The organism is Amphritea japonica ATCC BAA-1530 (assembly GCF_016592435.1).
GTDB lineage: Bacteria > Pseudomonadota > Gammaproteobacteria > Pseudomonadales > Balneatricaceae > Amphritea > Amphritea japonica.
The window spans coordinates 3,223,830-3,685,202 of record NZ_AP014545.1 but is presented as its reverse complement, the minus strand read 5'-3'; the positions used below and the strand labels follow the sequence as shown (position 1 = coordinate 3,685,202).

The following is a 461,373-nucleotide window of genomic DNA, read 5'->3' as shown; positions in this document are numbered from 1 at the left end:
GCCTTTCTTCCCGCGTCCAGCGAGCGAATACGCTGACCTGCTGATCAAGCGAATTGAAGAGTTTGATAGCCAGGTATACCTGGTAAATACAGGCTGGACCGGTGGTGCTTACGGTACTGGTTCTCGTTTTAATATCCCGACGACTCGTGGCATCATTGCGGCTATTCAGGATGGTGCACTGATCGATGTTCCGACTCAGCACCTGGCGGGTATCAACCTGACTGTTCCGACATCTGTACCGGGTGTTGATTCTGCGTTGCTGAATCCACGTGATACATGGGCAGATAAAGGTGCATACGATGCGACTGCGAATGACCTGATTGGTCAGTTCACTACTAACTTTACGAAGTTTGAAGGTGTAGCAGAAGCGATCATCGCTGCAGGTCCACAAGCTTAAAGACGACTTGCACAAAAAAAAGGCTCCCTCGGGAGCCTTTTTTTGTTTAGATCAGTTGCTAGAACGTCGCAAAGAACACGACTTGCTAGTGGCTAGAAAAAACGTTCAACCCACCCGATTAGAGTAAGCTTACTTTACACCTTGTAAGGTATTGCTTTAAGGGCAAAAAAGCCCAGAATTCCTCCATAACCGCTCTTCCTAGCCACTAGCAAGCGGCGAAGCCGCGTCTAGCAAGTCATGCTTTTTGTGACGTCTAGCTACTAAATTCCTGGCTACTTAAACGTAAGAGAGAACCCCGCATTCGCGAGATAAGCGGCTTCGTGCTCCAGATCTGTTTGGGTCAGGGGTTGATGGCTGAGCCAGTTGTCAGGAAAGCGGAGAGAGAGTTCATTTTTGTCGGCGCTCAGATAAAACGCGGGCAGGCGTTCGCGACTGCGGTTACGGTGTAGAACAAAGGCGAGTCTGAGGAGTATGGTCAGGCGACTGAAGTGCTTGCTTTCTCGTGCGGGCATCTGCTCAAAGCCTGCAAGGGAAAACTTGCGTCGGTGGTCCCGAACCATCGCTGCCAGCTGAACCTGTTGTCGTTTCGTAAAGCCTGGCAGGTCTGAATTGAGCAGTAGATAGGCGCTGTGTTTGTGGTATTGGCTATGGGCGATTGTCAGGCCGCATTCGCAACAGCGGGCGGCCCAGCTGAGCATGTTATGGTATTCGTTATCCTCAAGGTGCCAGTTATCCCGCACCTGGGTCAGAGCTATGAGAGCGGTTTGCTCAATCCGCCCCGCCTGCTCCTGATCGACATGGTAGCGCTGTATCATCGCGTTGATACTGCGTTCCCGCACATCTTCATGGCGTAGGCGTCCTGCCATATCGTAGAGCAAACCTTCTCGCAGGGCCCCTTCTGATAAGCTCATCTCTTTAATGCCCAGAGACTCAAATGCGGCGGATAAAATAGCGATGCCCGCAGGAAATACGGCGCGACGCTGTTCTTTCAGGCCTTCAATGTCGATCTCGTCCACATGGTTGTAACTAAGAATTTTTTCTTTCAGCTGTTGTAAGGCTGATGCGGTAATTTTGTCAGTGGAATAGCCCAGTGCAATACAGGCATTGCGCACCGCTTTTATAGTGCCGGAAGAGCCAACGCAATCCTCCCAGCCCTGTTGGCGATACTTGCGTTTAATGCTGAGCAGTTCCCGCAGTGCGCCAAAAACCGCCAGCTGAAAGCTTTTCTCACTAATAACTCCGTCGGCAAAGTAGCGCTTATTGAAACTAACACAGCCCATCTCAAGGCTTTCCAGTTCAAGGGGTTCAAAGCGTTCGCCGATGACAAACTCGGTGCTGCCGCCGCCAATGTCGATCACCAGCCTGCGGCCATGGTTACCGGCCAGGGTGTGGGAAACCCCAAGATAGATTAGCCGTGCTTCCTCAATTCCGGCAATCACTTCAATGGAGCAGCCCATCAGTTTTTCGGCGTCTTGGATAAATTCATCACTGTTGACCGCTTCCCGCAGTGCGTTGGTGCCTACAATTCTGATCTGTTGTTCTGGTATATCCCGCACCCGTTGGGCGAACCGTTCCAGGCAGTCAAGCCCTCGTTGCCGGGCTTCCGGGGTTAACATCCGGTTTTCATCAAGGCCCGCAGCCAGTTGAACTTTGTCGGACAACAGATCGATGGGTTGAAGTTCCCCCTGGACCAGTTTGGCAACGACAATATGAAAGCTGTTAGAGCCCAGGTCGATAGCCGCTAACAGGGAGGATTCTGAAGGGTTAAAACTGGCAGTTTCTTGATTCATATAGATAGGGTTCAAGGTGTTGTTTGGGTTAGCTTACCAGATAATGATGACTGATTAGAGTATAGCCTTGTGATAGCTAGCTGTAACTTACAGTGGCTTTCAGCGCTATTCGCATCACTGCCGCGGCATTATCGAATGCGTATAAATGTTGTTCAATGCGCCCGAGTATTCACAACCGTTTAAAGACAGTGGTATGATCGGTGGATATTATATTTGAGTGAATCTCACGGTAGAGGCTTTGTATGAGTGAAAATATTGTTAACGTGACTGATACCTCCTTCGAAGACGATGTATTGAAAGCGGAAGGGCCGGTACTGGTTGATTACTGGGCAGAGTGGTGTGGTCCTTGTAAAATGATTGCGCCGGTTCTGGAAGAGATCGCTAAAGATTACGATGGTAAGCTGAAAGTCTGTAAGCTGAATATCGATGAGAATAATGAAACGCCACCAAAGTTTGGTATCCGCGGTATTCCAACGCTGATGTTGTTTAAAGATGGCGCGGTTGAAGCGACCAAAGTCGGGGCGTTGTCTAAGTCTCAGTTGGCTGCATTTATCGAAGATAGTATCTAAAAGATACTAAAATTATAGGGAGTGACCGAGATCATGGTTTGCTCCCTGATTTACTGGACTCTTTTTGATCAACGCATTATAGTGTCTTCTCCAAATATTTATTTCTGTGCCAGAAACCTGGTTTCTTTATTCAAATCAATCTGACCTGAACGGTGCTAGCTGTTCCGCTCAAGGCCTTGACCTGTCTTCCTACACATATACCTATGAATCTTACTGAACTTAAAAAGAAAAGCGTTCCCGAACTGCTAAAAATAGCAAAAGAGATGGGGCTTGATAACCTCGGTCGTTCCCGTAAACAAGATGTGATTTTTTCGATCCTTAAGCGTCATGCTAAAGGTGGCGAAGACATATATGGTGATGGCGTATTGGAAATCCTGCAGGATGGCTTTGGCTTCCTGCGGTCAGCGGAAGGCTCATACCTTGCGGGCCCTGATGATATCTACGTATCACCGAGCCAGATTCGCCGGTTTAATCTGCGTACCGGTGACACTATCTCCGGTAAGATTCGACCGCCGAAAGACAGCGAACGCTATTTCGCGTTGTTAAAAGTTGATCAGATCAACTTTGATAAGCCGGAAAATGCTAAGAATAAGATTCTATTTGAAAACCTGACGCCGCTGTTTGCGCAGGATCGATTGAAAATGGAACAGGGTAACGGTAGTACAGAAGATTTGACTGCCCGTGTTATCGATCTGGTTTGCCCGATGGGTAAAGGCCAGCGTGCATTGTTGGTGTCGCCGCCTAAAGCGGGTAAGACGCTGATGTTGCAGAATATCGCTAACTCGATTACCCGTAATAACCCAGAAGTTCATCTTATCGTACTGCTGATTGATGAGCGTCCTGAGGAAGTTACCGAAATGCAGCGGACAGTCCGTGGTGAAGTGGTAGCGTCGACCTTCGATGAACCGCCTTCACGTCACGTCCAGGTTGCTGAAATGGTGCTGGAGAAGGCTAAGCGTCTGACCGAGCATAAGAAGGATGTAGTGATCCTGCTAGACTCTATTACGCGTCTGGCCCGAGCTTACAACACCGTGATTCCATCATCCGGTAAAGTACTTACTGGTGGTGTAGATGCGCACGCATTGGAGCGCCCTAAGCGTTTCTTCGGTGCTGCGCGTAACATCGAAGAGGGTGGTAGCCTGACTATCATCGCTACGGCATTGGTTGATACCGGTTCGAAGATGGATGAAGTTATCTTCGAAGAATTTAAAGGTACCGGTAACTCTGAAGTACATCTGGACCGTAAAGTAGCGGAGAAGCGGGTTTACCCAGCCTTCAATATCCGTCGCTCAGGTACGCGTCGTGAAGATCTGCTGACTTCGGAAGAGGAGCTGCAGCGGATGTGGATTCTGCGTAAGCTGCTGGATCCTATGGAAGATTCTGCTGCTATCGAGTTTGTACTTGATAAGCTGAAAGACTTCAAAACGAACGACGAATTCTTCCTCTCTATGCGTCGTTCCTGATTCATATCTCTGTTCTGAAAGGGTAAGCTTACGGCTTGCCCTTTTTTATTGCTGAAAACTATGTCAAATCTGAAATATAAAGACCTGCGCGACTTTATCAACAGCCTGGAGCAGAAGGGTGAGTTGGTACGTATTACGACGGAAGTTGATCCCGATCTGGAAATGACTGAGATCTGCGATCGCACGTTACGCGCGGAAGGCCCTGCGCTGCTGTTTGAAAATCCTAAAGGCTATGACTATCCCGTACTGGCTAACCTGTTTGGGACTCCTAAGCGCGTGGCGCTGGGGATGGGACAGGAAGATGTTTCCAGCCTGAGAGAAGTGGGCAAGTTATTGGCGATGTTGAAAGAGCCAGAGCCGCCCAAAGGGATGAAAGACGCCTGGGAAAAGCTGCCGATCTTCAAGCAGGTGCTGAATATGGGGCCGAAGAAGGTCCGTAATGCGGCCTGTCAGACTCATGTTATTGAAGGGGACGCTGTTGATCTGGGGACTATTCCGGTACAGCGTTGCTGGCCCGGGGATGCTGGCCCGCTCGTTACCTGGCCGCTGGTGATCACCAAAGGGCCTTACAAAGAACGTCAGAATCTGGGCATCTACCGGCAGCAGGTGATCGGTAAAAATAAGCTGATCATGCGCTGGTTGTCCCATCGGGGTGGAGCGTTGGATTTCCGTGAGTGGAAAGAGCAGCATCCAGGGGAAAATTTCCCGGTAGCCGTTGCGCTAGGGGCCGATCCTGCGACGATTTTAGGTGCGGTGACGCCGGTACCGGATACCTTGTCAGAATATGCGTTTGCCGGCTTGCTGCGCGGTGGTAAAACTGAAATTACCAAATGCATTGGCAGCGACCTGCAAGTGCCTGCCAGTGCAGAGTTCATCCTCGAGGGTTATATCGACCCTGAAGAGATGGCCGATGAAGGTCCTTTTGGTGACCATACCGGATACTACAATGAGGTGGATAGCTTTCCGGTGTTTACCGTTGAGCGTATTACTCACAGGCCTGACCCTATCTATCACAGCACTTATACCGGCCGTCCACCGGATGAGCCTGCGGTACTGGGTGTGGCGCTGAATGAGGTGTTTGTCCCCATTTTGCAGAAGCAGTTTCCTGAAATTACCGATTTTTACCTGCCACCGGAAGGCTGTTCTTACCGAATGGCGGTCGTGACCATGAAGAAGCAGTATCCGGGTCACGCTAAGCGGGTGATGTTGGGCGTCTGGTCCTTCCTGCGGCAGTTTATGTATACCAAATTTGTCATTGTTTGTGATGATGATATTAATGCCCGGGACTGGAATGACGTTATCTGGGCGATCACTACACGGATGGACCCGATTCGGGATACCACCATGATCGACAACACTCCGATCGACTATCTGGATTTTGCTTCACCGGTCTCCGGACTGGGCTCGAAGATGGGAATGGATGCCACCAACAAGTGGCCCGGTGAGACAGAGCGTGAGTGGGGCGAACCGATTGTGATGACTCCTGAAGTGAAGCAACGGGTAGACGACATCTGGGATCAATTAGGTATACCGCTTGAGTGATCGTTTTACTATCACCGTTAACGATACCCATGAAGTTAGTGCAGAGCCGGGTTTACCGGTACTGGATAGCTTACGAAATGCCGGCTATACGATGCGTTTCAGTTGTCGTAACGGGGTCTGTGAAATTTGTAAAACAACACTGCTACGTGGCAGTGTACAGCAGCGCTACCCTGAGCTGGCGCTGCAGTTAGAAGAGGGGCAGACGCCAGCGCAAATATTTGCCTGTACCGCCGTCCCTTGCAGTGATATTCGGGTGAGAATAAAAGGGTTATTACGCCCTGGAGAGATACAAGTGAAAGAACTGGTTTGTGATATTGCGTCGGTAGAGTCGCTAAATGAAGAAGTGTACCGGGTGCGCCTGCATCTGCCGGTTACCGGTCGTCAGGCAACAGAGTTTCATGCGGGACAGTATCTTGAACTGATTCTACCCGATGCGCGTCGCGCCGCTTTTTCTATCGGCAGTGCACCGGACTTCAGTAGCGATATCGAACTACATATCCGTTGTACGCCGGAAGGTGAGTTGTCGATGGCGATCATGGATCACCTGAAGAATAACTCCAGCGTGAAGATCGAACTGCCAAAAGGTGACTGTTATCTGGAAGCCAGTCAGCTGGCCGCCGATAAAGTAATCGTTCTGGCCGCTGCCAGTACTGGCTTTTCGCAGATTAAGAGCATCGCAGAACACCTGTTGGCGAATCAGGTTACAAACCCGATTCATATCTACTGGGGCGCCCGGGTAGAAGCGGATTTCTATCTGGAGAAACTGCCTTTGCAGTGGGCTGCTGAACATACTAATGTTCACGTTCATCTGGTTGTTAGCGAGCCAGACAATAGCCCCGGTTGGTCCGGTCGCAGCGCGTTACTGCCGGATGCCATCGTGGCTGATTTTGACAACTTTGAGAATGTTGAGATCTTCACCAGTGGCTCACCGGGCATGGTTTATGCGCTGGCCGACGCGTGTGAGGCCAAAGGTTTGCAGGACGAACAGATTCATTCTGACGTCTTTGCTTACGCGCCCCGGAAGAAGTAAGCGTCTTTAGAACGCAACGAAGAGCGCGTTGCTTGCTAGATGTCGCTGCGCGACTTGCTCGACGGGCTTCGCCCTTGCTAGAAAGAGCATAGAAAAAAGAGAGCCGATGGCTCTCTTTTTTGTTGTAGGAGCTGTGCCCCCACGGCGATGTAGCATGAGTAACTCAGAGGTTAATTTTTCTGCACAATTAAGTAGGTGTGTAACTCGGGGGATTGGTCGTAATCCAGATGCCTGATTGTGCAGTTTAATCCGGCAAACAGCTCAAGAAATCCTGCCACGTCTAAGAACGAAGACCGCAACGAAGAGCACGTTGCTTGCTAGACGGGCTGCGCCCTTGCTAGAAAAATCGGTCGTTACACTGCTAGAAAATCAATGACTCTGACCCCATTGATCTATGGCACGTAATTGCGCCAGCAATTTAAGTGACAGATTTGCAGGTCCATTGCTGGCCCTTGTTAAATTCATCCGAACTTGACCATGCAAGATGGGCCTTGTTTATGCTCATTAAACCTTATTTTGATAGGTTTCTGAATATGTTCAGGTCTATCTGAGAATACTCCATTAAGTCGGATACCATATAGCTCTACTTGCATGCCGATTGTCTTCTCATTTTTCTCTAATGGCGCGATAGATACAGATTCCTTTATTTGGAAGTCCTCTTGTATTTCCATTGCCACTTCTAAATGCAGGTAGTGCTTAATAGAGGTTTCTGAATACACTAGCTTTGCTAATTCTTCTTTGTCTATTGCCGAGTCATATCTGAAGAATTCAGCTAAACCCAAGTAGGTTTTTAAGAACCAACGATTGAAACGATCGTAATTGATACTTTTTGTGTGCAGACTGAACTTTCTTGCGTTTGATTTTCTTCTCTTGATAGATAGCTCTAAGCAATACCTCAGAGATTCTCCATAATGAATCGCTTCAGCATCATATATGGAAAGCCTTTCATTATGCCTCTTGCACAGGCAATTTCTAGTTAGAGAAGCCTTTGAAATCTCTTTACTAGCTCCACCAAGAAAAGGAGCATTTTCAACGAAAAGCATCTTATCGCTGAAAAGTCCCTTTGAGATATAGTGCTCGCTAGATTGCTTATTACAACAGGGAGATACGTTTTTCGCCCAACACTTCATGTTCTTCCCTAGAATTTAACAGCTAGTTATAGAGCCCCTTGGCACTATAATTCCTAAGATTTAATTAGCTAAAGATTACTTTGGTTTTATATATCAGCAGGATAGCTAACATGAAGAGAGTTGTTCTACAGTGTTGTAGTGAACTCTAGAGGCAGCTTCCCTGCTTTTATCTATTTTCTAGCATAAGTCTCAGGTTCAATTAAATCAAAGGGTTAATTCTGACCGTAATAAGAACGCCCAAAAACAAAAAAGAGAGCCTAGGCTCTCTTCTCTTTACGCTTTTTCTAGCCACGAGCAAGTCGCGAAGCGACGTCTAGCAAGCAGCGCTTTTTGCTGCGTTCTAGCGACTATAATGCTGCGATCTTGGTCCCTTTGCTAGGCAACGGCAGAGCAGGCAAACCGCCCCCGATAACCCCCAGATGCCTTTCCATCAGGGCGCGCATTTTATCGGTTTCGCCGAGGTTGTTTAGCAGTCGTGCCAGTTCGCTCAGTGTCTCGGCTCTGGGGCTTTGCTCCAGGCTTTGTTCGAAGTAGGTGATGGCTTTGCCCCAGTGCTCGTTGCGCTGTGACAGGCGGCCCAGTGTGAGTAGCAGGTCGGGGTTGAGTGGGTAGTCTTTTAACCAGCTACGGGCGGTATCCAGTTGTTTCTTAGGATTGCCTCCTTCAATGCGGCCATAGAGGTTCACTAGTTCGTCATCCCACTGGCTTTTGATCAGGCCTTTCAGTACGGGCTCAGCTTTGGCTTCCGCGCCGATGTCGACCAGCAGAGTGGTGTAGTGGCGGGCAAGGACGTTGTCGTTGGTTAGCTGGGATGGCATGTTATGCCAGGTTTCACCCAGTGCTTTACGTTTGTCTTCAGCCGCCGTGCCGTCGGGTAGAGCGATGCTCTGCTCCAGGAGCTTTTGAAAACATAGCTGTTCAGTTTTGGTGAGTTTCTCAGGCTTCAGAGCTTTCTGCTTACGCAGTTCAGGAATCAGTGCCTTCAATGCTTGCCAGTCTTCCAGCTGGATATATGCTTTGCGGAGCAGTTTGAGCACATAGGAGTGCTTAGGTGAGCGCTTTCGCAGATTTAGCAGAGTGGCCAGGCAGGGTTCGAGCTGTCCGCGGGAAAGTTGTGTCTCTGCGTGGAAAATGCCGATGGCTGTCTCGGCTTCAGGGGCTGAGGCTCTGGCTTTCTGTAACAGTTCATCGCAGACATCGTCGTCGCCCTGCTCCTGTGCTGCACGGGCGGCAGCCAGATAATTAATCAGTGGCAGATCAGCGTTATCGGCTGACAGAGTCAGCAAGCGCTGAGCCTTCCACCAGTTGCCCTCTGACAGAGCGATTAAACCTTTAAGGGTTTTGTTATGGGCGATCCGGCTTTTGCGGCTGCCGCTCCAGAGTCTTAGCGTTGTGCCTGACTTAAGCGAGCGACTGAGCAGGTTTAAGCCCCAGTGAAGGGCAAAGAACAGCGCGACGGCTATTACCATAAATACCCATAGGCTCATTTCTATCGTGGTCTGGCCATAGGCAAGCAGAGTATAGCCTGAGTCCTGGATCATCTTCTGGCCGAGCCAGGTGCCGGCAAACATAATGACCAGCAGCAGGATAAATATGCGTTTCATCAGGCAGCTCCCTCTTTCAGCGTACGCATCTGTTTGAGGTAGCTTTTCAGGGTGGCCAGAGAACCAGAAATATTCGGCATCTGTGGGGCAACCTGAACCTGTTCAAGATCTTTCAGGGCTTTCAGCAAGGCCTGGGTGTTACTGTGATTTTGCTCAAAGTAAGTGCCTACCCACTGTTGCGCTTTCGTCAGGCTGTTAAGGTAGCTCTTTGGCTTGTGCTGAAGCAGAGAAAGTTGTGCCTGTTCAAGCATCAGGTGCAGATTTTGCTGCAGGTAGTAGCTTTGCTGGGGGGAGAGCAGAGGCTCTACCGGTTCGCTGCGATCCTGGATAACGACCAGTTGATCGAACTTGCTGGCGACAGTAGCCCAGGCCTGCTTCATATCCGCACCCCAGGTAGAAGCGAACTCGTCGCTGGTTACTTCGTTCACCAGTTCTGGCAATTTATGCTGCTCGGTTAGCGGTACAACCTGAAGCTGATCGACCTGAGCGTTGAGTGCGCCCAGTCGTAGGAAAACTCCCTCGGTATCCAGCTCGGGTACGGCTTCAAGGGCGGCGATATCCGCTGCGACAGCTTTACGTATTGCGTAGATGGTGACATCGTCGGTTTCGCTCAGGATCTTGTCGGCAGAGCGTAACAACTGTAATGCGCCTTTAGGTGTCTGTTCCATCAGTACCCGTTGATTGGCGAGCCGCAGCAGGTATTCAACTTCTGCCAGTAACCAGTCTTCACGGGTATTTTTCTGTTCGGCGGTGACCTGCTGGATACTGCGTGTCAGACGATTTTGCAGTTCAGCAATGTTGCTTTGCTCTTTAGCAGCCTTGCCTTCCAGGGTTGATAGTTTCTGAGTCAGTGAGCTGATCTGCTGTTTCAGCTGTTGCTGACCGCCTTCCATCGAACTATTCAGTTTAGTTGCAGCTTCTTGTTGACGTTGTTCCATGACAGAACCAGCCTGAAGCTGGAGCCAATACAGGTAACCCACACCGGCCAGTGCAATCAATGCCAGCAGAAGTGCGATTCTGCCAGCCCAGCTCGGCTTTTGTTTAGGCGGCTGTGTGTCTGGCTGTTCGGGTTCTTTAGGGGGAGATTTTTTCTGTTTGCTAGCCGTTTTTTCTTTTGTTGTCGGCTTCTCTACCGGCTTTTTAGCCGATTTTTCTTCGGTATTGGCGGGGGAGCTCTCCTTTTCGATCAGTTCTCCCTCAATCACTTCATCTTGTTTATCGGAAGTGGCTGGATTGTTATTCCCGCTTTTTTTCATGTTCTGTCATCCATATCGATAGTCGATAAAACTGTTTCTGCCATCGCCTGATTGTCCGGCCCGCTGGCGGTAATAACTCGAGTATAGCCTAACTCGGCTGCAATTCGTGCGACTCGCTCACTGGGTACAACCAATGTTGTATGCAGAAGCGGCTTAAAACTGTGCTCTGTCATCAGTTGCGTCAGATTATTGAGCGCTTCTCCGCTGGTAATTAATACGGCGGCAAGGGGGGCGGCTCGGGCGCTACTGTTGTTGGTATTACTGATAATACTGCTGATCTGTTCAGAGGTATAGTGTGGTGCAGTGCGACGGTAAAGGTCGGCGTACTCAACTATTGCGCCGCGCTGACTCAGCTGCTCAGCGAGGGTTTCCCGGCCACCTTTGCCGCGCATGATCAGAATCTTATCAGTCGCAATCTGCTGTAATTGAGGGAGGGAGAGAAGCGCTTCAGAATCATAGCCGTTCGAGGGTTGAGTGGCGGTGATGCCAAGGCTATTGAGTTGCGCCGCTGTCTGACGGCCAATTGCCAGCCATTCGATACCGATGGGTAATTGTGGCCAGTACTGGTCTATCAGGTCGATGCCACAGGTGACGGCATTAGCACTGATAAAAATAACTTTGTGATATAGATCGAGATCCATCACTTTGCTTTTTAGCAGGTTAAAGTCAGGATCCGATGCGTCTACCGGTGTGATCTCCAGTAGGGGTAATAGCACCGGCTCAAGGCCTGAACCTTCCAGTAATGCTGCTTGCCCGGCCGCCTGATGTGCAGGCCGGGTGACCAGTATCCGGGGTTTAGGCATTCTGCTGATAAACGGCCGCCAGAATTTTTGCAGCGCCGGCATCCAGCAGGCGTTCAGCCAGCTCGATACCCATCGCTTCAGCATTATCCGGGCTGTTACGCAGTTCGTCCCGCAGAATCTCGGTGCCATCGGTACTGGCAACCAGTCCGCGTAGGTAGAGTTCATCGCCGGCATCGTTAAGGGTGGCGAAGCAGGCGATAGGCACCTGACAGCCGCCTTCTAAACGACGATTCATCGCCCGTTCGGCAATAACCCGGTAAGCGGTTTCCGGGTCGTGTAGCGGTTTTAGCAGTTCAAGAGTGGCCACGTCATTCAGGCGGCATTCGATACCGACAGCACCCTGTCCACCGGCGGGCAGGCTTTCTTCCGGAGTGATTTCGCTGGCGATGCGATCATGCATTTTAAGGCGCATAAGGCCAGCGGTCGCGAGAATGATCGCGTCGTACTGACCCTCATCCAGTTTACGCAACCGGGTATTGACGTTGCCGCGCAGGGTCTTGATCTGGAGATCGGGACGCTTTGCCCGTATCTGTGCTTCCCGGCGCAGAGAGGATGTCCCGACGACAGCTCCCTGGGGGAGATCATCCAACACTTTGTAATTGTTGGAAACAAAGGCATCGGTAGGTTTTTCCCGTGGGCAGATAACGGCCAGTCCGAGTCCTTCTGGAAACTCCATCGGTACATCTTTCATTGAATGTACGGCGATATCGGCTTCATTTGCCAGCATCGCAACTTCCAGTTCTTTTACAAATAACCCCTTGCCGCCAATCTTTGAAAGTGGCGAGTCCAGCAGTACGTCACCTTTGGTGGTCATGCCCAACAGTTCGACTTTTATGCCGGGATGAAACTTTTCTAACTCAGCTTTAACATACTCAGCCTGCCAGAGGGCAAGAGGACTTTCACGGGTGGCAATACGGACTACTTTATCGGTCATACGGGATCCTGGAGGGCGGTTGCCCGGTCAGCTATGCAAAATAATTATCGATTTTAACAGATAAGTAGCCAGTGAGCAGCTGATCAGACATGCGGTAGGGGGGTGGGTTACTGTATAATGCCCGCCATTGATTCAGGACAAGATCCGGCAGCCAAGTGTGCGGATGAAAGATTTGAGGTTTCAGCATGAGTGAAGAACAAACCAACCAGCAATGGGGCGGCCGTTTTAATGAGCCTACAGATGCCTTTGTTGCACGTTTTACGGCATCAGTTCAGTTTGATCAGCGGATGTATAAGCAGGACATTGAGGGCTCAGTTGCTCATGCGAAGATGCTGACTAAAGTCGGCGTTCTGACTGAAGCTGAGTGCGCAGATATTCTGCAGGGACTGAGTGAAATTCAGTCCGATATTGAAAGTGGCAACTTTGAATGGTCGATTGAGCTGGAAGATGTTCATATGAATATCGAGGCAGCCCTGACTAAAAAAATTGGTGTTACGGGTAAAAAACTGCATACAGGTCGTTCACGTAATGATCAGGTGGCGACTGATATTCGTCTTTATGTACGTGAAGAGGTTGACCATGTTCTGGCTGAGATTATCCGGCTGCAACAGGGAATCATTGGCCTGGCTCGTCAGGAAGCGGATACCGTGATGCCGGGCTTTACTCACCTGCAAACGGCACAACCGGTTACTTTTGGTCATCATTTGATGGCCTGGTTTGAGATGTTGAGTCGCGACTATGAGCGTTTTGCTGATTGCCGTAAGCGGGTTAATATTTTGCCGCTAGGTGCTGCTGCATTAGCAGGAACAACTTATCCAATTGACCGTCAAATGACCACCGAGTTACTGGGCTTTACTGCGCCGACTGAAAATTCACTGGATTCTGTATCGGACCGTGATTTTGCGATTGAGTTTTGTGCCGCGTCCAGCATTATGATGATGCATATGACTCGTTACTCGGAAGAGCTAGTCATGTGGGCTTCAGCGCAATTCAACTTTATCAACCTGCCAGATCGTTTCTGTACCGGCTCTTCTATTATGCCGCAGAAGAAGAATCCGGATGTGCCTGAACTGGTGCGGGGCAAGAGTGGTCGGGTCTATGGTCATCTGATGTCATTGCTGACGCTGATGAAGTCTCAGCCACTGGCTTACAACAAGGATAACCAGGAAGATAAAGAGCCGCTTTTTGATGCGATCGATACGATTAAAGGTTGCCTGCGTGCGTTTGCTGACATGGTGCCGGCGATTGAAGCTAAGCGTGAGAACATGCGTGAAGCAGCACTGCGTGGCTTTTCGACTGCAACTGACCTGGCTGACTACGTCGTACGTAAAGGGATTCCATTCCGTGACGCCCATGAGATCGTAGGTAAAGCGGTGGCTTATGGTATCGAGCAGAATAAAGATCTGGGTGAGATGACGCTGGAAGAGCTACAACAGTTCTCCGATCAGATTACTGCGGACGTGTTTGATGTCCTGACCCTGGATGGCTCTGTTAGTGCCCGAGACCATATCGGTGGTACGGCGCCAAATCAGGTACGCAAAGCCTGTGACCGTGCTGAACGCATGTTGTCAGCACGTAGCTAAAAGGCTAACAGTTACGGCTATTCGTTAAATGGCCGGATATAAAAAAACCCGCAAACTGCGGGTTTTTTTTGATTCATTTTTTCTTGCGTAGTGGCTGTTAGTTGAGGGTAATATCAACCATCAGATCGCTAGCGATGTCTTCCAGTGATTGCTGCAGATCATCCAGGTCAACATTGGCTGGTACGGTCAGATCCGCTTCGGCCTTGAACAGTTCTTCGGCGGACATCGATCCGCTGACCAGTTCCGTGGATAGTCGCTCCACATTGATGTTGAAACGACTCAATGCATGCGAAATATCCCGCACAATGCCAGGCTTATCGTGGCCGATCAGTTCCAGCGAAATACTGCTACCCTGAGCCCCAGCTGCCTGTTCCTGGCTGCTTTCTACAGTAACTTTAAGGCCCTGAGATTCAAGTGCCTGCAAAGCATTTTGCAGTGATTCAGATTGTTCTGTTGCGACAGAGACAATGAGTATACCGGCAAACTTACCGGCCAGACGCGACATGTTGCTTTCCAGCCAGTTGCCTCCGTGGGTCGCGATTGTTTGGGACAGCTGTTCAACCAGACCGGGCTTATCCGGGGCGATCACTGTGAGTACGAGAGATGTCATTATTGCCTGCTCCTCTATAGAATGTCCGTGCTGGTATCACTGTCCCCGTTGATGCCAGCTAAATAGGATTATACACATAGATGAATGAGATTCTCACGGCATTGTGGCCGATTTTTGCCCTTGTTTGTGTTGGGCATGCTATTCGACGTGGCGGGTTTCCCGGCGACGGGTTCTGGGAGCCGGCAGAAAAGCTGATCTATTTTTTATTATTTCCAGTGTTGCTTATCTACAAATTGAGCCTTGCTGATGTCGGTGCCGTGCCGATTGGCGAAGTTGCGCTAGCAGTGATTCTGTTATTGGCGGCAGGGACCAGCCTGTTAGTGGCGGTGCAGTGGATAAAACCGTTAGAGAATAGCAGCTTTACCTCGGTGTATCAGGGAGGCATGCGTTTTAACACCTATGTCGGCCTGGCGGCGAGCGCTGCGTTGTTTGGTGATGAAGGGTTAGCGGTTGCTGCGGTAGTGATGGCCGTTATGGTGCCTCTGCTAAACCTGCTTTGTGTACTGGTGTTTAGCTTCTATACCCGCAAAGAAGCCGGATTGCTGAGTGTGCTATTGGCTTTAGTCAAAAATCCTCTGATTATCGCCTGTGTGGTGGGGATCTCTCTGAATATCTCGGGAGTAGGGCTCCCCTGGGCGCTGGCGTCGGTTGCCGGGTTGTTGAGCGGTGTTGCATTGCCGCTGGGCTTGTTGGCGGTGGGTGCAGGACTAAACCTTTCTGCATTACGAAAAACGGGTGGCTCCGTGATCTATAGCAGCGCGGTCAAACTGCTACTGTTTCCCTGTTTGATGCTGCTGATTTGTGGGCTATTTGTTGAGTCGCTGTTGGTCGCGCAAGTGTTGTTGATGTTTAGTGCGTTACCTACGGCATCGACAGCCTATGTGCTGGCACGGCAGTTAGGCGGAGACGCTCAACTAATGGCCGCAATTATTACGGGTCAAATTCTGATCTCCATGGCGACGATGCCGTTTGTTTTGGCGTTTTTCCCTGCTTTTTTGTAAGTTTTTTCCGATTAAGGGGAACTTTTTATGGGAAATCACGGTCTTTTGTTAAAGTTTTAACGTATTTGTCGATAAAGTGCTTATAAGTTGCGGAAAATGCTTGCAAATTTTTTGCGTTATGGAAGACTTGTCGGCGCTTTTTAGTAACCTAATTAACCCGTAGTATTTGAGCAGAGAAAATGAAAAAAGGACCGGATCTAGTTGTTGTTCTGATCGCCGTATTTGTACTGGGCACTGTCTTTACCGGTGTAAGCAATGCGGATATTGAATTCGTATCTCTCGTAGGGGATGTTTTTAAAGGTTAAGTCTTTACTTGAAGGCCTGGTTACCGACGCGCGTTGTAGAAGCTCTTTTCGGTTGCGACACCTTCAAGAGGAATGTCCCAACTCTCGGTTTTTAACCGGTCTGCTTTTTGTAAATCATGTGCCAGCCCGATCAGACGGGTGCCTCTCTCTTTACGCCAGCTCTGCTTAAATGCAAAGGTCCGGTCGTAGTAGCCGCCGCCCATCCCCAGTCGTCCGCCCTCTTCATCAAACGCCACCAGTGGTAACAGAACCAGGTCCAGTGCCCAGGCCGGACGTCGTGGTGCTTTGATCAGCGGGGGTTCTTTAATGCCATAAATATTATTAACCAGAACGGTCTCTTTGTTATACGCAATAAACCAGAGACGGTTATGGCGGACAGGATGAAGTACCGGCAGATAACACTGCTTGCCAAATTTTCGGCAGTAGTGGATGACCTCTTCTGGACTAATCTCGCCATCGCTTGGCAGATACAGAGCAATATTCTGACTACGACGGAACTGAGTGAGTCGGCGTATAGTTGCGAGTAAGCCTCGTGCATGCTGACGTTGCTGTACCGGCTTAAGAGAACGGCGGGCTTTGCGCATTTGACGGCGCAGATTTTTTTTAAAATCGGTAGCTTGAGTCATAGGAAGGACATAGAAGAAAAGATAAAAGACTCCCCAAGGTTGCGGCGCTGATATCGGCCCTGAACCCGAAGGTTCAAGGTGGTAGCCTCCGGAGTAAATTAGGCTTTCCGTCTGGCGGACATGCACATCATTAAACCAGGAAACTTCCAAAAGTGTGATTATCGGCTCAAGGGACTAACCAGACTACCAATAACCTCAGGGAGCTGTTGCCATTATACTGGTCAAAAATCGAAAGTCAGCCTTGAATTAAAACTTAACTGTGCTATTTGATAAATTGAGGAAGATAATTAACCACTTGAAAAGTAATGATTAATTATAATTGATGAAAATTTTTCAAGCATAATCAGCGATAAGGTCAGCCCGATAGTCTACTGAGGCTGCTTTTTTGCATCGGCTATTTAGCGCTGGGTAGGGTCGCTTCAATTAACTTGCTCAGTTCTCCCAGGCGTCCCGAAATTGTCTGTTGTTCAGATGTTTGCTTATTATGTAGTTCATAAGCGATGTTCAGCGCTGCCATTACAGCAACTTTCTCTGTTCCTATGATTCGGCCGCTGGCTTTGATCTCTAGCATTTTCTGATCTAAATACGCCGCTGCTTTAAGTAGCTCAGGCTCTGCTTCAGGGGGGCAGGCAACGACGTAATCTTTACCCATCAGCGAAACGGATATATTGCGGGGGGCGTTACTCATGCCTGCTGCTCCAGTGTTTTAAGACGGCTGATCATCGCTTCAATCTTCTGGTCAGTTTTACCAGTAATCTGTAAGCGTTGATTACGCTCTTCACGCAGCTCGGCAATGTGGCGATGCAACGCCTGGTTTTCCTGCGTCAGTTGCTGGCAGTGCAGGATGAGCTCGTTGATCTGTCTTTCCAGTGTTTCTAAAGCGTGCGCAGACATAGCATTCAGGCCTTGTTATCAGAGTCAGTATAATAAGCGGAAAATGGCTGGTAATCGAGTGCTGTTTCGTGGTGCACCTCTGGTTGAAGTGCTAGGATATAAATCCAGAAAAGTTAAGCTTATACAGAGTACCCCCTTCATGTCTGAAACCCAGTCTCCAGAAGACTTTATCCCTGAATATTATGAGATCTGCGATATGTTAGTTGCAGAGGATAGCATGACAAGCAGTGCTGCAGAATTACACGGCTTGTTATCTGGTTATTTGTCAGCGGGCGCGCGGTTCAGCCATGAAGCCTGGTTGAAACTGTCTGCTGAACTGACCGATATATCCGATTTTCGTCATGAATCCTCTAAGTTGGCGCTAACCGATCTCTACGATGGCGTGCTCGCTCAACTTGAACAGGTCGATTTCGGTTTTCAACTGTTGCTGCCTGATGACGACCTGACTATTGCTGAGCGGGCTGAGGCTCTGGGAAGTTGGTGTCAGGGATTCCTGACCGGATTCGGTCTGCAGGGCGGGCATACCAATGAGTCGCTGAGCGATGAGTTGAAGGAAGCGTTGGGTGATATGGAACAGATTGCCCAGATAGAGCTTGAGCCGGATGCTGACGAGGATAATGAGTCTGACCTGATGGAGCTTCAAGAATATATTCGGGTATCGTCAATGATGATTTTTACTGAGTGTAATCCGCAGCCTCCGCAACAAGGCGCTGCATCGGATACGACTTTACATTGAGCAGGGAGTAATTTCGCATATGCGCATCAGTCAATCGAGTTTTGCCGTTCGTCGTCAGCAGCTGATGGCACAGATGAGCCCCGGCAGCGTCGCCGTTATCCCTTCTGCGAAAGAGATCGCTCGAAACCGGGATGTAGAATATCCATTTCGACAGGACAGTGGTTTCTATTACCTTACCGGTTTTAATGAGCCGGATGCGTTATTGCTGCTGATTCCAGACCGAAATGAAGGGCAGGTTGTAATGTTCTGCCGGGATCGCGATCCTGAGATGGAGATCTGGAACGGTTATCGTGCCGGGCCTGAAGGGGTCTGCAATCAGTATGGTATGGATCAGGCGTATGCTGTTGCTGAAATCGACGAGCGAGTGCCACAGCTTTTGCAAGGCTGTGACCGGCTTTATTACTCTATCGGCACAGATCAGGTGTTGGACGAAAAAGTACGTGACTGGCTGAACAGTATCCGCAAACAAGCTCGTATGGGGGCTGTAGCGCCGGGTGAAATTGTGATGCTGGATCACCTGCTGCACGAGATGCGTTTATTTAAAGCGGAAGATGAAGTCGAGGTGATGCGCGAAGCGGGTCGAATCTCCGCGGAAGCCCATGTTCGGGCGATGCAGCAATGTAAACCCGGCCTTACTGAGTATCAGTTGGAAGCAGAAATTACCCATCATTTTGCTATGAATGGTTGTCGACAACCGGCCTATTCCTCCATCGTGGGTGGCGGTGATAATGCCTGCGTTTTGCATTACACCGAAAATTGGGATGTGCTGAAGCAGGGAGACCTGGTACTGATCGATGCGGGTTGTGAGCTTGATTATTACGCGGGAGATATCACCCGGACCTTTCCCGTTTCTGGAAAATTCAGTGTTGAGCAGAAAGCAGTTTACGAATTAGTACTGGAAGCGCAGAGGGCTTGTATCGAAGCGATTCGTCCAGGGGTTCCCTGGATCAGAATTCATGATCTGTCGGTCGAAGTTTTAACCAAGGGGCTGGTGAAGCTGGGGTTACTCAAAGGCGATGTTGAAGGCTTGATTGAAACGGGGGCGTACAAAGCATTCTATATGCACCGAATCGGTCACTGGCTGGGCATGGATGTACACGATGTGGGTGATTATAAAGTTGACGGGGACTGGCGGCCATTGCAAGCGGGCATGGTGATGACAGTAGAACCGGGTATCTATATCTCACCGCAGAATGAGCTAGTGGACGAGAAGTGGCGTGGCATAGGTATACGCATTGAAGATGATATTCTGGTGACCGAGGAAGGCTGCGAGAATTTAAGTGCGGCGGTCCCCACCGCTGTCGCTGACATAGAAGCCCTGATGGCCAATTAAGCCGTGATAGAGATGAGTATTTTTATGCACCCGAAATCGTTATGAAGTCGCACTACGATATCCTGATTATTGGCGGAGGTATGGTCGGCGCGAGCCTGGCTGCAGCGTTGATACCTGCGGGTAAACGGCTAGGGTTGTCTATCGCTGTGGTCGAAGCGTTCCCTCTGCCTGATGAAGGCTGCCTGGACTATCAGCCCAGTTATGATGCCCGTGCAACGGCACTGGCCTATGGCAGTCGGTTGATCTACGAACAGATTGGTATCTGGGAGCAACTGCGGGAACACCTGTGCCCGATTACCGATATTCATGTGTCAGACAAAGGCCGTTTTGGTGCGGCGCGACTCAATGCGAAGGATGAACAGGTGGCTGCGTTGGGTTATGTGGTTGAAAATCACTGGCTGGGTCGGGTATTACTCAAGCGTCTGGCGCAGGAAGATGCCGGACATATCGATTTTATCTGTCCGGCTGAGGTCAGTGCAGTGCGGTACCAGGATGACTGGATGGAGGTCTCGCTCGCGTCACAGGGACTTGAACATCAGTTGACCGCTGAACTGGTGGTGATGGCTGACGGTGGACGATCAGATTTGCGCGAGCAGCTGGGTATAGGTTATCAACAGCAGAGTTATCAACAGCATGCTGTGGTCACTAATATCAGCCCGGAAGCTGACCACCGCAATGTCGCTTATGAGCGCTTTACCGATACCGGGCCAATGGCCTTGTTACCTTTAGAAGACTTGCCTTCAGAGGCCCAGGATCAAGCAAATGTGAGTCACCGCTTCGGATTAGTATGGACTGTCCCGGATGATCAGATCGAAGATGTGCTGGCGCTTTCTGATGAACAGTTTATCGCCCGGATCCATGAGCGGTTTGGCTACCGAGCGGGGCAGTTTGTTAAAGTGGGTGAGCGTTTTAGTTATCCCCTTAAGCTCAGTGTGGCCGATGAACAGGTCAGACGGGGGCTGGTGGTATTGGGCAATGCTGCTCATGCGCTGCATCCGATAGCCGGACAAGGCTATAATCTGGCATTGCGCGGTGTTGTTGCATTGGCTGCAGAGCTTATTCAGGCGCGTGAAGCCGGTGTGAATCTGGGTGAGATGGCGCATCTCGCCCGGTTTGCCGAACAGGTGCGTGTTGATCAGCAGAAGACGATTGGTTTTAGTGATAAAACGATGAAACTGTTTTCAAATGCTAATCCCTTACTGGCGCTGGGACGTAGTGCCGGATTGCAGTTACTGGATGTGTGTCCTTTGGCGAAAACGGTATTTGCCCGCAGTGCGATGGGGCTGGATCAGCCTACGCCGGATTTGCGTTAATGAACACTATAGTTGTATTACATTCATCCCCCCTCAGAGGAATCCAATGACACAACCGATCGAAACAGACCTGGTAATCGTTGGTGCTGGGATGGTTGGGCTGACGTTGGCAGCCCTGTTGGCTGACAGTGGCCTGAAAATAAGAATACTTGAAAGCCGGGAGATCGAGCCGCAGCAAGCGTTAGCGTGGGAGTTGTCTCAGCGTGAAAAGGGGTATGACCCCCGGGTGAGTGCTCTGACCGTCGCGTCGCAACAGGTGTTATCGGTTGCCGGTGTCTGGGGGAAGATTCAGCAGATGCGTCTGATGCCTTATCGGGCGATGGATGTCTGGGACGGCGAAGGCACGGGTCAGATCCGTTTTGACTGCACTGAATTACATGAACCCTGTTTGGGGCATATCGTTGAAAATCGGGTGACTCAGGCGGCATTGACTCAACAAATCGCAGAGCAGAACAATGTTGAATTTAGCACCGGCGTAGAAATTGTTGAGATGACGGAGGCGGATGCTGACAGTCAGCGGGTGCTGACATTGAATAACGGCGAACAGTGTCGGGTTCGATGTGTCGTTGCGGCTGATGGTGCTCTGTCGAGCACTCGACGTTTAGCTGGCATCGGTATGTGGGAGTGGGATTATGGTCATCATGCCATTGTTACCACGGTGACGACGGATAAACCCAATCGGGCAACCTGTTGGCAGCGCTTTACCGATGATGGTCCGCTGGCTTTTCTGCCGCTGCCTGAGGATGGTCTGAGCTCTATTGTCTGGTCAACCTCACCGGATCACGCTAAGGCGCTGATGGCTCTTGATGAAACAGAGTTCTGTCAGGCGCTTGAGCAGGCGTTTGAGTCTCGTTTAGGTAAAGTTCTGCATGCGGATCAGCGTTTCGTCTTTCCGCTACGGCAACGGCATGCCCGGCAATATGTGAAAGCAGGCTTTGCCGCGATTGGTGATGCCGCGCACACGATTCACCCTTTAGCCGGGCAGGGTGTAAATCTGGGATTGATGGATGCCGCAGCGCTGGCTGAAACGCTTCTGGATAGTCTTGAGAAAGGCGTGCAATGGAATTCAGAGTTTCAGCTACGTCATTTTCAGCGGGCGCGGCAAAGTGAAAATTTACAGATGGCCGCGACCATGGAAGGCTTTAAGCAGCTATTTAATTCCACCGAACCACTGGCAAGATTGTTGCGCAATAGCGGTATGAATCTGATGAATCGTTTTTCGCCGGTTAAAAATCATCTGGTGCAGCAGGCGATGGGGCTGAGTGGAAATCTGCCGCGGCTGGCGCGCCGACCGATTAAAGATTAGTGTGAGCCATCGACTGGCTTTTGAGGTTAGAACTAATGTCTCAGGGGAAATCGCTGGGCAAAATTTGCACTGACCGGTGAATCTATATACATTGTCTGCCCTTTTCAGTTTCGGCCTGCAGGACCGGTACGGAAAGAAAATAATTAACAGTGCCAGGACAGAGTGATCGCTGATTGCTCAGGATGAAAGAGTTACAGACTATGGGACAGAAAACCGCACTACACGAAAAGCACCAGCAGATGAACGGTAAGCTGGTTGATTTTGGCGGCTGGGAAATGCCTATTAATTATGGGTCTCAGGTTGATGAACATCATAAGGTGCGTACCGATGCAGGTATGTTTGATGTTTCTCATATGACGGTAGTCGATGTTACCGGCGCGGATGCTAAAGAGTATCTACGGTACCTGCTGGCGAATGACGTTGCCCGGTTACAGCAACAGGGGAAAGCGCTTTACAGCGGTATGCTGAATGAAACCGGTGGAGTCGTAGATGACCTGATCGTGTACCTGATGACTGAACCTGATGTCGCCGGTGAATGGTTCCGCGTTGTTGTTAACTGCGCAACCCGGGAGAAAGACCTTCGCTGGATGGCGGACCATACGGCGAAGTTTGATGATGTAGCGCTGACTGAGCGCCCAGAGTTGTCAATCGTAGCGATTCAGGGGCCAAATGCCCTGGCCAAAGCTGAGTCGGTACTAACCGAGTCCCGGGTTAAGTTGATTGAAAGCCTGAAACCCTTTCAGGGTGTTGAGTCTGAAGGCTGGTTTTTTGCCAGAACAGGCTATACTGGCGAAGATGGACTTGAGGTGATGGTGCCGGAAGAGTATGTTGCTGATTTCTGGCAGGCGCTCTCCGATGCGGGTGTTGCGCCATGTGGTTTGGGTTCGCGGGATACGTTGCGTCTAGAGGCCGGCATGAATCTCTATGGTGCTGATATGGATGAGAAAGTCTCGCCATTGGCTGCTAATATGGGATGGACTATCGCATGGGAACCTGCAGAGCGTAACTTTGTTGGCCGTAAGGCGCTTGAAGAACAGCGTCAGGCTGGTACTCAAGAGAAGATGATCGGTCTTGTGCTGGAGGCTCGTGGGGTGCTGCGAAGTCATCAGAAAGTGATAATAAATGGCGAGGAAGCGGGTGAAATTACCAGCGGTACTTTCTCTCCAACACTGGGCTGCTCTATAGCGATGGCCCGGGTATCAGCCGATGTTGCTGGTACATGTCATGTAGATATACGTGGCAAACTAATCGAAGTAAAAGTGGTTAAACCGTCATTCGTACGAAATGGCGAGAAAGTGTTTTCATAAACTCTCACTGTAGGAAAGAGAATAATGAGCGATATCCCAAGTGATCTGAAATATGTTGCCAGCCATGAATGGATCCGTGATGAAGGTGATGGCGTGGTTACCATAGGTGTTACCGACCATGCCCAGGATCTTCTGGGTGATGTAGTGTTTGTTGAGCTCCCTGATGTGGGCGCCGACTTCGCTGTAGGTGATGATATTGGCGTGGTGGAGTCTGTAAAAGCGGCTTCTGATATCTACGCGCCTCTCAGTGGTCAGATCGTTGCTGTTAATGAAGAGTTGGAAGATTCTCCTGAATTGGTAAACAGCGATCCGTATGGTGATGGCTGGTTTATCAAGATTCGTTTGTCAGACGAATCTGAAACAACTGATCTGCTGGATGCTGATGGCTACGCGGAACTTTGTGAAGCGGAAAGCTAATTAAGAAAAGCTTTACCTGCTAAGCCCTGCCTTTGGTGGGGCTTTCTGTTTTCTGGACTGGCACTATACTGTGGTCTGGTTTATGAATTTTAAATTGTAACTCTGAAGGTAATTCTCCTTGCAACAACTACGTTTGAATGCCGGCGCTGATAAGCGTCTCCGCGGTGGACATGTCTGGATCTACAGTAACGAAGTCAATACCAAGCTGACCCCGCTGAAGCAGTTTGCCCCCGGTGAGCAGGTGGTGGTGGAGAGTGCTAATGGTAAACCTTTAGGGTTGGCCTACGTAAACCCTAATACGCTTATCTGTGGGCGCCTTGTCAGCCGGGACATCAAGATCCCGCTGGATCGTTCTCTGATCGTTCATCGATTGAATATCGCTCTGTCTCTGCGCGAAGCTTGTTTTGATAAGCCCTGCTACCGGTTGATTTTCGGTGATAGCGATGGTTTGTCCGGACTGGTGATTGACCGGTTCTTTGATATCTTTGTGGTACAGATCTCCACCGCAGGAATGGGATTGTTCAAAGAGGATATTGTTGCTGCACTGGAAAAGGTATTCAAACCACAGGGTATTCTGTTTCGAAATGATGGCAAGATGCGTCAGACAGAGGGGCTGGAAAGTTACTCTGAGGTTGCCTTTGGTGATGTCCCTGAGCTAGTGCCTTTTGAAGAGAATGGGGTACCTTTCCTCGCGCCGGTACATACGGGGCAGAAGACGGGTTGGTTTTATGATCATCGGGACAACCGGGCCCGGATGCAGCAGCATGTGAAGGGTAAACGGGTACTGGATCTGTTTAGTTATATCGGCGGCTGGGGGGTGCAGGCGCTGGCAGCAGGTGCAGATCATGTGACCTGCCTTGATGCTTCTGAGTTTGCTCTGGATGTGGCGGATCAGAACGCTGCTCTGAATAACGGAGCAGAACGTTTCACCACACTTAAAGGCGATGCGTTTGAGGGCTGTAAAATGCTGCTGGAAGAGGGAGAGAAGTTTGATGTCGTAATTCTGGACCCGCCAGGCTTTATCCAGAAGCGTAAGGATATTCGTAATGGTGAGCAGGCCTATAAGCGGATTAATCAGCTGGCGATGCGATTGGTGGAAAAGAACGGCATACTCATCTCTGCGTCCTGCTCAATGCACCTGCAACGGGAGCGGCTGGTAGATATTATCCGTTCAGAAAGCCGTACGGTTGAGCGCCAGGCACAGATCTTTGATCAGGGCCATCAGGGGGGAGATCATCCGGTGCATCCGGCGATTCCAGAGACCGATTATCTGAAATCCTATTTTGTACGATTATTGCCGGTCTCCTAAAACGGCAGAAACACGGGGGAAGGGGGATGGAGTATAAATTACTGGGCGGCAGTGATCTGAATGTTAGCCGTATCTGTCTGGGTACGATGACCTTCGGACAGCAGAATAGCGAAGCTGAAGCTCATGAACAGCTGGATTATGCCGTGTCTCAGGGGATCAACTTTATTGATACAGCAGAGATGTATCCCGTTCCCCCCATGGCTGAAACTCAGGGACGTACGGAAGAGTATATTGGTAGCTGGTTAAAGTCCCGGGGCAACCGGGAACAGCTGGTCATTGCCACGAAAGTGGCTGGCCCTGCCGAGATGGCCAGGCATATTCGGCCGGACGTACGCCTTAACAGAGCTAATATCAGAGCGGCGATCACTGCTAGTCTGCAGCGTTTACAGACCGATTATATCGATCTCTATCAACTACACTGGCCGGAACGGGCCACTAATTTTTTTGGTCAGCTGAATTATCAACATCAGCCGGAGACGGACGGAACACCTATTCTGGAAACGCTTGAAGCGCTTAAAGAGCTGGTTGATGAAGGGTTGATTCGTTATGTGGGGCTCTCTAATGAAGTGCCCTGGGGGGTGATGAAGTTTCTCAGTTATGCTGAGACGTTGGGTCTGCCCCGGGTGGTGTCGGTCCAGAACCCTTATAACCTGCTAAATCGTAAAGATGAGGTGGGATTGACCGAAGTGCTGATGCGGGAACAGGTTGCGCTGCTACCTTATTCACCACTGGCGTTCGGGACGTTGAGCGGTAAATATCTGGATGGCAGTGCGGGGCCGCAGGCGCGGATAAATCAGTTTCCGCGGTTCTCACGTTACCTGACCGAGGCGGGGCTGCAAGCGACCGCTGCGTATGTTCAGCTGGCACGTGATCATGGTCTTGATCCGGCGCAGATGGCATTGGCGTTTGTAAATGGTCAGCCATTTGTTGGCAGTAATATTATCGGCGCAACTTCGATGGAGCAGCTGAAGAGCAATATTGACTCGATCAATCTTACGTTGCCAGCAGAGGTGTTGGCTGAGATTGAGGTGATAGGCACTGCTTTTTCAAATCCTTGCCCGTAATCGTTCTGGACATAAAAAATGCGCCCATCGGCGCATTTTTTATGTCTGGGGAAAGGATATGTATGAAGTCAGGCGACTCTGCAATGTTTCAACTGCTGATTGAGTGCGGCCATGACTTGGCCGCGCTTAACGACTCCCACCAGAATGCCCTGTTTAACCACGGGGTATATCTTCGGCTTATTCGTTGCCATTATCTGGGCTAACTCTAAAACAGTAGAGGCTGGGCTCACTGTTAACGGGTCAGGCTGCATCATATTTTTTACCAGGACATGACTGTCACAGTGATAGCTGTCTCCCAGTAGATAAGGGATGCAGTCGTGCTCTGACAGAAAGCCGATGACACGTTTATTGCTGTCGACCACTGGCAGCCCAAGCATATTACTGGCCATCAGGTGATCTACCGCTTGCGGCAGAGACATCTCTTCGCTTAGCGGAATAAGATGCTCCGACATGATCTCTTGAATTAACATCATCGCCTTAGCCTCCCGTTTGTTATGAATGTGACTTTTAAGACGTTATTTGTCTTTATCTACTGTCAGTCTTGCAGTAAAACGGCAATTTGACCAATAACCTCTGACTATTTAGTTAATAGCCAGAGGTTAATAGGTATAAAAAAACGCCCCGCTTTGAAGGGCGGAGCGTTGTCGAAGCAGGGAGTCTATTAGTCTTATCTAAGGCTGATGATTGGCCAGCTATTGTCGTCTGCTGCTTGCTTCAGGCGTTCGTCCGGGTCAACGGCGACGGGGTTGGTAACCCGGTCCAGTAGTGGTTTATCGTTGATCGAGTCGCTGTAAAAATAGCTGTTGTCCAATGAGTGTTGGGTCTGCGCAAGCCAGGTGTTGAGTCGCTCAACTTTACCGGACTGAAAACAGGGAGTGCCTGCGACTTTGCCTGTGTAGCGACCATCAATCTGTTCGGGTTCGGTTGCCAGCGTATCATCAACGCCTAACGCCTCCGCGATGGGGCCGGTTACAAAGCGATTGGTCGCGGTGATAATAAGCAGATAATCCCCCTGATCCCGGTGCTTCTGTAGCAGTGTAACTGCCTTTGGTAACATCATTGGCGCCACTTTAGTGGTCATGAATTCCTGGTGCAGTTCGCGGAGTATGTGTGGTTCGTTGTCAGCCAGCGGCTTCAGGGCAAACTCAAGAAACTCATAGATATCCAGAGAACCGGCTTTGTATTGCTGATAAAAGTAGTCGTTTGATTGACGATAAAATTCGCTATCCACGATCCCTTTTTCGCAAAGAAATTCGCCCCATGCGTGATCGCTATCACCGTTAAGCAGGGTGTTATCCAGATCGAAAATTGCCAGACTCAATGTGTCATCTCCAACGCTACCAAAAGAGCGCTTAGGATAGAGGGTCGCCGGAGAGGAGGCAATTGTTTCTCCGTGCTATTTGCTGAACTACCTGAAATTATGGAACAATAGCTGAAAAGGTTTTCTAAGGACTTCACCGTGATAGATTCAGACGGGTTCAGGCCGAATGTCGGTATCATTCTGGCTAACTCGATGGGTCAGGTGCTGTGGGCAAGACGTATTGGCCAGAATGCATGGCAATTCCCCCAAGGGGGAATTAACGAATCAGAATCGCCTGAAGAGGCGATGTATCGGGAACTAAAAGAAGAGATAGGCCTCTCACCAGATGATGTTGAGGTTATCGCCGTGACCCGAGGCTGGCTGCGTTACCGACTACCCAAACGAATGATTAGGCACCATTCCCATCCTGTATGTGTAGGACAGAAACAAAAGTGGTATCTGCTGCGAATGTTAAGTGACGACAGCGCGGTAGAGATTGATTCAACTGACTCTCCAGAGTTCGATGGCTGGCGCTGGGTAAGCTATTGGTATCCTCTGGGGCAGGTTGTAGCGTTTAAACGGGATGTTTATCGCAAGGCGATGCGTGAATTGTCGCCGAAGCTGACACGACTAGTCCTTGGAGGCTGGTTTATAAAGGAGTAAGCATTGCATGCTGGAAACGCTGCGTAAAATTGTTCAGGAGGTTAACTCCGCACCGGACTTAGAGTCGGTGCTGGATGTTATTGTCCGACGGGTGCAGCGTGCAATCCGCACAGATGTGTGTTCAATCTATCTGCTTGATCAGGCTCGTGAACGCTATGTGTTGATGGCGACTCAGGGCTTGAATCGAAAATCAGTAGGGCAGGTATCCCTATCGCTTGATGAAGGTATTGTCGGCATGGTGGGTCAGCGTGCTGAACCTATCAATCTTGAGAATGCCGCAGCCCACAGCGCATTTACTTATCTTAAAGGCACCGGTGAAAGGAAGTTTCATGCTTTTCTTGGGGTGCCGATTATCCACCATCGGGTTTTGCTTGGGGTGTTGGTAGTTCAGCAGAAGTTGATTCGTAAGTTTGATGAAGCCGAAGAAGCTTTTATGGTGACTATCTCGGCTCAATTGGCTGGGGTGATCGCTCACGCAGAGGCGACCGGTTCAATAAATCGCATATCGGAACAGGACAAAACCGAGTCGGATCGTAAGTTCGAAGGGGTCTCAGGTTGCATCGGTGTTGCGATTGGACCTGCCGTGGTAATGACGCCGCTGGCCGATCTGGATGGCGTGCCGGATCGGCGGGTCGACGATGTAAAGGCCGAAGTTTCTAAATTTAAGAGTGCTCTGTCGCAGGTTCGCCGTGATATTAAAAAAGTAGGGCGTAGCTTAGCGAAACGCTTGCGTAGTGAAGAGCGAGAGCTGTTCGATGTCTATATCCGCATGTTGGATGATAATGCGCTGGGCGGTGAAGTAATCGCGCGTATCAAAGAAGGTAGCTGGGCTCAGGGTGCGTTGAAACAAGTCATCGGAGAACATGTGAAGCAGTTTTCTCTGATGGATGATCCCTATTTGCGGGAGCGGGCAACCGACATCAAAGACCTGGGGCGCCGGATGTTGACCTGTTTGCAGGAGTCCGGTCCTGCGCTGTCAGAAATTGAGTTTCCTGAAAATACAATTCTGGTCGCCGATGAGCTGACACCGGCCATGTTGGGAGAAGTGCCCACCGAGAAACTGATTGGTCTGTTGTCGGTGAACGGTTCCGGTAACTCCCATGCGGCTATTCTGGCGCGCTCTATGGGCATTCCGACGGTCATGGGGGTGGTTGATCTGCCCTATACCCGCATCGAAGGTTTGAACATTATTCTGGATGGCTACTCCGGCCGGGTTTTCGTCAATCCATCGGAAGATCTGTCCCAGTGCTATCAGGATATCCTTCGCGAAGAAAATGAGGTTAATGCCGGGCTTGAAGGGTTAAAAGACCTGCCTGCAGAAACCACTGATGGATATCGGATGCCTCTGTGGGTGAATACGGGCCTGATTACCGATGTTGCCCGTTCGCTGGAACGGGGGGCGGAAGGTATCGGTCTCTACCGTACCGAAATTCCCTTTATGATCAGGGACTTTTTTCCCAGTGAACAGGACCAGACAGATACATACCGAAAGCAGCTTGAGGCTTTTGCGCCTCGTCCAGTGACCATGCGAACCCTCGATATTGGTGGAGACAAGCCGTTACCTTATTTCCCCATTGTGGAGGATAACCCTTTCCTGGGTTGGCGAGGTATTCGGGTAACGCTGGATCATCCGGAAATCTTTATTGTTCAGATCAGGGCTATGTTACGAGCTGCTGAAGGGTTGGATAATCTGCGCATAATGCTGCCAATGGTTACCAATGTGCAGGAAGTGGATGAGTCAAAAAGGCTGATTGAACAGGCGGTGGAAGAGCTGCGTGAAGAGGGATATACCATTAATCAGCCGCTTATCGGGGTGATGATTGAAGTACCTGCCGCGGTGTATCAGGTGCGTCGTTTTGCCCGCCGGGTTGATTTTATCTCTGTCGGTTCTAACGATCTGACTCAATACTTGCTGGCTGTAGACCGTAATAACCCACGGGTGGCGGGCCTCTATGTCTCTTACCATCCTGCAGTGCTGAAAGCACTGCAGTTTATTGCGTTGGAGGCCCATAAAGAGAATGTGTCGGTGAGTATTTGCGGTGAAATGGCGTCGGACCCTGGCGGTGCTATCTTATTGATGGCGATGGGTTACGATGTGCTCTCAATGAACGCGACCAATTTGCCGAAAGTAAAATTCGCGTTGCGTGGTATCAGTTTTGAACAGGCGAGAGAGCTGCTGAGTCAGATTATTGTGATGGACAATGTGGATAAGATTCATATGAAGTTGCGCCAGACACTACAGGAGCTAGGTCTGGGTCAGCTCACCCGTCCAACTATTCCTGACTGATTACTTCCTTGAACTGTAATCGGATGCTGTTGCGTTCGGTTGCACCTCCTAGCTCGTAGTTCTGCTCGACAATTTCTGCTTCCCCATTGTGTTTAATTAGCAGTGCTGTGGTTGCCCGGGTTCCGTAGTTTTCCGAACGTATAAAGCTGGCGGAGAGCATTCGTTCAAAATCGAGGGTGATGCCGGTATCTGGCAGTCGAGAGTCGGGAAAAGTATCAGTGTTAGCCATTAATTGAATCAGCTTGTCGCTGCTCAGTTCGCCGCTGTCAATGCAGTCTTTCAGGGCTGTTTTGCGGGCTTCAAGCTTGGGCCAGGGAGTGTCGAACACGGCATTGCTAAGGCCATGAATGCCCGCCGGTACGGGTTGCAAAGCATGGCTGCGATTGGATAAATAGCAAAGCTGTTCGCCATCGTCAATTAGCTGATTAAAGCCGTCAAATCGATCGGGTGATAGTGAATTGATAAACGTTTCGCAGCTCTGTTCGCTAAGGAGAAAGTCTAGCGGTAGGTTGCCTCTGGTGCGATCGCCCTGTTTGGGTTGTCGGCCGTCTCTATGGTTCGTTAATGCTGAGAAACGCCCCTGGTTAGTCAGCCCCAGCCAGGTCCCTCCCTGCTCCAGGTCCTTACCCGCTACCAGGCTGCTCTGTTCAGGCCAGTACTGCATCGGACGTGTTGGCCGGGCATAGAACTCGTCCCGGTTTGCTGTCAGAATCAGTCTGTAGTCTGGATGGTAGTTATAGGCGAATAGAATCAGGCACACAGTGGTCTCTCAGCTGGTATCATATCGGCTTTATTTAAAACCAAAAACGTTAATATATCTATTGTAGGATCGCGGCTTACGCCGTTTTCTAGCTAAAAAGGATGACAGGTCAGATGTGGGTGCATGAGATTGATCCGATAGCGGTGGCGCTGGGGCCACTGAAAATTCACTGGTATGGACTGATGTATCTGGTTGGTTTTGCCTCTGCCTGGTATCTGGGTGTGAAGCGGGCGCGGCGTCAGGGCTCTGGCTGGACCGAAGATCAGGTGTCGGACCTGATCTTCTGGGGTGCTGTCGGTGTGGTATTAGGTGGTCGGTTTGGTTATGTCTTGTTTTATAATTTTGGTCAGTTCCTTGATGATCCGTTATGGCTGTTTGCTGTCTGGGAAGGTGGAATGTCGTTCCATGGAGGGTTGCTGGGTGTAATAGCTGCGATCGGCTACTTCTCCCATAAGTATCAGAAGAGTTATTTTGATATCGGTGATTTTGTTGCGCCACTGATTCCTATCGGGCTGGGAGCGGGTCGGGTCGGTAATTTCATTGGTGGTGAGCTCTGGGGGCGTCCTACTGATCAGAGTTGGGGGGTTATCTTTCCCCGTGCCGGCGATATGTTGGCACGTCATCCGTCACAACTGTATGAGTTTGCCCTTGAAGGGGTCGTGCTGTTTACGGTTCTTTGGTTCTATTCATCAAAACCCCGGCCGAAGATGGCGGTGTCAGCTTTGTTTCTGATTCTTTATGGTCTCTTTCGTTCGAGTGTGGAGTTCTTCCGTCAGCCGGATGTCCAGCTGGGTTTTGTCGCGCTGGACTGGATGACGATGGGGCAGTTGCTATCGTTACCGATGATTGTGCTGGGTGGTGTACTGCTGGTGGTGGCTTATCGAAGAGAGACCGGTGAGACGCTGGCTTGAGTGGGTGTATACCAGTTAACAGAGCTGAAGAGGGATAGAATTGAAGATATAAGGTCTGTCGAAAGACTAGCCCCGACGGATCAGCGCTAGCTTAAGTAAAGCGGCAACCGACATCGCGTCAGTGATTTTGCCGCTAATAGCCATCTCAATGGCTTCTGTTGTTTTTACCTTTATCAGTTCGATATCTTCGGTGTCTTCGAGCTGTTGCTTGCCCTGGCGAAGGCCGGTTGCCAGAAAAATAAAGGCGATCTCATCGGTGACAGAGTTGGAGGTTCTTAGCTCCATAAAGGGCTGCCAATGCTCTGCGGTTAAGCCGGTCTCTTCGCGTAGTTCCCGTTTGGCGGCTTCGAGTGGCGGCTCTTCTAATGGGCCACCGCCTTCGGGTATCTCTATCGTCGTTTCATTGTTGGGGTAACGGCTCTGTCGGACCAGCCAGGTATTGTCATCATCGTCTATCGCGATAATGCCGATAGCATGTGACTTAAAGTGAACCACGCCATAAATTCCTTCGGTTCCGTTGGGACGGATGACCTCTTCATGCTGCACTTGTATCCAGGGATTATCGTATACGATGTCCCGTTTTTTTTGCTGCCATCCACCAATTTTAGTTTTTGTCATTATGGTTTCTGTTGAAAGTAAGAGGAAAGATCGGGCTTGTTGTAAAGCCCGTTCAGCCGCTGGGTGCTAAGTTTATACCGAAAAAGGGTATTGGATCGGGTCGTGAAATTGATAGCCTTCCACTTCAAAGTCATCAGTGCTGACCCAGGTTTCCAGATCTTCCAGTGTTTTTATGGCTGGATTAATCTTCAGAACAGGTAGTGGCAGAGGTTCGCGGGTGAGCTGGACATCCCGCATCAGTTCAACCTGATCCTCATAAATGTGTGCGTTAACGATTTTATGGTATGCCTTGCCAGGCTTCTTGCCGGTGATCTGGGCAATGATTGCCAGTAGGAAATATACCTGCACCATATTAAAAGTAAGGCCCAGCGGGACATCACAACTCCGTTGTGTGCTGTTTAAGTAGAGCGTGTCACCCAGTAGAGAAAAGTGATGGCTGTACATGCACGGGCGTAGGCAACCCATATGAAAGGCACCGGGGTGATAAAAGGTGTAAATTTCCCCACGATCATCGATACCGTTGGTTAGATCGTCGATAATTTTACGCAACAGGTCAATGCTGCCGCCGTCTGGCTTAGGAAAGTTTCGGCCCACCTTGCCGTAGATAAAGCCGCAATCATCGTCGCCTTTGCGGTAGGGGTTGGCGAGCCAGGCTTCATTATCATTGGCATTGGCGTCCCAGGTTTTTGTACCGATTTTCCTAAAGTCAGCAGCGTTATCGTAACCGCGCAGATAACCGAGTATCTCGGCTATAGCTGATTTATAGAAACTCTTGCGGGTTGTGACTAGTGGGAATTCTCCTGCCGCTACATCGTAGGTCAGGTCGGCATTAATAACGGTCAGGCAGCGCTTTCCGGTGCGTTCATTTTCCACCCAGACGCCTTCATCAATTATTCGCTGGCAAAGATCGAGGTATTGTCTCATTGGTTTGTTATGAACCCTGTGGTTAAATTCAGGCTAACCATGTTACCAAAGCTGTCTGTAAAGAAAAGAACTGCAGAGCGGTATCAGCATTAGGAGAAGATATGAAGCTGTCGATTATCGTAGCCCAGGCACAGAACCGGGTAATCGGTATCAATAACAACCTGCCATGGCACTTGCCGGAAGATCTGCGTTACTTTAAGCAGGTAACAATGGGAAAGCCTATTATCATGGGCCGCAAGACATTTGAGTCGATCGGTCGGCCATTGCCGGGTCGCACCAATATTGTCGTCAGTCGGGATGCTGAATATCAACCTGATAATGTTAAGGTGGTAAATAGTCTCGAAGCTGCGCGTGATCTGGCTGAGAGCGTCTGTACCGTTAATGGGTGTGATGAAGCGATGGTTATTGGTGGGGCGCAGATCTACGAGCAAGCGTTAGCGCTGGCGGATCGGCTTTATCTGACTCAGGTGCACGCGGATGTTAACGGCGATGCATGGTTTCCTGTATTTCATCCCGGTGACTGGGCTGAGATAGGCCGTCAGGATTTTGCCGCTGACGGGCCTAATCCCTATGACTATAGCTTTATCGTATTGAAGCGGATCTCCTGAAGGGAAAATTATGATTGAGCCGGTATTGTCTATTCTTGCAGATGGGAAATTTCATTCAGGACAGGCGCTAGGTAAAGCGCTGGGGGTTAGCCGCAGTGCGATCTGGAAACAGATAAAAGTTATCGAAGAGTCAGGCCTTGAGGTGTATAGCGTTAAAGGACGCGGCTACCGTATCCCTGGCGGTCTGGATCTGTTGGATAGAGAGCTGATTGAAGAGGCGCTTGATCCCGCGGTCAGCAGTCAATTGAAACATATCGCGTTGAATCTGATTATTCCTTCTACCAATGCGATGGCGATGGATGCTGTCTATCAGAATGGCCATGGATCACTCTATCTGGCGGAACAGCAGACTGCTGGACGGGGGCGGCGTGGACGAAACTGGGCCAGTCCGTTTGCCAGCAATCTCTATTTCTCCCTGACCTGGCAGTTTAATAACGGTGCGGCAGCGCTGGAGGGGCTGAGCCTGGCGGTCGGTATCGCATTGATTCGCGGGTTGAAACAGTTGGGTGTTGATGGTGTTCAGGTTAAGTGGCCGAATGATCTGTTGTGGCGGGGTAAGAAGTTGGCAGGGGTGTTGCTTGAGATGAGCGGCGATGCTGCCGGTGAATGCTTTGTTGTCATTGGTGTGGGGCTCAATGTGCGGATGCCGGAAACGGCGGCAGAGGAAATTGATCAACCCTGGACGGATTTGCAGCAGGCGCTGGGTGTTGCCCCTTCGCGTAACACCCTGTTGGCCGCATTGATGAATCAATTAGTACCGGTGCTGGAACAGTTTTCCAGTGAAGGCTTTATGCCTTTCAAAGAAGAGTGGCAGGGGGCGAATGCTCACCGGAATCAGGAGGTCAGTCTGCATATCGGTAATCGTCGGGAGCAAGGTGTCTGTCGAGGCGTTGATCGTGCGGGCGCGCTGTTGCTGGAGGCTGAAGGTGAGCTGCAAGCTTTCCATGGTGGAGAAGTGAGCGTGCGGCTGGCATGAAAATATTGGATCTGGATGCGGGTAATACCTTTGTTAAGTGGCGACTCGCTGGTACCGCACTGCGTGGCCGGGTATCGCATCATCAATTATGCAAAGTGGTCTGGCCAGATGGAGTAAGTCGTGTGCGGGTTGCATCGGTTGCTGGTGAGCAGGTTAACCAGAAGATTAGTGACTTTGTGATGCGGCAGTGGCAGTTAAAGGCAGAGTTTGCCAAGACGTTAGTGAAAGCCGCGGGCGTAACGAATAGCTATAGTGATCCATCCCGAATGGGAGTAGATCGTTGGTTGGCGATGCTGAGTGCCTGGGATCGTGCGCGAGCAGCCTGTTGGGTGGTTGATTGTGGTAGCGCGATTACGGTGGAACAGATTGATCCGCGCGGGAAGCACGTAGGTGGGTATATTATCCCCGGGATACAGCTAATTAGTCATAACTTACTGACTAATACCGCAGAGGTGCGAGTTGATCACTCGATAGAAGGATTTAATTCTGCCCCCGGCGTGAATACGTCAGAGGCTGTTCAGCACGGTATTAATTTGCTGTTGGAAGCACTTGCGGAGAAGGTGATGCGTGAGTCGGGCGGGCAACCAGTATATGTTACCGGCGGTGATGGGGAGTTGTTTTGTTCCCTGGCGAACGGTGCTATCTGGTGCCCTGATCTGGTGATGGATGGATTGCCGCTGGCGATTGGAGGCTGATGATGCGCTGGATCTTTATCCTGATGTTACTTGGAAATGTGCTTTATTTTGGTTGGCAGATGCGCCAGCCTGCATCAGAAACAGTACAGGCGCCGCTAGTCGGAGTGGCGCATATTCGAATGCTGGATGAAGTTGATCGCTCGTTACTACTGCCTAGGACGCTAGTCAGCGTGCCCCAGGAGTCATCTGATGAAGTGCTTTTGCCACCGTCGGTGGTTCCGGAGAATAAAACAACAGGTCTGTCATCAGAGTCTGATGTGAACCTTACAGTAAAAAAATGTCAGGTACTTAGTGGTCTCGGAGACTCGGTTGTTGCACATGATTTGCAGAGTCGGCTTGCACTGCAGGGAGTGGCGTCCTCGGTGCTACCGGTGGAGGTTGAGCGGGTACTGTCTTATGAGCTGGTGCTGGAACAGCCTGAGTCAGAAGTCGATCGACGCGGCATGGTGGAGAATCTTGAGGCATTGAGCATGGTCGTTGAAGAGGCCAGGTTGGGCAACGCAGCCGTCTATATAATAGGTCGCTATGATAGTCAGGCAGCGCTGAATCAGGCACGAGATGCGTTGATAGGGGCGTTTGAGCCCGTTTTATATCAGGTGATAAGCAAAGAGAAGCAGTTTGAGCTCTGGTTGTCGTCTGATGCATCAGAAGAAACTGTTAATAAAATCAATGAGCTACAAGGTTTTTTTAGTTCTACGATAAAAATTGAAAAAAACTATGTAAAGGGGTTGCAAGCGTAGAGGCGCGTGATTAATATATGCGCCACTTCGCGACTGATGCCGGTATAGCTCAGTTGGTAGAGCAACTGACTTGTAATCAGTAGGTCCCGAGTTCGACTCTTGGTGCCGGCACCATTTTTCTAGTGGCGAAGTATTGGTAGGGTGGGGTTCCCGAGTGGCCAAAGGGATCAGACTGTAAATCTGACGCGCGAGCTTCGGTGGTTCGAATCCACCTCCCACCACCAATTACTAATATGCGGGTATGGTACAATGGTAGAACCTCAGCCTTCCAAGCTGATGATGCGGGTTCGATTCCCGCTACCCGCTCCAGTTTGATGTGCTCATGTGGCTCAGGGGTAGAGCACACCCTTGGTAAGGGTGAGGTCGGCGGTTCAAATCCGCCCATGAGCTCCATTTATGTATTACGAGGGTAGATATAGCGATATGTCTGCCCTTTGTTGTATGTGGCAACGTGGTTAACCACACTTACTTTTTTTGCAGGGTAAATGGCAATGGCTAAAGAACAATTTGAACGTAATAAACCGCACGTTAACGTTGGTACAATCGGCCACGTTGACCACGGTAAAACAACTCTGACGGCAGCGCTGACACGTGTTTGTGCTGAAGTTTTCGGTGGTACTGCGGTAGCATTCGACGGTATCGACAACGCACCAGAAGAGCGTGAGCGTGGTATCACTATCGCAACGTCTCACGTTGAGTATGACTCTACTGAGCGTCATTACGCACACGTTGACTGCCCAGGACACGCTGACTATGTGAAGAACATGATCACCGGTGCTGCACAGATGGACGGCGCTATTCTGGTATGTGGCGCGACTGATGGCCCTATGCCACAGACTCGTGAGCACATCCTGTTGTCTCGTCAGGTTGGCGTACCATACATCGTTGTATTCCTGAACAAAGCTGACCTGCTGGCTGAAGATTGTGGCGGCGTTGACTCTGAAGAATACGAAGAGATGCTGGAGCTGGTTGAAATGGAGCTGCGTGAGCTGCTGGACCAGTACGAATTCCCAGGTGATGACACGCCAATTATTGCAGGTTCTGCATTGATGGCGCTGAATGGCCAGGACGATAACGAGCTGGGTACTACTGCTGTTAAGAAGCTGGTAGAAGCGTTGGATTCTTATATCCCACAGCCAGAGCGTGCAATCGATCAGCCATTCCTGATGCCTATCGAGGACGTATTCTCTATCTCCGGTCGTGGTACCGTAGTAACGGGTCGTGTAGAGCGTGGTATCGTTAAGACTGGCGAAGAGATCGAAATCGTTGGTATTAAAGATACTACCACTACTACTTGTACTGGTGTTGAGATGTTCCGTAAGCTGCTTGACGAAGGTCGTGCAGGCGAGAACGTTGGTGCGCTGTTGCGTGGTACTAAGCGTGAAGACGTTGAGCGTGGTCAGGTTCTGGCTAAGCCGGGTTCTATCACTCCTCATACTCGTTTCGAAGGTGAAGTATACGTACTGTCCAAAGATGAGGGTGGTCGTCACACTCCATTCTTCAAGGGCTACCGTCCACAGTTCTACTTCCGTACAACTGACATCACCGGTGCTTGTGAGCTTCCAGAAGGCGTTGAGATGGTAATGCCAGGTGATAACATCAAGATGGATGTTACCCTGATCAACCCAATCGCGATGGAAGAAGGTCTGCGTTTTGCGATCCGTGAAGGCGGTCGTACTGTTGGTGCAGGCGTTGTGTCTAAAATCATCGAGTAATCGTTGATTTTTAGCAACTTAGTTGTTGCTACCTGACGGGGACGTGTGTAATATATGCGTCCCTAGTTAGCACTAGGCCAGTGGCTCAATTGGCAGAGCAGCGGTCTCCAAAACCGCAGGTTGGGGGTTCGAGTCCCTCCTGGCCTGCCAACTCTAATCGGAGTTGGCATCTAACAAAGTTATAGCAAATTATCGATAACAGAGGCCCATCGTGAATTCTAAAGTGACTTCCGAAGGTTCAAAGCTGGATGGCCTGAAATGGGTCGTAGTGGTAGCGCTTGTTGCTGCTGGAGTAGTGGGTAATTCTGTTTATTCAGAAGAGTCTCTATTGTATCGGGTAATTGCGTTGCTGGTTATAGCTGGTGTCGCTGGCTTTGTTGCCCTGCAAACTGCAAAAGGGGCAGCTTTCTTTACTTTGTTTAAAGAAGCTAAGGCTGAGATCCGTAAGGTGGTTTGGCCGACACGACAGGAAACAACGCAGACTACATTGATTGTTACGGTTGTAGTGCTGGTTGTAGGTTTACTTTTATGGGGTCTTGACTCGCTTTTGAGTTGGGGTGTCTCCGGCGTAATCGGATAAGAGGAAAGAGGCATGGCTATGCGTTGGTATGTTGTACATGCGTACTCCGGTTACGAGAAGCGTGTAATGAATACTCTACTGGAACGGGTTGAGCTGCATAATATGCAGGACAGCTTTGGTGATATCTTAGTTCCAACTGAAGAAGTAGTAGAGATTCGCGAAGGTAAGAAGCGCAAGTCTGAGCGGAAGTTCTATCCTGGCTATGTTCTGGTGCAGATGGATATGAATGACGATACGTGGCACATGGTTAAAGATACGCCGCGTGTGATGGGCTTTATCGGCGGTACAGCTGATAAGCCGGCGCCGATTACAGAAAAAGAAGCGGAAGCTATTCTGCAGCGGGTTGAGAGTGGCGTTGATCAGCCGCGTCCTAAGACCTTGTTTGAGCCAGGCGAGATGGTTCGCGTTGTAGATGGCCCGTTTGCTGACTTCAACGGTGTCGTTGAAGAAGTGAATTACGAGAAGAACAGGCTGCATGTTGCAGTGTTGATCTTCGGTCGTTCGACTCCGGTCGAGCTGGAGTTTGGTCAGGTCGAAAAGGCCTGATAGCAGTATTATCGGAACAAACCTCGGCTCTTATTTGAGAGCTGGGGTTTTTCCGTCTTTGAATCGGGGAGCCGAAAGGCGCTACTACCCACTAGGAGTAAAACATGGCTAAGAAGATCGAAGCTTATATTAAGCTACAGGTTGCTGCCGGTCAGGCAAATCCAAGTCCACCAGTTGGTCCAGCACTGGGTCAGCATGGTGTGAACATCATGGAATTCTGTAAAGCGTTCAACGCTGCGACGCAGAGTTTAGAGAGCGGCATGCCGACTCCTGTTGTGATTACTGTTTATGCAGATCGCAGCTTTACTTTCATTACTAAAACTCCTCCAGCGTCAATTCTGCTGAAGAAGGCTGCAGGCCTGAAGAGTGGTTCTGGTCGTCCAAATACTGACAAGGTGGGTACAGTTACCCGTGCTCAGTTGGAAGAGATCGCTACTACTAAAATGGCTGACCTGACGGCTGCTGATATGGATGCTGCTGTTCGCACCATCGCAGGTAGTGCACGTAGCATGGGTATTATTGCTGAGGGAGTTGAGTAATGGCTAAGTTGTCAAAGCGCCAAAAGGCGATTGCTGAAAAAGTTGAGATTGGCAAGCAGTACGCAATTGAAGATGCTGTAAGCCTGCTTACTGAGCTTTCTACTGTAGATTTTAAAGAGTCTGTAGATGTTGCAGTGAATCTGGGTATTGATCCACGTAAATCTGACCAGAACGTTCGTGGCTCAAGTGTTCTGCCAAGCGGTACTGGTAAAGATGTTCGTGTTGCAGTGTTTGCACAGGGCGAGAACGCTGAGAAAGCTAAAGCTGCTGGCGCTGATGTTGTTGGTTTTGAAGATCTGGCTGAGCAGATCAAAGGCGGCGACCTGAACTTTGACGTTGTTATCGCGACTCCGGATGCGATGCGCGTTGTTGGTCAGCTGGGTCAGGTTCTGGGTCCTCGTGGACTGATGCCTAACCCTAAGGTTGGCACTGTAACGCCAGACGTTACTACTGCAGTAAACAATGCTAAAGCTGGTCAGGTTCGTTTCCGTACTGATAAGAACGGCATCATCCACGCTGGTGTTGGTAAAGTTGGCTTCGAAGCTGATGCTATCAAAGCAAACCTGGATGCATTGGTTGGCGAGCTGAAGAAGCTGAAGCCGGCATCTGCTAAAGGTGTTTATCTGAAGAAAATTACCCTGTCCACCACTATGGGGCCAGGCCTGGTAATCGATCAAAGCTCTTTAACTGCTTAATCGATTGTCAAAAAAATTGAGGGTCTCTGCGGTATTGCTGCAGAGGTCGTCAAAGACCGCAGGTGAGGATGGCGAAGCCGGACTCTTAATCAATCAGCCTGCGCAGACGGTGTGATCCCCTTAACCGGATCAATTTAACCACCGTACTCGGCGCTTCAGTGATTAATGCTGGAGTGATTGGTAAACAGTCGATAAGACTAAACCCAGGAGTAATTCGTGGCATTAGGACTCGAAGATAAAAAAGCGATTGTCGCTGAAGTCCAGGAAGCTGCTAAGGGCGCTCTCTCTGCTGTAGTTGCAGATTCTCGCGGTGTTGCCGTTGAGGATATGACTGTACTGCGTAAGCAGGCACGTGAAGCGGGCGTATGGCTAAAAGTCGTACGTAACACGCTGGCACGTCGTGCAGTAGAAGGCTCTGATTACGAATGCATCACTGATGCATTTGTAGGTCCGACTCTGATTGCATTTTCTACCGAGCACCCAGGTGCTGGTGCGCGAATCCTTAAGGATTTCGCAAAGGGAAATGACAAGCTAGAAGTTAAGACCGCTGCTTTCGAAGGACAGGTTGTTGACGTTGCAATGCTGGCATCACTGCCAACTTACGACGAAGCAATCGCCAAGCTGATGGGCTGCATGAAAGAAGCAGCTGCAGGCAAGCTGGTTCGCACTATTGCGGCCATTCGCGATCAGAAAGAACAAGAAGCTGCCTAAGTTTATTAGCAGCTTAAGAAACGAGTTAAGAGCCTCTGGCTCATATATTTAGGAATTGAACCATGTCCGTATCTAAAGAAGATATCTTGAATGCAATCGCAGAAATGTCTGTAGTAGATGTTGTTGCGCTTGTTGAAGCAATGGAAGAGAAGTTTGGCGTTTCTGCTGCAGCTGTTGCTGTTGCTGGCGGTGCTGGCGGCGACGCTGGTGCAGCTGCTGAAGAGCAGACTGAATTTGACGTTATCCTGGCTTCTATTGGCGATAAGAAAGTTAACGTAATCAAAGCTGTTCGTGCAGCAACTGGTCTTGGCTTGAAAGAAGCTAAAGGCATGGTTGACGGCGCTCCTGCACCTGTTAAAGAAGGTGTTACTAAGGAAGAAGCAGAAGAGCTTAAAGCTGCTCTGGAAGAAGCTGGCGCAACTGTTGAAGTTAAGTAAACAGCGTTATGCTTTGTATCAGACTATTTAAGTAGCTGATACATATACGGCTGGTGGCAAAATGCCACCGGCCTTTTTCCGTTATTAGTATCAGTAAATAATAACGGTTCACAAGCCGAGAAATTCCTTCGGTTTGGTTGAATTTTTCAGGTGCAGATGCTGGGGAACTTAGATGGCTTACTCATATACTGAAAAGAAACGCATCCGTAAAGACTTCGGAAAGCTGCCGGAAGCGATGGATGTGCCATATCTGTTGGCAATCCAGTTGGATTCTTATTTGAAATTCCTGCAACAGGATGCTGACTCTGCAGAGCGCAAAGATGTCGGACTGCATGCGGCTTTCAGTTCCGTATTTCCGATTGTTTCCTATTCCGGAAACGCTGCATTGGAATATGTAGGTTACCGTCTGGGCGAGCCTGTTTTTGACGTTAAAGAATGCCAGATGCGCGGCATTACATATGCTGCTCCACTACGCGTAAAAGTACGCCTAGTAATCTACGATCGTGATTCATCGAATAAAGCGATCAAAGATATTAAAGAACAAGAAGTATACATGGGCGAAATGCCGCTGATGACCGACAACGGTACATTCGTTGTTAACGGTACTGAGCGAGTAATCGTATCTCAGCTGCATCGTTCGCCAGGTGTATTCTTCGACCATGACAAGGGCAAAACTCACTCTTCTGGTAAGTTGTTGTATTCTGCTCGTGTTATTCCTTACCGTGGTTCTTGGTTGGACTTCGAGTTTGATCCTAAAGATAGCCTGTTTGTTCGTATCGACCGTCGTCGTAAACTGCCGGCAACTATTCTGCTGCGCGCGCTGGGCTATACCACTGAAGAGATCCTCGATACCTTCTTTGATAATACAGAGTGGTCTCTGACTGCCGATAAAGTGTTGATGACACTGGTGCCATCACGTTTGCGTGGTGAGACTGCAACATTTGATATCAAAGATGGCAGCGGTAACATTGTTGTTGAATCTGGGCGCCGTATTACGCCGCGCCATATTCGTCAGCTAGAGAAAGAAAAATTACAGCAGCTGGATGTCCCATCTGAATACCTGATCGGTAATGTCATCGCGAAAGATATTATTGATCCTGCGACTGGCGAAGTGCTGTGTGAAGGCAACAGTGAGATCACTGAAGAGTTGCTGGAACAGATGCGCGGTGCTGGTGTTGCTGGCCTTGAAACGCTTTACACCAATGAGTTGGATTGTGGTCCGTTTATCTCTGATACTCTGCGTATCGATACTACCCGCAGCCAACTGGAAGCGCTGGTAGAGATCTACCGTATGATGCGTCCTGGTGAGCCACCAACCAAAGAATCTGCTGAGAACCTGTTCGAAAACCTGTTCTTCAGTGAAGAGCGTTATGACCTGTCAGCGGTTGGTCGGATGAAGTTCAACCGTCGTTTGACCCGCGCTGATGAAACCGGCTCAGGTATTCTCGATAAAGACGATATTCTGGCGGTGATGAAAACCCTGATCGACATTCGTAACGGTAAAGGCGTTGTGGATGATATTGATCACCTGGGTAACCGTCGTATCCGTTCTGTTGGTGAGATGGCAGAGAATCAGTTCCGTGTCGGACTGGTGCGTGTTGAGCGTGCTGTTCGTGAGCGTCTGAGCATGGCTGAATCTGATAACCTGATGCCTCAGGATCTGATTAATGCTAAGCCGGTCGCTGCTGCAGTTAAGGAGTTCTTCGGATCTTCTCAGCTGTCTCAGTTTATGGATCAGAACAACCCGTTGTCAGAAGTTACCCACAAGCGCCGTGTATCAGCGTTAGGGCCTGGCGGTCTGACCCGTGAACGAGCTGGTTTTGAGGTTCGTGACGTACACCCGACCCACTATGGTCGTGTATGCCCAATCGAGACACCTGAAGGACCAAACATCGGTCTGATCAACTCGCTGGCGACTTATGCCCGCACTAACGATTACGGCTTCCTGGAAAGTCCGTACCGGAAAGTGGTTGATGGTAAAGTAACGGATGAAGTTGAATACTTGTCTGCGATTGAAGAAGGTCGACATGTTATCGCCCAGGCATCTGCCGGAATGGACGATAGCAACAATCTGACCGATGAATTGGTTGCCGTTCGTCACCAAAATGAATTTACCGTAATGCCTCCGGAAAAAGTAACCTACATGGATGTATCTCCACGTCAGGTTGTATCCGTAGCAGCGGCATTGATTCCATTCCTGGAGCACGATGATGCTAACCGGGCATTGATGGGATCGAACATGCAGCGTCAGGCTGTACCAACACTGCGTGCTGATAAGCCGTTAGTAGGTACTGGCATGGAGCGTTATGTAGCCCGTGATTCCGGTGTATGTGTGACGGCTGAGCGTGGCGGTGTTATCGAGTCTGTTGATGCGGCGCGTATCGTCGTCCGCGTGAGCGACGAAGAAACACTGGCGGGTGAAGCAGGTGTAGATATCTACAACCTGACTAAGTACACCCGTTCAAACCAGAATACCTGTATCAACCAGCGTTCTATCGTCCGTCAGGGCGAGACTGTGCAGCGCGGTGATATCATGGCTGACGGTCCTTCCGTTGACTTGGGTGAGCTGGCTCTGGGGCAGAATATGCGTATCGCATTTATGCCTTGGAATGGTTACAACTTTGAGGATTCCATCCTGATCTCTGAGCGTGTTGTTCAGGAAGATCGTTTTACCACTATCCACATTCAGGAGCTTACCTGTGTGGCGCGTGATACTAAGCTGGGTTCAGAAGAGATTACATCCGATATTCCAAATGTTGGTGAGTCTGCACTGGGTAAGCTGGATGAAGCCGGTATTGTACACATCGGTGCTGAAGTAGGCCCGGGCGATATTCTGGTTGGTAAAGTGACGCCTAAAGGTGAAACTCAACTGACGCCGGAAGAGAAGCTTCTGCGTGCAATCTTCGGTGAGAAAGCCTCCGACGTGAAGGATACTTCACTGCGCGTAAAGACTGGTACTATCGGTAAGGTTATCGATGTACAGGTATTTACCCGTGACGGCGTGCCTAAAGATGAGCGTGCTGTATCGATTGAAGAATCTGAACTGAAACGCATTCGTAAAGATCTTAATGAAGAGTTACGCATTGTTGATCAGGCAACCTTTGAGCGTCTTGAGCGTGCACTTTGCGGTCTGAAAGCGGAAGGTGGTGCAAACTTCAAGAAGGGTGAGGAGATCACCTCTGAAGCTCTGGCTGAACTGAAGAAGTCTGACTGGTTCAAGATCCGTGTTGCTGATGAAGCAACTCAGGAAATGCTGGAGAAGGCTCAGGAGCAGCTGGAAGAGCGCCGCGTTGAGCTGGATGCGAAGTTTGAAGATAAGAAAAACAAGCTGCAGACAGGTGATGACCTGGCGCCAGGCGTACTGAAAATTGTCAAGGTTTACGTTGCTACTAAGCGTCGCGTACAGCCAGGTGACAAGATGGCAGGACGTCACGGTAACAAGGGTGTTATCTCGGTTATCATGCCTGTTGAAGATATGCCATACGATGAGAACGGTGAGCCGGTCGATATCGTATTGAACCCGCTGGGTGTACCGTCTCGTATGAACGTAGGACAGGTACTTGAGACCCACATGGGTATGGCAGCTAAAGGTCTGGGTGTGAAGATTAATGCGATGCTACAAGCAGAGCGTGATCGTCTCGAGACCGTTAAAGAGTTACGTGAATTCCTTGACCGTATCTACAACAGCGAGCTGGGTGGATACAAGTCGGGCCGTCATGAAGATATAAGCAGCTTTAGCGACGACGAAGTACTGGAACTGGCGAAAAACCTGAAAGGCGGTGTTCCGCTGGCAACGGCTGTATTCGACGGTGCGAAAGAAGTTGAAGTTAAAGAGCTGCTGCGCATGGCAGACCTCAGCGATACTGGACAGTTCACACTGTTTGATGGTCGTAGTGGAGATCAGTTTAGCCGTCCGGTAACCGTTGGTTACATGTACATGCTGAAATTGAACCACTTGGTTGATGACAAGATGCACGCGCGTTCTACCGGTTCTTATAGCCTGGTTACTCAGCAGCCGCTGGGTGGTAAGGCGCAGTTCGGTGGTCAGCGATTCGGTGAGATGGAGGTATGGGCACTTGAAGCTTACGGTGCTGCCTACACCCTGCAGGAGATGCTGACGGTTAAGTCTGATGATGTGAATGGCCGTACCAAGATGTATAAGAACATCGTGGATGGTGATCACAGAATGGAGCCGGGCATGCCAGAATCGTTCAACGTGTTGGTGAAAGAGATCCGCTCGCTGGGTATCGACATCGAGCTGGAATCCGACTAACCATTTAACAGATAGTTTACTGCGCAGCTGATTTAACCGCTGTGCAGTCAACTCCCCCGAGGAGCTGAATGAAATGAAAGATTTACTTAATCTGTTGAAATCCCAGGGACAGAACGACGAGTTTGACTCGATCCGTATCGGTCTGGCATCACCTGAGATGATCCGGTCTTGGTCTTTTGGCGAAGTTAAAAAGCCAGAAACCATTAACTACCGTACCTTTAAGCCGGAACGTGATGGTCTGTTCTGTGCCAAGATTTTCGGTCCTGTTAAGGATTACGAATGTCTGTGTGGTAAGTATAAGCGTCTGAAGCACCGTGGTGTTATCTGTGAGAAGTGTGGTGTAGAAGTTGCACTGGCTAAAGTTCGTCGTGAACGTATGGGTCACATTGAACTGGCTTCTCCTGTAGCCCACATCTGGTTTCTGAAATCACTTCCATCCCGTATCGGTTTGATGCTGGATATGACTCTGCGTGACATTGAGCGGGTCCTGTATTTCGAATCTTTTGTTGTTATCGATCCAGGTATGACCACGCTTGAGCGCGGCCAGCTGATGAACGATGAGCAGTACTTCGAAGCACTGGAAGAGTTTGGTGACGACTTTGATGCCCGTATGGGTGCCGAAGCTGTTCAAGAGCTGTTGAAGTCTATCGATCTTGCAGAAGAGATCGAAGTCATGCGCGAAGAGCTGCCAGCGACAAACTCTGAAACTAAGATTAAGAAGCTGTCTAAGCGTCTGAAACTGCTGGAAGGCTTTCATACCTCAGGCAATAAGCCAGAGTGGATGATTCTTCAGGTTCTGCCGGTTCTACCGCCAGATCTGCGTCCTCTGGTACCGCTTGATGGCGGTCGCTTCGCGACTTCTGATCTGAACGATCTGTATCGTCGTGTAATCAACCGTAACAACCGCTTGAAGCGACTGTTGGATCTGAGTGCACCAGATATCATCGTACGTAACGAAAAACGTATGTTGCAGGAATCTGTTGATGCGCTGTTGGATAACGGTCGTCGCGGTCGTGCAATTACCGGTTCTAACAAGCGTCCTCTAAAGTCCCTGGCTGATATGATCAAGGGTAAGCAGGGTCGTTTCCGTCAGAACCTGCTGGGTAAGCGTGTTGACTACTCAGGCCGTTCAGTAATCGTAGTTGGACCATACCTGCGTCTGCATCAGTGTGGTCTTCCTAAGAAGATGGCACTGGAACTGTTCAAACCATTTATCTTTTCTAAGCTGGAATTGCGTGGTCACGCGACGACGATTAAAGCAGCTAAGAAGATGGTAGAGCGCGAAGAAGCGTTGGTTTGGGATATTCTGGATGAGGTTATCCGTGAGCATCCGATCATGCTTAACCGGGCACCTACTCTTCACCGTCTTGGTATCCAGGCATTTGAGCCGGTACTGATCGAAGGTAAAGCGATTCAGCTACACCCATTGGTGTGTGCTGCATACAACGCTGACTTTGACGGTGACCAGATGGCGGTACACGTACCGCTGACAATCGAAGCGCAGCTGGAAGCACGCGCGCTGATGATGTCAACCAACAACGTATTGTCGCCTGCCAACGGTGAACCAATCATCGTACCGTCTCAGGACGTAGTACTGGGTCTCTACTGGATGACCCGTGATCGCGTTAATGCTCAGGGTGAAGGCACTGTCTTCGCTGATATTCAGGAAGTTCAGCGCGCCTACGGTGCCAAGCAGGTTGATCTGCAGGCACGGGTTAAGGTTCGTATTAATGAAACTATCCGTGATATCGAGGGTAACGAAGAGCAGCGTACGACGATTCAGGATACAACCGTTGGTCGTGCAATACTGTTTAATATCGTGCCAACAGGTCTGCCATTTGAGTTGGTAAACCAGGCGATGACGAAAAAAGCGATCTCTCGTCTGATTAACACGGCTTATCGTATCGTCGGTCTGAAAGATACGGTTATCTTTGCTGACCAGGTTATGTACATGGGCTTCCGTCAGGCAACTGTTTCCGGTTCTTCTATCGGTGTTAACGATTTTGTTATCCCGGATGAGAAAGTCGAGATCATTACTTCTGCAGATACAGAAGTAAAAGAGATCGAGATGCAGTTCGCAGACGGCCTGGTTACCCAGGGTGAGAAATACAACAAGGTTATCGACATCTGGTCTCGCGCCAACGAAATTCTGGCGAAGAAGATGATGGATAACCTGAAGCGTGAAGAAGTTGTTAACCGTGAGGGTGAAGTCGAAATTCAGGACTCGTTCAACTCGGTTTACATGATGGCCGATTCCGGTGCGCGAGGTAGTGCTGCTCAGATCCGTCAGCTGGCGGGTATGCGTGGTCTGATGGCGAAGCCGGATGGCTCTATCATCGAAACGCCTATCACCGCTAACTTCCGTGAAGGCTTGAACGTACTACAGTACTTTATCTCGACTCACGGTGCTCGTAAGGGTCTGGCAGATACCGCACTGAAAACAGCGAACTCCGGTTATCTGACGCGTCGTCTGGTAGACGTGGCGCAGGATCTGGTAATCACTGAAGAAGATTGTGGTACCGAAGAAGGTCTGATCATGACGCCGTTGATCGAGGGTGGCGACGTTGTTGTTGGCCTGGGCGATCGTGTTCTGGGTCGTACTGTTGCACATGATGTGATGGATCCAAGCGGCAAAGACGTGCTGATCGAAGCCGGTACTCTGATGGATGAGGCTTGGGTTAAGCGTCTTGACGATGAAGAGCGTTACTCTTCTATTGACGAGATCATTGTTCGCAGTGCGATTACTTGTGAAACTGCATTTGGACTTTGTTCTAAATGTTACGGTCGTGATCTGGGTCGTGGACATCGGGTTAACCCGGGTGAGGCAGTCGGTGTTATCGCTGCGCAGTCAATCGGTGAGCCGGGAACTCAGCTTACCATGCGTACGTTCCACATCGGTGGTGCCGCATCACGAGCAGCTGCAGTTGATAGTGTTCAGGTGAAAAACTCCGGTACAATTCGGATGCACAACCTGAAGGCTGTAGAGAAGGCTAACGGCTCTCTGGTAACGACATCTCGTTCAGGTGAGCTGGGTGTGACCGATGAGCACGGACGTGAGCGTGAGCGTTATAAGCTGCCTTACGGTTCTGTGATTAAGGTTAAGGACGGTTCCACCGTTGAAGCCGGTGCCATTGTTGCGAACTGGGATCCGCATACCCACCCAATCATCTCTGAGGTTGCGGGTAAGATCGAATTCGTTGGTATCGATGACGGTGTTACCGTTAAACAGCAGACGGATGAATTGACGGGTCTGTCGACTATTGAAATCCTGGATCCGACTGTGCGTCCTGCAGCGGGTAAGGATATTCGTCCTATGATTCGTCTGGTTGATGCGGCTAATGGCGGTGACTTGTTCCATCCGGGAACCGATCAGCCAGCACAGTACCTGTTGCCTGCTAAGGCGATTCTGAACCTGAGCAATGGTGCAGAGGTCGGTGTTGGTGATGTATTGGCTCGTATCCCTCAGGAAGGCTCTGTGAACAAAGACATCACCGGTGGTCTGCCACGGGTTGCTGACTTGTTTGAGGCGCGTAAGCCTAAAGAGTCGTCTATCCTGGCGGAGATCTCCGGCACGATTACCTTTGGTAAAGAGACTAAGGGTAAGAAGCGTCTGGTAATCTCGCCTCAGAATGCTGATCCGATTGAGATCATGATTCCTAAGTGGCGTAACCTGAACGTATTTGAAGGTGAAACGGTAGAGAAAGGTGAAGTAATCTCTGACGGTCCTTCAAATTCGCACGATATTCTGCGTATCAAAGGCGTGGCTGAACTGGCGAAATATATCACCTCTGAAATTCAGGACGTATACCGTCTCCAGGGTGTTGGTATTAACGATAAGCACATTGAAGTTATTGTTCGTCAGATGCTGCGTAAAGTTGATATCACTAATGGTGGCGATAGTTCATTCATCAACGGTGAGCAGGTTGAGTATCACAAGGTTGTTGAAGAGAACAAGCGTCTGGAAGCTGAAGGTAAGATGCTGGCTAAGTATGATCGTGTACTGCTGGGTATTACCAAGGCATCGCTGGCAACAGAGTCATTTATTTCAGCGGCTTCTTTCCAGGAAACAACCCGCGTACTGACCGAAGGTGCGGTATGTGGCAAGAAAGACTACCTGCGTGGTCTGAAAGAAAACGTTGTTGTGGGACGTCTGATTCCGGCTGGTACCGGTCTGGCGTATCACAAAGAGCGTAAGCGTAAGGCTCAGAAAGTTGATGAAAACGTTACTGTAAGTGCAGAAGACGTTCAATTGGCGCTGACCGAAGCGTTGAATCAGGCAGCGATGCCTGATTCAGAATAAATCTGGTCGAATATTGACCTGATGGGCCGAGATTGAGTACAATCTCGGCCCTTTCGTACAGGAGTGAAATAAATCCTGTTTTTTTGGTGCTTAAATAAAGCGTGGAGTTTGCTTAATGGCAACTATTAACCAGTTGGTACGACAGCCGCGCAAGCGCAAAGCGACCAAGAGTGATGTACCTGCACTGCAGGCTTGTCCTCAACGTCGTGGCGTTTGTACCCGCGTCTATACTACAACCCCTAAGAAACCGAACTCAGCATTACGTAAAGTATGTCGTGTTCGTCTTACTAACGGATTTGAGGTTACTTCCTACATCGGTGGTGAAGGTCATAACCTGCAGGAGCACTCTGTTGTTCTGATCCGTGGTGGTCGTGTAAAAGACTTGCCGGGTGTTCGTTACCACACAGTACGTGGCGCACTGGATACCAGTGGCGTTAACGACCGTAAACAGGGTCGTTCTAAGTACGGTACCAAGCGTCCTAAGTCTTAATAGTTTACGGGACAGCGACAGAAGTCAGGCTACGGTTGTGCAAACAGCCGGCTATACAACTAGAGCTAGACCGCAAGCAATAAGAGTAAGGTCAGGTATCAATTCCTGAAATAACCTGAAGACCTAGATTAAGGGGCTTATCATGCCAAGAAGAAGAGTTGCGGCAAAACGTGAAATCCTGCCGGATCCTAAGTTCGGTAACATTACACTGGCAAAATTTACTAACCACCTGATGATCAGTGGTAAGAAATCTGTTGCTGAGAAGATCGTTTACGGCGCGCTGGATACAATTGCCCAGCGTACTGACGAAGATCCAATTGAAGCATTTAACAAAGCTTTAGAAGCTATCCAGCCTATGGTTGAGGTTAAATCTCGCCGTGTAGGTGGTGCTACTTACCAGGTGCCTGTAGAAGTGCGCCCATCTCGTCGTGTAGCGCTGGCTATGCGTTGGTTGGTAGATTCTGCTCGTAAGCGTGGTGAAAAATCCATGGCGCTGCGTCTGGCCGGTGAAATCGGTGATGCTGTTGAAGGTCGTGGTGCAGCTGTGAAGAAGCGTGAAGACGTTCATCGCATGGCTGAAGCGAACAAAGCATTCGCTCACTACCGCTTCTAAGCTTTTTTATAAAGTTCCGAGGATTGAGTTTTGGCTCGTACAACGCCTATTAATCGATACCGAAATATCGGTATTGTTGCCCATGTGGATGCAGGTAAAACCACGACGACTGAACGCGTTTTGTTCTACACCGGTATGTCTCATAAGATCGGTGAAGTGCATGATGGCGCAGCGACCATGGACTGGATGGAGCAGGAACAGGAGCGTGGTATCACTATCACCTCCGCTGCGACCACCTGTTTTTGGAGTGGCATGAGCCAACAGTTTGAACAGCACCGGATCAACATCATTGATACCCCCGGGCACGTGGACTTCACTATTGAAGTTGAGCGTTCTCTGCGGGTACTTGATGGAGCGGTTGTGGTGTTGTGTGCGTCTTCCGGTGTTCAGCCTCAAACTGAGACCGTGTGGCGTCAGGCAAACAAGTATGAAGTGCCGCGCATGGTGTTCGTCAATAAGATGGACCGTGCCGGTGCTGATTTCTTCATGGTCATTGACCAGTTGAAGGAACGCTTGGGTGCACATGCTGTGCCGATCAATTTCCCGATCGGTGCGGAAGAAGGGTTTAGGGGTGTCGTTGATCTGATCCGTATGAAAGCCATTATGTGGAATGAAACGGATCAGGGGATGACTTACGAGCTGGAAGATATTCCAGCCGAGTTGCAGGAGCAAGCTGACGAACTGCGTGAGCAGATGGTCGAAGCAGCTGCTGATGCTTCCGATGAGCTAATGGATAAATACCTTGAAGAGGGTGATTTGTCTGTTGATGAGATCAAGGCAGGCTTGCGTCGCCGTACCCTTGATAATGACCTTGTTCTGATGCAGGCAGGTTCTGCCTTTAAGAACAAAGGTGTTCAGGCGGTCCTGGATGCTGTGATCGAGTATATGCCATCGCCAATTGAAGTTAAGGCGATTGAGGGTGTGCTGGATGATGATGAGACCGTGGCAGTTCGTGAAGCTGATGATAGTGCTCCGTTTGCGGCATTGGCGTTTAAAATTGCGACTGACCCATTTGTCGGTACCCTGACGTTTGTACGGGTGTACTCCGGCGTGCTGGCTTCCGGTGACAGTGTTATTAACACTGTCAAAGGTAAGAAGCAGCGCGTTGGGCGAATGGTTCAGATGCATGCAAATAACCGGGATGAGATTAGTGAGGTTCGCGCAGGCGATATCGCGGCTCTGATCGGTATGAAAGATGTAACTACCGGAGATACTCTGAGCACACCTGATCATAAGATCATTCTGGAGCGCATGGAGTTTCCTGAGCCGGTAATCTCGGTAGCAGTTGAGCCCCGATCTCAAGCAGATCAGGAAAAGATGGGTATCGCATTGGGCAAGCTTGCTCAAGAAGATCCTTCTTTCAGGGTTGAGACTGACGAAGAGACCGGCCAGACTATTATTTCCGGTATGGGCGAATTGCACCTGGATATTCTGGTGGATCGTATGAAACGTGAATTTAGCGTAGCAGCGAACATCGGTAAGCCGCAGGTAGCCTATCGCGAAAAAATCCGCCAACCTGTCGATGCAAACCATAAGTTTATTCGTCAGTCTGGTGGTCGTGGTCAGTATGGCCATGTTGTCATCGAGTTCAGTCCATCTGATGAGGAAGGGCTTGAATTCATCAATGAGATTGTGGGTGGTGCGATTCCTAAAGAATACATCCCTGCGATTGAAAAAGGCGTATTTGAGCAGATGAAGAACGGTGTAATAGCCGGCTATCCGCTTATTGGCCTGAAGGCACGTCTTTATGACGGCTCCTTCCATGATGTTGACTCCAACGAGATGGCATTTAAAATTGCCGCATCTCAGGCGCTTAAAAAGTATGCACAGGAAGCAAATCCCTGTCTGCTTGAGCCGATGATGAAAGTAGAAGTTGTAACCCCTGAGGATTACATGGGTGACGTGATGGGTGACCTGAATCGTCGTCGAGGTATCGTACAGGGCATGGAAGACAGTAGTGCTGGCAAGATAATCAATGCTCAGGTTCCGCTGGGCGAGATGTTTGGCTATGCTACTGACCTGCGCTCTGCTACTCAAGGTCGTGCAACCTACTCAATGGAATTCTTTGATTACGCAGAAGCATCAAATAGAGTTGCTGAAGCAGTAATTAATGCAAGATAATTTGCCCAATATATTAATGAGGTATTAATCGTGGCTAAAGAACAGTTTGAACGTAATAAACCGCACGTTAACGTTGGTACAATCGGCCACGTTGACCACGGTAAAACAACTCTGACGGCAGCACTGACACGTGTTTGTGCTGAAGTTTTCGGTGGTACTGCGGTAGCATTCGACGGTATCGACAACGCACCAGAAGAGCGTGAGCGTGGTATCACTATCGCAACGTCTCACGTTGAGTATGACTCTACTGAGCGTCATTACGCACACGTTGACTGCCCAGGACACGCTGACTATGTGAAGAACATGATCACCGGTGCTGCACAGATGGACGGCGCTATTCTGGTATGTGGCGCGACTGATGGTCCTATGCCACAGACTCGTGAGCACATCCTGTTGTCTCGTCAGGTTGGCGTACCTTACATCGTTGTATTCCTGAACAAAGCTGACCTGCTGGCTGAAGATTGTGGCGGCGTTGACTCTGAAGAATACGAAGAGATGCTGGAACTGGTTGAAATGGAGTTGCGTGAGCTACTGGACCAGTACGAATTCCCAGGTGATGACACGCCAATTATTGCAGGTTCTGCATTGATGGCGCTGAATGGCCAGGACGATAACGAGCTGGGTACTACTGCTGTTAAGAAGCTGGTAGAAGCGTTGGATTCTTATATCCCACAGCCAGAGCGTGCAATCGATCAGCCATTCCTGATGCCTATCGAGGACGTATTCTCTATCTCCGGTCGTGGTACTGTAGTAACGGGTCGTGTAGAGCGTGGTATCGTTAAGACTGGCGAAGAGATCGAAATCGTTGGTATTAAAGATACTACCACTACTACTTGTACTGGTGTTGAGATGTTCCGTAAGCTGCTTGACGAAGGTCGTGCAGGCGAGAACGTTGGTGCGCTGTTGCGTGGTACTAAGCGTGAAGACGTTGAGCGTGGTCAGGTTCTGGCTAAGCCGGGTTCTATCACTCCTCATACTCGTTTCGAAGGTGAAGTATACGTACTGTCCAAAGATGAGGGTGGTCGTCACACTCCATTCTTCAAGGGCTACCGTCCACAGTTCTACTTCCGTACAACTGACATCACCGGTGCTTGTGAGCTTCCAGAAGGCGTTGAGATGGTAATGCCAGGTGATAACATCAAGATGGATGTTACCCTGATCAACCCAATCGCGATGGAAGAAGGTCTGCGTTTTGCGATCCGTGAAGGCGGTCGTACTGTTGGTGCAGGCGTTGTATCTAAAATCATCGAATAATCTTCGATGATGTTAAAAAAGGCTCCTTCGGGGGCCTTTTTTTGTTTGTGGGCGGCGGGTGTTGGCAGGTAGCAATAGGATTGTGTCGATATTGCGCAGTTTGGCCTGCTACGATATGCCCGGGTTTTGCTCTTGAGTTTGCGGTCATGCTGAGCGGGGAGTAGAGGTTTTTGCCTGTTTTAAACCCTCCATTAAGGCTCTTTATGTGTTTTGTGCTGCGTTGGCTTCACTAGGTATAAGTTTCTGAAAAGCAGGCTGTTTAATTCGTGACCGATACAGGCTTGACTTGGGGGTATAGGGTAAGTAGAATGCGCTACCCCGTTAAATGGGGTTAGGTGGCGAAAGCCGAATTTAATATTCTAGGAATTGTATTCAAATGCAAAACCAGAAAATCAGAATCCGTCTAAAGGCTTTTGATCATCGCCTGATTGACTCTTCCGCTCAGGAGATCGTTGAGACTGCTAAGCGGACAGGTGCTCAGGTGCATGGTCCGATCCCACTTCCTACTCGCAAAGAACGTTTTACAGTTCTGGTCTCTCCTCACGTGAATAAAGACGCACGTGATCAGTATGAGATCCGTACTCATAAACGTGTTCTAGATATCGTTGAGCCAACAGAAAAAACTGTTGATGCTTTGATGAAGCTAGATCTTGCAGCGGGTGTTGAAGTGCAAATTAGCCTAGGCTAATTTAGACGACTGCGTAGATTAGATAATCTACGTGTGGAATGCCTTTTAGGCAGCCATAGCGGGTTTTAGCCCCGTACACAACTGGCAATGTGAGGTTTATAAAATGTCTGTATCTTTAATCGGACGTAAAGCAGGTATGACTCGTGTCTTCACAGAAGACGGCGTGTCAGTGCCAGTCACTGTCATCGAGGTGGAACCGAACCGCGTAACACAGGTTAAGACCGAAGAAACTGATGGTTATACTGCTGTGCAGGTAACTGTAGGTTCTCGTCGTGCTAGCCGCGTTACTAAGGCCGCTGCAGGTCACTTTGCGAAAGCAGAGACCGAAGCAGGTCGTGGTTTGTGGGAGTTCCGTCTGTCAGGTGACGAAGAAGTAAATGTTGGTGATCAACTGACTGTTGAACGCTTTGAAGCGGGTCAGAAAATTGATGTAACCGGTCAATCCAAAGGTAAAGGTTTTCAGGGCGGAATTAAGCGCTGGAACTTCTCCATGCAGGATGCGACTCACGGTAACTCACTTTCTCATCGTGCTCCTGGTTCTATTGGTCAGTGTCAGACTCCTGGTCGTGTGTGGAAAGGTAAGAAGATGGCAGGGCATATGGGTGCTGAACGTGTAACCGTTCAATCCCTGGAAGTTGTTCGCATCGATACCGAGCGCAATCTGCTGTTAGTAAAGGGTGCTGTACCTGGAGCTACCGGTGGCGACGTAATCGTAAAATCAGCTGTTAAAGCTGGTGCCTGAGGGGGTTTGAAATGAATCTGAATCTTGCAGGAGCTGGAGGAAGCGTAGAAGTTTCCGATCTGGCATTTGGTAAAGAATTCAATGAATCACTGGTTCATCAGGTTGTTACGGCATACCTGGCCGGTGGTCGTCAAGGCACCAAGGCTCAGAAGAACCGCGCCGCTGTAAGCGGTGGTGGTGCTAAGCCATGGCGTCAAAAAGGTACTGGCCGTGCACGTGCTGGTACTATTCGTAGTCCTCTGTGGCGTACTGGTGGCGTAACATTCGCTGCTCAGCCACGTGACCATGCTCAAAAAGTTAACAAGAAAATGTATCGCGCTGCGATGCGTTGCATCTTGTCTGAGCTGGTACGTCAGGAGCGTCTGGTTGTTGTTGAAAACTTCCAGGTTGACGCACCTAAGACTAAGCAGTTTGTTGCCAAGCTAAATGAGCTTGAGCTGGCAAACGCGCTGGTTGTGACAGAAGACGTAGAGCAGAATCTGTATCTGGCTGCACGCAACGTACCACACGTTGATGTACGTGATGCTGCCGGTATCGACCCTGTTAGCCTTGTTGGCTTTGAGAAGGTTGTAGTGACCGTTGCTGCTCTCAAGAAGATTGAGGAGGCGTTGTCATGAACGAAGGACGCATCTATCAAGTGCTGCTAGGGCCGCACATCTCTGAGAAAGCAACTATCGTTGCTGAAGGTTCTCAGCAGGTAGTATTCCGCGTTGCAACTGATGCGACTAAGCCTGAGATCAAAAAGGCTGTCGAGCAGTTGTTTGACGTTAAAGTAACAGGCGTGAACGTCGTCAACGTTAAGGGCAAAACCAAGCGCACACAGCGCGGTATGGGTAAGCGCTCTGACGTACGCAAGGCATATGTTTGCCTGGCAGACGGACACGACATCGACTTCATCGATGGCGAATAAGAGGGGTTACAAGAATGGCTATAATCAAATCTAAACCGACCTCTGCTGGACGCCGTCACGTAGTTCGGGTGACTAATCCTGATCTGCATAAGGGTAAGCCACACGCTGCTCTGGTCGAGAAGAAAAGCAAAACCGGTGGTCGTAACACCTATGGTCGCATTACGACTCGTCACATTGGTGGCGGTCATAAGCAACATTACCGTGTTATCGATTTCCGTCGCAACAAGCTAGATATCCCTGCTACCGTTGAGCGTCTGGAATATGATCCAAACCGCTCTGCACACATCGCGCTGCTGATGTATGCTGACGGTGAGCGTCGCTACATTATCGCCCCTAAGGGTGTTAAAGCTGGTGATACTCTGATATCTGGTCAGGCTGCTGACATTAAACCAGGTAACTGCCTGCCACTGCGTAACATTCCTGTTGGTAGCGTCATCCACTGTATCGAAATGAAGCCAGGTAAGGGTGCTCAAATTGCACGTTCTGCTGGTACTTCCGCTCAGTTGGTTGCACGTGAAGGTGCTCACGCAACACTACGTCTTCGTTCCGGCGAAATGCGTAAAGTGTTGGTTGATTGCTGCGCAACACTAGGTGAAGTTGGTAACTCCGAGCATTCCCTGCGTCGTCTGGGTAAAGCTGGTGCTACTCGCTGGCGTGGTGTTCGTCCTACCGTTCGTGGTGTAGCGATGAACCCGGTTGACCATCCACATGGTGGTGGTGAAGGTCGTACGTCTGGTGGTCGTCATCCTGTGACGCCATGGGGTGTTCCGACTAAAGGTAAGAAAACTCGTAAGAATAAGCGTACCGATAAGATGATCGTACGCCGTCGTCAAGCGAAATAATCAGAGGATACAGCTGTGCCACGTTCACTGAAGAAAGGTCCTTTTATCGACCTTCACCTGTTGAAAAAGGTAGAAGCTGCAGTTGAGGCCAATGATCGTCGTCCGATCAAAACTTGGTCTCGTCGTTCTACAGTTTTTCCAAACTTTGTAGGACTAACGATTGCAGTTCATAATGGCCGTCAGCACGTTCCGGTGTTCATCACCGAAGATATGGTTGGTCATAAATTAGGCGAGTTTTCTGCTACCCGTACGTATAAGGGTCATGCAGCAGACAAGAAAGCTAAACGCTAATCGGGAGTTAAGAAAATGGAAGTAGCCGCTAAGCACAAAGGCGCCCATATCTCCGCTCAGAAAGCGCGTTTGGTTGCCGATCAAATCCGCGGAATGGCGGTGGGTGAAGCCCTGAATATTCTGGCTTTCAGCCCTCAAAAAGGTGCGGTCCTTGTTAAGAAGGTACTCGAGTCTGCTATTGCTAACGCAGAGCATAACGAAGGTGCTGATATTGATGAGCTGCGCGTTTCTGAAGTCTTCGTCGATGAAGGCATGACAATGAAGCGCATTAGACCGCGTGCGAAGGGTCGCGCTGACCGTATTTTGAAGCGCACCTCCCACATCACCGTTAAGGTAGCTGACTGCTAGGAGATACCACGATGGGTCAGAAGGTACATCCAACAGGTATTCGTCTTGGGATTGTTAAAGATCACACTTCGGTGTGGTATGCAGACAAGAACGAATACGCAAGTAAGCTGCTGAACGATCTTAAGGTACGTGAGTACCTTGAAGGTCAGTTGAAAGCAGCGTCTGTGAGCCGCATCGAAATCGAGCGTCCTGCACAGAATGCAAAAATCACCATTTACACTGCCCGTCCAGGCATTGTAATTGGTAAAAAAGGTGAAGATGTAGAAAAACTGCGTAACGCTATCTCTAAAATGATGGGTGTTCCGGTTCACATCAACATCGAAGAAATCCGTAAGCCAGATCTGGATGCTAAACTGGTTGCTCAAAGCGTAGCGAGTCAGCTGGAACGTCGTGTGATGTTCCGCCGTGCTATGAAGCGTTCTGTACAGAATGCTATGCGCCAGGGTGCTCAGGGTATCAAGATTCAGGTAGGTGGCCGTTTGGGCGGTGCAGAGATTGCACGTTCAGAATGGTACCGCGAAGGTCGTGTGCCATTGCACACCCTGCGTGCTGATATCGATTACGGTACTTATGAGGCGCATACCACTTATGGTGTGCTTGGTATTAAAGTCTGGATCTTCAAAGGTGAGATTCTGGGTGGTATTGAAGAAGTACGCGCTCAGAAGAATGCTCAACCTAAGAAGAAAGGTTCAAAGTAGGGGTAATTATCAATGCTGCAACCTAAGAGACTTAAGTTCCGTAAAGTAATGAAGGGCCGCAATCGCGGACTTGCAGAGCGCGGTAGTGCTGTTAGTTTTGGTGAAATTGCACTGAAAGCTACTGGCCGTGGCCGTATCACTGCTCGTCAGATCGAGGCTGCTCGTCGTACCATGACTCGTCACGTAAAGCGTGGTGGTAAAATCTGGATTCGCGTGTTCCCGGACAAGCCGATTACAGGTAAGCCACTTGAAGTACGTATGGGTAAGGGTAAAGGTAGTGTTGAATACTGGGTTGCCCAGATCAAGCCAGGCAAAGTGCTGTTCGAAATGAGCGGTGTGCCTGATGAGCTGGCAATTGAGGCATTCAACTTGGCATCGGCTAAATTGCCGGTTGCTACCACCATTGTTAAACGGACGGTGATGTGATGAATGCAACTGAACTGCGTGGACAGTCCGCTGAAGAGCTACAGCAAACGCTGATAGGTCTTCTGAAGGATCAGTTCAATCTGCGTATGCAGAAAGCGACTGGTCAGCTGGCTCAGAACCACATGTTGGGTCAGGTACGTCGCGATATCGCGCGTGTTAAGACCATACTGAATGAGAAAGCAGGTAACTAATGATGGCTGCAGAAAAACGTACACGTACTGTGACCGGTAAGGTAGTTAGCAACAAAGCTGACAAAACCATTACCGTTCTGGTTGAGCGTAAAGAGAAGCACCCGATCTACGGGAAATTCGTAACTCGCTCCACTAAGCTGCATGCGCATGACGAACAGAATGAATGTCAGATGGGTGATACGGTAATTATCGCTGAATCCCGTCCGCTTTCAAAAAGTAAGTCTTGGACGCTAGTTAAGATTGAAGAACAGGCAGTAAAGGTGTAATATAACGCACCTTTGCTTCTGGCAGGCTATTTTTTGGGCCCGAAAGAGCAAAGAAAATAGTCTGAATTTTGGAGTAGAGACCCATGATTCAAACAGAATCTATGCTTGATGTTGCTGATAACAGTGGCGCCAAGCGAGTACAGTGTATCAAGGTCCTGGGTGGCTCACACCGTCGTTATGCCGGTGTAGGTGACATCATCAAAGTTACTGTTAAGGAAGCAATTCCTCGCGGTAAGGTGAAAAAAGGTCAGGTCCTAAACGCTGTTGTGGTACGTACCCGTAAAGGTGTTCGTCGCCCGGACGGTTCAGTTATCCGCTTTGATACAAACTCAGCGGTATTATTGAACGCCAGTGACGCTCCGTTAGGAACACGTATCTTTGGCCCAGTAACTCGTGAACTTCGTAATGAGAAGTTTATGAAAATCATTTCCCTGGCGCCTGAAGTGCTATAAAAAATCTCGACTTTCGCAAGTCAGGATTTATGCAAAAACGCTAAGCTCGAAAGGGCTTGGCGTTTTTAAGCATGAGAGGGTAGTAGGAAAGGATGGATATATAATGCGTAAAATTATTCGTGACGACGAAGTTATCGTCATCGCAGGAAGAGACAAAGGTAAGCGCGGTAAAGTTCTGCGCGTACTGACTGACGGTCGTCTGATCGTTTCTGGCATCAACATGGTTAAGAAACACACCAAGCCAAACCCAATGCTGGGTAAGGCTGGCGGTATCGTAGAGAAAGAGGCAGCGATTGCAGTATCTAATATCGCTATCTTTAACTCTGCTGCCGGTAAAGGTGACCGTGTTGGCTTCAAAGTTCTGGAAGATGGCAACAAAGTCCGGATCTTCAAATCCAACGGCGAAGTAATCGCTAAGTAATAGGAGTTGATGCCATGTCTAGACTAAAAAGCCTTTATAATGAATCCGTTAAGCAGCAGCTGAAAGATGAGCTGGAATGCCCTAACGTGATGGCTGTTCCTCGCCTGACCAAAATTACCCTGAATATGGGTGTTGGTGAAGCGTTGGGTGATAAAAAGCAGCTGGAAAATGCTGTTGCAGAGATGCAGCAGATTGCAGGTCAAAAGCCTGTTGTTACCCTGGCCCGCAAATCTATTGCAGGCTTCAAGGTACGTGAAAACTGGCCTATCGGTTGCAAGGTAACACTGCGCGGTGAGCGTATGTGGGAATTCCTTGACCGCTTGGTAGATATCTCGATTCCTCGTATTCGTGACTTCCGTGGTCTAAACCCTAAGTCTTTTGACGGTCGTGGGAACTACAGCATGGGTGTTAAAGAGCAGATTATCTTCCCTGAAATCGAATACGATAAGGTTGATAAGCTGCGTGGTATGGATATTACCATCACCACTACTGCTCGCACTAACGACGAAGGTCGTGCCCTGCTGGCAGCCCTAAACTTCCCATTCAAAAAGTAAGGGTAGAATAATGGCTAAGGAATGTATGAAAGCGCGCGAAGTTAGACGCGCAAAAGTAGTTGCTAAGTATGCTGAAAAGCGTGCTGCTCTTAAGGCAATTGTTAAAAGCCCTGCTTCTTCTGAAGATGAAGTTTGGGAAGCACAGGTAGCTCTTCAGAAGCTGCCGCGCGACGCTAACCCGGTTCGCCAGGTACGTCGTTGTCAGGTTACTGGTCGTCCACACGCCGTTTACCGCAAGTTCGGTCTGAGCCGAATTAAATTGCGTGAAGCAGCTATGCGTGGTGATGTTCCGGGCCTGAAAAAAGCAAGCTGGTAAGCATAATGGTCTGGGCAGGGTGATTCGCACCCTGCTACCGCATTACGCTGCACAAAGGAAATTAAACCATGAGTATGCAAGACACTCTTGCGGATATGCTTACGCGTATTCGTAATGGTCATATGGCTGAAAAAACAGCTGTAACTATGCCTGCTTCCAAAATGAAAGCTTCTGTAGCTGCCGTTTTGAAAGAGGAAGGTTACATTGCTGACTTCGCTGTTGAAGGCGAAGGTAAGCCAGTTATGACTGTTGAATTGAAATACTTCGAAGGCAAGCCGGTTATTGAGTCTATCCAGCGTGTTAGCCGTCCATCCGTACGTGTATACCGCGGCGCTTCCGAGCTGCCTAAAGTATCTGGCGGTCTGGGTGTTGCTATCATCTCCACCTCTAAGGGTGTGATGACTGACCGTGCTGCTCGTGCTGCCGGTATCGGCGGCGAAGTCATCTGTACGGTATTCTAGGAGCTAGAACTATGTCTCGAGTTGCTAAAAGTCCAGTTGTCCTACCGGCAGGTGTAGAAGCTAAAATTGATGGTCAGACGATCACTGTAAAGGGTAAGAACGGTACTCTTGATCTGTCTGTACACCAGTCTGTAGAAGTAACCAGTGAAGAAAACGTAGTCAAGTTTGCCCCACGTGATGGCGGCAAATCAGCCAATGCGCTGGCGGGTACTACTCGTTCTCTGGTTAATAACATGGTTGTAGGCGTGAACGCTGGTTTCGAAAAGAAACTGCTGCTTCAGGGTGTTGGTTATCGTGCTGCTGTTAAAGGCAATACGCTTAATCTGACTCTGGGTTTTTCACACCCAATCGATTACGAACTTCCTGAAGGCGTTAAAGCTGCAATGGAAGGCCAGACTACTATCGTGCTGAATGCAGCCGATAAGCAAGCTCTAGGCCAGGCCGCAGCAGAGATTCGCGCATTCCGTCCACCAGAGCCTTATAAGGGTAAAGGTGTTCGTTACGCTGACGAATATGTTCGCCGTAAAGAAGCTAAGAAGAAGTAAGGTAGGGTCATGAACGATAAGAAAACATCTCGTATTCGCCGTGCCCGCCGTGCTCGTTTTAAGATGCGTGAGCTGGGTGCAGTCCGTCTGTGCGTAACCCGTACTCCTCGCCATATCTATGCACAGGTAATCTCTGCTGATGGTGGCCAGGTTCTTGCTGCAGCTTCGACTGTAGAGAAGGATCTGCGTAGTGATGCAACCGGAAATTCCGATGCAGCTACTAAGGTTGGCACATTGATCGCTGAGCGTGCGAAAGACGCTGGCGTGACTAAGGTTGCTTTCGACCGTTCAGGGTTTCGATACCATGGACGTGTTAAAGCATTGGCAGATGCAGCCCGTGAAGGCGGCCTGGAATTCTAAGGGGTTTGACAATGGCAAATCACGATCAGAAAGACGGTGACCTGCAAGAGAAACTTGTACAGGTTAACCGTGTTGCCAAAGTAGTTAAGGGTGGTCGTATTTTCGGTTTCACCGCCTTAACTGTTGTTGGTGACGGTAATGGCCGCGTAGGCTTCGGACGTGGTAAAGCACGCGAAGTTCCTGTGGCTATCCAAAAAGCAATGGAACAAGCGCGTCGTAATATGGTCAGTGTTGATCTGAACGGCACAACTCTGCAATACCCTATTAAAGCCCGTCACGGTGCTTCTAAGGTATACATGCAGCCTGCATCTGAAGGTACTGGTGTAATCGCGGGTGGCGCGATGCGTGCTGTACTTGAACTTGCAGGTGTTCACAACGTACTGGCTAAGTGCTACGGCTCTACAAATCCAGTAAACGTTGTTCGCGCAACTATCAATGGTCTGGCTGGCATGACATCTCCTGAAGATGTTGCTGCTAAGCGTGGTAAGGCCGTTGAAGACATCCTAGGGTAATTAACGATGGCATCTACTCTCAAGGTTACACTTGTACGCAGCACCATCGGTATCCTGCCTAAGCACAAATTGTGCGTTAAGGGTCTTGGACTGCGTCGTATCGGTCATTCTGTTGAAGTGGAAGATACACCTTCCGTTCGCGGTATGATTAACAAAGTAAACTACATGGTTCGTGTAGAAGGCGAATAAGGAGTCTGTTATGCGTCTGAATACACTGAGTCCTGCCGAAGGTTCTAAGCACGCTCCTAAGCGTGTGGGCCGCGGTATTGGTTCCGGCCTGGGTAAAACCGGCGGTCGTGGTCATAAGGGTCAGAAATCCCGCTCCGGCGGATCTGTGAGACCAGGTTTTGAAGGTGGTCAAATGCCACTGCAGCGTCGTCTGCCTAAGTTCGGCTTTACCTCTCGTCAGGCTGCATTCGTTGCAGAAATTCGCCTGAATGAGTTGGCTAAAGTTGACGGCGATGTCGTTGATCTGGAAGCACTGAAGAAAGCCGATATCATCAAAGACAGCATCAAGCGTGCGCGCGTGATTTTGTCTGGTGAGATCAACAAAGCAGTTACCGTTAAAGGTCTTAAAGTGACCAAAGGCGCGTTGGCTGCAATTGAAGCTGCAGGCGGAAAAGTCGAGGAATAAATGGCTAAGAAAGGACCAGTACCAGCAGGAAATCAAAACGGCTTAGGCGAGCTTAAGTCACGCCTGCTGTTTGTTTTGATTGCGATCGTTGTATACCGTATCGGTGCACATATTCCGGTACCTGGTATCAATCCTGATCGTCTGGCTCAACTCTTTGACCAGAATCAGGGCACAATCCTGAGCATGTTTAACATGTTCTCAGGTGGTGCGTTGGAGCGGATGAGTATTCTTGCTCTGGGTATCATGCCGTACATCTCTGCATCTATTATTATGCAGCTGATGACGGTAGTTAGCCCTACTCTGGAACAGCTTAAGAAAGAGGGTGAAGCTGGTCGTCGTAAGATCAATCAGTATACTCGCTATGGTACTGTTATTCTGGCGACTGTTCAGTCGTTTGGTATGGCAGTTGGCCTGGCTAATCAGGGTGTTGCATTTAATGCCGGTCCTAACTTCTACTTTGTAGCGGTTGTGACGTTGGTTGCGGGTGCGGTCTTCTTGATGTGGCTGGGTGAGCAGGTAACTGAGCGTGGTATCGGTAACGGTATTTCGATATTGATCTTTGCTGGTATTGTGGCCGGTCTGCCTGGTGCAGTCGGTCAGTCCTTTGAAGCAGCGCGTCAGGGGGATTTGAATATCCTGGCGTTGCTGGCCATAGCTGTGCTGGCGGTTGCCACTGTCGGTTTTGTAGTGTTTATGGAGCGCGGCCAACGTCGCATTACCATTAACTATGCAAAGCGCCAACAGGGGCGTCGTATGTATGCTGCACAGACAAGTCACTTGCCGTTGAAGGTCAACATGGCTGGCGTAATCCCGCCGATCTTCGCTTCAAGCATTCTGCTGTTCCCTGCTTCGCTTGGCCAATGGTTTGGTCAAACCGAAGGTATGGAACTGCTTCAGGATATCGCTCTTGCGCTGGGCCCGGGTCAGCCGCTGTATATCCTGCTGTTTTCTGTATGCATCATCTTCTTCTGTTATTTCTATACCGCGATTGTTTTCAATCCAAAGGAAGTAGCGGATAACCTGAAGAAGTCTGGTGCATTCATCCCGGGTATTCGCCCAGGGGAGCAATCTGCTAAGTACATCGATAACGTACTGGGCCGCCTGACACTGTTTGGCGCTCTGTACATCACTGCGGTATCTCTGATGCCTCAGTTCCTGGTAGTTGCCTGGAATGTACCTTTCTACTTCGGTGGAACGTCGTTGCTGATCGTAGTTGTTGTTGTGATGGATTTCATGGCACAAGTACAGTCGCACCTGATGTCCCATCAGTATGAATCCCTGATGAAGAAGTCGAATCTTAAAGGTGGTGGTGCTGGCCTGCTGCGCTAGCCCCTGCTATTTGGAGTTGATCATGAAAGTACGTGCATCTGTTAAGAAGATCTGCCGTAACTGCAAGATCGTACGTCGTAACGGTACTCTGCGGGTAATCTGCAAAGTTGAACCACGACACAAGCAGCGCCAGGGTTAATTAACGCCTGGTCTGGGGTGGAAGGTAAGAGTCCTTGATTTATTTTTGATCAAGGTGTAGAATCTCGCGCCTTCCATTAATAGAAGAATTTGCAGTACCTGTGAAAAGCACAGGCTACATGCTAATAAGTTGGAGTAAATTGAATGGCCCGTATAGCTGGCGTCAATATTCCTGACAATAAGCATGCGGTAATTTCATTGACTTACATCTTCGGAATTGGCCGCACTACAGCGAAAGATCTCTGCGCTGCTTGTGGGATTACAGAATCCACTAAAATTGCAGAATTGTCAGAGAGTCAACTGGATAACGTTCGTGGCGAAGTTGCCAAGTTAACAGTTGAAGGTGATCTTCGCCGTGAAGTATCCATGAACATCAAGCGCTTGATGGATCTGGGCTGTTATCGTGGTCTGCGGCATCGCCGTAGTCTGCCTCTTCGAGGTCAGCGCACTAAGACTAACGCGCGTACTCGTAAGGGTCCACGAAAGCCAATCCGTAAGTAATGGTAAGCGATAGGAATTTCCAGTATGGCTAAGCCAGGTAATCGCACACGTAAAAAGGTTAAAAAGCAGGTTGTTGACGGATTCGCTCACATCCACGCTTCATTTAACAACACGATCATTACTATTACTGATCGTCAGGGCAATACCCTGAGTTGGGCAACCGCAGGCGGCTCCGGCTTCCGTGGTTCTCGTAAGAGTACACCCTTCGCGGCACAGGTTGCTGCGGAACGTGCAGGTGTAGCTGCTCAAGAGTATGGTCTAAAGAATCTAGACGTTTTTGTTAAGGGCCCAGGCCCAGGCCGTGAATCCGCAGTGCGTGCATTAAACGCTTGTGGTTACAAGGTTAACAACATCACGGATGTGACACCGATACCACACAACGGTTGTCGTCCACCGAAGAAACGTCGCGTTTAAGCCGGAGACAGTAATATTATGGCTCGTTATTTAGGACCAACATGTAAGCTGTCTCGCCGTGAAGGTACTGACCTTTTCCTGAAGAGCGGTGTTCGTGCTCTGGACAGTAAGTGTAAAGCTGAAAATGTTCCAGGTGTACATGGCGCTCGTCGTGGTCGGTTATCTGATTACGGTTTACAGCTTCGTGAGAAACAGAAAGTTCGTCGTACATACGGCGTGCTTGAAAAGCAATTCCGCAGCTACTACAAGGAAGCTGCCCGTCGCAATGGCGCGACTGGTACTAACCTTCTTCAGCTGTTGGAAGGGCGTTTAGACAATGTCGTCTATCGTATGGGCTTTGGATCTACTCGTGCTGAAGCACGTCAGGTAGTTTCTCATCGTCAGATTACGGTTAATGGTCAGTCTGTTAACGTACCGTCTTACCAAGTTAAGACTGGTGACGTTGTTGCAGTACGTGAAAAGTCTAAAACTCAGTTGCGTATTAAACACGCACTTGAGTTGGCTTCTCAGCGTACAGCTATTGAGTGGGTAGATGTTGATGCTGCGAAAATGGAAGGTACTTTCAAGTCCCTGCCAGAGCGTAGTGAACTGTCTGCTGACATCAATGAACAGCTGATTGTTGAACTGTACTCTAAGTAAAATATTGACTTCTTAATTGGTGGAACTATGCAGCGTTCAGTAAACGAGTTTCTAAGCCCACGTCACATCGACGTACAGGAAATTAGCTCTACTCGTGCAAAAGTTACTTTAGAACCACTGGAGCGCGGTTTTGGCCATACGCTGGGCAATGCACTGCGCCGTATCCTTCTCTCTTCAATGCCAGGCTGTGCCGTCACTGAAGTAGAGATCGAGGGCGTGTTGCATGAGTACAGCACCATCGAAGGTGTGCAGGAGGACGTAATTGAAATCCTGCTTAACCTGAAAGGTGTTGCAGTTACTCTGCACAATGGCGACGAAGTAACCCTGACTCTGTCTAAGAGCGAAGCTGGTCCTGTTACTGCAGCTGATATTCAGCTGAACCAGGATGTAGAGATCGCTAACCCAGAGCATGTCATCGCTCATTTGAGTGAAGGTGGAAGCCTAAACATGCAACTTAAGATCGTTCGTGGTCGTGGCTATGTGCCAGCCGACCTGCGCGTATCTGAAGAAGACGAGTCTCGGACCATCGGTCGCTTGCTGCTTGATGCTACTTACAGCCCAGTTCGCCTGGTGTCTTATGTAGTGGAAAGCGCGCGTGTTGAACAGCGTACTGACCTAGACAAGCTGGTTATAGACATTGAATCCAATGGTACTATCGATCCAGAAGAATGCATTCGTCGCGCTGCTACTATTTTGCAGCAGCAACTGGCTGTATTCGTAGATCTGGAAGGTGGTAAGGATCAGGTTAACGATGAGCCGGAAGAGCCAGAGATCGATCCGATCCTGCTTCGTCCGGTAGATGATCTGGAGCTGACTGTACGTTCCGCCAACTGTCTGAAGGCAGAGCAGATCTACTATATCGGTGACCTGATTCAGCGTACCGAAGTAGAACTGCTTAAGACTCCGAACTTGGGTAAGAAATCGCTGACCGAGATCAAGGACGTTCTTGCGTCCAAAGGTCTGTCGCTGGGTATGCGCCTTGAAAATTGGCCACCAGCGAGCATCAGAAACGACGATAAAGTCGCTTCCTGATCCGCGGTTTTAAACCTAACAGTTTGGCAAGGATAAAAAGATGCGTCATCGTAAATCAGGTCGTCACTTTAATCGTACAAGTGCGCACCGTAAAGCAATGTTCAAGAACATGGCTGTAAGCCTGTTCGAACATGAGCTCATCAGGACCACGCTGCCTAAAGCTAAAGAGCTGCGTCGTGTTGCTGAGCCACTGATCACATTGGCAAAAGAAGACTCGGTTGCTAACCGTCGTCTGGCATTTGCTCGTACCCGCAGCAAAGAAGCTGTCGGTAAACTGTTTAACGAACTGGGTCCTCGCTACGAAGGTCGTCCAGGCGGATACATTCGCATTCTTAAATGTGGATTCCGTACTGGTGACAAAGCGCCGATGGCTTACGTTGAGCTAGTTGACCGTCCAGCAGATGCTGTAGCGGTAGAAGATTCTGAAGATTAAGTTTTAATTTTCATTTCTAATAAAACCCGGCCTTGGCCGGGTTTTTTTTGCCCAAAAAAAGGCAGATTGGAAGGTCCTCAGTACTGTTTGTTAAACGGCAGTGCGGCCTTTTGATGCTCAAAGCGGCTTTCATATGTTGTAAGAAGGGGCTAGCTTGTGTCGAGTGGCTACTTCAGAGAGTTAATTCAAAGCGTTGTGGCTTAACCAGTGATTTATTTATCTAATGCCAGGTTGATACTTCAGTGCTTATAAAACAGATGTAACTAGCATTGGGCTCATAGCCATAGGTGGAATTGCCGGTTTTTAAGGGTCAGAGGGGGATCTAACTAGTTTTTGAGTGACGAAAGCATGTATTGGGAGTATTTATTAATATCATAAATTACCCACTTTGGTGTATCTCTATGCAGACACTTATCTAAATGGCACTATAATCCGCGCTTACATAATTTTGTGTTGGAAGTAGAAATATGGGGCTAGTTAGCTGCGAAGTTTGCGAGGTAGTGCTAAGGGATCAGCCAATTTCCGTACCGACAGGATATATACCAAGAAATCAAAACTTTAACGAAACAATCTATACTTGTAGCAAGTGTAGAGTCGATGTTCGGCTTACTTCGGTTCCGCATCGCTGGAGTATGCTTGGAATACCTCGCTAATACCTTAAATGAAAAGGCCGACGCTAACCTGTCGGCTTTTCATAGAGAGCTTGTTAGCTAGTTCGTCGCTTTTTCTAACATCGGTTTCAAAAACTCTCCGGTGTAAGAGCCCTTAATCTCTGCAACAGTTTCCGGGGTGCCTGTGGCGATAATCTCACCGCCCCTTACGCCGCCCTCAGGCCCCAGATCGATGATCCAGTCGGCAGTTTTGATTACGTCTAGGTTATGCTCGATGACGACGATAGTGTTGCCATGATCGCGCAGGCGGTAGAGTACATTCAGCAGTTGTTGAATATCGTAGAAGTGCAGGCCGGTGGTAGGTTCATCGAGAATGTAGAGGGTTTTACCGGTATCTCGTTTACTCAGCTCTTTGGCGAGTTTCACTCGTTGCGCTTCACCACCGGACAGTGTGGTAGCGGCCTGCCCCAGGCGAATATAGGATAGGCCTACATCGATCAGTGTTTGCAGGCGACGAGAAAGCGCAGGGATAGCTTCAAAGAACTCGCGGCCATCTTCAACGGTCATCGCCAGTACGTCGTGAATACTCTTACCTTTGTATTTAACTTCGAGTGTCTCTCGGTTATACCGCTTGCCTTTACATACATCGCAAGGAACGTAGATATCTGGCAGGAAGTGCATCTCGACCTTGATCACACCGTCGCCCTGGCACGCTTCGCAACGTCCACCTTTGACGTTAAAGCTGAAACGCCCTGGCTTATAACCCCTTGAGCGGGCTTCTTGTGTGCCGGCGAAGAGTTCCCTGATTGGCGTAAAGATGCCTGTATAGGTCGCGGGATTGGATCTTGGGGTGCGGCCGATAGGACTCTGATCGATATCGATCACCTTATCTAACTGCTCCATCCCTTTTAGTTCTCTGTAAGGCGCTGCCGTGAGGGTAGTGGCGTTGTTTAATTCGGTGGCCGCAATTGGATACAGGGTACTGTTGATCAGTGTTGACTTGCCCGAACCGGATACGCCGGTTACACAGGTAAGGAGGCCCAGAGGTATGTCCAGATCTACATCATTGAGGTTGTTCCCTGACGCGCCATGTAGCTGCAGCCAGCGCCCATCTTGCTGATGGCGTTCGCCAGGAACTGCAATCTGGCGACGGCCTGACAGGTAATCGGCTGTAATGGAGTCTTTTGACTGCATTAGTTCTGCCGGGGTGCCCTGAGCGATAATCTCGCCTCCGTGAACGCCGGCCCCGGGGCCTACATCGATAACATAGTCGGCCAGGCGGATCGCATCTTCGTCATGCTCGACGACGATGACGGTGTTGCCCAGGTCACGCAGATGGATCAGGGTTTTAAGCAGGCGATCATTGTCTCGTTGATGCAGGCCGATAGACGGCTCATCAAGGATATACATAACGCCTACCAGACCAGCACCGATCTGACTGGCTAAACGAATGCGCTGTGCCTCACCACCGGATAGCGTATCGGCGCTGCGCTCTAGTGACAGGTAGTCCAGGCCGACATTGACGAGAAACTCCAGTCGCAGGCGGATCTCCTTAAGAATCTTATCGGCAATCTCACCCTGTTTGCCGGTCAGTTTCAGATTATCAAAGTAGTCACAGCTATCTCCGATGGAGAGTTTGACTATCTCAGGCAGGGTCTGCTCATCAATATACACATGGCGTGCATCTCGTCGCAGACGGCTACCGTCGCAGCCAGGGCATTCCTGCATGTTGATATATTTTGATAAATCCTCACGAACCATATCGGATTCGGTTTCCCGATAGCGTCGTGACAGGTTGTTCAGTACGCCTTCAAAGGGGTGAGATTTGCTGATGACATCACCGCGATCATTAAGGTAACGAAAAGCAATATCCTCTGTACCGCTGCCTTCCAGAATCACTTTCTGTTGTTTTTCGTTCAGATCTTTGAAAGGGGTGTCGATGTTAAAGCCATAATGTTCAGATACGGCTTTCAGCTGCTGAAAATAATAAAGTGCCCGGCGGTCCCAGCCACGAATTGCGCCTTCAGACAGGGTCAGGCTAGCGTCACTGACTACTTTGTTTGGGTCAAAGAACTGCTTTACACCCAATCCGTCACAGGATGAGCAAGCTCCATGAGGGTTGTTAAACGAGAACATCCGGGGTTCCAGTTCCTGAATGCTATGGCCGCATTTGGGGCAGGCAAAACGGGCTGAAAAAACCAGTTCCTCACCATCGCCATCCATATAGCTGATAGTGGCAATACCATCAGTCATGTTCAGGGCGGTTTCAAAAGATTCCGCTAGGCGAATCTGTAGGTCGTCGCGTACTTTGAATCGGTCAACCACCGCTTCAATATTATGTTTTTTGTTCTTATCCAGTTCTGGAATGCTATCGATGTCGCAGACGATCCCGTTCACGCGAGCGCGGACGAAGCCTTGTGCCTGTAATTCGTTGATAGTATGTAAATGCTCACCTTTACGGCCCTGAATAACAGGCGCCAGTAACATCAGCTTCGTGCCTTCAGGTAGCGCTATAACCTGATCAACCATCTGGCTGATAGTTTGTGCAGCCAATGGAAGGTCATGATCCGGGCAGCGAGGTTCTCCCGCCCGGGCAAACAGCAAGCGGAGGTAGTCATATATTTCAGTAATTGTACCGACGGTAGAGCGAGGGTTGTGTGATGTGGATTTTTGCTCAATAGATATTGCCGGTGACAGACCTTCAATATGATCGACATCGGGCTTTTCCATCATCGACAGAAACTGACGGGCATAGGTCGAGAGAGATTCTACATAGCGTCGTTGACCTTCAGCATAGAGCGTGTCAAATGCCAGCGAAGATTTGCCTGAGCCGGACAAGCCTGTGATAACAACGAGTTTATCCCGTGGGATATCCAGGTCGATATTCTTGAGGTTGTGGGTTCTAGCGCCCCGAACCAGTATCTTGTCCATGCTGTTTCCGTGTGTGAAGTAAAGGGGTCAAGTATAAAGAGTTATGCGCGCCGCCAACACCTGATCTGAAGATATTTTACGCTGATAGCAGTAATATTTATGATATGCTTTAGCCCAATGCATTAGCTGTAATAATTGTGCAGCAACGGTTGCAACTAGTTAAAGAAAATTGGAGAGATCAATGGCACGCGGTGTTAACAAAGTCATCCTGATTGGTAATCTGGGCAACGACCCTGAAACTAAATATATGCCTAGTGGTAATGCGGTGACTAATATCACAGTCGCGACCTCGGAGTCATGGAAGGATAAGCAAACCGGTCAGCAGCAGGAACGTACTGAGTGGCACCGGGTGGTGTTTTTTAACCGCTTGGCTGAGATTGCAGGCGAATACCTGCGCAAGGGGTCTAAAGTTTATCTGGAAGGGTCTTTGCGGACTCGGAAATGGCAGGATCAGCAAGGGCAGGATCGCTATACTACAGAGATTGTTGCCAGTGAGATGCAGATGCTGGACAGTCGCGGTGAAGGGGGCGGTGGATATCAGCAGCCTCAGGCCGGTGGTTATCAGCAAGCCCCGCAGCAAGCGCCTCAGCAGCAGGCCCCGCAGCAGAATTATCAAAAGCCACAACAACAGCAACCACAGCAGTCATATCAGAAACCACAGCAGAACACTGCGCCGCAGCCTGCCCCTGGTCTTGATGACTTTGATGATGATATCCCGTTCTGAGGCACACCTTAGATTGGATATGTAAAAATACATATAAGCCCCTGATAATAGGGGCTTTTTTTGTTTTAGGTGTTAGGTGTTGTCAGTGATATAAAATAAATAAATGGCCGTCTTAGGTTGGTTCATGAGTTCATCAGGGTAAGCGTTTAGTGTGATGCAGTGGTAAGGGGCGCCAAGCGTTACTCTGTTCTTTGCTAGTCAGCACGAGTGGTCAATATGGGTAGTGTTAGTTTCTACAAGGCAAGCTTCCGCAGTAATCTATATTGCATATAATGTATTATGAAAAATATAACAGCATTTGATTTAAAGTCGTTGAGTCTTTATTTAGGCATTGCTCAAAAAACAACCGGGCATTATAACGTATACATCTAAGTATAATGGCGTATTTATCATTACATAAAGTGAGAGAATCATAAGGGATTTTCGGGTATGTGAATGCTAACTATCATGGACAGAGCAGTTAGGTTGATTCAAACAAGCGATCCTTAATATCGTTGGAGTTAATAGATTCTATGGCCCATCACAATTTAGCTTGTCCGTTCTGTCAGGAGGCTAAGTCTCAAGTACAAGCCATGGGGGAGGGCTCTCATCAGGTTTGCTGTAATCACTGTATGGCTATGGGGCCTGCTGCAGAGAGCGCAGAGCTTGCTTTGAAACAGTGGGAAACCTTCTATCAGGAAGTAAGCTTATCAAAGCTGGTAATTGAAGAGTCGCCGGATATCATCCTGATTAAAGATTGGGATGGTCGATTCTTGCTGGGCAACAGAGCGTTGGCTAATCTATATGGTACTACGCCCAGTGAGTTGATCGGTCATGATGACGGGTATTTCAATCCTAACCAGAAACAAGTTGATTTCTATCTTGAGAGTGTTCGTGAGGTTATTCGGTCAGGTAAGGTTCAACAGATTGAGGAATCATCAACCGATCACGAAACCGGTGAAACTAAACATTACCTTTCAGTAAAAAAACCTTTCGTTGGCCCCTCAGGGGAGCCCAGAATCTTAGTTATTGCCAATGATATTACCGAACTGAAACTGGCCTATCAGAAGCTGGAAGAGCGGGAAAACCGATACGCTTACGCGATGAATATTGCCGGTGAGGGGATCTGGGACTGGGATCTCCAGAATAACACTGTGACTCATAATAAGCGTTGGTGTGAAATTCTCGGGCTTGATGATGAGAGTTTACAGCATCCAGTTGAAGACTTTATTGCCTTGTTGCATGAAGAAGATCGTGATGCAGTATCTGACGCACTGAATCTGATGCTGTCGGATAAAACCGGTGGGGAAAATTATAACCATGAGCATCGTATGCGTCGTGCCAACGGTGATGTTTTTTGGGTCCTTGATCGCGGTGATATAGTTGAGCGTGATAGTAATGGCAACCCGCTAAGGGTTGTGGGTGCGATACGCGATATTGATGAGCGTAAGCAGTTTGAGCTTAATATTAGTGAAGCAAAACAGGACTTGTCCGTACTGAATGCGCAGTTGGAAACAACCGTTAAAGAACGTACCGCAGAACTGTACAGAAACGAACAGCGATTTGCTGTTGCGATGCGCAGTGCCAACGATGGTCTGTGGGACTGGGACCTGAGGACTGATCGGGTATATTACTCGCCACGCTGGAAAAGTATGCTCGGATATTCCGCAGATGAGTTAGAGCCTTCTCTTGAAACCTGGGCTTCGATGGTTCACTCCGACGATAAAGAGAATGTCTTGCAAAAAGTGCAGAACTACTTGTCTGGAGAGGAAGAAGAGTTCGAAGTTGAAATGCGTATGCGGCATAAGAGTGGTGGCTATGTCTTTATACGCTCCCGCGCATTTAAGATACTTTCTAAATCCACAGGAGAAGCGACTCGCCTAATTGGAACTCACGTTGATATTTCAGATAAAAAACGATCAGAAATCTTTGATCAACGTACGACTAATGTTCTTGAGATGATCGCTAAAGGTAATCCAGCCTCGGAAATTTATGATGAGATAGCGCACCTTTATGAAAGCCGGCATCCTGGGTTGCGCTGTTCAATGCTTGAGCTTGAAGGTGATACGTTGCTTCACGGCGGGGCTCCCAGTTTGCCGAAAGCTTATTGCGACGCGGTAAATGGGCTAAAAAATGGTCCCGAAGTTGGCTCTTGTGGGGCGTCTACTTACACCGGGCAACGGGTTATTGTAGAAAATATTAGCACTGACCCCAAATGGGCGGACCTCAAAGCGTTTGCGTTACCTCATGGTATGCGTTGTTGCTGGTCTGAGCCTATCATCAACTCTACCGGCACTGTCTTAGGTGCTTTTGGCATGTACTATAATCACCCGGCATTACCTAATGATGAAGAGTCTGAAGCCCTTACCTCCGCAGCAAGGCTGGCGGGCATTATTATGGAGAGAGAGCATAACCACAGACGCATGCGGGAACTAGCCTATAAAGATACGGTGACCGGGTTGTCGAGTAGAGGTTATTTCTATTTAACGCTGGAAGAGCTGCTAAAGCTGTCTGAGCGCAACCAGAACCAGTTTAGTCTGCTTTATTTGGATCTGGATGATTTTAAAAATGTAAATGACAGTCTGGGCCATGATACGGGAGATCTGTTGCTTAAGGAGGTCGCTGAGCGACTTAAAGAAGCGTGTCGGGAAGCTGACTTTATCGCGCGTCTTGGAGGTGATGAATTCTGCATTATTATTCATGATGTCGATGAAAGTTATCATTCGGTCAAGATCGCGGAGCGTTGTTTAAGCTTTATATCGCAGCCGATCATGCTGGCAGGCAGAAAGCTTGTTCCTACCTGTAGTATAGGCATTGCCCACTACCCGGCGGATGGAGACAGCCTGAATACGTTAATAAAAGCGGCGGATACCGCGTTGTATGAAGCGAAAGATCTTGGTAAAAACCGATATTCTTTTTATGAATCTGAATTTACTGAAAAAGCGGAGTACCGGTTCCAGGTTGAACAGCATCTGAGGGAAGCCGTTGAACAGCGGCAAATAACGCTGGTTTATCAGCCTCAGATTGATATCGCCTCGGGAGAAATTATCGGCGTTGAAGCGTTGTCGCGTTGGTATCACCCGCAGCTAGGGCACGTATCCCCTATAGATTTTATTAAAATTGCTGAACAGATAGGTTTGATCAAGCCACTTACTGAATGGATATTGCAGACGGTGTGCGATCAAATGGCTGTATGGAACAGCGAAGGTTTCTCCGATATTCATACGGCGGTAAATATCTCCCCCGACCACTTCTTAGATAAAGGTCTTGTCTCCTTAATAACTGAGACGCTAGAAACGAAAGGTATTGCTTTCGATAAACTAGAGTTGGAGGTGACCGAGAGTACCGTACAGACTAATGCGCAAAATTTGTCAGCATTTGAACGGTTAAAAGATCTAGGTATTTCGGTGGCAATTGATGATTTTGGCACAGGTTATTCATCATTTTCATCTTTGAAACATATGAATGTGGATATTTTGAAGATCGATAAAAGCTTTATTGATGATATTTTAACTGACGAAAAAACCCAGGTTTTGGTCGGCTCGATGATAAAAATGGGGCATAACTTAGGTTACAAAATTATCGCCGAAGGTATTGAATCACATGCGCAATTACAGTTATTACAACGATTACAATGCGATATAGGCCAGGGGTATCTATTTAGTAAGCCGGTAACGGCTAAAGAGATATCCACAATCCTCGGGTCAAGCTATTGAGTTCGTGAAGCTGGCGGATAAGCTGCTTAGCGGGCGTCCATAACCCTTAATTTAGCGGCAATGAAATCCATGTGTGAGACATGCGTCAAATCAGCAATTCGCCGAATTAAATGTTCCTCGTAATGGTGCAGTTCACCATCGGCATAGGCGACCCGCCAAAGATTCTCAATCAGAGTCACCTTTTCCTGAGGGGTGCAGCTATCGTTAATTTGAGATGTGAAGCGAAAATAATCAGTCGCTTCCTGCTGCGCTTTTTCTGCTTGATTGAGTAGTTCCTCAGTTGTTGCCTGGTCGAGTGAAAAACTCTTTTTAATAATCGCGATAAGTGTTTTTTGCTCTTCAGGTTTGCGCTCATAATCCGACAGAAGGACTTCAATCATCAGGGCTGCTGATGCCACAGAAAGCAGTGCCTGTGAGTTATTGTTTGGATTGCTGTCAGGGGGCAGAAAGGCACCCAGAAAAGATTTTAGTTTTGTCATCATGATTTCTTCCCCATTACAGCAAGTAGACAATCGGTTGTGGCGCTGAGTTCACTGGAAGGTATTACTATCTTTGCAATGTCTGACTTTACCCTGTCGGGAGAGTCAAAAGAAGGCATTGTTATAGCAATATGTTGTGCATTTTAGTTTCGCTGTCGGCTTGATATGGTATCGTTGATTTAGCAGCGAAATAGTTGGAGCTTTAACTTAATGACACAGGATTTTTTGACCACCCCGGCAAAGATATTAATTACCGGCGCTGATGGTCAGATTGGCTATTATTTGAATCAGATAGCTCAGGATGAGCCGTTCTTTTCTGTCGTGGCGCTTACCGATGCTGAGCTGGATATCAGTAGCCGGGATCAGGTTCAGCAACAATTGGATAGGCACCTGCCAGATTATGTTATCAATACCACCGGTTTTAATGCGGTTGATCAGGTTGAGGTTGAGTCAGATCGCTGTCTCGCGCTGAACCGAGATGCCGTTGAAAACTTAGCAAACGCCTGTGGCGACTTGGCTATCCCGCTACTTCATCTTTCTTCTGATTATGTGTTCGATGGCCACTATGAAAGTGGATACACCGAAGCTGACCAGGCCAGTCCGCTGGGGTTGTATGGAGAGAGTAAGTGGCAGGGAGAGGAGTTATTACGGGGGGCGTTACCGCAGCACGTGATTCTCAGAGTTAGCTGGGTCTTCAGTACTATTGGTGACAACTTTATGCGCCGGGCCCTGTTGCAGGCAAAAGGACAGGAAGAGATCTTTGCAGCGGATGATCGTAGGGGGTGTCCAACCTCTGCCAGTGATATTGCCCGGGTTATCGTAGCCATTTTAAAACAGCTTCATAATGGCGCGGAAAACTGGGGGACTTACCATTACTGTTGTGCTGAAATTACAACGCGTTACGGTTTTACCGAAGCGGTGCTGGCTGCGGCTGGGCAGTATGAAAAGCTAAAAGCGGAGAAGTTAGTGCCGATTAGCTCTTCACAGCTGGGTAGCGATGCCGAACGTCCGGCCTCATCAGTACTGGTTTGTAATAAGCTGCTAAATGATTTTGGTATCCATCAGCTTCCCTGGCGAAGTCAGCTCGTCGCGATGATACGTGATTATTACCAGAACGAAGAGCTGAGTAAGGCCTAGGTTTACTGTCAGAGTAACCAGGGCTGGGGGTTGTGACTCAGCGCGACCCAGACAATATAACCAACACAGAGCAGTGCCATAATAAAAGCCAGAGTGCGAATGTTTCTGGTTTTTCCTCTCTTCAGGGCGATGGTGCCTAAAACAATATACGCAATTAACGCTATCAGCTTTGCCGTTAGCCAGCTTTCACTAAAGGGGTATTGGTTAATGGTGAAAGCAAGTGCGATAGCACTGGCTAGAAGCAGTGTGTCGATAATATGGGGAGCAATCCTGACCCAGCGCTGTTGCAGTTTCTCCGATGAAGAGAGCATCCAGAATCCCCTAAGCGTGAAAAATAGAATGCTTAAAACTGCAAAAGTGATATGTGTATGTTTTAGGGCTAAATACATGCGTGTGAGCTCGCTTAAAATAGAGTTAATAACTGATTAAAATAGTCGGGTATATTTTTGCCTATAAGATCGTGAGATACTAGCCCTGATATGAAAACAAATCAGAGTAATAGCGTAGAAAGTTCACTAGTTGACCGATTTGGTCGGCGGGTTGAGTATGTGCGCTTGTCCGTTACTGACCGTTGTGATTTTCGCTGTGTTTATTGCATGGCTGAAGAGATGCAGTTTCTGCCGCGTAGTGAAGTATTATCGTTGGAAGAGATATATAACGTAGCCAAAGCCTTTGTTGAATTAGGTGTGAATAAAATCCGTCTTACCGGTGGTGAGCCGTTAGTAAGGAAGGGTATTTTAACGCTGGTGGAACAGTTGGGGCAGCTGCCAGCGGAGCTATTGATTACGACGAATGGCTCACAACTCCCGAGGATGGCTGCCGAACTCAAGCGCCTGGGTGTTGATCGGTTAAATATTAGTCTCGATAGCTTGCAGGAAGATAAGTTTAAGCGCCTGACTCGAACAGGGCGTTTGTCACAGGTACTGGAAGGTATTGATGCAGCGATTGCGGCGGGCTTTAAGGGTATTAAGCTGAATGCTGTTGTGCTGAAAGGCCGAAACGACACTGAGGTGCTTGATCTGATCGCTTTTGCTCGTGAAAAAGAGGTCGATATTACGTTTATTGAAGAGATGCCCCTGGGGGTTATTACTGAGCATGATCGGGCTGAGGTGTATTGCTCCAGCGATGAATTGAAAGAACAGATTAATCCTGTATATCCGTTGCTGGATTCGGATGCTAAAACGGGAGGGCCTTCCCGTTACTATCGGATGACAGATAGCCGTAGCCGGGTTGGTTTTATCTCCCCTCATAGTCATAACTTCTGCAGTGAGTGCAATCGGGTCAGAATGACTGTTGAAGGGCGTTTATTGCTTTGTCTGGGCAATGAGCACTCGATGGACCTGCGTCAGATCTTACGGGATTTTCCCGGTGATTCTGAGGTGCTTAAGCGGCACCTTATTAGCGCGATGGATCTGAAGCCAGAAGAGCATCACTTTGATCTGAGCGATGAGGCGCCTCAGCTTGTGCGGTTTATGAATATGACCGGCGGTTAATACAGAGGACATGAGATCCCGGATCTTGCTTCGAATGCGAGCTTTTTGAATGCTGCTCTTTTTATTATCTATAGAGGGCAGGCTGAAGGGATTCGGCAGCTTCAGGTCATTTTATCTAAAGAATGCATAATCTCCGCTGAAATTATTCCCATCTCCCTGTAAAATATCCGGCTTAAATATTCGCAGTGCCTCAGGAGGCAGAATGGTAGCCAGCCAGTCAAACGATCCATTTCAGAACATTCGCCCCTATCATGATAGTGAAGTAAGCGATGTGCTGAGTCGGCTGATCCATGATGATGAGTTTATCTCTGCCATTACGCAATACCAATTTCCTCGTATGGCAGGGATTTTTGGCTGGTTGTTAAAGCCTGCTGTGCGGATTTTTCTGGCACAGAAGGCTGGCGATATTGAAAGTATTCAGGACTTTCAGAATCTGGTTAGTGGTTATATGGCCAAGATGATCGCACGTACAACGACGCGTTTGAGTTGTACTGGGTTTGAGAATCTTGAGGCGGATGAGGCTTACCTGTTTGTCTCTAATCACCGGGATATCGCTATGGACCCCGCCTTTGTTAACTGGGTCTTGTTTCAGAATGGTTTTGATACGGTGAGGATCGCTATCGGCGATAATCTGTTGCGTAAGTCTTATGTTTCCGACCTGATGCGATTAAATAAAAGCTTTATCGTTAACCGCTCTGCCAAAGGGCGTGCAGTGCTAACGGCGCTAGGGCAGCTTTCCTCCTATATTGATCACTCCTTGGTGCAGGATGAGGCGAGCGTCTGGATAGCTCAGCGTGAAGGGCGGGCAAAGGACGGAAATGATTTTACCGATCCAGCCATTCTGAAAATGTTTTATATGTCGCACCGTAAGCAGCGCAGCTTTGCTGAGTTTCTTGAGCGGGTCAAAATAGTACCGGTGTCTATCTCATATGAGTATGACCCTTGTGATCGGGCAAAAGCTGAAGAGCTGGATGCCAAGCAGCAGGGTGGCGAATATCAAAAGTCGCAGTTTGAAGATATAGAAAGTATTGTAGCGGGGATTACCGGTAACAAAGGCCACGTCCATGTGTCTTTTGGTAATGTGATTACCGGTATTGATTCTCCGGATGAGCTGGCAGCAGAGATTGATCGACAGATAATTGAAAATTACTACCTGCATCCTTCTAATCTTCAGGCGGCGGGGAGTGAGAGTGATCAGGTAGATGATGAGTCACGGGCGCTGTTTTCTGCTCGTATGGATGGAATGAATACTTCTGCAGCTGAGATACTAAAACAGATGTATGCCAATCCGGTGCTTAATAAAAAGACGCAGCAGGAGGTTGTATGAGCCGCTTGACCCATCTGGATGAGAATGGCCACGCTAACATGGTGGATGTTTCAGAAAAGACTGTAACCACCCGAGAGGCAACGGCTCAGGCCGTTGTTACTATGACGACTGAAACCCTGGAAATGATCACGGTGGGGAGTCATAAAAAGGGCGATGTTCTGGCGGTGGCTCGCATTGCCGGGATTCAGGCAGCAAAACGTTGTTCCGACCTGATTCCGCTGTGCCATCCTCTGATGTTGAGTAAGGTTTCCGTGGAATTGTTGCCTCAGCCAGATTCTGATTCGGTTTTGATTTTGGCGACTTGTAAGCTGGCAGGTCAGACCGGTGTCGAGATGGAAGCGCTTACTGCGGCGTCTGTGGCGGCGCTAACTATCTATGATATGTGTAAGGCGGTCGATAAAGGTATAGTTATTTCCGACGTTAAGTTGTTAGAAAAGAAGGGTGGGAAAAGCGGTCACTGGAAGGTGAACACTTGAAACCATCCGCAGAAATTGATGTGAACGTCGTAAAGGATAGTGACCAGACGATGACCAGAAAACCTACTCTGTTTTTATACTTGCGCGCGACGCTCTTTTATATCGGCTTTTATCCGGTGACTCTTGTATTCGCTGCGTTCTGTTTGCTGGTGGGGTGGATGTTGCCATTCGGTCCGCGTTTTAAATTGTTTACCCTGATGAACTATTTCTCGATGTTTTGGTTACGTCTCTGCTGTGGCGTAAAATATCGGGTTGAAGGCCGGGAAAATCTGCCGCAGGATAGTGCTTATGTGGTTGTTGCTAATCACTCCAGTGAGTGGGAAACGTTATTCCTGCAAACCCTGATACGCCCACAGAGCGCGGTATTGAAACAAGAGTTGTTGAAGATTCCGTTCTTTGGCTGGGCACTGGGTATGCTAAAGCCTATCGCATTAGATCGTAGCAAGCGTCGAGGCGCATTAAAGCAGCTGCTTACGCAGGGTAAGGCGCGTCTTGAAGAAGGTATTAATGTTGTTATTTTTCCCCAGGGTACCCGTGTAGAGACGGGTAAGCTGGGGAAATTTAATAAAGGCGGTGCAATGCTGGCGGCCAGTGGTCAGGTGCCTGTTGTGCCTTTAGCGCATGATGCCGGTTTGTTCTGGCCAGGTAAGAGCTATGTAAAGTATCCGGGAACGGTAACTGTGCGCGTTGGTGTTGCGGTGGCTGTGGCTGACCGTAGTGTCGATGAAATACATACTGACTCTATCGGCTGGCTGGAAGCTCAGATGCGTGACATGAGAGTTGTTGATGAGTAAGTAGTGTAATGAATAATAAAAAACCCGCCTAGTGGCGGGTTTTTTTATAGATCGGCAGAATCAGCTATCGAACTTCTGGAAAACCAGTGTCGAGTTAGTGCCACCAAAACCGAAGCTGTTAGACATGACGCGTTGTAGATCAACATTGTCTTTACGCTCAGTGACTACAGGCAGCCCTTCAGCTGCAGGGTCAAGCTCATCAATGTTGGCGGAAGCGCAGATGAAGTTGTTCTCCATCATCAGCAAGCTGTAGATAGCTTCCTGTACGCCGGTTGCGCCCAGAGAGTGGCCGGTGAGTGATTTGGTTGAGCTGACAGAAGGCATTTCTGCACCGAAGGTTTCTTTCATCGCCTTCAGTTCCTGAATGTCGCCTGCAGGTGTAGAGGTGCCGTGTGAATTGATGTAGTCGATGCTACCCTCTACGGTGCTCATCGCCTGTTGCATGCAACGCATTGCGCCTTCACCAGAAGGGGCTACCATGTCGTAACCGTCAGAGGTTGCGCCGTAACCGACTAGTTCGCCGTAAATCTTCGCGCCGCGTGCTTTAGCGTGTTCCAGTTCTTCCAGAACTAACATGCCGCCGCCGCCAGCGATAACAAAGCCATCGCGATTGGCATCATATGCGCGTGATGCTTTTTCAGGCGTGTCATTATACTTGCTGGACAGAGCGCCCATGGCGTCAAACATCATGCTCAGAGACCAGTGTAGTTCTTCACCACCACCGGCAAATACGATGTCCTGCTTGTTCAGCTGAATCTGTTCCATCGCGTTGCCAATACAGTGTGCGCTGGTGGCGCAGGCAGAGGTGATAGAATAGTTAACGCCTTTGATCTTAAATGGAGTGGCCAGACAGGCTGATACTGTGGAACCCATAGTACGAGTCACTCGGTATGGGCCTACACGACGAACACCTTTAGTGCGCAGAATATCGGCAGCTTCAACGATATCAGCAGAAGATGCGCCGCCAGAGCCGGCAACCAGGCCGGTCCGTACATTGGATACCTGCTCTTCAGTCAGGTTGGCATCCTTAATGGCCTGATCCATCGAGAGATAAGCGTATGCTGCTGCATCGCCCATAAAACGAACCAGCTTACGGTCGATCAGATCTGTATAGTCCAGATCAATACTGCCTGCTACATGGCTGCGAAAGCCCATCTCTTTGTACTCTTCCTGAAATTTGATGCCAGAACGGCCTTCTTTCAGTGAGTCAAGGACGGTTTCTTTATCAGTACCCAGACAAGATACGATACCCATTCCGGTAACAACGACACGTCTCATAGGATGCCTCTTTAAATTCAGTAAAAACGTTGTAATTATAGATCTGCAGCTGAGTTAAAGCCCGACATAGCGGGCTTTGTAATATCAGAAGCTATCAGTAGATACGAACAGACCAACACGCAGATCTTTAGCGGTGTAAATCTCGCGACCGTCAACGGAAACTGAACCATCAGCGATGCCCATAACCAGTTTGCGTTCGATAACCCGAGATAGGTCGATGCGGTAAGTGACTTTCTTTGCCGTTGGCAGGATCTGCCCGGTGAATTTTACTTCGCCTGATCCCAGTGCGCGTCCACGGCCTTTATTGCCGCGCCAGCCCAGATAGAAGCCAACAATTTGCCACATAGCGTCAAGTCCCAAGCAGCCAGGCATAACTGGATCGGTTGGGAAGTGGCAGTCGAAGAACCAAAGGTCCGGATGGATATCCAGCTCAGCTTCGATATAGCCTTTGCCATATTTGCCGCCTTCACCGGTGATCATAGTGACGCGGTCCATCATGAGCATATTGCCGACAGGCAGTCGTGCATTGCCCTCGCCGAACATTTCGCCGTTACCGCACTGAAGAAGTTCTTCTCGATTGAATGAGGAAGGATTTGTCATTTGAGCTGAGTACCCGCTTTTTTTTTAGCCAAAATATCGGGGAATTATACCGGGTTAGTGGTCCGGGATCACGACCTGTATCACCAAAAAAGAAAAATTAAGGCAGATAAGCACGAAATGTCGCTGTTTAGGAGAGGGAGATGGGCGTAATTCGTGGCTTGAACGTTACAAAAGGTATGATTTACCCGTTGTTTGAAGAGAAAGAGTCAAGAGTGCTTTTGTTAGGCTTTGCAGAAGCGGATTGTTAGTCCGAAAGCCCCGAGCCGAGGCGCAGTTTAACTACTGCGCTTAACGGCCAGGTCGGCTAGTTGGATCATAGTGTCTTTAAATGAGCTGTCTGGTAGGGCGTCCAGTGCTTTGATCGCTTTGTCAGCTTCGGCGCAGGCTGTCTCGCGGGAATAGTCGATAGAGCCGGTGGCATGAACGATATCCATGACAGGCTGAAGATCGTCCAGTCCGCCTTTTCGGATTGCCTGGCGGATCAGTTGGCGTTGCTCCTCAGTGCCTTCGCGCATGGCGTGGATCAGCGGCAATGTTGCTTTTCCTTCTGCCAGATCGTCACCCACGTTCTTGCCCATCTCTTCAGCACTGCTGAGGTAATCCATTACATCATCAATAATCTGGAAGGCGATGCCAATATGGCGCCCATAAAGACGGAGTGCTTCCTGCTGGGCTTTATCCGCGCCTGCCAAGAGTGCGCCTGACTCAGTCGCAGCTTCAAATAACATGGCAGTTTTGCCCAGGATTACCTGCATATATGAGTCTTCTGAAGTGTCCGGATTGCGGGCATTCAGTAGTTGTAATACTTCGCCTTCGGCGATGATGTTGGTGGCATTGGATATGACCTCCATGATCTCCATATTGCGGATCTCAACCATCACCTGGAATGATCGGGAGTATAGGAAATCACCAACCAGCACGCTGGGGGCGTTACCCCATTTTGCATTAGCAGTATCATTGCCGCGACGCAGTTCTGAGTTATCAACGACGTCATCATGAAGCAGTGTAGCTGTATGAATGAACTCAATTACTGCGGCAAGTGGAACGTGATTGTCGCCCTTGTAGCCCGCAGCATTAGCAGCCAGTAGGACCAGCAAAGGTCTGATGCGTTTGCCGCCACTTTCTACAATATAGTGTCCGATCTTTTCGACTAACGGAACGCCTGAGTGTAAGTGATTGACAATATAATCGTTTACCGCTTCAAACTGCGGTTCAATAATGGGATTTAACTGATGTGGCAGCATAGGAACGGATACTAAGCTCTTAATATGTATGGGGGCATGCTAGGGGGTGCGTATCCGGGTGTCAAGAAAGTCTGGCTATTATCTATATTTATGCTTGAGTCTGGAGAGGTGTTTATATATAATCTCGCGCCCTAACCTATCCAAATTCGCTCCCTACCATATGGTTCAACCATTTAAAGTAGGCGTCTTATTTAGTAGCAGGGTGGGTTTTAAACTGGAGATTAAAATGTACGCAGTAATTGTGAGCGGCGGTAAACAGTACCGAGTTCAGGAAGGTCATACTCTTAAACTGGAAAAGTTGGCTGTAGAAGCGGGTTCAAATGTTGAATTTGATCGTGTTCTTTTAGTAGCTAACGGCGACGATGTTAAAATCGGCGCGCCAGTTGTTGACGGTGCTAAGGTTACAGCTGAGGTTGTTAGCCACGGTCGCGCAAAGAAAGTTCATATCATGAAGTTTAAGCGTCGTAAGCATCACATGAAGCAGATGGGTCACCGTCAGCACTTCACAGAAGTAAAAATCACAGGCATCAGCGCCTAAGACTGTTTGGTAGGAGATGACAAATGGCTCATAAGAAAGCAGCAGGTAGTACGCGTAACGGTCGCGATTCCGAGTCGAAACGCTTAGGTGTTAAGCGCTTCGGCGGTCAGGCAGTTATTGCAGGTAATATCCTGGTTCGTCAGCGCGGAACTAAGTTCCACGCAGGTGAAAACGTAGGTATCGGCAAAGATCACACTTTGTTTGCTAAGGCAGACGGTGTTGTTAAATTTGTTGTAAAAGGCCCGCAAAAGCGTAAATACATCACTGTAGAAACCGCTTAATTCGGCTTTATGCTTAAAAAAGCTCCGCGGTTGCGGGGCTTTTTTTGTTTCTGGTAGCTGATTAAGCTTGTTGTTGAAAGTCTATCCTGTATGAAGAGGAATGCTTTCAACAGCCGGTTTGAATGGCATTATGTTTAGCACCTGGATCCAGAGTGTCTGGAGGTGAATAGTGAAATTTGTAGATGAAGCGACAATAACCGTCGAAGCAGGCAAGGGGGGTAATGGTACCCTGAGTTTCCGTCGCGAGAAGTATGTGGCCCGTGGTGGCCCGGATGGTGGCGATGGTGGTGATGGTGGTTCGGTGTTTGTGGAGGCTGATGAGTCTCTCAATACGTTGATTGATTTTCGCTTTCAGCCACGACATAAGGCTGATAACGGTAAAGGCGGTCAGAGCCGTAACTGCACGGGCGCTAAAGGCGAAGATCTGGTCATGAAGGTGCCGGTAGGTACTACGGTGTTTGATGTTGATACTGATGAAGTGTTAGCGGATTTGACTGAGATTGGTCAGGTTGAAAAGATTGCTCAGGGTGGTTTCCATGGTTTGGGTAATACGCGTTTTAAAAGTAGTGTAAACCGCGCGCCTCGCCAGACGACTAATGGTAGTCTGGGTGAGACTCGTAACGTCAAGCTTGAGCTGAAGGTTTTGGCTGATGTTGGTTTGCTGGGGTTGCCGAATGCGGGTAAGTCTACTTTCATTCGCTCAGTATCAGCAGCGACTCCGAAAGTGGCTAATTATCCGTTTACCACTTTAGTGCCAAATTTGGGTGTGGTGAGTACTGAAAAGCATCGTAGCTTTGTTATTGCTGATATCCCCGGGATTATTGAGGGAGCTGCTGAAGGTGCGGGCTTGGGTATTCAGTTCCTCAAGCATCTGGCGCGAAACCGTATTTTGCTGCATCTTGTGGATATGGCGCCGTGGGATGGAGTGACGCCAGCTGAGTCTGCGCAGGTTATTGTGCGTGAGCTGGAAAAATTTAGCCCTACCCTGGCGGCTCAGCCGCGCTGGCTGGTATTGAATAAGCTGGATATGGTGCCTGAAGATGAGCAAGAGGAGCGCTGTCAGTCGGTGATCGATGCGCTGGGTTGGGAAGGTCCTGTTTATCGGATCTCTGCGATCAATAAAATGGGTACCAAGCCGTTAGTGCAGGATATTCAAAAGCTTCTCGATCAGCTGTCTGAGCAGTTGTTGGAAGATCCTGAGCGATTAGAGCAGGAAGCTGCCACGCGTCGTTTGATTGATCGTGAAGGGCGAGAGCGTATCGAGCAGATGCGTGAAGAGGTTCGCGCTAAGCGTCGTGGAGATGATGATTTTGATGACTTCGACGATGATGACTATGACGTTGAAGTGGAGTATGTGAAAACTTAGAGGTTGTTCTTGCTACCGGAACAGTCTGTGGCGAGATCTGTATCTCGCTTTCCTGTTGTAGGTTAATTTTTTCAGTAAAAGTCACTCAGGTAGTGTGGGCTGGCTTTTTAAGAGAGTGGTTACCAGTGAGTCAGGCGCGAAATAAACTTAAGACTTCCCGTCGCTGGGTTGTAAAGATAGGTAGTGCGTTACTTACAAATGATGGCGAGGGGCTGGATCTTGCGGCTATTGGTCGCTGGGTGGATCAGCTGGATCAGCTGCGCCGGGATGGTGTAGAGGTTGTGTTGGTTTCCTCAGGCTCTATTGCTGAGGGGATTGTGCGATTAGGTTGGTCGAAGCGTCCTCATGAGGTTTATAAGTTGCAAGCTGCTGCCGCAGTAGGGCAGATGGGGCTGGTGCAAGCTTACGAAACCAATTTTAAGCGGCATAATACCCACACAGCTCAGATTCTGTTAACCCACGAAGATCACTCTGATCGCAAGCGCTACCTGAATGCGCAGGCGACGTTAAAAACGCTGCTGTCTGTAGGTGTTGTTCCGGTTGTAAATGAGAATGACACGGTGGTGACCAAAGAGATTCGTTTCGGTGATAACGATACTCTGGGTGCATTGGTAGCGAACCTAGTCGAGGCTGATGCGCTGATTCTGCTAACCGATCAAGATGGCCTGTTTACTGCGGATCCACGTTCTAATCCTGAAGCAACGCTTATCTCTGAGGCGATGGCGGGCGATAGTTCCTTGGAGGCGATGGCGGGTGGTGGTGGTCTTCTGGGGCAAGGTGGTATGGCGACGAAAGTGCGTGCTGCGAAATTAGCGGCGCGCTCTGGCGCGGTGACGTTGATTGCCAGTGGCAGGGAAGATGATGTGTTGCTGAAGCTACGCGATGGTGCTGAGCTAGGAACGATGTTGGTGCCAGAGAAGTCGCCTATGGCGGCGAGAAAGCAGTGGATTGCCGGGCATTTACAGGCGCGGGGTACGCTGGTTTTGGATGCCGGTGCTGTGGCGGCGCTGGTTGAGCGGGGTAAGAGTTTGCTGCCTACCGGAGTGCGTGCAGTAACCGGTTCGTTTTCTCGTGGTGAAATGGTGGTGCTCTCAGATGAGCATGGCAAGGTGATTGGTCGGGGGTTGGTGAATTACGGTATCGAGGATGCACAAAAAATCATCGGTCAGCCTAGTTCGCGTATCGAGGCTTTGCTGGGGTTTGTGGGTGAGGAGGAGTTGGTGCACCGGGATAATTTAGTGCTGGCGTAACGGTGTTTGATCTTTAGTCGCTTATTCAAAGAGCAAAAAAAAACCGGCATAGCCGGTTTTTTTATTGCGGGTTGCGTCTCAGGGAGATTATGCAGCCAGCTTTTTGATCTCAGCGTTCATGCGGCTCTTCTTACGAGCAACCTGATTCTTGTTGTATATGCCTTTAGTGACAGCTCCGTCCATTACAGGCTGTGCTGCAACGAAAGCTGCTGTTGCTGCTGCGTGGTCGCCAGACTCAATAGCAGTCGCTACTTTCTTAACGTAGGTGCGAACCATGGAACGCAGACTCGCGTTATTTTGACGGCGCTTCTCGGCTTGGCGAGCGCGTTTACGGGATCCTGCGGAATTTGCCACAATCCGACTCCTCTAAACAATTAAAAGTTGATCGACGAAAATTAGTCGATATTGAGATGATCAGAAAGTTTGTTATAAAGCGTCTGATCATCGAAAATTAAGACGCGAGATTATTCATGTTTGTAGCTTGGGTGTCAATAGATAATTATGAATAAATCTATATAAAGTGCCCGGAATTATGGGTGTTTAGCTTAGTTGGAGAAGCATTTTCATGACGTAATGGGTATCATCGTCTGCAAATCATCGGGGTGATAGGAAAGCAGGGCATTGGACAAAAAAGAATCACAGCCGGAGGGCTCTCAGGAAGAGGGCGCTAAGGTGGCGGAACAGAATACTCCGAAAGGGCGTAGTTTATTACGTTCCAGTGCGTTGGTAGGCATTATGACGATGCTCTCAAGGGTCCTGGGGCTGGCACGTGATGTGGTGGTCGCTAACTATTTTGGTGCCGGCAGTAGTGCGGATGCTTTCTTTGTTGCCTTTAAAATACCGAATTTTCTGCGCCGTTTGTTTGCTGAAGGAGCCTTTTCTCAGGCTTTTGTGCCGGTGCTGTCTGAGTATCGCAGTTTGAAAGATTTGTCTGCCGTCAAAGGATTGGTTGATAGGGTTGCGGGAAGTCTCGGCTTGGTGCTGGTTTTTATTACCGCGCTGGGGGTGTTAGGTGCACCGGTATTGGCAGCGATCTTTGCGCCCGGTTTTTATATGAACGACCCGTTGCGGTATAGCCTGGCGGTTGAGATGTTGCGCTTTACCTTTCCCTACTTGTTGCTCATCTCCCTGACCGCTTTTGCCGGTAGTATCCTGAACAGTTATGAGCGTTTTGCCGTGCCGGCGTTTACTCCGGTGCTACTGAATTTGTCACTGATCGGTGCTGCTATCTGGATGCAGCCGCTGTTTGATCAGCCAGTGATGGCGCTGGCGCTGGGTGTACTCATTGCCGGTTCTGTGCAGTTGTTGTTTCAGATTCCGTTCCTCTGGCGAATTCAGTTGCTCCCGTCGCCTAAGCTGGGTTTCGATCATGAGGGCGTTAAGCGCATCATGACGCTGATGGTGCCAGCACTGTTTGGTGTTTCTGTTAGCCAGATTAATTTGTTGTTGGATACTTTGCTGGCATCTTTCCTCCAGACGGGCAGTGTCTCCTGGCTTTACTATTCAGACCGTTTGGCTGAGCTGCCACTAGGGGTCTTTGGTATCGCAATCGCGACCGTCATTCTGCCAAGTCTGTCCCGCAAGCATGCTGAGAAAAGTACCGATCACTTTTCCCGAACGCTTAACTGGGCGATGCGGATGGTCTTGCTTATTGGTATGCCGGCGGCGATGGCGCTATTAGTGCTGGCTGAGCCTCTGATAGCAACATTGTTCCATTACGGCGAGATGGCTGATCGGGATGTGATGATGGCGGCGATGAGTTTGCGTGCGTACGCCTGTGGTTTGATGGCCTTTATGTTGATTAAAGTATTGGCCCCTGGTTACTTTTCCCGCCAGGATACTAAAACGCCTGTCAGGATCGGTATCTATGCGATGGTCGTGAATATGGTTTTGAATTTACTATTGATTGGTCCGCTTGATCATGTGGGTTTGGCGTTGGCGACCACGCTTTCGGCCTTTTTAAATGCAGGTTTATTGCTGCATGGGTTGATAAAAGAAGGGGTGTTTAGCTGGCAGGCAGGTTGGTTGAAATGGCTGGTGAGGCTGGTGGTTGCCAACGCTGCGATGATCGCTTTTTTGTTGTTGTTTGCGGGTAATCCAGAGCAGTGGCTGGCGTTTGATCTGTGGCAGCGGATATCACAGATGGCGGTGTTAGTTGCTGGTGGAGGGTTTATCTATCTGCTGGTATTGCTGTTGTTGGGGATGCGGTTGCGGGATCTGCGCCATTAATCGGCCGATATCCCCGTTGATTGATAGCGAATATCGGTCTAACTGGGGTATAATTTCGCGCTTATTTTTATTTGCTGATGAGATCGGGGTGACATGGAGCTAATTCGGGGTTTGCATAATCTGCGCGACAAGCACAAAGGCTGTGTCGCAACGATCGGCAACTTTGATGGTGTGCATCTGGGTCATCAGCAGGTGCTGGCACAGGTTCTTCGGAAAGGAGAGGAGCTTGGTTTGCCAGCGGTGGTGATTATTTTTGAGCCTCAGCCCAGAGAGTTTTTTTCGGGTAGTCAGGCTCCGCCCCGCCTAACGCGCTTTGATGAAAAAGTGCGACAGTTGAAAGCCCGGGGCGTCGATAGAGTGTTGTGTCTCACCTTTAATGAGCGATTGCGCACCATGAGTGCTGATCAGTTTGTCGATGAATTATTGTTAAAGGGTCTGGCAGTACAGCATTTTGTGGTAGGGGATGATTTCCGCTTTGGCTGTGATCGCAGTGGTGATTATAACATGCTGCGTCAGAGTGGTGCTCGCTACGGTTTCAGTGTGGTGAATACTGAAACATTTGATGTTGCGGGTGAACGGGTCAGCAGTACCCGCATCAGAGCGGCTTTGCAGTACAATGATCTGACGCTGGCGCAAACGCTGTTAGGCCGCCCTTATTCGGTTACTGGCCGGGTTATGCATGGCCAGAAGTTGGGAAGAACGATAGGTGTGCCGACCGCGAATGTGCGAATGCACCGTTTTCACTGTCCGCTTGAGGGTGTCTATGCGGTAACAGTTACCGGTAAGGGGCTGGTGGCAGAAGGTGTTGCTAATGTAGGCATGCGCCCGACGGTAAATGGCAAACACCCGGTATTGGAAGCACACTTGTTTGACCTTGATTGCGATCTCTATGGTCAGCTACTGACTGTAGAATTTAAAGCCTTTATTCGTCCGGAACAAAAGTTTGATGGACTGGACAGTTTAAAGCAGCAGATTGATAACGATATTAAACAGGTCAGAAGCTACTTTCTGACAGGCGCCTTATAAGGCCAAATTAGACGATCCAGAAGCGATACGACAATGACCGATTATAAACCGACCCTGAACTTACCTAATACTAAGTTCCCGATGCGCGGCAATCTGGCTCAGAAAGAGCCTCAGATGCTAAAACAATGGCAGAAGATGGATCTGTACCAGAAAATTCGTGAAGTCAGTGCGGGTCGCAAAAAGTTTATTCTGCACGATGGCCCTCCCTACGCGAATGGTGATATCCATATCGGGCATGCGGTTAATAAAATTCTGAAGGACATTATCGTCAAATCCCGTACATTGGCGGGCTTTGATGCTCCTTACGTTCCGGGTTGGGACTGTCACGGCTTGCCGATCGAGCACAATGTTGAAAAGAAAGCCGGTAAAGCGGGCGTTAAAGTCTCTTACGGCGATTTTCGCAAGAAGTGCCGTGAATATGCGGCGCGCCAGGTGGCTGGCCAGAAGAAAGACTTTATCCGCTTGGGCGTGTTGGGTGACTGGGAAAATCCATACCTGACTATGAACTTCGATACTGAAGCGAATATCATTCGGGCATTGGGGCGTATTGCTGAAAACGGCCATCTGGTTAAAGGTTACAAGCCGGTGTACTGGAGTGTGGTTGGTGGTTCTGCACTGGCAGAAGCCGAAGTGGAGTATCAGGATAAATTCTCACTGGCGATCGATGTGCGTTTTGCGCCGGTAGATCAGTCTGCTTTCCTGAGTTGTTTTGATGAACTCTCAGGTGAAGGCGAAGCGTCTGTTGTTATCTGGACTACAACGCCCTGGACACTGCCAGCGAACCAGGCGGTCTCGTTGAATGCTGAACTGGATTACGTACTGGTTCAGGCTGGAAATGAGCGTCTGTTACTGGTTGAGGCGTTGGTTGAAGATGCGATGCAGCGTTATGGCATCGAAGAGTACAGTGTCGTTGGCCGTTGTACGGGTGCCGCGCTTGAAAATCAGCAGCTGCATCATCCGTTCTACGATAAGCAGGTGCCGGTAATTCTGGGTGATCACGTTACTACCGAGGCGGGTACCGGCGCGGTACATACGGCTCCCGACCATGGTGTGGAAGATTTTAACGTTGGTCGTGCATACGGTATAGGCACGCTGAATCTGGTTGGCCCTAATGGTGTTTTTACGGCCAATGCCGGTGAGTTTGAAGGACAGCATGTTTATAAAGTTGAAGATGCTATTGTGGCCGCTTTGGAAGCGAATAATCGTCTGATTCTGAAGAATAAATTCAGTCACAGCTATCCTCACTGCTGGCGGACTAAAACGCCACTGATCTACCGTGCGACACCGCAATGGTTTATCAGCATGGAAGAGAAGGGCCTGAAGCAAGATGCGCTGGATGCGATCAAGCAGGTTGAATGGTTCCCAGGCTGGGGCCAGAACCGGATCGAGTCTATGGTCGAGCAGAGTCCTGACTGGTGTGTTTCCCGTCAGCGTACCTGGGGCGTACCTATAGCGTTGTTCGTCAATAAAACAACCGCTGAACTGCATCCGGATACGGCTAATTTGATTGAGCAGGTTGCGCTGAGGGTAGAGCAGTCCGGTATCGATGCCTGGTTTGATCTGGATGCTGCCGAGTTATTAGGTGAGGAAGCTGATCAGTATGAGAAAGTACTGGATACGCTGGATGTATGGTTTGATTCCGGTGTGACTCATCACTCTGTTCTGAAACCGACAGAAGGGCTGGAGTTCCCCGCCGATCTTTATCTTGAAGGTTCCGATCAGCATCGGGGCTGGTTCCAGTCGTCTCTGAAAACCAGTATCGCTATCAATGGCTGTGCACCTTATAAGCAGGTGCTGACCCATGGCTTCACTGTGGATGGTGATGGCCGGAAGATGTCAAAATCTGTTGGTAACGTGGTATCGCCACAGGAAGTGATGAATAAATATGGCGCGGATATTTTGCGTCTGTGGGTCGCATCAACAGATTTCAGTTCGGAGATGACGGTTTCTGATGAGATCCTGAAACGTACTGCTGACGCATATCGCCGGATTCGTAATACCGCGCGCTTCCTGCTGTCTAATCTGGAAGGCTTTAATCCTGAAACAGATATGGTTGCACCTGAGGATATGGTCGCGCTGGATCGTTGGGCGGTAGATCGTGCGGCCTGCCTGCAGGATGAGCTGGAAGGTCATTACGATCAGTACCAGATGCTGCAGGTCTATCAGAAGATATCGCACTTCTGTTCGCTGGATCTGGGTGGTTTCTATCTGGATATCATCAAAGATCGTCAGTATACCGCTAAGTCCGATTCCGTGGCGCGCCGTTCTTGTCAGACAGCCCTGTATCATATTGTTGAAGCGATGGTGCGCTGGGTTGCGCCTATTCTTAGCTTTACTGCAGACGAAATCTGGAAAGAGTTGCCGGGCGAACGTGCTGATTCAGTTCAGTTGGTCACCTGGTACCGTGGCTTGTCAAAGTTGGATGATGCTGCTGTGTTGGGACGGGATTACTGGCAGCAAGTGCTGAATGTGAAAACGGTAGTCAACAAAGAACTGGAAAACCAACGTGCCGCCGGTCATATCGGCGGTAGTCTGGAAGCTGAAGTAACTCTGTTCTGTGCACCTGAGCTTCAGGTTCAATTAGAGCAGCTGGCGGATGAGCTACGCTTTGTTTTGATTACCTCCCGGGCGCAAGTGAAACCGGCATCTGAAGCTGAAAATGCGGTTGAAACAGAGCTGGAGGGGCTGAGCGTAACTGTTACTAAGAGCGAACACGCGAAGTGTGGTCGCTGCTGGCATCATCGTGAAGACGTGGGTAATCATCCAGAACACGAAGAGCTGTGTGATCGCTGCGTAGACAACGTTGCCGGTGACGGTGAGCAACGTAGCTTTGCATAAGGCTGAACTATGACAACGCAGCGTACAGCGTTAAGCTGGCTCTGGTTGGTGGCGGTGGTTTTGGTACTGGATTTGTTCACTAAGTATCAGGCGTCCAGCCTGCTGCCCTATGGTGTGGCGCACCCTCAATTGCCTGTGTTTGATCTGACTCTGCTGCATAATACCGGGGCCGCGTTCAGCTTTCTGGCTAAAGCCGGAGGCTGGCAGCGCTGGTTCTTTGCGGTAATAGCGGTTGTCGTTAGCATTGTACTGTTAGTGTGGATGGCGCGCACTCCGCGTCAGCAGCGTTGGCTGGGTGCAGGTCTGGCGTTGTTGCTCGGAGGGGCTCTGGGCAATCTTTATGATCGGGTCGTACAAGGGTATGTCATCGACTTTATTTCGTTGCACTACGATGGGTATTATTTTCCCGCATTTAATCTTGCTGATACGGCGATCACTATCGGAGCGGCGATGCTGATTATCGATATGATATGGTTTTCTGACAGCAATAATAATTCAAGTTAAAGGTCTGATACTATGTCGCAACTGACAATCGCTCCAGATGCTAAAGTAACGCTACATTTTGCAATTAAGCTGGAAGATGGACAGGTGGTTGATTCCAACTTTGAAGGCAAACCGGCGACTTTTGTTGTCGGTGATGGCCAATTGCTGGAGGGCTTTGAGAAAACCCTGATGGGTATGAAGTCTGGCGATGAAGCGGTGATTGATATTCAGCCGGAACAAGGTTTTGGCATGTCTAATCCCAGTAATATGCAGCGGCTTCCCCGGAAGCAGTTTGGTGATATGGTGTTGGAGCCGGGTTTGGTCGTCTCTTTTGCCGATGCCTCTGATGGTGAACTGCCTGGTGTTGTTGCTGAATTTGATGACAAGATGGTGACGGTCGATTTTAATCATCCGTTGGCGGGCAAGAATATTAAATTCGAAGTCAAAATACTCTCGGTTGAGTAAATACTATTCTGCCTTTAACGCGGCTTTATCAGCAGGTTTTTGATTCAGATCATGATCTTAGGGCACAGGATGAGCCGAATGTATCTGGAAAATTGTTACAGCACTGACTAATATAGTTGTGCTTGGCGCTAGAGGCGCTGCTAACTAAACAACAAGGATGTTGTGATGTGTATACAGGGACTGGTTTCTCTTGTTTTTCCGTTCGTCTGTGAGCAACGGAGCTTTAAGCGCTCCTTCTGTGATAGCTCTGTCGTAAATAAACTCCCTCAACAAGGCGCTAGCCTGATTGAAGTGCTGGTCACTCTGGTGCTGGTAGCTGTTGGTTTGTCCGGCATGATGATCATGCAGGTCCGCGGGTTAGAACAGAATCAAAGTGCGTACCTGCAAACCCAGGCGATAGCGATGGCGGCTGATCTGGCAGACCGGATACGTCTTAATAAGCAAGCTGCCCTAAATGACCTCTATCAGCTCTCTGCAACTGATACCGCGGCAGACTTCGTTAACCCTCCGATAACTCCCGTTGGAAAAAAACTTGCCTATAACGATCTTAACTCCTGCTTAGACTGGATTGAAAGCAGCCTTCCCCGGGGTGATGCGGTAATTACGCGTAATCAACAGGTGATCAGTATCACAGTTAGCTGGGGTGGGCAGGATGGAAAGCCGGCTTCCAGTTATATACATGAGGTGGAGTTGATATGACGCCTCTTTTCCTTCCCCATAAGGGCCAGTCTGGCTTTTCTCTCATTGAACTGATGATCGCATCAGTGATCGGTTTACTGCTGACCTCTGCAATGCTGATAGCTTATGTCACTTCTGCCCGCACCTATCAGCTTCAGGATGCGATGTCAGAAGTCCAGGAAAATGGACGTTTTGCTATCCATGCGTTATTGCGAGACTTACGTCAAAGTGGTGTTGGCATCTCCGGAAATCCGATTATTGAAGGGGTATTCAATACCGCTGTGGATATTACGGAGTTTGAAGCGATACATTCTGATCTGGTGATCAATCAGGGAAGTGTACGTAGTGACATAGTATATCTGCCCGGCCTGGGCATTGATGGTTTTGCCTACTATGTGGGCGCCACCGGTGTTGGTCGTATAGCGCTTTACCGTAATCGTGATGCTTTGGTAGAGGGGGTGACTGAGATGGTAGTCGAATACGGTGTCGACGCTGATGCAGACAAACTTGTGGATAACTATAAAGTGCTTGCCAGCCTATCGGCTGTCGACAGGGATAACATAATTAGTGCGCGTGTATATCTATTGATAAGCAGTTCTGGAACGGGCGTTGTCGATCAGGCACAGCAACTGGCCGCCCCATTTGACGTAGTCGATACATCCGATCGCCGTCTTTATCAGATGTTTGCCGCAACAGCCTTAATCAGAAATGCGCTGGTAGTGAAAGGAATTGATGGATGAATAAGCTATGAAAGGGGGAGTGAATCTGCAGCAGGGCGCCACCTTAGTGGTGGCATTGGTTTTATTACTGGTTATGGCTTTGATGGCCTCTACCTCTTTACAGAGTAATGTATTGCAATTGAGGATGGCGGCCAATATGCAGGACGAGGCTGTCGCTTTTGAAGCTACAGAAACAGCTTTGCTCTATTCTGAAAAGTGGTTGTCAGAGCAAGACGAGATGCCAAACTTGATCCATTACGATGACTGGCGCTCAACGAGCCGCGAATTAGTGTTTGATAGTTCAAAGGGCTCTGCTCTGAAAGATGAATTGTTGCAGCCCGGTTCGGTCGATGATTGGGAAACTAAAGCCCATTTACTGTCGGTATTTGATGTAAATGCACGTCTGTCAGCGACGGTCGCCAGGCCCCTGCGGGTGTCGCTGGAATTCAGAGAGTATGACGCGGATAACAAGGCCATTAAAGGCTCCTATCTTGGCGCATCAGGCTCAGGATTATTTCGTCAGTTGAGCCGGAATACAGGGGCGACAGGGAACAGTGAAGTCGTTCTTATAAGTGAATATCGTAAGCGATTTGAGTATTGATAATGACTATAACAAGGATGTTTAAAGCGTTGCCACTGTTGCTGTTGTTCACCTGGCAGGCAGAGGCTGCTGAATACAATTTAGCTCAGGTTCCTATTGGTGTTACTGAAGCTGTTGAGCCTAATGTGATGCTGCTGCTTGATACGTCGGGCAGTATGGGGCGTGCGCCCGTCAGCGGCGGAGCATCAAAGATGGAGCAAGCTAAGTCTGCCGCTGAAACCGTGATTCAGTCTGGTCAGGGGATGAGGATTGGGTTGGCGCGCCTGAATGGCAATGACGGAGGGCAGATAGATCAAGCGTGTGGCGCCAGTCAGACAGACCTGTTAACCACATTAAACGGCTATAGCGCTGGTGGTAATACCCCGGTTGCAGAGGCGCATTATGAGGTTAGCCGTTATTTCAGAGGAATGAGGGGGCATTTTTCGCATACCGGAAGCAACTACCGATCGCCGATCACCCATCAATGCCAGAAAAATTTTACTATTGTGCTGTCAGATGGCCAGCCAACGCAGGACGGGAATTTTAGTAGCCTGAATGATGTTGATGCGGGCAGTAATTTGCCTGATTGGGACAGGTCTGATGATGATAATTACTCGTATGTTTTTAGAGGGAATACGTACTCATACGCCCGATATTTTCTGGATGATTTAGCCAGGTTCACCTGGGAAACGGATCTGAGTAGCCAGGAAGGTGTTCAGAATATGCATACCTATACAATTGGCTTTGATATTGACTTTCCCATGTTGAAAGAGGCGGCAGTAAAAGGGCATGGCGAATACTTTCTAGCGGGCAATGAAACTGAACTGCTGACTTCGTTAAACCGCATCTTTGCTGACATCAGTCGAAAATCGTTCACCGAAACCCGCCTGAGTGCGAATAGCGGTTACGTGAGTGCGGGCTTGAATCTTTATCAGGCCAGTTATAACACTTCAGACTGGACGGGAGAGTTGAGTGCTTATCGGGCGATGTTTGACGCTTCAACCGGCCATCTTGGTTTTAACCAAATGCCGTCATGGCAGGCCTCCTTGTCTATTCCTGAACCGTCTGCCAGGCGGATGTATACGAATAGGGGAGGGGTGGGCATTCCTTTTCGGGTAGATAAGTTGAATGCATCTGATAAACGGTTATTGGGCGTCTCTTCGGCGGACGAGTTGATTCGCTATACCCGCGGTGAATCAGTGGTGGGTTTGCGGGGTAGAAATACTCTTCTGGGTGATATCGTTCATTCAAATCCGATCTATATCGGGGCATCGAGAGGGTTTAATAGCAGCGCCTCTTATCGAGCCTTTAAAGCCGCCACTAAGACACGGGAACCGATGATTTATGTGGGCGCCAATGATGGCATGCTTCATGGTTTCAGAGCATCTGATGGGAAAGAGCTTCTGGCCTATATCCCATCGGTTTTGCTACCAAAGCTCAAGTATCTAGCTGCTGAGGAGTATCAGCATCGTTACTATGTGGACGGGTCCCCGATGGTGAATGATGCCTTTATCGACGGTGATTGGCGAACGATGCTGGCGGGTGGTTTGAATGGCGGAGGTCAGGGAGTCTATGTTCTGGATATTACTGATCCTGATGATTTTACTGAGGCTAGGGCAGACCAGTTATTTGCCTGGGAGTTTACCGATAGCGATGATGCGGATATGGGCTACAGCTATTCGCAACCGATTATTGTCAAACTTAAAGATGGCCACTGGTATGCGGTTTTTGGTAACGGTTATAACAGTACTGAGCCGGATGGGCGTACGAGCAACACCGGCGATGCGGTGATCTATCTGATTGATCTGGCGACCGGACTACAGATGATGAAGCTTTCAACCGATACGGGGATTGATGAGGCACCTGCTGGATTAAACAGGCCGAACGGAATGGCGACTCTATCGCCTGTCTCGGATGACGGTGAAACAGTGGATGTTATTTATGGTGGTGATCTGTATGGCAATGTGTGGAAATTTGATCTGAGCAGTGCGGATTCAGCGCAGTGGGGCCTGGCATACAAGCTGTTTCAGGCGTGTCGCTATTCAACCGGAAGCCAGTTCTGTAGCGCGAGTGATATACAAGCGATTACAGCGGGTATTGCCGTGTCTGAAGACAAAAAAGGCCGCAATATGCTGTTTTTTGGTACGGGAAAAGATTTTGAATCATCAGATAAAACGGATAGAGGTTTGCAGACGTTGTACGGGGTGATTGATAAAGGAAGGATTATCACTGGAGGGCGATCAGCGTTACTAGAACAGCGGATTTATCAACAAGGAACGTTTGATATTGGTGGCGTTAACCGGGAACTCCGACTAACGACGAATAACTTGCTGCAAGAGAGTCAGGCTGGCTGGTTTATGGATCTTCAGAACCCTGATGCCAGCGGGAACGGCGTTACTCTTGGGGAACGAGTGCTTGTAGAGCCTCAGCTGACCGGGTTAAAAGTTACGTTTGCGACAAAACGATATACTGCAGATCCCTGTCGGGCAGGCGGGGAAAGTAGTGAGTTATCGCTGGATAAATTTTCAGGTAGTCGCCTGAGCTATGTTACGGCGGATAATAACCGGGATGGCAGGTTTGATGATCAGGATAAAGTCACCGATAGTAATGGCGGAAAAGTTGTTGCTTCAGGCGAAACGCTGGGGAATGGCGCAGGTAGTACAGTGATCGTGGGCGATGATTATAACTTTCGGATCGGTGCGGATGATCAGTCTGATCCAAAAAAAGCTTTACCTGACGGTATCCAGCGAGACCCGGATTCAAGTGGCCGCACCAGTTGGCGTTATCTGGAGCGTGACTGATGGTTTATGCTCAGAAGCGCAAATCATGGGGCTTTACGCTTATTGAACTGATGATCGCTGTTGCTATTGTGGGTTTGTTAGCTGCCATCGCCTACCCTTCATACGTGCAATATATACAGCGTAGCTGGCGTGAATCCGCTCGCTTATGTTTGTTGGATATGAGCCAGCAGCTGGAACGACGCTTTGCGGCTGATTTGAGTTATGGGCCGGTTTTGGATGCAAATGGAACAGATTTTATCTTTACATCTGCTTGTGCCATCGACGGCGATATGGGCAGTCGTTATTGGTTTCATGGTGCGGTGAATAATGGATTTATTCTATTGGCTGCACCTAAAGGTGGGCAGAGTAATGATGCATGCGGACAGCTAGGGATTAATCAGTCAGGTATAAAAACAGCGCTGGGCGGTACTGCTTCGATTGGCGATTGCTGGTAAACCATGGACGGAGAGGGCAAGAAGATGAAGTACAGTAAGGAAAAAGGATTTTCTCTGATAGAACTGATGATTGTCCTGAGTATATTGGTTATTTTACTGACTATTGGCGTCCCTTCGCTGGTGGGTTTTGTTCGTTCACAAAAGCTGGAGTCTGCTGTTCAGTTATTTAAAGATGGTTATAGTCAGGCGCGATATGAGGCGGTAAGCCGACAGGAAACTATCCATATATGCCCTCTCAATAATGTGACAAACCGGTGTGGTAATAACTGGGATAGAGGGATGCTTACGTTTAACGATTTAAATGGAGATAGTCAGTTTGATCCGGCGGTAGATCGTCTTTTACGTCAGAGTGCGTTTCCTGAGGGGGTTGGAATCGTTTGGAATCAAATTGGTTTTCTTAAAATAGGTGCTTCAGGAGGGATTAATAAGAATGGCACTTTTATTATTCAGGTCAGAGGTGACAGCTATAGTAAGCGGCTTGTTATATCTCCCACAGGGCGCATAAGAATCGGCTGAGATCGTTTTGAGTTATTAAAAACAGGACTCAAATCAGTTACACAACTATTTGAATTGCTTTACTCTTATTCCTTTATCTTACAACTGGTTAACTAATTAGTAACTGTTTTGGGTACTTATCAGGTACGCTTATGCGTCTTGGTGTCTAAAATATAAACAGTAGTGCAAGCAAACGGATTTGCTTCAGTGACGCTATTCATAGATGAATGAGTAGAGGTGGTTCTTTTGCGTATGAATAAACAGCGTGGATTCACGTTGATTGAGTTGATGGTTGTCTTGGCTGTTGCCGGAATTCTGGCTGGGGTTGTTGCGCCGGGATTCCAGGAAATGATTAGAAATAATCGTATTACTGCAGATGTAAATCATTTTGTTGCCGCGAGTCATGCCGCCCGCAGTGAAGCGTTAAAAACAGGAGTTCCCGTTATTCTGCAACCAATCGCTAACAATTGGAATAATGGTTGGACAGTTGATGAAACTGTGTCTGGAGGAGTTAATCTTATGACTTTTAATAAGAGCTCTGATATAGCAATTAACTCTGCGCTTGCAAATATTCGTTACAACTCCCGAGGAATGACAACAACGGGAAATGGAGTGTTGCAGTTTTGTGATTCAAGAGTAGGTGAAACTGGGCGACAAATTACTATCAGTTTAACAGGAAGAGTAAATACAGATGAATTTGCCTGCCCATAAAGTGAAAGGCTTCACCGTAGAGCGAGGTTTTAGCCTGCTCGAGGTGTTGATTGCGCTGGTAGTTTTTTCAATTAGTCTTCTCGGGCTGGCCTTGATGCAAAATACCAGCATGCAGGGTCTTGCCGGCTCATCACAACTGTCAGATGCTGTGTTTCTGGCTGAGGATATGGCAGACAGGATTAGGGCAAATCGAAGGCATGCGATTGATGGTACTACCTATGACAGTGTGGCTAATGATGCTGATAAAGATTGCAGTACAGGCTGTACCCCTGCTGAGATTGCCGGCAAAGACTTGACTGACTGGCTGGCCGCAGTAGATCAATTAACCAATGGCGTGGGCACTATTGCCAGAAATGGCGATGCATTCAATATTACAGTGAGCTGGAGTGAAAAGAGTCCGGATGCTAATGACGCTGACGGTGATGGCTCTGATGATACGGTTGCTAAAACTTATGCGATACGGATAGAACCTTAGGACAGTGTTATGAAAGGTATTCAAAGAACTCATTTTTCAAGAGACTATCAGCAAGGTCTGTCATTGATCGAGTTAATGGTAGCGATGGCGATGGGATTGATCTTGATGGCAGGGTTGATAGCAGTGGTCGTCTCGAGTCAGGTTGCCAATCGTGCGGTATCAAATATAGGTGCGATGCAAGAGGGCGGTCGTTTTGCTACTGACTTTCTGGCCCAGAGTATCACCATGGCTGACCATTGGGGTGGCGTTGAAGTTAAAGAAGTTAATACGGCCCCAGGCCTGATTACCGCTGTCGGAAATTGCGACGGTGCCTGGGTAACTGACTTAGATGCAAGTGTTCGTGGCTATGAAGGCGCAGCGGCTATTGCTGGAGTTGCAGGCTTTCCTTCCGGCTGCATTGCTGCAGGACAGTATTTGGCGGGCACAGATTTATTGACGCTTAAGTATTCTGGAACCAGTGGTATGGCCGATGATCACTCGGCAGGCGATGATAATGGCCGCTTGTATGTTCGTTCAAGGACGGGCTCTGGAGCGACAATGTTTGTGGGTAGCAGCGATGTCTCAGGGACGTATCCGATTGTAGATGGTTGGGTTATCTACCCCTTTGTGATTGAGACTTTCTTTATCAGCCCCTGTAGTAATATCAATGGAGCCTGTGATGATGGTATTCCCACACTTGTGAGGCAAACCATCCATAAAAACTCGCAGAACGCGACTCAGCTTACCTTAGAGCCGCTCATTGAGAATGTTGAAACGCTACAATTTCAGTATGGTAGCGACAGTGATAACGATGGCAATGTGGACCGTTTTGATTCAGCTGACACTGTTCCTGACTGGACCGAGGTGCAAACGGTACGCTTCTCTCTGTTGACTCGCTCCCCAGATGTAGAGGCGAACTATACTGACAGTAAAAGCTATATCCATGATGGGTATATGGTGAGTGGAGCGGCTAGCACAGTTATTGCAGCAGCGGATCAGGCATTTCATCGTAAACAGTATTCCCGAGTTATTCAGATTCGTAACCGGAGTCGAGAATGAATATTAATAGTGATTTCATAAATAATTATAATCGTCAGAGCGGTTATATACTGGTCACAGGCTTGTTGTTTCTATTGGTGATAACCCTTGTTGGTGTGACTTCCATGAACCTGAGTACAGTGGATTATAAGATCAGCAGTAATACGGCGTTTCATGTGGATGCATTTGAAAATGCCGAAAGTGCTCGCCAAACGGCAGGCTCGGATTTGTTATTTGAATATATAAAAAACCGGGGCTGGACGGGAATCGGCTTTGTAATTCCGACAGGTGTTGTTGTTGATGATGATACTCGAGACCTGTTTATGGGTAATGAAGAAACGGTAGCAGAGCTTAGAGATGGGATATATGGCGATATCTCTGTTCTGAGGACAGATCTTCAGTTTGCGTTGGATGGTAATGGTGACGGAGACACAAATGATGGCGTCGATGCTGTGGCTAATATTATGGTGATTAAAACCGACACCAGAGCAGCGGAAGGTTCTAATACAGCTCAGCTTTCAGGGTATGAAGGAGATGGAAAAGGCGCTGCAGGCGGCGGTTTCTATAATTTCTTCATGTTGATGAGTCAAGGAACGTCAGCCGCTAATGCGGCCGCTACAACCTCAACGGATTATCGCTATGTTAACTAAACAGGACAGGAGGGTATCAATGAATATTCTCAGTAAAATTAGAATCTCAATTTTTGCTGGTGGGCTGGTAGTCCTGGCCACGTTGTCAGCATCTGTATCGGCGGTTGATACCTCGTTAAATTATACCGGTATTCCACCGTTTTTGGCGGCGGAGACTGGCCAGCCTAATATTGTTATCGCCATGGATATTTCTGGTTCTATGAAAGCGGTAGCCTACGCGGATACGGGCGCAGGTAACTGGAAATCTGGCTTGCATGACGATTTTAATCCGGCTAAGCGTTACTACGGTTATTTCGATAGTGAGAAAAAATATAGATACAACCTTGTTTCAGGTGTATTTCTTGCTTCTGGTGATCTCACCGGAGCAGGGAATATTCAAGGAACATTACTTGCAGATGAATGGAACGGTAACTTCCTGAACTGGATGGCGATGCGCCGCATCGATGTTATCCGTAAGGTAATGGTTGGTGGTAAAGTTGAAAGTAGAGATTCTGCATCTCTTAATGTCATTGACGGACAACCGCGTTATGTACTGCTTGGCCAGCATGAACCTTATGATTACAGTTTCAGAAAAGCCTACACCGGCTCTTCTGCGTTTACGCCTACAGCCTTTGCTAATAGCACAGAGTTTTTGATAAACGAAGGGATGATAGATGTTAGTAATGGCGCTTCAGCGAGCGCTGTCCCACTTGGGGACCATATGGAACTTGGTCAGGTCACGATGGACTGGACTAATGGAGATTCTTGGAAGTCTGTTTCGTATACGAACACTTATACAAACCCTATAGTTGTTGCGCTGGCGGTTTCCTACAACGGAGGAGACCCTGTTGAGTCACGTGTTAAATCAGTGACCGCTAGTGGCTTTAAAATAAGAATGCAGGAGCATGATTATAAGGATGGCAATCATACAACGGAGGATATTGTCTATCTGGTTGCAGAGAAAGGGCAGCACACACTGACCTTGTCGGATAGTTCTACGGTGAATGTATTTGCTGGTGAGAGGTCTACAGATAAAACTTGGAATGATGGAGATAGTTTTATAACTGAAAGCTTGACCGGTTTTGCATCTACTCCCAGAGTGTTTACAGGTATATCCTCAAATAATTCATCCCGTCCAGTTCATACTCGGGTGAAAAATATCTCGGCCTCTTCTTTTAAGATGATTTTGCAAAATGAGGAAGATTACACAAATGATCATCCAAGCAATGAAGATATTCACTATATTGCGATTGATAATGTTGCTGCCGGCTCGACGCTAGATACAGGAGTTATCTTAAATGTAAGCAGCATAGGCTCTGTCAGGGAAAGCTGGAAAGATGTCGATCTGAGTGCTAATGGCTTTTCCAGTGTGCCTTTTTTTGGCGCCGCGATGCAAACGACTAATGATCCCGACCCTGCCAATGTTCGATACGGGGATAGCAATCCCACGGCGTCAATTATTGATATACAGATCGATGAAGAACAATCTGCTAATAATGAGCGGAGCCATAGTAATGAAACCGTCGGTTATATAGCTGCAACGGGTGCTCAAGGGTTTCGTATCAGAGTAGCGATTGATTCAGAGCCGACAGGGGTTATTCAGGATAATGCACAGACTATGCGTTTTGGCTTGGCAGTGTATAACTATGACCATACAACAAAAACCCCGACTAACCTGTACAACGGCAATAGTGTCCATGGCAGCACTTTCTGGCCTTGCTATCCGGATACATCTAAGCCTGTATCGTTGCGTACGACATATGATACTTGTATCCGTACAGATATACGCTACACCGACGAAGACCCCGACGGTTTATATGGAGACGAAGCAAATATAGTTGAGGTTATCGAGGATCATCCTCTGATATGGGGAACCACCCCTATTGCTGAAACGCTATATGATATATGGGGATATTATGGTCAGGGGAACATCTCTACCAGTGCTCCTGCTAGGCCTGGAAATACTGCTTATTACGATCCAAAAAGCACAAAGCCAGCGTATGAAGTGAATTCAGATTGGGATCCTTATTATTTTGCTGACTATGGAAGAAAGCTAAATTGTGCTAAATCTTTCGTGTTGCATTTTAATGATGGTGCGCCCTATACCGATTGGAATGGTAGCGGAGTCCATCCGGTTATTGAAACCGATGGTGTTGGCGCTATAGGGCAAAATCAAGCACTCGATGATGTCGCCTGGAATATGCGAAAGTATGATTGTCGTGATGAAGCTGGCATGAGCACTCATCAGGAAATTGTTTCTTATTATGTTTATGCGGCTTTGGGTGAGGGAGAGTTGAACAATACCAGTACGACTCTAATGCGAGAAGCTGCGGCAAATGGTGGTTTTTACGATGAGGGTGTTGGTGCTGCCAATGCCAGTGGTGTTAAGCCCGGTGAAGATGATCATATCCCCACACCGAAGCATCCGGTAGATTTTAAATCCTACTTCCAGCAAATTTTGGATGATCCAACCTTTAAATGTGATGTAAATGAGTGGGATCAGGATGGCGATTGTAATCCTGATACCTTTTATATGGCGGATGATGGTGAAGCTTTAGTAAGTCAGTTAAACGCGGCGCTAGCTTCGATTTTACGTCGGTCATCTTCCGGTGGTGCAGCTTCCGTTGTTGCGTCTTCAACTTCAGGTGAAGGTGCGATATATACCGCTTTATTTCAAAACTCGCGTATTAAAGGTAATGAGGAAGTTGCCTGGGTGGGTAATGTATACGCCATGATGGTCGACAACGCAGGCTACATGCGTGTCGACGGTAATGGTGACAGAACTCTGGGTGGCTTTGCCGATGACCCTATTGTTGATATGTGCTTTGATGAAGCTGATCAGTTAGTTCGGGTTAAACTTTCTACTAGTAAGGCTCTGCGCCCAACCAGTGTTCAGTCTGCAAATTGTGAAATAGGCACTGGAGCGGGGCAGTTTGGAGAGACCTTGCAGAGTTTAGAAGATAATAATAAGTATCTATGGCAGGGTGCAACCTGGCTTAATACGATGACTGACTCGAATACGCAAGTGCAGAGAAATTATACTAACTTGTCACAGCAGCGCCATATTATCACCGGCATCGATAGCGACAGAACAACAGACAATCTGATGATTCATAACGCTGAAGCGGTTGATTTTATACCCGCCAGCTTTAGTGATGATGAAAAACGGAACTTGTTAGGCGTTACTGCTGCTGAAGTCACAGATCTGGTGAACTGGGTGAGAGGTGAAAATGTTTCTGGTTATCGTAGTCGAGCCTTCGATGGTGATACTCTGCGTTTAGGGGATGTTATTTATTCGGTGCCTACTGTTGTTGGTGCGCCAGCGGAAGCTATCGATCTGCTGTATAACGATTCAAGTTATCTGGCGTATAAACGGAAATGGAAAAATCGTCGAAATGTACTGTATGTAGGTGGTAACGATGGAATGTTACATGCGTTTAATGCTGGATGGTTTAATTCGGCAACTAAAAAGTTCTATAAAGGACCGCCAACACCTAGCAGTACGGCAGGGAATGATAGTACGTTCGAATTGGGCTCTGAGATGTGGGCTTATATTCCACAAGCGATGTTGCCGCACCTGAAATATCTTGCTGCGCCCAGTTATGGTGCTGTAGGAGGAAATCATATTTATGGAGTAGATCTTACGCCTAGGGTTTTTGATGCGCAGATATTCACACCCGATAGTACCCATACAAGTGGTTGGGGCACTGTTTTAGTTGGCGGAATGCGTTTGGGTGGTGGTGGTGTTGAAGTCGATCACGATAATGACTCAACGACTCCGGATCGCCGAATTACCTCGTCATACTTTGTCTTTGATGTGACAGACCCTGAGTCCGCACCCAAGCTAATGTTAGAGTTTACCGATGCTGATTTAGGATTTACGTTGTCTCGTCCAAGTCCTCTAAGGGTTAAATACAGTTCAGCAAATGATAAATGGTATTTGATGCTTTCATCAGGGCCTACTAATAATCCGGCTGGTTTTTTAGATGTAAAGAGCACCAGTCGAGGTGCATTGTATTTACTCGATCTGGACTACACAGATAACCTCATTTCACTAGAAACTGATTTTGGTACCGGTGGCAAATTGGCATTGGCGGATGCAACTTATAACAGCAGTACTATAGATAACAGTACGAGCTTTATTAGTGAGCCCGTTGTTGTGGACTATGATCTTGATGCGGCAGCCGATGCTGTATACTTTGGTACGGTAACAGGCGACCCAAGTGGTTGGGGCGGAGATCTGTTCCGGATTCAGATTGAAGATTCTGGAGGCTATCTTCCAGTAACTTCCTGGGCTACCTCTTTGCTTACGCCGATTGGTAAGCCAGTATCTTCTAAACCCGGTGTGGGTTTGGATTATCGTGAAAATCGTTGGGTCTATACAGGAACGGGTCGTTTTTATACCCGCGAGGATACTCAGGATACAACGGTTCATACCTATTACGGTATTAAAGAGCCAAGAGTCACTGGTACAGGAAACACAAGTGGAAACCTGACCTGGGCGGTGTCTGATGACCTTGTGGATGTCTCTAATGCCAAGGTGCAGGCGAGTAACGGCTCATTAACAGGGGTAAGCGGGGTTAGCGGCCTTACCAGTGGGGATAATCAGAAAAAGTTAGAAGCTATACTGGCGCAGTATAAATCGGATACCGCTTCGCTAGGCTACTATCATGGTTGGAAGAAAGACTTAGGAGCTGGTAATAAAATTATTGGTTCGCCCGCATTATTAGGCGGAACACTTACCTATACGGGCTATGAGCCGATTCCAGATGCTTGTGAATATAAGGGTACTTCTCGCTTGTATGTTCTTAATTATATTACCGGCACTGCAAACGCATCACCGATAATAGGAACTTATGATGAGAGTGGTACTGCATATGTTGCGACGGTTATTGAGGTAGGTAGCGCGCCGGCAGTAACACCAAGTTTACATCGGGGTAGTGGTTATACTGATGCCGATGGTGATGGTACTAGTGCTTTTGTAAATACTGCAGATGGTAAAACTATTAGAATTGAGCAGGATAATGAAGGCTCTATCTATAGTGGTGAAATGAGCTGGCGCAAGCTGTTTGGTGAATAATTAATATGAAAAAAAATGCCGGATTTACTTTGTTAGAATTGATGATCACTGTGGCTATCATTGGCATAATTGCTTCTATAGCCTATCCATCATATTTAGCTCAGCTGCAAAATACGAGGCGTTCAGATGGACAGGCTGCGCTGATGAGCTTAGCCGCACAGCAGGAGCGCTTTTTCTATGATAATCGTAGTTATGCTGGCTCGATAGGTGCTGGTGCTGCTCAGTTAAACACATCAAACCAGTCTCCTGAAGGATACTATAATCTTTCAATTACCAGTGGTGCAGATTGCGCAATGCCGAATTGCTTTATCGGGGTTGCATCTGCGACAGGCGCACAGGCTGGTGATCTGGATTTACTTATTGATTCACGGGGTAATCGTAAGTTGGATGCTGATGGTGATAGCTTTCCAGATGCAGCAGAAGAAGACTGGTAGAGATCATTCAATTTTCAAATAAAACGCGCCCCCGGCGCGTTTTTTTATATACTCTTTCCTCTTAGTACAAACAATAAGGCTCTTCTATGTCTGATTACCTGATTATTGGTGCAGGTGTGATCGGTATGCTCACGGCCAGAGAGCTGGCGCAGTCGGGTGCGAGTGTTACGCTGGTGGATATGAATAATTGTGCGCAGGAAGCATCCTGGGCCGGAGGTGGTATTGTTTCGCCTCTCTATCCCTGGCGTTATTCAGACCCGGTAACGGCTCTGGCAACCTGGTCGCAGACCAGTTATATCCATCTGGCTCAGCAGCTGCTGGATGAGACGGGATTAGACCCTGAGCTTCGTCAGAAAGGCATGTTTATGGTCGATGTTGAGGATGCTGAGAAAGCCCTGGCCTGGGGGCGGCAGTATCAGAAGCCGATGGAGCGGGTTAGTAACGAATTTCTGTATCAGAAAGAGCCTAATTTATCGTCAGGTTGTAGCTCTGCTTTATGGATGCCCGAAGTTGCCAGTATTCGCAACCCTCGGCTGGGACGATCTCTACGGCGTAGTATGGAGATCACGGAAAATATTAATCTGATAGAACAGAGCCGGATTGAGGGGTTAATTGTTAAGGATAGATCCGTAACTGGCGTACGATTGGCTGATCAGATGCTATCGGGGAACAAAGTTATTCTCGCGACAGGCGCCTGGAGTGGTGAATTACTAGCGCCGTTGGGGCTTGAGTTACCCGTTGAGCCGGTTAAAGGTCAGATGATGGTGTTTAAGGCACCGGTGGGTTTGATTAATCGGGTGGTGCTCATGGAAGGGCGTTACTTAATACCTCGTAATGATGGCCGGATATTGGTGGGGAGTACGCTGGAGCGGGTAGGTTTTGATAAGCAAACGACTGAAGAGGCTAAAGCGTCTCTTTATCAAACGGCGATTAGTATCTGTCCTACCCTGGACGGTTATGAGCTTGAGCATCACTGGGCGGGGCTAAGGCCTGGTTCCCCCGAAGGGATTCCCTATATCGGCGCTGTGCCGGGGTATGACAATCTGTATATCAATGCGGGCCATTATCGTAATGGTTTAGTCCTGGCGCCCGCTTCGACAAGATTACTGGCTGATGTGTTGCTGGACCGTCAGCCGGTGATCGATCCTGCACCCTATCAACTGGAAGGACGGGTATAGTTCATCAGGTAGAGCGCATAAGGTTTCTTATTCGGTTTGAGTATCAGATATAAAAAAGGCCTCAGATGAGGCCTTTTTTAATCGTATATCGTTGGTATCGGTTGGCGTTTATGTTCAGTTCGCTTATAAATCGCGATTAGCTTTTCTTCTACTTCTGGGCTGATGGCCTTTCCTTCTAAGAAGTCATCAATCTGATCGTAGGTTAGACCTAGTGCAGCTTCATCTGCTTTTTGCGGTTCATCACACTCAAGATCAGCAGTGGGTGTTTTGTGTATGAGTTGCCCGGGTGCGCCCAGAGCTTCAGCCACTGTCCTGATCTGCCGTTTACTCAGGCCAAATAGTGGTGCCAGATCACAGGCGCCATCGCCATGCTTAGTGTAGAAACCTGTGATGTTCTCTGCGGAATGATCAGTACCTAATACCAATCCGCCTAACAATCCGGCAATCTCATATTGAATCGTCATGCGGATACGAGCTTTTACATTGCCCTTGGAAAAATCGATATTTGCCGGGCTTCCTGCATCCACACCAGCAGCATCTAAAGCCTTCAGTGTTGCCGAATGTACCCCATCGGCACCCGGTTGAACGTTTGCGGTCACACATGTTGTTGGTGATATAAAGTTAACGGCGACTTGTGCATCGGCTTCGTCTTGCTGGGTGTCGTAGGGTAGTCGTACAGCGATAAAACGATAACTGGCAGTACGGTACTCTTGATTTAGCTGTTCTACTGCGAGTTGAGCCAATCGTCCGCAGGTTGTTGAATCAACACCGCCACTGATACCGAGGACAAGATTTTGGCTGCCACTGGCCAGTAGAGTTGTTTTAATAAAGTCTATTCGACGCTCGATTTCGATTGAGCTGTTGATCTCCGGTGAAACTTGCATTGCAGCAATAATTGAAGCTCTGTCCATTATCTACTCTCGTGATGTGTGGCTTGATCTGGTTGTTATTCTAAGTGAAGTTTACAGAGGCTGTGAAGTGCTTTTCTGTAATCGTCGAGCTGCATACTATGTGTGAGCAAAATTGAATAATAAAAAAGGCGCCAGTTGGCGCCTTGCAGGGATGTGGTGCGATATTCAGAGGTGTATATTATTACTCTGTATCGTCGTTATCAAAAATGCCAAATGTGAGTCGGCTAAACCATGAGCGGTCTTGTGCTGGTTGTTTGGCTTGGGCGGATTTGACAACAGGGCGGGTTGTTTCACTACTGCCTAACAGGCCGAAAGTGGCTGTGCTCAACAGTGACTCTTTTTTAGCGAGACTAATATTAGACTGATACCCTGGGAAGTTGGCATCCAATACCGCTTGCGAATCGGCTGCCAGGTCGGTCATGCCTAGTTCTGTATAAGCCAGAACCATTACTGATAAGGCATCGGGCAGTGCAGGCGTTTCCTGATAGTTTTCTACGACATAACGACCCCGGTTTGCTGCTGCGATCCAGGCTTCACGTGTTACATAATAGCGGGCAACATGTACTTCGTGAGTCGCCAGGCGATTTTTCAGATAGGTCATCCGTTTTTGGGCATCGGGTGCGTACTGGCTGTTCGGAAAACGGGAAACCAGTTGCTGGAAGCTTTGGAATGATTCCAGCGCACTGCCAGGGTCTCGTTGGGTCTCATCGATTGGCAGGTATTTTTCAAAGAAGGTACGATCCTGCTCAAAAGAGGTCAGGCCTTTCAGGTAGTACGCGTAATCCAGGTTTGCATGGTTTGGATTAAGGCGGATAAAGCGATCGGCGGTTGCCCGTGCAGCTTCCGGCTCGTAGTTTTTGTGATAAGCAAAAATTAACTCAAGCTGGGCCTGATCTGAGAAGCGGCCGAAAGGATAGCGCGCTTCCAGTAGTTGTAGCTTCTCAATTGCCAGTGGAAAATTTTCTCCTTCCAGCATGTCAAGGGCACTCTGATACAGCTCCTGTTCGGGGACATCCGGAGTTTCTTTTTCATCACCGCCAAACCATGAGCAGCCAGAAGCTATCAGAGTAATAGAAATAATAGCGAGCAGTTTTGTCAGGCGCATAACGATATATCCTGCTATAAGTGAGAGTTTACCCTTGGATAACAGCGGCTCCTGTTAGTTTCGGGTATACTGTGCAAAATTAATTCGGCCTATTTAAACATAACCTAAAGGCAAGCCAAAGCATCTCTGCGTTTTCCTTGTGATAAAGCCGATATTTTCTTCATTTTTTCCGAGACTTAGATAAATCATGACTGAGCAGGTTCAACTTAGCGCAACGGTATCCGATGACCTTATTGGTAAACGACTGGATCAGGCCGTCGCCACTCTTTTTCCCGATTACTCCCGATCCCGGCTACAAGGCTGGATTAAGGACGGTAGTATCACCGTAAATGGTGAGGTTAAGCGTCAGCGGGATAAATTAATGGGTGGCGAGTTATTGGTCATCGCAGCTGAGCTGGACGTTATCGACCAGTACAAGGCGGTCGAAATGCCGTTGGATATCGTCTATGAAGACGATGATATTATGATTATTAATAAGCCTACTAACTTGGTAGTGCACCCCGCTGCTGGTCACTGGGACGATACGCTGCTGAATGGTCTGCTGCATTATTGCCCTGATATTGCTCAGGTTCCCCGGGCGGGCATCGTTCATCGGCTGGACATGGACACTACAGGCTTGATGGTCGTGGCCAAAACGATACAGGCGCAGACAGAGTTAGTTGCACAGTTACAGGATCGATCAATGGGCCGCGAATACGAAGCGGTTGTCAACGGTGTTATGACCGGTGGTGGTACGGTTGATGAAACCCTGGGCAGGCACTCTCGAAACCGACAGAAAATGGCAGTGACGGGGATGGGTAAGGAAGCAGTGACTCATTACCGGGTATTGGGTAAGTTTCGTGCGCATACCCATATACGGCTGAAGCTGGAAACTGGGCGAACGCATCAGATTCGGGTGCATATGTCATATATTAATTACCCGTTGGTAGGAGATCAGCTGTATGGGGGACGGTTCCGTTTACCTAAGGGTATAAGCCCTCAGTTGCAGGGGCGTTTGAAGCGCTTTACACGCCAGGCTCTCCATGCAAAGCGTTTAGAGCTATTTCACCCCGTAACAGGTGAACTGATGGCTTGGGAAATTGATCTGCCTGATGATCTGCAAAATTTGATCGATAGTCTGAAGAAAGATGCGGACTATCACGAGATCGATCTGTGAAACTGATCGCTGCCGATTGGTCTGCACCGGAGAATATCCATGCAGTAACAACTACTCGGCAAGGCGGTCACAGCCTTGGGCCTTATGCGGGTCTTAATCTGGGGGATCATGTTGATGATTTCCCTGCGTCTGTAATCAAAAATCGCAGGCAGTTAGTACAAGAACTGGATTTAATTAAACAGCCACAATGGCTGAGTCAGGTGCATGGTACAGAGGTAATTAAAGCCTCGGATGATGGTAAGGTCATACAGGCCGATGCCTGCTGGAGCGACGCTGCTGGTCAGCCATGCATTGTTATGACGGCAGATTGTTTACCGGTCTTTTTTACAGATCAGCAAGGCAGTCGAGTGGCGGTAGCGCATGCTGGATGGCGAGGCCTTGTTGATGGTGTGCTTGAACAAACTCTGAGTGTTTTTCCTGATCCATCGAAAGTTATTGTTTGGATGGGGCCTGCGATCGGTCAGCCCGCATTTGAAGTGGGTGGTGAGGTCAGAGAGCGGTTTTGTGATCTGCATGATACTTCTGCAGAGGCTTTTGCTCCTTCGGCAAACCCGGGAAAGTGGCTGGCAGATATTTACATGCTTGCCAGGCTGAGGCTTAACCGAAGGGGAGTCTCGCAGGTGAGTGGCGGTAACTATTGCACGTTCACTCAATCGGAGCTTTTCTATTCTTATCGGCGCGATGGCATAACCGGACGGATGGCCAGCGTTATCTGGATTGACTGATCTGAATCAATAAATGCTGGCGAGAGCACCTTGATTGATTTTGATTACCATATAATAATGGTTCTCATTAACCTTTGGGGTGATCTGATGACGCTAACTAAGTTAAGTCACAAACAGAAAGCAAAAATTAAGGCGTTAACCGGTCCTGAACCGTTACGTCAGCGACTTGTTGCATTAGGCGTTTTGCGTGGTTTACAGGTCTCAGTTGCAGCAACTTCTTTGCTGGGAAACCCTCGTACTTATTTTATCGGCAAGCAGCAAATTTGCCTGCGAAATGAAGAAGCCGGTCATATTCAGGTTGAGGTGCAGGCCTAATGTCCGAGAGTCGTCCTTCCTATACTATCGCGTTAATTGGCAACCCAAATTGTGGGAAAACTTCACTTTTTAATCAGCTTACCGGTGCGCGCCAGCGTACGGGAAATATGGCTGGCGTTACCGTTACCAGTAGACAAGGACAACGAGAATGGGAAGGGGTTGATTTTAATTTTGTCGATCTGCCAGGCATTTATTCGCTGGCAAATAGCCGGGTGGAAGAGACGGTTGCTCGTGATTACTTGAATGAGACTCCTCCTGATTTAATTCTTAATGTGGTGGATGCAAATAACCTTGCACGAAACTTTGCGCTGACAACTCAGTTGATGGAACAGGGTTTACCCGTTGTCATCGCATTGAATATGCTGGATGAATTAGAAAAGCAGGGGCATACCGTTGATCTGGATGAATTGAGTCGAGGGCTGGCTAAGCCTGTCATCGGTAGTGATGGTAGAAGTAATTCTCATATCCCGGCATTACTAAATCTGTTGTTGGCTAATGTAGACCGACAGTCTGAGGTGTTGGAGATTACTTATGAGCCGCATCTGGAAGAGGCGGTTGTCTCGCTTGAGGCTATAGGGCTGGAACGCTGGCAAGCATTGCGTTGGCTTGAATCAGCTGGTGAGGGAGTTACGTTACACAACCATGAGCAGGCTCGAATAAGTAATCAGGCGCTGAAATTATTGGCTAGCCGTCATGATGAGTCTCCGGCTGAAATGGTGGCAGAAGGTCGCTATGGCTATATTCATGGGTTACTGCATAAAAGTAGCAGTGAGCATCAGGACCAGTCTGCTGCGGATCACTGGCTTGATCGCATTGCCCTGAATCGCTGGCTGGGAATGCCGGTCTTTGTCATGTTGTTGTGGTTGATGTTTGAAGCGACCTTCACCCTGGGTAGTTACCCGGCAGACTGGATTGATACTGCTGTTAGCTGGGTTGGGGGGCAGGTAGGCGAATGGATGCCTGAATCTCTGTTAAAAGATCTACTGGTGGAAGGCCTTATCGCCGGAGTTGGTGGGGTGCTGGTTTTTTTACCAAATGTGGTTTTGTTGTTCTTTTTTATCGCGTTGCTGGAGCAGAGTGGGTATATGGCCCGGGCTGCGTTTTTGATGGATAACCTCATGAGTAAAATTGGCTTGCATGGTAAAGCGTTTGTGCCTTTAGTTATGGGGTTTGGTTGTAATGTTCCTGCAATAATGTCGGCCAGAACAATTGAAGAGCCCAGAGCCCGATTGATTACAATTCTTATCAATCCTTTTATGAGTTGCTCTGCACGACTACCGGTATATGTATTGTTGGCGGGTATTTTCTTTGCTGAAAGCGCGGGCACCGTGCTGTTTGCTATGTATATGCTGGGGATCATAGTGGCTTTTAGTGTAGCCGCTATATTAGCGCGGACTATCCCTGCGCAGCATGACGAAACCTTTATTATGGAACTGCCGCCCTGGCGCTTTCCTTCAAGTCGTTCAATGTTATTGCATGTTTGGGATAAAGCGGGTGACTTCCTGCATAAAATTGGTGGTGTTATTTTGGTCGGCTCGATACTTATCTGGCTGTTGCAGAGCTTTCCCAGGCAAGGGGTCCCATGGTTAGAACAATTAGGACATTTTGTTGCGCCAGTGTTTTCTCCAATGGGTTTTGGCTGGCAAGAAACTGTTGCTTTGCTATCGGGCTTTATCGCTAAAGAGGTTATTGCTGCTTCCTTAGTAGTGGTTTATCACACTGACATGAACGATATGGCAGGATTACAGTCTGCAATGGGTGAAAATCTTGCGCCGGCTTCAGGGCTGGCCTTGATGGTCTTTACTCTGCTGTATATGCCGTGCCTTGCAACCATTGCGACCATTCGTAGAGAAACCGGAAGTTGGCGCTGGGCAGGTACCTCAATAATGATGGGGTTAATTCTGGCCTGGTTCGGTTCATGGCTGGTTTATAACCTTGCATCAATCTGGATGTAGGGGATGATTATCTATGACTCAGTTTGATTGGTTGGTTTTAGCAGCTGTAGTGATGTTGCTGGCGTTGTGGTTCGGCCGTTATATCTATCACGCGTTTAATAAGAAATGTAGTAGCAGTGGCTGCAGTAATTGTAGTGGTTGTAAGCAAAGTGACCGCTATTCCTCTAAATAAAACCTTTATCATTATTATTCCTTGTATATAAGAGCTTTCTTATGTACCCCTTGAAAACCTCCTGTACTACCTATATTTAATAGATAGAGTAAAGAAGCCTGCCGTCCGCTTTGATGAAAGCTTAAAACCGGCGGGGTGACACTGATTAGGAGGGGAATATGCAACCCGAACGTTTTACCAGTAAATTACAATCTGCTCTGGCGGATGCGCAATCTTTGGCTGTAGGTAAAGACCATAACTATATCGAGCCCGTACACCTATTGCTGGCGTTAATTGATCAGCAGGGTGGTTCGGTAAAGCCTTTACTGGCTCAGGCCGGAGTTAATGTTAATCAGTTGCGCTCATCCGTGCAGCAGCTATTTTCTGAGCTGCCACAGATTGCGAACAGTGATGGTGAAATTCGCTTCTCACCCAATATGGGCAAGCTTTTCAATCAGACGGATAAACTCGCTCAGCAACGAGGTGATCAGTACATCGCGAGTGAGCTTTTTGTGCTGGCGATGCTGGATGATAAAAGCGGTGTTGGCAAACTGTTAAAACAAAGCGGTGCGACTAAAGTAGCTCTGGAGCAGGCAGTAATGCAGATGCGAGGTGGTGAGGCAGTGAATGATCAAAATTCAGAAGAGAACCGTCAAGCGTTGGATAAATTCACTGTTGATCTGACTGAGCAGGCGGAGTCTGGAAAGCTTGATCCAGTTATTGGTCGGGATGATGAGATCCGCAGAACAATTCAGGTATTGCAACGTCGTACTAAAAATAACCCGGTATTAATAGGTGAACCGGGGGTTGGTAAAACCGCGATTGTAGAAGGTTTAGCGCAACGGATTATCAACGGCGAAGTGCCCGAAGGGCTGAAGAACAAAAAGGTGTTATCTCTCGATATGGGGGCATTGATTGCCGGTGCTAAATTCCGTGGTGAATTTGAAGAACGCTTGAAAGCCGTATTGAATGAGCTTTCTAAACAGGACGGCCAGGTTATTCTGTTTATTGATGAGCTGCATACTATGGTCGGTGCCGGTAAGGGCGAGGGTTCAATGGATGCTGGAAATATGCTTAAGCCAGCTCTGGCCCGTGGCGAGCTTCATTGTGTGGGTGCTACAACGTTGGATGAGTATCGCCAATATGTTGAAAAAGATGCCGCACTGGAGCGCCGTTTTCAGAAAGTGCTGGTGGATGAGCCTAGTGAAGAGGATACCGTTGCAATCTTACGGGGCCTGAAAGAGCGTTATGAAATCCATCATGGTGTCGATATCAGTGATTCTGCGATTATTGCTGCTGCTAAGCTATCGCAACGTTACATCACCGATCGTCAGTTGCCCGATAAAGCGATCGATCTTATCGATGAGGCGGGGAGTCGCATCCGTATGGAGATAGACTCTAAACCTGAGAGTATGGATCGTTTGGAGCGTCGTTTAATACAGCTAAAAATGGAGCGTGAAGCGCTTAAAAAAGAAAAGGATCAGGCTGCGATCAAACGTCTGGACGAGCTACAGACAAATATCTCTCTTATCGAGAAAGAGTATTCTGATCTGGAAGAGATCTGGAAAGCTGAGAAAGTTGCTCTTCAGGGGTCGCAGCAAATTAAAGAAAAGCTTGAACAAGCGCGTACCGAACTTGATCAGGCAACCCGATCGGGTGAGCTAAGCCGGATGTCTGAACTGCAATATGGTGTGATTCCTGAGCTTGAAAAAGAGCTTCAGGCTGCCGCAGATGTGGAGGACCAGCCTCAGCAAAATCAACTGTTGCGTAACCGGGTTGGTGAAGAGGAAGTTGCCGAAGTGGTGTCCAAATGGACTGGAATTCCTGTTTCTAAAATGCTGGAGGGTGAGCGGGAAAAGCTCCTGCGGATGGAAGATGCGCTGCACAAACAGGTTATTGGACAGCAGGAAGCAGTATTGGCGGTTTCCAATGCCGTACGTCGTTCTCGCGCCGGACTGTCTGATCCAAACCGGCCGAATGGCTCCTTCCTATTTCTTGGACCAACCGGTGTCGGTAAAACAGAACTCTGTAAAGCTTTAGCGGGTTTCCTCTTTGATACAGAGGAAGCGATGGTTCGAATCGATATGTCTGAATTTATGGAGAAGCATTCTGTTGCCAGGCTAATTGGTGCGCCTCCGGGTTATGTAGGTTATGAAGAGGGCGGTTATCTGACTGAAGCAGTTCGTCGCAAGCCGTATTCTGTATTACTTTTAGATGAAGTGGAAAAAGCGCATCCGGATGTCTTTAATATCTTGCTACAGGTGCTTGAGGACGGCCGTTTGACCGATGGTCAGGGCCGTACCGTAGATTTTCGAAATACGATTGTGGTGATGACATCGAATCTGGGTTCAGATCTGATTCAAAACTTTAGTGATGATGAGGATTACACGCTGATGCAGTCTGCCGTGATGGAAGTGGTAGGTAATCATTTTCGTCCAGAGGTCATTAACCGGATTGATGAAGTGGTCGTATTTCATAGTCTGCGCAAAGAGCAGATTCGTGGTATTGCGGAAATACAGCTGAATCGTTTGCGCAAGCGTCTTGTTGAGCGTGAGTTACGCTTAACACTGACGTCGACTGCGATGGATAAATTGGTAGATGTTGGGTTTGAGCCTGTATACGGTGCCCGACCACTTAAGCGTGCCATTCAGCAGTGGATAGAAAATCCTTTGGCGCAAGAACTGCTGGCAGGAAAATATTCATCAGGAGAAGAAATTGGAGTAGATGTCGAGGCTGGAGAATTTGTTTTTCGCTAAGTAATAGCTTGGTTACAAAATAGGTAATAGTGGGCGGGTGCTTGGAGTGCTTGCTTGAATAAATGCGGGTTTATATAGCACAGGTCAATTGATGCTTATTAGCTACAGTTTTTAACTGCCGACTATTGGAAAATAGAGACGCTCTCTGCAATAGTTTTAATGAGGCTAATAAAAATAAGGGAGTGTTGATATGAAAATAATCATTATGGTTGTTTTAAGTATGGTGGCAATGATTGCCCAGTCAGAAGAGAAAAGCTCGATGCATGATTGGCGGCATGACGGCTCGCCGGCCGAAAAAGTAAGTAATCTTGTGCAGCTGGTGCCCGGAACGTCTCACTGGATGGCAGAGATGGGGGCTCGCTACCAAAATTTGTATTGGGCAGCAAAGCAGGAAAAATGGGACTTTGCGCATTACCAGCTAGAAGAGATGGAGTCCTTGGTTCATATTGTCTCCCGAGCCAGGCCAGGCAGGGCAGAAACAGCCGCTGTTTTTTTGGATAAGGCTATTGAGCCTGTTGAGCATGCGTTAGCTGATGAAGACTGGAGGAAGTTCGAAAAAGCCTTTTCAGTTTTGCGGGCTGAGTGTATGGCTTGTCATGCCAAAAATGATCATAGCTTCATTGTGCTTCCAGAAAAGCCAATCTGGGCATCTAGTCCTGTTTTGAATATGACTAAGTAAATAGAGATAAAACCGCCGTCAGGCGGTTTTATTGGTTATGGAAGATGAACAGTGCAATGAATTCTCTTACGAAGTAGGTTTTCACAGTACCTGTAAAGAAGGCTCCTTCTAGCTTCTAGTCAGTCGCGCAGCGGCGTTCTCGCTACTTGTGGTTAGAAGCTTCAGTGTTTTTAATAAAAATGACACTTTTTCCCTCTCCGATGTTGACTCCTCAGCCCATGAATGTAGAATGCGCTTCCTCGCTTGAGACAGCCACTGGAAACGGTCGCTGACGCAGGTTGAGCTGTTTAGTTTAACTGATTGAAAAACAGTGTTTTTTAGTTGGATTAAACGGAACAGGGAGAAGATCGGATGGTTTGATAATTTGTTAAAAATTATGAAACAAAATGGTTGACTTCATCAGGGTGTTGAGTAGAATACGCACCTCGCTTGAGACGACTCACCGGAAACGGTTGAGAGTTAATAGCAACGCTCTTTAACAGTTTGATCAGATAATTCGTGTGGGCGTTTGTTGAGATGAAGCAAAAAGCTTTATCAAAGCAAACGACCAACGTGAATACATTTATTTGTTTTTATGTGAAATTGTTTAATGCTTTGAGCTAGATTTACAGAATGTCTTTTTCCGACATTCTTGATTTAAACTGAAGAGTTTGATCATGGCTCAGATTGAACGCTGGCGGCAGGCCTAACACATGCAAGTCGAGCGGTAACATTTCTAGCTTGCTAGAAGATGACGAGCGGCGGACGGGTGAGTAACGCGTAGAAATCTACCTAGTAGTGGGGGATAGCCCAGAGAAATTTGGATTAATACCGCATACGCCCTACGGGGGAAAGGAGGGGACCTTCGGGCCTTTCGCTATTAGATGAGTCTGCGTCGGATTAGCTTGTTGGTGAGGTAATGGCTCACCAAGGCGACGATCCGTAGCTGGTCTGAGAGGATGATCAGCCACACTGGAACTGAGACACGGTCCAGACTCCTACGGGAGGCAGCAGTGGGGAATATTGCACAATGGGCGAAAGCCTGATGCAGCCATGCCGCGTGTGTGAAGAAGGCCTTAGGGTTGTAAAGCACTTTCAGCAGTGAGGAAAGGTTGGTAGTTAATAACTGCTAGCTGTGACGTTAACTGCAGAAGAAGGACCGGCTAACTCCGTGCCAGCAGCCGCGGTAATACGGAGGGTCCGAGCGTTAATCGGAATTACTGGGCGTAAAGCGCGCGTAGGCGGTTTGTTAAGTCAGATGTGAAAGCCCCGGGCTCAACCTGGGAACTGCACCTGATACTGGCAAACTAGAGTACAGAAGAGGGTGGTGGAATTTCCTGTGTAGCGGTGAAATGCGTAGATATAGGAAGGAACACCAGTGGCGAAGGCGACCACCTGGTCTGATACTGACGCTGAGGTGCGAAAGCGTGGGGAGCAAACAGGATTAGATACCCTGGTAGTCCACGCCGTAAACGATGTCTACTAGCCGTTGGGAAACTTGATTTCTTAGTGGCGCAGCTAACGCAATAAGTAGACCGCCTGGGGAGTACGGCCGCAAGGTTAAAACTCAAATGAATTGACGGGGGCCCGCACAAGCGGTGGAGCATGTGGTTTAATTCGACGCAACGCGAAGAACCTTACCTACTCTTGAAATCCAGAGAATTCGCTAGAGATAGCTTAGTGCCTTCGGGAACTCTGTGACAGGTGCTGCATGGCTGTCGTCAGCTCGTGTTGTGAAATGTTGGGTTAAGTCCCGTAACGAGCGCAACCCTTGTCCTTATTTGCCAGCACGTAATGGTGGGAACTCTAAGGAGACTGCCGGTGACAAACCGGAGGAAGGTGGGGACGACGTCAAGTCATCATGGCCCTTACGAGTAGGGCTACACACGTGCTACAATGGCCGGTACAGAGGGCCGCAAACCTGCGAGGGGGAGCAAATCTCAGAAAACCGGTCGTAGTCCGGATTGGAGTCTGCAACTCGACTCCATGAAGTCGGAATCGCTAGTAATCGCGAATCAGAATGTCGCGGTGAATACGTTCCCGGGCCTTGTACACACCGCCCGTCACACCATGGGAGTGGATTGCACCAGAAGTAGCTAGCTTAACCTTCGGGAGGGCGGTTACCACGGTGTGGTTCATGACTGGGGTGAAGTCGTAACAAGGTAGCCCTAGGGGAACCTGGGGCTGGATCACCTCCTTAAACGATAGCGGATTCTTAGCAAGCGTTCACACGAATTATCTGATCACTGATAGAGAGAGCAACTAGCAGCCGAGAGGCTGTTTTTTATGCGATAGGCTTGTAGCTCAGCTGGTTAGAGCGCACCCCTGATAAGGGTGAGGTCGGTGGTTCAAGTCCACTCAGGCCTACCAATCTTCCGTCATACTCACGAGTAGAACGAAAGATGGTACTAATCATTGGGGCTATAGCTCAGCTGGGAGAGCGCCTGCTTTGCACGCAGGAGGTCTGCGGTTCGATCCCGCATAGCTCCACCATTTACTGAACTTTAAATGGTCTCTAAAGTTTTAAAACATACACATCATCTGATGTTTATTTTTTAAAGCTTTTAGCTTTAAACGCTCTTTAACAATTGAATCCTGTAACAAAACGAGAAAGAAAATGTACAAGCGCTTATCCGGCGTAATGTATCGTTATTTCAGCAGTCATCGAAAGATGACAAATGAAGTTTAATCAGTGACTTTGACAGACCCTTTTGGGTTATATGGTCAAGTGACTAAGCGTGCACGGTGGATGCCTTGGCAGTCAGAGGCGATGAAGGACGTGGTAACCTGCGATAAGGTTCGGGGAGGCGGTAAACGGCCTTTGATCCGGACATTTCCGAATGGGGAAACCCACCCAGTATAAGCTGGGTATCTCTTGAGTGAATACATAGCTCTTGAGAAGCGAACCCGGGGAACTGAAACATCTAAGTACCCGGAGGAAAAGAAATCAACCGAGATTCCCCTAGTAGCGGCGAGCGAACGGGGACCAGCCCTTAAGCTGTGTTGTAGTTAAAAGAACGCTCTGGAAAGTGCGGCCATAGTGGGTGATAGCCCCGTATTTGAAAACTTATACACAGTGAAATCGAGTAGGACGGGACACGTGATATCCTGTCTGAACATGGGGGGACCATCCTCCAAGGCTAAATACTCCTGACTGACCGATAGTGAACCAGTACCGTGAGGGAAAGGCGAAAAGAACCCCTGTGAGGGGAGTGAAATAGAACCTGAAACCGTGTACGTACAAGCAGTGGGAGCGGTCCTTGAGACCGTGACTGCGTACCTTTTGTATAATGGGTCAGCGACTTAATTTTAGTAGCAAGGTTAACCGTATAGGGGAGCCGTAGGGAAACCGAGTCTTAATAGGGCGTTCAGTTGCTAGGATTAGACCCGAAACCGAGCGATCTATCCATGGGCAGGTTGAAGGTTGAGTAACATCAACTGGAGGACCGAACCGACTGTCGTTGAAAAGCCAGCGGATGACTTGTGGATCGGAGTGAAAGGCTAATCAAGCTCGGAGATAGCTGGTTCTCCTCGAAAGCTATTTAGGTAGCGCCTCATATCTCACCTACGGGGGTAGAGCACTGTTTCGGCTAGGGGGTCATCCCGACTTACCAACCCGATGCAAACTCCGAATACCGTAGAGTGCAATTATGGGAGACACACGGCGGGTGCTAACGTCCGTCGTGAAAAGGGAAACAACCCAGACCGTCAGCTAAGGTCCCAAAGTTATGGTTAAGTGGGAAACGATGTGGGAAGGCTTAGACAGCTAGGAGGTTGGCTTAGAAGCAGCCACCCTTTAAAGAAAGCGTAATAGCTCACTAGTCGAGTCGGCCTGCGCGGAAGATATAACGGGGCTCAAACCATACACCGAAGCTACGGATGCTATTTATAGCATGGTAGAGGAGCGTTCTGTAAGCCGTTGAAGGGAAAGCTGTAAGGCATCCTGGAGGTATCAGAAGTGCGAATGCTGACATGAGTAACGATAAGGGGGGTGAAAAACCCCCCCGCCGGAAGACCAAGGGTTCCTATCCAATGCTAATCAGGGTAGGGTGAGTCGACCCCTAAGGCGAGGCTGAAGAGCGTAGTCGATGGGAAACAGGTTAATATTCCTGTACTTTTTGTTATTGCGATGGAGTGACGGAGAAGGCTAGGCCAGCACGGCGTTGGTTGTCCGTGTTTAAGGTTGTAGGTTTAGGACTTAGGAAAATCCGGGTCCTTATAAGACTGAGAATTGATGACGAACCCTCTTTTGGGTGAAGTGGTTGATGCCATGCTTCCAGGAAAAACTTCTAAGCTTCAGATAACAAGAAATCGTACCCCAAACCGACACAGGTGGTCAGGTAGAGAATACCAAGGCGCTTGAGAGAACTCGGGTGAAGGAACTAGGCAAAATGGTACCGTAACTTCGGGAGAAGGTACGCCGGTGCTGGTGATGGGACTTGCTCCCTAAGCTAGCGCTGGTCGAAGATACTAGGTGGCTGCGACTGTTTATTAAAAACACAGCACTCTGCAAACACGAAAGTGGACGTATAGGGTGTGACGCCTGCCCGGTGCTTGAAGGTTAATTGATGGGGTTAGCTTCGGCGAAGCTCTTGATCGAAGCCCAAGTAAACGGCGGCCGTAACTATAACGGTCCTAAGGTAGCGAAATTCCTTGTCGGGTAAGTTCCGACCTGCACGAATGGCGTAACGATGGCCACACTGTCTCCACCCGAGACTCAGTGAAATTGAAATTGCGGTTAAGATGCCGTATATCCGCGGCTAGACGGAAAGACCCCGTGAACCTTTACTATAGCTTCGCAGTGGACTTTGATATTACTTGTGTAGGATAGCTGGGAGGCTTTGAAATCTGGACGCCAGTTCAGATGGAGCCAATCTTGAAATACCAGCCTGGTACTATTGAGGTTCTAACTCAGGTCCCTTATCGGGATCGAGGACATTGTGTGGTGGGTAGTTTGACTGGGGCGGTCTCCTCCTAAAGAGTAACGGAGGAGTACGAAGGTGCGCTCAGCATGGTCGGAAATCATGCATCGAGTATAAAGGCATAAGCGCGCTTGACTGCGAGACTGACACGTCGAGCAGGTACGAAAGTAGGTCTTAGTGATCCGGTGGTTCTGTATGGAAGGGCCATCGCTCAACGGATAAAAGGTACTCCGGGGATAACAGGCTGATACCGCCCAAGAGTTCACATCGACGGCGGTGTTTGGCACCTCGATGTCGGCTCATCACATCCTGGGGCTGAAGCCGGTCCCAAGGGTATGGCTGTTCGCCATTTAAAGTGGTACGCGAGCTGGGTTTAGAACGTCGTGAGACAGTTCGGTCCCTATCTGCCGTGGACGTTTGAGATTTGAGAAGAGTTGCTCCTAGTACGAGAGGACCGGAGTGAACGAACCTCTGGTGTTCGGGTTGTCATGCCAATGGCATTGCCCGGTAGCTACGTTCGGACAGGATAACCGCTGAAAGCATCTAAGCGGGAAGCCCCCTTCAAGATGAGATCTCACTGGGACCTTGAGTCCCCTGAAGAGCCGTTCAAGACCAGGACGTTGATAGGCTGGGTGTGTAAGCGTTGTGAGGCGTTGAGCTAACCAGTACTAATTGCTCGTGAGGCTTGACCATATAACGCCAAAAGCGTTTGGGTCATCTGATTGAAAGACGATATATGCAAGACGGATAAGAGTTTGTACATACTCTCCGACTGATTACAGGATTCAAATGACGCTTGAACAGCAATGTTCAATCGTTAGAGCAACCAGTTTTGCTTGGCGACCATAGCGAGATGGAACCACCCGATCCCTTACCGAACTCGGAAGTGAAACGTCTTAGCGCCAATGGTAGTGTAGGGTTTCCTTATGCGAGAGTAGGTCATCGCCAAGCTTCAAATAAGAGACAGCCCCGATCATTAGTTTGGTCGGGGCTTTTTCGTGTCTGGGATTTAGAAAACAGGCGCTAGACGCGACTGCGTCGCTTGCTCGGACGGCGCTACGCGCCTGCTAGTGGCTGGAATAAGCGTAAGAGTAAAGGTCTTCTTAGTTGTCGTCGGTTCTGGGATTTTTATGCAGATAGAAAGAATGGGTGGCGAGCTGAGATAGACAAAGCGGGCTAGATGAACTAGAATGTCGCCGATTTAGATGTGCTGAATGCATATAAAGAATTCTATCCAAAAAAGCGAGGTGAACATTTTGTTCTACCTCGCTTTTTTGCAACTTACAGTTTATTAATTCTGTTTAGATTTTCGCACTAAGCGGGGAGGTTAATTTTGACAAGACCAGCCATTCTGGCCCTTGAGGACGGCAGTATCTTCCGGGGAGTAGCGATTGGCGCGGATGGCCAGTCCAACGGAGAAGTTGTATTTAATACTTCGATGACTGGCTATCAGGAGATTCTGACGGATCCATCTTATTGCCGTCAGATTGTGACCCTGACCTATCCACACATCGGTAACGTGGGAACGAATAAAGAAGATGAAGAGTCTTCTAATACATGGGTTGCAGGTCTTGTAATCCGGGATCTTCCGCTAGTCGCAAGTAGTTGGCGTAATGAGCAAAGCCTGGATGATTATCTGAAAGAAAAGAATATCGTTGGTATCGCTGATATCGATACCCGCAGGTTGACCCGGATTCTTCGTGAGAAGGGGTCACTGAACGGCTGTATCATGGCTGGCGACATTGATGAAGACAGTGCTTTGGCCGCGGCTAAAGCTTTCGCTGGTCTGAAAGGTATGGATCTGGCGAAAGAGGTTACCACTTCTGAGCAATATCAGTGGACATCAACTACCTGGGATCGTGTCGAAGGTCATCAGGAAATTGATGAAGTAGAGTTGCCTCATCACGTCGTTGCGTATGACTTTGGTGTTAAACGAAATATTCTGCGAATGCTGGTTGAACGTGGTTGTCGTTTGACTGTTGTACCTGCTAAAACACCGGCGGCTGAAGTACTGGCATTGAATCCCGATGGCGTGTTTCTTTCAAACGGTCCGGGTGATCCGGAGCCATGCGATTATGCAATTACAGCTATTCAGGAAATCTGTAAGTCTGATCTTCCTGTCTTTGGTATTTGTCTGGGTCATCAGCTGCTAGCGCTGGCTTCCGGTGCGCAAACTATGAAGATGAAGTTTGGTCATCATGGTGCCAATCACCCTGTTCAGGACTTGAATAGTAAGCAGGTTATGATTACGAGTCAGAATCATGGCTTTGCGGTTGATGAGGGATCAATGCCAGAGAATCTGCGGGCAACTCATAAGTCGCTGTTTGACGGTTCGCTGCAAGGGATTGAACGTACGGACCGGGCTGCATTTAGTTTTCAGGGGCATCCTGAAGCAAGCCCAGGGCCACGCGATGTTGCGCCATTATTTGATCGCTTTATCCGCGATATTGAAGCGCGCAAGGCTTGAAAAGCCAGAGTTAAGACTATACGTATTGCCCGGTGAGAAACTCCCGGGCAGTGTTTAACGAATCATATTTTCGATCGGTTATTTACACATGCCAAAACGTACGGACATACAAAGTATTCTGATCCTCGGTGCGGGTCCTATCGTTATCGGTCAGGCCTGTGAGTTTGATTACTCCGGTGCCCAGGCCTGTAAAGCTCTGCGAGAAGAGGGCTATCGCGTTATTCTGGTTAACTCGAATCCTGCGACCATTATGACCGATCCAGCGATGGCTGATGCCACCTATATCGAGCCTATTCAGTGGAAAACAGTCGCTAAGATTATTGAACAAGAACGTCCGGATGCCTTGCTGCCGACGATGGGTGGCCAGACTGCTCTGAACTGCGCGTTAGATCTAGAGCGTGAAGGTGTTCTGGAGCAGTTTGGTGTCGAGATGATCGGCGCGAATGCTGACACAATAGATAAAGCGGAAGATCGTGATCGCTTTGATAAAGCGATGAAGTCTATCGGCCTGGAATGCCCGCGTGCAGCGATTGCTCACAGTATGGAAGAGGCACTGCAAGTGCAGTCTCAGTTAGGCTTTCCGTCGATTATCCGGCCGTCATTTACAATGGGTGGCACCGGCGGCGGTATCGCTTATAACAAAGAAGAGTTTATCGAGATCTGTGAACGTGGATTGGATCTGTCTCCAACCAGTGAGCTTTTGATCGACGAATCCCTGATCGGCTGGAAAGAGTACGAGATGGAAGTGGTTCGTGATAAAAGCGATAACTGCATCATCATCTGTTCTATTGAAAACTTTGATGCGATGGGAGTGCATACGGGCGATTCTATTACCGTTGCGCCTGCACAGACTCTGACTGATAAAGAGTATCAGTGGATGCGTGATGCGTCTCTGGCAGTGCTGCGTGAAATCGGTGTTGAAACCGGCGGCTCAAATGTGCAGTTCGGTCAGTGCCCTAACACGGGGCGTTTTGTCATTATCGAGATGAATCCGCGGGTATCTCGTTCATCTGCGTTAGCCTCAAAGGCGACAGGTTTTCCAATTGCTAAAGTAGCTGCAAAGCTGGCAGTTGGTTATACCCTGGATGAACTACAAAATGATATTACTGGTGGTGCGACTCCAGCATCATTTGAGCCAGCTATCGATTATGTTGTAACGAAGATTCCACGCTTTACGTTTGAAAAGTTTCCACAGGCTAATGATCGCCTGACTACTCAGATGAAGTCTGTTGGTGAGGTAATGGCGATCGGTCGTACTCAGCAGGAGTCTTTGCAGAAAGCGTTACGTGGCCTTGAAGTCGGTGCAACGGGTCTTGATCCTATTGTTGATCTGGATAGCGAAGATGCTCGTGCTGAGATTGTGCGTGAGATGAAGCAGCCTGGCGCTGAGCGGATCTGGTATGTAGGTGATGCTTTCCGCCTTGGTATGTCTGTTGACGAGCTTTATGAGCTGTCTGGTATCGATCACTGGTATCTGGTTCAGATTGAAGATCTTATTAAGGACGAGCAGCGCATTTCTGAAATGTCTTTGTCTGAGCTGGATAAAGACAAGCTCTTCCGTTTGAAGCGTAAAGGTTTTGCTGATGCGCGTCTGGCTACACTGCTGGGTGTGTCTGAAAAGCAGGTTCGTAAGCGTCGTCACTCAATGGATATTCGCCCGGTATACAAGCGTGTTGATACTTGTGCTGCTGAATTTTCTACTGATACTGCTTACATGTACTCCACCTATGAAGAAGAGTGTGAGTCTAAACCATCTGGCCGTGAGAAAATCATGGTTATTGGTGGTGGCCCTAACCGTATCGGACAGGGTATTGAGTTTGATTATTGCTGCGTACATGCAGCACTGGCTGCTCGTGAAGATGGTTTTGAAACTATCATGGTTAATTGTAACCCTGAAACTGTTTCAACTGACTACGATACCTCTGATCGTCTCTATTTCGAGCCGATTACGCTGGAAGATGTACTGGAAATTGTTCATGTTGAACAGCCTAAGGGTGTTATTGTTCAGTACGGTGGTCAGACACCTCTGAAACTGGCTCTGGCATTAGAGCAAGCGGGCGTTCCTATTATCGGAACTTCTCCTGAAGCGATCGACCGTGCGGAAGACCGTGAACAGTTCCAGCAGTTGCTGAAGCGTCTGGGCCTGAAGCAGCCAGAAAACGCTACTGTACGCTCACTGGAAGAGGCGATTATCGAAGCTGAAAAGCTGGGGTATCCGCTAGTTGTACGCCCATCCTATGTGTTAGGTGGTCGGGCGATGGAAATCGTTTATAAGGAATCTGAGCTGCGTCAGTACATGACGACGGCTGTGCAGGTCTCACATGATGCCCCTGTATTGCTGGATCATTTCCTGAATGCTGCGATTGAAGTCGATATTGACGCCGTTTCCGATGGTGAAACGGTTGTTATTGGTGCAATTATGCAGCACATCGAGCAGGCAGGTGTTCATTCCGGTGACTCAGCATGTTCTTTTCCTCCATACAGCCTTGCAGACGATCTGCAGGATGAGATGCGTGAGATGGTGCGTAAAATGGCACTGGAGCTGGGTGTAGTAGGTCTGATGAATACTCAGTTGGCTTATCAGGACGGCGAAGTTTACGTTATTGAAGTAAATCCACGTGCCTCCCGTACTGTACCTTTTGTGTCTAAGTGTATCGGTGTTTCCCTGGCTAAGATTGGCGCCCAGGTGATGACGGGTAAAACGCTGCAAGAGATCGGGTTCACAGAAGAGATTGTGCCGACTCTCTACAATGTTAAAGAAGCGGTCTTCCCATTCAATAAGTTCCAGGGCGTAGACCCTATTCTTTCACCGGAAATGAAATCGACCGGTGAAGTAATGGGTGTTGGTGAAACCTTTGGTGAAGCCTTTATGAAAGCGCAGTTGGGGGCAGGCGAGAAAATGCCCGATACCGGTAAAGCTTTCGTCTCTGTGCGCGAAGTGGATAAGCACCATATACTGCCGGTTGCCCGTGACTTGGTTGGTCTCGGCTTTACGCTGGTTGCGACTCGGGGTACTGCTGCGTTACTTGAAGCCGAAGGTCTTGAAGTTCAGGTAGTTAACAAGGTGATGGAAGGTCGTCCGAATATCGTTGATATGCTGAAGAATGATGAAATCGTCTATGTTATCAATACAACTGAAGGCCGTAAGGCGATTGCGGATTCAGCCGAGATACGTCGTTCAGCTTTGCAGCATAAAGTACCATACAGTACTACGCTGGCAGGTGCAGAAGCGATGACTAAGGCAATGCAGTATGGTGAAGAGAAAGTTGTACGCCGTCTGCAAGATCTGCACTGAGGAATAAAGAATATGCAAAAGTTCCCAATGACTGTTCTGGGTGAAAAAACACTGCGTGAGGAGCTGGACGACCTTAAAACCGTTCAGCGTCCGATCGTTATTGCATCTATTGCTGAAGCCCGTGAACATGGCGACTTGAAAGAGAATGCTGAATATCATGCTGCTCGTGAACAGCAGGGTTTTATCGAAGGCCGAATTCAGGAGCTTGAAGGTAAGTTGGGCTCTGTTCAGGTAATCGATGTCACACAGATTCCACATACGGGTAAAGTTATTTTTGGTACGACGGTTGAGATTATTAACCTTGAAACTGATGCGACTGTTCGTTATCAGATTGTGGGTGATGATGAAGCGGATATTAAAAATGGCAAGATATCTATCAGTTCGCCGATCGCCCGAGCCTTAATTGGCAAGGAAGAGGGTGACGTTGCGGTGGTACAGACACCTAATGGTGGTGTTGAGTATGAGGTTGATCAGGTATTTCATATCTGACCCTGTTGGATTTAAAAAAACCGCCAATCGGCGGTTTTTTTGTTTGTGTTTGTGATTAATGCCCTGAGATGGGCTAGCGAAGCAGATTGGACAGTTTAGGGTCTGGGGTTTTCGCAGCGCGATAGAACAGTGCAACGTTACCAATTTCCTGAACAATAAGGGCTTCAACGATTTTAGCCATTTCAGTAATCAGCTGCTTCTTAGCATCGCGATCACCGACGGCGAATTTTACTTTGATCAGTTCGTGGTCTTCCAGTGCCCGGTCAGCTTCCAGTAGAATGTTTTCGCTGAGGCCGTTTCCGGCAACGGTGATAATCGGATTCAGCTTGTGGCCGATGGTCCGGAACTGCTTCTTTTGCGTAGAGGTTAAGCTCATACTAAAATACTTGCCTTTGAATAATATTGGAGCGGCAGATCCGCTCAGAATCATAATTGATAGATTTTACCTGAGTTGTGGTGCAGAAAGTAGGCATTACCTCAAATTTGAATGGGGTCATGGGTGGCAAGATCAAAAAGCAGCGGTCGTTGGCTGCAGGAACACTTCGACGATCAGTATGTCAGAAAGGCGAAAGAGTTGGGTTATCGTTCCCGTGCCAGCTTTAAGCTGCAGGAGCTTAACGAAAAAGATAAGCTTATACGTCCTGGTATGACGTTGGTAGATTTGGGAGCCGCCCCCGGTGGTTGGTCTCAGGTGGCGGCTGAACTGGTTGGAGATGAAGGAAGGGTTGTCTCGTCTGATATTCTGGAAATGGACCCTTTACCCGGTGTTCAGTTTATTCAGGGTGACTTTACTGAGGAGACGGTGCTGAATGAAATACTCGAAACGCTAGGTAATGAGCTGGCAGACCTTGTAATTTCTGATATGGCCCCCAATATGAGTGGTATGAATGCTGTTGATCAGCCGGCTGCTATGTATCTGGTTGAATTGGCGTTGGATATGGCTCGTCAGGTACTGCGTCCGGGAGGAGACTTTGTTGCTAAGGTGTTCCAGGGTGAAGGTTTTGATGAATATATGAACGATATGCGTAGTAGCTTTACTAAAGTGTATAGCCGTAAACCCGACTCGTCTCGGGCTCGTTCGCGAGAGGTCTATCTTATTGGGCGAAATTTTCGTCCTTGATATAGTTATTATGGTTTAAGTAATGTACTTTTGTTTGTTTTCCGACGGACATTAATTTTGAGAGAACAGAGGGTTTTCCTTTGAACGATATGGCAAAAAATTTAGTACTGTGGCTGGTCATCGCGGCAGTGCTGTTGACCGTTTTTAATAACTTTAATAGTGAAAGCACCTCGCAAACGCTTACTTACTCTGAGTTTATCAGTGCAGTAAAAGAGGATCAGGTTCGCCGGGTTGTTATTGAGGGTTACACCATTGAGGGTGAGCGGATAAATGGAGAGCACTTTGAAACAGTGCGTCCGGCGCTACAAGATCCTAAATTGGTTGATGATCTGTATAACCATAACGTTCAGATCGAGGGTAAACAGCCTGAGAAGCAGAGCGTCTGGACGCAGTTGTTGGTCGCTAGTTTTCCAATTCTGATTATTCTCGCGATCTTTATGTTCTTCATGCGCCAGATGCAGGGCGGTGGCGGAGGAAAAGGCGGGCCGATGTCATTCGGTAAGTCTAAAGCGCGTATGATGAGCGAGGATCAGATTAAAACCACCTTTGACGATGTAGCCGGTGTTGAGGAAGCAAAAGAAGAGGTCAAAGAGCTGGTCGACTACCTCCGCGATCCTGGAAAGTTTCAGCGGCTGGGGGGGCATATTCCTCGTGGTGTCCTGATGTCAGGTAATCCTGGTACCGGTAAAACGCTGCTTGCGAAAGCTATTGCTGGTGAAGCAAAAGTACCTTTCTTTACAATCTCGGGTTCTGACTTTGTAGAGATGTTTGTTGGTGTTGGTGCTTCCCGTGTTCGTGACATGTTTGAACAGGCAAAGAAAAATGCGCCTTGTATTATCTTTATCGATGAGATCGATGCGGTCGGTCGTCATCGTGGCGTAGGCATGGGTGGCGGTAATGATGAGCGTGAGCAAACGCTTAACCAGTTGTTGGTTGAGATGGATGGCTTTGAAGGGACCGAAGGCGTGATCGTGATTGCTGCGACGAACCGTCCTGATGTACTTGATCCGGCATTGCTGCGTCCTGGGCGTTTTGATCGTCAGGTACATGTTGGTCTGCCTGATATTCGCGGCCGCGAAAAAATTCTTAAAGTACATATGCGTAAAGTGCCATTGGGTGACGATGTAAAACCTGATCTTATTGCGCGTGGTACCCCAGGCTTCTCAGGTGCCGATTTGGCAAACCTGGTAAACGAAGCCGCTCTCTTTGCTGCACGAGCTAGTAAGCGCACTGTCGGTATGGAGCAGTTTGAGCGAGCTAAAGATAAGATCATGATGGGCGCAGAGCGTAAATCGATGGTCATGTCTTATGAAGAGCGGTTGAATACGGCGTACCATGAATCAGGTCATGCCATCGTTGGCCGTCTGATGCCAGAGCATGATCCAGTCTATAAAGTTTCAATTATTCCTCGCGGGCGCGCACTGGGTGTGACGATGTTCCTGCCTGAAGAGGATCGATACAGCCACAGTCGTAAAATGCTTATCTCTAATATTTGCAGCCTCTATGGTGGCCGAATTGCGGAGGAGATGACGCTGGGTAAAGATGGTGTTACGACCGGAGCGTCTAATGATATCCAGCGTGCTACCAGTCTGGCGCGAAATATGGTGGCGCGGTGGGGATTATCTGAAGAGATGGGTCCACTGCTGTACGATGACGAAGAGCAGGATCCATTCAACCGTGGATATGGGCAGGGTGCTAAGCCTATGTCGGAAGATATTCAGCGGAAGATTGATGCGGAAACCCGTAAAATTATTGATCAGTGTTACTCAAATGCGGCTCAGATGCTGGAAGATAACCGGGATATCCTGGAGACGATGACTCAGGCGCTGATGAAGTATGAAACCATTGATAGTGGTCAGATTGATGAGTTGATGGATCGTAAACCTGTCACAGCGCCGGAAGGGTGGCAGGAATCTGACTCCAGAGCGGCTCGGGATGAGGCTGCTAAAGCAAAGGATGAGGAGGAAGATGATTTTGAGCTGGATGATGCAGAAGTCAGCGATGATGATTCCGATGAGTCTGCTCCTGGTTCAGATAAGCCGGATCAGAATCTGCATTAATCCGCATTGTTAATGCCATAAGGCCGGTCCCTGACCGGCCTTTTTTAATAGTAAAGGCCTACAGGAAGTGAAGTGACAAACTTTTCTGCTTACCGATTTGGTGCTCGTACCCTGGATCTGAGTCGCCCTCAAGTGATGGGGATTGTAAATGTTACGCCCGATTCCTTTTCTGATGGCGGTTCTCTGTATGAATCGCGGAAACTATGCGTTGATCAGGCAGTCTCAAGAGCACGGCAGATGGTTAAAGATGGCGCTGCTTTTATCGACGTAGGTGGTGAATCTACCCGCCCGGGGGCGACGCCGGTTTCTCTTCAGGAAGAGATGGATCGGGTGCTGCCCGTAATAGAACGGATCAACGCTGAGATTGACGTGATTGTCTCGGTTGATACCAGTGCGCCAGAACTGATTTCTGAGGTTGGTCGGCTTGGAGTAGGGTTGATCAATGATGTTCGTGCGCTCGGGCGTGAGGGAGCCTTAGAGGCTGCCGCAGCGACTGGATTGCCTGTCTGTGTTATGCATATGCAGGGTAGTCCGGCGACCATGCAGGATGCTCCTGAATATGAAGATGTATTGGATGATGTTAGTTATTTTCTCAATCAGCGGGTGAGTGCGTGTAACAAAGCCGGTATCAGTAATGATCGGATTATCCTGGATCCGGGGTTTGGTTTTGGTAAAACGGTAGAGCATAATTTGCGATTATTGAATAACCTGAGTCAATTGCATGAGATGGGGCTGCCTTTACTGGTGGGGACATCTCGCAAAACAATGATAGATCATGTGCTGGATCGTCCGGTTGATCAGCGATTAGCCGGTGGTTTAGCGACCGTTGCCATAGGTGTGCAGCAGGGTGCGAAGATCTTCAGAGTGCATGATGTAAGAGAGACAGTGGATGTTGTGCGGATGACTGAGGCCGTGTTGAACGAATCCGTACTTAATGAGGATAGCTAATGACTAAGCGATATTTTGGTACCGACGGTATTCGCGGTAAAGTGGGCACCGCACCGATAACACCTGACTTTATGCTTAAGCTGGGCTGGGCAGCAGGAAAGGTATTTGCCCGGGAAGGTCGAAGCAAAATTATTATTGGTAAAGATACCCGGATTTCTGGCTACATGTTTGAATCAGCTCTTGAGGCAGGGCTTTCTGCTGCGGGAGTTGATGTATTGCTGCTGGGGCCTATGCCAACCCCGGCTATTGCTTATCTGACCCGGACGTTTCGCTGTAACGCTGGAATAGTTATTAGTGCATCCCATAATCCTTATTACGACAATGGGATTAAGTTTTTCTCTGAACAAGGGACTAAGCTGCCAGATGATATAGAGCATGCTATTGAAGCGCAGATGGATATGGCAATGACGACGGTTGAAGCGGCTCAGCTGGGTAAGGCTCGGCGTATTGAAGATGCAGCCGGACGTTATATTGAATTCTGTAAAGGTACAGTGGCAGGTGATTTGCAGCTCAAAGGACTGAAAATTGCAGTCGATTGTGCCAATGGGGCGACTTACCATATCGCGCCGAAAGTGTTTCGCGAGTTGGGTGCCGAAGTAATAGAGATAGCTTCATCACCTGACGGAATTAACATCAATGAGGATTGCGGCGCCACCTCTACCCGCTTGCTTGAGAGGGTTGTAGTTGCTGAGCAGGCTGATCTGGGTATTGCGTTGGATGGCGATGGTGACCGTCTGATTATGGTGGACCATAAGGGCGCGCCAGTTGATGGCGACGAGCTGCTGTTTATTATTGCGATGGAGATGAAGCGTAAGAACCAGCTTAAAGGGGGTGTCGTGGGCACGCTGATGAGCAACTTCGGTCTGGAGCAAGGGCTTAAGCAGGCTGAGATTCCTTTTGTGCGGGCTCAAGTGGGTGATCGCTATGTAATGACTGAGTTGGCAGAGAGAGAGTGGTTTTTGGGAGGGGAGTCTTCCGGGCACCTTATCTGCCGTCATCTGATCTCTACTGGCGACGGTATTGTTGCAGCGTTGCAGGTTCTGCGCGCGATGGCGGATACCGGAGCTTCGTTGCATGTACTGAAGTCAGCCATGGGTAAGATGCCTCAAACGATGATTAATGTGCGTCTTAGCGAGAAAGTTGATGTGATCTCATTGCCTGCGGTACAGGCAGCGGTGGTGGATATAGAATCACGACTTGGCGATCGTGGCCGGGTTTTACTGAGGCCTTCAGGCACAGAGCCACTGGTTCGCGTGATGATTGAAGGTGATGATGCGGTATGGGTTGAAAGCTTGTGCAAAGAGCTTGCTGAAGTTGTTCGAAAAGCACTTTGATAAATTTTGATTGCTGAGCTCTATCAGCTTGTAAATAATCAGGAAACTGGGTACTATGTGCGCCGCTTTGCACAGAGGGAAGCTCATGCGTAAGACGATTGTTGCTGGAAACTGGAAAATGAACGGTACCAGAGAGTCTATTAAGACTTTGCTGGACGCCATCACTGATCGTGCGATGAAAATCGATGGTCTGGTGACGCTGGTTTGTCCGCCTGCAGTGTATCTTTCACAGGTGGTAGATCAGATAGCTGATGCCCCTGTTGCAGTGGGTGCGCAGAATGTATCAGAGCAATCAAAGGGCGCGTATACCGGTGAGTGGTCGCTGGAAATGTTGCAGGATCTTGGTTGTAAGTATGTGATTCTGGGGCACTCTGAGCGACGAAGTCTCTTTGGTGAAAGTGATGAGTTGGTGGCTGAAAAGGTTGCTGCAACACTTGAAGCTGGTTTGGTTCCGGTGCTTTGCGTTGGAGAAACATTAGGCCAGCGAGAAGCCGGGGATGCCTTGGTAGTAGTTAATTCGCAGATCTCTGCGACACTGCAGCGGATCGGTATTGAAGGTTTCGCTTCGGTGGTAGTAGCGTATGAGCCTGTTTGGGCCATAGGTACCGGGTTGACGGCTACGCCAGGAGATGCGCAGGAAGTACATGCTGCGATCCGCGCTCAGCTAGCGGAAAAAGATGCAATAATAGCTGATAATCTGTCGATTCTATATGGCGGTAGTATGAATGCTGCAAATGCAGCAGAGCTTTTAGCTCAACAGGATATTGATGGCGGCCTGATTGGCGGCGCATCACTGAAAGCTGATGAATTCCTGACGATCTGCGCTGCGGCAGCAGAGAGTCGTAAGTAAGTGGAAAAATAGATGGAAACTCTGGTTCTTGCTGTACATGTTCTGCTAGCTGCAGCCATTATTGCTTTGGTGCTGTTGCAGCAGGGTAAAGGTGCTGAAGCAGGCGCGTCTTTTGGTGCGGGTGCTTCACAGACTGTTTTTGGTAGTAAGGGGACGGGGTCGTTTCTGAGTCGAATGACTGCGGTTATGGCGACGGGTCTGTTTGTGACCAGTTTTATCCTGGCGGTGTATGCCAAAGAGCAGGCGTCGTCAGTGACTGAAGCGGGTGTTCCTGCTGCAGAGCTTATTGAAAGCGCTGCGCAACAGGCTGAGACACTGCCTGTGCTTGAAGAGCAGAAAGTGCCAGCAGGTGATGCGGACGTACCGCCTGCAGAGTAATACCTCGTAACAAATGCCGAAGTGGTGGAATTGGTAGACACGCCATCTTGAGGGGGTGGTGGCCTAATGGTCGTGCGGGTTCAAGTCCCGCCTTCGGCACCATATTTTGAGAAAGCGCCTATGGCGCTTTCTTTTTTTGGGTTTTGAGTGCCCTGAGTCTGTTGGAACCTGCATCGGATATTGCTTTGTAGTTGCGAGCCAGGGTCTGGAGGCGGTGATCAGTGAATGCTGAAAGCTATCCTTGAACTACTCAGTGTGTGAGAGTATAATTCTCGCCGATTTCTGATGCGGGGTGGAGCAGCCTGGTAGCTCGTCGGGCTCATAACCCGAAGGTCGTCAGTTCAAATCTGGCCCCCGCTACCATTTTTTAAGATGTAATCAGAAAGAAGAGTTTCTCTAACGGACTCTTGAGGGTTAATCAGATGAATGTTTATCTGGCTACCTTTTCCCATTGGGGAAGAGCGGCAGTGAATGTTGATTCCCATTAGCAATTTCAGAATATTTTTTTCTTTGAGAAATATCTGAAATTGTCGATCAAGCAGTACGTTGATTGGCCCCTTTTTAGGGGCTTTTTCGTACTTGCGGCCTACGGGTCGTGTGTTGAATGGGTCTTTGACCCATTTTTTGTTTGCATTTCAAAGTGCATATAGAGGTTTTTGCGTGTCAGCAAAGTTGAGTGTGTTACAGGAACTGATTGAGCCATCTGTGGTGGCTCTCGGTTATCAGTTATGGGGTTTCGAAATGATATCCCAAGGACGTCATAGCATGTTGAGGATCTATATTGATGCCGAAGCAGGTATTGATGTAGAAGATTGTGCCAAGGTAAGCCGTCAGGTGAGCGGTATTTTGGATGTAGAGGATCCGATCAGCGGTGAATATACATTAGAAGTCTCCTCTCCAGGTATGGATCGTCCGCTGTTTACACTGGAACAGTACAGCGCTTATGTCGGGCACGTACTGCAGTTAAAGCTGCGTATGCCGTTTGATGGACGCCGTAATTTTAAGGGGCTCCTCAGTGGTATTGAAAATGAAGATATCGTGTTGGTTGTCGATCAGGAAGAATACCTGTTACCGATAGATCACATTGAGAAAGCAAATATAGTTCCTCAGTTCTGAGATATTAGACAAGAATTGAATTTTGAGGTCGGGGCAGTTGTATGAATAAAGAAATTCTACTGGTTGCAGAAGCAGTATCTAACGAAAAAGATGTCTCTAAAGAGATTATTTTTGAAGCGATTGAGTTGGCGTTGGCAACTGCAACCAAGAAACGTTATGACGAAGAAGCGGATATTCGCGTTGTAATTGACCGCACCAGCGGAGGTTATCAAACGTTTCGTCGCTGGACTGTAGTGAGCAACGAAGGTGTGCCGATGCTAGGCACCGAGTTGAACATGGAAGAGGTTGAGGAGATTGATAAAAGTCTTCAGCCTGGTGATATCCACGAGGAAGAAGTGGAATCTGTAAAGTTTGGTCGTATCGCTGCCCAGACCGCCAAGCAAGTTATTGTTCAGAAAGTGCGTGAAGCTGAACGCGCTAAAGTGGTCGCTTTGTATAGTGGTCGCCTGGGTGAGTTGATTTCTGGCACAGTCAAGAAAGTAACACGGGACAATATTATTATGGACCTGGGTAATAACGCTGAAGCGGTATTACCACGGGACCAGTTGTTGCCGCGTGAAACATATCGGATGGGTGATCGTGTTCGTGCTGTATTGAACGAGATCCGCACCGAAGGACGTGGGCCGCAGTTGGCGATGAGCCGCAGTTGTCCCGAGATGTTGATTGAACTGTTCCGCATCGAAGTGCCAGAAATATCGGAAGAAGTTATCGAAATTCGTGCGGCTTCTCGTGATCCGGGTTCTCGCGCTAAGATCGCTGTAAAAACGAATGATGGTCGAATTGATCCAGTTGGTGCTTGCGTTGGTATGCGTGGTGCCCGGGTTCAGGCGGTGTCTAATGAGTTGAGCGGTGAGCGTGTTGATATCATTCTTTGGGATGATAACCCAGCTCAGTTGGTGCTTAACGCAATGTCTCCGGCTGAAGTCGCTTCTATTGTAGTGGATGAAGATTCCCGCTCTATGGATGTTGCTGTTGCTGAAGAGAATCTGGCAATGGCTATCGGTCGCGGTGGACAGAACGTTCGTCTGGCATCTGAATTGACCGACTGGAAACTCAATGTCATGACCGAAGATGAAGCGGCTGAGAAGCAGCAGTCTGAGGCTGGCTCTATTCTGGAAATTTTCGTTAAACACCTTGATGTGGATGATGATATTGCAGAAGTACTGGTAGATGAAGGCTTTACCTCTCTTGAAGAGGTGGCTTATGTGCCAGCAGAAGAGATGCTCGAAATTGATGGTTTCGATGAAGATATTGTTGATGAGCTGCGCACCCGCGCTAAGGATGCTCTACTGAATCTGGCGATCGCAAGCGAGGAGGTTCTTGATAATGCCGAACCTGCTCAGGATTTGCTGGAAATGGAAGGTATGGAGCGTCACCTGGCTTTTGTTTTGGCCAGTAAAGGTATCGTAACCATGGAAGATCTGGCTGAGCAAGCGGTTGAAGACCTGCTTGATATTGAAGAGCTGGATAAAGAGAAGGCTGCAGCGCTGATCATGACTGCGCGCGCCCCATGGTTTGCGGACGAAGAATAAGTCAACGGAGGAGATAAACCCAGATGGCAGAAGTCACAGTAAAACAGCTTGCCGAAGTAGTTGGCGTTCCCGTTGATCGTTTGCTTACGCAGATGAAACAAGCAGGTATTGCAGGCAAAAATGAAGTTGCTTCCGTAACGGAAGATGAGCGTCAGAAACTGCTTAATCACTTGAAACGCAGCCACGGTGAAAAATCCGATGGCGAGCCGAAGAAAATTACATTAAAGCGTAAGACGACAAGTCAGCTTAAAGTATCGGGCGCGGCTGGTAAGAAAACTATCAATGTAGAAGTGCGGAAGAAACGTACTTATGTGAAGCGCTCTGACGTTGAAGAGACGCCGGTTCAGGAGGCGAAAGGTTCTAGTCTTCAAACTGAATTGAAGGATCAGGCGCGTCGCGATACTGAGTTACAGGCAGCGCAGGAAAAGCAGCGTGAAGATGCGCGTCTGAAAGCTGAAGCTGAAGCGAAAGCAAAAGCTAACCGGGCTGCGGCACCAGCTGCTACGCCTAAAAAGCCAGCGGCTGCGCCTAAGAAGCCAGCAGCAGCTAAACCTGCGGCTGCAGGGGCTGCCAAAACTGCAGGAGCTCCTGCTCCAGCGGCGGCAACGCCTAAGCCTGATCGCAAGAAAAATTTCCGTAGCCAGGATAAGCCTGCAGCGGGTCGCAGAGGCAATGATAAGCGCTTGTCACGCAAGCCGGGCGGTCGCGACGGTAATCGTCGTGGTAAGCCGGTTCAGCGTGGTATGACCAGCTCTAACGTTCAGGCGTTTGAGAAACCTACAGCTCCAGTGATTCATGAAGTAGGTATTCCTGAGTCTATTACGGTTGCAGAACTGGCTAAGAAGATGTCAGTGAAAGCGGCTGATCTGATCAAGGTAATGTTTAAGATGGGCGCGATGGCGACTATCAACTCTGTGATCGATCAGGATACTGCAACGCTGGTCGTTGAAGAGATGGGTCATACGGCTGTTCCGATGGCAGAGAATACCGTAGAAGATCAGCTTAACCAAACATCTGGCGCCGCTGAAGAGATCGCTGGTGAACAGGTTGAACGAGCTCCGGTTGTGACTGTAATGGGCCACGTAGACCACGGTAAAACATCGTTGCTGGATTATATTCGTGAAACCCGCGTTGCGGCAGGCGAGTCCGGTGGTATTACCCAGCATATTGGTGCCTACCACGTTGAAACCGGTCATGGCATGGTGAGCTTCCTGGATACGCCTGGACACGCTGCCTTTACCGCTATGCGTGCCCGTGGTGCCCAGTTAACCGATATCGTAATCCTTGTTGTTGCAGCAGATGATGGTGTAATGCCACAGACTGAAGAAGCGGTTGATCACGCTAAAGCAGCAGGTGTTCCGCTGGTTATAGCAGTTAACAAGATTGATAAAGAAGATGCAGACCCGGATCGTGTTAAAAACGAACTGGCTCAGCGCGATGTTATCCCTGAGGATTGGGGTGGCGATGTTCAGTTTGTAAACGTGTCAGCTAAGACCGGTGAAGGTATCGATCAGCTTTTAGATGCGGTTCTGTTGCAATCTGAACTGCTTGAGCTGACAGCCATTCCTGAGGCTTCTGGTCGTGGTGTTGTGGTTGAATCCCGTCTGGACAAAGGTCGTGGCCCTGTTGCGACTCTGCTGGTACAGAACGGTACCCTGAATCAGGGTGATATCGTTCTGGCAGGCCTGCAGTATGGTCGTGTACGGGCGATGCTGGATGAGAATGGTAAGCCGGTAAAAGCGGCAGGCCCTTCTATTCCTGTCGAGATTCTCGGTTTGGATGGCACACCGGGTGCTGGTGAAGAGTTCACCGTTGTTTCTAACGAGAAGAAAGCGCGTGAAGTCGCATTGTTCCGTCAGGGCAAATACCGTGAAGTTAAACTGCAGCGTCAACAGCAGGCTAAGCTTGAGAACCTGTTTGAAAATATGCAGGCAGGTGATGTTAAGACTCTTAATATCATTCTGAAAGCGGATGTACGTGGTTCACTTGAAGCATTGAATGCCTCTTTGATGGATCTGAGCACCGATGAAGTTAAGGTTAATATCGTATCCGGCGGTGTCGGTGGTATAGCTGAAACTGATGCAAACCTGGCGCTGGCGTCCAGTGCGATCATGATCGGCTTTAACGTGCGTGCGGATGCTCAGGCTCGCGCCATTGTTGAGCGTGAAGAGATTGAGCTGCGCTACTACAGTGTTATCTACGACATCATTGATGACGTTAAGCAGGCAATGACAGGTCTGCTGTCACCTGAGTTCAAGGAAGAGATCGTGGGTATTGCCGAAGTACGTGATGTCTTCCGTGCACCTAAGATCGGTGCTGTTGCCGGCTGTATGGTTACTGAAGGTTCAGTCTTCCGTAACAAGCGTATCCGGGTACTGCGTGAGAACGTGGTTATCTATGAAGGTGAGCTGGAATCTCTGCGTCGCTTTAAAGATAACGTGGCTGATGTTCGTCAGGGCATGGAGTGCGGTATCGGCGTTAAGAACTACAATGATGTGAAGGTCGGCGATCAGATCGAAGTCTTCGACACTGTTGAAGTTCAGCGTACTTTGTAAAGGTGTATTGACGCTACCATGGCAAGAGAATTTAGTCGTACACAGCGGATATCTGACCAGGTCCAGAAGGACCTGGCTCAGTTGATTCAGCGAGAAATTAAAGACCCGCGCCTGGGGATGGTAACTATCAGCTATGTGAAGATCGCCAAAGATCTTGGCTATGCTGATATTTACATCACCGTGATGGCGATGGGTGGAAAAGATGAAGCCACTGCAGTGAAAGAATCGCTTAAGGTTCTTAACAATGCGGCGGGTTTCCTGCGTGGACAGTTGTCCAGCAAGATCAAACTGCGGGTGATGCCGCAACTGCGTTTCCACTTTGATGAGAGTGTTGACCGTGGTCGACGTCTGAACGACCTGATTATTCAGGCGTCTCAGGCCGATGGCCGTAACAACAATTCTGAAGACGGAGAATAACCTTTGGCTAGGCGGGCAAAAGGCCGGCCGGTGAATGGTATTTTTCTGCTCGATAAACCGGGCGGGATTTCGTCAAACCGGGCGCTACAAATTGTAAAACGTGTCTATGGTGCGGCTAAGGCTGGCCATACCGGCGCGTTGGATCCACTGGCAACCGGGATGTTGCCGCTTTGCTTTGGTGAAGCGACTAAGTTTTCCCAGTTTCTTCTGGATGCTGATAAGCGTTATATCACCACCGCTAAACTGGGTCAGCGAACAGATACCAGCGATGCAGATGGTGTTGTTGTTGAGGAGCGGCCATTGCCGGATAACCTCAGTAGTGAGCAGATCGATACGTTACTGCAAAGTGACTTTACCGGCCTGATTACTCAGGTGCCTTCGATGTTTTCAGCCTTGAAACATAATGGTCAGCCGCTTTATAAGCTGGCTCGTCAGGGTATTGAGGTTGAAGTAAAGAGTCGACAGATTACGGTGCATAGCATCGAAGTGCTGGATTTTCGAGGCGATGAAGTTGATCTGGATATTCGCTGCAGTAAAGGCACCTATATTCGCTCAATCGTACAGGATATGGGTGAAATACTCGGCTGTGGTGCGCATGTAAAGATGTTGCGTCGGCTCGATTCTGGCCCTTATAAGGCTGAGAATATGATGCCGCTAGCTGATTTAGAACAGCTAGTTGCGGATATGGCTACGGATGCGTCAGCAGAACAGATACAAACGCATCTGGATGGGTTATTATTGCCACCCTGGAGTCCGGTTGAAGATGCCCCTGAGGTATTGCTATCGGATGTTCAGACCGATGCTCTTTGTAAAGGGCAGCGAGTCGTGCTGGAAGATATTGCAGCACAACCACTGGTGCGCATCCGCGATGCCGCGAGTGAGAAGTTTCTGGGTATTGGTGAAATCGATGCCGCTGGGCAGTTATTGCCGCGTCGGTTAATGAGTACTCAGGATCTGTAATTGAATTTGCCGGTGTGGCTTAGGCGGCACTGGCAATCTGACGTTGCACTGACAATATGCTCGGTACAACGCGACTATTAATCCACCACAACGTGGTGTGCATATTATTATTGGAGTTTTAAAAATGGCATTATCTGTTGAAAAGAAAGCTGAGATCGTAGCTGAATACGCACGTGCTGAAGGCGACACTGGTTCTCCTGAAGTACAAGTAGCTTTGTTGACTAACAACATTGTTGGTCTGCAGTCTCACTTTAAAGGTCACATCCATGACCACCATTCTCGTCGCGGTCTGATCCGCATGGTAAACCAGCGTCGTAAGCTGCTGGACTACCTGAAGAAGAAAGATGTTACTCGTTACGCTGATCTGATCAAGCGTCTGGGTCTGCGTCGCTAAGATAATGTTCCGGGGTCATCATTGATGACCCCGGTGCTTTTTAAAATCTGCAAAAGCGGATTTTGACCATGAGTCTGTAACGCGTTGACACCAACCAGCCTGTACTCTGGTGCGTTCTTTAATTGAAAAGAACTCAGCAGAGTACTGGCTAAAAGAGGCCGGTGTAACGTTGCACAGACATTTTTTTATTTTGCATAAAGGTAAGGAATAGAATCGTGCCACAAGCAATTACTAAAACGTTCCAGTACGGTAAGCATGAAGTTACCCTGGAAACAGGTCGCATTGCCCGTCAGGCAAGCGGAGCCGTATTGGTTACTATGGGCGGTGTACAGGTTCTGTGTACAGTCGTTGGTGCTAAATCTGCTCGCGAAGGTCAGGACTTCTTCCCTCTGGCTGTTCACTATCAGGAAAAATATTACGCTGTTGGCCGTATCCCTGGTGGTTTCTTTAAGCGTGAAGCGCGTCCTTCTGAGAAAGAGACTCTGACGTCTCGTCTGATCGACCGTCCTATCCGTCCATTGTTCCCGAAAGGTTACATGAATGAAGTACAGGTAATCTGTACGGTTGTCTCTGCGGATAAAGTTAACGATCCAGATATCGCGGCACTGTTGGGTACTTCAGCAGCGCTGGCGATCTCCGGTATTCCATTCCAGGGTCCTATTGGTGGTGCTCGGGTTGGCTATACTGAAGACGCGGGTTACTCTCTGAACCCAACTTACGAAGAACTGCAAAGCTCCATGCTGGACATGGTTGTTGCCGGTACTTCAGATGCGGTTCTGATGGTTGAATCTGAAGCACAGGAATTGTCTGAAGATGAGATGCTGGGTGCTGTTGTTTTCGGTCATCAGCAGATGCAAGTTGCTATCAATGCGATTAACGAGCTGGTTGCTGAAGCCGGTAAGCCACGTTGGGAATACACGCCTGAAGCTAAGAATGAAGCACTGATCGAACAGGTTCGGGCTTCTGTTGGCGAAGATATCAATGCTGCTTACCAGACCGCTGACAAGATGCAGCGTCAGACAGCACTGTCTGATGCCCGCGCTAAAGTTGTTGCGGCACTTTGCGGTGAAGAAGGTCAGCCTTCTGCCGGTGAAGTAGGCGATATCTTTAAGTCGCTTGAGAAAGAGATTGTTCGTGGTCGTATCATCGATGGTCAGCCACGTATCGATGGTCGTGACAGCAAGACTGTTCGCGGTATCGAAGTTGAGATCGATGTACTGAGCGGAACTCATGGTTCTTCTCTGTTTACCCGTGGTGAAACACAGTCAGTCGTTACTTGTACCCTGGGTACTGCACGTGATCAGCAGATCATTGATGCGATTGAAGGCGAACGTCGCGATCCGTTCATGCTTCACTACAACTTCCCTCCATACTCTGTAGGTGAAGCAGGGCGTATCGGTTTTACCGGTCGTCGTGAAGTAGGTCATGGCCGTCTGGCACGTCGTGGTGTTGCTGCGGTGCTGCCGTCGCAGGAAGAATTCCCATACACTATCCGTCTGGTATCTGAGATCACTGAATCTAACGGTTCAAGCTCTATGGCGTCTGTATGTGGTGCATCTCTGTCGATGATGGATGCTGGTGTACCGCTTAAAGCGCCTGTTGCGGGTATTGCAATGGGTCTGGTTAAAGACGGCGAACGTTTTGCTGTATTGACCGATATCCTGGGTGATGAAGATCACCTTGGTGACATGGACTTTAAGGTTGCTGGTACCGATGCGGGTGTTACCGCACTGCAGATGGATATCAAGATCACCGGTATTACCGAAGAGATCATGGATATTGCTCTGGAGCAGGCTTATGAAGCGCGTGCTCACATCCTGAAAGAGATGGCTAAGGTTATCGGTTATGCTCGTCCTGAGCTGCCAGATAATGCGCCTGCGATGACTCTGCTCGAGATCAACCCTGAGAAGATTCGTGACGTTATTGGTAAGGGTGGTGCAACTATCCGTGCTCTGACTGAAGAGACCGGCGCAACTATCGATATTGAAGATAACGGTACTGTTCGCATCTATGCAGCTGATAAAGCGGCAGCTAAGGCGGCGGTTGATAAAGTTAAAGAGATCACTGCTGAAGCTGAAGTTGGCCAGGTATACGAAGGTAAGGTTGTTCGTCTGGAAGAGTTCGGTGCCTTTGTTAACATCCTGCCAGGTAAAGATGGTTTGGTGCATATCTCTCAAATCGCTAACAAGCGTATTGAGAAAGTTACTGACTATATCAAGATGGATGATGTTATTAAGGTTAAGGTACTGGACGTGGATCCTCGCGGTCGTATCAAACTGACAATGCGTGATCTGGAAGCTGACGAGTCTGTAGAGTAAACTCGTTTTGGTTCATTGAAAAAGCCCCGCTGATGCGGGGCTTTTTTGTGACTGCGGGTTGTGTTGAAACATGAAATGAGAGGCAGGACTGATGTTAAAGAGCGTATTGATAGGTGGGTTGGTATTATTTCTGACCGGCTGTAGCGGTGATGAGGTCGGTGATGTGTCCCTGGGTATGTTAACGACTAAGGATATTAAACTGAATGTTCTGGTCGACCCGAAAATTCCAGGTGTTACCTGTCATGTGGCCAGTATCGAAGCGGATCTGGACTTTTCTGACCCCAGCGACTCCTCAATTGCTTGCCGTCAGACCGGCATAATCTCTCCGGATATGATCGCGTCGATAGACCGCTCGAAAGATGGAGAGGTGGTCTTTAGGAAGTCTAAAAGTGTTTTCTTTAAAACGATGAAAATCAGGCGTATTTTAGATCCTGAGTCCCAGACACTGATGTACTTGTCTTATTCGACCAAAGAGATCAATGGAAGTTATAAACACAGTCTTTCCACTGTTCCATTATGGGGCACCTCGGCGTACCAGAAGGTATTTTCCCCCACTAATTAAACGACTGCTTTATACAGTTCCAGCCCTGCGACTGAAGGTTGATCTGCAGAGCTGTCACTGTGGGCCAGTGCGCGTAGCAGGCGCCCGGTTATACAGTTAAAGCATTGTGGGCCGTTTCGGCTGCAAAGTGAGTTTGCACAAGCGTTGAGCAGTAGTTCATGGGCTGCCTGCTGCTGCCTGTTATGATCATTTGAAAGCATCTCTTCATGGGTCACAATGCCCTGTTCTAATAATTCGATCACGGCACTGCCATGCCACTCGGCAATCAGGCTGTCAGACACGCCGCTGTGTAATTTTATAACTGGTTCCCTGCGTTCTAACCAGGCATCGATTCTGAGTGACCCCATTGTTTCATTCCTTAATATTTAATGATAATGATTCTCATTATGATTAAATGGCGTGTGAATGCAACTATTATCTGAAGAGCTGTAGCTAGATGTGACTTCGTCACTTGCCGGAACGGCGCTTCACACATGCTACTGGTTAGAAAAAGCATTTATAAAAGCATCGGAAAGTGATTCTCTGAGGTGGGGTTTCCAATCCCGCATACTAGCTGCTCATTTATAACTCGATATTCTGAGTCCTAGCAATGATGGGGCTTAGGAAGGTTGTCCCAATGTTATGCACAGGCTTATGCCGGCTAATCTGGGGATAAGAGCCGTAGTTGTTAGATGTGACTTCGTCACTTGCTAGACAGTGCTTTGCTCCTTGTTAGTGGCTAGAAAAAACCTTCTTCACCAAGGTGCATATGAACCTGAGGTGGCGGAGGAGGTCTTAACAAAGAACGGGAGATGTCTATGAACGGGTTTATCCGCACCTTTGTGGTGTTATTTGTGGGTCTTGGGCTAAGCTTCAGTGCGAACGCGGGGAAACTACAAACTTCGCTACCTGCACCTGAGTTTACGCAGGCTGGTACAGACAGTTGGTTGAATAGCCCGCCGCTATCCTTAAAAGAGTTACGGGGTACAGTGGTGATGCTGGACTTCTGGACGTTTGATTGCTGGAATTGTTATCGCTCTTTTCCATGGATGGGTGAGCTTGAGCAGAAGCTGGCTGATGAGGCGTTTACGGTAATTGGTATACACACGCCGGAATTCGCACATGAGCGTGTCAGGGCTAATGTAGAGGCCAAGATCGATGAATTTAAGCTGCATCACCCGGTGATGATGGATAACGACTTCACCTACTGGCAGATGATGGGCAATAAATACTGGCCGACCTTTTATCTGATCGATAAGCAGGGCCTGGTCCGATCGATTTATATAGGCGAGACGCATGCAGGATCAGAGCAGGCAAGGGCGATCGAGCGAGATATTCGCGGGCTGCTGCGTGAGTAGCTTGAAAGGACCTTCTTATCTAGAGTGTGACAACCTGCATGAAAAGCTTGGTTCGGTGCATGAAAAGTTGTTACCAGAGTATTAGGTTTTTATCGTTAGTTGTTATGTGATTGTTGTAGCTTAAGCATGGAGAGGAAGTTATGCCTAGAAGACTAACTCAAACAAAACCCCATACACATCAAACGCTTAAAAATATGAGTTATGAAAGTATGGTCATTAGCTGGCTTATGTATGATGGCTGGCAGGTGTTCACTCCTGTTCTGGATAATGGTCATCAAACCGACATCCTTATTTCTGATGGGCCTAGCTATTTTAGAATCCAAATAAAAACGGTCGAAGCTTCAGGTGAAGATCACGTTGTCGACAATAAGTGGGAAGAGAGTAATGTCGATTATGTGATCTATTTTGCTAGAAACTCGACATGGGGAGTAATTGCTCCAGCATTTTCAGATAAAAAAAGGCCTTTGAATCATGATGAGCATATTCGTTTTGAGGCAAATAGCCGGACGCAATTTTTAAAGGTTCTTCATACAATAGACTGAGCGGTTATAAAAAAGCCGTAGGTGATAACTCTACGGCTTTTATCTTTTGCTCTTTCTAGCAGGAAAACGCAGTTTTCCGCTCTAGCCACTCGCAAGGCGCGAAGCGCTGTCTAGCTAGCCGCGCAGCGGCGGTCTAGCCCTGCTCCGCAGGGCCTTCCCGCATCACACAATAAAGACGAAACCCATAAACCGTGTACAGGCAGTTGAGAAAGCCGAATACGATGTCTAACAGGCTGCGGAATAATAACGACTCTATACCCATGCTCTGCAAGAGTGCTTCAAGTAGCAGGTTGCTACCCAGTAGTATGACAAAGAGTACCGCCAGACCGTTGACGAGTGGCCAGAAGTATTCCGAAGTATCGTCCCAGCTGTTTTTAAGCGCGTCAGTCGGATTGTTCTTTTCTATTACACTGTGATATTCGGAAAAGGCAAAGCGAATTAGTACATAGATACCGGGAATAAAGAACAGAAACAGGCCGATGACTATGCCAAACGCCCCCAGCATTTTGGTAATCAGTAGTGGCCACCAACGGCTGAGGCCTGCTTTCAGGGCCTCGATGGTGTTGATAGGTTGATCATTGACCACTGATTCGAGGTAGGCGATGGTGGCGCCAACATAGATAGGCAGAAAGATCAGGCTGGCAAGATAAAACATCATAAATGAGTTATTTATCTGCGGGTTTTCAGGATCTATTGATTGTGTCGCGCTCATGCTGATGATTGTAATCAGGATGATGAACGGCAATTGAATCCGCATAATCGGAATCAGGTTGGCGCGGAAAAAGAACCATGTTTGTTTCAAATATAAAGGGACCATAAAGGCTCCGTAAAAATAGTGTTATTGCGGCTGGGCCAGCAGTACTAATTTAAAGCTGCCATTGGCGGCAATGGTTTCAATGCTGTCAAACAGGTTAAGGGCTTTACGTTCCAGTGGTATGTGTAGATTAACCACAAAACAGGCGATCCCATTAGCCTGGAGCCTGCGTCGGGCTGCATTCAGAAATCGATCGGTCATATCCCCTTCGACACTGAAGCCCTGATGAAATGGCGGGTTACAGACAATGAGTGAGAATTTTTCACGTATGCCTTCGGCGCAGTCCGCGGCGATGACGTCCGCTTCCACTCCCTGTTGCGCCAGATTTTCCTTGCACAGTCGCAATGCTGCAGAATTATTATCAGTCGCGGTTATTTTTGCATCCAGGGTTGAGCAGTTAAGTGACAGATAGCCGTATCCACAGCCCAGATCCAGCACGGATTCTGGAGGCGTGGGTAAACGCTCCAGAAATAGCTCCAGCTCCTCAATAAGGTAAGCACTGCCTTTGTCTATTTTGTTCCAGCCGTAGACCCCAGGTTTACTGATATAGCTGAAGTTGCTATCGGTCGCGACTTCCCGAAGCTCGGTATAATTCTGGTCTTCCAAAAAATCAGTATCGGCCTTTCCCGGGGAACTGAGAATGCCCATCCAGGTGTTTTTGTCGGCCTTTACTAACTCAATCTGTCCGGCAAAGAGTTTTTTAGCTTTATCCAGATAGGTTTTAATGCCTTCGTTTTTAAGACCGGAAATACAGAGTTGGCCGCCAGGTTTGAGAATACGGATCGCCTGATTGATAACGTGATGTACCACAGGTTTCTCTTTTGATATTCGATAGAGCATCTTATCGACACTGTGATCGTTGTAGTGGCTAAAATCAAAATCGGAGAAAGTGGCTTGCCAGCTGGCATCCTTCAGTTGTTGGCACAGATCAAAGCGATTGGTGATCACCATAACGTCGGGGTTTACCTGGCTTGTCTGGTTGAGTAAATTCTCATCGGCAATCCAGAGAGCGGTTCCAGACGCATTGTCCAGTTCAGGTTTCAATAATGTAAACGCAATATCACTCATTTGACTGAAGCGACCTCCTGCTCGGTCAGAAACCGGAATTCACCAGGTTCCAGTGTTTCGTCCAGGGCGATTTCACCCACCTGATGTCTGTGTAGCCCAATTACCCTATTCCCCAGTGCAGCAAACATACGCTTAACCTGGTGATAGCGGCCCTCTTGCAGCGTAACGCGGGCGCTTGTTTCTGACAAAATTTCAAGCTCAGCGGGGAGTGTAGGCTTCTCTTCATTACGTAGCTCGATGCCGTTGGCAAACTGCTCTGGATAATCATCGGTGATCGGTTCTGCGGTGGTGACAAAATACACTTTATCGCAACGATGCTTCGGTGAAGTTACCCGATGAGACCACTGGCCATCATTGGTGATAAGTACCAATCCCGTGGTGTCGATATCGAGTCGGCCAGCGGGGTGCAGGTCGCGAATGCTTTCAAGTTCAAGCAGGTCGATCACGGTTGGGTGCTCGCTGTCTTCCGTTGCGCAGATTGTACCTTGTGGCTTATTCAGCATTAGATATTTTGGGCCGGGCGCCATTATTTCACGTCCCTCCAGCAGTACCTGGTCATCGGCAAGCACTTTGTAGCCATGGTCTTGAATGACCTGCTTGTTTACCTCGACATTTTTGCATTTAATCTGTCGCTTAATAAGACTGCGGGGTAAGCCGGTTGCCTGACTCAGATATTTATCCAGTCGCATTGAAATTCATCTGCCTGTTGTGAAAAAGAGCTAGTATACCGTTACCGGCTGGAATGCAATAGAGTCGGTAATCAGCTAATATAACGCCGCGAATATAATCGCTCCCTGTAATTAACTGTGTGACTGCCTGTGAAGCTTTTTGTAGATAACCTGACGAACGTTGATTTCTCTTACCTGCATCCTCAGAGAGGCCTGCTGGGAGAGTCCTGGTTGGTTCAGCTGGTGCTGGATGGCAGTTTGAATGATCAGGGCATGATTTGTGATTTCGGTATTGTTAAAAAAGCGGTGAAGCAGTGGTTTGATGACTGCATTGATCATGCGTTGGTGGTGCCGACAGGCATGGCTGATTTGCAGATCGATCATCAGAGTGCTGAGACAACGGTTAATTGGCGCTATCCTGACGGGGGGGAGTTTTTTTGTCGCTCCCCTGAACAGGCAATTGTGCTGGTGGAGCTGGAGCAGGTTACTGAAACCAGCCTGGCCGCCTGGTGTAAGGATCGACTGCTGGAGCTATTTCCTGAAGAAGTGAAAGGGCTGGAGATAAGCTTTGTGCCTGAAGCGATTAGTGGTGCATTCTATCATTATAGCCACGGGCTACAGCAGCATGACGGCAACTGCCAGAGGATTGCGCATGGCCATCGTTCACGGATAGAGGTGTTTCTCGATGGGGTTCGGGATACGGGGGTTGAGCAGCAGTGGGCCGAAACCTTTCATGATATCTATATTGGTACGCGTAATCATTTAATCGCTGAGCCATCCGCAGAACATCATTATCAGTATGATGCGCCGCAGGGGCAGTTTGAAATCCGGCTGCCGTCAGAGTATTGCTATCTGGTCGAAACGGAAACCACGGTTGAACAGATAGCCTGTCATTTGGCCGAGCAGGTAAAAGCGGCGTATCCCGGGCGTGACGTGATGGTGAGGGCTTTTGAAGGTGTCGGTAAAGGCGCGATTGTTACTGCCTGATGTGTATTAAGCTTACAGGCATAAAAAAGCCCCGACTTAACAGTCGGGGCTTTTTTGTTTCAATGGTTTAGCTACGCTCGATTGCCAGCGCAGTACCCATGCCACCACCGATACATAGAGTAGCCAGACCTTTCTTAGCGTCGCGACGTGCCATCTCGTGCAGTAGTGAAACGAAGATACGACAACCTGAAGCACCAATTGGGTGACCCATAGCGATAGCGCCGCCGTTAACGTTAACGATGTCGGTATCCCAGCCAAGGTCTTTGTTTACAGACATTGCCTGAGCGGCGAATGCTTCGTTGGCTTCAACCAGCTCCAGATCAGAAACCGACCAGCCAGCTTTATCCAGTGCCTTTTGAGTGGCACAGATAGGGCCAGTACCCATGATAGATGGCTCAACACCAGCAGAGGCATAAGCTTTGATGGTTGCCAGTACAGGAAGACCCAGCTCAGCTGCTTTTTCTGCAGAGCAGACAATGACAGCGGCTGCACCATCATTGATGGTAGAAGCGTTACCTGCTGTAACCGTACCGTCTTTCTTGAATGCAGGGCGTAGTTTGCCCAGTGCTTCAGCAGTAGCTCCGTGACGAGGCTGTTCATCTGTATCGAAAACAACATCGTCGCCACGACGCTTAGGGATGACAACTGGAATGATTTCGTCGTCAAACTTACCGGCTTTCTGAGCAGCTTCGGCTTTGTTCTGTGATGCAGCAGCAAAAGCATCCTGCTCTTCACGGGTGAAACCGTATTTTGCAGCGATGTTTTCAGTGGTGATACCCATGTGATAGTCGTTGAATGCATCCCACAGACCATCTTTGATCATGGTGTCGACCATCTTCCAGTCACCCATGCGGGCGCCATTACGAGAGTTTGGCAAAACGTGAGCGGACATGCTCATGTTTTCCTGACCACCGGCAATGATGATGTCGGCATCGCCGCAGCGGATCGCCTGAGTGGCTAGCTGAATCGCTTTCAGACCTGAACCACAGACTTTGTTGATGGTCATGGCGGAGACTTCAACCGGCAGACCTGCATTAATTGTTGCCTGGCGAGCAGGGTTTTGACCGCAGCCAGCTGTCAAAACCTGGCCGAGAATAACCTCATCAACCTGGTTGCCCTGAATGCCGGACTTTTCCAGCAGACCTTTGATAACCGTAGCGCCCAGATCGCTGGCCGCAACAGATGCCAGTGAACCATTAAAATTACCTACAGCCGTACGTCCGGCAGCTACAATAACAACATCACGCATGATATTTCCTCTTGCTTGTGAGAATTCTGCAGTAGTGTAGTCACGCCCCGTGACGGATTGATACCAGGCCTGTCAGTAGCCTATATAGCACACTCTGCAGCTGTTTTTTTAATAGTATATTTTTTTGTGCAATGCAGTACAGCATAGTCAAAAGGTAACTGCAATGGGATATGGCACAGTCAGGTGTAATGTGTGAGAAAATTGCACCCGATATAGGAATTTAGCAGTTGAGTTGGAGAAAACCAAGCCGACTAAGGGCGAATATGTCTGCTCTGGAAAGGTGTTTGAGAGGGAGCGATACCCTGAGGGGTATCGCAACTTAAATTAGAGGTCGATAACCATATTGTCGATCAGACGAGCTTTACCAAGGTAGGCTGCGGCAACCAATACCAGCTCAGAGTGGTCCGACTGGGCAGGTTGAAGATCGAAGCGATTGCAGATGTTGTAGTAGTCCCGTTTGAAACCGGCTTCTTCTAAAGTGATCTGGGCCTCTTCTTGCAGGTTAAGGTAGTCACGCCGTCCAGCGTTGATTGCAGCGACTGTTGTGCGGATCGCCCGATTCAGTGCGGGGGCTGTTGCCAGCTCCTCAGGCGTCAGGTAGCCGTTACGAGAGCTAAGGGCTAAGCCGCTTTTAGCTCGTGCAATAGGTGATCCCTGAATCTCCACGGGCAGAAACAGATCTTCAGCCATCCGCTGAATAACCATAAGCTGCTGGAAATCCTTCTCGCCGAAAATGGCAACATCTGGCTGAACCATACCAAAGAGTTTGCATACCACGGTCGCTACGCCGCGGAAGTGCCCGGGGCGTGAAGCACCACAATGAATATCAGAGATGCCCGGTACTTCTACGAGGGTTTGTATAACCTGGCCGTTGGGATAAACCTCTTTGCTGTTTGGGGCAAACAGGTAATCGCAGCCAGCGGCAGCCAGTTTTTCCTGATCGGCGCTCAGAGTGCGTGGATAAGCATCCAGATCTTCGTTTTCACCAAATTGCAGAGGGTTTACAAAGATGCTGGCAACGGTGATGTCAGCGTTATTATTGGACTGGTGAATCAGTTGGATATGACCGGTATGCAGGTTGCCCATCGTTGGCACGAAACCAATTCTTTTGCCCGCACGACGCTCCGCACCGAGAACTTCTCGCAGCTCGGCGATAGAAAAGATAGTTTGCATGGTTATTCGAATCCGTGTTCCGTTCCGGGGAAAGTGCCAGCTTTGACCTCATCAGCATATGCTTCAAAGGCTCCGGCGATATCGCCGCTATCAGTCATAAAGTTTTTAACAAACTTAGGACTGCGTCCTGGGGTGATTCCCAGCATGTCATGCATCACCAGTACCTGAGCGTCTGTTTCAGCGCCAGCGCCGATACCGATAACCGGAATATCCACCGCTTTGGTGATCTCACCAGCTAAAAGTGAAGGAACGCATTCCAGCAGCAACATGGCTGCGCCAGCCTGTTCCAGACGCACGGCGTCTTCGATCATCTGTTTTGCGGCGTTGTTCTCGCGACCCTGTACTTTGTAGCCGCCCAGTACGTTTACAGCCTGGGGTGTCAGGCCAAGGTGTGCGCAGACCGGAACGCCCCGTTCTGCCAACAAGGTGATGGTTTCGTCCAGCCAGGCGGCGCCTTCCAGTTTGATGATATGTGCGCCTGCAGACATAAGTGCTGCAGCGCTGTCCATCGCCTGTTCTGGCGTGCCATAACTCATGAATGGCAGGTCAGCCATAATCATTGAGCCCTGGTTGCCCGCTTTCACTGCTGCAGTGTGGTAAGCCATCTCTTCGACGGTTACTGGCAGAGTGCTGTCATTGCCCTGAAGGACCATGCCGAGGGAGTCGCCCACTAACATCACCTCAACACCTGCGGTGCTGATAAGGTGGGAAAAGCAGGCGTCGTAGGCGGTCAGTACTGCGAACTTTTTTCCGGCCTGTTTTAGCGCCGTTAGGGTATGAAGGGTAATGTTGCCCATAAGAGAACCTGTCTATTTATTACTCACACGGTTGGGGATTATACCTAGGCCTTTTAGGTTTAACTATTATCTATTGTGTATACTGAATAAAAAGCATCTAACTTATTGTTAATATTGAGTAATTTAAAGAATTAAATTCGCTCGAGAGAGTCTTTTTGGCAGTTTTCGAGGTAATTAGTGAGGTTTTTGCCTGGCGGGATGCTTAATTGGGGGGCTATTTCAGCCAGTGGGTAGAGAACGAAGTTGCGTTCATGGAGGTAGGGATGAGGCACTGTCAGTCGGTCACTATTGATCTGTTCATCACCATAAAGTAATAAATCCAGGTCCAGAGTGCGAGGGCCCCAGTGCTGGATTCTGACCCGCTGGTGTTGCTGCTCAATTGCCTGCAAAGCGTCAAGAAGTGCCAGAGGGTGTAATGACGTCTCCAGTTGGGCAACTGCGTTAATGTAGTCGGGTTGATCGGGTGGGCCGACCGGGTCGCTGCGATAAAGGCTGGAGTGAGTCAGATTGCGACAATGTTCCAGGCGTTCAAGCTCGAGTAATGCGGTTGCGACCTGAGTGACCGGGTTTTCGAGGTTGCTGCCCAGGCCGATATAGCAGTTGATCCACTGATCAGCCATTATTAGATTCTTGCTTCTTTGCTGGGCCCCGGCGTCTGCGACGGCGCTTCGGTGGCGCATCTTTTGTTGCTTCGCGAGACATATGACTGCGGATTTGGGGGTTTTGAACCTGATAATCGGTCCACCACTTGCCCAGTCCATCCAGTTCTTCACCGCTATTTTCCCTGAGAATCAACAGGTCGTACGCAGCTCGAAAGCGTGGATGTTCTATGAGTCGGTCAGCGCGTTTACCTTGTCTGCGAGGTAAACGGAATTGCAGCTCCCAGATCTCTCTGATCGGGGTAGAGAAGCGGCGAGGGATCGCGGTTTGACGAATTTGATTGCCAATAACCTGATTAGCGGCTTCGTGCATTGCTGGAACCGTATGCATGCCGGCTTCTTCTTTTAGCTGTTTCATGCGCCGTTGCATCGGATACCAAAGCAGGGCTGCAAATAGGAATGCTGGCGTTACACTTTTGTCTTGCTGTATTCGGCGATCAGTATTCTGAAGCGCGTTTAATACCAGTTTTTCCACCGGGTAGTCATCGGGGTTATCAAGGCTGTAAGCGGTTTGCTGGAGCAGTGGCTCCAATAGGTTGTATTTTCGCAGCTGGTGGAAAGATTCCACACCATGGCCCGACTGAAAAATTTTCAACGCTTCATCAAATAACCGGGCAGGGGCGATATCTTTTAGCAGGTAGCCGAGCTCTTTTAAGGGGGCTTCCGATGCGGGTTCAAGCGTAAACCCTAATTTCGCTGCAAAACGAGCCGCCCGAAGCATACGCACAGGGTCTTCACGGTAACGGGCATCCGGGTCGCCAATCATCCGTAGTGTGCCGTTTTTCAGATCACTGAAACCGTTGGTAAAGTCATAGATGCAATGGTCATTCGGGCAGTAATAGAGTGCGTTGACGGTAAAGTCACGTCGTAGCGCATCTTCTTCAATAGTGCCGTATACATTGTCTCTGACGATCATTCCGCTGTCATTCTGGCGGCCGTGCTCGCCGTCGTTATTCTTTGGATGGCTGTCATGGCTGGCGCGGAAAGTTGCAACTTCGATCAAATCCCGGCCAAAGCGAACATGTAACAGCTTAAAGCGACGACCGATCAGTCTGGAACGACGGAACAGTGCATGTGCCTGATCCGGTGTGGCGCTTGTAGCAACATCAAAGTCTTTGGGGTGTTTGTTCATCAGCAGATCGCGGATGCAGCCGCCGACCAGATAGCCTTCAAAGCCTTCATCCTGTAGATGATAGGCGGTTTTCATCGCCGCGTCGTTCAGGCGTCGGCGAGGAATCTGATGGACCTCTTCCGGTATGATCTGACGTCCTTGTGCCTGCTGATTGTCAGCACTCTCAGAGCTTTTGTTATTGCTACCAAACAGCCGGCGGATAAAGGAACCTATAGGTGACGAATTGTTATCCATATCTCACTAAGAATCTTGCGCAGAATAAGAGCGCAGAATAATAGCATGAAAATTAACGGAATAACGCAGTAAACACCGCAAATTCGGTGGTCAGTTGAGTAAATTGGATAAATATAGAGAGTAGGGAAAAGGGAATGGATAAGCTGACCGCCTTAGACAACAACGTTAGCCTTAGCTTGTTGTTTTTATTTCTAAGAGCACTAATTCGGGACCGTTGTATTTGAGTGTCAATATCAGCGATCAGCTTAAAGCCTCATTATTATTTTTATTCGAGGCGGGTTACTTAGAAGCGAGCAATCTGGGTTTTATTTTTATTATGATTGCATGCTTTAAGCATTGTTTTTCTTCTTGACTACAATATAGCAGGGTCTGTGCCAATAGTTGTAACTTATTGATTATTAATAAAAATAAATAAAAAATCTATATTTGTTACCAGTGTTCCCTATCGAAGGTAACAAAAAGTGTTACCTTTTTACTCATGCTGCACTTGCTCAATGGGGGATAAGTAACACTTTTGGTAGGGGTTTATAATCCGAAAGTTGTAGTTTTCCAGCATGTTGACATTGAGTTCTATTTTGGCTTTCTCGGAATGCCGAGTTTCTGGCGTCTTTCCCATAAGCACTTTCGACTGACTCCTAGCTTCTTCGCCAGGGCGGTTTCGCTCATATTGTCCTGGTTTTCCAAGACAAAGCGCTGAAAGTAATCGTCCAGCGATAGATTTTGTTCGGGCCGGCGCTCAGAGGCGTTCTCGCCTGTTTCGGCAACCAGTGAGTTACCACTGGCAAAATTACTTTCCAGTGCGGCCAGTGAGCCGGGTTCAATATCAAGGCCCAGTAGGTCGGTGGTGATAGTATGGTCGTCGGCTAGGATAACTGCCCGTTCGATAGCGTTTTGCAGTTCTCTGACATTACCGGGCCAGTTATAGCGAATCATCGTCTGGCAGGCGTCGTGACTGAATTTCAGCAATCTGGAACCGAGTTTGTCACAGCTTTTTTGCAGGAATTGTTGAGCTATCACGATGATATCTTCACCCCTCTCTCTCAGGGGAGGCATCTGTAGCTCCATCACATATAACCGATAATACAGATCTTCGCGGAACTCGCCGGTCTTGGCTAGTGCTTTTAGGTTTCGGTGGGTGGCAGCGACGAGACGGACATCTACATGGGTAGATTTAACGGCGCCGACACGACGTATTTCATTTTCTTGGAGGAAACGTAGCAGGCGAGCCTGAGCCTCCAGGGGTAATTCGCCAATCTCATCCAGAAACAGGGTGCCGCCGTCGGCAGCTTCGATTAAACCACTGCGAGCACTATCGGCGCCGGTGAACGCCCCCTTTTCATGACCGAAGAGTTCAGATTCAATCAGTGTTTCCGGGATTGATGCGCAGTTAACCGATACCATCGGCGCATCTGCACGGGCGCTCTGTTGGTGAATGGCCCGGGCTGCCAATTCCTTACCAGTACCGGATTCTCCTTGAATTAAAACAGTCGCATCAGTCCGGGCAACTTTGTGGATGCGCCTAAACAGATCCTGCATCGGCTTGCAGGTGCCAACCATTTGATTGGTTGAGGGAGGGGCGGCAGTTTCAGAGGTTGTCTGCGTGCTTTTATCTTCAGCGCCACGAAGTTTGATAATGTTAGCGATGGTGTCAAGCACTTCATCATGATCAAAGGGTTTGGCGATATAATCGACCGCGCCCATTTTCATGGCGTCAACCGCAGAGCGCATACTGGCATAGCTGGTCATAATAACCACAGGAACAGCCTTGGCCAGGTTGATCAGGTCGGTACCCGGTGCCCCGGGTAAGCGTAGGTCACTGATGATCAGGTTGTACTCGTTAAGGTTGAACTGGCGGGTTGCTTCATCGACAGATCCTGCGTCGTCCACAGCATAGCTGTTACGCTCCAGCAGACGTCGGAGGGCCGTACGTATAATAGATTCATCTTCTACGATCAGAATGCGACTCATTCGGTATACCTTTGCTTTCTTAGCCTCCTCCACAGGTGTTTGTTAATACAAATCTATCCTGTCGCTTATTCTTGTAAGCTTTTGGGGAGGGTGATAACCACTTGAGTGCCATTGTTCTGATTTTTATTGGCGGGACTCACTATCCTTATACTACCATAATGCTCTTCGATGATGTTATATACCAAAGGCAGGCCCAGACCGGTGCCTTTACCCGGGTCTTTGGTGGTAAAAAAAGGCTCGAACAGTTTGTCCTGATGCTCTTTGACAATGCCGCTACCTTCATCGGTTACCGTTACTTCGATTGAACTGCTGTGTTCCAGTGCGTCCAGCCAAACGATACTGTTTTCCGGAGACGCATCGCAGGCATTATTGATCAGATTGACGAATACTTGCAGGAGTCGTTGAGGGTCACCGCCAACGGTTACTATCGCCTTAATGTTGTTGATCAGCTGTATCTGACGCCCCCGGCTATCCATGGATACTAAATGGATAGCTTCATCCGTTACTTCTTTAAGGTTCACTGACTCTTCATATCGTTGGATGTCGCTTTGGCCGGTGTGAGCAAAACGGATCAGTGATTGTACGATTCGGGTAATACGGTCGGTTTGGGCGACAATCTGATCGCCGCTCTCGAGAATAATCGGGTCATCGGTCTCGTACTTCAGATTCTGGGCAAGGCAGGCGATGCCGGTGACCGGATTGCCTATCTCATGGGCCACGCCTGCAGCAAAGCGGCCGATGGAAGCGAGTCGCTCATTATGGGACAGTCGGTTGACCAGAATCTGGTTCTCAGTTTCATTCTCAAGCAGAATGACCATCGCGTTAGTGTCATCCGCCAGGCTGGCTTTATGCAGACTAATCCAGCAGTTTTCTTCATTGATCAGCATATGGTGTGACAATAGATGATTTTGTTTCTGAGCAGAAAACTCAGCTAACAATTCGCCCCAGGGGGCGGAAATGCTTGCCAACTTCTTCGTCAGTACTGAGGGGGTACGCAACCCGGTGAAATGCTCCATCTCCTCGTTCCAGAAGATAATCTGACCTTTTTCGTCAAGAGAGCAGGCGCCAATTGGCAGTCGCTGTAGCGTCATTCGATGATGGCGGCGCAGATTGTCCAGCTCAGCGGCTAACCCGCTAAGGCGGGTCTGATAGTTTTCCAGCTGGCCTTCGAGTAAGTGAATGTCCTGGGTGCGATAGTAATTCAGGGTATTATCTTCGGCATTCTGATTTAGCAAAAGGCTGGCGCCGACGGGGCCAAAGAGTGCGCTGAGACGGCTTTCTATTAAGGTATTGAGTCGCATCAGGTCGATTGCGTCGAGTTCTTTATTCAGAAGGCTCAGTTCTTTTAACGCGTTATCAATTTCTCGTTGCGCGGTTGCTTTACCGAGTCGTTTACTGAGGAGCTCCACCAGTTCATCACTGTTGCTGATATCCAGTTGAGGGCCAACGGGGCGTTGCAGACTGTTATGCAGACAGGCACTGGCGCTGGCGACCTCCTCTTTAGAGCTTTTGGTGATAACTGACGCCAGCAGAAAAATGGTGATGTTGGCAGCTAAAGCGTAGATAGCAATCTGGTGCCAGTCCTGTTGAATGAACTGAGCAGTCTCGATATCTGTGCCGTTAAGCAAACCCAGTAACATGGTAATGATCCAGGTGCCCATACCGGCGATCAGTCCCAGACAGAAGCCTGCGCGATTGGCGCCGGGCCAGAAAAGAGTTGCCAGTATTCCGGGCAGGAACTGCATGAAGGCGATGAATGTGAGTGTGCCGAGCCATTGCAGATTAAAGTTCAGGCCTATTTTGCTGTAAAACAGGTAGCTGAATAGCATCATAACGATGATCAGTGTTCGTCTCAGCCAGAGTAATCGTGAGTATAGTTCGTGGGTCGCTACCGGTGGAATCAAGGGTAAAATGATATGGTTCTGTAGCATCGAGGTAATTGAAATTGTCGCGACGATGATAATACCGCTTGCCGCAGCCAGGCCGCCGATGAAGGCCAGAATGGTCAGAAAATTAGAGTCCAGTGCGACACCCATATTGAGAATCAGAAAAGCGGGTTGATCGCCGACGCCCAGTTTTATTCCTGCCCAGAGAATCGGAGGTACTGCCAGTGCGAGCAGGAGTAGATAGAGAGGTACGCCCCAGCTGGCTTTATGTAAGCTGTTAGAAGAGGTGTTTTCAGTAAACATCATGTGGAATGTATGGGGCATTACAATAATGGCAGAGAAAAATCCTAATAGCATGGTTCTCCACATATCACTATCAAGTGGGGTGTTGAATACTTCCGTCTCTTCCGGATGTTGCTGCAACCACTGCTCGAGTCCGTCAGGCCCTTCCATAACACCATAGAGGGCAAAGAGCGCGATACTGCCGATGGCGATGAGTTTTATTAACGAACCGGTCGCCATCGCGACAATGAGACCGGTACGGTTATAGCGCAGAGAAGGATTTCGAGCACCGAAAAGAATTGAGAAAAGCGCGATCAGAGTACAGAAGCCGATTGCCACCTGTTCGGAGGAAAAGTCTTGGTTAAGAATGTGCAGGGACTCTGTAACGGCATGAATCTGAATTGAGATCAGTGGCAGTATCGCAATAAGTGAAAATAGCGCGGTCAGTGTGCCGGCTGTTGCAGAACGAAAGCGAAAGGCAAACAGATCGGCAAGGGAGCTAAGCTGATAGGTTCGGGTGATTCGGAGAATAGGGACCAAAATAACCGGTGCCAGGAAAAAAGCTGCAGATCCACCCAGGTAGGAGGCTAGAAAGCTGTAACCAGAGGTTTTTGCTTGGGCGAAAGTTCCGTAAAAGGTCCAGACGCTGGTGAACACTCCCAGTGACAGAATATAGGTGACCGGGTGGTAGATTATCCGGGTTGGAATCCAGCCTTTTTCGGTAATGTAAGCGGTACCAAAGAGAAAGGTCAGATAGGTTGTTGCGATGAATAATAACTCGGTCAGATTAAAACTCATCCCGGCGTCGCCTCCGCTCAAGAATTGCAACGATCAGGATTAATGCTGCCCAGATAATAAAAGGTCGGTACCAGGGTGTGGCTGAGTCTGGCCACCACTGATCCAGTAGGGGAGATAGTAAGTACCCGCCGATCATCAACACGATTAAGAGTCGGTAGAAATGCATTAACTTTCCTCCAGGGAGATGCTGAGGCAGGCCGGGATATTGTTGATATCCCAGTGCTCTACGGCCCAGCTTAGGCATTCTTCTATACTGCTGTCAGCAAGTTCTTTTAAAGGTTGTTGTCCAAGGAAATCTAATGCTCTGATCATGAGTTGTAATCTTTCACCCTGATTCAGCGCCGGAGCAAAGGTCTGTTTGCTGAGTTTTTGTCCCAAAGCGTTTGTGGCAACCGGTATGTGCGCGTAGATAGGTTGTTGATAGCCTAGCTGGTGTTGCAGATGAATCTGTTTCGGCGTTGAGTCAAGTAGATCGGATCCACGCACGATATGCGAGACCTGCTGTTCAGCATCATCAATGGTGACGGCTATCTGGTAGGCAAACAGACCATCACGCCGGAAAATAACAAAATCTTCCTGCTGGTCGCTAAAGTCCTGAGGGCCCAGGATTCGGTCATCAAAGCGGTAGTCTGTATCGCAACGACTGCGAATGGCACAAATCTGATCGATATCGGGGGGATGGCTGCGACAAAATCCATCGTAACGGACGCTACCGCTGCGCCGTTGTATTTGTTGTCTGGAGCAGTTGCAGGGGTATGCCAGGGAATTGTTTGAGAGCTCTGTAAGGATCTCATTATAGAGGCTCAGACGGTGACTCTGTAGGATGACTTCCCCATCCCAGTGGAGACCAAACTGCTCAAGTGTAATGAGTATGCTGTCGGTAGCGCCTTTGACTTCGCGAGGAGGATCCAGATCTTCAATTCGAATCAGCCAGTCTCCCTGGTGGGCGCGGGCGTCAAGATAGCTGGCAAGGGCCGCCAGAAGTGAGCCGAAATGAAGCGGCCCAGTGGGTGAGGGGGCGAAGCGTCCAGTATAGACCATTGTAACAGCGGCTGATTAAGAATCAGCCGCAAACAGATCAGATACCGAGCTGCTTCTCTTTAATCTCAGCCAGCGTTTTGCAATCGATACACAAAGTTGCAGTCGGACGGGCTTCGAGACGACGCACTCCGATTTCTACACCGCAGGCATTACAATAGCCGTAATCATCTTCATCAATAGTTTCCATGGCTTTGGAAATTTTATTGATAAGTTTGCGCTCACGGTCACGGGTACGAAGTTCCAGACTGAACTCCTCTTCCTGACTGGCACGATCACTGGGATCAGCAAAGTTAGTTGCTTCTTCCTGTAGATGGTTTACGGTCCGATCAACCTCTTCCATCAGTTCCTGTTTCCAGGCATTCAGTATATTGCGGAAATGATCCTTTTGAGGCTCATTCATGTACTCTTCGCCTTCCTTAATAGGATAAGGCTCAAAGTGTGTGAACTGTGTATCTTGATTCGGCATAGTTCTGCCTCGCTTCTCTTTCTACAAGTCGGGCAACCGTGCCCGAACGCTTCTACCAACGGCCTTGATGCTGGTGAAAATAAACCAACAATCAGAAGGGAGCTGAAGTTACCAGAACCGTTGAGGTTTCACCAGCCCCCAGATCAAAAAAGTAGGTCAAAAAACATCTAATCCCAAGTGTTCATAAACCTTAGCTTTATCAAACTGTTGTATGTATACAGAAAGTGACAGTTGCATAACCTTTAACTATAGCAGTGATTATCAGGTTTTCCCTTGGTTGTTAGTTTGTCTCTATTAGTCCCTGAGGGGCGGGAGACTCTTTGCTGGGATTAGTACTAATGTATAATCTGCGCATCTGTTAATGTTTGTTTTATATCCACAAGGAAACCGCCTGCAATGAGTAACTGGTCGGATCGTGTTGCTGAAATTGAGTCCTTTAAGGTTATGGACCTGTTAAAACGGGCAAAAGAGCTTGATGCACTTGGGCATGATGTCGTGCATATGTGTGCCGGGGAACCTGATTTTGCGACGCCGGAGCCCATTGCAGAGGCGGGTATAGCGGCTATTCGTGCTGGGCACACTCAATACACTCCGGCAGCAGGTATCCCACCGCTGCGTGAAGCGATAGCGGGCTTCTATCAACAACGTTATGGCCTGGATATCCCTGCTGAGCGAGTCATTGTAACCGCCGGTGCTTCAGGGGCGTTATTAATGGTGTTTGCCACGCTGGCTAATCCGGGGCAACGTTTTATGATGGCGGACCCGGGTTACCCCTGCAATCCCCGTTTCTTAAGGCTATTGGAAGCCCGCGGGCAACTAGTGCCTGCCGAAGCCAGTGATAATTATCAACTGACACCTGAATTGATAGAGCAGAACTGGGATGCTCAGACCGCCGGGGTGTTACTGGCATCACCTGCTAACCCTACTGGGAGTGTGGTGCACCGGGAGCAGTTGGAACTTATTTCACAGACGGTCCGGGCGAAGGCCGGGCATCTGGTTGTGGATGAGCTTTATCATGGGCTGACCTATGGTTTTGATGCGACCTCGGTACTTGAAGTGGATCAGGATGCGTTTGTACTCAATAGTTTTTCCAAATACTTCGGTATGACAGGGTGGCGATTAGGTTGGACAGTGGTGCCTGAATCAGCGGTTAGCGAGATTGAACGGCTGGCTCAAAATTTGTTTATTTCGCCTCCGACTATTGCTCAATATGCAGCGCTGGAGGCATTTAGTCCGGAAACAACAACTATTCTTGAGCAGCGTCGAACGGCTTTTCAGGAGCGTCGGGATCTTTTGGTCAGTGGGCTGCGTGAACTGGGTTTTGGTATTCCTCTGACCCCGGAAGGGGCGTTCTATGTTTATGCTGACGCATCGCACCTGACGGATAATACCTTTGATTTCTGCTGGGAACTGCTGGAGCAGGACAAAGTGGCCGTGACCCCGGGTATAGACTTTGGCGATCACCGCGCCAATCAGTTTATCCGTTTTTCCTATACCACTGGCATCGCACAGATAGAGAAAGCGTTATCCCGTTTGCGTAAGCGACTGACGCTATGAAACTGGAAAATATGCAGCAGGGGCGGTTGATAAAGCGTTATAAGCGATTTCTGGCGGATATTGAACTGGATAATGGCCGCCAGCTGACCGTTCATTGCCCGAATACGGGATCGATGAAGAACTGTGCTGATCCGGGGAGTGAAGTCTGGATCCAGGACTCCGGAAACCTGAAACGAAAATATCTGTTTGGCTGGGAATTGGTTCAGGTTGAAGGACAGTTTTGGGCCTGTATCAATACCGGTCGGGCTAACGGTCTGATCAGAGAAGCGATAGAAAATGGCGTGATTGACGAGCTGCAGGGCTATGATTCGATTCGTCAGGAGGTGAAGTACGGTGATGAAAATAGCCGTATTGACCTTTTTTTAGAGGACGCTCAACGGCCATCCTGCTACGTGGAGATCAAGAACGTCACGCTATTGGAGCAACAGGGCGTTGGTGCTTTTCCTGATGCGGTAACGACCCGGGGTGCCAAACATCTGCGTGAGTTGATGTTGATGGTAGAACGGGGGCATAGGTCGGTATTAGTTTTTTGTGTTCCGCATACGGGGATTGAGCAAGTTCACCCGGCCGACCATATAGACCCGGAATATGGTCAGTTGTTGCGCGAAGCGGTCCTCGCCGGGGTTGAGGTCTATGCGTATGGTGCAAAAATTACCCCACAGGAAGTGACAATCAGTCACCCATTGCCGCTTCACCTCTGAGTCTGTTAATTCTGGATGCAGATTGCGCCATCGATGATTGTGAAGTCGACCTGTTGCAGTCTGGCACCGACACAGGGGCCTGCGATGCACTGCCCTTGATCGATAGTGAACAGTGCTCCGTGGGTCGAGCACTGGATAAACTGTTTTTCTGCATCAAGAAAAATATCGGGCATCCATTCCAACGGAATCCCTTTATGAGGGCAGCGGTTCTCGTAGAGAAATACTTCTTTCTGGCGTTTGACTGCAAAGAGTTTACGCGCGTCAAGGTCGAACCCTTTAGCTCCGTGCTCTGGCAATTCGCTTAGCTGACATAACAGAGTGGTAGTGGTCATAGTGAATCCGCTTAATAGTTCCATGAGAAAATATCAGACTGTCTGGCTGATACTGCTATTATAATCGCCAGCCTTTGTTACGACAGATAACTTATACATGCTAAATAAACATTATAGCGATTTGAATTTGTGAACAGCCTGCTGGCGGCTCTGATTGAGTCGCGCATATTCCTCATAACCATCTTTCTGTCTGGCGCGGTACACCTGACGCTGATCGGTAGTGGTTGGTTGGAAGATAAGGCTTCCCCCGCTTTAGGAGGCCAGAGTTTGGCGATTAAAGTGACCGAAAACCGTTCTGTTGCCACCGCTACTGTTGAAAAAATGCTGGAAAACGGACCGCCTGCAATACCTGAAGTTGGCGCACATAAAGCTGAGCCCAAAACAGAGGGGGCCAAAACAGAGGTCTCAAAAATTATACCTAAGACTTCCCAAAAGCCGGTTATAAAAACGACTCAATCAAACACTTCAATCCAGCGGTTATCTGAAAAGAGTGCCGTTTCCCCGACCGCTCCGGCGACTACTGAGGTGCTTCCGCCGCCAGAGCCACGGGTTACCCGGGTCGATGATCCCATAGTTTCTCCCAAACAACAGGCCGTCTCTGCACCTGAGACTATTCCGGCCGCGCCAGTGTATCAGTCGAATCCAGTGTTTCGTCAGCCACCAACGCCGCCCCGGTATCCACGTTTAGCCCGCAAACGGGGTGTTGAGGGGCAGGTAATGTTACGGGTAAATATTGGTCAGGATGGTAATGCCCAAGAGGTGCTTATAGAGCAGAGCTCGGGTTCTGAGCTCTTAGACCGTGCGGCCCGCAAGGCGGTTCAGCAATGGCAATTTATGCCCGCTCAAGCGGGTGGAATTGCGGTAGCGTCTTACGTTCGCATCCCGGTTGATTTTGTATTGGAGACACGTTGATGAACGATATGAAAATCAGTGGATTATTCTGGCTGATGTTGCCGTTGGTGATGGGTTTATCGCTGATTACGGGGCCTGTGTCCGTTGATTTGACAGAGGTGTTTGGAGATTCGGTCGCCAGTCAGGTGTTCTGGCAGCTGCGGGTGCCGCGTTTGTTGCTGACGCTGTTAGCCGGAGCTCTGTTGGCCATGACCGGTGCAGCTGCTCAATCGCTGTTCAGGAATCCCCTTGCGGATCCTGGTCTGGTCGGTATTTCTGCAGGAGCAGCGTTGAGTGCTGGTGTAGTGATGGTGCTATTGGGCAGCTCAGTGACGTTATTGGGTGGATTACTGTTGCCGTTGGCTGCCTTTGCCGGAGGGGTGGTAACGACGTTGCTGGTGGCTCGGTTAGCCGTCACCTTGCAGGGGATCTCTGTCACTAATATGTTGCTCTGTGGTATTGCGATTAATGCGATTGCCCTCGCTGGGCTGGGTGGGTTGAAGTACTTTGCTGCCGATAATGAATTGCGGCAGTTGAGTTTCTGGTTGCTGGGTAGTCTGAACCATAGTCGCTGGCAGGATCTTTTGGTGTTGCTGGTGGCGGCATTACCCGTTTTATGGTTGTTGCCCCGTTATGGTCAGAAATTAAATTTGCTGTTACTGGGAGAGCAGCAAGCGAGCCTGTTAGGTCTGGATGTTGTGCGCTGTAAACGAGTGATGATTCTGCTGATTGCTCTGGGCGTCGGTGCGGTCGTAGCGTTGACCGGTATTATCGGCTTTGTCGGATTGGTGGTGCCTCATCTGGTGCGCCTGCTGACAGGCCCGGATAACCGCCGACTATTGCCGTTATCGGGTTTGCTGGGCGCAGTGTTACTGACCGTAGCGGATATTCTTTCCCGTCTGTTGGTCTCTCCGGCGGAACTGCCGGTGGGGATAGTCACTGCGCTGGTGGGCGGGCCGTTCTTTCTGTTATTACTGAGCCGACGTAAACAGGAGTCAGGTATATGCTAACAGCAAGTCACCTGAGTCTGAGTCGACAAGGTAAATTATTACTTCAGGGTATGAATCTAGAGCTTAAACCGGGTGAAGTGACGGTATTGCTGGGGCCTAATGGCGCTGGAAAATCCAGTTTATTAGGTTTGTTATCCGGGCAACATTCTCCGGATAGCGGCTCTGTATTATTAGACGAGCAGCCGGTGGCAGGGCTTGACCCACAACTGCGTGCTTGCTATCTGGCAATGTATACTCAGCAGCAGCCATTAAGCTTTTCTTTTCGGGTTGAAGAGGTGGTGGCACTGGGCTGCTATCCATTACAACTGGACGCCGTGGCGATGACTGAGCGGGTGAAATACTACCTGACGCAGTTTGAGCTGGATCAGTTGGCGCAACGTCAGTACACCAGGCTGTCAGGAGGCGAACAGCAGCGGGTTCAGGTTGCTCGGGTGATGGCGCAGGTGGGTGATCAGTGTCGGGTGCTGCTATTGGATGAGCCTGTCAGCGAGATGGATCTGAAATACCAGCAACTGCTGATGCAGCGTATCCGGCAGGTAGCGGCCACAGGTGTCGCAGTTTGCTGTGTCTTGCATGATCTGAATCTGGCAGCCCAGCTGGCGGATCAGGTTGTGTTATTGCAGAACGGACAGATGCTGGCTTCAGGCGCGGTCGACGAGGTGATGACAGAATCGTGCTTAAGCGATCTGTATCAGGTGATGGTACGCAAGGTGGATACGGAAACCGGTCCATTGTTCAGTAGCCGATAAAGGATGCTGGTCACTTAATGTTGCCTGCGTCCTCTTTTCCTTTAGAAAGGGTTAGCTGAGAGGCAGGGCGATCAGCGGATCCTGTCTGATCAGCTCACAGAGGTTTTTTATCGGTTCTGCAGCGTTGCTATTTACGTTGTAGCTGAAGGCCTGCTCTGCTTTGGATAAGGGTTGTTTACTACTCTGTTGTTGTCGCATGATCTCGACATTCGCATCCGAAGGGTCGATGCCTTCCTGCTGACGTCGTTCAAGGCGTTGCTCCATCAGTGCCTGATTACAGCTGCAGGAGATGATGCGGATTTCGATGCTGAGTTTTTCGGCCATCTGAATATAGCTGGTACGGGTACGTTCCCGGATAAACGTCGCATCAACAATAACCGACTCACCCACTTTAAGTAGCTTTAGCGTCAGCGCTTTGAGGTGATTGTATGTGTGTACATTCATCTCATGCCCATAGAGCTCCAGATTGTCTCCTTTCAGACTGAGTTCCCGGTGCAACCGCTTACGTTCAATATCTGAGCGGATGCGGATGGCGCCACTGCGTTCGAGCAGTTGCTGGCTGATATAACTTTTACCACTGCCAGAAACGCCGTGCATCAGGAATAATACCGGTGAAGGCTTATTGGCGTAACTCAGGGCCAGTTTGATATAGCGGTGGTATTCCTGCAGATCCCGTTCGGCGCCGATCATCGAGACTTTGGCCCGGACCATCGCCCGATAACCCTTATAGAAGTTGAGTAGTTGAGTGCCGTCGTAGTCGCCGGTTAGCTCCAGATAACGGTTCAGGGCGCGATGAGAAAGTTGTTGCTGCTGGTTGGCTTCAAGGTCCATCAACAAAAATGCCAGATCGCAGATGGTATCAATCCAGCGAAATTCAAGATTGAATTCGATACAGTCAAATAATCGCACCTGATCATCCAGCAGGGTTGTATTCGCCAAGTGCAGATCGCCGTGGCACTCACGAATATTGCCTTCCCGTTTACGCTGCTCTATTTTCGGTGTCAGGCTGCGAAACTGCTGACTGATCTGATAAGCCAGTTGCTGCAGTTCCATCCAGTCATCCAGTGTATCCAGGTGCTCACCGGTATGGAGAAAGTTATCACTCACTACGTTCCAGATTGTGTCTGGCTCTCCCCAGGGACCATCCGTGCTGGCATGGGGGACCTGAAGATGAAAGTTTGCGATTTGCTGGCTCAGTGCGTCAATATGTTCAGCCGTCAGGGCACTTTTCTCTAATAGGCGGTCTAAGCGCAGAGAATCATCAAACTGTCGCATCTGCACTGCATATTCGAAAGGTTCTTCGGTCAGTTCAGATGAAGTTAATTCGCTATGCGTTAAGCTGGGATTTGCCGCAGAGCCACAAATAGACACAACCTGCTGATAAATATCGGGGGCTAATCGCTGATTAAGGCGTAGTTCTTCATTACAGTAGTGTTTGCGACTCTCCAGGCTGGTAAAATCAAGGAACCCGAAATTGACGGGCTTTTTGATTTTGTAAGCAATCTCGCCTGTCAGAATTACCCAGGAGATATGCGTCTCAATCACCCGGATATCAGTGACCGGATGAGGATAATTGTTTGGATCTGACAGGGCTGTGATCAGTGCTTGAGTCATTGATTTGTGAGTAGCCGATTAGTAATTGAACAAGTAGTTGCCCGGATTTTATAGAGGATTATACGTAGCCAATGGCAAAAAAGAGAGGGGCAGCTTCATCCCGTTCCCAAAAGAGTCGCAAAACGCCGCCAAAAAAGTCGTCCTGGAAGCGACGTCTTTTTAAATTACTATTGAAATTAACGCTGGTTGTCCTGGTCGTAGCCGGGGCAGGGCTGGTTTATCTTGATGCGCAGGTGAAAGCTAAGTTTGAGGGCAAGCGCTGGGCCTTACCTGCGAAAGTTTATGCTCGTCCGCTGGAGCTCTTTCCGGGGCAAAATCTCAGCCGAGAAGACCTGAAAATTGAGTTAAAAGGACTGGGTTATCAGTTTACCGCCCAGGCCTCTCAGCCAGGCAGCGCAGAATGGGCCAGTTCCAGAGCACGGGTTTACACCCGAGGCTTTGACTTTCCCGATGGCCCAGAGGATGCCCGTAAGTTGTTGATCGAGTTTCGTGGTGATCAGCTGAGTGCGATCCGTGATGCCTCTGGCAGATCGTTGCCGCTGGCGCGTTTAGAACCTGCGCTGATTGGGGGAATCTACCCCAGAGACAATGAAGACCGGGATCTGATTCAGCTCTCTGAGGCACCACAGCATCTGGTTGATGCGCTTATCGCTATTGAAGACCGTAACTATTACAACCATTACGGCGTGTCTCCCCGGGGTATCGCCCGGGCGATGGTGGCTAATGTTAAGGCTAAGCGTTTTGTTCAGGGAGGCAGTACCCTGACTCAGCAGCTGATTAAGAACTTCTATCTGAGCTCAGAGCGTTCGTTGAGCCGTAAGCTGGCAGAGATTCCGATGGCGATGCTGCTGGACCTGCATTACAGCAAAGATGAAATTCTGGAGGCCTACCTGAATGAGGTCTATCTGGGACAGGAGGGTGCACGAGCGATTCACGGATTCGGTCTGGCCAGTCAGTATTTCTTTGCGCAGCCGATTCGGGAGCTAAAGTTACATCAGGTTGCACTGCTGGCTGCAATGGTAAAAGGCCCTTCTTATTATGATCCCAGACGGCATCCGCAACGTGCAATTCAGCGCCGTAACCTGGTACTTCAAGTGTTGCAGGAGCAGGGCAATATAACAGCGGCAGAACGATTCAAAGCTGAACAGCAGTCCCTGGGTGTGGTGAAACAACAAAGTCTGTTGAAAGGAGCCTATCCGGCCTATATGGATCTGGTGAAACGCCAGCTGCGGGAAGAGTATCCGGAAGAAGCACTGAGTAGCGAAGGTTTACGGGTCTTTACTGCGCTTGATCCGATCGCACAGATACGTGCTGAGCGTAGTCTGGTTGAGGTAGTTGCCAAACTGCAAAAACGCCATGGCAAGCCGGTGAAAGAGCTGGAAGGCAGTATGGTGGTGAGTAATCCTCTGAGTGGCGAAGTGTTGGCAGTTGTGGGGGGACGGAATACCCGCTATCAGGGGTTTAACCGGGCCCTGGATGCTTTGCGGCCGGTCGGATCGCTGATTAAACCGGCGGTTTACCTGACCGCGCTGGAGGAAGGATATACGCTGTCTTCGATCATAGAGGACGAACCGGTCGATGTGCAGTTACCCAATGGTGATGTATGGCAACCGAAAAACTATAGTCGTAGTAGTCATGGCCTGGTGCCGTTGCACAGTGCCTTGGCGCATTCTTATAACCAGTCGACCGCCCGTTTGGGGCTTGAGGTGGGGACCGGGAAAGTAGTTGATATGCTCAAACGGTTGGGGCTTCAGCGAGATGTGAAAGCCTATCCGTCGATGTTGCTTGGGTCTACAGCGCTGTCGCCGCTGGAAGTCGCGCAGCTGTATCAGACTATCGCAGGGAATGGCTTTCAGGTGCCGATGCGAGCGATTCGAATGGTCACCGATAGTCATAATGAGGAACTATCCCGCTATCCGTTCAGCATTATGCAGACCGTAGCCGGTGGTCCGGTGCATCTGATTCAGTATGCTTTGCAGGAGGTTGTCACGGAAGGAACGGCCCGTTCGGTTTACAGTCGCTTACCCAGAGAGTTGGTTGTGGCGGGGAAGACCGGCACCACTAATGATCAGCGGGACAGTTGGTTTGCCGGCTTTGCTGGTGATCGTTTGGCGGTAGTTTGGCTGGGGCTGGATGATAATAAGCCGTTGCCACTGACAGGTAGTAGCGGTGCATTGCGAGTCTGGACTGAGTTCATGAAGCAGTCGCGGCCCCAGCCATTTATGGCAGAAAGGCCTGAAGATATCGAGTATCATTGGGTGGAAGATGCTACCGGACTAATGTCTGGAGAAGGCTGTGAAGGAGCCCGGCAACTGCCCTTTATTAAGGGGTCAGAGCCACAGGAATCATCCGGCTGTGGTGATACTATCGTTAGTAATCCGCTTGAATTGTTCAAGCGCTGGTTCAGATCGGAATAAAACAGATGAAAAAAATTATCAGTACAGGCCTTGGGCTGGTGTTTACCTCGTTGCTGAGTGGGTGTATCGGCGGTAATGCCAATCTGAGCCCAACGGTAGAAGATCGCTCTGTGTCAGGGAGCGAAGTGGCGATTGATCGTAATGCGGGTTCCGGCACTGCGGTGGCGACGCCGGTAGATACCGGTCAGGGCTTTACTGTAGTGACCAGTGAAGTGGCGGCTCCGGCGCCTGTAACTAAGCGAAATCCTGCGGTAGTTGCGTTGTTAGACGGTGCCCGTCAGCAGCAGAATCAGGGCGAATATCGTGCGGCTCAAAGCAGTTTAGAACGGGCGCAGCGAATTGCGCCCCGCGATCCACAGGTGTATCTGCAATTGGCGGATCTGCGGCGCCAGCAGGGACAGTACCTGCAGGCTGAACAACTGGCTTTAAAAGGCCTGGCTCTGGCCAGGGGACGTTCTGGAATGGAGCGTAAATTGTGGTTTTTGATCGCTGATATTCGTACTGATGGGGGTGATCATCAGGGTGCAGCAGATGCGCGCTCCAGAGCTAATCTGATCTGAGTTTTATCGCGGAGAAACCGGCTGCCTGCGTCTAATGATCAGATTAAGGCAGCTAAGAACAGCGCTTGCGACAGGGATGAAAGTGCTGGCCGCTGATCGCTTTTGCCAGCCCGATTATACCCAGCAGCACAAAACCGGTATGAATCACAATCAGATAGAGCAATGTCATTGTGATCCCTGCCGGACTGTCGCCCAGCAGTAGCCAGAGCGGCAATCCTCCGCCAATCAATAGCACTAGCCCCCACAAACTGAGTAAAGTTGCCTGATACAGATGACAGCGCCCTAGTTGATCAGGGTTTTTCTGTTGCTTAAAAAAAAGCCCGATCAGTACCAGTAGTGACAGGCCTGGCAGAGCCAACAGATTCAGTAAATAAAGGGCCTGAGCAGCGATGGCCAGATTAGATTGCTGTTTCTTAAAAGTATTCATCCCCCTACCGAAACAAAACCGACAGTTTTTATCAAGTATTTTCCCATTATTGATTATGGTCAAGGCTGGCAGCGGGTGGCCTGAGACAATAGCGGCCAGCTAATAATACTGTCGTAGGGTCCAGAGTGTTTGGCTGCTCTGGAAAGGGTTTGGAGATACCTAATGAATCAAACATTTACCAAGTCGATGGCCAGAAATATCTTCTACGGCGGGAGTCTTTTTTTCCTGCTGATGTTGATTGGTTTGTCCACGCATACGGTGACGGTGCTCCCAGAACGGGATAATCGTCAGAATATTACACCGGAGGTTGCTCTGGGTAAGAAAGTCTGGGAAGACAATAACTGTATCGGTTGTCATACCCTGCTGGGCGAGGGGGCATATTTTGCGCCTGAGCTGGGGAATGTGTATGAGCGTTTTGGTCGCAGTAAAGAGGCGATCAAAGGGTTTATTAAGAGCCGTCCTGTTGACGGTATTCCCGGTCGTCGCAGCATGCCTCAGTTTAACCTGAGTGAGGAAGAGCTGGACGCTATTGCAGAATTCCTGAAGTACTCTTCAGAAATTGATACTAACAACTGGCCACCAAATATTCAGGGCTAAGGGGCAATTATGAAGTATTCATCACAGTCAGTTGCCAAACCGTATTTTATTGCGGCAATTGGCCTGTTTGTCGGACAGATTCTGTTCGGTGTCATTATGGGATTGCAGTATGTAATCGGGGACTTCATGTTTCCTGAAATCCCGTTTAACGTTGCCCGTATGGTGCATACCAACCTGTTGATCGTATGGCTGCTGTTTGGCTTTATGGGTGCATCATATTTCATGGTGCCGGAAGAGTCGCAGACCGAGCTGTATTCGCCCAAGCTGGCGCTCATTCTGTTCTGGGTCTTCCTGGTAGCTGGCGCTCTGACGATTGTTGGTTATCTGGCAGTGCCTTATGCAACGCTGGCAAAAATTACCGGTAATGACCTGTTACCAACCATGGGACGAGAGTTTCTGGAGCAGCCGACCATTACCAAAATAGGTATTGTGATCGTGGTGCTGGGCTTTATCTTCAATATCGGTATGACTATCCTGCGTGGACGTAAGACCGTCATCTCAATGGTGTTGCTGATGGGGCTGGTGGGTCTGGCCGTCTTCTTCCTGTTCTCTTTCTACAATCCTACCAACCTGGTGTTGGATAAGATGTTCTGGTGGTGGGTTGTTCATCTCTGGGTAGAGGGTGTATGGGAACTGATTCTGGGCTCCATTCTGGCCTTTACGCTGATTAAGATTACCGGCGTCGACCGCGAAGTTATCGAGAAGTGGTTGTACATCATTATTGCCATGGCGCTGATTACTGGTCTATTAGGTACTGGTCACCACTACTTCTTCATCGGTACGCCAGATTACTGGCTGTGGATCGGTTCTGTATTCTCTGCAATGGAACCTATACCGTTCTTCATGATGACTTTGTTTGCATTCAATATGGTGAATAAACGTCGCCGTCAGCATCCTAACCGTGCCGCTACACTCTGGGCACTGGGAACCGGTGTAATGGCATTCCTTGGGGCCGGTGTCTGGGGCTTCCTGCATACGCTGGCGCCGGTGAATTACTACACTCACGGTTCTCAGATCACTGCAGCGCACGGTCATATGGCATTCTACGGTGCTTACGTCATGATCGTCCTGACGATGATCTCTTACGCGATGCCTATTTTGAATGGGCGTGATGCGGCGAACAGCAATAAATCTCAGGTTGTTGAGATGTGGGGTTTCTGGCTGATGACGGTGTCCATGGTGTTTATCACCCTGTTCCTGACCGGTGCCGGTATCCTGCAGGTATATCTGCAGCGTTATAGTGAAACACCGCAGGCTTTCATGGTGGTGCAGGATCAACTCGCGATGTTCTATTGGCTGCGTGAAGGAGCTGGCCTGATCTTCCTGATCGGTCTGATTACCTATATCACAAGCTTCTTCGTTAAAGGTGAAGAAGCGCGTCTGACACCTGCTGAAAATGTAGTGTCCAGCTAATCCGACACAGCAGCTCCCGCCATCAGGCGGGGGCTATATCGGGTCTTTGTCATGCTTCAACCTCAACAGCTTTATCGCAATTTAAGCCGCACCGCTTTTTTTATCCTGTTTCTGATCGCACCGATTACTGATCTGTTTCGTTATGATTTGACGGAAGGGCACTTTATTCTCTTTGGTCAGCCATTAGGATTAGGTATCGATGAGGCTATTGCCGGGGCGACGGATACGGATGCCGCGTTTCAGATCCTGATACGGGTGCTGTTACCGATTGTTATACTGGTTGCTACCGGAATCTGGGTCGCTGCTAAATATGGTCGCCTGTATTGTGGCTGGTTATGCCCGCATTTCTCAGTGGTAGAGCTGATTAACGGGCTGATGCAAAAGCTGATTGGCCGACCAACTGTCTGGGAAAAAGGCAGTAAGCCTCACAGTGGGATTGCCTGGCTGATGCTGGTCTGCAGCAGTACGCTGATGGCGTTGGTCTGGTCGATAGGTTTACTGGGTTATCTGGTGCCCCCAGGGGAGCTGTATCAGGACTTGCTGCAGATGCAATTAGGCGGCGGTAGTGCGATTTTTATCAGTGTAGCGACGCTGGTCTTTCTCTGTGACTTTCTGTTTGCTCGTCATCTGTTCTGCAAGTTTGGCTGCGCCCTGGGGGTGATGCAAAGCTTGCTCTGGATGGCTAATCCTAGAGCGTTGATGGTGAGCTTTGACAGTCAGCGAGCTGATCTGTGCAAAGACTGTAACAGCGCCTGCGATGCTGCCTGTCCTATGCGGCTACCGGCGCGCAGTATCAAGCGTCGCAAGTTTACCTGCACTCAATGTAGTGAATGTATTCATGCCTGCAATGAAGTGCAGAAAGGTAACCCTGAAGGCGGATTATTACACTGGACGCCGGGAGATCAGCGTCGGAATGCGGACAGGGATCGGATGATTCCAGTCATCAATATTGAAAAGCCTAACGAGGATAAGTGATGACCGCCGCTGAAATACCGCAGTCAACTATCGAGGAAAAAATGCTGCCGGGTGATTTTGCCGTCTGGCTGTTTATTCTGGCGGAGCTCAGTGTGTTTGCGCTGTTGTTTATTCTCTATGCCATCACACGCGCCCGCTTTCCTGAGATGTTTGCCGAGGGACAGGCGAATATCAACATTAACGCGGGTCTGGGTAATACTCTGGCATTACTGACCAGTAGTTATTTTGTGGTGGCGGCACAGCAGGCTCTGCTTAAACATCTGCCGAAAAGAGCGGTATGGAATATTGTTTTAGCGCTGCTAAGTGCTTGCGTTTATCTGACGATAAAGGGGTATGAGTATCTGCATGTTGCCGAGCTGGGCTTTGGCCTGAGCAGCAATGATTTCTACTTTTTTTACTTCGGTCTGACTGCATTTCATATGTTCCATGTGATTCTGGGGATGTTGGTGTTAATTGTTCTGGCGATTAAAGTTGCTAAGGGCGTTTACCATGCTGAACGTATGAATGAATTTGAAAGCGGCGCCTGCTATTGGCATATGGTGGATCTACTCTGGTTGATTCTGTTTCCACTGGTTTATGTGTTACACGGCGGAGGTTAACTGATGAGCAAAGCTTGCAGATCAACATTTGCCGGACTGAAGTTAATCCTGTTGTGGTTGCTATTGTTAATATTGACCATCGCTACCGCGCTATTGGCTGAACCTTATACTGTGACGATGGGGTTGGTGGCGATTGTTCTGGCGGTTACCGCGGTAAAAGCAAAAGTGCTGGTGGATTCGTTTATGGGGCTGAAAGATGCGCCTCTGTTTTGGCGAGCTATATTACTGGCGTACGCGCCTGTTTTAGGGGTGATCATCACCCTGACTTACGCCTTCTGAAGATTGATAGGAGTTAGAGTATGAGTTCTGTTACTCAGCTGGATAAGCAAGAGTCATTACCGTTTTACGAACCTCAGGGAGATGAGGTTGAGCTCTTTATGCATGCTTACAAGCATAAACTGCCGGTTTTAATTAAAGGGCCAACAGGTTGTGGTAAAACCCGCTTTATCAGCTACATGGCGGAGAAACTTAATCTGCCTCTCTATACTGTGGCCTGTCATGATGACCTGAGTGCGTCTGATCTGGTGGGGCGTCACTTAATCGGTGATGGTGCAACGGTGTGGAGTGATGGCCCGCTAACCCGGGCGGTGCGTGAAGGCGGCATCTGTTATCTGGATGAAGTAGTCGAAGCACGTAAGGATACTACGGTCGTTATCCATCCGCTAACGGATGACCGGCGTATCCTGCCGATCGACCGAACCGGTGAAACGTTGCATGCGCCGGACAACTTCATGTTGGTGGTGTCTTATAACCCCGGCTATCAGAACTTACTCAAAGGAATGAAACCCAGTACCCGTCAGCGTTTTCTATCGATGAGTTTTGACTATCTACCGGCTCCGGCCGAAGTCGAGGTATTGCTCAACGAGACAGAACTGGACAGGTCGATGGCTGAACGTTTGGTGGTACTGGCCAATACCCTTCGGGAATTGAAAGATCAGGATCTTGAAGAGGGCGCGAGTACCCGTCTGCTGGTATATACCGCGACACTGATTAGCACTGGTTTCGATCCGGTTAAAGCTTGCCGCGCAGGCATGATTGAGCCGCTGACGGATGACCCGGATATTGTGGCCGGATTGATGGAACTGGTTCAGGCCGCCTTTGGCAGTTTTGAGGGTTAAAACGTTGTCATCGGGTAATGAAGCTGTGGGAGTCGCGTTGCGATGGAAGAACAGGTAGGTCAGATATGGGACCGCTTAATTACCCGGATAGCGCAACAGGGCTATCCGGACGCGGCAGTTACTCTGGATCAGATTAAAGCACCATTAGGTGTATTTTTCCGGGCGCTGGGAGGCGATAGTGCACTGCGTGTCACTGCAACTACCGCTACCCTGCATAAAGCGCGCAGAAACTGGCTGCAGCGGGTGGCTGGCAGCGGGCGTAAGGTAGAACTGGCCTGGCAGGATGAGACCTGTCTCTATCTGCCGGCACAACTCGATGTGTTTCCGGATGCTCAGCTTAATCGTGATCTGTATTTTTGGCTGGCGGCGATGGCTGGAGCGCGGGTACCGGCAGAAACGCATCGAAATCAGAATTGGATTGTGGATAACCAGCAGCGAACGCTGTACACCCTGAGGCAGTTTCGGGGGTTGCATCAGCGCTACCTGTCGCTGGTGCGAGCCTATAGTGCGCTGCGTCCTCAACCTGAAAAACTTAAACCTGACGCGGCTGCGCAGGAACGGGCCATACAGCAGGCGCTGACTGATCCGGGCTCTGTGGGGGCTCTGCCTGAAGCTCGTTTTGCTCCAGACCCCGTACCGCTATGGCTACATCCCGACCCGCCACGCAGTGCGGGGCTAAGCAATACCGCAGACGGTCAGGACCGCAGTGCATCTAAAGGTGAAACCCGACAGGCGCAACAGCGTCGTCGTCAGGCTGAACGGGTCGAAAAACCAGAAGATCAAGGATTCACACTGGGGGTTCGTCACGAAGCCGATCTGTTTTCCTTTGGGGAGTTCTGCAAGATGGATCGGGGAACAGACGAAGAGGATGATCTCGATCAGGCTGAAGATATCGCTAATGATATTGATAAAATGTCGGTCGCACAGGATAACACCACGGTAGCCAGTCGTATCAAGTTCGATCTGGACCTGCCCTCAGAGCAGGAGGATGATATTCCTCTGAGTGAGGGTATGCTGTATCCCGAATGGGATTTCAAGAAAGCTCAGTTGTTACCTGACCAGTGTCGGGTGATTCCGATGCTGAGTCGTAATGCGGTTGATTGCGAGCTACCCGAACACCTGCAAAAACCCGCCCGGCGATTACGTCGTCAGTTTGAAAGCCTGTCTGCCCGGCCACAATGGATTCGTGGGCAATACGAAGGAGATAAGCTCGATCTGGATGCCTATCTGGATTACCGGGGTGCGATCAGTAGCGGTGGTTCCGCTCATGCAGGAGATCCCCGGTTGTACTATCAGAAGCGTCCTCTGGTGCGGGATATGGCTTGCCTGCTACTGGCAGACCTATCGCTATCGACGGATGCCTGGGTAAACGATAACCATCAGGTTATCGATGTGATCAGAGACTCTGTACATCTGTTTGCTGAGAGTTTGCACGCCAGTGGTGATCAGTTTGCCATCCATGGATTTTCTTCCCGCCGGCGTGAACATGTTCGGTTTAATTGCATCAAAGACTTTAATGAAAATTATAACGCCAAAGTGCGTGGCCGGATTGCCGATATCAGTCCTGGTTTTTATACCCGGATGGGTGCTGCTATTCGTCATGCAACCGATTTGCTGGGAAAACAGTCGGCTGAGAAGAAACTGTTATTGCTGTTAACGGATGGCAAGCCCAATGATCTGGATCGCTATGAAGGGCGTTACGGGGTGGAAGATACCCGGAAAGCGATTCTTGAAGCCCGTAATCAGGGGTTAATCCCGTTTTGCATTACGATTGATGAAGAAGCGAATCAGTATCTGCCCTATCTATTTGGGCATCAAGGCTATACTTTTATTCGTCAGGCGGAACAGTTGCCTAAGCGTTTGCCGCAACTGTATATGACGCTGACTGGAAAGCTGTTCGGCGGATAAAAAGTTTTAATTAGTCTGGCTGTTTAGCGAACTAACGTTATGATGGCCTCTTTCTTCTATTGGTAACGGGTAAATCTTTCATGCAAGAAACCAGATTGCAGGCAATTGTCAGAGAAGACGTGCTGTTTTCTTCCTTGACCGAGAAGGCCAAGGACAACCTGTGCCAGCACTGTCATATTATCAAACTGAAAAATGATGAGACCTTGTTCCACCAGGGAGGCGATGCTCATAGTTTCTATATCGTTCTGGAAGGCAATATCAAGTTATACAGGGTGTCTCCGGACGGCCAGACCAAAGTGATCGAAGTGATTAAAAAAGGCGGAGCCTTCGCCGAAGCGCTAATGTTTATGGAGCAGATCCGATATCCGCTGAATGCCGCGGCGATGGGTGCGTGTGAAGTGCTGGCGATACCGAATAAACTGTATAAAGAAACGCTATTGAAAGAGCCACAATCGGCACTCAAGCTGATGGGTAATATGGCCGTAAAACTGCATCGTCGTATCAATGAAATTGAGATTCTGACCCTGCAGAATACCCGGCACCGGTTAGGCAATTACCTCTTTGGCCTGGCACCCGATCCCGCTGCAAAACAGTGCGTTGTACAGCTGCCGATGGCGAAACAGCTGATCGCATCCCAGTTAGGAATGCAGCCGGAAACCTTTTCCCGCCTGATGAAAGAGATGAAGCTCCAGGGGCTGATCGAAGTGAATGGCGCTGAGATCAGAGTAAATGATCTGCAGGGGCTGCTGGCATTCGGGCACTGATTTTTACTTCAGTGTCATAAGAGGTTTTGTTGTACGACTTGTAATCAGAAAAGAATGAAGTGCGGGTTATACAGAAGGTTCAGAGTACACAGAGGAGAGAGGAAGAACGTAAAATATAGTCTACTCTCCCCCTCGCAGTAATTACTCATTTCTAAGTCGTATTGCCTTAATAGCCATAGTTCTTGAATACGTGTCAAATTGGTGGGGCTTTAGGTGGTTAATATTGTGATTGTTTATTAGTATACGGTTTTTATTGAAAACCCTTTTTAAGTTTTCGCTGATAATTGCGCTACTTTCATCGCATACCTATTTTTCATCGGATGAGAACTGAGGGGGCTTTCTGTAAATTACTTTAATTAAAAACACGTTATTCGGCATACATAGTTAAGATATTTAAAGGACTAATATGAGATTATTTTTAAAGCCTGTTATGGCTACCCTCCTTGTTACTGGATTAATTTCTGGTTGCGCTTCAAATAGCAATGAACTAAAAGCAGCGCATGTATCAACTGCTGGTTTTAAGGGTCTTAGTTGTACAGAACTGCATGCTGAACTTCAGTCTAGTATTAATGTAGTAAATGAACTCACCACAGTTATTGATGATAAAGCTGATGATGATAAAGCTCAAATGGCGATAGGCATGATTCTTTTCTGGCCTGCATTGTTTGCTTTGGAAGGTGGTGACGGTATTGAAGCCGCCGAGTACTCACGTATGAAGGGTGAAATTAATGCGATGGAAGAGGTGGCTATCTTAAATCAATGTCAGTCTGCTATTGATGTTGCTCAGCAATACCGTGCAGAGGAACAAAAATTCCGTTTAGCGGCAAAAAAACCTCAAGCATCGCAGCAAAATAATAATACAGCTTATTAAGCAGGGCACATGTTTTGAATAAATACAGGGTATGGATACTAATAGTTTGTAGTATTTTTCTATTTGGTTGCGCTTCGGGTGCAAAAATGGAGAACATGACTTTTACCGAAACAAGGGAGGCTACGCTAGGCTTTGATCAGGGGCTGAAAAAACAGATTGATGTGGAGTCAGTAAGTGGAGGAGAAAAAACTAATCCAGCCTGGACTTCGGAAATAAGCAATGAGAACTTTTCTCTCGCACTTAAGCGAAGCTTGGACCACTACGGTCTTTTTTCTGCTGTTGGGAGGTATCAGCTTGATGTACAAATGCTGGATGTCGATCAGCCTTTATTTGGCCTTGATATGACAGTGACAACCAGGGTTCGATACTCATTAACCGATATGGAAAGTAATCGGGTAGTCATTGATGAAATTGTAAGTGCGCCATATACAGCAACAGTAGGAGAGGCCTTTCTTGGGGCTGAACGCCTTAGAAAAGCCAATGAAGGTTCAGGAAAGAAGAGTATTCAGTTTTTGCTTGAAAGGTTAGCTGAGTTAAAAATTGAATCAGTATCTCTATCTGAGTAGGCATTAAAGATCTGCTAAGTTATTGTGTTAAACCCCGGTGATACCGGGGTTTATTTTATTACAGGTTTTATCACAAAGCTTTCTGATACAACTTTACTGTCTATTACCCTGTGACTATTGGGTTTATCGTATTTATGTAACGTATTGTTCTTTGCTCAAATTAATTTTTCTATTTGAAGACATCGCGGCTGTTATACATTGTTTCCGGGATTAGGTTTTCTAATCAACGAACCATATTTCTCGTGTAGTGCTCAGAAACATCTGTGCAAAGTAGGTATATACCGGTGCAACTCTATAACCCTAACCATATATCCTCCAATATAAGCGCTAAGTAAAGCATAGGTACTTGCTAAGGTTTAGACGGCATAATTGATTAGAAACAGTGCAAAACAGCTATATTCATAGCTGAATTCGGGACATAGCCTTGGATGAAATGTTTGTGATTTGTCAGGCTGTTTTATGATGAAACAATACCGTTTGTTTAATCGCGATAGCGAAAAGGGGTAAAGTGGCGGCCATCAGTAGTGGGTATAGATAGCTGTTTTCGGGCAGGGTGTTGGGCATCAGCGCACCGGGGCCTGCAATCAACAGAGTGATGGACATATTGATACCAGCAAGCAGGTTGGCTTTCTGCAGGGCTTTCTCTTTGGTCATCAGCGCTGCGAGCAGCATAGTGGCTGAAACGGCGACGGCGATGATCTGGGTGTAAAGTTCGCCCTGTTCCATACGCCGCAGTAACTCAAACAATGCAAACAGGCCGATTAGCCAGCGACCCCAGGCTGCGCGTTGCCAGTGCTGGTTGCGAGTGCTTACTAACATAGCGCTGGCCAATAGCGGCAGGGCGGCATAGTAAGCCAGGTTTGCGAACATCCGTTGCAGGGTTTCAATATCGCTGCTGGCCTGATTGAGCAGTAGTTCAGCTAATGCTGACAGAGCGATAAAGAGGGCGCTTAATGCGCCCGCCTGCAGTGTTGTCCTGGGTGAGTCCGGTAGCTGTTGGGCACTGTTTTGCAATTGATATGCGGTAAACAGTGCGCCAATCAGTAGTGCGCCTAATGCCAGATTGAGCAAGTGATTTACTCCGCTGCCAGCTTGGCGAAGACCCGACCAGCCGCTTCTATGGTGGCGTTGATATCCTCTTCAGTATGCGCCTGAGACATAAAGCCAGCCTCAAACGCGGATGGTGCCAGGTAGATGCCCTCTTCCAGCATGCCATGGAAGAAGCGGCCGAACTTGTCTGCATCACACTTCATCACCTGATCAAAACGGGTGACCTCTGGCTGGTCGGTAAAGAACAGTCCGAACATGCCTCCTACCTGACTGGTGGTGAAAGGTACACCGTGCCGTAGTGCCATCGCTTCAAAACCCTGCGCCAGCAGTTCTGTTTTTGCGCTGAGCTTTTCGTGGAAACCTTCTTCCTCAAGTGCGTTCAGCATGGCCAGACCAGCGGCCATCGCCAGTGGGTTGCCTGACAGTGTACCTGCCTGATAGACAGGTCCCAGCGGCGCAATATATTCCATGATCTCCCGTTTACCGCCGAAGGCACCGACCGGCAGTCCGCCGCCAATGACTTTGCCAAGGGTTGTCAGATCAGGGATCACACCATAATGGCCCTGTGCGCCGGTCAGCGAGACCCGGAAACCGGTCATTACTTCGTCGAGAATCAGCACGGTGCCGTATTCATCACAAATCTCACGCAGCCCTTCAAGGAAGCCCGGTACCGGTGGGATGCAGTTCATGTTGCCGGCGACCGGTTCAACGATGATGCAGGCGATATCTGCACCTGCTTCGGCAAATGCCTGACGAACGTTATCCAGATCATTGTAGGTCAGGGTGATCGTATGCTCTGCCAGACTGGCAGGTACGCCTGGAGAACTTGGCTCACCCAGTGTCAGCATCCCGGAGCCGGCTTTAACCAGCAGCGAGTCAGAGTGACCGTGGTAGCAACCTTCAAATTTAACAATTTTGTCCCGGTTGGTATAACCGCGGGCCAGACGAATGGCGCTCATGGTGGCTTCCGTACCGGAGTTCACCATCCGTACCAGATCCATGCCTGGCATCATATCGCAGACCTTATCTGCCATTTCTATCTCAATCGCAGTGGGCGCGCCGAAGCCCAGGCCGGATTCCATGACGCCCCGTACCGCATTCATTACTGCAGGATGGGCATGGCCCAGAATCATTGGGCCCCATGAGCCAATATAATCGATGTAGCGCTTATCATCTTCATCGTACAGATAGGCGGCTTCACCCCGTTTAAAGAAGATCGGCGTACCGCCCACCCCTTTAAAAGCACGTACCGGTGAGTTAACACCACCTGGGATATGGGCCTGAGCGGCCTGAAATAAAGATTCTGAACGGGACATGTTGGGCTCTCTTAAATTCGTATCGTAAGCGGATCAGTCGAACAGGCTGTCGAACTGTCCGGCCTGGGCGCAAATATCATCACTGGCAAACAGGCTGTGTATCACCGCGATCATATCCGCTCCGGCGGAAATTACCTGACCCGCATTATCCATATTAATGCCCCCAATCGCTACTACCGGAACGGGGAGGGTTGATCTGGCTTCACTGAGCAGGTGGATAGGGGCTGGGGTTGCATCGGGTTTAGTGCTGGAGCGGAAGAACGCGCCAAAGGCAACATAGTCGGCGCTTTGCTGGCAGGCCTTGACTGCGAGTGTCAGGGAACTATGGCAGGTGTTGCCGATAATCGCAGCAGACCCCAGATAGTCACGGGCCTGACGGATATTGCCATCACTTTGCCCCAGGTGAACACCATCAGCGTTACTGGCTTTGGCCAGTTCAATGTCATCATTGATTAGCAGTGGTCGCTGAAACTGATGGCAGAGGTCTGCCAGTGCTTTAGCTTGTGCCAGTCGTTGAGGGTAATTATCCGACTTATCGCGGTATTGAATGATACTGGCGCCCCCTCGCAGAGCGTTTTCGACCTGATACAGCATCGTTTCGGTATCGGGCATCAGTGTGCTGTCGGTGATGGCGTAAAGGCCCTGTAACTGGAATTCTTTCATAGGAGGTTTAAACAGCCTTAACCTTAAGAGGGGTGCTCAGATTGTGATTATTGATTGATCTTTTGGGTGTAAAAATGTTCTACCAGGTCACGGGTGATAATACCGGCGATCTCATCATTATGGTGCACGATATACAACGCATCCAAACGATCGAGGTTCATCTTGTCGAGGGCTTCTTTGAGTGTTGCCTGTATCGGTAACGGGGCGATATCTTTGCGTACCGCCGGGACTTCTGTCAGGTCTAGCTCAAGGTTCGGGTTGAAACCATCCCGTTCACTAATGCGATCAATAAAATATTCCAGATCGGCGGGGAACAGAATGTACCGAGGCACCGCTTTTTTATCTTCCAGAATCAACCAGTCGGGCCGCTGTTCCAGTACTTTTATCGCTGATTCACAACTGACCCGGGTGTTGCAGCGGACATGACTGGCGCACATTACACTGGCAACTCCTAACCGGGAAAGAGCCTGGGTGATAGGTTCCTGTCGGTAGTCCAACCCCTGGGCTTTGAGGGATGTGAGAAAAATTGAGGGTTGGTTGAAAAAGAAGCGAACTGTTGTACTGGCGACAACAATGGCGATCATGCCCGGGAAAATAATATTCGGATTACCGGTCAGTTCGAGCAAGGCGATGAGTGCGGCTAAGGGGGCGTTTAGTACGGCGCCCATCATCGCTCCCATCCCCAACATGGCGTAGAAACCGACACCTGAATTAGTCTCACCGGTGAAGTGAGCAACCAAGACAGCAAAGGCTGCACCGGCGATAGCACCGATATAGATGGTTGGGCCAATCAGGCCACCAGGAATACCCAGACCAAGTACGATAGGCGTCAGCAACCACTTGGTTAACAGCAAGCCAAGCAGTAAGGTCAGCCCGGCATTCCCCTGCAAAACTTGAGAAAGGGTGTCGTAACCCAGTCCCATCACTTGCGGATACCAGAGTGCGACAGTGCCGGTGAGTAGTCCGGCGATTAACAATTTAACGCCCAGGGATACTGAGGTTATTTTCTGAGTCAGGATCATGATACGAATAAAGCCTGCCGCCAGCAGGGCACAGATAATCCCCAGTAAAACCACAAAGGGGATCTCTGCCAGAGACTGGATCTGCAGCGCGGGAATGGTAAAAATGGATTCATCACCATGGGTGACCCGAATTAAAAGTGCTGCGGTGACTGAGGCAACCAGTACCGGCGTAAAGCCGATAACAGTGTACTCCATCAGGATGACTTCCATTGCAAAAATAACCCCGGCCAGGGGGGTGTTGAAGGCCGCAGAGATCGCTGCAGCGACACCGCAACCGACTAACAATCGTAAGGAATTATTCGGCAGCTTTAGCGTTTGACCGACCAGGCTGCCACAGGCGGCGCCTAAATGAATCGCCGGACCTTCACGTCCGACTGAGTGGCCACTGACAATGGCAATAGCTGCTCCAAAGAACTGCACTAGCATGTTTTTCGCGGGGAGATGGCCCTGATGGTAACTGAGACGTTCCAATACATGAACGACACCGACTTTACGGGTGGCAGGCAGTAGTTTCCAAAGTAGTAAAAATGTGACGATACTTCCGGCTATTGGCAGAACAAAGCGCAACCAGAGTGGCAGCCCTTCAAAGTTTTCGCTGTTATTGTCGGGTAGCCAGGTTTCCAGGGGTAGTTCGATTATCAGCCGGAACGCCAGAATCACTAATCCAGTCGCCAATCCGGAGAAAATCCCCAGCAGGATTAACTGCGGCAGCGCCTCCTGATGGGCCAGCCGGTTGCGGAAATGGGTGAATGATAGGGAGTCTTTGAACATTTATACTCTGATTCGCCTGTTTTAACGCCACTTTTAGAGTGTCGCAATAGTAATGCCCTTCAAGGGTTTGTATCATACGCAGGCTGAATAGAAAACTGTAGAAACAATTGTGAGGTCAAAGTGATCAAAGTAGGTATCGTAGGCGGCACCGGTTATACCGGCGTAGAGCTGCTCAGACTGTTGGCAAACCATTCCGGCGTTTCGGTTGAAGTAATTACCTCCCGTTCCGAGGAAGGTGTGCGAATTGATGATATGTACCCGAACCTTCGCGGTCACTACGATCTGCAGTTTACCGTCCCCGATGTTGAGGCGTTGTCTGAGTGTGAAGCGGTCTTTTTTGCGACCCCTCATGGGGTGGCAATGAAAATGGCGCCGGAGCTGGTTGAGCGAGGCGTGAAAGTGATCGATCTGGGAGCTGACTTTCGAATTAAGGATCTGGAGCTCTGGTCCCAGTGGTACGGCATGGAACATACCAGTCCGGAACTGGCGGCTAAAGCGGTATACGGCCTTCCGGAAGTAAACCGTGAAGCGATTAAAGGCGCGCAGATGCTCGCTTGTCCAGGTTGCTATCCAACTGCGACCCAGTTGGGCTTTCTACCGCTGATAGAGAATAAACTGATTGATCACCGTCGTCTGATAGCTGATGTTAAGTCAGGCGTCAGTGGTGCGGGTCGTGGTGCGAATATCGGTTCGTTGCTGTGTGAAAGCAGTGAAAGTATGAAGGCTTACGCGGTAGCGGGTCATCGTCATCTTCCTGAGATCAAGCAAGGCTTGAGTGAAGCGGCGGGTCGTCCGGTTGGCCTGACCTTTGTGCCTCACCTGACGCCGATGATTCGGGGTATCCATGCAACGCTTTACGGGAAATTGAAAGATCCTACCGATGGTCTGCAGGAGTTGTTTGAAGCGCGTTACGCCGATGAGCCTTTTGTTGATGTGATGCCCGCCGGAAGTCATCCGGAAACACGCAGCGTTAAAGGTGCGAATATCTGCCGGATCAGCGTGTTCCGTCCGCAGAACGACGATACGGTTGTGGTGCTCTCTGCGATTGATAACCTGGTTAAGGGGGCTGCCGGTCAGGCAATCCAGAATATGAACATTATGTTCGGTCTGGATGAAGCTGAAGGGCTCAAACACGCAGGTATGATGCCGTAAGGGTAAAGTCTATACTTGACTAAATTGCTTGGTTAAATGGATAATACGCTATTGGTATGTATGAGAGATGTAGGTGAAACAGATATGACAGAGACGACTGACCAGCAGCTGACGATGGTTTTTTCCGATTCAGCAGCGGCTAAGGTAAAAACTCTGATCGAAGAGGACCAGAACGATAACCTGAAACTGCGGGTATACATTACCGGTGGTGGTTGTGCGGGCTTCTCTTATGGCTTCACCTTCGATGAGGCGGTTGCGGATGATGATACGCTGTTCGAAAATGATGGCGTGAATATGGTGGTTGATCCGATGAGTTACCAGTATCTGGTAGGCTCGGTGGTGGACTATAAAGAAGGGCTGCAGGGTTCACAGTTTGTGATTGATAACCCGAATGCAACAACCACATGTGGTTGCGGTTCGTCCTTCTCAATTTGATTTTTGCACAGACCTGAAAAAGCCAGCATATTGCTGGCTTTTTTGTTTTCTGAAGGTCGGATATTTAACTGCCCCAGTAAATTGCGCCCAGTGGTCTGAAGCCTTTTGCACCGGTAACCTCGGGTATATTGCCGCTCTCTTTGTTTAGCGTGCGGTAGGCAAGCCAGGCAAAAGCAGCCGCTTCGACCCAGTCAGGATCGAGCCCCAGCTCGGCGGTATCACTCAAATAGTGCGGCTGCAGCAAGGTCGATAGTCGAGCTCTCAGCTGGCGATTGTGGCTGCCGCCGCCACAGAGAAATACCTGCAAATTGTCCAGCTGGTGGCGGTTAATCGCATCGGCGATGGTGATCGCAGTCAGTTCCAACAGGGTTGCCTGTACGTCTGACGGTTCGGGTGTGCTGGCCAGTGAACGGATATTCTGCTCAATCCAAAGCGGGTTGAACTGCTCCCGTCCGGTACTTTTGGGCGGGGTTTCACTGAAATAGGGTAGTGAGAGCATGGCATTCAGTAGCTCAGGTATCACTTTTCCTGTGTTTGCCCACTGACCGTCGGCATCATAATTTTTTTGTTGGTGATGTTGAATCCAGCTGTCCATCAGGACGTTGCCCGGACCGGTGTCGTAGCCTAATACCGGTTTTTCCGGGTCTGCTTCAATGATGGTGAGGTTTGCCATACCGCCGATATTTACCAGTATTCTGTTCTTCTGGGAGTGACGGAACAGCCCATTATGAAAGGCCGGTACCAGGGGGGGCTCCCTGACCACCTGCAGCCATATCCCGGCACCGGAAGTCAGCGACGGTGGTAATGCCGGTATGTTCTGCGATGGTGTTCGGGTCGCCAATCTGGAGTGTAAAGTGAGTTTCTGGACGATGGCGGATGGTTTGTCCGTGACTGCCGATCGCAATGATCTGATCGCGGCTAAGTCCGTGATGTTCGATCAGTGTATTGGCCGCGGAGGCGAACAGTTCACCTAACTCAAGGTCGAGATTGCCTAATTGATCTATTTCGTTATCGCCGGGATTAAACAATACCCGGATGCGATTATCGATGGCGGGTGGGATTGGCTCGCTGTGTGAAGCAATCAGCTCAAAGGAGGGCTCAAACCGGACCGCGACAGCATCAATGCTGTCGAGGCTGGTGCCGGACATTAATCCAATATAGATTTGAGCACTCATGAATGTCCTTGATTAATGGTTCTGAATCGCAAGGCAGGGCTCAGTTTGAGGCCGAGGCTAGCTGTGTTGCTTTGAATTGTTCCAGCTGGGCCAGTGATGCTTTAGCAGCAGCAAAGAAGTTGTCTTTTTCGGCTTTAGCTATCGGTGCGGCATGGGGCAATTTTACCGTTTGCGGATTTTTATGCACACCGTTAACACGGAATTCATAATGCAGATGTGGGCCTGAGGCGAGGCCCGTCTGGCCAACGTAGCCGATGACGTCACCCTGACTCACTCTGCTTCCGCTTTTCTGGCCGCGACGATAGTTGTTCATATGGCCATATAACGTGGTGATATTGCCACCGTGTTGCACAATGACAGCTTTGCCGTAACCGCCTTTGGTTCCGCGCCAGATTATTTTGCCATCTCCGGCCGCTTTGATAGGGGTGCCGGTACGGGCTGCATAATCGGTGCCTTTGTGTGCCCGGGTTAAGCCTAATACCGGGTGCTTGCGCCGGTTTTTAAAGCTGGAGCTGATCCGGGCAAAACTGACTGGGCTTCGAAGGAACGCTTTGCGCATGCTATCGCCTTCCGGAGTATAGTAGCTGCTATTGCCTTCGCTATCGGTATAGCGAACAGCGGTATAGGTTTCACCCTGGTTGATAAACTGGGCGGAGAGAATATTGCCTTCGCCAATCAGCTTCCCATCGAGGTATTTCTCTTCAAATACCAGATTAAAGCGATCACCCTGTCGCAGGTCCAGAACAAAGTCGATATCCCAGCCGAAAATAGCCGCCAGTTCCATAATCATTCTATCGGAGAGGCCAGCCTGAGATGCATCATAGAAGAGGGAGTTTTCAATACTGCCTTCGGCAAAACGGGGAGAGATGTCGGGTTGCTTTGCTATGGTCTCTACTTCATATCCCTGAGCGGTTATGGTGACCAGCGAACTTTCAAGCTGATTGCGGATATGCAGTAGTTTTATAAGCTGATTGTCTTCAATAACGAAGCGGATGATCTGGCCCGGATAGATTCGTTTAAGTGCTTCGGTCCCTTGTACCCCTTTACTGACCAGAAAGGCATCCCGATTGGTAAGTCCGGCCCGTTTGAAGATTGAGGTGAGTGTATCGCCACTGCGGACTTTAAAGTCCTGCCACTGTTCGGTAATCTCAGATGGGGCTTGTTCTAAGGGTTTTTTAGCTGTTTCAACGGGGAGTTTTACTGGCTCGGCAGAAGATGCTTTATTGACCAAAGCAGTTTGGTTACCGTCGGTAATTGAAGTGGTGCTTTTTTCAGTACTTTCCGCCTGGGCCAGTACTGAAGCTGGCGCTTCTGCAGATGGCATAAGCATAGACGTCAGGCCAACAATAACGCAGCAGATAGCTACCGCTATCAGGTGAGTCGCTGGAAGATGCTGTTTTAACCGTTCAATCAGAACCACGGCCTGTTACCTCAGTAATACTAAAAAATTCTCAGGATTATACCGGAAGCTGTCACAGAATCTAAATATTCACATGTTATCGGCGTAAATCGCCGCTTTTTGAGGGATAAGTCAATAAAATTAGGTGAAAGTGGAGACAGAACTGTCTTCAGTTAGTGCCATCTGAGGTGTTGGAAGTCTTTGGAATTGTTGGTGGTTTGATAGAACGACACCGTATTGGAGGGGTAAATCGAGCGTTTTCATCATAGGTTTGTGGGATTAAAGGCGTAAGGGTAGAATACGCCTCCACACTATTTATGACTTAATTACTTACAGATGAAGGTTGTTAGAAGGCAATGACAGACAAAACACTGCTACAGGATCTCAATGCGCGCGGGTTGATCGCGCAGATGACCAGCGAAGAAGAGCTGGAACAACACCTGGCTGAAGGTTCTGTCACTCTTTATTGCGGCTTTGACCCTACCGCTGACAGTCTGCATATCGGTTCACTGGTGCCTCTGCTGGCGCTAAAACGCTTTCAGCAAGCGGGCCACAAACCACTGGCTTTGGTGGGCGGGGCGACCGGTCTGATAGGCGACCCGAGTTTCAAAGCTCAGGAACGTAAGCTCAATGACGACAGTACTGTCGCCAACTGGGTGGAAAAGCTGAAAGGTCAGGTTAGTCAGTTTATCGATTTTGACAGCGGTGATAACAACGCGGAAGTGGTAAATAACCTGGACTGGACCCGCGATCTGGATGTACTGACCTTCCTGCGGGATGTCGGTAAGCACTTCTCGGTTAATCAGATGATCGCTAAAGAGTCGGTAAAGCAGCGTATCGATCGTGAAGGTGAGGGCATCTCCTTTACTGAATTTACGTATATGATTCTGCAATCATTCGACTACCAGCAGCTGAACGCTAGTCACAACTGTACATTGCAGATCGGTGGATCTGATCAGTGGGGTAATATTACCGGTGGCACTGAGCTGACGCGTCGTATGAATGGTAATAAGGCTTTTGGTCTGACACTGCCACTGATTACGAAGTCTGATGGTACTAAGTTTGGTAAGACAGAGTCCGGAACTATCTGGTTGTCGCCAAACAAGACTTCTCCTTATGCTTTCTACCAGTTCTGGCTACAAACAGCGGATGCTGATGCTTACTCTTTCCTAAAATACTTTACTTTCCTTTCGGTTGAAGAGATTGATGCGTTAGAAAAGGCGGATGCTGAACGTGATGGTCGTCCTGAAGCGCAGTCTGTACTAGCCCGTGAAGTGACGCGTCTGGTACATGGCGAAGAGGGCTTAACGGCGGCGATGCGGATTACCGATGCGCTGTTCAGTGGCAACCTGTCTGATCTGAGCCAGGCAGACTTTGAACAGTTGCAACTGGATGGTCTGCCATCGTCCAGCCTGGCAGCTGCAGATCTGGCTGAAACGCCACTGACGACTTTGTTGAGTGACGCCGGTATGGCAAACTCGGGTAAGCAGATTAAAGATGCTCTACAACGCAACGCTGTGATTGTTAATGGTGTTGAGAAGGGTATGGATGACAATATGAAAGCGGTAGAAGTGTTTGCCGCTGCGAACGGTACTTATGGTCGTTTCTTCTTAGTTAAACTGGGTAAGAAGAAGCATCACCTGTTTGTGATCTGATTCAGGTCTTTCTAAGCATAAAAAAACGCGTAACCTTCTCTTTTTCAAGAACAGGGATGCGCGTTTTTTTTGTGAAATGAGGATCGCTTAGTACAGTGCCTGCTCGTCTCGCACCAGATCCTTTAGCATATCCAGAAATAGCGTGTCTGCTTCGCTGTGTTCTACTGGGATTTTAACGCTGGTGGTGGCGGATAGCTCATCAGCAATTTTCACATTGGCGTGCTCGTCCTGCAGATGCTTACGCGCGATTTCCATTGCAGCCGCACAGATTTCTGGCTCCTCGAATATTTTGCGCAACACCGAAACCAGCTCATCTATAGCTCGTTCCTTGTTTTTTATTGTAGCAGTGCTCATGCAACGATCTCCGACTGAAAATGACAAATACTTTGGATTCACTATAGCACTGTCATAACCGTATCTGCAGCTATAGGTTTCCGGATGCGTGAAATTTAATTTTATCGCTGATCATCCCTTGAACAATGGTTGTGCTGCTGGCAGAATACACACCACAATTTAGTGTTTCTGCGTTAAGTAGGTTACCCCGAAGCAGAAACCTGATAAGCACACCCAGCTTATTTTCCCGGGTTTACAGTGTGTACCCACACTTAATCACCGGATGAAGAGTTGCTTTTGCCTTTCTCTGACCGTACCGGTCACCTACGCAAAAGCCTGCTGGAGGTTGTTTTGTTCCCAGTAGGCGATTCATTACATCCTCCAGTATCAGAATTTTTAGACATGCCAATGGTTGGCGTGTGATTTGAGGATACTATTGTGGAACAACTTTCAGGCGGCGAAATGGTAATTCGCGCCCTTAAAGATGAGGGTGTGAAACACATCTACGGTTATCCCGGTGGAGCACTGCTGCATATTTATGATGCACTGTTCCGGCAGGAAGATGTACAACACGTTCTGGTTCGCCATGAGCAGGCGGCGACCCATATGGCTGATGCTTATGCCCGTGCAACCGGTAAAGCCGGCGTCGCATTGGTAACATCAGGTCCGGGTGCCACTAACGCTGTGACCGGTATTGCTACCGCTTACATGGACTCTATTCCGATGGTTGTTATTACCGGACAGGTAATGAGCTTCCTGATCGGTGAAGATGCGTTCCAGGAAACCGATATGATCGGTGTCTCCCGTCCCGTTGTTAAGCATAGCTTTAGTGTCCAGAACCCTGAAGATATTCCTACGATTATCAAGAAAGCGTTCCACATTGCTGAAAGTGGTCGTCCGGGCCCGGTTGTCGTTGATATTCCTAAGGATATGACCGCGCCGACTGATCGTTTTGATTATGAATATCCGAAGAGCGTCAAAATGCGCTCCTATAACCCGGTCAGCCGGGGTCATAGTGGACAGATTAAGAAAGCGATGGATATGGTGCTGGATGCTAAACGTCCGGTAATCTACTCCGGTGGTGGTGTCATCATGGGTGATGCCAGCGCTGAACTGACCGAGCTGGCGCAGTTGTTGAATGCACCGGTAACTAATACCCTGATGGGTCTGGGTGGCTATCCGGGTACTGATCGTCAGTTTATTGGTATGTTGGGTATGCACGGTAGCTACGAAGCTAATATGGCGATGCATCACGCTGATCTGATACTGGCGGTGGGTGCACGGTTTGATGACCGGGTAACGAACGGTGTTGATAAGTTCTGTCCTACTGCCAAAATTATCCATGTGGATATCGATCCGGCTTCAATCTCTAAAACGATTAAAGCTGATGTCCCTATTGTGGGGCCGGCTAAGCATGTTCTGCAGGAGATGACCTCTCTTGTTAAGAGCAGTAAGAAGCAGCTTGAAAAAGAAGCGATCGATTCCTGGTGGCAGCAGATTGATGAATGGCGCGGCCGTCATGGTGGACGTTTCCGGACCGATGATTCTGAGAGCATGAAGCCACAGCAGGTTATTGAGATGCTGAGCAAAGTTACTGGTGGTGATGCTTATGTCTGTTCAGATGTAGGTCAGCATCAGATGTTTGCTGCACAGTACTACAAGTTTAATAAACCGAATCGCTGGATTAACTCTGGTGGTCTGGGCACGATGGGCTTTGGCTTACCTGCTGCGATGGGCGTGAAAATGAACTTTCCCGATGAGGAAGTGGTTTGCGTTACCGGAGAAGGCAGTATTCAGATGAATATTCAGGAGCTGTCTACCATTAGCCAGTACGATATCCCCTTAAAGGTTATCTGCCTGAATAACGGATCTCTGGGTATGGTGCGTCAGTGGCAGGATATGAACTATGAGTCACGCCACTCTCAGTCCTACATGGAATCACTGCCTGATTTTGTTAAGTTGGTAGAAGCCTATGGTCATGTGGGTATGAAAGTTGAGAAGTACGAAGATTTGGAAGCGGCGATGACCGAAGCGTTTGCCCTGAAAGATCGTATGGTATTTATGGATATTACTGTAGATCCGTTTGAGCATGTATACCCGATGCAGGTGCCACGTGGCTCTATGCGTGATATGTGGCTGAGTAAGACGGAGAGAACCTGATCATGAGACATATTATTTCTGTGTTGATGGAAAACGAGCCGGGTGCACTGTCCCGGGTTGTAGGCCTTTTCGCTCAGCGAAATTTTAATATTGAGTCGTTGACGGTTGCGCCGACAGAAGATTCAACCCTATCTCGTCTGACCGTGACTACTTTTGGTAGTGACAAGGTGATCGAGCAGATCACTAAGCAGCTTAATAAGCTGATCGATGTGGTTAAAGTGGTGGATCTGACTGAAGGTGAGCATATCGAGCGCGAACTGATGATGATCAAGCTGAAGGCTAACGGTCAGATGCGTGCTGAGATTAAGCGTACTGCGGATATTTTCCGTGGTCAGATCATCGATGTGACGCCGAATACCTATACTGTTCAGTTGACCGGTGCCAGTGACAAGCTGGATGCTTTTATTGAGACGCTGGGTACCGCGCATATTATGGAAGTGGTGCGTACGGGTGTATCGGGCCTCTCTCGAGGTGAGAAAGTCCTGAGTCTCTAATCATCAGTCTTTGCTGTATTAAAACCGCTCATTGAGCGGTTTTTTTTGGTCTGTAGATCGGGTGGACAGAACAACTTAGTTGATAACTTAACAAAAAAACTGTTTTTCCTGACTATACTTAAGGGTCCCTCTGGAGGAAAAAGTTCCAAAGGAAGAGGCGGGTGGCTCAGAGTGCTCTTGTGGTTTGAGGATAAAGGCATTGTCATAGGGTCGTTGTCATTGGAAATCGATGATAGGGAACACCTGTCTGAGGAGGTTATAATGATTTACTCAGTTAAGTGGGTAGTGCTTTCGGTGTTACTGGTTTTTCCTTTGGGAGAACTGACCGGCCGGGATAGCGGCGTACAGTTTTCAGGCATTGTCAGATATGAGAGATTACCCCTGTGGCAACAATCCAATCCGTTTCCCCGTTGGCAGGATACCTATGCTGTTGTCTTCGAGCAGGAGATGCTGGCCTGACCTTCTGTGTGACGATGTGCGATACTGAGGCGAGCTTAATCAATACTGGCGTTTCAATTTTAAGCGTATTACTCTTGATCTCAAATTAACCGGTTATAGTACTCTGAGATCTTTCTATGAGTGGAAAATTGCTCTATCTGGTGGGCGCTTCAGGCAGCGGTAAAGACAGCTTGCTTGAAGGTTGCCGTCAGCGCCTGCAACCCAGCCACGGCTGCTTTGTTGCCCATCGTTATATTACCCGGGCTCTTAATGTTGGTGGTGAAAACCATATTCATCTATCCCCTGATGAGTTTGATATGCGTGCCAGCATGGGGATGTTTGCTATGCAGTGGTACTCCCATGGTTATAGCTACGGTATCGGTTCTGAAATTGATAACTGGCTGGCAAAAGGGGTTAATGTTGTGATTAATGGTTCCCGTGAGTATTTGCAGATTGCCATGCACGCTTACCCCAATTTGATTCCGGTGTTGGTTGAAGTCGATGAAGATACATTGCATCAGCGACTGACCCAACGCGGCAGGGAAAATGAGGAAGAGATCATCAAACGGTTAAATCGTCACCGTCAGATTGTCGATAGTCTTCCGGATAATATTCAGCTGATCGATAATAATGCTAATTTGCAGGACGGTGTTGATGCGTTGCTGAAACTGGTTGAGTCGATGGCGCCGGACTCTGTTAAGCCGGCTCGTTCAACCCACTAAAAAATGAATAGCTTTAAGGAGGGTGCATTATTGCGCCCTCTTTTTTTGGCTGGAGGATTGAGAATGTTCAGTATTGAGATGGGTGTAAGGGACTATGAGCTGGATATGCAGGGTATCGTCAATAACGGGGTCTATTTCAACTACCTGGAACACGCCCGGCATGAGTTTTTGTTGAACAGTGGTATTGATTTTGCTGTTCTGACTGAGGCAGGGATTCATCTGGTGGTGATTCGTTCAGAACTGGATTATAAGGCGTCATTAAAGAGTGGAGACAAGTTTCGGGTCGAGGTTGCTCTGGAACGGATCAGTCGGGTGAAGTTTGGTTTTCGTCAACGGGTTGTCCGTATCGAAGATGAAAAAGTCTGTGTTGCCGGGTTGGTGATAGGTGCTGCTCTGAATGAGCGGGGACGACCTTATATATCCCCTGAACTTGAAGCTCTATTCAGCGCATGATTAAAACGACATTTGATCGTCGTGCTATCCTGCTCTTAGTGGGGCTTTGCATGTTGTTCGGTCTCAACCAGGTAGTCGTTAAGTTCGGTTTGGAGGGAATATCCCCCTTGCTGCAGGCCGGTTTGCGGTCTGTCGGTGCGGCATTGCTGCTCATGCTCTGGATGCTGTGGCGTGGTGAGAAAATTTTTTATCGAGATGGTACTTTTTGGTGGGGTGTTCTGCTCGGGGTGCTGTTTGCGATCGAATTTTTATTAATCTATCTGGCCCTGGACCTGACCACGGCTTCTCACACAACAATTTTTCTCTACACCTCTCCCTTTGTTGTGGCATTGGGGGCGCATTTTTTTGTTCAGGGCGAGCACCTTCGAAGCGTTCAGGTTATGGGGCTGTTGGTGGCTTTTGCAGGAGTGATTTTTGCATTTCGAGATTCTCTCGAGGGTGATGCTACTCTGTTGGGCGATAGCCTGGCATTGGCGGCGGCGCTTTTCTGGGGGGCGACGACGGTGGTCCTGAAAGCATCCCCGCAAAGGCATCTGTCTGCCTCCCGGGTATTGCTTTATCAGTTGGTGGTTTCGGCCGTGATTTTGCCGCTGTTGTCATGGCTGTTAAATGAACCAGGTGTAACCAACCTGACCCCGCTGGTGGTGGGCTCGTTATTGTTTCAAATCGTTTTGATGGCGTTTGTTGGTTATTTAGCCTGGTTTTGGCTGTTGAGTCATTATCCTGCCTCGAAGATTGCTAGTTTTACCTTTCTTACCCCCTTGTTTGGCGTACTGCTCGCCTGGTTGATTCTCGATGAACGGCTTTCGTTAGATATGCTGGGGGCTTTACTATTAGTGGCTCTGGGTATCTTTCTGGTCAATAAGCCGACAGGAAAAAGAATATGAAGTGAATAGCTTACGCAGGGCTTGATGTACTTGTACTACTGGATCTGTGACCAGAAGGCCTCAATGAGTGGGCTTTGCAGCTTTTTCTTCAGAGCAAACAGGCCAACATCATATGCCTTGAGTTCCGGCTTGATATTGAGAATTCGTACCCGGTCTGCCAGTGGGCTGTTATCCAGAACTATTTTAGGCACCACGCCCACCCCGAATCCGAGGCTAACCATACTGACGATCGCCTCATTACCAGCGACTTGTGCATAGATTATCGGCTTTGCCTGGCGGGCCTTAAACCAGCGGTCGATGCGTTTACGTGAGACGCCTTCTTCAGACAGAATCATGGGCACCTGCGACCAGTCTGGTGTGTCAGTGAGGAGAGGGTCCAGATGTATATCTTTCTGAGGGGCGATAAATACCAACGGTGAGGTTGCGATATGTTTGAATGCGAGTCCTGCGTTTAGCGTGTCTGGTCGGGCTGCAATGGTGATGTCGTCGGTGCCTGCCAATACGCGCTGAATTGCATTTTCCGGGTCACCTGTGTGTAGTTTTATCTCGATTTTAGGGTGTTGTCGACGGAAGTCGCTGAGAATGTCATAGAGAAAACTGTAGCTGGCAGTGACTGAGCAATACACGCTGATTTCACCTTGTAGCTCCTGAGCATCAGCTAACAGTGAATTACGCACAACATCCCACTGAATCAGTGCTTCACGGGCGTAGTCTTGAAAATTCTGCCCTTCGCGTGTCAGGCTGACGGTACGGTTATCCCGCTCAAACAGTTGTACTCCCAAGGAATCTTCCAATTGTTTTATCGCCCGGGTCAGGGCTGAAGGGCTGATGTGGCAAGCTTCACTAGCCCGACCAAAGTGGAGGGTGTCGCACAGGCTGATGAAGAGTTTCAGGGAGCGGGTATCCATAGCGTTATACAATAAGTCCGTTGCAAAATATGAAATGTAGTGTTGCATATATAACGTTTTTCGCAATACAAAATATACATTTTATTGCCTTTTTAAGGAGCCTTCTGGCTTGTTCTGATTTACTTTTCTTTGGTCGGCTTGATCTGGGTTAGGGTAATCAAAGAGCTGAGCCGTTAACGTGGGCGCTTGTATATCCGTTGATTGGCGTAGTTTGTCCGGGGTTCAGTATGAAATATGACATCGTAATTATTGGGGCAGGTCCTGCGGGTCTTAGCTTTGCTCGCTCATTAGGAGACACTGCGCTTAAGGTGTTGGTTGTCGAGCGATCATCTCTCGAGACTCTGCGTCAGCCGCCGGAAGATGGTCGGGAAATAGCCCTGACCCATCTGTCGATTGATATGATGAAAAACTCGGGCGCCTGGCAACAACTGGCAGATCAGGATGTATCACCAATCTGTGCTGCCAAGGTGCTGGATGGTGATTCGAGTTACACGCTGAATTTCGATAACACTGAAGCTAACCTGGATGCTCTGGGCTACCTGGTGCCGAATGATAAAATTCGTAAAGCATATTATGAGGTTGTAGAACCGATTGATAATGTTGAGCTTCTGACTGAAGTTTCAGTTGAGGATGTGGGTAGTACAGCAGATAGTGCCTGGGTTGTTCTTTCAAATGGTGACCGGGTTGAGTGTGATTTGCTAGTGTCAGCAGATAGTCGCTTTTCAGAAACTCGTCGTAAAATGGGTGTGCCGGCTTCGATGAAAGATTTTTCCCGCACCGCGATTGTGTGCCGTATGGAACACAGCCTGCCCCATAATCAAACCGCTTTTGAATGTTTCCACTATGGACGTACGCTGGCCATTTTGCCGATGACTGGCAATCTTTCTTCTATAGTTGTCACCGTATCCAGTGCTGAGGCTGAAAGTATCTTTAATATGGGCGAAGAGGCTTTTGCTGCCGATATAGAACAACGCCTGCAGGGGCAATTGGGTAGTATGAAGCTCTATGGTCGTCGCCACCTGTATCCGTTGGTCGCGGTGCATGCAAACAAGTTTGTCAGTCGTCGTTTTGCCGTGATTGGAGATGCCGCCGTGGGCATGCATCCGGTGACTGCTCACGGCTTTAACCTAGGGCTGCGTAGTCAGGAAACGCTGACAAAAGAGATTAAAAAGGCGTTGGAACAAGGCCGGGAAATCGGCTCTTTCAGTGTATTGGAAAAGTATCAGAGTACGCATATGCGGGTAACCAAGCCTCTTTATATGGGTACCAATCTGGTTGTAGGGTTATTCACTAATGATAACTTTGCAGCGAAGATTGCGCGTAAGGCAACGCTGCGAATCGCTAACAATTTTGCGCCCCTAAAGCAGATAATTACCCGCAAGTTAACGGAAAAGCGGATAGATATTCCCTTCTTTTTGCCGGGACTTAAGTAATAAACCTTTAAATACTGGGTTCTCATCTGCCGACAGGGCTTTTGGCTATTGAGTCTGTATCGGAGCAAGGTATCCTTAACAGATATTTAAGATGTCTTTTTAAGGGCCTTGTTGTGAACCGCTTAGATGCAACCTCCAGTGATACCAGAAACCGAGATCAGTTAAAAATTCTGTTGCTCCAGATTCGTGATGGAGCGCAGGTGCGAATGGAAGAGCACCTAAGCTTTGCCGAGTACTGCGGTGTTGCGCTGGAGCAAATTGATATTCTCAACGTGTTTGATACCCCGGATTTCCCGGTCTCGGCGGCAGATAACTATGATGCGTTGTTAGTGGGTGGTGCCAGCGAAGCTAATGTTCTTAAGCCAGATCAGTTTCCCTTTATTCAAGCCTGTCAGAATCTAATTCGCCACTGTGGTGAGACCGCGAAGCCAGTGTTTGCCTCCTGCTTTGGCTTTCAACTAGCGGTATTGGCGCTGGGCGGTGAAATTCTGCATAAGGATGCCGGATTTGAAATGGGTACTATCCCTGTTTCACTGACGTCAGCAGCCGTTGATGATCTGCTGTTTCAGGATACGCCGGATGGTTTTTCAGCTATCTCGGTGCATCGTCAATACGCTGATGGTTTGCCTGGGGACTGCCAATTGCTGGCCTATACTGAGCAATGTGCCCACAGCTTTAAATTGAAAGGTAAGCCTTTCTGGGCTTTTCAGTTCCATCCCGAAGTTGATAAGGCTACTCTGATAGAGCGGCTGACATTCTATAAATCTCATTATACCGATGGCGATGGTCAGTTGGATCGGGTGCTGAGTTCGGCGGTTGAAACACCAGAGTCGAATATTCTGGTGCGAAAATTTGTTGATCGGGTGTTGTTGAAACAGACGTAGCGGCTTTCTATAGATAGCTTTCCCGTATACGTAAAAGTAGAATGTCGGAATATTTTGTTAATCCATTGGTGTAAACAGATCTATGAATGATCCACAGGGAAACAAACCGGAACAGCCTGAGCAACCAGGTCAGGAAGAGTCGAACCCGAAGCCACGTAGTCGGGGAATCTATCTGCTGCCTAATTTGTTCACTACGGGAGCACTGTTTTGTGGCTTTTATGCAGTAGTAGCAGGTATGAACGGCGCCTTCGATAATGCGGCGATCGCAATCTTTGTTGCGATGGTCCTGGATGGCCTGGATGGACGTGTTGCCCGTCTTACAAATACGTCGAGCGCGTTTGGTGCAGAATATGACTCACTGTCAGATATGGTTTCCTTCGGGGTTGCACCGGCGTTAGTGACTTTCAGTTGGGCGCTCAGCGGGGCAGGTAAGTTTGGCTGGTTCTGTGCTTTTATCTATGTTGCCGGCGCGGCACTGCGACTCGCGCGCTTTAATACACAAATAGGCTCAGTTGATAAACGTTACTTTATGGGGCTGCCAAGCCCTGCAGCCGCCGCTTCAGTAGCGGGCTTAGTGTGGGCCTGTGTAGAATTTAACCTTGATGTTAGTGGGTACATCTATCTGATCGCTATCTATGTTGCGCTGGTTGGCGTGCTGATGGTGAGTAATGTGCTTTACTACAGTTTTAAGGATGTTGATCCAAAGGGAAAAATCCCCTTTATGATCCTGCTGGTGATTGTGCTTACCATCGGTGTGATCTCTATTAGTCCGCCGATTTTCCTTTGGTTATTGATTTTAGGCTATACGCTTTCTGGTCCGGTTCTCTGGTTATTGCGTAAACGTAAATCACTGATTAATTAAATTATTGGACTGTTTTTTATCTGGAGGTGATCGTTTTGAGTAAGCGGCTAATCAGAGATGCGCTGAATATTCCTTCGTCAGAGATCACTTCAGAATCAGTATATAAACAACGCCGTCGGCTTATGCAGGCGGCTCTTTCCGCGGCGGTGCTGCCCGCATTTGCTTTTCCCTCTTTTGCCAGAGCGGCGGGCTATGAAATTCCCGATGATCTGCCTCGTTATCCCGGGCCTGTTTGGCTACGACAGAAGCTGGCCAGCGCGGTACGTAATGCTGAGTTGTCAGTCAGCGATGAACTGGCTCCTTACTATCACGCGATTACCCATAACAACTTTTACGAGTTTGGAACGGATAAGCGTGATCCGGTGCGATATGCGCAAAAGTTTAAGACAGACCCCTGGAAAGTTGAAATAAGTGGCGAAGTAGCTAAACCGGGTAATTACAATCTTGAAGATATTCTTGCTCCCCATGCTTTGGAAGACAGGGTATACCGCTTACGTTGTGTTGAAGCTTGGTCGATGGTGATTCCCTGGCTTGGGTTTCCGTTGGCAGAGTTAATTAAACGTTTTGAGCCCACTTCCAAAGCGAAGTATGTGCAATTCACCACTATTCTCGATAAAGAGCAGATGTCTGAGCAGCGCAGCTCTTTTGGGACGATTGACTGGCCTTATGTTGAAGGGTTGCGTATGGATGAGGCGATGAATCCACTAACGCTGATGGCTGTAGGTATGTATGGAAATGCGCTGCCTCCTCAGAATGGTGCCCCACTGCGTTTGGTGGTGCCATGGAAGTATGGCTTTAAATCTATCAAGTCCATTGTGCGGATCCACTTCAGTGAAACGATGCCGGAAACTAGCTGGAATATCACGGCGCCTAAAGAGTATGGTTTCTATGCAAACGTCAATCCGGCAGTAGATCATCCGCGCTGGTCGCAGGCAACAGAACGTCGTTTACCCTCCTCTCTGTTGTCGCCTAATATTGTTGATACTCTACCGTTTAATGGCTATGCAGATCAGGTTGCTCATCTCTATAAGGGGATGGATCTCTCTAAGTGGTTCTGATGCTATCGGGAAAAATGAGGCTGCTGCGGTGGTGGTTCATTTTCTTGCTGTGTCTGTCGCCGCTTGCTGCTTTGTTTGTCAACTTGCTCGACGACAATTTGGGTGCGGACCCGGCTAAGATCATTGTTAAAGAGTTGGGCTTTTGGGCGATCACCCTGCTCTGGCTGACTCTGGCAGTAACGCCGGTAAGAAAGCTCCTGGGCTGGCGCTGGTTGATGTCGTTTCGTCGAATGTTAGGTCTCTATACTTTTTTTTATGCTGTGCTGCACCTGCTGGCTTTTGCTACTTTTCTGATTGGGTGGCGGTGGGACATATTACTGACTGAGTTGACTAAACGGCCCTATATTGTAGTGGGTGCTTTGGCGCTGCTGCTATTGATTCCATTGACTTTGACTTCAACCAAAGCGATGCAGCGTCGTTTGGGTAAGCACTGGAAAAAGCTTCACTCTCTTATCTATCCCATCAGCTTATTAGTCATGCTGCACTTTGTTTGGCAGATCCGTTCGGACTTTGGTCAGCAATTTATTTTTGCAATTATATTGGCTATTTTGCTGGGCTATCGACTATATCTTAAAGGGCGCAGTTCATAGAGAGGAGGTTCTTGTGTACCCGACTCAATTCTCTGAAAAACTGTTGCTGCTGTTACATGCTTGGATAGCTGAACTTAGTAAATTGTGGTGCATGGTCTTTACTCGTCCACCGGAGGACCGGGGGCGTAAGTATAACGTTCCTATGCCGTCATTATGGTTAAGTTTAATAGCTTCAGCAGTGTTTCTTGTGGCGATTATATCGCTGCTTTACTGGCTTCTGATTACATTAGCAGGATAGATTTTTACGTGTTATCTGAAGTTTTTTGATTCTCCAGCAGGGGCGGCTTTAGTTCGCCCCTGCACTCCTTTCTATCAGCGTATATTCCCCTTGCCGTCTGAAATCTGCTGCTATACTGGCGTATAACCAAGTGCTTAACTGGGAAATATAATCGATATAAAAGGGAAAGACTAAGGACTTGGGGCATTGCTGTTGAGTATTCGACAGCAAGGAGGCCTGGAAATGAGACGTAACGGAAGGGCCCTGTTATTCGCAGGGCTTTTTTATGCGCCGCTGGTGTCAGCTGACTGGCAGGTAAACCTTATCGAAGGAGCGACTGAGATTAGTCGCTCTGTCTATAACCTGCATATGGTTATCTTTTATATCTGTGTTGCCATCGCCGTAATAGTGTTTGGTGTTATGTTCTGGTCTATCTTCTGGCACCGAAAATCCCGGGGGGCCAAGGCGGCTCATTTTCATGAGAGTACCTGGGTCGAGATCGCCTGGACGATCGTGCCAGTGATTATTCTGGTTTCTATGGCGGTTCCCGCCAGTACAACTCTTATCCAAATGTATGACAAGAACAGCGCTGAACTGGATATCCAGATTACGGGATATCAGTGGAAATGGCGCTATCAGTATCTTAATCAGGATATCGACTTCTTCAGTAGCCTGTCTACACCACCGGAACAGATTAGCAATGAGCAGATTAAAGGAGAGAACTACCTGCTTGAAGTTGATAAGCCTCTGGTCATTCCCGCCGGGAAAAAAATACGTTTCTTACTGACCTCTAATGATGTGATTCACTCCTGGTGGGTGCCTGCTCTGGCAGTGAAAAAAGATGCGATTCCCGGTTTTGTCAACGAGTCCTGGACGCGGGTAGATCAGCCCGGCATATATCGTGGCCAGTGTGCTGAACTGTGTGGGCGAGATCATGGTTTTATGCCGATAGTAGTCGAGGTTAAATCACCTGAAGATTATCAGATGTGGGTGGCTGAACAAGCCAGTCTCAAAGTGGTAGAGCAACAGTCTGCACAGAAAGAGTGGAGCCAGGCAGAGCTGATGATACGAGGGGAAGCTGTTTACAAAGCTAGCTGTGCTGCTTGTCATCAGCTGGAAGGGCAGGGTATTCCTGGAGTATTCCCTGCGTTAGTGGGTAGTCCCCTGATGTCGGGTGATTCGGCCGAGCATATTGATGCGGTACTACATGGACGTTCAGGAACGGCTATGCAGGCCTTTGCTGAACAGCTTAATACGGTAGATCTGGCCGCAGTGATTACTTACGAACGAAGCGCCTGGGGCAATCAGGGCGGCGCAGTGACTGTTCAGCAGATTGCTGAGTTGTTGAAGGAGTAGGGTGATGGGTAGCATAGAGCAGTCAGTGCAGAGTACAGATCACCATGGTCCAGCAAAAGGCATAACCCGTTGGCTTTATACAACCAATCATAAAGATATCGGTACGCTATATCTGCTGTTTAGCCTGACAATGTTTTTTATCGGTGGTTGTATGGCGCTGACGATTCGGGCTGAGCTATTTCAGCCAGGGCTGCAGTTAATTATGCCGGAATTCTTTAATCAGATGACCACTATGCATGGTTTGATTATGGTGTTTGGTGCGGTCATGCCGGCGTTCGTTGGATTAGCTAACTGGATGATTCCGATGATGGTGGGTGCGCCGGATATGGCACTGCCTCGAATGAACAATTGGAGTTTCTGGATTCTTCCTTTTGCTTTCTCCATGATGCTATCTACTTTGCTGATGGAGGGTGGAGCCCCCAATTTTGGCTGGACTTTCTACGCGCCATTATCGACAACCTATGCGCCTCCCAGTGTGACCTTCTTTATTTTTGCTGTACATATGATGGGTATCAGCTCGATTATGGGCGCGATCAATGTGATCGCTACTATTCTCAATATGCGCGTCCCCGGCATGAAGCTGATGGATATGCCGTTGTTTGTCTGGACCTGGCTGATTACTGCATTCTTATTGATAGCGGTGATGCCGGTGCTGGCTGGTGTGGTGACTATGATGTTGATGGATATCCATTTCGGCACCAGCTTTTTTGATGCAGCCGGCGGTGGTGATCCTGTCCTGTTTCAGCATGTATTCTGGTTTTTCGGTCACCCCGAGGTGTACATTATGATTCTGCCTGCGTTCGGGGTGGTGTCTGAGATCATTCCTACCTTTGCCCGAAAGCGTTTGTTTGGGTATGCCTCAATGGTTTACGCGACCGCTTCTATCGCCATTCTCTCTTTTATCGTCTGGGCTCACCATATGTTTACCGTGGGGCTGCCTCTGGTCGGAGAGTTGTTCTTTATGTATACCACTATGCTTATTGCGGTTCCTACCGGGGTAAAAGTATTCAACTGGGTGGCCACGATGTTTCGCGGCTCGATGACTTTCGAAACCCCGATGCTCTTTTCGCTGGCCTTTGTTGTGCTTTTTACTATAGGTGGTTTCTCCGGTCTGATGTTGGCGATAGCCCCAGCTGATTTCCAATATCACGATACTTACTTTGTGGTTGCTCACTTTCATTATGTGCTGGTACCTGGGTCGGTGTTTTCGATTATGGCAGCCGCGTATTTCTGGTTGCCGAAATGGACCGGCCATATGTACAACGAGGCGATGGGCAAGCTGCATTTCTGGCTCTCATTTATTGGCGTCAATGTTACTTTTTTTCCAATGCATTTCCTTGGGTTGGCGGGGATGCCCCGGCGTATTCCTGACTACGCTCTACAGTTTGCTGATTTTAATATGGTGGCAACGTTTGGAGCCTTCCTGTTCGGCTTCTCTCAGTTAATCTTTGTTTATAATGTCATCAGCTGTATTCGCTCGGGAAAGAAAGCCACTGCTCAGGTATGGGAAGGAAGTCATGGCCTGGAATGGACTCTTTCCTCACCGCCGCCGTACCACTCCTTTACAGAACCGCCTGCTTTTACCAGTCCCCACCGGGCGAATGGTTGAGGTGAGTGATGAGCCAGTTGCAGCGACGTAATCGTTCTCTGATAACCCGACTGATCGCCGGAACCGTTCTGATGTTTGGCTTCGGCTTTCTGCTGGTGCCGCTTTATGACGTTTTTTGCCGGGTGACGGGGCTGAACGGCAAAGTGCTAAATAACGGGCCGGTGGCTCAGGTTGTTGAAATGAACCCGGAGCGTCGGGTACGGGTACAGCTTCTGGCGGTTAATAATGAGGCGATGCCCTGGCGGTTTCAGCCTGATCAGCCAGAAATATCAGTCTTTCCTGGCGAAATGAAGCAGACTGCCTTTATGGCGTTTAATCCGACTCGTCGCAGTATGGTGGGGCAGGCTGTTCCCAGTGTAGCGCCTTCTGAAGCGGCCGCGCATCTGCATAAGGTTAACTGTTTCTGCTTTGAACAACAGCCTTTGATGGCGGGTGAGCAGCGCGCAATGCCTTTGGTTTTTATGGTTGATAACGAACTTCCTCTGCATATTTCCACGATTACACTGTCTTATACCCTGTTTGATATTACCCCTGAACCCAGGCCGGTATTGACGCTTCAACAGCATCGGCAAGGAGAGTCATATGAGTAGTCAGGCTTATTATGTTCCGGCTCAGAGCCGCTGGCCTATTTTGGCTTCTGTGTCGCTGTTTTTGATGGCTTATGGCGCAGGTACGCTGATCAACGCTTTGAGTGCAGATTCGGGAGGGCTGCTTGGGCTCGGCTTCTTGTTACTAGGTGCGCTGAGTATGGGATTGATTCTGGTGGGCTGGTTTGGTCATGTGATCGATGAAAGTGGACAGGGGTTATATTCAGATCAGATGGATCGCTCATTTCGCTGGGGTATGAGCTGGTTTATTTTCTCAGAAGTGATGTTCTTTGCAGCCTTTTTCGGCACGCTGTTTTATGTTCGCATTCTGGCGGTTCCCTGGTTGGGTGGAGAGGGAGAAAAGGGTGTTTCCAATATGTTGTGGCAGGGCTTTAAAGCAACCTGGCCGTTGATGAGTACGCCGGATATGAAGGCCTTTCCTGGCCCGAAAGGGCTTATTGACCCTTTGCATCTGCCGCTGATAAATACTCTGCTTCTGCTCAGTTCCAGTGTGACGGTTACGGTTGCGCATTACCGCCTGAAGCAGGATCGTCGCCCCCAGGTCATTTTGTGGTTGTTACTTACTGTTGTATTGGGTTGTGCGTTTCTGGTCTTCCAGGCGCTGGAATATATAGAGGCCTACCATGAGCTAGGTTTGACGCTACAGGCCGGTATTTACGGTGCCACATTTTTTATTCTGACCGGCTTTCACGGAATGCACGTGACGCTGGGAACACTGATGCTGTTGATTATTCTGCTAAGGGTGATTCGTGGCCATTTTGCGCCAGACCATCATTTTGGGTTCGAAGCGGTGTCCTGGTACTGGCATTTTGTCGATGTGATCTGGGTAGGATTGTTTTTGTTTGTCTATCTCTTATAACGAGGATTGTTGTGATGAGGGTTGGTCAGATGCAGGTAACACTGGGAATGGGGTTCTGAGCTTTAGTTCACCACTATAAACGCCAATGAGGATGATCAAGAGTAAAAAAATCGCTAGAGAGACTCTTAAAACTAATGACTTGACGGTGCGGTGGGAGCGGCTTTGATCCTGGAGAAGAAAGTAGAGACCGACAAAGAGGCTGATGATAATGAATATAAATATGAGCACGATAAGCGTCTTTAACATTGTTATCTCTCCGGTAGCTCTATGAGTAAAGCCCAGGGGGTGCCGCTTAGCAAGTTGCTGATAGGAACGCTTGCGCTGTTGTTTATCCCATTGCTGACAGGGCTGGGGCTATGGCAACTGGAGCGGGCGGAAGAGAAAAGGCAGCTCTTAAATCAATGGAACAGCGTGCCTGAGGTACTCAATGAGCTTCCCCGGCCAGAAGGTGCTAACGGGCTTAGGGTGAGCTTGTCTGGGCGATTTAATACGGATGTAATCTATCTGTTGGATAACCGCACACGCAATGGGCGCAGCGGTTATGAGGTGATTATGCCTTTTATACCTGAAGGTTCATCGGTGACGGCACTGGTTAATCTGGGGTGGATAGCTGCTAGTAGTTATCGTGAAGAGTTACCGCAGATAGCATTTCCTATAGAAGTTCGAAGGGTAACCGGTAGGGTCGTCACTCCTAAGCGTGTGATGCAGCTAAGTCCGGATTATTGGGGGCTGGATGAAGCGGTCAGGATTCAGCAGCTGGATATGTTGCGGTTAGCAGAGCGGCATCCGGGATTATATCCAGCGGTGATTCGCAGTGATACAGCCTTATTGCCAGAGCTGACTGTGGGATGGCAGGTAGTGAACATCACTCCTGACAGACACCTTGGGTATGCCGTGCAGTGGTTTGGTTTAGCAATTGTCTTGCTGTCAGGTTGTGTGTGGTTGGCCTTGCATCAAGACAAGGGAGGGACTTATGGGTAGCAGGCAGTTTCCGCGAACAATATTCTGGCTAGTGTGGGCGGTTGCTCTGGTGCCTTTGCTGGTGGCATCTCTCTCTTTTTTTTCGGGCTGGCGGCCAGACCAGCAAATATCCCAGGGAGAGCTATACCAACCGGGTGTCAGGTTGGAGGATCTGCGCTTATCTGAATATCAGGTGGAAGGGAGCTGGCAGCTGATACTGTTGGTGGGGCAACAATGCAACACCGAGTGCCTTAATTGGCAGAGCTTGTTACCAGGGCTGCATACGTCTTTAGGCAAGGATCGTGACCGTTTACGCTTGCAGCAGATTAAAACCGGCCAATTGCCGAATAGTCTATTACTGGCTGATCCCCGGGGTTTTATGGTGGCCCGCTATGATTTGTCTCTTCCGCCTCAGGCTGTGTTGAAAGACCTGAAGCGACTACTAAAATTGTCTAAGGTGGGATGAAATGAGTCCCCGGCGGTCTCTTTTATTGTGCTATCTGGCGATAGGTCTGGCGCTAGTGGTTATTCTGATGGGGGGCTGGACTCGTATTATGGATGCGGGATTAGCATGCCCTGACTGGCCGGGATGTTTTGGTCAGTTAATTGTGCCTGCATCAGCAGAGCAGATTGCAATAGCAGAACAACGTTTTGCTGGAATAGAAGTGGACGTGTTTAAAGGCTGGATCGAAATGACTCACCGTTATATAGCAGCCAGCCTGGGGGTAACTATTTTTCTGCTGGCTATGATTAGCTGGCGGCGACGCAATGACTCAGGCTATCCGGTGTATTTGTCGTTTGCGCTATTACTGCTAGTGATACTTCAGGGATTGTTCGGGATGTGGACGGTCACACTGAAGCTTTTTCCTCCAGTGGTCACTATTCACCTGATTGGTGGATTGTTGACGCTGACATTACTCGTTTTACTGGCAAGTAAGCTTCGCCAGTATAATCGAATAAGTACAGGAAAAAGGTCTGACTGGAGGTTGCGCTTAGCGATTATGGTGCTATTTCTGCAAGTAGCTCTGGGTGGGTGGACCAGTGCTAACTATGCAGGCTGGGCTTGCGATCATTGGCTCAGTTGCATCGCTGAACAAAAAGATGAATTAGATTTCAGGTCTGGCTTCAGCCTTAGCTTTACGGCTGATCAGAACCATCAGGGCGGTGTACTGACGCAGCCTGCCCGAGCGGCCATACAGATGGTTCATAGAGTAGGAGCGTTTGTTGTTGTGGCAGCAGTATTGCTGGTCTCTTTAAGAGTATTTCAAATTAGAAGTTGCAGAAAACCAGCAGTTTTATTGTTGATAGTGTTAATGCTCCAGCTTTTGGTGGGAGGAGTCAGCGTGATATATGGTGTTCCGGTAGTCTTAGCCTGGGCTCATCATTTAGGCGCGGTGCTGCTATTACTCTGTTTGCTTTGGCTGAAATTCAGATATGAACTGGGGGTGCCTGATGGATAGTCAGCAGCAAATTATTATTCAACAGAATGCATGGCGAGACTACTTAGAGCTCTGTAAGCCAAGAGTCGTTGCTGTGATGCTACTGACAGCTGTTGTTGGTATGTGTTTGGCTACCCCGGAACTTCCACCCATTGCTACAGTCGTCAGCGCTACGCTTGGAATAGGCTTAATGGCAGCGGGGGCTGCGGCCGTTAATCATGTGATGGATCGAAATATAGATGCCAAAATGGCGCGTACCCATAGGCGACCGTTACCTCAAGGTAAAATCGATGCAACAAAAGCACTGATATTTGCAGGGATGCTTTCATTGTCCGGAGTCGTGGTCTTAGTGGTGTGGACCAATGTTTTGACAGCCTGGCTGACGCTGGGCGCTCTGATTGGCTATGCGGTGGTTTACACGATGGTGTTAAAGCGGGCTACGCCGTTAAATATTGTCATAGGTGGAATAGCGGGAGCGGCACCGCCTTTATTGGGTTGGGTAGCCGTTACCGGTCGGATTGAATCTGATAGCTTGTTACTCGTGTTGATTATTTTTGCCTGGACTCCTCCTCACTTCTGGGCGCTTTGTATTCATAAGAAAGATGATTATGCGCGTGCTGGAATTCCGATGCTGCCGGTCACTCATGGTGAGGCCTATACCCGCCTGCATATTATGTTGTATAGCGTATTAATGGTTTTAACCACGCTGTTTCCATTCATGACAGGTATGAGCGGGGTTATTTACCTGATGGGGGTGACGCTGTTAAATCTGAGGTTCATCCAGTGGGCGGTCAGGGTTTATCGGGGTAGCGATCGTGCTGCTCCGATAGCGATGTTCTGGTTTAGTGTGAAGTATATTATGTGGTTATTTGCCGTCTTATTGGTTGATCACTACGTTTTAGGACTAAACTGACTGTGGTAGTCAAAATTTAATAGTTAATTTTAAAATGGATTGAAGAACTGTCACAGACAGATAACAAAAGCCGGGAATAAGGAGAATACGGTTATTTGAAACTAGAATAAGGCTGTAGATGATGTATGGCCTTGGGAGGTAAGACTTATGTTCCTGCAACATATGTGGGGTGTAATTTACGACCCTAAGCATGAGTGGATAGATATTCGTAAAGAGCATTACTCCATGATGCATTGTTTTATGAGTCAGATAAGCATACTAGCGGCAATACCAGCGCTGTCGTTGTTTATTGGCACAACTCAGATTGGCTGGAGTATATCCGGAGGCGAGTTTATAAAACTCTCGACACAAAGCGCGCTGATGGCTGCAGTGGCCTTCTATGCTGCGATGTGGGTGGCGGTTGGCTTCATTGCTTTTGTCATTCATTGGATGGAGAAAACCTACGGCGGAAATGTCACGTTGGATGAATGTATGGTATTGACCACATTTACTGCCACGCCCTTGTTCTTGGCTGGCATTGTGGGTCTATATCCAGTTTTGTGGCTCAATGTGATCGTTGGAATGATAGCATTGGCTTATACTGTTTATCTGTTGTATACCGGAGTGCCGGAGATAATGCAGATATCTGAAGACAGGGCTTTCTTCTTCGCATCATCAATTCTAACCGTTGGCTTATGTGTGTTGGTTGGATTATTGGCGGTGACTGTCATTCTCTGGAGCACGATAATACCCTTGAGTTATATTGGTTAGGCGTGCGTGAGAGCTTAGAGTCTAGGAAGTAAACTATAAGACCGCCGTCAGGCGGTTTTATTGTGTAAAGGGTTCGAGCTCTTTAATTGCACAGACTTACCTTACGAAGTGCGTTGTTATATAGCTTATAAAGAAGGCTCTTCTAGCCACTCGCAAGTTGCGAAGAGACGTCTGGCAGGGGCGTAGCCCCGTTCTAGCTACTTGTCTCCTCGAAGTACTGAGTTTTTTACAAAATATTCACTTTTTTGTGCTCTCGATGTTGACTCCTCCACTCATGAATGTAGAATGCGCTTCCTCGCTTGAGGCAGCCACTGGAAACGGTCGCTGACGCAGGTTGAGCTGTTTAGTTTAACTGATTGAAAAACAGTGTTTTTTAGTTAGATTAAACGGAACAGGAAGAAGATCGGATGGTTTGATAATTTGTTAAAAATTATGAAACAAAATGGTTGACTTCATCAGGGTGTTGAGTAGAATACGCACCTCGCTTGAGACGGCGGAAGCGACAAGCTTTCGCAAGCAAGCAACGCTCTTTAACAGTTTGATCAGATAATTCGTGTGGGCGCTTGTTGAGATGAAGCAAAAAGCTTTATCAAAGCAAACGACCAACGTGAATACATTTATTTGTTTTTATGTGAAATTGTTTAATGCTTTGAGCTAGATTTACAGAATGTCTTTTTCCGACATTCTTGATTTAAACTGAAGAGTTTGATCATGGCTCAGATTGAACGCTGGCGGCAGGCCTAACACATGCAAGTCGAGCGGTAACATTTCTAGCTTGCTAGAAGATGACGAGCGGCGGACGGGTGAGTAACGCGTAGAAATCTACCTAGTAGTGGGGGATAGCCCAGAGAAATTTGGATTAATACCGCATACGCCCTACGGGGGAAAGGAGGGGACCTTCGGGCCTTTCGCTATTAGATGAGTCTGCGTCGGATTAGCTTGTTGGTGAGGTAATGGCTCACCAAGGCGACGATCCGTAGCTGGTCTGAGAGGATGATCAGCCACACTGGAACTGAGACACGGTCCAGACTCCTACGGGAGGCAGCAGTGGGGAATATTGCACAATGGGCGAAAGCCTGATGCAGCCATGCCGCGTGTGTGAAGAAGGCCTTAGGGTTGTAAAGCACTTTCAGCAGTGAGGAAAGGTTGGTAGTTAATAACTGCTAGCTGTGACGTTAACTGCAGAAGAAGGACCGGCTAACTCCGTGCCAGCAGCCGCGGTAATACGGAGGGTCCGAGCGTTAATCGGAATTACTGGGCGTAAAGCGCGCGTAGGCGGTTTGTTAAGTCAGATGTGAAAGCCCCGGGCTCAACCTGGGAACTGCACCTGATACTGGCAAACTAGAGTACAGAAGAGGGTGGTGGAATTTCCTGTGTAGCGGTGAAATGCGTAGATATAGGAAGGAACACCAGTGGCGAAGGCGACCACCTGGTCTGATACTGACGCTGAGGTGCGAAAGCGTGGGGAGCAAACAGGATTAGATACCCTGGTAGTCCACGCCGTAAACGATGTCTACTAGCCGTTGGGAAACTTGATTTCTTAGTGGCGCAGCTAACGCAATAAGTAGACCGCCTGGGGAGTACGGCCGCAAGGTTAAAACTCAAATGAATTGACGGGGGCCCGCACAAGCGGTGGAGCATGTGGTTTAATTCGACGCAACGCGAAGAACCTTACCTACTCTTGAAATCCAGAGAATTCGCTAGAGATAGCTTAGTGCCTTCGGGAACTCTGTGACAGGTGCTGCATGGCTGTCGTCAGCTCGTGTTGTGAAATGTTGGGTTAAGTCCCGTAACGAGCGCAACCCTTGTCCTTATTTGCCAGCACGTAATGGTGGGAACTCTAAGGAGACTGCCGGTGACAAACCGGAGGAAGGTGGGGACGACGTCAAGTCATCATGGCCCTTACGAGTAGGGCTACACACGTGCTACAATGGCCGGTACAGAGGGCCGCAAACCTGCGAGGGGGAGCAAATCTCAGAAAACCGGTCGTAGTCCGGATTGGAGTCTGCAACTCGACTCCATGAAGTCGGAATCGCTAGTAATCGCGAATCAGAATGTCGCGGTGAATACGTTCCCGGGCCTTGTACACACCGCCCGTCACACCATGGGAGTGGATTGCACCAGAAGTAGCTAGCTTAACCTTCGGGAGGGCGGTTACCACGGTGTGGTTCATGACTGGGGTGAAGTCGTAACAAGGTAGCCCTAGGGGAACCTGGGGCTGGATCACCTCCTTAAACGATAGCGGATTCTTAGCAAGCGTTCACACGAATTATCTGATCACTGAAGAAGAGAGCAACTGGGGCTATAGCTCAGCTGGGAGAGCGCCTGCTTTGCACGCAGGAGGTCTGCGGTTCGATCCCGCATAGCTCCACCATTTACTGAACTTTAAATGGTCTCTAAAGTTTTAAAACATACACATCATCTGATGTTTATCTTTTAAAGCTTTTAGCTTTAAACGCTCTTTAACAATTGAATCCTGTAACAAAACGAGAAAGAAAATGTACAAGCGCTTATCCGGCGTAATGTATCGTTATTTCAGCAGTCATCGAAAGATGACAAATGAAGTTTAATCAGTGACTTTGACAGACCCTTTTGGGTTATATGGTCAAGTGACTAAGCGTGCACGGTGGATGCCTTGGCAGTCAGAGGCGATGAAGGACGTGGTAACCTGCGATAAGGTTCGGGGAGGCGGTAAACGGCCTTTGATCCGGACATTTCCGAATGGGGAAACCCACCCAGTATAAGCTGGGTATCTCTTGAGTGAATACATAGCTCTTGAGAAGCGAACCCGGGGAACTGAAACATCTAAGTACCCGGAGGAAAAGAAATCAACCGAGATTCCCCTAGTAGCGGCGAGCGAACGGGGACCAGCCCTTAAGCTGTGTTGTAGTTAAAAGAACGCTCTGGAAAGTGCGGCCATAGTGGGTGATAGCCCCGTATTTGAAAACTTATACACAGTGAAATCGAGTAGGACGGGACACGTGATATCCTGTCTGAACATGGGGGGACCATCCTCCAAGGCTAAATACTCCTGACTGACCGATAGTGAACCAGTACCGTGAGGGAAAGGCGAAAAGAACCCCTGTGAGGGGAGTGAAATAGAACCTGAAACCGTGTACGTACAAGCAGTGGGAGCGGTCCTTGAGACCGTGACTGCGTACCTTTTGTATAATGGGTCAGCGACTTAATTTTAGTAGCAAGGTTAACCGTATAGGGGAGCCGTAGGGAAACCGAGTCTTAATAGGGCGTTCAGTTGCTAGGATTAGACCCGAAACCGAGCGATCTATCCATGGGCAGGTTGAAGGTTGAGTAACATCAACTGGAGGACCGAACCGACTGTCGTTGAAAAGCCAGCGGATGACTTGTGGATCGGAGTGAAAGGCTAATCAAGCTCGGAGATAGCTGGTTCTCCTCGAAAGCTATTTAGGTAGCGCCTCATATCTCACCTACGGGGGTAGAGCACTGTTTCGGCTAGGGGGTCATCCCGACTTACCAACCCGATGCAAACTCCGAATACCGTAGAGTGCAATTATGGGAGACACACGGCGGGTGCTAACGTCCGTCGTGAAAAGGGAAACAACCCAGACCGTCAGCTAAGGTCCCAAAGTTATGGTTAAGTGGGAAACGATGTGGGAAGGCTTAGACAGCTAGGAGGTTGGCTTAGAAGCAGCCACCCTTTAAAGAAAGCGTAATAGCTCACTAGTCGAGTCGGCCTGCGCGGAAGATATAACGGGGCTCAAACCATACACCGAAGCTACGGATGCTATTTATAGCATGGTAGAGGAGCGTTCTGTAAGCCGTTGAAGGGAAAGCTGTAAGGCATCCTGGAGGTATCAGAAGTGCGAATGCTGACATGAGTAACGATAAGGGGGGTGAAAAACCCCCCCGCCGGAAGACCAAGGGTTCCTATCCAATGCTAATCAGGGTAGGGTGAGTCGACCCCTAAGGCGAGGCTGAAGAGCGTAGTCGATGGGAAACAGGTTAATATTCCTGTACTTTTTGTTATTGCGATGGAGTGACGGAGAAGGCTAGGCCAGCACGGCGTTGGTTGTCCGTGTTTAAGGTTGTAGGTTTAGGACTTAGGAAAATCCGGGTCCTTATAAGACTGAGAATTGATGACGAACCCTCTTTTGGGTGAAGTGGTTGATGCCATGCTTCCAGGAAAAACTTCTAAGCTTCAGATAACAAGAAATCGTACCCCAAACCGACACAGGTGGTCAGGTAGAGAATACCAAGGCGCTTGAGAGAACTCGGGTGAAGGAACTAGGCAAAATGGTACCGTAACTTCGGGAGAAGGTACGCCGGTGCTGGTGATGGGACTTGCTCCCTAAGCTAGCGCTGGTCGAAGATACTAGGTGGCTGCGACTGTTTATTAAAAACACAGCACTCTGCAAACACGAAAGTGGACGTATAGGGTGTGACGCCTGCCCGGTGCTTGAAGGTTAATTGATGGGGTTAGCTTCGGCGAAGCTCTTGATCGAAGCCCAAGTAAACGGCGGCCGTAACTATAACGGTCCTAAGGTAGCGAAATTCCTTGTCGGGTAAGTTCCGACCTGCACGAATGGCGTAACGATGGCCACACTGTCTCCACCCGAGACTCAGTGAAATTGAAATTGCGGTTAAGATGCCGTATATCCGCGGCTAGACGGAAAGACCCCGTGAACCTTTACTATAGCTTCGCAGTGGACTTTGATATTACTTGTGTAGGATAGCTGGGAGGCTTTGAAATCTGGACGCCAGTTCAGATGGAGCCAATCTTGAAATACCAGCCTGGTACTATTGAGGTTCTAACTCAGGTCCCTTATCGGGATCGAGGACATTGTGTGGTGGGTAGTTTGACTGGGGCGGTCTCCTCCTAAAGAGTAACGGAGGAGTACGAAGGTGCGCTCAGCATGGTCGGAAATCATGCATCGAGTATAAAGGCATAAGCGCGCTTGACTGCGAGACTGACACGTCGAGCAGGTACGAAAGTAGGTCTTAGTGATCCGGTGGTTCTGTATGGAAGGGCCATCGCTCAACGGATAAAAGGTACTCCGGGGATAACAGGCTGATACCGCCCAAGAGTTCACATCGACGGCGGTGTTTGGCACCTCGATGTCGGCTCATCACATCCTGGGGCTGAAGCCGGTCCCAAGGGTATGGCTGTTCGCCATTTAAAGTGGTACGCGAGCTGGGTTTAGAACGTCGTGAGACAGTTCGGTCCCTATCTGCCGTGGACGTTTGAGATTTGAGAAGAGTTGCTCCTAGTACGAGAGGACCGGAGTGAACGAACCTCTGGTGTTCGGGTTGTCATGCCAATGGCATTGCCCGGTAGCTACGTTCGGACAGGATAACCGCTGAAAGCATCTAAGCGGGAAGCCCCCTTCAAGATGAGATCTCACTGGGACCTTGAGTCCCCTGAAGAGCCGTTCAAGACCAGGACGTTGATAGGCTGGGTGTGTAAGCGTTGTGAGGCGTTGAGCTAACCAGTACTAATTGCTCGTGAGGCTTGACCATATAACGCCAAAAGCGTTTGGGTCATCTGATTGAAAGACGATATATGCAAGACGGATAAGAGTTTGTACATACTCTCCGACTGATTACAGGATTCAAATGACGCTTGAACAGCAATGTTCAATCGTTAGAGCAACCAGTTTTGCTTGGCGACCATAGCGAGATGGAACCACCCGATCCCTTACCGAACTCGGAAGTGAAACGTCTTAGCGCCAATGGTAGTGTAGGGTTTCCTTATGCGAGAGTAGGTCATCGCCAAGCTTCAAATAAGAGACAGCCCCGATCATTAGTTTGGTCGGGGCTTTTTCGTGTCTGGGATTTAGAAAACAGGCGCTAGACGCGACTGCGTCGCTGCTAGAACGGCGCTACGCGCCTGCTCGTAGTTAAAAAGGGCGTATGAGCAAAGGCCTTCATCTCTAAAAAATCAGAAGTGCAAAAGGCTGCTTTTATCTTTCATGTTTTTTCAGGCCTCGGACAAGCGAAGTGGTCGGATTTCTGGTCCCGGTTTTTAGAGTTCTTTCGCGCTTCGGCTCTTTCGCCACTGATTTTCAAGACTGTTTAATAGATAATGATGTTAGCTAACAGATAGTTAAAATCAGTTTCTTCCTGGAGTGTAGTTATTTATGTCTGACGCAACAGTCTATAGTTTAATTGTAGTGAATCTATTGGTTGTAGCAGGTCTTTCTGTTTATATTTGGCGCTTGCTCCTTAAACAGAAAACGAGGCGATTAGATGCGGAACGGAAGCTTCAGGAGATTGCTGCTGAAGTGCGGGAGCATCGTCTGTATTTGATAGAAAGTCTGCAAGTCATCGCGCAGTCCGTCATTAATGGTGAGATTCCACTCGTCGAAGCTTGCATACGTTGCAAAGTGTTGTTGGATAACCTTGATCCTATACTAGGGCAAAGAGAAGACTTGCTGGTATTCAACGAAGTTTTTCAGCAGAGTAATCATATTCCTCGAATGGAAGCCTGGAAAAAACTGAAAGGTCCGCAAAAAGTCGAATTCATGGGGCTCATCGATCAATTAGAAGCTAAATATAAGGATTCGATTCACCATGCAGCTAAGAGCTTGCTTGCTCAGGATCTGAGCCTATATCACTGAGGTGGATATGGAGTTTATAGCGGTATTCTTGGTTAGTTTATTAGTGCTCTTTATTCTGGTGGCAGGGGTCTTATTTGGAAGGCCTCCAGTCTACCAGCCAGAGCGCGAAGATGTGTTGGCCTTGTTGCAGGGTATTGGTAGCCGATCGACAACTGAAGCTGCCTGGGGGCTTTTCATACATACTCCAATAACACATGACCCGGAGCTCGAAAGCTTTAGGCAGCGTTGTTATCAGTTTGATCAGGGTGAAGTTAAAGGAGTGGCAGCCCGCCAAGGAATCAATGGCTACCTTTATGACATGAATGGCAGGTCTTATATTCAGGAAATAGCGAGTGAGTTGGATCGCTTTATTCGTAATGCTCCGCTCTCAATTGATTTCTAATCATCCAGATATTGGTGATGCTCGATAAGGCGGAGCAAACGCCACAATACGCGCCATACCTTTCTGTTATCGCCGGCCTTCACTGCATCATTAAGTTCTAAACTACAACTTTCCAGCTCAGGTAGTTCGAATAAGCCAGCAAGTCCAATCAATTGATGACTATGGTCCCTAATGCTCTTGTCGTCTCCACGGCTGAAAGCTTCTTGCAGGTCTTTTATTTGTGACGTGAGTTCAGCATGAAGATCCTCCTTGCTCAATTGGTAGCGGGCAAGGTTGATCTGATTTGCATAGGTTTTAGCCTGGTTGACTGGCTGATTATCAGTTCTAGCTGGTTTCATTGAGAGCAGGCTAAGCAATTTGATTAACCGGCTGTCATTAATAGGTTTGTATTCTATTTTTGTTACACCTGCCTGGCGCAAGGCATCTTCTTCACTTGATATTACATCGGCGGTCAAAGCGATAATAGGAGTGTCTGGGTGTGTTTTACGTATCTCTCTGGTTGCTCTGATACCGTCCATTTCTGGCATATGTACATCCATAACAACTATGTCTGGCTGCGCTTTACTCAGTAGTTTAAGCGCTTCTATACCATTGCGTGCTTCAACTACGGTAGCACCTGCGGATTCTATTATTTTTCGTAATAACAAACGGTTAAAGTCATTATCTTCGGCAATAAGGACTACGCTATCTGGAGATAACAGTGATGGGTTGTCCGTATGTTCCAGATAATGACTATCTTGAGAGTTGATGAGCCACTTCTGAAGATACGTTCGATGCATGGGTTTGCTGTTCATTGTGAACTGTTTATTTGTTTTAAGGTGCTGGAACTCTTCAGTATTACCAATCAGAGCTGGTGTTAGCAGGAGTATTTTTCCTTTAAAAGATGAGAACAGTTCAGTCATCTTCAGTTTTTGTTGGTTTGCTATGTCTATGTTGGCGCTAAGTCCGAAAATCAAGGCCGCAGAGTGGCTCTGTACTTTGGATATGGTCGTTTCAAGAGATTGGATTGTTGCGCATTCGTGGATTTTCGATGTCAGTGGTTTAACCATATTGCTGAGCGATAAAAGACTCTCAGGGTGTCTGTCGAAGATAATGAGCTCTTCACTATGAGTTTGTTTGTCCAGACTGTTAAGGAGTGTTGTGTGGTTTTTGACGATAAAACTACAACTGATTTCCGTGCCGACACCGGGCTGGCTGTGTAACTGGATTTCGCCCTGCATGAGTTCGACCAGTTTTTTTACAATGACCAGGCCTAATCCGCTGCCACCGAACCTTCGGGTGATCGATGAGTCTGCCTGGGAAAATGCATTGAATAGATGTCGTCTCTGTTCGTCTGAGATACCGATACCGGTATCTTTGACGCTAAGTATCAGCTTTTTCTGGCTTGGAGTTTCTCTAATTACTTTAAGACTCACCAGAATATGGCCTGCATCTGTAAACTTTATCGCATTGCTAATCAGGTTTGTTGCTACCTGACGTAACCTGGTCGGATCTCCATGCACGTCGGTATAGGCTTTATCTTCAACTTGATAAGCGATCTCTAGTCCTTTTGTAGTTGCACTTTGCGCCTGCATTTCAAGTGCATCAAATATCACTTGCTCGGGATTGAACTGAATCCGTTCAAGCTTTATGGCATCAGACTGGAGTTTTGCGAAATCGAGAATATCATCAATGATTGAAAGCAGCATTGTGGATGTCTGATTGATAATTCTACAGTGTTCCTGTTGCTCAAAATTCAGGTTGCTCTGTCTTAGCATGTTGGTAAAGCCCAGTACGGATGTCAGAGGGGTTCGAAGCTCATGACTCATACGTGCTAAAAACTCATCTTTTGCTACGTTCGCCCGATCCGCATGCTGACGAGCTTTCTGTAAAGCTATATTTTGATCCTCAAGATGATGCATGGTTTTTCGAAGGCGTTCAGTTGCTTTATGTACCTGGCTTTCTAAGATTTGATTTGAGCTTTGTACTTGCTCACCAAGAAGATTAACGCCCTTTTCCAGTGAGCCGAGTTCTGCAGATGACTGTACCTTTACTCGGGCGTCTAAGTGCCCCTCTTCGAGTTTTTTTACAGCAGATGTTAGATTAATAATCGGTTTTGTTAGTGTTTCTGCAAAGCGGGCAGCGATGACAAAAGTAGCGAGCAAGCCACTGAGCAGGATTAACAAACTATTACTGATGATCTCCTTTTCTTTGTGGTGCATAGGCTCCGTTGACATAGCAACAACAACCCAGCCAAGTAAATCTCTATCGACGTCTGTTTGATTTTCGGGTGAATCATTAATCACTATTCCCTGAGCAATGACAGGGGTGCTAAAGAGCCATACCTTGTCGCTTACTTGCCGGGAAGGGTGATGTTTTAGTTTAAGGTCTAACTCAAAATTACTGGAGCGGTATAAAACCCTGTTCTGTTGATTAATAAAGATAACGTCAGCTACATCTGCTTCCTGAATCGGCCCCGCACTAAGAGCTGAGAGCTGATGTGTCAGGCCGGAGATCAGGCCGAACTCAGATGCTTGAGAAATCATGCGTGACATAGTCTCACCCCGCTCGATGAGGGCTGCCTGGTTATCAGATATCCGAGAGCTGATAAAGTAGCCAGCAAGAACCAGCGTCATTACCAGTAACGGTATTAGAGTAATCAGCAGTATTTGCTGACGAATCCCATAACGACTTTTTCTAGTGCTCATCATTGAATTTCGCCCTCCTGAAGTCGTTCCTGGAGATTTTCAGGGGTGCTGATGGAAAGTCCTAGTTGCCTTGCTGATTTGGGGTTTGTAACGACTTTGAAGTATGGACTGAAGGTCGCTGGCGGTATGCTCCCCCCCTCGATTAGGTGAAGTTGCTCAGCAGTATAGCGTCCGATATCTTCCGGCGTCGTAATACAGGCGGCAACAGCACCTGCTTTCACATAATTATGGGAGAAGGCGAGCAGTGGAACTTTGCTCCGCAGCGACATGTATAACAACCATTTTGCTGTGGTTTTGTTGAATGTACTTGGATCAGGAATTACCAGGAACAGATCAGATGCATCCATGATTGGCTGAATCTGTTGTATCGGGTTGTCGCTTAACGTGAGGGTTTTATGGTTGAGATGGAAGGTCATCTCTTTTGCCGTCTTTTCCAGCTCAGGCAGTATTTCAAGCGAATCCGGTCCCAGAGTAAGTCCAATTGCTTTTAATTTCGGTTGAATTAGTTTGGCAAGCTGTAATTGCCTTTTAATGGGTTGGTCTAGAAATACTGCAGTCAGTGAAACTTTCTTCTCTGTCAGTCGGGTTGAGTATTTTTGTGATAATTTATGAAACTTCCGACTGGGGATAAAGGTACTGAAGATAATGGTATTACTTCCGGCGTGTTGCATTGCAAATTCTGTTGCTTTGCTGCCGATGCTGATAATCAGTCGATAGGGTGACAGATGTTGTTCCGGCTTTTTTGCTAGATGGCTTGGATAGGATGTGTCTATACGAATGGCCGGGCCCTGGCTAATAATCGTAGATGCAACGCTTTCATATGTCGGACCTTCGTTGCTGAGAAGAAGAAGTGATTCAGCCGCTTTAAGGTTATTGCAGACGAACAAAAATCCTACCAGTATGCATAGTGCAAGACGGTAGGTTAGGGTTTTATTGACTACTTCCAGTGTAGCTGTCTGCATGTTCCATTTGTCGTAAAATTAGAAGCTTAGTTGCGCTTGAATATAGGTCCGTTGTTCGAACATATTTTCAGCATAAAACTCAGAGTAGGGATTATCCAGTAAGTTCTGCACAATAAGAGCGATACTCAGCTCATTTTGAGAGGAAAGCTTAAGCTTTTTGGATATTTTCAGGTCAGTCCGATGATAAGGTGAATTAGGTGGATCAACATCGACATTTCGATGGGCCTCGATCCATTGAACTGAGCTTAGAAAGTAATGATTCAGGCTAATCTGCAATTCATTAGGGAGGGTTGCACTCGCTAACAGGGACGCTGTATGCATAGGGTTCCGGGTTTCTAGAGGGTCTACCCTATTGGTGACTTCGCTTAGTAATCGGTTTCCACGCGTTTCAATATAACCGTAATTTAAAACGAACAAGGGTTTAAAAGTGTTTTGTGATTGGTATTTGTATTGCAGTTCAAAACCCTTATTCTGCCACTCTGAAGTATTGTCCATGATATGGACTTTTGATGTTTTACCTGAGAGAAGTGCTGCTAACTCAGGTTTACTCATGATTTCATTTTCCGTGATTCCATTACTTATTTCTTCAAGGAAAATTCGAAGATCAAGAGAACTGCTATATTCAGGCCACGTGGCTAAAACCCCCACATCAACACTGTCTAGCTGTTCTGGTTTAAGATTACTGTTTCGAGTAAAAGCATAATCGTATACAGGCAGAGGGTAGCCTGCTGGGGCGTAGATAGTACTTTGATAGTTGGCTTCTAACAGCGACGGCATGCGATAAGCACGGCTTACAGAGCAGCGAATTGAGCTCGAATCAGAGAGCTGATAATTAGCCGCTATCCGTGGTGATACTCTTGAGCCGTTATGATCACTTTTTTCGCCCGTCAGGCCTAGGTTGTAGATCCATCTGTTTGTCTGATATTCGATGTTAGAAAAAAGACGTACGCTGCTCTCATTTACCCACTCAAGGCTGTCAAGCAATTGTCTGTTTTGAGCTGAAGCACTTCTGTAACTTATTCCATTAATAATTTTCGTATTATTATTTAGTTGCTGACGCAGGCTTACCTCTAAATCATGCTGCTCTATTTTTCCTGTTTCTGCCGTGATCTTAAATGGTGAGTTTACGTTCAGCAATGCTTGACCTAAAACTAGCCCCAAACCTGTTTCGGCTGCCGTTAAAGAGCGTGCGTCAATGTCGTTATAGCTGTGAGAGTAATGAACAGTTAGGTCGCTTTCATCGGTTGCGTGCTTCCATTCGATGCTTTCGAAGTGGTTGCTAAAATCCCTGCGCTTAAGGTCTGGATTCCTAATTATATCGCCCACAGTTGAATAACCTGAGCTCATACCTAAATTAAGGGAGATAGTGTCAAAGAGGGTAGGGGAAAATGTATTGTTGAAGGTTAGATGCCGATTCAGGTAAGGGTCCTGTTCACCGTTGCTAAACTGACTGCCGTCATTACCGGAGACCTCGGCAGACAGGCTGTAAAATCCTAGTCGATGGGCGCCACTGTAACGGCCGAAATAGGTATTGTTGTTGAACTCGCCAGAAGTGTACTTAACTAAATTATTTGTATGACCAAGCGCGGAGTGCGTAATAATATTGATTGCTCCCAGAAAGGCATTGGAACCCTGGGTAACGGTGTTGGTGCCTCTGACAACTTCTATTCGGGCAATATCGTCAATACTTAGCGGTAATGTTTCCCAAATAACAGCAGAAAACAGCGGAATGTAAACCGAGCGACCATCAATCATCACTTCCATTCGCGGAGGAAATTTATCGCTCATGCCATGATATGAGACGGCTGATGCATTTGTCGCGATATGATAGGACTGAAGGCCAGGCACCAATCGCATCAATTCGGTAATATTCGTTGCGCTTGATGCATCGATCATTGCGCGGTCAATTATTGTGACTGAGGCGGGAGCATTTTTTAATTGCTGCGGTAATCGGGTCGCTGCAAAAGTTACTTCAATATCATTAAGATAATCAAGCTCGGAAAGTTCGTCTTGCGCTGCAGTTTGAAAAGAAACAAAAGAGAGAAAAGCGGCGGCGCTCAGGCTTTTAAGTGCCCAATGCGAATCAATATATGGCATGGCTATGGTTTATTCCTGAAATTAGGTTTGCTTAGATCCGTGTGCCAACCCAAATAACAAAAGCCCCCATCAAAACTGCTTCGATAATAAAACCGTTGTGTTCGATTATCCATTGCATACTCATGACCTACAGCATGTTTATCTTTTCCTGATAAACATATGACCAGATATAATTAGTGGGAATAATAATGGTATGAATATACCGTATTTAGCTATATTGGTCGATTCGATAGGGGATAAGATAATGATTAAAATTTAAACGATTGTTTTAGTAAAAAACTATTTTATTCAAGAACAATCGAGAAATGTAGCGAATACTAGTTCTTGATCGCTTTCAGGATCACAAATTTCTTATTGCTTGCGACTGTTATACAGTTACCAAAAAGTCGTTTTAGCTTAACGTGATAGCCAAGGTGTCGATTCCCTATTACCCATAACTCTCCCCCTGGCTTCAGTGCTATAAAAGATTCTTTAAACATCTGCACGGCGATAAAATCACCGATCGCATTTTGTTGGTGAAAAGGAGGGTTATTCAGGATCAGATCACAACTACTGGGTAGGATACCCTTAAGGCAGTCTGTTGCGTAAAAGTTTGCTTCTCTATCGGGGAATGCCTTCGTGAAATTTTCTTTGGCTGATGCAACGGCCATATAAGATTCATCAACAAAATTGATAGTAGCAGCGGGGTTTGCTGATGCGGCCATTAGCCCCACAATGCCGTTACCACATCCGAGGTCGACAATGTCTTGATAATGATCGCTTACAGGAAGGTTTTCGATCAGAAAGCGTGTCCCTATGTCTAATCTCTCTCTGGAGAAGACATTGGCATGGTTTAATATTTTGTAGTCAGTGCTCTCCAGCGTATAGGTTTTGGGATAGCTATTTTGAGGGGGGGTTAGTTCAGGGTTAAATTGGCTAAAAATTAATCGTGCTTTTTTTCGGGCGAGTGATGTTGTGGTGGTACCAATGATGGACTCAAACAATTGGAGTGTTGAGTTATGGATCCCTTTAACCATTCCTGAAGCAATAATTCGTGTGTTTTTATCAATATGTGGCCGAATTCGGTGCAGTTGATCTTCTAGCTGCGCCAGACTCTTGGTGATCTTGAGTAGTACAAGGTTATAGGGCTGGTCGACCTCACCATACTCTCTTAACGAATCTCTGAACTCAATATTATTTTGATCGATATTGTTTCTTTGTAGGTTTTCTAACAATCCCTGGTAGGCGATAAAAGAATCACTGACAACTACGGGCCTGGTTGCTGAAAAACTGCAGGAGAGAGCGCCAAAACTGTCATTGAGAATCAGTACATTGCTATCTGATGTCAGGAGTTGCTCTTCGTGCAGAACTTTAATCAGGTACTCGTCAGCGGCATCCCAGGCACGCAAAGTTTCTTTAGATCTGATAGGGAAGCGTGAGAGTTCAAAGTCTCCCTGTGGGGTAGAAAGGATTTCCATTGTTATCCTGTGGCTAAAAGGTTGAGAGCGGAGTAAGAAGCGTTAGTTTCGAACGGCGAGGTAAACCCCAGCCCCTATCATAATCCCGCCGGCACTCTGATTTAGTCGTTTTACCGCTCGGTGAGAGTTGAATCTGGCACTTGCCCAGTGTGCGCAGATAGCAATTAGCATCAATCCAAGCATCAATGCGATCAGGGTTAGTAAGCCTGCCAGTGCAATATCCTGGCTATTCAGCGCAGTAAGATCCATAAAGGTGGGCAAAAAGGCTATATAAAAGAGGATCACTTTTGGGTTTGATGCAGAGATCAGAAACCCCTGAATAAACTCTAAAGATGAACGTTTATTTACAATAGACTTTGAGGTAGGTAGCTCAGGCCGACTGGTAAAAAGCTTAAAACCCAGCCAGATTAGATAGGCTGCACCCAGCCAGCGAATAAGCGTAAAGAGTCCTCCCCAGTGCTCTGCAATGGCAGCCAGTCCCAGACAGGCAAGGGTCAGGTAAATAATATCACTGATGGTCATGCCCAGAGCTAGCATGATACAACGCTGAGGGCCTTCGATCATCGATTTGGCAAGAATTGCAAATACACCTGGACCCGGTGTTATACCGAAAATAAAAATAGCGATAAAAAAAGTTAGCGCGCTTTCAAAGGACATGATCGGATCTGTTTGCGGGGAAACAAATATTGTACTCCCTGATCGCAGACAGGGCTATCTGTGCTGGAGAATTAAGAGTCTACAGTGGCTTCCTTTACTGCAAGATTCTTCCTGTAAACGTCTTTGCGTACACAGTTCTTCCCAGCAGACTTTGCGCGGTAGAGGGCTTGGTCAACCCGTTGAATGATACTGTTGATTGATTCATTGGGGCTTAGTTGGGCAACACCAAAGCTTCCAGTGACCGTTTTAGCTATTGATGAGTCAAAGTCATACTTCTGAAGTGCTAGGCGTATTTTCTCGGCGCTTTGGGTTGCCTGAGATAGATTCGACTCGGGCAGAATGATTAAAAACTCCTCACCCCCCCAACGACCATACACATCCGCTAACCGGCAATGGGATTGAAGCAGATTAGCGATAGCTTTAAGTACGATATCTCCTTCAAAATGGCCGAAGTGATCGTTGATTAATTTGAAGTCATCTAAGTCGAAAAAGATAACGGAGACGGGTCTGTTATATCGGGCAGCGATAGTGCTGTGTTCATTGAGTGCTTCGATTAATACACGCCGGTTATTTAAACCAGTCAGTTGATCTTGTCTGGCCATCTCTTTTAACTGTCTGTTGTGTAGATGTATGACTCGATACCTGTAGGCTAAAAAAAGAAAGATCAGGCTTATGCCTAAGAAAATTTGCCAAATCAGGGTGTAATCAGTTTTATGCACAAAGGTTATTTTAATCCAGCGGTCATTGATTGCATTTCTCTCTTCCGGACTGAAAGAAACGATCGCTTTATTGATAATGCTCAATAGTGGTGTGTCATGAAAACGATGGCTTATCGCGACGCTGATATCCCAGTTGTCTCTAACCTGATCAATTACCTTAATTCCGGAAAGATTTGCTTTGCTAATAGCTGAACTAATGCTGTTTGGGGCGTCCAGTAGTGCGACTACCTGAGAGTCTTTGAGTAAGGTTAAGCCCTCGGTGACTGAACTTACTTCGATGATAGAGATACTGGGATAGCGGCTGGTTAGAATTTCGATGAAAGATGAGCCTGCAACGATAGCGATGGGTGCTTGAATCAGATCGGCCAGCGATACGTCTTCTGCTGTTGTTGAATTCACAGCTAATACTGCTGGTAGGCTGAGATAAATGTCTGAAAAGTCCATGTAATGGGCTCTATCCGGCGTTTGCATCGCGCCACTGATTATGTCGCAATCCCCCTTTTTTATGGCATCAACAGCCTTATTCCAGGTTGAGTGAGTAATAGTTTTAAACTTAAGTCCGGTACGTTGACCTATCAACTCTAAGTAATCAGGACCTACTCCTTCATATTTACCATTAGTTAAATGGCTGTAAGGTGCTCTCGATGGATCGCCACATAGTCTGAGGGTTGGTTGGGTGGCGAGGAATAAGTGTTCTTTAATTGTGAGTGATAGCTGACTTTTTACTTTAGGCTGATAGATAAAATCTTCAATGTTGTAACCGGGAGAAATAAAATTAAATAGCAGATACAGTTGAGACATGACTTTTAACTTTTCATGATCCAGTGACCCGAAATTTCCGTCATTGTCGAACGCGAGCTTGGCGAGTTGATTACCTTCAAATATTAATGCCGATTTAGAACGGTTTTGACTGTTGTATTCTGAAATAATAAGATCAGCGGTTTCTTCTATGTTTTCAAAGGCATAGAGCCAGCCCTCTATTGTCGCCTGCCGAAAAGCCTCAACCAACGCAGGCTCATTTTCTAACAGGCTTTCAGAGGTAAATAACAAGTCAGAGTACATGCTAAAGCCGAACTCTTTTGGATGGAGGATATTGTATTGCTCGCCTAACTGGTCCATTTGAAAAGGTTCGTTCGAGATGTAAGAGGCCATCGCATCAGTTTTTCCCTCGATAAGGGCGTCAATATCAAAACTATGTTCTTGTCGTGTAAAGCTACCGCTGTGGACGCCGGATTGACGCAACATAGCAAGCAATTCGACTTGTTTTTCTGCATCGGGGGTCATCATAATGCGTTTGTTTAATAGATCTGAAGGTTGGCTTATTCCTGACTCTGCGGTGGTTAATAGCATTAACGGAGAATTTTGATAGGTTGCCAAGAGGGCAACGATGCCTGCTCCTTTTATTCGCTGGGATAGGATTGTTGAGCGTCCTACAGCGAAGTCCCGGCTGCCGTTCAGGACTAATTCGACAGGGTCTTCATTACTATTAAATTCGTGAATTGAAAGCTCAATGCCTGCCTCGCGATAGAAGCCCTTGTGCTTTGCCATATAGTAGCCAGCAAATTGAAATTGATGTTTCCAGATTAATTGCAGGCTAACAGACGTAGGTTTTTCTGCGCTTTGGCTGATCGTTGCCAGCGTTATGCTGAGTATGAATAGGAAGAGTTTTATTCTGCGGCTTAGCATAAATCAGTATCCAGAATGCGATGGATAAAAAAGTGAAAGGCTAAATTTTTAACTTCCTGAAACCGCGTTGAAACATCAGGAGGGCATATAAGCCGTTAATGCAATATAAACCATATCTGCAGGAGCTGCGTCCCAAAACGAGTAATGTTTTCAAACAATTGTTAGTACTTATGGGTGGTTGTAGATGCAGTTAAGCAGAAACAGGCTGCACTGTAGGTGGTGGTTGTGCGAAAATAGCGCGCTAAATTTTACTTAATCTTATGGTAAGAAATAAATGTTCAAAATGATGCTTCGAGTAATAGCTTTGATGCTTTTGACAGGTTCAGTCTCTGCAGCGCCTACTTTTGTATTTACCGCTATTCCTGATCAGGATGAAACCCGGCTTAAACAACGTTTTCAGAAGGTTGCTGACTATTTGCAACAGGAGCTGCAGACAGATGTTCGTTTTGTTCCGGTTAAATCATATGCTGCGACAATTACTGCTTTTAGAAATAATCAGGTGCAGTTAGCTTGGTTTGGCGGTCTTTCCGGGGTTAAGGCGCGTGAGCTGGTACCTGGCTCACGGGCGGTCGCACAGGGCGTTGAAGATCCTGACTTTAAATCTTATTTTATTGCGCATCAAAGCACAGGGCTTGACTCAGCAGAGAGTCTGCCTGTATCTATCCGTGGGCTAACGTTTACATTTGGCTCGAAAGGATCAACTTCCGGTCGCCTGATGCCTGAGTATCATCTGCGTGAACAGTTTGGCCAAAGCCCGGAGAAAGTGTTTAGTCGGGTTGGTTTTAGTGGTAATCACTCGCGGACCATCGCACTGGTAGAGTCTGGCGCTTATCAGCTGGGCGCTCTGAACTATAAAGTGTGGGATGCGGCAGTAGAGGCGGGTAAGGTTGATACATCTAAGGTTAAAGTGATTTGGGAAACGCCAACCTATCCGGATTATCAGTGGACCCTGAGAGGCGATCTTGATGCCGCATACGGGGAAGGTTTTACCGCTCGTGTTGAACAGGCGTTATTGAAGATGAATGATCCGGAACTGTTGAGTAGCTTCCCTCGGCAGGGTTTTATTCCGGCGTCTAATGCTGATTTTGAACCAGTACGTAAAGTGGCTAAACAGATAGGTCTTCTGGACTGATGTCGGCTCTGGCTCTGCATGAGGCGTATCTTTCATATGGTAATCACAGAGTCCTGGGGCCCGTTAATCTGGATGTTCGAGCAGGCGAGCATCTTATTCTGTTGGGTAAAAGCGGTTGCGGTAAATCAACCCTACTCAATCGCCTTTATACCGAAAATCGAAGCGGTTGTGCGTTAATACCTCAGGACCTTGGTTTGGTTGAAACCCTGAGTGTTTATCATAATGTCTATATGGGACGATTGCAGCGGTATAGCGCCTTGCAGAATATGCTGAATTTGATCTCCCCTGCGAGGGGGAGGGTTGCAGAAGTGTCTCCGTTGCTTGAGCAATTAGGTTTGGCGGAGAAGTGCTTTTCTTCCGTGGCGGAGCTGTCAGGAGGACAGCAGCAGCGAGTAGCTGTCGCCCGGGCGTTATATCAGGCTGCTCCTGTCCTGTTGGCTGATGAGCCGGTTTCAGCGTTGGATGGTCCGGAAGCCGATAGGGTGATGGCGTTGCTGGGGCAATATTTTTCCACGGCGGTAATCAGCCTGCATGATGTAGATAGAGCGTTGCGGTATGGTCAGCGAATTGTTGCGATTCAGAATGGAGAGCTGGTTTTGGACGAACCAACGGAGCGTCTTACTGTTGCTGCTTTGAATGAGTTTTATTAAGACGGTGTTTTCCTCTCGATATCGCAGGTCCGGTGGTGTAAAAATTAGCCTGGGTTTTATGCTGGTGGCTCTCGGCTGCTTGTTTTTTGCAGACCTGGAAATATCCAGTCTTGATCCCTGGACCGAGATGCGGCGTTTGGCAGAAGGCTTTTTTCATCCTAGCCTGACGCTACCAGGGGAAGTGATCGAGGCTTTGTTGTCTACGCTGGCGTTTGCCGTTGCCGGAGTTGCTCTGGCGGTAATTGGCGGGTTTTTTCTGGCGTTGTTGTTTCATAATGCACTTGTACGCGGTTTTTGTGCGTTAGTGCGTTCTGTGCATGAACTGTTCTGGGCATTGATTTTTTTACAGTTCTTTGGTCTTCACCCCTTGACGGGATTATTGGCCATTGCCATTCCTTATAGTGGTATTTTCGCACGCATGTATGCTGAGATGCTGGCGCAGGTTTCAACTCAACCGGCACAGGCCTTACCTTGCGGTTCGGGTTACCTTAGTACTCTTTTATATACTCGTTTGCCGCTTGCCTGGCCTCATTTGGTTAGTTACACCTCGTATCGTTTAGAGTGCGGTATTCGCAGTAGTGCTATTCTTGGTTTTGTTGGGCTGCCCACCTTAGGTTACTATCTCGAATCGTCATTTTCACAGGGCTATTACTCAGAAGCAGCCGCGCTGTTAATGCTTTTCTATCTGCTAATAGCGACTAAAAAATTCTGGCTTAGACGCTGGAGTCTGCCAGCGCTGCTCCTGGGATCTCCTTTTTTTCTGGGGGAAGGGATGCCGATTATCTGGGGGAACGCATGGCGCTTTGTCACAGAGGACATTGTTCCAGCACCGCTTCGAAATAGTGAAGTTACCTGGTCGTGGGTTAACGGGTCTGAAGTGTTCCAATGGGTTTCAAATATTATGCTGGATCAGGCGTTGCCCGGGATCTGGAATACTTTGGTTCTGTCGCAGATTGCGTTGGTAGTAACCGGTTTCTTTGCGCTGGTTATGTTTCCGTTGATCAGTCGTCACTGCTATCGCCTGCCTGGTCGGATGCCAGGTCATCTATTGTTAGTAATTGCCCGTTCGACTCCTGAATACCTGCTGGCATATATTTTATTGCAACTGCTAGGCCCTTCAATGCTACCAGCAGTGATCGCTTTGGCTATTCATAATGGTGCTTTGATTGGCTATTTATCAGGGCGGCATAGTAATGAGTTAGCGTTGCGCTCTGATCTTCCAGAGCGACGCTTAGATCGTTATTTTTATGAGCTTTTACCGCGTATATATCCCTCTTTTCTATCTTTTATGCTGTATCGCTGGGAAGTAATTATGCGGGAAACGGCAATTCTGGGTATTTTGGGTATTCATACGCTTGGTTTCTTTGTAGACAGTGCGATACAGGAAATTCGTTTTGATGTAGCGTTACTTTTAATTCTGACCGCAGCGCTTTTGAATATTGTGGTTGATATTTTTTCCCGGCGTATTCAGCGATATATATAGCGCAAGTTTTACTGAGTTGATGATATGTTCCAATGCTCAGCCTGTCTCCTTTTTCACGTCTTCCATATAAGGTTTTAAGCTCTAATTGCTTGATAAATCAGCTCTAATATTTGTTTCTCAACCTCATTTTGGGTATTCCTTCGTTGATACATCGGCCAGTCTGATGATAGATTGCAGATCAATAAATAAATTAAACGTTTGTTTGTTTGGCGAGTTTTCTGTTCTTGAATGTTGTCTCGTATGTGTTGTATTTATCCTCAATTTAGCTGTTTGAAAACAAAATTGGTTGTTTATAAATGGTGATGAGGGTGGCAGATATATAAAGAGTTGTGCGTTTAAGTTTCTGAGATTCCCGCGAACACCGTCGGAAACCTACTATGAAATTAGTTCCGTTTGTGAAGTACACATCCTGTGGCAATAACTTTGTAATTGTTGATGAAACGGAGCAAATATCGCTCACTGAATCAGAAATGTCACGATTTGCTTTTCAAGCGACTAACACCAGCTTTGGTGTAGGTTGCGATAATTTATTGGTGATCCAGCGCTGTAATAAAGAGGTGCTGAAATCTATTGCAGATATGCGTCCCTACTGGCGATGGCCTCCTGAGGCCGGGCAAGCAGAATACCTGTTTAGAATGTTTGAACCTGACGGTGAAGAAGCACTGTGTTGCGGTAATGGGCTGATGTGTGTTGCCAGCTACCTGTTACATAAACATGGGGTTACTTCTGCATCAATTATGACTGAGATCCCGTTGCCTGAGCCTAAAGTTATTCAGATTGGTGCAGGTGATGACAGTCTGGGGGGATGGGTTAATCTTGGGTATCCGCGCAGGACACCTGCTAAGCTGGCCTCCGAAGGTTTTTCTGAGCCGTTTACTCAAACGATAGATCTTTATACCGACATTAAAATTGGCTTTAGAGCGGGGGATCTGCGAGCTTTCAGCGATAAGCGGGAACTACAGATCAAAGCCCACTTGGTGTTCACCGGTGAGCCTCATTTGGTGATTTTTCCGGATAGTGATTTTTCTATCCCCGAGCTGGCAGATTATATCTTTGGTAGTTCTGAACAATGGTCGGTTCAAGATCGTCGTGAGAGTTTTGGTACCTGGCTGGTGGAGCATATTGGCCAATATATGAATACTCGCTATAAAGCGATGTTCCCAGCGGGCATTAATGTCAATCTGGCGAGGAGTCAGTGCTCTGAAGTCCTGGAGAATCGCTGCTTCGAAAGGGGCATAAACAGGGAAACTCTAGCCTGTGGAACAGGCGCGCTGGCGGTTGCATATGTATACAGTGAGCTCAGCGATCAGGCACTGGATGAAATCGATATTTTACCTCACCGTTGTCGCTGGCACGATGATGACGCGCGAATAAGGATTAATCGCTCAGATGAGGGCTGGTCATTGGCGAGCCAGCCGGTGATGTTATTTGACGGTGTATATCGTTTGTTACCTGCACATCATCGAGTGATAGAGAAATCCTCTTCTAAAGAGGATACGGGAAGTGATATCAGCAGGTTAGTAACATGATAGGCCGTTCAGCAATTATGCTTTTTTTTAGTGGTTGCTTACAGCTTATCTTTATTACCAGTCTTGCTGCATTTCTTATATTTGCGGCTTATGAGCGTGCTGCTACAAATATTTCTTTAATCGACATTATCTACTGGGGCGGATATGCGATCACGTTGCCTGCTCTTCTATTGGCAATAATTCAGTTCAATCAAAGACGAATAGCGTCATTATCAGGTATCAGTGTTAGTCATTTGATGATGGCGCTTTGCGGTGTCTCTATGTCTTTGCTCTGTTTACAGCATTTTTTACAGGGGCCAGAGACCTTACCGCTATTTGATTTGGGTACAGCATTGCTGATTACCTTTCTGTTTTCTCTTGAGCTCGCGGTATATCAGCAGAGTGGTAGTCTTCAGCCGACGCAAAAAACTGTGCATTTTAAGCAGATGCGGCCGGCTATTTTTCTGTTTCTTTTTGGTATCGACCTGTCGATGGCATTTATTCCTTTGCACATGGAAGCGTTACCGCAAAGTTTGCGTAGTATCAGCCCTGACCTGTTGATCGGATTGCCGATTTCGGTTGAGTTTTTTTGTGTAGGTGTGGCGATACTGTGCTGTGGTGTCTGGTTGGATAAAAGTGGCTGGAAGCCACCTTTTTATACTGGTCTGGTGATAACAGGGCTAGGCTGCCTTTACTCATGGCTGGCACCTGATGCTGTGCAGTTTATTCTATCCAGAGGAGTGCTCGGATTTGGTTATGGTTTGACCTTGTTAGCGTCTCAGGGTTATGTGATCAAGCATACCGATAGCAGCAATAAGGCGAGGGGCTTAGCCCACCTTTTTGCAGGGCTTTATTCAGGCAGTATCTGTGGTGCTGCAACCGGTGCTGTACTCGCCGAGCAGTTTGGTTATGGTTCGGTATTCCTGCTGGGTGCGTTGATTGTTTTTTGCGTTATTTTTTATGGCTTAATGACGCTGTCCCGATCTGCTGGAGGAGGTGTTAAGAAAGTTGAACAGGCAAAGACAGCAGGTTCAGTGAAGGGGTCAAATCCAGATAATGCTGCTCATTATTCGCCCTCTTTTATAAGCTTTTTATCAGATCGTCAGGTGTTAGCGGCAACGCTTTTCAGCAGTATGCCAGCGTCGATTGCCGTGGTTGGTTTTTTGAACTATTTCAGCCCGGTTTATCTGAATCGCGCTGGCCTGAATGATGCTTCGATCGGGCAAGTGTTGATGCTGTTTGGTGTGGTTCTAGCTTTGCTGGGCCCGGCTATTGGCCGGTTTGCTGATCAGAGTGAAACTAAACGGGGGCCGATTGTTCTGGGTTGTGTTCTGGGAGGTGGAGCATTTCTCGTGTTTGGCATTTTTGAGGGTGTCGTTGCGGTTACGCTGTCCGTTCTCTTATTAGGGCTTTCGAACTGCCTGGTACTATCAGCCCAGAGTGCGTTTGTATTGAAACAGGAGATTACTGGTCGTTATGGTGAAGGGAAATCTATGGGGATCTTTCGCTCCAGTAGCCGGATAGGCCAGATGCTCGGGCCGGTTATTTTTGCGGCTATTATTGCCACTACAAACATCGAGAACAGCGTAATGATGTTTGGCGTGATCTATCTGGTAACGGCTATTCTTTTTGCGCTTCTTACCTGGGCCCCAAGGGTTTCGCCGGTTGTTAAGACGGTTGGTATTACTCATGAATAGTGGTGTTATAGCAGACAGGCAGGATTTGGCAGAAGAGCTCCTTAGTACTGTCCGTCGTCAGGCTCCGGTGGTTGATCGGGTATTGTCATCGGCGGGGAACCTTTCCCTTGCTGAGTATTTACAGCGGGTATGTCGGGTGAGCCCGGTCAGTTTTCAATCCTGCTCCGATATTGCAGAGGTGATTCATGAGTATGTTGAACCCTTATTGGGCAAAGAGCTTGCAGAGCGAACAGCAGCTGATTTTTTACATCATCCGGTTGCGTTGACGACTAACCATCACGGGGTCGACTTTTTTGCTCAGTCAGTGCAGGGAAGTATGTTATTTGGCCTGGCTAAAAGGCAGGTCGAAGGAATATCAACGATACCTGTGTTTTCTTGTGCCAATATCCCGCTGGATAATGTTACCTACCCTCGGGGAGCGCTACTGTATGGCACTGATTGTAGCGATGAGGTCTGGCCGTTACGAATCCCTTTCTTCTCAAATAAATTAAGACGACAGCCGGTTGCATGGGTAAAAACTCTTGATAGTAATATGATGAAACCGGTGCTGAAACGGATAGGTGATTTAGCTGCACAAGGCGTAGACGCTTCTTTGACTGAGTCGTTGTTACAGCTGATAGGGGATGACTATCTATCGGAAGAGGCTCAGGCTCAACAGAGCTATTCTGCCCAATCTGTGATCTTAAATGCACGTATCTGGAGTCGCCTATTTACAGCCTCTGCTAACATGCCCCAGTTAGTTACTATTGAACTTGAAAAACTGACGCAGAAACTACTGCTTCGTGATCTTCAGAACTCGGGTAGTCTGGCGACATTACTGTTTGATAACCGGTTGATTTCAAAGCTCTATCAACGACTTAATGGTGTTGCAGGGTGTTGGAATAAGGGCCTTTTGGAACAACGTTGGCAGGGGCGGTCTGATTCTGAAAAGAAACAGGTGCCCGGTTCCGGTACTTTTTGTTTTTGGGGCGTCGATAAACGTTTTCGGCGGATTCCTCTGATGCTGATGGAGGATTCGGGGCAACGGATACTCTGCGGTTGTGATGATAATGGTGTTGAGTATCGTTACAGCATTGAGGCAGAGTCTCTTGCTGAAGCAATAAGTCAGGGGCAGTTAATGCCCTCAATCTTTAGTTGTTTTCTGACCATATCTCTGGCTCGGGGAGTAACCTGTTTAGGAGGTTATTATCAGGCGGATTATCTACCCCAGATGCAGTTGGGGGTCGTTGATTTGCTGATGCAGGATGGGATGCTTCAAAAAGCGGGGCTAGTGACTGAGAGTTTCACAGAGGGTTATCTCTCTGGAATGCAAACCATTATGCTTGAGCAGGGGCAGGCATTACTTCCCGCTGGCCCTTTGGAAATCTTAGCGAGTGGGAGAGTGACGCTTGATGAACTGGAGTTTATTTCGGGTGTTAAGGTTAGCGACGCACATAGTGCATCATTGATTGAAACTGTTGCTGATGTGATGCCCGGAGATGAAAAAGAGAAGGGCTGGTTACAAGTGCTTGCTGGTGTTCAGCATAAGCAACTTGCAGATAAGGTTGTTATCAGGCGCTTACCTTGATGTAGGTTGTAGTAAGTTGAATATCATACCTTTTCAAACAAGTGTATAAATAGATAGAAAGTATTGCTGTAGGAGAAAGGAGAGGTTATGCCGTTCATAAGAAGTATGTGTGTGATCATTCTGTGCTGCCTTACGGTGCCTGCTGCATTGGGTGAAGCGTATGTTGATAAAGGCGTTTTTTCTACAAAGCCGGTTATGAATGGTGACCAGCGATGGCGGATTGGGTACTTTGAAGGTGGCGAATATATTGATTATCAAAAAATTCTTATCGAAACGGTTAAAGGTCTGATGCAGACAGGCTGGATCGATAAGGCTGAAATTCCAGATCAAGAGGGCGAACAAACGGCTTTGTTGTGGCAGTGGCTTCAGGATGAAGTTAAGAGTGAGTTTGTTGAGTTTGTTGACGGCGCTCATTATAGCGCGCAATGGCATGAGGCTCAGAGGGACCGGATGGCCGAAGGTATTATTGCCCGGTTGAATAATGAGAATGATATTGATTTGATGATTGCTATGGGGACTTGGGCGGGCAAAGCGCTCTCCAGTGACCGCCATGACACCCCTACAATGGTACTTTCAGCTAGTGATCCGTTGGCAGCAGGCATTATTAAAAGTGTTGAGGATTCTGGTTTTGAGCATATTCACGCCACGCTAGATCCTAATCGCTATGAGCGCCAGGTGCGGGTATTTCACGATATTGTTAATTTTAAGACCCTGGGTGTTGCTTACGAAGATTCCGATAATGGGCGCAGTTACGCTGCGCTTGATGTGATTGAAAACCTCAGTCAGGAGCGAGGCTTTAAAGTTGCTCGCTGCTTCACTCTGAGTGATATCACTGATACAGGTAAGGCTGAAGAGAGTGTTATTAAATGCTTTAAAAAGCTGGCGCCGAAGGTTGATGCGATCTATGTCACTGTCCAGGGGGGGGTTACCGGTAAGAGTATTGGGCAATTAGTCGATATTGCTAATAAGCATCGGGTCCCTACATTTTCTCAATCAGGTTCAGAAGAAGTGAGTAAAGGTTTGTTACTCAGTCTGTCTCAGGCAGGATTTCGCTATGTAGGGGAATTTCACGCATCGACTTTTGCCAAAGTATTTAACGGGGCTTTGCCTAATCAGTTAACACAACTATTTGAAGAGCCCCCCCGCATGGCTGTAAACCTGAAAACAGCCGAGGTGGTTGGTTTTAATCCGCCATTACTGTTACTAGGTGCGGCGGATGAGGTTTATCGAGATATTCCAGAAGAATAAATATAAAACAAGGATATAAGTGACACTATGGCACAACAGGGAAAGCAGCAGCTGAGGCTATGGCTGACAGGGATAGTGTTATTAATGTCCTGTTTTTATTCACCTCTTCGAGCCGCGGAAGTTGATAGTCAACCCTGCCTGAATCAGGGAGAGAAATGGCGTCTGGCTTATTATCAGGGTGGCGACTATCGTGATTATTATCAGTATCTTAGAGTAACTGCTGAGGGATTGATGGAACAAGGTTGGCTCAGCCCAAAAACGATTCCTAGCCAGCTTTTGTCCGCTCGTGAATTGTGGGATTGGTTGAGAGTTAATGTTGAAAGTGACTATATCGAGTTCTTGTCCGATGGTTTTTACAGTGCGGACTGGGATAGAGAGTATCGAGCAGAACTACGCGAACAGGTAGTCGGTCGATTGCAAAAGGCTGGCGAAATAAATCTTATCTTAGCGATGGGTACCTGGGCGGGTATTGATATAGCCGTTGACAAACATTCGGTGCCGACGATGGTGATCTCTGTAAATGACCCTCGAAGTGCTGGGTTGGTTCAGGACGATGAGTCATATCGGCATATCTATGTTCCTGAAGACCCTCAGCGATATGAGCGGCAGGTGACCCTGTTTCATGATCTGATTCGTTTTGAGACCCTCGGGGTTGCTTTTGAAGACAGCTTTGAAGGCCGAAGTTATGCCTCAATTGAGACAATTGAACGACTGGCTGAAGAACGAAATTTTCAGGTAATTAGTTGCCATACACAGAGTGATATAGCAGATCAGATTCAGGCGGAACAATCTGTTATCGATTGCTTTAATGAGCTGGCAGAACAAGTGGATGCAATTTATGTGACGGTGCAGGGGGGGATTAACAATCATACTACTCCTGTACTGGTCGATATCGCCAATCAGCACAGTATTCCAACCTTTTCTCAATATGGCCATGATGAGGTTAAGTTGGGTTACCTTATGAGCCTGTCCCAGGTGGAAGGGTTTAGGGATGAAGGACGATTACTTTCCCATACGGCCGGGAAAATATTAAACGGCGGAGAGCCTGCATCCTTGATGAATGTTTCCGCCGAAGCTGACAGGATTACGCTAAATCTTAAAACGGCGGAGCAGATCGGACTGTATCTTGATGCAGAAATGTTGGCGGCTGCAGATCAACTTTATTGGCAGATAGAACAACCCTGAGTACTGAGTATGTTGTCCAGTTTTAAATTTAAAATTATAGCGCTTGTTGTCGCGGTGTTACTCGGTACCGCAGCTGGCGTTATGTATTTTACCCAACGGGATGTGGGTCAGGCGATGTTGTTCGCTGAACAGAAATCAGCTTTGAATGTACTCCAGCTTGCTGACCTGAATATCCGTGCTGGATATGATCAGCTCGTTTCCGAAAAAGTGGACATTCTCCATAAAATAAAAGCAGATATGCGCCAACTTACCCGCCTGGGGCAGTCGGTTTTAGATAGTTATGCTCAAGTAGCAAAGCCTGATCAATTGAGTGAAGAGGCAGCGAAAGAAGCGATTCTTAAGTGGATTGGAAGTGTCGATTTTGATAACGGTGACTTGATTCTGTTTGATTCAGATGGCGTCATTGTTGGTGCAACAGATAGTGGACTTACACTTACTTCCATTGCTGGCTTACGAGACCTGAAAGGAAGACAGCTACATCAGTCGATGCGCTTTGACCGCCTTGATCCTAAAGGTGATAGCGGTATTTTTTACTGGCATAAGCCAGGCCATCCTAAAGGTGATAAGTATATGGGGTATTTTATCCCTGCCGCCAATTGGGATTGGACGCTGGCTATTGTGGTTAACTTTTCTGGTGTTGAGCAGCAAAGTCAGCAAAAGATGAGCGTGATAGTAGATGCGCTACGTACCACGTTTAATAAGCTTCAGGTCGCTAAGACGGGTTACGCTATTTTGTTTAATGGTCATCAGGATGTGCTGATAGAGCCGCCTTTGCAACGCTTGCAGGGGGGGATTACTACGGATGATCTTGACTGGAGCCAGGCAGGCGTCCTCGAACAGATTATTGAGGCTCACCAAAGAGGTGAGAACTCTATTCGTCACCATAGCCCCTTTACCGGCGGTCGACAGGTACAGGTCTACTTTAGCTACTTTAAGGCATTCGATTGGTATTCCGCTGTTGTGGTTCCTGTTGCAGAAATCTCTGCACCAGGGCGTACCGTTGTTGCCCAGCAAAGTCTGATTATCGGGTTGATATTTATGGTTAGCATCGGGGCGGCCTTCATCCTGGTGTTTCGGATGGCGCGACCCTTAAATATCCTTGCATCTTATGCCAAATCGTTACCTGATCAGGACTTCATCAGGCCTGCGGATCAGAGTCAGAAAGTGGTGAGTCTTGCTCAGAAAAACAGGGATGAAATAGGCCGTTTGGCTGAGTCATTTTTATTTATGGAGATGGCTATTAGAAGCACTATTCAACAAGTGCATAAAGAGAAAGAGAGTGCGATTAAAGCCAGTCAGGCGAAAAGTGAATTTCTGGCCACGATGAGTCATGAAATTCGTACGCCGATGAACGGGGTTCTTGGCATGACTGATTTAGTGCTAGAGACCAGTCTAACTGAAGAGCAGCGTCGCTTCATGGAGATGATTCGATACTCTGGAGAGGGACTGTTGGACATTATTAATGATGTTCTGGACTTTTCAAAAATTGAAGCAGGAAAGTTGAAATTAGATTGCCAACCGTTGAATCTTGCTGAGCTGATTCAGACACAGGTAGCCATTCTGGACCCTCAGGCACATAAGAAAAATCTATCACTTATTTGCCATCTACCACCCGAACTTGATGTCGTGGTATTGGGCGACGCGATGCGATTGCGACAGATATTAACGAACCTGATCGGTAATGCGATCAAGTTTACCCTGCAAGGAGTGGTTGAAGTAACGGCTGTTGTGTTTGAAAGAAGCGAGCAGAATATTTCATTCCAACTTAGGGTCGCGGATACTGGTGTGGGTATCGCGCCGGAACATCAATGCGTCATCTTTGAATCGTTTTCTCAGGCAGATAGTTCAACTACCCGGAATTTTGGTGGCACAGGTCTTGGCTTAGCGATCTCCCGGCAGCTAATCGAGATGATGGGCGGAACGATCGACTTTTCCAGTGAACCAGACAAAGGGACAACTTTCTGGTTTGGCCTGAGTATGGCAAAAACAGATGAGACTCCCAGACAGGAGTTGCCGGAACTTCGTCAGCTGGCCGAGCTGGATACTGTTTCCGGACGTGTTTTGCTGGTGGAAGATCACCCGGTGAATCAGGAATATGCATTGCAGGCGCTCAGTGGTTTGGGCGTTACGGTTGATACTGCTATTAATGGAGTAGAGGCATTAAAGATGCTGCAGCAGGCCGATTATCAGTTGGTGCTGATGGATTGCCAGATGCCCGAAATGGATGGTTATCAGGCGACGAAGGAGCTCCGGCGTTTGGAATTAGAAAAACAGTTACCCCACCTTCCCGTGATCGCCTTAACGGCTAATGCGATGGCTGATGATAGGGCGAGATGCTTGCGGGCGGGTATGGATGATTATCTGGCAAAGCCGTTTAATAAGCGGCAGATCAGCCTGATTCTGAAACGATGGCTGGGCGGAGGTGGTGAAGGCTGTGCTGAACCAGATGCACTATACCTTGCTGAGCAAACATCATCTTCTACTGGTGAGTATGCGGAGCAGATGGGTGAAGTTGATTCAGAGGTCATCTCGCAACTGATAGAGATGGATACCAGTAGTGTGTTCTTACAGAAAATTATTGCAGCATACCTGGAAAAGTCACCTGATGATCTGGCCAGGCTTAGTAAAGCGGTAGAAGCAGGGGATTCCGAGATGCTTCGTGTAGCGGCTCATAGCTTTAAATCCAGTAGCTACAATCTTGGGGCAATGAAGCTGGCTGAATTATGTAAAGCGCTGGAACAGGTTGGCAGGGATAAAACTCTGGAAAAGTCTGAAGAACTGCTGGCTCAGATTGAAGCTGCCTATCTTAAGGTAAGCCAGACATTACTTACAATAAGTGAAAAAGAAGGTGAGTATGTCTGTAGTGAGTGACGTAGTCCCTGTAACTTGCCGGGTGTTAGTCGTTGATGACGACCTGACCGCTCGTTTATTAGCTACTCAGTCTTTGCAACAGGAAGGCTTTGAAGTTCTGTTGGCTGATAATGGCGTATCAGCATTGAGAATATTCCAGGAGGCTCAGCCTGATATCGTGCTGATGGACGTTGAAATGCCTGAGTTAAATGGCTTTGATGTCTGTCGTCAGTTACGTAGTTTGCCCTGTGGCAAGCTTGTACCTATCCTGATGGCGACAGGACAGGATGATGTTGATTCTGTGCGCGAAGCTTATGCGGCTGGGGCGACAGATTTCGTTACTAAGCCGTTTAATTGGAAAATTCTCGGTCACCGTCTTAGCTACATGATTCGGGCCAGCAATATGACGGAACAGTTGCGCCAGTTGCAAGTGAGTGAGGCACGCCTGGGTAATGCTCAACGGATTGCCCGATTGGGAAACTGGGAGTGGCATGTCAGTAGCGGTGAAGTGTATTGGTCCGATCAGTTCTATCATCTGTTAGGTGTGCAACGGGGTCGGGCGACACCAGGTTTCAGATCATTCTTACGGTGTGTACCGGCTAATGAACGCTGCCAAATCAGGCACTGGTTAAAAGAGCAACTTAACTGCCATTATTCAGGCTTTATGGCCGGTATTAATCATAGTATCAGCATTCCCGGGCGTGACCTGATGAATATGCAACATCAAATAGAAGTGTTCTGTGATGATAAGGGAAAGCCAACTCTGATTGCTGGAACCATGCTAGATGTGTCAGAGCTTAAACAGGCCCAGGATCAAATTCTGAAACTGGCCCGTTTTGATAGTTTGACCGGACTGGCGAATAGAAGTGTTTTCAGTGAACGAGTTAAGCTAGCAATTGACATGGCTGACCGAAAGGGGTTTCTGGGCGCCGTGCTTTTTCTGGATTTGGACAACTTTAAGCGTATTAACGATACATTTGGCCATGGCATGGGGGATCTTTTACTACAGGAGGTCGCTCGCAGGATATCTCAGAGTGTCAGTAGCAATGATAAGAACTGCCCATTAGTTGCTCGTTTTGGTGGTGATGAGTTTACCGTTTTATTACCTGAAATAGACCAGATCAGCGATGCAGAGGTCGTTGCTCGTCGTATTTTGGAATCTATAGGCTTGGTTATTGATTTGGCGGGTCATGAGGTTGTAGTAACGCCGAGTATTGGTATCGCTATTTTTCCTCATCATGGTGAAGATGTAGATAGCCTGATGAAAAATGTTGATGCGGCGATGTATTTTGTTAAGCATGCCGGTAAAAATGGTTATGAGTTGTTTGTAAAGTCGATGAATGTTGTGGCTAAGCGACGCTTAGAGCTAGAAAGTCATTTGCGGCATGCCATTGAGTTGAACGAGTTATCGTTAAACTACCAGCCTCAGGTAGAAGTAACGAGCGGAAGAATTATCGGAGTTGAGGCGCTGTTGCGGTGGAATAGTCAGGAGTTAGGGTTTGTTTCACCGGTCGAATTTATTCCGGTAGCAGAAGAGACTGGCCTTATTTCGCCGATTGGGGAATGGGTGTTACGTGAGGCATGTCAACAGGCCCGGGTATGGCAAGAACAGGGGCTTCCCCGGATCAGGGTTGCGGTAAATCTCTCAGTACGACAGTTTGCTAAGCAAAATCTGGAAAAACTGGTGAGTCAGGTTCTGCTGGATACGGGCTTACCTGTAAACTGTCTGGAGTTGGAGATTACAGAAAATATGCTGATGGATGATGTTGAAGGGTCAGTTGAAACCTTGCATCGACTTAAAGCTTTAGGAGTGCAATTAGCGATAGATGACTTCGGTACCGGGTATTCGAGTCTTAGCTATCTGAAACGCTTTCCAATTGACCGACTCAAAGTAGATCGTTCCTTTATTACCCATGTTACTACCGATCCAGGCGATGCATCGGTAACACAGGCGATTATAGCTGTTGCTCATAACCTCGGTTTGAGTGTGACCGCAGAAGGTGTAGAAGAAAAATCCCAGCTGGAGTTTCTTAGGGAATTACATTGTGAAGAGATCCAGGGCTACCTTTTTAGCAGGCCACTCAAAGCCGATGATCTTGCCCAGCTATTAGATAGCAATAACGGCTATATAAGGGTCTGAAAAGGCCTGGTTTTATTCGATCTCATACTATGGGGTTACTTGAAATCCAAATTCTCACTGGAGAATGAATATTAAGGATCTCTGATCCTTTGATTTGTCATCTTAAGTCGTTAATTTTTTGTCATATTTGCATAAACTTCAAAATTCTCTCTTTTTTAAGTTTCATTTAAGTTTACCCGACTAAACTACTTTAAAACTTAGATAGTAATTAATATCAATATGCCCTATTTAGTTAAAACATTACTTCTGTCGCTGGTGTGCTTCGCTGTCGGTGCGAATGCTGACCCGCAGGATAAAGTTGATCCTGATAGCGCTGCTGAATTGGTTGATAAAGGGTTGATTGTATCGCTGGATCAACTATTGGCGCAGCACTCTGTGCTGACACGCAACCGAATGCTTGATTTAGAACTTGAGCAGAGTGATGGAGAATTTACTTACGAGATAGAAGTACTTCATGCTGATGGGCATGTCAGTGAATATGAATTTGATGCAGTGACCGGTGAGTTGCTACAAGAAGTATTCGGAGAATAGTCGTCATGCGGATTCTGATAGTAGAGGATGATGTCAAATTAGTAGATCAGTTACGTAGTCAGCTGCAGAATGCGGGTTACGTAGCTGAAGTTTGCTATGACGGTATGAGCGGCTCTATATGGATTCGAGAGGGCGTTTTCGACGCTATCATTCTGGACTTAGGGCTGCCAGAAAAACCAGGTCTTGACGTACTTCGGGAGATGCGGGCAGAGCAGAATACGACTCCGGTGCTGATTCTTACTGCCCGTGATAGTTGGCAGGAACGGGTTGATGGACTAAAAGCGGGTGCCGATGATTATTTGGGGAAACCCTTTTTTATGGAAGAGCTTGTTGCTCGATTAGAAGCGCTTATTCGTCGGCGCCATGGCAAGGTCACCCAACAATTAGAGTACGCAGGAATCTGTTTAGATCTTGATACGCATATTGCTCGTAGCCCTGAAGGTGTTGAATTCCAGTTAACCGGTATTGAATTCAGGTTACTGCGATATTTGTTGATGAATCCAGGTCGATTGGTGAGTAAGTCGGTATTGTCAGAGCATGTTTATGAAGAGGAGTTGGTGCGGGATAGTAATGTGATTGAGGTCTATATCAACCGCTTGCGACAACGGTTTGGTAAGCAGTTTATCAAAACACGGAGAGGACAGGGTTACTGTCTGCAAGCAGAGGGTTGTGAGTCATGAATCTGACGTTGCCTTCACTGGAGCGACGTATTCGACGTGGCTTAATCCTGTTGGTGGTGCCTGCGTTTATTCTACTGCTTTTTATTCTTCACAATGTCATGCATCGGATTACCAGTGAGTATATTGGTTCTCGTTTGGGACATGATGTCGAAAATATCATTACGGCAATTGAGTGGTCTGATGATCGTTGGCAGATTAATGAAAATCGTGTATCAGAGATTTATAAGCGGGTCCGGACGGGCCACTATTATGTTATTAGCTGGGACGGTGGAGAACTCCGCTCACGAAGTCTCTGGGATGCTAAACCCGAGGTGACCTTGCTTTCACCAGGCGAAGCGACTCAATTCAGAGTGCCGGGTATAGGTGATGAGCATTGGTTAGTCTGGCAACAAGGTGTCCGTAAACAGGGGCGAGATATTACTATCTGGGTCGCTGAAGATATTAGTACGTTTGTTGCCCGACAGAATGAATATGAGTACTACCTGTTGACTATTTTAGTGGCTCTAACACTGCTTATTCTGTTGCTGCAACGGCGTATTTTACAGTGGGGATTCGGTACTCTTAAACCGCTACAGAATGCTTTGTTGAGAGGTAAAGTCAGTGGCGCGGTCAATCTGCCTGAAGGTATCCCCCAAGAGGTAAAGCCACTGGCTGATGCTATTGAGCGGTTGGTTGATCATTCAGGTAAACAACTGAGCCGGTCAAGAATGGCAACCGGTAATTTGGCTCATGAGCTGAAATTGCCACTGCAACACCTACAGATGTTATCTGAAGCGGCTGAGTCTTCAGATAACCGCGAAAGTCTGCGGCAGATTTATAGTCAGCTTCAACGGCGCATTGAAAGTGAATTACGGCGCGCCCGGATTTCAGGCTCTCCTGCACCGGGTGAATTATTTAATCCCCGGGAAGAGTTGCCCTATCTGGTTCAGTTATTAAATCAAAAGCGTGGTGACGGTGAAATTGAGCTGACCCAACAATTACCGGATGATGCTATTCCATTTGATCGTGACGATATGTTGGAGCTGTTGGGTAATCTGCTCGATAACGCCTGGCGGTATGCCCGTTCAAGAGTGTTACTGAGTATCAGAGAGAATAGGGGAAGCTGGACTATGATCGTCAGCGATGATGGTCCCGGTATTCCGGTCGATCAGATGAATAATATGATCTGGAGAGGTACCCGGGCAGACGAGCAGGGTGAGAATAATCATGGTTTAGGTTTGTCGATCTGTAATTCAGTGGTCAGTAGTTACAACGGTCGAATGAGTCTCAATGCGGGTAGATTAGGCGGTTTGCAGGTGATTATTGATCTACCTCAGTCGGTTAGTGAAACTTTTGAAGAGGGGAGAAATGATGCGGCATAAAACGATATCCAGGTTTGCCTCGTTAATTTTTTTGGTGCCTGCGCTTGCAATGGCAGGGCTTAAACCGGGTAGCGTTGTCATCTATACCGATGGTGATGTTGAGAAACTTGTAGAACAGAATCAGGAATGGAGCCTCTGGGAAGATCAGCGTAATCGTCGTTACAAACGCTCCTATCTGCCTTACTTTCCGGTACTTGAATACCGTCGCTTTAAAGAGGCGCCCAGCGGTTATGATCAGTTTGTCCCTGATATTAGTGCCGTTGAATTAAAACCGTTTAGTTCCCGTGAATCTGTAAAGTTTAGTCTGACTCGTAAAGATCTTATCAAGGGAACTCGAAGTCGCCTTTGGCGTTGCAGTTATGCAGGGCAAAGTAGTTATCGCCTGAGTAAACAGGATCTGGTGACCCAGGATTACAGTTGTACCCGATATGTGATGGATAAGCTGCATACACAAAAATTCCGTGAGAAGCTGGTTGTCTCTTATTCGCCAACACTAAACCTGGTGGTAAAGCAGGTTAAGACAAACAGACGGGGTAAAGAGACCCATGTGGCAGTGAAACGGATTCTCACTCCAGAGCGAGCTACCGCAAAACGTATTGCCCGCACTGTTTATAAACTTCATACATCCAGGTGAAATTATGATTAATCGAATAGCTAAAGCTAAACGCAGCTATATTACCCGGAACGTAGACCTGGCTGTGGCAACTTCAGTTTGTCAGGGTAAACCTCGCTCAGGTGACCTGATACTGGCTCGGGTGGACCGGATTCGTAACCATACCCGTTTGGAAAATGAAGCAGGACGGCGTGAACATCTCTACCCTGGGGACGAAATTATCGTAGCAGCAGCGGATCGGTATGCTACCGGGCAGTTTCATGCCCGGGTTCCGGCTGAGTTAGGTGCATGTCATCTGGTTGCGGCGGGCGGTATTGCGGCTGAAGTAAGTCAACGTAATAAAGGCATCAAAGCGGCGACGGAGATTACGGCGCTTGGATTGCTCTGTGATATGCAGGGTGAAGTGGTAAACCTTAAGCAGTTTGCGCCATTGAATGAACAACCATTTAAGTCAATTAGTTTAGAACGCTTGCCCACGTTGCTGATTATGGGGAGTGATATGAACAGCGGCAAGACTACCCTGGCCTGTGCAGCAGCCAATGGGTTTCGTCAGGCGGGCTATAGGATCTCTGCGACCAAGCTAACCGGAACGGGGGCGGGACCTGATTATTGGCGGATGAAGGATGCTGGTGCGGATCGGGTGATCGATTTTCTGGATGCCGGTTATGCATCAACAGTCGGAATGACGCCGCAAGAGCTGGTGGATATATTGTATCGTTTTAAAGCAGATGCTTTGCAACAGAATTCGGATCTGCTTATCGTCGAAGTCGCTGATGGCGTTCTGCAACCGGAAAATCGTGCGTTACTTGAGTCCGAAATTTTCCTTGATGAGATAAGTGCCGCGTTAATTGCTGCTGATGGTGCTATTGCCGCCACGATGACCGCTCAGACGGTTTTGCATGCCGGGATTAGTGTTTTAGGCGTAGGCGGGTTGATCTCTAAATCGCCGCTTAGCTGTGACGAGGCAAGAAATAGTCTGGGATTACCGATCCTTGAACTGGACGATTTTCATCGTGATGTAACCCGTGATTACCTTCTGGGTAGTCTGTTCGGGGCGGAAAATTATGCTACCGCGCATTCTGGCTAATAAACGCTGGCAGTACCTTTTACTGCTGGCGGCGACAGGGATCCTACAATCTTTTTGCCTGATATGGTTGATCGGTTGGGCGCGTGATATTGCTGAGGGAGGAGTTGAACAACAGCACGTTTTATCATGGGGAATTGGGATTGTCGCTATTCTGTTTTTGGCGGCGGGACGTTATGTTGAACGATTTTATGCGGAGCTGCTGGCGCAACGATATATCTTTGTATTACGGCAAACCGTATTCGAAAAATCGCAATGTTTACCCACTAAAGATTTTAGAGTCGCTGATAAAGGGGGCACTATGTTGAGGCTGACGGGTGATATGACGGCGATTCGAAACTGGATTGTACAAGGAATGGCACCTCTCATTGTTATTGGTCTATGGTTTAGTTTGTCGGTGATAGCGTTAGCACAGTTGCATTACCTGTTAGTGGCAGCCTTGATATTACCGGTCTTAATAGCGTTAGTAGGAAACTACCTGTTAGGACGTTTTCTATTCACTCAATCTGAACAGTTGCGTCGTCGTCGGGGAGAGATGATCCGCAATGTTACGGAAAAGTTACGCCAGCTCCCTCTGATTCGAGCCTATAACCAATCGGCGAAAGAGTCCCGCCGTTTTGCCCGGCAATCAGAAAGACTAATGACGAGCCAGATTCGGCGTGCACGGATATCTGCCCTGATGCGGGGAGTGAACGAAGCGGTTTTACTGTTTGCTATGTTAGCCTTGATTAGTACAGGATTGTATCTGCAGCAAAAAGGCGTATTGAGCGGTGAATATATGGCGGTATTGATGACCGCAGCGCTGTATTTATTAGGTCAGCTTCGCCGGTTAACCCGGTTATATGAATTCTGGACGCTGAAAAAAGTTGCCGAAAAGAAATTACGACAGTTTTTATCCCGTGATACCCATGCAGAAGGCCGACGCAGCAGGCTTAAGGGGACATTTAAGCTTGAACTGCAACAGATCGCCAGTGAAGGGCGTCTGCTTCCTCAATCCTATCTGATTAGCGCCGACAGCCGAATTCAACTGAGGGGTCTCTCAGGGAGTGGTAAAAGTACACTGCTATCGGTAATTGCTGGGTTGACCCGGGTGTCAGGTGGACGAATCTTGTTATGTGATAAACCTTATAAGAGTTATCGGACCCGGCTGATTAGTCAGCAGATCAGCCTCGTTAGCTCAGATCTTCCATTACTCAGGGGAAGCCTGAAAAAAAATCTTCTTTATGGTGCGCGGTCATTTACTGATGATGACTTAAATAAAGTACGTGATCTTTGTCATTTAAATAGTTCGCATATACTGCCAGACGACCTGAAAGCACGTATCGAAGAGGGCGGAGCTAACCTTTCCGCTTGTCTGAATTATAGGATTATGCTGGCTCGGGCGTTGTTGCGTAAGCCGGCTTTATTACTTCTGGATGAGGATGTGGCGCATCAGAGCTCGGTTGTTCAGGAGGTGATTGGGGACGTTGCTCGGGTATATCCGGGAGCGATGATACTCTGCGCTGACTTTCAGGGCGTCGACAAGATCTGTCCACAACGCTGGTTTTTAAACAGCGCTGATGAACAGGCTGACAGCGTTGAAAACAAGAATGTTATTCCAATGGAGCACTATGCGAAAGGTAAATGAGCAGTTGCCTCTTCCGGGGGAGGTGCAGAAGGTGATCTTTCCCGCTATCTCCGGTTTACCTTTCTGGCTGTATCAGCCTGTAAAAGTCCGGAACATGCAGCGCATTTTGGTGGTAGTGCATGGGATATCCAGAGATGCTAAAGAGCAGCTTGATTGTTATCGTGTTTTGGCAGATGAGCTGGGTTGCTGGCTGGTGGCTCCGCAATTTAAAAGCCAGAATTATCCCCGCTATCAGCAACTATGCGCAGGCTCTGGTCAGCCCCGTGCGGATGTCGCCTTGAATAGTTTTTTAGCGCTTTGGCGAGGTATGCATGGCCAGCCCTATCTTAAAATATGGCTGGCGGGTTATTCAGGAGGGGCACAGTTTGCACATCGGTATGCTCTACATCATCCGCAACAAATTGCGGCGATGGTGTTAGGGAGCGCCGGTTGGTACAGTTTTCCTGATCAAAATATTAAGTACCCAAGAGGTATTACCCGAACGCAAGCTTTAGGCCCGGTTCGGCTGGATGAGATGCTGAGTATTCCGATGCTGGTTACCGTAGGGGATGAGGACAACTTAAGGGATAGTAGTCTACGAACCTCAAAAAGCTTGGATCAGCAACAAGGGCGAAACCGACTTGAAAGAGCGCTCAGCTGGTGCGGATCAATTCGTCAATTGCAGCAGGAAAAAACAGAGAATCCTGTTCAATTGGAAGTACTGAGCGGACAAGGTCATAATTTTTATAAAAATATGCAGCAGGGGGGAATGGCAGCATCAGTACTGCAGTTTCTCCTGCAAAGTGAGGGAAGTAATAATGCGAAGAATACGGATTCTATTGATAGGTGCACTGGTCACCGCTATCTCCGGGTGTCAGGTTAAAGAGGAAAGCACTCAACTGACGTCTACAGAGCTTCAGCACCTGTTCAGTGAACGAACCGTGGAGTCTTATAACCTGGTGAATGGCTCAAGCAGTTTTACTTATTATAAAAATGATGGAAAGGTTTTGCAGAAGCGCTACTGGGAAAAGCGGAGTGGTAGCTGGCGGATCACTGATAATATGATCTGCCTGCAAATGGAGCATAAATCAGAAAGCTGTAGAGCTGTGTATCTGGAGGGTGATCGTTATTACAAATATCGGACTGATGACCAGGGACAGCCCCAGAAAATTATTCGCTATCGTCAATTTCTGACCGGAAATCGAATATAGTCCGGATCGTTTTCACCGTATCCTTAAAAGCCTGAGCGGCACGGGAACGGTGTTAATGAAATAGGACATGCAAACTCTGATGTTTAGTCTAAGTGCTCTGCCAGATGATCGACTAGCATTCTGACTTTAGATGAGAGATGACGGTTATGAGGATAGAGTGCCCAGACACCTTCGCCTGCATGTTGGTAATTTCTCAGTAGGGATACTAGTTCACCGCTTTTTAGATGGGGTTCGACATAGTATTGGGGCAATTGCACGATCCCGATTCCTTTCAATGCAGCATCGAGTAGCGCCTGACCGCTATTGCAATGTAAGTTGCCACTCACTCTGATATTGCGCTCTTGTCCCTGCTCCAGAAAACGCCAGTATTCCAGGGTGCCGAGCAGGCAGTTATGGTGATTCAACTCCGTTAGCACGTGGGGCTCGCCATGGGTAGAAAGATAGGCCGGAGAAGCGCAGACATAGAGTTGTCGAGAGATCAGCTGTCGGGCAATCATGCTGGAATCTTCTAATTTACCTAAACGGATGGCCAGATCGTAGCCTGATGCCACCAGATCGACGGTCTGATTGGTCAGATGGCACTGAACCTCTAATTCAGGATAGAGGCAGATAAAATCATTAATTAGCGGAGCTATTTTTTGTTCGCCATAGGTTGCAGGCGCGGTTACCTTTAATTTCCCCCGGGGAGTATTTTGTAGATTGGTCACTGCTCGTTCGGCATCTTCCAGTCCGTTCAACAGGTGTCGACAGTATTGATAATAGGTCTGACCGGCTTCGGTTGGAGTTACTTTACGTGTGGTGCGGTAAAACATTTTTGTACTGAGACGGTTTTCCAAAGCACTGATCTGTCGGCTTACCTGAGCGGTAGATATACCAAGCTTCTGAGCAGCAGCGGTGAAGCTTGTTGTTTCAGTGACTGCTATCAACTCAGAAACTCCTTCCCAGCGATTCATTGTTACTTCCTCGTAAAAGTATATTGATAAAACGATAGATTATCTTGTTTTCATAAACAACTACAATGAATACATCGTTTATCGGCTATGCCTGAATAGTCCCTTGTACCCTAATCCGGAAAGAGTTGAAGAGAATGACCATGATTAAATCAAAAGCAGCTGTTGCCTGGGGACCTAACGAGCCCCTGTCTATCGAAGAAATTGATGTAATGCCTCCTCAGGCAGGCGAAGTGCTGGTGCGTATCGTTGCCACGGGTGTTTGTCATACAGATGCTTTTACGCTGTCAGGCGAAGACCCGGAAGGTATTTTTCCAGCGGTTCTTGGCCATGAAGGAGGTGGTATTGTCGAGCAGATTGGTGAAGGCGTAACCAGTGTTCAAGTGGGAGATCATGTGATCCCCTTATACACCCCGGAGTGTGGTGAATGTAAATTCTGTAAATCAGGTAAAACTAACCTGTGCCAGAAAATTCGTGAAACTCAGGGCCAGGGGTTGATGCCGGATGGCACAACCCGCTTCTATAAAGATGGACAGCCTATCTATCACTACATGGGCTGTTCTACTTTCTCAGAATATACGGTTTTGCCGGAGATCTCTCTGGCCAAGGTGAATAAGGAAGCGCCTCTGGAAGAGGTTTGTCTTTTAGGTTGCGGCGTGACTACCGGTATGGGAGCGGTTATGAATACCGCGAAGGTTGAAGAGGGGGCTACGGTGGCTATCTTCGGTATTGGCGGTATCGGTTTATCTGCCATTATTGGTGCAACGATGGCTAAAGCCAGCCGTATCATCGCCGTTGATATCAACGAATCTAAGTTTGACCTGGCACGTAGTCTGGGTGCAACTGACTGTATTAATCCTCAGAATTTCGATAAGCCGATTCAGGAAGTTATTGTTGAGTTGACTGATGGTGGAGTGGATTATTCTTTTGAATGTATCGGTAATGTGAATGTGATGCGTTCGGCATTGGAGTGTTGCCATAAAGGCTGGGGTGAATCGGTTATTATCGGTGTTGCCGGTGCCGGGCAGGAGATATCGACTCGCCCATTTCAACTGGTAACCGGGCGCGTATGGCGTGGAACGGCATTTGGCGGTGTTAAAGGCCGCTCTGAGCTGCCAGAGATTGTTGAACGCTATATGAGTGGTGAGTTTGCTTTGAGTGATTTTATTACTCACACCATGGGGCTGGAAGATATTAACAGTGCATTTGATCTGATGCATGAGGGTAAAAGTATCCGTAGTGTCATTCACTTTGATAAATAACTGTCAGTAATGCAGACTGCCATCGTATAGATGGCAGTGCTGAGGACTATATCTAAGGAAAGTACCTATGAGTCTTGAACTTGTAAGTCAGACGAAGAGCTTTGGCGGCTGGCATAAGCAGTATAACCATGCGTCATCTGCACTCGGCGTGAGTATGCGTTTTGCGATATTCCTGCCACCACAAGCGCAGTCTGGTGAGAAGGTTCCAGTGTTGTACTGGTTGTCCGGGCTCACCTGCACGGATGAAAATTTTATGCAAAAGGCGGGTGCGCAACGGATAGCGGCAGAGCTGGGAATCGCTATTGTGGCGCCAGATACGAGTCCCCGTGGTGACAATGTTGCTAATGATGAGGGCTATGACCTTGGGCAAGGAGCTGGCTTCTATGTCAATGCGACAGAGGCTCCATGGCGAGATCATTACCGGATGTATGATTATGTGGTTGATGAGCTACCTAAGCTTATTGAAGCGACCTTTCCGGTATCACAGAAGCGAGCGATTGCGGGTCACTCTATGGGCGGGCATGGCGCGCTGATGATCAGTCTTCGTAATCCGGATCGCTATTGCTCCGCTTCAGCTTTCAGTCCGATCAGTAATCCGAGCGACTGCCCCTGGGGGCGTAAAGCATTTAGTGCATACCTGGGGGGTGATGAAAGCACCTGGTCGCAATACGATACGACGGAGTTGTTACGTAATAGCCAGAGTAAGGTGCCTCTTAGGGTAGATCAGGGGCTTGCTGATACCTTTCTGACAGAGCAGTTACAACCTGAAAAGCTCTTAGGGGCGGCGGCTGAATCCGACTGTTCTTTACAGCTTGAGCAACATGAGGGCTATGATCATAGCTATTTCTTTATTGCTAGTTTTATCGAAGATCAACTGAAATTTCATCATCAGTATCTGGTCACTGAATAGACTATATCTGGTCGTGAAAATGATCTGATTTGTTTGTTGAGGTATGTTTTGGGGCTCTAGTCGAGCCCCTTTTTTTATGCTGAAAGTTGATATTTATAACGAGGTGATGGTATGCCGAGACTGAGCATTCAGGAGGCTTTCAAATTCAGCAGCAGGCAATGCTTTAGCGTAGAGCCAGCCCTGACCAAAGTCACATCCAGCCTGAGTGAGAAAAAGCTTCTGTTCTTTGGTTTCTATACCTTCCGCAATAACCTGCATATTGAGTTTATGCGCCATTAAAATCATCGCTTCACACAACGCTGCATCATTTTTGCTATCCGGCAGGTTACGAATAAATGTCTGGTCAATCTTCAGGTAGTTTGTATCGAAATCTTTCAGATACGCCAGAGATGAGTAGCCGGTGCCAAAGTCATCAATGGCCACTTTCATTGATCCCTGACGTAGATAGTCCAGCACTTCTCTGGCTTTGCGGTTGTTATCAATCAGGAGGTTTTCGGTGATTTCAATCACCATTGAGGCGGCCGGTACATTGAGCTGCTCTAGCTGTTGTAACCAGTCCTCAGGGAGAATCCCATTAGCCTTTAACTGCAGCGGTGACGCATTAAAACTGAGCTCAAGTTCAGTATGGCCCTGTTGCTGCCAGTGGCTGAGTTGGCGGGCAGCCGTGCTAAATACCCATTCGCCAATTCTCAGAATGAGACCCGTACTCTCTGCGAGGGGAATAAATTCTGCTGGTGAGGTCAATCCATTTTGCGGATGGTGCCAGCGTAACAGGGCTTCAGCTTTAATGATTTTTCCAGTCTGCAGATCAACGATTGGCTGATAATAAAGCTCGAACTGCTGACGTTCGGTAGCATACCTTAATTCACGAACCATGCTCATTCTTGCAACAGCTTGTTGCTGCATAGCCGGGGTAAAGTATTGATATCTATTTTGGCCTGCTCTTTTTGCCATATGCATGGCCTGATCTGCGTTCTGAAGCAGTTGTTCCGCTTTAACCGTATCGTCAGGGAACAGGCTTATACCGATACTGGCAGATATAAAGACTTGCTCGTCTGTTAATTGAAACGGTTGTTGCAACTTAGCCAAAATGTCATTAGCAGTGAGCTCTACTTGTTGTGGACTACTAATATCGTTTTGGATAATAGCAAACTCGTCACTACTCAGGCGTGCGACAAAATCAGATTTCCTGATTAACTGGTTTAGTCTGTTACCGGTTTGGCGCAATAAGATATCACCCTGGTTGTGGCCTAGCGCATCATTCACCTCTTTGAATCGGTCCAGGTCAATAATGAATAATGCGCCGCTTAACCCGGATTCCTGTGTCTTCCTTATCTCGTGTTTAAGGTTTTCAAGAAACAGGCGACGATTAGGCAGTCCGGTCAGTGAGTCATAGTTAGCCTGCTGCAGAATAAGAGCTTCGGCTTCTTTTTTCTTTGAGAGGTCCGTAAAAAGTGTCACCCGACGAGACACTGAGCCATCTACATCGTAGATCGTATCTATCGATTGCCATTCAGCAAAGACTTCCCCGTTTTTTCGCTTGTTCCATATTTCACCGCTCCATTGGCCGGTTTGTTCGATGACTTTGTCTATTTCGGCATAAAAGGAGGCGTTATGGCGCCCGGAATTTAGGCAATTAGGGTTGCGCCCTTTTAGCTCTGAGAGAGTGAATCCGGTGATGTCGGTGAAAGCAGGATTTATATCCAGAATCAGATTATTTGCGTCCGTCACCATCATCGCTTCACTACTGTTCTTGTAAACCAAAGAAGCGAGTAATAATTGATCGTGATTCCGTTTGTACTCGGATTGATCGACGATTTGGCTGATGAATCGCTTGATGCCCCCTTGATTATCAGGCTCAGCGACGATAGTTAGATAGCCGGGAATGATGCGTCCAGTCTTATGCAGATACCGTTTTTCAATACGAACAGGTGAAAAGGGGTCGGCTTTAAGCCGTGAACGGATATTTTTATTAATAGCGGCTTCGTCTGGATGGGAAATAATAACGTCTGAAGAATATATTTCGTCATTGCCGTAGCCAAGCATAGCCGCCAGGGCAGGGTTGACGTATTCAAAACTGCCATCCGAACGCGAAAGTACCATAGGCACCGGGGTGGCATCGAAAATATTTAATAGCTGCTCATCAATATCCATATATCTGGCAGGCGCGTGTTTATAACTGCTACACATGAGCCGAACCTAAATGTTTGTAATAATAATTCTAAACAAGAATGTTAGCATTATGTTCTTAATTTATAGGCTTTATAAGTGTTTTTTAAAACAACTTATGATCTATTGCTTTAGGTCATAAGTTTGCTCTTCAGGCTTGTCCTAGAGGCTCTTAAATTACTTAAAAGCCCTAGAGGCGGTAACTGAGAATCTCGTTTCCCTTTCCCGCCGCTATTAAGTTTAGACCTATATGTCGCAGGCTTAATTATTTTCCTGCATCTTTTTCAGCCGATACGCCAGCGCCGGGCGGGTTAATCCCAGTTTACGAGCGGCCTTAGAGACATTGCCGTTGACTTGTTCCATAGCAGAATCGATTAATTGTTTTTCCAGTGCCTCAAGACTGAAGTCATCGCTGAGAAGTTTATCTAGAGAGCCGGGATCAGACGGTACGGGAGTTTGTGGTTGCTCGGCCAACTGCCCTTGAGTATTAATAACATTGAGCGGATGAGAGGGTTCAGATAACGAAGGAAAAAAGCTGGTAAGGCCAATCGTTTGGTTATTGTCCGTCAGGATTACGCCGCGTTCAATCATATTCTCGAGCTCACGGATATTTCCTGGCCACTTGTATTGATTGAGCGCCAGCATCGCTTTATCAGAGATCCCTGCGGTTTTTTTGTTATACAACGTACAGTGCTTTTTGAGAAAGTGCTCGATTAACAGTGGGATATCTTCGGTACGCTCTCTTAAGGGGGGAATGTATATAGGGTATACATTGAGTCGATAAAAGAGGTCCGCCCGAAATCGACCTTCCTGAACAGCAACTTCCAGGTCTTCGTTGGTTGCCGCAATAACACGTACATCAATATGCCGGGTGCGGGTGCCGCCGACCCGTTCCAGTTCGCTTTCCTGCAATACTCTGAGCAGTGCTGCCTGGGCATGAGGGGTTAATTCGATCACTTCGTCGAGGAAAATAGTGCCTTGATTAGCCCGCTCAAATTTACCTTCTCTGGTTTGTGTCGCTCCAGTAAAAGCTCCTTTCTCGACGCCGAAGAGTTCGGCCTCAATAAGGTCCGGGGGAATACAGGCGCAGTTAACAGCAACAAAAGCTTGCTCTGCTCTATCGCTACTGGTGTGCAGGCCCCGGGCAACAATCTCTTTACCAACGCCCGTTTCTCCCTGAAGAAGGACGGTAACCCGGCTTTTGGCGGCTTTGCGGATTAAGTGGCAGATGTTCTTAAAAGCGCCGGAATGGCCAACTGAATTAATTAATATATCTTCTTCAACGTCGGGGCTGCGAAACTTATCTTTAAGATCAGATACTTCACTCTGTAACGCCATGATTTGCTCAATCATGGGGTCTGGCAGGAGATATTTTTCGTGTTCTTTATGGTCTTCCCACTCCTCGGCCGGCTTACCTACAATATGGCAGTGATCACTACCGGTACCTGCACACTGAGTTTCTTTGAAGAGGATTTGACGATTCATGTAATAGCTTGAAAAACCACTGGCGTAGCCTATCAGGGTCCAGCATACGGGCATATCTGAGTTGCCATAGTTTGCCAGATGCGCCTCAACCTCGTGGGAGTTATGCCAATCGAATTCGGCAAAGAAGTGCCCGCTCTCCACATCGAAATCAAGCGCTTTCGGGGTAACTTTAACCATCCCTTTTATGGCGTGTAATTGTGGGCCGACCATAAAGGCCTCTTCATGGGACATGTCAGGCCGTATTTTTTTTGCCAGCTCGGCGTCACGCCAACCGGTGTGGTAGCCGAAACGTATTAGAAAGCCTTTAGCGCGTTCGACGCCCATGGTCTGGATCAGTTCTTTGCGAAGCAGTCCCATCACGGCAGAGTGAATCAGCAGCATTCGCTGCTCTTCAAGCCATATTTTTCCTTCGCTGCTTTCGAAATGGATCTGCTTTAACAGGTCCTGAGTATCCGGGAGTGTCAGTGTGTTATCAGTCATCTTATTCTTTTAATTATGGTGATTAACTTTAAAAATCAGGATCCCTGTAAAGGTATTCGTTCAGGGTATCCATATTCATTGTGACGGTATTCCGAGTAAAAAAACAACCGCATTTTCTGTATATCGCGTGAATTTACGGCTCAAAGTGAATCATAAAGTTAACTTTTTCATCATTTTTTAATGATTTCATTATTTTGTATTTTGCTGTTTTAGAGGGGGTGATCTGGATTATAAGGCTCGGAGGGTAATCTCTAAATAAAAATAAAACATTGTAAATCAATTAATTAGATCTCTATTTTTACTTTTCTCTAAGAAAAATTTCCTGTCTGGCATAACCATTGCTGTATTCATGTTGATCAAACCTTAAGCCAAAGGAGACCACCATGGTGGATACGCAACTACATACCCGCAGTGGAAAGCAAGACAAGCCTGCGTTCGAACGGCTGACCAGATACGTCAGGGTACGTAGCTCCTCTGAATCACGTTTTGTTGAGTTTGATTTTGCCATTGGCGATCCAAGCCTGTTCGTTGAACTGATCATGCCGCAGGGTGCTTTTGAGCACTTTTGTCAGGTGAATGATGTGATCTTTATGACTGAAGAGCAGCAGCATGCAGTGGATGTCGAGATGGAAAAGTGGCGCTACGGCGAAGAAACACTGATGGCAAATAATCACGGTTGAACCACTGTGGATTTGACAATAACAACAATGACCCTGAAAAGTTGGGATAAAGCAGATGACCATTGAGATTAAAACAGCAACGCTGGAACCGGTACGCAATACCTTTGCTCATATCGAACGTCGTTTTGGCGATAAGCCAGCAACACGTTATCAGGAAGCAACCTACGATGTTGCTTCGGAAGTTAACTTTCACTATCGCCCACTGTGGCAGCCAGAGTATGAACTGAATGACACTGGCCGAACCGCAATTGTGATGGAAGACTGGTATGCCTTTAAAGATCCCCGCCAGTTTTACTATGGCACTTATGTGCAGATGCGGGCAAAGCAGCAGGAAATCGCTGAAAGTAACTACAGCTTTTTTGAAAAACGTGATCTGGCCCGTCTGATTCCTGAAGAAGTTCAGCAGAAAGTTATCCGTTTACTGATTCCTCTGCGTCACGTTGAACAGGCGGCGAATCTGAATAATGTGTATGGCAGTTCACTGGGTTATGGCACTGCGATTACACAGGCACTGCTATACAACGGTATGGATCGTTTGGGTAATGCTCAGTATCTGTCGCGTATTGGTTTGATTCTCGACGGCAACAGTAGTGACTCACTGACTGAAGCTAAGCGTTGCTGGATGGACGATGCAATTTGGCAGGGGTTGCGGGCTTACTGTGAAGCCAATATCTGTGTTGAAGACTGGTTCGAGTCTTTTGTTGCTCAGGACGTGGTGCTTGATGCTCTGATCTATGAGCTGGTTTATCTGCAGTTTGATCAATGGCTGGCAGATAACGGTGGTCAGGATATCAGCATGCTGACTGAATTCATCCAGAACTGGAACAAAGATACCAATCGCTGGGTTGACTCAGTAGTTAAGGTTGCGGCTGCGGAATCTGATGCGAACAAACAACAGCTGGAGCAGTGGATTGGTCACTGGAAAGGTAAAGCGATTGAAGCGTTGGCGCCATTGGCTGAAGAGATGCTCGATGCTGAAGCATTGAATAACGCGGTCGCTGCGATGGACAAGCGTTTAAATAAAGCCGGCCTGTTTAAGTAAGTCTGCCGACAATAAGAATAAGGACTATAACAATGTCAAAAGTATATATAGCACTCCAGGATAATGATGAGTCTCGCTATATCGTGGAAGCGATCGAAGAGAGTAATCCTGATGCAACTGTTATCCACATGCCGGCCATGATTCGTATTGAACAGGAGAATAAGCTGGTCATCGAACGCGCAGTGGTTGAAGAAAAGATGGGGCGAGACTGGGATGTGCAGGAACTGCACATCAACCTGATCACTCTGGGTGGCAACGTAGATGAAGATGACGACCAGTTCGTTCTCGAATGGAAACAGTAGGGGTAGAAAAAATGGCTGCTAAAAAACTAAATATCAAAGATAAATATCGCCTGCTAACCCGTGATCTTGATTGGGATTTTTCCTACGAAGATCCGAAAAAAGCATTTCCATATGAAGAGTTTGAAGGTATTAAAATTACCGACTGGAATAAATGGGAAGACCCTTTCCGTCTGACGATGGACTCCTATTGGAAGTATCAGGCGGAGAAAGAGAAAAAGTTATATGCCATTCTGGATGCCTTTTCTCAAAACAATGGTCACCTGAATGTTGTCGATCCACGCTATGTTAACGCGGTGAAGATCTTCCTGACAGGCGTATCACCGCTGGAATATCAGGCGTACCAGGGTTTTGCTCACGTAGGTCGGCAATTTAGTGGTGTAGGTGCCCGGGTTGCCTGTCAGATGCAGTCGCTGGACGAGCTGCGTCATGTGCAGACGCAGATCCATGCGATGAGCCACTACAATAAATTCTTCGATGGGTTCCAGGAATTTAGCCATATGCACGATCGCGTATGGTATTTATCTGTACCGCGTTCATTCTTTACTGATGCGCGTTCTGCTGGTCCGTTTGAGTTCATGATTGCGATTGGCTTCTCCTTTGAATATGTGCTGACAAACTTGCTATTCGTACCCTTCATGTCCGGTGCTGCACACAACGGTGATATGGCGACTGTTACCTTCGGTTTCTCAGCTCAGTCTGATGAAGCCCGTCATATGACATTGGGTCTTGAAGTGATCAAGTTCCTGTTGGAGCAGCATGAAGATAATGTGCCGATTGTCCAGAAATGGATCGATAAGTGGTTCTGGCGCGGTACTCGTCTGCTGACAATTGTAGCGATGATGATGGACTACATGCTGCCTAACAAAGTGATGTCCTGGAAAGAAGCCTGGGAAGTGTACTTTGAAGAAGCAGGTGGTGCGCTGTTTAAAGACCTGGCGCGTTACGGTATTACGATGCCGAAATATGCAGATGTAATCGAGAAAGAGAAAGAACACATTTCGCATCAGGCCTGGTGGACATTCTATACCCATGGTCATGCAGCGGGTTTCCACACCTGGATTCCATCTGATCAGGAGCTGGATTGGTTGTCAGAGAAATATCCGGACACATTCGATAAATACTATCGCCCGATGTGGGAGCTGGCTAAAGAACAGGAAGCTAAAGGTGAGCGATTCTATACCTCTGGCCTGCCACAGCTATGCCAAACCTGTCAGATCCCGATGCTGTTTACCGAAATGGATAACCCGAATCAGAACTCTATGCGCGATACCGTTTATCAAGGTGAGCGTTACCACTTCTGTTCTGACGGTTGCTGCGACATCTTCAAAGAAGAGCCAGAGAAGTATGTTCAGGCCTGGTTGCCAGTACACCAGATATTCCAGGGCAACTGTGGTGGTCCGGAAGTAGGCGATATTCTCAGCGATTTCTACCGGATGAATGTCGGTGTAGACAATATGGATATCAAAGGTTCGCCGGATGAGCAACGCTGGAACAAGTGGAAAGGCGTGGCGTAAGCCTTCAATAAGAATAATAAACCTGGGGTAGGGAACTACTCCGGGGTCATAAGAGGATATAAAAATGCCTGTATTTGCACTTAAGCCTGGCTATCAGGGCGAACGAATGGATCGGGTTGAAAACTTCGGTGGCAATCAGATTGTATATTTTGGCTGGGATGAACATCGTATGTTTTGTGCAGCTAAAGCATTCCCGCTGCCACCCTCCATGCCGTTTTCTGCTGTGATGGACCAAATTTTACCGGAGGCATTTAGTCAGCACCCTGAATTTAGTCAGATCAACTGGGATACCGTTGAATGGATGCTGAATAACGAACCGTTTAAACCGCAGTTGAATGTAAGTCTGGAGGCTCAGGGTGTAGATCATAAGTCGATGATTCGATTTAAAACACCAGAGTTAAAAGGCTATAACGGTTTGGGCGTTTAAGTCCACAGCTTCGTCTGAGTATGGCGGGGTGTCGGTTTTCCGGTAACCCCGTAGCAAGGTGAATATATGAGTTATGAAGTGACAGTAGAACCAACCGGCGATGTTATCGAGGTTGAAGAGGGTCAGACCATCCTGGATGCTGCCCTGCGGCAGGGGGTTTGGTTACCCTTTGCGTGTGGCCATGGAACCTGCGCTACTTGTAAAGTGCAGGTACTTGAAGGAGAAGGGGATCTGGGCAATGCCTCGCCCTTTGCGCTAATGGATATGGAGCGTGAAGAGGGTAAAATTCTGGCCTGCTGCTGTACACCTGAGTCCGATATGGTGATTGAGGCTGATATCGATGTTGATGAAGACTTTGCCGGTTATCCGGTGTTGGATTTTGTTGGCACAGTGACCGAAGTTCAGGATCTGTCGCCGACTATCAAAGGGATATTTTTTGAGCTGGATAATACGATGGAGTTCCAGGCCGGTCAGTATATCAATCTGAATATTCCGGGTGTTGAGGGTAATCGTGCGTTTTCCATCGCCAATAAACCTTCCGATGGGAAAACTCTCGAGTTACATGTCCGTCTGGTACCGGGTGGTGCGGGCACGACTTATCTGCATGAACAGCTTCAAGTGGGTGATACCCTGGATGTCAGTGGCCCGTATGGGCAATTCTTTGTGCGTAAATCAGATGAGCAGGGTGCGATTTTTATTGCGGGAGGCTCCGGCTTATCCAGCCCTCAATCGATGATTCTGGATATGCTGGAAGAGGGTGATGGTCGACAGATCACCCTACTGCAGGGCGCGCGGAATGTCTCTGAGCTGTATAACCGTGAGCTATTTGAGAACCTGGATAACGAATTTTCTAATTTCACCTATGTACCTGCGCTAAATGCGCCGGAAGAGGGCGATAACTGGGAAGGTTTTACGGGTTTTGTTCACGAGGCAGCAAACGCACACTTTGATGGTCGTTTTGATGGTAATAAAGCCTATCTTTGCGGCCCTCCGCCGATGATTGATGCGGCAATAACGACGCTGATGCATGGGCGTTTGTTTGAACGAGACATTCATATGGAGCGATTTGTGACTGCGGCAGATGGTGCCGAGGAGCAGAGTAAATCTGCATTGTTTAAACGGATCTGATCGCTTAAATTTCATACTCAATAGCCGCTTATGCGGCTTTTTTATTATGCTGACAAGTACTTTATCAGCCCATCAGAAAAGAATTTAACTTTTGTGGAAAGGTGTTGCCGGTGAGGGTAAACAATACTGACGGGAAGCGCCTGTTGAGAATATTCCTCAAACAGTGGGATCAACTCACCACGCTGTAGCATTCCCTGAACTGCAAAATCAGGGCATTGCGCTAACACCGTTCCGGTTCGTGCCATGTTTGCAGCGGCCAGAGCACTGTTTACACGGGTAATGAAAATCGGTTTTATTTCAATATTACGGTCCCCTTGTTGGAAGCTCCAACAGGCCCCTTCGCGCAGGTTACTATCAAACACTCCTAGCATAGACTCCAGTTGCTGCAACTTTTCTGGAAGGCCGTAACGGTCAAGGAAAGCAGGTGCTGCACAGAGTAACAGTTTACGGAATCCGGCGGGGCGAGCAATCAGGCTGGAATCCTGTAGTTCTCCAATCCTGATAGCCATATCGTAGCCGTCTCCTATGAGATCGACATAGCGGTCATTCAGCACCAAATCAATATTGAGCTCAGGATGATCGGTAATCATACGGGCAACAAAGGGCATCAGGACAATTTCGCCAAAGGTAGTTGGGGCAGAAATTCTTAAGCGTCCTACCAGCGATTGATTCTTATAGAGGAGCTCGGCTTCCAGAGTGGCAATATCATCGAGAATTTTCTTTGCCTGTTCATAGTAGATTTTTCCTTCGGGCGTTAATTGCATGCTGCGGGTTGAACGGATAATAAGGCGAACCTTTAACCAGGCTTCCAGTTGAGATACATGGGTACTTAACAGTGCTTTTGTCTTACCTAGCTGATGGGCGCCGGCGGTAAAACTACCCTCTTCGACAACGGCTATGAAAGAGGTCATTAGATTGAGCTTGTCCATGATTGTTAACTAAATCCATACAATTAGTTCAATGAATGAATTATTGTTTAATAATTTATCTTGGTCAAAAATTATCCGCATTAACTGATATTAATTTGGCTAAGCGCTTAAAGCAGGCTTTAGCACAGGAGGCCTGTCATGCTGGTAAATGGCGTTTGGCAAAGTAAGTGGGATCCGGTTCAGAAAAAAGATGCGCAGGGACGTTTTGTACGTCAGAGCAGTACGTTTAGGGAGGGGATTCCTGCTGAACGTATTAAAGCTAAGTCGCTAGGTGTAAAACTTTATGTTGCTTATATCTGTCCCTGGGCGACCCGAACTCTGATTGCCCGCTCGTTGCTGGGGCTTGAGCAAGCTATTCCTATTAGTGTTGTAGAGCCGGTATTGAGTGATTTTGGCTGGAAGTTTGGAGATTATCCAGGCAGCACATCAGCTGATCTTGAAGTCGTTGAGTATATGCATCAACTCTATACTCAAAGTGATGCGCTTTATACCGGCCGGGCAACTGTGCCAGTACTGTGGGACTGCGAACAGGGCGTTATTCTGAATAACGAATCTGCTGACATCATACGGATCTTTAATGACGATTTGCGTCCGTTACATCAGTCAGCGATTGATCTGGTTCCAGATTCTTTAGAACAATCTATAGATCGTTTTAACGAACATATATATGAATCTTTGAATAATGGTGTGTATAAAGCGGGCTTTGCAACGACTCAAGAGGCCTATGAAGAAGCCTGCAAAGGTGTGTTTGATACCCTGAACTATTTAGAAAAGCATTTCTCTGAATATTGCTACGCAGTAGGAGAGCTGCTGACCGAAAGTGATATCCGATTATTTGTAACGCTGGTGCGCTTTGATCCAGCCTATTTCAGCTTATTTAAAACGAATCGACAGCGAGTTAGCGACTTCCCGAATATCTCAGCTTACCTGGAACGCTTATTGCGAATACCGGGATTTGCTAAGAATACCCGGATAGATCATATAAAGGCGGGTTACTACTCCATAAAGGCTTTAAATCCGAATGGTATTGTACCTTCGGGTCCTGAGTTGGATTGGTACCGTTACCTAGGGGAGCTTTCCTGATGGAAGATAAAGCGCCGGTGATGTTTATCAGTCATGGATCGCCTATGTGGGCCATTGATCCGGGTGAAGCAGGAAAGCAACTGAGCCGGTTTCAAAGCCTGTTCCTGGACTGTAAAGCGATACTGGTTATCTCTCCGCACTGGCAGACCAAAGGACTTCAGTTAACGGCTGTGGATAACCCGGAAACTATCCATGACTTTGGCGGCTTTCCTGAAGCCTTATATCAATTACGGTATCCGGCTATTGGCCATCCAGAGCTTGCTGCAACGATCCAGTTACATCTGCAACAAAACCAGTTCAAGGTAGAGCTGGATCGTTGCAGAGGGTTGGATCATGGAGCCTGGGTTCCTCTTATGCATCTGGCCCCGGCTGCGCATATTCCGGTACTACAGCTATCGTTAGATAGCCGGTTAAATCCGGTTAACTTGCTACTGCTTGGGCGGGTGCTTGGTGAACTGAGAAGTATGGGAGTTGCCATTATCGCGACCGGAGGCGTAACTCATAATCTATTTGATATAGCGTTTAATCATGATCCTCCGGTTGCCTATGCTCAACGTTTTCAGGATTGGGTCAGGGAGAAGGTCGCCTCTCGTGATACGACAGCGCTGAGCCAGCCGGATGTTGAAACTAAAGACTATCAACAGGCACATCCCTCTTCAGAGCACTACTTACCTTTATTAATGGCTGTCGGAGCGAGTAATTGGCAGGACTCGTTCAGGGTATTAGAGAGTCCGATTCTTTATCGGTCGCTCTCCATGGAATCATACCTCTGGTGTTAAGGATGACTAATGAAATCATTAACCTTATTGCTGAAATGATTAATCTTTTGAATAGAAACCCGCTCATAAAAGCGGGTTTTTTTATGTTCTCTTATTATGAATATGTTTTTTAAGTCAAATAAAACAATGTGTTATTGGGTTTTTGGTTGTTTTTTTAAATGCTGGCACAGTGGTTGCTCTAACTAAAGTGAGTGAAATCGAATGAACATGTATGGAGACCTGAATGCCCGATCAGTCTAGACATCAGATTAGGGTTATTAACCGGAATCAGACCTTTGAATGTGCTGAAGATCAGGTGCTGCTGGTGGGTATGGAACGTCATAGTGCTGCAGCTATCAGTGTGGGTTGTCGGGGTGGTGGTTGTGGCATTTGTAAAATTCGTATTCTCGCTGGAGAGTATGAAACAAAGCGGATGAGCAAGGCCCATATATCGGAAGCAGAACAGCAGCGTGGCTATGCTCTGGCTTGTCGGGTCTTTCCCTGTACCGATCTGGAAATTGAATCAGATCACTACCAGGCCCCGGAATCTTCATATCAACAGGCTGCTGAAACGCAACCTACAGTTAAATAATAAAAGTAAAAATACTGAGGAAAAGATCATGAGAAAAGGTGTAATGCGTCCCGGTCATATCCAGATTCGGGTATTGGATGTTGAAGAAGCGCTTAAACATTATCGTGACTTAATCGGTCTGATCGAAGTTGAACGTGACGCTCAGGGCCGCGTATACCTAAAAGGCTGGACTGAAGTCGATAAGTTTTCAGTGGTGTTACGTGAAGCAGATGAGCCGGGCATGGATTTTGTTGGCTACAAAGTACTGGATAACCAGACCCTTGAAAAATTGCATGGCGAGCTGATTGAACATGGCTGTAACGTAGAAGAGATCCCCGCAGGTGAGCTAAATGGCTGCGGCCGTCGTATCCGTTTTGACTCTCCGACCGGTCACATGTTTGAAATCTATGCCGAGAAGGAACGAACCGGTAAGTGGGGAGTGGAAAATGTGAACCCTGAAGCCTGGCCTCGTGGTTTGAAAGGTATGAAGGCAACCCGCTTTGATCATTGTTTGCTGTACGGGCCGAATATTAAGGGCACGCTGGATCTGTTCCGGGATGTGCTGGGATTTGAGCTGGCAGAGCAAGTGCTGGATCCAGAGGGTACCCGTATTGCTCAGTTTCTGACGGTAGGTATGAAAGCTCACGATGTTGCTTTTATTGAGCACCCAGAGCCAGGTAAATTTCATCACGCATCATTCATTCTGGATACCTGGGAGGATGTGTTACGTGCGGCTGACCTGATCTCCATGGAAGATGTTTCTCTGGATATAGGGCCGACCCGTCACGGTCTGACCCATGGTAAGACTATCTATTTCTTTGATCCATCAGGCAATCGTTCAGAAGTCTTCTGTGATGGTGATTATCACTACCCGGATCACGAGCCTGTTACCTGGCAGGCTGAGCAACTGGGTAAGGCTATTTTCTATCATGACCGGGTGCTGAATGACCGATTCCTAACGGTTCTTACCTGATCCTGTCAATGTTTCACCGCGCTGCTACTGAACAGTAGCAGCGCATAATTAATAGCAGCTCTCTTGGTTGGTTCTATTGGCTGTTGCTTGTCGGTAACTAAGGTCTGAAATGGATTACCACAGGCTAGTGAGAATTAAAGATGAATGAATTTAAAAATTTTATAAACGGTGAGTTTGTTACCACTTCGAGCGGTAAGACTTTTGAAAACCGTAATCCGGTAGATAACAGTCTGATTGGTATGGTTCATGAAGCGGGTAAGCCTGAAGTAGATGCCGCGGTACAGGCTGCGAAAGCTGCTATGAAAGGTCCTTGGGGCAAGATGACACAGGCGCAGCGTATTGAGATGTTGAATCGCGTAGCCGATCGAATCAATGAGCGTTTTGATGAGTTTCTTGATGCGGAGTGCAAAGATACTGGTAAGCCTCGTAAAGTCGCTTCCCATATTGATATTCCTCGTGGTGCGGCAAACTTCAAAGCGTTCTCTGAAACCCTGGCCAATCACCCTACCGAAGCGTTCAAACTGGATACTCCTGATGGCAAAGGGGCGTTGAATTATGGTCATCGCAAGCCTAAGGGTGTCATTGCGGTCATCAGCCCGTGGAACCTGCCTTTACTGTTGATGACCTTCAAGGTGGGCCCGGCTCTGGCATGTGGTAACGCTGTGGTTGTTAAGCCTTCAGAAGAAACGCCGGCGACAGCAACATTGCTGGGTGAAGTTATGAACGAGTGTGGTGTTCCACCCGGAGTGTACAACGTAGTGCATGGTTTCGGCGGAAATTCTGCTGGTGCATTTCTCACAGCTAACACTGACGTTGATGCGATTACGTTCACCGGAGAGACCAGTACCGGTGAAACGATTATGCGGGCTGCTTCAGTTGGACTACGCAATATTTCGATGGAACTCGGTGGTAAAAATCCGGGCATTGTATTTGCCGATTGCGATATGGACAAAGCGATTGAGGGCACTATGCGCTCAGCGTTTGTTAACTGTGGACAAGTGTGTCTGGGTACCGAGCGGGTCTATGTGGAACGTCCGATATTTGAAGCTTTTGTACAACGTCTGAAAGAGGGTGTCGAAAACCTCAAATTAGGTCGTCCGGAAGATCCAGAAGTGGATTTCGGTCCTTTGGTGAGCCAGGAGCATAAAGAGAAAGTTCTCTCGTATTACAACCTGGCTGTTGAAGAAGGTGCGACTGTTGTGGTTGGCGGTGGAATTCCAGATATGGGTGCTGAGCTGAATGCTGGTGCCTGGGTCGAGCCGACGATCTGGACCGGTTTGTCCGACGATGCCCGGGTGGTCAACGAAGAGATCTTTGGCCCTTGCTGCCATATACGGCCCTTCGATACCGAAGAGGAGGTTATCGAACTGGCTAACGATACACAGTATGGACTGGCCGCCACTATCTGGACTGAAAATAGTTCCCGAGCAGTACGTGTAGCTGAAGCGATGGATGTAGGACTGGCGTGGGTTAACAGCTGGTTCCTGCGTGATCTTCGGACTGCGTTTGGTGGTGCAAAAGAGTCAGGTATTGGCCGTGAAGGTGGGGTGCACGGTCTTGAATTTTATACTGAGACAAAGAATGTATGTATCAAGCTGTAAGGCACTAACACCTTTTTGTTATTCAGACAGACTGCAGAAATCAGACTCGTAGTCTGGCCTGAATGACTTATACAGTTCTAGGAATAAATTATGAATCAAGAACAGATTATACAGTGTGGCGATGAGTTGTTTCAGGCGATGACTGAACAAAAGACGCTACGCCCATTTACAGAACGATATGACGATATCACCGTTGAAGATGCTTACCATATCTCGTTGCGGATGATCGAACGCAGAGTTGCTGCAGGTGAAAGAATCATCGGTAAAAAAATCGGTGTCACTTCGAAAGCAGTACAGAACATGCTCAATGTTCATCAGCCGGATTTTGGCTATCTGACAGACAAAATGGCGTTTTCTGAAGGTCAGGAGATGCCTATTAGTGAGCAACTTATTCAGCCCAAAGCTGAAGGTGAGATCGCATTTATCCTGAAAAAGGATTTGATTGGTCCCGGGGTTACAAATGCCGACGTATTAGCGGCTACCGACTGCGTATTGCCCTGTTTTGAAGTAGTAGATTCGCGTATTGAAGACTGGCAGATCAAGATCCAGGACACGGTAGCTGATAATGCATCCTGTGGGTTATTCATCCTGGGTGACCAGGCAGTGGATCCCCGCAAAGTCGATTTAACAACTTGCGGCATGGTGGTGGAGAAAAACGGTGAAATTATCTCTACGGGTGCTGGTGCAGCAGCGTTGGGAAGCCCGGTTAATTGCGTCGCCTGGCTGGCAAATACCCTGGGTCAGTTCGGTATTCCTTTGAAAGCGGGTGAGGTCATTCTTTCAGGCTCATTGGTGCCTTTAGAGCCGGTGCAGGCCGGTGACTTTATGCGGGTTTCCATCGGCGGTATAGGTTCTGCCTCAGTACGTTTTACCTAAAAATCGAAGTCTGAATAGCAGCGAATAAGTTGGGAAAAGAATATGAGTAAGAAATTGAAAGCCGCCATTATCGGCCCCGGTAATATCGGTACTGATCTATTGATGAAAATGATGCGTTCCGATTGGATCGAACCGGTCTGGATGGTGGGCATAGACCCTGAGTCTGAAGGTTTAAAGCGTGCTCAAGAGTTTGGTATCAAAGTTTCCACTACCGGTGTTGATGGTCTGGTACCGCATGTATTGGAAGATGATATTCGCGTTGCGTTTGATGCGACGTCTGCTTATGTGCATGCAGAGAATAGTCGAAAACTCAATGAGCTGGGTGTGATTATGATCGACCTGACTCCAGCGGCTATCGGCCCGTTTTGTGTGCCTCCTGTGAACCTGGCTGATCATGCTAAGAACCTTGAGATGAACGTCAATATGGTGACCTGTGGTGGTCAGGCAACGATCCCTATGGTCGCAGCGGTTTCACGTGTACAGGAAGTTGAATATGGAGAAATTGTAGCCACTGTTTCTTCTCGTTCAGTAGGGCCGGGGACACGTCAGAATATTGATGAATTTACCCGAACCACTTCGGGTGCTGTTGAGAAAGTTGGCGGTGCTAAGAAAGGTAAGGCGATCATTATTATTAACCCGGCTGAGCCTCCGCTGATGATGCGTGACACTATTCACTGCCAGACGACGGATACACCTGATCAGGCGGCCATCACTGAATCTGTTCAGCAGATGGTGAAAGAAGTTCAGAAATATGTTCCCGGGTACAAGCTGGTTAACGGGCCTGTATTTGATGGCAATAAAGTATCGGTGTTTATGGAAGTGGAAGGTCTGGGTGACTTCCTGCCGAAGTACGCCGGTAACCTGGATATTATGACCGCGGCGGGATTGCGTACCGCTGAGATGTTTGCTGAAGAAGCCGAGGCGGGCAGTATCGAACTGCCAGCCCGATAAGTGGAGGATAAGTGATGAGTATACAAGGTAAGAAGGTCACCCTTCATGATATGAGTCTGCGTGATGGTATGCATGCAAAGCGCCATCAAATCTCTCTGGATGAGATGGTCAGCATCGCGACCGGTCTGGATGAGGCGGGTATGCCGTTGATTGAAGTCACTCACGGTGATGGTCTGGGCGGCGCTTCTCTAAACTACGGCTTTCCGGCTCATACCGATGAAGAGTATCTGTCAGCGGTAATCCCGAAGATGAAAAATGCCAAAGTATCCGCTCTGCTGTTACCCGGAATCGGAACGGTGGAACATCTTAAGATGGCGAAAGATCTGGGCGTCAGTACGATTCGTGTTGCCACTCACTGTACCGAAGCGGATGTCTCTGAACAGCATATTGGTATGGCTGCGAAGATGGAGATGGATACTGTTGGCTTTTTGATGATGGCGCACATGGTGTCAGCTGAGAAAGTGCTGGAACAGGCAAAGCTGATGGAGAATTACGGCGCGAATTGTATCTATTGTACCGACTCTGCAGGATACATGCTGCCAGAAGAGGTTAAGCAGAAGATCGGGTTGCTACGTGCCGAGCTTAATCCGAATACTGAGCTGGGATTCCATGGGCATCATAATTTGGGAATGGGTGTTGCTAACTCTATCGCTGCGGTTGAAGCCGGAGCAAACCGGATAGATGGTTCGGTTGCAGGGCTGGGAGCCGGAGCAGGTAATACGCCACTGGAAGTCTTTGTAGCGGTATTGGACCGAATGAATGCCGATCATGGTATCGATCTGTATAAGATTATGGATGTTGCTGAAGATCTTGTCGTGCCGATGATGGATCACCCGATTCGACTGGACCGTGATGCGCTGACACTGGGGTATGCCGGTGTTTATAGCTCATTCCTGTTGTTTGCTAAACGAGCAGAAGCAACCTACGGCATTCAGGCCCGTGACCTGTTGGTAGAACTGGGTCGTCGTGGAACAGTAGGAGGCCAGGAAGATATGATTGAAGATCTGGCGCTGACAATGGCGAAAGAAAAGGGGCTTATCTGATGGCTAATGTTAAAGAAAATAAGCTGACAAAAAAGCAGATTGAAGAGCTAGCTATTCATCTGGAAAATGCTGAATTACAAGCCTATGACGTAACAAAAATCACTAATGATTTTCCGGATATGACGTACGAAGATGCTTTCGATATCCAATGGGAGATTCGTCGCCGGAAAGAGGCGCGTGGTAATAAAATCGTGGGTATGAAAATGGGCCTCACCTCCTGGGCGAAGATGTCGCAAATGGGAGTTGAACATCCTTGCTATGGCTTCTTAGCGGATTACTTCTCTGTACCCGATGGCGGCACAATCAAACATGATGAACTGATCCATCCCAAGATCGAAGCTGAGCTGGCATTTGTGACTAAAGCGCCTCTGAAAGGTCCGGGTATACATATTGGTGATGTGCTGCGTGCGACTGACTTTGTCATGCCTGCGGTGGAAGTGATCGATTCTCGCTACCGGGATTTCAAGTTCGATCTCAAGTCAGTTATCGCAGATAACTCATCTTCAGCACGCTTTATTACGGGTGGGCGAATGGCGGACGTTGCCGATCTGGATCTTAAGAATCTGGGCGTGGTAATGGAAGTAAATGGTGAAGTCGTGGAGCTTGGTGCGGGTGCCGCAGTATTGGGCCATCCGGCAGCATCGGTGGCGATGCTGGCAAATATGCTGGGTGAACGCGGTGAAGAGCTACCTGCGGGTTCCTTTATTATGATTGGTGCGATTACTGCAGCGGTTCAGGTGAATCAGGGCGACTCATTCTGTGTCCGTTATCAGGGGTTAGGCTCCATTTCAGGAAAGTTTGTATAAGTTCTGCATTTAGTCGTCTCTGGCTATGCCGTAGATATATGAACTGGGAAATTTTTTGATGACTGAAAGCTGTATTCAAAAGCAACTGATTGAACCGGGTGAAGAAGGCCCGGTGACGGTGAGTATTTCTCGCCAGGTTAAGCCTGGGTGTGAAAGTGCTTATGAGGCCTGGATTTCAGGTGTGATTGATGCCGCTTCCAGTTACCCGGGACACCAGGGGAGTAATGTACTGCGTCCCTCGGCATCTACTCAGGATCGGTATGTGTTGATTTACCGTTTTGATAGTTACGAAAATTGTCAGAATTGGGAATCATCGGTCCTGCGAGGAGACTGGCTGAATAAGTTGGACGGGCTAGTGGAAGGTGAGGCTGAAGTGCAGAGGGGAACCGGTCTGGAATTTTGGTTTGATCTGCCGGAACTTCCGGTCAATAAGCATCCGTCGCCCCATAAGATGGCGCTGATCCTGATCAGCGTGGTGTATGTGTTGGTTATCGTTCTGAACATATTGCTGGCACCGCTATTGGTGGATGTCGGATTATGGTTAAAGACGGCTGTGATTGTGGTTCTGCAGGTATTACTGATGACGTATTTAGTAATGCCGAGGGTAACCCGATGGCTGAAAAACTGGTTGTACCAGTAAGGAAAATATAATGCCGATAGTAAGTATTAATATAATGGAAGGTCGCTCTGATGAGCAAAAAGAGCAAATGATAGATGCTGTAAGCGATGCGCTTGCCAGTTCACTGAATGCGCCGAAAGAGAGTGTGCGCATTATGATTAATGAGATGCCTAAACAGCATTTCGGGATTGGTGGCCAGTCGGCAAAAAAACTGGGTAAATAAGACCGCCAGAGTCCTAAAAAAACCTCCTGATCAGGAGGTTTTTTTTGGCTTGAGTAAATTGCGATTATTGAACCAATCGTTAATTTAGCAACGCTCAGATAGATAGCTCAGAGAACGATTTCTGACCAGTAGCCTCGATAAACTGGTCTGATAAAAAAGTCTTTATGGGGCGCTTATTAGCTGCCTTAGGTGAGCCTCTTCTTCGTGGGTTAGTGCGATTAATTCAGTACTTTCACTACGACTTCATTGCTTAATCATTTGCTTAATCATTTGCTTAAAAACCTGATTATTTAATCAAAAAAGTAGTGTTCTCAATACTTTAATATCTGATTCCATAAGGATGTAAAATGTTTTAGCTGTTTTAACCATCTGAAAAATAAGGAATTAAAATTATTTTGTTGATCTTGGTCATGTTCTGGCACAAGGGTTGCTCTTAACCCCTATAGCGATTTTATAAAACTGTGTGGTGTCGTAAAAATGAGAGCAATAAATACAACAAGGCTCCAGAAAACTGATCAACAGACGGAAGGTAAATCAGGTCAGGCCGTTTCTGGTTTTAAATCGGCTGCACTGCTGGCGTCGATAACGTTGCCGTTGTTGTTAACTGGCTGTGAAGCGCCCTTGAATCTGGAAGGTATAGAGCAGGAGAAAAGTAAGTCAGTACGGCGTACTGATCAGCTGCAGGCGCTGGCTAAAAGTAAAGATGTAATTATCGTTGTCGGCTCTGATGGTTTGGTGTTGACCGGCAGTGCACCAGAACTCAATTGGCAGCGTCAGGAGCTTGAGTCTAAGCCAAACTTTGTGGCGGTTGAAACCTGCCCTGATGACAGTCTGATCGCTTTGAGTATGGAGCATCAGCTATGGATCAGCGATGACCAGGGAGCTAGCTGGCGCAGCAGTGATATTCCTACCTCTGAAAGCCTCATTTCGGTGACTTGTGGTCCGGATAATAGCTACTGGGCAACAGGCAGCTTCACTACGCTGATGAGCAGTCATGATAAAGGTGCTAACTGGACTGAGTTGAGCCTGAATGAAGATGCGACAATCTCAAGCATACAGTTCTTTGATCAAGATAATGCTGTAGCGGTAGGCGAGTTTGGTTTTATGGCTCGTACTGAAGACGGCGGCCAGAACTGGGCGATTCAAGAACCTATTCCGAATGAATTTTTCCCATTGGGGAGTCACTTTAGTAATGCTTCTATCGGTTGGGTCGCAGGCTTGGGTGGCACCATTCTTTCTACTACAGATGGTGGGCTGACCTGGCAAAAACAGGCCACACCAACTGAGTCTCCGATCTACAACTTCTACGCTAATGAAACCCGGCTGTTTGCCTTTGGTGATCACGGCACCGTATTAGAAAAACAGGATGATAAGTGGCACAAACTGGATGCGCCGAAGGTTCCGGTTTATCTGCGGGCTGGTAAACAGATAGATGAGAAACGACTGCTGGTCTCTGGAGGCTGGGGTGCTTTATTTACGGTCGATATCTGAGCTGTCTTAGAAAAATCACTGATTTAACAATAATAAATTTGGAATGACGGATATGTCTGATAAAGCATCTGCACAATCCCATAAGCTCACTCACCTGTTGCACAATCTGGATGAGCGTATTTTTCACCATCCTAAGGTCGTACTGGGCTTGATTCTGGCGATTACTCTGTTTTTCGCCAGTCAGATTCCGGGCGTTAAAATGTACTCTGATTTTGCCGATCTGCTGCCGCAGGAGCACACCTACATTGAACTCCATAATGAAATTAAGGAGTCTTTTGGTGGCGCCAATGTCGTTATTGTCGGAGTGGAAGTAGAAAACGGCGATATCTTCAGTAATGAAGCGCTGGCACGTATCCATCGTGTGACCCAGGCCGTCGATAGTTTGCCGGGTATTAACCACAACTTAGTTGCCAGTGTGACGCACCGGAATTCGCGCAAAGTATGGATGACCCCCGAGGGTAATGTTAACTCGGAGTCTTACTACGATCCCCAGGGCGGTGAAATTAGTGAGCTGGAGCTGGAACTTCTACGTCAGGATATTGTAGCTAATCCACGGGTTTACGGTCCTTTGGTTAGTCCTGATATGAAGATGGCGCTGGTTAAGGCGCAGCTGAATGAGGGTCAGCTGGATTATGTTAAAACCTTTGATGCGATCCAGCAGATGCGCGCAGATGAAGGTGCTGAAGGTTTTAAGATTCATGTGACGGGACAGCCGATGCTTGTGGGTTGGGCATACCAGTACCTGGGACAGATCATTGAGATCTTTATGTTTACGGCGCTGATTATGATTGCGCTGTTGATCTTCTATTTTCGTAAAGCTTACGGGGTTTTGATTCCACTGGCTGCGGTGGTGGTATCTACCATCTGGGGTATCGGTATTATCTCCCTGTTTGGCTACAACCTGGACCCGTTAGGGTTGGTTATCCCCTTTCTTATCTCGGCCCGGGCGATGTCTCACGGTATTCAGATCGTAGAGCGTTACTATCTTGAATTGAATGAGCATGCAGATCATAAAAAAGCTGCTCAGTTGACGTTTGAGAATCTATTCAGGCCGGGCAGTTTAGGCGTTGTTTCTGATGCCATAGGACTGTTGTTGATCGCAATCGGTTCGATTCCGTTGAATACGAAACTGGCTCACTACGCTTCCCTCTGGGCGCTGTCCATCATCATTACCGTATTGCTGGCCGTACCGATGTTGCTATCAGTACTGCCTAAGCCAAAAAACTATGCAGTTAAACATAACCTGTTTCGCAATGTCGGTTACATCTGTGCTGATCTGGTAAGTACTGAAAAGTCAGCCCGAAATGCTCTGATGATGGGAGCTTTGTTGCTGGTAGGGGGATGGTTCTTCGCGTCTAAAGTGGTGATTGGTGAATCTGAGCCTGGCTCTCCCATCCTCTATCAGGATCATGACTACAACGTCTCATCCGGCGCCATTAATGATAGTTTTCCTGGCTCAGAAGAGCTCTATATCGTTGCTCAAACCGATGAAAAAGGCGGTATCAAACGGCCTGAAGTATTGAGGGCGCTGGCGGATCTGGAACGACATATGTTGCTGGACCCAGAAGTGGGTGGGGCAAAAGGCGTACCCGATTTGATTATGCAGGTTAATCGCTTACTCCATAACGATGATCCACGTTGGATGCAGATCCCTGGTGATGCGCAATATGTCGGTGGCTTGATGTTTACCTACATGATGTCCAGTCCAATTCCGGGCGCGTTGAATGAGTTTGTTGATACCGATGAGCGTATTGCCAACCTGGTGTTCTTCTATAAGGACCATCAGGGTGAAACGATTCGCCGTGCGATCCATTCTGCAAAACAGTGGATAGAGGCAAATGAAGGCAAGGTTGAAGGGCTACAGATACGTCTGGCGGGCGGCACTATCGGTGTTACTGCGGCGATGAATGAAGCTGCTTACGAGACCAATCTGTGGGTATTACCCTTAGTTTTCCTGTTGATCTTCGCGATGGTGATGTTTTTCTACACCTCACTGCAAGCGGGCATGATGATGTTTATGGCAATGATGTTTGCGACCACGCTGACGTATGCCTACATGGGTATTACTCAGATGGGTATTAACATCAATACGGTGCCAATTATCGCGGTGGGTGTTGGTGTGGGTATCGACTACTCCATCTACATGATGGACAGGATCCGCTCTGAAATGGTGAACGAGAGGGACCTGGCCAAAGCAGTGAGAACCGCTATCCGCACGACTGGTTTAGCGATCAGTTTTACCGCTATTACCCTGATAGCCGGCATTGTTATGTGGGTCATCCTTTCAGACTTGCGCTTTCAGGCAGATGCAGCGTTATTGCTGTCTGTGATGGTCATTCTCAATGGTGCAGCAGCGATGTTGCTGGTGCCTTCCTGGGTGCTGGTCTTTAAACCGAAATTTATCTGTGAAGCTTATGTCGATGAAGATGGCGTGATCCACGGCTGATCATCTGCATGGGGGTATTTTAAACGCATTTTTTGTAAAACAAGTAAACCTGAAGGGGTTAAACCGATGTCGAAAAGAATAATAACGACGATGAATAAACTGGCTGCGGGAGTGGCTGTGGGAGTGACTGCTATGGCAGCCGGTTATACCGGTACTGCGGTAGCGGCGGATACGGAATGGGCCGGCTTCGTTGAGAACGCGACTTATCTGCGTGATGGTGTTGGACTGTCAAAATTCCGAAACACTGCTCAGGCTGAATTTTCTAAGCCTATCGAATCTGATAGCTGGAGTAATGTGTCTATTAACGGTACGTTGCGGGCGACTTATGATGGTGTTTATGACCTGAATGACGATGAGTTCGGTAAAGATGCAACCGAAGAGTATTTGGGCGCTAACTGGCACGAACAGGATTTGTCTTCAACGATCTTACAGCCGGGAACACCCCTTCCTTGTGAAAATGATCCGGCCCTGTGTGACAACCTTGATGGCTATATGGATCAGGACGAGAAAGACGCTAAATATCCAGACTTCAACGATCAGCTGGATTTTATTCGTGAGTTGTATATCTCTGCTGATAAGCAGCTGGATAATGGCGATATTATTAATCTTAGCTTCGGTAAGCAGCAAGTGGTCTGGGGCAAGACTGACCTGTTCCGGGTGTTGGATGTAATCAATCCGGTGGATTACTCACGTCATAATATCTATGACGAGCTGGAAGATATCCGTATCCCTCAATGGATGCTGACCGCCGAATGGCGTATGGGCCCGAATGAGATTTTTGATGACTCCAACTTATCCGTTGTGTGGAATATTGATAAGTTCCGTCCCCATAATCTGGGTACCTGTGGTCAGGCGTATCGTATCGTTGATGCCGGTTGTTTCTTTTCCTCAAGAATTATTGGCGGCGGTCCATACGTCATCAATGATGTCGAAGAACATGACTGGTCATTAGCTAACTCTCAATTCGGCCTGAAATGGGAAGGCGTGTATGGGGATGCGACGTTCTCTCTGAACGCGTTGCACTATCGTCAGCAGCTACCTTCTATACATACTAATGGCAACGGCGTTAGTCCAGTCCCTGGTTCCAATTTTGGACTGTTCAATATCCATTTTCCTGAGGTTAATCTGATCGGTGGTTCTATCGATTACTATTCGATGAACCAGGATGCGGTATGGCGTCTTGAAACGTCTTACACCCAGGGTGAAGAGCAGCCACGGGATGCTTACGGTTATAAAGAGACCGATATGTTCCGTTACGTTATCGGCTTTGATAAGAATATAACGATTCCTGAGCTAGGTACTCGTAGTGCTTTCTTACTGTCCACTCAGCTGTTTGGTGAACATATCCTCGATCACGAAAGGGATATGCCAAATGAAGCGGAGAACTGGATCGCAACAATGTTATTCAAAGGCTTCTATGTGAATAACCGTCTCAGCCCTCAGATCATTATCGCCCACGACTTTGCTGCAGAGGCAACTGCTATTGCGCCGAGCATCGAATATCTGATCGATGATCACTGGAAAGTGAATGCTGGCTTCAACATTAAAGAGGGTGGCGAGAAGAAGTTTCCCTGGTCTGTTACCGGAGGGGCTGCGGGTGGTGTTCAAACAGAACCACTGGCGCGTTTCCTGAATGGCCCTATCGGTGTTGCTAATCAGGAAGATGAATTCCAGATGTCTGTTCGTTACAGCTTTTAAGCGAATATAACTATAAGAAGGTAAATCATTATGTTTAATAAAACGTTTATATCACTGGCGTTGACTGCCGCGGTATCAACTTCAGCGATGGCTGCGACAGATCAGGATGTGGAAAACTCTTTCTATCCCTATAAAAGTGGTGTGCCGTCATATACTGGTCTGAGTGCAGGTATGACCATTAATCAGGGTAATGTTGATCAGTTCAAAGAGATACTTGATCCGGCAATGTATGAGTTTATTAAAGCCGGTGATACGGAGGTTAAAGTTGGTGAAACAACCTCGTTTGATCTGCACTCGAGCTACGTCGAAGCCACTAAAGCGAACCTTGCTAATGTAAAGCTGGGTGATAATCCTGGTGAGATTAGTGGTTCAGTGGCGGGCCGTCCCTTCCCTGCAGAGCCTTCATTAGATGATCCACGTGCGGGTGAAAAGCTGGCCTGGAACTATAAGTATGGCTATAACTGGGGAGATTCAGCTGCCATTATGCCGTTCTACTGGAAATTCCGTAATATGGAGACCGGTAAGCTGGAACGAACACTGAAGTTTAACTTCCACTTCCTCAACTTTACGCATCGTACTGAGCAGACTCCGACTCCGGCAATTACGCCAAATCCGTCGAATCTGTTCCGTGGTATCTATGTACAGGTGCTGGAGCCGTTCGATGTTAAGAATACGCAGTTGCTGATTCAGCGTTTTGAGGATGATCTGAAACGTGATAATGCCTACCTCTATCTGGGTTTCCAGCGTCGTGTGCGTCGCTTATCTTCCGGTCAGGTGACAGACTCGTTTCTTGGATCAGACGTAATGATTGAAGATTTTGAAGGCTATAACGGTCGTATCTCCGATATGAACTGGACCTTCAAAGGCGCTCGCAACATGCTGGTTCCTATGTATAACCACAACGAGATGGAACTGGATAGTGAGTCTCATAAGGATGATGAGGGCTATCAGGTCGTGGCCTTTGGCGGTAAGGGAAATTGTTTTCCTAACGTGACTTATCAGCTGCGTAAAGTGTATGAAGTTGAGTCCGCGTCGGTTGATCCAAATCACCCGATCAGTAAGCGTCAGCACTTTATTGATGCACAAACATTCACCATTCCTCGTAACATTACGTACGATCGTAAAGGTGATATGTGGAAAAGCTGGTCTATAGGTCAGGCTCATCCTGATCACCATCTGCCACAGAATAAGGGTAAAGGTGTTGCGATTGATGATGCCTTCACTATGGTCGATATGCAGGCGCAGCATTGTACTACCGGTCAGTTTAAGGGGATTGTGGATCCTTCTCTGACACCGCAAAGTAAGATGACTGTTCAGAATCTGCGGGCTTCCGGTAAGTAAGTGTTCTGAGGTTATTAAACAGATAGGTAGGTGAATAAGCCCGGGCAATGCCCGGGCTTTTTATTGGCCGCTAGGGGCTGGCAATTGATCTACCCAACGATTCAATAGCTACCTCAATTTACTTTCAGTTTTCTTGAGAAAACAGGCGGTATTAAAGATGAAACTGAGGAATATGTGTTGTGAAGGGAGGAGTTAGGCGAGTAAGGGGAGTGACGAGGAAGATCAACAAGCGACCGTTGCAGCTAATACACAAGGCGCTTGTCAGTGCTGTCAGACAAGGCAACTTTCAGATTGCGGTAGTGGGGTTTAAACCGGTGAACTCTGCCATCAGCTTGCTGTAGCTGGCGCAGCGGTCGGCGAAATCATAAACCACATTAACCAGCATGACTTCGTCAACGTCATAGCGGCCTGCCAGCTGTTCAATTTCTGTCCTGCACTCAGTAGCTGTTCCGGAAATAACCGTATCCAGAGTGGTTTGATAATAATCCTGGTCAGAAGGGGAAAGCTTGCGGTAAAGATTCAGTGCTTCTTCCGGAGAGCGGATGCTCTCCCTGATGCCATGCCGGAATGCCATTACCTTCCAATACATATTCGGTGCTGCCAGATAAGCGGCTTCCTCTTTGCTATCAGCGCACAGGCAGGCAACAGAGATAATCGCCTGAGCTTTTTCGGCGCCATTACCATTGGGTCGAAACAGCTTTTTATAACGCTGAATAATATCGGTGGGCCGGGAGTGGGTGCCGATAAACAGTGCCAGAACGAATCCCAGCCCCAACTCTGCGGCCAGATCAACGCTACCGCTACTCGACCCCAGCGTCCACAATTCGGGTGCCTGAGCACCAATAGGGGAGGCGTTGACCTTATGGAAATTGCGGCTTGGTGATTTGCTATCGTGTAGGAAATCACTCAGATCACTCAGCAACTGTGGATAAAGTGCCGGATCCCTTGGCTGGTTAGGAAAGGCCAGTGCCTGGCTGGTAATATCTGTCCCGCCAGGCGCTCGCCCGACGCCAAGATCGATTCGACCTGGATTAAGCGCCTCCAGTGTCCGAAACAACTCAGCCACTTTCAGGGGGCTGTAGTGTGACAACATTATACCGCCACTGCCTACACGAATGTTCTTCGTGTTTTGGGCGATATGGGAGATGAGTACTTCAGGACATGAGCTGGAGTAGCTGGCGGTATCGTGATGCTCAGCAACCCAGAAACGATGATAGCCCAGAATATCGCATAACTGCGCCAGCTGTGTCGAACTATGTAAAGCCTCGCTTTGAGACTGACCGTTATGTACAGGTGCTTGATCTACAACACTGAGTTTTAATGCCATATTGTTCACTTCTTATCCTGTTTGTTGGTCGGGTTCATGGGTTATATCTCAATGTTGAGCTTTTTCAGCCGGTAGGCGAGCGTAGGGCGGCTCATACCTAACACCCTGGCGGCTTCCGATACGTTGTATTCGGCGCTCTCGATAGCGTGCCTGAGGATGGCTTCTTCAATTTTTTCCATCGATCCCATCTGAGTAATAGCTTCGTCCAGCCAGCTCCCGGAGGGTTCAGAGGTTACATCACTAGTCTTTGTTTGATGGTTGTTGACTAATGCTCCTGATGCAGAGATTACCTGGGTATCACTGTCCAGGTTCAGGCTTGGAAAGAGATACTGGGCTGCGATGGCTTCGCCGTTCTCCGCCAGAATCAGACCCCGCTCGATCATATTTTCCAGTTCTCGCACATTGCCGGGCCAGTCGTAGTTCAACACCGCTTTGGTTGCCAGCTCTGATAGGCCAAGGGTTTTCAGGTTGTAAAATGATTCGTATTTCTTCAGGAAGTGGGCGACCAGCATCGGGATATCTTCACGACGCTCCCGCAAGGGTGGGATATCAATGGGATAAACATTAAGGCGGTAATAGAGGTCGGCTCGAAAGCGACCCTCTTCAACGGCTGTTAACAGTGATTCGTTGGTCGCAGCAATAACCCGTACATCGATTTTTCGCGTTCTATTGTCGCCGACACGCTCCAGTTCGTGTTCCTGGAGTACGCGCAGCAGGGTTGCCTGAGCTCTGGGTGATAGTTCGATCACCTCATCGAGGAAAATAGTGCCATGGTTGGCACGTTCAAAGCGTCCCGCCCGGGATTGGGTGGCGCCGGTGTAGGCGCCTTTTTCTACACCGAACAGCTCTGATTCAATCAAATCTTGTGGAATGGCGGCGCAGTTGACGGCGATAAAAGGTTCCTGAGCTCGTTCGCTATTATTATGAATACCTTTAGCGACCAGTTCTTTACCCACGCCGGTTTCACCCAGCAGTAGTACAGACACCCTGCCAGTGGAGGCTTTATTGGCCAGATTGCAGACCTTCTGGAATCCGGTTGATTTACCGAGGAAGTTCCCTAACGTGCCGGTATCAGCAATCTTATGGCGTAAGACAGAGATTTGATCCTGTAATTCATAGAGCTCTTCGATAATCGGTGCACTATTGAAATATTCGCGGTAGCTCGCATAATCATCCCACTCTTTGGCAGGTCTGCCTTCAAACAAACAGTTGCTGTCTTCGCAGCCCCGACACTCCTTCTCTTTAAAGATGATTTCCTGGCCCAGAAGCTCCGATGCAAAGCTGCTGGCATGGCCAATCAATGCCCAGCAGCAAGGTCCATCGGTAAGTCCCAGCTCGGAGATAAACATTTCGGCTTCATAAGAGTCATGCATTGTCAGCTGACAGAAGAAATGATTATTGTCAGGGTCGATCTCGAGCTTATGCTCTTCAGCCCGAACAGAACCCTTGAGGGAGTGAAGTTGAAGCCCCGCTCGGAACATCGCTTCGGGAGATATATCTCCGGTGAGTCGCCGTACCAGCTCGGCATCTTTCTGACCAAGGTTGTAACCCAGGCGCATAAAGAAACCTTTAGCTCTTTCCAGACCGACGGTGAGAATTTGCTCTTTACGGAAGTCTGCGAGTGACGCCAGTTGTAACAGCAGCATCCGTTGTTCGCCAAACCAGATCGTCCCGTCGTTTTTTTGAAAACGTATCTGTTGTGCCAGATGGTGGATATCGGTTGTTTCAGGAGCTTTGGGCTCGATGACGTGATTCATAGCGGCACACTCATTTTTATTGTCTTTATTATTTGATCAAATCATCATATATGTTTGCTAATATAAAATTTAGAGTAAATATTGTAAGCTTAAATCCCATATATGGGATTTGATCTGCTTGGTTAATCAAATGGGATAGTCGTGAATGAACTACCAGGACCTTTTCATCTTTCTTAAGGTGGTAGAACGAGGCAGTTTTGTTGGTGCTTCAGCCTTACTTGATCTGCCGACCTCTACCGTCAGTCGTAAAGTGATGCAGCTGGAAAAAGAGGTGGGTTATCGCTTAATGCACCGAAGCGCGCGAAAGCTGGTATTGACTGAAGCGGGTGAAAAATTCTTTAACCGTTGCCAGCCACTCTATAACGAGCTGGAGCATACGGCCGTCCAGCTCAATGATGAGTTGGCGGATCCAGCGGGCTTGCTCAGGGTGACGGCACCCGTTAGTTTAACCAATGAGTTGCTGGGGGAATGGTTCTTCCAGTTTATGGAACGTTTCCCGCGTATTCAGCTAGATCTGATGTTAGTCAATCGTAATGTTGATCTGGTTGAAGAAGGGGTCGATGTTGCTTTCCGAATTGGTGATATTCGTCTGCAAAATTGGATATCACGGCCTCTGATGGAGTCTACTTTCAGCCTATGTGCCAGCGAGGACTATCTGTTGCGTCGGGGCATGCCACAGCATCCTGACGAGCTTTACCAACATACGTTGATAGTCCCCAGACGAATCTCTGTCTGGCATTTTGACGGTCCAAACGGTCAAAAGGCACATATAGATTGTACTGCTCGTCTGAAAATAGACGAACTCAAGTTAGCCGCAAGAGCTGCCGAAGAAGGTCTTGGTATTGTTAATCTACCGGATTATGTATTGACTGAAGCGCTGGAAGAGGGGCGTCTTAAACGGTTGATGCCTGACTGGCGATCTGAATCACGGGAGGTGCATCTGTTATATCAGGAACGACGATATATACCCGGAAAGGTGCGGGTGTTTATCGAGTTTATTATGGCGCGGTTTGACATGCTGAAGTGAAAATTCAGATGCCCGATGTGATTGCCCCTTTTGAGATATTTGCCGCTCCGGTACTGGTCGTAGTAGAGTCATTAGGGCCTGTGCTTGAACGTAGCAAGTACCTGGGACGCTTCACTGGTATTCGTTGATCGCATCAGGCCGATGCGTATGTTGTTTAAGTTTTGAAATTATGGGGAATAGCGTGTCATTAAAACTTTTCCACTGTCATGAGGCGCGGTCGATGCGTTCCCTTTGGCTAATCAATGAGCTCGGGTTAGACATCGATGTGATCTTATGCGCATTTGGACCTGAGCTCCGTAGTGATGATTACCTGGCTCATCATCCCCTTGGGCGTGTTCCTTGTTTAATAGACGATGAGCTGACCCTGTTCGAGAGCGGTGCCATCGCTGAATATTTATGTGAAACCTATGATAACGGCCGACTTTGGCGTGAACCTGGCCATCCAGAGCGGCCTCAATGGTTACAGTGGGTGCATTACGCTGAAACGCTGACGGTTCATTCTGCCAGCCTGACGCAACAGGCAATCGCTATAAGCGATCCTGAGTTACGTTCTGCTACCGTTCGAAAGCTCGAAACCAAGCGTTTGCAAAAGGCGATTGAAGTACTTGAAGCTCACCTTGAGAGTCGAAGCTATCTTTTGGATAGTGGCTTCTCTGCAGCGGATGTGGGGGTGGGGTATAGCCTGCATGTTGGTGGCTTATTTACAGATTTATCTGTATTTCCAAAGGTATACGCCTACTACAATCGATTAGCCAGCCGGGACGCCTTTAAAAGATCTCTTCCGGAAGCCGGAGCTGCAAACAAAATTTATACTCAGGACAATTACTGGCTAGCGCCATAGCAGTTGATGTGAATAACTCTCTGGTAGCCTGGGAATTCTTTAGAATGAGCTTAGTTAGTTCGGGAAATATTGTTGGGTTGTGGCGGGGACTTATGATTTCACCGTTTGTTCGATAATAATTCGGGCGTCGACCACCGCATAACCATCGTCGTAAGCAATGACAGGGTTGAGGTCTAGCTCAGATATTTCTGGATGAATACTGACAATAGCGGAGATTTTAAGCAGCAGTTCTACCAGCGCTTCTTTATCAACGGCCGCTTCACCCCGGACACCTTCCAAAATCGGCCGCGCCTTGATCTGGTCAATCATGGAAATGGCATCATTACGGCTGAGAGGGATCGCGCGAAAGGCCACATCTTTGAGGACTTCAACGAATATCCCACCCAGGCCAAACATCAGTACTGGGCCAAAGGCCGGATCGCGGCTCATTCCTATAATTACTTCGATACCCTTACGGGCCATCGGTGTGACTAAGACTCCTTCTATCTCCGCATCGGGATTGTACTGAAGACAAGAATCAATGATATCCACGCGGGCCTGATGAAGGGCTTCGCTACCCAGAACGTTCAACTTTACGCCGCCAGCATCAGATTTATGCAGAATGTTTTTAGATATAACTTTCAGGGCTAATGGCGTATTACTGAAGGTATTTAGTACAGTAGCGATATCGGCGTCCTGACGGATAATCAATTCCACAGGGAGATTTACGCCGTAGTGTCGCAGCAGAGATTTAGCTTCAAATTCAAACAGGTCGCGATTATGGCTTCGGGCCTGACTCAATAGTTGGCTGCACTCTGGAATGACAGGCCCAGCGGTGGTTTGCTCGACGTCCGGACTTTGCTGGATATACGCTCCCCGTTCACTCAGTGCTGCCATAATTTTGACCGCATGTTCGATGGAGTCGTAGACTGGTAAGCCTGCTTTGCGTAGCTGTTCCAGTGGCTCTGGATTCACATGGGCATAAAGGCTGTAGATCACTATTGGCTTATCTGTCATGCCAGCCAGACTGATGATGGCGTTGGCACAGCTCAGTTCTTCCTGCCGGAGCTCTTCAGCAAAGCGGATTCCGTAGCCACCGAACATACCCACCAGAAAGACTATATCGACACTATCGTCGTTGCTCAGAATTGTCATACACTCAGCCAACAGGCCTGGATTGGCATCGGTACTGCCTGCCACATCAATCGGGTTAGTGAGTGATGCCTGAGGGAATAAAGCATTGTGCAGGGCATGGCGAGTTGCATCACTCAGGTCTGCCAGCTCCATCCCCGCTTCGGCAATGCGATCGGATGCGATAGTTGCCTGACCACCGCCGTCGGCGAGTACGGCTATTTTATTGCCGCTAGCCTGTTGTAACAGGCCCAGGCCTTCTGCAACTGGCAGAATTTCATCTGAATTTTCTACCACACTGACACCCACCTGCCGGAGCAGGTCAACCGTCATCTGGTAACTGCCCGCGAGAGATCCGGTATGTGAACTTGCCGCCTTCTGGCCGGCTTCGGTACTGCCGGATTTATACACAACGACGGGCTTGTAGCGGGATGTTTTGCGGGCAACCTCGAGGAAGCCGCGTCCGTCTTTAAACCCTTCCACATAGAAGGTGGCAACCCGGGTGTTCGTTTCTTCTCCGAGGTATTCCAGATAGTCGGCAAAACCAACATCGGCCTGATTTCCCGGACCAACATAAACACTGAAGCCGATGTGTCCGTTGCTTTCCGCTTCAAGCGCGAGGGCCAGTAATATGTTGCCTGATTGGGAGATAATACCGATATCTCCCGCCCGGACATTATCCAGTGCCAGCAGGTTCACTTGTTTGTGCAGATTAAAAAAACCGGAGGTGTTTGGGCCGACCAGACGGACTCCGGCTTGTTGGGCAATCCTCAGCACTTCCTGTTCAAGTTTGGCGCCGGTCTCGTCTACTTCGCCAAAACCACTGGCCAGAATAATGGCGCCTTTGATACTGTTTTCACCGCACTGTTTTAGCAGGGAAAGGATCGTATTGGCAGGAGTACAGATCAGCGCCATATCTGCTGCAGTCGGTAGCGCCGTAACCGACCGGTAGGCCTTGATCCCCATAATTTTATCTGCGTTAGGGTTGATCGGATAAATGGTACCGGTATAGCCACCTTTCAGCAGGCCAGTCATGGCTTTGAAACCACGCTTAGTCGGATCGGCTGATGCCCCGATAATCGCGATAGAGTCCGGTGCCAGGAAATCGTGCAGAAAGCTTGCCATGGTCAGCGTCCCTTAAATTCTGGTGGACGTTTTTCAGCAAAGGCATCCACGCCTTCCTGCCAGTCTTGGGTGGTGGTACACATAAAAACACCGTCCAGTTCATGTTGAAGTTGAGCATCGATGTCGTTATAGGAGGAGTTGTTGAGCATTTTTTTAACCAGCTGCATTGAGATAGGCGCTTTGCCAGTTAGCTCATTGATAAAGTTCTCGGCCTCACTCTGTAGTTGTTCATCGGTCACCGCACGGGTAACCAGACCGATCCGTTCAGCCTCCCTGCCATCTACCTTGTTACCCAGGAAAATGAGCTCACGGGCTTTAGCAAGGCCCACCAGACGGGGTAAGAACTGGGTAACGCCACCGCCGACACAGGTGCCGATACTGACTTCAGGAAAACCGATCTGAGCCGATTCTGCCATCAGGAGGAAGTCGCAGGCACAAGCCAGCTCAGCTCCGGCCCCCAGAGCGTAACCGTTGATAGCGCCCACGACCGGTTTGGTAGAGCGGAAGATCGCTTCACAAACATCATTTCCCAGTTGCAGGTACAGGCGGCGTTGGTATGGCGTACGTTCGCCCGCACTATGCGCTTTCATATCGGCGCCGACGCAAAAGGCACGGCCTTCGCCTGTTAGTAAGACCGCTCGCACATCAGAGTCTGCTTCTGCCTGTGCCAGGGCCTTCAGTAGCTCGTGATAGAACTGCTCAATGACAGCATTAAGACGGTGGGGTCGGTTAAAACGGATTTCCACATAATGCTTCTTAGGCTGATAGATAAGTGTTTCATAGTGGCTTGGTGGCATGGAAAGCTCCGATTTAATTTGAGGTGGGCTCGGAACTGAGCGGCTTATCACCCAGTGATCACTTAGGAGGCAGACATATTATTATGTGTAATGTAGGAAACGTTTGAATCGTTAATTAAGGCTAGACGACACATTTGTATTACGCAATACAAATGTATCATTAGTGTTTTATTTTGCACTGTTCGGCTAAAATTGATCTACCATCACTCTGCGTAATAAGTGTGTAACAGACCTGGGTGTCGAGGCCTTTGGCTTCTATGAACAGGTGTAGTAGCGTCAAGTAAGAGAGAAAAAATGACATCATCCACTTCAGATGCAAGCAGTGTTCTTAAAGAGATCTCTGCGCAATACCCCAGGTTCACCACGCAGCTGAAGAAGGCGGCTGACTATGTCCTGGAACAGCCGGTTAATGTAGCGCTGCTCTCGATTCGTAAGAGTGCTGTAGAGGCTGGTGTAACGCCATCAACCCTGACCCGCCTGGCTAAATCAGTTGGATTTGATCGGTACGGCAGTTTTAGACAGCTTTTTAAGGAGGCTGTTAATGCTCGTCAAGCGGGGACGTATTTCAGTGATCGCGCGCAATGTTTACAGGAGATGGGCCATCATCATTCTGAGAATAAGGTCTTTGTGGAGTTTGCTGATTCCGCTTTTAAAAATTTAGAACAACTGTTTCAGGATGATACATACAATAAGCTTCAGGACGCTGCTCAACTGGTAATTAATGCCCGAAAGGTATTTTCATTAGGCTTCAGGGATATGTACACCTGTGCGTATCACTTTAGTTATGTGGGAGGTATCGCTTTCCCCCATATCCAGTTGATAAGGGGCTATCAGGGTACTCTGTTGAGTGAGCTGGGTGATATTCGCGCAGATGATGTTGTAGTCGCATTCTGCTTTGAGCCTTACACCACAGAAACTGTTCAAGCGATTAGAGTCGCCAGGGATGCAGGAGCGAAGATCATTGCGTTTACCGACAGTCTGCGTTCGCCGATTGCCTTAGGGTCAGAGATTGTCTTCAGTCTGAAGAACGATACACCACATTTCTTTCCCTCACTGACATCAACAATTACGCTGATAGAAGCGCTTTTGGCCGAGTGTGTCTCCATCGGAAATAAAGAGATGGTCAGCAATATTAACCGTTTTGAAGAGACCCTCCATCGCCTGGGAGGGTATCACGAAGACTGAGTCACACAATTCAGGCCGGTAACACACCTGCTTCAAATGACGAAGTAGGTTTAACGGGCCACTAATACTGAACAGTCCGCTGCCTGAACAACTTTGGCAGTGACTGATCCCATCATCATCTTCTCCATCCGCCCATGTTTCATTGCACGAATGAGTATCAGATCAGCATCAATGTCTCTTGCCCTGGCGACAATTCGTTTTGGTGCCTTGCCTGCGGTCACCCATATAGAGACCTCCAGCTCCTTTGGAAGATTGGCTGCAGCTAGCTGGGTAAGCTCAGCCCGCATACTATCGAGGGCCTCCTGCATAATATTCTCTGGTAGATAGGATGCTACGAGTGGCATCTGTATCCCTGGTAGGACAGAGAGTAACTCTACTTCCATGTCCGGGGTTATATATGCATTAAGCGATTGCAGGGTGGCTTCACAGCCGGGGGTATCCTGAAGGTCTAGAGCGACCAGTATTTTATTATACATAGTGATCTATCCTTGCTCGCGGCGGCGAACCTGTAACCAGCCCAGCAGAAACAGTAATGCCAGTGCTGGAATGTAAATCAGTTGTTTAGGGGGACGGTCAGCTTTAACTTCAATGCCCGTTATTTCCCAGTCAAAATCAATACCCACCGCTTCTGCGTTACTACCGAAACCCACCTGATCGACTATGACCCGGCCACTGTCATCTTTTAGGAACAGGCCTGCCGCTTCGACCCGGGCATTGGCACTATCTGAATCTGGGAAAGGTAATTCAACTAACTTACTCACGAAATCTCCGTCAATGGTTTCTCCACTGACCGATAGGCGCAATTTCTCATCAGGTTGCAAGCCCTCAACCACCGTGACTATCTCAGTAGGGGCGATGCTTTCAATCGGAGGGTATACCTCGTCCCACCAAAAGCCGGGTCTGAACATTGAGAAGGCGATCACTAGCAGTATAAGGGTTTCATACCAGCGGGTTTTGACCAACCAAAAGCCCTGAGTTGCTGCCGCAAAGACAAGAATGGCAATGACCGAGCTGACAATCACCAATAACAGGTGAAAAACTCCCTGAATATCTATCAATAACAGCTCGGTGTTAAAAATAAACATAAAGGGCAGAATGGCGGTCCGGATATCGTAGGTAAATCCCTGAATACCTGTTTTGATTGGATCGCTTCGAGCGATGGCGGCAGCCGCAAAAGCGGCTAACCCCACGGGCGGCGTATCATCCGCCAGGATGCCGAAGTAAAACACGAAGAGGTGAACAGCAATGAGAGGAACAATAAGACCACTCTGCGCTCCCAGTGTCACAATAACAGGTGCCATCAGCGTCGATACAACAATGTAATTTGCGGTGGTGGGTAATCCCATTCCCAGAATCAGACTGATGATCGCAGTAAAGATAAGCATCAGCATGATGTTACCGCCGGAGATGAACTCGACAAACTCAGTCATGACCAGGCCGATACCTGTCAGGGTGACAGTACCGACGACAATACCAGCTGCTGCCGTGGCGACGCCGATGCCAATCATATTTCTGGAACCGGATACCAAACCATCAAAGAGATCTTCTACACCTTGTTTGATGCTTAAACCCAGGTTAGCGTGGCCCCGAAAAAAAGCTTTAATAGGCCGATGGGTCAGAACTATGAATATCATAAAGACGGTTGCCCAAAAAGCTGAAAGTCCGGGGGAAAGCCGTTCAACGGTCAGACACCATACCAACACGACAACGGGTAGTAAGAAGTAGAGACCTGATTTTACCGTAGGTCCCGGTTCAGGAAGTTCTAGTACCGGGGAGTCCGGATCATCCAGTTCAAGTTCAGGATAACTGGAACAGAATTTTAGTAAGCCTACATAAACCGCAAAAATAATGACTGCAAGAACAGGGCTGGCCCAGGCCCCCAGGACATTTTTAGTCCAGCCGACACCGTAATAGACGACCATGGACAGTACACAGACGCCTAAAATGATTCCTGCCCAGGTTAATAGTCCTTGTGCCAATGTGGGCTTATAGCGACGTGGCAGTCCCATCATGCCCGCTTTCATCGCTTCCAAATGTACGATATAGATCAGTGCAATATATGAGATCAGGGCTGGTAAGATGGCATGACGGATGACATCGATATAGGGGATGCCCACATACTCCACCATAAGGAAGGCCGCAGCGCCCATAATCGGTGGTGTTAACTGGCCGTTAGTTGATGCTGCCACTTCGACCGCACCGGCTTTACTACCGGGAAATCCCACCCGTTTCATTAACGGTATGGTAAAGGTGCCCGTGGTAACAACATTAGCAATGGAGGAACCTGAAATGAGGCCGCTAAGGCCGGAGGAAACAACGGCTGCTTTTGCCGGCCCTCCACGCATATGACCTAAGAGAGAGAAGGATACTTTAGTGAAATAGTTACCCGCCCCTGCTTTTTCCAGTAAAGCACCAAACATCACAAACAGAAAGACGAAGCTGGTGGATACGCCGAGAGCAACACCAAAGACCCCTTCAGTTGTTAACCACTGATGAGACATCGTTTTGTTCAGACTGGCCCCTTTGTGAGCAATGACATCGGGCATATAGGGGCCGCCAAAGGTATAAATGAGAAAGACTGTGGCGACCACCATAAGCGGAGGCCCCAACGCTCTGCGGGTTGCTTCGAGAAGGAGAAGCATGCCGATGACGGCAAATACTAAGTCGGCGGTGGTGGGTGCACCGGCCCGGTTTGCGAGTTCAGTATGAAAGATAACCAGATATGAGGCGCTAAAGGCGCCTAACAGGGCGAAGATCCAGTCCTGAATAGGTATCGAGTCTCGAGGTGACCGTGCTAGTGCAGGATAAGCGGTATAGGCCAGGAATATGGCAAAACTCAGGTGTATGGCTCGGGCTTGTGTGTCATTGATAACACCAAAGTTAAAAACAAAGGGCAACGGAGAGGCATACCATAATTGAAATAAAGCCCAAAAAAGCGCGGCTGCCCAAAGCAGGGTTTTAGCTGCTCCCTGAGGGACTCGTGCACCGCTATCGGTTTGAGCAACAATATCCTCAGCGGATGACTGCGGTGAGTTGCTATCGGTCTGAATATTGCTATCTGACAAAGTATATCTCCACTGCAGTGATGGAAAGTACAACGGTGATTTCTGGTGCTTCCTGTAAGAAGAAGGGCCGGCTGTTTTTACTTTAGTGTCGGTAATAAAACAGACTTAACAGCGGCCCTGAATACAGCTGATGTAATACTCTTGCTTACATCAGACCAGCTTCTTTATAGTATTTAGCAGCACCTGGATGTAGTGGCGCAGACAGGCCATCTTTGATCATCTCTTCTTTCTTCAGGTTCGAGAAAGCGGGATGTAATTTGCGGAAAGAGTCGAAGTTTTCAAATACGGCCTTAACAACAGCATAGATAACATCGTCAGGAACATCAGTTGAAGTGACAAAGGTTGCACCGACACCAAAGGTCTGAGTATCTGCATCATTTCCACGGTACATACCACCGGGGATAGTGGCGGTACGGTAGTAACTGTTATCAGCAACCAAGGCATCGACGACAGGTCCGGTCACATTCACTAAGGTACTTTCACAAGAGGTAGTTGCTTCCTTAATAGCGCCGCTGGGGTGGCCTACGGTGTAGATCATGACATCAATTTTATTATCACAGAGAGCACTGGCCTGCTCAGACGCTTTCAATTCAGACGCCAGAGAAAAGTCTGCATTTGTCCAGCCAAGAGCTCCCATCAGAACTTCCATGGTACCGCGCTGACCGGAGCCAGGATTACCTATGTTTACTCTTTTTCCTTTAATGTCTTCAAAGCTTTTGATGCCGCTGTCTCCACGGGCAACAACAGTAAAAGGCTCGGGGTGTACTGAGAATACGGCACGTAAATTCTTATTAGCACCGGCATCGGCAAACTTACTGGTTCCGTTATAGGCGTGGAACTGCCAGTCGGACTGGGCAACGCCCATATCCAGTTCACCTGCGCGGATAGTGTTTAAGTTGTACACGGATCCACCGGTACTTTCCGTTGAACAACGAACTCCGTGTTCTTTACGGCTCTTATTAACAAGACGACAGATTGCACCACCGGTAGGATAGTACACACCTGTAACCCCGCCTGTGCCGATGGTTATAAATTGCTGCTCAGCTGCTTGAGTGATAACGGGGGCCGTGAGGCCAAGAGTAAGAGAACAGGCCAGCGTCACCGCCTTGATCGATTTATTCATTTTTAAGCACCTATCTTTAGGTTTTATTGTTTTTCTCATAGTGCTGAAGCTATGCGCTTGGTCTGAACTGCTTATTACAGAAGTGCGGGTTCGCTTCTACAAACCACATAGAGTCTATTTCAGCGTAGTACATTATGAGTACATTTGTATCAATGTTGGGGTATTTCGATTCTTTTGTTTTATTTATGAGTAAATATGAATGCTGACATTTGGGTAAAGGGTTTGAAGGGGATTTTTCTTAATATTTGTTTCGTGAGTAAGATATATGGACACTTTGTTAATTCAGCAGTTTGTATTGCTCCTGTAATAATTGCGCTCGAGCTAGCATGCTTTTACCTTGAATATGACTAAGATAATCAGCAATGTTTAGTACAATTACAATTCAATAAATTTAAAAATGATGATGCTTAAATAGACGTCGCTCTACACGCCACAAAAGGTACGTGATGGGGAATCACTAAAAGTATAATTTGGAGAAGATTGCTATGGCGCTGGAACTGTACACATGGGCAACGCCTAATGGGCATAAGCCTCAGATTTTGTTGGAAGAGTTAGGCGTTGAATATGATGTGCGCCCGGTTAACATTTTTGAGGGTGAACAGTTTACTGAAGCATTTGGAAAGCTGAACCCAAATAGACGTATCCCGGTGCTTGTTGACAGCGATGGAGGTAAGCCTCTGACTATTTTTGAGTCTGGGGCAATCATGCTACACCTTGCAGATAAGTTTGAACGCTTCATTTCAAAAGACCCGTATGCCCGATCGGCGACTATTCAGTGGCTTATGTGACAGATGGGAGGATTGGGGCCCATGTTCGGCCAGGGTCAGCACTTCTCAACATATGCTCGTGAGAAACATCAATACTCTATTGACCGCTATACAAAGGAGGGCGAGCGGCTCTTGACGGTAATGGAAACCCAACTGAGTCAAACAGAGTACTTAGCGGGTGAATACTCCATTGCGGATATAGCTTGTTTTCCCTGGATACGCGTTCATAAGATGGCGAATCTAAGTCTTGAGGGTAAGCCTAATGTGCAAAACTGGTATGGAAAAATACGCAATCGCACGGCAGTAGATCGCGGTTTGAATGTACTGAGGGAAGTCCTTACTGGCGTACCAGATACAGACCATGCTCATGACATTATGTTCGGTCAATCTCAATTTAAACATCGCTAGTTCCAGAGCTGTCTATGATTAGAGAGAAAGAGAATCTGCAGTGCTTGTCTTATCGTTTCTTTACTGCAGCTAATGGCCATAACAGTCGCAGGCTGAATATTGGCGCTGCTGTAATCTATATTTTTGTCGTTTTTTGTTCTGTTTCAGCTTTATTTCAGTTTGAGTCATTAAAGTAGCTGACATCAAGTAGCGATGACAGGTTGTAAGTGTATGTAGCTACGCTAAATGTAGATTTGAAGTAGATGCTTATGAGAATAAGCTTTGGCAATCTAAGTTTTAGATAGGCTAAGCTACTAATAACATTAAATTTAGTCGGCTATGAGTACTTAATAGATACCGTGCTTGAATTTGCTTTTTACACTGAATGATTTCATTGAAAAGTAACTAAAACAAAAATCTATTGATTTAATTTGGAGCAATAAAAATGAATAAAGCAAGCTTAGCGACAGCACTACTTCTTGGCGCATCAACAGCACTTATGAGCACGGGAACCGTTGCCGGTCCGAATAGCCAACTAAAAGTTTCTGAAACAGCCTCAGCTGAAGTTCAGGCTAAAGTTCAGGGTTGGCTTGCGGGCGATAAAATTCGCGGTCGTAAAGATAAGTGTTTTGGTATTGCACTGGCAGGTGAGAATGATTGCGCAGCAGGTGCGGGCACCAGTTGTGAAGGCACCTCTACGACAGACTTTCAGGCGAACGCCTGGACATATGCACCTAAAGGTACTTGCGAATCAATCGTGACACCAAATGGAACAGGTTCCCTTGAAAGTTAATGAAACCCCTACGTCTCAGCAGTCTTTGACTGCTGAGACGTATTTAGGTGCTGGCCTTGGTTTAAAGGCGGAACACCTGGACGATATTTTAGCGATGCCCATGGCCGAAGAAACTGGCACGAGTAATCGTTTGTGGTTTGAAGTGCATACGGAGAACTACTTTGTTGCAGGCGGACCACGGTTAAATTATCTCCGATCAATCCGTGAAAATTATGATCTTAGCTTTCATGGAGTAGGGGGGTCACTCGGTTATGATCATCAATCGATGCCCGAGCATATTAAACAGGTAAAAGCGTTAATCGATGAGTTTCAGCCTGCGCTGGTATCTGAACATGCTGTTTGGTCTCGTTCAGGCGGAGCATATTTTGCAGATCTTATGCCGTTGCCAAGAACGCAGGACGCACTGCAATCATTAGTTGAAGGAATTGACCGTTATCAGTCAGGTATAGGCCGGCGTATTTTAATTGAAAACCCGAGTAACTATCTGGATTTCACTAGTGAGATGGATGAACCTCAGTTTTTAGTTGAAGCGGCACATCGAAGCGGCTGTGGATTATTAATCGATATCAATAATCTGTATATCAGCAGCAAGAACACCGGTATTGATGCAGAAAAGTATCTGTCGCAGATTCCTGCTGACCTTGTCGGAGAGATCCATATGGCAGGTCATGATCCTGATCCGGAATTAGGTCAGGCGTTATTAATTGATAGTCATGCAGCAGATATTGAGACGCCGGTCTGGGATTTGTTAGCGTATGCGTTGTCGTTGTTCGGGCATAAGCCCGTATTAATCGAGCGGGATGCCAATATACCGCCGTTTGCTGAGTTGATGAATGAACGGGCAACGGCACAGGGCTATTTAGATCAGTACAGAAGTCATGCCACCTTATCGAATGCCTTCCAAAAGGAGGCTCGCTGATGGCGTTGAGTTCTTACATTGATGCATTTTCTGATTATCTGCGCAGCGGTGATGCCAGCGGTATGAATGACTTTTGTATAAATGCTGAGCATTTAAAACGAATGTCCGTCTATCGAAATGGCTTTTACAAAGGTTGCGTTGATGCGCTAGCCGCTAATTTTCCTATGTGCGAGAAACTTGTTGGGAGCGATGATTTTAAAAGAGTTGCCCGTATTTATGTGGATCATTACCCACCACTGAAAGGGACGCTGGTTGGCTATGGGCAGAGCTTTCCTGACTTTTTGAATGACTTTATAGCGTCGTTAGCAACACAGTCTGAAGCGTTAAAGTTATCATCCGGTTTAGCGGATCTAGCCCGTTTAGATTATGCATGGCTAATGAGTTTAATGAGTGCTGATGCAACGCAGACGCTGACAGCAGATAAAATCTCATGGCTGGTGGAAGAGGGGAATGATTTTACCCAGGCAGTAGTGAAATTAAACGCCAGTGTTGCGCTGCTGCCAGTAAATATTGAGACGTTCAATCAATGGATCGCATTAAAAACGAACCTCAGTGAAGCTGAATCTTTCGATAAAAGTGCCGTTAAAGATATAGACAAAGACAACGGTAGGTCAGAACAGGCTGATAGCGTTTTCTCTGTGGATACTGTCATGTTCTGGCGTGTGCAGGGTGCAGTTCAAGCGCGCATACTTTCTGCCCCTGAAATATCGCTTATGAAAGTTTTACAAGGGGAGGGTGGCGTACTGGAAGGGGCTTTTGATGCCGCTTTAGCGTTAGATCATAATTTTGATGCCAGTGATGTTTTTTCGGCCTGCCTGCAAAATGAAATATTAGAAATTGATATGGCTAAATACAATCATAATTATTAGGGGCTTCATATGGGTATGGTAGGAAAACTACGCGAGCTTTACGTACAGCTTGGCATACAGCTATCTCGGTTTTTAGAGCCAGTGGCATTGTTCTTTCTGCGTTTCATGGTGGCGAAGGTCTTTCTGGATTCGGGGCTCAGCAAATGGGACGGCTTTTTAAAGTTTAATGTCGATAAATATGACCTGTTTATGTATGAGTTCTTCTGCCCTGACCCGGTAAGACCAGGCGCATTGCAACTGTGTAATCCCGAAACACTGGAATATGTTGAAGGTTCATTTGTGGTGAGAATGATTGAGCTACTGGCTGTGTTTGCTGGTATCGCTGAAGTTGTGCTGCCAGTCTTACTAATTATTGGTTTGTTTTCGCGCTTTGCAGCGTTAGGGTTGATCGGCATGACAATGTTTATTCAACTGGCTGTATTCCCAACCTGGGATCACTGGATTAATCCAGCATCCTGGTGGGCAATCTCCCTGCTTGTTATTGTTGCACGGGGGCCGGGAATACTGTCTATAGACAGGCTGCTTGGCTTAGATGCGAAACCTCTTGTTGCCAAATAAGAGTTGCTAAATAATCATCGCTGGATGCTTTTGAGTTAAAAAGAGCAGTTGGCACATAGTTATCCAGAAAGGCCTGAATCAATTAATTCAGGCCTTTCTGTTTTGTTTCGATGTAATGATTGTTTATGGAGGGTGTCATAGCTCATATAGCAACCTCTGATGTATGATCTGCCAAATATATCTGTTCTCTTTAGTTATTCTTTAGCTGTTAACACCAGAATGCAATGATGTTGCCGTCGCGGGGGCAACAGTCGCGTTACCGCTGTTATGAGGTGCCTCTATGAAAAATCCATTACCCCAGGAAAACTCGCCTACTGTAGCGACGCTTGACGATCTCGCAACGTTGGCAAACTACTCGCTCATGGATACTCTTAACGCCGATCCTGACGCTAAAGCAAATGGTATCGATCATAGTCCGCGACAAGTTTTTACCGGACACTACGTCCCTGTCAGGCCCACGCCTATCGAAGCTCCCGAGTACGTTGCGCACAGTAAAAATTTCTTTCACGAACTTGGTTTTGCCGACTGCATGGCGCAGTCGGATGATTTCGTACGGATGTTCTCTGGCGATCTCTCACAGGTTCCTGCGCCGATGCGAAAAGTCGGTTGGGCCAGTGGCTATGCTCTTTCTATTTACGGCACCGAATACTACCATCAGTGTCCGTTCCAAACCGGTAATGGTTATGGTGATGGTCGCGCAGTGTCTGTGCTTGAGGCGGTTATCAACAATAAACGCTGGGAGATGCAGCTCAAAGGTGGCGGACGAACACCCTACTGTCGTGGTGCGGACGGTCGCGCTGTTCTGCGATCAAGCATCCGGGAGTTTTTAGCACAAGATCATATGCACGCGCTCGGCGTGCCAACCACGCGGTCGCTGAGTTTGTATGTTTCTAAAACTGAGAAAGTCCAGCGGCCCTGGTATTCAGAGGGCTCGCGCTCGCAGGATCCCGACAGGATGGTCTCCGAGGCGGCTGCCATCTCGACACGCGTCGCCCCATCGTTCATTCGGGTTGGCCAACTCGAACTCTTTGGTCGCCGTGCCCGCAAGCAGGAACACCCTAAAGCGATCGAAGAACTCGAGAAGATTGTGCTGCACCTGATCGATCGAGAGTACAGTGATGTTATCGACGATAAACTCACTGTTGCTGAAAAAGTGGTATTGCTCGCCGGTGAGTTCCGCAGTCGGCTTACATCACTTGTTGCCAACTGGATTCGTGTTGGCTACTGCCAGGGCAATTTCAATGGGGATAACTGCGCAGCGGGTGGTTTTACCCTCGACTATGGCCCATTCGGGTTCTGCGAAGAGTTCAATCCTCAATATCAACCATGGACGGGTGGGGGACGCCACTTTTCGTTCCTGAATCAGCCCGAAGCCGCCGAACGTAACTTCCATATGTTGTGTCTGGCGTTGGTGCCGTTATTGATGTCGAATGAGGCCGCTCAGCAACAGCTCAGCGCAATTCGCAACGGCTTTGCAGGAGTGATGCAAACAAAAGTGGAAGCGATGTGGGCTGCCAAGCTAGGACTAGACTCTTTTCACCCGGCGTTGTTCAGTGAGCTTGCAGCGCTCATGGTGCAAACGCCTGTTGATTACACTATCTTTTTCCGCGAGCTCTCAAATCTACCTGATGACATAGGCTCACTCCAGAAAAGCTTTTATAAAGGGGCGGTATATGAGGCAGACCCCGAAGGGTTAGACCAGCGCTGGTCAGAATGGCTGAGCCAATGGCAATTACTTATCAGCAGCGCTAATACTGCTCGCGGTTGCTCTCCAGAGGAACTCTCTGAGCAGATGAAACGCGTGAACCCAAAATACAGCTGGCGAGAGTGGCTCGTTGTACCTGCCTATCAACAAGCAGCGGCTGGCAACTATGCACTGGTGCGGGAGTTGCAAGATGTTCTGACGCAGCCATACGAAGAGCAATCGAAAGAGATAGAAGAGAAATACTATAGGCTTAAACCGACTGAGTTCTGTGAACTTGGGGGGCTGTCGCATTACAGTTGCTCGTCGTAAGCTGATTTGAGTGTATAAAACGCACATATATAGTAAAAATAGTGCTATTCGCACTTATGTTGTCTATCCTAAGAGCATTATGAACACTTGATGTAGAGGAGGGTGTCTATGTCTGCACAACTGAAGCAACGACCTGATGCGGCTGCCGTGCTTTGTAAGGCGATGTTCAACGCGTCTGAGCAACTGACACTGAACCAGCAAGAGCTAGGCAGAGTCGTTGGTATTAATCGCACCGGGGTATCACGTCTTAAACAGAGCGGTTTACTGGATCCTGCATCCAAGCGGGGTGAACTGGCATTGCTATTGATTCGCGCTGCACGGGCTCTCTTTGCATTGTCCGGTGGTAATCATGACTGGATCAAGCACTTTATGCGTTCAAACAATAAACTGACTGGCGGCATTCCTGCGGAACAGATGCAGAGTGTTCAGGGTTTGATGCGTGTTGTCACTTATCTGGATGCTATCCGGGGCAAGGTGTAATGATCTGGCAGGCCTGTGACGGTGTAGAGCAGATCAAACCCATAGCGGGTACTTTATACCGACTGGTTGAGAGTCAGGAGCAAGTGGCGACGACAGGTTATGTTGATACACTCGAAGAACAGGCGATACTGGAAAAGTTGCTGGAAGCCTCAAAACCCGACTATCCGGAAGAAATTACAGCAGGGCTTCATTATCTGCTGAGCACGCCTTTTCGCTACCCGCCACTGGAATGGGGGTCGCGCTTTGGGAGCAAATACGAGCCCAGTCTGTTCTACGGAGGGGAATTACTGGAAAGTACACTGGCAGAGTCTGCTTATTATCGGTTTGTCTTCTTGCTGGCAATGGAGGGTGAACCACCCGGTAAACGGCTCAACACAGAGCACACCTTGTTTACGGTTACCTACAGTACACAACGGGGCATACTGCTTCAGCACTCCCCATTTAATACCTATGCAGATCAGCTAACTCATCCGCAGGATTATGCTTCGTCACAAGCGCTTGGAACAGAAATGCGTAAAGCGGGTGTGGAAGCGTTCCAGTATCTTTCTGCCCGGTCAACTGAATCGGGGGTATGCGCAGCACTCTATACGGCAACCGCGTTTACACATAATCAGCCTGATACAACCGCACAGTGGCTCTGTGAACTGACAACAACCGGAGTGACCTTCAAAGCCGTTGCTTCCCCCCGAACCTATCATTACCCGCTGTCACAATTCGCAGTGGATGGAGAGCTGCCGCTGCCGGCCTGATTAGTTGATGACTTGTGTCAGGCTGGGAAATGAACAGTTAGTAGCCCTTAAATAAATAAGCGTCTGTCTTTCATGTTTATGATGCAACAGAAACCTGGTTTCGTCCTGCATCTTTTGCCTGATAAAGGGCTCTGTCAGCATCCTTAATTGCCTGATCATAGTCAGAGTCGTCAGCAAAGACAGTGGTAACCCCCAGGCTGATAGTGAGTGGAATCCTTTTGCCTCCACTCAGAAAACTTATACTCTCAACGCTCTTGCGCACTCTTTCCGCTATAGGTTTTGCGCCGTTTAAGTCGGTATCAGGGAGTAATAACAGAAACTCTTCGCCGCCATAACGGCCAATGAAGTCATGCGCCCTAATGGTTGAATTTATAGTATGAGCAATCTTTTTGAGAGCTTGATCACCGACAGGGTGTCCGTATTGATCATTTATAGATTTGAAATGATCAACGTCAATCATAACCAGGCTAAAAGTATAAGTAGTCTTACTTGATTGCCGCCTTTGGTTGCGTGAAATTTCTTCCTGAACCGATTCTATAATAACCGGCCTGTTTTTTAGCCCGGTTAATGGGTCTTCAGTCGCCATCTTGTGAAGTTTAACTTGTGCCAGATTTAACTCTTTTGCCGCTACTCTAATGATTAGAAAGCTTAGGCTGAAAACAATAACAAGAACCAACGTTAACGTGATGAGTGACTTTGCTATACCGTCCTGGCTCTTTAGATTACTAAAACTTACATCTTTGTAGACTTCAAAACTGCCAATAATAGATCCCTTGTTATTAACGATCGGAATATAGGTTTCTACGACATTAACATTAAATTTTTTCTCACCGCGAAGGTCTGTGATCTCATCTTTATTCTGTCGATTGGAGCTAACACCTCCTGATAACGCTATCTTCAATCGAGGATTCTGGAGGTCATTCTCACCAATAATCGAATGATCAGTACTGTATACAATTGTGCCATCATCAGAAAAGACCTTGATTTTAATGATTTCAAAAGGAGCCATTGCCTTTTGCATCATTTCATCAAGTTTGTTAAATCCATCTGATGTAACATTCAGGTGCTCTATATGCTGATCATCAGGAGTGATGAGAAGATGTCTTTCAAGTGAAACGATAGCTTCACCAACGCTGATAGCATCATGCTCAGCATCCTCTAAAACATGCTGGCTGTAGAGAAGGGATACAGCGTAACCCGCAACAATTATGATTAATGCTGACGAAATGAGAGAGGTCTTTAATAATAGTTTAAGCAATTTATTTGATGCTTTCTGACCCGTCAAATGCTCAGACATATCGTAACCACTTCAGTGTAAAGTTAGTGTGACAACGCAGCATGTAGCACACTGAAAGTTCATTATGGAATGCCTGATAAAGTATTAATACAAAAAATTACACTCGAGCAGTCTTTCAATGTCTCAATACGAGGATGAAAACAAGTATGAGAAGAAACGCTTATAGAAAGTGAATCCCTTATATCTTTTTACTCAAACGTCAGACACAAAAAAGCCCTGCTAAGAAGCAAGGCTTGATTGGTTTACGTTTATGGTACCAGTGGCCGCTGATTCAGGATCTTGAACCGGCACGCTTTTAAGGGCGGGCTGAGATCTTTTTGAAAGTGAATCCCCTATGTGTTTCCTACCCAAACGTCAGGTACAAAAAAGCCCTGCTAAGAAGCAAGGCTTGATCGAATTACGTTCATGGTACCAGTGGCCCCTGAATCAGGATCTTGAACCGGCACGCTTTTAAGGGCGGGCAAAGACTTTCTGGAAAGTGAATCCCCTATGTCTGATTTACTTACCCAAATTTCAGGCACAAAAAAGCCCCACTATAATAGCGAGGCTTTCTCTAAAACGTTCATGGTACCAGTGGCCGGACTCGAACCGGCACGCTTTTAAGGGCGGGGGATTTTGAATCCCCTATGTCTACCAATTCCATCACACTGGCACAAACGTGGAGCGTATTATACGTCTCGTTTTCGAGCGGTCAATGCGATTAGTGAAATATCATTAAAAAAAAGGGCTTATCAGCGTTCTACGAATGCTCTCTCGATAACGTAGTGCCCTAAATCCCCCCGTCGTGCTTCACTAAAGCCCATTTCGTCCAAAATCCGGGTGGTGTCTTTCAGCATGCTGGGGCTACCGCAGATCATAAATCGGTCGTTCTCAGTGCTCAGCGCCGGAAGCCCCAGATCACCGGTCAGTTTTCCGGAGGTGATCAGATCGGTTAGTCGGCCCTGATTGCGAAAAGGTTCCCGGGTGACGGTTGGATAGTAGATCAGTTTATCGCTGATCATATCGCCAAGATATTCGTTATCGGGGAGATGATCCTGAATTACATCGGCATAGGCCAGTTCTGATAATTGGCGAACCCCGTGAGTCAGGATGACTTTGTCGTATTGCTCATAAATCTCCGGGTCTTTAATAATGCTCATAAACGGAGCTAAACCTGTACCGGTGCTGATTAAGTAGAGATGCTTGCCGGGGAGCAGGTTATCGTTGATCAGCGTGCCTGTCGGCTTACGGCTAATCAGAATCTGATCGCCCACCTGGATGTTTTGGAGTTTTGAGGTCAGCGGACCGTCCTGTACCTTGATGCTGAAAAATTCCAGCTGATCTTCATGGTTAGCACTGGCGATGCTGTAGGCACGCATCAATGGACGACCTTCGTGCTCCAGGCCGATCAGTGTAAAGTGTCCATTCTTGAAACGGAACCCCGGATCGCGGCTTGTGGTAAAGCTGAACAGGCTATCGTTCCAGTGATGTACGCTGAGCACTTCTTCGTGACCGATGTTTGACATGGAACTACCTCAAAAAATATTAGACTGCGTCATGGGTTTATTCAGGCGTTAAAACGACTGCCTATTCCTTAAGTGCATAGTAGGCTGGTGTACTATATTGTTAAAGACGATTATTCGGATAAATATAATCGGAAAAACAGATAATGAAATATACCCTGCGCCAACTGGAAGTGTTTTTAGCGGTCGCTCATTTTGACAATATCACCCGTGCGGCGGACAGCTTGTCGATGTCGCAGTCGGCGGCTAGCGGTGCGTTGCGGGATCTGGAAGATCAGTTTGATATACAGCTGTTTGATCGGGCGGGTAAACGGTTAAAAATTAACGAGCTGGGCCGGTTATTGCGCCCCAGAGCGGAAGCATTGTTAGAGCGTGCGCAGAGCCTGGAGTTAGAGATGGCTCAGCATCAGGTGGTAGGGCAGCTGAAGATCGGTGCCACGATGACGATTGGTAATTATCTGGCGATGGGTTTAATTGCGCGCTACCTGGATGAACAGCCGAAAGCAAAGCTCGACCTTCAGGTAGCTAATACTTCGGCTATCGTGGCCCGGTTGATTAATTTTGATCTGGATATTGGTCTGGTTGAGGGGGAGATTCAGCATCCTGACCTTGAGGTGGTACCCTGGCGACAAGATCAGTTAGAAGTGTTTTGTGCGCCTGATCATCCGCTGGCCGGTAAGCAGCAACTCAGTGATACTGATCTGCTGTCGGCTAGCTGGATTCTTCGTGAGCAGGGGTCAGGCACCCGGCAAGCGTTTGACTGGGCGCTGCATGGGTTATTATCGGGTCTGAATGTTCTGTTGGAACTGGAGCATGCAGAATCGATTAAACGGGCCGTAGCAGAAGGCCTGGGGATCGGTTGTTTATCGAGTATTGCCCTGCGGGAGTCTTTTGAACTGGGGACGCTGGTGCCGTTGCGGGTTGCAGGACGGGATTTCAGTCGACAGCTATATCTGGTGATCAATCGGCATAAGTACCGAAGCGCGGGAATAGAACGATGGATTGAGCTGTGCCATCAGACGTGATGTCTGATTGTGGCAGGACAGAATTATTGGGTGTGTATCCACGCTTTTACAAATTTCTTACAAATTCGTTAATTTCATCTGACTTTTCGCTGTCTGGCTGAGCGTAGAGTAAATACAGCGGTGGCGTTGATCCACTATACTCTCAACTCAGGAATTTGATCATGAACACTCAATCTGACAAGCATATGTTAAGACGAACTATACGGACATTCGGATTTGTTTTACTGAGCCTGCTGCCAGTGCTGGCTCAGGCTAATCAGGTGAATCTGAGTATTAATCTGGCTACCCCGGTGATGGAAGCGGAACGCAGCCATCGGGCGTTTATCAAAGTGTCACTGGAAGGCTTTAAGCAGCAGGATAGGCAAGCACGGATACCGGCCAATGTGGCTATTGTGTTGGATAAATCGGGCTCAATGAGCGGTGAAAAAATTCAGTATGCCCGTGAAGCCGCCATTATGGCGATTAGGCGCCTTGATGAGCGGGATATAGTCTCCGTGGTCAGTTACGATTCCAGGGTGCAAGTGGTGGTGCCAGCAACCCAGGTGCGTGACCAGCGGGCGATATACAATGCCATTCGGGATGTTCGGGCGGATGGTAATACCGCGCTGTTTGCCGGTGTCAGCAAAGGGGCGAATGAGCTGCGCAAGTTTCTGAGTCGGAATAAAGTCAATCGGGTTATTTTGCTGTCCGATGGTTTGGCTAATGTCGGCCCTCAATCTGCGTCTGAGCTAGGTGAGCTGGGCGCTTCGTTAGCGAAAGAAGGCATCAGTGTGACCACTATCGGGCTGGGGTTAGGTTATAACGAAGATCTGATGACCCGTTTGGCGGGCTTTAGTGATGGTAATCACGCGTTTGTTGAAAATGCTGAAGATCTGGCGTCTGTGTTTCAGTATGAATTTGGTGATGTGTTGTCAGTGGTTGCACAGGGGGTAAATATTGAGATTAATTGCCGCAACGGTGTAAAGCCTGTTCGTCTGTTGGGACGGGAAAGCGAGATCATTGGTAACCGGGTCACAACCCGATTGAATCAGTTGTATAGCGAGCAGGAAAAATTCGTTATTCTTGAGGTAGAAGTACCTGAGCAGCAGGCTGAAACAGAGATTGAACTGGTATCTGTGAATGTTCATTACGATAATCTTCTGACCCAGAACCAGGAACAACTGGCGGGTCAGAGTGTTGCTCGTTTTAGCCGTTCGCAACTGGAAGTGACGGCTGCCCGGGATGACAAAGCGCTTGAAGCGGCGGTTGAACAGGTGGCAAATGAGTATAGTCGTGATGCGATTGAAGCTCGGGATAGTGGTGATCTGGAAGGCGCAAAGAAAATCCTTCAGGATAGCGCATCATACCTGGGAGCTCAGGCTAGATCGCTGAATTCGCCACGCTTGCAAGAGCAGGAAGAGGAAGCCCTGCAGGATGCGCAAGCGCTGGAATCTGATCAGGATTGGAATAAGCAACGTAAAGAGTTGAAAGCTCGACAGTATAAGCGGGCAACTCAACAGACGTATTAATACGCGTGTAAAAAAGAGCGTGACCGGGGATGAACTAAGGCGTTCAATCTTCGAGTCACACCACCGGAAGGACCTGTGAAAAGACGAACACCACTATTTCTCGCAATCATTATCGCTCTGCCTCTGTTGTTGCTGACCTGGTTTGGTGTGCGTTTGCAACTGGATCAACAGCAGGTTGTTGCCCATCAGTTAAGCAACCTGGTAACCGGCCGGTTACAGAGTATTGATTCACAATTTCAGGAGCATTTCTTTCTGCTGCAGCAACGCTTTATGCGCCAGGCAGAAACGTTACAGCAGGAAACAGCGGGGCAGTATACGGTTGAAAGCGTGCGCCGGTTTATTGATCGCTCTGCTGCGGTAAAGCAGGTGTTCGTCTTATCTGCTACCGGAGAGCGTCGCTTTCCTCCATCAGATCAGCCGTTGAATCAGCAAGAGCAGAATTTTGTCGAGTTAACTCGTAACCTTTTACGAGATCCCGAGCGCTTTACAATGCCGACCCTGGATCCGGTCGGTATTCCGAGTGCCATTAGCCAAGATTACTCCGGTGCGAATAAGAGGGAGTTACAGAGCGCCAGATTAAGCGACTCGGTTTCTCAGAAATCCCGATACAGTCCTGATATTTCAGTTCAGGCGTTGTCTGAATCAACAGCATTGAGTGCGCCTGAACGGCCTCATGGCTGGATCGCCTGGTATGCAGAAGCGGGTTTGCAACAGATCTTCTGGTTGCAGGATAGCGATGGCAATACCGTTGGCTTTGCACTGAATTCCGCCCGATTGTTATCAGATCTGATTAACCTGTTACCTTCCAGTTCAGTGACCGCTGTTGATAAGGGAATGGCTACCGAGCTGGAAATGAACAGTGAAATTCGGTTGGTGAATGATCGGGGTGATATCGTCTACAGCTGGGGAGGCGATCTGGTTACGGGAAGCGATCAAAAACCGTTACAAACGGTGCCTTTAAACCACCCGTTAGCGAGTTGGCACTTGGCATATTATGCTGCCGAACCACCGGTGGTAATCACCGGTTGGCTGGGGTTGATTGTATTGTTAGTGTTGTTGGCTGGGGGGTTATCGACACTGGCTTATCTCTTATATCGCGAGCACAGCCGGGAGTTAAGAGAAGCCGAACAGCGGGTGAATTTTGTCAATCAGGTCTCCCATGAGCTGAAAACACCGCTCACTAATGTGCGTCTGTATACGGAGATGTTAGAAGGGGAAATTACTGATGATGAGCCGGTTGCGCAGCGTTATCTGGGTGTGATCGGTAGTGAAGCGGGGCGGTTGTCGCGCCTGATCGAAAATGTGCTGAGCTTCTCACGGGCCAGGCGGGAAGGTGTCAGCGTTCGCTATCAGCAAGGGATTATTGATAACTATATCAGTCAGGTTGTTGAGCTGTTTACGCCGGTATTAAAGGCGCGAAATTTAAGGATACGTTTTACCGCTAACGCTTCCCAACTATGCCGTTTTGACAGTGAGGCACTGGAGCAGATTCTTAATAACCTGCTGAGTAATTGTGAAAAATATGCTGCTGAGGGGCAGTTTGTAGATATCAGTAGCTGGCAAGAGGGTGAGCCAGATCGTTTATGTAGTTTTATCCGGGTCAGAGATTTTGGCCCCGGTGTGTCGGTAGGTGAGTCGGAAAAGCTGTTTGAACCTTTCTACCGTGGCAGCGATGAACTGACGGAAGGGGTGAGTGGCACGGGGATTGGATTAGGCTTGGCGAGAGAGCTGGCCAGAGCGCATCAGGGAGAACTGGCTGTGGAACCTTGTTCCTCTGACGTGCCGGGAGCCCGTTTTTTACTAAAATTGGCTACGCCAGCTACCTTGCTAACTGATAAGCCGGATAGGAAATCGGATGATTAGACGGAAGAGTTATGAAACTGTTAATTGCTGAAGATGATTTGCATATCCGTCAGGGACTGGCGACGCTCTTAGGATCTGAAGGCTATGAATGTATAGAAGCGGCTGATGGTGACCAGGCCTGGCTGCTTTATCAACAGCATGAGCCTGATCTGGTGTTGTTGGATATTATGATGCCGAAACAGGATGGTTATTCGGTTTGTCGTCGTATTCGTCAACAGGATGAGCGGCTACCGGTGATCTTTATTACCGCAAAATCTGAAGAGATTGATCAGGTGTTGGGGCTTGAACTGGGGGCTGATGACTATATCAAAAAGCCTTTTGGCAGTCGTGAAGTCGTCGCCCGGATACGGGCGGTAACAAGGCGGTTTTTGCGCCCGGCAGCGGGTGTTGGTGAAAATGATAATTTTGTGATGGATGATCTGCAGATCAGGCCGTCTGAGTTACGGGCATTAAGAGATCAACAGGTGTTTGAGTTAAGTCTGAGGGATTTGAAAATATTACGTTTGCTCTTTGAACAGCGCGGCAAGGTGGTGGATCGTGATGCGTTGTTTAATCATTGCTGGGGGCGGGATTACTATGCCAACAGCCGTACGCTGGACCAGCATATATCTAAACTGCGTAAAGTCATCGAACTGGATGCCAAAGCGCCTCGTATTATCACCACTGTTCATGGGATCGGTTATAGATTCGATTGTTAGTGTTGCGCTATCAGCACTACCTGTAGCATTAAGAGGAATCACCGTCGATTCCTCTTAGCTACTTTGTGTTACTTCTTTTCCTGTTGAGCCTCACGAAGCTGTTGCTTCAATTCACGACGAGTCTCGCTGGTCTCTTTTGCATCGGCTCCCAGATGAGCATCGCCGCGTAGCTGAGCTAGTTTCATCTGCTTTTGCCGTTCTTCAAAACGCTGACGTTGCGCTTTGCTTTGACTGTCATAACAGCTTGGGCAGCTGACACCAGCCTGGTACTGATCACTTTTCATCTGCTCAGCAGTGAGGGGCAGGCGACAGGCATGGCACTGATCGTAGCTACCTTTTTCTAACTGATGGTTGACGGTGACCCGGTTATCAAAGACGAAGCATTCGCCTTCCCACAGGGAATCTTCCTGAGGGACTTCTTCCAGATATTTAAGAATTCCACCTTCCAGATGGTAAACCTCATCAAAGCCCTGTTCTTTAAGATACGCCGTAGACTTTTCGCAACGAATACCACCGGTACAGAACATTGCAACTTTACGGTTCTTTTCGGGGTCCAGGTTGTCTTTAACATATTGAGGAAATTCCCGGAAAGTATCGGTAACCGGATTGATCGCATCCTTAAAAGTACCTACCTGTACTTCATAATCATTACGGGTATCTACCAGGACGACTTCTGGGTCAGAGATGAGGGCATTCCACTCTTTGGGTTTGACGTAGGTGCCGACAACACGTTTAGGGTCTATACCCTCAACGCCCATGGTGACGATCTCTTTTTTTAGCTTAACTTTGGTACGGTGAAAAGGGTTGCTGTCATCGAGGGATTCTTTGTAAACAATATCCTCAAGACGGGGGTCACTCTGCAGCCACTTAAGCAGCGTATCGATGCCCGCACGGCTTCCGGCGACGGTGCCATTAATACCTTCACGGGCTAGTAGCAGCGTGCCGCGTACGCCGTTACTCTGCATGACGTTATGCAGCGGTTCACGTAGCGATTCAAAATCTTCCAGCGCGACAAATTTATACATCGCACAGACAATAGTTTTAGACATCTGTATTCCTCAGCCGATCGGAGCGTAATTCCGGAGCCTGGTGGGTAGTTAACTTATAGATACTTACGGAAGGGGCGCTATTGTACTTGGATTTAGACGTCAGGAAGACAGACAAACAGTAAGGGTAATTATAAGTGAAATTGAGAGGTTATTGACATATATATTCATCTAACAGGGGTCGGTCATGACCTGCATCAATGCGAGGAAAAAGGTGTAACCAAACTGACAGATTTAGCGTTTTTTATATTAGCGCTTTGAGTACTTATGAACTTAGCTATAGGTAAAGGATTAATAAAAATGGACAGGGAAATAGTCCGTACATTTCACTCAGATTGAGGGTTCATACATGCGTAGATTTATTAAAACTCCTGTTGGCTTTGTAGGTTCGCTGGTAATCCTTGGTGGGGTGTTGGGTACGACTTTAAGTACCGCTGTACAGGCTGCAAACGAGACGTTAACCAGTGTCAGGACTGACATGACAATTACACTGGACGGGTTGGCTGATAGTGCCTGGGATAACGCGTCTGAATTGAGCATTACGCTCGATAATCTGCCTTACAAAGCGAATAACTATGGCGGTATGAGTAGTGTCGATGTGACAATGAAGTCGCTCTATGATGATAATTTTGTTTATTTTCTTATGCAGTACGACGATCCGACTAAAAGCCTTGCCCGCTATCCATGGGTAAAACAGGAAGATGGTTCCTGGAAGCAGCTTAAGGGTAAAGATCAGACCGGCCATGACAATGTTTATTATGAAGATAAACTGGCTCTTTTCTGGAATATTAATGCCCGGGGTTTTGCGAAAAAAGGCTGTGATGTTGCCTGTCATATGCAGAATGATGAAGGGAAAATTAACGGTTTTGATCAGCGGGGTAAAGCGCCGGGGCGTAAATATACCCGCGAAGGCCAGACGATCGATATGTGGCATTGGAAAAGTGTGCGTATGAATCCTCTGGGGCTTATCGATGATCAGTTTGTGGATAGTGTGAAAGATCCCGCAGTGAATAAAAACTGGGGACGTCATGGTGACAGTAAAACCGGCGGGGGTTACGTCAATAATATGAATGCTGATAAGACCGGTCCTGCTTTTATGAATCGTAGTCAGGGTAATGTCGATGGTTATACGATTACGCCATCACAGAAAACGCCTTTTGTGGATACCTTTAAACCCGGTGATCAGATTCCAGGCATTATGTCTGAAGCGTTTACCGGTTCCCGGGGGGATATCTGGGCTAAAGGTGACTGGAAAGATGGTAAGTGGACCGTTGAAATTAAACGGGCTCTGGTGACTACCGGTGATAAGGCTGAGATTCAGGACGTACAGTTCAGTGATCTGAGTAAAGCGTATAGCTTCGGTATTTCGGTATTTGATAATTCTCAGATCAATCACTTGTATCACGATGGTGTTTACGATTTGGTCTTCAAATAACAGAGCTGTAGATAGCACTGATGATTCAAATAATCAGGTGAACTCTTTCCCCGCCAGGGGAAAGAGTATTCCTGTCTTGCACAGTTATCTATCAAGGAACGGTCTATGCGCATCGATTCACTTAATTTCTCTGCAAAGCTGGGACTTTCAGGTTTTCTGATTACGGTTATATTGGGGGCGCTGAGCGCGGTCACCCTGATCGGTTTGCTCTACTCGAAGCATAACAGCGGCTTTAATATTCCAGACATGGATAAAGTACAATCCCACTACAGTGATTCAGCACTTGTTTCTTCAATGAAAGGCTCGATGTACGAATATGTTGCTGAGGATGGCGACATTGATGTGATAGCTAAATGGATCGCTGATGGGGCAAAAGACGATGCTTTCTTTAAAGAGGAGGTGCTGTATATCCTCGAAGAGGATTGCCAGAAATGTCATAGTCGGAAATCACAGATGACAAAGGCCATTACCTCCATGCCCTTTAGTAGCTATGACGATATAGTGAAATATACCGAGGGTGGCTATAGCTGGACCAAAATGGCAAAGACAGCCCATATTCACCTCTTTGGTATCGCGGTCTTTCTGGTGATAGTGTCGATGGTGATGGCGTTTAGTAGTTATGTCGCCTGGATAAAGGTTCTGCTTATTTCAGCAGGCTGGCTCGCTTTGTGGCTGGATATAGCTTCCTGGTGGCTGGCGAAATTCTCCAGTGTCTTTGCTTATGTAATATCGGTAGCCGGAGGTGTTGAAATTGGTGCTGTATGCGCGATGAGCGGCCTCTGTTTATTGAATCTTTGGTTCAGGTTACCAGATGCGGTTCTGGAATCTTCAGAGCAATCGCCCGAATAGCTTTAAGCAACAGAGGACGGGAAAGGTGTCGGCGGATTATTAAGGTTGGCCGATGCTCTTTCCCGTTTTATATGATCAGTCCTGCTTATTTACCTGGCAGTAGTCACCTGCCGTTCTTTTCATCCCATCGCTGCGCGCATTTTTCATCCTTTTGTCGCGGGTAATATAGCTGAAATTTCATAGTAGATCGGGTAGGATACGCACCCTTTTGTCGGCTGGGCCCCCGTTGGTGTCTCCGCTTTGGCTATATAATTGAGCTTCAGGTTAAGTTTCGCTATGCAGGTTAAAGATTTTCATTTTGATCTCCCCGATGAGCTGATCGCCCGCTATCCTTTGGAAAAACGCAGCGATAGCCGGCTGTTCTGCGTTGATGGCGACAGTGGTGAATTTCAGCACCGGCAGTTTTTTGATGTGCTGGATATGCTTGAGCCGGGTGATCTGGTGGTATTCAACAATACCCGAGTGATTCCGGCACGGATGTTTGGGCAGAAAGCGTCGGGGGGTAAAATCGAAGTGTTGATCGAACGAGTGCTGGATGAGTGTTCTGCTCTGGCGCATGTTCGTTCCAGTCGGTCACCGAAACCGGGTGCTGAATTGACCTTTGAGGGCGGTTTAACTGCGACGATGGTTGCCCGTCATGATGATCTGTTCGAGCTTAAATTTGATCTGGCAGAGGGGCACTTAGTTGAAGCGTTAGAGCAGTTCGGGCACATGCCGTTACCGCCTTATATGAAACGTGAAGATGAGTTGTCAGACAGAGAACGCTATCAGACGGTCTATAACGAAAAACCGGGCGCGGTTGCAGCGCCTACTGCCGGTCTGCATTTTGACGATGAGTTGTTCGCAAAACTAGAAAACAAGGGAATAAATAAAGCCTTTGTGACTCTGCATGTAGGTGCAGGTACTTTTCGGCCGGTGAAGGTCGATAATATTCAGGATCATAAGATGCATGCTGAATATATCGAAGTGTCTGAAGAGGTCTGTCAGGCAGTACGGGAGACTCAGGCACGGGGCAATCGTGTACTGGCCGTGGGCACCACCTCCGTACGCTGTCTTGAAACAGCGAGTAAAGGGGGGCAGATTGAGCCCTTCTTTGGTGATACTGATATTTTTATCTTTCCAGGCTATCAGTTTCGTACTGTTGATCTGTTGATAACTAACTTTCATCTGCCTGAGTCGACGCTTTTAATGCTGGTGTCGGCGTTTGCCGGTTATGAGCATATGATGGCGGCATATAAAGAAGCTGTAGCGCAGCGGTATCGTTTCTTTAGTTATGGCGACGCTATGTTTCTGACAAAGAAAAAGCTTAAGTAACAACGGCGTCGGAATCGAAAAAACAGAAAGTAGCCTTTAATTTATTCAAATCAGCCTTATATAGAGTAGAGATTACTACTCTGATGGCGAACTCCTTTTTTAGGAAACTGATTTTAGGACAGCGTGTGACTAGAGAATGTTTTATGAAGTTTGAGCGAATAGCGACCGATGGCAAAGCCCGTCGCGCCCGTTTGAGCTTTCCCCGAGGGGATGTGGAAACGCCGGCCTTTATGCCGGTAGGTACCTATGGCACGGTTAAGGGGATGTTGCCGAAAGATATTGAGGCAATTGGGGCCCATATTATTCTGGGTAATACCTTTCACCTGATGTTGCGCCCTGGGACCGAGGTCGTTAAAGCCCACGGTGATCTGCATGACTTTATGAACTGGAAAGGTCCTATTCTGACTGACTCCGGTGGCTTTCAGGTGTTCAGCCTGGGAGCGATGCGCAAGATCACTGAAGCGGGGGTTCATTTTCAGTCGCCGGTAAATGGCTCCAAGGTATTTATGGGGCCGGAAGAGTCGATGCAGGTACAGAAAGACCTGGGCTCTGACATTGTGATGATCTTCGATGAGTGTACGCCTTACCCGGCAACGGAAGTTGAAGCGGCTGATTCGATGCGGTTGTCACTGCGTTGGGCGAAGCGTTCTAAAGATGCCCATGGCGACAGTCCTTCAGCACTGTTTGGTATCGTGCAGGGTGGCATGTATCCACATCTGCGGGATGAATCGATCGAAGGTTTGAATGAGATCGATTTCGATGGCTATGCCATTGGCGGTTTGTCAGTAGGGGAGCCGAAAGAAGAGATGGTCAAAGTGCTTGATCATCTGGCGCATAAAATGCCTGAAGATAAACCCCGCTATTTAATGGGTGTGGGTAAGCCGGAAGATATTGTTGAGGGGGTGCGTCGCGGTGTGGATATGTTCGATTGCGTAATGCCGACCCGTAACGCCCGAAATGGTCACTTGTTTACCCGTAATGGCGTGGTAAAACTGCGTAACTCGGCGAACAAGACTGATACCCGACCGTTAGATGAGCAGTGTAGTTGCTATACCTGCCAGAATTTTAGCCGTGCATATCTGCACCATCTTGATAAGTGTAAGGAGATCGTTGGCTCACAGCTGAATACGATCCATAACCTGCATTATTATCAGGAAGTTATGGCCGGATTGCGTCAGGCCATTGAACAGGGTAAATTGGACGACTTTGTTGACCAGTTCTACCATCTTAAGGGGATGGAAGTACCGCCTCTTAACGTTGAAGTTTGACTTTAATTTATTGATTTTACTAAGTATTAGGAGAAGCCTTGATGAGCTTTTTTATCTCTCCAGCATATGCTGAAGCAGCTGCCGGACCGGGTGGTATGGATCCAAGTATGTTCAATCTGATTTTTCTGGTTGGCTTCGGTCTTATCTTTTACATGTTTATGTGGCGCCCACAGGCGAAGCGTGCGAAAGAGCATAAAGCACTGCTAGGCGGACTGACTAAAGGTGATGAAGTAATCACCGCAGGTGGTCTGATTGGCAAAGTAGTACGTCTGAATGATGACTACATTGTCCTGAGCGTAAATGACACTACTGAGCTGACTTTCCAGAAAACTCATGTGAGTGCTGCGCTGCCAAAAGGCACTATTAAAGAGATCTAGTAACAATCTCATAACAAAACGCCACTCTCGTGGCGTTTTTTTGATTTGTTTTATGTAGGGACAGAGCGCCATGCTCAATAAATATCCACTGTGGAAAAATGCGCTGATAATTCTGATACTGCTGATTGGTGGTATCTATGCTGCGCCTAACCTTTACCCTGATGATTATGCTGTTCAGCTTTCCGGAGCCCGGGAGTCGAACATTGTAAACCAGCCGTTGCTGGATCAGGTAAAGCAGTCGCTGACGCAAGCACAGGTCAGCTTCAAGCAAGATGAACTGACAGATAAGGGTGGCTTGATTCGTTTCCCTGACAGCCGGACACAGCTTGAGGCTAAAGAGGTTATCAGTCGTACCCTGGGTGATGACTACGTGGTGGCTCTGAACCTGGCACCGACTACACCAGACTGGTTGAGTTCACTGGGCGCGGGCCCAATGAAGCTAGGCCTTGATCTGCGCGGTGGTGTGCACTTCCTGTTGGAGGTGGATATGGTGTCTGCCGTGACTCAGCGTCTTGATGTCTATGTCAGCGAGATCAAAACTAAGTTACGCACCGAAAAACTGCGTTACCGTGCAGTAACCCATCGTGAAGATGGCAGTCTGGAATTGAAATTCTCCAAGTCAGACGTGCGTGATGAAGCGCTAAGCTTGCTGCGGAAAGATTACACTGAGTTTCTGATCGATTCGGAAGATCGTGAAAATGCGTTCTACCTGTCTATCAACCTGGCTGAGAGCAAGGTCCGTGAAATTGAAGATTATGCTATCAAGCAAAACCTGACCACACTGCGTAACCGGGTTAATGAGCTGGGTGTTGCTGAGCCGTTAGTTCAGCGTCAGGGGCGTAATCGAATAGTGGTTCAGCTCCCGGGTATTCAGGATGCTGCCGCGGCGAAGCGGATCATTGGTAAGACGGCGAACCTTGAGTTCCGTCTGGAAGCCAAAACCGATGCTTCCCGTGCGACCACCGAAACTTATCCGTTCCGTGATGAGAACCGTCGCCCGAATAAAGGCACACTGGAAAAAGATATTATCATCACCGGTTCCAGTGTCTCTAATGCGCAATCATCCTTTGATGAGACTGGGCAGCCGCAGGTTAATATCTCGCTGGATGCTAAAGGCGGTCAGCTAATGAACCGCACCACCCGGAATGCGATTAAGCGCCGGATGGCTGTACTCTTTGTTGAGCATAAGAGCCGTACGCTATATGAGACAGTGGATGGTGAACAGGTTGCTAAGCGAATTCCTTATGTAGAAAAACGGATTATCTCTCTGGCGACTATTCAGAGTGTGCTGGGATCTAGTTTCCGGATTACCGGGCTGGACAGCGCCACTGAGTCTTCCGAACTGGCATTGTTGTTGCGCGCTGGTGCTTTGGCTGCGCCGATCTACTTTGTTGAAGAGCGTACCGTAGGGCCAAGTCTGGGTGAACAGAATATCGAGCTGGGTGTCTTCTCAGTCCAAATTGGTTTTGTTCTGGTGTTGCTGTTTATGCTGGCGTATTACCGGGTGTTTGGTGTGTTGGCGAATATTGCCTTGACGCTAAACCTGGTGATGTTGCTGGCAGTGATGTCACTGCTGTCGGCTACGCTGACTCTGCCGGGTATTGCGGGTATTGTGCTGACGGTCGGTATGGCGGTGGATGCGAACGTTCTGATCTTCTCCCGAATACGGGAGGAATTGAAAAACGGTTTGCCTGCGCAGTCGGCGATCAGTGCCGGTTTTGACCGGGCATTTACCACTATCTTTGACGCCAACATCACCACTTTGCTGGCGGCAGTGATTTTGTTTGCCATGGGATCGGGGCCGGTCAAAGGCTTCGCGATTACCTTGTCGGTCGGTATTCTGACCTCCATGTTCACGGCTATTATGGTTACCCGTATGCTGGTTAACCTGACATACGGCGGTCGTGCAGTGAAGAAACTGTCGATCTGACGGAGTAGAGTAAGATGACGACTCAAAAAATATATAACTTTATGGGGCTGCGTAAGATCGCAGCCGGATTGTCGATTGCTTTGCTGTTGATTTCGATCGCATCATTGGCGATCAACGGGCTGAAGTTCGGGCTGGATTTTACCGGTGGTTCGCTTATCGAAGTAGGCTTTGAGCAAGAGCCAGATCTCAATGGTCTGCGTGATAAGCTGCAGAGTGCGGGCTATGACGATGCTGTGGTGCAAACCTTTGGTTCGCCGGTCGATATCCTGATTCGTATGGGTGTAGCCCATGATCCAAAGCTGGGTGATCAGGTGTTACAAACACTGCAATCCGGTGAGGCTCAGGAGCTGACGCTTCGTCGTAATGAGTATGTAGGTGCTCAGGTCGGTGAAGAGCTGCGAGAACAGGGCGGCCTGGGAATGCTGCTGGCGCTGTTTATGGTGATGGTCTACGTAGCTTTTCGTTTCCAGCTGAAGTTTTCCGTAGGTGCGGTGACAGCGCTGGCACACGATGTGCTGATTGTGCTGGGTGTCTTTTCTGTCTTGCAGCTTGATTTTGATCTGACAGTACTGGCAGCACTGCTGGCGGTTATTGGTTATTCGCTTAACGATACTATTGTTGTGTCTGACCGTATTCGCGAGAATTTCCGCAAGCTGCGCAAGAGTGATTCAGTAGAGATTATGAATGTCTCTCTGAGTCAGACTCTGGGGCGGACATTGGTGACCTCGTTGACCACCTTGCTGGTGCTGATGGCGCTGGCTATCTTTGGTGGTGAGATGATTCACGGATTTGCCATTGCGCTGTTGATCGGTGTGTGTGTGGGTACTTACTCATCTATCTATGTGGCGGCCAATGCGCTGATCATGCTGGGTATCTGTAAGGAAGACCTGATGCCCCCCGAGAAGCCTGAAGGCGATGAAGTTGACGAAATGCCTTAAGCGTATTTTGCTCTTTAAAAAACCGGCTGATAGCCGGTTTTTTGCTAATAGTACTACCTGTGATTTGCTAGATACTTTCTTGTCGGTTATATGCCGCAGGCCGCCTCGGGTAAAACACTCCAGATTAAGCAGTTGTTGGAGTATAGTTATCCTAAATCTATATAACAGAAGATGATGAATGTCTGATTCCAAAAACTTTTCTGAAGATCCCCATGCCGTTCGTGAAGCGGAAAAATATGACCGACCTATCGCTAGCCGGGAGCTGATTATGCAGCTGCTGGATGAGCAGGGTGAGCCATTGACGCGTCCACAGTTAGAAGTATTACTGGAGATTGCTGATGAGGAGAGCTCTGAAGCATTGCGTCGTCGTTTGCGAGCGATGGAGCGTGATGGTCAGCTGATGCGTAACCGTAAGGCTCAATATGTTTTATTGAGTAAGCTGGATCTGGTTGCGGGCCGGATTATGGGGCATCGGGATGGTTTTGGTTTTCTGATTCCGGACGAAGCGGGTGATGATATTTTCCTCTCTGCCCGGGAGATGCGTCAGGTTTTTGATGGTGACCGGGTGTTGGTCCGCGCAACGGGGCAGGATCGTAAAGGACGGACAGAGGGTGTGATCGTCGAGGTGCTTGAACGCAAAACCCGTAAGCTGGTGGGGCGCTTTCAGGGTCAGGGTGGGTTTGGTTATATGACCCCGGAAAATCAGCGTATCACCAATGATATCCAGATCATGCCGGACCCGGATAGCGGTTTGAAATACAGGCAGGGGCAGTTAGTGGTGGTTGAGCTGATTACGCCGCCATCTAAGCGTGCTAAAGCGACCGCCCGGGTAACCGAAGTGCTGGGTGATCACATGGCAGCAGGGATGGAGATCAAGGTTGCTATTCATAACTACGATATCCCTAATGAATGGACCGATGCCATTCGTCAGGAGGTCAGTGAGTTTGGTCCTGATGTACCTGACTCAGCGGTTAAAAATCGCGTTGATCTGAGAGAGCTGCCCTTAGTCACTATCGATGGAGAGGATGCTAAAGATTTTGATGACGCGGTTTACTGCGAGCCTAAACGATCTGGAGGCTGGCGCCTCTGGGTAGCGATTGCTGATGTATCAGCCTACGTGCATCCGGCCAGTGAATTGGATGTTGAAGCGCACAAGCGTGGTAACTCGGTTTATTTTCCTGAGTTCGTCGTGCCGATGCTACCGGAGATGCTGTCTAACGGCCTTTGCTCTCTGAATCCTGATGTTAATCGTCTGGCGATGGTGTGTGAAATGACCATCAGCGCCAGTGGCAATATGAGTGGTTATCAGTTTTATGAAGCGGTGATTCGTTCAAAAGCCCGGCTAACCTATACCAAGGTTGGCGCGATGCTGCAGGAGCCTGATTCCGATTTCGGTAAAGAGATGCGTCAGCAGTACACTGGCGTACTGCCGCATATTGAGCACCTGAATGATCTTTATCGGGCTTTGAAAAAAGCCAGAGAGGAGCGGGGGGCGATTGACTTCGATACCACCGAAACCCGCATTATGTTCAGCGAAGAACGCAAAATCGAAAAGATAATCCCTGTGGTGCGTAACGATGCGCATAAGATCATCGAAGAGTGCATGCTGTGCGCTAACGTAGCGACAGCTAAGATGTTACAAAAGCTGAAACAGCCGGCGTTATTCAGGGTTCATGATGGACCTAAAGAATCTAAATTAATTAATCTGCGAACATATCTGGGGCCTTTGGGGTTGAGTCTGGGGGGCGGTGAAGAGCCGACACCGCAGGATTATCAGGCGCTGACAGAGTCGTTAGAGGGGCGGATGGATAAGCATGTTATTCAGATAATGATGCTTCGTTCCATGTCTCAGGCGGTATACAGTCCTGAGCATAAGGGGCATTTTGGTTTGAATTATCCGGCTTATACGCATTTTACTTCGCCAATTCGTCGTTACCCTGATCTGCTGGTGCACCGGGCTATCCGTGGTTTGATTCACTCAGGCAACGATAGTCGTCATTTGGTTCGGCCCGATGACTTTTTGCCGAATAAGAAATACCACTACAACTACACGATGGAGCAGGTGGTTGAGCTGGGGGAACACTGCTCAATGACTGAGCGTCGGGCGGATGATGCGACCCGGGATGTGATGGCCTGGTTGAAGTGTGAGTATATGCAGGATTGTGTCGGTGATGAGTTTGCCGGAGTGATCTCAGCAGTAACCGGCTTTGGTGTATTTGTTGAGCTGGAAGAGGTCTATGTTGAAGGGTTGATTCACATTTCAGCGCTGCCCGGTGATTACTATCAGTTTGATGCGCCGCGTCAGCGTTTACAGGGTGAGCGGACCGGTAAATCATTCCGTTTGGGTGACCGGGTCAAGGTACAAGTGGTTCGGGTCGATCTGGATGATCGGAAGATTGATTTTGAGTTGGTTAAACAGTTGAATGCTGCGGATAAGCAACCGACTGGCGCTGATGGCGAGGTTAAACGGCTGAGTAAGCGGGAGATGTTGCGTAAAGGCAAGATCCAGATGGCCGAGCTGGAAAGCCAGCAGGGGCGAAAGCCAGGGCGTTCTAAGCACGGATCGGCTAAACCGGCGTCAGCTCGATCGGGCGCTAAAAGTGGCCCTTCACGAAAGCGTACTGACTCTGATTCGCCTTGGGGTAAAGCGCCTGATAGCGGGGCTTCTGGAGAGCGAGCAACAGCAGGCAGGCCTCCGCGTAAACGTGGTGCTGGCGCTAAGTCCGAGCAGGCTTCTAGGCAAAAGCCTGAAGCGAAGCCTGATAATGGCGGGAAGACTCGTTTGAGTGAGTCCGAGCTGGAAGTTATTCGGCTGTCGAAGAAACAATCGAAAGGATTAAGTAATAGAGCTAAAAAACGGAAGTTGAAGAAGTTGCGGGGGAAGTCATCGCATAAGTCATAGTGCGGGAGTTCTTCTTGCTGAGTAAGAAATGAAGACAGGTATCATCGGGAGATGGTGCCTGTTTTTTTGTTTCTGATGGTTTAGTTAAGATTAGTTTTACTAATGATCAAAAAACAGTCACTAGTCGATTTTTTTGAATGGAAAGGGTTGCATATCCGTATGATTCAGCTGTTTGGGTTTAGGCTGTAGCGCTAATAGGAATGTCGTATTAGCAATTTACAATATGTTGTTTTTACAGGTTTTTTCAGGAGTAGTTGTTGTTTAGGTGTTTCAATTAACGATTGAGAAATAATGTGCTACAAGTCGCTTAATTGTTTGAACTTTGGTTGTTTTTTGTCCATAATCCTGTAGTAATAAAAGTAGTCTGTGCTGCTAATAATTCTAATAAACTAAGCTATGGACGCTGCCTCTCTTGCATGGTTGCTGATGAGAGGTGCCTCAGGATGAGGCTGGGGGGGAAATCATGGTTAATAATAAGTTAACCCGCGCTTTCGTGAGTGCGGGTTTGTGTTCTCTATTGCTTTGTTCGACTCAGTCGCACGCAGAAGATCTGCTTCAACTCTATCATGCCGCGTTAGACGGTGATCCACAGTTAAAGGCTGCTCAATTTAATCATCAGGCGAGTCAGGAAGTTGTTACTCAGGCCTGGTCAGGTTATCGCCCAAAGGTCACGCTTGATTATGAGCAAGTTCAGAATACACAGAAAATTCTAAGCAGCGATAACACTGTTTATGGTGGTGGTAATACATCTTTTCCTTCAACCACCTGGACTATTGAAATAACCCAGCCCATCTTTCGTTATGCCAATTACGTCCGTATTGGTCAATCTAAATCAGAGTTGCTTCAAGCCGATGCAGAGCTAATCAATGCTCAGCAGGAAATGATCCTGCGTGTATCAGAATCCTACATGAAAGCACTTTCAGCAAAGGATGAGCGTGACTTTATTCAGTCTGAATTGAGCTCTGCAAGACAGCATCTTAAGCAAGCTAAAGGGCGAGAAAGTGCGGCCGTTGGTCGTAAGGTGGATCGTTACGATGCGGAGGCGCGGGTAGCCACGGTTGAAGCTGATTATGCCGCTGCTGATATCGCTTTACGCGATGCTTATGAAGCTCTCTATGAAATGACAGGTCTGGATCTTAATAGTATTGCTGAGTTGAGGGCTGAGATTGATCTGGTTCTTCCTGTACCAGCGGATGAGCAGTACTGGCTTAAGAATGCGATGACGAATAACCCTGCCTTGGTGGCTCAGCGTGAAGCTGTGAATGTCGCTCAAAAAGAGATTAAGCGTCAAAATGCGGGGCATTATCCCACACTGGATGCTGTTTTTAGAAACCACAACGAAGATGTTGGCGGTTCTCTTTTTGGTGGGGCCAGTGAAGTAGAAACTCAAGAAATGATCTTGCGCTTTAATCTGCCAATTTATTCAGGTGGATCGGTAAGTTCTCAAAAGCGGCAAGCTGTTGCGCGTTACCACAGTGCGGAACAGGAATTGACACGGATTATGCGTGAATCACGTCGTCAGTCTCGCGAAAATTATTGGGGTGTGGTGAATTCTGTTAAGCGTGTTAATGCGTTTAAAAAAGCGGTTGAAGCACAGCAGGCGACGCTTGATCTGCGTCGGGCTGCTTATGATGCCCGCTTGGAAACAGCGATTAGTGTGCTGGATGCTGAAAGGGATTTCTATTCTGCAAAACGGGATTTGTCTCGTGCCAAATATGATTACCTGATAAATGGTTTGCGCCTGAAAGCTTTGGTAGGTGTGTTGACTCAGGATGATCTGATGCTAGTGAACAACTGGCTCCAAGAGTAACTCTATTAGTTTTATTTTTCTGTTTTTGCCTGACTCCAGGTAAGAGCATAGCAGTTGTATATAACGCGGGGGCGTTGCTATGAGCAAGTTTTTTGGTAAGGGTAAAAAGGCGCGTAAGGCGTCAAAGAAAAAACAGAATCTTCAGCTAGAGGCATTAGAAAATCGGGTGCTTCTTTCGGCCGATTTAGGCATTACCGCGAATGATCTTCAGCAACCGGAAGGTACGGAGGTTATAGAGTCAGAACTACAGCTGGATACGCTAAGCGCAGGTGAGTTTGAGCCTCAAACTATTGCGGTTGACGATTCGCTTACACGATTGGCTGAAGGGCTTGTTGCTGAAGCTGATGCAGCGCTGGCTGAAGAGCCTACAGAAGTAGAAGAGACCGCGGCGACTGAAGCCACTGATCAAGTTACAGAACTATCCCCCGAGTTGCTGTACTTAGCCCAGTTGGTTCAGGCTAAAGAGATCGTTATTCTGGATGCCGCCGTTCCGCAGCTAGAATCAGTAGTAAGTGAACTGTTTAATAGTTCTGAAAAAGATGTAAAACAGATTGTTGACGTGGTTAATGGTGGTGATGTTAATCTGCAGCTGACGGCTTCCCCCGCCGCTGATAGCGCAGATTCAGAACAGCCTGCTACTGCGTTAATTGGTCTCTCTGTTGAAGAGCAGATCCGTTTCAACGCTGATCGTGATGTAAAAGTATTCGTATTGGATGCTGAGCAAGACGGTATAGAGCAGATCAGTTCAATTCTTGATTATTTTAATGATGTTGCTGCGATTCACTTGTTAAGCCATGGTTCGGCGGGTGCTTTGTTCCTGGGTAATACTCAGTTAAATAATCAGCAATTACGCCAGAGCCAACAACAGCTAAAACGTTGGGGTAATGCCCTGGCAGCCGATGGCGATCTGTTGTTGTATGGCTGTGATGTTGCTGCCGATGCTGAGGGTATCGCTTTTATTGAGCAGTTATCAGTGCTTACGGGCGCGGATGTGGCTGCATCTAATGATGACACCGGCAACGCATCGGGTGCTGACTGGGATCTTGAGCAGTCAGTGGGTCAGATCGAAACGTCTGCCTTTATCAGTGATGCGATGCTGGGGTCTCTGGATACTACAGGTACTGATGGTAACGATACTGTCCAGCTGATTAGTGGTACTGCTACAGGTCTTAAAGGTGATGACGTATATAAAATCACCTCTACAACGCTACCGACTGCAAAAATTACGGTAACTGAAAGCAAAGCTGCAGGCAACGATACCCTTGACCTGTCCGCTATAAATGAAGCGCTGACGATTACAATAAAATCCGGTAATCGGATTGATGTGAGTAACGCTTCAGGCGTGAAAATATCGGCAACAAATGTTGAAAATATTATTGGTGGTAAGCAGGGCGATACTTTCATCGTTGAGAAAGGTGCAACGCTTAAGGGTTACATCGATGGAGGGCTTGGAACTAATATACTGAAGTACACCTCTGCGTCGAATGCGTATACAAGTGATGCGGCAATTGATTTCTCTGTAGGTACTGCTGATACAACAGGACGCGCTTCTTCTATCGATGGCTTTGCTGTGGGTGGAGTGAAAAATATTCAGCAGGCAGTTGGAGGCAAGGGTGACGACATCCTGCGAGGCAGTGATAGTGCCGATAACCTGACCGGCGGTTTGGGTGCGGATGATCTGTACGGTGGTGACGGTGCTGATACGCTTGTCGGTGGCGCTGGTGATGATACCTACCACTTTTCAGGTACTGCCTGGGGTGGAGATACCATCACAGAGCTGCTGAATGGCGGTTCTGATGCGCTGAGTTTCAAAACTATCACTTCGGCTTTGAATTATTCAATTGCCAGTACCGGTATTACGATTACCGGTAGCGGGCAGACTCTGTCCAGTGTGGATAACATTGAAAAGTTGATAGCGGGTAAAGGTGCTAATACTTTTACTTTTGCTAACAGTTGGGCAACTAAGACAGTCGTAGACGCAACTATCGGTGCGACAGTCGATCTGAATTTTGCAGCGGTTTCCACTGACCTTTATTTCACCATAAAGAAGAATGGTACCGTTGAGGTGGCAGATGTAGCCACTCGTACTGGTGGTCATCGCGCCATTGTTGAGTTTGTCGATAATATTATCGCAGGTACCGGAACCAACTATTTTATTTTCGAGGCTGGCGCGAACCTGCCGGGTAATATCACCGGCGGAACAGGCACTAATGTTCTTGATTACAGTAAGTTTAATCAGACCGTTGACCTGATTAATTCAACGGCTATTCCGGGCGTTACTGGAACGGTTACAGCTACGGGCAGTGGTGTATTTGAAGTTGTTGGTAGTACAAAACAAGACCTGCTAGATGTGGCAACAGGCGGCACTACTTTGTCGGGAATGGGTGGCGATGATTACCTGATCGGAGATGCGAGTGCAGATACGCTGGTCGGTGGTAAAGGCAATGATGTTATTACCGGTGCCGGGGGTATTGATGCCTTGGTTGGTAATCAGGGCGATGATACTTACTACGTCTCAGATGCCTGGGGCACGGATACTATAACGGAGCTGCGTAAAGAGGGTAGTGACACTATCAGCTTTGCCGGAATGGAGGCTCAGACTTCCCCCGTTGTTGGTGCTATCGCTGCTGCGACCAGTGATTTGACGCTGGCGATTAGTTCTGCTGCTTTGACAGTAACGGGAGGGTCGAACACTTTAACGGCGGCGACCGATAGCTTCCCGTATATTGAGAAACTGATTGGCGGTGAAGGTAATAATAGTTATACATTTGCTAATAATTGGGGCAAAGGTACAGCGTCTGGTAAAACCTACTACGCCAATAAAATTACCATTGATGATACCAATACGGCTGTAGCGAAGAGTGGAACACTTAACTTTTCAGCGGTGACGAGCGATCTGGTCTTTACTTTGACGGAAAGTGCAGGTGTGACCACGGTAACTGTGACTACTGTTGTGGATGGTAAACAGTATAAAGTTATTGCTACGGGTATAGAGAATATTACTGGCGGTACCGGCAAAAATACCTTTGTATTTAAAGGCGCAGCGACTGTGCCTGGTGTACTCACCGGTTATAGCGGTGCGGGTTCTGCAATCTTAGATTTTTCTGATTATGCTTCAGCCGTCAATGTTAGTCTGTCTGCTGCGAGTAATGTCGATGCTGCAACTGCGAATAGCAGTACTCTGATTAAGACGATTACCAATGTTAATGATCTGATCGGTAGTGACTTTGCCGATACCCTGACCGGTGATGGTGAGGTGAACACCATTGAGGGTGGAGATGGAATCGATACCATCAGTGGTGAAGGTGGCGCAGATATCCTTAAAGGTGGTGCCGGTGATGATGTGATGACTGGTGGCGCTGGTAACGATACCCTGATTGGGGGTAGCGGCGCCGATGATATGCAGGGTGGGCTGAATGATGATACCTATTCGGAAGATTCCAGCTGGGTGAGTTTAGGGCTGGGTAAAACCGATACTATTATTGATAATGACGGTAATAATATCCTTGATCTCTCCGCTATCAATAAAGACCTTCAGGTTACTTTTGCAGCGCCATCTTCAGGAACAGGTACTAATGTATCCGTCGCTGTTGAGCTGCCCATCGCAACAAAAAATAAGATAAATATCTCAGGAGCAGATGCTAACTGGGATATCAAGACCGGCGGTGGAGACGAGACCGTTACTGTAACCTCAGGGGCTTTGTTTAATGGCGACCTTGATACAGGAGCAGGGGTTAATACGCTCGATTACTATAATGGCACAGATGGTAGTAACGGTTATAAGACTGCCGTAACGGTTGATCTGTCGGCAGATCAGGCGACTGGTTTTGGGGTTATTACTGGTATTCGGGATGTTTATGGTTCTGATACTGACGGTGGAGACACTCTGACAGGTGATGATCAGAACAATACTTTCTTTGTTGGCCGTTGGACTGATGCTTCCGGTAACGAACACACCATTGATGGTGGAACCGGTGATAATACCGTTAGCTTCGATAACTTTAGCGCTGTTGATCTGTATGTTGATCTGTCGGTCTTAGATGCTGGGAATACCTTTAGTTCGGCATATAAAGACAATGACACTGGCAATCTTATCGCCAAACTCAGCAATATTGTTAACCTGATAGGTGGCGGCGGTGCTGACCAGTTAATAGGTGATGACAACGCTAACCGCCTTGAGGGTGGTGCGGGTGCTGATATCCTTGAAGGTGGGCTTGAGAACGATGTTTTGGTTGGCGGTGGTGATAACGATACCCTGCGTGGCGGTGACGGCGATGATACCTATCTGTTTGCCTCAGGTTGGGGGCAGGATGATATTGAAGAGGCCCTGGATAAAGGCAAAGATGTACTAGATTTTGCCGGTGTTGCTGAAAATATTACCGTTAATATTGGTCGCCAGAATGCTAATGCAATCGACATTGATGCCGCGGTTAAAAATGCGATCAGTATTTCTGATGGAGGGGTTGGTGCAGCTGAGAATAAGGTAGATCTCGCTGCGGCGACAGGTGGAGATAGCCGTTCACAGGGCTTCAATGTAGAAAAATTCACCGGCCTGAAAGAGACTGATGCGCTGGAACAGGCGAATGTAACTCTGACAGCCGATATGCAGGATCAGTTGATTGCGGGTCTTGAAGCGTTTAAAGGTGTGGTTGAAAATGCCGCAACGTTGACTGAACTGACCAGCCTGCTTGACTTCCAGGTCCCTCTGATCGGAGGAGATAATACCCTGGCAGCTCTGTTATCTCCTACTGCAGCTAATACCGATGCGGTCATTGCAGAGTTGAAAGCAACAATCGTTGCTGAATTGGATCTGCGTATCGCTGCTATGAAAAGCGTATTCTGGCTGGGCGATTTGAGTGCAAATGATACTAATGATTCTGATACAGACACCTTATTAGGCCTCACAGATGATGGCCTGGTAACGGGTAATAAGTTATTTAGTATTACTCCGAACACTCGCTTGCTTGAAGTGGGTAGTAGTTTTGATTTGGCATCGACAACCCAGTCGCTAGGACTGGATCTGGGATCGACCCTGAGTCAGATTCCTGGCTTAGATGTCGACTTGTCTCCGAACGTGACGGCGACTGCAGGTATGGCATTCGCAGTGGGTCTCGTTGAAACAACCTCGCAGACAACGCCAGAGTACTATATTGCTGATCCTGCACTAAGTTTCGATGTGTCAATTTTTGATGATGAGCTCTATGCAGGCATGGATCTTGGATTGATTAAGGCGGCTATTGGTGGGCCGGATGCTGCTGACCCTAAGGGTGAGCTGGCGCTGGATCTGGGCCTTGCGTTATCTACTGATGGGATTATCAGTAGCGGTGTTCTGTCTACCGCAACGCTGGATACTTTATTGAGCCTGGAGATCGATACTGATACTGGTGTTGTTGCAGACTTGCCTGTCGTTGTGGATACCACTGCTCTGGGTATCGATCTTCCAACTTTACCGGTTATTTCGCTGTCGACACCAACGCTTCCATCGTTGGGTAGCTTGTCTGATCTTGCTGATTTCTTTACTGCAAACCTTAACTGGGAACTGCCTGATCTATCCGACATATTAGATTTGGGTAATATTAGTATTGAACAGTTATTGTCGATGCTAAGTGATGGTCTGGGTTTTCTGGTAGATAACTTCGATTTCAACCTGAAGATTCCGGGAATCGATCTTTCGCTGGATGATATCTTCGGTAAGCTGCCGGGTATCAATGGTATCGATGATCTTTTTACAGATCTCCGTGGATTATTAGATGGTCTTGTCGATGCTGATTTTGGTCTGCAAGGTTTAGAGCAGTGGTTGAATGATCAGCTAGCTGGGTTAATGCCCACCTGGCCAACGATAAACCTTCCGAGTTTTGATCTGGGCTGGGATGGTTTCAATTTAGATATTGATTTTGATTTCGACTTGGATCTGGATGATATCCTGGGTTCTCTGTCGCTTCCTTTCAATTTAGACCTTGCGGACCTGGGGCTGGATGATCTGGGACTTGGTGATCTGGCGAATGCGATAAACATCAATGCCGACGGAGAGCTGGCCATTGATGCTGAACTGGATATGGCTTTCGACTTCCAGGTTGCCTTCAAAGAGTATGCAAAAGCGCTGATTGGTGACAGTGCGACCGATATTCAGAGCTATATCTATCTGGGTGACAATACCGGTATTAATCTTGATGCCAGTATCGCGGGTAATGACCTGAATGCTCAGGCGACCATCGATATGCCTGGCGTTATTCCAGATATCGGCTTTGTTATTGCTGGTGGTGCAGCGCTCGCTTCTGCTAATGCGAATGTTGGCTTAAATGCCAGTAGTGATGGGCGTTATAGCTTAAGACAGCTAAGTAGCGCAGCGTTCAACGCATCTGCATCAGGTGAAGCAACAATTGATCTGCCTATCTTCTTAGGAATTACTGATGCGGGTGTTGGCTTCCTGCCAATGGGTGGTACCGAAGGTGATTTCAATGGTGATGGTTATGCAGACAACCTGCTGCACGCCTCGTTTGGTTTTGGTATCAGTAATACTGGTGGTTTCACTACCGATGATCTGATGGTTGTTAAGCCTGGCTTCGGTGGCTTTGGCTTGCTGCAGTGGCTGGATAACCCTCAAAACTTGCTTAATGGCCTGAATGGTTTCTTCGATGGGATTGATGACCTGGCCGATTCCATTGCCTCCATTGAGATACCGCTGATCGGCGGTGAACAGTTTATTTCTATGGCCGACAGTCTGCGTGACATGCGGACTTCGGTAATGGGTACCGGTAGCGATGGTGGTTTGCAAGATATCCTGCAAGGCATGATTGATCGCAATGAATCGCAGGTTTCCAGCGTGATTCTTGGCGCTTTACGTCAGGAACTCTACGAAGGCCTGAAAGGCATTGATAACAAGTATCTCTCTTTTGTTACCGCTATTCTGGATGATAATGGTGAGAAGCAGTATGCCGAAGACGGCAAAATACTGACTAAACAGCCACAAAGTGCCGATGATATTCAGTTGCTGTTGAACAGTGAAGGCGAGCTAACCTTTAATCTGATGTTTGGCGGTACCCTGATCGGTGATCGGTTGGAGTTTAACTCTGACGGCAATCTGGTTGCCTGGGATGGTAATCAGCAGTTTGTTTACGATAGCCAGGGTGCGAAGATTGTTGGTGATACCAATATTGACGTTGTCAATTCAGTCCTCGACCCTGTTGGTTTGCCGATTGATTTCTCTGTTGGTTTACCGGGCCTTGGGCTGGATGCTGACGCCGATATTAATACCACGATGGATTATCTGATGGGGCTGGGTCTTGGCCTGAGCACTACTGATGGTGTATTCCTGGATACCTCGGGTATCAATGAAAGCGGTGAAGAGATCGCTGTTGATATAGTTGCCGAGCTGGATACGGGTAATGGGTCTATTACCGGCACGCTGGGCTTCTTGCAGATGGATCTTACCGGTGTTGCTAGTCTGATGGGTCACCTTGGCGTCGATCTGACGGGTGGTGGAGACGGTCGTCTGACTCTGGGTGAAACCCTGGGGCTGGCTATCAATGCCAATGCCGTAGCCTCTGCGGATGTTCAGGCAACCGCGTCTACTATTTTTGACTTTTTGCCATCGATGTCTACAGGAATCGAGTATGAACAGGTTCTTGATGCGTCCTGGAATCCTGATACCGGGGCTGCTTTCGAACTAGGTGATCCAGATGTGTGGCTGCGTGATGTCGAGCTCGATGCGGGTTCAATCATGGGTAGCTTCCTGGGTGAATCACTGAGCATCATCAAAGAGATTATTGAGCCGATGCGGCCGGTAATTGATCTGCTGACGATGGAGCTGGATTTAGGTATTGCTAAGTTGATGATGATTGACATGGCCTACCTGAAACTGCCTGCTAAGACCGTTGATACGGCGAAGAAAGTCATTCAGATAATCAAGAGTACTATTGAATTTATCGATGCTATGGACAGCATTGGTGGAATTATTAACTTTGGAGATTTCCATCTTACCGGTAACTTCCTGGAAGACCCTGATTCTCAAGTGACAGAGAGTGAAACCGGAGCAAATCGTGCCGGACCTACAGGAGGTAATAGTTCTACTCAGACCGCAGCAGCGGGTCCGGACCAGAAAGGTCTGGCTGAGGGACCTGTAAAACGATTCCGTCTGCCTATTCTGGAAGACCCGGCTACAGCGCTGGGGTTGATTACCGGTAAGCCGGTTGATCTGTTCTGGTACGATCTGCCTGACCTCGACCTTGAATTTACCTATAAGAAAACTTATCCGGTATACCCAGGCCTGAACGTTGGGATCATCGGTAGCGTGGGTGTTGAGACCTTCTTTGATTTTGGTTTTGATACCTCCGGCTTTATCGAATTTCAGGAATCAGGTTACGCTACATCTGAGATTTGGCGCATCATGAACGGCTTCTATCTGGACGATCATGGTCTGGAGAATACCGCTAATGACCTTGATGAAGTTGTGTTGTCAGCTCTGCTGGGTGCGATTGCATCGTTGGGTGTAGGTGGTCTTGTTGAAGCAGGTGTTATGGGGGGGATTGAAGCTACAATTGGCTTTGACCTGAACGACAAACTAACGCAGTTTGATAATGGCGACCCTATAGGTGATGGTAAATTCTACGGTTCCGAACTAATCGATCGAATCAGTCATGGTCCACAGTGTCTGTTTGATGTTCACGGTACCCTGACGCTATTTCTCGATGTATTCCTCTGGATCGGTGTCGATCTGGGTTTCTCTGAAATAACTATCTTTGAGGCGACCGAACGCTTTGTTGATATTCTGCTGGCTGAGTTTAGCTGGGAGTGTGTCCACGCAGCCCCAGAGCGTATCGCTGAAAAAACTGGTGATGTGCTGGAGTTGAAGTATTACGGTGACGACTCTGCCGGTGCCCACGCTTACACTGTTAAGCAACTGAATAATGAAGATACTGCCAACTGGACGATTGAAACATTGTTCAGAGAAGGGTTCCTCGATTTCGATTATTACACCTCCACTGAGCTGAGCGCGTTAAGTACGCGACTCACCAGCTTCGATGGCGAAGATATTTTGGTGGTCAGTACTGGTCAGCGGGTTGAGGTTTATCGTGCCAGTGAGATCAAAAAGATTACCACTCAGGGTACCTCCAGTGATGACCATTACCGTATCAGCAATGTCGATGAGTACGTTACGGATATCGACCTGAGTACTGCTGGTGGTAGTGATCTTATTGAGATCAATCTGGACGACAAAGATACTGTTGCCGATGCTATCAATGGCATCACTATAAATTCTGGAAGTGGCAATGACATTATTACCGTTAACGGCGGCGTTAACGACATTATAGCGGGCAATATCGTTATCGATGCCGGGTCTGATGATGACCGGGTTAAGGTTTCTGCGGCTATTGTTGCGAATATCATTGCACAGGGTGGTTCGGGTAACGATAGTCTGCGCCTGGACGGCGAACAGCATAATTACAGTTTCTTCGGTGCCTTTGGTGGCAATGGTCGCGATACCATTATGGGTGGCGATAATACCGACTTTATCTACGGCGACAGCACGCTTGATCTGCTACAGGTCAATGCCTTTATTGCTGCTGCGACCAGTGCTGCAGCTGCTACCGGCGCACCGAATGCTACAGGTACAACGCTTGCTGGTGTTCAAGCTCAGTCTGCTGCTAATAAGGGCGGCGCAGATGTGCTACTTAGTTATGGTGGAAAAGATTATGTTGAAGGTGGCGACGAAACCGTTGCTATCGTGTACAGCAATAAGTCCGATGATGCAGTTGTCAGCGTAGGCACCTATTTTGGTAGTTATGATCCTGATCTGCATAACAAAGTCATCAGTGTTTATTACAATGCGGATGGTACGCCGCTAGCGATGGATCATTACATGGCTGATGGCACGCTGACCGCTGTTGGTCTGGCTGCTCAGGCACTTGATCCGGAAAGTATTGTGTTACTGAACCGTCACGGTGATCTTATTAGCACGGGTGACGGCGATGATACCGTCTTTGCGGGTAAAGGTTTCGATAGCCTTAATGGCGGCAAGGGTGCGAACTACGTTGATGCGGGTATGGGTAACGATGTTATCGATGCGCTGGAAAGCTCCGGCATTGTAAAAGCGGGTGCTGGAGATGATGTAGTCGAATGGTTGTATGAACCTGGTACTACGCTGTCTGTTGATGGTGGCAGTGGTACAGACCGTTTGAGTGCGACACTGGTAGATCAGAATGATGTTGCCACAGATCAGGGCGTCTATATCTATGATAGCAACGGTGATGCTGTGCTGGCCGTTGACTCTGCGCCTGGCTTAACCCCTAAGACATTGGATACAGTCAAAGCGAGTGATGCGAACAACACGACCGACACCCTTGACCATATTACGCTGACTGGTGTGGAAGCGCTGACGCTGGCGATGGAAAATGGTGCGGATACGCTGAAGATCGATGACGTAATCGGCACTGATTTGACCTCTATCGATGTGGATGCGGGTTCCAGTCAGGAGATGATGTACCTGGCCGATCGGGATGCTGAGAATAATAAGTATGGTTCCCGTGCTAATAACTATTTGCAGTTCCTGCCTTATGCCCCTGAAGGCTCCAGCGTCACTCTGACCTATATGGATCAGGATATTACGGTATCCAGTTATACCGCGGCGGGTATTGCCGCAGCTTTGAATACTGCGTTAGGCCTTTCTGAAAGCCAGAAAATTAAGGCTGATGATCTGAACTTAGGCTCCTATGGAAATCAAAATCGCTGGATTCTGGATCTGGCTGATATTGGTCTTGAGGTTGATCCGAACGCTAACTACGAACTGTTTAGTCTGACTAATAATGGCACTGTTACTCTGGCTGATACCGCTGTAGCCAATAGTGGCCTGAATGCACAGCAAGCTGATTATTTCTATCGCGCCAGCTTAGCGTCGGGCGATTACAAGTATGACCCGGTCACCGGTGATCCTCTATTGACCAGCCATTTTATTCCTGCAGATCCTGCTACCGGCACGCAAGAAATTGAGATTGGTCAGGGGCTTGATCGCGTTACTTTATATGTTGGTTATCAGAATGATGCAGGTATAAATTACGGGCTAGGGTCGGCGAATACGGTTCAGGTTTATTCCTGGATGAACGCCTCTCAGGTGCAAGCGGTTATTGATACTAATGCTGCATTTAACGGAATTACGGTTACTGATCTTGCCGCAACGGTCGATGGTGCCTGGAGCTTTACCGGCGCTACTGATTCGCTAGCCTATAGTTATGAAACTCAGGACCACAACGGTGTTCTTTACAGTATTGAAGATACTCAGGTTATTGAGACCTTCTACCGTGCAACCAGCTTCAGTGCTGGCACGGTTGATTATCTGTTCAATGGCACAGAACCGGTTGTTGCAGTTGAATCCCTGCTGACAGGGGATAACCTGGACTGGGCTGAATGGATGGCCGGCTCAACGCTGATGTATGGTACTGAAAGCGTGTCCTTGGCTACGGTTGGCGCATTTGTTGCTGAAGCGCAACTGGCAACTAATCCTGATTATTCTAAAGCGACCGCTGCTCTGCAGGCTATTTTGAATGATTTCTCCGCTGTTGGAGATATTAAACTGGTACAGACAGTTACCAATGATGAACCTAGTTGGGCGATCTCAGAACGAGTAACGCCAACTGAAGCTGTTACATACAGCATTGATAAAAATGCGGATTATCTGTTCTACAACGGTAGCTATCAGGTCTTTGATCTGTCCGGAACTGATGCCGAGGATCTGTTAAATGTTAGCTCTGTAATTAATGAATTAACGGGCCGGGATGTCGTTGTTACCGATGATGGTAGCAACTGGGTATTTTCTGTGCCAAGTGAACTTGAAAGACCGATGCAGTCGTCCACTGGTGCAACTCCAACGCCTGTCGGTTCATATGTTTATACCTTCGCACATGCTATTGGGGCGCAGATTACTACCGCTTCATTGAGCTACGGGGGTGGCACGGCAGAAATTATTGATCTATCTGGCGATGATGCCTCTGATCAGGTTAACGTCAATGCCGCATTCGCGGCATTAGGCCTTGGTCAGGCGAATATTTCTATTGTTAACGGTAAGTGGCAGATAACGTTTGATAGTGCCCTGGCTCAAAGCCTGGAAATTACTCATGCCGGTGCTACTGAAACAACGACAGATATTAGTACGTATGTCGGTGAAACGCTGGTTAATGTTACTAACAAGCAGTTTGATTTAACGCTGGATCAGAGCAGTGGTTTAGTAGAAATCTACACGCAGATGGTTGAAAACCGTGCTAGTTCTACTCAGTCAGAAGCGGATGTAAGAGCTGAAATTGAAGCACTGACAAATGTTGTCGCGAGTACTATTACTATAACGGATACCGATCCTGCTGCTGGGGTTAGCTGGCAGATACGTTACGCAACACTTCAATCGGTTGATCTGACGTCTACAACTGCGGCTGCAATTATCACTGAGATTGAGACCAACGATGCGATCAGTGTCGGTGATGTGTCAGTAGTTGATGACGGCAGTGGTAACTGGACGATCAGCTTCGCCACCAGTGAAAATGGTATGCAGGTTGCTGCGTATAGTGCGTTGGCCGGTGATTTGACCGTTGAACTGCCATGGCAGTCTTATACCCTGACGTCAGATGAGCTGATCTTCGATCGTGCCGCTGCTGAAACAATGCAGGATACCGAGCAGTTTATAGTGCCAGCTATGGTTGGTGTCACTGGCGTTACACTGAGTATTAAAACACCCGGTAGCACTGTGAACTCAATCGCCGTTAGCGATGTGCAGGATTCTGCAGTGCTTAAAAGTGCGTTTGAAACATTAACAGGCGCTACTGCTGTTGTTGTCACCGCTGAGAATGGCGGCTGGCGTGTTGATCTTGGGCAAACTCTGGGTGTTGATCAGTATTTTGAATTTTCAGGTACCCGCAGCAGTGGTGGAGCGACCACTGTTCAGGTAAGTAATGCGTTCCAGCAAAATATTCAACAAGAGCTAAGTATTCCTCAAGGTTTTGATACTTACGAACTTACCTATGGAAATGGTACGACTCAGCAGGTGACTTATGCACAACTGCTGGATGGTTCTGCTTTTAATCTGGCCGCGGGACATATTGCAGCAATAGGGGATACTCCTTCTGCTGATCAGGTGGTTGTAACCGAATTTGTTGATCCGGATGGTGCCGCTCCCGATACTGTGCTGCATATTCGCATGGACGTGGCAGACCCATCACTTGCCGCGATAGATTATTTTAATTTTGTACTCAAGCCTGTTTACGACAGTGCAGCTAAGGCCATCGGTGGCGTTTCGTCAACCGAGAACGTCAGCCTGATGAAAGTAGTTGAACAGCTGCAACAGAATGGTGAATGGACCACCATGATGGATGGCGGTATCGCCGCTGTCTTTGATATCGATACTAATACGAACAGTACTGGAGAATTCCTGTCAGCGTTCCAGGTAATTGAACGTCAGGTTCCACGTCAGATTCTGAAAGATGTCTGGGAAATTAATGATGCAGGCGTAGCGGTTAAAACTAATACGCAAGACTGGTTCCTGGACCCACGTATTATTACTGATGAATCGGTCGATTCGATCAGTATTTATGGCTCCGACAGTAGCAATGTAAATGATCGTTTTGTAGTGGGTAATGAGATCATTAACCGGGGTGTTGAAAACCTCGAACAGATCAACTTCGATGTGATGCAGGTCACTCATACACATGATGGAGTCGATAACGATGGAGTCGTCATTACCCTGAGAAACCTGTCGCTGGATGCAGGGATTTCTGAGGATATCAACGATACGGTCAACATTGATGCCCGAGGTGGTAACGATACGCTGCTGGCGGGCAATGTGCCTAACCGTCCGGATGTTGTTGAAGGTAAGGATGTACTGTTGAGCCGGGTAGTTGATGAGCTAACCCTTTCCGGTGGCAGTGGTAATGACCAGATTGTTGGTAGTCTCTTTGTCGATAAAATTGATGTGGGTGATGGTGTTAACCGAGTGACCGGTGGTGAGGGTGTTGATACCTTTATTAATAGCGGTACCGGCGTTTCAGAGAACACGTTGATTGAGTCTTTTGGTATTTCCGATAGCGTATTTGTACTGACGGATACCAGCCTGTCGATTACGTTCGATCAAAAACGTATGGAAGAAGATGAAAACGGTGACTATGAATTGATTACTGACCGCCCGACTGAGATAGAGTCGGATGCGAATGGTAATGGCATTAGTCTGTTTGATAATTTTTATCTGTATGGTAGTGCTTATAACGATAAATTCAGCATTGGTAACTTTACGAAACAGGCTGTTCTTGATGGTACAGAGGGCGGCGATGAATATACGATAACCTTAAGTGGCACGGTAAGTGGTTCATCTAATGTGCGAGTGGTTGATAGTGGTCAGGGTATAGAGACCGATTCTGTCATTCTTCAGGGTAGTGATAGTGACGATACTATTCAGTTAGATGCTGAAGTATCCACCGCGGATTATGAGTTAGAACTGTCTGGCGAGAGCGTTACCTTTGGTTATAACAGTCTTACAGCCGTTGTTGACTTCACAACGATAGAACGGGGTGTAGAAGCTGACGGTATTACGCCGAAAGCACTGACAGATCAACAAAAACGTGACCATATTGAAAGTCAGCTGGAAGCGTTGGATGGAATCAATGATGTAACGGCCAGTGGGGATGGAAGTACACAAAAGCCTTGGCGGGTAAGCCTGGTGGATGTAACTGATACCAGTCTTGCTTTGACGGTAACATCATCAGGAGATGCATTAACGGGTATTAATACCGCTTACGTGCAGCGACTGACCCCGGGGGCTGCCAATTCACTGCTTGCGGGTGCTCCGGACATCGATGCGATGTTTGATAATCCAGTTAACAAGTCACAGATATTTAATCGCATCAGCGGTACAGCAGCGAACAACGAGTCATTTTCTCTTAACTATCACAATACCAGCGTTGCCTTTACCTACGATGCAGGCAGTAGCCTTAGCTATACCGAGCAACTTTTGGTTGCGTTGCAGTCAATCGATAGTAGTGCTCAGTTAGTCGGTCTGGGAACAGAGCAAGACCCATGGATGCTAACCTTTAACAGCACTGCTACGGATGCGGTAGATAGCCAGGGTAATTATTATCTGTTGACCCTGACAGGTGTTGATGCAGCTCAATTCACTAACCCTGCGGATATTGCTGATGCTGCTGCTCAGACTCGAGCGTCGGGTGATCTTGCTGCTGGTGACTTCCAGCGAGTGTATTACAACTACACCACCGAACGAGTCTCAATTCACGGGCGGGGAGGTGATGATACCTTTATTTCTGATAATACTGCGGCGGCTGTGAAGGTCTATGGCGACCAGGGTAATGATAACTTCCTGGTTGGTCGGGTACTGAAGACTAAAATGGTATCGATTACCGTAGGTGAGGGTGCAGAAGCTCATCAGGTACAGGTTCAAATTGTTGATAATGCTGATACCGATGGTGATGGTATCGGTGATGGTATTACCGCAGGTGTGAGCTATAACGCTAGTTTCTACGGTGGTAGTGGTGACGATTACTTTGAGGTTAACCACAACGTTGGTGAGCTGCAATTGTACGGTGAAGCCGGTGACGATACCTTCTTCCTGAAAGCTCACAAGGTTGAGCGTGACAGTGAAGTTGTTGAAGACGAAGGCGGAAAGATCACTACAGGTGCTGGTGATGATGAAGGTTATGTCGACGAGAAAGATAAAGATATTCTGCTCGACTATATCGAAAATAATCGGGTTGAGATCTTTGGCGGAGCCGGGTTTGATACGGTTGTTATTGCCGGTACAGCACTGGCAGATGATTTTTATATCTACACGGATAATGATGGTCAGCAATACCTTTATGGTGCGGGCCTGAAACTGGAAAATATCGATAGCATTGAGCGTTTGGCTCTGGTTACCGGTTCCGGTGATGATCAGGTATGGCTGTATGGTTTGGATGAAGGTCTGAGCCTGATGTTAAATATGGGCTCAGGCGACGACAAGCTTCATCTGGGGGGGGCTCAGCAGGAGTTTGAAGTGACCTATCCGGCTGCTTCTGCTAGTTATACCGTGACTCAGAAGCTATTGCAGGAAGTCCTGACTAACACCGATATTGTCACTGATAATATCAGTCTGGTGCGTCGCGAAGATGGCGAGATGACGGCAGGTGAGAAGATTGCTGCGTTCCAGGCTTTCTATGATAAGTGGTACCCAGAGGGTGCCGATTCATCTAAGGTTTCAATAAGCCCTGAGCATTGGAACCTGCTGGAGGCGAATGTTGCTGCGGCGTTGTATCACTTTGCCAATGCGATAGATAATACTGACACCTACATATATAACCCTTATGCAGAAAGAGTAACCCACCTATGGTTGTGGACGCACTGGCATGATAATTATGATGCTTCGAAAGTGCCGTTCACCAGCCAGAGTGAGATTAATAAGTTCACCGCTTATGAAACTGATACGGCAGCTATAAGGGCGCTTCTCGATAATACGACCCCGTTGGGTAATCTGAATTCAGGTACCTCTGGTAATAACAACTTCTATGCCTCTTTGGTCAATGGTACCGCACCTAAAATGCAGAGTGCTTTACCTATAGAAGGCGTGTTGGAGTTAATGAGCGGTAACTACATCTGGCTGGATGCTTATCGTGATGGTGGCTTTGGTCAGTTATCAGTTGATGACCTTCTTTATGATGAGTTCCTCAGTGTTGCCGTTGATTATGCGCTGGCAGGTGATCTGATTCATGTACATGAGGGCGATCTTGATGCTCATGGTGATAACGATATCCTCGGTGATAGCGTGTTAACCACTCAGGTACAACATAACGGGAATATGCCTCATGTGGAGGGTGTCGGTGATAAGTGGCACATGGATCGCCCTATCGAAAATAACTTTAGCGGTGGTGATCTGCTGGCCGACCTCCTTGCTTTGTTCTATAAGGTTGAGGCGCTTAATGATGTTGCCTACAACCAGGTAGAAACATATAGCGCGGTAGAGACTGAAGGTTTAGCAACCTATCGCTTTGATAAACTTCCAGAGCGTACTGAAACCCGCTATATGGCAGAAAGCTATGATCTTTCTCGTATTGCAGGTGTAGTACGAGTTGCCGGTGCTGCTGGTGATGATACGGTTTATGTGAATGCTGAAAGCAGTGCCGCTGGTGTAGCACTGACAGCTGATTTAGAAGCGAAGACGTTGAGCCTGGGGGATTTCACCTTTAGCGCAACGCCTCCAGAGAATTTGATAGTTGCCGCCGTTCAAGCACGGATAGCTGCCGCACTCGCCGCCAGTGAGACGCCTTTGCAGAGTGATCTGGAACTGATCGCTGCGTACGATGAAAGTGTTGTCGTAGCTCAACTTGAAGCGGATATTGCTGCAGGTAATTCAGTCACACCAGTAGAGCAGGCTTTAGTTGATACTTACAACCCAGCCACTTTACAAAGTGCACTGGAGCGAGCCTATGGCCCGTTAGTTTCTGCAATCGAAGCGCGAGTCCTCGCAGGTGAAACGGTTACCCAGAACGATCTGAATCTGGTTGATTCTTACTACTACGATGCTGCGCATACCATTAGTCATTCTGATTTGCAGGATGCGTTAGTTCGCGCGCATAAAGAATTAGATATTGGTGTTCTCGACAGATTGTTGGGTACTTCAACTCAGCCTCCTGTAGATCAGGTTACCGTGAATGTATCGATTGATCGCGTTGTACCTGATGCGACGGATCCTGATGGTCTGTTTAACCGCACTTTGGCGTCGGTACTCACCAGTATTAGTGCTCAACATACAGCGATTACTGGTATCGTCTGGGATAGCACCAGTGGTACGACTCTCGCAGCAGACCGGTCCGCATGGTTTGATTCAGTATTAGATTTTGCTAATCGGGGATTGGATCTAATTGGCCAGTTGCCTGTGGGAACGACGGTGCCAGATGAGGCTAAGTTCTCGCTGACCGTTTTGAATGCGATTATTAACAGTACAGAACTGGCTGATCTTAAAACGCTTAATGGCACTGCTTTTGATGGCTTAAGTGCGGCGCTTAATAGCCTGCTCTCCTATATCACACTGGATATCGTTAATACTGATAACAAGACTAAGGATCTGGACGTCATTGCTGAGTCTGGCCTGCAGGTTTACCTGCCAAGTGCGCTTGGTTCGGTTAACGGGGGTGTTACCACTTTAGATACTTATATTGCTGAGCGTTCATATCGTGATGATCTATGGGCTCAAGCTGATGTTGATCTTGGTAATCTCTATAACAGCCGTCTTGATATTGGTTCTAGAGCTATTGGCTTCCTGGATCGATTGGTGGCGCTACCCGATGAAAATGGTAATGACTCTGAAGCGGTGGCTCTTACTACCACGGGTAATGCTGATCCGACCTTGGTGAAAATTGTTACTTTCGGTCTATTGCCTGATTTTCCTAATCTGATTGTGGGTGAAGGGGATTCTGCTACTTCAAGTCTTGCTACAAACAAAGTTGAGATGCTTAAAGAGTACGTTCAGCAGCTTAACTCACTTAATGGTGCTTACTATACACAGAGTTACTATAGCGTTGACGGTAGTGGTAATAAGATACTGAGTGCTGTTGCGATCAATCGGGTCAATGGGCTTGTTGCTGGAGCATCAGCTCTGGAGAACAATGTTTATCTTACTGCTGCAACCTGGAATGACTATGTGACAGCGGTCGGCCAGAGTGGAAGGGTTGATCAGGACTTTGACGATACTACTGTAAAAAATCTAATTGAAGCTGCGTTTGATCAGGCTCAGCGGACGGATATTACTGCGCCGGTTGAAGATGGCACCCGGGTTCATCTGGATAACAATGGCCGAATCGGTTATTTCGATATTCAGACAGTACAGGACGATGACTTCTTCTATCTGCCCAGCCTGATTCAGATTCGAGAAGACTATAGCCAGAGTGTGACGGTAACCTCTGCAGAAGGGTATGCCGTTTCTAAGGCGAATGCCTATGACGTGACTTACGATACGTTAACTCTTAGTGAAGCTGGTCAGGATCTGAACTACGGCTTCTTCATGAACTCGTTCGAAAATGTCGAGTTGAACCTGAATACTGATTCAGGTGAAGTCGCTGATGTGAATATTGGCACCACTCGCTATGTTGAAGATATTACTATCACTACTGGTAGTGGCGCTGATGACCTGGATATTAATACTGATTCAGCGCTTAGCACTCTGATTATTGATACCCATGCCGGTGCCGATAAGGTGGATGTAGGTGCGTCAGGAACCGCTAGCCTGACACTGACTACTGAGGGGGGAACGGATGAAGTTACCCTGTCTCAACTGTTTGGAAATATCGACGTAAAGACCGGTGATGACAGCGATATTATTACACTATTCGACGACCTGGCCGGTACAGGCGCGGTTGTTGAGATTGATGGTGGCGATCAGGGTGATAAGTACATCTTCACGGTTGCCCAGGGTATTGTTGGCGGCAGTCTGATTAATCTGAAAGACACCGGTGATGACGGTGCAGATACGCTGCTTTATAAAGGTAGCAGCGATCTGGTTAATGGTGACCTGATTCAACTCGATATCATTAATGCACGTACGCTTGCTTCATTTGGTGCCTTCGGCTCTAAGCTAGGTAATGAGGGTGAAGGCTTGCTGATCTCTCATTTTGATGATGTGGCGGGAGACTTTGCAGCGGCAACTTTGGATGATACCGATGCGTTAATGGCGGTTGAACAGTCTGAACTGTCTAATTCATCTAACTATCAGGTATTGAATTATTCAACTATCGAGCAGGTCACGGTACATCTTGGCGCGGGTAACGATAAGGTTATCAGCGATGATACATCACAAGAGATTGATATCTTCGGTGGTGATGGTGATGACGAGTTCTATATTGGTTCTATAGTCGAAGCCGGTGAGGTCTCGGTCGAAGGTCGTCTGATCGACATTGCCCTTGAGGTTACCAACGGCACCTCTTTCGAGATGAATATCTATGGTGGCGATGACGATGATTATTTTGAGGTCAACCATAACAAAGCAGATATCGGCTTGTATGGTGATAAGGGTAATGACACCTTCTTCATTAAAGCACTACTGACGATTAATGAAGATGAAGATCTGGTAGAGATCGATAATAAGACTGCGACCTTAAGCGGTACCTCTGGTGAAGGGAGTGAAGCTGACCAAAAGGGTAATAATGATACACGACAGGTCGATGTAGACTCGCTGGTTTATGTTGAAAATGCCAATATCAAAATTGATGGTGGTGCTGGCTTTGACTCCGTCGCTATTGTTGGTACTGCACTGAGTGATACCTTCTACATCTTCACCGAGGTAGATCCAGATACGAATGAGACGGTTCAGCGTATTTACGGTGCTGGCGTTAAACTTCGAGAGCTACTGAATATTGAGAGTATTCAGGTTATTACCGGTGCCGGAGATGACCGGGTTTATGTCTATGGTGTCGATATGGGTGCTGTAGCGAACCTTATTATCAATACCGGCTCAGGTAGTGACACAATTTACTTCGGTGGCGATACGCTTGAATTTGATCTGAATTACCCAACCCGTAAACGTACAGATTATGCTTCTGTAGGCGGCTATGATTCAGCAGGTACAGCATCAATTGCCTACGGTCTTGATATTGAACTGACGGAGACTCTGGATCGGGTCGTACCATTTGAGGTTGTCGTTCCTGCGCATACCCTGAAGAAGGTAGTAGCCGCGGCACCTACCCTGGCAGGTATTCTTAACCCGGTTGAGATAAAGGATTCAGAAGGCTGGTTGGATACTGTTGTCTTCAATAATCAGGAAGGGGCAGATAAGCTGACCTTCGAAGCGCGTGATCTGATAAGGAAAGAGATCGATACGGATGTAACTCAGATTAACTTCCCTACCACTGCTACCAATGCTGTTGGCGAGACTGACCTGATTGCTGAGCTTAACACCCTGTCAACATCAGCGCAGGATGGCATCAAAGAGATGGTTAATGACCATCTGCATAACCAGATAACCTTTGATGATCGATATACAGATACGGATGCGGATTCGGCTACTGGCCAAGGATTGATTAGTCGTTTGTCGGCTAATGCTGTCGCAGGTACCGGCTTAGAATCTATCACGATTGCAGCAGGGGTATCTTATGCGGTATTCCAGAACACCCTGACAGATCAAGATACAATTAGTCTGGCTCGTGATCAGCTGGCTACTTTCCTAAATGGAACAGGCTTTACCGTTAACTACGATATCACCAACCCGTCAGGTACTGAGCCTCTTTATAAGATTCGTGATATTACCAGAGGGCTTGAGACGCTTACGTTTGAGGGGCAGTACACCGAAACGTTGAAAGATGGCGTTACTTATTATGACCTGATTGGCGTTAGTCTTATTACGGCCACCACTATTGATCTGGAGCTAAAAGCCGGTTATCTGAAACCAGTTGATATCACCGATCCTCTGAACATCAAGTATTGGAATGAGGTACGCAGAGATGCGTTGAACTCAGTCTTTATGAGTGATGAAAAGCCAAGAATTTACTTCGAGGCGCCTGAGGAAATAAAACTAAATCTGAATGAAACTCAAGCTAATACACTGACGTTAAATAATGATCGTTTTGCCGGCAAACTATTTGTTCAGGGTGGTGGTGAGAACGATAACTTTAATGTTAATGCGATAGCAGGCCAGACCTTCCTTCGCGGTGGTGATGGTGATGATACCTTTACGGTTGGGCAGGGTACGGTTGATCAGATCAATAGTGAACTGTTCATGCTGGGTGAAGGTGGCGATGGTGATAGTGTTATCGTTGATAGTACTGATCTGACTGGCTCCACCGATGTAGAGATAGTGAAGAGTACTGTCCAGCATGATTTGCAACAGGAGAAACTCAGTAAAGTTACCAATGCGCTTGAGCTAACCGTCGATGACACTACTCCCGAAGGAGCTGCAGAGAATGTTCTGATAGGCGCAGAGCTTGAAACTGAATCGGTGGCTTACGCGGAAGAAGCGGCACTGAAAGTTGACGCTGCAGATCTACAGGCAATCGCAGTCCAGGCAGCAAATGAATTAGGTGTAAGTCTGGAGGAAGCTCTCACGGCGACTAAGAATCTGTATATGCAGCAGATCGGTTTAGTTGATCAGGTAGATGGGTTAATTCAGGATCAGCAGAGTATTTTAAGATCTTATCTTGAGAGTACGCTTGCTAAATACTACAACGCTCGTCAGGCGGTGGCATCGAAAGAAGCAGCAGTTGCTCGCCTGGAGGCTTCGATTGAAAGGCAGGCTGATTCTGCGGTTCAGTCCATTTTCTCTCAATGGAGTCTGTGGAACTCTCAGATACAGGCGCCTACCAGTTCCTGGATGACAGCAAACCACCCGGGATGGTCTAACTGGTATTTATACTTCAGTGTAGGCAATCCACAGGACTTTAATGCAAACACGGTCCTGGCAGGGTATGACAAAACGGCTGAAACACTGACTCTGGCGCTGAAAATGCGAATCTATGGTGATGGCATCACTACAGGTTATAAGATTGGTGACGGTGGTTGGAATGCGCTTGATCAGGTTCTGCCAACAGCGACTAGCTACGTTATTCCGGTGAATTCTTACATCGCTGGTAAGCTGGCGAATATTGAGTCTCTGAAAGCACAGTCGTTGGTTGCGAATAAGCAGTTAGAAACGTTAAGGGCTGAGTTGAAAGGTGCAACTGCGCCGTTGAAGTCATACTTCACCAATGCTGCCGGAACTGCAACATCAGGTCTGTCATCAGCTGAGCTGGATGCCTTTTTTATTGCTGTGAAGCAGCGTGGTATTACAGAAGCAACAAATGACGTAATAGGAAATAATGCCGGAGTCGTAAGTGCGCTTAATACGATAGAGCAAGAGATTACTACTACCAGTAATGTTGCTTTAACGGCGCTGAATGATGCAATTGCTGATGCCCATGCTCTGGCTATTGCAACGGGTGATATAGCAACGAAAGTTGATGCAGTGACCACCGAACTGACTAGTTTACGTTCGGTTCTGAGTGCAACAGCGGGTACTGCAGATTCCTGGGATAAATGGGTTTATCTGATTAGATCTCAGCTTGAGGTGGATGTTCAGTTTACCCCTGAAACTACCGAGCTTGGCAATATCAGGGCTCTTTGGCAGGCCATTCCAAATGCCGCCGGTTATACCGCTGCGACAACGTTCAATGGGTTGTCAGCACCAACCTGGCAGGATTCGCTGGATCTGTTTGATGACACAGGCTTTGCCAATGTTGTCAGTGCGTACAAACTGGCTCAGGAATTGGCTAAAGACTTCACTAACTATAGTGATGCTAAGTACACAGATTATCGTGCCGCGTATCGTAATATGCTCAAGTTCGAGACGGCTGCAACCTATCTTGAGAATGGCTTTAATTTCGGAGACTTTAAGGCTGATTACAAGGCTAATGTTGATAAGCTCGATACGGTTATTGAGTTGTTGGAATCTATCCGACTGGAATCTCAGTACAAAGCACAGCTTGTCTCGCTGCGGGCAGATAAGCAGGAAATAGATGCCATTGTAATTCACAATACTGCGATTGTTTCCTTCTTCCAGGAGAGGCTGAATGAGGCTAATGCAGCTAAAGCAACATTGTTGCTTCCAGGTAGTGAACTGCTAAACGATTACACCGTAACCTTTAATTACTTCTTAGGTCTTTCATTCACATATACATTCGACTATAGCCAGGATGCTCGTTACGTAGCCGCGAATAACGCTATCATTGAAGCTCAGGCTAACTTGTCTAAAGCTCAGGGTAATGATGATAAGGCGTTGTCTGATCAGGCTGGTCTCAATGCGAAGATCACTACAATCGACAATAAGTTGACTGCTGTACAGGCAGTGCTTACCGCCAGTAGTGTCGATCTTGATGCGCTTAAGCAAACCCTGGATCAGCAGTATAAGTTCCTGCGTAACCTGAGCCGTGTGGCTATCACAGTATTGAGTGAAACACGGGCCAATGCGGCTCAAGACTTCGAAGATACGAGTAGCCTGGTGGCTGAAGTATTGTCTTATGCCAGTACTTATACGGTTACCTCTGCGGCTGGAACGCCGGCGGGTGCTGATCCTGATAGCCCATATTCAAGTGCGGTATTTACACCAGGGCCAAGTGGTAACTCTGTGGTTGCTACTAAGACAGAGTGGGATTCTTTCGAAGTATTATCGTTGAAGAACCTGAATGTCGGTGGTATTCATGCCGATTACAATACGATTGAAAATTTCACATTGAATCTGGGTGGTTCTTTAGACACTGTCTCTATTAAAGACAGTTTGGGTCAGTCTATCAGTGAAGTGACGGTTAATACTGGTGAGGGTAAAGATGATATTACCGTCGGTAAGTCACAGAATCTGAATGGTATCGTTGGCACAGTGACTATCGATGCCGGAACCGATGCGAGTGATAACACACTGATTATCGATGACAGTGAAGATCTCACTAATAACAAAATTACCATGACGAATAGTAACCGCTCCGGTTACACCTCGGTGACTGAAACCAGTCAGGGGGACATTAATTTCAGAGGTAACTATGGTCAGGCGGATGGCAGTGCCGGCGTTAATCTGAAAGCAGGTAAGGGTAATGATGACATTACTATTGCCGGTGTTATTGCGGACGCTCATACGCTGGTTGAAGCTAATGAGGGTGATGATGATGTCACTGTTACTAATACAAACACCCGCGCCTTGAATAGTCAGACATCTCTGACCATAAAAGGCGATTTGGGTGATGATGTAATTGATGCATCTCAGTCTGGCTTTGGTGTGACTATTGAAGGTAATCAGGGTGATGACGTTATCTTTGGTTCAGCGTTTGACGATAACCTGTCAGGTAATGAAGATAATGATTTGATCTTTGGCGGTCTGGGCGCCGATATTATTTCCGGTGACGAAGGCCGGGATATCCTCTTTGGCGACCTGGCAAGCATCACACTGACGCTTCCGCCAAGTGGGCCACAGACAGTTACTGTGACGGTGACTAGCGCTAATGTGTCGGAGCAGGATCAGCAAGGTATTGAATACCGCTATCAGTATTTCCGTGATGGTCTGTTGGCATCACTGGAATCTACTTTTGCGGGTGGAAATGTTGGTAACGGCGATACTATAACCGGTGGTGCGGGTAACGACACTCTGGTTGGTGGAGCAGGGCAGGATGTCATCAGTGATGACAGCGGTAATGAACTGGTGTTTGGTGATCATGCTCTGATCACCTATCTGTCAGGTGTTACTTTTGCGCTGGCTAGTGTGGCAAGCCGTCGTAGTGACGAAGGTGATGATGACATCATCACCCTGCTGGATGGTAACAACATCGTTGTTGGTGGTTCCGGTAAAGATACTATTCGCATCAATGTCGAAGAAGATCAGGCTAACCCTGGTAGCTATATCCCGACGACTGTCAGCAGTACGGATATCGTATTGGGCGACAACGGTCAGATCAGCTGGGATAACAATGAAGAGCTAGCTTCAGTCAGTAGTTCCAATACCGCAGACGGTGGTGCTGATGATATCGATCTGGGTAACGGCACTAAAACAGTGATCGCGGGTGTCGGCAACGATACGGTTGATACGGGTATCAACGGCACCGATCGGGTGATCGGTGATAACGGTACGATTACTTATGCTGCTGGCGCACTGCGCAGCATGACCAGCGATGCCCATGCAGACGGTGGTGACGATACGCTTACCCTGTCGGGTGATGTGAATCAGGTGATCGGCGGTAGCGGTATTGACGGTATTACGGTGAATACAGCAACCAGCACCGACCATGTGCTGGGTGATAACGGTACGATGACCTACACCGGTGCTAAGGGCAGCGAACAGCTGACCAACATGCAGAGTGATCTGGGTGAAATGGGCGGTGACGATACCATTACCCTGGGCAGTGGCGACAAGATCGTGATTGCCGGTAAGGGTAAGGATACCGTTAAAACGACAGTGAACAGCGCGGGTAACCGGGTGGTTCTGGGTGACGAAGGTGAGATCGCCTACGATACCAGCCTGAATCTGGAAACGGTTAAGAGCACCAGCACAGAGGGTGATAACGATATCCTGACGCTGGGTGGTACTAACAGCAACATCGTCATCGGCGGTGTCGGTGGCGACGATATCGACAGTGGTGATAGCACCGATATCGTGCTGGGCGACAACGGTCAGATCAGCTGGACTAATGCGGAACTCACTTCCATTGCCAGTACCGATACCGCAGACGGTGGTGCTGATGATATCGATCTGGGTAACGGTACTAAAACAGTGATCGCGGGTGTCGGCAACGATACGGTTGATACGGGTATCAATGGCACCGATCGGGTGATCGGTGATAACGGTACGATTACTTATGCTTCTGGCGCACTGCGCAGCATGACCAGCGATGCCGATGTGGACGGTGGTGACGATACGCTTACCCTGTCGGGTGATGTGAATCAGGTGATCGGCGGTAGCGGTATTGACGGTATTACGGTGAATACAGCAACCAGCACCGACCATGTGCTGGGTGATAACGGAACCATGACCTACACCGGTGTTAAGGGCAGCGAACAGCTGACCAACATGCAGAGTGATCTGGGTGAAATGGGCGGTGACGATACTATTACCCTGGGCAGTGGCGACAAGATCGTGATTGCAGGTAAGGGTAAGGACACCGTTAAAACGACAGTGAACAGCGCGGGTAACCGGGTGGTTCTGGGTGACGAAGGTGAGATCGCCTACGATGCCAGCCTGAATCTGGAAACGGTTAAGAGCACCAGCACAGAGGGTGACGCTGATATCCTGACGCTGGGTGGTACTAACAGTGACAGCAACATCGTCATCGGTGGTGTCGGTGGCGACGATATCGACAGCGGTGATAGCACCGATATCGTGCTGGGCGACAACGGTCAGATCAGCTGGAGTGATGCGGAACTCACTTCAATTGCCAGCACTGATACCGCAGACGGTGGTGCTGATGATATCGATCTGGGTAACGGCACTAAAACAGTGATCGCGGGTGTCGGTGCTGACTTTATTGATGCGGGTGAAGGTCAGCATCGGGTGATCGGTGATAATGGTGAATTGACCTATTCAGCCGGTAAACTGAGTAACATGACCAGCACAGCCGGCTCAGAAGGTGGCGATGATACTGTTACGCTGGGAGATGGTAATAACCAGCTTATCGCCGGACAGGGTGCCGATATTATTACTACGGGTGCGGGCACAGACCAAATTCTGTCAGATAATGGCAATTTGGTTATTGATTCAACGACCCAGATTCTCCGTAGTGCGAATAGCGTAGAAGATACCCTGGGTGGTAACGATACTCTAATGCTGGGTGATGGCGATAAAGTTGTTATTGCTGGTATTGGTAAAGACCAGGTAACTGCAGGAAATGGTAACCATCATGTACTGGGCGATCACGGTAATCTGATTTATCAGGTGGATGGTATCCTGCAACAGGCTATTAATAATGGTACTGCTGGTGATGCAGACACTATCAAACTGAATCAGGTCGCTTCAGGTGATAACGTAGTCATTGCGGGAGCCGGCGGTGATACTGTCATTACCGGTAATGGTAATGACTATATTCTGGGTGATCATGGTGAGCTGAACTTTGTTGCTGGCATTATTACTGACGGGCGCAGTACTAACATCAGTCAGGGTGGTGATGACACTGTGACGCTCGGTGATGGTGATAAACTTGTTATTGCAGGTTTTGGTAGCGATACGGTTTCTGCAGGTAACGGTGATAACCGTGTGCTGGGAGATAACGGTGAATTGCTATTTGATACAGACGGAACGCTGCGCACAATCGATACTCAGGATGTGCTTGCAACCACCGGTGGTATAGATAGCATCGTTTTGGGTAACGGTGAACATATTGCGATGGGTGGTACCCACGGCGATACGCTTACCTCCGGTACGGGTGAGGCCATACTGATAGGTGATAACGGAACCGCGATCTTTGCTGCTGATGGTAAACGTATTCAAGTTACCAGTGAGCTGAGCTCTCTGGGAGGTGATGACGTTATTAGCGCGACAGGAGGTGATAATCTGGTACTGGGTGGTGTTGGCCATGATGGCATTACTACCGGTGCAGGAGCAGATAGAATCTTCGGTGATAACGGTCAGCTGGATTATCTGAATGGCATACTGAACCGAACCGAAACAACCGATACTTCTGCATCGACAGGTGGTATCGATACCATTGAAGCAGGCAATGGTGACAACATTGTATTTGGTGGTTCGCATGGCGATGACATCGACACGGGTACCGGAAACAGTATCTTGATGGGTGATAATGGCTTTGTGCAATTGAATGTGGCGGGCGATCAGAGAGTGCAGGTAGTCAGCGAACTCAGTACTCTGGGTGGCGATGATGATATTAATGCCCGTGGTGGTAATAACCTTGCATTCGGTAGTGTCGGAAATGACCGTATTGAAACGGCTGCAGGCGATGACGTTATCTTCGGTGATAATGGCGTAGCTGACTATATAAATGGTCTGGGAGATACTTATAAAACAACCGATATCACTATGGACACTTCTGGCAACGACACATTAATCAGCGGTGCTGGAGCTGATCTGATTTTTGGTGGTTTGGGTGATGAAGTGATATACGCCGGTGCGGGTAATGACAGTGTTGTCGGTGATTTAGGTGAAGCTAATTTCAACACTGAAGATAGCGATCCTACCACTCTTGATCAGATCTTCAGTAAGAACTCTGAGATAGGAGGGGCCGATGAGGTCCACGGAGGTGACAACAACGATGTCATTATCGGCGGTGCTGCCGCTGATAAGCTGGAAGGCGGTGATGGTGATGACTTCATCTCTGGTGATGGCGGACTGGCCATTTTTGCTGATGGGAAGTTGATCAGTGCGGAAGCGTCTGAACTGTTTATCGGTGGTGACGATGTGCTGGGAGGCGGAGCCGGAAACGATATTATGTTTGGAGGTTTCGGCAGTGATATTTTCTTTGGTAACCTCTCAGAGGATGCAATGATCGGAGAATATGGTCGTGCCCTGATCGACACTAGCGTGACAGGTTTTGAAAACGGAGTCTCTGTGATACGTTTGGGTCAGGGTAAACTTGACCTTATCGCAAGCACGCAGTTTAGTTTGTACGATGACAGCCCTGATATTACTGAAGTAGAGCCGTTTAAACTGCAGAAGTCATCATTGGCTGCGTTAAGTGTGGTGGGCTTTAGAATTAATTCAGAGTCTGAATCGGAATCGGCTATTTATGTTGAAGATGAGACTGCGCACCGATCTGCTGCGCCATTAGAGGATACTAAGGGCGATCCAGAGAATCCGGGTGATGAAGCTTGTTTAGATGCTGATGGTAATGTAATTGTGTGTTCAGTGGACGAGTCTGCTGAAGCACCGAAACCAGAAACGTCTGATGAGCTTCCTCAAGTGGAGCCTCAGGTTGAGCCTGAAGCTATCGAAGAAGAACCTGAAGCACCAGAAGAAGGCGCTGAACAGCTTCCGGCTGATGGAAGCGCTGAAGATAATATTGAGGAAAGCGCTCAGGTAGGTACCGCCGCTGCAATTGCTGCCTTAGCGGGTTGGAAGTTGGCAAGCGGAGAGCGAAGTTCAGTAGGAAAACTTTCTACAAAAGGTTTCAGCGAACTGCGTCATAAGCAGCGTCGGGTGAAGCGTTGGGATGAAGCAACGCAACGTTTTATTGAAACCAAAGAAGTGGGATCTGCGTCTGGTAAAGACTGGTTGCAGGCTTTAAAAAACACGACAAAACATTAACAGTAAGGAATTGAAATGGCAGATAAAGAGAAAAAGGTACAAGGTCCAACTATTCGTTGGGACGATTCTAAAATGAAGAGTACCTATGCTAATGTATGCAATGTTTCCAGCACCCAGGAAGAGATTACTTTGTTATTTGGTCTCAACCAGGCTTGGAATGCGCAACAGAAGCAATTGACTATTGAGCTATCTGATAGAGTCATCTTGAACCCTTATGCAGCTAAGCGGATGGCAAATCTGCTAAACAATGTCCTGTCTCAGTACGAAGAACGTTTCGGAGAGATCGGCCAGGGAAACCCTGAAACAGAGGCAGCGGCTAAGGCCGGAAGCCATTAATTTTGTGTTTCTCATGTTATGCCCGGTTTAGCCGGGCATAATTGTTTCTATAACTTATAAAAAGCCGATTTCATGCAGCTAGATTCTGAATCAAATAACGACCAGTTACGTCAGGCATGGGTGCAGTTTAGTAGTGCTGAGAGCTATAACGATTATTGTCAGTATTGGCTAGAATTGATGTGTACCCGTATTGGCGGCGTCACTATGGCTGCATTGGTACTGGAAAGTGGTGACGCGGGTTTTTTACCTACAGCGGTGTGGCCTGAAAAAAGCCAGCCTGATGATGAATTTACTGCGCTGATTGAAGAGGGATTAGAGGAAGCTGCGGGCTTGGTTCACTCGTTGGCCTCTGGTAGTTATGGGGTGGCCTTTCCGATCCGACTTGATGATCAGTTAGTCGGTGTCGTCGCCTTAACGCTTAATGTGCCCAATATAGTCTTGCCAGAAGTGATGGAGCAGATTCAATGGGGCAGTGCCTGGATTGAGCTGTTGGTGAGACGACAGCAAGGCAAGGAACAAAGTGAACAATTTGATCGCTTGTCTGGTGCTGTAGATCTGTTATCGGGAGTGCTGGGCGAAGAAAAATTTCAGCCTTCCGCATTACGTTTTGTGAATGAATTAGCCGCTGCCTTTGCGTGTGACAGGGTGAGTTTTGGTTTAACTAAAAGTCGCCAGACTGAAGTGGTCGCGCTGTCTCACAGCGCTCAATTCGGGAAGAAAATGAATCTCATAAGACGTCTTTCTGGCGTTATGGATGAGGCAATTCTGCAACGTGGAGTAATCAATTATAACTTTACCAGCGTTGGCGAAAGCCAGTTAGTACTGCGTGAGCATGCTCAATTTTCTCAATCCGGTGGCAACGGCAATATTCTTACCATTCCGCTACATAGCGGAGATGATTATTTTGGTGCAGTGACCCTTGAACGAGCGGTCGGACAATCTTTTGATGAAGACGAAGTTGGTCGTATTGGCAGTGTGGTTGCGCTCTCAAGTGAAGTATTAAGAAATAAAGAAAAGCAAGATAGTAGTTGGTATCAGCACCTGTATCGGTCTACACGAACCCAGCTGGGACGGTTATTCGGAGCAGGTTACCTGGGGCGTAAATTACTCTTGATAGGTTTTGCGTTAATTTGCTTGTTTTTTACCTTTGCAGTTGGCACCTATCGAGTGGCTGCTGATAGTCAGCTAGAAGGCGAGGTGCGCAGAGCGGTTGTGGCTCCTTTTGATGGTTACCTCGAAGATGCGCAAGCGAAAGCAGGTGATAGAGTGCGTTTCGGTGAAGAGATGAGCCGATTGGATGATCGGGATCTGACGCTTGAAAGATTGGGTTATCTGAGTCAGCAAGCAAAGCTGCAACGACAATATGAAGAAGCGGTTGCTCAACGGGACCGGGCTGAGGCCAAAGTGCTGCAAGCGCAGTTGGAACAGAGTCAGGCTGAGTTGGAACTGGTTGAAAGTAAATTACAGCGAACTCGATTGAAGGCTCCCTTTGATGGCTTGGTTGTTAGTGGCGATCTTAGCCAGCGATTAGGTAGTTCTGTTGGGCAGGGTGAAGTTCTTTTTGAAGTAGCGCCGCTGGATAACTATCGGATTATTCTCTGGATTGATGAACATAGAATGCTGGATATCACCGAAGGACAGCAAGGGAAATTGGTGCTTAATTCATTGCCAGAACAAAGTTTTAATTTCGTTCTTAGCCGGGTAACACCCGTAACAGAAGCAAGGGATGGCGGTAATTATTTTCGGGTTGAAGCTGACCTGCTAAACCCCTCACCCAGGTTACGGCCGGGAATGGGGGGCGTTGCTAAAGTTGAAGTGGATGACAGGCGCTTGATCTGGATATGGACCTATCCATTGATACAGTGGGTGAAACTGAAGCTTTGGGCCTGGATTCCCTGATGTCAGCTTCGCTTTTTAGCCCCTTTTGGCATCGGGTTGCTACTGTAAAACCCCGTTTGCGCTCACATGTTGAAATAAATCGCCATATTTACCGTGGTGATGTCTGGTATGTTATTCAGGATGATGCCAGTGGCCGTTATCACCGTTTTACACCACAAGCTTATGCATTGATTGGTTTGATGGATGGTCAACGGGATTTGGATAAAATTTGGCACAGTGCCGGAGATCAGCTGGGGGACGATATGCCCTCACAAGATGAAGTTATTCAGCTGTTATCTCAACTTTATCGTGTCGATTTGATACAGACGGATGTGATTCCTGATATTACAGAAGCGGCGGAGCGACGGGCAAAAGACAGACGAACTAAAATGCTGGCGATGGTGAAGTCACCTCTGGCAGTTAAGATACCGCTTATTGATCCTGAACCTTTTTTGAATCGCACTGCAGGTATAAGTCGTTGGCTATTCAATCCTTTTACCGGACTAATATGGCTCTGGTGTATTGGTTGGGCGCTGATGCAGGCAGGGTATCACTGGGACGAACTGACTAATAACCTGGCGGATCGGGTGTTTGCGACTGAAAACCTATTTTTAATCTGGCTTGTATATCCTGTTGTGAAGCTGATACATGAATTTGGTCATGCCTATGCTTTGAAACGCTGGGGTGGTGAGGTACATGAAATGGGTGTGATGTTCCTTATTTTCATGCCGATTCCCTATGTTGATGCATCCTCGTCAGCGGCCTTTCGTAGTAAGTATCCACGTATGATGGTAGCGGCCGCAGGTATTGCCGTTGAGGCCTTTATCGCGGCTGTAGCCATGGCTGTTTGGGTCTATTCAGAGCCTGGTCTGGTGCGAAGTCTGGCATTTAACACTGTGTTAATTGCGGGTGTCTCAACGCTGCTTTTTAACGGTAACCCGTTGCTTAGGTTTGATGCTTATTATGTTTTGGCTGATTTTCTTGAAATCCCCAATTTGGCATCACGAGGTAACCGCCAGGTCGCGTACCTGTGTAAAAGATACTTACTCGGCCAGGAACATGAAGAGTCACCAGCTTACACCAGGGGAGAAGCTCGCTGGCTATTGATATATTCGATTACTAGTTTCATTTATCGCATATTTATTACCATCAGTATTGTGCTGTTTGTGGCTAGCGAACTTTTTTTTATCGGTGTGCTTCTGGCGATGCTCTCCCTTTATAATATGTTTGTTAAACCACTGTTTAACATAATTAAATATCTTTTTGTGGATCGAAATATGGTACAAAAAAGAGGACGGTCGGCGCTTGTGACTGTGGTCGTGACGGGGTTTGTCGGAGTAATACTGTTTGCTATACCGGTACCGCGAATGACGCTTGCTCATGGTGTGTTCTGGGCACCAGAGTCGTCACGATTAATGGCGGGTAGCAATGGTTTTCTGGAAGAGCTTAAAGTCTCTTCCGGAACAGAGGTGCAGGCGGGTCAGCCTCTCTTAGTCAGTACTAATCAAGAACTTGAATCCCAATTGAATAAAACGGCAGGCCGGATTAAGGAGCTGTTGGTTCATTACCGTACAGCCGTTGCGGGTGCTCGCCAGAACGAAGCGGGTATTATTCAGGAAGAAATACGGCAATCCAGGGCTGAGTTAGCGCGTGCGTTAGAAGAGAAGCGTGCATTGGTAATGAATAGTCCCGCCGATGGTGTATTTCAGTTAGCGATGCCGGTTGATCCACACAGTCGGTATATTCCTCGTGGCACATTGATCGGTTATTTGCTTCAACCGGGAGATTATCGGGTTCGGGCTGTGGTGGGGCAGAATGAGGTAGCAGCCGTACGTAATGATTTGCAGGGAGTCACGGTTAAAGTATCTGAAAACCTTGATGACACAATTGAAGCCTCGCTTGTAGGTGAAATTCCCAGTGCGCAGAAAGAGCTGCCCAGCGCAGCGTTATCAGTCGATGGAGGAGGGCAGTTTGCGCTTGATCCAGCATCACAGGACCGGCCAGAGGCTTTTGATCCGGTATTCCTGTTTGATATCCAGGTGAAAAACCTGCCAGTGTCGCGCATTGGTGAGCGAGTATATGTCCGCTTTGAACACACGCCCGAGCCTATTGGCTTTCGGATATATCGTCAGATTCGTCGTACGTTATTACGAGAGTTGGAATTCTGATGATTAGGACCGCTAATCATGCGCCGGCGGATTATCGCCACAGGCCTGAACGGCCGGTAGTGAAACTTGACTGGCTGGAACGGTTTCAACGGCGCCTAGTGGGGCACTTTGAGTTGAATCCGTGGCGGATGAAGCTGCGTCAGAAACGCTTTTTACGGTCGGTTAGGCTGCAAAGTAAAGAGATTAAGTCGTGGCCCGATACTGAGTTGCTGCACAGAGCCAGAGCGTTGGGAGATTTGATTCGACAACAAGGATTTGAGGACCGCTTACTGGCAGAACAGTTTGCTATCATCCGTGAGATGTCTGGTCGAATACTAGGTATGCGTCACTTTGATAGCCAGTTAATAGGTGGCTTGATCATGGTGCAGGGACGCATCGCAGAGATGAAAACCGGAGAAGGTAAAACGCTGACAGCGGTGTTGCCAGTTATTTCTGCTGCTTTAGCAGGTTTACCTGTCCATGTAATAACGGTAAATGATTATCTGACGGGGCGAGATGCTGAAGAAATGCAGCCGCTTTATCAGTCTTTTGGACTATCTTTAGGGGTTATTACCCATGAGATAGATCTGGCCGGGCGCCGCACGGCGTATCAGAGTGACATTGTGTATATCACCGGTAAAGAACTGGTGTTTGATTATCTCCGTGATCAGATGAAACTGACGCACAAACAACCAATCAGAATGCAAATGGCATCACTGCATAGCACCCGGGTAGAGTCACAGCTGCAACTGCGAGGGCTGCATTTTGCACTTGTGGATGAAGCCGATTCAGTGTTGATTGATGAGTCTCGTACCCCTCTGATTATTTCCGGTTCTCAGGGTAATGAAGAGGAGCAGGCGTTTATTGAAACGGCCTGGGCACTTTCTTTTGAGCTCAACGAAGAAACTGATTACCTGGTGAATAGTGATCGGCGTGAGGTTGACCTTACCGAGCAGGGGCGTAAAAGGCTTCAAATTCTGAGTCATGAGCTTGGACCACTTTGGAAAGGTTCGATACGTCGCGAGGAAATCATCCATAAAGCCTTGTTGGCCCGTTTTGTCTATCAGTTAGATAAAGACTATCTGGTGCGGGAAGGAAAAGTGGAATTGATAGATCCGTTGTCTGGCCGGGTAATGGAAGGCCGTTCCTGGGAGAAAGGCTTGCATCAAATGGTCGAGCTAAAGGAAGAGTGTGAGTTAACAGAACAACGTATCACTCTGGCTAGAATCAGCTATCAGAATTTTTTTCGTCGTTATCTGCATATTTCGGGTATGACAGGCACTGCCTGGGAAGTCAGAGATGAGCTTTGGGGAGTTTATCAGCTTGCAGTCACTCCGGTAAAACCTCATAAAAAAGAGCTTCGGATTCAGTTTATATCCCGTGTTTTTAATGAGAATAGTGCGCGCTGGGAAGCGGTAGCGGAGCGGTGCCGGGAGTTAGTGACGCAGGGTCGGGCGGTTTTGATAGGCACTGCATCAGTTGCGGAGTCTGAAGTTGCCAGTGAATACCTGAAACAGTCAGGTCTTGCGCATAAGGTTTTGAGTGCGAAGCAAGATAAAGAGGAGGCTGATATAGTGGCAGAAGCGGGTCAGTCCGGCCGAATTACGGTTGCGACCAATATGGCCGGCCGGGGCACTGATATTAAGCTATCACCCTCCGTAAAAGAAGTGGGAGGCTTGCATGTGATTCTGACAGAACATTATGAATCAAGTCGGGTTGATCGGCAGCTGGCGGGGCGTTGTGCCCGTCAGGGTGATCCCGGAAGCTTTGAAATGCTGCTGAGTCTGGAGGATCAGCCGATCCGATCACTCCGGGCTAAGAGCCTCTTACCAACCTGTCGTAGCTTAGGGATAACGTCGACAGCAGGTCAGAAGACAGCGCTGAGTGTATTGCGGGCAGAGCAGCAGTTCATAGAGCGGCAGAACTATCTGGCAAGACAGTCAACCCTTGAGTATGATCACAAACAGAAAGAACTTTTAGCCTTTGCAGGAACCGTAGATTAATGATCAGACACTTAATCCTGATAGCCGTATTATTTTCAGCTAATGCTTTCGCTGTTACCGATTCTGAAGCGGAAAGATTGCTAACAATGCCGCTGGATTTGAGCCCGGGGAGTGCCAGTCAGGAGAGTCAGGAAGGTATACACAAGGGAGAGCTATTACCGGCTACCGACTGCCTTTTGGCACCGAGTGTGGATACGAGTATTGCCAGTTCTGTGGTGGGAGTTATTGATCGGGTGATGGTTCAGCGGGGAGATTTTGTAAAAAAGGGAGAAGTGCTGGTAAAGCTTCGTTCAAAGGTTGAGCAGGCAACACTCAAACTGAAACAAGCTCAGGCTGAGTACGGGCGTCGTACGATCAAACGTAATACTGAATTATACGAGCGCAACCTGATTTCTGAACAAGAAAAAGACGAGATTATCATCAATAATCGCCTCTATGGTTTTGAAGTGACTCAGACAAAAGCGATGTTGGATCAGAAAACTATCCGTAGTCCTATCGATGGAGTCGTAGTGGATACCTTCCTTGACCCGGGAGAATATGTCGGAGAGGAACCAATTCTTCAGGTGGCTCAACTTAATCCTTTGTACATAGAAGCGGTAGTCCCTGCTCGCTATTTCGGTGAAATTATTGAGGGAAATGTCGCTGAAGTGACGCTGGAAGAGCCCTTAGAGAGCCAGCACCAGGCGAAAGTCGTTATTGTTGATCGTGTACTGGATGCCGCTAGTGGAACCTTTGGTGTTCGCCTGACGCTTCCTAATCCTGCTTACCTGCTTCCTGCTGGTTTGAAATGTAGTATTCGTTTTGATCTTAAGGGGTAATAAATTATTGCGGTGGTATAATTCGGCCATCTTCAGAACGTATTGCGAATAGGTCATGAAAGAGATTATCTTGCTTAACATCTCCGGTCAGGATAAACCGGGGGTTTCCTCCTCAATTACCAGTACTCTGGCGCAATTCGATATCGACATTCTCGATATCGGTCAGGCGGTTATTCATAATACGCTATCTCTGGGTATTCTTATCGGTGTGCCTGAGGAAGCAGAAGCGTCCAGTTTGCTACGGGATGTTTTATTCAAAGCGCATGAGATGGATATGAATATCCGTTTTGAACCGGTGACTCCCAGTGAATATGAAAGCTGGGTAGGTGCACAAGGTAAGTCTCGTCATATTATTACTCTACTGGCGAGGAAAGTGACTGCAGAACATATCGGTAAAGTGGCTCAGACCGCAGCTGATCATGGCCTCAATATCGACAATATCAGTCGTTTGTCAGGCCGGGTTTCAGTAGGTTCAACTCAGCAGCCGAATACGAAAGCCTGTGTTGAGTTTTCTGTACGGGGTGCTCCAGCTGATACAGCCCAGCTACGCGAAGAATTTCTGCGTATCGCCAGTGACCTGGATGTGGATATTGCATTCCAGAAAGACGATATTTATCGTCGTAATCGTCGCCTGGTGGTGTTCGATATGGACTCTACCCTTATTGAAGCGGAAGTGATTGATGAGCTTGCCAAAGAAGCAGGTGTTGGTGAGCAGGTGATTGAGATTACCGAATCAGCAATGCGTGGAGAGATCGATTTTACCGAAAGCTTTAAACGCCGTATGGCCCTGCTCAAAGGTCTGGATGAGTCGGTGTTGGAAAGCGTTGCCAACCGCTTGCCGTTAACTGAAGGTGTTGAAGAGTTAGTTTCTAACCTGCATGCACTGGGCTTTAAAACCGCCATACTTTCTGGTGGGTTCAACTACTTTGCTAACTTCCTGCAACGAAAAATGGGCTTTGATTACGTTTATGCGAATGAGCTTGAGATCGCCGATGGCAAGGTAACAGGTAATGTTACCGGCACCGTTGTCGATGGTAAGCGTAAGGCTGAACTACTGCGTAAAATTGCCGAGAAAGAGGGGATTCGTCTGGAGCAGACAATTGCCGTAGGTGATGGTGCCAATGACTTGCCGATGCTTTCAATCGCAGGACTGGGGATCGCTTTCAGGGCGAAGCCACTGGTGCGTCGCAGCGCTAAACAAGCGATCTCAACCCTGGGGCTGGATGGAATACTTTACCTGATCGGTTTTCGCGATAGGGACACTCTTTAAGAGCAAAGACGCGGCTGCGCCGCTTGCTAGTTGTTCGTCGCTAGAACAATCAAGAGCTTAAAAAAAACCTGCCAGTTGGCAGGTTTTTTGTTTTTGGAGCTGTTTTGATGAAAGGCTGAACAAACTGCAGAGCTCTAATATTTGCTAAACAGTGGAAATCAGGCACCTCTTACATGTTGGGCGAAAAAGTCCGCTTCCGACCCAAAGCGGATAGGACTCAGTAGCTAGATCGTTGCTACGCAACTCGCTAGACGTAAAACTGCGTTTTACTTGCGAGATAAGAGCATAAAACCCAACCTGTCCGCTTTTCAATAAAGCCTGCTTTCGACCCAAAGCGGACATTAACGCTTGAGTAACTGGGCAGCCGGAGCGAAGCTTTTTGCTGTCCAGTTGACCCACTTGATAGGGCAACATGACTACTCGAACTTAAAAATTCTGGCACCTTGAGATTGCTCATTAAAAGTCTACGTTTAACCAGGGAGGTTCATTGTGCCCCATTGATTTTCCAACGATCCTAATATTGCTAACTAGAGGTGCTGTGCTCAACACTCTTAAATAATAAACATAAAGCAACAAAAGGCTCTAGCTTAGATTCATCAAAGACAATTTTGCAATACGGTTCATACGGAAAATAATTTTTTTCTGAAACATATCAATTAGCCAATTAATAATGCCTCCACTTCCAGATATCGTTGCGACCACTTCATCTTCAATTACATATTCACCATTACTATTAAATCTTAATATATTTAGTGGCTCAGACGATAAAATCCATTCTGTAGGATAGTTCTGGGCTGCCAAGCTCTTCCCACTAATTTTAATATTATTACCAGTAACTTCTGCAATTAACTCACAACTGTCATAAATCTTATAATATCTTCCCCATTTAGGACTATAAACATCGTAATCCAATTTAAGAGAAGATTCGTAATGGTTTATTTCACCTGAAGAAGTTAACCGTTTATTTTTATAGTTGAACATAATGAATGCCATTGTTACTTTCTTTCCTCTCGCCACCAATTATTAGTAAAACCTCTATATCCTTGTTCCTTCAATATTTCTCTTCGCTATTAAAAGGCCGATAGATGATACTAACCGTAGTCCTATAACGCCCGCCATAAAGAGTGGAGCGCAAGCGGCGGTCAGCCCTCAGGGCGTTTTTTAATGGCCTTGTGAGGATTAATGGTATTCATCCTGAATATCCGTCTGAACTACCCGTGCTCGGCACGGTTAATCGAAATTACAGACTACGATACGGGTACTCCTATTACCCATCGAATTGCAATATAGCGTAGTAACCACATTGATTACCACCATGTCCGCTTTTGGCACGTAGCTGACCTCAGAACACTTTGAGAACGACTACAGGTCGCCTATCGACCCAAAGCGGACATTAACGCTCGCCTCAAGTGTCGGCGCGTTTTTTGCGTAGCTCATCTTGGAGGCGCTTGTTAGAAATGGGCCAAGAAGTGAACCCACTAATGTAATAAAAACTGCTTGCCAAAAGTAAGATGGGCAACAAAGCGCTAGATGCAAGTTTACTATATGTAAACGGAATACCGATAAACCATTCTGATGCAACGATTAGTGGAATAATCATAGACACTTTCAATAGCGCATAAAGATAAACCGCCAATGCATTACGAAGAATGATTCCAACTGATAATACAATGCTGAGAGTTGCATTAATTCCAAATATCCAAGGGTGCGGTACTGCGCCGATTTCTATGTATAAAGCTAAAAATAGCATACCAATAGCAGATATGAATATTGTAATACTAGCGAGCACCCATATTAATTTTGGGGTTTTTTCAAGCTTCTCCACATTTACTCCATTTGATTTCTAACGCCTTGCAGCAGAGGCATGCTTTAGCATGTCCCGCTGCCTGCATTTGTTATAGCTTATCTAATATAGTGAGGATTAACCTTGTCGCATTGCACATATAAAACCCACCATGTTGTATTTAGCCATTTCTTAGGATGATTGGTAACTTGATAGCTTTTCTCACCGAGGACTTTTATCGGCGACTGGCAAGTTGGATATTCCTTTGTCTTGTTCCACTCTGGTATAAAGCTAAAAGCATCTCTTGCTACCCATTCTCGCTCATCTGGAGTTGTTGTATTAATGCCAAATACGTCCAGTGAACCTACTTTATTCTCATACATATGTATCTCGAAATTATGAGAATCTGTCGTAACTTCTTGATACCAAATTCCTCCTTCATTAATGAAGGTAGCAGTAATCCCTTTTGTATTTGCTCCTCCCATGCATCCAGTTAGTAATGTGATGAAACATATAGAAAAGACTATACGGCAGAATTTCATATCGACTTCCTTATTAATTGCTATAACAATTTATTATTGAGCCCATACAAGCTTGCAGAGCTTGCAAGCTTTGCTACCTTGTAAGGTACATTTATATCTAGGGACGGGTAAAAGATGTATCGCAGAAGCCGTAAGTATCAGGAATATGTGACTAAATATGCAAAGGCAAGGGCTGCCAGAGAGGAAAAAAGGATCAATGGTATTCATCCTGAATATCCGCCTGAGTTACCTGAGCTGCGCAGGTTAATCAAAATTACAGACTACGATACGGGTACTCCAGTTACCCATCGAATTGAACTATATCGCAGTAACCGTATTGATTGCTACAACGTTTGGATCGATGGATGTTTATGGAAAGAGCATATAGGGTGGAGCAAGACTCTTGAAGCCTTACGAAAAGCGCTTCCCCGCCAACGGAGTAGCTTTTATTAACGTCCGCTTTTGGCACGGAGCAGACCTAAACTAATTGCCTCGCTCGGCTCAGGGCTGTTAGGTTGCTTACCGACCCAAAGCGGACATTAACTCTTAAAGCAGCTACGTGTATTACGTATCAACTGCCTGTCTTTGCAATGTGAGTTAGAAATTACTAATTGATAGTTTTAATATTTATAATTTCATCAAACTTTGCAATACATAATATAAGCCATGCGATGAGCACGAGGGCTGACAGAAAGAATAACCCCTCAACTTCAAAGAGTAGACCTAGAGTTATTGCAGATCCTCCTATAATGACACATAGGTAATTGGCTTTACGCATTATTTTATTGAATACAATTTCCTGCACTCCTCCTGAGCTTATTGCTAAAAGCACAGTAATAACGCCAAATATAATACCGTCTAAACGAACGGCAAAAAAACACCCTGCAATGGCAGTTATTCCCAAAATAAGAGTGAATGCCAAAGAAATTGTATACATATGTTCATGATGGTTCTCATCAAATTTCAGCAATGAATACTCCTTAACTCAATCAATTTTGGATTTTGAAACCTGCTTATAAGGTTATGTATTACTCTTGACGTATTTTATATCACATAACGTATGCTAATCCTTGATGAGGACAAACTGAGGAAAATGGTTACTGTTAGTCCTTATTCGCAGCGGAAGGAATATAAGTGTCCGCTTCTGGCACGTAGCTGACCTCAGAACACTTTGAGAACGACTACAGGTCGCCTATCGACCCAAAGCGGACATGAATTCCATAAAGACACCTATCACTTTTCAGATGATAGGTTCTCAATATGCTCCATAAGCTGTTGCGCTGTTTCCGCTTTTATACGGTTCGCATCTTCTTGAAATTCCATATAATAATCTTGAAAAGCGCCCCGATCATTTTCAAACCTACCTGCAAACTCAATTTCAGCTGGATTTCTTCTTGATGGCCAAAGCCCTACTACTGAAGGGTGTATTTTATTTCCTTCTTTGGAAAAACTAATTACGGCTCTAAATTTACTAAACAGAAAATCTTTGGTTGTTTCCGTTTCCGAGATTTCAACTCCTGCAATAGCCTCTAAGGCTTGTGCCAACGTTGCTATTGACCCAGGTTCACTCTTTAAAATTCCAGGGTTAGAAAAGAAAGCCCATACTTCTTGGGGTGGTAAATGTTCAGTGCCGTTTCTGAATGAAATAGGCAATCCGTTAAAAAGATCAAGTTCGTTGCCACTATACATAAAGACAGTGCCAAATATTGCCTTGTATTTTCCTCTGTTCCATCCACCTAGAACATGCTTAGCTCTCCATCCTGATTTCTGATCTGTGTAATCAACTATGAGAAGATCATCATTAATCAAAATATCTGATTCTTTGAGGGCAATTGTATCTTCGTTTCCTTGATCATCTATACGAATCCAACTCCCACCCTTAGGCGAAATATTAAAGATCTGCCTCTTAGGTGTGGCTATGGAAGATGTTGTCGCCCATGTACCATAGAAATCGACACCTTTGATGGTGCCGTCTGCGTGAGACCAGCAAACAAAAAAAATAAGGCAAGAAATGATGTGATATTTGTGTAAGCTATCGTGCGCATTTGTATTACATTCCATGTAGAGTCGTTTGGAGCCATATTGCGACGAACATTTTAGCAGTAAGTAGCCTCTTAACAGAAGCAAGCTAATGTCCGCTTTTGGCACAAAGCAGGCATACTCCACCTGATTTCTGATGCCCATAAAAACTAACTATAGAGCCTCGCTCTTTATGCTTTTTCGAGCAAGTCGCGTAGCGACGTTCTAATCACTAGCCAGCCGCGAAGCGGCGATCTAGCCACTGCATTTAATTTCTAATCAAAAAAATCGTAGTCCATCTCTTTCCCGGGGGGTTGCAGGTAGTAGCCCTGAATATAATCAACGCCTAGCTTCCAGAGTCGTCCCATTAGCCGGGTATCTTCAACCAGAGGGGCGATAGAAATGATTTTTGATTTTTTCAGTTCCTTAATCATGGCCGCAAAGGCTTTGTCGGTATCCGTTGAGGTATTCAGGTCTTGTATAAAGGAACCGTCCAGTTTAACGAGGTCTGGTCTAAGTTTTTTACGCAGTAATTCCCGGTTAGCAGAAACGCCGAAATGCTTGATGCAAAATTTACAGCCGAGTTTTTTTAGTCCTGCCCTAAAGGTTTCTGCTTGAGCCTGGCTGGTACTAAGATCTGACTCACTGACCTGAAAGACGATCAGATCAGCAGGAATTCGATAGGCTTTGAGTTGATCTGCAACCCAGTTAAGTACATCAGAGTCTTGGTAAAAACGGGCCGTCAGATTAATAAATACCCGACTGCGCTGCTGCTCTTTGAGTTTCTCGGCAATCCGGATGAATGCGTGCTCTATGACCCACTTGTCGAGTCGAATGCTGGTTTCCGCATGATCCATAGTGGTGAGGAAAACGTTAGGGGACAAGCCTTCTTCACTATCGTTTTTATTTAGACGAAGAAATACCTCGTAGTTACCTAAGCCGTTGGCGGTGGTCAGGCCTACAATTGGCTGGAATAGAATACGGAACTGATCATTATCCAGTGCATCACAGATGGTATTGATGGCTGAATTGTCTATTCCGTCGTCGGTATCGTCGGCGGCCAGTTCGAATAGTTTGACGCCGTTGCCTTTGTGACCCTTACTACCGACTTCATCTGCGGCAATTCGCGCGCGGTTGAGAAGTTCCATAAAGTGAGGGGCATTATCATTAATAGTACAGATACCGATACTACAGCTTGTTTGTACGGTGGTGCCCGTTACATTGATATTGAGTTTGGTGACAGACTGGCACAGTAGGTCTGCCAGCTTCAGTGCTTTCTCGGGGTTGGGGTCGTGGAAGAGTACGGCAAATACGCCGCCTTCTAACCGTGCACAGATATGGGCTTTGTTGATCTTGTTGCGGAAGAGTTCGGCAACATCTGCAAGCACGATATCGCTACCGGTTGCTCCTAACTCGGATTGCAGTGAATTATAGTTATCAAATTTCACATACAGGAGACTGCAATCAGCCCCGCCGGGCAGAGCTTTGTGAACGGCCTTCTCTAATGAGTTGATCATGTAATCCCGATCATAGAGGCGGGTGGCCGGGTCGAAATTTTCAAAACTTTTATCATTTTGGCGACTATCAGGACTGATGATGACCTGAAGACAATCCTGGTGCAGATAGCGGGCATGCTGGATGCTGAACGCCGCCTGGAAATTTGTTCCATCTATCCGGCGGCCGGTCAGGTCGGCTTTAATGGGGTGATCGTTTTCTAGTGCTTCTTGCAGCGATGTTTTAAGCTGGTCGCGATCCTTCATCGCAATAAACTTATCCAGTTGTTCTCCCTGGCTGACCGCGTTTTCCTCTAAGCCGAAGAGTTCACAGAATGCCGGGTTAATATATTCTGAAATAAAGTCGTACGATAGGTAGCTAATCGGTAACTCTGACAATGCTGCAAGTTGCTGGCAGTGCTTTTCCGCTTCTGCCAGTTGGGCTTCTGCAATTCGCAATTGACGACGGTTTTCCAGATGCTCAAGCTGTCTGCGAATTTGAATCAGCAACAGCTCCTGCTCATCTAGAGAGATGACTGTCGCCATCCGGGCCTTCAGTCCCTGCAATAGCTTTTGGCTGCTATTCTTTGGAACCAGCTGGATAATAGGGATATCTTTGTTAAGCCGCTGAAGGACCTGACTGGCCTCTTTCGCAGTGAACTTCCCTTCTACCTGAGGGCTGAGGATCAGGTCCCAGGCGCGTTCGCTCAGGGCTTCGTTAAACTCTTCTTCTGACTGAACCTGCTGACCCCGGGGGGCAAGTCTGGCGCCTCGAAGCAAGGTGATAATGGGATCCGCTTCCTCTGCGGTCAGACCCAGAAACAGGATATGCACATTTTTGCGCAGTCGTTGTCGCTTCTCTGAAATAATCCGTTTTAACAGGGCATCCGGTGTGCCTGTCGCAGCTTGTCCACTCATTGTCTTCTTCTGCAGTTAAGATACTTTTAGGAGCTATCGAGTGTATCGCCTTTAAGCGAGGCTGTCAGTGGTCAAAATATTAAAAGAGGTTGTGCTTTGATCTGAGGAGGGTGGCTTGAAGACCAAACAGCCGTAACTTGTTGCCCGAGCGTAGCAAACAGCGAAACTTGTGCGTTGCTCGATAAGAGCCTTTTTATGAAGAGTAAGGCAGAGTAAATGTTGGGTTCTTTGTAAGATAACTATTGTGTTGTTTGGGTAGGGGCTGATAATGCTTCTCAACGAGAAGAAATCAGATTAGTTAGAACAGAGAAGGCGAATCTTAGAAAAGATGGCTGGGGTAGCAGGATTTGAACCTGCGCATGACGAGATCAAAACCCGTTGCCTTACCGCTTGGCGATACCCCAGCAAAAGAATGGTGGCAATAGCGGGACTCGAACCTGCGACCCTCGCATTATGAATGCGATGCTCTAACCAGCTGAGCTATATTGCCGTTTACATAACAGTGGGTTTAATAACCGTTATATAAATGTGGTTTGCAATAATCAGAATAAAATTCCGACTATTACTAGCCTTTCCTTATCGCTATCAGATAGAGAGAAGAAAATGGCTGGGGTAGCAGGATTTGAACCTGCGCATGACGAGATCAAAACCCGTTGCCTTACCGCTTGGCGATACCCCAGCAGAGTCAATAAATACATGGTGGCAATAGCGGGACTCGAACCTGCGACCCTCGCATTATGAATGCGATGCTCTAACCAGCTGAGCTATATTGCCATAGCACTTATTGAGGCCGCGAATTATTCTCTTTTTTGGTAATCATGTCAACCGATTAGATGGAAAAAACGGCCATTTATCGGCTCTGAAACGACAATAAAAAAAAGCCATCCGGAATTGCTTCCGAATGGCTGTTTTTTATACGGTAAACCGGGCTTTTTTTGCCAGGCGGCCTGCTTAAACGTTAAAGCGGTAATGCACCACGTCGCCGTCTTTCAGGATGTAATCTTTACCCTCCAGGCGCCATTTTCCAGCTTCTTTAGCGCCGGATTCACCTTTGAACTGGATAAAGTCTTCATAACCGATCACCTCTGCGCGGATAAAGCCTTTCTGGAAGTCTGTGTGGATCACTCCCGCGCCTTCTGGTGCGGTAGCGCCTTCTTTGACCGTCCAGGCACGCACTTCCTTAACGCCGGCGGTAAAGTAAGTGTGGAGGCCTAGCAGGGAGTAACCGGCACGGATAACGCGATCAAGGCCTGGCTCTTCCATTCCCATTTCCTGAAGGAATTCCATTTTCTCATCGTCCTCCAGCTCTGATATTTCAGCTTCCATCATGTTACAGATGGCAACAATTTCAGCGCCTTCTTCCGCCGCGAGAGCTTTGACTTTATCCAGGTGTGGATTGTTTTCGAAGCCATCTTCGGAAACGTTCGCTATGTACATGGTCGGCTTTATGGTGAGCAAGTGAAATTGTGATATTTCAGTGAGTTCATCATCATTTAGTTCCAGGGCGCGAACCGGCTTTCCTTGTTCCAGCTGGGCGAGAACTTTTTCCAGAATGGCTTTGGATTTAATCGCCGCCTTGTCACCGCTGTTGGCGATACGTGCTACTTTATTTAGCTGTTTTTCTACTGACTCCAGATCGGCTAATGCGAGTTCAGTATTGATGATCTCAATATCATCCATGGGGTCGATTTTATTCGCTACATGGATAACGTTTTCATCTTCGAAACAACGAACGACGTGTGCGATTGCATCGGTTTCGCGAATATTGGCGAGAAACTTATTGCCTAAGCCTTCACCTTTAGAGGCGCCGGCTACCAGGCCCGCAATGTCGACGAATTCCATCGTGGTGGCGAGGACTCGCTGAGGCTTAACAATGTCCGCCAGCGCATCAAGGCGGGGGTCAGGCATAGGTACAACGCCTGCATTGGGCTCGATCGTACAAAAAGGGAAGTTTTCAGCGCCGATACCTGCTTTGGTCAGGGCGTTGAAAAGGGTAGATTTACCTACGTTTGGCAAGCCAACGATGCCGCATTTGAAACCCATGCCAGTAATCCTGTCGTCAGTTATTCAGCTTTAAAAGTGTGTAAGGTTGTCATCGCTTTGTGCCAGTCACCACCGGTGGCTTGTTCCAGCACTCGCATAGCTTCGTCACAAGCCGCTTCGGTCATTTTAAACTCAGAAGCCGGGGCTTTTTTCAGGACGAAACCGCTGACTTCGCTTGCGCTGCCCGGATGTCCGATGCCGATACGCAAGCGATAGAAATTTTTGTTGTTGCCCATTTTGCTGATAATGTCGCGTAAACCGTTATGACCACCGTGACCTCCGCCTAATTTAAAGCGGGCAACACCGGGAGGCAGATCGAGTTCATCGTGGGCAACAAGAATTGATTCAGCAGGAATCTTGTAGAAATTAGCCAGCGAAGCAACAGCCTGGCCGCTCAGATTCATGAAGGTAGTTGGGATCAACAAGTGAACAGGTGAGCCGTTCAGGCTGATCTTCCCGTACAGGCCGTGAAATTTTGATTCAGGCTTGAGGGGAGTAAGATGTCGGGCAGCAAGCTGCCCGACAAAGTCGGCTCCGGCATTATGACGGGTCTGGTCGTACTTCTGACCTGGATTACCCAGGCCAACGATCAGTTGTATCTGGTCTTGCATACCGGAACCTGTAGTCAGCTAATGATATTAGCCCGCAGTCTTATTAAGCACCACGTGGAGAGTAAGTCTGAGCGATACCCTGGTCACGGTCTGAACCACGACGCAGTTGAACAATCTCAACGCCTTCTGGCAGAACGATATCAGACAGGTGAGTAACCTGGCCCATCTCAACTGCAGACATATCAACTTCCAGCGCTTCTGGCAGTTTGTCGGCCAGGCAGCGGATTTTAGTTGTGTTCTGCTGGATATCAAGCTTACCAGACGCCTTTCCTGCTGGAGAAGCGTTGAAGTTAACGAAGCTCAGTGGAACGATGATTTCGATTGGCTGTGACTTGGTCACGCGCAGGAAATCGATGTGCATAATAGAGCTTTTAGCCGGGTGGCGTTGCAGATCTTTGATGATTACTTTCTCTTCTTTTCCGTCCAGCTCAAGAGTCAGGATAGAGGAGAAGAAAGATGAATCTTCAGTCTGTTTAACCAGTACGCGGTTTTCCAGAGAGATAGAAACAGGCTTTTTGCGCTTGTCACCACCGTAAACTACAGCTGGAACATATCCAGAATGACGCAGGCGGCGGCTCGCACCTTTCCCCTCGTCTGTACGTGGTTGAGCATTCAATACAAAGTTAGACATTTTAATACCTATAGTAAAAACAAAACTGCAAACACCTTGCGACCAGGTCTTTGCAGTTGTTGAGTAAGCCCTTACGGGCGGGTTATCCCAGAGTGGGATCTGTATCAGCTGTTGGCTATGCTCGAAAGCTTAGCGGAACATGGCGCTGATAGATTCTTCGTTACAGACGCGGCGTACCGCTTCTGCCAGCATCGGAGCCAGTGTTAACTGGCGGATCTGGTTGCAGTTCGCTGCCGCTTCGCTTAGCGGGATAGTATCTGTAACAACCAGTTCATCAAGATCTGAACCGCTGATATTGCTGATCGCTGCGCCTGATAAAACGGCATGGGTGGCATATGCTACTACTTTAACCGCACCATTTGCCTTCAGTGCACCAGCTGCTTTACACAGAGTGCCAGCGGTATCACACATATCATCAACCAGAATACAGGTTCGGCCTTCTACGTCACCGATGAGGTTCATAACCTGAGCTTCGTTGGCTTTCTCACGACGCTTATCGATAATGGCCAGATCGCAGTCTAATTGTTTGGCAACTGCTCTGGCACGTACTACACCGCCAACATCAGGAGAGACGATAATTGGATTGTCGTAACTCTGACGGGCGATCTCATCCAGCAGAACTGGAGAGCCGTAGACGTTATCTACAGGGATATCAAAGAATCCCTGGATCTGGTCAGCGTGAAGGTCGACAGTCAAAACCCGATCGATACCCACACCGGCGAGCATGTCAGCGACTACTTTTGCACTGATGGCTACCCGGGCAGAACGCGGGCGGCGATCCTGGCGAGCGTAACCATAGTAAGGAATTACAGCGGTGATACGGCTGGCAGAGCCACGACGCAGAGCGTCAGCCATCACGATCAATTCCATCAGGTTGTCGTTAGTGGGAGCGCAGGTAGGCTGGATGATAAATACATCTTTGCCTCGTGCGTTCTCATGAATCTCAACGCTGACCTCGCCATCGCTGAATTTAGTTACGGTGGCTTCGCCCATTGGAATATCCAGGCGCTCTACAACTTTCTCAGCCAGCTGGCGATTTGCATTGCCAGTGAAGACCATCATTTTAGGCACAATGTCTACCTTCTCGGATCTACAGTCGTTAAATTGAGATTCTTTCATAATTTGTGACGGGGCTAGCACTCTACTTAAACCTCATAAAAATGGGTCTGGTGCCGTTGCCCGGCCGTTCTCTTTAGCTTCGCATATTGAAGGCAATGTTAAAGATGGCTGGGGTAGCAGGATTTGAACCTGCGCATGACGAGATCAAAACCCGTTGCCTTACCGCTTGGCGATACCCCAGTAATTCTCATGCCCGGACATAGCCCGGTAAAAGAGGCGCACATTTTCCCGGAACGGACCGTTAAAGTCAAACGAATGGCGCTGAAAAGAACTGATTTTAGAGTTTGATCTGCCACTCTTTAGCGATGATGGTGAAGCGCAGATCATTCTGGCGAATAATGATCTTTTCCGGAAGGGAATAGCCTTGCTGATTGCTGAATCTTAAGTAATTGATTTCCCAGTTGTTTTGGAGTATTTTTTGCGCGCGTTGCTGGCTCAGGGTGAGTTCGAAGGGTTGATCGGGGGCCGGAATGCCGCGGGCCCAATACAGTAGCTCTCGCACCGGAAATTGCCAGCCGAGTGTTTGCTCCATGAGTCGCTCAGGTGATGCGGCCCACAGTGGCTCCTCACCGGCAATATTGATGGTGATTCCCTCGTTGTTGCCCTCGATTCGGGCGCCGCCCTGACCTAAAGGTCCGGTGAGTTCGATTTGATAGTGCTGTTGTAACTGTTGCCAATAGAGATTTGCGCTTTGGTTTTGATCGGTGGTGCGAATACCTATCTTTCCCCTGAGCTGCCAGTTATCTGCACTCAGTAGTGCTTGTTGCAGCTCATCCCAGGAGCGGGATGGAGGTGGCGCGTCAGGTGTCGTTGTCAGGCCTGAACAGCCTGACAGAAGCAAAGTTATGGATAAAATTAGTGTGCGAATGCTCAAAGCTTATTCCTGAGTCTTGTTAATGGATGTCGCAGCATCCAGTAGAAATTCATTATCAGGGTGTTTGAGTAGCTCCTGTTGCAAAAGTTCTTGCGCTCTCTCCGGTTGTCCTGAAGTTTGATAAGCCTGAATTAGGTGGGCGCTGACTTCAGGGTCGGGAAATAGCTTGTAGGCCTGTTGTAGAAAACTAACCGCTTCGGCTGCTTTTCCTTGTTTCAATAAAACCCATCCCATGCTGTCAAGAATGGCGGGATCATCAGGTTTTAGTCTTAGGGCTTCTGTTATCAGCTCAAAGGCTTCGTCAAAGCGGTCAGTATAGAGTGATAAGGTATACCCCAATGCGTTCAGCGCCATGCTGTTATCAGGCTCAAGTTCAAGTACCCGACGGAGATCTCGTTCTATTAGCTGTATATCCTGAGGTTCAAGAATCATGGCCCGTGTATAGAGTAAGTTTACGTCGTCCTGGTGTTGTTGCAGGGCTTCATCAAGAACGCTAAGTGCGGTGCCTTTGTAGTCATTCAGATTAAGCCACTCGGCTTCAAGTACATATAACTGAATGCTGATTTCAGGAATGCTATTGCGGGCCTCCTGAGTAATGTTTTGCAGCTGGAGACGATCGCTTGGATGGTCAAGTAGAGTGGCAATACGGCGGAAGGCAGGCAATAAATTGTTACTGTCCCTGACTTTCAGGAAGTGGCTGATTGCCAGCTCGGAATTACCATCCTGTTGTTCAATTAAGCCCAGATAATAGTGGGGAGTGGTATTGTCTGGATAACGAATCAGCAGGTCATTCATTATCTGACGGCTCTGCGCTACCTGCTCGTTTTCTAAGAGAAGAAGGGCAATATAAAAGTTCAACTGGGGTTCGTCCGCAAAGCGCTCTATTAATAGTTGCGCTTGCTCAGTGCCACGTTTTGGCTGCTTGGACTGGAATAGCAGTTGAACGTATAGCGTATTAAGCTGCTGATCGGGTTTGCCTTTTTCCAGTTGTGCTTCAAGTAAACTGATGGCTTGCTTGAATTTGTTCTGGGTTCTGAATAACTCGGCCTTTTGTCTGATTGCTTCAAGGTGATCAGGTTCGGCTCGAAGCGCTGCATTGAAGTGTTGTAGTGCGCGCTCATTATTTTTCTGCTGTTTATATAGCAATCCTAAAGTTGTCAGTAGGGTCGCGTCAGGATTCTCGGTTGATAGTTCTTTTAGCAGACCGATATACGCTTCCGCTTCTTCGGTACTAAATTGCTCAGCCTGAGCACTGATTACCATCAAGGTTTGTGGGTTAGAGTGGTTGAGCGCTTTTCGCAATAGCGGTAGTGCGGTAGAAAAGTCGCCTTTGCGCAGCAGTATTCCGGCGGCGATCTGGTAAGGCTCCGGGTTTTCGGGCTCAGCTTGTTGCCATAATGTACTGGCTAGTAAGGTTTGATCAGGCTGATGCAGATACTGTGCAATATAGGTGGCCCGCTTGGCGATAGCCGGATCACCGGTAAGTTGTGCCTGATGAAGGTAATTTTCCAGCGAAAGATCAAACTCTTTTCGCTGGCCTGCTATTTCTGCTACAACCAGCTCATAAAGGGTTTCCCGGTTAAGTTCGCCAGGGATGTATTCTACTGCTGGCAAGGGGGCAACCGTTGCCGTGGCGGCGGGTTTACTAAACTGGCTGGTACATCCGCCAATGCTTAACAAGGTGGCTATGAGTGTTGTCGCGAGAATAGGTGCTTTCATTTAGCTGTTCTTATCTGTCGCAAATAGAGAGAAGCTCCACTATAGATGAATCTCGGGGCGGTTGTCATATCTGGGTGTAAATAGTAAAAAATTGATCTGATCCGGCCTCTGTTTTTTAACCTTTACGCTAATTAGGTGTATTATTACGCGCTATTTTCAATCTGGGTGTCGTTTTCCTATATGGCTTTGCTCGCGTTAGGCATTAATCACAAGACCGCTTCAGTATCAGTCCGTGAGAAGGTCGCTTTTGCGCCTGAACAGATGGCTGAGGCGTTGGCGCAGGCCTGCGATCTTGCTCATCTGAAAGAGGTGGCGATTTTGTCCACCTGTAATCGCACCGAACTGTACTGCTCCACAGAGCTGGAGGGGACTCGTGCGTTGCTGGAGTGGCTGGGAAGTTATCACCGTCTTGATCCGGATGAGCTTCAGAGTTGTAGCTACGCTCATTGGAATCAGGATGCTGCTCAGCATATGATGCGGGTTGCCAGTGGATTGGATTCATTGGTATTGGGCGAGCCGCAGATTCTGGGACAGTTAAAATCCTGTTATGCGGTTTCTCAGGATGCAGGCGTTGTCGGGGCTGAGTTGGCGCGATTATTTCAGCAAACCTTTGCGGTGGCGAAAAAAGTACGTACTGATACGGCTATTGGCGAAAATCCGGTGTCTGTTGCTTACGCTTCTGTGAGTCTGGCGCAGCATATCTTTTCTGACCTGAGCCAGAGTAAAGCGTTATTGATTGGTGCGGGTGAAACCATAGAACTGGTCGCCCGACATTTGTCGGAAGCCGGTGTCCAGCAGATGATTGTGGCGAACCGAACGCTGGTCCGTGCTGAAGCGCTGGCCGATGAGTTTAATGCCCGGGCAATATTGTTAGGCGACATTCCTGACGCGCTGGAAGATGCGGACATTGTGATTGCATCAACCGCGAGCCAATTGCCGATTCTGGGTAAAGGGGCGGTTGAGTCCGCGTTGAAAAAACGTAAGCACCGTCCGATCTTTATGGTGGATATCGCTGTCCCCCGGGATATTGAGCCGGAAGTTGCAGAGCTGGATGATGTTTACCTCTACACTGTCGATGACCTTAAAGAGGTTATAGAAGAAAATGTTCGCAGTCGCGAATCTGCTGCCCGGGAAGCTGAAACGCTGGTGGAGGTGGGTGCCGTAGAGTTTATGCGTCAGCTGCGGGCGCTGGGTGCTGTTGAAACGGTGATGGCATTGCGCCAGCAGACTGAACAACTGCGTGATGCGGAACTTGAAAAAGCGCTGCGTCAGTTAAGTAATGGTAAGTCAGCGGACGAGGTGCTCAATAACCTGGCGCGTGGCCTGACCAATAAATTTCTCCATAGTCCTACCGTGCAGCTGAGAAAAGCCAGTGCGGAAGGACGTGACGACTATCTCGAGATGGCACAGGATCTGTATCAGCTGTCTCATAACGTGAAAGAAGACTGATTAACGATGAAAGAATCTATAGCCCTGAAGCTGGAGACCCTGGCCGATCGATATGAAGAGCTGGCGGCATTACTGGGTGATGCGGGGGTTATCAATGATCAGAATAAGTTTCGCGCTTACTCGATGGAATATGCTGAACTGGAGCCTGTTGTCCAGTGTTTTCAGTCCTATCTGACCGCCCAGAATGATCTTGAAGAAGCCAAACTGATGTCAGAGGATTCCGATCCGGACATGCGTGAGATGGCTAAAGAAGAGTTTGCGGTAGCGAAAGAAAGTATTGAAACGCTGACGCAGGAATTGCAGATTTTGCTTCTCCCGAAAGACCCGAATGACGCCCGCAATGTATTTGTGGAAGTGCGTGCGGGAACCGGAGGTGATGAAGCGGCGATATTTTCGGGTGATCTGTTACGGATGTATAGTCGCTATGCGGAAAACCAGGGTTGGAAGCTGGAGATTATCAGTGCCAACGAGGGTGAGCATGGCGGGTATAAAGAGGTGATCTCGCGGATAGTCGGCAAAGATGTGTATTCTCGTCTGAAATTTGAGTCCGGGGCGCACCGGGTTCAGCGGGTGCCAGAAACTGAGTCTCAAGGACGTATTCATACGTCAGCCTGTACGGTAGCAGTTATGCCGGAGATGGATGAAGTCAGTGATATAGAGATCAATAAAGGTGATCTACGGGTAGATACTTTCCGTGCTTCCGGTGCGGGTGGTCAGCACGTCAACAAAACCGACTCAGCTATCCGTATTACGCATGTTCCTACGGGTGTTGTCGTCGAATGTCAGGAAGAACGATCGCAGCATAAAAACCGTGCCAAGGCGATGTCACTGTTGGCATCTCGCCTACAAGCAGCGGAACAGGAGCGCCATGCCGCTGCACAGGCCAGTACCCGGAAATCGCTGGTAGGCAGTGGCGACCGCTCCGAGCGGATTCGGACATACAATTTTCCGCAGGGACGGGTTACCGATCACCGTATCAATCTTACCCTGTATAAACTTCAGGAAGTGATGGAAGGTGCGTTGGGTCAGGTGGTAGATCCATTAGTTAACGAATATCAGGCTGAGCTATTGGGTGCTCTGTCTGAGGGCAGCTGATCACTCTGCCAATGAATATATCTGATGCGCTGGCGATTACTGGCCAGCTGAAGGGGAGCAGTGACAGTCCTGAGCTGGATGTCGAGTTACTGCTCTGCCATATCCTTGAGAAAGACCGTACTTTCCTCTTTGTTCATCGTGATTATCAGCTGGCAGAGGATCAACAAAGCCAGTTTGAACAGCTGATTCAACGCCGCCTGCAAGGCGAACCAATTGCGCACCTGACGGGTAGTCGTGGTTTTTGGACCCTTGATCTGGAGGTTAATCCCACCACGTTGATTCCCCGGCCCGATACTGAGTGCCTGGTTGAAAAAGCGCTTGAACTAATTCCCCATTCTGTAGCCAGAGTATTAGACCTGGGAACGGGCACCGGCGCTATTGCGCTGGCGCTGGCTTCTGAGTGTCCGGTCTGGCAGCTGATTGCTGTGGACCGTGTTGCAGAAGCGGCGGCATTGGCCGAACAGAATCGTCAGCGTATCGGGCTGGATAATGTGGCAGTACTACAGGGGAGCTGGTTTGAGCCTGTGGATGGGTTGTTTGAGATGATTGTTAGCAATCCTCCCTATATTGACCCCCTGGACCCTCATCTGGAACAAGGTGATCTGCGTTTTGAACCGGTGAGTGCGCTGATCGCAGCTGACAACGGTTTGGCGGATATCCGTCAGATTGCTACCCAGGCCCGCGAGTTTTTGGTGAGCGGTGGCAAGTTGCTGTTTGAGCATGGTTATGATCAGGCTGCTGCTGTGCAAGCGTTACTGTCAGAATTAGATTATACCGATATAGAATCGGCACAGGATTATGGCGGCAATGATCGTATAACCTGGGCGACCTGGGAAAAAGAGAAGACACCGAATGCTGAATGATGAACAGCTACTACGTTATAGTCGCCAGATAATGCTGCCTGAGGTTGATATTGCCGGTCAGGAAGCCTGGTTAAATGCCTCCGTTTTAGTGATCGGTGTGGGAGGTCTTGGCAGCCCTGTTGCGATGTATCTGGCCGCAGCCGGGGTAGGTCGGCTGGTGTTAGTGGATGATGATAACGTTGAGCTGACTAATCTTCAGCGTCAGATTGTACACAGCACTTCAACGATCGGTCAGCCTAAGGTTGATTCAGCAAAAGTTGCACTGACAGCGTTGAATCCAGATGTGGAGGTGGTGGCTATTAATGCTCGTCTGGATGATGTGGCGTTGGCGAAACAGGTCGCTGAAGTTGATCTTGTCGTTGATTGTAGTGACAACTTTACTACCCGTTTTGCGATAAATGATGCTTGTGTGAAGTATAAAACACCGCTAGTTTCAGGTGCAGCTATACGTTTTGATGGGCAGGTCGCTGTTTTTGATTCGAGACATGAAGATGCCCCCTGTTATCGTTGTTTGTATCGAGAAGGGGATGATGAAAATTTAACCTGTTCTGAAAGCGGAGTAATCGCCCCCCTGGTCGGTATTATTGGCTCAGTACAGGCGATGGAAGCATTAAAAGTACTAGCGGATGTGGGTCGTCCGCTGATCGGAAAGTTGTTGCTTCTGGACGGACGCCATATGGATTGGCGAACCCTGAAACTACGGCGGGACCCTGAGTGTCCTTGCTGTGGATATAAAAATAATTAAGAGGAACCGTGCTCAATGGACGTTATTCGACAAGTTTTAGAAAAAAGTAAGACGATAGCGATGGTGGGGGCCAGTCCTAAGTCACACCGGGCTAGTAATCAGGTAATGCATTTTCTGTTGTCAAAAGGCTATAACGTGATTCCTGTTAACCCCTTTAAAGCAGGGCAGCAGATCCATGGGCGTGAGGTGGTCTCCTCGCTGGCGGATATTAAAGAGCCGATCGATATGGTGGAAATTTTCCGCGGTTCTGCAGAAGCCGGTGACGTGGTTGATGAAGCTATTGCTGTGAATGCGAAGTCTGTCTGGATGCAGCTGGGCGTTATCAATGAGCCGGCTGCTGAAAAGGCTCAGGCGGCTGGACTCCAGGTGGTGATGGACCGTTGCCCTGCGATTGAAATTCCCCGGCTCTGAGTGAGTTCTCTGCTTCTCAGATGAGAAGGTATTCTTAAATAGCGATATTTTCTGCTATTACTCTGACAACATCTGTTTATGCCGTTAATGCTTCTGAATTCAGGAGCATTAGACTGGTGTCTTGTGCCTGATCTACTACAATTATTGGTTTTTATTTGACTGTTTTTTAGATTAAGGGTGAGTACAGATGTCAATTGAACGGCAAGAGATTGGTCAGCGCATGAGCCGGATCGTGATTCATAACGATACTGTTTATCTGTGTGGCCAGGTAGCAAAAGATGCGACCGCTGGGATCAAAGAGCAAACGGCAACCATGCTGGAAAAAGTGGATGCATTGCTAGAGCAGGCAGGCAGTGATCGTGAACACATTCTCTCAGCGACGCTTTATATTCGTGATATGAAAGATTTTGCCGGTATGAATGAGGTGTGGGATAACTGGGCTCCCGCAGGACATGCTCCGGCCAGAGCCTGTGTCGAAGCGCGGATGGCGCGTCCTGAATTATTGGTGGAAGTGTCTGTGATTGCTGCGGTCAAGAAGTAAGCATCATTTGTCTGATTTTCAGATCATCGGCGAGCCGCTCGGCATAGTCGGTGATCTCTTTACCGCATCCTTCAGTCCTCAGTGTTTTCGAAAACGTCGCCCCACTGTTTATCAACATCTGAACAAGCGCCTTATCCTCCTTTTGCATCGCTAGTCTGAGCGTACTTTCTCCATGCTGATCACAGTGGTTAAGATCGGCTCCATTTTCATTCAGTCTGCTAAGGTGGAGCATCAGAGTGGTGTCCGGACAAAAAAGGAAACAGGCAAAGAGCGCGTGATCGGGTGTCATGTCGGGGTACGCTAACGGTGCGCCAGCCTGCAGCAGTACTGTCATAAGCTGCAGACTTTGCACTGGGTGCTGTAATGCCTGATAGAGCAGTGGTTCGGTGTGACTGGCATTTAAGCCGCAACCCGCTTGCAGTAAGTGTTGCAGGGATTTGGCCTGACCTGATCTGATGGCGAGTTCGACGGCATTGAACTGTTGATCATCGAAAGCGAAAAGATGTTCGTTGACGGTATTGGAATCCAGCTTATTAAATTGCTTTTTGAGTGTGATTAGATCCGCGTCAATAATCGCCAGTTGTAGTTTTTTCAGGTTTCGCTTAGTAAAGAAACTCATGCGCAGGCCGTCGTTGTATCTTTCCAGATAAGCTGGCGCAGGGGTTTTACTGCCAGAACAAACAGGATAACCGCTGCGACCCATTTAATGACCATAAAGCCCGCGGCGTCGTGATGAGCCATGGCTGTTCCGACTGATATCATCTGGTCGTTGAGAATGGCATCAGTCGCTAGTCCCAGTAAAACTGCACAGATACTAATGCCAAGTAGATAGAGCGCGACGGCACGGATACCAAGCTCGCGGCTGAGAATGCCGATGGAGGCGATGTTAGTGGCGGGGCCTACCAGCAGAAAGACCAGAATAGCGCCTGGAGACATGCCGGCGGCCAGTAATGCGGCAGCCAGGGGAGTAGAGGCTGTTGCGCAGATGTAGAGCGGCAGGCCAACAACCAGCATCAATAGCATAGCGGTCAGGCCACTGCCCCACTGGCTCAGGCTGGCAGGTTCTACCAGTGTGGCAACCACCGCGGCGAGGATCAGACCGATAGTGAGCCATTTGGATATGTCATCGAGGATATCTACGATGGCAAACTGTAACCCGGCTAAAAAACCAGATTGTTTAGGTGTATCGTTTTGTTCAGTGCAGCAACTGGCTTCAGGTGCTTCTGATTTACTGCAACAACTAGTTACAGGTTCCTCTGATTGACTACAACAGGGACTAACCGGTTCCTTTTTTGTGCTGCAGCAGCTTGTTTCTTGTTTGTCTGTGGGCTCTTTTAGAGAAGAGTCCTTGTTATTTTCACCGCCGTCGAACAGTAAAATCATGATACCGCTTACCACCGCGCTGATTATGGCTGACATTGGCCGTATGATAGCCATCACAGGCCCCAGCAGGGCATAGGTTACCGAGATTGAATCAACACCGGTTTCCGGTGTGGCGACGAGAAAGGATACTGTAGCGGGCTTGGAGGCGCCTGAGCGTCGCAGGGCTATTGCTGTGGGAAGCACTCCGCATGAACATAGGGGGAGCGGTGCTCCGATTAGCGCTGCCCGGATAACCGAACCAGCGCCGGTACCACTGAGCCACTTCTCCACCAGAGTCGTTGGAATCCAACCTTTCAGGGCAGCAGCCAGAACCAGACCGAATAGCAACCAGACGGCGGTGTCGAGAAACAGGCTCAGCAGGTGGTCAAAGAATTCAAGCAACATAGCGCTACCTTGTATATAAGATACTGCTTATCTTACTCTTCCTTAAGCCAAATTCCAGAGTCGCAACAGGTAGATCCCGCTACTTAGTGTAACGATAGAGCCTATGGTGGTGGTCAGAATAATATTGGCAGCCAGCTGCGCATTACCGTGCATCGCTTTGGCCATGATAAAGCTGGCTGCTGCGGTTGGGCAGCCAAACAAGATGAACAGAATGCCGAGTTCCTGACCTCTTATACCGCTTATCCAGGCGCCGCTGGTTAGTATCAGGGGCATAAGGATTAGTTTAATAAGGGTAGCCCAGCTGGATTCTCCTGAGGTGTCTTTCAGGCTTCGCAGATTCAGGGACGCGCCTACAGCAAGTAACGCCAGTGGAAGTGTCAGGTTAGCGAAATAGTTGCCGATCTTATCAATTGCGGTGGGCAAACCCCAGTCGAAGTAGGAAAAGGGAAGTGCCAGCAATACGGCAATGATTAACGGGTTACGTGCGATTTCAATCAGGGGTTGTGTGAGATTGAGTCCGTTTTGTTTCTGCATTGGTAGTGAAAGTGCGAGTACTGAAAGGGTGTTGTACAGAGGGATAACGCAAGCGAGTAGAAGAGAGGCTTGAGCCAGTCCACTGTCGCCAAACATATTAAAACTGACCGCCAATCCGATGATACCGTAGTTGCCGCGAAAGGCTCCCTGAATAAACACGCCGAGATCTTCAGGCTTGTGGATAAAACGTTTACTAACCTGCCACAGCAGTGTGAAGCAAACCAGAGTGCTGATTATAAAATAAGTCAGTAGTGTCGGGTTGAAAACTGCCTGGAAGTCCATTCTGGAAATGCTCATAAAGACCAGGGCCGGCAGTGTAATAGTAAAAACCAGCCGTGAGGCAGTTGCGACGAAATGCTGGTCAATTATCTGCAATCGCATTAACAGATAGCCAAGCAGTGAGATAAAAAAGATAGGTGCAACTATATTGCCGGTAAACAGCAATGTGTCGAGGTAAAGGCTCAAGGCGGGAGTTCCGGTGGGCGGCTGTGAGTGGCGCTAGTGTATCACCTTTGCGCGGGATTTTACCCTCTGGGTGGAGTGGTTAAGGGTGGAGTTTTGGATAGTCCAGTCGCTCCAGTGTGCCGCAAGATTCAGCGACTTCCTCCCAGCTGGTAATACTCAGGGCCAACTGAATGACACCACTGGTAGGAAACTTGGGAATCAGTTCCTGTGTCAGGTAAAAACTGGCCATTTCAAGTGTGGGGCTGTGTCCGACCACTAAGATACTCCGGTAATGGTCTGACTGACTTTGTAGTAGGTTTATCAGGGTTTCTGACCGGGCATGGTAAAGCTCGGGTATCTCAATGATTTTGTCTGTTGAGTAATCCTGCTCCATTGCAATTAGCTCGGCGGTGGCCATTGCTCTGCGGGCTCCACTACTGAGAATCAGATCCGGCTGGATATTCATATCGACCAATCTGGCAGCCATCAGAGGCAGATCTCGCTTGCCCCGCTTGTTCAGAGGGCGATCGAAGTCAGAAAGTTCAGGGTCTTTCCAGCTGGATTTGGCGTGTCGTACCAGTGTCAGCATTTTCATAAAATATCCCTAAGCCTCGTAAATGATAATTCCAGTATTAACTATCATTGACCTAAAAGCTATGCTTCAACTGGCGATACAGTCTTCCAGGTTCGCTCTCTGTTCATTCAAGCCTTGAATGAGTTGTGCCCAGACTTTACGCATATGCCCAGCGGGATGGCTGCCATTGTGTTGCAGGTTCATAGGGCCTTCTTTAAAAAGTCTTGGATCCATCGGCGTGAGATTGTTGTCAATGAGAGGTCTGAAATCCATTTGATCGAGAATATCTTTCTTCAGGTCGACTCCCGGTGCGATTTCTGTCAATTTCAGGCCTTCACTGGTGAGAATAAAGACTGCTCTTTCGGTGATAAATGTTACTTTCTGGCCCTGCTCAATTGCGTATTGCCCGTTAAATGTAATCTGCTGCACTTGCTTTAGAAACTTTTTAACGGAGCCGTTCCTGATGACGTTAAGCTCACCGTTGTGAATCTCAAGCTGTTGCGATCCTGAGGTGAAGGTGCCTAAAAAATACAGATCCTGAGTGTTTTGGGTGATGTTGATAAATCCGCCGGCCCCGGCAAGTTTATCGCTGAAACGACTGACGTTTACGTGACCTTCTGGACAGCTCTCTGCCAATCCGAGAAAAGCCTGGTCTAGTCCTCCGCCATCATAGAAATCAAATTGTGCAGGCTGGTCGATGACGGCAGCAGCGTTGCTGACAGCACCAAAACTTAAACCGCTGGCGGGTTGTCCGCCAATGCCTCCAGGTTCAACCGTGAGGGTGAAATCGTTGAGCATCTTTTCTTCGGCAGCCACGGCTGAGACCATCTCCGGCATGCCGATACCCAGATTGACTACCGCTCCTTTACGAAGTTCCATCAACGCTCTGCGACCGATGATCTTACGTGCGGACAAGGGTTGGCTTTGTTGTTCTAGCGGGGCAATGACATCGCCACAATAAGCTGGATTAAAAGGCTCGGCGAACGTTTGTGGGTGATCCTGTGAATCAGCGACGACGATATGGTCTACCAATATACCGGGAATTCTGACTCGATCAGGTGTTAGCTGGTGCTGATGGGTGGTGCGTTCGACCTGAACGATCACTTTGCCGCCACTGTTATGGGTTGCCTGGGCGATGGCCAGGGCATCCAGGGGAAGTGCTTCCCGCTCCATGGAGATATTGCCGTCTGCGTCTGCCGTGGTGCCGCGAAGTAAAGCTATATCGATCGGGAACGCTTTATAAAACAGGTAGTCTTCACCGTGCAATGTTAGCAGCTCAACCTGATCTGCGAGGGTGCGATTGTTTATCTTGCCGCCTTCCTGGCGAGGGTCAACAAAGGTGTGCAGACCGACCTTGGTCAGGGTGCCTGGTTTTCCGGCAGCGATATCTCTGAAGAGGTGGCAGATAACACCCTGTGGCAGATTGTAGGCCTCGATCTTATTATCCGTGGCAAGCTTTCCCAGTCCGGGTGCTAACCCCCAGTGTCCGCCGATCACTTTTCGCACCATCCCTTCGTGAGCGAAGTGATTCAGGCCGCGTGTCTGCGCATCTCCCTGACCCGCTGCGTATACGAGTGCAACTTGCCTGGGCTGCTGACTGGAAAGAAAGCGTTGCTCGATTGCTGTGGCGATTGCTTCAGCAAACCCGATGCCGATAAATCCCCCGGTGGCAATAGTGGCATTGTCAGGAATCAATTGGGCTGCCTGCGCGGCACTGAGTAACTTAGACATAGGAGTCGTCCTGTGATTATTATTTTTTAGTATGGTTATGTGGACTGCAATCATCGAGCCAGTACTAACAAATATAAATTAATCAAGGTCTTACGTGATTATCGATTATACGCAGTGCGAATGTCTGTCTAATTATTAAGACAGAGTGTTTATATGTGTCTAGATGGCTTTACATATTTAGACGTTTGATTCGGTTGTATAGAGTCGCGCGAGAAATACCCAGTAATTTCGCCGCTTTGGTTTTATTGTGCTGAGATTGTGTAAGCGCCTGCTGTAGAGATTCGGCTTCAGCATGGTTTTTGGCTTGGTTCAGATCCGTAAATGCGATGGTTTCATTGGTGCTGATCAGGTCCTCAGCACCAAGATCCTCCGTTGAAATTAGTTCCTGCTCAGCCATCACGCAGGCTCGCTCAAGTCGGTTGTGCAACTCGCGAACATTTCCAGGCCAGTGATACTGTTGTAGCCAGATGAGTGCATCTTTACTTAGGCTTAGAGCAGGAAGGCCTGACTCGCGGGCAATTTTTTCCATCAGATAACTGCTGATAGCAGGTATGTCCGGTATTCTGTCTCTGAGGGCTGGAAGCTGAAGCGGCAGGACATTCAGGCGGTAGTACAAGTCAGCTCTGAATAACCCTTTATCAACCAGCTGTTTTAGGTTGCGAGAGGTTGCTGCAATGATCCGAACATCGACTTTTTCCAGGCGATTGGAGCCGAGTGCTTCGATCTCCCTCTCCTGAATTACTCGTAATAGCTTTGCCTGAATGGCTGCTGAAATATCAGCAATCTCATCAAGGAACAGGGTACCGCCTGTCGCTAGCTGTATTTTTCCCAGACGGCCATTCTTGTTTGCGCCGGTATAAGCACCAGCGGCTGTTCCAAATAGCTCAGCTTCTACCAGTGATTCGGGTAGTGCAGCCATGTTGATACCGACAAAAGGAGCGTCCCTGCGAGGTGAGGCATTATGGATACCCTGGGCAAGTAACTCTTTGCCCGTGCCGGTTTCCCCCAATAACAGAATAGTGGTGTCGAGCTGAGCGGCTCGCAATGCCTGACGCTTAATCTTAAGCAGGGCGGGAGAGTTGCCAACGAGATCATCCAGTTCATATTTGCTGATTCGAAGGAGATTCTCTGACACTAGCTGTTTTTTCAATCGGGCGAATTTATCAAACAGTGGTTGGAGGTTTTCCAGATTGTCATAGAAGACAAAACCGATTGCGCCGAATACTGAACCGTCGGGATTTTTGAGCGGCAGGCGGGTAACCGCGCACCATTGGTTATTGATCTGCATTAGATCGAGAAAGCTCGGTTGGCCTGTCTTGAGTATTCTGGGAAGTTGGGTGGTTGGTAAGATATCGTTTACAAGCTGGCCTATGAACTCGGTGTTGTCAGGCAGCTCCATCAGCTCACGGTATTGCTGGCTTAACCAGACGATCCGGCACTCTTGATCAATAGCAATAGCGCCCTGGCATAGACTCGATAGCAGGGTAAGGAGGTTTTCGTCACTGGTATTAATGAGAGTTTCAAGCTGGCTCATTGGTCTTCTACGCTACAGATAGATGCAGCTCAGTGTGCCAGATTATTTTGCCGGATGGCAGCAATATAGAAAAGGGTTTAATAGCCCGCTGCAAGGTTGTCGTGCAGGCTATCAGGCGACGCGCTGGTGTTTAGGTTCAACATCAATCAGTTCCCAGCGATGGGGTACGCTGATTAAGCCGATATGGGAGCCACAATCATCGCATGCATATAGCGTATTGTTATGTACATGTTTTACTTCGCTCAGGCTGCTGTGCAGGCTGATGCTTTGATGATCTATTAAGGCTTTGCACTGAGGGCAGAGACATGACATTTGAATTACCTCTCAACTGTACACTGTATCGGAATTTATTTTGATTGAAGCTTTAAAATCGCTTGTCGCTAATAAGTAACAAAAAAAGGTAAGATATTACGCGTTTTCTGTCTTTGTTATGCGACTAATAATAGCATAATACTTGTGGAATAAAAGTTTTGATATAAGTCACTGTTTTGCAAGTATTAATGATTAATAAAGATGACTTGAATCAGTATCTGGCTGAAGTTTGTTTCAGAATTGCGTTTGGGTGATAAAAAAAACCAGCCATGCGGCTGGTTTTTTGTTTCTTAATAGAGACAGTTTTTTAGCCGCCTAAGTAAGCCTGTCGAACTGACTCGTCAGTTAGAAGGCTTGCGCCGGTATCGGTTTTTACAATGCGGCCATTTTCCAGTACATAGCCGCGATCCGCTATTCTCAGAGCCTGGTTAGCATTCTGCTCAACCAGAAAAATAGTGACACCGTCTTCCCGCAGTTTTTGAATAATGTCAAAAATCTGTTGGATGATTATCGGTGCCAGCCCCAGTGATGGTTCGTCCAGCAACAGTAAGCGAGGTTTACTCATCAGGGCGCGGCCAATAGCCAGCATCTGCTGTTCACCACCGGACATTGTTCCAGCTCGCTGCTTAAAGCGCTCTTCCAGCCGGGGGAATAGTTCTAGAACATGTTGGATCGTTTGCTGAGCATCTTCTTTAGAGCGGAAGTACGCGCCCATAAACAGGTTCTCTTCAACAGTCATACCACTGAATACACGTCGTCCCTCAGGAACAATGGCCAGGCCTTTACGCATAATATCAGGGGTGTTCAGCTTGTTTATTTCCTCACCGTTGAAAGTTACCGTACCGGATGATGCCTGCGGATCACCGCAGATCGTCATCATCAGAGTGGTTTTGCCCGCGCCATTCGCGCCGATAAGGGTGACTATCTCGCCCTCGTCGATGTTAACGGTAACGTCGTGCAAAGCCTGGATAGGACCGTAATGGGTGTTTACATTATTTATCTGCAGCATCTTATTCTTCCCCGAGATAGGCTTTGATGACGTCTGGGTTATTCTTGATTTCATCAGCCGTGCCGTTGGCTAGCGGGGTGCCCTGGGCAATAACGTAGATGTGATCAGAGATACCCATTACCAGGCTCATATCATGCTCGATCAGCAGCACAGAAATTTCATGCTCATCACGTAGCTTGATAATCAGTTCATCAAGTTCCTTGGTCTCATTAGGATTAAGTCCTGCAGCAGGCTCGTCCAGCATCAGTAGTTCAGGCTGGGTAACCATGCAGCGGGCGATCTCTAGGCGGCGTTGCTGGCCGTAAGACAGATTTCCCGCTTCACGATTCGCAAACTCCAGCAGGTTAACTTCTTCCAGCCAATGCATGGCATGGTTCATCGCTTCTTGTTCAAGACGTCGATAGTTCGGCGTTTTAAGCAGGCCGGAAATAAGATTAGTATTAAGGTGACGATGCTGAGCAACCAGCATGTTCTCAATAACAGTCATCTTTTGGAACAGGCGAACATGCTGAAAAGTACGAACCAGGCCCATGCGGGAAATCTGGTAGTCCTTAAGGCCGGCAATCTGCTCGTTCTTCAGCATGACACTGCCTTCAGTCGGGATATAAAACCCGGACAGACAGTTAAATACGGTGGTTTTACCTGCACCGTTAGGGCCAATAACAGAAACGATCTGGCGGTTTTTTACCTTCAGATTAACGCCGTTTACTGCTACCAGGCCGCCGAAGCGCATGGTTAGGCCGTTTACATCAAGCAGTAACTGACTCATTGCTTTAACTCCAGCTTTGGTCGCTTCATTGGTACCAGACCTTCAGGGCGCCAACGCATCATCAATACCATTAACAGTCCGAATAGTAACATTCGGTATTCAGAGAATTCACGCGCCAGTTCCGGCAGGATGGTCATGACAATAGCTGCCAGGATAATACCGACCTGTGAGCCCATGCCGCCCAGTACAACGATGGCCAGAATAATTGCAGACTCAATGAAAATAAATGATTCAGGGCTGATAAAACCCTGGCGAGCAGAGAAAAATGCACCGGCAAAGCCTGCTGTGGATGCTCCGATGGTAAAGGCCGAGAGCTTGATAGCAGTCTTGTTAAGGCCCAGAGAACGACAGGCAATCTCATCTTCTCGTAAGGCTTCCCAGGCACGCCCTATTGGCATGCGCATCAAACGGTTGATCAGGTAGATTACAAAGATCACCAAAAGTACTGCTATGAGATAGAGAAAGATGACTTTATACGAGCTTGAATAATCCAGATTGAAATAATCATGGAAGGTCATCGCATCTTCGCCGCCTTTAGCTTTACGGGTAAACTCCAGACCAAATAGCGTTGGTTTGGCAATGCCGGAAATACCGCTTGGGCCTCCGGTTACATTTGTCCAGTTATTGAGCAGGATACGGATAATCTCACCGAAGCCCAGAGTCACAATAGCCAGATAATCGCCACGTAACCGCAGAACCGGAAAGCCGAGTACGAAACCAAACAGCGCAGCTGCACCGGCAGAGATCGGTAAACAAACCCAGAATGACAGACCGAAATATTCTGATAACAGTGCATAGGTGTATGCACCCACCGCATAGAATGCGACGAAACCCAGATCCAGCAAGCCGGCAAGACCTACAACGATATTCAGGCCCAGGCCAAGCATGATGTAGATAAGGGTCAGTGTTGCCAGGTCGACGGAGCCCCGGGATACCATGAATGGCCATATGACCATGATCACTATGATGCCAGCGATCAGCCATGGCTTCAGGGTCGCCATTTTCTTCTCTTCCGGCAGCATTGTGCTGATAGAAGGTTTGGGAATCATGCCGAACAGGGCATCAATTTGACTGGTGAACAGCTGAGACAGAAAGACGATGGCTATGCCTCCGCCAATCCAGGCCCATTGTGCTGCGGTAGCCCCTTTCACTGCCAGCTGCGTGCCAGAAGTATCCAGCTTAACGCCAATCATCAGGCAGGCCAGAATCAGGGTGATGCCAGCGGCGAAGATAGCGTTGTAAAACTTGTTAGTAGTCATACCTTTTCTATCTCCGGCTTGCCAAGAAGTCCGCTAGGGCGGAACAACAGAATAGTAATCAGCAGGCCAAAGGCGACCACGTCTTTATACTCCGAGGGGAAAAATGCAGCAGTCATTGCTTCGGTTACACCGAGTACCAGTCCACCGAGTACTGCACCAGGAATCGAGCCGATTCCACCCAGTACGGCAGCCGTAAATGCTTTTAAGCCCGCGATAAAGCCAACGAACGGGTTAACCACGCCGTAATACAAGCCTAACAATAAGCCCGCGATTGCCGCCAAAGCTGCGCCGATAATAAAGGTTAAGGCGATCACTTTGTTGGTATTGATGCCGAGTAGGTTGGTCATGCCCAGGTCTTCAGCGCAGGCGCGGCATGCGCGGCCCATACGGGACTTGGATATAAACAGGGTTAATAACGTCATCGTAATGAAGGTAACGGCGAAGATAATGACCTGCATATATGAGACGGTGACTTCAAAGTCAGCGGGATTGCCGAACGCCCAGCCGCCGGTAACCATCGGTGGCAAAGCAACATCACGGAATCCCTGTGAGATGCCTACCGAATTTTGTAGGAAGATCGACATACCAATAGCTGAGATGAGAGGGATAAGCCGGTTGGTGCCGCGCAGAGGGCGGTAGGCAACCCGTTCTACAGCCCAGCCGTAAGTGCTGGCAATGAACATAGCGATAACTAACGCTATGACCAGGATAATAGGCAGGCTCACAATTCCCATGCTCACCAGGCCTGCAATAACAATAAATGTTATGTAGGAGCCGATCATATAGATCTCGCCGTGAGCAAAGTTAATCATGCCGATGATGCCGTAAACCATTGTGTAGCCGATGGCGATCAGAGCATAAGTTGAGCCGATGGTCAGCCCGTTAATGAGCTGTTGCAACAGATAGAGAGAGAATTCTGACATTTGCAGGGACCATATAAAACGAAACCCCGGCACCGGATCACGGCGCTAGGGTATCGGGATCAGATCTGCCCGACTAAGGCGTCGGGCAATGCTAATCAATTGTTATTATTAAGAATTACTGTGCTGGAGACTTAGAGCCATCCTTATGCAAACGGTAAACCAGGAAAGTAGACTCAGTCAGGTCGCCCTTTTCGTCGTACTTAACTGCGCCGATTGCAGTATCAATACCATTCGCACGGATGTAATCAGCCAGAGCTTCAGTATCAGTCGACTTAGTTGCAGTCATTGCATTGGTCATTACTTCAACCGCAGCATATGCAGTGAATACGAAAGGACCGGTTGGGTCTTCACCCTTTGCTTTGATTGCTTCTACACGCGCCTGGTTAATCGCATTCTGATCGAAGCTCTTAGGCGCAGTCGCCAGAACACCTTCAGACGCTTCGCCGGCAATTTTAGCCAGATCTGCGTTTACGATACCCTCTGGGCCCATGAATTGAGCACCAAAGCCTTTTTCAGCAGACTGGCGCAGAATCAGACCCAGTTCCGGGTGATAGCCACCGTAGTATACGAAATCTACGTTTTCTTTCTTCAGTTTAGCGATCAGTGCAGAGAAGTCTTTGTCACCTGGGGTAACACCTTCAAACATGACAGCTTTCATGTCGTTTGCTGCCAGCTGGTCGCGTACAGCGGTTGCCAGACCTTCACCGTATTGCTGCTTATCGTGGATAACAGCGATTTTGGCAGGCTTAGCGGTTTCCAGAATGTACTGTGCAGCCATAGAACCTTGCAGGCTGTCCAGACCGATAGTACGGAAAACCATCTGATGGCCTTTTTCGGTGATCGACGGAGAGGTAGACGCCGCAGTGATCATCAATACGCCTTCCTCTTCGTAGATGTCAGAAGCTGGCTCAGTAGAAGATGAGCAAAGGTGACCCACTACGTGAGATACACCATCGTTTACGATCTTGTTTGCAACAGCAACTGCCTGCTTAGGATCACAAGCATCGTCGTAGATAACGCCTTCCAGCATCATACCGTTGATGCCGCCGGCTTTGTTGATATCTTCAATCGCAGCCATTACGCCGATTTTCTGCATGTCGCCATACTGTGCAACAGGACCTGTTGCCGGGCCAGCTAAGCCGATTTTAAGCGTGTCAGCCTGCGCTGCTGCCGTCATACCCATAATGCACACTGCAGTACTCAGGCCCAGCAATGTTTTGCGGAATTGATTCATCGAGCTAATCTCCATTTATTATTCTTTACAGAGGGGCCCTCGGATGGGGCTGCCTTATACCTTACTTTATAATAGTCCGAACTTTTTTATCTGCTGCGAACTTATTTCCAGAAGTATTAAGACCTCCGTTGCAGTCGCTAACTCTACATCCGGCCGTTATTGAAAAGCAATCTCGTATGGGAAATTTTTTCAGATTATAGTGAACTTAACGTTTTTTTTGACCTGTGGCAGAAAGTGTTAATGATCTTGGGAGTATTTGTTATTGAGCAATTGACCGTTTTTGTTAATGATTTACTCCCTTTTAGGCCTTTCTTTCGACCTGGCTGATTAACATGCTAAATTGTCAGAAGGGAACGTAATTCCTGAATAATGATAAAAACTGGGAATAGTATGCTTCAGAACCAACCGGTATTACGCTGTTTATTGTTAGCCCTGGTTCTTTTTGGAACCGATGCCTCTATGGTGTTAGCTGCAGACCGGCTCAGTACTCCGGCCATATCAACCACCCGGGCTGAACAGGCTCTGTTACTGGATATCTCGAGTGTCGGAGGACAGCTGGTTGCTGTGGGTGATCAGGGGACTATCGTTCGTTCTGGAGATCATGGGGTGACCTGGCAGCAGCTTCAAACCCCGTTCAGTGTGATGCTTACGAGTATTTTCTTTACTGATAATCAATATGGTTGGCTGGTAGGTCATGACGGGCTATTGGCTGAAAGCCAGGATGGTGGTGTTAGCTGGCGTAAGTTGTTAGACGGTGATCAGATTAATCAGCTGCGCTTATCCCGGCTCAAAGCCTGGGTGTCTGAACTGGAAGCTCAGCTGGATTCGGAACCTGACAATGAAACGCTTGCTGAGCAACTTGATACTGCGCAGTGGCAGACTGAAGATGCCGCTGCCGCTCTGGAGGAGGGGCCTTCTGTACCCCTGTTAGATATCTGGTTTGCCGATGCGCAACGAGGTTTTGCTCTGGGTGGTTATGGTTTGTTGTTGAAAACAGAAGATGGGGGGCAGAGCTGGCAGTATTGGGGTGATCGCCTTGATAACCCGGATAGCTTTCACCTTAATGCCATGATCGCCGATCATCGTGGCTATCTGTACGTTATCGGTGAAGCCGGGCTGTTGTTTCGGTCAATCGATCAGGGAGAACATTGGGAACGCCTCGATTCTCCCTACGATGGATCTTTTTTTGCAATTACTGAATACCAAAATAACTTGTACCTGATGGGGTTGCGGGGGCACCTGTATCGCTCGGAAGATGGTCTGGAGTGGCAGACGATAGAAACTGGGTTCAGTGCTTCTCTGGTCGGTGCTATTACCAGCGAGTCGGAACTTCTTTTGCTGGGGCATGGTGGTGTAGTGCTGCAGAGTGAGGATGGTCAGCGGTTCTCCCGAATAGACTCTGGTGGCAGACGGTCAATCAGCGCTGGTGCAGGCCTGCCGGGACAGTATGTTCTGGTTGGTGAAGGTGGAGTGTGGGCCCTGGAGAGCACCAATGAGTAAACTTGTGAATCTACTATTGGCACCGATTAAGGCCTCCGAAGAATTTGCTGAACGTTTTTTGTTTCATCGGCGTATCCTGGTTTTACTCACCTTCTCGTTAGTGACGCTTTTTCTTGCCTGGCAGGCCGCGCAGATTCGCCCGGATGCCAGCTTCGTAAAAATGATCCCCACTTCGCATCCCTATGTTGAAAACTATTTGAAGAACCGTGATGACCTGGCGGGTCTGGGAAATAGTATTCGGGTAGCCGTAGCGGTTAATGACGGTGATATATTTACCGCAGAGTTTCAGCAAACATTGCAACAAATCACTGATGAACTGTTCTTCATTCCCGGTGTGGATCGTGCTGCATTAAAGTCTATCTGGACGCCAAATATACGCTGGACAGAAGTGACTGAAGAGGGGTTTGTTGGCGGTCCGGTTATCCCGGCGGAATACGATGGCTCACCAGAAACGCTTGAGCAGATTCGGGTAAATGTACTTCGTTCGGGTCAGGTGGGCCGTCTGGTCGCGAATGACTTTCGCTCGGCGATTGTCCAGGTGCCGTTGTTTGATAGACATCCTGATACCGGTGATAAACTCAATTATCAGGAGCTATCCCAGCAACTTGAAAGCCTCATACGGGACAAGTACCGCTCAGACAGTATCAATATTCACATCACAGGTTTTGCCAAAGTCGTCGGTGATCTGATTGAGGGTGCGGCGCAGGTGGCTGTGTTCTTTGGTATCGCGATGCTCATTACGCTGGTTCTCCTTTATCTCTATTCGAGAAGCATCACGGGCACGCTGGTACCGCTGGGTTGTTCAGTGATTGCGGTTATCTGGCAGCTGGGATTATTGAAGCTATTAGGCTATGGGTTAGATCCGTATTCAATGCTGGTGCCTTTTTTGGTATTTGCGATAGCGGTAAGTCACGGTGTACAGATCGTTAATACGATTGCCCAGGAAAGCGCCCGGGGTGCAGACAGCTGGCTTGCGGCCCGGCGGGCTTTTCGGGCGTTATATATCCCTGGGTTAACCGCGCTTTTGTCCGACGGTCTTGGTTTTATCACCTTGATCGTGATTGAAATTCAAGTGATTCAGGATCTGGCGATTGCTGCCTCTTTGGGCGTCGCCGTGATTATTTTAACTAACCTGTTTTTATTGCCGGTGATTATGTCGCTGGTAGGAATTGGTGATCATGCCACTCAGCGGGCGCGCCGAGCGGAGCAAAATCAAAATAGTTTTTGGCGAAAACTGACGTGGTTTTCGCAACCTAAGGGGGCTTTGTGTGCGGTTACAATCGCTTTGTTACTGTTAATAGGTGGGTTGTATCAGGGGAAGAATCTACAGATAGGTGATCTGGATACAGGGGCGCCAGAATTGCGCCAGGATTCTCGCTATAACACTGATAACCGCTTCATCACAGAGAATTACTCTACTTCAAGCGATGTTTTTGTGGTGATGGTTACCACGGAGGCAGAACAGTGTTCGAACTTTACTTCACTGGCGTTGGTGGACCGGTTTCAGTATTACCTGACCAATGTTGAGGGCGTGCAATCCAGCGTCTCACTAGCTGATGTGTCTAAACGGGTCACAGCCGGGCTTAATGAGGGTAGTTTAAAGTGGCGGACGGTCAGTCGTAATCAGCTGGTTATTAATGCCTCGCTGTCCTATGTGCCTGCGGGGCTGATGAATCCATCCTGTTCGCTGTTGCCAGTGATTATTTTTCTTGATGATCATAAAGCGGCAACACTCCAGAGAGTGACGGCGGCGGTGGAGCAGTTTGCCGATCAGAATGATTCAGAGCAGATTGTCTTCGAAATGGCGGCCGGTAATTCGGGTTTTGAAGCCGCTACTAATGAGGTGATCGGCACCGCGCAATACCAGATGCTGGCATGGGTGTACGGAGTTGTGGGGCTGCTCTGTTTATTGACTTTCCGTTCTGTGAAAACGCTGATCTGTATTATCGCACCGCTGGCGCTGACATCGATACTCTGTCAGGCGCTGATGGCCAGTATGGGGATTGGTGTGAAAGTGGCGACTCTCCCGGTGATCGCTTTGGGGGTCGGTATCGGGGTGGATTATGGTATCTATATCTACTCTAAAATGAATACCTATCTGGTGCAGGGGCTCCCCCTCAAAGAGGCTTATTTGAATACCCTTGAAACGACCGGGAAATCAGTTGCTTTTACTGGCCTGACCCTGGCGATTGGGGTCGTGCTCTGGGTGTTCTCGCCAATCAAGTTTCAGGCTGATATGGGCATATTGCTTACCTTTATGTTCCTCTGGAATATGTTGGGAGCTTTGATTTTGCTTCCGGCGCTGGCGTGTCTTCTTAATTGTGGCCCGGTTTCGGGGTCTAAACAGCCAATAAGCTCTGACCTGGAGGTGAATGATGTTGTTTAATAAACAGCTCTTGCTGGTTATGGATCAACAGGATCAGGCCTGTCTGGCGTTACAGCGCAGTCGTTTAATTGCGAGTCGTCTGAAGTGTCCGATTGAAATTGTTTGGGTCGGTGATGATGCAGAGAAAGCCAGTCAGCTGGTTATTCAGCTGGAATCGGAGGGGATTGCTGCATCGTTTCGTTGTACGCCTAGGTCTAAGCTGCTGAAGTTATTGGAGGAGCTTTGGTCTCAACAGCATTTTGGGGTGTTAATAAAAAGCTGTGATCCTCGTAAAAGTGGTTTTATGACCTCACTGGATGGGCGGATTTTGCGCGACCTTCCTTGTCCGGTATTGATGGTTAAACATGGTCATCTATGGCGTGAAGGCGTTGTAATGGCAGCGGTGGATCCTCTAACGACAGATCACCATCAGCAGCGACTTAACGACGATCTGTTGAAAGTGGCGGATCAGATAGCGCAGGTGACTAATGCTAATTTGGTTGGAGCGATAGCTTGTCCCTCTCCTATGATGGGTGCGGATCCTCAGTTGCAGTCTGCTGTTTTGATAGAGAAGCAGGCTCGGGGAGCGATGCAGCAATTGCTGTCTCAATTGGCGTTGAAAGTAGAGACTTTGGCGGTGGGAGAGGGGCCGGCGGAACACTGGATTCCTAACGCGGCTGATCAGCTTGATGCCAGGCTGGTGGTCATTGGTACCCGGGCGCATGGTGGGTTGAAAGGGGCTTTGTTGGGTAATACCGCAGAGCGGATTTTGCCCCGATTGGATTGCGATATTTTAGTACTGCGAGCCGGGTTCTCCGAAGGGCTGGTGCCTATCCTGAAACAGTAAAATAGATTTGTTAATAATAAAGCCCGCTAATGCGGGCTTTTTTGTTAATAAATTTGGTATTTAAGATGTTTTTATTTTATTGATTTTATTGGATAAATTGTTCTTAAACTGCTGTTTGGTTTTTTGTGTTAGTAAAACTGAAAGCTTTTGTTATTGGTTAAGCCGGGCGCTTAATAGATCCTAGGCCTATCATATTAATAACAATAGATATCTGTATCTCATGTACAGATAGCGTGACAGATTAACCGAGGTGTAACCATGCCAGATTATAAAGCGCCCCTGAGGGATATTCAGTTTGTACTGGACGAGATGCTGGAGAGTGAGCAGCATTATAAGAGCCTGCCAGGCTGTGAAGAAGCGACTCCGGATATGCTCAGCGCAATTCTGGAAGAGGGCGCAAAATTCTCTGAGCGGGTATTGGCCCCGTTGAATGCAGTGGGGGATCGTGAAGGTTGCCAACTGAATGGGGATGAAGTGACCACGCCCGAAGGTTTTAAAGAAGCCTATCAGCAATTTGTCGAGGGCGGCTGGCCGTCTCTGGCGCACGATCCTAAATGGGGTGGTCAGGGGCTTCCGGAATCGGTTGGCATCATATTGAATGAGTTGGTGGGCACAGCCAACTGGTCCTGGAGTATGTATCCGGGACTCAGCCACGGGGCGATGAATACGATTGAAGCCCACGGTACCGATGATCAGAAGCAAACCTACCTGACTAAGCTTATCAGCGGTGAGTGGACCGGTACTATGTGTCTGACGGAATCCCACTGCGGTACCGATCTGGGAATGTTGAGAACTAAGGCAGAACCTCAGGCAGATGGCAGCTACAAGATAAGCGGCACTAAAATCTTTATCTCGGCGGGTGAGCACGATATGGCTGAGAACATTGTTCATATTGTGTTAGCCCGATTGCCGGATGCCCCGGCTGGTACTAAAGGGATATCTCTGTTTATCGTACCGAAATTTATCCCGCAGGATAGCGGCAATGCAGGTGAGCGGAATAGCCTGAGTTGCGGTGCCCTGGAGCACAAGATGGGGATCCACGGTAATGCGACCTGTGTGATGAACTTTGATGCGGCGACCGGCTACCTTATTGGTGAAGAGAACCGGGGTCTGAACTGCATGTTCACCTTTATGAATACGGCGCGTATTGGTACCGCGCTGCAGGGACTGGCCCATACGGAGTGGGGATATCAGAATTCGCTGGCTTATGCCCGGGATCGTTTGCAGATGCGGGCATTAAATGGACCGGCATGCCCAGAGAAGGCTGCTGACCCAATTATTGTTCATCCCGACGTGCGTCGTATGTTACTAACTCAAAAAGCCTTTGCTGAAGGTGGTCGGGCACTAATCTATTACTGCGCTCAATTAGTGGACAAGGTGGGCCTTACCACGGATGAGAGTGATCGCCAGGAGGCGGATACCCAGTTAGCCTTCCTGACCCCCATAGCTAAAGCCTTTCTGACTGAAACCGGTTTTGAGTCAGCGAATCAGGGGCTGCAGATCTTTGGTGGTCACGGTTATATCAGTGAATGGGGGATGGAGCAGAACGTCCGTGATAGTCGTATCTCCATGTTATATGAGGGTACCACCGGTATTCAGGCACTTGACCTGCTGGGGCGCAAAGTACTGATGACTCAGGGGGAGTCTCTAAAATCCTTCACTAAGGTCGTGCATAAATTCTGTGAATCCCAGGCGGATAACCGGTCGATGCAGTCATTTATCAATCCGCTGTCTCGGTTGAACCGGGAGTGGGGTGAGCTGACCACGCGTATCGGTATGAAAGCGATGCAAAATCGCGAAGAAGTAGGCGCCGCTTCGGTAGATTACCTGATGTACTCGGGCTATATCACGATGGCCTACCTCTGGGCGCGGATGGCGGTGACCGCTCAGGAAAAACTGGCAGCGGGAGAAGGTGATGGCGCTTTTTATGCGGCTAAATTAAAAACCGCTCGATTCTATTTTGAACGAATCCTGCCGCGTACCCGGACTCTCGAAACGACGATCGATTCGGGTGCTGATAACCTGCTGGAAATGGATGAGTCAGAGTTCTCTTTCTGATCAGTGATAAGAGTAAGTATTGAATAACAGATAATGAAATTACTTCGAACCGCAGCAGGTCGGGCGACAGTTTCCGGCCTGCTGAATTTAAATTACAGACTTCGACAGATGATAGCCCCCGGATCTGTGTCGAAAACAACGAATATGGAGAGCATGATGACAGATACTCAGGTGATGTTTGAGGAGATGGCAGGGCGTTTTAACAGTTCAGCCGCTACGGGTTTAGAGGCAGTCTTTCAGTACAAGCTGGAAGAAGGAGAGGCCTATTTTGCGGCCATTTCTGATGGCAACTGTGTACTCGAAAAAGGCGAACATGATGAGCCTAGTGTGGTCTTGTTGATGAATAACCAGACCTTCAGTGATGTCTTGAGTGGGGAAACGAATGGTATGCAGGCTTTTATGAGCGGGCAGATAAGAGCCGAAGGCGATATTATGCTGGCTACCCGCCTGGAAGCCTTGTTTCCAGTAGCATGAATTAAAAAAAACAGCGTTGAGGGATGTTCTTAACTGATTTTATTAGACTTTTTGGTCTGATCTCTTATGCTGAAATAGCAGGTTACTGCACAGAACGATAGATAAAAAATAACAACAATAAGCTGACAGGGTCTGAAAATGGATCAAAAAGCACGTGCCGGGTCGATACCAGAAAGTCTGAATCCCCGGGGGTATAACAATCTGGTCGATGCTTTTAAGCGGATGGCCAGTGACTATTCGAAGCGCACGGCGTTTACCAGTTTTGGCTATGAGATGAGCTACGCAGAACTGGACCGGTTATCCGATGCCTTTGCTGTGTACCTTCAACAGGAAACGGACTTGCAACCCGGTGATCGTATCGCCATTCAGCTGCCCAATTTGAATCAGTATCCTGTTGCCCTGTTTGGTGCGCTGAAAGCTGGTTTAATTGTCGTCAATACGAACCCATTGTATACCCCCAGAGAGCTGGAGAATCAGTTTAATGACTCGGGTGCTAAGGCGTTGGTGGTGTATAAAGGCGTGGCGCATAATGTTGATAAGATTATTGCCAACACCGGCATAAAGTATGTTTTTACCACACAGATTGCCGACCTTCATCCCACATTGAAGCGGGTGCTGATTAATACTGTGGTCAAGTACGTGAAGAAAATGGAGCCGCCTTACCATCTGCCTCAGGCGCTCGAATTACGCGATGTTTTGAATCAGAAAGGTGGTCAGCGACCGAACCTGATGCAATCCCAGCCGGCAGATATTGCGGTGCTTCAATACACCGGTGGTACGACTGGAGTTTCTAAGGGGGCAATGCTAACCCATGCTAACCTACTGTCGAACTTTCTGCAGGGCGTTAAGCTTATTTCCGATGCCGATAAACACTGGGCGGAGAAGGTTGTTGCGCCGTTGCCGCTTTACCATATTTATGCCTTTACTATCACGATGGCGGTACTGGAGTTGGGCGGCAATAATATTCTGATCGCCAACCCCAGGGATATTCCAGGTTTTATCAAAGAACTGCGTAAACATGCTATTTCAGCATTTATCGGCCTGAATACTCTGTTTGTGGCGATATGTAATCACAAAGACAGTTCGGAAATCGATTTTAGTCATTTGAAAGTAACACTGTCCGGCGGCATGGCGCTGACGCTGGATGCGGCGACTGCCTGGGAAAAGCTAACCGGATGTCAGGTGCTGGAGGCTTATGGCCTGACAGAAACCTCACCTGCTGTCGCGATGAATCCACCGAAAAATATAAGAGTGGGTACCATCGGTCCGCCTGTTGCAGAAACTGATGTAAAGATCATTGGCGCCGATGGTCAGGCGCTGCCGACAGGCGAGCCTGGTGAACTTTGTGTAAAAGGCCCGCAAGTGATGTTGGGGTATTGGCAGAGAGAGCAGGCAACTGCCAGTTGCTTTACAGATGATGGCTATTTTATTACGGGTGATGTGGCGATTCTGGAACCTGATGGTTATCTGCGTATCGTTGACCGGGCCAAAGATATGATTAATGTGTCCGGCTTTAATGTTTATCCCAATGAAGTGGAAGATATTGTTACTCAGCATCCAGAGGTGATTGAGTGTGCTGCGATTGGCGAGCCAGATCCCCATAGTGGAGAGGTGGTAAAGCTCTTTGTAGTCACTAGAAATGAGGTCAGTACTGAAGAGATCCGCGCCTGGTGTAAAGAGCGGCTAACACCTTATAAGGTGCCTAAGCTCGTTGAATTTACCGATGATTTGCCTAAGTCAAATGTGGGTAAAGTGTTACGACGGATGCTTCGAAGTGAGAAGCCAGTTTGATCTCTGATCAGCAACCGGTAACGGAGAAAAGTAAATTCCGTTCGCTGTCAAAGCCAGTCCGGCGAAAGTTACAGCACCGGCGTTCAATTGAGAGTTGTGCTTACCTTCGTGACGATGGTTTGTGGGATGTCGAAGCGCGGATGATCGATATAAAAACGGAGACTGTGCCATTACCCCTGCGGGGGGACGTTGCGGCCGGTGAACCCTTTCATGATCTGGGATTGCGGGTGACATTGGATCAGCGATTGCTGATTCATCAGATCGAGGCTTTCATTGATGCTTCTCCTTTCCCTATCTGCGCCAGGATTACTGGATCATTCAGAGTGCTTGAAGGCACTCGTATAGGTCCTGGCTGGCATCGACAGTGCAAAGAACTAACAGGCGGCTTTCGGGGATGTACCCACCTGAATGAGTTGTTACCGGTTATTGCGACCACCGCCATTCAGGCGGTGTGGCCAAATAGTGATCTTGAAGTGATGAAGTTGGGAGCCTCGATGATGGTTAACAGTTGTCACAGTTGGGCGCAGAACAGCGAGGTGATAGAGGAATTGTTACCTGAATATTACACCCCTGAAGTTCCCGATACTTCAATCAAACAGGAATAAGATGTGAGCGAATATTTAAATATCGTAACCCGTGATCGGATATGCCAGATTCTTTTGAACCGTCCGGATAAAAAAAATGCGCTGACCTTGTCAATGTACGAAGGCTTAACTCAGGCATTGAAAGATGCTGATGCTAATCCTGATGTCAGAGTTATTCTACTGGGGTCTACCGGCGATAGCTTTTGTTCGGGTAATGATATTGGTGATTTTATTGGCGCAATTAACTCACCCAATGCGGTGCAGGCCCCGTTGCAGTTTCTGCAAACCATTTCATCACTGATTAAGCCTGTTGTTGCGGTTGTACCGGGTGTGGCAGTAGGTATAGGCGTCACTATGCTGCTTCATTGTGATCTGGTCATCGCTAGTGATCAGGCGAATTTTCAATTGCCATTCGCCCGTCTTGGCTTGGTTCCTGAAGGTGGCGCTAGTTTGATAGTACCGCAGCTCGTAGGGCATCGGCGGGCTTTTGAGTTGCTGGTGATGGGTGAGTCTTTTAGTGCTGTTACAGCCGCTGATCTGGGGATAATCAACCGTACAGTGGAGCAAAATCGTTTGCAGGAGCAGTCGCTGTTGGAAGCGGGCAAGCTGGCTAGTCTGGCTCCCGATGCCGTACGGCAGAGTAAAGCGATGCTGCGAAGTGTATCGCAGTCGCAAATGCAGGAAGTGTTGTTAGCCGAGGTAGAACAATTTGCAGCTCGCTTAAAATCGGAAGAAGCGATGGAAGCTCTGCAAGCGTTTATGCAAAAAAGGGAACCGGATTTTTCCCGCTTTTAAGTTCAGGAGGAAAATTACCTGCGTGGGCTAATACTTATTCCCTTTGTGGCGAAGTAACAGATCGCCATAGAGGGACTTAATCTCGGCAATGTCCTTTTCAGCATTTCCGGTGGTACTAAAACTGCGGTATATGCCTGCCTGGCGAGTTTTCCAATCAATATAAGCCGGTAATATTGGTACGTTTGCCTGATGGGCAATATGGTAAAAACCGGTTTTCCACTCATCTACTTGTGAACGGGTGCCTTCAGGCGCAATGACGAGATAAAGCTGCTCAGCATTGTTGAATTGAGAGGCGGCTTGAGTAACCACATTGAGCGATTTCGAGCGATCTATCGGGATGCCACCCAGCCACATCATTAGTGATCGGAAAGGGAATTTAAAAATCTGTACTTTACCCATCCAGTAAATCGGCATGTCCTGGCTGAAACCCAGCATTAAAGCATAGGGAAGATCCCAGTTGCTGGTGTGAGGCGCCCCAATAAGTACCCCTTTATCAACACCCTCAATTGCTGAAAAGTCCAGTTGCCACCCTTTGGCTTGTAAAAATTTGCGGCAAAGCCTGCGCAGTGCTGGCTTGAGAAATGGGCTGTCAAAAATAGTTGAATGCATACAGGGTTTACTAGGTTCTTTGCGGGCTTCCAGAGCATTGTAGAGTTATTTGGCTAAATCGGATACGCATCGGTTAGCCAGGTGGGGTGTAAGCTGTTAGATAACGTGGTTTAAATATTTTTCATGCGCATAAATGTTATTTTTTCTACTATAGTAACTTTATGTTTTTTAAGTATTTATTATTTGTTTAATCGTTTTTGTTACTGATTAAGATATTTTTTGTTATTGCTGGAAAATAACCGGCGACTAGTATTAGAAAGTCTGAACTGTGCGTATGTTTACCTGTTTCTTTTTCTATCAACAGTCCACCGCACAGATGAGGGTTAACAATAATTATCCTGGGTATGGAGTACACCATGCAATTTGAAGGTCAGGCTATTCGGGTTCAAAAGATTGATAGTGGCTTATACGAGCTGATATTTGATCTTCAGACTGAACCTGTGAATAAGTTTAATCAGCTTACTCTGAGTGAGCTGAAAGATGCGGTAACACAGCTGAGTGCTGTTAAAGATATTAAAGGGGTGTTGTTTAGCAGCGCCAAAGACAGCTTTATTGTGGGTGCTGATATTACCGAGTTCAGCTCATTGTTTGACCGTGGTGAAGCTGGGCTGGTTGAAAAATTGCTGGAAAATCATGCCATCTTTAACGCTGTGGAAGATCTGCCTTGTCCGACGGTGGTTGCGATTAATGGCCTCGCGCTGGGTGGTGGTTTTGAACTTTGTCTGGCTGCTGACTATCGGGTGATGGGTGAAAAGGCCAAAGTGGGTCTGCCGGAAGTTAAGCTGGGCATTAATCCAGGTTGGGGCGGGATTGTTCGCCTGCCACGCCTGATCGGTATCGATAATGCTCATGAATGGATCTGTACCGGGGTTGAAAAACGCGCAGCGGCGGCATTGAAAGATGGTGCCGTAGATGCCGTCGTTGCACAGGAGCAGGTACGTGAGGCGGGATTAGACCTGTTACGTCAGTGTGCAGAAGGTAAATTTGATTATCAGGCCAGGCGGACTGAGAAACAGAGCCCTGTAAAGCTTAATCAGATTGAGCAGATGATGGCATTTGAAACCGCTAAAGGGATGATCGGTGCCAAAGCAGGGCCTCATTATCCGGCCCCTTTGCAAGCGGTTAAAACGATTCAGAAATCCTGTGGTATGAACCGTGATCAGGCGATTCTTGCAGAGATTAAAGGGGTAGCTAAACTGGCTTCCGGCCCGGTAGTGAAAGCGCTGGTCGGATTGTTTATGAAAGACCAGTACGTCAAAAAGGTCAGTAAAGGTCATGTGGCTAAGGCGGCTCAAGTCAACCAAGCCGCTGTACTGGGTGCCGGGATTATGGGCGGAGGAGTAGCTTACCAGTCCGCATCGAAGGGTGTGCCTATCCTGATGAAAGATATTAACGAGGCCGCTATTCAATTAGGCCTTGATGAGGCCAATAAGCTACTAGCGGGTCAGTTAAAGCGGGGCCGTACAGATGCGGCTAAGATGGCCGCAACGATTAACCGCATCCGTCCCACACTGAGCTATGGCGATTTTGGCAATGTTGACCTGGTAGTTGAAGCGGTGGTTGAAAATCCGAAAGTGAAACAGATGGTGCTGGCCGAAGCTGAGACTCATCTTGCGGATGATGCGGTGCTGGCATCAAACACCTCTACTATCTCGATTAATGCGCTGGCGAAGTCTCTGAAACGTCCGGAAAATTTCTGTGGTATGCATTTCTTTAATCCGGTTCATAAAATGCCGCTGGTGGAGGTTATTCGTGGCGAAAAGACCTCGGACGAAACGATTGCCCGTACGGTGTCTTACGCGACCGCAATGGGTAAAACCCCGATCGTAGTAAATGACTGTCCTGGATTTTTAGTCAATCGGGTGCTGTTTCCCTATTTTGGTGGCTTCAGTGGTTTATTGCAGGATGGCGCAGATTTCCGCAACGTAGATAAAGTAATGGAGCGGTTCGGCTGGCCAATGGGCCCAGCGTATCTGTTGGATGTTGTTGGTATCGATACAGCGCATCATGCGGATCAGGTGATGGCTGCAGGTTTTCCTGAACGGATGTCCCACGAAGGTGAGTCGGTGATTGATCGGATGTATTCACTGGAGCGCTTCGGTCAGAAAAACGGTAAAGGTTTTTATCGCTACGAGCTTGATCGAAAGGGTAAGCTGGCTAAACGGGCAGATGATGAAGTGGATGCCTTGCTGGAAAGTTGTGTGGGTGCGGCTTGTGAATTTACTGATCAGACGATTATTGAACGAATGATGATCCCGCTGTGCATCGAAACGGTTCGCTGCCTTGAGGAGGGTATTGTTGCATCACCGGCAGAAGCTGATATGGCGATGATATATGGAATTGGTTTCCCTCCGTTCCGAGGTGGTGTGTTCCACTATCTGGATGAGATGGGACTGGCAGCATTTTGTGAAATGACTGCTAAGTACGAAGCGTTGGGGCCGTTGTACCAGCCAACTGAAAAGATGCAACAGATGGCAGCTAACGCCACTAAGTACTTTAACTAAGGAGGAATCGAAGATGAGTCTGAATCCAAATGATGTTGTCATCGTCGATGCGGTACGTACCCCGATGGGTAAGTCTAAAGGCGGTTCCTTCCGTAATGTCCGGGCTGAAGCGTTGTCTGCCCGTGTGATGAATGGGCTGCTGGAACGTAATCCGAATGTAAATCCTGCGGAAATTGAAGATGTTATCTGGGGCTGTGTGAACCAGACCAAAGAGCAGGGATTTAATGTGGGTCGTAATGCGGCTGTTTTAGCGGGTTTACCCCACAGTGTGGCTGCTCAGACCCTCAATCGTTTGTGTGGCTCGTCTATGGCTGCACTGCATACGGCGGCTCAGGCGATCATGAGTGGTAACGGCGATCTGTTTATGGTCGGAGGTGTCGAACATATGGGGCACCTGGATATTATGCACGGTGTTGATATTAATCCGGAGATGAGTAAGCAGGTGGCCAAGGCTGCCATGATGATGGGTCTCACCGCTGAAATGCTGGGTAAGATGAACATGGTTAGCCGGGAGGAACAGGATGCCTTTGGTGCCCGTTCCCACCGTCTGGCGGATGAAGCCCGTCGTGAAGGCCGTTTTGATAACGAGATCGTTGCTGTTGAAGGCCATGATGTGAATGGCTTTAAAATTCTGCTGGAGCAGGATGAAGTGATTCGTCCTGAGACGACTGTGGAAGCCCTTGCAGCGCTGAAACCGGTGTTTGTACCGAAAGTCGGTACGGTGACAGCAGGGACGTCCTCAGCCTTCTCTGATGGTGCATCGGCGATGCTGATGATGTCAGCAGCGAAAGCTCAATCTCTGGGGCTCAAGCCGAGAGCGAAGATTCGCTCAATGGCGGTGGCAGGCTGTGATCCTTCTATCATGGGCTATGGGCCTGTTCCTGCAACCCAGAAAGCGTTGAAACGTGCCGGGCTGCGTATTGAGGATATCGACTATGTCGAACTCAACGAGGCTTTCGCGGCTCAGGGGCTTGCGGTATTGAAAAATCTTAAATTGATGGATCAGATGGAGGCCAAAGTTAACCTTAATGGCGGTGCTATCGCTCTGGGCCATCCGTTAGGTTGTTCCGGTACACGGATCTCCACCACATTGCTGAATGTGATGGAACAGAATAACGGCACTTTAGGCCTGGCGACTATGTGTATCGGTATGGGGCAGGGTATTGCGACTGTTTTCGAACGGCTCAACTAAGCCTGATACATCCAGGTAAGTAACTACCCGGATTGCCGCTTACGTGAAAACCCCGGATACTGCGTCTTATCGCTTTTGTATTCGGGGTTTTTTATTTGAATTTCTTTGCGCATCTTGTGTTGGCTGAGCCTACGGTTGAATCTCGCGTGGGGAATCTGCTGGGTGACTTTGCCCGTGGCGTTAACCAGCATAGCCTTACCGCTGATGTTCTTCAGGGCTTAATCAACCACCGACGGGTAGATCAGTTTACCGATCAGCACCCGCAGGTTCTGCAGATGAAGCGTAGCTTCACTACTCAAAGGCGACGTTTTGCCGGTATTGCGCTGGATGTTTTGTTTGATCATTATTTGCTTAAGCACTGGTCTCTGTATAGCAAACAGCCTAAACAACAGGTGGTTAACGACCTATATCGGGACCTCTTGGCAGGTCAGTCAATGATGCCGGAGAGGATGCAGCAGGTGACCCTGAGAATGATTGAGAGTGACTGGTTCAGGGCTTATGAAACACTGGACGGTGTTGCTTATGCGCTGGAACGGGTTGCGGGAAGAATACGCTTTGGCAATAACTTTGGTGGCGTGGGGGAGGAGCTTGCGCTGCACTACCCCCAGTTTGAAACCGGTTTTAAACAGTTTCTGCCTGACCTTATTGAACAGTTCTCATCACCTTATATCGCGGATGGGAAAGCTGATCAAACAGGTGGTTAGCTTTTTCGTTGAGCCAGGCGGGCTTGTAGGGAACTGATAAGCTCCTGCTGTCCCACGCCAGGCTGTTTTTTTGCAGGTGTTGCGGTATTACGATAACGGGCAATGCTGTGAGCAATTTTTTGCTCTTTGTTTAGCCCTGCGTGTTCCTTAAAGCGAACACCCGATGTGACTTTTTCGGTCAATGGCAACCCAGCCGTACCGCTGGTTTTTTCCTGTTGCATTAGTGAGATATCTGCACTTAGCTTGATATCTCTATCCAGCTCCAATCGAGTCTCTTTTAAAGGCGCTACCGGCTTCTTGATCGACAGGGTCGTGCGGCCGATGGCAGACTTGGGCTTGGCTTTAGGTTTGGTCTTTCGCAGTCCCTGAGCCCGGGCATCGATACGTGACATGACGTCCGCCATCTCCTGGGCTTCTGCTTTTTGGCGAGAGATTTTCCCGGCTTCGCGAGATTCCCGTTCCTGCTCAATTTTTTCCCGTATCAGCTTTTCCTGCTTGGCAGAACCGACTTTACCATCGGCGAGTTTTGGCGTGGCTGATCTGGCCGCTGGTTTAGCGGTTTTAGGTTTTGCCTTGGATGTTTTGCTGCGTTTACGGGAATCCATTCTGGCAAGTACTTTTGCCATCTCCAGCGTTTCTTTGCGCTCGCGGGCAATTCTTTCTTCCAGTTCTGAGTCACGTTTCTGGGCGAGCAGCTTCAGATCGGTTTCAGTCGGATTTGATACGGTGGTGGAAGAGCCTGTTACTTCACCCTTCAGTTGGGCTTTCTGTTCGGCTTCTTCAAGCAAAGCTAACGCAGCCTTACGCTCACTGGCGCTCTGGCGATGGGCTTTGCTGGGTTTCGGTTTGGTAATCAGTCCTTGCAGGCTTTTGCCGTTAAAGGTCTCCAGCGCATCAGCAGTGAGTTCTCGGGCTTCACTCAGGTTTTCAGCGAAACCCCACTCTGTAAAGGTAAAGCAGTTAGCGCCTGAAGTGCGAATGTCATCGTAGAGATCTGCTTCCACGCCGGACTCTGCGGCGATGAGCAAGGTTTCCCAATGGCTGTCTATATCATTGCGGGTTGAACCTACATAGACCTGGTTTGAAGCTGTGTTGGTAATGGTGAAAATGATCAAGGTATTACTCGGTGTCACTGGAAAAAGAGGGCGTATTATAGAGATCGAAAAGGTAAAGGTAAGACTTGAAATTTAGTTTTTTTCCGACTGAAAAATGGGCGTGCCGATCATTGTCGTAAGAATGTTTTTCCGGATAAAAATGAAGGCAGGATGGATGCTAGGAAAACTGTTGAATTATCAAGCTTTAACGACTTAATCTGGCAATTATTTCGGCCAGCTGCTTGTACTCAGAATACGTTTCTATCGTGGGTTTACGCAGAGCATAAGGCACTTTAGCCAGACCATTTTTTTTGCCCTCCGGTAGCAGCTGTTGCCAGGCGGCTTTAAATTGTGGATCCTGATCTAATAATTGCTGGCATGGGGTACTGCTCCAGATCTGGCTGAGTTGAGTACTCTGTTGGGCCTGCTCCAGGCAGTTATTAATCAGAGGGCGTTGTTTGAGAATGTACACCGCAGCAGAGCGCGGGTCTTCCAGTTGCATGCCAAGAGCCTGTGATGTGAAACAGGTTAGCGCCATAGATAGTGCGATAAATCGTGTCAGAGGTTGAAATACAGACAAACTGCGGCTCCTGATATAACTAATATCTGTTGCCAACAGTTTATCCTATTTTCTAAAAAAATCCTCAGTCCTGTTCTATGAGAAAGCGTTAAGTCAATCGTTGCTATTCATTGAGTTGGCTTAACAATTCTGCATAGCCTTCATTGGCCATCTCTTCCCTGGGGATAAAGCGCAGTGATGCGGAGTTGATACAGTAACGCAACCCTGTGGGCTGGGGGCCGTCATTGAACAGGTGTCCCAAATGAGAATCTGCATGTTGACTGCGCACTTCGGTACGGGTCATAAAAAACTTCGTATCGGTATGTTCCGAGATAGACGCAGAGGAAATAGGCCGGGAAAAACTCGGCCAGCCAGTGCCTGACTTAAATTTATCCTTAGAGGAGAACAATGGCTCGCCACTGACGATGTCAACGTAGATCCCCTCCCGCTTTTCGTTCCAGAATTCATTTTGATAGGCCCGCTCAGTACTGTCCTGCTGTGTGACTTGGTATTGCAGGTCAGTCAGCGTCTGGCGTAGTTCATTATCGGAAGGCTTTTTGAATGCCTGAAAGCGTTCACTGAGGCTGACATGCGTTGCCGGGTTTGCTTTCTGGCCACGGCCAAAGGTTGTAAAGTCGGGGTGTAACTGATCGCCCCAGGTTTTTTCCAGATATTGGTCGCGGCCTGAATTAAAACGGTAGTACTTATACCTGATAGGGTTACGCTTGTAATAGTCCTGATGATAGTCTTCCGCCGGATAAAAAACGGTTAACTTTGTGAGTTCGGTTGCCAGAGGCTTACTATAACGTCCTGAAGCCGCCAGTGTGGCCATGGATTGTTCTGCCAGCCCCCGCTGCTGCTCATTATGATAGAACACTGCCGGACGGTACTGTGTCCCTCTATCTACAAATGAACCTTTGCCGTCGGTTGGGTCCATCTGTCTCCAGAGTGATTGCAGTAAGCCTTCATAGGTAATAACCTGAGGATCATAGTAAACCTGAACCACTTCAGTATGCCCGGTGACGCCTGAAGAGACCTCTCCATAGGTAGGGTTTTCTTTCTGTCCACCGGCATATCCTGAAATCGCCTCCTTAACACCGGGCAATTTTTCGAATCCAGATTCGGTACACCAGAAGCAACCGCCTGCAAAGGTGGCTACTTTCAGGCCTTGCTGTTGCAGGTCAGTTCGTTGAACCTGATCAGAGTTGCTGACAGGCCCCGCAATAACAGTAACAACGCTTACGCCTGTAAGGAGTAGTAACGCTGCAGCTATCTTCATTTTCATCTCTAATATCTCCAATAAATTCTGTTGTAAAAAGCGTATAAAAAGCTGATTAAGAAAATTGTCATTAGTTGCAAGATACATCCGGGTCATGAAATAAAACTGAAAATACCAAAATGGTGAGACTGGCTTTGACCCATCAGGGTGGCTGTAGTATTTCTTAGGTAAGATAATTTTTTGCGATGGAGGTTAGATGACTGCAGATACCGAAACAGTGGTATTGAAGGAGTTACCAAAGATTGATCAGGGTAGCGTTATTCAGGTGAGTGATACCAGAGGCGAACTAAAATATGTATCTCGTTTTTTTGGTATTGATGGTCAGGTCATCATCACGCGCTTACCGGCCGTGTCGCAATTGAAGAAAGCAGGGATGGGGTCGGATGAATTAACCTATAGAGATTGCTTTAAAGGTAATCGCAAACTGGTGATGCGGTTGATCTCTAATGGCCGGGTGTTTGCTTTTGAAAGTCAGGTTGTTGACCTGTTTCTTAAGGGAGGGAAGCTATTAATATCTAGCTATCCGAAAGAAATTCAGTCACGTTTGTTACGTAAAGAACCTCGTTACCCCTGTGCTATTCCAGCTGAATTGGTAGCCGGAGAAATGAACGTTGAGTGTGTCATGATAAATTTCAGTACCGGAGGCTGTTTGTTAAAAGTCACTGACGATGAGACGCTTCAGTCAATGACCTCTGTTAAGAGTGAGAATCAGGATTGCGTACTAAAGCTTCAGCTGCCTTTTGATGAAAGTGCGTCAGACATCAAGGTCCGGCTCATGTCTATCTCTGCCGGAGAGCAGCAACTGGGTCTTGCGTTTACGGATGGCCGGGAAGTGATCCAGCGTTATATCACCGCGCTTAAACTGGATTCGATTAGCGACTACTTCTGATTCAGGCGAGAATTACCTGATCGCTCGCCTCTTGTCTGACGCTGCCAATGATGCAGGCCTGTGAATAACCTGAGGCCTGCAATTCCCCTACCACTTGCTCCGCCTGCTCTGCACTGACAGCCGCCAGGAGCCCGCCGGCGGTCTGCGGGTCGAAAAGTACTTCAGTTAAGATCTCTCCATCGAATTCGTGAATGTTCAATACAGAGTGCTCAAATTTTCGGTTTTGTGGATGTAGCGAACTGAAAATTCCTGCTCGTAAGCAAGCCAGCGTACCGTCTAGCAGGGGAAGTTTTGCCAACCTTAAGCGCACGCTTAGCCCTGAGCCATTCAGCATTTCGTGCAGATGACCGACTAAGCCAAACCCTGTTACATCGGTGCAGGCATGGGCACCTGCTGCCGTCAGAATCTGGCTGGCCTGATAATTTGAATGCAACATCTGCTTTAGTGCCAGGCTGATCCAGTGCCCCTGTGCCTGACTGCGCATATCGCTGGCAAACAGGGTGCCGGTTCCCAGAGGTTTAGTGAGAATTAGCTTATCACCCGGTTGCAGTCCCTGTTTGGTCAATAGCTGTTGTCGGTCTGCCAGACCGTTGATAGTAAAACCTAATGTAAGCTCTGTCCCTTCAGACGTGTGGCCACCGATCAGGCCGATGTTACACGCGGAGAGTACTTTGGAAGCACCTAGCAGCAGGTGGCGCAGACGTTGCTCAATAATTTCATCGCTGGCGTGGGGCAGGCTGACCAGGGCTTGTGCGCTATGGGGTTGTGCGCCCATAGCGAAGATATCGCCCAGAGCATGGTTCGCCGCGATCTGCCCAAAGAGAAAGTCATCGTTGACCAGTTGCCGAAAACTATCGACGGATTGAACCAGGAGCTTACCTTCAGGTACGTCGATAACGGCCGCGTCATCCGGCCGGTTCAGGCCAATCTCAATATCATTGGGAGGTGGGGGAAGTTGTTTCAGTACCCGGTTTAGGATGCTATGGCCAACTTTTGCGCCGCAACCGCCGCAGCGCATATCGGGATTTTCGATTTTAAGCTGGGTACCGGGAGTCTGATCGGGTAGCTCGGTCAGATCACTGAAACGGCGCATAAATCTTTGGTCAATACTGTCTTTCCAGCGCCAGACCCAGTCACCTGCAAGGCTAAAAGGCCCTTTTGAAGCTACCGCAAAGCGATCGCCGGTACTGACCAGACTGAGAAACTGTTTCTGTGGTTTGTGACGAATAAAGGCCTGACCTGTTAATGCTGCCTGTAAATTGTGGGCCAGCGGTGCACCCTGGCGTACCGCAAAGACACCGGCCTTGGGGCGTGGATAGTTCACCATATCGGCGATATCGCCACAGGCAAAAATATCGGGATGGGACAGTGATTGCAGGTAGTCATTGACCCGAATACAACCATTATCTGAGCATTCCAGCCCTGCGCTGGCTGGCCACCCAGCCCCCTGGGCTGCGGTTGCCCAGATAATTTCATCCAGTTCAACCGTCTGTCCTGTTTCGCTGATGACCCGGCCCTGCTTTACCTGAGACACCCGAAAACCTTTGTGTAGCTTGATGTTTCGATCCTGAAGTACTTTTAGGTAACGCTTTTGAACTCGTGGATTATGGCTCGGAAGAACCTGTTGTGGCCCGCTGATAATATGAAAATGTAGGTGATCTGTGCTGCGCTGCTGTTTTTTTAACATTTTATACAGCTTGTACTGCATTGCGAGAAGGACTTCGACAGCACTGGCTCCCCCTCCGACAGTACCGATATGGATCTCCTGACTATCATCGCCTTGCATCACTTTATTCTGTAGCGCTTCCCAGTAACTAAGGAGCTGTCGGACCGGTTTTACCGGGGTTGAGAATTCAGTCGCACCGGGAATAGCGGAAAGGTCGGGGGTGGAACCGGTATCGATGCTGAGCAGGTCATAACTGAAGTCAGGGTGGTTCAGGCATTGGACAGTGCGATTTGTTGGGTCGATTCCGGTGACGGAATCTTCAATAAAATCAATTCCGGCATAGCGACAGAAACGCCCCAGATCGATATGGATCTGATCGAAATTATAGTGTCCGGCTATCAGGCCGGGCAGCATGCCTGAATAGGGGGTTTGAACCAGGTTGGATATCAGCGTGATGCGGACGCCTGCGGGTTTCTTCATCGCCATCATCAATAAAGCGATGGCATGTGCGTGTCCCCCACCAATAAATATCAGGTGTTGGGTTGCCGGGGTCAGGTCCTGTTGCATTGCTGATTAGCCTGTCAAAAAGTTCGCTCTATAGTAGCGAAAAACTGGCAGGAGATAAGAAAAAAATACCGGCTGACTGCACCTGGTCAATAAAAATAAACCAGTGAAGGTGCGGAAGAATTAGAAATCCGGCTCTGGATGTTATTTTGGTCATAAATTAGACCGGGTTCATAAAGGACTGTGTTATAGGCTTTCTGTGGATTTATAAGTGGCTATACAGTGGTTTTCCCATAGGCTATCCACAGGAATCGGGGATAAATATCTTATGCACAGCTTACGTAGCGAACAGAATAATATTGAACAATTTAAGAGTCGCGTCTTAACTGAAGGTATAGCTGCTGCCTGTTACGGATCCAACCATGGGACTCGAGATAAAGAAGTCTGAATTTACTCCGCGTGATTATGAACGCTTTACTGGCAAGCTGTTCAGTAATCTGGATACGCTTAAAAAAATATTACAGCAGCCAGGCTTTGGTCAGGGGCAGGCAACACTGGGTGCTGAGCTTGAGCTCTATATTGTGGATCACCTAGGGCGTCCTCTTTCTGTGAATCGTGAAATTCAGAATGCATTTGGTGATCCGCAGCTCACCCTGGAGTTGAATCGCTTTAATCTTGAATACAACCTGACGCCTGTGGGCATAGGAGGGAAACCGTTTTCCAGAATTGAGTCTGAGATTTGCCAGGTATTGAGTAAGTTGAATAATCTCGCGGAACAATTTTCTGGCCGGGTATTACCAATCGGTATTCTGCCGACCTTAAAGCGTAATGATTTTGGCCCCCATGCGATGACGGATCTGTCTCGTTATCATGCATTAACCCGGGCACTGTCAGATATGCGGGGGGAAAGGCTAACGATCAAAATTGATGGTGCCGACCCTATTTCTCTGAGAGCTTCCGATGTCACCCTGGAAGGCGCTAATACCTCCTTGCAGATGCACTATCGAGTTCCTCCTGAACAGTTCGCGGATAGCTATAACGCGATTCAGTTGGTGACTCCTCTGGTGCTGGCGATTTCTGCTAATTCACCTTTTCTACTGGGTAACAGACTCTGGCATGAAACGCGTATTCCGTTGTTTAAGCATGCTATTGATGGGCGCGATCATCATCCGGTTAAAACCGGTGAGCCTGATCGGGTCAGTTTTGGCAACGGCTGGGTCAGGCAGGGGGTACATGAACTGTTTGCTGAAGCGGTTTACCTGCATCAACCTATCCTGCCGATCTGTGAGCCCGCCCGGTCAAGGCAAAACAGTGCTGAGGATTCAATGATGGATGTCTCAGCCCCGGCTGCCCCCTCTCTGTTTGAACTGTCCCTGCATCAGGGAACTATATGGCCCTGGAATCGGCCGGTCTACGATCCCCTGGATGGAGGACATTTACGAATTGAAATCAGGGCGCTTCCCGCCGGTCCCAGTGCCTGCGATATGATGGCAAATGCGGCACTGATTATTGGTTTAGCGGAAGGGTTGAAACCCCGGATTGAGGAGATTATTCCGGCGTTGCCGTTTCAGACATTGGAGCATAATTTCTATCAGGCCGCCGAGAAAGGAATGAAGGCCCGGTTACTTTGGCCGAACGGCCCCCGGGAACAACTGTCCCGTATACCGGTGACTGAGATTGTGACGGAGCTACTGCCAACGGCTCGAAAAGGTTTGCTAGGGTTAGGTATTAAGCTCGGAGAGGTTGATTACTATCTGGGTATTATCCGGCAGCGTATACAAGCCAGAACGAATGGTGCCTGCTGGCAGCTCCGGCAGTTTAATCGCTTATCCCGTTCATTAGTTAAGCACCGGGCACTGCGTTCAATGCTGGAGTCTTATATAACGCATTCAGGTAATAACCATCCGGTCGCTCAGTGGGAGGATATCTGATGACACGCAGGTTACACCCGATTCATTTTCTCCATAATCCATCGCCAGATGCATTGCCGGAAGATGTCGGAGAGTTTCTGCGGCAATTAGGGGGAGCGACTCTGATTGTTGTGGAGGGACGGGATAATAGTCGTTGTCGTGCCATCGTTACGTTGCTGCATGGTAACGAGCCGTCTGGCGCCAAGGCTATATTGCGATGGCTACGCAGCGGAGAGCGTCCAGCGGTTAAGATAATCTGCCTGATCGCATCGGTGCAAACCGCGCTGCATGGGACGCTGTTTCGCTATCGGCAAATACCGGGGCAGCGGGATATGAACCGCTGCTTTAACCCCCCGTTCAATGATCCGCCGGGACATGTGGCCAGCCATTTGATAGAGCTTTTAGCGCACTATCAGCCGGAAGCGGTATTGGATATTCACAATACGTCAGGTATGAGTCCTGCTTTCGGTGTTGTTACCTATGAAAGTACGGCCCATGAAGCGCTGGTGAGTCTTTTTACCCGGCGGGTGATTGTGACAGAGTATCGTTTGGGATCATTGATGGAGCTTAGCTGCGATCAGCAGCCTGTCGTGACGATAGAGTGTGGGGGAGCCCGCCAGCCCGAAGCTGATCTGATAGCTGAGAAAGGCTTACAAAGCTATTTCTTTACTGATGATGTACTACAGGGTGAGCCAGGCCTGGTGATGGACCGTTATCGTCGTGCAGTACGCTTTGAATTACAGCCCGACTGCCGAATTGCCTATGCAGACCAACCTGTTTTGGGTGTTGATCTGACGATCTCCCTTGATGTGGAAAAGTTTAATTTTGCTGTGATACCTGCGCTTACCCGATTGGGATGGCTTGGCCCTAGAGGAGTCTCGGCTTTCCAGGTGTTGAGTGCGAATGGGGAGAATGTTTTGCCGCAGTATTTCCTGAGTAAATCGAACGGTTTATATTCCGCTCAGCAATTGAAGCTCTTTATGGTGACGACTAATCCGGCTATTGCGCAAAGTGACTGCCTGCTTTATGCCTGCGCAGAAACGGAACATGAACAATGCCAGAGCAGATAGAAAGGGCTGCGTATAGCTTCCAGGTTGATAATATGGCGTGGATATACAGTGTGATCAGGTGCCTGGATAGATTCTGCTCAGCTTTCTGATCCTCAGCAATAGCAGGGCCTGGAAAGGGTTTAATAAAGTTATGCAGGGTTTTCCCCAGAGGTTATGCACAGATATTGTGGGTAACCCTGGTATCTGTCTAACCTGCTTTTTTCAGGATGGCGACACCCTGCTTATAGCCCAGACCTCCGTTACCATGCACTGCGCCTATCTGATGGTCCGGGCTGGTAATTAGCTGCTGGTGCATTTCAATCAGGCTGTTCAGCGCAGGATTGTTCCAGGGGCCTTTGGCAAGATTCATCCCGCCGGTAATCGTAATCAGGTGTTGTTCAAGAAATTCTGGAACCTGTTCTAACAGATCGACCAGACCACTCGCCAACAGGAATGCGATAGGGACAACGGGATAGCAGGTGTAGGTTTCTAATAGCGCATCGCCGGCACGAAACTGTGCGGCAAAATCGATACCGGATTGCTGGCAGGCATCGGTGTAGGCCTGCTGCAGGTGTTCATAACTGACGATATCTTCTATGTGTTGTTTCCCGTCACCCGGGGTATAGCCCAGCCCTACTCCGGTTATTTCCAGCTGCTCTGCTACGGGTATATCCAGTAACTGAGTGACTTTTTCGTTCCCGATGAGTATGCGCCCGGAAAAGTCTATCAGTGGGTTGGCGCAGTCAACGCCACGAAACAGGGGAGTGATATGGTTGTACCAGCGTTCGTCTGGAAGCTGTTCAGCAGACAACTTGTCGGAGATGACATTACGGTAACTACATTTATAGTTCTCAAACAGGTGATGGGCTAGCTGGTGGAATTGTTTAGCATCAGCGCCGTGGCGATGAATGAATTGCTCGGCCAGTTCATTGTAAGCTGCTGTGAGAGGATAGTCTTTGCCATAAACCGCCATCAGATCCAGTCGTTGCTCCCGGTCATATCCGGTCTTAAGCAGATCTTTACCGCTAATAATTACCGCGTCTGATTTACCGCTGGTAATCAGGTCCCGAGCCAGGGCTGTCGCTTCTATGGGCCCGCAACCACTGCGGAAATGGTTGGCTTCGATCTCGCTGTGCCAGGGAGTACTGAGGGGATCAATGATTAATTCTGTAATATTAATGTTGTTTTGATGTAGCTGGTTTTCAAGTGCCAGGCAGTGCTGAAGTGAACCGCTGTTATCAACAGTTTTTGCAGAAGCGAATAGTAGGGCCTTAGACATAACAGAGCGTCCTTCAGATTTTCGAAAGACTGATGTTATCAGGGTTTTCCTTTATTGGGTAAGGGAGGAGCGCCGGAACTGTTCAAAACCGGCGCGGAATAAACTCAGGCGGCCTGAGTTTTAGGATCGTTTCCGTAGTCATTGTTACCGGATTTGCCTTCCAGAATCATAAATACCAGCAATACCAAAGCTCCAATGATAGGAATCAGTATAAGCAGGAGCCACCAACCGGCTCGCCCGGTGTCGTGTAGTCGGCGAATCGTGACTGCAATTGCAGGTAGTAAGACCGCCAGTGCATAAATACCGCCCAGTAAACCAGTAGTGCCAATCAGGTTATCAACAAAACCAAGCACGATGGCTACGATTAAATTAAACAGTGTAAACATCCAGTATTCTTTACGACGGGCACGTCCGGAGAATCCAACATAATTTTTTAGTACAGCAAGATACCAGTTCATATCTCTTCCTTTGAACTCGGGTTTGAGGAGTGAAGCATTCTTACAAAGTTAGCCAGTTGAAATATACTTTTAAACCAGTAATTCACATATTAACTACTTCGTCTGCGGTACTCTATCCGAGTGATTCAGGAGGGTCAATATAGCGTATTGACCATAACGGGGGATGACTGAGTGTTGGGATAACCAAAAGCCTTCGGGAAGAGGGCTTTGATAAGGTTTACAGTAAGTTAACTGATCATTTCTGGAATATATGCAGTGGTGATCGGTTTGTCGGGAAGGGTGTAACGTCCAGTCAGGATAGAGTGGAGCCATAGCGATAAAAAGAGATAAAAAAAGCTGCTAATTAGCAGCTTTATGAATGGCGGGAGCTAATGCTACTAGTCCTTGTCTAATAACCGGATGCCGCGCTCTTCAATAGCGATAGTACGCTCTTTATAGAGCCTGCCGATTGAAAGTTTGAAGGCTTTTTTGCTACAACTGAATAGTTTTTTGATCAGCTCAGGGGAGGTTTTATCGTTCGCTGCGATATAGCCGTCATGCTCTTCTAATAAGCGAAGAATCCGTTTGGTCAGATCGTCGGTTTTACCATACCCCAGTTGTTGCAGGCTTAGATTAATCTTGCCATCGGGACGAACCAGCTTTATGAAACCCTTCATACGCTGGCCATAACGAATCGGCTTGAATACGTCGCTATCGTACACAACTCCCCAATGCTGACCATTAATGATCGCTTTGTAGCCGATGTGGGTGTGGTCTTCGATAATAAGGTCTACCTGCTGACCTTTTTCATAGCTGTGCGGGTAGTTATCCAGGAATTTATTCAGTTTTGTCGTGCCGGCAATTCGATCTGTTTCCTGATCAAGATAGATATAAACAATCTGCTCCTGATCTTTTTCAACGGTCTTTTTTTGTTCACTAAAAGGAACGAGAAGATCTTTGGGAAGGCCCCAATCAAAGAAGGCACCGATGCGATTCAGATCAACGACTTTGAGGCAGGCGAAATCGCCGACCTGTGCCTTGGGTGTTTCTGTGGTTGCGATCAGAAAATCATCTGAGTCGCGGTAGATAAATACCTTGAGACTATCGCCAATGGCCGTGTTATCAGGAACATATCGCTGTGGTAGCAGAATCTCTCCCAGCTCTTCGCCGTTAAGATAGACGCCGAATTTAACTTCTTTGACCACTTCCAGAGTGTTGAACCGGCCGATCATTGCCATGGGATTCTGTGCCTCGTAAAAAAATAAAAAACGGAGAAGGACTCCGTTTTAGGATCAGTGTCTTGCGGGATTACTTATGAGTGGTCTTTTAAAAACTCAGGGTCAAGCTTCAGCTCGTTATTACTGTTAATACCGATTCCCCGCTCGCGGATGTTCTTGGCTATTAATTTAGCTTCTTCCAGTGAGTGCATATCGTAGGTACCGCACTGGTACTCGTTAAGCTCTGGAATTTCGCTCTGCTTTTCTACTTGTTGAACATCATCCATCGCTGCCAGCCAGGCATCTGCAACTTGTTGCTCTACAGGGGTACCGATCAGGCTCATGTAAAAGCCGGTACGGCATCCCATCGGTGAGATGTCGATAATCTCAACACCGTTACCATTCAGATGGTCGCGCATAAAGCCTGCAAAGAGGTGTTCAAGTGTATGGATCCCTTTTTCTGTCAGGATCTCTTCATTAGGCAAGCAAAAGCGTAGATCAAAGACGGTAATAGTATCGCCGCCAGGGGTTGTCATTGTCTTAGCAACACGCACTGCCGGAGCATTCATACGGGTGTGATCAACAGTAAAACTATCTAACAGAGGCATGTCGGAATCTCATTGGGTATTACAAATAATATTATGAGCTGATTATCCCAGTATTACGCTGGGAAATTAACCCTTATGGGATGATTTCTTTTCAGCCTGTTAATTGTTTATATCTCTTTCAGTCGGTTTAGCAGTTTACGGGCGGGGAAACCGAGTTTTTTCTCTAATTTTTTGGCGCCGTTAAGCAGTGTTCGTGGGTTTGATTCAGGTTTGCCTCCGCGAAAAGCAAAGGCGACCAGGTTTCCGCTATCTACGGTACAGCAGAGCCAATTGTTACCGAACAGCTCGGTCAGTTGTTGGCTGGCTAATGGGTGGAAGCCTTGTCCCTCATCCCAGAGATTTAAAATCAGCACCCCCTGATCATTGAGCAAGCGGAAACAGGCCTGCAGATACTCCTGCTGCAGTTGCTGGTGTTGCATGCCGGTATCGGTATACAGGTCGGTGAAGATCATGTCCTGAGGCTCGTTAGCGTGCTGGAGATACACCAGAGCATCATTCACGTTAATGGTAAGGCGGTCAGACACCGGCAGCATAAAATATTTAGCGGCGGTCGCTACGACCTGGGGGCGAAGCTCTACAACGTCGATCATTACATGCTCTGAATAACTCAGTAATGCCTGTACCAGTGAACCTCCACCCAGTCCCAGCATTAAGACCCGGTGTGGACTGGGTTGGTAGAGCAGGCCGAGTAGCATCGCTTGCATATATTGATAGACAGGGTATTCCGGGCGGTTGATTTCAATCCGGCTTTGTTCTCCGCCAGAACCAAAGCTCAGATAGCGAAAGGGGCCATCATCATAAATATAAATGGGGCCGTATTCGTCGAAGTAGCGGGCAATCTCTGTGCCTGGCGGGTTATTCAAAGGGAGCTCCAAAATAAATGCTTCAAATATATTGCGCTGCAATATAAAGATTGACGCAGGTCAGTCTTTTCAGGTCCAAGATTAAACCTGCGCAACTTTTCTTTGAGTCAGTGGTTATTTTTTCATCTAAATTAGCTACTAAGTTGAACAGCATGCGCGGCTGACTTCTCCTATCATTAATGATCTGCAGTAGAGATAAAAAAATAAAAGGCGGGATAAACCTATGAGAAAAAGTCAGTTGGCGACAGCTTATTGTATCGGCTGTGGTTGTAATGACCACCACAGTTGTGACACCGATTATGGAAAGTGTACCTGGATCATCGTTGACCGGGAGTTGAATGTAGGCGTATGTAGTGGTTGTGAAGCAGCCTTAGCCTCTTGGCAGCAAGGAGCAAGAACCGCTCCGATGATGCAAACTCAGGCGAGCCTTTAAGATTGAGCCTTGTGTAGTCTGGTAGGTTAGGTTGTAGAGTAAAAGTGACAGATGCCATAAGAAAAAAGGAGCCACTGGCTCCTTTTTTGTTTTTTTCTAGCTAACTGTTAAGTATCTATACTTAACGTTTACCCATTCTGCGAATCGCCTGCGGAGTAAAGTCACTGTGCTTGAAGCGAGCGTTGAAATCAAAACCATCGCCTTCTTCATTTGTCAGACTACCTACCAGGTAACGACCAGATTGCAGATCATATAGCGCTTCGGCTGTTAACCAGGGCACCTGAGCATCCTGATACTGCATCTGGTGAGCTTCACCAACACGCCAGAGCTGGCCTCGGCCATCAAAGTGATCCACAACGGCTGCTTGCCAGCTGTCCTCATCTATATAGAAGACTCGCTTGGCGTAGACGTGACGAGCGCCCTCTTTGAGTGTTGCTTCTACTTTCCATACCCGGTGTAGTTCGTATCGATTATAGGCTGGATTGAGGTGCCCCTTAGTCAGAATGTCTTTATATTTCAGGGTGCGGTCAGCCAGCTTGTAGCTGTTGTAAGGGATATAGATTTCCTCTTTACCGACCAGATTCCAGTTATATCGATCCGGCGCTCCGTTAAACATATCCAGGTTATCGGAGGTACGCTGACCGTCAGAGGCGGTGCCTGGAGCATCGTAAGCGATTTGAGGTGCCCGGCGTACACGTCGTTGGCCGGCATTATAAATCCATGCCTCACGGGGTTTGGCGATCTGATTTTGAGCTTCATGTACCAGCAGGACATTGCCGGTTAAACGTGCCGGTGCTTTTATCTGCTGGACAAAATAGAACAGAATATTGTCATCTTTAGCGGTGCGACCCTCTTTGAGATAGTTAGGCCAGGACATTTTCTCAGTGATTTTTACCGGTACAAAATTGCCATTGGCGTGTACAGGTACCTGCACAAATGTCCGCTCGAGCGCACCTCCACGGTAGCGGGTCATATGATTCCAGATCGCTTCGAGGCCGTTCTGAGGAATAGGAAAAGGTACGCCTTCCAGAGTGTTGCTGCTCAGGCCATTGCCGTTGTCTATCAGTTCTGATTGCACGGCATTGCTGCGAGCATTGTCATATTGCAGCTGGGGCAGGGATGCACTGCGATGGGTCGGATAGATATTCATCTTGAATGTATCCGGGTATTTGGCCAGTAGCGCCAGCTGCCCCTCCGTTAAATGCTGCTTATGCTCCGCAGCGTTCTGAGCGGTGATGGTCAGTATTGGCTGTTCATCGGCATATGGGTCTTTAAAACGCTCGCCACCGGGGGGGAGGCCGCCATCCCAGGCAGGAATAGTGCCGGCGGCATTGCCCGCTACTTCAGCACCTATCGGTGTCAGGCTTGTGCCTAACTTAGCCGCTTCTGTTTCAGAAACAGCAGCCATGAGTGGCAGGCTAAGACTTAAACCCATAGCAGAGCTAAGGATCAGTGCAGTCGATTTAAACGTCATAATGTTCTCCTGTAATCCTTAACAATTAAAATGAGGCTGATGCGCTAAGTGAGAGGTAATCACGGTCTTCAATGCCGTTATAATCGCCACCAAAGAAGCTGGTATAGCCCAGCTGTGCCTGGTATTGATTCAGGTAATCGGCGGTCAGACTGAAGGTTGCTGCGGATTCACCTTCGCGAAAAGCTGCGCCTGGTTCAGGCCCATTACCTTCGAGGCCTTGCTTCAGGCTGAGTTGGGGGGTTAGGTTAATACCAGCAAAGACATCAGAGTAATTGAGGCTGGCCCGAACTACATAGCCATAAGAATCTTGGGTAACAAACCCCTCGGTTTCACCTGCAGCATATCCGAAGGTACCATGTCGACCGTATTTAAGCGCATTGGCACCTTCATCGAAGTCATTAATATGAGTCCAGCCAAGTTCACCTATCAGAGTTAATCGACTTGCTCCAAGGGTATTGTCAAAGAATTGCAAGAAACTGGTTTGTATCTGGGTTACGTCGAAGGTGCTATATCCATTAACATCTTCGCCTATGTTTGAGCTGGCAATAAGACTATCTGCGGCAGCATTACCACTGCTTGATCCCAGGCCTTCTCTGAGAATGGCAGCCACTAACAGAGGACCGTTTATCTGAATAGGCACGTTTGTTTTGTGCGTAACTTCTCCGGACCAGGCAACCGTTCCCAGTGTAGTATTGAAACTGAGACCAAGCATTTCGATATCTTCAGGGTATTCAATGAAATATTCTGAAGTAAATACACCGGGCACTCCTCCTGCTAAATATTTCACACCGCTGGAGATGGGTAAGCGGCTATGGTACTTGGCGAAGTAGAGACCAAATTCTGTGTCATTTAATTCTTCCGCAAAATACCTGAATGCTATACCAAACTGCCCCTCATCATCGGCTTCACGACGACCATCTTCATGTCTGTTGATGACAAAAAGACCGCCAGCCGTATCGAAGTATGCTGCATCAGATTGCAGTGTTGGGGGAATTAAGGTCGAACGGATTCGGATACCGTCGCACCCTTCAGCACCAAAGTCATTAGTGGAGAAATAGGTGCCGCAGCCGTCAATAGCAGTCGGTTCCCACTTAAGCTGATAGAAAGCTTCCATGCTTAGGTTATCTGTTAGTCCCAGGGAGGCAAAGGCCATATTAACTGGAAGGAGGGCTTCTTTGACTTCAACCCCTGCGCGACGGACTGCGCTGACATCAACAGGGTTGATTGCATTCAATCCACCCTGAATGAAAGTACTCTCTCCCCAATTTATAACTTGGCGTCCTAGCCTTATATCCAAGGGCTGATTATTAAGTTCAAATGAACCAAAAAAATAGGCATCAAGGATTTCAGCCCCAGAGAAACGAGCATACTCATTAAAACCGTTATCACTTAATGTGCGTCCGTCTGAGTAGGCGTTTAAAGTATTACCGTGAGGTCGCTTCCCGTCTTCTAATTCTTTGTCATACCAGTATTTTCCACGAATAAATGCGCCGTAATTCTCATAATTCAATTCAAGATCATGGACGCCTTTAAAGACAGTAGAAAACGCGTTCCCCTCTTTGAAGTTTAGGTTTGCATCATCATAACTACCGGAACCTTCACCTGATCCAAGATTAGCTTTTGAAACTAAGCGTGAATCTGCATCTTCCATCCTGATGCTGGTGCCAATGGACAGCTGCGAATCAAAACGGCCTTCGATCTCCCCAAAATTAAATTCAACAGCGACTACAGGGGTTGCCAGGGTCGCTGTGAAGAGTGCGAGGGATATGCTCTGCGAGAGCCTGTTACGTGTCGGGGTAGGGCGCCAGGGGGCTGACGTCCTTATCGATCTGTGGGCCATTTTGTTCACCTTTGCGGTAATTTGTTATTTTTGTCTGTTCAGCTACACCGGTTGTGCCGGAGTTGCCTGTCTTCTGATCCGAATTTGCTGGTCAATGAACAGAGCAGTACTCGTGATATGAATATAAGGCAGGATAGATAATCCGTTATCCATGGCTATATTCACAATAACAATAGCTGTCATTTTTAATGACAAAAAATGTCTGGGCTGTTTTTTTGATTTTTAATGATATAAGTTAAAAGAATAGCTTATAACTGCATCTAAAATACAATAACAATTACAAAGTAGAGTGAAAAACGATGGAAAAAACCATCACAGTGCCGTCCGGCTATGTCAGATACCTGCTCATGCAAGTTGATAAGCAGGGGTATAATCTAGAAGAATTACTAGCAGAAGTAGGTATTGATCCCACCGAAATTGAGCGACGAACAGAGTTTTCTGCTATCAAATTCGGTCAGCTGTATCAGCGGATTATGTGGACAGCCCAGGATGAATCTTTTGGTATGGTATCAGGAGGGCGGGTACCAAACGGTACTTTTCGGATGATGTGCCATTCCATAATCCACTGTCCGACTCTGGAGCGTGCGATCTATCGTTGTAGTGCTTTCTATGAGATCTGTCGTGGCACTATGGTTAAACCTTATCTGGTCCGTAAAGGGCGCTATGCAAAGATCTCTTTTGCTCCGGTGAGTTCTGTTCCTGAGAAAGAAGTACGGGAGATGTTGCGAAATGAAGCGCCTGCCATTGTACGTACGGGGCTGTCTATGTGGCATCATTTTATCAGTTGGCTGATCGGTTCCCGGCTGGATTTGAAAGCAGCCTATTTTACTTTTCCCCAACAGGAAGACAGTTATCATTATGAGACACTGTTTCAGTCAGAGATTAAGTTTGATCAGCATGATAATGCGATTGTATTCCCAGCACGTTTTCTTGATTACCCGATTCTTCAGAATGATGAAAGCCTTCGTGGGTTTCTGCAGACAGCGCCCTATCAGTTGATTGTGATGGTCGATAACGACCAGAGTCTGCGCTCTCAGGTTAAAGCAATGCTGGGTAAAGATTTTAGTCGGGAACTGCCTGGTGCCGAAGAGGTGGCATTTAAACTCAATATGTCAGTGTCGACATTGCGCAGGCGTTTGGCCGATGAGAATAGCTCCTATCAGAAGATAAAAGATGATTGTCGTAAGAAAGCGGCAATTAACTATATGGACTCGCCCCAACTGTCTATTAATGATGTGGCTGCCCTGATGGGTTTTGACGAACCGTCTGCTTTTTTCCGGTCGTTTAAAAAGTGGACAGGGATGACGCCGGGGGAGTATCGCAGAAGCGAAACCTATGGTCAGAAGTACAGTTTAGGAATGAACTAATAGCGTGGCAGATGTCTTGAGATATCTGCAATTATTACGAACGAAGAAAAAGCGACAGTTTTTTAAATTTTCCCTTTCTAAACTATTGACACAAACACGGAATCCTTTATTATACGCCACCTCACTGGAGGGGTGGCTGAGTGGTCGAAAGCACTGGTCTTGAAAACCAGCGAGGGTTAATAGCCCTCCCAGGGTTCGAATCCCTGCCCCTCCGCCATTAAGTGAGAATAGTGTTCCTCGATAGCTCAGTTGGTAGAGCAGTAGACTGTTAATCTATTGGTCGCTGGTTCGAGTCCAGCTCGAGGAGCCAGATGGGACGTTAGCTCAGTTGGTAGAGCAGTTGGCTTTTAACCAATTGGTCATAGGTTCGAATCCTATACGTCCCACCACTCTCTTCTCGGAGAGTAGTGGATAGGGGAAAAAGAAGTCTCGGTGTGGGACGTTAGCTCAGTTGGTAGAGCAGTTGGCTTTTAACCAATTGGTCATAGGTTCGAATCCTATACGTCCCACCACTTCTTATAAATAGCCACCGAAGGGTGGTTTTTTTATGCCTGAAATTTGTGGCACATACAGGATGAGAACCGTACCCGAAGGGAGGTTCGAGCCGAGCGTAGCGAGACAACGCCGGAGCCTGCGACGGCAGCCCGCAGGGCAAGCGCGAAGCGCGCAGTAATCCTATACGTCCCACCACTTTTTATAAATAGCCACCGCAGGGTGGTTTTTTTATGCCTAAAAAATACAGACCGCATCTTCGATGCTTGCCTGACGGCGCTACGCGCCTTGCTAGTGGCTCGCACGCTTCGATAAAACTTACTTTGCAAATTGGTTTGTGCTTGTGCTTTTTCTAGTAGGAATCAAAGATTCCGTTCTGGCATGTCACGGAGTGACGTCTAGCTACTGCTCTTATCTTCTCGATATTCTATGCCGGTAATTTCGTACCAGGTTTCGTTACCGTCAGGCCGTTGGATAGAAAACTCATCTCCGATGTGTTTTTTTAACAGCTGCCGGGCCATCGGTGAGTCCAGACTGATGTATCCGGCAAGATCACCAATCTCATCGGGGCCGACAATGCGGTAACAGGCTTCTTTTTCCTGTTCGTCGATTACCGTTACCCAGGCACCAAAGAAAACCGTGTTGTGGTCGTCAGGTAGTCGGTCAACGACAGTTAATATATCCAGTCGCTTGGACAGATACCTTACCCGGTAGTCGATCTCTCGCAGCTGTTTTTTGCCGTAAATATACTCGGCATTCTCGGAGCGATCACCCTGCGCTGCCGCTTCTTTAACCGATTGGGTGATAGCAGGGCGCTTTACTTTCCATAGGTACCTCAGCTCATCGTCCAGACGCTTAGCGCCAGCGGCGGTGATGTAAGGTGATTTAGGTTGCCCTGGAGGTCGATAGCGTCCCATTCTTCGGTATTAGCTCTCAGAAAATATTAGAAATATGGTAGATGAACTGACTATAGCTGATTCTACTTTATTTCGTAGCAGAGGGTTCAAAAACTCCTGTGTAGAAATGATTTTCTGAGAGAAAGACGGCAGTAAGAGCTTCTGATAATTGAATCATAGGTTGCAAAATAGAGTATGTAAAAGCCGGTTCTTCTGCACAGGAAGCCTGTTTTTTATAGCAGGCGTCCGCGATACGCTTAATGATTAAGCTGTGATCAGTAACAGGTTTAGAAAATATCCCCCGCATATCAGCATCAGGAAGAGTATCAGAGCGAGTAGTAGTGGTTTCGGCCCAGCCTGTTTAATGGTGTGCCAGCGGGTTTGTAGTCCGAGGGCTGCCATCGCCAGTGCCAGACAGAACTGGCTTGCCAGTTTAAGCAGGTTGAGCAGGGGCTCGGGCAGCGCCACCAGACTATTGATGCCAGTCGCTGCGATAAAACCCAGCACGAACCAGGGGATGATGATGTGTTGGCCTGATGTGTCGCTGGTGGTTCTGCTAAGGTGAGAGCTCAAGAGTAAAATGAAAGGCGCTAACATCATCACCCTGATCAGTTTTACGACGACGGCAGTTTGCAGCGTTTCTCCGCTGATCGCCTCACCGGCGGCTACTGCCTGAGCGACTTCATGTACAGTGCTGCCGATATAGATGCCGAAGGTCTGCTCGCTCATACTAGAGAACTGATAAATTAGCGGGTAGCTAAACATGGCGATAGTACCGAACAGCACTACCGTGGCGATGGCGACGGAAACGTGTTGCTGTTTCGGTTTTAGTACCGATTCGGTGGCCAGAACGGCTGCAGCACCACAAATGGCACTGCCTACAGAGGTCAGAATGGCGATGTCTCTGTGCAATTTAAAAACCCTTATGCCGATCCATGTGCCCATGCTGAAAATTATAAAAATCATTAACGCATCCAGCAACAGTGCCTGCCAGCCCACAGCGAAAATTTGTTCCATACTGAGGCTGAAGCCGAATAGGATGATGCCGCTACGGAGTAGTCTTTGTTGGCAGAAACGAGTGATTCGGGTGTCACTCTTATTGAGAGGGCGATGGTTGAAGTGTCCCCAGATCATTCCTATTACAATTGCCAGAGGTAATGCGCTCAGACCGAATTGTTCAATGGCTTCCAGACTGGATAGTCCGATTGCGAGTGCGGCGATAATCGGTAGTAGTATGAGCCTGGACATAATCGCGACCTTGTTCTGCGAGGTGAATCAGATTGACTTGGGTTGTCGGAACGGGGCTATCTTCCATTTTTTAAATGGTTAAGTAAAATGGATGTTTCTAACATCTAATATAAGAAAAACCGAATAGTGAGTCTTTCCCTGAAACAACTGAAAATATTTGAGGCTACCGCTCGTCTGGGCAGGCTGACTGCTGCCGCTGATGAGCAGGCGCTGAGTCAGTCGGCTGCCAGTCAGGCGCTAAAGGAGCTGGAGTCATCGCTCGGGTATCGATTGTTTAGTCGAAATGGTCGTGAACTGGTGATGACCGATCTGGGTGAGGATGTTTTGCCCCGGGTGCGGGATATTCTGAATACTGTTGAGAGCCTGAATGCGCCCTATAGCAGTGGCGTTAGCGGTGCGTTTCGTGTGGCTGCCAGTGTGACAATTGCCAGCTACCTGTTTCCTTCGATTATGGCTGACTTTTTGGCGCGTTATCCTGATGTGGAGCCGGATCTGCAGATTAATAATACCGGTCAGGTGATAGAGCGCCTGGAGAAGCAGCAGGCACATGTGGGTTTGATTGAGGGGCCTGCTTCTCATCATCAATTACAAATTATTCCCTGGCGTAACGATTCACTGCAGATTTTTTGTCACCCAAATCACCCACTGGCACAGCAGGGGGTTCTGAGTATTGATCAGATGCCTCAGCAACGTTGGATTCTTCGGGAGCCAGGCTCCGGTACACGAGCTGTCTTTGACCGGGCGATTCAGCAGGCCGGTGTGAGTGTTAAGACGGTGATGGCGCTTAATCGTCAGGAAGCGATTAAACAATCGGTAAAGGCAGGCCTTGGTATCGGTTGCCTGTCACAGTTATCGGTTGCAGAAGAGTTACGGCGGGGGGAATTGGTGAAGCTGGAAACCTCGCTTGAGCTATCCCGTCAGCTGTCCGTTGTTGTGCGCCCTGAAATTGGTTCCAGTAAGTTGGTTCAGGCTTTTTTGCGATTACTGGACGTCTAAATAATCAGGACAGCGATGACCAATAAATATCTTATAAATATCAGAAATTACTCAATAAATTAATCTATTGGCCGAAGTAGAAGGAGACTCTACTTAAAGCCGGTATGAAAATCGATAATGCAGATTGAACGGATTGAACAGCGGATAGAAAACTACACGTCATCGTTGGCCCATGCGGTAAACGAAGGGCGGGGTGCGCAGTTTTCTATGTTGTTAAGCCTGATCAATGCGTCTGAGGATCTGGCGCAGAAAAAGCAGACGACTTCTACAGGGTTCAGCCTGCCGGAAGATCAACCGATTGAATACCCTGATCCGGATAGTCTCTACAGTGGTGAAGTGGTTGAGCGGTTGAACGGCGCTGTTCATGACGTTCATCAGGGAGATTTTGCGTATCTGTTGAGCCATATCGCTTATAAGACTGAAACACCCACCAATGCTTCTGCAAGTGCTGATCATTTTGCCAGAATCGGATTGGCATCTGCGGGGCGGCTGATGCTGGATGAGATTGATCGCTCGGGCCAGCAGTTTAGCGCCACGGCTTAAAGGCTTATACAGATCCGGTTGGGCTCAGGTTCGCCACTGAATTTTTTCACTGTTTCCCTGTTCTACTTTCCACCACTCATCCGGGTCATCACCGGTGTTCCAGCCGCTGGCGATACAGCGAATCTGGGTGTCTAATTCTTTTGATGCCTGTTCTGCGCAATCTAAATCTTTAAACCATGGTGTCTGATCCGAATTAAACCAGACGCTGGTCCAGGCTTTTCCAGAAACTTTTTCATGCACCATGACGGGGACCTCCTGATCGTTTATCAGGCCGACGAAATGATGAACCTGCCCCTGTTCAAAATCCCTTTTCAGGGGCTGGCAGTGCGTTGCAAGCCAGTCGGTTATCTGCTCAAGAGAACGGTCTTTAATGTAGATTTCAATATCGGGGTGGCGCTGGGCTTCAGTCATGGCTCTGATCAGGTCGCTTGGTTTCAGTTAACAGGAAACGAAAAATCCGCAGAATGCTTAGGCTAATATAGCCGAATGCTGCGGTGATTACCCCGCAAATTGCTAAAATGAGACCGATCAGTGCGATAAGCTCCCGTTGCAGTCCTTCGGGTATGAGGAACTGGGCAATAATCAGGGTCACAAATCCCAGCAGAAAGATGCCCAACCCTATCAGAAGAATGATCAGGTTCTGCTTAACCTTATCGGCACGACGTATCAAGCGAAGGCGCAGGCGGTCTCTTAAGCGGGGATGGTTCATTTGTCAGAGCCGTTTAAAGCGGGCTAAGGAAACGTCCAGTGTTAGCTCCAAGTGATCTAATGCGGCTAACCGATCACGGGCTGCCTGATTGATGCGCCAGCCATGGGGAGTCATTGCCAGTAACTGAGCTATCTGGGCTTGATCCGGTAAGGTGAAGGTGTATCTGACCGACTCGGTTGCGAGGGCCTCGAATTGCGCTCCAAGTACGGCAGCGGGATCAAAACCGGAATGGCGCACCTGGTCATAGATCAGATGGCGCAATTCAATCAGATGATCTTCGCCGGGATAGGCGATCAGTAGTTCTGCACCAGGTTTTAGTGTGCGACTGAATTCGTCTGGCATCAAACGGCTGAAGAGAACAGTGATCAGATCCAGTGATCCATCCGCGACCGGCATTCGGGCGCCGGAAGCGACCATCCAGGTCAGGGCTTTAGTTTGGTTACAAGCGGCTTTGACAGCATGCTTTGAAATATCCAGCCCGGCTAACTGATAGTCGTTGCTGGTTAGTTCCAGTTGTTGGTGCATGCGATGAGTGTAATAACCTTCGCCACACCCCATGTCGAGAATACGGGGCGCCGGCTTCTCTGTAACGATACTTACTAATTGTTGAGCGATGGTGTCGGCGAGCGGTTGATAATGACCCAGGGCCAGAAACTGACGTCTTGCCAGTACCATCTCCGCATTGTCACCAGGGTCTTTGGAGCGTTTCTGGTTGGCCAGTAACAGATTCCAGTATCCTTGTTTTGCTGCGTCATAACTATGTCGGTCGGGGCATTCCAGATGTTTATTGTCCCCCTCTAAGGGCTTTAGACACACTGGGCAGTTCAGCTCGAAGGTCATATCAGTTACCGGGCCAGCAAACGTGCCATGATGTTCTCGTACAAGGATGACAGCGTATTGAGGTCTTCCGCTTTGATCCGCTCGTTTACTTTATGAATAGTGGCATTAATCGGACCGAGCTCTATTACCTGTGCACCGGTTGGTGCAATAAAGCGGCCATCGGAGGTTCCGCCAGAGGTAGAGAGTTCACTGTCTAAGCCGGTGATGGCTTTAATCGACTCGACACAGGCATCAACCAGATCGCCCCGGTCAGTGATAAAAGGGTTGCCGCTCAGGGTCCAGTTAATATCGAAGTTCAGGCCGTAACGGTTGAGGATCTCGTAGGTACGTTCTTTAATCTGATCCGCCGTTACTTCGGTAGAAAAGCGTAGGTTGAACTGGACATCCAGGTGTCCGGGAACGACGTTAGTGGCTCCGGTTCCTGCGTGGATGTTGGAGATCTGGAAGCTGGTCGGCGGGAAGAATTCATTGCCTTCATCCCATATTTCAGAGGCCAGATCATTCAGGGCAGGTGCCGCCATATGGATCGGGTTTACCACTAGGTGTGGGTAGGCAACATGGCCTTGTACACCGCGAATGATAAGGTCGCCGCTAATTGAACCCCGTCGGCCGTTTTTGATAACATCGCCGACTTTTGCTGTGCTTGAGGGTTCACCAACGATACACCAGGTAATCTTTTCGTGACGGGCTTCCAGGTGATCAATGACCCGGGTAGTGCCATTTACAAAAGGGCCTTCTTCGTCACTGGTGATCAGCAGGGCGATAGAGCCTTCGTGATCAGGGTGATGCTCAATAAAGCGTTCCAGTGCGGTCATAAAGGCAGCCAGGCTGCCTTTCATATCGGCGGCGCCACGACCGCAGAGAAAACCATCTTCGATCACCGGATCAAAAGGGGGATGATCCCAGTTCTCTTCAGGCCCGGTAGGTACTACATCGGTATGGCCTGCAAAGCAGAAAACCGGACCGCTTGTGCCCCGGCGTGCCCAGAGATTAGTTACCTCTTCAAACTGTAGGCGCTCAATCTGAAACCCCAGTGCTTCCAGGCGTTCTATCATGAGGTCCTGACAGCCGTCATCATCCGGGGTCACTGAACGACGAGAGATCAGTTCTTTAGCAAGTTCAATGGTTGGGGAGTGTGAAGACGATTGTGAAGACATTGGATATACCTTAAAGCCGGATGGCAATGGGTGGAAGTATCTGTAGAGGACTACGCCTGTAGCCCTCATAGCTGATCTGCGGTGAGCAAGTCCCCTGTGCCCGCGGAGCACACTGTGGGCTTGCTCGTAGCTTCCTTAGTTGTGAGCGTGCAGCTCTTCGTTCAGTTCGATTGCAGACTTGTTGGTTTTTACTTCAATTCGACCGGTCTGTGAATTACGACGGAACAGCAGATCAGGTTTGCCAGCCAGTTCGGCCGCTTTCACAGTGCTGACTTCGTTGTTTTGATCATCCAGTACCGTTACTTTAGAGCTGGCCGTAATATACAAGCCTGCTTCAATGGTACAGCGGTCACCCAGCGGCAGACCCAGACCTGCATTGGCACCCAGCAGGCAGTTCTCACCGACGGAGATAACCACGTTGTTACCACCGGATAGTGTGCCCATAGTAGAGCAACCACCGCCCAGATCAGATCCGTTACCCACGACTACGCCGGCTGAGATACGGCCTTCAACCATGCTGACTCCCATTGTTCCGGCATTAAAGTTAATAAAACCTTCGTGCATAACGGTAGTGCCTTCACCCACGTGTGCGCCAAGGCGAATACGGGAGGTCGCTGCCAGACGTGTACCCGCAGGAACAACGTAATTAGCCATTTTTGGAAATTTGTCTACTGAGTGAACATCGATAATGCGACCCTGAGCGCGGGCTGCCAGCTGACGTTTTGGCAAGTCGGCCAGAGAGATTGCGCCCTCATTGGTCCAGGCTACGTTTGGCAGTTTGCCGAACATACCGTTCAGGTTCAGACCGTGGGGCTGCACCAGGCGGTGAGACAGAAGTGACAGTTTCAGATAGACCTCAGAAGTCGATTCCGGGTCAGCATCGGTTTCAAGAACGGTTAGTATCATCGGCTGATGAGTGCCTTTGCAGATCTCTACGATCTCAGCCTGATCTTCGGCATCAATTGACAGAAAAGCGGCTTCCAGATCGTTCAGTTGAGCAGCGGTTAGCTCAATTGCCTGATTGCCGCCAGTATAGCCTGCCTTATCGGCAACAGCTTTAATCAGTGCGTCAGACGGATTCAGAAGCGGTGTGTTGTAATAGACTTCCAGCAGCTCGCCGTCTGAAGATTTTGTGCCGATACCCAGGCCGAATGCAAATGAACTCATTGTGTATAACTCCATAGAACTTGAATAAATTTATTTGAATAGAGCGCTGTAGTCGCTCTCTTTGAAGCCCACCTGAAAACGTCCCTCAAGGTTAAGTACCGGGCGTTTAATCAGAGTAGGGGTCGCCAGCATTTCGCGAACGGCCGAGGCTTCATCAATACTGTTTTTTATATCATCATCCAGCTGTCTCCAGCTGGTGCTGCGTTTATTAAGTAAAGATTCCCAGCCCAGGGCTGAGATCCATTCACGTAGCAGAGTTTCGTTCAGACCGTCTTTACGGAAATCATGAAAGCTGAATTCAACGTTATTTGCGTCCAGCCAGCGCTGAGCTTTTTTCACGGTATCGCAATTGGGAATGCCGTATAGCGTTGTCATGATCTGTCCTTAACCTTTTAGTGATTCAACATAGCGGCGGATTCGCCATGCGCCTTCGACGCACTCGTCCAGTGTGGCAACCAACGCCATACGCACCCGGCCTGCGCCTGGAAGATTTCCGGCCTGGTCTGCTCTGGAAACATAGCTTCCTGGTAATACCGTTACGTTTTGTTGTTCAAATAGTCCCTGAGCAAACAGATCATCAGCGATAGGTGTGCCTGCCCATAGGTAGAATCCAGCATCGGGGAATTTAACATCCATGACCGGCGACAGAATCTCAACAACAGCGGCAAATTTATCGCGGTATTTATCGCGGTTTTCCAGCACATGCGCCTCATCATTCCAGGCGGCGATACTTGCTAGCTGAGTTGGCAGAGACATAGCGCAGCCATGATAGGTCCGATAGCTGGTAAAGGGCTTAATCAGAGAAGCATCACCGGCCACAAATCCAGATCGCAACCCTGGCAGGTTGGAACGTTTAGACAAGCTATGAAATACCATGCAGTTCTTATAATCGTGACGGCCAAGCTGGGCGCAGACTTCCAGTAAACCAACTGGCGGCTGTGCTTCGTCGAAATAGATCTCGGAGTAGCATTCGTCCGAGGCGATCACAAAATCATACTGGTCCGATAGTGCAATCAGCTTAGCAAGGGTTTTGGCGTCAGTAACTGCCCCGGTTGGGTTACTGGGGGAGCAGAGGAATAACAGCTGGCAGCGCTGCCAGACTGATTCGGATATGCTGTCAAAATCAGGTACGAAGTTATTCTCAGCTGTACAGCTAAGGTAATAGGGTTCAGCACCGGATAAATATGCCGCCCCTTCGTAGATCTGGTAGAACGGATTAGGCGAGAGCAATAACGGTGATTCAGTACCTGCCGGAGCTCTGTCGATCGCGCATTGGGTAAAGGCAAAAATAGCTTCGCGGGTACCAAGTACTGGCAGCACATTATCGGCGCCGGTCAGGCTCCCTGACTGCAGTTTAAAACGACGGGTAGCCCAGTCGGCGATTGTTTGCCGTAGCTCTATTGTCCCAGCGGTGGTTGGATAATTTGCCAGTTTGTCCAGATTGCGGGTGAGCTCATCCATCACAAAGGCCGGCGAAGGGTGCTTTGGCTCGCCAATTGAAAGAGCGATATGGTCAAGGTCGACCGGAGGTGTTACCCCGGCCTTGAGCTTAGCCAGTTTCTCAAAAGGGTATGGCTGGAGCTTGTGCAGATCTGGATTCATTGAAAAGCCTTGTAATTAGCCGCTGTCAAAAGAGCGCAAATTATACCGGATGGAAGCCGACAGGCCAATGAAACCGCGAATCTATTGAAGTTTATCTGAAATGGCCGATCACTTAAGTGACAATAACGAGTGAACGTCATAGGCTTAGATTAACGGATAAGTAGTTGGGAGTTGGTAAGCGTGCTTACAGATAGTCGATTTCATCCCCGGGTTGAAACTGATTTTCCGGTTAAAGTGGGAATCCCCGGTGATAACACCGGCGCCCGGATTATTAATATTAGTCTGGGCGGGATCGCCGTTTGGGGAAATCATGAATTGGAAGATATCCTGAAGCTGGATAATACCGGTGCTAATGCGGTATTAGATTATGTGGTTAGTTTCAGTATGCCCGGGAGAGAGTTAAGCGAAGTTTGTCGGTTAGTCCGTGTTCGACGGCTCTCTCAGGATCGTTTTGAGTTTGGTATGAAGTTTGTCGATCTTAATCCACAGGATATGGCGATTATATCCGCGTATGTGGATAACCATGCGCGCCTGTGATTGAGGTGATAATATAAAAGCCCGGTTTAACCGGGCTTCTTCGTTCTTCTGGCTGAGCGTCAGGTACTCTGAGGCGGGGCTTTACGCGTAGTCATCGATTTGACCGCTGCTTTGCCATTCTCAAGCATCACCAGAAGTGCTGGTACAACCAATAAGATCAGCATAGTGCCGAACGCTAGTCCGAATACCAGAGAGGTTGCCATTGGGATCAGGAACTGAGCCTGAAGCGAAGTCTCAAACAGTATGGGTGTCAGGCCTGCAATTGTCGTCAGCGATGTGAGCAGCACCGCCCGCAGACGCTGGCAAGCCGCTTCGACAATGGCTTTATGGACTGCCAAGCCCTGATGCCGCAATTTTTGGTAAAAAGTAATCAGGACGATCGAATCGTTTATGACAATGCCCGATAGCCCGAAACAGCCAAACAGCGACAGGATGGTTAAATTTTGTCCCGTTAACAGGTGTCCGGCAATAGCGCCGGTCAGGCCGAGGGGGATCGCCAGCATAACGGCCAGTGGCCAGCTGTAGGACGAGAAAACCCAGCTGAGAATGATAAAAATCAGTAGCAAAGCGATCAATAATCCCATCTTCATATCGGCCAGGGTTTCTCGCTGGTTTTTATTACGCCCTTCAAAGCTGGCCTGTACACCGAATTCTGAGGTTATCTTTTGTAACTTACCGGCTCTCAGGTCGGCGATAATCTCGTTAGCATTCGCCACGGATTCATCCAGATCGGTTGTGACCTTGATTGCCAGTTGACCGTCCACCCGCTGCAACCGGTCAAGACCCTGCTTATCAGAGAACTGAACAACATTAGCCAGTGGAGCACTGCTGCCATCAGGTAGCAGAACCGGCAGGTTTTCCAGTGCACTGAAGCGGTCTCTTTCATTATCGGGCAGTACGACTCTGACCTCAATTTCATCTTCACCCTGATTAAAGATCTGCACCAGTTGACCATCAAATGCAGCTCGTAACTGGCGGCCAACAGAATTTAGCGTCAGGCCGGTGGTTTTACCTGAAGGAGTCAGTTCATAAATCAGCTGAGACTTACCAAAGGGAAGATCATCATCGACATTGCTGACGCCGTTATACTGGCGCAAGCTATCTTGCACGGCGAGGGATGCTTGTTTCAGTTTTTCAACATCAGAGCCGACCAGCTTGACCTCGAGAGATTTACCCGGTGGGCCGGAGCGCTTCAGGTCGATAGTGAATTTTTCAATACCGGCGGGCAGGATAATCTTACTTCGCCACTTCTGGATAATGTTGCTGTTGGTGACTTCCCGACTGTCGATCGGAGTGAACTGAACATAGAGTGCGCCGAATTCGTCACCCTGGCTGGCGCCCTGACTGGTTCGGCTACTATTGGTTTTACGGTGAATCTGCAAAGCCATCTTAACCAGATTACCGCCTAATTCCTGCTCGGTTTGTCGCAGTGTCTGGTCCAGATGCAGGAGAAAGTTATCGACCTGGGCGGGGCTGCTGCCGGAGGTGAACTGAATATTGGCATTCAGGGTTTCCAGCTCAACCGCAGGGAAAAAGGTAAATTTTATCCGGCCACTGTTGACCAGACCGATCGCAATAATGAAAGCCGCCACGGCAATTGTTACGGTTATCCAGCGAAACTCGATGGCATTCTCTACCCAGCCACGAAAACGTCCGTTTTTGAAGTCATTAAACGCGTTATCCAGTTTGATTCGGGTTTTTGATGGGCGAAGATCTGCGGCCTTATGCAAACTGTGGTGCAGATGCCCCGGAAGAATCAGAAAACACTCTACTACTGATGCGGCAATCACACAGATAACCACGGTGGGAATATCGATCAGAATGTTGCCGATAATACCGCCAATCAGCAGCAGGGGCAGGAAAGCCGCCACCGTTGTCAGCGAGGATGCCATAACCGGTGCCAGCATACGGTGGGCACCCCCGATAGCGGCTTGAAGGCCAGGTTCACCCATCTGTAGATGGGTTAGTGTGTCTTCACCTACCACGATGGCGTCATCAACAATGATACCCAGCGCCATTATCATACCGAACAGACTGATCATATTGATACTGCCGCCGATGCCGTAAAGCACCGCCAGGGTAGCCATAAAGGAGATCGGAATGCCGACGGTTACCCAGAACGCGACCCGTGCATTGAGGAATAAAAACAGTGTGGCGATGACCAGGATTAAACCGCCCAGACCGTTTTTAATCAGTAGGTTGATACGGTCCTGAATAGCAACATAGCCTTCATCAAAAGCGATCAACTGAATGTCAGGCGGTAGCGTTGGCTGTCGTTCATCGAGCCATTCACGCATTAATCCGGCTGCTTTGAGGGTATCGTCGTTTTCAGTACGGCGTAACAATAGCTGGATTGCGGGCTGACCCCGGTAGGTGAGGTAGGTTTGATTATCCTGGCTGCGCCAGTCAATTGCGGCCACATCCCCCAGCCGGAGTAACTGGCCATCTTTATTTGTAATTAACGGTAGCTGGGTGAACCCTTCAACATCGCGTTGCTGGCTGAGGCTGCGAATCTGTCGTGATCCATCCCCTTGTGCGGCAGTACCTGCCGGCAGATCAACGCTGCGCTGATTGATAATTGCCGCTACATCACTCAGGCTCAGCCCCAGCTCATGCAGACGACTGGAGGATATCTGGATAGCGATCTCTTCTTCCGGCATGCCGACGAAATCGATCTTGCGAATCCCTTTTTGCAGTAGTTCCCGTTCGAATTGCCGGGCTAGAATTCTTAATTCTGCCGGGGTTGCGGCGGGACTGGTGATCAGTATACGGGCAATATCATCGTAGCGAATGACTTGCTGAACAATAGGTTTTTCGGCATCGGCGGGGAGGTTGGTAATGCCATCGACCTTCTGCTTTACCTCATCAAGGATATAAGCAATATCGCTATTTTCTTCCAATTCCAGACGAATGGAAGCAGATCCCTGAGTGGCGGTTGAAAACAGTGAATCAATACCGTTAACCGATTTTAACTCACGCTCAATCGGCAGAATGATAGAACTTTCCACATCTTCTGCCGCAGCGCCACTCCATGGCACTGCGATGGTAATAATATCCAGCTCAAAGGTTGGGAAAAACTGAGTGTTGAGTTTTTTTAATCCCCAGATACCGGCCAGAATCATCAACATCATCAGCAGGTTTGATGCGACCCGATGTTCAGTGAACAGTGTGATCAGGTTTTTAAGCGGGCCTTGATTCTGTGACATAGATTACTCCGCTCCGGCTGTCGTCGGGGCAGGCTTAAGCACCGGTTGGACGGCGGCTACTTCGACCAGCAATCCGGTGACGGCGTTGGGTAGCTGGGTGACCAGAATCTGGTCGTCAGCTTGAATGACGGAACTGCGAACCAGGACTTTGGACTGACCCTGATTGTCGCGGAAATCACCAACTCTTTCTATGGTACTGGCCTGCAGTCGGCTATCGATTAAGGTATACACCCTATCTGTTCCGAAAATGGCCTGTGGAGGCAGTGCCAGAAGGTTATCCTGTTGTGGCATAGTCAGGTCCAGAGATAAAGCCCGGCCAGGTTCACCGCGATAATCCCTGGAATTAATGCGAAACAGGGCATCAACGCCAGCGCTGCCGCTATTGACGGCTGCGGCCAAGCGTTCAAGAGTCAGCGACAACGGTTGTCCGTCGAGTGATGCCGTTGCGGTTATCTCTTCACCTTTGTCGAGTTGTTGATGAATCTGCGGCAGGTATCGGCCGGGAATCTGGGACCGTACCTCCAGAGAACTCAGGTCATAAATAGTCAGCAGGGCATCACCACTGCGCACCCTTTCACCGGTGGCCACTTTAATCTCGGCAATCCGGCCGGTAAACGGTGCGGTAATCTGGCTTCGTTCCACATCCAGAGCGGCACTGTCACGCTGAGCAGTCGCTTGCTTAAGCTGTGCGGTTAATTGCGCCAGCTGATTGGGGTGATCGTTAATGGACTGCTGGCGGCTGTTAAGGGAGAGAGCCTGCTGCTGTTTAGTTCTCCTGGCATCATCCAGTTGATTCTGGCTGGCCAGTTTACGGCTACTCAGGTCCTGGTAACGCTCCAGGGTTCGTTGTGTGAGACTGACCAGCTCTTTTTCGATTTTCAATGCTTTAAGGTTAGACTGGTAGCGTACCTTTTCTGCTTCTATCGAGGCTTTGATGCGATCCACATCAGCTTGTTTCTGGGTCAGGGCTAGCGAGGCATCGCGGTTATCCAATTGAATCAGTAGCTCTCCAGCGTCTACTTTTTGTCCTTCGGAGGTGTGGCGGCTTTCAATATAGGCGTTTATCGAGGATGAGAGGGTGCTGGAAGACGGTGACTCGATACGCCCATAAAGTGAAAGTTGTGGTGAGTAGCTGGCAAATTCTGCGTTAACCACTTTGACCGTCCAGACCTTTTCTTGAATGGGCTGAGAGGGCGCTGTGGGTTTGGTTGCTTTCAACGCGATAAATATGAGTACCGCACCCGCAATGATCAGGATAGGGAGCATCCAGCGCTTATGTCTGTGGAAAAAGGATTGTTCTGTCTGTTCAGCCATTACTTGTCCATCTGTATGCCGGAAGTTGGGTAAGGTGCACCGGTGTCGCTGCTAGCCCGAGGAGATCTGTTCACGTCTACCTTAGTATATTCGCAAATCATAATACATCTATCAGAGCGCGTAAGTAGAATTGTTGGTGCTTTACAATTCTTTACCAGATGGTAGCGTTACGTAAGAGATACCCAATTCAGATGACAGGAGATAGTAATGCGAACCAGATCAGTGATGGCGCTCGACCCTCTTGGATTTCATCGGGTGGTATATCACGAATGGGGCAGTGCTGATAATGACCGGGTACTGGTATGTATGCATGGGCTGGCCCGAAATAGTCGTGACTTTGATGAACTGGCGTTAGCGCTGTCCCGGGATTATCGGGTGATCTGCCCGGACATGCCCGGGCGGGGAGAAAGTGACTGGCTGCCTCAAGGGGTGAATTACGATATCCCTCGCTACATGAGCGATATGGCGACACTGCTGGCGCGCCTGGATGTTGATCAGGTGGATTGGGTCGGGACCTCTATGGGAGGAATTATCGGTATCTGTCTAGCGGCGTTACCGAATTCACCTATTCGCTCTATGGTGTTGAATGATATTGGATGTTTTATCGGTAAAGAGTCGCTTCAGCGGATCGCTCAGTATGTGGGCGAGCATCATTTCAGTTCTTTAGCTGAGCTGGAACAGTATATGCGTAAGACCTACACCGCCTACCGTAATCTGAGCGATAGTCAGTGGCAGCACCTGGTCAGGTATGGCCACAGAGAAATATCAGAGGGCGATTATGGCATGCATTATGATCCCCGGCTGGCGGAAGGCACGCAGGAAGCGCAGCATCAGGATATAGAGCTGGAGCCTGTCTGGAGGCTTGTTAACTGTCCTCAGATGCTGATCTGGGGAGATCAGTCCGATGTTTTAACGGCTGAGACGGTGGAAAAGATGCAAAGCATACGCCCTGATCTTGATCTCTATCGGATACCTGGAATAGCCCATGCGCCTTCGTTGATGGAAACGGAGCAGATTGTCGCGATACAGCAATGGCTGCGAAATAATCGCGCCCACAAGCAGGATGACGTTTCATGAGTTCGCTGACCCGGTGGCCCTCTGATCAGCTTTGCCTGAGCGATGAGGCGCGTGAACAGGCTGTTGGTAAAGTTGAGCAGGCGTTTGCGTCGACACTGGAGTCACTGAAGGTCGATATCGGTCTGGTAGAGCTGCTAGAGACGATATACGTCCCCTTAGGTGCCTGGCTGGTTGCCCGAAAGGATCGACAACAGGGGCCTCTGGTGGTGGGTATTAATGGTGCGCAGGGGGCTGGCAAATCGACGCTGTTTAATCTGATCGAGGTGATCCTGGAAGAAGGGTTTGGTCTGAAAGTTGTCGGACTGTCGATTGATGATCTCTACAAAACCCGTCAAGAGCGAGAAGCGCTGGCTCATTCGGTGCATCCTTTGATGCAAACCCGGGGTGTTCCCGGCTCCCATGATATTGATTTGGGTATCGAGTTGATACGGGGTCTTAAAGGGGAGTTCGGTGAAGAGGGGCGTAACGTTAAAATCCCGGTGTTTGATAAATCAATCGATGATCGGTGTCCTACTGCCCTGTGGCAAGAGTGGACCGGTGAAGCGGATGTGATTGTTTTAGAAGGCTGGTGTGTTGGTGCTATTGCTCAGGAAGAGGACGCTCTGAGTGAGTCAGTGAATGATCTTGAGCGCAGTGAGGACCCTCTGGGTTTTTGGCGTACTTATGTGAATCAGCAACTTAAAGGCAGCTATAAAGAACTATTTGAGTTGATGGACGTGTTGATTATGTTGAAAGTGCCAAGTATGGAATCAGTGTATGAGTGGCGTTCTCAGCAGGAGAAAAAACTGGCGGAAAGAGTCCGCTATTTCTATGATACTCAGCAGCCTACTCAGCACCTGCGGATTATGAATGACAGGGAAATCAGGCGTTTTATACAGCATTATGAACGCCTGACTCGCAATATGCTGGAAGAGATGCCCCGTCGCGCGGATGTCTGTCTGGAGCTGAATGTGAATCATAAAATCGGTAAAATTCGTATCAACAAACCGTTATAAGTTTGTGCCGAAGCCTGATCATAAGGAATTTTAATGAAACGTATTGTTTTAGTCTGTGTGATGTTGCTGTCTGTGCCGCTGTTCAGTGGTTGCCAGAGTGCCTATTACTCAGCAATGGAAAAAGTGGGTATTCATAAACGTGAAATTTTAGTCGATCGCGTTGAAGATACCCAAACCGCTCAGGATGAAGCTCAGGAGGAGTTTGTTTCTGCTTTGGAGCAGTTCCGGAAAGTGGTTAACTTTGACGGAGGCGAGCTGGAGGCGGTCTATGACGATATGCAGTCTGCTTATGATGATAGCGAAGCGGCGGCGGAATCTGTTAGTGGTCATATCCGCCAGGTTGAAGATGTTGCTGAGGCGCTGTTTGATGAGTGGGAAGAGGAGTTAGAACAGTACAGCAGCACTAAATTACGCAGCCAGAGCGCTCAGGCACTTAAAAACACCAAAGCCCGCTACCGATCTTTGCACACTAGCCTGAAACGCGCCGAGGCAAAGATGCAGCCCGTATTATCCGCTTTGAGGGATAATACCCTGTTTCTTAAACATAACCTCAATGCCCGGGCGATAGGCTCTTTGAAAGGGGAGTTCGGCGGGATTAAGCGGGATATTGATAGGTTGGTGCTGGAGATGAAGCGCTCTATTCAAGCGTCGGATCAGTTTATTAAAGAGATGAGACAGTAAAATATTAAGTGGGAGCTGCTTCCAACCGCGAGATATAGCTATCGCTGCTGGAAGCGGCTCCTAGAAGATTTTATCAAATAGGCAGGAAGGTCATCGATGCAGCACTCTGGACTACCCGGGTGATGGTACGATTGGTTCTATCGGCAACCAGCAGTGCCATCATGTCCTGCAGGCTGATCAGTTTACCGAAAATTCGCTCATAGCTAAGGTTGCGGATGCCCGTTGCTGAGATGCTATTACTAAGAATATAGGGTTTATTCCGACTATTTTTTCGATTATTCAATTGCCAGGCGATGATCTCCAGATTTCGGGCGCTGTTATAGAGTTTCTGCTGGTCTATCGCATCGAGTAAGAAAAATTCATCCTGGTAATTATAGGCAGCATTAAGCATGCTGCTGATGCCCACCATCAAAGCAAATACCCGGTCTCCTTGAAATTCCTCATTAAAACTGAGCTGTATAGCTTTGATTTCCTCGGCGCCGTTCAGCTCTTTAAATCTTCGGGTTCTGGGAGTGTCCAGTAGCTGTTGTATACGTTTTTTTACCGTCGTCCCGGGAGGTGCTTTTGCAAGCTCACTTGGGTTTCGTTTGTAGAGTTTAATTGTTAATTCGCGGGTGAGCATACGAACCTGACTAATGTGCATATCGGTGACATTATCAATATCGCTTTTGGCCAGATCACTGATTTTGAAGTCGGAAGGCGGGTTGGCGACACAGCCTGACAGCAGCAGAATGAGAAGGCTCATCCCACATAGCCTAATGGTCTTTAGCCAGAGCATCAGTCGGGCTCCTGGCCATGGAGTTGGAATTTATATCCGGAGGTGACGGGCTGTCCCATGTCTCTGGAGGTACTGAAGGCGATGCCGCCCTGTACAAAACTTTCCAAATTAGTTGTCTCTACTTTCAGGCCTTTAAAAAGACCAAATTCTGCATTAATGCCGCCGATATTCCAGAATTGACTGGCTGGGGTGACCAGCTTTTTATAGCGGGTTTTTATATTAATAAATAATCTTACTGTTTGACTGTCTTCACTGAGTTCATACCCGGATACTGACCCCACCGGCATTCCGCGGAAATAAAGATTGCTGTTGATATCCAGCGAGCCCAACTGTTGAGTTTCTAAAATAATATTTAAGCCTGGCAGATCCCGGTTGGCGGGCCTTTCGGGTAAACCTGTAAAGATGAGTTGTGAATTACCATTGCCTGGTAAGGCCTCGATATGGTTGCCCTGGATCAGAGTTTCAGGGTAATCGACACCGGAGAGGTTAATACGCGGAGCAGCGATCCAGAATTGAGTGTGTTGGTGGGCTAGCAGCCGCCCTTCATAGGTCAGGGCGATGTTGGCTTTGATAGTGCCTTGATTATCGACCAGAGTGACCTGCTCCACCTCGCCCATCTCCAGTCCTTTGAAGCGAACTTTGGCTCCGGTAGTGATATCAGGGCCAGCAGGGAAGGTAACGCTGATACTGGGGCCTCGTTGCAATGCTTTAGTGCGTTTGCTGAAGAGAGTGAACATCTGGCGGTTGACCGCGCTATCACCGTTTTTCTGGAGGTTGGCGAAGGCGATTCCACCGCGTAACAGCGTCTGAAAAGATTCGCTGTGAATATTCACTCCGCTGGGACTCAGGCTTGCGTCGATACCACTGGCATTCCAGAAACGGCTTTGATCTGTCACCAGATGGCGATACGGTTTGTCGATTAACAGATGGACAACGACACTATCATCCTCGGCAGATAGCGCGTAATGGCTTACGCTGCCCACCTGGAGTTGTTTGTAGAGCACCGGGGCACCACTGGTGATTGAACCCAGAGACTCTGCTTTAACCCGGATAGGCAGTTTATCGGCGTTTTCCCGATAGAGTAAGCGGCCATGCTGACTGGCGTTGTCAAAGTTACGAAACAGATGGAATTTTTGATCCTTACCGACGGGCTTTTGATCTTTGATATCCGGGGTGAAGAATCCTATACCGCCATTAATAACAGTGCTGAGCGAACTGCTTTTCAGTTCAACACCATCAACACCTGCTTTGAGTTTTATGCCGCTTTCTTCCCAGAAGCGGCTGCTCCGTTTTACCAGATTGCTATATTCCTGCCTGATCGTCCCGTGGATCAGTACTTTTGATCCATCTCCGGTTAACTCATAGCCACGTACTTCGCCCACAGGAATCTGCCGATACATGATGGGGGAACCGAAATTGATAGAGCCTAGTTGTTCGCTCTCGAAGCTGATGTCCAGTCCCGCTGTTCCAGGTCTGCGGGCAGGCGCTCTGTTGAGCGCAGAAAATTCAAACTGTGGTGTTCCTGGCCCGGGCAGTAATTGAACAGCAGAACCCTGGATCAGTTCGCCGATATTTTGCAGCTGGGTTAATGAAAATGTAGGTTTGGGTAGCCAGAACTGGCTACCACTTCGTAACAGCGGGCGGGCACGGGGATCGATAAGCAAGCGGGCGTTGAGCGTGGACAGATCGCTGCTCAATTCAAGGCTTTGTACCCGGCCAATCTGTATCCCTTCACTCATTACCCGAATCCCTTCATGCATATCGGTGCGGGCAGGAAACTTAACGTTAACCACTAAGCCATCTTCAGCCGCCTCGAAATCTGGAAACAGGTTAAATTCATGGTCCGGAGTGAGTTTGCTGTCATCGTCCGGTGGTGTATAGAAGCTAATACCGCCGGCGATGATGGCGGCTAATGAGCCGAAACGCAGGTTTACCTGAGACAGGTTTGCTTTCAGACTTATGCCACTGGCATTCCAGAAACGGGTGCTGTCACTGATCAGGTGGCTGTAGGCGGGTTCGATAAAGAGCTCAATACGAATCTGGCTGGCGTTATTGGTCAACCCGAAATTAATGACCTCTCCCACCTCTATCTGGCGATGATACACCTTTGCCCCGCGCTGTATTGATTGGGCTGAGTCGGCCAATAAGGAGAGATAAAGACCCTTGCGATCCTTCAGGGGAGGCGGCGGCTCATTATCAGCAATAAAGTTTAATCGCTCGTGGCCACTGCCTGGCTGTAATTCAATGTAATAACCTGAGAGTAGTGTATTCAGGCCTTTAACCCCACTGAGGGATATCTGCGGTTTGACCAGCCAGAAACGAGAGCCTTCAACCAGAATTTCTGACGTCTCTTTCTCCATTTCGATCATCGCGGTGACGCTTTTTAAATCCTCATTGAGTTTCAGGCTTTTGATCATTCCGGTGGGGAGGCCCCGGTACATGACTTTGGTGACTCCCGCTTCCAGGCCTTCGGCAGTCTCAAATTGCACTTCGATCATAATGCCGGCATCCTGATAGCTCTTAATGACCAGCCAGCCAGCAATCAGTGCGGCGAGAAAAGGCAATAGCCATACAACGGAAGGGCCTTTATGGCGTTTTATAATGGGCGTTGCGGCATTGTTGTCTGAAGCCGGGGTGCTCATGAGTCATCCTTATGATCAGTACTGTCGGCAGGTAAGTCCGACGTTCCATTATCCCAAATTAGCCGGGTATCAAAAGCGATAGCCGAAAACATGGTCAATAATACTACAATGGCAAAAGCGGTGGCTCCATGGTTGCCTTCAATATGAGCAATACTGCCCAGTTGTACCAGTGCGACCAGAATGCCAATTACAAAAATATCCAGCATCGACCAGCGACCGATCCACTCGACGACCCGAAACATCATTGTCTTCTGACGTAAGTTGGTCTGTAAACCAAATTGTACGGTACAGAGCAAAATGGTCAGGGCGATCATTTTCAGGACGGGTACTACGATACTGGCGATTAAGACAACCAGACCGATCATCAGCATATCCTGTTCCAGCAGATGGAGTACACCACCCATAATGGTGCTGGGCTCACCCTGACCGAAGGTTTTAAAGGTCATGATAGGGAGCAGATTGGCCGGTAGAAATAATAGTATTGAGGCTATCAGACAGGCCCAGCTCAGACTCATAGAGTTGGCAATTCGGCTATGCAAATGTGTGCCACAGCGATCGCAATGTTGTCCTTCCTGATGAAGGTAATGCAGTTTCTCACAGTCGCTGCAGAGCAGGTAACCGCTGCTACGGGCTGAGCGAAAAGCCGTTGTTGGGTCAGTCATGGGAACGGCTCTGTTTTCGGTGCAGATCAATCTGATGCCAGATCTGGTGAGGGTTGAAAAAGACACTGCTCAGCGTAATGACAACAATCAGTGCTGCCAGACTGTAGAGCCCCAGACCGATCTCAAGATCCGCGATATCTTTAAGCTTAATAATGGATATCAGCACCCCCAGCAAGAAGATTTCCAGCATCCCCCAGCCACGCAGGTGTTGATAGCTGTGCATGGCCTGGCGTAACAGCCTGCCTTCCCAGCGATAGTGAAGAGTGAAGCTAATATAAAACAGAGCGATTAGCTGTATCAGAGGGACAACAATAGCAAACAGCAGGATGAGCAGGGCAACCACTATGAGCCCTCCTTCATACAGCGAGAGTGCGCTTTGGAGAATAATCTCACTCTGACTCTGGCCAAATACCCGCAAGCTGAGTATCGGAAACAGATTGGCCGGAATAAATAGAATAAGGCCAGCGAGGGAGAGAGCCAGTAGACGCTCAATAGTATTCAGGGTGGTGTAATATAAACGGGCATGACAACGCGGGCAGATAACATCCTGATCGGGTTGATTTACAACCCGTTCAATCAACAGATCACATTCGTGACAGGCGATCAGATGTGTGGGAGTACCTTGCATTGTTATAGAAGCCTTATTTGGAAGCTGAAAACAGAGTATGCCAGATTTAATACCTCAACCCATAGTTGAATGGCTGCAACATCAGTCCCTGACGCTTGGCACGATAACACCACTCAGTGGCGGTTGTGTTGCGGATATTGCTAAGCTGAGTCTGCAAACGTCAAAAGGGGCTGTGCTGGAGCTGGTTTTGAAGCAGATGCCGGAGGGCTCTTCAGAACAGGGCGCAGCCGAGGCTGGCGGACTTGAATCCCTGCGTTTGTCCGGCCCAGAGGCTCTTTGTACTCCAAAAGTGATTCTGCAAGAGGGACTCTGTTTACTGTTGGAATACCTTACCCCTGTTGAGCCTTCAACAGATTTTGATGAGCATTTAGGCAGAGGATTAGCGTTCCAGCATCACTGCAAAAATGATCGCTTTGGTTTCGCTTACGATACGTTTTGTGGCAATACTCGCCAGTTAAACCATTGGCATGAGAACGGCTTTGATTTTTATGCCCGGCAACGTTATCAGGCTCTGGGCCAGCAGTGTTTAGCGCAGGGCTTGATAACGACAGCGCTATTTGAGCAGTTATTGACACTGAGTGAATCGCTTTACCGTTGGTTGCCAGAACAGCCTGCGGTACTGTTACACGGTGACCTGTGGTCGGGGAATATAATGACAGGGTCGCAGGGAGAGCCGGCTCTGATTGACCCTTCGGTCTACTATGGCTGGGCTGAGGCAGAGCTGGCGATGACGCAGATGTTTGGTGGATTCAGTCAGCGCTTATATCAGGCTTATCAATATTACAGCGATGTTCAGCCTGATTGGCGCTCCCGGAGTGAACTTTATAATCTCTACCACTATCTGAATCATCTGTTGTTGTTTGGCGGGGCTTATCACCGTGATGTTGAGCGCATAGTGAAGTACTATAGCGGCTAAATATTAAGTATTAGTGTTCAGGTTATTTATGAGTCAATCCGATCAGGGCAATTTTAAAGCCCTACGCCGTGAATATGTGGCACAACCTCTTAACCGGTCTGATCTTTCGGCCGACCCGCTACAGCAGTTTGCTGACTGGATGCAGACCGCGACTGAATACAGTCCGGATGATGCCACGTCAATGACCCTGGCTACCGCCAGCGCCACGGGCATGCCATCGGCACGTATTGTGTTATTAAAGCATTTTGATGCTGAAGGCTTTGCCTGGTATACCGACTATCGTAGCCGTAAAGGTCAGGAACTGGCTGAGAATCCCCAGGCTGAGATCATGTTCTACTGGTATGGCCTTGAGCGTCAGGTACGCATTCAGGGGCGGGTAGAGAAACTATCTGCCGAACAGGGACGTAAGTATTTCAATGAACGCCCGGTTGGAAGCAGGCTTAGCGCCGCGGTGTCTTGCCAAAGCTCTGTGGTCGAAAGCCGTAATGTCCTGGAGCAAGCGGTAGATGAGATGCAGCAACAACACCCTGACGGCGATATTCCTTACCCTGAGTTTTGGGGAGGGTATCGCCTGATTCCTACTCACTTTGAGTTTTGGCAGGGACGAGAAAGCCGCTTACATGATCGGTTTAGTTATACCGAGAACGAAGGCGAGTGGCAGGTTGACCGGCTTTCGCCCTGAGCCGGCTATAAGCTATAGCATTGTTAGCAGAGAAAATTGATGACAGAACAGATAACCGGGCAATTGCTGCCCTGCGTAGAGGTGGAGCCTTCTCAACCGGCATGTGCAACCGTCATTTGGTTACATGGGCTGGGTGCTGACGGGCATGACTTTGAGCCGGTAGTCCCGGCTTTGAATTTACCTGAATCTTTACCGGTCAGGTTTGTGTTTCCAAATGCACCGTCGCAACCAGTCACCGTCAATGGTGGTTGGGTGATGCCGGCCTGGTACGATATTCTGGAAATGAGTATCGAGCGTAAGATTGATGTCGATGGCTTACTGCAATCGGTTCAACAGATTAAAGCGCTGATTCAGCGTGAGATCGATCGGGGTATCCCTGCGAACCGAATCGTTTTGGCAGGCTTCTCTCAGGGTGGTGCGGTGGCCTATCATACGGCGCTTTGTTATCCACAACCGCTGGCAGGTTTGTTGACCCTGTCAACTTACATGGCTACTGCCGATCTGATTGAACAACAGCGTAGTGATGCCAACCAGAATATCCCTGTCATGATTCATCATGGTACTGCTGATGATGTGGTGCCGATGAGCCTGGGGGTTCAGGCAACCGAGAAATTACAGCAGCTGGGGTATAAGCCTCAGTGGCATAGCTGGCCGGTAGACCACGGGCTCTGCTTTGAAGAAGTAGTGTCCATTGGTGAGTGGCTGGTGCGAACTTTAGAAACGGAAATAAATTGAATGAATATCAGTAATAACTGCTACGTCGAGATCCATTACGCCCTCTTTAATGAGGAAAATGAAGTGATGGATGGTTCGCGTGGAGGAGAGCCCCTTCCTTATATTCAAGGTCAGGCTAACATCATTCCTGGCCTGGAAGCGGCGCTTCTTGGAAAGGCCAAAGGCGATACTTTTACGGTAACTATCGCGCCTGAACAGGGCTATGGAGATCGTGATGAAAGTAAAGTCAGTATTATTGATGCAGAGTCTTTTGCCGGGTTCGATCAGATTGAAGAAGGCATGCTATGTCAGTTAGAGGGTGAAGATGGAGAGCCCCAGTTGGTGACCATTTCTCTGATTGAAGAGGATGAAGTGACTATTGATGCGAACCACCCGTTTGCTGGTAAGACGCTGAATTTCGAGGTTGAAGTTGTGGCTGTCCGCGAAGCAACAGACACTGAATTACGCGATGGTATTGTTGGATAAGTTTAAAAAGAAGGAGTGTTTGTCATGCGTTTGATTTTAGCCCTGTTGTTACCCTGGGTGCAGTTTTTTACAATCGGCAGGCCGTTTGCCGGAATAATTTGTCTGATTCTTCAATTGACACTGGTCGGCTGGCTGCCTGCTGCGATCTGGTCTGTTTATGCGCTGAGCCAGTATAAAACTGACAAAAAAATAGAGGCCGCAATGGGCGGAAAAGAGTAGCCCATTAAAAGATAAAGTCTCTGTTTTTCCTTTCCCCCCGGTACTTCTATAGCCATTGTTGTTAATGAAGTGCCGGGCCGCCAAAATTCACGAAGTTCCCCTTCTTATTACAGCTCAGAGTCACTGTTTTTAAAACGATACGGCCTGACTCGTGTTTTCACGTTGCCCTGATTCTGCTACCGCCAGTGGCGAGCAATATTCTTCTGCAAAGCGATACATAACAGGCGTTATACCTTTTCCTGCCACTCCATATCACCAATCTGCACATTTAACCATTCAAAGCCAATTCGGCGGGCAACTGCTGCGGCGCCATCCAGGCTTTTGAATTCTCGTTCTTTGCGAGAACGTTGCAGATCAAGCGTCATGACCTCTGCCTGCTTAGTAATAAATTTTAGCTGCCAGCCTCTGGCAATCGACACCGGCGCTGCCTGACACGAATCAAACACCCCCGCCTTAAAAAGAAGCTTTATTTCTCTTTCTTGCATGTTCATTACCTTTTTATTGAATGTTTTTAATCTTATATAGATAAGTATATATTATTTATTGATTAATCAAAAGTTTATCTCAGGCTTTTTGCGCTTGTAACTAATTGTTTTTAATGGCTTTTTTTAGAAATAAGTGGAGGCTTGTTATGTTAAAGAAATTTATCTTTAACATGTTGATATATAAGGGTTTATTTTTATTCGTGAGTTATTGTATTTTTTAATAATAGGAGCGTAAGTGAAAGGCTATATCTATCAATAGTGAGCTTTTGATAGATCATTATAGTTATTTTGATATTTTGTCTTGGTATTAAGATAAATAGACTGAGGAGTTGAAGAGGGGAGGTCTTGGGAGAGAGCTATAAAAAAATGCCCTTAAAGGGCATTTTTAGTCGGAGCTATTTATTAGCCATTGAGACGTTCGCGTAACATTGCTTCGACAACATCCAGCTTGCTTTGCATCAGTTTAATAGCGCTGTCGCTGCTGTCAGTGGTAGGTGAAATCTGAATCATATCCAGTAGATCGACTAGAAACGCTTCTTCATTCATCTGTTTTAGCTGTTCGCTGTCCCAGGTTTTATGTAGTTGAGCCATAGGGGATTCTCGCTCTACCGGTTGTTTAAAGACAAGAGAAGAGCAGGTACGTTTGAGGAGCGTTTTCTGTCTTCCTTGCCTTTAAGGTATGGATGAGAAACGTATTTTTATCAAGTGTGGCAATTTGCTGGAGACTCTGGTTGGACGGGTAAATTCATTGAATTAATAGTGAAGTTACAGGGCTTCTAGCAACATGGGATAGCGGGCAGGGCGTTATATTCAAAATTTAATCACACCTGTTATTGAGTTATATCAATATTCTCTAATTTGATCAGGAGTAATATCTGTTACCAGTTAGAAACATTAAACAAAGGTAACTGTTATGGATCCGTATCTGTTCGAAACACTGTGGCCAAGTCTGTTGGGTGTTGCTGGAATGTCTATTGGTATGATCTGGGGATTTATTAAAATCCGTAAGCTGATGAGCGAAGACGGCAAAAAGTAATTTGCCGCTCAGATATAAAAGAGGCCGCATAAGCGGCCTTTTTGATGCCCGGAATATCTGATTCAGCTGGATGTCTGTGATGTTCGTATACAGTTTCGACCATCTTCTTTGGCCATATAAACCCCATTATCGGCTTCTTTAATCAGATTGTCAGGTCCTTTCATATCCGCTGTACGGCAGGATACACCGACACTTACACTACCTTTCCATTCTCCATCGTCGCCGGCGGGTACGCGGAGGGCATTGACTGTTTGACGCATTTTTTCAGCGACTAGTAACCCGCCTTTCAGATCGGTATTAGGGCAGATAATAAGGAATTCATCGCCACCTAAACGGGCGGTTATATCATCGTTGCGTACTGAATGTTTCAGGGTATGTGATAATTGCCGCAGTACTTCGTCGCCAGCATCGTGGCCATAGGTATCATTAATCTGTTTAAAGTAATCAGCATCGATCATCATGCAGCAGAGGGGAGTCTTTGTTTGACTGCTTTCCTGCCAGAGTTGTTCAAATGCCCTCAGTGCGTGGCGGCGATTTGGCAAGCCAGTCAGGGCATCCGTCAGGGCGATAACTTCCAGTTTATGGTTGGCCGAAGCCAGGTCACGTGTTCGTTCTTCTACACGTTGTTCCAGCGTCTGGTTTAATTGATAGAGTTCCTGATTGCTTTCGGAGACTTGCTGGAACAGCCCGTTGAGTGCAGTTAATAATGGTCCGGTAGAGGATTCCTGATGAAGTTGTTCCTGTTCATATGCATCAGCTGGTGAAATCCCGGTTTCAATCAGACTGATCTGGCGAGACATCGATTTGTCTGTGCCCAGAATATGATAGGCCAGCCAGTGAATCAGGAATTTCATGACCTTGTCACACCTGTCCATTGTTTCAGGGGTAATGGTGGCGCTCATTTTCAGAACTTCATTGATAAAATGCTGGTGTGCTTTTTTATGGGGTTCCAGGTACCGGGGGTCGAGAGCGGCTTGTTCCATAAACGCTTCTTCTTCAGAAAAATGGTAATGGGTGTATTCGGTGAGCTCTTTGAAAATAGCTTCAACTTCAGAGTAACGAGGTGTCTCCTTGCCTGAAATCAACTCGCCAAAGCTGTTAATAACATTAACAAGGTGGTGGTGTTGGTCGTCAACATCAGCAATGCCAGTTAAAAAACCCTGGTCCCAACGAAAAGACTCCATACTGCTACCTCTGGAAAAAATTGAGTAAAGTTAAACAAATCTTACTCTGTTCAGAGATCGGTATATACCTGCTGAAGTCAACTTATATCAATGATTTAATATAACTGTACTCATTTTGTTGGGGTTTTTTCAGGTTTTTTTTAAACAAACTTCACAAAAATTAAAAGGTTGAAAGGGCCAGTTTATGAAGCTGGCCGGATGAGTCTTACTCTACAAACGCAGCAAAACGTTCGTCAATCTGAGTATCTGCCAGGTGATTAATATAGTTGCTCATCACTTTTTGCGACAGGCCGAGAATTATCTCGAGAAGGTGTTTCTGGGTATAGCCCGCCGCGTAAAAGGAGGCGATATCAGCTTCATCTACCCGGCCACGGTTACGGACTATTAACAGGGTTGTATCATGCAGCGCTTGCAGTTGTGCGTTAGGCATTGATTGTCGGTTACGCAGCGCTGTAGTGAGGGCGTCATCAACTTTCATCATTTTTGCGATAGCTGCATGGGCAGGAACACAATAGTGGCACTCATGCTCGACGTTGATCGTTTGCCAGACGACGGTTAACTCTTCTGCGTTAAATGAACTTTCCTGAAACCATTTATGCAGCATTTGATATGCCTCAAGCACGACCGGTGATTCAGCCATAATGCCGTGGAGGCTGGGGATTGAACCGAAGCTTTTAATCGAGTTTTGTAATAGAGGCTGACTGGCTTCCGGTGCTGTTGCCAGTGTGTGTACTTGTAAATTATTCATCTGATGGTCCTCGATAGCATAAATCTTAATATTGATCGTTCGTTCAATAATTTTAGCCTATTTGATCTTGAACGATAGTTCAAGTTAAAATTGAGCATACGTTCAAACTTAGGTGACCTGTATGGCCAATGTTGCAAAGTACAATCGTGATGATGTTGTTCGCAAAGCGATGCTGCTGTTTTGGGAGAAAGGCTTTAATGGTACTTCGACACGGGATCTTCAACAGACGATTGATATGCGTCCCGGAAGTATTTATGCAGCGTTTGGCAATAAGGAAAAACTCTATGGTGAGGCGTTGGAATGCTACTCCCAGGAGATGTCAGGTATTCTGGCCCATCATATAGCGGAGCAAGGCTCGCCATTAGCCGGATTGGAAATGTTCTTTCGTAATGTGGTTATCGATCGGCGGGAATCAAATCCCAGTGAGGTCTGTATGCTGATTAAGACTTTGTCTGAAGTTAACGAACAACAATCAGAGTTGTTAGAGCTTTCCCGTGAACTTCTGCGACGAGCAGAAATTCGTTTTACTGGGATTATTCAGCAAGCCAGGGATCAGGGTGAAATTGCTGAAACAGCAAATCCTGTCGTGCTGGCGAGACATCTCCAGGTACAGATGATCGGGCTACGCCTTTATATGAAAACGAGTGGTAAGCCGGAGGCAGTGCAAGAGCTAATTACGAATCTTTTTAAATCTATATCCATAAAGCAATAAAGTTTAGTGCTTTATGGTGTTCACCTGCATCAGAAATACGCCAGCCCAGTACCCAAAATACGTATAGTTTATCGGTTGCTCTACCACAGGCCTGATATAGTAATAACGTTATATTAGCTATATTGGATGTAGTTATGTCGGTATCTATTTATCGTCCCTTGTTTATCTTGCTTCCCCTGTTGCTATCCATACTGTTATCGGGCTGTAGCGAAGAATCCGCACCAACGGAAAAGGCAGGCGTGGCTGTACAGTCATTTCATCTTAATCCGGAAAACCAGTCTGAACTTATTGAGCGGCTTGCGGGCGACTATCTGGAGAGTAGTGAAAAACTGACCCAGCAATTTTTGATGTCTCGTAAAGCTGAGGATGCGCAAGGCTTTATTCGATACCGTAACGAGAGCTGGACGCCGGAATATATGAGCCGTAAAGAGTTTTATCAGCAGATACAGCATCTGAATAAGGCTTACATCTATCGACATCAGCTTAATGGTCTGTTTGACAGTTTTATGCATCTGCAAAAGCTATCCCTTCACCTAAAACATAGCCTGCAAAATAGTGACTCGTTACTGGCTGAGCAGGTGATGGTCAAACTTGCGGAGGATCAAGAAATAGCGATTTCTTATCTGAGTGATTTTCGGCCTGTTCGTAAATAACTGTTAGACTGACGGTTTCTGCAACCTGCAAATGATTTAAGGATGAATAACCATGTATGGCTTCGAGATTTCAATTGTTGTTATTGTTGTTTTTGCGCTGGCACTGATTTTTATGGGTGTAAAAATGGTGCCGCAGGGACACTGCTGGACTGTCGAGCGTTTTGGTCGTTATACGCGGGCGCTACACCCCGGATTGCATCTGATTATTCCGGTTATTGATACGATTGGCACTAAACAGAACATGATGGAATTAGTTCTGGATGTCCCCCCGCAGGAGGTTATCA

At 48.2% G+C, this 461,373-nt stretch carries 400 protein-coding genes, 20 tRNA genes, 6 rRNA genes and 2 other RNA genes (2 of these 428 running past the window's edge); 294 read left to right on the top strand and 134 right to left on the bottom strand.

The genetic code is table 11. The features are described from left to right. On the top strand, positions 1-397 hold the final stretch of the coding sequence (locus AMJAP_RS17035; RefSeq protein WP_019622775.1) for a phosphoenolpyruvate carboxykinase. Its footprint begins 1,151 nt before the window's first position; only the last 397 of its 1,548 coding nucleotides appear in the window; its start codon lies off the left edge, out of view; its stop codon occupies positions 395-397. A 272-nt stretch (positions 398-669) separates the two neighbouring features. On the opposite strand, the gene ppx is transcribed toward AMJAP_RS17035, so the two are convergent. Further along, complete coding sequence (ppx, locus tag AMJAP_RS17030) at positions 670-2,187, bottom strand: exopolyphosphatase (RefSeq protein ID WP_019622776.1); 1,518 nt, start codon at positions 2,185-2,187, stop codon at positions 670-672. 242 nt (positions 2,188-2,429) lie between these two features. Between ppx and trxA the strand changes: the two genes are divergently transcribed. The 4 genes from trxA (at position 2,430) to AMJAP_RS17010 (ending at position 6,791) form a co-directional block, all read left to right on the top strand. After that, positions 2,430-2,756: a thioredoxin TrxA gene (gene trxA / locus AMJAP_RS17025; RefSeq protein WP_019622777.1), complete on the top strand. Its 327-nt coding sequence runs from the start codon at positions 2,430-2,432 to the stop codon at positions 2,754-2,756. A 203-nt stretch (positions 2,757-2,959) separates the two neighbouring features. Next, positions 2,960-4,219 carry a transcription termination factor Rho gene (gene rho, locus AMJAP_RS17020; RefSeq protein WP_019622778.1) on the top strand — a complete coding sequence of 420 codons (1,260 nt, stop codon included), beginning with the start codon at positions 2,960-2,962 and terminating at the stop codon, positions 4,217-4,219. Positions 4,220-4,279: 60 nt separating this feature from the next. Then, a complete protein-coding gene (gene ubiD / locus AMJAP_RS17015) occupies positions 4,280-5,761 on the top strand; it encodes a 4-hydroxy-3-polyprenylbenzoate decarboxylase (protein ID WP_201356393.1) in 1,482 nt (493 codons plus the stop codon). Then, positions 5,754-6,791, top strand: a complete 1,038-nt coding sequence (locus AMJAP_RS17010; RefSeq protein WP_019622780.1) for a 2Fe-2S iron-sulfur cluster-binding protein — start codon at positions 5,754-5,756, stop codon at positions 6,789-6,791. The genes ubiD and AMJAP_RS17010 overlap by 8 nt, the downstream gene beginning before the upstream one ends. 461 nt (positions 6,792-7,252) lie before the next feature. Here the strand turns inward: AMJAP_RS17010 and AMJAP_RS17005 are convergent, their stop codons facing one another. The 5 genes from AMJAP_RS17005 to hemC form a co-directional block, all read right to left on the bottom strand. Further along, positions 7,253-7,921 (bottom strand): hypothetical protein, encoded by a 669-nt coding sequence (locus tag AMJAP_RS17005; RefSeq protein WP_156815246.1) that lies wholly within the window; start codon positions 7,919-7,921, stop codon positions 7,253-7,255. A gap of 347 nt (positions 7,922-8,268) precedes the next feature. After that, positions 8,269-9,525, bottom strand: a complete 1,257-nt coding sequence (locus AMJAP_RS17000) for a heme biosynthesis HemY N-terminal domain-containing protein (protein WP_019622782.1) — start codon at positions 9,523-9,525, stop codon at positions 8,269-8,271. Further along, entirely contained in the window at positions 9,525-10,781 is a 1,257-nt protein-coding gene (locus AMJAP_RS16995) for a uroporphyrinogen-III C-methyltransferase (RefSeq protein WP_019622783.1), read from the bottom strand. The genes AMJAP_RS17000 and AMJAP_RS16995 overlap by 1 nt, the downstream gene beginning before the upstream one ends. Next, positions 10,778-11,584, bottom strand: a complete 807-nt coding sequence (locus AMJAP_RS16990; RefSeq protein WP_019622784.1) for a uroporphyrinogen-III synthase — start codon at positions 11,582-11,584, stop codon at positions 10,778-10,780. The genes AMJAP_RS16995 and AMJAP_RS16990 overlap by 4 nt, the downstream gene beginning before the upstream one ends. Then, positions 11,577-12,518: a hydroxymethylbilane synthase gene (gene hemC, locus AMJAP_RS16985; RefSeq protein WP_019622785.1), complete on the bottom strand. Its 942-nt coding sequence runs from the start codon at positions 12,516-12,518 to the stop codon at positions 11,577-11,579. Before hemC ends, AMJAP_RS16990 begins: the two co-directional genes overlap by 8 nt. 185 nt (positions 12,519-12,703) lie before the next feature. Between hemC and argH the strand changes: the two genes are divergently transcribed. Continuing rightward, positions 12,704-14,101: an argininosuccinate lyase gene (gene argH / locus AMJAP_RS16980; protein WP_019622787.1), complete on the top strand. Its 1,398-nt coding sequence runs from the start codon at positions 12,704-12,706 to the stop codon at positions 14,099-14,101. A gap of 97 nt (positions 14,102-14,198) precedes the next feature. Here the strand turns inward: argH and AMJAP_RS16975 are convergent, their stop codons facing one another. After that, complete coding sequence (locus tag AMJAP_RS16975; protein WP_019622788.1) at positions 14,199-14,711, bottom strand: glycine cleavage system transcriptional repressor; 513 nt, start codon at positions 14,709-14,711, stop codon at positions 14,199-14,201. 80 nt (positions 14,712-14,791) lie between these two features. Here AMJAP_RS16975 and AMJAP_RS16970 point away from each other — a divergent pair, with 80 nt between their 5' ends. Further along, the gene (locus AMJAP_RS16970; protein WP_019622789.1) at positions 14,792-15,712 is read left to right on the top strand and encodes an AEC family transporter; all 921 of its coding nucleotides are present in this window, start codon (positions 14,792-14,794) and stop codon (positions 15,710-15,712) included. Between the two features lie 179 nt (positions 15,713-15,891). Then, positions 15,892-16,017, top strand: coding sequence for a hypothetical protein (locus AMJAP_RS17800; RefSeq protein ID WP_019622790.1), 126 nt, complete (start codon positions 15,892-15,894; stop codon positions 16,015-16,017). A 20-nt stretch (positions 16,018-16,037) separates the two neighbouring features. Here AMJAP_RS17800 and AMJAP_RS16965 read toward each other — a convergent pair whose 3' ends face one another. From AMJAP_RS16965 to AMJAP_RS16950, 4 genes are all read right to left on the bottom strand, one after another. Next, positions 16,038-16,643 carry a 5-formyltetrahydrofolate cyclo-ligase gene (locus AMJAP_RS16965; RefSeq protein WP_026340231.1) on the bottom strand — a complete coding sequence of 202 codons (606 nt, stop codon included), beginning with the start codon at positions 16,641-16,643 and terminating at the stop codon, positions 16,038-16,040. Between the two features lie 26 nt (positions 16,644-16,669). Beyond that, positions 16,670-16,848: non-coding RNA, 6S RNA (gene ssrS, locus AMJAP_RS16960), on the bottom strand. 189 nt (positions 16,849-17,037) lie between these two features. After that, complete coding sequence (locus tag AMJAP_RS16955; protein WP_019622792.1) at positions 17,038-17,331, bottom strand: cell division protein ZapA; 294 nt, start codon at positions 17,329-17,331, stop codon at positions 17,038-17,040. Continuing rightward, a complete protein-coding gene (locus AMJAP_RS16950; protein ID WP_019622793.1) occupies positions 17,328-17,537 on the bottom strand; it encodes a hypothetical protein in 210 nt (69 codons plus the stop codon). Before AMJAP_RS16950 ends, AMJAP_RS16955 begins: the two co-directional genes overlap by 4 nt. Before the next feature lie 43 nt (positions 17,538-17,580). Between AMJAP_RS16950 and AMJAP_RS16945 the strand changes: the two genes are divergently transcribed. From AMJAP_RS16945 to AMJAP_RS16910, 8 genes are all read left to right on the top strand, one after another. Continuing rightward, a complete protein-coding gene (locus AMJAP_RS16945) occupies positions 17,581-18,273 on the top strand; it encodes a UPF0149 family protein (protein WP_019622794.1) in 693 nt (230 codons plus the stop codon). 19 nt (positions 18,274-18,292) lie between these two features. After that, positions 18,293-19,606 (top strand): Xaa-Pro aminopeptidase, encoded by a 1,314-nt coding sequence (pepP, locus tag AMJAP_RS16940; RefSeq protein WP_019622795.1) that lies wholly within the window; start codon positions 18,293-18,295, stop codon positions 19,604-19,606. Between the two features lie 41 nt (positions 19,607-19,647). Then, the gene (gene ubiH, locus AMJAP_RS16935) at positions 19,648-20,919 is read left to right on the top strand and encodes a 2-octaprenyl-6-methoxyphenyl hydroxylase (RefSeq protein ID WP_019622796.1); all 1,272 of its coding nucleotides are present in this window, start codon (positions 19,648-19,650) and stop codon (positions 20,917-20,919) included. 46 nt (positions 20,920-20,965) lie between these two features. After that, positions 20,966-22,225, top strand: a complete 1,260-nt coding sequence (locus AMJAP_RS16930; protein ID WP_019622797.1) for a UbiH/UbiF/VisC/COQ6 family ubiquinone biosynthesis hydroxylase — start codon at positions 20,966-20,968, stop codon at positions 22,223-22,225. A 200-nt stretch (positions 22,226-22,425) separates the two neighbouring features. Further along, on the top strand, positions 22,426-23,532 hold the full coding sequence (gene gcvT, locus AMJAP_RS16925; RefSeq protein ID WP_026340232.1) for a glycine cleavage system aminomethyltransferase GcvT: 1,107 nt from the start codon (positions 22,426-22,428) through the stop codon (positions 23,530-23,532). Positions 23,533-23,556: 24 nt separating this feature from the next. Further along, positions 23,557-23,949 carry a glycine cleavage system protein GcvH gene (gene gcvH, locus AMJAP_RS16920; RefSeq protein WP_019622799.1) on the top strand — a complete coding sequence of 131 codons (393 nt, stop codon included), beginning with the start codon at positions 23,557-23,559 and terminating at the stop codon, positions 23,947-23,949. 118 nt (positions 23,950-24,067) lie between these two features. After that, positions 24,068-25,258, top strand: a complete 1,191-nt coding sequence (locus AMJAP_RS16915; protein ID WP_019622800.1) for a class I SAM-dependent rRNA methyltransferase — start codon at positions 24,068-24,070, stop codon at positions 25,256-25,258. A gap of 26 nt (positions 25,259-25,284) precedes the next feature. After that, the gene (locus tag AMJAP_RS16910; protein WP_019622801.1) at positions 25,285-26,322 is read left to right on the top strand and encodes an NADP(H)-dependent aldo-keto reductase; all 1,038 of its coding nucleotides are present in this window, start codon (positions 25,285-25,287) and stop codon (positions 26,320-26,322) included. 68 nt (positions 26,323-26,390) lie between these two features. Here the strand turns inward: AMJAP_RS16910 and AMJAP_RS16905 are convergent, their stop codons facing one another. After that, a complete protein-coding gene (locus AMJAP_RS16905; protein ID WP_019622802.1) occupies positions 26,391-26,795 on the bottom strand; it encodes a CBS domain-containing protein in 405 nt (134 codons plus the stop codon). Positions 26,796-26,989: 194 nt separating this feature from the next. Continuing rightward, positions 26,990-27,643 (bottom strand): histidinol-phosphatase, encoded by a 654-nt coding sequence (locus AMJAP_RS16900; protein ID WP_019622803.1) that lies wholly within the window; start codon positions 27,641-27,643, stop codon positions 26,990-26,992. A 138-nt stretch (positions 27,644-27,781) separates the two neighbouring features. Here AMJAP_RS16900 and rppH point away from each other — a divergent pair, with 138 nt between their 5' ends. Both rppH and ptsP read left to right on the top strand, forming a co-directional pair. After that, positions 27,782-28,285, top strand: a complete 504-nt coding sequence (rppH, locus tag AMJAP_RS16895) for an RNA pyrophosphohydrolase (RefSeq protein ID WP_019622804.1) — start codon at positions 27,782-27,784, stop codon at positions 28,283-28,285. Positions 28,286-28,292: 7 nt separating this feature from the next. Further along, complete coding sequence (ptsP, locus tag AMJAP_RS16890) at positions 28,293-30,572, top strand: phosphoenolpyruvate--protein phosphotransferase (protein ID WP_019622805.1); 2,280 nt, start codon at positions 28,293-28,295, stop codon at positions 30,570-30,572. Here the strand turns inward: ptsP and AMJAP_RS16885 are convergent. After that, on the bottom strand, positions 30,559-31,332 hold the full coding sequence (locus tag AMJAP_RS16885; protein ID WP_019622806.1) for an NRDE family protein: 774 nt from the start codon (positions 31,330-31,332) through the stop codon (positions 30,559-30,561). The two genes, ptsP and AMJAP_RS16885, sit on opposite strands and share 14 nt — an antisense overlap. Before the next feature lie 113 nt (positions 31,333-31,445). Here AMJAP_RS16885 and lgt point away from each other — a divergent pair, with 113 nt between their 5' ends. Then, positions 31,446-32,243, top strand: coding sequence for a prolipoprotein diacylglyceryl transferase (lgt, locus tag AMJAP_RS16880; RefSeq protein ID WP_019622807.1), 798 nt, complete (start codon positions 31,446-31,448; stop codon positions 32,241-32,243). A gap of 66 nt (positions 32,244-32,309) precedes the next feature. On the opposite strand, the gene AMJAP_RS16875 is transcribed toward lgt, so the two are convergent. Both AMJAP_RS16875 and AMJAP_RS16870 read right to left on the bottom strand, forming a co-directional pair. Further along, complete coding sequence (locus AMJAP_RS16875) at positions 32,310-32,861, bottom strand: NUDIX domain-containing protein (RefSeq protein WP_019622808.1); 552 nt, start codon at positions 32,859-32,861, stop codon at positions 32,310-32,312. Positions 32,862-32,933: 72 nt separating this feature from the next. After that, positions 32,934-33,785, bottom strand: coding sequence for a thymidylate synthase (locus AMJAP_RS16870; protein ID WP_019622809.1), 852 nt, complete (start codon positions 33,783-33,785; stop codon positions 32,934-32,936). Positions 33,786-33,886: 101 nt separating this feature from the next. Here AMJAP_RS16870 and folA point away from each other — a divergent pair, with 101 nt between their 5' ends. The 50 genes from folA to rplQ all read left to right on the top strand — a co-directional run bounded on the left by folA (position 33,887) and on the right by rplQ (position 69,221). Next, the gene (gene folA, locus AMJAP_RS16865; RefSeq protein ID WP_019622810.1) at positions 33,887-34,393 is read left to right on the top strand and encodes a type 3 dihydrofolate reductase; all 507 of its coding nucleotides are present in this window, start codon (positions 33,887-33,889) and stop codon (positions 34,391-34,393) included. A 10-nt stretch (positions 34,394-34,403) separates the two neighbouring features. Beyond that, on the top strand, positions 34,404-35,369 hold the full coding sequence (birA, locus tag AMJAP_RS16860) for a bifunctional biotin--[acetyl-CoA-carboxylase] ligase/biotin operon repressor BirA (protein ID WP_019622811.1): 966 nt from the start codon (positions 34,404-34,406) through the stop codon (positions 35,367-35,369). After that, a complete protein-coding gene (locus AMJAP_RS16855) occupies positions 35,366-36,064 on the top strand; it encodes a type III pantothenate kinase (RefSeq protein WP_019622812.1) in 699 nt (232 codons plus the stop codon). The genes birA and AMJAP_RS16855 overlap by 4 nt, the downstream gene beginning before the upstream one ends. Then, the gene (locus AMJAP_RS16850; protein ID WP_201356392.1) at positions 36,064-36,804 is read left to right on the top strand and encodes a hypothetical protein; all 741 of its coding nucleotides are present in this window, start codon (positions 36,064-36,066) and stop codon (positions 36,802-36,804) included. The genes AMJAP_RS16855 and AMJAP_RS16850 overlap by 1 nt, the downstream gene beginning before the upstream one ends. Positions 36,805-36,842: 38 nt before the next feature. Then, positions 36,843-36,918, top strand: a tRNA-Thr gene (locus AMJAP_RS16845). Positions 36,919-36,944: 26 nt separating this feature from the next. After that, positions 36,945-37,028: transfer RNA gene (locus AMJAP_RS16840), tRNA-Tyr, on the top strand. Positions 37,029-37,039: 11 nt separating this feature from the next. Continuing rightward, positions 37,040-37,113, top strand: a tRNA-Gly gene (locus AMJAP_RS16835). Positions 37,114-37,122: 9 nt separating this feature from the next. Beyond that, a tRNA-Thr gene (locus AMJAP_RS16830) sits at positions 37,123-37,197 on the top strand. Positions 37,198-37,295: 98 nt separating this feature from the next. Continuing rightward, the gene (gene tuf / locus AMJAP_RS16825) at positions 37,296-38,519 is read left to right on the top strand and encodes an elongation factor Tu (RefSeq protein ID WP_019622814.1); all 1,224 of its coding nucleotides are present in this window, start codon (positions 37,296-37,298) and stop codon (positions 38,517-38,519) included. Between the two features lie 74 nt (positions 38,520-38,593). Beyond that, positions 38,594-38,669, top strand: a tRNA-Trp gene (locus AMJAP_RS16820). A 61-nt stretch (positions 38,670-38,730) separates the two neighbouring features. Beyond that, positions 38,731-39,099, top strand: a complete 369-nt coding sequence (gene secE, locus AMJAP_RS16815) for a preprotein translocase subunit SecE (RefSeq protein WP_019623351.1) — start codon at positions 38,731-38,733, stop codon at positions 39,097-39,099. Between the two features lie 12 nt (positions 39,100-39,111). Beyond that, positions 39,112-39,645, top strand: coding sequence for a transcription termination/antitermination protein NusG (gene nusG, locus AMJAP_RS16810; RefSeq protein ID WP_019623352.1), 534 nt, complete (start codon positions 39,112-39,114; stop codon positions 39,643-39,645). A gap of 104 nt (positions 39,646-39,749) precedes the next feature. Then, a complete protein-coding gene (gene rplK / locus AMJAP_RS16805; RefSeq protein WP_019623353.1) occupies positions 39,750-40,184 on the top strand; it encodes a 50S ribosomal protein L11 in 435 nt (144 codons plus the stop codon). Next, on the top strand, positions 40,184-40,879 hold the full coding sequence (rplA, locus tag AMJAP_RS16800; RefSeq protein WP_019623354.1) for a 50S ribosomal protein L1: 696 nt from the start codon (positions 40,184-40,186) through the stop codon (positions 40,877-40,879). Before rplK ends, rplA begins: the two co-directional genes overlap by 1 nt. A gap of 216 nt (positions 40,880-41,095) precedes the next feature. After that, entirely contained in the window at positions 41,096-41,590 is a 495-nt protein-coding gene (gene rplJ / locus AMJAP_RS16795; protein WP_019623355.1) for a 50S ribosomal protein L10, read from the top strand. A 62-nt stretch (positions 41,591-41,652) separates the two neighbouring features. Further along, positions 41,653-42,027: a 50S ribosomal protein L7/L12 gene (gene rplL, locus AMJAP_RS16790; protein WP_019623356.1), complete on the top strand. Its 375-nt coding sequence runs from the start codon at positions 41,653-41,655 to the stop codon at positions 42,025-42,027. Positions 42,028-42,199: 172 nt separating this feature from the next. Beyond that, complete coding sequence (rpoB, locus tag AMJAP_RS16785) at positions 42,200-46,300, top strand: DNA-directed RNA polymerase subunit beta (protein ID WP_019623357.1); 4,101 nt, start codon at positions 42,200-42,202, stop codon at positions 46,298-46,300. 73 nt (positions 46,301-46,373) lie between these two features. Next, complete coding sequence (gene rpoC / locus AMJAP_RS16780) at positions 46,374-50,600, top strand: DNA-directed RNA polymerase subunit beta' (protein WP_019623358.1); 4,227 nt, start codon at positions 46,374-46,376, stop codon at positions 50,598-50,600. A 115-nt stretch (positions 50,601-50,715) separates the two neighbouring features. Further along, a complete protein-coding gene (gene rpsL / locus AMJAP_RS16775; RefSeq protein WP_019623359.1) occupies positions 50,716-51,090 on the top strand; it encodes a 30S ribosomal protein S12 in 375 nt (124 codons plus the stop codon). A gap of 142 nt (positions 51,091-51,232) precedes the next feature. Next, positions 51,233-51,703: a 30S ribosomal protein S7 gene (rpsG, locus tag AMJAP_RS16770; protein WP_019623360.1), complete on the top strand. Its 471-nt coding sequence runs from the start codon at positions 51,233-51,235 to the stop codon at positions 51,701-51,703. Between the two features lie 30 nt (positions 51,704-51,733). Then, positions 51,734-53,824, top strand: a complete 2,091-nt coding sequence (fusA, locus tag AMJAP_RS16765; protein ID WP_019623361.1) for an elongation factor G — start codon at positions 51,734-51,736, stop codon at positions 53,822-53,824. A 30-nt stretch (positions 53,825-53,854) separates the two neighbouring features. Beyond that, positions 53,855-55,078 carry an elongation factor Tu gene (gene tuf / locus AMJAP_RS16760; RefSeq protein ID WP_019622814.1) on the top strand — a complete coding sequence of 408 codons (1,224 nt, stop codon included), beginning with the start codon at positions 53,855-53,857 and terminating at the stop codon, positions 55,076-55,078. A 376-nt stretch (positions 55,079-55,454) separates the two neighbouring features. Beyond that, positions 55,455-55,766 carry a 30S ribosomal protein S10 gene (gene rpsJ, locus AMJAP_RS16755; protein ID WP_019622815.1) on the top strand — a complete coding sequence of 104 codons (312 nt, stop codon included), beginning with the start codon at positions 55,455-55,457 and terminating at the stop codon, positions 55,764-55,766. 103 nt (positions 55,767-55,869) lie between these two features. Further along, positions 55,870-56,508, top strand: a complete 639-nt coding sequence (gene rplC, locus AMJAP_RS16750; protein WP_019622816.1) for a 50S ribosomal protein L3 — start codon at positions 55,870-55,872, stop codon at positions 56,506-56,508. A gap of 11 nt (positions 56,509-56,519) precedes the next feature. Next, positions 56,520-57,125 carry a 50S ribosomal protein L4 gene (gene rplD / locus AMJAP_RS16745; protein WP_019622817.1) on the top strand — a complete coding sequence of 202 codons (606 nt, stop codon included), beginning with the start codon at positions 56,520-56,522 and terminating at the stop codon, positions 57,123-57,125. After that, the gene (gene rplW / locus AMJAP_RS16740) at positions 57,122-57,418 is read left to right on the top strand and encodes a 50S ribosomal protein L23 (RefSeq protein ID WP_019622818.1); all 297 of its coding nucleotides are present in this window, start codon (positions 57,122-57,124) and stop codon (positions 57,416-57,418) included. Before rplD ends, rplW begins: the two co-directional genes overlap by 4 nt. A gap of 14 nt (positions 57,419-57,432) precedes the next feature. Next, the gene (gene rplB, locus AMJAP_RS16735; protein ID WP_019622819.1) at positions 57,433-58,260 is read left to right on the top strand and encodes a 50S ribosomal protein L2; all 828 of its coding nucleotides are present in this window, start codon (positions 57,433-57,435) and stop codon (positions 58,258-58,260) included. Positions 58,261-58,275: 15 nt separating this feature from the next. Further along, positions 58,276-58,551, top strand: coding sequence for a 30S ribosomal protein S19 (rpsS, locus tag AMJAP_RS16730; protein WP_019622820.1), 276 nt, complete (start codon positions 58,276-58,278; stop codon positions 58,549-58,551). A gap of 15 nt (positions 58,552-58,566) precedes the next feature. Beyond that, the gene (gene rplV / locus AMJAP_RS16725; protein WP_019622821.1) at positions 58,567-58,899 is read left to right on the top strand and encodes a 50S ribosomal protein L22; all 333 of its coding nucleotides are present in this window, start codon (positions 58,567-58,569) and stop codon (positions 58,897-58,899) included. A gap of 11 nt (positions 58,900-58,910) precedes the next feature. Next, positions 58,911-59,597: a 30S ribosomal protein S3 gene (gene rpsC, locus AMJAP_RS16720; RefSeq protein WP_019622822.1), complete on the top strand. Its 687-nt coding sequence runs from the start codon at positions 58,911-58,913 to the stop codon at positions 59,595-59,597. A gap of 12 nt (positions 59,598-59,609) precedes the next feature. After that, positions 59,610-60,023 (top strand): 50S ribosomal protein L16, encoded by a 414-nt coding sequence (rplP, locus tag AMJAP_RS16715; protein WP_019622823.1) that lies wholly within the window; start codon positions 59,610-59,612, stop codon positions 60,021-60,023. Next, positions 60,023-60,214, top strand: coding sequence for a 50S ribosomal protein L29 (rpmC, locus tag AMJAP_RS16710; protein ID WP_019622824.1), 192 nt, complete (start codon positions 60,023-60,025; stop codon positions 60,212-60,214). Before rplP ends, rpmC begins: the two co-directional genes overlap by 1 nt. Before the next feature lie 2 nt (positions 60,215-60,216). Further along, positions 60,217-60,480, top strand: a complete 264-nt coding sequence (gene rpsQ, locus AMJAP_RS16705) for a 30S ribosomal protein S17 (protein ID WP_040404870.1) — start codon at positions 60,217-60,219, stop codon at positions 60,478-60,480. Positions 60,481-60,563: 83 nt separating this feature from the next. Further along, on the top strand, positions 60,564-60,932 hold the full coding sequence (gene rplN / locus AMJAP_RS16700) for a 50S ribosomal protein L14 (protein ID WP_019622826.1): 369 nt from the start codon (positions 60,564-60,566) through the stop codon (positions 60,930-60,932). A gap of 103 nt (positions 60,933-61,035) precedes the next feature. Then, a complete protein-coding gene (gene rplX, locus AMJAP_RS16695; RefSeq protein WP_019622827.1) occupies positions 61,036-61,353 on the top strand; it encodes a 50S ribosomal protein L24 in 318 nt (105 codons plus the stop codon). Between the two features lie 14 nt (positions 61,354-61,367). Then, a complete protein-coding gene (rplE, locus tag AMJAP_RS16690; RefSeq protein WP_019622828.1) occupies positions 61,368-61,907 on the top strand; it encodes a 50S ribosomal protein L5 in 540 nt (179 codons plus the stop codon). Positions 61,908-61,917: 10 nt separating this feature from the next. Next, a complete protein-coding gene (rpsN, locus tag AMJAP_RS16685) occupies positions 61,918-62,223 on the top strand; it encodes a 30S ribosomal protein S14 (RefSeq protein WP_019622829.1) in 306 nt (101 codons plus the stop codon). 68 nt (positions 62,224-62,291) lie between these two features. Next, positions 62,292-62,684, top strand: coding sequence for a 30S ribosomal protein S8 (gene rpsH / locus AMJAP_RS16680; RefSeq protein ID WP_019622830.1), 393 nt, complete (start codon positions 62,292-62,294; stop codon positions 62,682-62,684). Positions 62,685-62,695: 11 nt separating this feature from the next. Beyond that, positions 62,696-63,229, top strand: coding sequence for a 50S ribosomal protein L6 (gene rplF, locus AMJAP_RS16675; protein WP_019622831.1), 534 nt, complete (start codon positions 62,696-62,698; stop codon positions 63,227-63,229). A gap of 9 nt (positions 63,230-63,238) precedes the next feature. Beyond that, on the top strand, positions 63,239-63,589 hold the full coding sequence (rplR, locus tag AMJAP_RS16670) for a 50S ribosomal protein L18 (RefSeq protein WP_019622832.1): 351 nt from the start codon (positions 63,239-63,241) through the stop codon (positions 63,587-63,589). An 11-nt stretch (positions 63,590-63,600) separates the two neighbouring features. Continuing rightward, positions 63,601-64,101 carry a 30S ribosomal protein S5 gene (gene rpsE / locus AMJAP_RS16665; RefSeq protein ID WP_019622833.1) on the top strand — a complete coding sequence of 167 codons (501 nt, stop codon included), beginning with the start codon at positions 63,601-63,603 and terminating at the stop codon, positions 64,099-64,101. Between the two features lie 6 nt (positions 64,102-64,107). After that, positions 64,108-64,290 carry a 50S ribosomal protein L30 gene (rpmD, locus tag AMJAP_RS16660; RefSeq protein WP_019622834.1) on the top strand — a complete coding sequence of 61 codons (183 nt, stop codon included), beginning with the start codon at positions 64,108-64,110 and terminating at the stop codon, positions 64,288-64,290. 10 nt (positions 64,291-64,300) lie between these two features. Continuing rightward, the gene (gene rplO, locus AMJAP_RS16655) at positions 64,301-64,735 is read left to right on the top strand and encodes a 50S ribosomal protein L15 (protein WP_019622835.1); all 435 of its coding nucleotides are present in this window, start codon (positions 64,301-64,303) and stop codon (positions 64,733-64,735) included. Further along, positions 64,736-66,064: a preprotein translocase subunit SecY gene (gene secY, locus AMJAP_RS16650; RefSeq protein WP_019622836.1), complete on the top strand. Its 1,329-nt coding sequence runs from the start codon at positions 64,736-64,738 to the stop codon at positions 66,062-66,064. Positions 66,065-66,086: 22 nt separating this feature from the next. After that, positions 66,087-66,203 carry a 50S ribosomal protein L36 gene (rpmJ, locus tag AMJAP_RS16645; protein WP_083935407.1) on the top strand — a complete coding sequence of 39 codons (117 nt, stop codon included), beginning with the start codon at positions 66,087-66,089 and terminating at the stop codon, positions 66,201-66,203. A gap of 143 nt (positions 66,204-66,346) precedes the next feature. Further along, a complete protein-coding gene (rpsM, locus tag AMJAP_RS16640) occupies positions 66,347-66,703 on the top strand; it encodes a 30S ribosomal protein S13 (RefSeq protein WP_019622837.1) in 357 nt (118 codons plus the stop codon). Positions 66,704-66,727: 24 nt separating this feature from the next. Continuing rightward, positions 66,728-67,117, top strand: a complete 390-nt coding sequence (gene rpsK, locus AMJAP_RS16635; RefSeq protein ID WP_019622838.1) for a 30S ribosomal protein S11 — start codon at positions 66,728-66,730, stop codon at positions 67,115-67,117. An 18-nt stretch (positions 67,118-67,135) separates the two neighbouring features. Next, entirely contained in the window at positions 67,136-67,756 is a 621-nt protein-coding gene (gene rpsD, locus AMJAP_RS16630; protein ID WP_019622839.1) for a 30S ribosomal protein S4, read from the top strand. A 27-nt stretch (positions 67,757-67,783) separates the two neighbouring features. Next, positions 67,784-68,788, top strand: a complete 1,005-nt coding sequence (locus tag AMJAP_RS16625) for a DNA-directed RNA polymerase subunit alpha (RefSeq protein WP_019622840.1) — start codon at positions 67,784-67,786, stop codon at positions 68,786-68,788. Positions 68,789-68,828: 40 nt separating this feature from the next. Then, the gene (gene rplQ, locus AMJAP_RS16620) at positions 68,829-69,221 is read left to right on the top strand and encodes a 50S ribosomal protein L17 (protein WP_019622841.1); all 393 of its coding nucleotides are present in this window, start codon (positions 68,829-68,831) and stop codon (positions 69,219-69,221) included. Between the two features lie 710 nt (positions 69,222-69,931). Here rplQ and uvrA read toward each other — a convergent pair. Next, positions 69,932-72,763, bottom strand: coding sequence for an excinuclease ABC subunit UvrA (uvrA, locus tag AMJAP_RS16615; RefSeq protein ID WP_019622842.1), 2,832 nt, complete (start codon positions 72,761-72,763; stop codon positions 69,932-69,934). A gap of 181 nt (positions 72,764-72,944) precedes the next feature. On the opposite strand from uvrA, the gene ssb reads away from it, so the two are divergent. Together ssb and AMJAP_RS16605 are read left to right on the top strand one after the other, a co-directional pair. Beyond that, positions 72,945-73,487: a single-stranded DNA-binding protein gene (gene ssb, locus AMJAP_RS16610; protein ID WP_019622843.1), complete on the top strand. Its 543-nt coding sequence runs from the start codon at positions 72,945-72,947 to the stop codon at positions 73,485-73,487. A 512-nt stretch (positions 73,488-73,999) separates the two neighbouring features. Then, complete coding sequence (locus AMJAP_RS16605; protein ID WP_156815247.1) at positions 74,000-77,182, top strand: bifunctional diguanylate cyclase/phosphodiesterase; 3,183 nt, start codon at positions 74,000-74,002, stop codon at positions 77,180-77,182. Between the two features lie 26 nt (positions 77,183-77,208). On the opposite strand, the gene AMJAP_RS16600 is transcribed toward AMJAP_RS16605, so the two are convergent. After that, positions 77,209-77,664: a tellurite resistance TerB family protein gene (locus tag AMJAP_RS16600; RefSeq protein ID WP_019622845.1), complete on the bottom strand. Its 456-nt coding sequence runs from the start codon at positions 77,662-77,664 to the stop codon at positions 77,209-77,211. 207 nt (positions 77,665-77,871) lie between these two features. Here AMJAP_RS16600 and rfbD point away from each other — a divergent pair, with 207 nt between their 5' ends. Next, entirely contained in the window at positions 77,872-78,798 is a 927-nt protein-coding gene (gene rfbD, locus AMJAP_RS16595; protein ID WP_019622846.1) for a dTDP-4-dehydrorhamnose reductase, read from the top strand. A gap of 8 nt (positions 78,799-78,806) precedes the next feature. On the opposite strand, the gene AMJAP_RS16590 is transcribed toward rfbD, so the two are convergent. Then, a complete protein-coding gene (locus tag AMJAP_RS16590; RefSeq protein ID WP_026340233.1) occupies positions 78,807-79,187 on the bottom strand; it encodes a SirB2 family protein in 381 nt (126 codons plus the stop codon). 90 nt (positions 79,188-79,277) lie between these two features. On the opposite strand from AMJAP_RS16590, the gene moaA reads away from it, so the two are divergent. The 4 genes from moaA to AMJAP_RS16570 all read left to right on the top strand — a co-directional run bounded on the left by moaA (position 79,278) and on the right by AMJAP_RS16570 (position 82,888). Continuing rightward, complete coding sequence (gene moaA / locus AMJAP_RS16585; protein WP_019622848.1) at positions 79,278-80,291, top strand: GTP 3',8-cyclase MoaA; 1,014 nt, start codon at positions 79,278-79,280, stop codon at positions 80,289-80,291. 202 nt (positions 80,292-80,493) lie between these two features. Beyond that, positions 80,494-81,618 (top strand): 1-acyl-sn-glycerol-3-phosphate acyltransferase, encoded by a 1,125-nt coding sequence (locus AMJAP_RS16580; protein ID WP_019622849.1) that lies wholly within the window; start codon positions 80,494-80,496, stop codon positions 81,616-81,618. Beyond that, complete coding sequence (moaC, locus tag AMJAP_RS16575; RefSeq protein ID WP_019622850.1) at positions 81,615-82,094, top strand: cyclic pyranopterin monophosphate synthase MoaC; 480 nt, start codon at positions 81,615-81,617, stop codon at positions 82,092-82,094. The genes AMJAP_RS16580 and moaC overlap by 4 nt, the downstream gene beginning before the upstream one ends. Positions 82,095-82,144: 50 nt before the next feature. Then, positions 82,145-82,888: a lysophospholipid acyltransferase family protein gene (locus AMJAP_RS16570; RefSeq protein ID WP_040404915.1), complete on the top strand. Its 744-nt coding sequence runs from the start codon at positions 82,145-82,147 to the stop codon at positions 82,886-82,888. A gap of 60 nt (positions 82,889-82,948) precedes the next feature. Here the strand turns inward: AMJAP_RS16570 and fabB are convergent, their stop codons facing one another. The 3 genes from fabB to ispB all read right to left on the bottom strand — a co-directional run bounded on the left by fabB (position 82,949) and on the right by ispB (position 86,010). Continuing rightward, a complete protein-coding gene (gene fabB, locus AMJAP_RS16565) occupies positions 82,949-84,166 on the bottom strand; it encodes a beta-ketoacyl-ACP synthase I (protein WP_019622852.1) in 1,218 nt (405 codons plus the stop codon). 84 nt (positions 84,167-84,250) lie between these two features. Beyond that, on the bottom strand, positions 84,251-84,766 hold the full coding sequence (gene fabA, locus AMJAP_RS16560) for a bifunctional 3-hydroxydecanoyl-ACP dehydratase/trans-2-decenoyl-ACP isomerase (protein ID WP_019622853.1): 516 nt from the start codon (positions 84,764-84,766) through the stop codon (positions 84,251-84,253). 275 nt (positions 84,767-85,041) lie between these two features. Continuing rightward, positions 85,042-86,010, bottom strand: a complete 969-nt coding sequence (gene ispB, locus AMJAP_RS16555) for an octaprenyl diphosphate synthase (RefSeq protein WP_019622855.1) — start codon at positions 86,008-86,010, stop codon at positions 85,042-85,044. 226 nt (positions 86,011-86,236) lie between these two features. Between ispB and rplU the strand changes: the two genes are divergently transcribed. The 4 genes from rplU (at position 86,237) to proB (ending at position 89,445) form a co-directional block, all read left to right on the top strand. Then, positions 86,237-86,548: a 50S ribosomal protein L21 gene (gene rplU, locus AMJAP_RS16550; RefSeq protein WP_019622856.1), complete on the top strand. Its 312-nt coding sequence runs from the start codon at positions 86,237-86,239 to the stop codon at positions 86,546-86,548. 23 nt (positions 86,549-86,571) lie between these two features. Then, positions 86,572-86,829 carry a 50S ribosomal protein L27 gene (gene rpmA / locus AMJAP_RS16545; protein WP_019622857.1) on the top strand — a complete coding sequence of 86 codons (258 nt, stop codon included), beginning with the start codon at positions 86,572-86,574 and terminating at the stop codon, positions 86,827-86,829. 169 nt (positions 86,830-86,998) lie between these two features. Beyond that, entirely contained in the window at positions 86,999-88,195 is a 1,197-nt protein-coding gene (cgtA, locus tag AMJAP_RS16540) for an Obg family GTPase CgtA (RefSeq protein ID WP_019622858.1), read from the top strand. A 125-nt stretch (positions 88,196-88,320) separates the two neighbouring features. After that, a complete protein-coding gene (gene proB, locus AMJAP_RS16535) occupies positions 88,321-89,445 on the top strand; it encodes a glutamate 5-kinase (protein ID WP_019622859.1) in 1,125 nt (374 codons plus the stop codon). A gap of 87 nt (positions 89,446-89,532) precedes the next feature. Here proB and rpsT read toward each other — a convergent pair whose 3' ends face one another. Further along, the gene (rpsT, locus tag AMJAP_RS16530) at positions 89,533-89,799 is read right to left on the bottom strand and encodes a 30S ribosomal protein S20 (RefSeq protein WP_019622860.1); all 267 of its coding nucleotides are present in this window, start codon (positions 89,797-89,799) and stop codon (positions 89,533-89,535) included. 267 nt (positions 89,800-90,066) lie between these two features. Here rpsT and murJ point away from each other — a divergent pair, with 267 nt between their 5' ends. The 18 genes from murJ to thiO all read left to right on the top strand — a co-directional run bounded on the left by murJ (position 90,067) and on the right by thiO (position 111,717). Beyond that, on the top strand, positions 90,067-91,674 hold the full coding sequence (murJ, locus tag AMJAP_RS16525; RefSeq protein ID WP_019622861.1) for a murein biosynthesis integral membrane protein MurJ: 1,608 nt from the start codon (positions 90,067-90,069) through the stop codon (positions 91,672-91,674). A 93-nt stretch (positions 91,675-91,767) separates the two neighbouring features. Further along, positions 91,768-92,700, top strand: a complete 933-nt coding sequence (ribF, locus tag AMJAP_RS16520) for a bifunctional riboflavin kinase/FAD synthetase (RefSeq protein WP_019622862.1) — start codon at positions 91,768-91,770, stop codon at positions 92,698-92,700. Between the two features lie 33 nt (positions 92,701-92,733). After that, positions 92,734-95,538 carry an isoleucine--tRNA ligase gene (gene ileS / locus AMJAP_RS16515; protein ID WP_019622863.1) on the top strand — a complete coding sequence of 935 codons (2,805 nt, stop codon included), beginning with the start codon at positions 92,734-92,736 and terminating at the stop codon, positions 95,536-95,538. A gap of 9 nt (positions 95,539-95,547) precedes the next feature. Next, the gene (gene lspA / locus AMJAP_RS16510) at positions 95,548-96,042 is read left to right on the top strand and encodes a signal peptidase II (RefSeq protein WP_019622864.1); all 495 of its coding nucleotides are present in this window, start codon (positions 95,548-95,550) and stop codon (positions 96,040-96,042) included. Positions 96,043-96,054: 12 nt separating this feature from the next. After that, positions 96,055-96,486, top strand: a complete 432-nt coding sequence (locus AMJAP_RS16505) for an FKBP-type peptidyl-prolyl cis-trans isomerase (RefSeq protein WP_019622865.1) — start codon at positions 96,055-96,057, stop codon at positions 96,484-96,486. 165 nt (positions 96,487-96,651) lie between these two features. Continuing rightward, positions 96,652-97,185, top strand: a complete 534-nt coding sequence (gene pilV, locus AMJAP_RS16500; protein ID WP_019622866.1) for a type IV pilus modification protein PilV — start codon at positions 96,652-96,654, stop codon at positions 97,183-97,185. Beyond that, entirely contained in the window at positions 97,182-97,904 is a 723-nt protein-coding gene (locus tag AMJAP_RS16495) for a PilW family protein (protein WP_019622867.1), read from the top strand. The genes pilV (AMJAP_RS16500) and AMJAP_RS16495 overlap by 4 nt, the downstream gene beginning before the upstream one ends. 19 nt (positions 97,905-97,923) lie before the next feature. Further along, positions 97,924-98,484, top strand: a complete 561-nt coding sequence (locus tag AMJAP_RS16490; protein WP_169336967.1) for a pilus assembly PilX family protein — start codon at positions 97,924-97,926, stop codon at positions 98,482-98,484. 2 nt (positions 98,485-98,486) lie between these two features. Next, positions 98,487-101,264 (top strand): pilus assembly protein, encoded by a 2,778-nt coding sequence (locus AMJAP_RS16485; protein WP_083935409.1) that lies wholly within the window; start codon positions 98,487-98,489, stop codon positions 101,262-101,264. Beyond that, the gene (locus tag AMJAP_RS16480) at positions 101,264-101,698 is read left to right on the top strand and encodes a type IV pilin protein (RefSeq protein ID WP_019622870.1); all 435 of its coding nucleotides are present in this window, start codon (positions 101,264-101,266) and stop codon (positions 101,696-101,698) included. Before AMJAP_RS16485 ends, AMJAP_RS16480 begins: the two co-directional genes overlap by 1 nt. 24 nt (positions 101,699-101,722) lie before the next feature. Next, the gene (locus AMJAP_RS16475; protein WP_019622871.1) at positions 101,723-102,214 is read left to right on the top strand and encodes a GspH/FimT family pseudopilin; all 492 of its coding nucleotides are present in this window, start codon (positions 101,723-101,725) and stop codon (positions 102,212-102,214) included. Between the two features lie 231 nt (positions 102,215-102,445). Beyond that, complete coding sequence (locus AMJAP_RS17760; protein WP_019622872.1) at positions 102,446-102,904, top strand: GspH/FimT family pseudopilin; 459 nt, start codon at positions 102,446-102,448, stop codon at positions 102,902-102,904. Next, positions 102,885-103,379 carry a type IV pilus modification protein PilV gene (pilV, locus tag AMJAP_RS16465; protein WP_019622873.1) on the top strand — a complete coding sequence of 165 codons (495 nt, stop codon included), beginning with the start codon at positions 102,885-102,887 and terminating at the stop codon, positions 103,377-103,379. The genes AMJAP_RS17760 and pilV (AMJAP_RS16465) overlap by 20 nt, the downstream gene beginning before the upstream one ends. Before the next feature lie 9 nt (positions 103,380-103,388). Further along, a complete protein-coding gene (locus AMJAP_RS16460; RefSeq protein ID WP_019622874.1) occupies positions 103,389-104,417 on the top strand; it encodes a PilW family protein in 1,029 nt (342 codons plus the stop codon). Further along, positions 104,414-105,046 (top strand): pilus assembly PilX family protein, encoded by a 633-nt coding sequence (locus AMJAP_RS16455; protein ID WP_019622875.1) that lies wholly within the window; start codon positions 104,414-104,416, stop codon positions 105,044-105,046. The genes AMJAP_RS16460 and AMJAP_RS16455 overlap by 4 nt, the downstream gene beginning before the upstream one ends. Before the next feature lie 19 nt (positions 105,047-105,065). Further along, positions 105,066-110,105, top strand: coding sequence for a pilus assembly protein (locus AMJAP_RS16450; RefSeq protein ID WP_019622876.1), 5,040 nt, complete (start codon positions 105,066-105,068; stop codon positions 110,103-110,105). Between the two features lie 5 nt (positions 110,106-110,110). After that, positions 110,111-110,539, top strand: a complete 429-nt coding sequence (locus AMJAP_RS16445; RefSeq protein WP_019622877.1) for a type IV pilin protein — start codon at positions 110,111-110,113, stop codon at positions 110,537-110,539. An 86-nt stretch (positions 110,540-110,625) separates the two neighbouring features. Further along, on the top strand, positions 110,626-111,717 hold the full coding sequence (gene thiO / locus AMJAP_RS16440; protein ID WP_019622878.1) for a glycine oxidase ThiO: 1,092 nt from the start codon (positions 110,626-110,628) through the stop codon (positions 111,715-111,717). A gap of 77 nt (positions 111,718-111,794) precedes the next feature. On the opposite strand, the gene nadE is transcribed toward thiO, so the two are convergent. Continuing rightward, positions 111,795-112,628 carry an ammonia-dependent NAD(+) synthetase gene (gene nadE / locus AMJAP_RS16435; protein ID WP_019622879.1) on the bottom strand — a complete coding sequence of 278 codons (834 nt, stop codon included), beginning with the start codon at positions 112,626-112,628 and terminating at the stop codon, positions 111,795-111,797. 181 nt (positions 112,629-112,809) lie between these two features. Further along, the gene (locus AMJAP_RS16430; protein WP_019622880.1) at positions 112,810-113,733 is read right to left on the bottom strand and encodes an outer membrane protein assembly factor BamD; all 924 of its coding nucleotides are present in this window, start codon (positions 113,731-113,733) and stop codon (positions 112,810-112,812) included. 187 nt (positions 113,734-113,920) lie between these two features. On the opposite strand from AMJAP_RS16430, the gene rluD reads away from it, so the two are divergent. The 15 genes from rluD (at position 113,921) to greA (ending at position 132,622) form a co-directional block, all read left to right on the top strand. Beyond that, positions 113,921-114,889 carry a 23S rRNA pseudouridine(1911/1915/1917) synthase RluD gene (rluD, locus tag AMJAP_RS16425; protein ID WP_019622881.1) on the top strand — a complete coding sequence of 323 codons (969 nt, stop codon included), beginning with the start codon at positions 113,921-113,923 and terminating at the stop codon, positions 114,887-114,889. Next, positions 114,886-115,614: a peptidoglycan editing factor PgeF gene (gene pgeF / locus AMJAP_RS16420; RefSeq protein WP_019622882.1), complete on the top strand. Its 729-nt coding sequence runs from the start codon at positions 114,886-114,888 to the stop codon at positions 115,612-115,614. Before rluD ends, pgeF begins: the two co-directional genes overlap by 4 nt. Before the next feature lie 87 nt (positions 115,615-115,701). Further along, complete coding sequence (locus tag AMJAP_RS16415; RefSeq protein ID WP_169336968.1) at positions 115,702-115,929, top strand: FeoA family protein; 228 nt, start codon at positions 115,702-115,704, stop codon at positions 115,927-115,929. Next, positions 115,929-117,884 carry a ferrous iron transport protein B gene (gene feoB, locus AMJAP_RS16410; protein WP_019622884.1) on the top strand — a complete coding sequence of 652 codons (1,956 nt, stop codon included), beginning with the start codon at positions 115,929-115,931 and terminating at the stop codon, positions 117,882-117,884. Before AMJAP_RS16415 ends, feoB begins: the two co-directional genes overlap by 1 nt. A gap of 13 nt (positions 117,885-117,897) precedes the next feature. Further along, positions 117,898-118,056 (top strand): FeoB-associated Cys-rich membrane protein, encoded by a 159-nt coding sequence (locus AMJAP_RS16405; RefSeq protein WP_156815249.1) that lies wholly within the window; start codon positions 117,898-117,900, stop codon positions 118,054-118,056. A 158-nt stretch (positions 118,057-118,214) separates the two neighbouring features. Then, positions 118,215-120,791 carry an ATP-dependent chaperone ClpB gene (clpB, locus tag AMJAP_RS16400; protein WP_019622885.1) on the top strand — a complete coding sequence of 859 codons (2,577 nt, stop codon included), beginning with the start codon at positions 118,215-118,217 and terminating at the stop codon, positions 120,789-120,791. Between the two features lie 190 nt (positions 120,792-120,981). Further along, the gene (locus AMJAP_RS16395; RefSeq protein WP_019622886.1) at positions 120,982-121,470 is read left to right on the top strand and encodes a hypothetical protein; all 489 of its coding nucleotides are present in this window, start codon (positions 120,982-120,984) and stop codon (positions 121,468-121,470) included. A 638-nt stretch (positions 121,471-122,108) separates the two neighbouring features. Next, positions 122,109-123,649 (top strand): 16S ribosomal RNA (locus AMJAP_RS16390). Positions 123,650-123,742: 93 nt separating this feature from the next. Further along, positions 123,743-123,819, top strand: a tRNA-Ile gene (locus AMJAP_RS16385). A gap of 47 nt (positions 123,820-123,866) precedes the next feature. Continuing rightward, positions 123,867-123,942: transfer RNA gene (locus AMJAP_RS16380), tRNA-Ala, on the top strand. 229 nt (positions 123,943-124,171) lie between these two features. Beyond that, positions 124,172-127,064, top strand: a 23S ribosomal RNA gene (locus AMJAP_RS16375). A 142-nt stretch (positions 127,065-127,206) separates the two neighbouring features. After that, a 5S ribosomal RNA gene (rrf, locus tag AMJAP_RS16370) occupies positions 127,207-127,322 on the top strand. The 16S, 23S and 5S rRNA genes sit together here with 2 tRNA genes alongside, the layout of an rRNA operon. A 382-nt stretch (positions 127,323-127,704) precedes the next feature. Beyond that, on the top strand, positions 127,705-128,838 hold the full coding sequence (gene carA / locus AMJAP_RS16365; protein ID WP_019623109.1) for a glutamine-hydrolyzing carbamoyl-phosphate synthase small subunit: 1,134 nt from the start codon (positions 127,705-127,707) through the stop codon (positions 128,836-128,838). Between the two features lie 88 nt (positions 128,839-128,926). Then, positions 128,927-132,133: a carbamoyl-phosphate synthase large subunit gene (carB, locus tag AMJAP_RS16360; protein ID WP_019623110.1), complete on the top strand. Its 3,207-nt coding sequence runs from the start codon at positions 128,927-128,929 to the stop codon at positions 132,131-132,133. Between the two features lie 12 nt (positions 132,134-132,145). Further along, a complete protein-coding gene (gene greA, locus AMJAP_RS16355) occupies positions 132,146-132,622 on the top strand; it encodes a transcription elongation factor GreA (RefSeq protein ID WP_019623111.1) in 477 nt (158 codons plus the stop codon). Between the two features lie 73 nt (positions 132,623-132,695). Here greA and AMJAP_RS16350 read toward each other — a convergent pair whose 3' ends face one another. Continuing rightward, positions 132,696-132,998, bottom strand: coding sequence for a YhbY family RNA-binding protein (locus AMJAP_RS16350; RefSeq protein ID WP_026340258.1), 303 nt, complete (start codon positions 132,996-132,998; stop codon positions 132,696-132,698). A gap of 111 nt (positions 132,999-133,109) precedes the next feature. On the opposite strand from AMJAP_RS16350, the gene rlmE reads away from it, so the two are divergent. From rlmE to AMJAP_RS16270, 16 genes are all read left to right on the top strand, one after another. Next, complete coding sequence (gene rlmE / locus AMJAP_RS16345; protein ID WP_040405057.1) at positions 133,110-133,742, top strand: 23S rRNA (uridine(2552)-2'-O)-methyltransferase RlmE; 633 nt, start codon at positions 133,110-133,112, stop codon at positions 133,740-133,742. An 89-nt stretch (positions 133,743-133,831) separates the two neighbouring features. Then, on the top strand, positions 133,832-135,802 hold the full coding sequence (ftsH, locus tag AMJAP_RS16340) for an ATP-dependent zinc metalloprotease FtsH (RefSeq protein ID WP_019623114.1): 1,971 nt from the start codon (positions 133,832-133,834) through the stop codon (positions 135,800-135,802). 72 nt (positions 135,803-135,874) lie between these two features. Next, positions 135,875-136,750 carry a dihydropteroate synthase gene (folP, locus tag AMJAP_RS16335; protein WP_019623115.1) on the top strand — a complete coding sequence of 292 codons (876 nt, stop codon included), beginning with the start codon at positions 135,875-135,877 and terminating at the stop codon, positions 136,748-136,750. After that, positions 136,750-138,084: a phosphoglucosamine mutase gene (gene glmM, locus AMJAP_RS16330; RefSeq protein ID WP_019623116.1), complete on the top strand. Its 1,335-nt coding sequence runs from the start codon at positions 136,750-136,752 to the stop codon at positions 138,082-138,084. The genes folP and glmM overlap by 1 nt, the downstream gene beginning before the upstream one ends. Before the next feature lie 85 nt (positions 138,085-138,169). Further along, positions 138,170-138,934, top strand: a complete 765-nt coding sequence (gene tpiA / locus AMJAP_RS16325; RefSeq protein WP_019623117.1) for a triose-phosphate isomerase — start codon at positions 138,170-138,172, stop codon at positions 138,932-138,934. A gap of 12 nt (positions 138,935-138,946) precedes the next feature. Further along, on the top strand, positions 138,947-139,312 hold the full coding sequence (secG, locus tag AMJAP_RS16320; protein ID WP_019623118.1) for a preprotein translocase subunit SecG: 366 nt from the start codon (positions 138,947-138,949) through the stop codon (positions 139,310-139,312). A gap of 15 nt (positions 139,313-139,327) precedes the next feature. Then, positions 139,328-139,414 (top strand) — tRNA-Leu (locus AMJAP_RS16315). Between the two features lie 184 nt (positions 139,415-139,598). After that, positions 139,599-139,675 (top strand) — tRNA-Met (locus tag AMJAP_RS16310). 297 nt (positions 139,676-139,972) lie between these two features. After that, positions 139,973-140,428, top strand: a complete 456-nt coding sequence (gene rimP, locus AMJAP_RS16305) for a ribosome maturation factor RimP (RefSeq protein WP_019623119.1) — start codon at positions 139,973-139,975, stop codon at positions 140,426-140,428. A gap of 41 nt (positions 140,429-140,469) precedes the next feature. After that, positions 140,470-141,960 (top strand): transcription termination factor NusA, encoded by a 1,491-nt coding sequence (nusA, locus tag AMJAP_RS16300; RefSeq protein WP_019623120.1) that lies wholly within the window; start codon positions 140,470-140,472, stop codon positions 141,958-141,960. A gap of 23 nt (positions 141,961-141,983) precedes the next feature. Next, positions 141,984-144,515: a translation initiation factor IF-2 gene (infB, locus tag AMJAP_RS16295; RefSeq protein ID WP_019623121.1), complete on the top strand. Its 2,532-nt coding sequence runs from the start codon at positions 141,984-141,986 to the stop codon at positions 144,513-144,515. An 18-nt stretch (positions 144,516-144,533) separates the two neighbouring features. Then, entirely contained in the window at positions 144,534-144,932 is a 399-nt protein-coding gene (rbfA, locus tag AMJAP_RS16290) for a 30S ribosome-binding factor RbfA (protein ID WP_019623122.1), read from the top strand. A gap of 30 nt (positions 144,933-144,962) precedes the next feature. Then, entirely contained in the window at positions 144,963-145,892 is a 930-nt protein-coding gene (gene truB, locus AMJAP_RS16285; RefSeq protein WP_019623123.1) for a tRNA pseudouridine(55) synthase TruB, read from the top strand. 124 nt (positions 145,893-146,016) lie between these two features. Beyond that, positions 146,017-146,286, top strand: a complete 270-nt coding sequence (rpsO, locus tag AMJAP_RS16280) for a 30S ribosomal protein S15 (protein WP_019623124.1) — start codon at positions 146,017-146,019, stop codon at positions 146,284-146,286. A gap of 215 nt (positions 146,287-146,501) precedes the next feature. Beyond that, a complete protein-coding gene (gene pnp, locus AMJAP_RS16275; protein WP_019623125.1) occupies positions 146,502-148,604 on the top strand; it encodes a polyribonucleotide nucleotidyltransferase in 2,103 nt (700 codons plus the stop codon). A gap of 91 nt (positions 148,605-148,695) precedes the next feature. Beyond that, on the top strand, positions 148,696-149,166 hold the full coding sequence (locus AMJAP_RS16270) for a CreA family protein (RefSeq protein ID WP_019623126.1): 471 nt from the start codon (positions 148,696-148,698) through the stop codon (positions 149,164-149,166). On the opposite strand, the gene AMJAP_RS16265 is transcribed toward AMJAP_RS16270, so the two are convergent. Then, positions 149,163-149,513, bottom strand: coding sequence for a hypothetical protein (locus AMJAP_RS16265; protein ID WP_019623127.1), 351 nt, complete (start codon positions 149,511-149,513; stop codon positions 149,163-149,165). The two genes, AMJAP_RS16270 and AMJAP_RS16265, sit on opposite strands and share 4 nt — an antisense overlap. A 450-nt stretch (positions 149,514-149,963) precedes the next feature. Here AMJAP_RS16265 and AMJAP_RS16260 point away from each other — a divergent pair, with 450 nt between their 5' ends. Both AMJAP_RS16260 and AMJAP_RS16255 read left to right on the top strand, forming a co-directional pair. Next, positions 149,964-150,503 carry a redoxin domain-containing protein gene (locus tag AMJAP_RS16260; RefSeq protein WP_026340261.1) on the top strand — a complete coding sequence of 180 codons (540 nt, stop codon included), beginning with the start codon at positions 149,964-149,966 and terminating at the stop codon, positions 150,501-150,503. A gap of 140 nt (positions 150,504-150,643) precedes the next feature. Further along, positions 150,644-151,045, top strand: coding sequence for a hypothetical protein (locus AMJAP_RS16255; protein ID WP_019623129.1), 402 nt, complete (start codon positions 150,644-150,646; stop codon positions 151,043-151,045). A gap of 133 nt (positions 151,046-151,178) precedes the next feature. Here AMJAP_RS16255 and AMJAP_RS16250 read toward each other — a convergent pair whose 3' ends face one another. From AMJAP_RS16250 to rsuA, 3 genes are read right to left on the bottom strand one after another with little or no spacing between them, the layout of a single operon-like run. Continuing rightward, the gene (locus AMJAP_RS16250) at positions 151,179-151,862 is read right to left on the bottom strand and encodes a YciC family protein (RefSeq protein ID WP_019623130.1); all 684 of its coding nucleotides are present in this window, start codon (positions 151,860-151,862) and stop codon (positions 151,179-151,181) included. A gap of 21 nt (positions 151,863-151,883) precedes the next feature. Next, entirely contained in the window at positions 151,884-152,927 is a 1,044-nt protein-coding gene (locus tag AMJAP_RS16245) for a methyltransferase (RefSeq protein ID WP_019623131.1), read from the bottom strand. Then, a complete protein-coding gene (gene rsuA, locus AMJAP_RS16240) occupies positions 152,924-153,616 on the bottom strand; it encodes a 16S rRNA pseudouridine(516) synthase RsuA (RefSeq protein WP_019623132.1) in 693 nt (230 codons plus the stop codon). The genes AMJAP_RS16245 and rsuA overlap by 4 nt, the downstream gene beginning before the upstream one ends. A gap of 129 nt (positions 153,617-153,745) precedes the next feature. Between rsuA and AMJAP_RS16235 the strand changes: the two genes are divergently transcribed. Beyond that, on the top strand, positions 153,746-154,582 hold the full coding sequence (locus AMJAP_RS16235) for a 6-carboxytetrahydropterin synthase (protein WP_019623133.1): 837 nt from the start codon (positions 153,746-153,748) through the stop codon (positions 154,580-154,582). A 67-nt stretch (positions 154,583-154,649) separates the two neighbouring features. Here AMJAP_RS16235 and AMJAP_RS16230 read toward each other — a convergent pair whose 3' ends face one another. The 10 genes from AMJAP_RS16230 to dksA all read right to left on the bottom strand — a co-directional run bounded on the left by AMJAP_RS16230 (position 154,650) and on the right by dksA (position 166,267). After that, positions 154,650-155,831: an acetyl-CoA C-acetyltransferase gene (locus tag AMJAP_RS16230; protein ID WP_019623134.1), complete on the bottom strand. Its 1,182-nt coding sequence runs from the start codon at positions 155,829-155,831 to the stop codon at positions 154,650-154,652. A 324-nt stretch (positions 155,832-156,155) separates the two neighbouring features. Then, a complete protein-coding gene (panC, locus tag AMJAP_RS16225; RefSeq protein ID WP_019623135.1) occupies positions 156,156-157,004 on the bottom strand; it encodes a pantoate--beta-alanine ligase in 849 nt (282 codons plus the stop codon). 2 nt (positions 157,005-157,006) lie between these two features. Next, complete coding sequence (gene panB, locus AMJAP_RS16220) at positions 157,007-157,801, bottom strand: 3-methyl-2-oxobutanoate hydroxymethyltransferase (RefSeq protein WP_019623136.1); 795 nt, start codon at positions 157,799-157,801, stop codon at positions 157,007-157,009. A gap of 131 nt (positions 157,802-157,932) precedes the next feature. Beyond that, positions 157,933-158,421 (bottom strand): 2-amino-4-hydroxy-6-hydroxymethyldihydropteridine diphosphokinase, encoded by a 489-nt coding sequence (folK, locus tag AMJAP_RS16215; protein ID WP_019623137.1) that lies wholly within the window; start codon positions 158,419-158,421, stop codon positions 157,933-157,935. Then, a complete protein-coding gene (gene pcnB, locus AMJAP_RS16210) occupies positions 158,414-159,826 on the bottom strand; it encodes a polynucleotide adenylyltransferase PcnB (RefSeq protein ID WP_019623138.1) in 1,413 nt (470 codons plus the stop codon). The genes folK and pcnB overlap by 8 nt, the downstream gene beginning before the upstream one ends. Before the next feature lie 570 nt (positions 159,827-160,396). Beyond that, positions 160,397-161,794: a sigma-54-dependent transcriptional regulator gene (locus AMJAP_RS16205; RefSeq protein ID WP_019623139.1), complete on the bottom strand. Its 1,398-nt coding sequence runs from the start codon at positions 161,792-161,794 to the stop codon at positions 160,397-160,399. Positions 161,795-161,859: 65 nt separating this feature from the next. Then, entirely contained in the window at positions 161,860-164,760 is a 2,901-nt protein-coding gene (locus AMJAP_RS16200) for an ATP-binding protein (protein WP_019623140.1), read from the bottom strand. Beyond that, a complete protein-coding gene (locus AMJAP_RS16195) occupies positions 164,750-164,926 on the bottom strand; it encodes an Asp23/Gls24 family envelope stress response protein (protein WP_019623141.1) in 177 nt (58 codons plus the stop codon). The genes AMJAP_RS16200 and AMJAP_RS16195 overlap by 11 nt, the downstream gene beginning before the upstream one ends. After that, positions 164,926-165,801: a tRNA glutamyl-Q(34) synthetase GluQRS gene (gene gluQRS, locus AMJAP_RS16190; RefSeq protein ID WP_019623142.1), complete on the bottom strand. Its 876-nt coding sequence runs from the start codon at positions 165,799-165,801 to the stop codon at positions 164,926-164,928. The genes AMJAP_RS16195 and gluQRS overlap by 1 nt, the downstream gene beginning before the upstream one ends. Before the next feature lie 37 nt (positions 165,802-165,838). After that, complete coding sequence (gene dksA, locus AMJAP_RS16185) at positions 165,839-166,267, bottom strand: RNA polymerase-binding protein DksA (protein WP_019623143.1); 429 nt, start codon at positions 166,265-166,267, stop codon at positions 165,839-165,841. Positions 166,268-166,663: 396 nt separating this feature from the next. Here dksA and AMJAP_RS16180 point away from each other — a divergent pair, with 396 nt between their 5' ends. Together AMJAP_RS16180 and sfsA are read left to right on the top strand one after the other, a co-directional pair. Beyond that, positions 166,664-167,824 (top strand): pyridoxal phosphate-dependent aminotransferase, encoded by a 1,161-nt coding sequence (locus AMJAP_RS16180; RefSeq protein WP_019623144.1) that lies wholly within the window; start codon positions 166,664-166,666, stop codon positions 167,822-167,824. Further along, positions 167,821-168,525: a DNA/RNA nuclease SfsA gene (sfsA, locus tag AMJAP_RS16175; RefSeq protein WP_019623145.1), complete on the top strand. Its 705-nt coding sequence runs from the start codon at positions 167,821-167,823 to the stop codon at positions 168,523-168,525. The genes AMJAP_RS16180 and sfsA overlap by 4 nt, the downstream gene beginning before the upstream one ends. Before the next feature lie 5 nt (positions 168,526-168,530). Here sfsA and AMJAP_RS16170 read toward each other — a convergent pair whose 3' ends face one another. Next, positions 168,531-168,857, bottom strand: coding sequence for a Rieske (2Fe-2S) protein (locus tag AMJAP_RS16170; RefSeq protein WP_019623146.1), 327 nt, complete (start codon positions 168,855-168,857; stop codon positions 168,531-168,533). A 129-nt stretch (positions 168,858-168,986) separates the two neighbouring features. On the opposite strand from AMJAP_RS16170, the gene AMJAP_RS16165 reads away from it, so the two are divergent. The 3 genes from AMJAP_RS16165 to AMJAP_RS16155 are packed head-to-tail and all read left to right on the top strand — an operon-like array spanning position 168,987 to position 171,507. After that, entirely contained in the window at positions 168,987-169,769 is a 783-nt protein-coding gene (locus AMJAP_RS16165) for an energy transducer TonB (RefSeq protein WP_019623147.1), read from the top strand. Beyond that, positions 169,769-170,758, top strand: a complete 990-nt coding sequence (locus AMJAP_RS16160) for a FecCD family ABC transporter permease (protein ID WP_019623148.1) — start codon at positions 169,769-169,771, stop codon at positions 170,756-170,758. Before AMJAP_RS16165 ends, AMJAP_RS16160 begins: the two co-directional genes overlap by 1 nt. Next, entirely contained in the window at positions 170,752-171,507 is a 756-nt protein-coding gene (locus AMJAP_RS16155; protein WP_019623149.1) for a heme ABC transporter ATP-binding protein, read from the top strand. Before AMJAP_RS16160 ends, AMJAP_RS16155 begins: the two co-directional genes overlap by 7 nt. A gap of 51 nt (positions 171,508-171,558) precedes the next feature. Here AMJAP_RS16155 and AMJAP_RS16150 read toward each other — a convergent pair whose 3' ends face one another. Next, positions 171,559-173,121 (bottom strand): bifunctional aminoglycoside phosphotransferase/ATP-binding protein, encoded by a 1,563-nt coding sequence (locus AMJAP_RS16150; RefSeq protein ID WP_019623150.1) that lies wholly within the window; start codon positions 173,119-173,121, stop codon positions 171,559-171,561. Positions 173,122-173,192: 71 nt separating this feature from the next. Between AMJAP_RS16150 and mrcB the strand changes: the two genes are divergently transcribed. Both mrcB and AMJAP_RS16140 read left to right on the top strand, forming a co-directional pair. Continuing rightward, positions 173,193-175,538: a penicillin-binding protein 1B gene (mrcB, locus tag AMJAP_RS16145; RefSeq protein ID WP_019623151.1), complete on the top strand. Its 2,346-nt coding sequence runs from the start codon at positions 173,193-173,195 to the stop codon at positions 175,536-175,538. 5 nt (positions 175,539-175,543) lie between these two features. Next, positions 175,544-176,098 carry a tetratricopeptide repeat protein gene (locus AMJAP_RS16140; protein WP_019623152.1) on the top strand — a complete coding sequence of 185 codons (555 nt, stop codon included), beginning with the start codon at positions 175,544-175,546 and terminating at the stop codon, positions 176,096-176,098. 52 nt (positions 176,099-176,150) lie between these two features. Here the strand turns inward: AMJAP_RS16140 and AMJAP_RS16135 are convergent, their stop codons facing one another. Beyond that, positions 176,151-176,525, bottom strand: coding sequence for a hypothetical protein (locus tag AMJAP_RS16135; RefSeq protein WP_019623153.1), 375 nt, complete (start codon positions 176,523-176,525; stop codon positions 176,151-176,153). Between the two features lie 162 nt (positions 176,526-176,687). Here AMJAP_RS16135 and AMJAP_RS16130 point away from each other — a divergent pair, with 162 nt between their 5' ends. From AMJAP_RS16130 to AMJAP_RS16085, 10 genes are all read left to right on the top strand, one after another. Next, a complete protein-coding gene (locus AMJAP_RS16130) occupies positions 176,688-177,122 on the top strand; it encodes a c-type cytochrome (RefSeq protein ID WP_019623154.1) in 435 nt (144 codons plus the stop codon). Positions 177,123-177,131: 9 nt separating this feature from the next. After that, on the top strand, positions 177,132-178,535 hold the full coding sequence (locus AMJAP_RS16125; protein ID WP_019623155.1) for a cbb3-type cytochrome c oxidase subunit I: 1,404 nt from the start codon (positions 177,132-177,134) through the stop codon (positions 178,533-178,535). 51 nt (positions 178,536-178,586) lie between these two features. Further along, positions 178,587-179,510 carry a 4Fe-4S binding protein gene (locus AMJAP_RS16120; protein WP_019623156.1) on the top strand — a complete coding sequence of 308 codons (924 nt, stop codon included), beginning with the start codon at positions 178,587-178,589 and terminating at the stop codon, positions 179,508-179,510. Beyond that, positions 179,510-180,109 (top strand): cytochrome c oxidase subunit 3, encoded by a 600-nt coding sequence (locus AMJAP_RS16115; RefSeq protein WP_019623157.1) that lies wholly within the window; start codon positions 179,510-179,512, stop codon positions 180,107-180,109. The genes AMJAP_RS16120 and AMJAP_RS16115 overlap by 1 nt, the downstream gene beginning before the upstream one ends. Before the next feature lie 3 nt (positions 180,110-180,112). After that, complete coding sequence (locus AMJAP_RS16110; protein WP_019623158.1) at positions 180,113-180,388, top strand: cytochrome C oxidase subunit IV family protein; 276 nt, start codon at positions 180,113-180,115, stop codon at positions 180,386-180,388. A gap of 20 nt (positions 180,389-180,408) precedes the next feature. Next, entirely contained in the window at positions 180,409-181,227 is an 819-nt protein-coding gene (locus AMJAP_RS16105) for a CbbQ/NirQ/NorQ/GpvN family protein (RefSeq protein ID WP_019623159.1), read from the top strand. A gap of 42 nt (positions 181,228-181,269) precedes the next feature. Continuing rightward, positions 181,270-183,135, top strand: coding sequence for a nitric oxide reductase activation protein NorD (locus tag AMJAP_RS16100; protein ID WP_019623160.1), 1,866 nt, complete (start codon positions 181,270-181,272; stop codon positions 183,133-183,135). Positions 183,136-183,215: 80 nt separating this feature from the next. After that, complete coding sequence (locus AMJAP_RS16095) at positions 183,216-183,899, top strand: Crp/Fnr family transcriptional regulator (RefSeq protein WP_019623161.1); 684 nt, start codon at positions 183,216-183,218, stop codon at positions 183,897-183,899. A 406-nt stretch (positions 183,900-184,305) separates the two neighbouring features. Continuing rightward, positions 184,306-184,770: a hypothetical protein gene (locus tag AMJAP_RS16090; protein ID WP_019623162.1), complete on the top strand. Its 465-nt coding sequence runs from the start codon at positions 184,306-184,308 to the stop codon at positions 184,768-184,770. Between the two features lie 86 nt (positions 184,771-184,856). Continuing rightward, positions 184,857-185,336, top strand: a complete 480-nt coding sequence (locus AMJAP_RS16085) for a hypothetical protein (RefSeq protein ID WP_019623163.1) — start codon at positions 184,857-184,859, stop codon at positions 185,334-185,336. A gap of 447 nt (positions 185,337-185,783) precedes the next feature. Here AMJAP_RS16085 and AMJAP_RS16080 read toward each other — a convergent pair whose 3' ends face one another. The 4 genes from AMJAP_RS16080 to AMJAP_RS16065 are packed head-to-tail and all read right to left on the bottom strand — an operon-like array spanning position 185,784 to position 190,158. Continuing rightward, entirely contained in the window at positions 185,784-186,407 is a 624-nt protein-coding gene (locus AMJAP_RS16080) for a hypothetical protein (RefSeq protein WP_019623164.1), read from the bottom strand. A 5-nt stretch (positions 186,408-186,412) separates the two neighbouring features. Beyond that, positions 186,413-187,702 carry a glutamate-1-semialdehyde 2,1-aminomutase gene (hemL, locus tag AMJAP_RS16075; RefSeq protein ID WP_019623165.1) on the bottom strand — a complete coding sequence of 430 codons (1,290 nt, stop codon included), beginning with the start codon at positions 187,700-187,702 and terminating at the stop codon, positions 186,413-186,415. Positions 187,703-187,735: 33 nt separating this feature from the next. Next, the gene (gene thiE / locus AMJAP_RS16070; RefSeq protein WP_019623166.1) at positions 187,736-188,365 is read right to left on the bottom strand and encodes a thiamine phosphate synthase; all 630 of its coding nucleotides are present in this window, start codon (positions 188,363-188,365) and stop codon (positions 187,736-187,738) included. Between the two features lie 47 nt (positions 188,366-188,412). Continuing rightward, positions 188,413-190,158: a chloride channel protein gene (locus AMJAP_RS16065; RefSeq protein WP_019623167.1), complete on the bottom strand. Its 1,746-nt coding sequence runs from the start codon at positions 190,156-190,158 to the stop codon at positions 188,413-188,415. Positions 190,159-190,278: 120 nt separating this feature from the next. Here AMJAP_RS16065 and argC point away from each other — a divergent pair, with 120 nt between their 5' ends. Further along, on the top strand, positions 190,279-191,310 hold the full coding sequence (gene argC / locus AMJAP_RS16060) for an N-acetyl-gamma-glutamyl-phosphate reductase (protein ID WP_019623168.1): 1,032 nt from the start codon (positions 190,279-190,281) through the stop codon (positions 191,308-191,310). An 84-nt stretch (positions 191,311-191,394) separates the two neighbouring features. After that, entirely contained in the window at positions 191,395-191,745 is a 351-nt protein-coding gene (gene erpA / locus AMJAP_RS16055; protein WP_026340266.1) for an iron-sulfur cluster insertion protein ErpA, read from the top strand. Positions 191,746-191,809: 64 nt separating this feature from the next. Here erpA and AMJAP_RS17885 read toward each other — a convergent pair whose 3' ends face one another. From AMJAP_RS17885 to AMJAP_RS16045, 3 genes are read right to left on the bottom strand one after another with little or no spacing between them, the layout of a single operon-like run. Then, positions 191,810-192,508 carry an anhydro-N-acetylmuramic acid kinase gene (locus AMJAP_RS17885; RefSeq protein WP_413228380.1) on the bottom strand — a complete coding sequence of 233 codons (699 nt, stop codon included), beginning with the start codon at positions 192,506-192,508 and terminating at the stop codon, positions 191,810-191,812. After that, positions 192,471-192,920: an anhydro-N-acetylmuramic acid kinase gene (locus AMJAP_RS17880; protein WP_413228379.1), complete on the bottom strand. Its 450-nt coding sequence runs from the start codon at positions 192,918-192,920 to the stop codon at positions 192,471-192,473. Before AMJAP_RS17880 ends, AMJAP_RS17885 begins: the two co-directional genes overlap by 38 nt. A gap of 40 nt (positions 192,921-192,960) precedes the next feature. Next, positions 192,961-194,340, bottom strand: coding sequence for an OapA family protein (locus tag AMJAP_RS16045; RefSeq protein WP_019623171.1), 1,380 nt, complete (start codon positions 194,338-194,340; stop codon positions 192,961-192,963). A 335-nt stretch (positions 194,341-194,675) separates the two neighbouring features. Here AMJAP_RS16045 and tyrS point away from each other — a divergent pair, with 335 nt between their 5' ends. Continuing rightward, positions 194,676-195,974, top strand: a complete 1,299-nt coding sequence (gene tyrS / locus AMJAP_RS16040) for a tyrosine--tRNA ligase (RefSeq protein ID WP_019623172.1) — start codon at positions 194,676-194,678, stop codon at positions 195,972-195,974. Between the two features lie 87 nt (positions 195,975-196,061). On the opposite strand, the gene AMJAP_RS16035 is transcribed toward tyrS, so the two are convergent. Beyond that, positions 196,062-196,328 (bottom strand): hypothetical protein, encoded by a 267-nt coding sequence (locus tag AMJAP_RS16035; protein WP_019623173.1) that lies wholly within the window; start codon positions 196,326-196,328, stop codon positions 196,062-196,064. A gap of 417 nt (positions 196,329-196,745) precedes the next feature. Between AMJAP_RS16035 and AMJAP_RS16030 the strand changes: the two genes are divergently transcribed. The 6 genes from AMJAP_RS16030 to AMJAP_RS16005 all read left to right on the top strand — a co-directional run bounded on the left by AMJAP_RS16030 (position 196,746) and on the right by AMJAP_RS16005 (position 201,461). Beyond that, the gene (locus AMJAP_RS16030) at positions 196,746-198,467 is read left to right on the top strand and encodes an acetolactate synthase 3 large subunit (protein ID WP_019623174.1); all 1,722 of its coding nucleotides are present in this window, start codon (positions 196,746-196,748) and stop codon (positions 198,465-198,467) included. A 2-nt stretch (positions 198,468-198,469) separates the two neighbouring features. Continuing rightward, positions 198,470-198,961 (top strand): acetolactate synthase small subunit, encoded by a 492-nt coding sequence (ilvN, locus tag AMJAP_RS16025; protein WP_019623175.1) that lies wholly within the window; start codon positions 198,470-198,472, stop codon positions 198,959-198,961. A 261-nt stretch (positions 198,962-199,222) separates the two neighbouring features. After that, positions 199,223-199,420, top strand: coding sequence for a hypothetical protein (locus AMJAP_RS16020; RefSeq protein WP_019623176.1), 198 nt, complete (start codon positions 199,223-199,225; stop codon positions 199,418-199,420). A 116-nt stretch (positions 199,421-199,536) separates the two neighbouring features. Further along, the gene (gene phnN / locus AMJAP_RS16015; RefSeq protein WP_019623177.1) at positions 199,537-200,121 is read left to right on the top strand and encodes a phosphonate metabolism protein/1,5-bisphosphokinase (PRPP-forming) PhnN; all 585 of its coding nucleotides are present in this window, start codon (positions 199,537-199,539) and stop codon (positions 200,119-200,121) included. 63 nt (positions 200,122-200,184) lie between these two features. Further along, positions 200,185-200,574 (top strand): acyl-CoA thioesterase, encoded by a 390-nt coding sequence (locus AMJAP_RS16010; protein WP_019623178.1) that lies wholly within the window; start codon positions 200,185-200,187, stop codon positions 200,572-200,574. Then, the gene (locus tag AMJAP_RS16005; RefSeq protein ID WP_026340268.1) at positions 200,571-201,461 is read left to right on the top strand and encodes a DMT family transporter; all 891 of its coding nucleotides are present in this window, start codon (positions 200,571-200,573) and stop codon (positions 201,459-201,461) included. Before AMJAP_RS16010 ends, AMJAP_RS16005 begins: the two co-directional genes overlap by 4 nt. A 35-nt stretch (positions 201,462-201,496) precedes the next feature. Here AMJAP_RS16005 and ilvY read toward each other — a convergent pair whose 3' ends face one another. Then, positions 201,497-202,369, bottom strand: coding sequence for an HTH-type transcriptional activator IlvY (gene ilvY, locus AMJAP_RS16000; RefSeq protein ID WP_019623180.1), 873 nt, complete (start codon positions 202,367-202,369; stop codon positions 201,497-201,499). Between the two features lie 227 nt (positions 202,370-202,596). Here ilvY and ubiM point away from each other — a divergent pair, with 227 nt between their 5' ends. The 9 genes from ubiM (at position 202,597) to AMJAP_RS15955 (ending at position 211,845) form a co-directional block, all read left to right on the top strand. Further along, on the top strand, positions 202,597-203,802 hold the full coding sequence (ubiM, locus tag AMJAP_RS15995; protein ID WP_019623181.1) for a 5-demethoxyubiquinol-8 5-hydroxylase UbiM: 1,206 nt from the start codon (positions 202,597-202,599) through the stop codon (positions 203,800-203,802). Positions 203,803-203,915: 113 nt separating this feature from the next. Further along, on the top strand, positions 203,916-204,686 hold the full coding sequence (locus AMJAP_RS15990; RefSeq protein ID WP_019623182.1) for a type 1 glutamine amidotransferase: 771 nt from the start codon (positions 203,916-203,918) through the stop codon (positions 204,684-204,686). Between the two features lie 82 nt (positions 204,687-204,768). Continuing rightward, positions 204,769-205,548 carry a CDP-diacylglycerol--serine O-phosphatidyltransferase gene (gene pssA / locus AMJAP_RS15985; protein WP_019623183.1) on the top strand — a complete coding sequence of 260 codons (780 nt, stop codon included), beginning with the start codon at positions 204,769-204,771 and terminating at the stop codon, positions 205,546-205,548. Positions 205,549-205,583: 35 nt separating this feature from the next. Next, positions 205,584-206,606 (top strand): protein-methionine-sulfoxide reductase catalytic subunit MsrP, encoded by a 1,023-nt coding sequence (msrP, locus tag AMJAP_RS15980; protein WP_019623184.1) that lies wholly within the window; start codon positions 205,584-205,586, stop codon positions 206,604-206,606. A 44-nt stretch (positions 206,607-206,650) separates the two neighbouring features. Further along, positions 206,651-207,196, top strand: a complete 546-nt coding sequence (locus AMJAP_RS15975; protein WP_236588731.1) for a protein-methionine-sulfoxide reductase heme-binding subunit MsrQ — start codon at positions 206,651-206,653, stop codon at positions 207,194-207,196. 460 nt (positions 207,197-207,656) lie between these two features. Continuing rightward, a complete protein-coding gene (gene coxB / locus AMJAP_RS15970) occupies positions 207,657-208,769 on the top strand; it encodes a cytochrome c oxidase subunit II (protein WP_040405092.1) in 1,113 nt (370 codons plus the stop codon). 4 nt (positions 208,770-208,773) lie between these two features. Beyond that, positions 208,774-210,378: a cytochrome c oxidase subunit I gene (gene ctaD, locus AMJAP_RS15965; RefSeq protein ID WP_019623187.1), complete on the top strand. Its 1,605-nt coding sequence runs from the start codon at positions 208,774-208,776 to the stop codon at positions 210,376-210,378. An 8-nt stretch (positions 210,379-210,386) separates the two neighbouring features. After that, complete coding sequence (locus tag AMJAP_RS15960) at positions 210,387-210,968, top strand: cytochrome c oxidase assembly protein (RefSeq protein ID WP_019623188.1); 582 nt, start codon at positions 210,387-210,389, stop codon at positions 210,966-210,968. After that, on the top strand, positions 210,961-211,845 hold the full coding sequence (locus AMJAP_RS15955; protein ID WP_019623189.1) for a cytochrome c oxidase subunit 3: 885 nt from the start codon (positions 210,961-210,963) through the stop codon (positions 211,843-211,845). The genes AMJAP_RS15960 and AMJAP_RS15955 overlap by 8 nt, the downstream gene beginning before the upstream one ends. Here the strand turns inward: AMJAP_RS15955 and AMJAP_RS15950 are convergent. Continuing rightward, entirely contained in the window at positions 211,840-212,091 is a 252-nt protein-coding gene (locus tag AMJAP_RS15950; protein WP_019623190.1) for a twin transmembrane helix small protein, read from the bottom strand. The genes AMJAP_RS15955 and AMJAP_RS15950 overlap by 6 nt on opposite strands. Before the next feature lie 21 nt (positions 212,092-212,112). Between AMJAP_RS15950 and AMJAP_RS15945 the strand changes: the two genes are divergently transcribed. The 11 genes from AMJAP_RS15945 to AMJAP_RS15895 all read left to right on the top strand — a co-directional run bounded on the left by AMJAP_RS15945 (position 212,113) and on the right by AMJAP_RS15895 (position 222,885). After that, positions 212,113-212,826 (top strand): SURF1 family protein, encoded by a 714-nt coding sequence (locus tag AMJAP_RS15945; protein ID WP_019623191.1) that lies wholly within the window; start codon positions 212,113-212,115, stop codon positions 212,824-212,826. Then, on the top strand, positions 212,819-213,271 hold the full coding sequence (locus tag AMJAP_RS15940; RefSeq protein ID WP_019623192.1) for a hypothetical protein: 453 nt from the start codon (positions 212,819-212,821) through the stop codon (positions 213,269-213,271). The genes AMJAP_RS15945 and AMJAP_RS15940 overlap by 8 nt, the downstream gene beginning before the upstream one ends. A 1-nt stretch (position 213,272) precedes the next feature. Further along, positions 213,273-214,265, top strand: a complete 993-nt coding sequence (locus tag AMJAP_RS15935; RefSeq protein WP_019623193.1) for a COX15/CtaA family protein — start codon at positions 213,273-213,275, stop codon at positions 214,263-214,265. Further along, the gene (gene cyoE / locus AMJAP_RS15930; protein WP_019623194.1) at positions 214,258-215,157 is read left to right on the top strand and encodes a heme o synthase; all 900 of its coding nucleotides are present in this window, start codon (positions 214,258-214,260) and stop codon (positions 215,155-215,157) included. The genes AMJAP_RS15935 and cyoE overlap by 8 nt, the downstream gene beginning before the upstream one ends. 147 nt (positions 215,158-215,304) lie before the next feature. After that, the gene (locus AMJAP_RS15925; protein ID WP_019623195.1) at positions 215,305-215,907 is read left to right on the top strand and encodes a Yip1 family protein; all 603 of its coding nucleotides are present in this window, start codon (positions 215,305-215,307) and stop codon (positions 215,905-215,907) included. A gap of 693 nt (positions 215,908-216,600) precedes the next feature. Further along, positions 216,601-218,141: ribosomal RNA gene (locus AMJAP_RS15920) — 16S ribosomal RNA — on the top strand. A gap of 64 nt (positions 218,142-218,205) precedes the next feature. Continuing rightward, a tRNA-Ala gene (locus tag AMJAP_RS15915) sits at positions 218,206-218,281 on the top strand. 229 nt (positions 218,282-218,510) lie between these two features. Further along, a 23S ribosomal RNA gene (locus AMJAP_RS15910) occupies positions 218,511-221,403 on the top strand. A 142-nt stretch (positions 221,404-221,545) separates the two neighbouring features. Continuing rightward, positions 221,546-221,661 (top strand): 5S ribosomal RNA (gene rrf / locus AMJAP_RS15905). A gap of 362 nt (positions 221,662-222,023) precedes the next feature. Further along, a complete protein-coding gene (locus tag AMJAP_RS15900; protein ID WP_019623108.1) occupies positions 222,024-222,503 on the top strand; it encodes a DUF2489 domain-containing protein in 480 nt (159 codons plus the stop codon). A gap of 7 nt (positions 222,504-222,510) precedes the next feature. Further along, the gene (locus AMJAP_RS15895) at positions 222,511-222,885 is read left to right on the top strand and encodes a hypothetical protein (protein ID WP_019623107.1); all 375 of its coding nucleotides are present in this window, start codon (positions 222,511-222,513) and stop codon (positions 222,883-222,885) included. On the opposite strand, the gene AMJAP_RS15890 is transcribed toward AMJAP_RS15895, so the two are convergent. The 6 genes from AMJAP_RS15890 to AMJAP_RS15865 form a co-directional block, all read right to left on the bottom strand. Then, a complete protein-coding gene (locus tag AMJAP_RS15890) occupies positions 222,882-225,575 on the bottom strand; it encodes an ATP-binding protein (protein WP_019623106.1) in 2,694 nt (897 codons plus the stop codon). The genes AMJAP_RS15895 and AMJAP_RS15890 overlap by 4 nt on opposite strands. Continuing rightward, positions 225,572-226,534, bottom strand: coding sequence for an ABC transporter substrate-binding protein (locus tag AMJAP_RS15885; protein WP_019623105.1), 963 nt, complete (start codon positions 226,532-226,534; stop codon positions 225,572-225,574). The genes AMJAP_RS15890 and AMJAP_RS15885 overlap by 4 nt, the downstream gene beginning before the upstream one ends. A gap of 18 nt (positions 226,535-226,552) precedes the next feature. Then, complete coding sequence (locus AMJAP_RS15880) at positions 226,553-228,631, bottom strand: TonB-dependent receptor plug domain-containing protein (RefSeq protein ID WP_019623104.1); 2,079 nt, start codon at positions 228,629-228,631, stop codon at positions 226,553-226,555. Between the two features lie 317 nt (positions 228,632-228,948). Further along, positions 228,949-230,088 (bottom strand): methyltransferase, encoded by a 1,140-nt coding sequence (locus AMJAP_RS15875; RefSeq protein ID WP_019623103.1) that lies wholly within the window; start codon positions 230,086-230,088, stop codon positions 228,949-228,951. A gap of 42 nt (positions 230,089-230,130) precedes the next feature. Continuing rightward, positions 230,131-230,745 carry a LysE family translocator gene (locus AMJAP_RS15870; RefSeq protein WP_019623102.1) on the bottom strand — a complete coding sequence of 205 codons (615 nt, stop codon included), beginning with the start codon at positions 230,743-230,745 and terminating at the stop codon, positions 230,131-230,133. Between the two features lie 71 nt (positions 230,746-230,816). Beyond that, a complete protein-coding gene (locus AMJAP_RS15865; protein ID WP_019623101.1) occupies positions 230,817-233,150 on the bottom strand; it encodes a transporter substrate-binding domain-containing diguanylate cyclase in 2,334 nt (777 codons plus the stop codon). Between the two features lie 274 nt (positions 233,151-233,424). On the opposite strand from AMJAP_RS15865, the gene AMJAP_RS15860 reads away from it, so the two are divergent. The 18 genes from AMJAP_RS15860 (at position 233,425) to AMJAP_RS15775 (ending at position 255,696) form a co-directional block, all read left to right on the top strand. Next, a complete protein-coding gene (locus AMJAP_RS15860) occupies positions 233,425-234,282 on the top strand; it encodes a putative selenate ABC transporter substrate-binding protein (protein ID WP_019623100.1) in 858 nt (285 codons plus the stop codon). Further along, the gene (locus AMJAP_RS15855) at positions 234,282-234,932 is read left to right on the top strand and encodes an ATP-binding cassette domain-containing protein (RefSeq protein WP_019623099.1); all 651 of its coding nucleotides are present in this window, start codon (positions 234,282-234,284) and stop codon (positions 234,930-234,932) included. Before AMJAP_RS15860 ends, AMJAP_RS15855 begins: the two co-directional genes overlap by 1 nt. Further along, entirely contained in the window at positions 234,919-236,415 is a 1,497-nt protein-coding gene (locus AMJAP_RS15850; RefSeq protein ID WP_019623098.1) for a PhnE/PtxC family ABC transporter permease, read from the top strand. The genes AMJAP_RS15855 and AMJAP_RS15850 overlap by 14 nt, the downstream gene beginning before the upstream one ends. A gap of 377 nt (positions 236,416-236,792) precedes the next feature. Beyond that, positions 236,793-237,944 (top strand): diaminopimelate epimerase, encoded by a 1,152-nt coding sequence (locus tag AMJAP_RS15845; RefSeq protein WP_019623097.1) that lies wholly within the window; start codon positions 236,793-236,795, stop codon positions 237,942-237,944. Next, positions 237,941-239,620 (top strand): MFS transporter, encoded by a 1,680-nt coding sequence (locus tag AMJAP_RS15840; RefSeq protein WP_019623096.1) that lies wholly within the window; start codon positions 237,941-237,943, stop codon positions 239,618-239,620. The genes AMJAP_RS15845 and AMJAP_RS15840 overlap by 4 nt, the downstream gene beginning before the upstream one ends. After that, positions 239,613-241,187 (top strand): hypothetical protein, encoded by a 1,575-nt coding sequence (locus AMJAP_RS15835; RefSeq protein WP_019623095.1) that lies wholly within the window; start codon positions 239,613-239,615, stop codon positions 241,185-241,187. Before AMJAP_RS15840 ends, AMJAP_RS15835 begins: the two co-directional genes overlap by 8 nt. Positions 241,188-241,274: 87 nt before the next feature. Beyond that, the gene (locus AMJAP_RS15830) at positions 241,275-242,435 is read left to right on the top strand and encodes an ABC transporter substrate-binding protein (RefSeq protein ID WP_026340256.1); all 1,161 of its coding nucleotides are present in this window, start codon (positions 241,275-241,277) and stop codon (positions 242,433-242,435) included. A 27-nt stretch (positions 242,436-242,462) separates the two neighbouring features. Then, on the top strand, positions 242,463-243,620 hold the full coding sequence (locus AMJAP_RS15825; RefSeq protein ID WP_040405012.1) for an ABC transporter substrate-binding protein: 1,158 nt from the start codon (positions 242,463-242,465) through the stop codon (positions 243,618-243,620). Between the two features lie 9 nt (positions 243,621-243,629). Beyond that, positions 243,630-246,491, top strand: coding sequence for an ATP-binding protein (locus tag AMJAP_RS15820; RefSeq protein ID WP_019623092.1), 2,862 nt, complete (start codon positions 243,630-243,632; stop codon positions 246,489-246,491). Further along, the gene (locus AMJAP_RS15815; protein ID WP_019623091.1) at positions 246,475-248,610 is read left to right on the top strand and encodes a putative bifunctional diguanylate cyclase/phosphodiesterase; all 2,136 of its coding nucleotides are present in this window, start codon (positions 246,475-246,477) and stop codon (positions 248,608-248,610) included. The genes AMJAP_RS15820 and AMJAP_RS15815 overlap by 17 nt, the downstream gene beginning before the upstream one ends. Positions 248,611-248,829: 219 nt before the next feature. Further along, positions 248,830-249,141: a PepSY domain-containing protein gene (locus AMJAP_RS15810; protein WP_019623090.1), complete on the top strand. Its 312-nt coding sequence runs from the start codon at positions 248,830-248,832 to the stop codon at positions 249,139-249,141. A 5-nt stretch (positions 249,142-249,146) separates the two neighbouring features. Next, positions 249,147-249,821: a response regulator transcription factor gene (locus AMJAP_RS15805; RefSeq protein ID WP_019623089.1), complete on the top strand. Its 675-nt coding sequence runs from the start codon at positions 249,147-249,149 to the stop codon at positions 249,819-249,821. Beyond that, entirely contained in the window at positions 249,818-251,182 is a 1,365-nt protein-coding gene (locus tag AMJAP_RS15800; protein WP_019623088.1) for a sensor histidine kinase, read from the top strand. The genes AMJAP_RS15805 and AMJAP_RS15800 overlap by 4 nt, the downstream gene beginning before the upstream one ends. Beyond that, a complete protein-coding gene (locus AMJAP_RS15795) occupies positions 251,169-251,816 on the top strand; it encodes a hypothetical protein (RefSeq protein ID WP_201356391.1) in 648 nt (215 codons plus the stop codon). The genes AMJAP_RS15800 and AMJAP_RS15795 overlap by 14 nt, the downstream gene beginning before the upstream one ends. Before the next feature lie 4 nt (positions 251,817-251,820). Continuing rightward, complete coding sequence (locus AMJAP_RS15790; RefSeq protein ID WP_019623086.1) at positions 251,821-252,882, top strand: hypothetical protein; 1,062 nt, start codon at positions 251,821-251,823, stop codon at positions 252,880-252,882. Next, positions 252,860-254,506 carry an ABC transporter transmembrane domain-containing protein gene (locus AMJAP_RS15785; RefSeq protein ID WP_019623085.1) on the top strand — a complete coding sequence of 549 codons (1,647 nt, stop codon included), beginning with the start codon at positions 252,860-252,862 and terminating at the stop codon, positions 254,504-254,506. The genes AMJAP_RS15790 and AMJAP_RS15785 overlap by 23 nt, the downstream gene beginning before the upstream one ends. After that, complete coding sequence (locus AMJAP_RS15780; protein ID WP_019623084.1) at positions 254,490-255,368, top strand: alpha/beta hydrolase; 879 nt, start codon at positions 254,490-254,492, stop codon at positions 255,366-255,368. Before AMJAP_RS15785 ends, AMJAP_RS15780 begins: the two co-directional genes overlap by 17 nt. Then, positions 255,304-255,696: a hypothetical protein gene (locus AMJAP_RS15775; RefSeq protein WP_156815258.1), complete on the top strand. Its 393-nt coding sequence runs from the start codon at positions 255,304-255,306 to the stop codon at positions 255,694-255,696. The genes AMJAP_RS15780 and AMJAP_RS15775 overlap by 65 nt, the downstream gene beginning before the upstream one ends. An 83-nt stretch (positions 255,697-255,779) precedes the next feature. Here AMJAP_RS15775 and AMJAP_RS15770 read toward each other — a convergent pair whose 3' ends face one another. Beyond that, positions 255,780-256,649, bottom strand: a complete 870-nt coding sequence (locus tag AMJAP_RS15770) for a LysR substrate-binding domain-containing protein (RefSeq protein ID WP_019623082.1) — start codon at positions 256,647-256,649, stop codon at positions 255,780-255,782. 134 nt (positions 256,650-256,783) lie between these two features. Between AMJAP_RS15770 and AMJAP_RS15765 the strand changes: the two genes are divergently transcribed. Both AMJAP_RS15765 and fghA read left to right on the top strand, forming a co-directional pair. Beyond that, positions 256,784-257,908: an S-(hydroxymethyl)glutathione dehydrogenase/class III alcohol dehydrogenase gene (locus AMJAP_RS15765; protein ID WP_019623081.1), complete on the top strand. Its 1,125-nt coding sequence runs from the start codon at positions 256,784-256,786 to the stop codon at positions 257,906-257,908. 67 nt (positions 257,909-257,975) lie between these two features. Beyond that, positions 257,976-258,818 (top strand): S-formylglutathione hydrolase, encoded by an 843-nt coding sequence (gene fghA, locus AMJAP_RS15760; RefSeq protein WP_019623080.1) that lies wholly within the window; start codon positions 257,976-257,978, stop codon positions 258,816-258,818. A 93-nt stretch (positions 258,819-258,911) separates the two neighbouring features. Here the strand turns inward: fghA and AMJAP_RS15755 are convergent, their stop codons facing one another. Together AMJAP_RS15755 and AMJAP_RS15750 are read right to left on the bottom strand one after the other, a co-directional pair. After that, positions 258,912-261,008, bottom strand: coding sequence for a sensor domain-containing protein (locus AMJAP_RS15755; RefSeq protein WP_019623079.1), 2,097 nt, complete (start codon positions 261,006-261,008; stop codon positions 258,912-258,914). Positions 261,009-261,248: 240 nt separating this feature from the next. Further along, the gene (locus AMJAP_RS15750; RefSeq protein ID WP_019623078.1) at positions 261,249-262,952 is read right to left on the bottom strand and encodes a sigma-54-dependent Fis family transcriptional regulator; all 1,704 of its coding nucleotides are present in this window, start codon (positions 262,950-262,952) and stop codon (positions 261,249-261,251) included. A gap of 383 nt (positions 262,953-263,335) precedes the next feature. On the opposite strand from AMJAP_RS15750, the gene AMJAP_RS15745 reads away from it, so the two are divergent. The 6 genes from AMJAP_RS15745 (at position 263,336) to AMJAP_RS15720 (ending at position 268,045) form a co-directional block, all read left to right on the top strand. Continuing rightward, the gene (locus AMJAP_RS15745; RefSeq protein ID WP_019623077.1) at positions 263,336-263,632 is read left to right on the top strand and encodes a phenol hydroxylase subunit; all 297 of its coding nucleotides are present in this window, start codon (positions 263,336-263,338) and stop codon (positions 263,630-263,632) included. A 55-nt stretch (positions 263,633-263,687) separates the two neighbouring features. Further along, the gene (locus AMJAP_RS15740) at positions 263,688-264,674 is read left to right on the top strand and encodes an aromatic/alkene monooxygenase hydroxylase subunit beta (RefSeq protein WP_019623076.1); all 987 of its coding nucleotides are present in this window, start codon (positions 263,688-263,690) and stop codon (positions 264,672-264,674) included. A 32-nt stretch (positions 264,675-264,706) separates the two neighbouring features. Next, complete coding sequence (locus tag AMJAP_RS15735; RefSeq protein WP_019623075.1) at positions 264,707-264,976, top strand: MmoB/DmpM family protein; 270 nt, start codon at positions 264,707-264,709, stop codon at positions 264,974-264,976. Between the two features lie 11 nt (positions 264,977-264,987). Then, positions 264,988-266,490: an aromatic/alkene/methane monooxygenase hydroxylase/oxygenase subunit alpha gene (locus tag AMJAP_RS15730; RefSeq protein ID WP_019623074.1), complete on the top strand. Its 1,503-nt coding sequence runs from the start codon at positions 264,988-264,990 to the stop codon at positions 266,488-266,490. Between the two features lie 64 nt (positions 266,491-266,554). Further along, entirely contained in the window at positions 266,555-266,917 is a 363-nt protein-coding gene (locus tag AMJAP_RS15725; RefSeq protein WP_019623073.1) for a phenol hydroxylase subunit P4, read from the top strand. 66 nt (positions 266,918-266,983) lie between these two features. Next, positions 266,984-268,045, top strand: coding sequence for an NADH:ubiquinone reductase (Na(+)-transporting) subunit F (locus AMJAP_RS15720; RefSeq protein ID WP_019623072.1), 1,062 nt, complete (start codon positions 266,984-266,986; stop codon positions 268,043-268,045). A gap of 44 nt (positions 268,046-268,089) precedes the next feature. On the opposite strand, the gene AMJAP_RS15715 is transcribed toward AMJAP_RS15720, so the two are convergent. Continuing rightward, positions 268,090-268,974, bottom strand: coding sequence for a LysR family transcriptional regulator (locus AMJAP_RS15715; RefSeq protein ID WP_026340253.1), 885 nt, complete (start codon positions 268,972-268,974; stop codon positions 268,090-268,092). Positions 268,975-269,112: 138 nt separating this feature from the next. On the opposite strand from AMJAP_RS15715, the gene AMJAP_RS15710 reads away from it, so the two are divergent. The 15 genes from AMJAP_RS15710 (at position 269,113) to AMJAP_RS15640 (ending at position 285,454) form a co-directional block, all read left to right on the top strand. Continuing rightward, positions 269,113-270,057, top strand: a complete 945-nt coding sequence (locus AMJAP_RS15710) for a glutathione S-transferase family protein (protein WP_019623070.1) — start codon at positions 269,113-269,115, stop codon at positions 270,055-270,057. Continuing rightward, a complete protein-coding gene (locus AMJAP_RS15705) occupies positions 270,057-270,836 on the top strand; it encodes a DODA-type extradiol aromatic ring-opening family dioxygenase (protein ID WP_019623069.1) in 780 nt (259 codons plus the stop codon). Before AMJAP_RS15710 ends, AMJAP_RS15705 begins: the two co-directional genes overlap by 1 nt. Positions 270,837-271,059: 223 nt before the next feature. Next, the gene (locus AMJAP_RS15700; protein ID WP_019623067.1) at positions 271,060-271,407 is read left to right on the top strand and encodes a 2Fe-2S iron-sulfur cluster-binding protein; all 348 of its coding nucleotides are present in this window, start codon (positions 271,060-271,062) and stop codon (positions 271,405-271,407) included. Between the two features lie 28 nt (positions 271,408-271,435). Beyond that, complete coding sequence (locus AMJAP_RS15695; RefSeq protein ID WP_019623066.1) at positions 271,436-272,359, top strand: catechol 2,3-dioxygenase; 924 nt, start codon at positions 271,436-271,438, stop codon at positions 272,357-272,359. 140 nt (positions 272,360-272,499) lie between these two features. Continuing rightward, positions 272,500-273,960, top strand: a complete 1,461-nt coding sequence (locus tag AMJAP_RS15690) for a 2-hydroxymuconic semialdehyde dehydrogenase (RefSeq protein ID WP_019623065.1) — start codon at positions 272,500-272,502, stop codon at positions 273,958-273,960. Positions 273,961-274,050: 90 nt separating this feature from the next. Next, entirely contained in the window at positions 274,051-274,836 is a 786-nt protein-coding gene (gene dmpE / locus AMJAP_RS15685; RefSeq protein WP_019623064.1) for a 2-oxopent-4-enoate hydratase, read from the top strand. Between the two features lie 42 nt (positions 274,837-274,878). Beyond that, positions 274,879-275,787, top strand: coding sequence for an acetaldehyde dehydrogenase (acetylating) (locus tag AMJAP_RS15680; RefSeq protein WP_019623063.1), 909 nt, complete (start codon positions 274,879-274,881; stop codon positions 275,785-275,787). Positions 275,788-275,801: 14 nt separating this feature from the next. Continuing rightward, entirely contained in the window at positions 275,802-276,830 is a 1,029-nt protein-coding gene (dmpG, locus tag AMJAP_RS15675; RefSeq protein ID WP_019623062.1) for a 4-hydroxy-2-oxovalerate aldolase, read from the top strand. Continuing rightward, positions 276,830-277,636, top strand: a complete 807-nt coding sequence (gene dmpH / locus AMJAP_RS15670) for a 2-oxo-3-hexenedioate decarboxylase (protein WP_019623061.1) — start codon at positions 276,830-276,832, stop codon at positions 277,634-277,636. The genes dmpG and dmpH overlap by 1 nt, the downstream gene beginning before the upstream one ends. A 58-nt stretch (positions 277,637-277,694) precedes the next feature. Next, positions 277,695-278,276: an antibiotic biosynthesis monooxygenase gene (locus tag AMJAP_RS15665; RefSeq protein WP_019623060.1), complete on the top strand. Its 582-nt coding sequence runs from the start codon at positions 277,695-277,697 to the stop codon at positions 278,274-278,276. Positions 278,277-278,286: 10 nt separating this feature from the next. Continuing rightward, positions 278,287-278,478, top strand: a complete 192-nt coding sequence (locus AMJAP_RS15660; RefSeq protein WP_019623059.1) for a 2-hydroxymuconate tautomerase — start codon at positions 278,287-278,289, stop codon at positions 278,476-278,478. A gap of 477 nt (positions 278,479-278,955) precedes the next feature. Beyond that, entirely contained in the window at positions 278,956-279,969 is a 1,014-nt protein-coding gene (locus AMJAP_RS15655; RefSeq protein ID WP_019623058.1) for a WD40/YVTN/BNR-like repeat-containing protein, read from the top strand. Between the two features lie 52 nt (positions 279,970-280,021). Beyond that, a complete protein-coding gene (locus tag AMJAP_RS15650; protein ID WP_019623057.1) occupies positions 280,022-282,415 on the top strand; it encodes an efflux RND transporter permease subunit in 2,394 nt (797 codons plus the stop codon). Positions 282,416-282,481: 66 nt separating this feature from the next. Further along, positions 282,482-284,113, top strand: a complete 1,632-nt coding sequence (locus AMJAP_RS15645; protein ID WP_156815257.1) for a DUF1302 family protein — start codon at positions 282,482-282,484, stop codon at positions 284,111-284,113. A gap of 30 nt (positions 284,114-284,143) precedes the next feature. Further along, positions 284,144-285,454, top strand: a complete 1,311-nt coding sequence (locus tag AMJAP_RS15640) for a DUF1329 domain-containing protein (protein ID WP_019623055.1) — start codon at positions 284,144-284,146, stop codon at positions 285,452-285,454. Positions 285,455-285,740: 286 nt separating this feature from the next. On the opposite strand, the gene AMJAP_RS15635 is transcribed toward AMJAP_RS15640, so the two are convergent. Together AMJAP_RS15635 and AMJAP_RS15630 are read right to left on the bottom strand one after the other, a co-directional pair. Beyond that, the gene (locus AMJAP_RS15635; RefSeq protein ID WP_019623054.1) at positions 285,741-286,781 is read right to left on the bottom strand and encodes an LLM class flavin-dependent oxidoreductase; all 1,041 of its coding nucleotides are present in this window, start codon (positions 286,779-286,781) and stop codon (positions 285,741-285,743) included. 41 nt (positions 286,782-286,822) lie between these two features. Then, positions 286,823-288,538 carry a sigma-54-dependent Fis family transcriptional regulator gene (locus AMJAP_RS15630; protein ID WP_019623053.1) on the bottom strand — a complete coding sequence of 572 codons (1,716 nt, stop codon included), beginning with the start codon at positions 288,536-288,538 and terminating at the stop codon, positions 286,823-286,825. Positions 288,539-288,683: 145 nt separating this feature from the next. On the opposite strand from AMJAP_RS15630, the gene AMJAP_RS15625 reads away from it, so the two are divergent. Both AMJAP_RS15625 and AMJAP_RS15620 read left to right on the top strand, forming a co-directional pair. Next, positions 288,684-289,565, top strand: a complete 882-nt coding sequence (locus AMJAP_RS15625) for a LysR family transcriptional regulator (RefSeq protein WP_019623052.1) — start codon at positions 288,684-288,686, stop codon at positions 289,563-289,565. 169 nt (positions 289,566-289,734) lie between these two features. Then, complete coding sequence (locus AMJAP_RS15620; RefSeq protein WP_026340251.1) at positions 289,735-290,406, top strand: glutathione S-transferase family protein; 672 nt, start codon at positions 289,735-289,737, stop codon at positions 290,404-290,406. A gap of 90 nt (positions 290,407-290,496) precedes the next feature. Here the strand turns inward: AMJAP_RS15620 and AMJAP_RS15615 are convergent, their stop codons facing one another. Beyond that, positions 290,497-292,641 (bottom strand): acetate--CoA ligase family protein, encoded by a 2,145-nt coding sequence (locus AMJAP_RS15615; protein WP_019623049.1) that lies wholly within the window; start codon positions 292,639-292,641, stop codon positions 290,497-290,499. A 2-nt stretch (positions 292,642-292,643) separates the two neighbouring features. Continuing rightward, positions 292,644-293,438, bottom strand: coding sequence for an enoyl-CoA hydratase/isomerase family protein (locus AMJAP_RS15610; protein ID WP_019623048.1), 795 nt, complete (start codon positions 293,436-293,438; stop codon positions 292,644-292,646). Positions 293,439-293,732: 294 nt separating this feature from the next. Between AMJAP_RS15610 and AMJAP_RS15605 the strand changes: the two genes are divergently transcribed. Continuing rightward, positions 293,733-294,623: a MurR/RpiR family transcriptional regulator gene (locus AMJAP_RS15605; RefSeq protein ID WP_019623047.1), complete on the top strand. Its 891-nt coding sequence runs from the start codon at positions 293,733-293,735 to the stop codon at positions 294,621-294,623. 50 nt (positions 294,624-294,673) lie between these two features. Here AMJAP_RS15605 and AMJAP_RS15600 read toward each other — a convergent pair whose 3' ends face one another. The 3 genes from AMJAP_RS15600 to AMJAP_RS15590 form a co-directional block, all read right to left on the bottom strand. Further along, positions 294,674-295,099, bottom strand: a complete 426-nt coding sequence (locus tag AMJAP_RS15600; RefSeq protein ID WP_019623046.1) for a universal stress protein — start codon at positions 295,097-295,099, stop codon at positions 294,674-294,676. A 6-nt stretch (positions 295,100-295,105) separates the two neighbouring features. Then, complete coding sequence (locus tag AMJAP_RS15595; protein WP_019623045.1) at positions 295,106-297,688, bottom strand: TRAP transporter permease; 2,583 nt, start codon at positions 297,686-297,688, stop codon at positions 295,106-295,108. A gap of 145 nt (positions 297,689-297,833) precedes the next feature. Beyond that, a complete protein-coding gene (locus AMJAP_RS15590) occupies positions 297,834-298,811 on the bottom strand; it encodes a TAXI family TRAP transporter solute-binding subunit (RefSeq protein WP_019623044.1) in 978 nt (325 codons plus the stop codon). Positions 298,812-299,296: 485 nt separating this feature from the next. Between AMJAP_RS15590 and AMJAP_RS15585 the strand changes: the two genes are divergently transcribed. The 9 genes from AMJAP_RS15585 to AMJAP_RS15545 all read left to right on the top strand — a co-directional run bounded on the left by AMJAP_RS15585 (position 299,297) and on the right by AMJAP_RS15545 (position 306,347). Next, a complete protein-coding gene (locus AMJAP_RS15585; protein ID WP_019623043.1) occupies positions 299,297-299,599 on the top strand; it encodes a glutathione S-transferase N-terminal domain-containing protein in 303 nt (100 codons plus the stop codon). Positions 299,600-299,620: 21 nt separating this feature from the next. Further along, the gene (locus AMJAP_RS15580; RefSeq protein WP_019623042.1) at positions 299,621-299,986 is read left to right on the top strand and encodes a glutathione binding-like protein; all 366 of its coding nucleotides are present in this window, start codon (positions 299,621-299,623) and stop codon (positions 299,984-299,986) included. Between the two features lie 424 nt (positions 299,987-300,410). Continuing rightward, positions 300,411-300,758 (top strand): BufA1 family periplasmic bufferin-type metallophore, encoded by a 348-nt coding sequence (locus AMJAP_RS15575; protein ID WP_019623040.1) that lies wholly within the window; start codon positions 300,411-300,413, stop codon positions 300,756-300,758. Continuing rightward, positions 300,748-301,677 carry an MNIO family bufferin maturase gene (gene bufB, locus AMJAP_RS15570; protein ID WP_040405024.1) on the top strand — a complete coding sequence of 310 codons (930 nt, stop codon included), beginning with the start codon at positions 300,748-300,750 and terminating at the stop codon, positions 301,675-301,677. Before AMJAP_RS15575 ends, bufB begins: the two co-directional genes overlap by 11 nt. After that, positions 301,677-302,546: an HvfC/BufC N-terminal domain-containing protein gene (locus tag AMJAP_RS15565; protein ID WP_019623038.1), complete on the top strand. Its 870-nt coding sequence runs from the start codon at positions 301,677-301,679 to the stop codon at positions 302,544-302,546. Before bufB ends, AMJAP_RS15565 begins: the two co-directional genes overlap by 1 nt. Before the next feature lie 9 nt (positions 302,547-302,555). After that, positions 302,556-303,104, top strand: a complete 549-nt coding sequence (locus AMJAP_RS15560) for a DoxX family protein (RefSeq protein ID WP_019623037.1) — start codon at positions 302,556-302,558, stop codon at positions 303,102-303,104. Between the two features lie 280 nt (positions 303,105-303,384). Next, positions 303,385-305,118, top strand: a complete 1,734-nt coding sequence (locus AMJAP_RS15555; protein ID WP_019623036.1) for a protein adenylyltransferase SelO — start codon at positions 303,385-303,387, stop codon at positions 305,116-305,118. Between the two features lie 108 nt (positions 305,119-305,226). Continuing rightward, positions 305,227-305,598 (top strand): MbcA/ParS/Xre antitoxin family protein, encoded by a 372-nt coding sequence (locus AMJAP_RS15550; RefSeq protein ID WP_019623035.1) that lies wholly within the window; start codon positions 305,227-305,229, stop codon positions 305,596-305,598. After that, positions 305,598-306,347, top strand: coding sequence for an RES family NAD+ phosphorylase (locus AMJAP_RS15545; RefSeq protein WP_019623034.1), 750 nt, complete (start codon positions 305,598-305,600; stop codon positions 306,345-306,347). Before AMJAP_RS15550 ends, AMJAP_RS15545 begins: the two co-directional genes overlap by 1 nt. Before the next feature lie 76 nt (positions 306,348-306,423). On the opposite strand, the gene AMJAP_RS15540 is transcribed toward AMJAP_RS15545, so the two are convergent. From AMJAP_RS15540 to AMJAP_RS15530, 3 genes are all read right to left on the bottom strand, one after another. Then, positions 306,424-307,644: a GGDEF domain-containing protein gene (locus AMJAP_RS15540; RefSeq protein ID WP_019623033.1), complete on the bottom strand. Its 1,221-nt coding sequence runs from the start codon at positions 307,642-307,644 to the stop codon at positions 306,424-306,426. 565 nt (positions 307,645-308,209) lie between these two features. After that, positions 308,210-308,296 (bottom strand) — tRNA-Leu (locus AMJAP_RS15535). Positions 308,297-308,375: 79 nt separating this feature from the next. Further along, positions 308,376-309,149 carry a ferredoxin--NADP reductase gene (locus AMJAP_RS15530; RefSeq protein ID WP_019623032.1) on the bottom strand — a complete coding sequence of 258 codons (774 nt, stop codon included), beginning with the start codon at positions 309,147-309,149 and terminating at the stop codon, positions 308,376-308,378. 143 nt (positions 309,150-309,292) lie between these two features. On the opposite strand from AMJAP_RS15530, the gene AMJAP_RS15525 reads away from it, so the two are divergent. The 4 genes from AMJAP_RS15525 (at position 309,293) to AMJAP_RS15510 (ending at position 314,240) form a co-directional block, all read left to right on the top strand. Further along, positions 309,293-310,171, top strand: coding sequence for a LysR family transcriptional regulator (locus tag AMJAP_RS15525; protein WP_019623031.1), 879 nt, complete (start codon positions 309,293-309,295; stop codon positions 310,169-310,171). A 161-nt stretch (positions 310,172-310,332) separates the two neighbouring features. After that, complete coding sequence (locus AMJAP_RS15520) at positions 310,333-311,679, top strand: vWA domain-containing protein (protein WP_019623030.1); 1,347 nt, start codon at positions 310,333-310,335, stop codon at positions 311,677-311,679. A gap of 75 nt (positions 311,680-311,754) precedes the next feature. Continuing rightward, entirely contained in the window at positions 311,755-313,542 is a 1,788-nt protein-coding gene (locus tag AMJAP_RS15515; protein WP_019623029.1) for a sensor histidine kinase, read from the top strand. Positions 313,543-313,553: 11 nt separating this feature from the next. Then, complete coding sequence (locus AMJAP_RS15510; RefSeq protein WP_019623028.1) at positions 313,554-314,240, top strand: response regulator transcription factor; 687 nt, start codon at positions 313,554-313,556, stop codon at positions 314,238-314,240. 68 nt (positions 314,241-314,308) lie between these two features. Here the strand turns inward: AMJAP_RS15510 and trhO are convergent, their stop codons facing one another. Then, complete coding sequence (gene trhO / locus AMJAP_RS15505; RefSeq protein ID WP_019623027.1) at positions 314,309-315,289, bottom strand: oxygen-dependent tRNA uridine(34) hydroxylase TrhO; 981 nt, start codon at positions 315,287-315,289, stop codon at positions 314,309-314,311. Positions 315,290-315,635: 346 nt separating this feature from the next. Here trhO and AMJAP_RS15500 point away from each other — a divergent pair, with 346 nt between their 5' ends. The 16 genes from AMJAP_RS15500 to serB all read left to right on the top strand — a co-directional run bounded on the left by AMJAP_RS15500 (position 315,636) and on the right by serB (position 366,268). Beyond that, the gene (locus tag AMJAP_RS15500; RefSeq protein WP_019623026.1) at positions 315,636-316,721 is read left to right on the top strand and encodes an ethylbenzene dehydrogenase-related protein; all 1,086 of its coding nucleotides are present in this window, start codon (positions 315,636-315,638) and stop codon (positions 316,719-316,721) included. A gap of 105 nt (positions 316,722-316,826) precedes the next feature. After that, positions 316,827-317,570 (top strand): hypothetical protein, encoded by a 744-nt coding sequence (locus AMJAP_RS15495; RefSeq protein WP_019623025.1) that lies wholly within the window; start codon positions 316,827-316,829, stop codon positions 317,568-317,570. Positions 317,571-317,846: 276 nt separating this feature from the next. After that, a complete protein-coding gene (gene queA, locus AMJAP_RS15490) occupies positions 317,847-318,884 on the top strand; it encodes a tRNA preQ1(34) S-adenosylmethionine ribosyltransferase-isomerase QueA (RefSeq protein ID WP_019623024.1) in 1,038 nt (345 codons plus the stop codon). Between the two features lie 143 nt (positions 318,885-319,027). Continuing rightward, positions 319,028-320,152 (top strand): tRNA guanosine(34) transglycosylase Tgt, encoded by a 1,125-nt coding sequence (gene tgt / locus AMJAP_RS15485; protein WP_019623023.1) that lies wholly within the window; start codon positions 319,028-319,030, stop codon positions 320,150-320,152. Between the two features lie 41 nt (positions 320,153-320,193). After that, positions 320,194-320,529 (top strand): preprotein translocase subunit YajC, encoded by a 336-nt coding sequence (gene yajC / locus AMJAP_RS15480; protein ID WP_019623022.1) that lies wholly within the window; start codon positions 320,194-320,196, stop codon positions 320,527-320,529. Positions 320,530-320,599: 70 nt separating this feature from the next. Next, a complete protein-coding gene (secD, locus tag AMJAP_RS15475) occupies positions 320,600-322,459 on the top strand; it encodes a protein translocase subunit SecD (protein ID WP_019623021.1) in 1,860 nt (619 codons plus the stop codon). Between the two features lie 14 nt (positions 322,460-322,473). After that, entirely contained in the window at positions 322,474-323,397 is a 924-nt protein-coding gene (gene secF, locus AMJAP_RS15470) for a protein translocase subunit SecF (protein WP_019623020.1), read from the top strand. Positions 323,398-323,575: 178 nt separating this feature from the next. After that, positions 323,576-326,299 carry a ribonuclease R gene (rnr, locus tag AMJAP_RS15465; RefSeq protein WP_019623019.1) on the top strand — a complete coding sequence of 908 codons (2,724 nt, stop codon included), beginning with the start codon at positions 323,576-323,578 and terminating at the stop codon, positions 326,297-326,299. 463 nt (positions 326,300-326,762) lie between these two features. Next, positions 326,763-328,109 carry a TolC family outer membrane protein gene (locus tag AMJAP_RS15460; RefSeq protein ID WP_019623018.1) on the top strand — a complete coding sequence of 449 codons (1,347 nt, stop codon included), beginning with the start codon at positions 326,763-326,765 and terminating at the stop codon, positions 328,107-328,109. Between the two features lie 79 nt (positions 328,110-328,188). Continuing rightward, positions 328,189-357,816, top strand: a complete 29,628-nt coding sequence (locus AMJAP_RS15455) for a DUF4347 domain-containing protein (protein WP_201356390.1) — start codon at positions 328,189-328,191, stop codon at positions 357,814-357,816. A gap of 15 nt (positions 357,817-357,831) precedes the next feature. After that, a complete protein-coding gene (locus AMJAP_RS15450; protein ID WP_019622550.1) occupies positions 357,832-358,152 on the top strand; it encodes a DUF3467 domain-containing protein in 321 nt (106 codons plus the stop codon). Positions 358,153-358,224: 72 nt separating this feature from the next. After that, a complete protein-coding gene (locus AMJAP_RS15445) occupies positions 358,225-360,051 on the top strand; it encodes an efflux RND transporter periplasmic adaptor subunit (RefSeq protein ID WP_019622551.1) in 1,827 nt (608 codons plus the stop codon). Then, complete coding sequence (locus tag AMJAP_RS15440; protein WP_019622552.1) at positions 359,994-362,198, top strand: site-2 protease family protein; 2,205 nt, start codon at positions 359,994-359,996, stop codon at positions 362,196-362,198. Before AMJAP_RS15445 ends, AMJAP_RS15440 begins: the two co-directional genes overlap by 58 nt. Beyond that, positions 362,198-364,180, top strand: coding sequence for a preprotein translocase subunit SecA (locus tag AMJAP_RS15435; RefSeq protein ID WP_019622553.1), 1,983 nt, complete (start codon positions 362,198-362,200; stop codon positions 364,178-364,180). The genes AMJAP_RS15440 and AMJAP_RS15435 overlap by 1 nt, the downstream gene beginning before the upstream one ends. Beyond that, positions 364,180-364,998, top strand: a complete 819-nt coding sequence (locus AMJAP_RS15430) for an efflux RND transporter periplasmic adaptor subunit (protein WP_019622554.1) — start codon at positions 364,180-364,182, stop codon at positions 364,996-364,998. The genes AMJAP_RS15435 and AMJAP_RS15430 overlap by 1 nt, the downstream gene beginning before the upstream one ends. A 55-nt stretch (positions 364,999-365,053) precedes the next feature. Next, positions 365,054-366,268 (top strand): phosphoserine phosphatase SerB, encoded by a 1,215-nt coding sequence (gene serB / locus AMJAP_RS15425; RefSeq protein ID WP_019622555.1) that lies wholly within the window; start codon positions 365,054-365,056, stop codon positions 366,266-366,268. A 582-nt stretch (positions 366,269-366,850) separates the two neighbouring features. Here serB and AMJAP_RS15420 read toward each other — a convergent pair. From AMJAP_RS15420 to AMJAP_RS15410, 3 genes are all read right to left on the bottom strand, one after another. After that, the gene (locus AMJAP_RS15420; protein ID WP_201356389.1) at positions 366,851-367,261 is read right to left on the bottom strand and encodes a hypothetical protein; all 411 of its coding nucleotides are present in this window, start codon (positions 367,259-367,261) and stop codon (positions 366,851-366,853) included. 412 nt (positions 367,262-367,673) lie between these two features. Continuing rightward, positions 367,674-368,093, bottom strand: coding sequence for a hypothetical protein (locus AMJAP_RS15415; protein ID WP_019622557.1), 420 nt, complete (start codon positions 368,091-368,093; stop codon positions 367,674-367,676). 77 nt (positions 368,094-368,170) lie between these two features. Continuing rightward, a complete protein-coding gene (locus tag AMJAP_RS15410) occupies positions 368,171-368,536 on the bottom strand; it encodes a hypothetical protein (protein ID WP_201356388.1) in 366 nt (121 codons plus the stop codon). Between the two features lie 171 nt (positions 368,537-368,707). Between AMJAP_RS15410 and AMJAP_RS15405 the strand changes: the two genes are divergently transcribed. Then, a complete protein-coding gene (locus tag AMJAP_RS15405; RefSeq protein ID WP_019622559.1) occupies positions 368,708-369,025 on the top strand; it encodes a hypothetical protein in 318 nt (105 codons plus the stop codon). A gap of 154 nt (positions 369,026-369,179) precedes the next feature. On the opposite strand, the gene AMJAP_RS15400 is transcribed toward AMJAP_RS15405, so the two are convergent. The 14 genes from AMJAP_RS15400 to AMJAP_RS15335 all read right to left on the bottom strand — a co-directional run bounded on the left by AMJAP_RS15400 (position 369,180) and on the right by AMJAP_RS15335 (position 379,999). Continuing rightward, complete coding sequence (locus AMJAP_RS15400; RefSeq protein WP_019622560.1) at positions 369,180-369,542, bottom strand: hypothetical protein; 363 nt, start codon at positions 369,540-369,542, stop codon at positions 369,180-369,182. A 263-nt stretch (positions 369,543-369,805) separates the two neighbouring features. Further along, a complete protein-coding gene (locus AMJAP_RS15395; protein WP_201356387.1) occupies positions 369,806-370,633 on the bottom strand; it encodes a hypothetical protein in 828 nt (275 codons plus the stop codon). A gap of 233 nt (positions 370,634-370,866) precedes the next feature. After that, entirely contained in the window at positions 370,867-373,002 is a 2,136-nt protein-coding gene (locus tag AMJAP_RS15390) for an EAL domain-containing protein (RefSeq protein ID WP_201356386.1), read from the bottom strand. Between the two features lie 329 nt (positions 373,003-373,331). Beyond that, positions 373,332-373,406 (bottom strand) — tRNA-Gln (locus AMJAP_RS15385). 9 nt (positions 373,407-373,415) lie between these two features. Further along, positions 373,416-373,492 (bottom strand) — tRNA-Met (locus AMJAP_RS15380). Positions 373,493-373,606: 114 nt separating this feature from the next. Next, positions 373,607-373,681 (bottom strand) — tRNA-Gln (locus tag AMJAP_RS15375). 18 nt (positions 373,682-373,699) lie between these two features. Further along, positions 373,700-373,776: transfer RNA gene (locus tag AMJAP_RS15370), tRNA-Met, on the bottom strand. 177 nt (positions 373,777-373,953) lie between these two features. After that, complete coding sequence (gene ychF / locus AMJAP_RS15365) at positions 373,954-375,045, bottom strand: redox-regulated ATPase YchF (protein WP_019622563.1); 1,092 nt, start codon at positions 375,043-375,045, stop codon at positions 373,954-373,956. A 20-nt stretch (positions 375,046-375,065) separates the two neighbouring features. Further along, on the bottom strand, positions 375,066-375,656 hold the full coding sequence (pth, locus tag AMJAP_RS15360) for an aminoacyl-tRNA hydrolase (protein WP_019622564.1): 591 nt from the start codon (positions 375,654-375,656) through the stop codon (positions 375,066-375,068). Between the two features lie 43 nt (positions 375,657-375,699). Then, positions 375,700-376,287, bottom strand: a complete 588-nt coding sequence (locus AMJAP_RS15355; RefSeq protein ID WP_019622565.1) for a 50S ribosomal protein L25/general stress protein Ctc — start codon at positions 376,285-376,287, stop codon at positions 375,700-375,702. A 129-nt stretch (positions 376,288-376,416) separates the two neighbouring features. After that, positions 376,417-377,358: a ribose-phosphate pyrophosphokinase gene (locus tag AMJAP_RS15350; RefSeq protein ID WP_026340206.1), complete on the bottom strand. Its 942-nt coding sequence runs from the start codon at positions 377,356-377,358 to the stop codon at positions 376,417-376,419. A gap of 153 nt (positions 377,359-377,511) precedes the next feature. Continuing rightward, positions 377,512-377,586: transfer RNA gene (locus AMJAP_RS15345), tRNA-Gln, on the bottom strand. Between the two features lie 97 nt (positions 377,587-377,683). Continuing rightward, positions 377,684-378,280 (bottom strand): lipoprotein insertase outer membrane protein LolB, encoded by a 597-nt coding sequence (gene lolB / locus AMJAP_RS15340; protein ID WP_019622567.1) that lies wholly within the window; start codon positions 378,278-378,280, stop codon positions 377,684-377,686. 3 nt (positions 378,281-378,283) lie between these two features. Continuing rightward, positions 378,284-379,999, bottom strand: coding sequence for a tetratricopeptide repeat protein (locus AMJAP_RS15335; protein ID WP_019622568.1), 1,716 nt, complete (start codon positions 379,997-379,999; stop codon positions 378,284-378,286). Between the two features lie 180 nt (positions 380,000-380,179). Between AMJAP_RS15335 and hemA the strand changes: the two genes are divergently transcribed. From hemA to AMJAP_RS15305, 6 genes are all read left to right on the top strand, one after another. Continuing rightward, positions 380,180-381,448, top strand: a complete 1,269-nt coding sequence (gene hemA / locus AMJAP_RS15330; RefSeq protein ID WP_019622569.1) for a glutamyl-tRNA reductase — start codon at positions 380,180-380,182, stop codon at positions 381,446-381,448. 6 nt (positions 381,449-381,454) lie between these two features. Further along, positions 381,455-382,543 carry a peptide chain release factor 1 gene (gene prfA / locus AMJAP_RS15325; RefSeq protein WP_019622570.1) on the top strand — a complete coding sequence of 363 codons (1,089 nt, stop codon included), beginning with the start codon at positions 381,455-381,457 and terminating at the stop codon, positions 382,541-382,543. Between the two features lie 11 nt (positions 382,544-382,554). Then, positions 382,555-383,406 (top strand): peptide chain release factor N(5)-glutamine methyltransferase, encoded by an 852-nt coding sequence (prmC, locus tag AMJAP_RS15320; protein WP_019622571.1) that lies wholly within the window; start codon positions 382,555-382,557, stop codon positions 383,404-383,406. Beyond that, positions 383,396-384,151 (top strand): molybdopterin-synthase adenylyltransferase MoeB, encoded by a 756-nt coding sequence (locus AMJAP_RS15315; RefSeq protein ID WP_019622572.1) that lies wholly within the window; start codon positions 383,396-383,398, stop codon positions 384,149-384,151. The genes prmC and AMJAP_RS15315 overlap by 11 nt, the downstream gene beginning before the upstream one ends. Positions 384,152-384,166: 15 nt before the next feature. Further along, positions 384,167-384,562 carry a CoA-binding protein gene (locus AMJAP_RS15310; protein WP_019622573.1) on the top strand — a complete coding sequence of 132 codons (396 nt, stop codon included), beginning with the start codon at positions 384,167-384,169 and terminating at the stop codon, positions 384,560-384,562. Positions 384,563-384,749: 187 nt separating this feature from the next. Beyond that, positions 384,750-385,103: a RidA family protein gene (locus AMJAP_RS15305; protein WP_019622574.1), complete on the top strand. Its 354-nt coding sequence runs from the start codon at positions 384,750-384,752 to the stop codon at positions 385,101-385,103. Here AMJAP_RS15305 and AMJAP_RS15300 read toward each other — a convergent pair. From AMJAP_RS15300 to AMJAP_RS15245, 12 genes are all read right to left on the bottom strand, one after another. After that, complete coding sequence (locus AMJAP_RS15300) at positions 385,093-385,722, bottom strand: ankyrin repeat domain-containing protein (protein WP_019622575.1); 630 nt, start codon at positions 385,720-385,722, stop codon at positions 385,093-385,095. The genes AMJAP_RS15305 and AMJAP_RS15300 overlap by 11 nt on opposite strands. After that, positions 385,719-386,870, bottom strand: coding sequence for an SO_0444 family Cu/Zn efflux transporter (locus tag AMJAP_RS15295; protein ID WP_019622576.1), 1,152 nt, complete (start codon positions 386,868-386,870; stop codon positions 385,719-385,721). The genes AMJAP_RS15300 and AMJAP_RS15295 overlap by 4 nt, the downstream gene beginning before the upstream one ends. A 42-nt stretch (positions 386,871-386,912) precedes the next feature. Then, positions 386,913-387,869 (bottom strand): AEC family transporter, encoded by a 957-nt coding sequence (locus tag AMJAP_RS15290; RefSeq protein ID WP_019622577.1) that lies wholly within the window; start codon positions 387,867-387,869, stop codon positions 386,913-386,915. Between the two features lie 79 nt (positions 387,870-387,948). Then, complete coding sequence (locus AMJAP_RS15285) at positions 387,949-388,443, bottom strand: SixA phosphatase family protein (protein WP_019622578.1); 495 nt, start codon at positions 388,441-388,443, stop codon at positions 387,949-387,951. Between the two features lie 66 nt (positions 388,444-388,509). Beyond that, complete coding sequence (locus AMJAP_RS15280) at positions 388,510-390,153, bottom strand: acyl CoA:acetate/3-ketoacid CoA transferase (RefSeq protein ID WP_019622579.1); 1,644 nt, start codon at positions 390,151-390,153, stop codon at positions 388,510-388,512. A gap of 169 nt (positions 390,154-390,322) precedes the next feature. Further along, positions 390,323-391,687, bottom strand: a complete 1,365-nt coding sequence (locus AMJAP_RS15275) for a sigma-54 interaction domain-containing protein (RefSeq protein WP_019622580.1) — start codon at positions 391,685-391,687, stop codon at positions 390,323-390,325. Positions 391,688-391,798: 111 nt separating this feature from the next. Beyond that, positions 391,799-391,999 carry a hypothetical protein gene (locus AMJAP_RS15270; RefSeq protein ID WP_019622581.1) on the bottom strand — a complete coding sequence of 67 codons (201 nt, stop codon included), beginning with the start codon at positions 391,997-391,999 and terminating at the stop codon, positions 391,799-391,801. Between the two features lie 307 nt (positions 392,000-392,306). Then, positions 392,307-393,008, bottom strand: a complete 702-nt coding sequence (locus AMJAP_RS15265) for an ABC transporter ATP-binding protein (RefSeq protein ID WP_019622582.1) — start codon at positions 393,006-393,008, stop codon at positions 392,307-392,309. A 1-nt stretch (position 393,009) separates the two neighbouring features. After that, a complete protein-coding gene (gene livG / locus AMJAP_RS15260) occupies positions 393,010-393,777 on the bottom strand; it encodes a high-affinity branched-chain amino acid ABC transporter ATP-binding protein LivG (RefSeq protein WP_019622583.1) in 768 nt (255 codons plus the stop codon). Further along, complete coding sequence (locus AMJAP_RS15255) at positions 393,774-395,036, bottom strand: high-affinity branched-chain amino acid ABC transporter permease LivM (protein ID WP_019622584.1); 1,263 nt, start codon at positions 395,034-395,036, stop codon at positions 393,774-393,776. Before AMJAP_RS15255 ends, livG begins: the two co-directional genes overlap by 4 nt. Then, positions 395,033-395,959 carry a high-affinity branched-chain amino acid ABC transporter permease LivH gene (gene livH / locus AMJAP_RS15250; RefSeq protein WP_019622585.1) on the bottom strand — a complete coding sequence of 309 codons (927 nt, stop codon included), beginning with the start codon at positions 395,957-395,959 and terminating at the stop codon, positions 395,033-395,035. Before livH ends, AMJAP_RS15255 begins: the two co-directional genes overlap by 4 nt. Positions 395,960-396,074: 115 nt before the next feature. Then, a complete protein-coding gene (locus AMJAP_RS15245) occupies positions 396,075-397,193 on the bottom strand; it encodes a high-affinity branched-chain amino acid ABC transporter substrate-binding protein (RefSeq protein WP_040404813.1) in 1,119 nt (372 codons plus the stop codon). Positions 397,194-397,583: 390 nt separating this feature from the next. Between AMJAP_RS15245 and AMJAP_RS15240 the strand changes: the two genes are divergently transcribed. From AMJAP_RS15240 to AMJAP_RS15205, 8 genes are all read left to right on the top strand, one after another. Further along, complete coding sequence (locus AMJAP_RS15240) at positions 397,584-398,693, top strand: WD40/YVTN/BNR-like repeat-containing protein (protein ID WP_019622587.1); 1,110 nt, start codon at positions 397,584-397,586, stop codon at positions 398,691-398,693. Beyond that, on the top strand, positions 398,686-401,079 hold the full coding sequence (locus tag AMJAP_RS15235; RefSeq protein WP_019622588.1) for an efflux RND transporter permease subunit: 2,394 nt from the start codon (positions 398,686-398,688) through the stop codon (positions 401,077-401,079). Before AMJAP_RS15240 ends, AMJAP_RS15235 begins: the two co-directional genes overlap by 8 nt. After that, complete coding sequence (locus tag AMJAP_RS15230) at positions 401,066-401,905, top strand: universal stress protein (RefSeq protein WP_083935393.1); 840 nt, start codon at positions 401,066-401,068, stop codon at positions 401,903-401,905. Before AMJAP_RS15235 ends, AMJAP_RS15230 begins: the two co-directional genes overlap by 14 nt. Positions 401,906-402,163: 258 nt before the next feature. Continuing rightward, positions 402,164-403,963: an acyl-CoA dehydrogenase C-terminal domain-containing protein gene (locus AMJAP_RS15225; protein WP_019622590.1), complete on the top strand. Its 1,800-nt coding sequence runs from the start codon at positions 402,164-402,166 to the stop codon at positions 403,961-403,963. Positions 403,964-403,996: 33 nt separating this feature from the next. Then, the gene (locus AMJAP_RS15220; RefSeq protein WP_019622591.1) at positions 403,997-404,437 is read left to right on the top strand and encodes an SCP2 sterol-binding domain-containing protein; all 441 of its coding nucleotides are present in this window, start codon (positions 403,997-403,999) and stop codon (positions 404,435-404,437) included. 138 nt (positions 404,438-404,575) lie between these two features. Further along, positions 404,576-406,228 carry a long-chain-fatty-acid--CoA ligase gene (locus AMJAP_RS15215; protein ID WP_019622592.1) on the top strand — a complete coding sequence of 551 codons (1,653 nt, stop codon included), beginning with the start codon at positions 404,576-404,578 and terminating at the stop codon, positions 406,226-406,228. Further along, positions 406,225-406,833 carry a DUF2889 domain-containing protein gene (locus AMJAP_RS15210; RefSeq protein ID WP_019622593.1) on the top strand — a complete coding sequence of 203 codons (609 nt, stop codon included), beginning with the start codon at positions 406,225-406,227 and terminating at the stop codon, positions 406,831-406,833. The genes AMJAP_RS15215 and AMJAP_RS15210 overlap by 4 nt, the downstream gene beginning before the upstream one ends. 3 nt (positions 406,834-406,836) lie before the next feature. Continuing rightward, positions 406,837-407,607, top strand: coding sequence for an enoyl-CoA hydratase-related protein (locus AMJAP_RS15205; RefSeq protein ID WP_019622594.1), 771 nt, complete (start codon positions 406,837-406,839; stop codon positions 407,605-407,607). Between the two features lie 27 nt (positions 407,608-407,634). Here the strand turns inward: AMJAP_RS15205 and AMJAP_RS15200 are convergent, their stop codons facing one another. Continuing rightward, on the bottom strand, positions 407,635-408,216 hold the full coding sequence (locus tag AMJAP_RS15200) for a lysophospholipid acyltransferase family protein (protein ID WP_019622595.1): 582 nt from the start codon (positions 408,214-408,216) through the stop codon (positions 407,635-407,637). Between the two features lie 356 nt (positions 408,217-408,572). Here AMJAP_RS15200 and fadB point away from each other — a divergent pair, with 356 nt between their 5' ends. From fadB to AMJAP_RS15185, 3 genes are all read left to right on the top strand, one after another. Continuing rightward, a complete protein-coding gene (fadB, locus tag AMJAP_RS15195; RefSeq protein ID WP_019622596.1) occupies positions 408,573-410,720 on the top strand; it encodes a fatty acid oxidation complex subunit alpha FadB in 2,148 nt (715 codons plus the stop codon). A gap of 13 nt (positions 410,721-410,733) precedes the next feature. Further along, positions 410,734-411,912: an acetyl-CoA C-acyltransferase FadA gene (fadA, locus tag AMJAP_RS15190; protein ID WP_019622597.1), complete on the top strand. Its 1,179-nt coding sequence runs from the start codon at positions 410,734-410,736 to the stop codon at positions 411,910-411,912. A gap of 95 nt (positions 411,913-412,007) precedes the next feature. Then, positions 412,008-412,616, top strand: coding sequence for an acyl carrier protein phosphodiesterase (locus AMJAP_RS15185; protein ID WP_019622598.1), 609 nt, complete (start codon positions 412,008-412,010; stop codon positions 412,614-412,616). Here the strand turns inward: AMJAP_RS15185 and AMJAP_RS15180 are convergent. From AMJAP_RS15180 to msrB, 3 genes are all read right to left on the bottom strand, one after another. After that, complete coding sequence (locus AMJAP_RS15180; RefSeq protein WP_019622599.1) at positions 412,613-413,731, bottom strand: GIY-YIG nuclease family protein; 1,119 nt, start codon at positions 413,729-413,731, stop codon at positions 412,613-412,615. The genes AMJAP_RS15185 and AMJAP_RS15180 overlap by 4 nt on opposite strands. 184 nt (positions 413,732-413,915) lie before the next feature. Beyond that, complete coding sequence (locus AMJAP_RS15175) at positions 413,916-414,290, bottom strand: hypothetical protein (RefSeq protein WP_156815241.1); 375 nt, start codon at positions 414,288-414,290, stop codon at positions 413,916-413,918. Between the two features lie 103 nt (positions 414,291-414,393). Further along, entirely contained in the window at positions 414,394-415,554 is a 1,161-nt protein-coding gene (gene msrB, locus AMJAP_RS17875) for a peptide-methionine (R)-S-oxide reductase MsrB (protein ID WP_026340210.1), read from the bottom strand. Positions 415,555-415,744: 190 nt separating this feature from the next. Here msrB and AMJAP_RS15165 point away from each other — a divergent pair, with 190 nt between their 5' ends. After that, positions 415,745-416,437: a PilZ domain-containing protein gene (locus AMJAP_RS15165; RefSeq protein WP_019622602.1), complete on the top strand. Its 693-nt coding sequence runs from the start codon at positions 415,745-415,747 to the stop codon at positions 416,435-416,437. A 1-nt stretch (position 416,438) separates the two neighbouring features. Here AMJAP_RS15165 and selD read toward each other — a convergent pair whose 3' ends face one another. After that, complete coding sequence (gene selD, locus AMJAP_RS15160) at positions 416,439-418,670, bottom strand: selenide, water dikinase SelD (RefSeq protein ID WP_019622603.1); 2,232 nt, start codon at positions 418,668-418,670, stop codon at positions 416,439-416,441. 359 nt (positions 418,671-419,029) lie between these two features. Between selD and AMJAP_RS15155 the strand changes: the two genes are divergently transcribed. Continuing rightward, positions 419,030-420,538 carry a hypothetical protein gene (locus tag AMJAP_RS15155; protein WP_019622604.1) on the top strand — a complete coding sequence of 503 codons (1,509 nt, stop codon included), beginning with the start codon at positions 419,030-419,032 and terminating at the stop codon, positions 420,536-420,538. After that, positions 420,538-421,587 carry a M14 family metallopeptidase gene (locus AMJAP_RS15150; protein WP_019622605.1) on the top strand — a complete coding sequence of 350 codons (1,050 nt, stop codon included), beginning with the start codon at positions 420,538-420,540 and terminating at the stop codon, positions 421,585-421,587. The genes AMJAP_RS15155 and AMJAP_RS15150 overlap by 1 nt, the downstream gene beginning before the upstream one ends. A gap of 187 nt (positions 421,588-421,774) precedes the next feature. Here the strand turns inward: AMJAP_RS15150 and AMJAP_RS15145 are convergent, their stop codons facing one another. The 5 genes from AMJAP_RS15145 to AMJAP_RS15125 form a co-directional block, all read right to left on the bottom strand. Continuing rightward, positions 421,775-422,845, bottom strand: coding sequence for a beta-ketoacyl-[acyl-carrier-protein] synthase family protein (locus tag AMJAP_RS15145; RefSeq protein WP_019622606.1), 1,071 nt, complete (start codon positions 422,843-422,845; stop codon positions 421,775-421,777). A gap of 104 nt (positions 422,846-422,949) precedes the next feature. Further along, positions 422,950-423,303: a DUF805 domain-containing protein gene (locus AMJAP_RS15140; RefSeq protein WP_019622607.1), complete on the bottom strand. Its 354-nt coding sequence runs from the start codon at positions 423,301-423,303 to the stop codon at positions 422,950-422,952. Between the two features lie 377 nt (positions 423,304-423,680). Beyond that, positions 423,681-424,520 carry a CvfB family protein gene (locus AMJAP_RS15135; protein WP_019622608.1) on the bottom strand — a complete coding sequence of 280 codons (840 nt, stop codon included), beginning with the start codon at positions 424,518-424,520 and terminating at the stop codon, positions 423,681-423,683. A 74-nt stretch (positions 424,521-424,594) separates the two neighbouring features. Further along, positions 424,595-425,107, bottom strand: coding sequence for an S-ribosylhomocysteine lyase (gene luxS, locus AMJAP_RS15130; protein WP_019622609.1), 513 nt, complete (start codon positions 425,105-425,107; stop codon positions 424,595-424,597). Positions 425,108-425,214: 107 nt separating this feature from the next. After that, positions 425,215-425,970, bottom strand: coding sequence for a spermidine synthase (locus AMJAP_RS15125; RefSeq protein WP_156815242.1), 756 nt, complete (start codon positions 425,968-425,970; stop codon positions 425,215-425,217). 223 nt (positions 425,971-426,193) lie between these two features. Between AMJAP_RS15125 and AMJAP_RS15120 the strand changes: the two genes are divergently transcribed. Next, positions 426,194-426,403 carry a hypothetical protein gene (locus AMJAP_RS15120; protein ID WP_083935395.1) on the top strand — a complete coding sequence of 70 codons (210 nt, stop codon included), beginning with the start codon at positions 426,194-426,196 and terminating at the stop codon, positions 426,401-426,403. A gap of 121 nt (positions 426,404-426,524) precedes the next feature. Here the strand turns inward: AMJAP_RS15120 and AMJAP_RS15115 are convergent, their stop codons facing one another. Together AMJAP_RS15115 and AMJAP_RS15110 are read right to left on the bottom strand one after the other, a co-directional pair. After that, positions 426,525-427,877, bottom strand: a complete 1,353-nt coding sequence (locus AMJAP_RS15115) for a DUF1329 domain-containing protein (RefSeq protein WP_019622611.1) — start codon at positions 427,875-427,877, stop codon at positions 426,525-426,527. Positions 427,878-427,902: 25 nt separating this feature from the next. Then, positions 427,903-429,717, bottom strand: coding sequence for a DUF1302 domain-containing protein (locus tag AMJAP_RS15110; RefSeq protein ID WP_019622612.1), 1,815 nt, complete (start codon positions 429,715-429,717; stop codon positions 427,903-427,905). A 299-nt stretch (positions 429,718-430,016) separates the two neighbouring features. On the opposite strand from AMJAP_RS15110, the gene AMJAP_RS15105 reads away from it, so the two are divergent. From AMJAP_RS15105 to AMJAP_RS15080, 6 genes are all read left to right on the top strand, one after another. After that, on the top strand, positions 430,017-431,084 hold the full coding sequence (locus tag AMJAP_RS15105; protein ID WP_019622613.1) for an AraC family transcriptional regulator: 1,068 nt from the start codon (positions 430,017-430,019) through the stop codon (positions 431,082-431,084). 126 nt (positions 431,085-431,210) lie between these two features. After that, positions 431,211-431,301, top strand: a tRNA-Ser gene (locus AMJAP_RS15100). Between the two features lie 17 nt (positions 431,302-431,318). Continuing rightward, positions 431,319-431,394 (top strand) — tRNA-Asn (locus AMJAP_RS15095). Between the two features lie 3 nt (positions 431,395-431,397). Beyond that, a tRNA-Lys gene (locus tag AMJAP_RS15090) sits at positions 431,398-431,473 on the top strand. 47 nt (positions 431,474-431,520) lie between these two features. Beyond that, a tRNA-Lys gene (locus AMJAP_RS15085) sits at positions 431,521-431,596 on the top strand. Positions 431,597-431,637: 41 nt separating this feature from the next. Beyond that, positions 431,638-431,774, top strand: a non-coding RNA gene (locus AMJAP_RS15080) — RtT sRNA. 200 nt (positions 431,775-431,974) lie between these two features. On the opposite strand, the gene greB is transcribed toward AMJAP_RS15080, so the two are convergent. Further along, positions 431,975-432,493 carry a transcription elongation factor GreB gene (gene greB, locus AMJAP_RS15075; RefSeq protein WP_019622614.1) on the bottom strand — a complete coding sequence of 173 codons (519 nt, stop codon included), beginning with the start codon at positions 432,491-432,493 and terminating at the stop codon, positions 431,975-431,977. Between the two features lie 243 nt (positions 432,494-432,736). After that, the gene (locus tag AMJAP_RS15070; RefSeq protein ID WP_019622615.1) at positions 432,737-433,720 is read right to left on the bottom strand and encodes a YeiH family protein; all 984 of its coding nucleotides are present in this window, start codon (positions 433,718-433,720) and stop codon (positions 432,737-432,739) included. Between the two features lie 126 nt (positions 433,721-433,846). On the opposite strand from AMJAP_RS15070, the gene AMJAP_RS15065 reads away from it, so the two are divergent. Together AMJAP_RS15065 and AMJAP_RS15060 are read left to right on the top strand one after the other, a co-directional pair. After that, entirely contained in the window at positions 433,847-434,716 is an 870-nt protein-coding gene (locus tag AMJAP_RS15065; RefSeq protein WP_019622616.1) for a LysR family transcriptional regulator, read from the top strand. 117 nt (positions 434,717-434,833) lie between these two features. After that, positions 434,834-435,259 (top strand): hypothetical protein, encoded by a 426-nt coding sequence (locus AMJAP_RS15060; protein ID WP_019622617.1) that lies wholly within the window; start codon positions 434,834-434,836, stop codon positions 435,257-435,259. A 24-nt stretch (positions 435,260-435,283) separates the two neighbouring features. On the opposite strand, the gene AMJAP_RS15055 is transcribed toward AMJAP_RS15060, so the two are convergent. The 7 genes from AMJAP_RS15055 to dapC all read right to left on the bottom strand — a co-directional run bounded on the left by AMJAP_RS15055 (position 435,284) and on the right by dapC (position 440,734). Next, positions 435,284-435,670 (bottom strand): hypothetical protein, encoded by a 387-nt coding sequence (locus AMJAP_RS15055; protein ID WP_019622618.1) that lies wholly within the window; start codon positions 435,668-435,670, stop codon positions 435,284-435,286. Further along, positions 435,663-435,968, bottom strand: a complete 306-nt coding sequence (locus AMJAP_RS15050) for a hypothetical protein (protein WP_019622619.1) — start codon at positions 435,966-435,968, stop codon at positions 435,663-435,665. The genes AMJAP_RS15055 and AMJAP_RS15050 overlap by 8 nt, the downstream gene beginning before the upstream one ends. A 3-nt stretch (positions 435,969-435,971) precedes the next feature. Continuing rightward, positions 435,972-436,808, bottom strand: a complete 837-nt coding sequence (locus tag AMJAP_RS15045; protein WP_019622620.1) for a methyltransferase — start codon at positions 436,806-436,808, stop codon at positions 435,972-435,974. Positions 436,809-436,813: 5 nt separating this feature from the next. Beyond that, positions 436,814-437,965, bottom strand: coding sequence for a succinyl-diaminopimelate desuccinylase (gene dapE, locus AMJAP_RS15040; protein WP_019622621.1), 1,152 nt, complete (start codon positions 437,963-437,965; stop codon positions 436,814-436,816). Positions 437,966-438,100: 135 nt separating this feature from the next. Next, the gene (gene dapD, locus AMJAP_RS15035; protein ID WP_019622622.1) at positions 438,101-439,132 is read right to left on the bottom strand and encodes a 2,3,4,5-tetrahydropyridine-2,6-dicarboxylate N-succinyltransferase; all 1,032 of its coding nucleotides are present in this window, start codon (positions 439,130-439,132) and stop codon (positions 438,101-438,103) included. Between the two features lie 30 nt (positions 439,133-439,162). Continuing rightward, the gene (locus AMJAP_RS15030) at positions 439,163-439,507 is read right to left on the bottom strand and encodes an ArsC family reductase (RefSeq protein ID WP_019622623.1); all 345 of its coding nucleotides are present in this window, start codon (positions 439,505-439,507) and stop codon (positions 439,163-439,165) included. A 9-nt stretch (positions 439,508-439,516) separates the two neighbouring features. Further along, positions 439,517-440,734, bottom strand: a complete 1,218-nt coding sequence (gene dapC / locus AMJAP_RS15025) for a succinyldiaminopimelate transaminase (protein ID WP_019622624.1) — start codon at positions 440,732-440,734, stop codon at positions 439,517-439,519. A 180-nt stretch (positions 440,735-440,914) separates the two neighbouring features. Between dapC and AMJAP_RS15020 the strand changes: the two genes are divergently transcribed. Continuing rightward, positions 440,915-441,271 (top strand): PilZ domain-containing protein, encoded by a 357-nt coding sequence (locus AMJAP_RS15020; RefSeq protein WP_019622625.1) that lies wholly within the window; start codon positions 440,915-440,917, stop codon positions 441,269-441,271. A 59-nt stretch (positions 441,272-441,330) separates the two neighbouring features. Here the strand turns inward: AMJAP_RS15020 and AMJAP_RS15015 are convergent, their stop codons facing one another. Both AMJAP_RS15015 and AMJAP_RS15010 read right to left on the bottom strand, forming a co-directional pair. Continuing rightward, entirely contained in the window at positions 441,331-444,477 is a 3,147-nt protein-coding gene (locus AMJAP_RS15015; RefSeq protein WP_019622626.1) for an efflux RND transporter permease subunit, read from the bottom strand. 3 nt (positions 444,478-444,480) lie between these two features. After that, a complete protein-coding gene (locus tag AMJAP_RS15010; protein WP_019622627.1) occupies positions 444,481-445,791 on the bottom strand; it encodes an efflux RND transporter periplasmic adaptor subunit in 1,311 nt (436 codons plus the stop codon). Positions 445,792-445,998: 207 nt separating this feature from the next. On the opposite strand from AMJAP_RS15010, the gene AMJAP_RS15005 reads away from it, so the two are divergent. Genes AMJAP_RS15005 through AMJAP_RS14995 form a run of 3 tightly spaced genes read left to right on the top strand, consistent with a single transcriptional unit; the run spans position 445,999 to position 448,544 of the window. Beyond that, positions 445,999-446,868 carry an alpha/beta fold hydrolase gene (locus AMJAP_RS15005; RefSeq protein WP_019622628.1) on the top strand — a complete coding sequence of 290 codons (870 nt, stop codon included), beginning with the start codon at positions 445,999-446,001 and terminating at the stop codon, positions 446,866-446,868. Then, positions 446,865-447,863, top strand: a complete 999-nt coding sequence (locus AMJAP_RS15000; RefSeq protein WP_019622629.1) for a hypothetical protein — start codon at positions 446,865-446,867, stop codon at positions 447,861-447,863. Before AMJAP_RS15005 ends, AMJAP_RS15000 begins: the two co-directional genes overlap by 4 nt. Before the next feature lie 33 nt (positions 447,864-447,896). After that, complete coding sequence (locus tag AMJAP_RS14995) at positions 447,897-448,544, top strand: DUF2959 domain-containing protein (RefSeq protein WP_019622630.1); 648 nt, start codon at positions 447,897-447,899, stop codon at positions 448,542-448,544. Positions 448,545-448,617: 73 nt separating this feature from the next. Here the strand turns inward: AMJAP_RS14995 and AMJAP_RS14990 are convergent, their stop codons facing one another. The 4 genes from AMJAP_RS14990 to AMJAP_RS14975 are packed head-to-tail and all read right to left on the bottom strand — an operon-like array spanning position 448,618 to position 453,254. Continuing rightward, positions 448,618-449,289 carry a hypothetical protein gene (locus tag AMJAP_RS14990; protein ID WP_019622631.1) on the bottom strand — a complete coding sequence of 224 codons (672 nt, stop codon included), beginning with the start codon at positions 449,287-449,289 and terminating at the stop codon, positions 448,618-448,620. A 32-nt stretch (positions 449,290-449,321) separates the two neighbouring features. After that, the gene (locus AMJAP_RS14985; RefSeq protein WP_019622632.1) at positions 449,322-451,964 is read right to left on the bottom strand and encodes an MlaD family protein; all 2,643 of its coding nucleotides are present in this window, start codon (positions 451,962-451,964) and stop codon (positions 449,322-449,324) included. Continuing rightward, positions 451,961-452,626 (bottom strand): paraquat-inducible protein A, encoded by a 666-nt coding sequence (locus tag AMJAP_RS14980; RefSeq protein ID WP_019622633.1) that lies wholly within the window; start codon positions 452,624-452,626, stop codon positions 451,961-451,963. The genes AMJAP_RS14985 and AMJAP_RS14980 overlap by 4 nt, the downstream gene beginning before the upstream one ends. Further along, positions 452,619-453,254 carry a paraquat-inducible protein A gene (locus tag AMJAP_RS14975; RefSeq protein ID WP_019622634.1) on the bottom strand — a complete coding sequence of 212 codons (636 nt, stop codon included), beginning with the start codon at positions 453,252-453,254 and terminating at the stop codon, positions 452,619-452,621. Before AMJAP_RS14975 ends, AMJAP_RS14980 begins: the two co-directional genes overlap by 8 nt. A 37-nt stretch (positions 453,255-453,291) precedes the next feature. On the opposite strand from AMJAP_RS14975, the gene AMJAP_RS14970 reads away from it, so the two are divergent. The 5 genes from AMJAP_RS14970 to AMJAP_RS14950 are packed head-to-tail and all read left to right on the top strand — an operon-like array spanning position 453,292 to position 456,271. Continuing rightward, positions 453,292-454,170, top strand: a complete 879-nt coding sequence (locus AMJAP_RS14970) for a fructosamine kinase family protein (RefSeq protein ID WP_019622635.1) — start codon at positions 453,292-453,294, stop codon at positions 454,168-454,170. 28 nt (positions 454,171-454,198) lie between these two features. Then, complete coding sequence (pdxH, locus tag AMJAP_RS14965) at positions 454,199-454,852, top strand: pyridoxamine 5'-phosphate oxidase (protein ID WP_019622636.1); 654 nt, start codon at positions 454,199-454,201, stop codon at positions 454,850-454,852. A gap of 39 nt (positions 454,853-454,891) precedes the next feature. Continuing rightward, the gene (locus AMJAP_RS14960) at positions 454,892-455,587 is read left to right on the top strand and encodes an alpha/beta hydrolase (protein ID WP_019622637.1); all 696 of its coding nucleotides are present in this window, start codon (positions 454,892-454,894) and stop codon (positions 455,585-455,587) included. Then, positions 455,588-456,052, top strand: coding sequence for an FKBP-type peptidyl-prolyl cis-trans isomerase (locus AMJAP_RS14955; protein ID WP_019622638.1), 465 nt, complete (start codon positions 455,588-455,590; stop codon positions 456,050-456,052). Positions 456,053-456,076: 24 nt separating this feature from the next. Next, positions 456,077-456,271: a YqaE/Pmp3 family membrane protein gene (locus AMJAP_RS14950; protein ID WP_019622639.1), complete on the top strand. Its 195-nt coding sequence runs from the start codon at positions 456,077-456,079 to the stop codon at positions 456,269-456,271. A gap of 227 nt (positions 456,272-456,498) precedes the next feature. Here the strand turns inward: AMJAP_RS14950 and AMJAP_RS14945 are convergent, their stop codons facing one another. Continuing rightward, a complete protein-coding gene (locus AMJAP_RS14945; protein ID WP_201356385.1) occupies positions 456,499-456,756 on the bottom strand; it encodes a hypothetical protein in 258 nt (85 codons plus the stop codon). 402 nt (positions 456,757-457,158) lie between these two features. Further along, complete coding sequence (locus AMJAP_RS14940; protein WP_019622641.1) at positions 457,159-457,347, bottom strand: hypothetical protein; 189 nt, start codon at positions 457,345-457,347, stop codon at positions 457,159-457,161. A gap of 322 nt (positions 457,348-457,669) precedes the next feature. Here AMJAP_RS14940 and AMJAP_RS17795 point away from each other — a divergent pair, with 322 nt between their 5' ends. Continuing rightward, positions 457,670-457,792, top strand: a complete 123-nt coding sequence (locus AMJAP_RS17795; RefSeq protein WP_019622642.1) for a hypothetical protein — start codon at positions 457,670-457,672, stop codon at positions 457,790-457,792. A gap of 62 nt (positions 457,793-457,854) precedes the next feature. Here the strand turns inward: AMJAP_RS17795 and AMJAP_RS14935 are convergent, their stop codons facing one another. Together AMJAP_RS14935 and AMJAP_RS14930 are read right to left on the bottom strand one after the other, a co-directional pair. After that, positions 457,855-458,976, bottom strand: a complete 1,122-nt coding sequence (locus AMJAP_RS14935; RefSeq protein ID WP_019622643.1) for a GGDEF domain-containing protein — start codon at positions 458,974-458,976, stop codon at positions 457,855-457,857. 205 nt (positions 458,977-459,181) lie between these two features. After that, positions 459,182-459,724, bottom strand: coding sequence for a carboxymuconolactone decarboxylase family protein (locus AMJAP_RS14930; RefSeq protein WP_019622644.1), 543 nt, complete (start codon positions 459,722-459,724; stop codon positions 459,182-459,184). Positions 459,725-459,845: 121 nt separating this feature from the next. Between AMJAP_RS14930 and AMJAP_RS14925 the strand changes: the two genes are divergently transcribed. From AMJAP_RS14925 to AMJAP_RS14915, 3 genes are all read left to right on the top strand, one after another. After that, a complete protein-coding gene (locus AMJAP_RS14925) occupies positions 459,846-460,436 on the top strand; it encodes a TetR/AcrR family transcriptional regulator (RefSeq protein WP_019622645.1) in 591 nt (196 codons plus the stop codon). A gap of 134 nt (positions 460,437-460,570) precedes the next feature. Then, complete coding sequence (locus AMJAP_RS14920; RefSeq protein ID WP_019622646.1) at positions 460,571-461,089, top strand: hypothetical protein; 519 nt, start codon at positions 460,571-460,573, stop codon at positions 461,087-461,089. Positions 461,090-461,141: 52 nt separating this feature from the next. Then, positions 461,142-461,373: the start of an SPFH domain-containing protein gene (locus AMJAP_RS14915; RefSeq protein ID WP_019622647.1), read on the top strand. Its footprint extends 686 nt past the window's final position; the window shows 232 of its 918 coding nt (coding positions 1-232); its start codon is at positions 461,142-461,144; its stop codon lies off the right edge, out of view.

Excerpts from the sequence above, each read along its gene's own strand:
- AMJAP_RS16260 (WP_026340261.1), top strand. The coding sequence starts at position 149,964 with ATGAACGGGTTTATCCGCACCTTTGTGGTGTTATTTGTGGGTCTTGGG.
- AMJAP_RS15855 (WP_019623099.1), top strand. The coding sequence starts at position 234,282 with ATGTCGGCTCTGGCTCTGCATGAGGCGTATCTTTCATATGGTAATCAC.
- moaA (WP_019622848.1), top strand. The coding sequence starts at position 79,278 with ATGAAAACAAATCAGAGTAATAGCGTAGAAAGTTCACTAGTTGACCGA.
- AMJAP_RS16270 (WP_019623126.1), top strand. The coding sequence starts at position 148,696 with ATGTTAAAGAGCGTATTGATAGGTGGGTTGGTATTATTTCTGACCGGC.
- AMJAP_RS16090 (WP_019623162.1), top strand. The coding sequence starts at position 184,306 with ATGAGATTATTTTTAAAGCCTGTTATGGCTACCCTCCTTGTTACTGGA.
- AMJAP_RS15865 (WP_019623101.1), bottom strand. The coding sequence starts at position 233,150 with ATGCTAAGCCGCAGAATAAAACTCTTCCTATTCATACTCAGCATAACG.
- AMJAP_RS16200 (WP_019623140.1), bottom strand. The coding sequence starts at position 164,760 with ATGAGTTTTAATCTGACCGAGTTATTATTCATCGCAACAACCTATCTG.
- AMJAP_RS15630 (WP_019623053.1), bottom strand. The coding sequence starts at position 288,538 with ATGAATCACGTCATCGAGCCCAAAGCTCCTGAAACAACCGATATCCAC.
- AMJAP_RS16945 (WP_019622794.1), top strand. The coding sequence starts at position 17,581 with ATGGCTGGTAATCGAGTGCTGTTTCGTGGTGCACCTCTGGTTGAAGTG.
- infB (WP_019623121.1), top strand. The coding sequence starts at position 141,984 with ATGGCAGAAGTCACAGTAAAACAGCTTGCCGAAGTAGTTGGCGTTCCC.
- AMJAP_RS16020 (WP_019623176.1), top strand. The coding sequence starts at position 199,223 with ATGATTTACTCAGTTAAGTGGGTAGTGCTTTCGGTGTTACTGGTTTTT.
- AMJAP_RS15650 (WP_019623057.1), top strand. The coding sequence starts at position 280,022 with ATGTCTGATAAAGCATCTGCACAATCCCATAAGCTCACTCACCTGTTG.
- AMJAP_RS15825 (WP_040405012.1), top strand. The coding sequence starts at position 242,463 with ATGGCACAACAGGGAAAGCAGCAGCTGAGGCTATGGCTGACAGGGATA.
- livH (WP_019622585.1), bottom strand. The coding sequence starts at position 395,959 with ATGTCAGAATTCTCTCTCTATCTGTTGCAACAGCTCATTAACGGGCTG.
- AMJAP_RS15730 (WP_019623074.1), top strand. The coding sequence starts at position 264,988 with ATGGCTGCTAAAAAACTAAATATCAAAGATAAATATCGCCTGCTAACC.
- AMJAP_RS14940 (WP_019622641.1), bottom strand. The coding sequence starts at position 457,347 with ATGGCTCAACTACATAAAACCTGGGACAGCGAACAGCTAAAACAGATG.
- folA (WP_019622810.1), top strand. The coding sequence starts at position 33,887 with ATGAAGCTGTCGATTATCGTAGCCCAGGCACAGAACCGGGTAATCGGT.
- AMJAP_RS15455 (WP_201356390.1), top strand. The coding sequence starts at position 328,189 with ATGAGCAAGTTTTTTGGTAAGGGTAAAAAGGCGCGTAAGGCGTCAAAG.
- AMJAP_RS14985 (WP_019622632.1), bottom strand. The coding sequence starts at position 451,964 with ATGAGCACCCCGGCTTCAGACAACAATGCCGCAACGCCCATTATAAAA.
- AMJAP_RS15800 (WP_019623088.1), top strand. The coding sequence starts at position 249,818 with ATGAATCTGACGTTGCCTTCACTGGAGCGACGTATTCGACGTGGCTTA.
- rnr (WP_019623019.1), top strand. The coding sequence starts at position 323,576 with ATGTCTGATTCCAAAAACTTTTCTGAAGATCCCCATGCCGTTCGTGAA.
- ftsH (WP_019623114.1), top strand. The coding sequence starts at position 133,832 with ATGGCAAAAAATTTAGTACTGTGGCTGGTCATCGCGGCAGTGCTGTTG.
- AMJAP_RS15780 (WP_019623084.1), top strand. The coding sequence starts at position 254,490 with ATGCGAAAGGTAAATGAGCAGTTGCCTCTTCCGGGGGAGGTGCAGAAG.
- rplP (WP_019622823.1), top strand. The coding sequence starts at position 59,610 with ATGCTGCAACCTAAGAGACTTAAGTTCCGTAAAGTAATGAAGGGCCGC.
- AMJAP_RS15740 (WP_019623076.1), top strand. The coding sequence starts at position 263,688 with ATGACCATTGAGATTAAAACAGCAACGCTGGAACCGGTACGCAATACC.
- AMJAP_RS15280 (WP_019622579.1), bottom strand. The coding sequence starts at position 390,153 with ATGTCTAAGTTACTCAGTGCCGCGCAGGCAGCCCAATTGATTCCTGAC.
- pcnB (WP_019623138.1), bottom strand. The coding sequence starts at position 159,826 with ATGGATAACAATTCGTCACCTATAGGTTCCTTTATCCGCCGGCTGTTT.
- fadB (WP_019622596.1), top strand. The coding sequence starts at position 408,573 with ATGCAATTTGAAGGTCAGGCTATTCGGGTTCAAAAGATTGATAGTGGC.
- AMJAP_RS16855 (WP_019622812.1), top strand. The coding sequence starts at position 35,366 with ATGAAAATATTGGATCTGGATGCGGGTAATACCTTTGTTAAGTGGCGA.
- AMJAP_RS16095 (WP_019623161.1), top strand. The coding sequence starts at position 183,216 with ATGCAAGAAACCAGATTGCAGGCAATTGTCAGAGAAGACGTGCTGTTT.
- rfbD (WP_019622846.1), top strand. The coding sequence starts at position 77,872 with ATGACACAGGATTTTTTGACCACCCCGGCAAAGATATTAATTACCGGC.
- AMJAP_RS15690 (WP_019623065.1), top strand. The coding sequence starts at position 272,500 with ATGAATGAATTTAAAAATTTTATAAACGGTGAGTTTGTTACCACTTCG.
- ychF (WP_019622563.1), bottom strand. The coding sequence starts at position 375,045 with ATGGGTTTCAAATGCGGCATCGTTGGCTTGCCAAACGTAGGTAAATCT.
- AMJAP_RS16910 (WP_019622801.1), top strand. The coding sequence starts at position 25,285 with ATGGAGTATAAATTACTGGGCGGCAGTGATCTGAATGTTAGCCGTATC.
- rpsE (WP_019622833.1), top strand. The coding sequence starts at position 63,601 with ATGGCAAATCACGATCAGAAAGACGGTGACCTGCAAGAGAAACTTGTA.
- AMJAP_RS15715 (WP_026340253.1), bottom strand. The coding sequence starts at position 268,974 with ATGGACAAGCTCAATCTAATGACCTCTTTCATAGCCGTTGTCGAAGAG.
- AMJAP_RS14995 (WP_019622630.1), top strand. The coding sequence starts at position 447,897 with ATGAAACGTATTGTTTTAGTCTGTGTGATGTTGCTGTCTGTGCCGCTG.
- argH (WP_019622787.1), top strand. The coding sequence starts at position 12,704 with ATGAGTGAAGAACAAACCAACCAGCAATGGGGCGGCCGTTTTAATGAG.
- AMJAP_RS15940 (WP_019623192.1), top strand. The coding sequence starts at position 212,819 with ATGGGTAGCAGGCAGTTTCCGCGAACAATATTCTGGCTAGTGTGGGCG.
- rplW (WP_019622818.1), top strand. The coding sequence starts at position 57,122 with ATGAACGAAGGACGCATCTATCAAGTGCTGCTAGGGCCGCACATCTCT.
- AMJAP_RS14975 (WP_019622634.1), bottom strand. The coding sequence starts at position 453,254 with ATGCAAGGTACTCCCACACATCTGATCGCCTGTCACGAATGTGATCTG.
- rpoC (WP_019623358.1), top strand. The coding sequence starts at position 46,374 with ATGAAAGATTTACTTAATCTGTTGAAATCCCAGGGACAGAACGACGAG.
- prmC (WP_019622571.1), top strand. The coding sequence starts at position 382,555 with ATGAATATATCTGATGCGCTGGCGATTACTGGCCAGCTGAAGGGGAGC.
- gcvH (WP_019622799.1), top strand. The coding sequence starts at position 23,557 with ATGAGCGATATCCCAAGTGATCTGAAATATGTTGCCAGCCATGAATGG.
- AMJAP_RS16250 (WP_019623130.1), bottom strand. The coding sequence starts at position 151,862 with ATGGTCCCTTTATATTTGAAACAAACATGGTTCTTTTTCCGCGCCAAC.
- rpoB (WP_019623357.1), top strand. The coding sequence starts at position 42,200 with ATGGCTTACTCATATACTGAAAAGAAACGCATCCGTAAAGACTTCGGA.
- rplB (WP_019622819.1), top strand. The coding sequence starts at position 57,433 with ATGGCTATAATCAAATCTAAACCGACCTCTGCTGGACGCCGTCACGTA.
- dmpG (WP_019623062.1), top strand. The coding sequence starts at position 275,802 with ATGAGTATACAAGGTAAGAAGGTCACCCTTCATGATATGAGTCTGCGT.
- AMJAP_RS15460 (WP_019623018.1), top strand. The coding sequence starts at position 326,763 with ATGGTTAATAATAAGTTAACCCGCGCTTTCGTGAGTGCGGGTTTGTGT.
- AMJAP_RS15820 (WP_019623092.1), top strand. The coding sequence starts at position 243,630 with ATGTTGTCCAGTTTTAAATTTAAAATTATAGCGCTTGTTGTCGCGGTG.
- AMJAP_RS15435 (WP_019622553.1), top strand. The coding sequence starts at position 362,198 with ATGATTAGGACCGCTAATCATGCGCCGGCGGATTATCGCCACAGGCCT.
- AMJAP_RS16590 (WP_026340233.1), bottom strand. The coding sequence starts at position 79,187 with ATGTATTTAGCCCTAAAACATACACATATCACTTTTGCAGTTTTAAGC.
- rplE (WP_019622828.1), top strand. The coding sequence starts at position 61,368 with ATGTCTAGACTAAAAAGCCTTTATAATGAATCCGTTAAGCAGCAGCTG.
- AMJAP_RS15735 (WP_019623075.1), top strand. The coding sequence starts at position 264,707 with ATGTCAAAAGTATATATAGCACTCCAGGATAATGATGAGTCTCGCTAT.
- AMJAP_RS16350 (WP_026340258.1), bottom strand. The coding sequence starts at position 132,998 with ATGAGCTTAACCTCTACGCAAAAGAAGCAGTTCCGGACCATCGGCCAC.
- AMJAP_RS15440 (WP_019622552.1), top strand. The coding sequence starts at position 359,994 with ATGGACCTATCCATTGATACAGTGGGTGAAACTGAAGCTTTGGGCCTG.
- rplF (WP_019622831.1), top strand. The coding sequence starts at position 62,696 with ATGTCTCGAGTTGCTAAAAGTCCAGTTGTCCTACCGGCAGGTGTAGAA.
- AMJAP_RS16625 (WP_019622840.1), top strand. The coding sequence starts at position 67,784 with ATGCAGCGTTCAGTAAACGAGTTTCTAAGCCCACGTCACATCGACGTA.
- AMJAP_RS15790 (WP_019623086.1), top strand. The coding sequence starts at position 251,821 with ATGATTAATCGAATAGCTAAAGCTAAACGCAGCTATATTACCCGGAAC.
- rplX (WP_019622827.1), top strand. The coding sequence starts at position 61,036 with ATGCGTAAAATTATTCGTGACGACGAAGTTATCGTCATCGCAGGAAGA.
- AMJAP_RS15810 (WP_019623090.1), top strand. The coding sequence starts at position 248,830 with ATGCCCTATTTAGTTAAAACATTACTTCTGTCGCTGGTGTGCTTCGCT.
- AMJAP_RS15045 (WP_019622620.1), bottom strand. The coding sequence starts at position 436,808 with ATGACCTTCGAGCTGAACTGCCCAGTGTGTCTAAAGCCCTTAGAGGGG.
- AMJAP_RS16160 (WP_019623148.1), top strand. The coding sequence starts at position 169,769 with ATGAACGATATGAAAATCAGTGGATTATTCTGGCTGATGTTGCCGTTG.
- AMJAP_RS16170 (WP_019623146.1), bottom strand. The coding sequence starts at position 168,857 with ATGACCACTACCACTCTGTTATGTCAGCTAAGCGAATTGCCAGAGCAC.
- folK (WP_019623137.1), bottom strand. The coding sequence starts at position 158,421 with ATGGCTGATCAGTGGATCAACTGCTATATCGGCCTGGGCAGCAACCTC.
- fghA (WP_019623080.1), top strand. The coding sequence starts at position 257,976 with ATGAGTCTTGAACTTGTAAGTCAGACGAAGAGCTTTGGCGGCTGGCAT.
- AMJAP_RS15155 (WP_019622604.1), top strand. The coding sequence starts at position 419,030 with ATGGGACTCGAGATAAAGAAGTCTGAATTTACTCCGCGTGATTATGAA.
- AMJAP_RS15765 (WP_019623081.1), top strand. The coding sequence starts at position 256,784 with ATGACCATGATTAAATCAAAAGCAGCTGTTGCCTGGGGACCTAACGAG.
- AMJAP_RS15830 (WP_026340256.1), top strand. The coding sequence starts at position 241,275 with ATGCCGTTCATAAGAAGTATGTGTGTGATCATTCTGTGCTGCCTTACG.
- AMJAP_RS15395 (WP_201356387.1), bottom strand. The coding sequence starts at position 370,633 with ATGGAATGTAATACAAATGCGCACGATAGCTTACACAAATATCACATC.
- prfA (WP_019622570.1), top strand. The coding sequence starts at position 381,455 with ATGAAAGAATCTATAGCCCTGAAGCTGGAGACCCTGGCCGATCGATAT.
- AMJAP_RS15055 (WP_019622618.1), bottom strand. The coding sequence starts at position 435,670 with ATGACTGAAGCCCAGCGCCACCCCGATATTGAAATCTACATTAAAGAC.
- AMJAP_RS16120 (WP_019623156.1), top strand. The coding sequence starts at position 178,587 with ATGCTTCAACCTCAACAGCTTTATCGCAATTTAAGCCGCACCGCTTTT.
- AMJAP_RS15545 (WP_019623034.1), top strand. The coding sequence starts at position 305,598 with ATGATCTGGCAGGCCTGTGACGGTGTAGAGCAGATCAAACCCATAGCG.
- rluD (WP_019622881.1), top strand. The coding sequence starts at position 113,921 with ATGACTGAGCAGGTTCAACTTAGCGCAACGGTATCCGATGACCTTATT.
- AMJAP_RS16130 (WP_019623154.1), top strand. The coding sequence starts at position 176,688 with ATGAATCAAACATTTACCAAGTCGATGGCCAGAAATATCTTCTACGGC.
- rpmJ (WP_083935407.1), top strand. The coding sequence starts at position 66,087 with ATGAAAGTACGTGCATCTGTTAAGAAGATCTGCCGTAACTGCAAGATC.
- rpsL (WP_019623359.1), top strand. The coding sequence starts at position 50,716 with ATGGCAACTATTAACCAGTTGGTACGACAGCCGCGCAAGCGCAAAGCG.
- AMJAP_RS15890 (WP_019623106.1), bottom strand. The coding sequence starts at position 225,575 with ATGATGAGCACTAGAAAAAGTCGTTATGGGATTCGTCAGCAAATACTG.
- AMJAP_RS15265 (WP_019622582.1), bottom strand. The coding sequence starts at position 393,008 with ATGCTGCAGATAAATAATGTAAACACCCATTACGGTCCTATCCAGGCT.
- AMJAP_RS17880 (WP_413228379.1), bottom strand. The coding sequence starts at position 192,920 with ATGAGTGCTCAAATCTATATTGGATTAATGTCCGGCACCAGCCTCGAC.
- AMJAP_RS16230 (WP_019623134.1), bottom strand. The coding sequence starts at position 155,831 with ATGCGTGATGTTGTTATTGTAGCTGCCGGACGTACGGCTGTAGGTAAT.
- lgt (WP_019622807.1), top strand. The coding sequence starts at position 31,446 with ATGTGGGTGCATGAGATTGATCCGATAGCGGTGGCGCTGGGGCCACTG.
- AMJAP_RS15015 (WP_019622626.1), bottom strand. The coding sequence starts at position 444,477 with ATGTCACAGAATCAAGGCCCGCTTAAAAACCTGATCACACTGTTCACT.
- rlmE (WP_040405057.1), top strand. The coding sequence starts at position 133,110 with ATGGGGTCATGGGTGGCAAGATCAAAAAGCAGCGGTCGTTGGCTGCAG.
- AMJAP_RS15295 (WP_019622576.1), bottom strand. The coding sequence starts at position 386,870 with ATGTTGCTTGAATTCTTTGACCACCTGCTGAGCCTGTTTCTCGACACC.
- AMJAP_RS17000 (WP_019622782.1), bottom strand. The coding sequence starts at position 9,525 with ATGAAACGCATATTTATCCTGCTGCTGGTCATTATGTTTGCCGGCACC.
- AMJAP_RS15870 (WP_019623102.1), bottom strand. The coding sequence starts at position 230,745 with ATGTCCTTTGAAAGCGCGCTAACTTTTTTTATCGCTATTTTTATTTTC.
- AMJAP_RS16125 (WP_019623155.1), top strand. The coding sequence starts at position 177,132 with ATGAAGTATTCATCACAGTCAGTTGCCAAACCGTATTTTATTGCGGCA.
- ctaD (WP_019623187.1), top strand. The coding sequence starts at position 208,774 with ATGGGTAGCATAGAGCAGTCAGTGCAGAGTACAGATCACCATGGTCCA.
- panC (WP_019623135.1), bottom strand. The coding sequence starts at position 157,004 with ATGCAAACTATCTTTTCTATCGCCGAGCTGCGAGAAGTTCTCGGTGCG.
- dapC (WP_019622624.1), bottom strand. The coding sequence starts at position 440,734 with ATGAATCCAGATCTGCACAAGCTCCAGCCATACCCTTTTGAGAAACTG.
- AMJAP_RS15575 (WP_019623040.1), top strand. The coding sequence starts at position 300,411 with ATGAATAAAGCAAGCTTAGCGACAGCACTACTTCTTGGCGCATCAACA.
- pepP (WP_019622795.1), top strand. The coding sequence starts at position 18,293 with ATGCGCATCAGTCAATCGAGTTTTGCCGTTCGTCGTCAGCAGCTGATG.
- AMJAP_RS16485 (WP_083935409.1), top strand. The coding sequence starts at position 98,487 with ATGACTATAACAAGGATGTTTAAAGCGTTGCCACTGTTGCTGTTGTTC.
- AMJAP_RS15115 (WP_019622611.1), bottom strand. The coding sequence starts at position 427,877 with ATGACGTTTAAATCGACTGCACTGATCCTTAGCTCTGCTATGGGTTTA.
- AMJAP_RS15315 (WP_019622572.1), top strand. The coding sequence starts at position 383,396 with ATGCTGAATGATGAACAGCTACTACGTTATAGTCGCCAGATAATGCTG.
- AMJAP_RS16445 (WP_019622877.1), top strand. The coding sequence starts at position 110,111 with ATGAAAAAAAATGCCGGATTTACTTTGTTAGAATTGATGATCACTGTG.
- greB (WP_019622614.1), bottom strand. The coding sequence starts at position 432,493 with ATGGGACGCTATCGACCTCCAGGGCAACCTAAATCACCTTACATCACC.
- AMJAP_RS16100 (WP_019623160.1), top strand. The coding sequence starts at position 181,270 with ATGGAAGAACAGGTAGGTCAGATATGGGACCGCTTAATTACCCGGATA.
- nadE (WP_019622879.1), bottom strand. The coding sequence starts at position 112,628 with ATGGACAGAGCTTCAATTATTGCTGCAATGCAAGTTTCACCGGAGATC.
- gluQRS (WP_019623142.1), bottom strand. The coding sequence starts at position 165,801 with ATGGTCTATACTGGACGCTTCGCCCCCTCACCCACTGGGCCGCTTCAT.
- AMJAP_RS16460 (WP_019622874.1), top strand. The coding sequence starts at position 103,389 with ATGAAAGGTATTCAAAGAACTCATTTTTCAAGAGACTATCAGCAAGGT.
- AMJAP_RS15945 (WP_019623191.1), top strand. The coding sequence starts at position 212,113 with ATGAGTAAAGCCCAGGGGGTGCCGCTTAGCAAGTTGCTGATAGGAACG.
- AMJAP_RS15230 (WP_083935393.1), top strand. The coding sequence starts at position 401,066 with ATGATGTTGTTTAATAAACAGCTCTTGCTGGTTATGGATCAACAGGAT.
- luxS (WP_019622609.1), bottom strand. The coding sequence starts at position 425,107 with ATGCCTCTGTTAGATAGTTTTACTGTTGATCACACCCGTATGAATGCT.
- AMJAP_RS14955 (WP_019622638.1), top strand. The coding sequence starts at position 455,588 with ATGAATATCAGTAATAACTGCTACGTCGAGATCCATTACGCCCTCTTT.
- secY (WP_019622836.1), top strand. The coding sequence starts at position 64,736 with ATGGCTAAGAAAGGACCAGTACCAGCAGGAAATCAAAACGGCTTAGGC.
- ilvY (WP_019623180.1), bottom strand. The coding sequence starts at position 202,369 with ATGGATACCCGCTCCCTGAAACTCTTCATCAGCCTGTGCGACACCCTC.
- AMJAP_RS16505 (WP_019622865.1), top strand. The coding sequence starts at position 96,055 with ATGTCGCAACTGACAATCGCTCCAGATGCTAAAGTAACGCTACATTTT.
- pssA (WP_019623183.1), top strand. The coding sequence starts at position 204,769 with ATGAATGATCCACAGGGAAACAAACCGGAACAGCCTGAGCAACCAGGT.
- pilV (WP_019622866.1), top strand. The coding sequence starts at position 96,652 with ATGTGTATACAGGGACTGGTTTCTCTTGTTTTTCCGTTCGTCTGTGAG.
- panB (WP_019623136.1), bottom strand. The coding sequence starts at position 157,801 with ATGGGCAACATTACCCTTCATACCCTAACGGCGCTAAAACAGGCCGGA.
- AMJAP_RS15275 (WP_019622580.1), bottom strand. The coding sequence starts at position 391,687 with ATGAGCCAGCTTGAAACTCTCATTAATACCAGTGACGAAAACCTCCTT.
- AMJAP_RS16180 (WP_019623144.1), top strand. The coding sequence starts at position 166,664 with ATGAGTAACTGGTCGGATCGTGTTGCTGAAATTGAGTCCTTTAAGGTT.
- fabA (WP_019622853.1), bottom strand. The coding sequence starts at position 84,766 with ATGACAAATCCTTCCTCATTCAATCGAGAAGAACTTCTTCAGTGCGGT.
- serB (WP_019622555.1), top strand. The coding sequence starts at position 365,054 with ATGAAAGAGATTATCTTGCTTAACATCTCCGGTCAGGATAAACCGGGG.
- tuf (WP_019622814.1), top strand. The coding sequence starts at position 37,296 with ATGGCTAAAGAACAATTTGAACGTAATAAACCGCACGTTAACGTTGGT.
- clpB (WP_019622885.1), top strand. The coding sequence starts at position 118,215 with ATGCAACCCGAACGTTTTACCAGTAAATTACAATCTGCTCTGGCGGAT.
- secG (WP_019623118.1), top strand. The coding sequence starts at position 138,947 with ATGGAAACTCTGGTTCTTGCTGTACATGTTCTGCTAGCTGCAGCCATT.
- AMJAP_RS16140 (WP_019623152.1), top strand. The coding sequence starts at position 175,544 with ATGAAAAAAATTATCAGTACAGGCCTTGGGCTGGTGTTTACCTCGTTG.
- AMJAP_RS16155 (WP_019623149.1), top strand. The coding sequence starts at position 170,752 with ATGCTAACAGCAAGTCACCTGAGTCTGAGTCGACAAGGTAAATTATTA.
- erpA (WP_026340266.1), top strand. The coding sequence starts at position 191,395 with ATGACAGAGACGACTGACCAGCAGCTGACGATGGTTTTTTCCGATTCA.
- AMJAP_RS14960 (WP_019622637.1), top strand. The coding sequence starts at position 454,892 with ATGACAGAACAGATAACCGGGCAATTGCTGCCCTGCGTAGAGGTGGAG.
- AMJAP_RS15255 (WP_019622584.1), bottom strand. The coding sequence starts at position 395,036 with ATGACTACTAACAAGTTTTACAACGCTATCTTCGCCGCTGGCATCACC.
- AMJAP_RS16955 (WP_019622792.1), bottom strand. The coding sequence starts at position 17,331 with ATGAGTAACGCCCCCCGCAATATATCCGTTTCGCTGATGGGTAAAGAT.
- AMJAP_RS15660 (WP_019623059.1), top strand. The coding sequence starts at position 278,287 with ATGCCGATAGTAAGTATTAATATAATGGAAGGTCGCTCTGATGAGCAA.
- AMJAP_RS15850 (WP_019623098.1), top strand. The coding sequence starts at position 234,919 with ATGAGTTTTATTAAGACGGTGTTTTCCTCTCGATATCGCAGGTCCGGT.
- AMJAP_RS15955 (WP_019623189.1), top strand. The coding sequence starts at position 210,961 with ATGAGTAGTCAGGCTTATTATGTTCCGGCTCAGAGCCGCTGGCCTATT.
- dmpH (WP_019623061.1), top strand. The coding sequence starts at position 276,830 with ATGGCTAATGTTAAAGAAAATAAGCTGACAAAAAAGCAGATTGAAGAG.
- AMJAP_RS15300 (WP_019622575.1), bottom strand. The coding sequence starts at position 385,722 with ATGAGTTTCTTTACTAAGCGAAACCTGAAAAAACTACAACTGGCGATT.
- AMJAP_RS15550 (WP_019623035.1), top strand. The coding sequence starts at position 305,227 with ATGTCTGCACAACTGAAGCAACGACCTGATGCGGCTGCCGTGCTTTGT.
- ubiD (WP_201356393.1), top strand. The coding sequence starts at position 4,280 with ATGTCAAATCTGAAATATAAAGACCTGCGCGACTTTATCAACAGCCTG.
- AMJAP_RS16930 (WP_019622797.1), top strand. The coding sequence starts at position 20,966 with ATGACACAACCGATCGAAACAGACCTGGTAATCGTTGGTGCTGGGATG.
- AMJAP_RS15710 (WP_019623070.1), top strand. The coding sequence starts at position 269,113 with ATGCTGGTAAATGGCGTTTGGCAAAGTAAGTGGGATCCGGTTCAGAAA.
- AMJAP_RS15770 (WP_019623082.1), bottom strand. The coding sequence starts at position 256,649 with ATGAATCGCTGGGAAGGAGTTTCTGAGTTGATAGCAGTCACTGAAACA.
- dksA (WP_019623143.1), bottom strand. The coding sequence starts at position 166,267 with ATGCCGAATCAAGATACACAGTTCACACACTTTGAGCCTTATCCTATT.
- AMJAP_RS14925 (WP_019622645.1), top strand. The coding sequence starts at position 459,846 with ATGGCCAATGTTGCAAAGTACAATCGTGATGATGTTGTTCGCAAAGCG.
- AMJAP_RS15165 (WP_019622602.1), top strand. The coding sequence starts at position 415,745 with ATGACTGCAGATACCGAAACAGTGGTATTGAAGGAGTTACCAAAGATT.
- rpsK (WP_019622838.1), top strand. The coding sequence starts at position 66,728 with ATGGCTAAGCCAGGTAATCGCACACGTAAAAAGGTTAAAAAGCAGGTT.
- dapE (WP_019622621.1), bottom strand. The coding sequence starts at position 437,965 with ATGTCTTCACAATCGTCTTCACACTCCCCAACCATTGAACTTGCTAAA.
- AMJAP_RS15615 (WP_019623049.1), bottom strand. The coding sequence starts at position 292,641 with ATGGCAAGCTTTCTGCACGATTTCCTGGCACCGGACTCTATCGCGATT.
- AMJAP_RS15785 (WP_019623085.1), top strand. The coding sequence starts at position 252,860 with ATGCTACCGCGCATTCTGGCTAATAAACGCTGGCAGTACCTTTTACTG.
- AMJAP_RS14950 (WP_019622639.1), top strand. The coding sequence starts at position 456,077 with ATGCGTTTGATTTTAGCCCTGTTGTTACCCTGGGTGCAGTTTTTTACA.
- AMJAP_RS15665 (WP_019623060.1), top strand. The coding sequence starts at position 277,695 with ATGACTGAAAGCTGTATTCAAAAGCAACTGATTGAACCGGGTGAAGAA.
- AMJAP_RS16455 (WP_019622875.1), top strand. The coding sequence starts at position 104,414 with ATGAATATTAATAGTGATTTCATAAATAATTATAATCGTCAGAGCGGT.
- fadA (WP_019622597.1), top strand. The coding sequence starts at position 410,734 with ATGAGTCTGAATCCAAATGATGTTGTCATCGTCGATGCGGTACGTACC.
- AMJAP_RS15565 (WP_019623038.1), top strand. The coding sequence starts at position 301,677 with ATGGCGTTGAGTTCTTACATTGATGCATTTTCTGATTATCTGCGCAGC.
- greA (WP_019623111.1), top strand. The coding sequence starts at position 132,146 with ATGCAAAAGTTCCCAATGACTGTTCTGGGTGAAAAAACACTGCGTGAG.
- AMJAP_RS15285 (WP_019622578.1), bottom strand. The coding sequence starts at position 388,443 with ATGAAAATGCTGACACTGGTACGACACGCCAAATCCAGCTGGAAAGAC.
- AMJAP_RS14970 (WP_019622635.1), top strand. The coding sequence starts at position 453,292 with ATGCCAGATTTAATACCTCAACCCATAGTTGAATGGCTGCAACATCAG.
- ispB (WP_019622855.1), bottom strand. The coding sequence starts at position 86,010 with ATGCTGCCACATCAGTTAAATCCCATTATTGAACCGCAGTTTGAAGCG.
- AMJAP_RS16430 (WP_019622880.1), bottom strand. The coding sequence starts at position 113,733 with ATGCGCCTGACAAAACTGCTCGCTATTATTTCTATTACTCTGATAGCT.
- trhO (WP_019623027.1), bottom strand. The coding sequence starts at position 315,289 with ATGTCTAAAACTATTGTCTGTGCGATGTATAAATTTGTCGCGCTGGAA.
- AMJAP_RS16480 (WP_019622870.1), top strand. The coding sequence starts at position 101,264 with ATGGTTTATGCTCAGAAGCGCAAATCATGGGGCTTTACGCTTATTGAA.
- ppx (WP_019622776.1), bottom strand. The coding sequence starts at position 2,187 with ATGAATCAAGAAACTGCCAGTTTTAACCCTTCAGAATCCTCCCTGTTA.
- rpmD (WP_019622834.1), top strand. The coding sequence starts at position 64,108 with ATGGCATCTACTCTCAAGGTTACACTTGTACGCAGCACCATCGGTATC.
- AMJAP_RS15775 (WP_156815258.1), top strand. The coding sequence starts at position 255,304 with ATGCGAAGAATACGGATTCTATTGATAGGTGCACTGGTCACCGCTATC.
- AMJAP_RS16085 (WP_019623163.1), top strand. The coding sequence starts at position 184,857 with ATGGAGAACATGACTTTTACCGAAACAAGGGAGGCTACGCTAGGCTTT.
- AMJAP_RS16580 (WP_019622849.1), top strand. The coding sequence starts at position 80,494 with ATGGTAGCCAGCCAGTCAAACGATCCATTTCAGAACATTCGCCCCTAT.
- AMJAP_RS16195 (WP_019623141.1), bottom strand. The coding sequence starts at position 164,926 with ATGCATTTCTACCGACTCTTAATCGTGTTGATGATCGGCGGGTACTTA.
- trxA (WP_019622777.1), top strand. The coding sequence starts at position 2,430 with ATGAGTGAAAATATTGTTAACGTGACTGATACCTCCTTCGAAGACGAT.
- pilV (WP_019622873.1), top strand. The coding sequence starts at position 102,885 with ATGAATTTGCCTGCCCATAAAGTGAAAGGCTTCACCGTAGAGCGAGGT.
- AMJAP_RS15925 (WP_019623195.1), top strand. The coding sequence starts at position 215,305 with ATGTTCCTGCAACATATGTGGGGTGTAATTTACGACCCTAAGCATGAG.
- hemL (WP_019623165.1), bottom strand. The coding sequence starts at position 187,702 with ATGTCCCGTTCAGAATCTTTATTTCAGGCCGCTCAGGCCCATATCCCA.
- rpsN (WP_019622829.1), top strand. The coding sequence starts at position 61,918 with ATGGCTAAGGAATGTATGAAAGCGCGCGAAGTTAGACGCGCAAAAGTA.
- AMJAP_RS16995 (WP_019622783.1), bottom strand. The coding sequence starts at position 10,781 with ATGAAAAAAAGCGGGAATAACAATCCAGCCACTTCCGATAAACAAGAT.
- AMJAP_RS15860 (WP_019623100.1), top strand. The coding sequence starts at position 233,425 with ATGTTCAAAATGATGCTTCGAGTAATAGCTTTGATGCTTTTGACAGGT.
- AMJAP_RS14945 (WP_201356385.1), bottom strand. The coding sequence starts at position 456,756 with ATGCAAGAAAGAGAAATAAAGCTTCTTTTTAAGGCGGGGGTGTTTGAT.
- ilvN (WP_019623175.1), top strand. The coding sequence starts at position 198,470 with ATGAGACATATTATTTCTGTGTTGATGGAAAACGAGCCGGGTGCACTG.
- AMJAP_RS15495 (WP_019623025.1), top strand. The coding sequence starts at position 316,827 with ATGCGCATCGATTCACTTAATTTCTCTGCAAAGCTGGGACTTTCAGGT.
- rplK (WP_019623353.1), top strand. The coding sequence starts at position 39,750 with ATGGCTAAGAAGATCGAAGCTTATATTAAGCTACAGGTTGCTGCCGGT.
- AMJAP_RS15875 (WP_019623103.1), bottom strand. The coding sequence starts at position 230,088 with ATGGAAATCCTTTCTACCCCACAGGGAGACTTTGAACTCTCACGCTTC.
- rplA (WP_019623354.1), top strand. The coding sequence starts at position 40,184 with ATGGCTAAGTTGTCAAAGCGCCAAAAGGCGATTGCTGAAAAAGTTGAG.
- hemA (WP_019622569.1), top strand. The coding sequence starts at position 380,180 with ATGGCTTTGCTCGCGTTAGGCATTAATCACAAGACCGCTTCAGTATCA.
- mrcB (WP_019623151.1), top strand. The coding sequence starts at position 173,193 with ATGGCAAAAAAGAGAGGGGCAGCTTCATCCCGTTCCCAAAAGAGTCGC.
- gcvT (WP_026340232.1), top strand. The coding sequence starts at position 22,426 with ATGGGACAGAAAACCGCACTACACGAAAAGCACCAGCAGATGAACGGT.
- yajC (WP_019623022.1), top strand. The coding sequence starts at position 320,194 with ATGAGCTTTTTTATCTCTCCAGCATATGCTGAAGCAGCTGCCGGACCG.
- AMJAP_RS16035 (WP_019623173.1), bottom strand. The coding sequence starts at position 196,328 with ATGAGCACTGCTACAATAAAAAACAAGGAACGAGCTATAGATGAGCTG.
- uvrA (WP_019622842.1), bottom strand. The coding sequence starts at position 72,763 with ATGGACAAGATACTGGTTCGGGGCGCTAGAACCCACAACCTCAAGAAT.
- rho (WP_019622778.1), top strand. The coding sequence starts at position 2,960 with ATGAATCTTACTGAACTTAAAAAGAAAAGCGTTCCCGAACTGCTAAAA.
- AMJAP_RS15270 (WP_019622581.1), bottom strand. The coding sequence starts at position 391,999 with ATGTCATGTCTCTGCCCTCAGTGCAAAGCCTTAATAGATCATCAAAGC.
- rpmA (WP_019622857.1), top strand. The coding sequence starts at position 86,572 with ATGGCTCATAAGAAAGCAGCAGGTAGTACGCGTAACGGTCGCGATTCC.
- AMJAP_RS15005 (WP_019622628.1), top strand. The coding sequence starts at position 445,999 with ATGCGAACCAGATCAGTGATGGCGCTCGACCCTCTTGGATTTCATCGG.
- AMJAP_RS15135 (WP_019622608.1), bottom strand. The coding sequence starts at position 424,520 with ATGGCAATGATCGGCCGGTTCAACACTCTGGAAGTGGTCAAAGAAGTT.
- AMJAP_RS15880 (WP_019623104.1), bottom strand. The coding sequence starts at position 228,631 with ATGCCATATATTGATTCGCATTGGGCACTTAAAAGCCTGAGCGCCGCC.
- AMJAP_RS15805 (WP_019623089.1), top strand. The coding sequence starts at position 249,147 with ATGCGGATTCTGATAGTAGAGGATGATGTCAAATTAGTAGATCAGTTA.
- rpmC (WP_019622824.1), top strand. The coding sequence starts at position 60,023 with ATGAATGCAACTGAACTGCGTGGACAGTCCGCTGAAGAGCTACAGCAA.
- rpsJ (WP_019622815.1), top strand. The coding sequence starts at position 55,455 with ATGCAAAACCAGAAAATCAGAATCCGTCTAAAGGCTTTTGATCATCGC.
- tgt (WP_019623023.1), top strand. The coding sequence starts at position 319,028 with ATGAAGTTTGAGCGAATAGCGACCGATGGCAAAGCCCGTCGCGCCCGT.
- rpsQ (WP_040404870.1), top strand. The coding sequence starts at position 60,217 with ATGGCTGCAGAAAAACGTACACGTACTGTGACCGGTAAGGTAGTTAGC.
- AMJAP_RS16265 (WP_019623127.1), bottom strand. The coding sequence starts at position 149,513 with ATGGGGTCACTCAGAATCGATGCCTGGTTAGAACGCAGGGAACCAGTT.
- phnN (WP_019623177.1), top strand. The coding sequence starts at position 199,537 with ATGAGTGGAAAATTGCTCTATCTGGTGGGCGCTTCAGGCAGCGGTAAA.
- dmpE (WP_019623064.1), top strand. The coding sequence starts at position 274,051 with ATGAATCAAGAACAGATTATACAGTGTGGCGATGAGTTGTTTCAGGCG.
- rpsG (WP_019623360.1), top strand. The coding sequence starts at position 51,233 with ATGCCAAGAAGAAGAGTTGCGGCAAAACGTGAAATCCTGCCGGATCCT.
- carB (WP_019623110.1), top strand. The coding sequence starts at position 128,927 with ATGCCAAAACGTACGGACATACAAAGTATTCTGATCCTCGGTGCGGGT.
- AMJAP_RS15725 (WP_019623073.1), top strand. The coding sequence starts at position 266,555 with ATGCCTGTATTTGCACTTAAGCCTGGCTATCAGGGCGAACGAATGGAT.
- dapD (WP_019622622.1), bottom strand. The coding sequence starts at position 439,132 with ATGAGTTCATTTGCATTCGGCCTGGGTATCGGCACAAAATCTTCAGAC.
- AMJAP_RS15885 (WP_019623105.1), bottom strand. The coding sequence starts at position 226,534 with ATGCAGACAGCTACACTGGAAGTAGTCAATAAAACCCTAACCTACCGT.
- AMJAP_RS16870 (WP_019622809.1), bottom strand. The coding sequence starts at position 33,785 with ATGAGACAATACCTCGATCTTTGCCAGCGAATAATTGATGAAGGCGTC.
- AMJAP_RS16255 (WP_019623129.1), top strand. The coding sequence starts at position 150,644 with ATGCCTAGAAGACTAACTCAAACAAAACCCCATACACATCAAACGCTT.
- AMJAP_RS15140 (WP_019622607.1), bottom strand. The coding sequence starts at position 423,303 with ATGAACTGGTATCTTGCTGTACTAAAAAATTATGTTGGATTCTCCGGA.
- rpsH (WP_019622830.1), top strand. The coding sequence starts at position 62,292 with ATGAGTATGCAAGACACTCTTGCGGATATGCTTACGCGTATTCGTAAT.
- AMJAP_RS15625 (WP_019623052.1), top strand. The coding sequence starts at position 288,684 with ATGAACTACCAGGACCTTTTCATCTTTCTTAAGGTGGTAGAACGAGGC.
- glmM (WP_019623116.1), top strand. The coding sequence starts at position 136,750 with ATGACTAAGCGATATTTTGGTACCGACGGTATTCGCGGTAAAGTGGGC.
- rplU (WP_019622856.1), top strand. The coding sequence starts at position 86,237 with ATGTACGCAGTAATTGTGAGCGGCGGTAAACAGTACCGAGTTCAGGAA.
- AMJAP_RS15150 (WP_019622605.1), top strand. The coding sequence starts at position 420,538 with ATGACACGCAGGTTACACCCGATTCATTTTCTCCATAATCCATCGCCA.
- AMJAP_RS15105 (WP_019622613.1), top strand. The coding sequence starts at position 430,017 with ATGGAAAAAACCATCACAGTGCCGTCCGGCTATGTCAGATACCTGCTC.
- ubiH (WP_019622796.1), top strand. The coding sequence starts at position 19,648 with ATGAAGTCGCACTACGATATCCTGATTATTGGCGGAGGTATGGTCGGC.
- AMJAP_RS16965 (WP_026340231.1), bottom strand. The coding sequence starts at position 16,643 with ATGACTCAAGCTACCGATTTTAAAAAAAATCTGCGCCGTCAAATGCGC.
- AMJAP_RS16135 (WP_019623153.1), bottom strand. The coding sequence starts at position 176,525 with ATGAATACTTTTAAGAAACAGCAATCTAATCTGGCCATCGCTGCTCAG.
- AMJAP_RS15335 (WP_019622568.1), bottom strand. The coding sequence starts at position 379,999 with ATGAAAGCACCTATTCTCGCGACAACACTCATAGCCACCTTGTTAAGC.
- AMJAP_RS15355 (WP_019622565.1), bottom strand. The coding sequence starts at position 376,287 with ATGTCTAACTTTGTATTGAATGCTCAACCACGTACAGACGAGGGGAAA.
- AMJAP_RS16950 (WP_019622793.1), bottom strand. The coding sequence starts at position 17,537 with ATGTCTGCGCACGCTTTAGAAACACTGGAAAGACAGATCAACGAGCTC.
- AMJAP_RS16600 (WP_019622845.1), bottom strand. The coding sequence starts at position 77,664 with ATGATGACAAAACTAAAATCTTTTCTGGGTGCCTTTCTGCCCCCTGAC.
- AMJAP_RS15935 (WP_019623193.1), top strand. The coding sequence starts at position 213,273 with ATGAGTCCCCGGCGGTCTCTTTTATTGTGCTATCTGGCGATAGGTCTG.
- AMJAP_RS16150 (WP_019623150.1), bottom strand. The coding sequence starts at position 173,121 with ATGACTCAAGCACTGATCACAGCCCTGTCAGATCCAAACAATTATCCT.
- AMJAP_RS15705 (WP_019623069.1), top strand. The coding sequence starts at position 270,057 with ATGGAAGATAAAGCGCCGGTGATGTTTATCAGTCATGGATCGCCTATG.
- AMJAP_RS15755 (WP_019623079.1), bottom strand. The coding sequence starts at position 261,008 with ATGTGTAGCAGTTATAAACACGCGCCTGCCAGATATATGGATATTGAT.
- rpsM (WP_019622837.1), top strand. The coding sequence starts at position 66,347 with ATGGCCCGTATAGCTGGCGTCAATATTCCTGACAATAAGCATGCGGTA.
- AMJAP_RS14930 (WP_019622644.1), bottom strand. The coding sequence starts at position 459,724 with ATGAATAATTTACAAGTACACACACTGGCAACAGCACCGGAAGCCAGT.
- tyrS (WP_019623172.1), top strand. The coding sequence starts at position 194,676 with ATGACAGACAAAACACTGCTACAGGATCTCAATGCGCGCGGGTTGATC.
- AMJAP_RS15510 (WP_019623028.1), top strand. The coding sequence starts at position 313,554 with ATGAAACTGTTAATTGCTGAAGATGATTTGCATATCCGTCAGGGACTG.
- AMJAP_RS16110 (WP_019623158.1), top strand. The coding sequence starts at position 180,113 with ATGAGCAAAGCTTGCAGATCAACATTTGCCGGACTGAAGTTAATCCTG.
- AMJAP_RS15610 (WP_019623048.1), bottom strand. The coding sequence starts at position 293,438 with ATGCCACCAAGCCACTATGAAACACTTATCTATCAGCCTAAGAAGCAT.
- AMJAP_RS15900 (WP_019623108.1), top strand. The coding sequence starts at position 222,024 with ATGTCTGACGCAACAGTCTATAGTTTAATTGTAGTGAATCTATTGGTT.
- AMJAP_RS17800 (WP_019622790.1), top strand. The coding sequence starts at position 15,892 with ATGAAAAAAGGACCGGATCTAGTTGTTGTTCTGATCGCCGTATTTGTA.
- AMJAP_RS16415 (WP_169336968.1), top strand. The coding sequence starts at position 115,702 with ATGACGCTAACTAAGTTAAGTCACAAACAGAAAGCAAAAATTAAGGCG.
- AMJAP_RS17760 (WP_019622872.1), top strand. The coding sequence starts at position 102,446 with ATGAATAAACAGCGTGGATTCACGTTGATTGAGTTGATGGTTGTCTTG.
- msrB (WP_026340210.1), bottom strand. The coding sequence starts at position 415,554 with ATGAAAATGAAGATAGCTGCAGCGTTACTACTCCTTACAGGCGTAAGC.
- nusA (WP_019623120.1), top strand. The coding sequence starts at position 140,470 with ATGAATAAAGAAATTCTACTGGTTGCAGAAGCAGTATCTAACGAAAAA.
- AMJAP_RS15050 (WP_019622619.1), bottom strand. The coding sequence starts at position 435,968 with ATGAACCATCCCCGCTTAAGAGACCGCCTGCGCCTTCGCTTGATACGT.
- AMJAP_RS15215 (WP_019622592.1), top strand. The coding sequence starts at position 404,576 with ATGGATCAAAAAGCACGTGCCGGGTCGATACCAGAAAGTCTGAATCCC.
- AMJAP_RS15235 (WP_019622588.1), top strand. The coding sequence starts at position 398,686 with ATGAGTAAACTTGTGAATCTACTATTGGCACCGATTAAGGCCTCCGAA.
- AMJAP_RS15950 (WP_019623190.1), bottom strand. The coding sequence starts at position 212,091 with ATGTTAAAGACGCTTATCGTGCTCATATTTATATTCATTATCATCAGC.
- AMJAP_RS16115 (WP_019623157.1), top strand. The coding sequence starts at position 179,510 with ATGACCGCCGCTGAAATACCGCAGTCAACTATCGAGGAAAAAATGCTG.
- AMJAP_RS17795 (WP_019622642.1), top strand. The coding sequence starts at position 457,670 with ATGGATCCGTATCTGTTCGAAACACTGTGGCCAAGTCTGTTGGGTGTT.
- AMJAP_RS15750 (WP_019623078.1), bottom strand. The coding sequence starts at position 262,952 with ATGACTGATAACACACTGACACTCCCGGATACTCAGGACCTGTTAAAG.
- AMJAP_RS15445 (WP_019622551.1), top strand. The coding sequence starts at position 358,225 with ATGCAGCTAGATTCTGAATCAAATAACGACCAGTTACGTCAGGCATGG.
- AMJAP_RS15410 (WP_201356388.1), bottom strand. The coding sequence starts at position 368,536 with ATGGGAGGAGCAAATACAAAAGGGATTACTGCTACCTTCATTAATGAA.
- AMJAP_RS15305 (WP_019622574.1), top strand. The coding sequence starts at position 384,750 with ATGTCAATTGAACGGCAAGAGATTGGTCAGCGCATGAGCCGGATCGTG.
- AMJAP_RS15030 (WP_019622623.1), bottom strand. The coding sequence starts at position 439,507 with ATGACAACGCTATACGGCATTCCCAATTGCGATACCGTGAAAAAAGCT.
- AMJAP_RS16205 (WP_019623139.1), bottom strand. The coding sequence starts at position 161,794 with ATGAGTCGCATTCTGATCGTAGAAGATGAATCTATTATACGTACGGCC.
- rplD (WP_019622817.1), top strand. The coding sequence starts at position 56,520 with ATGAATCTGAATCTTGCAGGAGCTGGAGGAAGCGTAGAAGTTTCCGAT.
- AMJAP_RS15310 (WP_019622573.1), top strand. The coding sequence starts at position 384,167 with ATGGACGTTATTCGACAAGTTTTAGAAAAAAGTAAGACGATAGCGATG.
- AMJAP_RS15000 (WP_019622629.1), top strand. The coding sequence starts at position 446,865 with ATGAGTTCGCTGACCCGGTGGCCCTCTGATCAGCTTTGCCTGAGCGAT.
- secF (WP_019623020.1), top strand. The coding sequence starts at position 322,474 with ATGACGACTCAAAAAATATATAACTTTATGGGGCTGCGTAAGATCGCA.
- pdxH (WP_019622636.1), top strand. The coding sequence starts at position 454,199 with ATGAGTCAATCCGATCAGGGCAATTTTAAAGCCCTACGCCGTGAATAT.
- pth (WP_019622564.1), bottom strand. The coding sequence starts at position 375,656 with ATGCAAGACCAGATACAACTGATCGTTGGCCTGGGTAATCCAGGTCAG.
- AMJAP_RS15525 (WP_019623031.1), top strand. The coding sequence starts at position 309,293 with ATGAAATATACCCTGCGCCAACTGGAAGTGTTTTTAGCGGTCGCTCAT.
- birA (WP_019622811.1), top strand. The coding sequence starts at position 34,404 with ATGATTGAGCCGGTATTGTCTATTCTTGCAGATGGGAAATTTCATTCA.
- AMJAP_RS15845 (WP_019623097.1), top strand. The coding sequence starts at position 236,793 with ATGAAATTAGTTCCGTTTGTGAAGTACACATCCTGTGGCAATAACTTT.
- AMJAP_RS15540 (WP_019623033.1), bottom strand. The coding sequence starts at position 307,644 with ATGTCTGAGCATTTGACGGGTCAGAAAGCATCAAATAAATTGCTTAAA.
- cyoE (WP_019623194.1), top strand. The coding sequence starts at position 214,258 with ATGGATAGTCAGCAGCAAATTATTATTCAACAGAATGCATGGCGAGAC.
- AMJAP_RS15745 (WP_019623077.1), top strand. The coding sequence starts at position 263,336 with ATGGTGGATACGCAACTACATACCCGCAGTGGAAAGCAAGACAAGCCT.
- AMJAP_RS15600 (WP_019623046.1), bottom strand. The coding sequence starts at position 295,099 with ATGTATAATAAAATACTGGTCGCTCTAGACCTTCAGGATACCCCCGGC.
- AMJAP_RS15010 (WP_019622627.1), bottom strand. The coding sequence starts at position 445,791 with ATGGCTGAACAGACAGAACAATCCTTTTTCCACAGACATAAGCGCTGG.
- AMJAP_RS16245 (WP_019623131.1), bottom strand. The coding sequence starts at position 152,927 with ATGAGTGATATTGCGTTTACATTATTGAAACCTGAACTGGACAATGCG.
- AMJAP_RS16875 (WP_019622808.1), bottom strand. The coding sequence starts at position 32,861 with ATGACAAAAACTAAAATTGGTGGATGGCAGCAAAAAAAACGGGACATC.
- sfsA (WP_019623145.1), top strand. The coding sequence starts at position 167,821 with ATGAAACTGGAAAATATGCAGCAGGGGCGGTTGATAAAGCGTTATAAG.
- AMJAP_RS15960 (WP_019623188.1), top strand. The coding sequence starts at position 210,387 with ATGAGCCAGTTGCAGCGACGTAATCGTTCTCTGATAACCCGACTGATC.
- AMJAP_RS15430 (WP_019622554.1), top strand. The coding sequence starts at position 364,180 with ATGATCAGACACTTAATCCTGATAGCCGTATTATTTTCAGCTAATGCT.
- rplQ (WP_019622841.1), top strand. The coding sequence starts at position 68,829 with ATGCGTCATCGTAAATCAGGTCGTCACTTTAATCGTACAAGTGCGCAC.
- AMJAP_RS15245 (WP_040404813.1), bottom strand. The coding sequence starts at position 397,193 with ATGAATCAATTCCGCAAAACATTGCTGGGCCTGAGTACTGCAGTGTGC.
- AMJAP_RS15840 (WP_019623096.1), top strand. The coding sequence starts at position 237,941 with ATGATAGGCCGTTCAGCAATTATGCTTTTTTTTAGTGGTTGCTTACAG.
- thiE (WP_019623166.1), bottom strand. The coding sequence starts at position 188,365 with ATGAAAGAATTCCAGTTACAGGGCCTTTACGCCATCACCGACAGCACA.
- AMJAP_RS16570 (WP_040404915.1), top strand. The coding sequence starts at position 82,145 with ATGACCAGAAAACCTACTCTGTTTTTATACTTGCGCGCGACGCTCTTT.
- tpiA (WP_019623117.1), top strand. The coding sequence starts at position 138,170 with ATGCGTAAGACGATTGTTGCTGGAAACTGGAAAATGAACGGTACCAGA.
- AMJAP_RS15420 (WP_201356389.1), bottom strand. The coding sequence starts at position 367,261 with ATGGCATTCATTATGTTCAACTATAAAAATAAACGGTTAACTTCTTCA.
- AMJAP_RS15645 (WP_156815257.1), top strand. The coding sequence starts at position 282,482 with ATGTCGAAAAGAATAATAACGACGATGAATAAACTGGCTGCGGGAGTG.
- AMJAP_RS15145 (WP_019622606.1), bottom strand. The coding sequence starts at position 422,845 with ATGTCTAAGGCCCTACTATTCGCTTCTGCAAAAACTGTTGATAACAGC.
- AMJAP_RS15795 (WP_201356391.1), top strand. The coding sequence starts at position 251,169 with ATGATGCGGCATAAAACGATATCCAGGTTTGCCTCGTTAATTTTTTTG.
- AMJAP_RS15580 (WP_019623042.1), top strand. The coding sequence starts at position 299,621 with ATGTTCGGCCAGGGTCAGCACTTCTCAACATATGCTCGTGAGAAACAT.
- AMJAP_RS15635 (WP_019623054.1), bottom strand. The coding sequence starts at position 286,781 with ATGGCATTAAAACTCAGTGTTGTAGATCAAGCACCTGTACATAACGGT.
- fabB (WP_019622852.1), bottom strand. The coding sequence starts at position 84,166 with ATGAGACGTGTCGTTGTTACCGGAATGGGTATCGTATCTTGTCTGGGT.
- AMJAP_RS16975 (WP_019622788.1), bottom strand. The coding sequence starts at position 14,711 with ATGACATCTCTCGTACTCACAGTGATCGCCCCGGATAAGCCCGGTCTG.
- rpsD (WP_019622839.1), top strand. The coding sequence starts at position 67,136 with ATGGCTCGTTATTTAGGACCAACATGTAAGCTGTCTCGCCGTGAAGGT.
- AMJAP_RS16005 (WP_026340268.1), top strand. The coding sequence starts at position 200,571 with ATGATTAAAACGACATTTGATCGTCGTGCTATCCTGCTCTTAGTGGGG.
- AMJAP_RS16495 (WP_019622867.1), top strand. The coding sequence starts at position 97,182 with ATGACGCCTCTTTTCCTTCCCCATAAGGGCCAGTCTGGCTTTTCTCTC.
- AMJAP_RS16475 (WP_019622871.1), top strand. The coding sequence starts at position 101,723 with ATGAAGTACAGTAAGGAAAAAGGATTTTCTCTGATAGAACTGATGATT.
- AMJAP_RS15225 (WP_019622590.1), top strand. The coding sequence starts at position 402,164 with ATGCCAGATTATAAAGCGCCCCTGAGGGATATTCAGTTTGTACTGGAC.
- AMJAP_RS15240 (WP_019622587.1), top strand. The coding sequence starts at position 397,584 with ATGCTTCAGAACCAACCGGTATTACGCTGTTTATTGTTAGCCCTGGTT.
- AMJAP_RS15390 (WP_201356386.1), bottom strand. The coding sequence starts at position 373,002 with ATGAGTGGACAAGCTGCGACAGGCACACCGGATGCCCTGTTAAAACGG.
- AMJAP_RS16905 (WP_019622802.1), bottom strand. The coding sequence starts at position 26,795 with ATGATGTTAATTCAAGAGATCATGTCGGAGCATCTTATTCCGCTAAGC.
- AMJAP_RS15695 (WP_019623066.1), top strand. The coding sequence starts at position 271,436 with ATGAGAAAAGGTGTAATGCGTCCCGGTCATATCCAGATTCGGGTATTG.
- AMJAP_RS15520 (WP_019623030.1), top strand. The coding sequence starts at position 310,333 with ATGAACACTCAATCTGACAAGCATATGTTAAGACGAACTATACGGACA.
- AMJAP_RS15605 (WP_019623047.1), top strand. The coding sequence starts at position 293,733 with ATGACATCATCCACTTCAGATGCAAGCAGTGTTCTTAAAGAGATCTCT.
- ssb (WP_019622843.1), top strand. The coding sequence starts at position 72,945 with ATGGCACGCGGTGTTAACAAAGTCATCCTGATTGGTAATCTGGGCAAC.
- secD (WP_019623021.1), top strand. The coding sequence starts at position 320,600 with ATGCTCAATAAATATCCACTGTGGAAAAATGCGCTGATAATTCTGATA.
- AMJAP_RS16605 (WP_156815247.1), top strand. The coding sequence starts at position 74,000 with ATGGCCCATCACAATTTAGCTTGTCCGTTCTGTCAGGAGGCTAAGTCT.
- hemC (WP_019622785.1), bottom strand. The coding sequence starts at position 12,518 with ATGACCGATAAAGTAGTCCGTATTGCCACCCGTGAAAGTCCTCTTGCC.
- AMJAP_RS15060 (WP_019622617.1), top strand. The coding sequence starts at position 434,834 with ATGCAGATTGAACGGATTGAACAGCGGATAGAAAACTACACGTCATCG.
- AMJAP_RS14920 (WP_019622646.1), top strand. The coding sequence starts at position 460,571 with ATGTCGGTATCTATTTATCGTCCCTTGTTTATCTTGCTTCCCCTGTTG.
- AMJAP_RS15720 (WP_019623072.1), top strand. The coding sequence starts at position 266,984 with ATGAGTTATGAAGTGACAGTAGAACCAACCGGCGATGTTATCGAGGTT.
- AMJAP_RS16395 (WP_019622886.1), top strand. The coding sequence starts at position 120,982 with ATGAAAATAATCATTATGGTTGTTTTAAGTATGGTGGCAATGATTGCC.
- AMJAP_RS16990 (WP_019622784.1), bottom strand. The coding sequence starts at position 11,584 with ATGCCTAAACCCCGGATACTGGTCACCCGGCCTGCACATCAGGCGGCC.
- AMJAP_RS16105 (WP_019623159.1), top strand. The coding sequence starts at position 180,409 with ATGAGTTCTGTTACTCAGCTGGATAAGCAAGAGTCATTACCGTTTTAC.
- lspA (WP_019622864.1), top strand. The coding sequence starts at position 95,548 with ATGACAACGCAGCGTACAGCGTTAAGCTGGCTCTGGTTGGTGGCGGTG.
- rplO (WP_019622835.1), top strand. The coding sequence starts at position 64,301 with ATGCGTCTGAATACACTGAGTCCTGCCGAAGGTTCTAAGCACGCTCCT.
- AMJAP_RS15405 (WP_019622559.1), top strand. The coding sequence starts at position 368,708 with ATGTATCGCAGAAGCCGTAAGTATCAGGAATATGTGACTAAATATGCA.
- nusG (WP_019623352.1), top strand. The coding sequence starts at position 39,112 with ATGGCTATGCGTTGGTATGTTGTACATGCGTACTCCGGTTACGAGAAG.
- AMJAP_RS16850 (WP_201356392.1), top strand. The coding sequence starts at position 36,064 with ATGATGCGCTGGATCTTTATCCTGATGTTACTTGGAAATGTGCTTTAT.
- AMJAP_RS16970 (WP_019622789.1), top strand. The coding sequence starts at position 14,792 with ATGAATGAGATTCTCACGGCATTGTGGCCGATTTTTGCCCTTGTTTGT.
- AMJAP_RS15120 (WP_083935395.1), top strand. The coding sequence starts at position 426,194 with ATGAGAAAAAGTCAGTTGGCGACAGCTTATTGTATCGGCTGTGGTTGT.
- AMJAP_RS15555 (WP_019623036.1), top strand. The coding sequence starts at position 303,385 with ATGAAAAATCCATTACCCCAGGAAAACTCGCCTACTGTAGCGACGCTT.
- AMJAP_RS15585 (WP_019623043.1), top strand. The coding sequence starts at position 299,297 with ATGGCGCTGGAACTGTACACATGGGCAACGCCTAATGGGCATAAGCCT.
- AMJAP_RS15655 (WP_019623058.1), top strand. The coding sequence starts at position 278,956 with ATGAGAGCAATAAATACAACAAGGCTCCAGAAAACTGATCAACAGACG.
- queA (WP_019623024.1), top strand. The coding sequence starts at position 317,847 with ATGCAGGTTAAAGATTTTCATTTTGATCTCCCCGATGAGCTGATCGCC.
- ribF (WP_019622862.1), top strand. The coding sequence starts at position 91,768 with ATGGAGCTAATTCGGGGTTTGCATAATCTGCGCGACAAGCACAAAGGC.
- rplC (WP_019622816.1), top strand. The coding sequence starts at position 55,870 with ATGTCTGTATCTTTAATCGGACGTAAAGCAGGTATGACTCGTGTCTTC.
- AMJAP_RS16450 (WP_019622876.1), top strand. The coding sequence starts at position 105,066 with ATGAATATTCTCAGTAAAATTAGAATCTCAATTTTTGCTGGTGGGCTG.
- AMJAP_RS15815 (WP_019623091.1), top strand. The coding sequence starts at position 246,475 with ATGTCTGTAGTGAGTGACGTAGTCCCTGTAACTTGCCGGGTGTTAGTC.
- AMJAP_RS15450 (WP_019622550.1), top strand. The coding sequence starts at position 357,832 with ATGGCAGATAAAGAGAAAAAGGTACAAGGTCCAACTATTCGTTGGGAC.
- AMJAP_RS14990 (WP_019622631.1), bottom strand. The coding sequence starts at position 449,289 with ATGAGCCTTCTCATTCTGCTGCTGTCAGGCTGTGTCGCCAACCCGCCT.
- AMJAP_RS15590 (WP_019623044.1), bottom strand. The coding sequence starts at position 298,811 with ATGAATAAATCGATCAAGGCGGTGACGCTGGCCTGTTCTCTTACTCTT.
- AMJAP_RS15700 (WP_019623067.1), top strand. The coding sequence starts at position 271,060 with ATGCCCGATCAGTCTAGACATCAGATTAGGGTTATTAACCGGAATCAG.
- AMJAP_RS15500 (WP_019623026.1), top strand. The coding sequence starts at position 315,636 with ATGCGTAGATTTATTAAAACTCCTGTTGGCTTTGTAGGTTCGCTGGTA.
- AMJAP_RS16405 (WP_156815249.1), top strand. The coding sequence starts at position 117,898 with ATGACTCAGTTTGATTGGTTGGTTTTAGCAGCTGTAGTGATGTTGCTG.
- rpsO (WP_019623124.1), top strand. The coding sequence starts at position 146,017 with ATGGCATTATCTGTTGAAAAGAAAGCTGAGATCGTAGCTGAATACGCA.
- AMJAP_RS15530 (WP_019623032.1), bottom strand. The coding sequence starts at position 309,149 with ATGTCAAACATCGGTCACGAAGAAGTGCTCAGCGTACATCACTGGAAC.
- ubiM (WP_019623181.1), top strand. The coding sequence starts at position 202,597 with ATGAAATATGACATCGTAATTATTGGGGCAGGTCCTGCGGGTCTTAGC.
- ileS (WP_019622863.1), top strand. The coding sequence starts at position 92,734 with ATGACCGATTATAAACCGACCCTGAACTTACCTAATACTAAGTTCCCG.
- rsuA (WP_019623132.1), bottom strand. The coding sequence starts at position 153,616 with ATGCGACTGGATAAATATCTGAGTCAGGCAACCGGCTTACCCCGCAGT.
- AMJAP_RS15835 (WP_019623095.1), top strand. The coding sequence starts at position 239,613 with ATGAATAGTGGTGTTATAGCAGACAGGCAGGATTTGGCAGAAGAGCTC.
- rplN (WP_019622826.1), top strand. The coding sequence starts at position 60,564 with ATGATTCAAACAGAATCTATGCTTGATGTTGCTGATAACAGTGGCGCC.
- feoB (WP_019622884.1), top strand. The coding sequence starts at position 115,929 with ATGTCCGAGAGTCGTCCTTCCTATACTATCGCGTTAATTGGCAACCCA.
- rplV (WP_019622821.1), top strand. The coding sequence starts at position 58,567 with ATGGAAGTAGCCGCTAAGCACAAAGGCGCCCATATCTCCGCTCAGAAA.
- rbfA (WP_019623122.1), top strand. The coding sequence starts at position 144,534 with ATGGCAAGAGAATTTAGTCGTACACAGCGGATATCTGACCAGGTCCAG.
- AMJAP_RS15110 (WP_019622612.1), bottom strand. The coding sequence starts at position 429,717 with ATGGCCCACAGATCGATAAGGACGTCAGCCCCCTGGCGCCCTACCCCG.
- AMJAP_RS15220 (WP_019622591.1), top strand. The coding sequence starts at position 403,997 with ATGAAATTACTTCGAACCGCAGCAGGTCGGGCGACAGTTTCCGGCCTG.
- ptsP (WP_019622805.1), top strand. The coding sequence starts at position 28,293 with ATGCTGGAAACGCTGCGTAAAATTGTTCAGGAGGTTAACTCCGCACCG.
- AMJAP_RS14935 (WP_019622643.1), bottom strand. The coding sequence starts at position 458,976 with ATGGAGTCTTTTCGTTGGGACCAGGGTTTTTTAACTGGCATTGCTGAT.
- AMJAP_RS17005 (WP_156815246.1), bottom strand. The coding sequence starts at position 7,921 with ATGAAGTGTTGGGCGAAAAACGTATCTCCCTGTTGTAATAAGCAATCT.
- AMJAP_RS15560 (WP_019623037.1), top strand. The coding sequence starts at position 302,556 with ATGGGTATGGTAGGAAAACTACGCGAGCTTTACGTACAGCTTGGCATA.
- rplL (WP_019623356.1), top strand. The coding sequence starts at position 41,653 with ATGTCCGTATCTAAAGAAGATATCTTGAATGCAATCGCAGAAATGTCT.
- AMJAP_RS15200 (WP_019622595.1), bottom strand. The coding sequence starts at position 408,216 with ATGCATTCAACTATTTTTGACAGCCCATTTCTCAAGCCAGCACTGCGC.
- thiO (WP_019622878.1), top strand. The coding sequence starts at position 110,626 with ATGTCTGATTACCTGATTATTGGTGCAGGTGTGATCGGTATGCTCACG.
- AMJAP_RS16065 (WP_019623167.1), bottom strand. The coding sequence starts at position 190,158 with ATGTTCAAAGACTCCCTATCATTCACCCATTTCCGCAACCGGCTGGCC.
- AMJAP_RS16010 (WP_019623178.1), top strand. The coding sequence starts at position 200,185 with ATGTTCAGTATTGAGATGGGTGTAAGGGACTATGAGCTGGATATGCAG.
- AMJAP_RS15070 (WP_019622615.1), bottom strand. The coding sequence starts at position 433,720 with ATGTCCAGGCTCATACTACTACCGATTATCGCCGCACTCGCAATCGGA.
- selD (WP_019622603.1), bottom strand. The coding sequence starts at position 418,670 with ATGCAACAGGACCTGACCCCGGCAACCCAACACCTGATATTTATTGGT.
- rpsC (WP_019622822.1), top strand. The coding sequence starts at position 58,911 with ATGGGTCAGAAGGTACATCCAACAGGTATTCGTCTTGGGATTGTTAAA.
- rplR (WP_019622832.1), top strand. The coding sequence starts at position 63,239 with ATGAACGATAAGAAAACATCTCGTATTCGCCGTGCCCGCCGTGCTCGT.
- AMJAP_RS14980 (WP_019622633.1), bottom strand. The coding sequence starts at position 452,626 with ATGACTGACCCAACAACGGCTTTTCGCTCAGCCCGTAGCAGCGGTTAC.
- moaC (WP_019622850.1), top strand. The coding sequence starts at position 81,615 with ATGAGCCGCTTGACCCATCTGGATGAGAATGGCCACGCTAACATGGTG.
- coxB (WP_040405092.1), top strand. The coding sequence starts at position 207,657 with ATGAGACGTAACGGAAGGGCCCTGTTATTCGCAGGGCTTTTTTATGCG.
- AMJAP_RS15680 (WP_019623063.1), top strand. The coding sequence starts at position 274,879 with ATGAGTAAGAAATTGAAAGCCGCCATTATCGGCCCCGGTAATATCGGT.
- AMJAP_RS15640 (WP_019623055.1), top strand. The coding sequence starts at position 284,144 with ATGTTTAATAAAACGTTTATATCACTGGCGTTGACTGCCGCGGTATCA.
- AMJAP_RS15620 (WP_026340251.1), top strand. The coding sequence starts at position 289,735 with ATGGGGAATAGCGTGTCATTAAAACTTTTCCACTGTCATGAGGCGCGG.
- livG (WP_019622583.1), bottom strand. The coding sequence starts at position 393,777 with ATGAGTCAGTTACTGCTTGATGTAAACGGCCTAACCATGCGCTTCGGC.
- AMJAP_RS15895 (WP_019623107.1), top strand. The coding sequence starts at position 222,511 with ATGGAGTTTATAGCGGTATTCTTGGTTAGTTTATTAGTGCTCTTTATT.